The following is a 348,801-nucleotide window of genomic DNA, read 5'->3' on the forward strand; positions in this document are numbered from 1 at the left end:
TGCCTGATGACCATAGCAAGTTGGTACCACTCCTTCCCATCCCGAACAGGACAGTGAAACGACTTTGCGCCGATGATAGTGCGGGTTCCCGTGTGAAAGTAGGTCATCGTCAGGCTCTTACAGCCCAAACCGCCCTTCTGCTCCCTTGAGTAGAAGGGCGTTTTGCTTTGGATCACGCATATCCAACTGCCCCACTCGATCCTCTATCGGCCCCTCGCGGTATGCGTCCTTGCATGCACTCACTCGTGCTGCTCAGCTGCTATCCCATCACCCCGGCTCCATTCAGTGAGCCTCGCCTGAATTTGTGCACACCCTCAGAGTCCAGCAGGCGATCCATCTGCCCACCGAACCAGAGATAGTGCAAATGGGCCAAGGCTTCTCCCATGGCAAAAGTCATCTGGTGGGCGTCCAACGGGCGCTTGAACAGAATGGGGAGGATGTCAGCTGCTGACAGGGCGTCTGCAGCGCCGGCATCCATGATGTCCTTGAGGCGATCCCGGTGATGATCTTCCAGTTGCTGGATTCGTTGGTGCAACCCGTTGAAAGGTTTGCCATGCGATGGGAGCACGAGTGTGTTCGAAGGCAATTCCGTATACCTGCGCAGCGACGTCAAAAACAAGCGCAGAGAGTCCGCCTCGGGCTCCGTGGAATGCACGCTCACATTCGTTGAAATGCGCGGCAACACCATGTCACCGCTCAGCAATACGCCCAGTTCCTGACAATGCAAGGCGATGTGCTCGGGAGCATGGCCATATCCACCGACGCATTGCCACGCTCGCCCGCCGATTTCTACAGTCCCCCCATCGAGTAGCCTGCGGAATGTGGGTGGGAGCGCGGGGACCAAAGTGGGGAAGTAAGACACGCGCGCGCGGACATGCTGCAGAAATTCCTTGTCCTTCATGCCGTGGAGCGCATAGAAATCTGCATTGGCTTCACCCCCGCCGCCGTCGCGGTCGTACACAGCGATCCTCGCCACGTTGTAGTCCGTGGCACTGATCCACAGTTGAACCTGCCAGCGCTTGCAGATCCAATGCGCCAGGCCGATGTGGTCGGGGTGCATGTGCGTCACGATCACGCGCAACACGGGCAACCCGTCTAGGCCGGTGGCAAAGACCTGCTCCCACTGCGCCCGGGTGCCGGGGCTGTCGATGCAACAGTCCACCACCGTCCATCCGTCGACCAGGTTTCCATGGACGTCGCGTTGCCGGTCGCGCAGGAGCCAGAGATTGATGTGATCCAGCGCAAAGGGCAGCCCCATCCGTATCCAGCGGACGCCCGGCGCGACCTCCAGCACGCCGCCTTCGCCGGGCATCGTGTCACCCAAAGGGTAGTGGATTTGGTGTTCGAGAGGATTCATGGCAGCGATGGGATGGGTTAGCATTGACGTTAACGTAAACGTCATGCATTGATTCAGGCATTGTAGGGATTGGCGGCCAATGGGCTGTCTCCTCGGGGAAAAGCCTGAACTGCACACCACGAGCACCATGGCCAACACCTACAGCATCAGCGATCTCGCCAGAGAGTTCGACCTCACCACGCGTGCCATCCGGTTCTACGAAGACATGGGGCTGCTACAACCCGAGCGCACAGGTGCTGCGGGTCGCAACCGCGTCTACAGCGCGCGGGACCGCACACGCCTTCGGCTGACGCTGCGGGCCAAACGGCTGGGCCTGTCGCTGACGGAGGCCAAGGAGATCATCGACCTCTACGACAGCCCGCGTGACACAGGCGTGCAACTGCGCAAATTCCTCGACGTACTGGTCGTTCACCGCAAGCAGCTCGAAGAGCAGATGGCGGACCTGAAAGCCAACCTCGAAGAAGTGCAGGACCACGAGGACGATGCGCGGGCTCTGCTGCTCAAGCTCGAAAAACAAAAATGATCCATAATTGACGTTTACGTAAACGTAAATCAGGAGACCGCCCGTGCACATGAGCACTTTCGAGCCCCGCTGCGCAGAATATGCAACCCGTGTCACCGATAGCTTTGCGCGGCAGGGTGCCATGCAGACCTTGGGCGCGCGCTTGGGCCTCGTGGCTCCAGGGGCGGTGGACATCGTGCTCGACTGGGCTTGCGGGCTCACACAGCAGCACGGATTCCTGCATGCCGGCATGGTTGCCACAGCGCTGGATTCGGCCTGCGGCTATGCCGGCTTTTCGCTGATGGCGCCCGACGCAGCGGTGCTCACGATCGAATTCAAGATCAATCTGCTGGCGCCCGCCAAGGGCCAACGCTTTCGAATGGAAGGCCGAGTGATCAAGCCCGGCCGCACCATTACGGTGTGCGAGGGGCGGGCCTTCGCGATTGATGACAGCCAAGAAAAGCTGATTGCCACCATGGGCTGCACGCTGATGGCTGTATCGGGCCGCGACAACATCCAGGGCTGAAATGACACGCGTCCTGACTCCGTGCGCGCCTTGGACCTCTCTCGCTGCGCGTGCCGGCACTGAGGGTTGCCAGAGGACCCAAGCACAGCGCCGCACCCCCGGCTCGGTACCGGCTGTCCCAGGCGCCACTGAGATCGCCATACCCCCCATTGACACCAACTACTTCCTATCAGGAGACAAACCATGAGCATTCCAGCCAACCTTCCCGGCCTGAACTTCCAGTTGGGCGAGGACATCGACGCCCTGCGAGACGCCGTGCGCGACTTTGCCCAGGCGGAAATCGCCCCACGTGCCGCCGAGATCGACCGCAGCGACCAGTTCCCCATGGACCTGTGGCGCAAGATGGGTGACCTGGGCGTGCTCGGCATCACCGTGCCTGAGCAGCACGGCGGTGCCGCCATGGGCTACCTGGCGCACATGGTGGCGATGGAAGAAATCTCCCGCGCCAGCGCCTCGGTCGGGCTGTCCTACGGTGCGCACAGCAACCTGTGCGTGAACCAGATCAACCGCAACGGCAGCGACGCCCAGAAAGCCAAGTACCTGCCCAAGCTCATCAGCGGCGAACACGTGGGCGCCCTGGCCATGAGCGAGCCGGGCGCCGGCTCCGACGTCATCAGCATGAAGCTCAAGGCGGAAGACAAGGGCGGTTACTACCTGCTCAATGGCAACAAGATGTGGATCACCAATGGCCCGGACGCCGACACACTGGTGGTCTATGCCAAGACAGAACCAGAACTCGGCGCGCGCGGCGTCACCGCATTCCTGATCGAGAAGGGGATGCCGGGCTTCAGCATCGCGCAAAAGCTCGACAAGCTGGGCATGCGCGGCAGCCACACGGGTGAGCTGGTGTTCAACAATGTCGAAGTGCCAGCTGCCAACGTGCTCGGCGGCCTCAACCAGGGCGCCAAAGTCCTGATGAGCGGCCTGGACTACGAGCGAGCGGTGCTCACCGGCGGCCCGCTGGGCATCATGCAGTCCGTCATGGACAACGTGATCCCATACATTCACGACCGCAAACAGTTCGGCCAGAGCATCGGCGAGTTCCAGCTCATCCAGGGCAAGGTGGCCGACATGTACACCGTGCTGCAGGCCGGTCGCTCGTTCGCCTACACCGTGGCCAAGAACCTCGACATGCTGGGCACCGAGCACGTGCGCCAGGTGCGCAAGGACTGCGCCAGCGTCATCCTGTGGTGCGCCGAAAAAGCCACCTGGATGGCCGGCGAAGGCGTGCAGATCTACGGCGGCAACGGATATATCAACGAGTACCCCCTGGGCCGCCTGTGGCGGGATGCGAAACTCTACGAGATCGGCGCCGGCACGAGCGAGATCCGCCGCATGCTGATCGGCCGCGAACTGTTCGCCGAGACCTGCTGAGCCCGCCGCCCCAGCCGCATTGTGGCGGCACGTTGACTTCAAGGACCCCATGACCACCTCCATCGACGACCTCTTCGTACACAACCGCGCCTGGGCCGCCCAGATGGAGCGCGAGCGCCCCGGCTTCTTCACCGGCCTGCTGGCCCAGCAAAAGCCAAAGTACATGTGGGTGGGCTGCTCGGACAGCCGCGTGCCGGCCAACCAGATCACGGGTCTGGAGCCCGGTGAAGTCTTCGTGCACCGCAACGTGGCCAATGTGGTGGTGCCCACGGATCTCAACTGCCTGTCCACCATTCAGTACGCCGTCGACCAGTTGCGCATCGAGCACCTCATGGTCGTGGGCCACTATGGCTGCGGTGGCGTGTTGGCTGCACTCGAAGGTATCCGCGTCGGCCTGGCCGACAACTGGATCCGTCACGTGGCGGACGTGCGCGACCGTCACCGCGAGTTGATCGCTTCCATCGCGCCCGAGTGGCGCCACGACGTGCTGTGCGAGCTCAACGCCATCGAGCAGGTCGTCAACGTCGCGCAGACCACGGTGATGCTCGACGCCTGGGGACGCGGGCAAAAGGTCACGCTGCACGGCTGGTGCTACGGCCTCAAGGACGGCCTGATCAACAACCTGCACATGACGGTGGACAGTACCGAAGGCCTGGAGTCGCTGTACAAGGCCGCCATCGCGGGCGTTGCTGCCACGCGTCGCGAGTAGGCCTGTCTTTTCGCTGTCCCGCTCAGGCGCGCCATGTTTCCCCAGCGGCTCGATGCCCCAGAGGCCTACGGCATCGCCAAGGCGATGATGGACGGCTTCAACCGCCACTACCGGCTGTTTCGCACCGAGTCCGCACGCGCCAAGCACCGCTTCGAGACGGCCGACTGGCCAGGCCAGCAGCGGGCCCAGCGCGAGCGCATCGAGTTTTACGACCTGCGCGTGAAGGAGTGCGTGCGCCGGCTTGAAAAGGAGTTCGGCGCGGGCTCCCAGCCCATGGACGTGTGGCACCAGATCAAGCTCCACTACATCGGCCTGCTGGTCAACCACCACCAGCCCGAGCTGGCCGAGACCTTCTTCAACTCGGTCACCACCAAGATACTGCACCGCACGCACTTTCACAACGACTTCATCTTCGTGCGCCCGGCCGTCAGCACCGAGTACATAGAGAACGACGAGCCCGCGGCCTTGCCCACCTACCGCGCGTACTACCCCTCGCGCAGCAACCTGCACGGCACGCTGCAGGCCGTCATCGACAACTTCCGGCTGCAGCGCGAGTTCGAAGACCTCGCGCGCGACACCGCCCATGTGCTGGCCGCCATCGAGCCGCGCATAGCGCACATGACGCTGCGCGCCAACTTCCAGATCCAGGTGCTGGCCAGCCTGTTCTATCGCAACAAGGGCGCGTACGTGGTGGGCAAGATCATCAACGGCTTCAGCGAAGTGCCGTTCGCGCTGCCCATCCTGCACACTGAATCGGGCAAGCTCGCCATCGACGCCGCGCTGTTCGGCGAGGACGACCTGCTCGCGCTCTTCAGCTTTGCGCGGGCGTACTTCATGGTCGACATGGAGATCCCCAGCGCCTACGTGCAGTTCCTGCGCAGCCTCATGCCGCGCAAGCCCCGCGCCGAAATCTACAACGCCCTGGGACTGGCCAAGCAGGGCAAGACGCTGTTCTATCGCGACTTCCTCTCGCACCTCAAGCACTCCAGCGACAAGTTCCGCATCGCTCCGGGCATCAAGGGCATGGTGATGCTGGTTTTCGACCTGCCGAGCTTTCCCTTCGTGTTCAAGCTCATCAAGGACTACTTCCCGCACCAGAAGGAAACCACGCGCGAGCAGGTCAAGGGCAAGTACCTGCTGGTCAAGCAACACGACCGCGTGGGCCGCATGGCCGACACGCTCGAATACAGCGAGGTCGCCTTCCCGCGCGACCGCTTCGACGATGCGCTCATCGCCGAGATCGAGAAATTCGCCCCCAGCCAGCTCGAGATCAGCGACCGCGACGGCGACGGCCAGACCGAGGTCATCATCAAGCACCTGTACATCGAGCGCCGCATGGTGCCGCTCAACATCTACCTGCAGGAAGCGTTCGACGCGGGCCTGTCCGACCCGCGTGCCCATCAGCGGATGGAGCGCAGCGTGATCGAATACGGCAATGCCATCAAGGACCTGGTGGCCGCCAACATCTTCCCCGGCGACATGCTCTGGAAGAACTTTGGCGTCACCCGCAACGGCAAGGTCGTGTTCTACGACTACGACGAGATCGAATACCTCACCGACTGCCAATTCCGCCGCGTGCCCGCTGCGCGCAACGAGGAAGAGGAGATGAGCGGCGAGGTCTGGTACAGCGTCGGCCCGCGCGACGTGTTTCCGGAGACCTTCGGCCCCTTCCTGCTGGGCAACGACGCCGTGCGCGAGGTTTTCATGAAGCACCACGCGGACCTGCTCGATGCCGCGTTCTGGCAGTCGCACAAGGAGCGCATCCAGGCTGGGCACATGCTCGACGTCTTCCCCTACGACAGCGACCGGCGCTTCGTGAATGGCGCCCCGTTGCACAGCGCTTCCCGAACGCACTGACTTCACACTTTTCGTTTCTTCAAACCCACCGATACATCAACCCGGAGACCATCGCCATGACCACACCCCAGCACGACCCCATCGTCATCGTCGGCGCAGCGCGCACCCCCATGGGGTCGCTGCAGGGCGACTTTGCCAGCCTGGCAGCGCACGACCTGGGCGGCACCGCCATCAAGGCCGCGCTGGAGCGCGCCAAGGTATCGCCCGATGCCGTGGGCGAAGTGCTCTTCGGCAATTGCCTGATGGCCGGCCAGGGCCAGGCGCCCGCGCGGCAGGCTGCCTTCAAGGGCGGCCTGCCCAAGGGCGCTGGCGCAGTCACGCTGTCCAAGATGTGCGGCTCCGGCATGAAGGCCGCGATGATGGCGCACGACATGCTGCTGGCCGGCACGCACGACGTGATGGTGGCCGGCGGGATGGAGAGCATGACCAACGCCCCCTACCTGCTGCAGAAGGGCCGTGGCGGCTACCGCCTGGGCCACGACCGCATCTTCGATCACATGATGCTCGACGGTCTGGAAGATGCCTACGAGGCCGGCCGATCGATGGGAACCTTCGGTGAAGACTGCGCCGCCAAGTACCAGTTCACCCGCGAGCAGCAGGACGCCTTTGCCACCGCCAGCGTGCAGCGCGCCAAGGCCGCCACCGAGTCCGGCGCATTCGCAGCCGAGATCGTTCCTGTGACCGTCAAGACCCGTGCGGGCGAGACCGTGGTGTCGACGGACGAAGGCCCGGGCAAGGTCAAGCTTGAGAAGATCGCGACCCTCAAGCCCGCTTTCAAGAAGGACGGCACCATCACCGCCGCGTCCAGCTCCAGCATCAACGACGGCGCGGCCGCGCTGGTGATGATGCGCGAATCGACTGCGAAGAAGCTCGGCGCGCAGCCCCTGGCCCGCATCGTGAGCCACGCCACGCATGCGCAAGAGCCCGAATGGTTTGCCACCGCACCGCTGGGCGCCACGCAGAAGGCGCTGGCCAAGGCGGGCTGGCAGGTCGGCGACGTGCAGCTGTGGGAAATCAACGAGGCCTTCGCCGTGGTCCCCATGGCGCTGATGAAGGAGCTCGACCTGCCGCACGACAAGGTCAACGTCAACGGCGGCGCCTGCGCCCTGGGCCACCCCATCGGAGCGAGCGGCGCCCGCATCATGGTCACGCTGATGTATGCCCTCAAGGCACGCGGCCTCACCAAAGGCCTGGCCACGCTGTGCATCGGCGGCGGCGAGGCCACGGCCGTGGCGCTGGAACTGGTCTGATGGCAGCGTCTGCATCGCCTGAGATCGCGGCGTTCTGGAACGAGTTCACCGCAGCGCAGCACACGCTGCAGGCGCTGCCACTGCGCGACCGCGTGGAAGAGGCCAACACCATCCTCGAGCGCCACCTGGAGGGGCTGGCGCTGGAGATGTCCGGCGGCGACGACGATGCCGTGGTGGACCTCATCGCCACCGCGCACGGCAGCATCGACCGGTTCCCGCTGCTGATGCAATGGGTGGCCGCAGCGCCGCCGCTCGCACACTACCGGCTGCGGGCGTTTCGCGAGCGCACCACGCAGCCCGACTTTCCCATCGGAATGGAAGGCTTCGAGCTGGAAACCTCCGATGTGCTCGTGGCCTGCAGTCGCGACGACGGGCAAGCGGCGCTGGAGATCCGCTTCGGCCGCGAGATTCCGAGCGACTACCAGGACCACGCGCGCAACATGGCATTCATCATGCTCGACCATGTGCTGGGCGAGTACGACTTTGCGGTGAAGGTCGGTGGCGTGGACTTCGTCGACGGCTCCTACGACCCGCAGGCGCAGTGGACCCCGCTGAGCCAGCTGCCCGCGGTGTTCGACCGCTACTGGACCCACGAGCTGGGCCGTACCGGAGATTTCCCCCAAGGCGAACACGACTGGGGCGGCATGACGATCACCTTCGGTAACCGCGACCGGGACGACGACGGCGCGGGCCGAGCTGGCGGCGACCGTGACGAGAGCGACAGCGAAGGCCGAGGCTGCGGCGATACCGCCATCGTCATGGTCAACCGCAGCGCCAACCCCGTGGCGATGCGCGCAGACCTGGCCACCGCCCTGGTGCTGGACCTGGCTGTCGGCAACTCCCAAGAGCTGGCCGTCGTGCAATCACTGCAGGAGCAGGCCGCCACGCTGCTGGAGCTGCCGCAACTGGGCATCCTGGCCTACATCCTGACCCGCGCCGGGCGCCGCCAGGCCGTGTACTACGTGGGCGACGAGCAGATGGCGCGCCAGGCGCTGGCCCCGCTGCTGCTGCGCGACGAAGCCGCATCGCTGGAGTGGAGCGTGCGCTTCGAACCCACATGGTCCGGCTACTTCGAGTTCGCCATCCACCTGTAGCAGCGCCTTTGCTGCGAGTGCTCCATTTTTCATAGCTGCTCGCGCTTGATCATCAAGCGGTAGCGGCTCGAAAGGTCCTTCAAATGAAGTCCATCCTCATCATCGGCGCCTCGCGTGGCATCGGCCTGGAGCTGGTGCGCCAGTACACCGACGCCGGCCGCCGCGTGATCGCAACCGTGCGCGACGGCGCAGGGCGCGAGCGTGTGCAGGACCTGGGCGCCGATGTGCTCACCATCGACGTCGCCAACCCCGCCAGCGTGAGCGCGCTGGCCTGGCAGCTCGATGGCGAGAAGATCGACCTGGCCTGGTACGTGGCGGGAGTCATCCGCCGCCCCAATGCCACCACGCCGCCCACGCAAGAGGACTTCGACGCGGTCATGCACGCCAACGTCCTGGGCGCCATGCAGACCATCCCCCAGGTCGCGCCCCTGGTGGCCGACACGCGCGGCGTGTTCGCGTTCCTGTCGTCGTCCATGTCGCAGATCGAAGGGGTGCCCGACAGCGGATCGTGGCTGTACCGCACCAGCAAGGCTGCGCTCAACATGGCCGTGGCCGCGGCGCAGCACGACTATCCCGATGCCACCCTCATCACCATCGACCCCGGCTGGGTACAGACCGACATGGGCGGCGGCAACGCCCCGCTGACGGTGCAGGACAGCGTGCGCGGCATGCGCAACACCGTGGCAGGCCTGTGCCCGGCCGACAAGGGCCGCCTGCTGCACCACGACGGGCGCCGCGCCAGCCACTGGTAACCCCCCTACCTGCCAACCCATCCATAAACTCAAAGACCCGGAGACACCCCATGCTGTTGACCCAAGACCAGGAAATGATTCGCGACGCGGTGCGCGACTTTGCCCAGGAACAGATCTGGCCCCACGCCGCCCGCTGGGACAAGGAGCACCACTTCCCCAAGGATGTGCACCAGGGCCTGGCCGCCCTCGGCGCCTATGGCATCTGCGTGCCCGAGGAGTTCGGCGGCGCCAACCTCGACTACCTCACGCTCGCGCTGGTGCTCGAAGAGATCGCCGCCGGCGACGGCGGCACCAGCACCGCCATCAGCGTGACCAACTGCCCCGTCAACGCCATCCTCATGCGCTACGGCAACGCCCAGCAAAAGCGCGACTGGCTCACGCCGCTGGCACGCGGCGAGATGCTGGGCGCCTTCTGCCTGACCGAGCCGCATGTGGGGTCCGACGCGTCCGCACTGCGCACCACGGCGGTGAAGCAGGGCGATGAATACGTGATCAACGGCGTCAAACAGTTCATCACCAGCGGCAAGAACGGCCAGGTGGCCATCGTCATCGCCGTCACCGACAAGGGCGCGGGCAAGAAGGGCATGAGCGCCTTCCTCGTGCCCACCAGCAGCCCCGGCTATGTCGTCGCGCGGCTCGAAGACAAGCTGGGACAGCATTCCAGCGACACCGCGCAGATCAACTTCGACAACTGCCGCATCCCTGCCGAGAACCTCATCGGCGCCGAGGGCGAGGGCTACAAGATCGCCCTGGGCGCGCTCGAAGGCGGCCGCATCGGCATCGCCGCCCAAAGCGTGGGCATGGCGCGCAGCGCGTTCGACGCGGCGCTCGCGTATTCCAAAGAGCGCGAGAGCTTCGGCACCGCCATCTTCAACCACCAGGCCGTGGGCTTTCGGCTGGCCGACTGCGCCACCCAGATCGAGGCCGCCCGCCAGCTCATCTGGCACGCCGCGGCCCTGCGCGACGCCGGCAAGCCCTGCCTGAAGGAGGCCGCCATGGCCAAGCTCTTTGCCAGCGAGATGGCCGAACGCGTGTGCAGTGCCGCCATCCAGACCCTGGGCGGCTACGGCGTGGTGAACGACTTCCCGGTGGAGCGCATCTACCGCGACGTGCGGGTGTGCCAGATCTATGAAGGCACGAGCGACGTGCAGAAGATCATCATTCAGCGCGCGCTGGCATAGGCAGCCTTCGGCGGCTTCATCGCGCAGCCTTGCGCAGCTCACGCTCGAGCATGGCCAGGCGCTCGGGCTCGGCATGGTGGCGGGCCACAGGCTGCACGCCGGCAAACGCCTCCTGCGCTTGCCTGGCGTGCCCTGTCCAGGCCAGCGCCAGGGCATAGTCGCAGGTGCACACGGCCAGTGAAGGCCAGGCGCCGGGTGCCCTGCGCACCAGGCTCAGGAACTGTTCGCACGCACTGCCCAGGTGCCGCGCCGCATCACCGGCAAGCGCCGGGTCGCGCAGCGCCACCATGCCCCGCACCCAGTCGATGAAGGCCTGCCCGTGGGGCGGCAGCAGTTCGGGCTGCAGGGCATCCAGCAGCCGCGTGGCCTCTTCGGAGTGGCCGGCGCGGGCCTCGCCCAGCGCCAGGTCCATCTGCAGCGTGGGCTCGCCAGGGCGTTGCGCCAGCAGTTCGCGCAGGCGTGCGATGAACCCTGCGTGGTCGCCGGTGGCCAGGGGCAGGGTGTAGGTGCGCGCCAGGAACTCGGTGTCGTCCGCAGGCCGCAGAGGGTGGACGCGCAGCCGCAAGGTGGCCGCCTCGGCGCCGTCGGTGCGCGCTTCGAACCAGGCCACGCGCACGGCCGCGTCCCAGGCCGGCTGCACGAGAAACTTGTGCCGCTGCGCAGCGCGGGCCAATTGCTCCGCCAGCGAGCGCAGGCGCTGCTGGTCTCCCGTGGCGTGTGCATGCAGCACATCCTGGTACATGCGCTGGAACCGGTGCATGTAGGCAAACAGCGCAAAGGGCACCAGCAGCACCGCGACCAGCCCGCCCACCACCCACGGGCCCCAGTCGAGCCACACCGCCAGCGCGACCAGGGCAGCACAGGCCAGCAGCCATCCACGGTTGTTGCGCAGCAGCTGGCGCAAGGTCGTCCAGGCGCCCGGGCTCTCCAGGTTTTCGATCTGGTCGCGTGCGAGCTGGCGCAGGGCTTTCACGTCCAGCGGTCCCAGCACGTCGTCCAGCATCTCGGTCATCGCCCGCGCATGCAGGCTGGACGTGTGCAGCCGGACGTGGGTGAGGGGCGGCTGTTGCGCTGCGATCGCCTGCAAGGCTTCTTCGGCCGTGGCGGCGTGGACGAATCCTTCGGTGGGCTGCCCGCTGGCGTCCTGGGCCTGGTACAGCCAACGGGGTTTGTGGCTTGGTGGGTGTTCGTTTGGGGCTGTGTTCAACGCGCGGCTCCGTCTGCGCCGACATGGCGACTCGTGCGGGGCCTCACTGTGCAGGAATTGCGACCGCGCACCGCCGTTGTCCGGACAGCCGGACTGCCGTGCTGGATTGCCGGTGCCAGGGATCCTCTGCACGAATCATCGCGCTCGACCATGGGCTATCGCGGTTCCTGCGTTTGCAGGAATTCATTGGATTGCTATCAAAAGTGAAGCTATCGGCGCTTTCTGCTAAAGGGCTGAAGGCTGTTTTTGCCGATTTTCGCTGCGCTCCAGCCACCGTGCGAGCACCGCGTGCAGCTCTGCGGGGTTCACCGGCTTGCGCAGCACCAGGTAGCCCTCGTCCTCGGCCTCCCGCAGGGCGGGGGCCTCGAACTCGCCGCTGACCATGGCGCCACGCGCGGCGGGGTGACGTGCCAGCAGCGAGCGCAGCACGTCAAAGCCGCTATCGCCTGTGCGCAGCCGCTGGTCGCAGAAGATGGCGTCCGGCTCGAAGCCGTCGTCGAGCCAGGCATGGGCTTCGGCCGCCGTGGTCGCGTACGCAGCGGTCACGCCCCACGCATCGAGCATGGCGCGCCAGGCCTTGAGCACCTGCCGGTCGTCGTCCAGCACCAGGCAGCGGCCCTGCAGCGTGTGGACTGCGGTTGCGTCCGGATGCGCGGCAGCAGGGGTGGATGGCCCGGCCGCTGCCGCGGCAGCCTGGGCCGGCAGCCGCAGCCAGAAGCGCGAGCCCCGGCCCGTGCGCGACTGCAGGCCGTAGGTGGCGCCCATCTGCTCGGCGCAGCGGGCCACCACAGCCAGACCCAGGCCGTGGCCGGCGTCGCCCATGCGGCCCGCCTGGTCTGCCCCCCTGTCGCCCCGGTAGTAGGGGTTGAAGACCTGGTCCTGGTCCGCGGCCGCGATGCCGATGCCGGTGTCCCGCACCTCCACCAGCCAGTCGTCCCCGCGCGAACGAACGCTCACCAGGACCTTGCCTTGCGGCGTGTAGCGGATCGCGTTCTGCACCAGATTCACCAGCGCCTGGCGCAGCAGTACCGGCTCGGCCCACACGGTGGCGCCGACGCGCGGCAGCCGCAACCGCAGGGCCAGGCCGTTCATGCTGGCCTGTTCACGGAACAGGCGCACCACGTCGGCGAGCAGCGCATTCAGATCGACCGCGCCCTTCGCGCCCAGCGGCTGGCCCGACTCCAGGCGCGAGAGGTCCAGCAGCGCGTTGAACAGCTGATTCATGGCCTGCATGCTGTTGCACAGGTCGGCCAGCAAGGGCCGCAGGACCGGGTCGCTGTTGCGCAGGCCGATGGCCTCGACCATCAGCGACATGGCATGGACAGGCTGGCGCAGATCGTGGCTGGCGGTTGCAAGGAACAGGTTCTTTTCGGCCAGCGCGTCCTCGGCCAGGCGACGGGCCGCGGCCAGCGCCTGGTTGGATGCGCGGGTGCGCCTGTATTGCCGGAAACTCGCGCCGGCCGCCAGCAAGGCCAGCGCCACCGCGGCGGCCAGTCCGATCTGCTGCATGCGCCGTACGCGCAACTCGGCATCCTGGACGCGGTTCGCCTGCGCGAGCTGCTCGATCTGGCGCTGCCGCTCTGCGCTGTCGAAACGCTCCTGCAGCGCCGCCACGGCCTGGTCGCGCTCGGTGTGGAACAGGTCCTTGGCCAGCGCCTGCTGCTTGCGTGTGGTCTCGATGGCTTCCCGGTACAGGCCGGCTTGCTCGTACATGCGCGACAGCTCGCCCAGGAGCTGCTCTTGCAGCGGCTGGGAGCCTGCCCCCTGCGCGAACCGGATGCCGGCTTCCACCTCGTGCACGCCCGCTGCGACCCTGCCCTGGCCCATGAGCGCGAAGCCGAGGTTGGCCTGCGCCAGCGCGGCCCCGTTCAGCTCGTGCGCGTCGCGATAGGCGGCCAGGGCCTCGCGCATCACGGGCTCGGCCTCGGCGTAGGCCTTGCGCTGCAGCAGGACATCGCCCAGGTTGTTCAGTGCCGTGGCCCTGAGCCCGGTGAGCCCGCCCGCCCGGGCGATCTGCAGGGCCTGCCGGTACGCGGCGACGGCGGTGTCAAGGTTGCCCTGCACGTTCTCCACATTGCCACGGTGCAGGTGCAGCCAGCCCAGCGCCTGGCGGGCGTCCAGGCGCTCGGCCAGCGGCAGCGTCTCGCGGATCGTCTGCAGCGCCCGGTCAGGGTTCTTCATGTCGAAGTGCAGCAGTTCCAGGTGGGTGCGCGAGCGCAGTTCGGCGGTGGCCGCCTGGCGCGGCAGCGTGCGTGACAGCTCCAGGCTGCGCAGCACGTGGGTCATGGCCTCTTCGAACTGGCCGTTGCCGCTATGCAGCGCGCCCAGCGTCAGGTGGTAGAGCCAGCGCACCCAGAGGTCGGGGGTCTGCTCGGCAGCGGCTGCCTCGCGCGCCAGGGCGTCCAGCCCGGCGCGCGTCTTTCCTGCGACGGCCAGTTGCCGTGCCTCGAAACAGGTAGCCAGCACCTGGGCCGAAACGTCGTTCCGCGCGGCCGCCAGGTCCTTCAGCTGCGCAATGGCCTGCGCCACCACCGGAGCTTGCCCTGTCTCGAAGGCGGCGTCCGTCAGCGCCGCCAGGTAGGTACGCCGGGTATCTGCATCGGCCGCGTTGGCAAAGCGCGGCGCCGATGCCTGCAGGGCCTGCAAGGCCTCGGCGCTGTTGCGCTGCGACAGGGTCTGCAGCCGGTCGAGCTCCGCCAGGTCCGGGAGCGGGGCCTGGGCACCTGCGGGCAGGGCCACCCGCAGGCACATGGCACTGGCCAGCAGCAGGGACCGCACCCGGTGCATCAGGGCAGCTCCAGCCGCCGCCCGCGCAGCAGGGTGATGGCCTCTATCCGCGTGCGCACGCTCAGCCGCTCCAGGATGCCTGTCACATGCTCCTTGACGGTGCTCTCTGCAATGTCCAATTGCGACGCAATGCGCTTGTTGGGCAGGCCCTGCAGCACCAGCGCAAGGATCTGGCCCTGGCGCACCGACAGCCCCAGTTCGGCGGGCGTCACCGACAGTTCGCGGCTGCGCGGGGGCTCGACCCCGGGCAAGGCCGGCTCGAACCATGTCTGCCCGCCCAGCAGGGCTTCCACAGCCAGGCCGAACGTGTCAGGCGCTGACTTCTTGTGGATGAAACCCTGCGCGCCTGCCCGCCGGGCCTTGTGCATCACAGAGGGGTCATCGTCGCCGCTGATCACGGCGATGGGGGTGTCGGGGCAGTCGAGGCGCACCTGGGCGATCAGTTCCAGCGCCGCTCCCTCTGCCAGCCAGAAATCGATGAGCACGATGGCCGGCGTACCCCGCACCCCGACCCCGTTGAAAAAATCCTGCGCGCGGCCTGCCACGACCACGTCCATTTGCGGCAGGCGAGCACGCAGGAACTCGGCCATGCCGTGGGCCACCAGCGGGTGATCGTCCAGGATGAGCGCGTAGGGGGATGTCGGGGCCATGTGGTGGGCGGAGGGTGGACGGGGCTGCTGCAGCCTGCGGTTGGCAGTGGGGCAGGGCAAGTGCACCGCCAAGGCATGCCAATCGGCAAATTCTGCCAAGTGTTGGGCAGGACGGATGGCACGCAAACCCTACCAGCGTAGGGTTTCGCGGCCCATGGCGAGGTGCGCAGAATCCGCCCTTCATTCACGATCACGAGGTTTTCTTTCATGGCACGACACGCAAGCGCAGCGGGTGTTCCGCGCACCGGCCCATCCGTACGGCAAGCCTTCCGCTGGGCACCCTTGGGCCTCGCGGCCGCCTTGCTGGCGGGCTGTGGCGGCGGTGACGACGACAACAACCAGGGCACGCCCCCGCCCATTGGCGGCGCCTTCAGCATCGGCGGCACGGTGGTGGGCCTGGGCGCCGGAAAGACGCTGACGCTGCAGAACACCGGCAAGGATGACCTGACGCTGAACGCCAACGGCAGCTTCGTCTTCGTGACCCGCCTGGACAGCGGCATCGCCTATGCCGTCACGGTCAAGACCCAGCCCGCAGGGCAGCGCTGCACGGTGACCGACGGCACAGGCACGACCACGGCCAATGTCACTGGCGTGCAGGTGCGGTGCGAGAACCTGGCGGCCGCGACCTACACCGTGGGCGGGTCGGTGTCGGGCCTGGCAGGCGGCACCGTGGTGCTGCAGAACAAGGGTGGCGACGACCTGTCGGTGTCCAGCAACGGCGGCTTCACGTTCGGCACCGCGCTCTCGGGTGGGGCGGCCTACGCGGTGACTGTGCGCACCCAGCCATCCGGCCAGAGCTGCACCGTGCGCAACGGCGCGGGAAGCGTGGGTTCCGCGAACGTGGGCTCGGTGGAGGTGGCGTGCGGTACGGCGGCGGTCTTGCCCGAAGGTGACTGGAAGCAGGAGCTGTGTGTGGCCGTGCGGCCCGGCGCCTGGGGCCGCTCGCTGTGGCGCATCACGCGCCAGGGCGACAGCCGGGTGACGGCACAGACCGGCGTGGCCACCTACGGCGACGCCAGCTGCACGGGGGCGGGCACGGTGGCGGGCCCCTTGACCGACGTGGGCAACGTGGCGTTCGACCGCACCGGCAGCACGGCCGCACTGACCGCGTTCTGGGGGCTGTGGACCCAGCCTTCCGGCATGACGTCGCGCGCCGTCTGGGCGCGCAAGGGGAGCCGGCTGTGCATCTTCGGCGACCAGGTTCCCACCGCTTTCCCGACGCCTGCCAGCGTGGAGAGCTACGCCGACACCGTCATCCCCAACAGGTTCTGCTACACGCAGAACTGACGGACAGGCCAGCGGCTGCAAACCGCTGGCGAGCGGCCGCAAAAGGCCTGGAAACAGGCCTGCATGCCCGCACCAAACGACAAAGCCCCGGAGCGCCAGGCCCCGGGGCTTTTCATTGGTTCGCCCGGCATCGGACGCGCCGGTTCCGCGAGGGTCCCAGCGCGGCGCGTCAGCGCGCCAGCTCGGCGGCCGTGGCCGCGTCCAGCCGACCCGACGCGGCCAGGCCCTTGTCCTTCTGGTACGCGCGCAGCGCTGCGGTGGTCTTGCCGCCCATGGCGCCGTCGGGCAGGCCCGCGTTGTAGCCCAGTTCATTGAGACGTGCCTGAGCGTCGCGCAGCGACAGCAGCCCCGTGCCGGCACCGCTGCCGCTGGCAGACGTGCGAGGCGCGGAGGTTTGCGATGGCGGTGCCGCGCCGTCCACGCCCAGGCGGCCGCCGCCGCCCAGGCCTTGGCCCTTCACCGTCTGGGCGCGGTAGTGGCGCAGCGACTGCACCATCTGGTTGAACGCATCCATGAACGCTGCGGCAATCACCTTGCCTTCCGCCGTGTTGGAGTAGCCCCCCATGCGCGCCCCGCCCGAGCCGCCCAGCAGCTGCCCCATGGCGCCGAAGTCGGTCTTGGCAGCGCTGCCTTCCGAGGCCGCGACCTGCACGCCCGAGCGGTTGTCGATGAGGGTGAGCAATGCGCTCGCCTCCTTGGTGTTCATGCTGCCGCCAATGGCCGCGAGCAGGCTGCCCGCGCGGCCGCCGACCAGCCCGCCCAGGGATGCCGAGGCACCTCCCGCGTTGTTGTTCTGGAACACGATCTCGGGCGACAGGCCGTAGTCCGAGGCCACCATCTGCCCCTGGCCGAACTGGCTGCCCTGCCGCATTTCGCCGGACTGCATCAGCGCGCGTTCACGCGTCATTGCGTTCATGCCGGCTGCGCCGCGCTCCACCACCACGAAGCAGTTGGACTGCTGCACCAGCAGGCGCAGCAGGTTGGCCGTCGGAGGCAGGCGGTATTGCTCGCGCAGGATGGTGTACCAGCCGGCTTGCTGGTTCTCGATGAGTGAGACGGTGCCCAGCGGGCTTTCGCAACGCTCCAGCGCATCGCTCGCGCCCGTGGTGGCTGCGCCTGCTGCACTGCCCGTGGCCATCGTCTTGGCCTCGGCGTTGCCCATGCGCATGTTCGTGGTTTCGCAGCCGCTCAGCAGCAGGGCCGCGGTGGTGGCCGCAGTGGCCAGGACGCCCAGGCGCAGGGCCGGCGTGGGGCTGCGGCGAAAGCTGCGGTTCGTGGAGCGCGTGGCAACGGGCTGCACGCGGGCGGACAGGGGAGAGATCGTCATGGGCATGGCGGGCTGCGATCTGCAGCAAGGTGGAGAAAAAGAAGAGGACCGAAAGGTCTGATCTTTCGCCGTGCCCGCCAACTGCGACAACCCCACAGAGGTAGGGTTCCCGCGTGAACTATCTCCGCACAACCGCTGCGGCCAATGTCCCTCAGCCCTGCGAGTCCCGCCGCCGGAGCACCACCGTGATCTGGCCATTGGTCTCGATGGTGGCACGCTCCACCTCATGCAGGTGAAGGCAGCCACCAGCGCGCAGGGCGGCCTCCAGGTCGTCAGCGGACAGCAGTTCCTTGCGCATCAGCGCGCTGTTCACCTGGCCTTCCTGCACCAGCACCTGCGGCGTGCCGTCGATCAGGCGCTCCACCCGCTTGAAGCGGAAGGTCAGCTGCGCCAGCACGACGTGGCAGACGATGAGCGTGGTGGCTGAAATGAGCCCGCCCACGAGCGAGTTGTCGCCGGCATTCATCGAGTTCTGCACCGCATTCGAAAGAATGAGCAGCAAAATCAGGTCGAACGGTGCGAACTGGCCCGTCTGCCGCTTGCCCGTCAGGCGCAGAAAGACCAGCAGGAACACATATACGATCACCCCGCGCAGCACGAACTCCCACCACGGTACGCTGGTTGTCCACATCGCTCCACTCCTTGTTGTCCTTGCCGCCAGATCGTAAACAGGTTCTTCGGTGCGCGCGTGGGTGAAAATCGGCATCTGCGGTCAGCCGTCCGCCTCCACCCTCATCGAACACGAAAGAGCCCCACATGCTGCGTCGCCAGTTCCACCACGCCACCGCAGGCGCCCTGGGCGGGCTACTGCTGCTGGCCGCCCACCAGCGGGCGCTGGCCCTGTCGCTCTCCGACCTCACCAGCGCAGACGCCTCCGGCGGCCTCAAGGCAGCGCTCTCGCAGGGCGCGCAGGCTGCTGTGGCACTGCTGGGCCGGCCCGACGGGTTTCTGGGCAACCCGCAGGTGCGCATCGGCCTGCCGGGCTACCTGGCCGATGCTGCCAAAGTCATGAAGTCCCTGGGCCAGGGCAAGCGCATCGACGAGCTCGTCACCTCCATCAACCGCGCCGCCGAAGCCGCCGTGCCCATGGGCCAGGACCTGCTGGTCGGTGCGGTGCAAAGCATGACGGTGACCGACGCCAAGAACATCCTCACCGGCGGCAGTACCTCGGTCACGATGTTCTTTGCCGACAAGACGCGCGCCCCGCTGGGCGAGCGCTTCTTGCCCGTGGTGAACCAGGCCACCGAAAAGGTCGGCCTCACGCAGAAGTACAACGCGTTCGCGGGCAAGGCCGCAGGCTTCGGCCTGCTCAAGCCCGAAGAGGCCAACCTCGCGCAGTACGTGACCGGCAAGACGCTCGACGGCCTGTACTTCATGATCGGCGAGGAAGAGCGCCGCATACGCCAGGACCCGGCGAGCGCCGGCAGCGCCATCGCCAGGAAAGTATTCGGAGCGCTGAAATGAAGCTCTCCCCGAGCTCCCGCCAGCGCCTTGGAGACACCTGCCCATGAACCGGACCGACCCCTGCCCATGCGGTCGTATCCGGGCCACGCCCGGTAGGCCTGCCAAAGCCCCTGCCTTATCGTATGCGGACTGCTGCGGACGCTACCTCGACCACGGGGACGACGCTGCCGCACCCGATGCCGAGAGCCTCATGCGTTCGCGCTACACCGCCTTCGTCCTGGAGCGCGGCGACTATTTGCAAGCCACATGGCATGCCAGCACCCGTCCGCCGTCGCTCGAGTTCGAGCCCGGCGCCAGGTGGCTGGGCCTGGACGTGCGCAGGCACCAGGCCGGGGACGACCGGGCCGTGGTGGAGTTCGTCGCCCGCTACCGCGTGGGCGGGCGGGCAGTGCGCCTGCACGAGACCAGCCGCTTCGTGTGCGAGCAGGGCCGCTGGTATTACGTGGATGGCGACAGTGCTGGCGCCCGAGCCGCCGAGCGAGTGGTTTTGAACGAAAACAACTGATCGCGCTTGATGTGAAAGCGCCCATAGCTATGAAATTTGAAGCAATCCTGTTTGACTGCGACGGCGTGCTGGTGGACAGCGAGCCCATCACCAATGGCGTGCTGCGCGACATGCTCAACGAAGCAGGCTGGGCCATCACCCACGAAGAGTGCATGGATTACTTCATCGGCCGCACGGTGCGCAGCGCCTCTGCCCGCATCGAAGCCGAGACCGGCAAGCCTCTCACTGACGAATGGATGGCCAGCTTCTATGCGCGGCGCAACGCCGAACTGGACCACCGCCTGCTGGCCATCGAACATATCCATTCGGCCATCGAACGCGTGCACGCACACCATGGAGGACGCATCGCATGCGCCTCGGGCGCCGACCGCTTCAAGGTGGAGATGCAGCTGACCAAGGTCGGTCTCATGCGTTTTTTCAACGGCCGCGTCTTCAGTGGCCATGAAGTGCCACAAACCAAGCCGGCGCCCGATGTGTACCTGGCCGCCGCTGCCGCGCTGGAGGTGGATCCCTCACGCTGCGCCGTGGTGGAGGATTCGGCGATCGGCGTGCGGGCAGGCGTTGCCGCGGGCGCTGCAGTGTTCGGGTACGCGCCGCAGGGCGATGGCGCTGCGTTGCGAGCCGCAGGCGCCACGCAGGTGTTTCGCAGCATGGCAGAGCTTCCGGCGCTGCTGGGCTGCTGAGTTTCGCCAGCGCGGCCCAGGCCATGCCGATCTACAGCAGCAACCTTGTCCGATGGTTGTGGCGCTGCACCGTGCTGGCGGCGCTAGGTTTTCTCCTTGGCTGCTCGTCGGTGCGCCCCTGGATCAACGAGCCGCTGCCGCTCGAAGACCAGAACATCCCGGTGCGCAAGTCCGAGCGCGACCCGAGCATCCTCGTCGCCGTCACGCTCTCGGGCGGTGGCGCCCGCGCGGCAGCCTTCGGTTTTGGCGTGCTGACGGAGATGCAGCAGACACGCTTTCAATGGAACGGCAGGGACACCACCCTGCTTGATGCCACCGATGTGGTGAGCGGTGTCTCGGGCGGCAGCATCGTTGCGGCGTACTTTGCGGCGCATGGCATCGACGGCCTTGCGCGCTTCGAGCACGATTTCCTGCGCCAGAACTTCCAGAACAGCCTGATCAGCCAGGCACTGCGCCCGGGCAACCTGGTGGACCTGACCTCGCCCTGGTTGGGGCGCACGCACCTGCTCGCGCGGCGGCTTGACGAGCTGTACGGAGGGCTCACGTTCGGCGACGTGGAGCGGCGCCCGCGCCACCCGCAGCTGTTCATCACCGCCACCGACATGTCGCTGGGCACGGGGTTCGAGTTCACCTGGGAGCAGTTCGCGCTGATCTGCTCGGACCTGCGCAAGGTGCCGCTGTCGTTCGCGGTCGCGTCCTCATCGGCCGTGCCGCTGCTGCTCAGCCCCATGACGCTCAAGAACTACGCCGACCAGTGCCCCGCGCACCGCGCCCCGTCTGCCGTGGGGGCGCAGGCCGCAGCGGGTGACTACCGCGCCCGGCTGTACCGCGCGCACGAGCTGAGCTACACCGATGCGCAGCGCAAGCCCTATATCCACCTGGTGGATGGCGGCCTGGCCGACAACCTGGGCGTGCAGCGCCTGCTGGACCGGGCTCTGGCCGGTGGTGGCCTGCGCCAGACCTTCAGCGAGGTGGGCATCCCGCCCGGCACCATCCGCAAGCTGGTACTCATCACCGTGAACGCCGAGCGCGACCCCTCTGTCAACATCGACATGAGCGACCGTGTGCCCAACATGGCGCAGGTGGTGGACTCGCTGCTCTTCGGCACGGGCGCCCGTGCCACCCGCGAGACGCAGGAGTTTCTGCGCGACATCACCGGGCAGTGGCGCCAGTCGCTGGCCGAGGGCACCCAGGGCGGCAGCGATGCGTTCGCGCATGACGCCGAGATCCATGTCATCCCGGTGAACCTGCGCGACGCGCCGGACGACGTGGCGCGCCGCCGCCTGCTGCAGGTGCCCACGGCGTTTTCCATCGCGCACGAAGAGGTCACGGACCTGATCGAGGCCGGCGGCAGCGTGCTGCGGCACTCGCCGGAGTTTCGCGCGCTGGTTCAGTCGCTGCTGCGCAGCGCGCCGCCAACGTCCCCTTCGCCCCAGCCGCCCAGACTGCCCCAGTAGCGGGCGTGGAGCAGTCTGCGTGGATGCGGTGCCGCCCGCCTCACAGTGCGGGCGGACCTTGCCGGCGCTACATCAAGGCCGCGTGTCGGGCGCCGGGGTGGTGGGCACGTCCTGGTCGTCCGCCGCTTCGACCTGTGCGGCGTGAGCCCGCAGGTAGCCCGGGCGCTCCTGCAGCCGCTGCCAATAGGCCTGCGTGGCCTCGCCGAACTGCGGCGCCAGGTCCAGGTGCTCGGCCAGCAGCAGCGCATAGCCCACCGACACATCGGCCGCTGTGAAGCGGCCCGCGCACAAATAGTCCTGGCGGGCGACGGCGGCCTCCACCGCGCGCAGGCGGGCCAGAAACCAGCGGCTGTAGTCCTCCACCACCTGCGGCTGCCTGCGCTCGCCGGGCTCGAAGCGGCCATAGCGCAGCACCAGCGTCTGGGGAAAGGTGAGCGTGGCTTCGCCCAGGTGCAGCCAGTTCAGGTAGGCGCCGAAGGCCGGATCGGGCGGGCGCACCTCCAGCCCCGCATCGGGGTGGGCAGCGGCCAGGTACTGGCAGATGGCGGCCGACTCGGTCATGCGCACCTGTCGCGGCCCCTCGCCCTGCACCAGCAACGGCACGGTGCCCAGCGGGTTCTCTTCCAGAAACCAGCGAGCCTTGGCGCGCGGTGGAAACGGCATCATGTGCAGCGTGTACGGCAGGCGCAGTTCTTCGAGCATCCACAGGGGGCGAAATGACCGGGCGCTGACGCAGTGGTAGAGATGGATCATGGCGGGGCGGGCCAGCCAGGGCGGCGGACCCTCAGGCAAACAGGTGGCTGCAGTTTAGTGGCCCACTGTCGGCAGGGCTGTCGGACAGGTGCCATGCAGGGTGCAGATCACGCCGACTTGCTTTCTGGCCCAGCCGTGGTCACGCGTCACGGGACTGTCGGCGAAACTCCGCGGGCGAATGTCCCGTCCAGCCGCGGAACGCGCGGATGAAGCTCTTCTCGTTGACGAAGCCTGCCGCTTCGGCCACCTGCTTGATGGGGCGGTCGGTGCGGTGCAGCAGGTCCACGGCGCGGCTTTGGCGCACCTCGTCCTTCAGGCCCTGCAGCGTGGCGCCTTCTTCCTTGAGCTGGCGGTGCAGGGTGCGTGGCGACACGTGCAGCAGCGCGGCCAGCGACTCCGCACTGTGCTGCGCCAGCGCGGGCGTGGCGTGCCCGGCCACCGTGGCGCCCAGCAGTTGTCGCACCCGCTGCACCAGCAGGCGGTCGCGCCGGTACTGCAGCACCGTGAGCGGCAGGGCGTGCTGCAGCATCTGGCGCAGCGCCTCTTCGTCGCGCCGCAGCGGCAGGCTGAGGTAGCGCGCATCGAAACGCAGGGCCGTCTGCGCCGCGCCAAAAGCCACCGGGCCGCGGAACAGCACCGCATACGCATCGGCATGCGGCGGTGCGGCGAACGCGAAGTCGGCCGCGACCAGTGGGATGCGCGAGTCCACCAGCCAGCAGGCCAGCCCATGCGCATTGCGCAGCACCGACACCAGGCAGAACTCGCGCAGCGCCCCCAGGTCGCGCGCCTCGGTGATGCGCAGCGTGGCGGTGTCCCCCTCGGTGGTCAGGTGCAGGGCGATGTCGTCCGCCAGCAGGCCGTGGTGCCGGCACCAGCGCGCCAGCGCCACGCCCAGGTGCGGCGAGCTGATCGATGCGCGTGCCAGCATGCCGTAGCTGCCCCAGGGCAGGCGCCGGCTGAACCAGCCCAGGGCCTCGTCGTCCAGCTCCTGCATGGCGGCATCCGAGATGCGCTCCATCTGCCAGGCCGTGATGCGCGACTGGTCGTCGTCCAGCAGATGCGGCGCAATCTGTGCCTGCGCCAGGGCCCGGTCGGCGCGCAGGCCGCGCTGCTCGTAAGCCAGTACGATGGCCCGCACGAACGCGATCGGCGTGACGGCGGGTGCAGAAGCGGGCTGCAGAACCTGCCAGACCGGCTCAGGGGGCGATGCAAGGGATTTCACGCGGGCCAGTGTGCCCCAGGCGTGGCACGATTTGCAACCATTGTGGCAACCCGGGGCGGGTTGGCGCTTCTATGCTTACGCATCGCAGCCCGGTCCACGGGCGCCACCGCCTGCCGCCGCTTGTCGCCACATGGACCGCGCAGGCCCCGCAAGGAGACACAAGGATGACGAGCCCCACCACCGCTGCAGCGCCAGCGCCTCTCACCGGGAGCCACGCCCGTGGCGCCACCAGCGTCCCGCTGATCGAGCAGACCATCGGCACGTTCTTTGCCGACATGGCGGCCCGCCAGCCCGGCCGCGAGGCGCTGGTCAGCGTGCACCAGGGCCGCCGGTACACCTATGCCCAGTTGCATGCCGAGGCGCAGCGCCTGGCCAGCGCGCTGCTGGGCCAGGGCCTGGTGCCCGGCGACCGTGTGGGCATCTGGTCGCACAACAATGCCGAATGGGTGCTGATGCAACTGGCCACCGCGCAGGTCGGCCTGGTGCTGGTCAACATCAACCCGGCGTACCGCACGTCCGAGGTCGAATACGCGCTCAACAAGGTGGGCTGCCGGCTGCTGGTGAGCATGGCGCGCTTCAAGACCAGCGACTACCTGGGCATGCTGCGCGAGCTCGCGCCCGAGTGGCAGCACCAGCAGCCCGGCCAGTTGGGCGCGGTGAAGCTGCCCCACCTGAACACCGTGGTGTGGATTGACGACGGGGCGGGGCAGGGCGCCGATGAGCCCGGGCTGCTGCGGTTTTCCGACCTGCTGGCGCGCGGCCATGCGCAGGATCCGCGACTGGCGCAGATCGCGGCCACGCTCAAGGCCACAGACCCCATCAACATCCAGTTCACGAGCGGCACCACGGGCTTCCCGAAGGGTGCCACGCTCACGCACCGCAACATCCTGAACAACGGTTTCTTCATCGGCGAATGCATGAAGCTCACGCCCGAAGACCGCCTGTGCATCCCCGTGCCGCTGTACCACTGCTTTGGCATGGTGCTGGGCAACCTGGCCTGCTTCACGCACGGCGCCACCATCGTCTACCCGAGCGACGGGTTCGACCCGCTCACCGTGCTGCAGACGGTGCAGGATGAACAATGCACCGGCCTGCACGGCGTGCCGACGATGTTCATCGCCGAGCTGGACCACCCGCGGTTCGCCGAGTTCGACCTGTCCACCCTGCGCACCGGGATCATGGCCGGCTCGCCGTGCCCCACCGAAGTGATGAAGCGCGTGGTGGAGCAGATGCACCTGTCGGAGATCACCATCGCCTACGGCATGACCGAGACCAGCCCGGTCAGTTGCCAGAGCAGTACCGATACGCCTTTGCCCAAGCGCGTTTCCACCGTGGGCCAGGTGCAGCCGCACCTGGAGGTCAAGATCGTGGACCCCGACAGCGGCGCCGTGGTGCCCATTGGCCAGCGCGGCGAGTTCTGCACCCGGGGCTACTCGGTGATGCACGGCTACTGGGGCGACGACGCCAAGACCCGCGAGGCCATCGACGCCGAAGGCTGGATGCACACCGGCGACCTGGCCACCATGGACGACGAGGGCTACGTGAACATCGTCGGCCGCATCAAGGACATGGTGATCCGCGGCGGCGAGAACATCTACCCGCGCGAGATCGAGGAATTTTTGTACCGCCACCCGCAGGTGCAGGACGTGCAGGTGGTGGGCGTGCCCGATGCCAAGTACGGCGAGGAGCTGTGCGCCTGGATCATCGCCAAGCCGGGCACCAAGCCGACGGAAGACGACATCCGTGCCTTCTGCAAGGGCCAGATCGCGCACTACAAGGTGCCGCGCTACATCCGCTTCGTCACCAGCTTCCCGATGACGGTGACGGGCAAGATCCAGAAGTTCAAGATCCGCGACGAGATGAAGGACCAGCTCGGTCTGGTCGAAGCCAGGACCGCGTGAAACACCCAGGAAGCACTACAGCATGACCATTCTCGACACCCAACTCAACGCCCGCTCGGCGGACTTCCTGGCCAATGCCGCCGCCATGCGCACGCTGGTCGATGACCTGCGCGCCCAGCTCGACAAGGTGGCCCAGGGCGGCGGCGAGGCCGCCCGCGCCAAGCACACCGCGCGTGGCAAGCTGCTGCCGCGCGAGCGCGTGCAGATGCTGCTGGACCCGGGCACGCCGTTTCTTGAACTGGCCCCGCTGGCCGCGCTGAACATGTACAACAACGACGCACCCAGCGCGGGGCTTATCGCGGGCATCGGCCGCGTGAGCGGCGTGGACTGCATGATCGTGTGCAACGACGCCACGGTGAAGGGCGGCACCTACTACCCGCTCACCGTCAAGAAGCACCTGCGCGCGCAGGAAGTGGCGCAGCAGAACCACCTGCCCTGCATCTACCTTGTGGACTCCGGCGGCGCCAACCTGCCCAACCAGGACGAGGTCTTCCCCGACCGCGACCACTTCGGCCGCATCTTCTTCAACCAGGCCAACATGAGCGCCCAGGGCATCTCGCAGATCGCCGTGGTCATGGGCAGCTGCACGGCCGGCGGCGCCTATGTTCCCGCGATGAGCGACGAGTCCATCATCGTCAAGAACCAGGGCACCATCTTCCTGGGCGGCCCGCCGCTGGTCAAAGCCGCCACCGGCGAAGTGGTGAGCGCCGAAGACCTGGGCGGCGGCGACGTGCACACCCGCCTGTCGGGCGTGGCCGACCACCTGGCGCAGAACGACCTGCACGCACTGCAGCTGGCCCGCAATGCAGTGCGCAATTTGAATAAAAACAAGGCTCCAGCCCTTGCTGATCAAGCGCCGGTAGCTCCTAAATTTGGAGCGGAAGAGCTTTACGGCGTGATCCCCGTGGACACGCGCAAGCCCTTCGACGTGCGCGAGATCATCGCGCGCATCGTCGACGGGTCGGAGTTCGACGAATTCAAGGCGCGCTACGGCACGACGCTCGTCACGGGCTTCGCGCGCATCGAAGGCATGGCCGTGGGCATCATCGCCAACAACGGCATCCTGTTCAGCGAATCGGCCCTGAAAGGCGCGCACTTCATCGAGCTGTGCTGCCAGCGCAAGATCCCGCTGGTGTTCCTGCAGAACATCACCGGCTTCATGGTCGGGCGCAAGTACGAGAACGAGGGCATTGCGCGCAACGGCGCCAAGATGGTCACGGCCGTGGCCACCGCGAGTGTTCCGAAGTTCACCATCATCATCGGCGGCAGCTTTGGTGCCGGCAACTACGGCATGTGCGGCCGCGCGTACAGCCCGCGCTTTTTGTGGATGTGGCCCAACGCGCGCATCAGCGTCATGGGCGGCGAGCAGGCGGCTGGCGTGCTGGCCACCGTCAAGCGCGACGGCATCGAGGGCAAGGGCGGCCAGTGGAGCGCCGAGGAAGAAGAAGCCTTCAAGGCCCCCATCCGCCGCCAGTATGAAGACCAGGGCCACCCCTACTACGCCACCGCGCGCCTGTGGGACGACGGCGTGATCGACCCCGCCGACACGCGCCGCGTGCTGGCGCTGGGCCTGGCCGCCACGCGCAATGCGCCCATCGAGGACACGAAGTTCGGCCTGTTCCGCATGTGACCGTGCCGGGAGCCGCCATGGACGCCGTCGCCCACTTCACACAGCTTGCACGCTACAACGTGTGGGCCACGGCGCGCCTGCTCGACGCCGTGCGGGCGCTGCCTGAAGAGGTCTACCGGCACGATGCGGGCCTGTTCTTCCAAAGCATCCACGGCACGCTCAACCACCTGCTGGTGGGCGAGCACCATCTGTGGTTCGTGCGGTTTGCAGAAGGCACATCGCCCAAGGTGGCGCTGGACGCCGAGCTGGAGAGCGACCGCGCGCGGCTCGATGCCCGCTTGCGCGCGGGCGCTGCCCGCTGGGCACCGTTGATCGCCTCGTTGCCGGCAGACCGCTGGAACGGCACGCTCGACTACACCACCATGCGGGGCACGCAGTCATCGTTGCCGTTTGCCGCCACGCTGGCGCATGTGTTCAACCACGGCACGCACCACCGGGGCCAGATCACCGCCGCATTGACCGCCCTGGGCCAGCCCAGCCCCGAGCTGGACCTTGTCTACTTCCTGCAAAACCCGCCCACGCCATGAGCCAGAACCTGTCCATCACCTACATCGACGCCGTGGCGCGCATCACGCTCACGCAGCCCGAGATCCGCAACGCCTTCAGCGACGAGGTCATCGCCGAGCTGACGGCGGCCTTCACCGAAGTGGGCGCGCGCGCCGACGTGCGCGCCGTGGTGCTGGCCGCAGAGGGCCCCGCGTTCTGCGCGGGCGCCAACCTCAACTGGATGCGCCGCATGGCCGACTACACGCGCGCCGAGAACATCGCCGACGCGGGCAAGCTGGCCCAAATGCTGCGCGTGATCTACGAATGCCCGAAACCCACCATCGCCCGCGTGCAGGGCGACGTGTACGCGGGCGGCATGGGCCTGGTGGCGGCTTGCGACATGGCAGTGGCAGTGGACACGGCGGGCTTTTGCCTGAGCGAAGTGAAGCTGGGCCTCATCCCCGCCACCATCAGCCCCTACGTGATCCGCGCCATGGGTCCCCGCGCGGCGCACCGCTACTTCCTCACGGCCGAACGCTTCGGCGCGGCCGAGGCGCTGCGCATCGGCTTCGTGCACGAGGTGGTGGCTGCGGACCAGCTCGATGCCAAGGTCGATGAACTGCTCAAGGCCCTGACCAGCGCCAGCCCCAACGCCGTGCGCGCCTGCAAGAAGCTGGTGCTGGATGTGGCCGAGCGTGAGATCAACGCCGGTTTGATCGCCTCCACGGTGCAAGGCATTGCAGATATCCGCGCCAGCGACGAGGGCAAGGAAGGCGTGCAGTCCTTTCTGAACAAGCGCAAGCCTTCCTGGCTTCTGGGTTGATGGGCTGAAGGCACGCCACCATGGACCAACTTTGGCTCAACATCGTGCAGTGGCTCCACACGCTGGGGCTCCACGTGGATGGCGGCACGGCGCGCGCCGTGGGAGACGCGGCGGCCACGGCCACCGCGCGGCTCGACATGCCCAGCCTGCTGGCGCTGGCCGCTGCGCTGGGCTGGGCCAGCGGCTTTCGGCTGTATGCCGTGGTGTTCATCGTCGGTGGGATGGGTGCTCTGGGCTGGCTGGTGCTGCCCCAGGGCTTGCAGGTGCTGCAGAACCCGCTGGTACTGCTGGTGGCTGGCGGCCTGATGCTGGTCGAATTCTTCGCCGACAAGGTCCCGTGGATCGACAGCGCCTGGGATGCCGTGCACACCGTCATCCGCGTGCCCGGCGGCGCCCTGCTGGCCGCGGGCGTCTTCGGTGCCGACAACGCCACCATGGGCGTGGTGGCGGGCTTGCTGGGCGGGTCGCTGGCCGCCACGTCCATGGCCACCAAGATGACCACGCGCGCAGCGGCCAACACCTCGCCCGAGCCGTTTTCGAACTGGGGTTTGTCTTTCTTCGAAGACGGCCTGGTGGTGGTGGTGGTGTGGCTCGCAACGCAGCACCCGGTGGCCTTCGGCATCGCGCTGGTGCTGATGGTGGCCGTGTCGGTGCTGCTGCTGGTGGTGCTGTTCAAGTTTCTGCGCGCCGTGGTTCGGCGCTTGTCTTCTTTCTTTTCTGGTTCTGCCAAGGTGGCTTAAATGTTCAAAAAGATTTTGATTGCAAACCGCGGCGAGATCGCTTGCCGCGTCGCCGCCACAGCCAAGCGCCTGGGCGTGAAGACCGTCGCCGTGTATTCCGATGCCGACGCCCAGGCCAAGCATGTGGCCGTGTGCGACGAGGCAGTGCACATCGGCGGCAGCGCGCCCAAGGACAGCTACCTGCGCTGGGAGCGCATCATCGAGGCCGCCCAGGCCACGGGTGCCCAGGCCATCCACCCGGGCTACGGCTTCCTGTCGGAGAACGAAGATTTCGCCCTGGCCTGTGCGGCGGCCGGACTGGTGTTCATCGGCCCGCCCGCATCGGCCATCAAGGACATGGGCCTGAAGGCCGAGTCCAAGCAGCTCATGGAAAAGGCCGGCGTGCCGCTGGTGCCCGGCTACCACGGCAGCGACCAGGACCCGGCCCTGCTGCAGCGCGAGGCCGACCGCATCGGCTACCCCGTGCTCATCAAGGCCAGCGCGGGTGGTGGCGGCAAGGGCATGCGCGCGGTGGACAACAGCGGGGACTTCGCCGCCGCGCTTGAATCGTGCAAGCGCGAGGCCATCAACAGCTTTGGCGACGACGCGGTGCTGGTCGAAAAATACGTGCAGCGCCCGCGCCACATCGAGATCCAGGTGTTTGGCGACACGCACGGCAACTGTGTCTACCTGTTCGAGCGCGACTGCTCCGTGCAGCGCCGCCACCAGAAGGTGCTGGAAGAGGCTCCCGCTCCCGGCATGACGCCGGAACTGCGCGCGCAGATGGGCGAGGCCGCCGTGGCCGCCGCCAAGGCCGTGAACTACGTGGGCGCGGGCACGGTGGAGTTCATCGTGGAGCAGCCGGGCGGCTACGAGCGGCCCGACCAGATGAAGTTCTACTTCATGGAGATGAACACCCGCCTGCAGGTGGAGCACCCGGTGACCGAGGCCATCACCGGCCTGGACCTGGTGGAGTGGCAGCTGCGCGTGGCCTTTGGCGAGCCGCTGCCGTTGAAACAGGAAGGGCTGCGCATCACCGGCCATGCGATCGAAGCCCGCATCTGCGCCGAGAACCCCGACAACAACTTCCTGCCCGCCACGGGCGCGCTCAACGTGTATGCGCTGCCCGACTGCGTGACGTTCGAGAGGGGCGCGGTGCGCGTGGACTCCGGCGTGCGCCAGGGCGATGCGATCAGCCCGTTCTACGACTCCATGGTGGCCAAGCTCATCGTGCACGGCGACACGCGCGAGCAGGCGCTGGCGCGGCTGGACGAGGCCCTGGCGCAGACGCACATCGTGGGCCTGGCGACCAACGTGCAGTTCCTGCGCCGCGTGGCGCGCACCGGTGCGTTTGCCAGCGCAAAGCTCGACACCGCGCTGATCCCGCGCGAGCAGGCGGTGCTGTTCCACCAGGAGCCGGTGGGCCTGCCGCTGGCTGCTGCGGCCGCCGTGGCGCAGACGGTGCTGCATGAACGCGCCAGCCAAGGCGTGGACCCCTTCAGCCGCCGCGACGGCTTCCATTCGCACGCGCTCACGCGCCGCCGCTTCGAGTTTGAGTTTGGCGGCGAGCATGCCAAGGCCTGGCTCACGTATGAGCGAGGCGGCACGCTGCACCTGACGGTGGAAAGCGCGAAGGAGGGTGGCGACGCGGCTGTGTCCGGGCCACTGACCTTTGCCGCGCAGGGCGGCGCCATCGAGTTGCAGTTTGCCGGCCAGCGCACCCGTGCCTCCGTGTACGCGCAGGGCGAGGTGGACCATGTGTTCACCCCATCCGGTGCCACCCAGATCACTGCCATCGACCTGCTCGCGCATTCGGGCGAATCGGCCGCCGAGGGTGGCCGGCTCACGGCCCCCATGCCCGGCAAGGTCGTGTCGTTCGCCGTGAAGGCGGGCGATGCCGTCACCAAGGGCCAGCCGCTGGCGGTCATGGAGGCCATGAAGATGGAGCACACGATTGCTGCGCCCGCCGACGGCGTGGTGCAGGAGCTGCTGTATGCGCCCGGCGACCAGGTGACCGAGGGGGCGGAGCTGCTCAAGCTCACGCTGGCTGCCGCGGCCTGAGTCTTGGGCCTTGGGCGTGACACCCGTTGACCTCGCCGAGTGGAAACGCCGTTCACGCCGAGCTTGTCGAAGCGCCGCGCAAGGCGTCGACAAGCTCAGCCCGAACGGTTTTGAACGGGATTGAATGCTCGAATGGTTGAACGCAAGGCAACAAGACGGGACGTCGTTCCCCGCTCGCTGGAGCCCGTCCCCTGCTCGCCACAGCCCGCCTCCTGCGCGTCTGCGGCCTCTCCCCCCCGTTCGGGCTGAGCTTGTCGAAGCCAGGGCGTTTGGGGTCGGATGTGATGGCCATTCGACAAGCTCAGGGCGACGGATGGTCGGGTCGCACAGCGGGTGCGCCCTGCGTCAGGCCGTGCAGGCCCTACGTGACACCCAGCCAGCGCCAGTGCAGTTACCCTTGACCGCATGAACATCACCCTTTGCTGTACCGACACCAAGATCGAGCCCTGGCTGCAGGGGCTTGCCGCTGCCTTGCCCCATGCCCACGTCAGCGTGTGGCAGCCGGGGGCATCGCAGGCCGACTACGCCGTGGTCTGGGCCCCGCCCCAGCAGTTCCTGGACGAGCAGCCCGGCCTGCGCGCCCTGTTCAACATCGGCGCTGGGGTGGATGCCCTGCTCAAGCTGCGCATTCCCGCCGGCTGCCAGGTCGTGCGCATCGACGACGGCGGCATGGCCGTGCAGATGGCCGAATACGTGTGCCATGCGGTGGTGCGCCATTTTCGCGAGCTGGACGCTTACGAAGGCGACATGCGCGCCGGCCGCTGGGGTTTTCGCCGGCCGCGGGTACGCTCGGAGTTCCCGGTGGGCGTGATGGGCCTGGGCGTGCTGGGTGAGCGTGTGGCACGGGCGGTGGCGCATTTCGACTTTCCGGTCAACGGTTGGAGCCGCTCTCCCAAGGCGGTGGACGGCGTGCGCGGCTTCAGCGGCGCGGAGAGCTTTCACGATTTCCTGGCGGCCAGCCGCGTGCTGGTCAACCTGCTGCCGCTCACGCCCGACACGCAGGACATCATCAACCGCGACACGCTGTCGCGCCTGCAGCCCGGGGGCTATGTGGTCAACGTGGCGCGGGGTGCGCACCTGGTGGAAGAAGATCTGCTGGCCCTCATCGACAGCGGGCATATCGCTGGCGCCACGCTGGATGTGTTTCGCACCGAGCCTTTGCCAGTGGGGCATCCGTTCTGGCTCCATCCGAAGATCACTGCAACGCCCCACACCTCGGCACGCACCATGCGGGAAGAGAGCATTGCGCAGATCACGCGCAAGATGGCTGCGATGGAGCGCGGCGAGGCGGTGGCGGGCACGGTGGACCCGTCGCGCGGCTACTGAGACCGTGCGGCACCTGCACGCAGCATGTTGTATCCCTTGCCGTAGACCATGACCACTTCGTCTTCCACACCCTCTTCCCCCGTGCGCCGCTTCCTGGGGCTGCTCGGCGGCTTTCTGCTGGCAATGAGCCTGCTCACGGGCCTGGGTGCCGCCTGGATGGTGTTCGGGATGGGCGGTGGCGACATGCGCACGGCCCAGGGCCGGGTGGTGGCGCACGAGACCGCGCAGCTCAAGCGCGGCAGCGGCCAGCGCAGCGTGGTCGAGTTCACCGCGCACGACGGCCGCAGCCTCAGGGTGACGGATGCGCTGGTGCGCCAGGGGCAGGCCGCCCACGAGGTGGGCGAGTCCGTCGCCGTGCGCTACCCGGCGGCCGACCCCGCGCAGGCCGAGATCGGCAGCTCGTTCTGGATCCGCAGGGTGGTCGGCTGGGTGCTGCTGGTGTTCAGCGGCCTGTGCATGCTGGCCGGGGCGCTGCTGTGGCGCCTGAGGCCGCGCGCCGCCGCGCAGCGCTGAGATGGCATGCGCCGCAACGTCGGCGCCACGGCCTGCAATGGCACGAGCGGAGAATGGTCTGGCAGGATATGAGGTGGTGACGAACGCCTGAAGTCCGGACAATGGGAGGCGTCGTATTTCAGCCTCTGCGCACCGTTGGCTGGCCACTGCGGGCCACACACGTTGCCATCTTTTGCCCTCTCTTTTCAGGTAGCCCCACCATGAGCATTCCTTCCCGCGTCAAACTCATCGATGTCGGCCCGCGCGACGGGCTGCAGAACGAGAAATCGCCCGTGCCCGCCGAGGTCAAGATCGCGCTGGTGCACCGCCTGCAGGACGCGGGCTTGAAGGAGATCGAGGTCACGAGCTACGTGAGCCCCAAGTGGGTGCCACAGATGGCCGACAACCACGAGGTGATGCAGGGTGTGAACCGCGTGGCCGGCGTGCGCTACTCGGTGCTCACGCCCAATCTCAAGGGCTACGAAGCCGCCGTGGCGGACCGGCCCGACGAGATCGTGGTCTTCGGCTCGGCCAGCGAGGCCTTCAGCCAGAAGAACATCAACTGCTCCATCGCCGAGAGCATCGAGCGCTTCGCGCCCGTGGTCGAAGCGGCGCTCGCCGCCGGCATCGCCGTGCGTGGCGCGATGAGCTGCACCGTGGGCTGCCCGTACGAGGGCGACATCGCTCCCGAGCGCGTGGAGTATCTGGCCGGCCTGCTCCGGGGCATCGGCGTGCAGCGCGTGGACGTGGCCGACACCATCGGCGTGGGCACGCCGCGCAAGGTGCAGCGCGCGCTGGAAGCCACGCTCAAGCACTTTGGCATCGACGATGTGTCGGGGCACTTTCACGACACCTACGGCCAGGCGCTCTCCAACACGCTGGCCGCGCTGGAGCTGGGAGTGTGGAACTACCAGTCCTCGGTGGCGGGCCTGGGCGGCTGCCCGTACGCCAAAGGGGCCACCGGCAACGTGGCGACCGAGGACGTGGTCTACATGCTGCACGGCATGGGCATCGAGACGGGCATCGATCTTGATAAGCTCATCGATGCGGGGGCCTACATCAGTGGGTTCCTCAACCGTAAACCCAATTCCCGGGCGGCCAATGCGCTGCTGACCAAACGAGCTGGATAGCGCCCCCTGGCGCAGGAGATGACGACCGTGTGTGGAGCCGAACTGAAGAACCTTCCTGAGGGCGTGCAGCGTGTGGCTGCAGCCCTGCAGACCTTGAACCACCCCCACATGCCGCAGATGCTGGACGACGCCGCGCGCACCGCCCAGCAGGCGGCCGATGCACTGGGCATCCTGGTCGGGCAGGTGGCCAAGAGCATCATCTTTCGGCGCAAGAGCGACGATGTGGCCGTGCTGGTGGTCACATCCGGAGACCGGCGCGTGGACGAGAAGAAGGTCGAGGCCCATGTGGGCGGCAAGATCGGCCGGGCCGATGCCGACTTCGTGAAATCGCGCACCGGCTTTTCCATCGGCGGCGTATCGCCCGTGGCGCACGCCACGCCGCCCGTCACGCTGATCGACCAGGACCTGCTGCGCTTTGACGTGGTGTGGGCCGCGGCCGGACATCCGCACAGCGTGTTCCCGCTGCACCCGAGCGACCTGCAGCGCCTGACGGGCGCACCGGTGGTGGATGTGGTGCAGGCGCCTGTGGAGGCCAGCGCGCAGCCTGCGGTATGAATGCTATTGATTTGCTAGCTGTTCGCGCCCGCCAATTGGGCGCAGACGGCCTCTTTCATGCTGAAAACGCCGAGCCGGTGCCTTCGCCGTGCATCTCGGTGTGCCGCATGTCGAGCGATCGCAGCCACTGTCTCGGCTGCTACCGCACGCTGGACGAGATTCGCCTGTGGTCGGGCGCGGACTCCACGCTGCGGCGAGACATCTGGACCCGGTTGCTGGACCGGGCAGGCATCGACCTGGCAGCGCCGGAGACCTGACGGCAACCGCCGCGCAGCGCCAGCACCTTGCAGGAGACAACCGCCATGAAGCGCATCACCTTCTACCTCGATTTCATTTCCCCTTACGCCTGGCTCGCGTTCGAGCGCCTGCCGCAGGAGCTGGAGGGTCTCAGCTACAGCGTGGCCTACAAGCCGGTGTTGCTGGGCGCGCTGCTGCAGCAGCATGCCAACCCGGGCCCCGCAGGCATCGCGCCCAAGCGCGACTGGACCTACCGCCACGTGACCTGGCTGGGCCACGCGCAGGGCACGCCGCTGCAGATGCCGGCGCGCCATCCGTTCAACCCGCTGCCCCTGCTGCGCACGGCACTGGCGTGCAGCGACGACGGGTACATCAACCGTTTCGTGGTAGGGGCGGTGCTGCGCCATGTGTGGCAAGGAGGGCACGACGCGCTCGATGCCGCGCGCCTGGCCGAACTGGCCGCGCAGCTCGCGGACCAGCTGCGTGCCGGTGAGGATGCGGCGAGCGACGGCCCCAAGGCCCTGCTGCGCGCCAACACCGAAGCCGCGCAGTCGGCGGGCGTTTTCGGCGTGCCGGCGTTCGAGGTGGACGGCAAGCTGTTCTGGGGGCTCGACAGCCTGCCGATGCTGCGCGCGTACCTCTGTGGCGACGCATGGTTCGACGGTCCGGGCTGGGATGCCGTCAGACAGCTCCCATCGGGTTTACCCGGCAAGGCGTGAGCAATTTCCGGATGCTGAAAGGTGTGCTGCGGGTTTCACCCTAAGTTGTCAGAGAGCGGTCAGTTTGGTGAAAGCTCTTGTTGGTTTGGTGTCAGAGCAGGGTCAGTGCCGTCTCGAACAATGGGCACAGCCGCTCAAGCGCGGCCTGAAAAACCAACAGGAGACACACACCATGGCAACCGTTCATCCCGCACCGCGGCCGATGTCGCCCGAAGAGAGGAAGGTCATCTTCGCGTCGTCGCTCGGCACTGTTTTCGAGTGGTACGACTTTTACCTGTACGGCTCGCTCGCGGCCATCATCGCCAAGCAGTTCTTCAGCGGCCTGGATGCCGGCTCGGCGTTCATCTTCGCGCTGCTGGCGTTTGCCGCGGGCTTCATCGTGCGTCCCTTCGGTGCCATCTTCTTTGGCCGCCTGGGCGACATGATCGGCCGCAAGTACACCTTCCTGGTCACCATCCTGATCATGGGTCTGTCGACCTTCATCGTCGGCATCCTGCCCACGTATGCCTCCATCGGCGTGGCCGCTCCGGTCATCCTGATCGTGCTGCGCCTGCTGCAGGGCCTGGCCCTGGGCGGTGAGTACGGCGGTGCTGCGACGTATGTGGCCGAGCACGCCCCGCACGGCAAGCGTGGCGCCTACACCGCCTGGATCCAGACCACGGCCACGCTGGGCCTGTTCCTGTCGCTGATGGTGATCCTGGGTACCCGCACGGCGATGGGCGAAGAAGCCTTTGCCGATTGGGGCTGGCGCATTCCGTTCATCGTGTCGATCCTGCTCCTGGCCATCTCGGTCTGGATCCGCCTGTCGATGAACGAATCCCCCGCCTTCCAGAAGATGAAGGCAGAGGGCAAGACCTCCAAGGCCCCGCTCAAGGAGTCCTTCGGCGAGTGGAAGAATCTCAAGATCGTGATCCTGGCACTGGTGGGCCTGACAGCCGGCCAGGCCGTGGTCTGGTACTCCGGCCAGTTCTACGCGCTGTTCTTCCTGACACAGGCGCTCAAGGTGGATGGCGCGACCGCCAACATCTTCGTCGCTATCTCGCTGTTGATCGGCACGCCGTTCTTCATCGTGTTCGGCGCGCTGTCCGACAAGATCGGCCGCAAGCCCATCATCCTGGCAGGCTGCCTGCTGGCTGCGGTGACGTACTTCCCCGTGTTCGGTGCGCTGACCAAGGCGGCCAACCCCGCCCTGGCCGAAGCGCAAGCCAAGAACCAGGTGGTCGTGACGGCCAACCCCGACGAGTGCTCGTTCCAGTTCAACCCCACCGGCACCACCAAGTTCACCAGCTCGTGCGACATCGCCAAGCAGGTGCTGGCCGGCGCTTCGGTGAGCTACGAGAACGCCACGGCTGCAGCCGGAACGCCCGCAACGATCAAGATTGGCGAGACGGTCATCACGTCCTATACCAGCAAGGGCCTGCCCGCTGACGAAGCCAAGAAGAAGGACGGCGAGTTCAAGAAGGCCGTGGCCGATGCCCTGAAGGCTGCAGGCTACCCCACCAAGGCAGACCCTGCCCGCATCGACAAGGTCATGGTCGTCGTGATCCTGACCTATCTCGTGCTGCTGGTGACCATGGTGTACGGGCCTATTGCCGCCATGCTGGTGGAAATGTTCCCGACCCGCATCCGCTACACGTCCATGTCCCTGCCGTACCACATCGGCAACGGCTGGTTCGGCGGCCTGCTGCCCACCACGGCGTTCGCCATCGTGGCCCAGACCGGCAACATGTACAACGGCCTGTGGTATCCCATCATCATCGCCGGCGCGACGGTGGTGATCGGTGGCCTGTTCATCAAGGAAACCAAGGACGTGGACATCTACGCCAACGACTGACCGGCACGGATGGAAAAGATCGTCATTGATTGACGGGTGTACAGGGCCCGCCCCGCAAGGGACGGGCCCTGTGTTCCATCAAGGGGCTTGTACCTGCTGCACCAGTACAACCGACAACGCCGCGCAACAGGCTCCTTGATTGAACAAACCCATCCCCTAGGAGAAATTGATATGTGGAAGATTGCTGTTGGCTTCGTTTTGTTCGCGGCCCTGTCGATGTACGTGATCATCAAGGCGGGCGACAAGGCCGACATGGGTGGTGAAAAGCATGGCGCCGATGCCGTGCATGCGCCTGAGTCGCCAGCGAGCGCGCCAGCACCGGTGGCGGCGCCCGCCGCTTCGACCCCGGCGTCCGCTGCCAGCGCTCAGTGATGCTGGTTTGAATGGAGGCCGCGCAGGTGCCGGCCTCTATGAACCCTTAAGGCAAAAAGCCCGGTGCCTCCATGGCACCGGGCTTTTTTTTCTCTGCCGGCCTACTTGTTGCTGACTGGAACCACGGCCGAATTCGGCATGAATGAGTGGTGAGAATGGTTGAAATAAGCTGATATGCGGCGCTGCGACTGCTCCTTGAGCGCCCTCAGCGCTTGAAACGCCCGTCGCTGCCGATGATGGACAGGTCCGAGAAGTCCAGCCCGGTGTGGTCGGAGGGGCTGTAGCTCAGCTCCAGACCACCCAGGTCCCACTTCCTGATGCTTTCCAGGCCCGCGTGAAGCTTGGCGCGGTCAGGTTTGGGACCTGCGCGCTTGAGGCCTTCGATCAACACCTTCGCGCTCACGAAACCCTCGACCATGGCGGGCGTGAGGTCGCTGATGTTCTTGGCGCGGGCCAGGTCCATCGCTTCCTTGATGACCGCGTAGCTCAGGGAGCGCTCGGAGGGGAACACCTGCGTGACCACGACGCCCCGGGCCTGCTCGCCCAGCGCCTTCACGAAGCCGCCCGAGGCATTGTTGGACAGGGTGACGATCTGGCCGGTCACGCCTGCGGCGCGCAGTGCCTTGATGCCGTCAACCACCGCAGCGCCCGTGCCGATGAAGATCACTGCCTGGGGCTGCTTGCCCGCCACGCGGGGCGCGATGGCGCTGTAGTCGGGCTTGGCGCGGTCGAACTTCTCGATGAACGCGGCTTCCAGGTTGTTGGCCTTGAAGCCGATCTGCGCTCCGGCCAGGCCGTCGGCGCCGAAAGTGTCGTCCACGTGCACCACGCCGATGCGCTTGATGCCCAGCGTGTTCAGGTGCGTGATGGCTTTTTCGACTTCGCGCTGGTAGGCGGCACGCACATTGAAGACATATTTGCTGACTGGCTGGTGCAGAGCGATGGCGCCCGTGGACGGGCCCACGAGCGGCACGCCGTGTTGTTCGAGCAGCGGCACGATGCCCTGCGTGTGCGGCGTACCGCGCGTCATGAACATGCCGATCACGTTCTTCTGCTCGATCAGCGTCCTGGTGTTCTCGAGCGTGAGCTTGGGGTCGAACTTGTCGTCCAGCAGGACCAGCTCCACCTGCTGCCCACCCACGCCGCCGCGCGCGTTCACGTGGTCGATGTACAGTGCCGCGCCTTGCGTGGATTCGGCCACGGTGGCGGCGGCCGAGCCGGTCACTCCCACCGTCTGCCCGATGAGAAGCTGCGCGTGGGCCGTGTGCGCCATGCCGAACGCCAGCGCCAACAGCGCCGCGCCTTTGCCCAGGGAATCAATCACTGTCATCGTGAGCCACTTTCTGGTGAGGGGGCCGAGTTTAGGGATGGATGGTCACCGGGCATCCGTAGAAGTGCGTAGTACGGTTGCTCGCCTGCACATTGTGCGGCAGGCCTTGCGGCCTGCCTCAGCATCATCTTCTGAACTTGCCGTCGGTGCCGATGATGGACAAGTCTGCGAAGTCCAGGCCGGTGTGGTCATCCGCGCTGTAGCTCACTTCCAGCCCGCCCAGGTCCAGCTTCTTGATGCCTTCCAGGCCAGCGTGGATCTTCTCGCGCGTGGGCTTGGGGCCGGCGCGCCGCAGACCTTCCACCAGTACCTTGGCCGCCGCGAAGCCTTCCAGCATGGCGGGGCTGATGTCGCCTGCGCCCTTGGCCTTGGCCAGCTCCTGTGCCTCCTTCACCATGGGATAGGTCACGGCCCGCTCGTTGGGGTAGACCTGCGTCACGATCACGCCGCGGGCGTTGGCGCCCAGGCTCTTGATGAAGCCGCCTGATGCATTGTTGGACAGCGTCACGATCTGCGCCGCCGAGCCGGCCGCGCGGAACGCGGTGCTGGCCTCCACCACGGTCGAGCCTGAGGCGATGATCAGTACGGCTTGCGTGTCGGCCTTGGCCACCTTGGCGGCGATGGGAGTGAAGTCCGGCTTCGCGCGGTCGAACTTCTCCAGGGCCACGGGCGTGAGCTTGGCGCCCGCCAGGCCTTTTTGCGCGCCCGCGACGCCGTCGGCGCCAAAGCTGTCGTCCGCGTACACCACGCCGATGCGCGTGATCCCCATGGAGGCCAGGTGGGTCATCGCCTTTTCGGCCTCGCGCTGGTAGGTGGCGCGCACATTGAAGATGTACTTGCGCACGGGCTGGTGCAGGACCATCGCCCCGGTGGAGGGCGCCACCAGGGCCACGCCGTGCTTCTCCAGCAGCGGGATCATGGCTTCGGTGTGCGGCGTGCCCCGCGTGAGGAACAGCGCCACCACGTTCTGCTCTTCGATCAGCTTGCGTGCGTTCTCGGCGGCGATCTTGGGGTCGAACTTGTCGTCCAGCGACGTGAGCTCGATCTTCTGGCCATGCACGCCGCCCTTGGCATTGACCATGTCGATGTAGAGCTTGGCGCCGTCGGTCGTCTCCTTCACGCCTGCGGCCACCTGCCCCGAAAAACCTGCGGTCTGCCCGATCAGTATCTGCGCATGGCCGGCCGTGGCCAGGCCGAGCGCAAGGGCCGTGGCTGCCGTCCACTGAATCTGCCATTTGTTCATGCTTGTCTCCTGCTTGTGTCTTTGCGTAAAAGTCCAGTCTAAGCGCTTGTATTTGAAGCCTTCAAAGGGTTTGTTCCGAGAAAAGCACCCCCTGGTTCAAGGGGCTTTGCGCTTTGTCAAACGCTGGCGCAGCGGGTTCCGGGGGTAATCCGGGCGGCCGGGCAGGGCGGGCCCGCCGTCCCTAGAATGTTCCGCCTCACTCCAGAAAGACCGCTTTCATGACCCAGGGACTGATCCGTATCCGCGGCGCACGCCAGCACAACCTCAAGAACCTGGATCTGGACATCCGCACCGGCGAGCTCACGGTGGTCACCGGCCCGAGCGGCTCGGGCAAATCCAGCCTGGTGTTCGACACCCTGTACGCCGAGGGCCAGCGCCGCTACGTGGAGACCTTCAGCGCCTACGCGCGCCAGTTCCTCGACCGCATGGACAAGCCGGCGGTGGACAAGGTCGAGGGCGTGCCGCCCGCCATCGCCATCGACCAGACCAACCCCGTGCGCTCCAGCCGCTCCACCGTGGGCACGATGACGGAGCTCAACGACCACCTGAAGCTCTTGTTCGCGCGCGCCGGGCAGCTGTTCGACAAGGAGACCGCGCAGCCCGTGCGCCACGACTCGCCCGAGACCATCTACGCCGAGCTGCAGCGCCGCAGCGCCGAGGCCGGCGACCCGCGCGTGGTGCTGACCTTCCCGGTCGAGCTGCCGGGCGGTACGTCGCCCGAGCAGGTCGAGCAATGGCTGTCCGCCAGCGGCTTCACCAAGGTGCAGGCCGAGCGCGAAGTGGCCACGCCCACCGGCCCGCGCAAGGTGCTGGACGTGGTGGCGGACCGCTTCCGCCTGGGCAACGCCGAGAAGGCGCGGGTGGTCGAGGCCATCGAGGTCGCGCTCAAGCGCGGCACGGGCCGCCTGAACGTCTATGTGCTCCCCTCAACCCAGACCGTTCAGCCTGAGCCTGTCGAAGGCCGGGACAAGGTTTCGACAAGCGGGGCGCGAACGGAATCCGTGGAACCCGCACCCGAGCTCTGGCGCTTTTCCACCGGCCTGCACTGCCCCGACAGCGACCTGCGCTACAGCGACCCGATCCCGTCGATGTTCTCGTTCAACTCCGCCGTGGGCGCCTGCGAGAGCTGCCGGGGCTTCGGCCGCGTGATCGGCGTGGACTACGGCCTCGTCATCCCCAACGACAGGCTCACACTGCGCGCAGGGGCCATCAAGACCATCCAGACCCCTGCGTGGAAAGAGGCGCAGGACGACCTCATGCGCCATGCCGAAACCGCCGGCATCCCGCGCGACACGCCCTGGAACAAGCTCACCGACGACCAGAAGAAATGGGTCATCGGCGGCGCGCCGGGCTACAAGGACGGGCAGTGGAGCAAGCAGTGGTACGGCATCAAGCGCTTCTTCGAGTACCTGGAGAGCAAGGCCTACAAGATGCACATCCGCGTGCTGCTGTCCAAGTACCGCAGCTACACGCCGTGCCCTACTTGCGCCGGCGCGCGCCTCAAGACTGAAAGCCTGCTGTGGCGCGTGGGCAGCAAGGACGACGCGGACGCCGCAGTCGACCCGGCCCGCCGCTTCATGCCCGAGGGCGTGCAGTGGTCGCGCGCGCAGCTCGAAGCCTTGCCCGGCCTGTGCCTGCACGACCTGATGCTGCTGCCCATCGACCGGCTGCGCCGCTTCTTCGACCGCATGGAGCTGCCCGTGGGCGATGCCGCGGCCGGCGGCGACGCGCAGGCGCTGAAGCTGCTGCACGAGGAAATCACCACGCGCCTTCGCTACCTGTGCGACGTGGGCATCGGCTACCTCACGCTCGACCGCCAAAGCCGCACATTGAGCGGCGGCGAGGTGCAGCGCATCAACCTCACCACCGCGCTGGGCACCAGCCTGGTCAACACCCTCTTCGTGCTGGACGAGCCCAGCATCGGCCTGCACCCGCGCGACATGCACCGCATCACCGAGGCCATGCTGCGCCTGCGCGACGCGGGCAACACCCTGGTGGTGGTGGAGCACGACCCGGCCGTCATGCTGGCGGCCGACCGCATGATCGACATGGGCCCCGGCCCGGGCAGCCTGGGCGGGCAGATCGTGTTCGACGGCACCACCGCCGACCTGCGCCATGCCGACACGCTCACCGGCGCCTACCTGGGCGGCCGCAAGCACGTGGGCTTCGGCTTCAAGCGCATGGTGACCGAATCCACCCCGCGCCTCATTCTGGAAGGCGCGCGCGAGCACAACCTGCAGAACGTGTCGGTCGAGTTCCCGCTGCAGCGCCTGGTCACCGTGACGGGCGTGAGCGGATCGGGCAAGTCGAGCCTGATCCAGGACGTGCTGGCCCCCGCGCTGCTGCGCCACTTCGGCAAGGCCACCGACTCGCCGGGCGCGCACGACCGCATGCTGGGCGCCGACCACCTGTCGGACGTGGTGTTCGTGGACCAGTCGCCCATCGGCAAGACCGCGCGGTCCAACCCCGTGAGCTACGTGGGCGCGTGGGACAGCATCCGCGAGCTGTTCGCCGTGGCGCCGCTGTCCAAACAGCGCAGCTACACCGCCGCCAAGTTCAGCTTCAACAGCGGCGACGGGCGCTGCCCGACCTGCGGCGGATCAGGCTTCGAACATGTGGAGATGCAGTTCCTGTCGGACGTGTATCTGCGCTGTCCGGACTGCGACGGCAAGCGCTACCGCCCCGAGATCCTGGAGATCACCATCGAGCGGGGCGGTAGGACGCTGAATGTGGCCGACGTGCTGGCCCTGACCGTGGCCGAAGCCGCCGCACTGTTCGCTGCCGACCGCGACGTGATCCGTGCGCTGCAGCCCATCGTGGACGTGGGGCTCGAGTACGTGGCGCTGGGCCAGCCCGTGCCCACGCTCAGCGGCGGCGAGGCGCAGCGCCTCAAGCTCGCGGGCTTCCTGGCCGAAGCGGCACGCGTGCAAAGCAAATCGCGCCAGGCCGTGGCGCGCAAGGGCACGCTGTTCCTGTTCGACGAGCCCACCACGGGCCTGCACTTCGACGACATCGCCAAGCTCATGCGCGCGCTGCGCAAGCTCATCGACGCAGGGCATTCGCTCATCGTCATCGAGCACAACCTGGACGTGATCCGCGCGAGCGACTGGCTCATCGACCTGGGCCCCGAAGGCGGCTACGCGGGAGGCCTTGTCGTGGCCGAAGGCACGCCCGAAGACGTGCGCCAGCACGCCACATCGCACACCGGCCAGGCGCTGCGCGACTACGAGCTGGCATTGGGCACGGGCGGCCATTCGGTGCACGAGAAAGCAGCAATGCTACGGAAAAAGGAGCGTTCCGCGCAGGTTGGAGAAGCGTTGGTGGCCAAAAACGCCATTGAAATCGTCAACGCCAAGGAGCACAACCTCAAGAACCTGACCGTGGACATTCCGCGCGGCAAGTTCAACGTGGTCACCGGCGTGAGCGGCTCGGGCAAGTCCACGCTCGCGTTCGACATCCTGTTCAACGAAGGCCAGCGCCGTTACCTTGAATCGCTCAACGCCTATGCCCGCAGCATCGTGCAGCCCGCGGGCCGGCCCGAGGTGGATGCCGTGTACGGCATTCCGCCCACCGTGGCCATCGAGCAGCGCCTGTCGCGCGGCGGGCGCAAGTCCACCGTGGGCACGACCACCGAGGTGTGGCACTTCCTGCGCCTGCTGTACGTCAAGCTCGGCACCCAGCACTGCACCAAGGACGGCGCGGCCGTGCAGCCGCAGACGCCCGAGAGCATCGCGGCGCAGTTGCTCACCCAGTTCCGCGGCCAGCACATCGGGTTGCTGGCGCCGCTGGTGATGAACCGCAAGGGCGTCTACACCGAGCTGGCCGACTGGGCGCGGCCGCGCGGCTTCACCCACCTGCGGGTCGACGGCAACTTCCTGCCCACCACCAACTTCCCGCGCATCGACCGCTTCAAGGAGCACACCATCGAGCTGCCCGTGGCCAGCATCGACGTCTCGCCCGAGAACGAGGCCCTGCTGCGCGAATCGCTGGCGCAGGCGCTCACGCACGGAAAGGGCGTGGTGCATGTCCTCTCAAGCATTGCCGCGCTGGCCACTGCGATGGAAAGCGGCCAGCCCACGGCGGGCATCGGCGCGCTGCAGGTGTATTCGACCAAGCGCGCCTGCCCCGTGTGCGCCACGAGCTACGCCGAACTCGACCCGCGCCTGTTCAGCTACAACAGCAAGCACGGCTGGTGCCCCGACTGCGTGGGCACGGGCGTCAAGCTGACCCGTGAGCAGCGCAAGGTGTTCGACGACTCGGTGCAGGACGACAAGGAAAAGGGCCGTGAACAGACCTTTGCCGAACCCGAGGTCGAAGACCTGCAGGACACCGCCTGCACCACCTGCCACGGAACCCGCCTGAACGCCACGGCCCGTGCCGTGAAGTTTGCGGGCGTGGGCATCGCCGACATCGCTGCGCTGTCGGTGACGGATGTGCGCCGCTGGGTGGAGACCCTGCGTGCCGACGGCGGGATGACCGCGCGCGAAGCCGATATCGCGCGCGACCTCGTGCCCGAGATCCAGAGCCGCCTCGAATTCCTGGAAGAAGTGGGCCTGGGCTACCTCACGCTCGACCGGGGCGCGCCCACGCTCAGCGGCGGCGAGGCGCAGCGCATCCGCCTGGCGGCGCAACTGGGCAGCAACCTGCAGGGCGTGTGCTACGTGCTCGACGAGCCCACCATCGGCCTGCATGCACGTGACAACCAGATCCTGCTCAACGCCCTGCACAAGCTCGGCGACAAGGGCAACACGCTGGTGGTGGTGGAGCACGACGAAGACACCATCCGCCGTGCGGACCACATCATCGACATCGGCCCGAGCGCGGGTAAGCGCGGTGGGCGCCTGGTGGCGCAGGGCAGCGTCGCAGACATCACCAGTGCCGACGATTCGCAGACCGGCCGCTATCTGCTGCATGCCATGCGCCACCCGCTGCAGCTGCGCCGCAGCATGGTGCCGGTGGAGGCGAGCGAGGCCGATGCGGCGGCGGCCGACCCGGTGGAGGCACCCAAAGGCCGCCAGAGCGCCGCCGTCAAGAAGCGCGCGGCGCAGGCTGCATCGCTGGCTGCCGATGCTCTGGCAGATGCGAAGGAGCGCGCAGCCATCCGCTGGCTCACCGTGCACGGCGCGCAACTGCACAACCTGCAGAACGTCACCGTGACTGTGCCGCTGCACCGCCTGGTGGCCGTCACCGGCGTGAGCGGCTCGGGCAAGTCCACCCTGGCGCGCGACGTGCTGCTGGCCAACGTGCAGGCCTGGGTGCAGCAGCGCTCCACCAAGGCCGGGCGCGACGCGATGGACGCGGGCAAGGCGCCGCCCCTGGTGGGCTGCGCGGGCCTGTCGGGGTTCGAGAGCATCGACCGCGTGCTCGAAGTGGACCAGACGCCCATTGGCAAGACGCCGCGCTCCTGCCCCGCCACCTACATCGGCTTCTGGGACACCATCCGCAAGCTGTTTGCCGAAACACTGGAGGCCAAGGCGCGTGGCTATGCGGCCGGGCGCTTCAGTTTCAACACCGGCGAAGGCCGCTGCGCGAGCTGCGAAGGCGCGGGCGTGCGCACCATCGAGATGAGCTTTCTTCCCGACGTGAAGGTGCCTTGCGAAACCTGCCACGGCGCACGCTTCAACCCCGAGACGCTGGCCGTCACCTGGCGCGGCAAGAGCATCGGCGACGTCCTGCAGATGGAGGTGGACGAGGCGGTGGACTTCTTCGCGACCATGCCCAGCATCGCGCACCCGCTGCAACTCTTGAAGGACGTGGGGCTGGGCTACCTCACGCTGGGCCAGCCGTCGCCCACGCTGTCCGGCGGCGAGGCGCAGCGCATCAAGCTCGTGACCGAGCTCACCAAGGTGCGCGACGAAGTCGGCCGCCGCGGCCAGAAGGCGCCGCACACGCTGTACGTGCTGGACGAACCCACGGTGGGCCTGCACATGGCCGACGTGGACAAGCTCATCCGTGTGCTGCACCGCCTTGTCGACGGCGGCCACAGCGTGATCGTGATCGAACACGACCTCGATGTGATCGCCGAGGCCGACTGGATCATCGACCTGGGGCCGGAAGGCGGCAAGGAAGGCGGGCGCATCGTGGCCGCAGCCACACCCGAGCAGGTGGTGCAGCAGGGCACGCACACCGGGCGGGCGCTGGCGCCGGTGCTGGCGCGGTGAGGGGAGGGTGACTGGTGCGGGACGACGCCGCGGCGTACGCCGCTGTCGGCCCGCGTCCTACGTGTACCGCAGAACATGCCGCACGTGGGGTGGGAGGCGGGTTTTCTAGGATGCGTAGCAGGGGTTGGCGCTGTGGTGCGATGGCCCCGGGCAACAAAACTTCTCCAACTCCAACGGACACCCATCACCATGAAATCACTGCTCAAGACCTGCGCTGCGCTGGCAGCCACCTCTGTTTTGCTGGTCGCTTGCGGCGGCGGCAACGACGACGACCCGACGCCCAGCAACGAGCCCGGCGTGCTGACCGTGACGGGCGCTTCCGTGGACGGCCTCAACGGCGTGTATGGCAACGGTACGGTCAACCTGACCGATGTGGACAAGCGCAATCCCGTGGGTTCCGTGCCCGAGCTGTGCGCGTTCAACTTCGACGGCATCGGCAAGGTGGGCTCCTCGGCACTGGCTTTTGGTGACATCCGCTACCGCCCTGATGCGACGGGCCTGCACCAAGTCTTTCTCACCTTCGACGGCAAGGAATACGCCAGCGGCGAGCCCACCGACACGGCCGTGGTGCGTGAAAGCAACCAGATCCGTTTCACCAGCAAGGTGCTGACCGCCACCGACGGCTCCAACAACACACTGCGCGTGAGCGGTGTGATCCCCATGCGGCCCAACCGCCCCAGCGGCTGCTGATGAGCATTTGAACCCGGCCGCCGCAATGCCTTGGCGACGGGGCGCTGCGTCCGGCCACCTGGTCCCTGTGTAGCTTGTCTCCCTCGCCGGCCCCTGGCCGGATTCGGCCCCGCGGCTCTGGCTGCCAGGGCCTTTTTTGCATGGCCCGATGCCGGCCCGGCGCAGCGCAGCGTGGCGCTGCGAAAGCACGTTGGCGGCCACCCCGCATGCAGGTGGTCGGCACAATGGCGCCATGACCTTCCCACCCGCACGCCACGCCGTGGTCTGGCTGCAGCCCGAGGCGCCCCCCAAGCCTGCCGTGGGCGCGCCCTGCAACGGCTGCGGCCTGTGCTGCCTGGCCGAGCCGTGCCCGCTGGGCATGCTGGTGTCGAGGCGCCGCCGGGGCGCCTGCCGGGCACTGCGGTGGGACGATGTGCAGGCGCGTTATCTTTGCGGCATGGTGGCCGACCCGGGTGGCGTGACCGGCGTGCGCCAGGGCTGGATCACTGCACCCCTGGCCTGGCTGGCAAGCCGTTGGATCGCTGCGGGTGTGGGGTGCGATGCCGACCTGGCAGCCGCCGACACGCCGCCCCCTGGTTGAAGCCTGTGGGCAGGCCCGTCGGGCGCGTGGGCCCTGCGCTTCGTCGATTACCGCCATTTTGCTATCGAAAAGATAGCTATTTGCGCTCTTCCAGCAAGCGCCAGGCAGCGATTCTTGTCGAAATCCGGGGCGCCGCGCCCGGTGGGCAGCCGCAGGCCTGCAACGCGCGGAGCCGCCCGCCAGTTCGATGGTGGGCGTGGCCAGCGGCAGAATCTGGCGTTCTGATCACCCAGAGACCCACTATGAACAGGCTGGACGACACCGACCGCGAAATCCTCAGCATCCTGCGGGCCGACGCGCGCACGCCCGTGGCCACGCTGGCGCAAAAGCTGCGCGTCTCGCGCGGCACCGTGCAGAACCGGCTGCACAAGATGGAGGAGGGCGGCGTCATCGTGGGCTATACCGTGCGCCTGCGGCCCGATTCCGAGCCCCAGCGGATCCGAGCGTGGATGAGCATCGCTGTGGAGGGCAACGCCGCGCCCGAGGTGATCCGCGCGCTGCGTGGCGAGCCGATGGTGGGCACGCTGCACACCACCAACGGCCGCTGGGACATCGTGGCCGAAGTGCGGGCCGAGAGCCTGGAGGCGTTCGACGCTGCACTGGGCCGCATCCGCCTCACGCCGGGCATCGCGAACACCGAGACCAGCATCCTGCTGTCCACCTACAAGGCTTGATGTGGCAGGGCCGGGTGCATGGTGGCACCTGGGCGACACAGCGTAGGGGGTTTCCGCAAGACCCCGGCAGCCTCTGCTGCAGTCCAATGGCGGAGTCTTTTTTCTTGCTTTTTTCAGGAGCCCCGCCATGCAACGTCGCCAGATCATCCAATGGGGAGCCGCCAGCCTCGCCGCCCCCGCATTCATGGCGCAGGCCCAGAGTTTTCCGAACAAGCCCATCAAGCTCGTGATCGCCTTCCCTGCGGGCGGCCCCACCGACATCACGATGCGCTCGCTGGCCGACAACGCCAGCAAGATCCTGGGCCAGGCCGTCATTGTGGAGAACAAGCCCGGCGCCGGCGGCACGCTGCCCGCGCAGGCGCTGCAGGGCGCGGCGGCCGACGGCTACACCGTGGCGCAGATTCCGCTGGGCGTCTTTCGCCTGCCCTACACCACCAAGATCAACTGGGACCCGGTCAAGGACATCAGCTACGTGCTCAACGTCACCGGCTATGCGTTCGGCCTGGTGGTGCCTGCCGACTCGCCGCTCAAGACCTGGACGCACTTCGTGGCCTGGGCCAAGGCCAACCCCGGCAAGCTGAGCTACGGCTCCACCGGCACCATGACCAGCCCGCACCTGACGATGGAGCTCATCGCGCAGCAACTGGGCATCGAGCTGCTGCACGTGCCCTACAAGGGCAGCGCGGACCTGATGCAGTCCATCCTGGGAGGGCAGATCATGGCGGCTGCCGACTCCACCGGCTTTGCACCGCAGGTCGAGGCCGGCAAGCTGCGCGTGCTCAACACCTGGGGCGCCGAGCGCCTGGCCAAGTTCCCGGATGCGCCCACGCTCAAGGAGCTGGGGCTGAACCTGGTGCAGAACTCGCCGTTCGGCATCGGCGCACCCAAGGGCACGCCCGATGCGGTGGTCAAGCGCCTGCACGATGCCTTCAAGCAGGCGATGGAGCAGGACAGCTACAGGACCGCGCTGGCCCGCTACGACATGGTGCCGATGTACATGAGCACGTCGGCGTACAAGAAATTCGCGCAGGACACCTTCACGCGCGAGAAGGCGCTGGTGGAAAAACTGGGCCTGGCCAAGCCGGCGTGAAGCTCCCCCTGAGGCGCGTTGCGCCTTCCCCCGCTCTCGCTGCGCTGCGCTGGCGGGAGGGGGACGCCACCGGTGGCCTGGCGAAGCCAGTTCCACGGTGGCACTGGCTTTGGGGCGCGCCAGTTGCTACCTTTCGCTGGCAAACTCCTGTCACTCAATACCCGCCCCCACGCTATTCATCGGGACCGCGGCGGGGCCTCTGGAGTGGCGTATGGCGTTCCGTGTGATGATCCGTCCCAACATTGAACGGAACAACACCGCGAGCATTTATGGCATCCCCCTCCGACAACAGCATCAGCATGGCCCTGTTCTGCGACTTCGAAAACGTCGCTCTGGGCGTGCGCGATGCGCAGTATGAAAAGTTCGACATCAAGCCCATCCTGGAGCGCCTGCTGCTCAAGGGCTCCATCGTGGTCAAGAAGGCCTATTGCGACTGGGAGCGCTACAAGGGCTTCAAGGCCACCATGCACGAGGCGAACTTCGAGCTGATCGAAATCCCGCATGTGCGGCAGTCAGGCAAGAACTCGGCGGACATCCGCCTGGTGGTGGACGCGCTGGACCTGTGCTACACCAAGTCGCACGTGAACACCTTCGTGATCATCAGCGGCGACTCGGACTTCTCCCCGCTCGTGTCCAAGCTGCGCGAGAACAACAAGCAGGTGATCGGCGTGGGCGTGAAGCAGTCCACGTCGGACCTGCTCATCGCCAACTGCGACGAGTTCATCTTCTATGACGACCTGGTGCGCGAGAACCAGCGCGCGATGGCCCGGCGCCAGAACCCCGGCTCGGCCCCCGCGCCACGCCGCACGCCCGAGGAAGAGCGCCACCGCAAGGAAACCCAGGACGTGCGCCGCACCCAGGGCGTGGAATTGGCGGTGGAAACTTTCGAGGCGCTGACCTCCGAGCGCGGCGACAGCGGCAAGATCTGGGCGTCGGTGCTCAAGGAAGCCATCAAGCGCCGCAAGCCCGATTTCAGCGAGAGCTATTACGGCTTTCGCACCTTTGGCAACCTGCTGGAAGAAGCGCAGGCACGCGGGCTGCTGGAGTTCGGCCGCGACGAGAAGTCCGGCGCGTATGTGTTCCGCTCGCTGGGTGGCGGGGTGGGCGCAGGCAGTGCCGATCCCTCGGGCCGCGCCGATGCACCGGCCGAGCGGCAAGGGGGTGCAGCAGGTCACGTCCGCCACGATTTCCATGCCGTCGCTTCGGTGCCGGACACCTCGGCAGGCCATGGCGAAGGGGGCGGCGGCAATGGGCGCAGTGGCCGCTCGCGCGGGCGGCGGGGCGAAGGCGCTGGGCGCTCGCAAACATCGCAGCAGGCAGAGATGCGCCGTGATGGGCAGGCAGAGGGCCATGGCGACCAGCAGCCCGACATCGCCTTGGATGCTCACGATGGTCGTGGTTCGCGTGACTCCCGCAATTCACGTGAGGCTCGAGATGCTCGTGACACGCGGGACACGCGGGACACGCGGGACACGCGGGATTTGCGCAATGCGCAGGATGACGATCAGCCGGAGCGCCCGACCCGCAGCTACTTCAGTCAGCCGGCGGCCGCACCAGCGCCTGCGCCCTCTGCGGTCGACGCCCCGTCGCGTCGCGATGCCGTGTTGAATGATGAAGAGGACGAGCCCGGCGCTCCAGCTCAGCAGTGGGGTGCCAACGATGACCACCAGGCCTCAGCGCCCGCGATGGTCGAGGCACCCGATGACGCAGCCGAAGAGGCCGACGCCCCTGCACCCCGCAGCCGCCGCGCCGGATCGGCAGCGCGCAAGACCAGCGGACGCAAGGCGGCAGCGGGCGACTCTGATGCCCCGGCGGCCGCATCGCAACCCGAGCCAGCGCCCAAGCCACGAACAGCATCGGCCAAAACCAAGGCAGCTGCGGCTGCTGCAACAGCAGCAACTCCAGAGGCCGCTGCAAAGACCCCAGCACCCCGCGCCCGCAAGCCGCGCAGCACGGCCAAGACCACCAAGCCCGCTGAGTGAGCGGCGCAAGCCGCCGGCCGGGCTGAACGCCTGGCCGCACGCCCCTGACGAGCGCTGCCCACCCAGGCAGCACCAGCCCTACGCGGCGGCTGCCTGTGCGGCGGACGCGCCCGCCTCCGCAGCGAGCCGCTGGCGCACCGTGTCGTAGCGGGGCGGCACGCAGCCCACCTGCTCCACGCAATGGCTGGCACTGGCGAGCGCATGCCACAGCACGGCGTGCAGCCGCTCGGTAGCCAGCGGGGCCACCAGGCCCCCGGGGCGCTCGCACAGGGCCTCCTGCCCCCGCTCCGGCCCCGCCAGCAGCGCGGTGATGAGACCGGCCAGAAAACAATCTCCCGCCCCCACGGTGTCGGCCACGGCCAAAGGCGCGTGCTCTTGCGCATGAACGGCCTGGCCGTCGCGCTGCAGCAGCCACGCGCCGCCGGGCCCCAGCGTCAGGGCCAGCCACTGGGCGCGGGTGTGGTCCAGCAGGTGCCGGGCGCGCTGCAGTGCGGTGCCGCCCGGCACGGCCAGGGCCTCCAGGTCGTCGTCGCTCACCTTGATGAGGTGGGCGTGCTGCAGCGCGGCCATCACATTGGCGCGGTAGGCGGACACGTCGTCCACCGCCGACAGGCGCAGGTTCGCGTCGACCACCACCATGCGCCCTGCAGCACGCTGGGCTGCAAGCCAGGGCAGGTAGATCGCGGAGTCCTGCGCCACCAGCGCGAGGCAGCCGGTGGCCACCACCTGCAGGCCGGGCAGGGCGGTGCAGGCGGCGATCAGCGCGTCGGCCGTGGCCTGACGATCGGCCACGCCATCGCGATAGAAGCTGTAGCTGGCCTTGCCCTCGGCATCCAGCGCGGCCACCGCCAGCGCGCTGGGCGCGCGCACCGGGGAAGGCTCTGCCAATGCCACGCCGACGTCATGCAGGCCCTGGGCGAGCTGCCGGCCCAGCAGGTCGGCCGAGAGGGGGTTCAGGTACATCGTGCCTACGCCTTGAAGGCCCAGCGCACGGGTGAGGTTGTAGACGGCGCCGCCCGCGCAGGGCTGGAGGCGTCCGTCAGGCTCCTGGATCAGGTCGAACAGGGCTTCTCCGGCGGTGGCGACCCGCAGCGCTGGAGTCTCGTGGACGGGCTTGGAGGCCGTTGTTTCCTGGGCATCACGTGACCCCGGGGGTGGGGGAGGAGCTGCGGCGTCAGGTGCTGATCGGCTAGGGAAAACCATAACTAAATCCACTTGATTTATTAAATTGCAACGCACTATAGTTCGATCCCATCCACCCGGCAAGAGTGGTGTTCCCGAGACGCCGCACCGTGCGGTGCGCGGGTTTTCAGCCATCCATTACAAGGAGACAACCGTGATCCAACGCGCCCCTGCTTTCGTGCTGTCCGCCATTGCCTTGTCTGGCGCCCTGGCCTGTGGCCTGGCCCAGGCTGCCGAGCCTGTGATCGGCCTGATCACCAAGACCGAGACCAACCCCTTCTTCGTGAAGATGAAGGAAGGCGCCACGGCCGAAGCCAAGAAGCTCGGCGCCAAGGTGGTGTCGGCCGCAGGCAAGACCGACGGCGACAACGCCGGCCAGGTCACGGCCATGGAGAACCTGATCGCTGCGGGCGCCACCACCATCCTCATCACCCCGAGCGACGCCAAGGCCATCGTGCCGGCCATCAAGAAGGCCCAGGCCAAGGGCGTGATGGTGATCGCGCTCGACAGCCCCACTGACCCCGTGGACGCCACCGATGCGCTGTTCGCGACCGACAACTACAAGGCCGGCGAGCTGATCGGCCAGTACGCCAAGGCGGCCCTGGCCGGCAAGAAACCCGTGATCGCCATGCTGGACTTGCACCCCGGTCACCCCGTGGGTGCCCAGCGCCACAACGGCTTCCTCAAGGGCTTCGGCCTGAAGGCCAACGATGCCAAGAGCAATGAGCTGTCGCGCCCCGCCGAGGTGGTGTGCATGGCCGACAGCTTCGGCGACCGCGCCAAGGGCCAGACCGGCATGGAAAACTGCCTGCAGAAGAACCCGGACATCAACCTCGTCTACACCATCAACGAGCCCGCCGCGGCCGGTGCGTACAACGCGCTCAAGGCCGCGGGCAAGGACAAGGGCACGATCATCGTGTCGGTGGACGGCGGCTGTGCCGGCGTGGCCGACGTGGGCAAGGGCGCCATCGCCGCCACCAGCCAGCAGTACCCGCTGCGCATGGCCGCGCTGGGCGTGGCGGCTGGCGTGGAGCACGCCAAGAGCGGCAAGAAGGTCAGCGGCTATACCGACACCGGCGTGACGCTGATCGCCGCCAAGGCCGTGCCCGGCGTGGAGAGCAAGGACGTGAAGACCGGCACGGACCTGTGCTGGGGCGCGAAGTAACGCACGGTCTCCTCCATTCGACCGCCTCATTCCAACCGTTCACGCTGAGCCTGTCGAAGCGCTGCGCGAGGCGTCGACAAGCCTGGCCTGGGCTTGTCGAAGGGCTCGGCCCGAACGGTGGTTTCACGTTCAAAGACGCTGCATCGACCGCTGTCTTCTTCCTTGCAGCGTCGGACACCGGACCGTCGCGCCGACTGACTGACCTCTATCCAAGCCATGAACACCTCCGCCTCAAGACTCCCTCCGCTGGCCACGCTCGGGCCCTTCATCGCGCTGCTGCTGGCGTGCGGCTTCTTCGCGCTGCAGAGCGACCGCTTTTTGTCAGCGCAGAACTTCGCGCTCATCCTGCAGCAGGTGATGGTCGTGGGCGTGATCGCCATCGGTCAGACGCTGGTCATCCTGACCGCCGGCATCGACCTGTCGTGCGGCATGGTCATGGCGCTGGGCGGCATCGTGATGACCAAGGTGGCGTCGGACTATGGCCTGTCGGCCCCCGTGGCGATCGCCTGCGGCATGGCGGTGACCACGCTGTTCGGCATGGTCAACGGCCTCTTGGTCACCAAGGTCAAGCTGCCGCCCTTCATCGTGACGCTGGGCACGCTGAACATCGCGTTCGCAGCCACGCAGCTGTACTCGGGTGCACAGACCATCACCGACATCCCCGCCGGCATGACGGTGCTGGGCAACACCTTCCAGGTGGGCGGCACGGCCGTGGTGTGGGGCGCGCTGCTGATGCTGGCGCTGTATGTGGCGATGTGGTTCTTCCTGCGCGAAACCGCGCCCGGCCGCCACATCTACGCCGTGGGCAACAACCCCGAGGCCACGCGCCTGACCGGCATCCCGACGGACCGCGTGCTGCTCTTCGTGTACATGCTGGCCGGCGTGTTCTACGGCATCGCCGCGCTGCTGTCGGTGGCGCGCACCGGCGCGGGCGACCCCAATGCGGGGCAGACCGAGAACCTGGATGCCATCAGCGCCGTGGTGCTGGGCGGCACCAGCCTGTTCGGCGGGCGCGGGGTGATCCTGGGCACGCTGGTGGGAGCGCTCATCGTGGGCGTGTTCCGCAACGGGCTCACGCTGATGGGCGTGTCGTCCGTCTACCAGATACTGGTCACCGGCATCCTCGTGATCCTGGCAGTGGCCACCGACCAACTCTCGCGCAAAGGAGTGCGTTGATGAACACCGCCCACCCCAACGCATCCGCCCCGCTGGTGATGCAGGCCAAGGGCCTGGTCAAGCGCTACGGCCAGGTCGTGGCGCTCGATGGCGCCGACTTCGAGCTGCGCGCCGGCGAGATCATGGCCGTGATCGGCGACAACGGCGCGGGCAAATCCAGCCTGATCAAGGCATTGTCGGGTGCCACCGTGCCGGACGAGGGCACGGTGCTGCTCGACGGTGCTCCCGTGCAGTTCAAGAGCCCCATCGACGCGCGCCGCGCGGGCATCGAGACCGTCTACCAGGACCTGGCCGTGGCCCCCGCCATGACCATCGCCGAGAACCTGTTCCTGGGCCGCGAGCTGCTGCGCCCCGGCATGGCCGGCCGCGTGCTGCGCATGCTGGACAAGAAGCGCATGCTCGAAGAAAGCGTGGCGCGCATGAACGAGCTGAAGGTGGGCATCCGGTCCATGACGCAGGCGGTGGAGACGCTCTCGGGCGGCCAGCGCCAGTGCGTGGCCGTGGCGCGCGCCGCGGCCTTTGCGCGGCATGTGGTCATCATGGACGAGCCCACCGCCGCGCTGGGCGTGAAGGAGGGCAACATGGTGCTGGAGCTGATCCGCCGCGTGCGCGACAAGGGCCTGCCCGTGATCCTCATCAGCCACAACATGCCCCACGTGTTCGAGATCGCCGACCGCATCCACATCGCCCGCCTGGGCAAGCGCGCGGCAGTCGTCGACCCGAAAAAGATCAGCATGAGCGACACCGTGGCCGTGATGACCGGGGCCATGGCCGCGTCTGAACTGCCCGCCGAATGCCTTGCCTGAAACGTGCCGCTGCCTTCACCATTCATGCTCAAGAACATCGACCCTCTGCTGACCCCCGACCTGCTCAAGGTGCTGGCCGAGATGGGCCACGACGACGCCATCGTGCTGGCCGACGCCAACTTCACCGCCATGAGCCTGGGCGCAGGCAAGCCGGTGCTTCGCCTGCCTGGCATCGGCATGGCCCGCGCCATGCAGGCCGTGGCCAGCGTGCTGCCGTTGGCGCAGGATGTGCCGCACCCCGTGGCGTACATGCAGGTGGGCGGCACCGAGGCGCCGTACCGCTCGGCCGTGCAGCGCGAAACGCTGCAGGTGCTGGCATGCGAGGGTGTCGCCAGTGCGCAGGCCGAGGGCGTGGAGCGCTTCGCGTTCTATGAGCGCGCGAGGCGCGCATATGCCATCGTGGTGACGGGCGAGCCGCAGCCCTGGGGCAATTTCCTGCTGCGCAAGGGCGTCATCGGCGAAACTCTGCGGGATTGAACTGCACACCGCCATGCTGGAAACCGACGCCGCTCCATCATCTCCCGCCGACCCTGGCGAGCCCGCCCATGCAGGTGGCCCTGCGCGCCTGCGCCAGCGGGGCTCCAACCATGTGGGGCTGCGCCAGTTCAACGAGCGCGTGGTGCTGCAGGCCCTGCGCACCCACGGCAGCCTGGCCAAGGCCGAGATGGCGCGGGTCACCGGGCTCACGGCGCAGACCATCGGGCTCATCACCGCGCGGCTGGACGAAGACCAGCTGCTGCGCCGCGAGGCGCCCGTGCGCGGCCGCGTCGGGCAGCCCTCGGTGCCCATCGGCCTGAACCCCGATGGCGCCTTTGCCATCGGCATCAAGATCGGCCGGCGCAGCGCCGACTGGCTGCTGGTGGACTTCACCGGCCACGTGCGCGAGCGCGTGGTGCTGGACTATGCGTTCCCCGACATCGACGTGCTGCTGCCCGCCATCCGCCGGCACCTGAACCAGCTGCTGGACGGCCTGGGCCCGCTGCGCTCGCGCGTGGTGGGCGTGGGCGTGGCGGCACCGTTCCAGCTGGGCGGCTGGCACCGCATGCTCGGGCTGACCGAAGCGCAGTCGCAAGCGTGGAACAACATCGACCTGGGCGAGCAGGTGCAGCAGATGACCGACCTGCCGGTGAGCTTCGCCAAGGACACCTCGGCCGCCTGCGTGGCCGAGCTGCTGCAGGGCCGCGGGCACGACATCCCGAGCTTCCTGTACCTGTTCATGGACACCTTCGTGGGCGGCGGGCTGGTCATCAACTCGCACCTTCACCGCGGGCTGCATGGCAACGCGGGCGCGGTGGCCTCGCTGCCGCTGGCCCCTGCGCAACCGGGCCAGGCGCCCGCGCAGCTCATCAGCCAAGCCTCGCTGTGGGAGCTGGAGCAGCGCTTTCGTGCCCACGGGCTCGACCCGATGGCCGCCTACGACAAGCGCGTGCTGCAGGCGCCGTGGCTGTCGCACAGCCGCGCCTGGATCGACAGCGCGGCCGGTGCGCTCGCGCACTGCATCGTGTCGGCCACAGCCTTCCTGGACCTTGATGCCATGGTGATCGACGGCGCCTGCGCGCCCGAGCTGCTGCAGGCCCTGTGCGAAGGCGCACGCCGCGCGCTGGCCGACTACAACTGGGAAGGCCTGCACCAGCCGCCCCGGCTGGAGCTGGGCAGCATCGGCTCGGATGCGCGCGCGCTGGGCGGCGCCCTGCTGCCGCTGCACGCCTGTTTTGCGCCCGATCACGAGATTTTTCTGAAGGCGTGAGCTGCGGCGTTCTGCGTGATTTGCTATTGATTTAATAGCTATCGACGATTTGCCATCAAGAGCTGGGCAGTTTTTTGATCAAAATTTCCCGGCGGGGAAGGCCTTGTCAGCGCCCGTGGCGATCCCGTCCCGCCAGGACGGCGCGCGCTACCTCGGCGAACCCTGCGCCGCGCTCGCCCTCGGTCACGTAGCGCGGCAGGTGCTGCAGCTGCGGCACGAAGCGCGCAATGTTGGCCACGCCCACGCTGTGCGCGAAGTGCTCGAACATGAGCTGGTCGTTGGTGGAGTCGCCCACGTACACCCACTGGTCGACCTCGGCATCGAGGCCGCGCCCGAACAGCTCGCGCACGACCCAGCGCGCGCCTTCCAGCTTGTTGTGGGTGCCATACCAGCCGTTGATGTGGATGCTGCTCACGGTGGCGTTCATGCCGGCTGCACGCATCAGCGCCACGCATCGGTCGATGTGCTCCTGGGGCATCTGCGTGAACTCGCTGTGGTCGATGGCGATGTCGCACTCGCGGCCCGCGGAATCGGTGGCGCGTTGCGCGCCGGGCACTTCGCGCTCCACCTGGGCCAGAACCTGCTGCATGCGTGCGAAATTCGCCGCGCGGGTGGCGTCGTCCTGCTGGTAGCGTTTGGCCAGAGAGCCGTCAGGCTGCCGGATGAGCGCCACGGCACCGTTCTCCGCGACGATCGCATCGACGGGCCATGCCAGAGCGAACGGCTCGCTCCAGCCCACGGGGCGCCCGGTGATCGGGATGACGCGCAGGTCCGCGGCCCGCAGCGCGGCGAGTGCCTGCAGCGCATCGGGCGTGATTGCGCCTTCGGTCGTCAACGTGTCGTCGATGTCGGTGAAAACGCCCACCAATGGCTGGCCCGCCGCAACGGGCCAGCCGGCCAGCGGCTGCATGCGCCCGCTCACCCTGCGTTGCCCAGGCTCAAGCCCGCATGCTCGCGCAGCGGATGGAAGTGGATCTTGGGGAACCGCTCCTGTGCCAGGCGCACGTCATAGGGCGAGGTGCACAGGTACGCCAGCGTGTCCGCCGCATCGTGCGCCAGGCGCAGCGGGTAGGCATCGGTGAAGGCGCGCAGATCGGCAGCGTTGTCCGCCGTGATCCAGCGCGCGCCGGTGTACTGGCAGCCTTCCAGGCGCACGTCGGCGTCGTACTCTGCCTTCAGGCGGTGCTGCACCACTTCGAACTGCAATTGGCCCACGGCGCCCAGCAGCATGTTGCCGCCGGCGTCGGGTTTGAAGACCTGGATCGCGCCTTCCTCGCCCAGTTGGGCGAGGCCCTGCTGCAGTTGCTTGGTGCGCAGCGGGTTCTTGAGCACCACGGTCATGAACATCTCGGGCGCGAAGAACGGCAGGCCGGTGAACTGCAGGTTGGCGCCGTCGGTGATGGTGTCGCCCAGCTGCACGCCGCCATGGGTGGTGAAGCCGATGATGTCGCCCGCGTAGGCCTCTTCGACGGCTTCGCGGCGCTGGGACATGAAGGTCACCACGGAGGTGGGGCGCAGCTCCTTGGCGGTGCGCTGCACCTTGAGCTTCATGCCCGGTGTGTACTTGCCAGATGCCACGCGCACGAAGGCGATGCGGTCGCGGTGGTTGGCGTCCATGTTGGCCTGCACCTTGAAGACCACGCCGGCAAAGCCTTCGTCCTCGGGCTGGATGGTCTTGACCACGGGCTGCTTGTTCACCTGCAGCGTGCTCACGCGCGGCCCGGGGGGCGGGGCCATGTCCACCAGGGCGTCGAGCACCTCCATCACCCCGAAGTTGTTCACGCCGGAGCCGAAGAACACGGGCGTCAGCTTGCCGGCGAGGAAGGCTTCGTGGTCCCACTCGGGCGATGCGCCCGTGGCCAGCTCCATGCTTTCGAGGGCTGCGTCGAATTCGGCGCCGAAGCGCGCGCGCAGCGTGGCCTCGTCGGACAGGGGGATGGACTCGAAGTCCTGCGGCCGCCGCTCGCTGCCGGACTCGAACACCGTCATGGTCTTGGTGCGCAGGTTGATGATGCCGCCAAAGGCCTTGCCCTGGCCCACGGGCCAGGTCATGGGGCAGCAGGGCATGCCCAGCTCGCGCTCGACTTCGTCCATGATGTCCAGCGGGTCGCGCACCTCGCGGTCCATCTTGTTCACGAAGGTGATGATGGGCGTGTCGCGCTGGCGGCAGACTTCGATCAGGCGGCGCGTCTGTGCTTCCACGCCGTTGGCGGCGTCGATCACCATCAGGGCCGAGTCGACGGCGGTGAGCACGCGGTAGGTGTCTTCCGAGAAGTCCTTGTGGCCGGGCGTGTCCAGCAGGTTGATCACGTGCTCGCGGTACAGCATCTGCATGACCGAGGAGGCCACCGAGATGCCGCGCTGCTTTTCGATCTCCATCCAGTCCGACGTGGCATGGCGGCTGGCCTTGCGACCCTTCACGGCGCCCGCGATCTGGATCGCGCCCGAGAACAGCAGCAGCTTTTCGGTCAGCGTGGTCTTGCCCGCGTCAGGGTGGGAAATGATGGCAAAGGTGCGGCGGCGCCGGGTTTCGGGGGCGTAGGACACAGGGGATTCCAGAAGGGGGAGTCGAGGCACGCTGCGGCAGGGCTCTGCGGCTGGCGGCGCGGCAGGCGCATGCGCCCGAATCGCGGGATTTTACCGGTGTCCGCAGGCGGGCTTTGGGGTGCGGCGTGCCACGCCGCTCTGGCCGCCTCGCCGCCATTGCTTTTATAATCCGCCGATCCGAGGAGCGTTGCAGCGTCCCCAGCACAGGCGGGGCGTGAGGCTCGGAGTCATCCAGCAACGACGCTCAACCACTTTTCGCGTGGTGAGCCCAGGCAATCCCCGACCAGTGGTTTTTTCAAACATGCTTTGGAGCAAACCATCATGAACGCACGCGTCAACGCACCCGTCGTCAACACCGACTGCGTCATCACCGACATCACCCTGGCTCCGTGGGGCCGCAAGGAAATCGCCATTGCCGAGACCGAGATGCCCGGCCTCATGGCGATCCGCGAGGAATTCGCTGCCGCCCAGCCCCTGAAGGGCGCGCGCATCACTGGCTCGCTGCACATGACCATCCAGACGGCCGTGCTGATCGAGACGCTCAAGTCGCTGGGCGCCGATGTGCGCTGGGCGTCCTGCAATATCTTCTCCACCCAGGACCACGCCGCAGCCGCCATTGCTGCGGGCGGCACGCCGGTGTTCGCCGTCAAGGGCGAGTCGCTGGAGGAGTACTGGGACTACACCCACCGCATCTTCGACTTCGCGCCCAAGGGCACGCCGGGCGAAGGCCCCAACATGATCCTGGACGATGGCGGCGATGCCACGCTTCTGATGCACCTGGGCCAGCGCGCCGAGAAGGACGCATCGCTGGTGGCGGGCAACGGCAGCAGCGAGGAAGAGCGCATCCTGTTCGCTTCCATCCGCAAGAAGCTGTCGGAAGACGCCACCTGGTACAGCCGCAAGTCGGCCGAGATCATCGGCGTGACCGAAGAAACCACCACCGGCGTGCACCGCCTCAATGAGATGTCCGCCAAGGGCACGCTGCTGTTCCGCGCCATTAACGTCAACGACTCGGTCACCAAGTCCAAGTTCGACAATCTCTACGGCTGCCGCGAGTCGCTGGTGGACGGCATCAAGCGCGCCACCGACGTGATGATCGCCGGCAAGGTCGCCGTGGTGGCTGGCTATGGCGACGTGGGCAAGGGCTGCGCCCAGGCGCTCGCCGCCCTGCGCGCCCAGGTGTGGGTCACCGAAATCGACCCCATCAATGCACTGCAGGCCGCGATGGAAGGCTTCAAGGTCGTGACCATGGAATACGCTGCCGACAAGGCTGACATCTTCGTGACCACCACGGGCAACAAGGACGTGATCCGCCATGAGCACATGGTGGCGATGAAGAACGAAGCCATCGTCTGCAACATCGGCCACTTCGACAACGAGATCGACGTCGCATCGATCGAGAAGTACCAGTGGGAAGAAGTGAAGCCCCAGGTCGACCACGTGATCTTCCCGGACGGCAAGCGCATCACGCTGCTGGCCAAGGGCCGCCTGGTGAACCTGGGCTGCGCCACGGGGCACCCGAGCTTCGTGATGTCCAGTTCGTTCGCCAACCAGACGATCGCGCAGATCGAACTGTTCACGAAACAGGGCGACTACCAGGCCGGCAAGGTGTACGTGCTGCCCAAGATCCTGGACGAGAAGGTCGCCCGCCTGCATCTGAAGAAGGTCGGCGCGCAACTGACCGAGCTGACCGACACGCAGGCCGCGTACATCGGCGTGCAAAAGCAGGGCCCCTACAAGCCCGACACGTACCGGTATTGATGCCGGCCGCGGGGGGCTTCGGCATGTCTGTGCCTGTGCCCTTCGCTGTTGCGTGGGCTGGCGTTGTGGATCGACAGGCTTGGCCGGGGTCCGCAATGCCGGAGCCACGCCGCGCTGAACGAGTTGCTATATAAAAGGTAGCTGTCAGCGCATGCTGTACAAGCCGTACAGGCATTTTTAATCAAGAAGGACGGGCGCGATGCGCGCAGATGTGTATTTGGTGGAGCGCGGCCATGCCGCGACCCGCTCCCAGGCCCAGCGGCTCATTGCCGCGGGGGTGCAGTGGCGCCTGTCGTCCGGCATGCCCTGGCAGAAAGTGGCCAAGAACGGCGACGACATCCCGGACATCGCCCACGTCGAGCTGCTGGACGGCGCCGAGGCCAAGTACCTCTCGCGCGGCGGCCTGAAGCTGGAGGGCGCGCTCAAGGCCACGGGCCTGACGGTCGCAGGACTGCGCTGCCTGGACGTGGGCCAGAGTACCGGGGGTTTCACCGACTGCCTGCTGCAGCACGGTGCCGCTCAGGTGGTGGGTGTCGACGTGGGCCATGGCCAGTTGCACGAGCGGCTGCGCAACGACCCGCGCGTGGTGGGTGTGGAGGGGCTGAACGCCCGCTCCATGACGGCGCAATCGCTGCAGGACGCGAGCGAGGAGGCCCTCTCCGAGCACGTGGAAACCGATGTCGACGACAACGACACCCAGCCCGTGGCGCCCTATGCCTGGATGCGCAACGGCGGCCAGGTGGACGATGAATACGACGACAGCGATGACGCCCGCGAGCAGGATGTCGAGGCCTTCAAAGCCGAGCGCGCCGCCAAGGCGCGCGCGCGTGCCGAGGGCATTGTGCCGACCAAGCGCCAGCGCAGGGCAGGGCTCGAACAGGTGGACATCACGCCGGAGTTCGATGTTGTCACCGGTGACTTGTCCTTTATCTCGCTCACGCTGGTGTTGCCGGCCCTGGTGCCGCTGCTCAAGGCGAACGGCGTTTTGCTGATGCTGGTCAAGCCCCAGTTCGAGCTGCAGCCAGGCCAGGTGGGCAAGGGCGGCATCGTGCGGGATGAATCGCTGTATGCCGTGGTCGAACAACGCATCCGCGAATGCTGCGCCGGCCTGGGGCTCACCGTGAACGACTGGCTGGCCAGCCCCATAGAAGGTGGCGATGGCAACCGCGAATTTTTTGTCTCTGCGAGGAGGTCTGCTGCATGAATGCTGCCAGCACAAGGCAAGGCACCGGCTTTCCGGTGAGCTTCGAGTTCTTTCCCCCCAAGACGCCCGAGGGCGCTGACAAGCTGCGCGCCGCGCGCCAGCAGCTGTATGCGCTGCACCCGGATTTTTGCTCCGTGACCTACGGCGCTGGCGGATCGACGCAAGAGGGCACTTTCGGCACGGTGCGTGAGATCCTGGCCGAGGGTCAGGGCGCTGCATCCCACTTTTCTTGCATCGGCGCCACGCGCCAATCGGTGCGCGAAGAGCTGGGGCAGCTCAAGGCCATGGGCGTCAAGCGCCTCGTCGCGTTGCGCGGCGATCTGCCCAGCGGCTACGGCGCGGGCGGCGAGTTCCAGTACGCCAGCGACCTGGTCGCCTTCATCCGTGCCGAGACCGGGCGCGACTTCCACATCGAGGTGGCGGCCTACCCGGAGGTGCACCCCCAGGCCCGGTCGCCCGAGGCCGACCTCAAGGCGTATGCCGCCAAGGTCCAGTCAGGGGCCGACTCGGCCATCACCCAGTATTTCTATAACAGCGACGCGTACTTCCGGTTCGTGGAAGAGGCCAAGCGCCTGGGCGCGGACGTGCCGGTGGTGCCGGGCATCATGCCGATCGGCAGCTCGACGCAGCTGATGCGCTTTTCGGACGCCTGCGGCGCGGAGATCCCGCGCTGGATCCGCCTGCGCCTGCAGTCCTTCGGCGATGACACGGCGAGCATCAAGGCCTTTGGCCTGGATGTGGTGACGGATCTGTGCGACCGACTGCGCAGCGCGGGCGTGCCGGCGCTGCATTTCTACACCATGAACCAGAGCGCTGCAACGCTGGAGATCTGCCGCAGGCTGGGGATCTGACCGATGGGGGCGCCGCAGGGCATTCGACGCTGGCAGAGTTGGCTGGCGGGTGCGCGATGCGCCCGCATGGCAGGGCTGTGGACTGGCATCCTGGCCCTGTCGTTGGCCGGTGCGCATGCACGCGCGCAGGGGCTCTCGGCCGAAGCCGATGCGCTGGCGCCCCACCTGTTGAGCGTGCCGGGCGAAGCGATGCTGATCGACCCGCCGCGCAAGGCCGATGCGTTACCGGGGGGCGCAGACAGCGCCCTGCCCGAGAAGTCGATCGAGCTGTCGGCGGACGAGGTGGGCCTGGCGTCGTGGTACGGCGCCAAGTTCCACAAGCGGCGCACGGCGAGCGGGGAGCTGTTCGACATGAAGGCCCTGACCGCCGCCCACCCCACGCTGCCCTTCGGCTCGCTGGTGTGCGTGCGCAGCCAGGCCACGGGGCGGTCCGTGGTGGTTCGCATCAATGACCGGGGTCCCCACACCCGCAAGCGCGTCATCGACCTGAGCCGGGGAGCCGCCGAGGTATTGGGCATGGTGGGGCTGGGCCTCAAGCCGGTCGAATTGTTCGCGCTGGACGACGGGGAGCGTGACTGTCCGGCGCCATAGGGGGCCCATCGACAGGGCTGCACATTCCTGAGTCTGAGACGGCTGCAGCCTGGGATTTCCTGGGCTGCACTTTGCCGTGGGCCTTGCCGGCGCCACCGTGCATGCGGCGTCGCCGGGCTTGCGGAGGCGCCGCCCTTTGGGAGGGAAGGCGCCGCAGGCGGCGCCATGGACCGTTCTATCCGCCGGACTCCAGCGTGTGCGTCGCGTGCTTGTCCTGGGCCAGCAGGTCCACCATCTGGGGCAATGCCGCTTTCAAGGCCGCCTTCAAGGTGAATGGCGGGTTGATCAGGAACATGCCGCTGGCCGGAAGGCCGGGGCGCTTGGTGTCCCCGGCGGCATCGCTGGTGATCTTGCTGGACTTGACCGTGAGCGTCGCGTGCAGCCAGCTCTTGCCCGCTTTGGTGGCCATGGTCTTGAGTCGGCGGGGCAGGTCGTGCGCCTCGGGGCGCGGGATGATGGGGTACCAGACAGCGTAGGTGCCGGTGGCAAAGCGCTTGAGCGAGTCTGCGGCCATGTCGAGCACCTTGGCATAGTCGCTCTTGATTTCATAGCTGGGATCGCACAGCACCAAAGCGCGGCGGGCCGGAGGAGGCAGGAACTTCTTGATGCCCTCAAACCCGTCTTCATGCAGCACGGCCACCTGGCGGCCCGCTTCGAGCTGGGCCACGTTGCCCGCCAGCGAGCGCAGATCGGTGGGGTGCAACTCGAACAGCTTGAGCTTGTCATGGTCACGCAACAGGCGCTGCGTGATGAAAGGCGATCCCGGATAGACCCTGAGCGCATTGCCCTGGTTGAAGCCGCGGATCAGGTCCACATAGGCCTGAAGGGCGGGGGTGAGGGCGGGCGTGTCGGCCGCGAACAGGCGGATGACCCCGTCTGCTGCCTCACCGCTGGTGTTGGCGTAGTCGCCGTCCAGTCGGTACAGGCCGGCGCCGGCATGGGTGTCCAGCACGGTCAGGGCCGCGTCTTTCTCGGTAAGGTGCTGCAGGGCGGCGATGAGGACCGTGTGCTTGAGCACGTCGGCATGATTGCCTGCATGGAAGGCGTGGCGATAACTGAACATGTCCAATGGTAACGGGTGCGCGTCGGACGGGCCTGCTTTTGCACTCCGCGGGTGGAGAGTGCGACGGCGCCCCGCCCCTTTTCTGCCGGACTTCGCTGTCGCATGTGCGTTTCGGCGAGGGCTGGTGGTGCAGGCCCGCCGGGCGCGGCACAATCGGGATGTTTGCCCCGAGCGTGATGTTTTTTGCAGACAGATAGCCTTTTGTTTCTGGTACGGTAACCACATGCATCATCATCGCGCCTGCAATCGCCTTGACCCCATGGCGGTGCCGATGCAAGTACGCCTGCCCGCCACGCACCCTTTAACATGAACGCAGTTTCCAGCCCCGCTTCTGCTCCCGCCAGCGGCATCAGCCATGTGGATGCGCTGCCGCCGGGCACACGGCTGGCCGAGTTCGAGATCCTGGGGCTGCTGGGCGTGGGTGGTTTTGGCATGGTCTACAAGGCCTTCGATCACTCCCTGCACCGGTCGGTGGCCATCAAGGAGTACATGCCGTCCTCGCTGGCGGGCCGTTCCGAGGGGCAATCGCTGTGGGTGCGTTCCTCGTCCGATCAGCAGACTTTCCGCGCAGGTCTGGCATCGTTTGTCGGCGAGGCGCGGCTGCTGGCGCAGTTCGACCACCCCTCGCTGGTCAAGGTGTTCCGGTTCTGGGAGGCCAACAACACCGCCTACATGGTCATGCCGCTGTACACCGGCATGACCTTCAAGCAGGCCCGCGCCCAGATGCGCACGCCGCCGCCCGAGGTCTGGCTGCGCAAGCTGCTGTGGTCCGTGCTGGGCGCGCTGCGCGTGTTGCACGACGGCAAGACCCTGCACCGCGACATCTCGCCCGACAACATCTTCCTTCAGGACAACGGCCCGCCGGTGCTGCTGGACCTGGGCGCCGCCCGGCACGCCATCAACGATCAGGACCGCAAGCACACGGCAGTGCTCAAGGTGAACTACGCGCCGATCGAACAGTATTCCGACGGCGACGAAGAACTGCGCCAGGGGCCGTGGAGCGATCTGTATTCGCTGGCGGCGGTGGTTCACGGCTGCCTGTGCAACGACACGCCCCTGCCTGCCACGCTGCGCTCCATCCGGGACCGCATGGTGTCGTTCTCCCGCGTGGCCCGGACCGTCAAGCGGCAGTTCGGGGTGGAATATTCAGCGCCCTTCGTCGCCGCCGTCGCCAAGTCGCTGGCTCTGCGCCCGGCAGACCGGCCGCAGAGCATCGACGAATTCCTTCAAATCATGGAAATGACCGCCGCCCCCGAGGGCGTCGAGCATTTCGACTTCCGGGCAGACCTGGGCGACATCTGGGTGGAGCCGGCGGACCGGCCGGGACCCGGGCAGGTCACGCCCACCGTGGATGTGACCTCGGCGTCGCAGGTGATCGGCGAGTTGCCGGCGCCCGCGCTTGCGCAACGCGCATCGCCCGTGGGCAGCGTGCCGCCCTCCCACAGGTCGGGCGAGCCCCCCGAAATGCCCACCGCCGTCGACGATGCTGGTGGCGACACCGTGATGCTGGGCGGGCCTGACACCGTCGCGGCAGATGCGGGTGACACCGTGTTCATTGATGCAGGCGATACCGTCGCGGCCGATGATTCACGCTATGACGACCCTGATGCCTACCGCAGGGCTGCCGGCAATGGTGGCAAGAGCGCGGAAGAACACCGGGGCCGGCATGCTGACCGCGACGCCGGGGGGCGCTCATCGGCCCGGCCGGCCAAGGCCGGAGGCAAACGCGTGCCCATTGTTGCCTGGCTCGCGGTGGCGGTTTTTTCTGTCGTGGCCATTGCCGGGGGCGTGCGGTGGGCGCAAAGCGGCAAGGCGGCTCCCAAGGACGACATCATCACAGAGATGGCCGAGCCCGCCGCACCCGCCCCGGCGGCCGAGGCCGTGCTGGCCGAAGCTGCAGCCAGCACGCCCGCTTCGGACTTGGCGGCCTCTGCGGTGCAAGCCAGTGCGGCGGCTGCTTCCGCTGCCGAGTCCGCGCCCGCCGTGCCGGCTTTCGTGGCGGCATCTGCGCCGGCGCGTGCGCCCCGCACCGCCAAGCGGCCGGTTGTCGAGCCGGTCGCAACCCCCATCGTGGTGCATGAGGAGCCCGCGCCCGCACCACCTCCGGTGGTGGCCGAGCCCAAGCCTCGTCCGCCGCCGCCGAGGGTGCTGTCGCCGCAGGAAAGCTGTGCGGACGCCAACTTCCTGGCGCGGCCCATGTGCATCCACCAGGAGTGCCAGAAAGCCTCGCACGCCGCGCATCCCATCTGTGTGGAAAGCCGGCGCCGCTACGAGGCTGAAGAGCAGCGCCGCCGCCAGACTCCCAACTGACTTTGGGGTCGCGCGCCCCAGCCGGGCGCCGCAAGACCCACATTCCGAAGGGGCGGCTCTGCGCCTAAAAAAACGATTGTTGCCCCTTGGGACGGCCCGGGCCTTGCGTACTTCGGAGTCAAATTCGTATAATCGTGGGCTTCGCAGCGCTTTTGTGGTCCCGCGGCGGAGATTTCATGCCACCTAAGAGGCTTCCTTCAGAGAAGCACCGACCGTGGAAAAGGACCCGCCAAACCCTCTCCTTTCAAAGAGAAACTCATGACTACTACTTTCAGCGCAAAGCCCGCTGAGGTCGTGCACGAGTGGTTTGTGATTGACGCGACCGACAAGGTCCTCGGACGAGTAGCCAGCGAAGTTGCTCTCCGTTTGCGCGGCAAACACAAGGCCATTTACACGCCTCACGTCGATACCGGCGACTTCATCGTCGTCATCAACGCAGCCCAGCTCAAGGTCACCGGCACCAAGTCCCTGGACAAGGTGTACTACCGTCACTCGGGATATCCCGGCGGTATCACGGCCACGAACTTCCGCGACATGCAATCCAAGCACCCTGGCCGTGCACTGGAAAAGGCTGTCAAGGGCATGCTGCCCAAGGGTCCCCTTGGCTATGCAATGATCAAGAAACTCAAGGTGTATGGCGGTGCAGAGCATCCCCACACCGCCCAGCAGCCCAAGGCTCTGGAAATCTAAGGAGCCTTGAGATGATTGGTGAATGGAACAATGGCACCGGCCGTCGCAAGTCCAGCGTCGCCCGCGTGTTTCTGAAGAAGGGTTCCGGCAAGATCACTGTGAATGGCAAAGACATTCAGCAGTACTTCGGCCGCGAAACCTCCATCATGATTGCCAAGCAGCCCCTGGCACTGACCAACCATGTCGAAACTTTCGACATCCAGGTCAACGTGCACGGTGGTGGTGAATCCGGCCAAGCCGGTGCCACCCGCCACGGCATCACCCGCGCCCTGATCGACTACGACGCAGCACTCAAGCCCGCACTGAGTCAAGCCGGCTTCGTGACGCGCGATGCGCGTGAAGTCGAGCGCAAGAAGGTCGGTCTGCACTCTGCACGCCGCGCCAAGCAGTTCTCCAAGCGTTAAGCTTCGGCCCCTGCCCCGAGGCCGCACCATGCGGCCTCCAATTCTGCAAAGCGGCCTTTCGAGGCTCTTTACAGAACAGAAAACCGCCTCAGGGCGGTTTTTTCGTTTAAGGTGCGCTCTTTTTGCTGCGAACCATTCTCATGCCGCAACCTACCATCCTGCCATGCGCCTTCGCCTGCTGCGCCGTCGGCTGACCATCAGCGCCCCCCGGGTCGCCATACGCAGCGCACTCCCCTGGCCGTTTCGCTGGCTGACCCTGGCGGTGGTGCTGGGCTTTTGCGCGGCGGTGGCGGTCTGGGCATTCGAATTCGGCAAGTCCATTGCAGGCCTGGACCCTATTTCCCGTGACGAGGTGGTTCAGATGCGGGCCGAGATCGCGCGTCTGCAGGACGCTGCCCAGGAACAGCAGACGGGCGCGCACACGGCCGAGAGCCTCCTTGTGGCCGAGCGCGCCGCCAAGGAAAGCCTGATGGCCCAGGTGAAGCAATTGGAGGCGGACAACCGCACGCTGCGCGAAGACCTGGGCTTTTTTGAGAAACTGATTCCAGCCGCCAAGATCGAGGGCCTGGCCATCCGCAGCCTGCAGGCGGAAGTGTTGGGCGGCATGCAATTGCGCTGGCAGGTGCTGGTCATCCAGGCGGCGCGCAATGCGCCGGAGTTCAACGGCCGGCTCGAGCTGGTGCTCGCCGGTACGCAGGACGGCAATCCCTGGACGCAGACCCAGCCCGCCCAGGGCCAGCCCGTGCAGGTCAAGCAGTACCGGCGCATCGAAGGCGTGCTCGATCTGCCCCCCAATGCCGTGGTAAAAACCGTGACCGCGCGCGTGCTGGAAGGCAGCACAGTCCGGGCCGTGCAGGCGATGACCATCGAGTGATCGCACGGGGCGCGCAGGAATGGCGGCCCTGGGCACGGCAGTGCCGCAACCGTGCTGCGATACCTCCCAGCCAGCGCCATGCACCGCCAGGGGCTGCCGACGACGCGGCGTTCCACCTCGCTGCGTGGGTGTCCGTCCATCGGGCACCTGCGGTCCATTTTTTCGTTTGCCGCAGCCGCCTGGGCTGGCGGCGCGTCTCCCAAGGAGTCTTGCCCATGTTTTCCCGTAAGAAGCAGCCCCCCATCAAGAGCCTTGTCGCCCAGGGCACCCGGATCGAAGGCGCGGTGCATTTCGTCGAAGGCATGCGCATCGATGGGGAGGTGGTGGGTGACATCCGCGCCGCAGCCGAGCAGCCCAGCATCCTGGTGATCTCCGAAACGGCCCGGGTGGAGGGCGCCGTGCATGCCGACCACGTGATCGTCAACGGCCAGGTGATTGGCCCGGTCCACGCCGCGGAGCTGCTGGAACTCCAGCCCAAGGCGAAGATCACAGGCAACGTGCACTACAAGGCGCTGGAGATGCACCAGGGTGCGGTGATCGCGGGCCAGATGTGCCCGGTAGCCGTGCTGGTGGAGGAAAAGCCCCCACTGAAGTTAGCGTCAAACGGGCAGTGACCTGAATTCCCGAGCGGTCTGCAGTACTATTACCCGCAAAATTGAAACCGGAAGGACACCCCATGAGCGCAGTTGCCGAGAACATCCAGACCGAAATGCCCGCCCCCATCCTGTTCACGGACAGCGCGGCGGCCAAGGTGGCGGACCTGATCGCCGAAGAAGGCAACCCTGACCTGAAGCTGCGCGTTTTCGTGCAGGGTGGCGGTTGCTCCGGCTTCCAGTACGGCTTCACCTTCGACGAGATCACCAATGACGACGACACCACCATGACCAAGAATGGCGTGTCGCTGCTGATCGACGCCATGAGCTACCAGTACCTGGTGGGCGCCGAGATCGACTACAAGGAAGACCTGCAGGGCGCCCAGTTCGTGATCAAGAACCCCAACGCCACCACCACCTGCGGTTGCGGCTCGAGCTTCTCGGCCTGATGCGCACCGGGCGCTGCGACAACCGCGCCATGACGATCCAAGCCGCCTCCGGGCGGCTTTTTCGTTGGAGCGTCGTGCAGGGCGGCGGCCCCGGCCTGCCGGCGCGCCACCTGCCAACGACCTGACCTTGTGAACCCCCATGCCGCAGCCGTCCTTGATTTCGCCGCAGCCACCCGTGCCATCCCCGTCGCCGCAGTCGCTGAAGCTGCTCCTGTGGCTGGTCGCCGTCGGCTTCTTCATGCAGACGCTGGACGCCACCATCGTCAACACCGCCTTGCCCGCCATGGCGCGTAGCCTGGGCGAGAGTCCCCTGCGCATGCAGTCGGTGGTGGTGGCTTACTCGCTGGCGATGGCCATGCTGATCCCGGCGTCGGGCTGGGTGGCCGACCGCTTCGGCTCCCGCCGCGTGTACCTGGCGGCCATCGTGCTGTTCGTGCTGGGCTCGGTGTTCTGCGCGCTGGCGCAGAACCTGGGCCAGTTGGTGGCCGCGCGCGTGGTGCAGGGGCTGGGCGGGGCGCTGCTGCTGCCCGTGGGGCGGCTGGTGGTGCTGCGCACCTTCCCGCGCGAGCAGTTCCTGCAGGCGATGAGCTTCGTGGCCATCCCGGGGTTGATCGGGCCGCTCATCGGGCCCACGCTGGGCGGCTGGCTGGTGGAGGTGGCCTCGTGGCACTGGATCTTTCTCATCAACGTGCCGGTGGGCATCGTGGGCTGCCTGGCCACGCTGCGCTTCATGCCCGGCGGGCCCGTCACCTTCGTCGCGCGCTTCGACCTGGCGGGCTACCTGATGCTCGCGTTCGGCATGGTGTCGCTCTCGCTCGCGCTGGACGGCCTGGCGAGCATGGGCCTGCGCCAGGCCAGCGTGCTGGTGCTGATGATCTTCGGGCTGGCCAGCCTGGTGGCGTACTGGCTGCACGCCGCGCGCAAGCCGGACCCCTTGTTCTCGCCCAGTTTGTTCACGGTGGACACGCTGCGCATCGGCTTGCTGGGCAATCTGTTCTCGCGCCTGGGCAGCTCGTGCATGCCGTTCCTGATACCGCTGCTGCTGCAGGTGAGCATGGGCTACTCGCCCATGCAGGCCGGCATGATGATGCTGCCCGTGGCCGTGGCCGGCATGTCGATGAAGCGCTTCACCACGCCGCTGATCACGCGCTTTGGGTACCGGCGTGTGCTGGTGGCCAACACGCTGCTGGTGGGGCTGGCCATGGCCAGCTTCGGCCTGGCCAGCCCTGCGCAGCCGCTGTGGGTGCACATTGTCCAGTTGGCGGCGTTCGGAGCTGTGAACTCGCTGCAGTTCACGGCCATGAACACCGTCACGCTCAAGGACCTGGAGCACGCCATGGCCAGCAGCGGCAACAGCCTGCTGTCGATGGTGCAGATGGTCGCCATGGGCATGGGGGTGGCGTCGGCTGGCGCGGTGCTGGCGGCCTTCACCAACGTCTTTCCGGCGGGTGCCGCAGGGCAGGCGCTGGCGGCGTTCCAGGCCACCTTTGTGTGCATGGGGCTGATCACCGTGGCGTCGGCCGGCATCTTCTGGCAGCTGTCGCCGCACGACAAGGCCAGCAGCCGGGCGGCGGCGTCGGCGGACGCGGCAGAGCCGGGCTGAAACGAAAGGGCGGGGCACTGCGCCTGCAGCGGCACCCGCCGCGCAGGCCCATGGCGGGCTGCTATGCCGGGTACATGGCGCCCAGCACGCGGGGGCCCGCTGCGCCGGTCACGCTCGACAGGTTGCCCGGCTGGCCCGTGACCGCCTGGCGGGCCAGCCAGGCGAATGCGGCGGCCTCCACCTGCAGCGCAGGCAGGCCCAGCGCATCGGTGGCCACCACCTTGAGTGCGGGGCACAGTGCCTGCAAACGGGCCATGAGGTGGGCGTTGAGTGCGCCGCCGCCGCACACCGCCAGTGATTCGCTATTTTTTTGATAGCTGCTTACGCTCATCTGGCAAGCGGTAGCGGTGAATTCTGTCAATGTCGCCTGCACATCCGCAGGCCGTGCGTCCGCCCAGGCGCGCAGATGTGCCGCCAGCCAGCCGGGGTTGAACAAATCGCGCCCGGTGCTCTTGGGGGCGCTCTTGTGCAAAAACGGTTCCTGCAGCAATGACGCCAACAGGCCCGGCAGCACCTGCCCGCTGGAGGCCCACCCCCCGCCTGCGTCGTACGACTGGCCCGTGTGCTGCTGGCACCAGTGGTCCATGAGTGCGTTGCCCGGGCCGCAGTCGAAGCCGAGCACACTGCCGTCCGCACCCAGCACGCTGAGGTTGGAAATGCCGCCGATGTTGAGCACCAGCACCGTTTCATCGGGCCGACCGAACACGCCCTGGTGAAACGCCGGCACCAGCGGCGCCCCCTGGCCACCCGCCGCCACATCGCGGCTGCGAAAGTCCGCCACCACCGTAATGCCCGTGCGCTCGGCCAGCAGGGCGGGGCTGCCCAGTTGCAGCGTGTAGCCGGTGCCGTCGAATTCCTGGGGACGATGGCGCACCGTCTGCCCATGCGCGCCAATGGCGCGGATGGCGGTGGCAGGCAGCCCGCTGTGGGCCAGCAGCGTGTGCACCACCTCGGCATACGCGCGCGACAGCGCGTTGCCTGCCAGCGCGGCGCGGTGCAGCTCGTCGCTGCCAGAGGTATTGAGTGCCAGCAGTTCGGCCCGGAGCCCGGGTTCGAAGGCCATGCTGGCGTAGTGCGTGACCACCATGCGCGGCCCGGAAAAATCGGCCAGAACCCCGTCGATGCCGTCGAGCGAGGTGCCCGACATCAGGCCGATGTACAGCTCGTTGGTGGTGGTGCTCATGGGAAGGCCTGCGAACGGGCGAGGGCGTTTGCTATGGGCGCGGACCCAACCAGGGACGCCGCGGAACTGGCTTTGCCAGTCCGCTGGCGTCGTCCCCCTGGGGGGAAGGCGCCGCAGGCGACTCAGGGGGGGTCACATCACTCTGCGCTGGCCTGCTCGATCAGCGCTGCGGCATTCAGCTGAATGCGCATGTTGGACGCCAGGCGCTGGAAGGCGGGGCGCGATGCGGCAGAGATGGGCGCGGCAGCGTCGCTGGCGGCCACGATGGTCTGCGGATCCTGGTGCACGCCGTTCACACGGAACTCGAAGTGCAGGTGCGGACCGGTGGCCCAGCCCGTGGAGCCCACGGCGCCCAGGGTCTGGCCCTGTTCGACCGACTGGCCCTGGCGCACGTCGATGCGGCTCAGGTGGGCGTACACGGTGACATGCTGGTTGCGGTGCTTCACGAACACCACGTTGCCAAAACCGTTCTGCACGCCCGCGAACTCGACCACGCCGTCGCCCACGGTGCGCACGGCGGTGCCGGTGGGGGCCGCGAAGTCCGTGCCCAGGTGGGCACGCCAGGTCTTCAGGATGGGGTGCAGGCGCATCTTGAAGCCGCTGGTCACGCGCGAGAACTCGACCGGCGAGGTCAGGTAGGCGCGGCGCATGCTCTCGCCGTCCAGGGTGTAGTACGAGCCCTTGCCGGCGCCCGGCTCCTGGAACCAGATGGCCTGGTGGGTCTTGCCGGCGTTGACGAACTCCGCGCTCAGCACGCGGCCGCTGGACAGGGGCTCGCCGTCGGCCTCCAGCGTTTCATACACGACGGAGAAGCGGTCGCCCTTGCGCAGCGAGCGGCGAAAGTCGATGTTGCCCGAGAACAGCTCGGCCATCTGGACGGCCACGCCGTCGGGGATGTTGGAGGCGTCGGTGGCGGCGAACAGCGAGCTGTTGATGATGCCGCCAGCCAGTCGGCTGCTGGCCGTCATCTTGGCGGTCTCGACGCGCGAGGTGAATTTGTTGTTGCCGGTGCGCTCGACGATCAGGCGGCGGAAGTTGCCGCTGTCGTCCGGCACCCAGCGTACCGTCAGGCGGATGAGGCGGTGGTCGTCGGTGGTCTCGGCCGACACGATGCGGCCGGTGCGGCCCAGCACATTCTGTCTGACAGGTGTGTCACCGCGCATGAAGGCGGCGGCAGCCGGGTCGGCCACGCCCATGCGCTGCAGCAGGGACTCGGGGGTGTCGCTGCTGCGCACCTGCTCGGAGCGGTACAGCGAGAAGCCGGGGGCATCGAGCTCGCCCAGCACCAGGTTTTCTGCCAGAGACTCGACGGGCAGCGTCACCATGCGCACAGGCATCTCGGCCGGGTCGGGTGCGAAGGAGGCCACTGCGAATGCGCCGCCGCCGCCCGTCAGCAGGATGGCTGCGATGGCGGCGGTGATGCGCTTGGGGTGTTTCTGGATCGTGTGGGACAGCCGGTCAAGCAATGCCGTGCTGGCGGTGGTCAAGCCATGAATCAAAGGTCTATCCCCAGGGTGAACGTGGCTCCAGGAAACTCCCCCGCGGCGCGCGCTAGCGGGGCAAGGCTGGAGGCACAGGCTGTCAGGTGCAAGGTGCCGGGCGCGGGATCGGGGCGTCGGAACATGGGGCCCACTAGAATCCGCCCTTGGCAAGGTGGGCGCAAGTATAGCGGCGCACGCTGTCTAGACATCCCAAAAAACCCTTATGAATCAATCTGCTGTTACAACAAGCCCGCCTTCCGATGGTGTAAGGCAAGCCCTCGAAATCTCGCTGCGCGGCGTCGACGAATTGCTGCCACGGGACGAGTGGGCCAAAAAGCTGGCGCGCTCCGAAGCCACCGGCCAACCCCTGCGCGTGAAGCTCGGGCTGGACCCGACGGCGCCGGACATCCACATCGGCCACACCGTGGTGCTCAACAAGATGCGGCAGTTGCAAGATCTGGGCCATCAGGTGATCTTCCTGATCGGCGACTTCACCAGCCTCATCGGCGACCCTTCGGGCCGCAACAGCACCCGTCCGCCGCTCACCAAGGAGCAGATCCAGGCCAACGCCGAGACCTACTACCGCCAGGCCAGCCTGGTGCTGGACCCGGCCCGCACCGAGATCCGCTACAACAGCGAGTGGAGCGAGCCCCTGGGCGCCACCGGCATGATCCAGCTGGCCGCCAAGTACACGGTGGCGCGCATGATGGAGCGCGACGACTTCCACAAGCGCTTTTCCACCGGCCAGTCCATCTCGGTGCACGAATTCCTGTACCCGCTGATGCAGGGCTACGACTCGGTGGCCTTGAAGAGCGACCTGGAGCTGGGCGGCACCGACCAGAAGTTCAACCTGCTCATGGGCCGCCATCTGCAGCAGGAATACGGCCAGGAGCCGCAGTGTGTGCTCACCATGCCGCTGCTGGTGGGCCTGGATGGCGTGGACAAGATGTCCAAGTCCAAGAACAACTACATCGGCATCACCGAAGAGCCCAACACCATGTTCGCCAAGGTGCTGTCCATCAGCGACACCCTGATGTGGGACTGGTACACGCTGCTGTCATTTTTGTCACTCTCGCAGATCGCGGCGCTCAAGGCCGAGGTGGCGGGCGGGCGCAACCCCAAGGACGCCAAGGTGATGCTCGCCAAGGAGATCACCACGCGCTTTCACAGCGCGGCGGCGGCCGATGCGGCCGAGCAGGACTTCATCAACCGCAGCAAAGGCGGCGTGCCCGATGAGATTCCCGAGGTGAGCCTGACCGGTGCACCCCTGGGCATCGGGGCGCTGCTCAAGCAGGCCAACCTTGCGCCGTCGGGCAGCGAGGCCAGCCGCCTGATCGACGGCGGGGGTGTGCGCGTGGACGGCAGCGTGGTCAGCGACAAGGGCCTCAAGCTCGACGCCGGGACTTATGTGGTGCAGGTGGGCAAGCGCAAGTTCGCGAAGGTGACTTTGGCTTGAAACTGCCTCCAGCGCTTTCTGGATGAGTGTTGGCAGCTACAAAAATGGTAGCTAGTTTGCACCATCCAGGTCGTCATTGAGGTCCGGGTCCGGCACATCGCCAATGGCCTCGCGCGTGGCCTGGGCCTGCAATTGCAGCCACGCGCAGAACGCCTTGATCTCGGGCCGCTGGGCGCTGCGCGGGCCCACCATCAGCCAGTAGGTCAGGGGCGAGTCGATGCGGTGTCCGGGCAGTACCTCCACCAGGTCGCCCGAGGCCAGCGCATCGGCGATCAGCGGCATGCGGGCCAGCGCCAGGCCCTGGCCGGCCAGCGCGGCCTGCACGATCTGGTGCGCGTAGTTGAAGTACAGCCAGCGCTCGGGCTGCAGCTTGGCCAGGTCACGCGCATCGAACCAGCGGCGCCAGCTCAGGTATTCCAGGTAGTGCGTGCGGTGGGCGTCGCCCGCCTCGATCAGGGTGAACTGCGCCACGTCCGCCGGCGTGCGCAGGGGCTTGCCGCTTTTCAGCAGCCAGGGGCTGGCCACCACCGCCAACTGCTCGCCGAACAGGCGCGTGCCGCCCTGGGTGGCGCCGCCTGGCATGGCGTAGCGCAGCGCCAGGTCCACGTCCGAGGTGTCCAGGTCGATCTGCACGTCGCTCGCATCGATGCGGATGTCGATGCCCGGGTTGTCGCGCTGGAACTCCTCCATGCGCGGTATGAGCCACATCGATGCAAAGCTGGCCCAGGTGGTGATCGCCACGCTGCGCCGGCCGGCCGTCTGGCGCACCAGGCGCACGGCGGCGTCCAGGCGCTCCAGCGCCGGGGCCACGGCGCGCTGCAGCTGCGCGCCCGCGCTGGTCAGCTCCACGGCGCGCGTGTGGCGCAGGAACAGCGCCACACCCACTTCTTCTTCCAGTGCCTGGATCTGGCGGCTCACGGCCGACTGGGTGAGCGCCAGTTCGTCCGCCGCGGCGCGAAAGTTCAGGTGGCGTGCCACGGCCAGGAATGCGCGCCAGTGGCCGGTGGCGACGGGCCGGGTGCGCAGGACGGCGGGGGAGTATTCGGCAGAGGCCATGGCGGTTTCCCGAGGAGATCCAGATTCATGCGTCGATGGAATGAATAGCGTACCGCGTTTTCATTGGACTGTGTAGGGCGCTGGCGGCAACATTGATGCTCATCAACGCGCATTGAGCGCACCTGAAGGAGTCCGTCATGCCAGCCCGCAACGTTCTGGAATCGCAACAATCCGCCCAAGCCCCATCGGCTGGCCGACCTGCGGCCGGTTGCTGGAAACTGAACCCTGGCCGAGCCCTGTCGCTGCACCCGCGCGAGCACGGCGTGTTGGCCATCGCGCAGGGCCGCGCCTGGGTCACCCTGCGGGGCGCGTCGCTGGCCGGGCTGCCGGCGGACTTGCGCTCAGACCTGCCCTTGTGCCTGGCCGACCACGTGCTGCAGGCCGGCGAGCGCCTGGTAGTCGCGCCCGGCCAGCATGTGGTGATGGAAGCCTGGAGCCCCGCGGGCGCGCTGCCTGAAACCGTGGCCTTCGAGTGGGCGGCGCAGCCCGCTGCACCGGCACAGCGCCTGCTGCGGCCCGGTGCCGAGTGGGAATGCAGCGTCGCCTTGCCCCTGCGCGACCTGATGCAGGCCCTGGGCCAGGGCGGCCGTGCCGTGGGCCAGGCGGGCGTGCAGGTGTTGGGCGCAGGCAGCCGGCTGGCGGTCGGAATCGCGCGGTTTGCTCTCTTTCGGATAGCAGCGCCCCGTGCTCGCACCACGGCTTGAGGGCGACATGCAAGAAGAGCATCAATCCTCATATTCCTTTTCATTGGACGCTGTTGCTAGCACGGCGCACCATAGAGTCCATCAAGGGTAAACCCGGAGAAGCACCATGACCACCTCGCAGACCTTCCAGTTCGTATCCGCCGCTGCCACGGCCGCTGCCACCCACGGTGTCAGCACCTTGCTGCCAGGCAAGGCCGTCAGCCTCGCGCCCCGTGCCCCCATGGCCCTGCGCGTGGCCGAAGGCCACGCCTGGGTGACGCTCGATGCCGGCCCCTACGGCACGGGTGCCGAAGCCGGCGACGTGTTCCTGCACGCCGGCCAGACCCTCTGGGTGGCCGCCGGCCAGCATGCCGTGGTCGAGCCCGTGGGCAGCGCCCGCCTGCAGTACCGCTGGACCAGCACCCCCGTGGGCGCGGCCAGCATCGCCACCCCCTGGTGGCGCCGTGCGGCCTTCGGCAGCCCGTCCGTGGCCGTTGCGAGCGACGCCTGCTGCGCCTGAACCGGCATGCGGGCGGGCGAGCGAGAGCACCAGGCTGCCCGCGCAGTGTCCGCCCGGTTCTATAGTCTGAATAGCTTCCTGCGTTTGCCCATCAAGCGTTGGAAGCTATTTTTTTGATAGCAAAACGTTTGCTGTGCCCCCGGCTCAGTCTTGGGGTGTATCCAGCAACTGGATCAGCTGCTCCTGCAAGGTCGTCAGCAGCTCCTGAGACAGCGCCGGCTGCGCCGCCGCCGTAGCGCGGGCCAGCACCAGGCCGCCGACCATGGTGGCCAGCACCTCCATCGCCCGCGCGCGGTGCGCCGCCGATACCTGCGCTGCATCGGCACCGAAGGGCTCGGCCGGGGCGGGAGCATGGTCTGCCAACAGCTGCGTGAAGCGCTGGATGTTGCGCTCGATCCCCGATGCAAATACTTCCGACAGCTCCGGGCCCGCGCGCGCCGCGTCCACCGCCAGCGCTGCGGCCGGGCAGCCGCGGCCAGGGGCGTCGCGGTGCGCGGGCGAGAGGTAGCTCTTGATGCGGTCTGCCACCGTCGCGTTGGGCGTATGCCCATCCAGGGGGGCGATGGACCAGTCGAACGCGCGGGCGCAGGCCTCGCGCACCAGCGCGTCCTTGGACTCGAAATGCCGGTACAGCCCGCCGTGCGTCAGCCCCGCATCGCGCGTGATGTCGGCCACGCCCACGCCCGCCAGGCCGCGCTCGCGGTACAGGCGCGCGGCCGCGTCGAGGATGCCCTGGCGGTTCTCTGCCGCCTGTGCCTTGGAGACTTTCATGGAAACCTCTTAATGATTGCGGTCGTACGCATTAAGCAGTTTTGTGCTTATGATGACGGCTGCAATCATAAATCCCGGCCCGCCTTCTGGGCGCAGTTGAGCAGCGAACCGCCGCCGTGCCTGCCTTTCTGCTTTCTGTCGTCCCTGCCGCCAGACCATCCACCAGCGAGTTGTTTCCGATGCAATCCCTACCGTCCGTCTTCCTGATATCGCGTGCAGCCCCTGGTTGCGGAGGCTGCGGCTGATGCGCCGCGTCGTCATCACCGGCATGGGCCTGGTCTCGCCCCTGGGCAGCCACGTGGAGCTGGCCTGGCAGCGGCTGTTGGCCGGGCGCTCGGGCATCACGCGACTACCCGACGCGGTCTGCGACGGCGTGCCGGCCAAGGTGGCAGGGCAGGTTCTGCCGATCGCGCAAGACCCCGAGGGCGGCTGGGACGTCGACGCCGTGGTCTCGGCCAAGGACCAGCGCAAGATGGACCGCTTCATCCCCTTCGCGCTGGGCGCCGCGCAGCAGGCGCTCGCGCAGGCCGGCTGGCCGGTGGCCGGTGGTGACGAAGCCGCGCTGGCGCGCACGGCCACCGTCATCGCGTCGGGCATCGGTGGCTTCGGCGCCATCGCCGACGCGGTTCGCACCACGGAAACGCGCGGGCCGCAGCGCTTGTCGCCGTTCACCGTGCCGTCATTCCTGGTCAATCTGGCGGCAGGCCATGTGTCGATCCGCCATGGGCTCAAGGGCCCGCTGGGCGCACCCGTGACGGCCTGCGCGGCCAGCGTGCAGGCGCTGGGCGATGCGGCCCGCATGATCCGTGCGGGTGAGGCCGACATCGCCGTGTGCGGCGGCAGCGAGGCGGCCATCGACCGCGTGAGCTTGGGTGCATTCGCCGCAGCCAAGGCGTTGGCGAGCGGTTTCAACGATGCGCCGCACGAGGCCTCGCGTCCGTTCGATGCGCAGCGTGACGGCTTCGTCATGGGCGAGGGCGCCGGCATGCTGGTGGTCGAGGCGCTGGAGCACGCGTTGGCGCGTGGTGCGCAGCCGCTGGCCGAACTGGTGGGCTACGGCACGTCGGCCGATGCGTACCACATCACTTCAGGCCCTGAGGACGGCGATGGTGCGGCCCGCAGCATGGCCATGGCGCTCGCGCAGGCCGGGCTGGCCGCGGGCGAGGTGCAGTACCTCAATGCCCATGCCACTTCCACGATGGTGGGAGACCGTGGCGAGCTGGCCGCCATCCGCCGTGTGTTCGGCAGTGGCGGCTCCGTGGCCATCAGCTCCACCAAGTCCGCCACCGGGCATCTGCTGGGGGCTGCCGGCGCGGTGGCCACGGTCTTCACCGTGCTGGCGCTGCGCGACCAGGTGGTGCCCGGCACGCTGAACCTGCACACGCCCGACGAGCAGGCCGCCGGGCTGGACCTGGTGGCGCTGTCGCCACGGGCCCAGGCGATCACGCACGCCATGGTCAACGGGTTCGGGTTCGGCGGGGTGAACGCAACGCTGGTGCTGCGGCGCTGGCCGCACGGCGAAGGCTGAGCAGGGCGTTGCGAAGGGCCTGGCGCTGCAGAGCGCTCAGTACTCGAGCTCGCCGCAGACAGCCCTGAACGCCGCGATCGCGGCATCGCCGTCGAGCTGCTCCATGCGCGCCAGGGCCTCTACGTCTTCCACGGTGCTGAAGGCCAGGTCGAAGTTCTGAAACCTGCGGCCCGCCAGCGGACCATGGTGCAGCACCTCGATGTTCACATGGCGGGGGTCGTTGCGGATGCGCTCGATGAGCTTGAGCACGGCCTTCCTGGGCCCTTCGAACTGCTGGCAAAAGCGCTGGCCATCAAAGATCAGCAGGCCGGTGATGTCCATCCGCGCGTTGGCCACGCGTGCCGCTGCAGCGATCTCGGCGACGATGCCGAGCGGCTGCTCGGGCGCGATCATGCTGACGTACAGCACCTCGTACAGGGCGGGGGAAAGGTTCATATCAGCACCCCAATGTAGGCGGCGCCCTGTCCGCCGCGCAATGTCAAAAGACATACGCCGCCGCGAATGCGCCGCTCGTGCGGCATCTGCGCATCACCGCTGTGAAAACCCGTTGCATGCGGCTGTGTGCCGGGGGTGTGGCTTCTAAAATCGCGCCACCATGAGCGCCGTTCCCCCTGTCATTCCTGCGTGCCCTCCCGCCTGCCGAGATTGCGGATTGCGAAGAAGCGGAGCCTTCACTGCGGTGACGCCGCAGGCGCTGGACTTCATCGAGGACTTTCGCAGTACCACGGTCGCGGCGCAGCCCGGCGAGACGCTGGTGCACGAAGGCCAGGCCAACGTGCGGCTTTTCACGCTCTATGGGGGCTGGGCTTTTCGCTACAAGACCTTGAGCGACGGGCGCCGACAAATCCTGAACTTCCTGCTGCCCGGCGACCTCATCGGGCTGCAGCAGGAGTTCGGCGACTCCTCGGCGCACGGTGTCGAGGCCCTGACGGCCTGCTCTCTGTGCGTGTTCCAGAGCGACAGCCTGTGGGCACTGTTCCGCGAACACCCGCGCCTGGGCTACGACATGACCTGGCTGGCCGCGCACGAAGAGGGCCATGTGGACGACAGCCTGCTCACCGCCGGCCGGCGCAACGCCACCGAGCGCGTGGCCATGCTGCTGATGCACCTGTACCGGCGGCTCGACCGTATCGGCCTGGCCGAGGGTGGCAGTGTGGCCTTCCCGCTCACGCAGCAGCACATCGCCGACGCGCTGGGGCTGTCGCTGGTGCACACCAACAAGACGCTCAGGCGCCTGTCGATGCTGGGCCTGCACGAGCTCAAGGACGGGCGGCTGCGCCTGCTCAACACCCGCGCGCTGGCGCGCATCGCCGAGTACTACGACACCCCGCCGCGCCTGCTGCCGCTGCTGTAGCCTGTCGGTGGGCGCAAAAAATCGCTTCGGACACCAGCTGATGGGCGCTGATTGCTATGTTTTGCATAGCGTTCGGCGCGGAGCGCGCTGCAGCCGATAATCCCGTACCGGCTTGCGCACGCACCGTGGCGCTGCCCGCTTTCTCCCCATTGTTCATGACGCAACTCGACATTCTCATCATGGCGGCCGGCAAGGGCACGCGCATGAAAAGCCGCATTCCCAAAGTGCTACAGCGCCTGGCCGGGCGCCCGCTGCTGCACCACGTGCTGGACCAGGCCGCGCACCTGCAGGCCCGCAGCGCGGTGGTCATCACCGGCCACGGTGCTACAGATGTAGAAGCAGCCTGCGCAGGTGCAGCGAGCGGCAGCGGCAGTTTTGATCTGAAGTTTGCCCGCCAGGAGCCGCAACTGGGCACGGGCCATGCGGTGCTGCAGGCCGTGCCGCTGCTGGCCGACGACGGCGTTGCCGTGGTGCTGTCGGGCGATGTGCCGCTTACCCAGGCCGACACGCTGCGCGCGCTGGTGCAGGCCTGCACCGAAGGCGGCAATGGCCGCCTGGCACTGCTCACCGTCACGCTGCCCGACCCCACGGGCTATGGCCGCATCGTGCGCAATGCAGCGGGCGACGTGCAGGGCATCGTCGAGCACAAGGATGCCAGCGACGAGGAGCGCGCCATCACCGAGATCTACAGCGGCATCATGGCCGTGCCGACGCAGCGGCTCAAGGGCTGGCTGGCGCGGCTGACCAACGACAACGCGCAGGGCGAGTACTACCTGACCGACATCGTCGCCATGGCCGTGGCCGATGGCGTGCCCGTGGTGGCGCACCGCATAGCAGATGCGCTGCAGGTGGCTGGCGTGAACAGTCCGCTGCAACTGGCCGAGCTGGAGCGCGCGCACCAGTTGCGCGTGGCGCGCGGCCTGATGGAGCAGGGTGTGCGCCTGGCCGACCCTTCGCGCCTGGACGTGCGCGACGACGCCCGCACCGGCGTGCGCGGCGAACTGGTGTGCGGCCAGGATGTCGAGATCGACGTGAACTGCGTATTCACAGGTCGCGTGGAATTGGGCGAGGGCGTGGCCATCGGCGCGCACTGCTGCATCGCCAACGCGACCATCGCCGCAGGCGCGGTGATCCATCCCTACACCCACATCGACGGCGAGAAGGCCGGCGCCAGCGTGGGCGCGGGCGCGCTCATCGGGCCGTTTGCCCGCCTGCGTCCCGGCGCTCAGCTGGGCCGCGAAGTGCACATCGGCAACTTCGTGGAGGTGAAGAACAGTACTCTCGCCGACGGCGCCAAGGCCAACCACCTGGCGTATCTGGGCGATGCCACCGTGGGCGAGCGCGTGAACTACGGCGCCGGCAGCATCACCGCCAACTACGACGGCGCGAACAAGCACCGCACCGTGATCGAGGCCGACGTGCACGTGGGCAGCAACTGCGTGCTGGTGGCGCCCGTGACCATCGGCGCGGGCGGCACGGTGGGCGGGGGCAGCACCATCACCAAGAGCACGGCGCCCGGCGCCTTGAGCGTGGCGCGGGGCAAGCAGGTCAGCATCGCCAACTGGCAGCGGCCCAGGAAGGGAGGCACCCCCTGAGTCGCTTCGCGCCTTCCCCCTCTCCTTCGGGAGGGGGACGCACCCGGTGGCCTGGCGGAGCCAGTTCCACGGGTGCACTGGCGATGAGCGCGCCAGTGTCGACAGACGTGAGCAGGCGGGGCGCAGCTGAATGCTCTGCCGGGTTGAGTGGGGTGTGAGCCATGAGCGACGAAGAAACTCAAAAGACCGTTCAGCAATTGCGTGCCGAGCTGGCCCGCAGCCAGCAGCAAGTGGCCGACATGGCTGCCGCGCAGGAAGATTTCTTGCGCGCGGTGTCGCACGACCTGCGGGCGCCGCTGCGCCACTTCACGTCGTACGGCAAGCTGGTGCGCGAGACGCTGGGCGACCTGCCGCCCCCTGTTGCGCAGGGGGGCGAGGTGCAGGAGGTGCTGGGCTTTCTGGCCACCATGGACCAGTCGGCCCGCCGCATGGGCCTGATGATCGACGGCCTGCAGGCATTGGCGCGTGCGGGGCGTGCGCCGCTGCGGCTGCAGGCGGTGCCGCTGGCGGATGCGGTGGCCCGTGCGCGCGCCGCGCTGGCGGATGGCGAGGCGGCCAGGGCCGTGCAGTGGCACATCGCACCCGCCCTGCCCACGCTGCAGGCCGATGCCGACCTGCTGCACGAGCTGCTGGTGCAACTGCTGGGCAATGCGGTCAAGTTCACCCGCAAAGGGCCGCAGCCGCCGCACATCAGCGTGCAGGCGGCAGCAGCGGATGCGCCGGGGCAGGTGGCCTGCACCATCACCGACAACGGCGCGGGTTTCGACAGCGCGCGCGCGGGCCAGCTGTTCGGCGTGTTCCAGCGGCTGCACCGTGAAGCCGAGTTCGACGGCGTCGGCGCTGGCCTGGCGGTATGCCGAGCCATCGCGCAACGCCACGGCGGCAGCGTCAGTGCGGTGGGGGAGGTGGGCGCTGGCTGCACGGTGCGGGTGCAGTGGCCGGCAGCACCGTCCGCTGCAGTGGGTGTTGAGTGAGGTGGGCACGCTGCTGACCGCTCCAAGCCGTTCGCGTTGAGGCTGTCGAAACCTCACGCGGCGCTTTCGCGGATCAGCGGGATCGGCCGGCGTGATTTCCCATGCAGGCCCGTATCACACGGCGGGCACCAGTGCCGGCTCGGAGCAACCCGCGACGCGGTTGCGGCCCGCCTTCTTGGCGGCGTAGAGCGCGGCGTCGGCTGACTCGATCCAGGCGCGCAGGTTGCTGTGTCGGTGGTCGGCAGGGGCCACGCCGATGCTGATGGTCAGGCGCAGATGGGGCAGCTCCCGCAGCCGAACGCCTTCAGCCTGTGCGCGGATCCGCTGCGCGATCGCCAGGGCATCCTGCGCCCGCATGCCGGGCAGGATGATGGCGAACTCATCGCCTCCGTAGCGCCCCGCGCAGTCGCCCGCGCGCACGTGGCCCCGCACCACGTGGGCCAGCGCACGGATCACCTCGTCGCCCACGGCATGGCCGTGTTCGTCGTTCACTTCCTTGAAATGGTCGATGTCCATCATCAGCATGCAGGCAGGCTCGTCGGTCGTGTGGTGGCGCCGCAGCGCGGCCTCTGCCTGCTGCTGCCAGTGGCCGCGCCCGAACAGGCCGGTGAGCGCGTCGATCCGCCGCAGCTCATCCAGCATCTGGTTCTGGCGCGACACCTGGCGGATGAGCTGGTAGCTCACCACGCTGACCGACAGCGTGTGCAGGCTGATCAGCGGCAGGCAGGCGAGCATCACGGTCGTGGATGTCACGGGCGACCAGTGCCAGCCCGTCAGCGCGGCACTGATGGCCCCGGCGACCAGCATCACGGGGATGGACCGCGCCCAGAGGCCGCGGATGCCGGTGGTGATCTTGTCCACCATGGTCAGCGTGATCAGCATCACGCTGGGCAGCAGGCTGAAGTGCATCAGCGGCACAAAGGCCGCTGCTGCTGCCGAATCCACGAGCAGGTTGCGAATCTCGGTGCGGTAGGGGTCCGTGCTGCGCCGGGTCAGCAGGAAGGCCACATGGGGCCATACAAATGCAGGCAGCACCATGCCCAGCCAGGCGTAGACCGAGGCCTGGCGCTCCCACAGCACCACGCCCACCACGGCCCCACCCAAACCCATGCCCAGCAAGCGCAGCGGATAGATACGGCGGGGCATCTGGCGTTCGGGCGTCGGCATCGGTGGCGGGTGGTGCTGGCCGTCCGCACCAGGGACGGATGTGCGGGCAAGGCCGGAAGGCTGAAAGGAAAAAGGAGGGCTTCGGGACAGCTTACCGTGGGCTGGCGGGTGAGGCCAGCAGGAAATGGCAGACAGCAAGGGCGCCCGCCAGCGCCTCTGCGGCGCACAGTGCCAGGCGGTAGGGTCTTTTGCGATTTGCTATCTATTCGATAGCTTAGTGTGCTTGCTGGTCAATCGCGAGAGGCACTTTGGTGTCGAATTTTGCCCGCCTTGTGGCAAAGAATGCCTTCACATTGCGCACATTCGCATCCCCCGTGAAAAGCCTCTTCGACAGCGCGAGATACCCCGGCATGTCGCGTGTGTGCGCCACCAGCACGAAGTCCGGCCCGGGAGAGACGCGCCAGCACTGCTGCACCGCGCCGTCCGCCACGGCGCGCGCTTCGAATGCATCGAGGTGCTCGGCACCCTGGTGGTCCAGCGATACCTCCACGATGCACGAGAGGCCGTGGCCTTGGATCGCGGCCAGCCGGTCAGGCTGCAGGAGCGCCACCTGCCGCTCGATCAGCCCCGCGTCCTGCAGCCGCTTGACGCGCCGCAGGCAGGTCGGCGGCGACACATGCACCTGTTCGGCCAGCGACTGGTTGCTCTGGGCGGAGTCGGTTTGCAACAGGTTCAGCAGTTGCAAGTCCGTGAAGTCGAGGGCTAAGGATTCCATAATGATGTATTCGTTGAAATATTATTTCAACAAACTGGTTTCGTGAAATTAAAGTTCACAAACTATTAAAAATCAATCTGAAATTTCCTTTTCGGGTGCCTACCATCCGTTATCCGTTTCACACAAAGGCATCTCCATGTGCGGCATCGTCGGCGCAGTCTCCACGCGCAACATCGTTCCCATCCTCGTGCAAGGCCTTCAGCGGCTGGAATACCGCGGCTATGACTCCTGCGGCGTGGCCGTGCACGGCGCCAGCCTGGACCCGGCCCGCCACGGCACCGAGCGCGGCGGCCTGCAGCGTGCCCGGAGCACCGCCCGCGTGGCCGAACTGCTGGAACAGGTGCAGACCGACCACTTGGACGGCGCCACCGGCATCGCCCACACCCGCTGGGCCACCCACGGTGCGCCCGTCGTGCACAACGCCCACCCCCACTTCAGCCACGGCACTGGTGCTGACGCGCACACCCACAGCGCTGGCCGCGTGGCCCTGGTGCACAACGGCATCATCGAGAACCATGAAGAGCTGCGCCGCGCCCTGCAGGCGCGCGGCTACGTCTTCGCCAGCCAGACCGACACCGAAGTCATCGCCCACCTGGTCGACAGCCACTACAGCGGCGACCTGTTCGAGGCCGTGCAGGCCACCGTGGCCCAACTGCACGGCGCCTACGCCATCGCAGTCATCCACCGCGACGAGCCGCACCGCGTGGTGGGCGCACGCGCCGGCTCGCCGCTGATCCTGGGCGTGGGCTCGGGCACCGGGGGCTCGGTGGCTGGCGAGCACTTCCTCGCCAGCGACGCCATGGCCCTGGCCGGCGTCACTGACCAGATCGTGTACCTGGAAGAGGGCGACCTGGTGGACCTGCAACTGGGCCGCTACTGGATCGTGGGCAAGGACCGCACCGCGCTCACCACCGCGCAACGCCCCGTGCGCACCGTGCAGGCCCACAGCGGCGCGGCCGAGCTGGGGCCCTACCGCCACTACATGCAAAAGGAAATCTTCGAGCAGCCGCGCGCCATTGCCGACACGCTCGAAGGCGTGGAAGGCATCGTGCCCGAGCTGTTCGACGGTGCCGGCCTGCACGGAGAGCCCGGCGCCGCCGCCTGGCGCGTGTTCAAGGAAATCGACAGCGTCCTCATCCTGGCCTGCGGAACCAGCTACTACAGCGGCTGCACGGCCAAGTACTGGCTGGAAGAAATCGCCGGCATCCCCACGCAGGTGGAAGTGGCCAGCGAATACCGCTACCGCACCAGCGTGCCCAACCCGCGCACCCTGGTCGTCACCATCAGCCAGTCGGGCGAGACGGCGGACACGCTGGCCGCGCTGCGCCACGCGCAGTCGCTGGGCATGCAGCACACGCTGACCATCTGCAACGTGGCCACCAGCGCCATGGTGCGCGAATGCAAGCTGGCCTACATCACCCGCGCGGGCGTCGAGATCGGCGTGGCCAGCACCAAGGCCTTCACCACGCAACTGGCGGGCCTGTTCCTGCTGACGCTGGCGCTGGCGCAAACCAAGGGCCGTCTGAGCGAGGAGCAGGAAGCCGCCCACCTCAAGGCCATGCGCCACCTGCCCGTCGCCCTGCAGGCCGTGCTGGCACTGGAGCCACAACTCATCAGCTGGGCTGAAGACTTTGCCCGCATGGAAAACGCCCTGTTCCTGGGCCGCGGTCTGCACTACCCCATCGCTCTCGAAGGCGCATTGAAGCTCAAGGAAATCAGCTACATCCACGCCGAGGCCTACCCCGCCGGAGAGCTCAAGCACGGCCCCCTGGCGCTGGTCACCAGCGCCATGCCCGTGGTCACCGTGGCGCCCAACGACGCCTTGCTGGAAAAGCTCAAGAGCAACATGCAGGAGGTGCGGGCCCGCGCCGGTGTGCTGTACGTGCTGGCCGATGGCGACACGCGCATCGAGAGCGGCGAAGGCCTGCACGTGATCCGCATGCCCGAACACTATGGCGCCTTGAGCCCGCTGCTGCACGTGGTGCCACTGCAGCTGCTGGCCTACCACACGGCGTGCGCGCGGGGTACGGATGTCGACAAGCCACGGAATCTGGCCAAAAGCGTGACGGTGGAGTGACGATGGCGTGACGGTGGCGCGCATATTCTGGGTAATTAAAGTCGTAAACACGCAAATAAAGTCGTAAACATGCCTCCAGCATTCACGCGGGTTTGCGGGGCGGTCATTTGTAACGGTAAAGTCGTAAACTCGAAATTGACGGGTACAGGCGACCTAGAAATACAAAAAAACTTCGGCCCTGGTTGGGTTCGTTGCTATATAAAAAAGAGCGCCCAGTTTGAGCGCTCTTTTTCTTTGGTTTTTTCTAGAAGTTCTTGTGGTTCGAGTAGCCCCCAAAACGCTCCGATGACTGCAAGAGGCTGGTTGCTGACGCTCAACCGGCGGTCATTGAACGACTGCTGTGATCAAGAGCAGACGGTGAAGAGCATTCCCAGGTTCATGTCTACCTGCCAGTGCGTTGCACTTGCATCTGGATGCCATTGAAATCGCCGGCCTGAGTAGCTGCAATGGTGCTGTCTCCTCCGAAACGCTACAGGTGATAGGCGCTGAGCGAATCATGCACTTGCTGCACGATCGCTGGAATGTGCGTTCGGGATGGATCTATCCGTTGCTGTCATCTGACTTGGCCCTTCATCTGGCTCAAGTGAGCGAAGAAGAAGGCGCTGAGATCAAGCGGACTCTCGATCAATTCAAACCTAGCGCGTTTGCCCCGCTATTGAAGAAGACGCCATTCCCGGTGTTGTGTGCATTTGCTGATCAACGTGATCTGGGGCCATCACAAGTGCATCAGACATTGCTGGCTATTGCAGGGGACGGTAGTTTTCTCCAGGGCGATCGAATGGAAGCTTGGTGCATCGACCTGGCGATCTCCTGCTTGGCATTGCATGCGCAGACCTGGGCGAATCGGCCAGTGCGAAACGCGCGTCTAATCGAGTCTGAGACGATTTACCTTGCAGCGCTGGAGGCACTTCTGTTCGCCGAACTGCACGAGGATGAATTGGGCGAGCTGATTGGCCAGGTCAACGTGGTAGGTCGATTCGACTGGTCTGCAGATGTTTACGACAGCGGCGCGCACGCCCTGGCGCGCCTGCAACTGCGCGCGCCCGGCCTCCGGCAATGCCGCCCACCCGGGCTGGCGCACACAGCTCACGGGCGTACCTGGTCGGTCCCGTGGGCGACACGCTGACCTCCAAAGGCGACATCCCCGTCTCAGCACTTTCTGGACTGCCGTTCATACTGCCCAGTGCCCCCAACGGATTGCGCAACGCGCTGGACGCTGTCGCGCGCCACGACAAGCTCACCGTCACCCCGGTGATCGAAGCAGACTCCCTGCCGCTGTTCAAGTCCCTTGCCGAGCAGGAACGTTTGTATTCAGTCCTTCCTCTGCACGCGGTGTGGACCGAAATCGAAGAAGGGCGCTTGCAAGCCGCCAAGATCGCCGATCCGCGCCTGCAGCGCAGCATCACCATGGCCATGTCCAAGAGCAAAGGGCCGGCGCGAGCGGTGCAGGTCGCATCAGCGGCGATCCGTTCCATCGTGCAGGAACTCGGAGATCGAGGAATGTGGCATTCCACCGCACTGGAACTGAAGACGAACTGACACGCCAAAAATGAGGCGCAGGGCACGTGCATGTCGCCACGCGCAAGCCAGTCTTGCCAGGGAGCGTCTTGCTGCTGCAGGGCGTGCCACCTAGAGTAGTGCCGCCCACGTCGGTAGTTCTTCTTCTTCGCCATGCATGCTGTCACCCCATCGCCAGACTCCACATTCAATCCAGCCGCGCTCTCTTCCCGCCGCAGCGTCGTCGTACTTGGCGCGGGAACCATGGGCAGCGGTATCGCGGAAGTCGCTGCCACCGCGGGCCACAAGGTGGTCTTGCGTGACACCGTTGCAGATGCCGCTCAGCGCGGTCTGCAATCCATCCGCGAAAGTGTGACGCGCCGTGCCACTCGTGGCCGAATATCCAACGAGGAGGCTGCCGATATCCTGGCCCGCATTACTTTGTCGCTCGACGATTCAGAGCTGGCGCAGGCAGGGCTGCTTATCGAGGTGATCGTTGAAGACATCGCGGTGAAAGGCCGAGTTCTGCGGTCATTGGAGCAACACCTGGCACCGGATGCCATCATTGCCACCAACACGTCTTCGATCTCCGTGACTGCGCTGGGTGCCTGCCTGCAGCGCCCCGAGCGGCTGGTGGGCATGCATTTCTTCAACCCTGCCACGAGTCTGCCACTCGTCGAGGTGATCGCGGGTCGAGAGACGGATCCCGGTGTGACTGCTTGCATCACCGCCACCGCGCGCGCCTGGGGGAAGACTCCGGTTGCCTGCCAGTCGACCCCCGGGTTCGTTGTCAATCGCGTCGCACGTCCCTTCTACGGCGAAGCGTTGCGATTGTTGTCGGAGCGGGCATGCGACCCTGCAACGCTCGATGCGCTTCTTCGGGACTGCGGGGGCTTCCGCATGGGCCCGTGCGAACTGATGGATTTGATCGGCCATGATGTCAATTTCACGGTGACGCGGACCGTGTACGAAGCGTTTTTCCACGACCCTCGGTACCGCCCGTCTTTGGTGCAGAAGGACCTGGTCGACGCGGGCTGGCTGGGGCGCAAGAGTGGGCGCGGGTTCTACGACTACAGCGGCGGAGCGGCGGCGCCTAAGCCGATAGCGTTTGCATCACCAGCTGTCGTTGAAGCCCTGGAGATCACGATCTGCGGGGACCTGGGAACCGCCTCTGGTCTTCTGGATAATTTGGACGATCGGATGAACGCCGTACCCACGGCAGGCCGGGGATTCCTCCGGGTCAACGGCCATGTCCTAGCATTGACGGATGGGCGTACCGCAGCCGAATGGGCCGCTGATTTGCAGGAGCCTGTGGTGCTTTTCGACCTGGCATTGGACTTCGCCAATAGCAAGCGCATGGCGATCTCTGCGTCACCCCGGGTCTGTGACAAGCACCGCGCGGCCGCCGTCGCCTTCTTTTCGGCCGTGGGCAAGACAGTGTCCGAGCTGGCTGACACTCCTGGCCTGGCGGTCATGCGCACCGTTGCAATGCTGGTCAACGAGGCCGCCGATGCGTTGCACCAAGGCGTCGCGCAGGAGCAGGATATCGATACGGCCATGCGGCTGGGGACGAACTATCCGCTTGGCCCCCTGGAGTGGGGCCGACGCCTTGGTCTGCCGTTGGTTGCACAAGTGATTCGTCATCTGCGCATCGCTTACGGCGAGGATCGTTACCGAGCCTCCCCCTGGCTTACGCAGGCCGTTTGGGCACATGCGGGCCCCACCGCGAATGGCTGCGCAGCATGAGCGCCAATGACTGCCATGCCGTGGTTCAGCGGCGGGTACAGGGCCCCGTCGGGATCGTGACCATCCAACGTCCCGAACGGCGCAACGCCCTCAATATGACCGTTAAGCACGAGCTGGAGCAGGCTCTGCGGGCATTGGCCAATGACCCCGAGGTGGCGGCGGTCGTGCTCACCGGGGATGGCGGCTACTTCGTGGCAGGCACCGACATTGCAGAGATGTCCAGCATGCGCCCGACCGACCATGTGCGGCAGGAAACTGACCGACTGTTCCGCACCGTGCGAGAGTTGAGCAAGCCGGTGATCGCGGCTGTTGAGGGCTATGCGCTGGGCGGTGGCTGCGAGCTCGCTTTGTCCTGCGACATGGTGATCGCCGCAGAGGATGCAAAGCTGGGGCAGCCGGAAATCAAGGTCGGCATCATGCCCGGTGCCGGGGGAACGCAGCGACTCCTGCGCAGCGCCGGACGCCACAAGACGCTTTTGTGGACGCTGACCGGCAGCATGATCTCGGCGCCTGAAGCATATGCAGCCAACTTGGTCAGTGAACTTGTTCCGAGTGGACAGGCATTGGCGCGCGCTGTGGAGGTCGCCCAGTCAATTGCCCAGATGCCTCCGCTCGCGGTGCTTGCGATCCGGGAAGCCGTTCGCCTGGGTGCCGATGTACCAGAATGCCCTGTGGAGGGCTAACCCTGAAAACTTGGTCTGGGGTAGCGACTGGCCCTACCTCAATGTCGTGAACCCACCGAGCGGCGCAGATCTGATGCAGCTGTTGCGTGAATCCGTCGATGATCGCGCTGCGGTGCAGGCTATCCTGATCGACAATCCTGCCCGCCTCTATCCATCTTGTACGCTGCGTTCAATACAAGCAAGCGCGCCTGATCAATCGCGCACCGCGATTCGGCAATGCGCTCATGCCAGACGGACTGCTCCACCAATGGCTTGCCGAAGGCCGACCGCGTGCTGAGTCTGTCAATCATCATCTCCAGCGCGCGCTCTGCTGCACCGATGGATCGCATGCAATGGTGGATGCGACCCGGTCCGAGACGGCCCTGTGCGATCTCAAAGCCTCGCCCCTCTCCCAGCATGAGATTGCCGACTGGAACTCGAACATCCTCCAGCAATATCTCCATGTGTCCGTGCGGTGCACGGCTGCTGAGAACGGGCGAAACACCACGCCACGTGCTGCATAGCCGTCTGAGGCGTAAGGATTGACCAGTCCTACGCCCAGCCCCTCCATCGCCAGCGCACATACGGTGGATGAATTGGGTGTCTCTGCAACGACTTTCGGCCTGACGCTGCTGGTTTCCAGAATCTGCGCCAGCTTTCTGCGCACCGTGTCCTCCGGTGATAGCGCGATGAAGGCCTCCTCGTGAAGGTCTTCGGGCTTGGCTGCCCTGGCTGATCTGGCACTGAACGCCCAGCAGCAACGAGCGGGTTACGGTTACCTGCTGGTCACAGGGCGGGTCCAACTCGACCGCAGCGGAGTCCCCATGGTCCAACCGGGCCAGCCGTTGACCATCGACCAAACCGACAACCGCTACATCCCTGTCCCCAAGGCGGCCGGGGCGACAGCATCGTCGCCTCGTCCATCGACACGGAATGGAGTGGAGGCACGGCCCGACGCGCACGGTCTCCGCTGCGAACAGGGTTGTATTGATCGCATGCAGGCAGCGGGTATGCCAAGCGGGATGTAAGGATCCTGCGCCGTACCAATTGTCACAATTGATGTGACAATGTCGGCAGGGCACAGACCAAGCGTCGTTGACCCAATGGTGCGCACCTGCCGAGGTGCGGCGTTGCCTTCGGCATCCACCACGCGCACGGTGTGCGTGCCGTCGGCATTGCGCGCACTCAGCGCGGCCGATGGGATGGTGACAGCGCCCTTGGCCTCGGCCCGCACGATGTAGACCTGCGCCGTCATGGAGATGCGCAGCTTGCCGTCGGGGTTGGGCGCGTCGAACAGACCGTTGTAGTAGATGGCGGTGGCCGTGGCGTTGCTGCTGGCAGCGGTGCTGGAGAGCGAAGACTCCGTGGCGATGGAGTCGGGCGCGGGCTCCACCGCGCGCAGCGTGGCCTGATAGCGCTGGTCTGGCTCGCCCAGGATGGTGAAGTACACCTTTTGCCCCGGTTTGACGCGCGTCACGTCGGCCTCGGAGATCTGGGCTTTCACCGTCATGGTGTCCACCTTGGCCAGCTTGATGATGGTGGGCGCGGCCTGGTTGGCGTTCACCGTCTGCCCCTCCTGCGTGACCACGGCGACCACCTGGCCGTCGATGGGCGCGACGATGCGCGTGTAGCCCAGGTTCACCTTGGCCGTGTCGGCGGCGATGGCGGCCTGCTGCATCTGCGCCTTCAGGGCGTCGATGTCGGCCAGCGTGGTGCGGTAGGTGGCCTCGGCCGCTTCCAGGTCGGCCTGCGGACCCGCGTCGGCCGCGCGCAGCTGCTGCTGGCGCTTGTAGGCCAGCTCCACCTGCGACAGCGAGGCCTGGCGTGCACGCAGGTTGGCCTGTGCCGTGGCCAGCGCCGCCTCGGAATTGCGCACCGTGTTCTGCTGCGTCATGGAGTCGATCTCGGCCACCAACTGGCCCGCCTTCACGTTATCGCCCAGCGCGACCTTCAGCGACTTGATCTGCCCCGACACCTGTGCCCCCACACTCACCTGCTTGAAAGCCTGCAGCGTGCCGCTGGCCAGCACCGTGTCTTCCAGGTCGCCCGTGGTGGACGTCGCGGTGATGAACGTATTGGCCGCCTTGGCGGGGAAGAACTGCCACTTAACGACAGCGGCAGCTACCGCGAGCAGCGCCAGGGCAGTGATGCCGATGCGCAAGGTTTTTTTCTTGGAAAAGAAGGCCATGGTGTTGGGTGAAAAAGGGTGGGGCTTTTGGTGCGCGGACAAGGCGCAGTCAGGAACGGTCGGAAAAGCGCGGCGCGAACGAGCCGCATCGTCGTGCCGAGGGCATCACCTTGTTTTGCGCTGTCGCGCTCTGGTGTTTGCCGCTCCCGGTGCGGAATCGCCAAACGGCCTGGGCACCACAGGATCACAAAAGGGCAGGTTGCTGACCGCGCGGATGGCGCGAGACATCTGCGCCACCACCTCGGCAGTCGTGAAGGCCTGCCCATCGCGCACGGCGGCGCGGCTGATGGTTTCATCCACCGTCCGCACTGCGCCCATCACGGCTGCAGCGCACAGGCGAACTTCGAAGTCGTGGTGCGAGCGGCCGAGCCGCTCGCCGATGAGCGCGGCCATTTCCTCCTCGCCATCGTGGTACGAATGCAGCCAGACGGAGCGCAGATCGGGCTCTTCGGGCAGGGCAGCGATCAGCCGCACCACCAGCATCATGTCGGCAATCTCCTCGGGCGAATGCTTGTCCAGGGCGAACTGGTCTGCCAGATGCTGTTCGATCGAGTCGCCGCGCGGCCAGCAGCCCAGTTCGCGTGCGAAGCGCTGCCACGTCTGAGCGAACAGCGGGGCGACACAGCTCTCCTTGTTGCGGAAGTACCGCCACACGGTCCGTTCCGAAATACCGGCCGCCGCCGCGATGTCGCTGCCGCTGGTGGCACTGAACCCCCGCTCTGCGAACAAGCGGGCGGCAATGCGGGCAACTCCCAGGCGGGCGAGTTCTGTGCGATCAGGCAAGATGATTGATTGGCAGTTTACGCCATCATAATGGCATTAACTGTCATGGTCTGACCCATTGCCTGTTGCCGGACGTGGGCTTCTACATCAATGTCCATGCAATCCCTGTTTGCGCCCGGGCGGGTGTTACTTCCAGCAGTGAAGCGCGATGGTCAGAGGTTGGGGTGTCGCTGTCGGCAAATCCCGTGCTCACCGGTGGCTCCGCCTGTCACGGAGTCTCAGGTGTGGTCATTTCCCAGCCGGAAGACCGCCACTGCCTGCACCAATTCCTGCGACTGCGTGCTCAGGCTCAGGGCGGCCGCAGACATCTGCTCGACCAAGGCGGCGTTTTGCTGGGTGGCTGAGTCCATCTGCACCACCGCTTGCACGACTTGCGACACCTCGTGGTGCTGGTGCCGGCAAGCGGTGCTGATGGCGGCCACGAGTTCGGACACCTTGCGAATGGTGCCCACCGCCTCGCCCATCGTGGCTCCAGCGCTGTTGACTAGGCCCGAGCCGTGCTCGACGCGGCCCACGCTGGTATCAATGAGGTTCTTGATCTCCTTGGCGGCTTGGGCGCTGCGCTGTGCAAGGCTTCGCACCTCGCTGGCCACGACCGCGAAGCCGCGTCCCTGCTCGCCTGCACGGGCGGCTTCCACCGCCGCATTGAGCGCGAGGATGTTGGTCTGGAATGCGATCCCATCGATCACGCCGATGATCTCTGCGATCTTCCGGGAGCTGTCGTGGATGCCCTTCATGGTCTTGACGACCTCCTGCACCACCGAACCGGCGTCGTTGGCCACTGTGGCGGCAACCCCTGCGACCCTGTCGGCTTCGGCGGCATCGTCAGCGTTCTGGCGCACCGCGGTGCTCAGTTGCTCCATCGTGGCGCTGGTTTGCTGCAGGGTGCTGGCCTGGTGCTCGGTGCGGGCCGACAGGTCGTGGTTGGCATTGGCGATCTCCTGGCTGGCGGCTGCTACGCTGTCGGCGTTGTGCCGTACCTTGCGCACAGCGTCGGACAAGCGGCGCGACATCGTGGCCAGCGCGGCCATGGCGCTTTCCGAATCGCCGTTGCGCAGCCTGATCGTGCCTGCCAGATCTCCGTCGGCCACTGACTGCGCGACATGCTTGAGTGCGTGCGGATCGGCGCCAAGCTGTCGCACCACACTGCGCAGGTAGGCAGACAGCCCCAAAAGCGCCGCTGCAATGCCGGCCATCACGCCGATCACGATGTTGCGGTCCAGCGCGGCGAACGACTGGATCTCGCTGATGCGAAACGCCAGCCGCTGCCCCTGGCGGCTTTTTTCCGCAGCCAGCGGTTGCAACAGCCGATTGCGGGCAGGAATCGTCTTGTCCACCAGAAAGGCAAAGGCTTCATCCTTCTTGCCGGCCTGGATCAGTTTGACGTTCTCTTCACCCACTGTCCAGAAATCCGCCATCAGCGCAGGCAGGGGCGCGAATGCTCGGCGTCCGTCGTCGTCGATCATGTTCTTGCCCAGGTGATCCAGCCGGTCGAGCAGCAGCGTTTTCTTGGCGCCGATGTCCGCCAGCGTTTCGTCGAGTTCGGCGGGCGTTCGCGCCAGAATCGCGTGGCGCAGCTGCAGCGATGTGCGCGTGACGTTCAGTTCCAGCTCCGCGATGGTCAGAAGCTGTGGAACGTTGGTGAGATTGACGCGGTCTGACGCCTCGATCACCTTGGCCATCATGGACCAGACGATGACCGCAGCCACCCCCAGTACGCAGATGAGAGATCCGTTGATGAGCGCAAGCCTTCGTGCCAGAGACAGTTTGTTCATCGGATTTCCTGTTGTATTTGGATCTTCTGAAATACCGACCGGAACGCGCGTTGCCTCCTTTGTCTTCACCTCGAACGCGCGCTCGGGTGGCCCTCTCGGACGTACGCTGAAGGGGAATCGGCAGGTTGGTGGCGACCCTTCCCCAGCGGGCGTTCGCCGCTGAAAGCAGTGTACGAAAAGCACAAACTGCTGCAAGTGGTTTTCGCGCGGCTGGCGATGCTTGCCGTGGTCCGTCGGCGCTGTGCGTCCACCCGGCAGCTTTGGCCGTGGTGGGCTTCGCTTCTGAGCGGCGGCTATAGTTGTCTCGCCACCCCTGTCCTGGATGGTGACCATGCGCTTCAAAAGTCAACTGTTCGCACTTGTGCTATCTGTCCTGCTGCCAGCCTTTCTGGCTGCGATGCTGGCCATCGGCTATGTTTACCAGGAAGAGCAGGCGAGGCAGGAGGCCGGGCTGAAGGAGGCTGCGCGTACTTTTTCGCTCCTTGTCGACAATGAGTTGCAGGCGCGCCAGAAGATCCTGCGCACCATCGCCAATGCGCCGTCCCTGGCCAGTGGCGACCTTGCGACGTTCTACGAGTTCGCGCTGAAGAATGCCCCGACGGCGGACACAACCATCGTGCTGATCGATGCGAGCGGCCGGCAGTTGTTGAACACCCGGCTGCCGCTGGGCTCGGATCTTCCCGCCAGAAGGGCCCCGGGCATTGAAGAATTGATCCGGCGCGATGGCGGTGTGTCACCGCTGGTTTCCGACGTTTTCCTTGCACCGATCGGAAAACGCCACGACTTTGTCGTGCAGGTTCCGTTCATCGTGGGTGGGGAGATCCGGTACTTCGTCGTCATGGGCGTGAATGTGACAGCCATCCAGGCGTTGTTGTCGCAGCAGAGCCTTCCGACCAGTTGGCTGGGCGCCGTTGTTGACCGTATGGGCGTGGTGATGGCGCGCTCGCGCGACCCAGAGAAATTCGTGGGCCGTTCGTCGGACGAACGGCTTCGGAAGATGTTTTCCTCAACCCGGCACGGGGTCACACGCTCCGTCACGCTCGACGGTGTGGCGGTGAAGACTTTCTACCATCGGGTGGATTCTTCGGATTGGACCGTCGTCCTCAGTATTCCCGAAAGCGAGATTCGGCGCTCTGCCGTGCGCGGGGCGGGCATGTTTGCGATGGCTGCCATGCTCCTGCTGGTTTTCTCGCTGCTGGTGGCGCGGCGCATCGGAGCGAGCGTCATGTCGCGAATGCATCGCCTGGAGCTGGCAGCCGATGCGTTGGGGCGCGGCGAGCCGGTGAACTATCCGTCGCAAGGATTGGTGGAGGTCGACGCGGTGGGGCACCGCATCGTGGAGGCGAGCGAACGGCTGCTGTCCAACCAACACGAGCTGGAGTCGCGCGTGGCCCAGGCGGTGGCAGACACCGAGCGGGCCCAGAAGGCGCTGTTGCAGAGCCAGAAGATGGAGGCTTTGGGGCGGCTGACTGGCGGCATCGCGCACGAATTCAACAACCTGCTTCAGACATTGGCCACATCCCTGCAGCTTGCCAAGCGGTCGGGTGACATCGACCGCATCCATGCACTGCTGCAGACCTGCTCCAAGGCACTCCAGCGCGCCAGGACCTTGACGGGGCAGTTGAGCTCCTTCGGGCGCACGCAGGACGCCCGGCTTGAAACGGTGAGCCTGCACGAGCGCATCCATGAGTTTCGGCAACTCGTGGACAACGTGCTCCCCGCCAGCATCACGCTGGACATTCAGATTCCCGAGCAAGCGTGGCCGGTGACCATCGACCCTACGCAGTTCGAGCTCGCATTCCTCAACCTGGTCATCAATGCGAAGGACGCCATGCCCGCTGGCGGCAATATCCGCGTCGTGGTGACCAATGAGACGGCGGTACTTCCCGCTGCGGGAATGGATGCGGGCGACTATGTGAGAGTGAGCGTAATGGATTGCGGCGTGGGCATGAGTGCCGACGTCATGGCCAAGGCGCTCGATCCGTTCTTCACGACCAAGCGCGTGGGTGAAGGCACGGGGCTGGGCCTTCCACAGGCCTTTGGCTTTGCACGGCAGTCAGGCGGCACCTTGCTGTTGCACAGCCATGAAGGACAAGGCACCCAGGTGGACATCTATTTGCCCAAGGCCGCGCAGCCGGTGGCCCAGCCAAGCGCGGCCGCGCAAGAACCCTTCGCGGTCCCGGGCAAGTCCGGGGGGACGCTGCTGTTCGTGGAGGACGATCCGTTGGTGCGTGAAAGCGTGGCGCCGGCGCTGGAGGGTGGCGGCTTCTTCGTGATCATGGCCGAAAGTGCCGATGCGGCGCTGGCATGTCTGGAGGCCGGCACCAAGATCGACTTTGTCTTCTCCGACGTCGTGATGCCCGGCACGCTCAACGGCATCGACCTGGCCAGGGAGATTGTGGGCCGCTTTCCCAAAGTGAAGGTGGTGCTTGCCACCGGCTATTCGGAAAACCGCGTCTCCATGCCTGGCGTGCAGGTGCTGGCCAAGCCCTACAACGTGGCCGACGTGCTGCGGATGCTGCGCAGCCGATAGGTCCAAGCGCGCGCTGGTGCTGCGCGCGGCAATCTATCTGAATCTACCCAGGCGGGCGTTCCATAGGCGTCCCGTATGCGTTTTGCCCCCTGCGCTTGCTCAGTGGTGGCCGTTTCGGTTGGCAATTCCAGCAGCCCTGTGCCTAAATTCTCACGGAAGGCCCTTGCCGCTGCCGTGCGAGCGACGGGGCTGCTCCGCGCAATTCGAAACCCCCCGGCGCGAGGCATCGTGTGTGATGCCTTCGTGCCGCTATCCGGACACTCCGACATGACCAATTTTCAACTCTGCCGCTGCGCAATCCATGTGCTTGCGCTTTCTCTGTGGGCTCACGCTGCCGCGGCCCAGACCGCACCGCGCGGGGATCAGATTCCCGCAGAGTTCATGACGCCGTCGAAAAGTTGGCGCACGGGCTCGGCGGGGCTCACTGTCCACCTCGACAAATGGACGGGAAGGGCCCAGGCGCCGTCCGGTGCCGCTCAGGTGATCCACTTCGAAAAGAACGGGCCGGGCACTCTGCGCCAGGAGACGTTCCTGCAAGCCAACGCGTACGGCGTCGTGAAGTCCACACTGACCACGATCGACGCGACGGTGACGGTGGGGACCGTGACGGACGACGAGGGCGTGACAGCCAGCACGCTGACCATTCACCCCGTGCGCGGCGACTACAAGATCGTCGACAACGGTAAGCGCAGCGAAAGGCCCATTCCCCAGGACGAGCTGATGTCCAGCAAGTTCTCCGGAAAGACCTACGCCGTGCTGCGAAGGACGGACCCCGGCAGCGGGCGCGAGGTACTCATGATGATCGACCTGGGGGCCAACAAGCGCGTGGACGATACGGACACGGTGTTCACGTACAGCGTTTATGTGCCCTGACCTGTGCGCAGGCGTGCGCCCTGCCGGCGCCGTCCTTGCCTGGCGGCCGGCCTGCTTGCGCTGCACGAGTGGGGTGTGCCGCTGAACCGGCTGGCATTGTTGGGTTTGCTATCAAATAAATAGCTGATTGCGCCCGTCCAGAAAGCCGCAGAGCAATTTTGCATTGAATTTCAGAGGGTGGTGGGGACACGTGCCTTGCGTCGGGCTCTGTGTCTGCAGCTGCGCTGCGCGGAGGAGCCGCTACAGGAACTGCGCCCGTGCGCCCACCATCACCCGCCGGCCGGCCGCAGGCTCGAAGAAGCGGCCGTTGCCGTCGTTCACGACCAGCGTGCCCGCGTAGTGCCGGTTGAAGACATTGTCGAGCCGGGCCCAGAATTGCCATCGCGTGGTGCCAGGCAGCTGGTAGCCCGCGCGCAGACCCAGCACTGCAAAGCCCGGCGCCGATTCGCTGTTGGTGTCGTTCGCAAACACACGCCCGGACAGGTGCACCGCGCCGCCCACACGCCAGCGCGCGCTGGGTGCATGCTCGATGGTCCATTGCGCCATATGCCGGGCCGTGCCCGGCAAGCGGTTGCCGGCGGCCACCGCAGCACTCGCTGCACCCACATAGGCATTGCCGAATTGCGCATCCAGGTAGGTATAGGTGGCGTTGGACGACCACGCGCCCCGCGCGGCCCGCCAAGCCAGTTCCAAGCCCTGGCGGCGCACGTTGTCCACGTTCTGGAACACGGATCGGCCATTGACGGTTTCCACGGGAACGATCTCGCCGCGGCTGCGCGTGGCGAACCAGGCCACGTCGATCTGTTGTTGCTCGCCGCGCCACTTGGCGCCCACCTCCCACTGCCTGCTTCGAGAGGCGGACAGCGCGTAGTTGGGCCCCGTATTGCCCAGGCTGTAGGCCATCTCCGCGAGCGTAGGCGTCTCGAAGCCGCGTCCCATGTTGGCGTAGAGATTGACGGTGTCGGTGGCGCTCCAGACCATCCCCAGCACGGGGCTGGTGTGGCGCCAGGAGCGGGTACCGCTGTCGTCGGGGTTGGCGGGCGTGATGTGGCGGTCATCCACCTGAACGCGCACCTGGCTGGCGCGCAGTCCGGCGATGGCGCGCCAGCGGGTCGAGAGCCAGGCATCGAGCTGGCCGTACACGTCGGTGTTGGTGGCGCGGTCCTGCTCGTTGCGCCGCAGGTCACCACGCATGCCCGCGTCGTTCACGAAACCCTGGCGGTGTTCTGCCATGCGGTGTGTCTCCACACCTGCCGTCCAGGTCACGGGCAGGCCGGACCCAAGCCGCACCGAGCGTGTCCAGGCGGCGCCCATGCCACGGTAGGTGCGGTCAAGGCTCACCACGCCGCCTGCGCTGTTGGCGGCCGCGCCGCTGAAGGACAGGTACTGGGTCAGGTCGCGGACCCCGCCATAGGCGCGCAGCTGCAGGCTGTCTGACGGTGACAGCTGGTGGTCCATCACCAGGCCCAACTGGTTCTGCGACACCGACTTGCGGGTATCAAAAGCCGAGGCCACCGCAGGGGCCTGCCGAGGGTTGCCCTGCATCTGGGCGCGGGTCAGGCCCAGCGGGTCTTGCGCCAGAGGCTGCTCGTACAGGTTGAGCAGCGCGGTGATGCGCGTACGGCCATCGGGCCGGGCCACGAGCTTGCCGTTGACGTGCGTGCGCCGCGCCGCGCTGTGGTCGCGCCAGCCTTCGAGTCCGAAGTGGGATATGTCCACCAAGCCCCCCAGGCGCTGGTCGCCGAAGTCCAGCGATGCATCCACCAGCCGCTGCCCGTGGGACCCTACGGCCAAGCCTGCCTGGGCGGTGCCCGTGGTGCGGGGCTCGCGCGTGGTGACCTGCACCACGCCGCCGGCCGCGTTACCGTACAACTGGGCCAGCGGGCCGCGCAGCACGTCCACCTGCGCTGCGGAGGGCAGGTGTGCCGTGGCTGCCTGGCCTTGGCCGTCCGGCATGGTCGCGGGAATTCCGTCGACCAGGATGCGCACGCCACGGACCCCGAAAGTGGCGCGCGCGCCGAAACCCCGCACCGCGATCTGCAAGTCCTGGGCGTAGTTGCCCCGATCCTGCGTGACCACGCCGGCCTGACCGCTGAGCAACTCCGACAGGTGCACCAGCGGCGTGGGTTGCGAAAACCCGTCCACCGCCACGCTGCTGTGGCTGGCCGCGCTGTCGAAGCTGCGCTGGGCTGCTGCGCTGCCCATGACCTCCACGGTGCCCAGTGCCGGCGTTGCATCAGCGGAAGCTTGCGATGCCACGGGATCGCCAGCCGCATTGGCGGCCAGGCCGGTACCTCCGGCGAGCAGGAGGCACAGGCTGTGCCGGCAGAAAGAGGGTGTGGTCAGTGGCACTGTGAGGTCATGGCGGGAGGGACGGGCGCCCCTGGACACCCACTTATCTGAATATCGGCCGCAGGCTGCACGCGCTGGCGATTTTGCGCTGCAGCGCTCACTCGGAGCGGACCACGCGCCAGATCGTGTTACCGACATCGTCAGCCACCAGCAGCGCGCCCTTGGCGTCCAGCGCAACCCCGACGGGGCGCCCGTGGGCCTTTCCTTCCTTGCTGAGGAAGCCACCCAGAAACTGCACCGGCGGCCCCGACGGCTGTCCCCCGGCAAAAGGTACGAACACCACGTTGTAGCCCGTCAGATCCTTGCGGTTCCACGAGCCGTGCTGCCCGATGAAGGCGCCGCTGGCGTACTGCGCAGGCATGCGCGCGTCCGAGAAGGCCAGGCCCAGCGGCGCGACGTGGGCGCCCAGACCATAGTCCGGCGGCACTGCCTTGGCCACCATCTCGGGGTTGGGCGGCTTCACACGGGTGTCCACATGCTGACCCCAGTAACTCCACGGCCAGCCGTAGAAGGCACCGTCCTTCACGGAGGTGAGGTAGTCGGGCACGAGGTCGTTGCCGAGTTCGTCCCGTTCGTTGACCACAGTCCAGAGCGCCTTGCTCTGGGGTTCCCAGCCCAGGCCGTTGGGGTTGCGCAGGCCCGAGGCGAATATCCGCTTGCTGCCAGTTGAAAGATCCACCTCCCAGATGGCCGCGCGGCCTTGCTCGGCTTCCATCCCGTTGTCGCCGATGTTGCTGTTGGAGCCCACCGTCGCATACAGCTTGCTGCCGTCCCCGCTGGCGATGATGTTCTTGGTCCAGTGGTGGTTGGCGCCTGCAGGAAGGTCCGTGACCTTGATGGGGGTGGATGCGATCGAGGTCTGGCCGGTTTCATACGGCACCTTGACAATGGCGTTGGCGTTGGCGATGTACAGCTGGTCGCCCACCAGCGCCATGCCGAAGGGCGACACCAGGTCCGTCATGAATACGGCCCGGGTCTCCGCCACGCCGTCACCGTCGGCATCACGCAGCAATGTGATGCGGTTCGCGCTGGGCGTGCCTGCGCCCGCCCGCTTCATCACCATTCCCATCGCCTTGCCGCGCAGACCGTCGGCATGGACGTTCTTGGCGCCTTGCTCGGGCGCAGGCTTGTTGCTCTCGGCCACGAGCACGTCGCCATTGGGCAAGGTGTACACCCAGCGTGGATGGTCCAACCCCGCAGCGAGCGCTGTCACCTTGAAGCCCACCGGCGCCTGCGGCACGCTGCCCTGGGGCCATTGCTCGGCCGGCGCGATATTGACCGTGGGGATCAGGCCACTCCTGGCAGGCCGTGGCAATGTGGGATGGGGCCCGACGCCGGGTGGTGTGAGCTGCTGCACCCCGGCACCCGCGATGGAGCAGCCGGCGAGAAGCACCACAAGCGGCAGGGGCCACCAAGGCCGGGATGACCCCGGCTGCGAGGATGTGCGGGCAGGCTTTTGCATGGCGCAGTATCGCGATGGCTGCTGCCTGGCGCATGTAGGTGAACATCGCCAGTCTTGTCCGCTGCGCAGCCGGGCGTTCCTGGCTTGTGTCAGGGGGCTTGCTTGCTGCAAGCTGCCGACCGGGCATGGGCAAAGGAGTCCACACGTCCACGGCAGGGTGGCACGTCTGACCTGAGAGCCCGGTGGTCTCAGCCCTGCGGCTGTGCGCGGATCAGCTTCGCGAGTGCGGTGTACAGCATCTCGGGTGTGCAAGGCTTGGGCAGCACCTCAAAGCCCAGGTTCCTGATGCTGTCCAGTTGTTCCGCGTAGCCGGTCATCAGCAACAGTTGTTGCCGAGGCCAGGCCTGGCGGATGTACTGGGCCAGTCCCACGCCGTCCATGTCGCCCGGCATCACCACGTCAGACAGCACGATGTCCGGCCGCTCGCCACGCTCCAGCAGATGGCGGGCCTTGGCCGTTCGGTCCACATGCGTCACCTGACAACCCAGGGACTCAAGGATGGGTACCAGCGATGCTGCAACCTCCTCGTTGTCTTCCACCATGAGCACCGTCTTCGAGAGAGGGGCCAGGGCCGGATGGGACGCCAGGGCCTGTTCAGCCTGTGGTGCTGCGGCGGGCAGAAGCAGGCGAACACGCGTGCCCACACCGATTTCGCTGAAGATCTCCGCCCGGCCGTTCAGGCGCTGGCACATTCCGTACACCTGGCTCAGGCCCAGACCCGTGCCCTCTCCCACAGCCTTGGTGGTGAAGAAGGGCTCGAACACCTTGCTGATCAATTCTGGCGAGATGCCGGTGCCCGTATCCTGCACGTCGATCAGCACCATGCCGGGCGATGCCCCGGCGCCGACTTCCGCTGCGGACGCGTTGCGCGCGACGATGGAGAGTGAACCGCCCTTGGGCATCGCGTCCCGCGCATTGATGGCCAGGTTCAGCAGCGCAAGTTCCAGCTCCGCCAGGTCCAGGGTGACGGGCGCGGTGGCCGCATCCACCTGGACATCCAGCTGGATCTGGCTGCCCACCGCAGGGCTGACCAGGTCCTTGATGGACGGGAGTTTCTCCTGCAGTACCACGTGTTCCGCCACCAGCGGCTGGCGGCGCGAAAAAGCCAGCAACTGCCGGGTCAGGTTGGTGGCGGACTTCACCGCCCTGGCAATGGAGTCCACCTGCTTGGCCGCCACGCCCGGTGCGCTGCGCTTGATCAGGTGCAGGTTGTTGCTGATCACCATCAATGCATTGTTGAAATCGTGCGCCACCCCTCCCGTGAGCCGGCCCAGGGCTTCCAGCTTCTGGGCCTGCAGGAGGGCTTCTTCCGCGCGGTGGCGGGTTTCGATTTCCCTTTCGAGGCTCTCCATGGTCTGCAGCGCGGTTCTGGCGTTGCGCAGCGCAATCGTTGCCGTCAGAAAAAGCGCAGCCACAGGCAGCGCACCCAGGGCGAACAGCCGGCCCAGTTCGACCAGCACGTCGTTTCGCAGCGCGCGCAGGCTCATGCCCGTGCCGACGTACAGCGGGTAGTTGTTGACGCGGCGGTAGGCCAGGAAGCTGTCTTCGCCGCTGACGGACGAGACGCCCCGCAGTTGCGCAAAGTCTTCGCCCTTGCGCAGGTGCGTCAGCACCGGGCCGTCAGATGCCAGCCGGTCGGCCCCCCCGGGCAGGTGGGGCCACCGGGTGTAGATTTCTCCGCCTTCCCTGAAAAGATTGAAGGCCAGGCCTGGATCATCTGCCACCAGGTCGGCGTAGTAGCCGCTGAAGTAGGAGGTCAGCAAGGTGACATTGATGACCCCGGCAAATCGGCCTTCGTTGTCATAAAAGCCCGTGCTCAGGTTCAGCACCATTTCCTTGGACGTGCGCGTGACGAAAGGCTTGGACAGGTAAGAGCCTCTGTAACCCTGCTGGTGCACCTTGAAGTACTCGCCATCGGACAAATCCGTGACGGGGAACGGCAGCAGGCGGCTGCTCGCAACCGTCTTGCCCTGGGCATCCAGGATCAGGATCGACTGGATCTGGGGCTGGTCCACGGTCCTGGCGCGCAGTGCCTCGTGCAAGGCGGTCTCGTTGCTCCTCAGTTCGGCCGGGCTTCTGCCGCCGACCAGCACCATAACCTTGTCGTGCAAGGCTTCTGAAGCCGCGATGACCTTGGATGCGTGCTCGTGGGCCACGCGCAGCGAGCGGTTCACCCTTGCCGCAGCATCGTCCCGTGCACCCACATACCGCACAGCCCCGACCACCAGATAGATGAACAGCGGTACCGCAATGCTCAGCATCACCAGAATCCGGAGCCAGCGGACAGATTCGCCCGCCTGGCGGGGAGCATTTTTGGCAGCACCAAGGCTTTCCGGCATCTTCCGTCCTTGCAATCGCGGTTCTGTATAGAGGCTCGCCAGCGGCATCGCACGCTTGCGCGTGCTCCTGCGAGATGGACTGATTACAACCGATTCTTGCTCGAACGTGAGTTCTGGCTCTGGCCAGGACGAGCTGCCGCCGAATCCTCAGGCTTGAGCGCGGGTACCGCGTCGCTGAGTTGCCGTCCTGCAACGAAAGCCGTCCGGCGGCTGCCGCCCGTTGCCCTATGCGGCCTTCCTGCGCGGAGCAGCTTTCCCTGTGGGTGACTTTGCGGGACTGGGCTTTTTGGCCGGCGCCTTGGTTGCCGGCCCGCCCCCAGCTTTGGAGCCCTTGCGAAGACTGCGCTGGAGCAGTGCCGTGAGGTCGATCACCTCGCCGGTCTGCGGTGTCTTTTCTTCTGGCTCCAGCACCGTCTTGCCTTCGCCGGCCTTCGCCTTCTTTTCCACCAGTTTCATCACCTGCGAGCGGAATTCGTCCTTGAAATCCTCTGGGTCCCACGGGCCGGACATTTCCTCGACCAGTTGCCTGGCCATCTTGAGTTCGGTCGCGCTGACGCGGCTCTTTCCCGCCGTGGGGAGATCCAGCGAATCCACTGTCTTGACCTCGTCGCCCCATCGCAGAAGATTCAGCACCAGCGCGGGCCCTGATGGAACCAAGGCCGCCAGGTGCTGCTTGGTGGCGATCACCACCTTGGCCAGCCCGATCTTGCCGGTGGCGACGAGGGCTTCCCGCAGAAGTGCGTAGACCTTGTCGCTCTTGTTGATGGGAGCCAGGTAGTAGGGGCGCTCCAGGAAGAGGAAGGGCAGATCGTTGGCGGCGATGAACCGTTCTATCTCGATGCTCTGCGTTGTCTTGGGAAACACCGCCTCGATTTCCTCGGGACTGATGACCACATACTTGCCATCTTCGTATTCCACGCCCTTGACGATGTTGTCCTTGGCTATTTCTTTGCCGGTGCGCTTGTTGACGCGCTTGTAGCCCACCGGATCCATGGAGCGCTTGTCCAGCCAGTCGAAATCCACCCCTTGCTCGCTCGATGCAGTGTGCAGCCCGACAGGTATGTGGACCAGGCCGAAGGTGATTGCGCCCTTCCAGAGTGTGCGACTTCCAGTGGCCATGTCTTGATGCCCTCCATTGAGAATCCCATGGGCGAAGTCTGCGGCCGAGAGCACGCGCGAGGTGTAGGCCTTTGCTTATCAGATTGGTAGGCGCGGGCGTTGTACGGCCCCGCAGGCGACGTCGGACTTTCAGGTCCATCGCGCGCACACTCTCTCACGCGCGCAGGCGATAGCGGGCCAGCTCGTTGCCGACCGCAGCGTTCAGGGTTTCCAGGTCGAACGGCTTCTTCAAGACGGATTGCGCGCCGACGAGCTTTTCCACCTCGGCCATGTCGGCATAACCCGTGGCCATCAGCACGGGGATCTTTGGGTAGAGCTCTCTGGCCGCTGCGATGAACTCAGCACCGTTCATGCCGGGCATCAGGTAGTCCACCATAAGAAGGTCGGGCACGCGCCGCTGCAGTTCGCGCAGTCCGCTCTCTCCATCGCTGGCTTCACGCACGCTGTAGTTCAGGAGCCGCAACCCCTCCGTGATGCCACGCCGAACGGCGTCGTCGTCTTCCACCACCAGCACCTCGGTGCGCATGGCGGCGCCTGGGCTTGCGGTCGGATTCATGGCTGCGTGGCCTTCGCTACCAGGCGCGTGCTGCGCGTGGGCGAACTGAAGCGTCACCGTGGTGCCCTTGCCCTCGATGCTGTGGATCTCGGCGCTACCCCCCGATTGGGTGGCAAAACCGTAGACCTGGCTCAGTCCGAGACCTGTTCCTTCTCCGTCTGCCTTGGTGGTGAAGAATGGATCGAAGACCTTCGTCTGGATGGCTTCTGGAATGCCGCAGCCTGTGTCGTGCACGCTGATCTGCACCAGCTTTCTGCCATCGTGCCCGTCCAGTAGCCGGGTTCGAATGGTCAGATGTCCCCCATCAGGCATCGCGTCGCGTGAATTGACCGCCATGTTCAGGAGCGCCATCTCCAGTTGCGCTCCGTCCAGCAGGGCCCAGGCAGCCTCGGGGCTTGGGTCTACATGCACTTGTACTTTCGAGCCAACTGATACTTCGATCAGTTCCCTGAGGTTGCCGACCATCGCATTGACATCGTGCAGGCGCGGCAGCAGGCTTTGCGCCCGGGCGAATGAAAGCAGCTGGGCGGTCAGCCGGGCGCCGCGGTCCACCGAGTCCTTGGCACGCCGGGCATAGTCGGCCAACCGATTGTCCTGCGCCAATCGCATGATGAACTGCAGGTTCAGGCTGACGGCATGGAGCAGGTTGTTGAAGTCGTGGGCAATGCCACCGGTCAGCCGGCCGATCGCTTCAAGTTTCTGGCCCTGGACCACCTTGGACTGGATACGTTCCCGGTCGCTGATTTCGCGCATGAGGCGGTCGTTCGCGCCAGCGAGGTCGCTCGTGCGCTCGGCGATCCGGTTCTCAAGCTCGGCGTTCAGCCGCTCCACGGTCTGTTTAGCGTGTTCTATATCGGTGAGGTGGCGCCGGGTGGCGTATTGCCTGGCGCGTGCCCGCAAAGCCGAGCGTGCCGCGCTCACGAGTGTTTCTGGATTGACGGGCCGCTCCAGGATCACGAGGCTGCCCAATTCCTGCAGCGATGTCGCCGCGCGCAGCGACCGCCGGCTGGCCTGGCGCGTGGCCAGCACCACGAACGGAAAGTCCGACCAGGCTGGCTGGCGCACCAGGTAGTTGCGCAGCGATTCATCGAGGCCTCCTGCCAGCACCTCCTCCGTCAGGATCGCGGCGCCGGCTCCTGCCTCCAACTGCAGCAGCATGGCCGCTGCATTGCTGCATACCTTGCACTCCACATCGTGTCCCAGCAGCACGGATTCGATGACTTGCGCGTCGCGACCATGCGGCGCAAGGATCAGCACGCGGCCTTCCATGCGTCGTTCCTTCAGGACGCCTGCGCGGCGATGTCTGTATCGCCCAGCAGGGCGTGCTGACCGGAGTAGGTCACGGCTCCAGCGAGAATTCCATGGAAATCGGCCAACGGTTTGCCGATCTCGATGCCGCCGGGTCCGAGGCGGAATTCACGGATGGTGGTTTCATGTTCCAGGGTGCGGCTTTTCACCACCGAGATCGCCTTGAGCAGGTTGCCGCGGGCCTCGAAGAAGCGGTATTGAACCATGGCGTCGCTCAGGTAGCTCAGGTCGACGTCAGACCGGGTATCTCCCACAGTGCCATGCGTCGACAGAATGATCAGGGTGACAACGCCTTTCAGATTGAGGTAGGCCAGCAGTTCGTGCATCTGTAGTTGCAGGGACTGCCCGCCGGGCATCCCCTGCATGTAGGAGTTCAAGCTGTCGATGACCACCATGCTCGCCCCATCTCGCTCCACTGCATCCCGCACCGCGTGCGCAAATTGGCCGGGCGATACCTCGGCAGGGTCGAAGGATCGAATGAAGAGATGGCCAGAAGCCACGAATGGATCGATGTCCAGGCCCAATGTGCGAGACCGCTGTCGGAGGGTTCGCAGGCCTTCGTCGAAGAGGTAATAGGCTACCTTGGCGCCGCGCCGCATGGACGCGACCGCGCAGCTCGTGGCCGTCGTGGTCTTGCCGACACCTGCAGGTCCTGCAAAGAGCAGATTGCTGCCGGGCGTCAGGCCGCCGCCCAGCATCTCGTCCAGTGACGCTGTGCCGCTCGAAACAGCGGTGTTGTCGAAGAGGTTGCCATGTTCTCCGGCGGAAAGTCGCGGAAACACGGTAATTCCTCCCCGGTCGAGATCAAAATCGTGGTCGCCGCTGCGGAATCTCACGCCACGCAGCTTGACTACGCGCAGCCGCCGCTTGTCTGGGCCATAGTCGTTGGCGTTCTGGTTGAGGTGGACGACTCCGTGCGCGATGCTGTGCAATTGCTGGTCGCCTTCGCCTGCCGATTTGTCGTCCAGCATCAGCACGGTACAACCGACCTGTGCAAAGAATCGTTTGAGCGCGAGTATCTGGCGCCGGTAGCGCAATGCGCTTTGCGCCAGCAGGCGCAGTTCCGACAGGCTGTCGAACACCACACGGTGCGGTTTGAGTTCGCCTACCAACCGCATCACATCGCGCGTTGTTTCGCCCAGCTCGAACTCCGAGGGGTGCAATATGGTCTGCTCGGCCTCTTCGCTGAGACCCTCGTCGCTCACCAGGTCGTAGACCTCGATACCGTCGAGTGTCCAGCCGTGTGACTGAGCTACCTGCGCCAGTTCTTCTGAAGTCTCGGACAAGGTGACGTACAGCCCGCGTTCGCCCCGCTCACGACCCGAAAGAAGGAATTGCAGCGCGAGGGTGGTCTTGCCAGTTCCGGGGCTGCCTTCCACCAGGTATAGGTGCCGTTCGGGAAATCCACCGTTCAAGATGTTGTCCAGCCCCGCTATGCCGCTCGGAGCCACGCCTTGGGATAAGGAGGGGGTGCTAGAAATGTTTGACAAACCTCTTTCCTTTCGGCGGTGGGGTGCAACGGCCATGCGCGCGAGCCCGGGCGTTTTGATTCAGGAGCGCTCATTTCCATGCGTCCCGGTCCGATGCCCCACGGTCCGCGCACCCGTCGCAGCCGCAGATACCGCGCTCGACATGTGCCGCTGGCCGAATGCTGAAATCACTGAAATCGCTTGTGGCCACTCCATTGTTCAATCGTGGCTCAGCGTGCGAGGTCAGCGTTTGCCGCGAGACCCAGGCAGGCCAGTCCTACAGGCGGGCTCGGTTCAGCGGGGCGCGATTCCGCCTCCATGCAAGACTCCCTTCCGCTGCAATGTCTTTTTGCCGGAAACACGCGCATGGGATTGCGGGGGCGGGCGAACTCCCGCACTCTGTGCACCTGCGGGCGCTGGATTGAAGGCGGTGTTCGTTGGTGAAAGAAGGATGTCGAAATCGTCCTCTGTCAGATGCCAATGCAACGAAGGCGCTAGCCTGCGTGGGCAGCCATCGGGATCGTCCGCGCTGCTCGCACGAACTCTGGCAGGAAGGTGCGCCGCGTGCCGTTCGAGAACTCCACCGTCACGAAATGCTGATTCGCCTCGACCACCTGGCCTGCTCCATACCGCCGAGCGCGCACAGCCTGTCCGCTGGCAAAGCGGGGCGAGGGATGCGTGGCTTGTTGCGGCACTTCGATGGGCTTCTCGGGCATGGCCAGGACGGGCGCCAGATGCGCCAGCGTGGCCATGCGCGTGCAGTTGTCACAGTGGCCGCAGGCATCGAATGGTGGGTCTTCCCCCAAGGCGCGCAGCACGGCATGCCAGCGGCAGCGTCCGCCCTGAGCATAGTCAACCATGGCCTCCAGCGTCTCTCCGTCCTGCTCGCGCCGTTGGCGATAGTGCGAAAGAAGCTGGTCCAGCGATGCCTCGGTAAGGTCGTTGGGTTTACCGAATCGGCCAGTCCGGTCACGCTTCACCGCCTTGTGGCTGCGCAGCAGGCTCAGCGCCACGAGGGTCTTTGCACGCGGCCGCTCTATTGCGTCTGCGATGGCTTCAGCGGTCCAACCGCCTTCGGGCGCGGACTGTTGCAGGGTGCGGTGCACCGCCTGCAAATCCCCCAGTGTCGGATAGCGGCCGGACATGAAGAACTGTTGCAGGGACCGGTCCTGTCGCACGTAGAGCAAAGTGCATTGCGCGTCCTTGCCGTCTCGTCCGGCACGGCCCGCTTCCTGGTAATAGCTGTCCACGCTGGAGGGCATCTGGTAGTGCAGAACGAAGCGTATGTCGGGCTTGTCGATGCCCAGCCCGAACGCATTGGTGGCAACCATCACGCGCACTTGCGCGGACATGAAAGCATCCTGGGCCTGGGCGCGGCGGGCTGCTGGAAGCCGGCCATGGTAGAGCCCCACAGATTCGCCGGCTGACGCCAGCTTTGCGTGCAGTTCCTCGGCGGCTTTCACGGTCGACGCATAGACGATTCCGGTGCCTTGGCTGCCCGCGACGATCTCCAGCGCACGGGGCAGCCTGTCTGCGGTGCATGAGAGCTGCTCTACGGCGAAATGGAGATTGGGTCGGTAGGCTGCGGCCTGTACGACGTTGTCGGGCTTGATGCCGAACTGGGCCACGATCTCCTTCAGGACCGCCGGCTTGGCCGTAGCTGTCAGCGCCAGCACGGCGGGCCGGCCCAGCGCGCGCACCGCGGGAGCGATATCCAGGAAGGCCGGCCTGAAATCATGTCCCCATTGCGATATGCAGTGCGCCTCGTCCACCACCAGCAGGCTGACCGCATGGCGCGCGAGCGCAGCAGTCAGCGCGGGGTCGGTCATCTGCTCGGGCGTTGTCAGCACGATGCGTGCGCTGCCCTGGTCAATGGCTTCGCGCGCGGCCGCCAACTCTTCGGAGGGAATGGCGCTGTTGATCTGAACGGCCGCGATGCCCAGCGCCCGCAGGGCATCGCACTGGTCCTTCATCAATGCAACCAAGGGAGATACCACCACGGTGGTGCCCGGCAGCAGTACTGCCGGCAACTGGTAGCACAGCGACTTGCCTGCACCCGTGGGCATGACCGCCAGCGTATTGGCGCCCTGCAGAGCGCGCTGTACGACCTCCAGTTGCCCTGGCCGAAGGCGTCGCAGTCCGAAAACCTGCTCCAGGGCTTGTTGAATGGGGTCTGGTACCGCAGTTTTGGTGCGGCGGTGATTGTCGGGAATGCGTGAAGTCGGTTTCATGTCGGTCGTCGCGTATGGGCGCGCGAGAGATCGCGCCGTGCCCGGATCATGGGCGCCGGTGCAGGGCGCCGCTCGACAGATGGAAGCGCGCGCCCTTGTCAGACGACATGAGCTGCCCGTGCGATAGCGCCAAGCGTTCAGCGGGGTTGGACCCTCGCGATGACGAGCATCCCCGGCACCGGTCGGCCGAGCTCGTGGCGAATGTTGAGGCGCACGATCCGGCTCTCCGCAAACCCTGCGGACGAGAGGCACTCCCGCACGTAGCCTGCCTGGTGGCTATAGCGCCCTGTATCGTTGATCCTGTAGCTGCCATCGCCGTCTTTCGAGGGGTCTTGGGGCGTCCATTCCTCGAAAGAGGCGACCAGCCAGCCACCGGGTACCAGCACGCGCCGTGCATGGGCCGCGAAGCCCTCGATGCCACCGAAGTAGATCAGCGTATCTGCGGCGGCCACCATATCGAAGGATTCGGGCGCACAGGCGGTGAGATAGGCTGCGATCTCTTGGTGGTGCAGTGCATCGTAGAGCGACTTTTCGCCGGCTTTTGCAAGTGCTTTCGCCGAAAGGTCCACGCCGGTGAGGTGCCTTGCGAACGGTCGCAGTTCGATGCCGCAAAGCCCGGTACCGCAGCCGGCGTCAAGCACCTGCAGGCTGCGCGGCGCCACGCCTAGCGCACGCAACTCATGCCCGATGGCGACCGGGACGCGGTACTCCAGGTTGCCGAGCAACTTGCTCTCGAAGCCGTCGGCGAAGTCATCGAAGTACGCTTGCAGATACGCCTGCGATGCGCCCTCCGGCGATGCCCGCCCCGTGCTGGCCTGCAGCAGATGCTGCGCGATCGGATGGTCAGGCTCTTCGGCCAGCCAGGCCTCATAGACCTGTGCCGCATCGTCATGGCGGCCCAGCTTGGCGTAGGCAAGTCCCAGGACACGGCGCTCGGTATCGGCAACCGGGTGCAGCACGTACTCTGCACAGTAGCAGAGCGCCGCTGCGTGCGGGTCGCCGGCCTGGGTGAGGGCATCGCCCAGATTGCACAGAGCGTCCCGAAAGCCGGGGTCAATGTCGATGGCGTTCCGCAATGCCGCGATGGCGTCCTCCAGACAGCCCTGCCGCAGCAGCGATGCGCCCAGGTTGTTCCATGCCACAGCGTCCCGGGGCTTGATGGTTAGCGCGCTGAGGAATGCGGCAGCAGCTTCCTCATGGCGGCCCAGGGCCGACATCATGTTGCCCAGGGTGTTGTGCCATTCACTGGCGCGGGGCTCCGCCTGCAACGATGTGCGCACCAAGGCGACACCCTCGTCGTGGCGGCCGCTCTGGTGCAATGCAACGCCGAGAAAATGCGTCGCCGACGAGTGCCCGGGCGACTGCTGAAGCGTTTGGCGGTATCCCTCCTGGGCCTGGGCAAGTCGTCCGGCCAAGTGGTTTTCCAGCGCCTGCGCGAACAGCTCGTGGGGCGTGGCCTCCTGTAGTCTTTGGAGTCCCCTGTTGCTTGGCGCAAGGGCCCTTCCGAAAGCGTCATTGCCTGTGTGATCCAACTCCGCGTCCATGGTGTGTCGCGACCTCCGTGTGCCATGCGTTGCCGGCGATGGCGGACCGTTGCAGGTTCCAGGAGCCTGCCCTCGGGCGAAGGGCGCCGGCTGCAGTGGCGCCACCGTAATGGTAGGCCTCTTTCGGGGTTTTCAGGCTCCGCGCGTTCGCCTTGTCGGTCGGCATGCATGGACCGTTACACCGTGGCCTGCGGCTGTACTGTCCGGGGATGGGGTGCAAGAGAATGGGTGCCGGTCCTACAGAAATTTCAAGCCCATAAGCGACAGTCGGATGACGACGATGCAACAAGGGCGCCATGTTTGACACAGGTCGCAACTCCCCAAGTAAAACTTGCAATCGCGCAGGGATTTGGCAATATTTTGAGCAGGGACCCCGCGGGTCTCCTTCTGAGCGTACGGTCGTCATGCTGGGCAGCATCTAAATTTGGAGGATCTTTCAGTGAAGTGCCCACCCGTTCTTGAGTCAGAGGCTGCACGTCTGCAGGCGCTTTCCGACTATGGACTTCACAGTGACCGCCCTTTGCCGAGCCTTGATTCAGTCGTTCAGATTGCCGCCAAGGTGTTCGGCATGCCCGTCGCTGCCGTGAACCTGGTCGGCGACGACCATGTGTTCTTTGCCGCCAGCACTGGCTTCGAAGGTCAGCATGTGGACATGGGCCGGGACGTATCGTTCTGCGCGCACGCCATCGCCAAGAACGAGGTCCTGGTGGTACCCGATGCCAGCCGGGATGCACGGTTCCATGACAATCCGCTGGTAACCGGCATCACAGGCGTGCGGTTCTATGCGGGGGTGCCGCTGTACTCTCCGGGTGGACTGGCCCTGGGGGCGCTGTGCGTGCTAGACAGCGTCCCGCATTTTGACTTCTCCGACGATGACCGGGCGCGTCTTTCTGACCTCGCACAAATGGCCAGCGACCGGCTTGAGTTGCGGCGGCTCGAACATTCCACGGAGCGAGCTGCCCGACCCTTCGAAGAAGGGGCCCGTACCTCTCCCACCGCGGTCGTCTGGTTTGACGCGAGCCTGCGCGTGATGGCATGGAACAAGGCCGCAGCGACCATGTTCGGCCATGCCCCTGCAGCCGGCCCCGGCCGCATGGTCCTGGGCTTTTTGTCCGAGCGGCACCGCGAAGCCGTGGCGCATCTCGTCGCGCAGGCCGCATTGGCAGGCACGGCTGATGGCCTGGTGGTTCCCGAAGGGTTGCGTGGCGTGCGCAAGGATGGTTCGGAGTTCCCGCTGGGCGTGGCGCTGTTTTGCTGGATGGGTGACGGCAGGCTGACCTTCCACGCGCACCTGGAAGACCTGTCGGATCGGCATGGACAGTCCGAGGAACTGCGCCGGCTGGCGACCACCGATCTGCTTACCTCCCTTGTCAACCGCGCCACGCTGTACCGACGCATGGAAGAAGCCATGACCGATGCTGCCGGCGCGTGCCTGATGATCTTCGACATTGATGGCTTCAAGGACGTGAACGATACATTGGGGCATCCCGTGGGCGACGGCGTGTTGCGCGAAGCAGCACGCCGTCTGCGAGACGGCGTCACCGCATCTGCCACCGTCGCGCGCACGGGGGGGGATGAGTTTGCCGTGCTCATTCCGGGATGCTCGGACCATGCGGAACAGATGGCGGTTGCCAAGAGCCTAGTCTCGCGCCTTGCCGAACCCATCGACGTGGGTGGAAACGAGATCCGCATCACAATGAGCTGCGGCCTGGCCGTGGCGCCCGGCGATGCACAGGAGGCGCTGGAGCTGTTCAGCAATGCCGACCTTGCGTTGTTCAAAGCCAAGAGCTTTGGACGGGGCCACGTTTTTGCGTACGTGGCGGGCCTGCGCATGCAGGCCACTGCCCGCCGTCTCTACAGCATCGAGCTGCACCGCGCCGTCCACGAGGGGGAGTTCGTGCTTTTCTATCAACCGCAGATCAGGCTGAGCGATGGCGCGCTGCGTGGCGCGGAGGCCCTGATCCGCTGGCAGCATCCGCAGCGTGGCCTTTTGTCTCCAGCCGCTTTCCTTCCAGCGCTTGAGAACGGGCCGCTCGCATCGGTGGTGGGTTTCTGGGTGCTGGACGAAGCCTGCGCGCAGGCCGCCCGCTGGCGGCGCAACGGGGCCACCGATTTTCGTATTGGGGTGAATTTGTTCGGTGCCCAGTTCAGGGCGCACGACATGGCGGCGGAGGTTGCCGCCACCCTTCACAGGCATGGTCTGCCCCCGTATGCGCTTGAACTGGAAATCACCGAAAACATCGTGCTGGACGACGACGACCTCGTGCTCGACGTTCTGCAGAAAATCAGGAGCATGGGCGTGGGCATTGCCTTCGACGACTTCGGCACCGGATATGCATCGCTGAGCCTGCTCAAGCGATATCCCGTGAGTCGACTGAAAATCGACAGGTCCTTCGTGCAGAACATGCCCGAATCGGAGCGGGACAGCGCCGTGGTCCGCGCCATCCTGGACATGGCCCGCAGCTTCGACCTGGAGACCGTGGCAGAAGGCGTGGAAACCGCACTGCAGCGGGACTACCTGACCGACTGCGGCTGCGAAGAGGGTCAAGGCTATTTGTTCGGCCGCCCAGTGTCTGCCTATGAGTTCTCGGAGGCCTATCACCTCCATGCCGAGCGCCGGGCCGTCAGGCTTGCCTGAGGGGCGCCCTCAATACCCCGGATGCGGGAGACAGCCCGCACCGGCGGGCCGTCAATGAGACCATCCCGACGGCTGGGCCGGCTCGCGTCAGGCGGTGGCTAACTGTTCGTCCATCAGCTCCTGCTTCCTGGCTTCGGCGTCGTCGCGCATGGCCACCAGGTCGAGCTTGCGGGCCGAGCGTGCCTTGGGGAAGATCTCGTTGCGCTCTTCCTTGACGTGGTGGTCGATGTACTCGCCCAGCACCTTGACCTTGGCATTGAACTCCTCGTCGGCCGTTTCGGCGGCCTGGATCTGGGCAATCAGATCCTTGGCGGTCTGGTGCTCCACCTCGGCTTCGGCGATCAGGTCCGTTTCCTTGATCGCGCTGCGCAGCGCGGGGTAGAAAATTTCCTCTTCCACCTGGGCGTGGACGGTCAGTTCCACGCAGATCTCGCGGGCGAGATCCAGGCGCGATTGGGCGGCACCGCGGGCCTTGGATTCGCACAGCGAATCAAAATCCTTGAACATCTTCTTGACGGCCTTGTGGTCGGCATCAAGCAGGTCGCACACGTCTTTCTGGCGTTGGCTGGTAGGCATGAGAGAACTCCTGAAGGGGGGTTGATGAGGAATAGCAGAGCCCATGTTCAGGACCTGGTCGAGATGGTTTTGTAGGCGCAAGTCACGGTATCCCGTCAGATCGGCGCAGGCGCTTTTTTTCAGTGCTGCCTGCATCGGTTTCAGTTCCCGCGCTTTCTGCCGATATCACGGGGATGAAGATGGAGGAGAAAAGCCCAACATGAATGCTGTAGGTCTTACCCCAGCGGCGGTCGTTCCACCTGCATGGGGCCAAGGAGCCGCCGTGCCTGAGGTGGACGTTTTGCGGTCCGTCGCAGGCGGTGCGATCGCCACCACCAGTCAGCCCGCAGCCATCAGTGTGTACACGCCAAGTGCTACCGCAGCAGGGTATGCGGCGAGTGCGGTAAGCGGCGACCCGCGCTTTTTGCATGTCACACAGATGCCCGGAAGCCTGGAAACGGCCCAGGCCACCTACGAAGCGCTTTTGAAGGTACAGACCCGGGGTGGCCAGATGCAGGTGTGGGAGCAGGCGCCGGACAACGCGCTGGCCGAGGCCATGGGCCGCAATGCCAGCGCAACGACGCAGCAGGGCCGTATGGCAGGGCTGGGCGCGGCCCTGCTCGAACACGCGGCAGCCACCGGTGCCAGCTACCGCCAGACCATCGTGAACGTGGGCGCGGCGTATTCGCCCGACCAGATTCAGCGCAAGGCCTACGATGCATTGTGGTCCTTCAAGAGCAGGCCCAGTGCCAGTGCGGAGCTGACCATAGAGACGCAGTCGGGCGCCAAGGTGCGGCTGTCCATCACAGACCAGCGCGAGTACAGCCCCAGCGGATCGGGCATGTCGGTCGCCATCGACGTCGAAGGAGAACTGACAGCCCAGGAGCGTGACGCCCTGAGGGCACTGGCGATTGGGTTCGACAAGGCCGTGCAGGGCCTGGCGGGAGACGAACCACGGCTCGACCTGGGTGATCTGCTCCAATTCGACAGCAAGGTGCTCGCGAAAGTGGAGCTGAATTTCGAGCGTTATGGCCTCGACAGCGAGGGCCAGCGGGTTCTGCAGCTGGGGGCCAACCTGCGGCTCGATCCCAGCCGCCGCGAGGTCGACATCAAGACCCGCGACGGCGTCGTGCGGATGGGTACGGACCTTCGCCAGCCTGCGCAGTGGGGCAGCACGGCCCAGAAGGACCGTGCGGTGAGCCAATACCTGGAGCGCATCGGCCAGGCCGCGGAGCGTGGCCATGCCAACCCGGGCCTGGTGGCGATTTTCAAGTCCACCTTCTCCGCCATGCATGCGAGCTACGACCGGGAGGAAAGCGGCAGCAGCCACCTGGATGTGAGGCCTGGAGGCATCCCCGTGCGCGGCGACGCCCATGCCTTCAGCGAGGAGGACCACAGCCTGATGACGGGCCTGGCGGATTTCGACGCCAGCATCACAGCCACGGTGCGGGCCACCAACCCACGGCGCACGCAGGAACGGGACAGGTTCGAGTACGCGCTGAGCCAGGCCACGGACATCGCTGGCAGTTCCCGGGGTGGCCGCGCGGTCACGCAGACCCAGACTTCCCGGCTCTCGGCCGCCTACCACCAGTCGCTGCTGACCTCGGCCGCGCCCAAGTTCGACTTTACCTCTGCCTCGCAGAACTACTACTACAACAAGGTGGAGGACAGCAGCACGACGGAGATGCACCTGGCCTACGAAAAAGGTGAGCCGGTGCTGGCCACCCTGTCATACCAGGCATCGCAGTCGCTCCACATGACCAAGGTCGAGAACAACCAGTTGGTGGATACGCAGGAAACGCCGGGCGAGCAGTCCAGCCACAAGGATCTGCTGCCCCTGTTGAAGGCCCTTCAGCGCCAGCAGCGCGACCAGGGCGCCGAGCAGGACCGGCAGGCGACGATGGAATCCTGGCACGGCTGGGTGCTGCAGGCGCCGGTAGCCTGACAGACTACGCCAAATCACTGGCAGATAGCAGCCAAATGGCGCGCTTCGCTGCGCCCGCCCCGGCGAATCAGCCGCGGCCCACAAAGGGCATCTTGGTGGCCATGACGGTGTGGAACAGCACGTTGGCTTCCAGCGGCAGGTTGGCCATGTACAACACGGACTGGGCCACGACGTTCACGTCCATCAGGGGCTCGATGGCTATCTCGCCGTTGGCTTGCGCAACGCCCTTGGCCATGCGCGATGCCAGGTCCGTCAGGGCGTTGCCGATATCGATCTGGCCGACGGCGATGTTGAAGGGGCGGCCATCAAGCGCCGCGGTTTTTGTCAGTCCCAGGACCGCATGCTTGGTGGACGTGTAGGCCGCAGAGTTCGGCCGTGGCGTGTGGGCCGAAATCGAACCGTTGTTGATGATGCGGCCGCCTTGCGGGGACTGGTCGCGCATGGCCCCAAAGGCCTGCTGCAGGCAGTAGAACATGCCGTTCAGGTTCACATCCACCACGTCGCGCCACTGCTGTGGTGTCCAGTCGATGAAAGACCCGGGCGGGTTGCCCCGGCCTGCGTTGTTGAACAGCAGGTCCACGCGGCCGAACCGTGAAAGCGTTTGCGCGAAGAGCCGCTCGACGGCTGCGGGATCGGCGACATCGGTCGGCACGCTCAGCATTCGACCGCCCGCGCCTGACTCGTCCTGGGCTTGCACGACCACCTCGTCCAGCAGCGCGCTGCGACGCCCCGCAAGCACCACGCTGTACCCGTCCTTCGCCAGAGCCAGCGCGACGGCTTTGCCCACTCCGGAACCCGCACCGGTCACCACGGCGATTCTTTCCTGCTTCATCTTCGATGCTCCTTGCATTGATCTGGTCTGCAGCGCCTGCCGTGCGCGGGGCAGGGCGGCGATGGACCCGGCATTGTGCGTGATCGATGCATTGGCGGAGCGGCGCGCTGGACGGTATTTGTCCAGGGGCCGTTCGGCGGGTGGGCCGTCAGGTCGTCGTCTGCACGTGCAGCCGGCTGGACTTGCAGCGATGCAGGGCGTTGTAGTACTCAAGACGCCGGCCGTTGGCGCCGTACGCGATCGACTCTATGCGCAGCAGCGGCTCGGGATGTTCAAGCTGCAGCAGTCCGCAGGTCTCGACATCGGGCAGCACGGCGTCGATCCAGCGTTCTGCGCGCACCAGGCGCACGCCGTACTGGCGCCGCAGCACGTCGTAGAGCGAGCGGTCCTCAAGGCGCATGCGGTGCAGGCCGGGTGCGAGGTCGGCGGGGATCACGGTCTCCACAAGCAGGCGCAGTTCGCCATCCACGCTGCGCAGCCGCTTCAGGGCCACAACCTGGATGTCGTCGGTGAGGCCCAGGGCGCTGATCTCCTGCGGCGTGGGGTCGCGCAGCTGCTGCGACAGGATCTGGGTTCGCACCGAGCGGCCCTTGCGCTCCATCTCGTCGGAGAAGCCGAGCACGGTGGAGACGAAATCTTCGTCGCGCTCGCGCGCCGCGACAAAGGCACCACGGCCCTTGATCTTGTAGATCAGGTTGTTGCGCACCAGGTCGGCCAGCGCCTCGCGCACCACGATGCGCGAGATGCCGAACTGCTCGCCCAGTTCGGCCTCGGAGGGCAGCTTGGCGCCGATGGCCAGATCACCCTGGAGTATCTGCAGGCGCAGGGCATCGCGGAACTGCGCCCACAGGGGCGATTCGGAGTTGCGGTCGAGCAGGGGCTGGAGTTCGGTCGGTGAATTCACGTCAGGACGGGCTAAGGGCCGGATGGGTGGTCAATGATGCAGGGAAAGCCGGCGATGCATCGGAATCGGGGACTGCGGGGGCCAGGCGCACGCCATGGCGCTCGCGCAGTGCAGTGCTGCAATTGTGCAGTTCCTGCCGTTCGCGCTCTGCGTCCCAGCCGAGCGCCTGTGCGGCGATACCCGCCAATTCGGCCAGCCCCGCATCCGTGACAAGGCCGCGGATGGCCAGCAGCGTGCGGCGGATCACCAGGTCATCCAGGTGGATCACCCCGGTGTCGGTGCACAGCCAGGCTATCTCTGCTGCCGAGTAGCCAGGGGCATGCTGCAGCGGCGCGTCGTCGGTCATCTTGAAACGCCGAGCTACGTGCAGGGCCCAGGACCCGTAGCGGCGCAGCAATTCCTGGGCGCGGTCAGGCGCGAGGCCTGTGTCCCTTGCGATGCGGTCGATGAACTGCTGCGTGGCATGGGCATCGCGCGGCATGCCGGCACCGCCGCCGATCGGCAACTGCCGGGTCGAGGCCGTGCGGTCGCGTCCCAGCAGGCGCAGCACTTCGTCGCAGGCCTCTTCGGCCAGCGCGCGGAAAGTGGTCCACTTGCCCCCCACCAGGCCCACGACCGGGATATCGCGAGACGGAGATGGCGGGTCGATCACCACCGAATGGTCGCGCGAGATCTGGCCCGGCTTGTCGGCGTTCGAGCGCGCCAGCGGCCGCACGCCTACATAGGTGTAGACCACGTCCTCCCGCCCGAAGGCCAGGTTGGGAAACACCTCGCCCAGCACCTCCAGCAGGTATTCCACCTCCGCCGGCTCGGTGGCGATCTGGTCGGGGTCGTCCACAGGTATGTCGGTGGAGCCCACCAGCACCCGGTCCAGGAAGGGGTAGACGATGCACACGCGCCCGTCCAGCGCCTCGAAGTAAGCCATGCGCCCGCCTAGCGCGTCGCGCAGCAGAGGGTGGTCTAGCACCAGGTGCGAGCCCTTGGTACCCATCACACGCGGCACCGGGCCGCCCAGCAGCTCGGTGCTCCGGTCCAGCCAGGCGCCGCTGGCATTGACCACGGCATCTGCCGTCACCTGCACCACCTCGCCCGTGGCTTCGTCGCGCAGCGTGAGGGTATTGCCCGCGCAACCCGTCACGCGGCAGTGGTTGATGGCCGCGGAGCGCGGCTGGTCGCGGCAGGCGTCGCGTACCAGCTCCAGCACCAGCCATTCGGGGTGGCTGATCCACGCATCGAAGAAGGTCGCCGTCCAGCGCACGGCCGCTCGGAACAGCAAGCGGTCGGCCGGCTGCACGCGGCTGATGCGATGGTTGGGCATCACGCGCTGGCGCCGGCCCAAGAGGTCGTACAGGCGCAGCCCGGTAGCCACAGCCAGCAGGCCGCGCGTGCGCTGGGGCGGCGTGCGCCCCAGGAACTTGAGCGCACTGCTCATCACGCCACCGAAAAGGCTCGACAACGGCACCACGGTTTTGAGCGGCTGTACCAGGTGCGGCGCGTTGCGCAAAAGCAGGTTGCGCTCGCGCGTGGCTTCGGCCACCAGCGAGAAGCTGCCACTTTCCAGGTAGCGCAGGCCACCGTGGATCATGCGTGAGGGCGCGCTGCTGGCGCCGGCGCTGAAGTCGCCCTTGTCGACGATGAGGCAGTCCACGCCCTGTAGCGAGAGGTCTCGGAAAACGCCCACGCCGTTGATGCCGGCGCCCACGATCACGGTGGAAAAATGGCGGCCCGCCACGGCCGCCGGTCGCACGAAGGGCAGGCCAGGGGAGGCGCTCATGGCAAGACCTCCACGCGCTGCGTGGGCGCGGTTACTGGCTCTGGCAGCGGCGCAGGCGTGCCCCGGGATCTGCCCGCCAGATGGGCGAAGACCGGGGACATGGTGTCGATCAGCTCGTTGAACGTGGCGTTGAAATCCGCATGGGCGCTGGCCTGACGGGGATCGGGTTCGACGGTGTCGCAAGGCGCGCGCAGCGGCTCGGTATCGATATCTTGCGAGATTGCGGCGTAGATAGCGGCACCTCGCGCGCCGGTTTCGTCGTCGGCGCAGCGCTCCACCGGGTGTCCCAGCAGGCCGGCCAGCAGGCCCACCAGGCGTGTGTCGCTGGCGCCGCCCCCGAGCACGGTGGAAGTTGACACCGGCAGCCCGGCCGCCGCCAGACGTGCGATGTGGCGCGCATGCAGCGCCGCGACTGCATCCACCACCGCGCGCGCCATGTCGCCGCGCGTGTGGTGGCTTTGCAGGCCGACGAAGCCGGCTGACACGCCGGTCCCTCCGTTCACGAACGGCAGGAAGCGCAGGCCTGCGGCCCCAAAGGGCACCGACATTGCCAGGTCGACCACCGCGCGTGCATCGGGAAGGCCCAGCACCCCGGCCAGCCAGGCGATGTTGGCCATCGACGAAGGACTGTTCTCCATGTACAGCCGCCGATCGTGGGGTCCGAAGTTCACGACCGCCACGACATCAGGCCGAGGCTCCACCACCGGCCCAATGACGGCATTGACGCACCAGGTGCCCAGCACCGACACCGCTCGGCCGCGCTCTTGGGCGTGGATGGCGGTCATCGACGCCAGCAGGTCGATGGCCCCCATGGCCACCGGAATGCCTGCGGGCAGGCCATGAGCCTCGGCGGCCCGGGCTTGCAGCCTGCCGATCACCTCGCCGCTGCCCACCAGCGGTCCGAAGGCCTGGGGCGACAGCTCTGCGATGCCCGAAGCCGCGAAGGCCGTCGATGACCAATTGCCCGTGGTCACCGACAGGAGGCCCGCCGTGCTCGCATCGCTGGCGTCGGTGGCGATCTCTCCGGTGAGCAGAAAGACCACGTAGTCCTTCGCGAACATCAGACGCCGCAGGGCGCCGCTGCGCACCGCGCTGACACCCATCAACTCGGCAGCGATCACGGTGGGTTGGCCCGGCCAGGGCTGGCAGCCGACTTCGGCGCGCAACTGTGCGCCGTGGGTCCCTGTCAGGGACTCGGCCCGCGCGCTGGCGCGCTGGTCCGTCGAGGCCACGGCCCGGCCACCAGCCAACTCGCTACGGTCATCCAGTGCATAGAGCCCGGCCCCATGCCCCGTGCAGCCGATGCCACGGACATCGGCTACGCGGCTGCCAAGTTGGTGCGCCACATCGCGCAGCACGGTGGACAGGGCTGCATGGATCATGGAGGCGCCCAGCTCGCAGCCTCCGCCCGGCAGTCGGTGGTGCTGCAAGGGTATGCGCGAAAGGGCCACGGTGCGCCCACTCGCGGCCTCCAGGGCCAGTGCTTTGAGGCTGCTCGACCCGAGGTCTATGCCTATCAGTAGTTGTGTCTTCATGTCATAACAGCTTCCGCTGAACCGGCGGTCATATCCAGTAGTGTTTCCCCTAGCTATCTTGCTATTGATCTCCCGGTTTACATTCTACCTGTCATAACAACTTTGTGACGCAAAGCACCCCATCGCAGCCCTGGAGACAGCAGCACCCTGTGCAGCACCGTTCAACAAGAGGAGACAAAAAATGAGGCGTAATTTCCTGAAGTCCGCAGCCGCCGCCGGTATTGGCCTGGCCGGCACCAGCGCATTTGCACAGCAGCCTGCAGCGGCCCCCGCAGCAGCGGGCGGCCTGCGCGGCAACCCCAGCGACGTCTACGTGATGAACGTGATGGTCTCGGGCGTGGAGTACTGGTTTCCGGTCTACGAAATGATGAAACAGCTGGGCCGCACGCTGGGCGTGCGCACCCGCTACACCGGCACGCCGGAGTACGACGTCAACAAGCAACTGGCCTCGTTCGAGCAGGAGCTGGCCCGCAAGCCTGCCGGCATCCTGCTGCACCCCATGAACCCCGACCCGTTCATCGAGCCCATCAACCGTGCGGCAGCAATGGGCATCCCGGTGGTCACCTTCGCAGCAGATTCGCCCAACTCCAAGCGCACGTCCTTCATCACCTCTGACAACGAGCGCGAAGGTGCGCAGGCGGCCGATGCCATCGCCGCGTCGATGAACGGTAAAGGGGAGTTCGCCGTGTTGGAGAACCCCGGCCAGGACAACCACGACCGCCGCATCGCCGCCTTCATCAACCGCATGAAGGCCAAGCACCCCGGCATGAAGCTGGTGGGCCGTGCCGCCAGCAACCAGGACCCCAACAAGGCCTACCAGGCCGTCCAGAGTCTGGCGCAGGCCAACCCCAACCTGGGCGCGCTTTTCATGCCTGAGGCCAACTCGGCCCTGGGTGCGGCACAGGCCAAGGTGGAGACCAAGAAAAACATCAAGGTGATGTGTTGCGACGTGAACGCCAAGATCCTGGACATGATCAAGTCCGGCGACGTGTTCGGTGCCATCAACCCCAACCAGGGCATGCAGGGCTACATGGGCATGATGATGCTGTTCCTGGCCAAGAACCCCGGCCTCATCGACCCGATGAACGACGCCAAGCGCAACGGCACCAACCCCATGTCCGTGCCGTTCCTGGACAACGGCCTGGCCGTGGTCAGCAAGGCCAACGCCGACGACTTCTACTGGGACAAGTACCTCGCGCGCCGCGGCACCAAGGGCATCAGCGAGTGAGCACCACCACCATGGGCGCCCCCCTGCTCGCGCTGCGTGGCATCTGCAAGCGCTTCGGCGCTTCGCACGCGCTCTCGGGTGTGGATTTCTCAGTGCAGGCGGGCGAGATCCACGCCCTGTGCGGCGAGAACGGCGCGGGCAAGTCCACGCTGATGAACATCATCGATGGCATTCACCAGCCGGACGCGGGCGAGATAGCGCTCGACGGCCGCGTGGTCACCATTGATGGTCCGGCCCAGGCGATGCGCCTGGGCATCGGCCTGGTGCACCAGGAAATCGCCCTGTGCGCCGACGCCACCGTGGCCGAGAACATCTATATGCCCGAGATCAATGCCGGCCGGCAGGCATGGATGGACTACGCAGGTCTCAACGAGCGCGCCGCCCGGGTGCTGCAGCGCCTGGGGCAGGACATCGACCCCGCAGCCTGTGTGGGCGACCTGCCGATCTCCAGCCAACAGCTGATCGAGATCGCCAAGGCGCTCACGCTCGACTGCAAGGTGCTGATCCTCGATGAGCCCACCGCCGCGCTAACGGACAACGAGTCCGCGGCTCTCTTTCGAGTGCTGCATGACCTCAAGGACCAGGGCATAGCCATCATCTACATCAGCCACCGCATGGCAGAGATCTTTGCGCACTGCACGCGCGTGACGGTGCTGCGCGACGGGCGCAACGTGCACTCGGGTCCGCTGGCCGAACTCGATGCCGATGCGCTTGTGCGCCGCATGGTCGGGCGTGACCTGGGCAACTACTACCCGCCCAAGCAGCAGGAGGCCGATTCCAGCGGGCCGGTGCTCGAAGTCAACGGGCTGGCCGACGGCGAGCGTGTGCACGACATCTCGTTCATCGTGCAGCGTGGCGAGATTCTGGGTATCGCCGGGCTCATGGGAGCCGGGCGCAGCGAGCTGGCGCAGACCCTGTGCGGCCTGCGCCCCGCCACCGGCGGCAGCGTGTACCTCAACGGCAAGGCGCTCTCGATCCGCAAGTACAGCGATGCGCTGCGTGCAGGCATCGCCTACCTGAGCGAGGACCGCAAGGCCGCAGGCATCTACCTGGACCTGCCCATCGCGCAAAACATCGCCTCCATGGCGCTGGCGCGCGTGAGCTCGCGCTTCGGCCTGCTGCAGCGTGCCAGCGAACACCGGCTGGCGCAGGAGCTGGGAGCACGCCTGAAGCTCAAGTCCGACGGCGTACAGATCGAGGTGGCCAGCCTTTCGGGCGGCAACCAGCAGAAAGTGGCCATCGCCAAGCTGCTGGCGACCAACCCCGCAGTGCTGCTGATGGACGAGCCCACGCGCGGCGTGGACGTGGGCGCCAAGTCGGAGATCCACCACATCCTGCGCGACCTGGCCTGCCAGGGCGTGGGCGTGGTGGTGATCTCCTCGGAGCTGCCCGAGATCATCGGGTTGTGCGACAGGGCCCTCGTGATCCGCGATGGCCGCGTCGCGGGCGAGGTGCAAGGCAAAGACATGACGGAAGAGGCCCTGCTGCGGCTGGCCTCGGGACTGGAACGACAACACGAGGAAATGGCATGAATCACCCCGCACAACTGGATGCCGGCAGCGTGGCCGGCCTGCAGCCCCTGCGCGAGAAACCCCAGGGAGGGCCCGGCAAGCCGGGCGGAACCAGGCTGACCAGCATTCGCGAGATGGGCCTTCTGGTCATCATCCTGGTGCTGTGCATCGGCATGAGCTTCGCCTCGCCCTACTTCCTGACCTGGGACAACATCCGCGCCATGCTGCTCTCGTTTTCCATCGAGGGCATCGTGGTCGTGGGCATGACCATCCTGCTCATCGTGGGCGGCATCGACCTGTCGGTGGGCTCGGTGGTGTGCTTTGCGATGGTGGTCACAGGCAAGCTGTTCCTGATGGGGGTCGACCCCTGGACGGCCGGGCTCATCGCGATCGCCGCCAGCGCCCTCATCGGCGCCATGATCGGTGGCTGCGTGGTGCGCATCGGGCTGAACCACTTCATCGCCTCGCTGGCCTTCATGGTCATCGTGCGCGGCCTGTGCCTGGCCCTCACGCAGGGCACGCCCCAGTCGCTGTTCTCGCTGCCGGCCTCGTTCAAGTTCATCGGCCAGGGCACGCTGTTCGGCATTCCGGCCGTGATCCTGATCTTCCTGTTCATCGTGGTGGTCAGCGACTTCGTGCTGCGCCGCGCCAGCCTGCTGCGCCGCGTGTTCTACACCGGCAGCAACGAGAAGGCGGCGCTGTACTCGGGCATCCGCGTGGGCCACGTGAAGTTCTGGGTCACGGTGCTGTGCGCGGCCTCGGCCGGGCTGGCCGGCGTGATCTACACCGCGCGCTTCGGCGCGGCCACGCCCACCTTCGGCGTGGGGATGGAGCTCAACGTGATCGCCGCGGCCGTGATCGGCGGCGCAAGCCTCAAGGGCGGCTCGGGCACGGTGCTCGGCGCCGTGCTGGGCCTGGCCTTGCTCTCGGTGGTGACCAGCTCGCTGATCCTGCTGGACGTCTCGCCCTACTGGCAGGACGTGATCAAGGGCCTGATCCTGCTGGCCGCCGTGACCATCGACCACCTCATGAACACCCGAAAGACCAAGCGATGAATGCCGTGATGATGAACCCCGCCATGAAGACCACCACCCTGGGGCCGTCGGGCATCCAGTGCTCGGCCATTGGCCTGGGCACCTGGGCCATGGGCGGCTGGATGTGGGGCGGGCAGGACAGCGCTGCCGCCACCGAAGCCATCCACGCCTCGCTCGACGCAGGGGTGACGCTGATCGACACCGCGCCGGCCTATGGCCTGGGGGCCTCCGAGCAGTTGGTCGGCGCCGCCCTCAAGGGCCGCCGCCACGAGGCGGTGATCGCCACCAAGTGCGGCCTGGTGTGGCACACGCAAAAGGGCACGCACTTCTTCGACGAAGACGGCCACCCGGTGTACCGCCACCTGGGCCGCGAATCGATCTTTCACGAAGCAGAGGAAAGCCTCAAGCGTCTGCAGACCGACTACATAGACCTCTACATCACCCACTGGCAGGACAGCACCACGCCGGTCGAGGAGACCATGGACGCCCTGCTCACGCTCAAGAAGCAGGGCAAGATCCGCGCCATCGGCGTGAGCAACGTGGATGCGCCGACCCTGGCCGAGTACCTGCGCCACGGCCCCGTGGATGCCGCGCAGGAGCGCTACAGCCTGATCGACCGCGAGATCGAGCAGACCCTGCTGCCGCTGTGCGGCCGCAACAACGTCGCCATCCTGGGCTATTCCTCGCTGGCGCTGGGCCTGCTGGCCGGCCCCATCGACCCGGCGCGCCAGTTCACGGGCGACGACCAGCGTGCCAGCAATCCGCGCTTCAGCGCGGCCAACCGCACCCGGCTCAAGGCCTTCTTCAACGAGCTCGAGCCCCTGCGCCGGCAGTTCGGCTGCTCGTTTGGCCAGTTGATGATTGCCTGGACGCTGGCCAGCGGCAGCGTTTCGGTGGCGCTGTGCGGTGCGCGCACGCGGGCCCAGGCCACCGAGAACGCGACCGCCGGTGCACTGGAACTGCCCGAGGAGGCCGTGCAGCGCATCGACGACGCCGCAAGCGCCCACCTGAAGGCCCTGGCCTGACCCATATCTACCCCTTCTCAACCCAAGGATTTCTTCGTATGTCGAAAGACAAGACCGCACGCCTGAACCGCTTGCTCACCAACGGCCGCTGCCTAGACATCGCGCTCGACCACGGCGTGTGCAACGAGCCCAGCTTTCTGAACGGCCTGGAAGACATGCCCCAGGTGATGGACAAGCTCGTGGCCGCCGCACCCGATGCCATCCAGCTCAACTACGGCCAGGCCGACCTGCTGCAGGACCGCCCGGGCCGCAACAAGCCGGCACTGGTGATTCGCATCGACATGGGCAACCCCTACAACGCCACCGCCCACCGCGTGATGTGGGCCGTATTGCAGAACGAGCACGATCCGGTGCTGCCGGCCGTGCAGCGCGATGCGGCCTGCGTGGTGGTCAATCTGTTCATGCTGCCCAATGAACCCGACCTGTTCCGCCAGTGCGTGCAGAACATCGCGCGCGTGCGCGCCGACTGCGACCGCTACGGCATGCCGCTGATGATCGAGCCACTGGTGATGCGCCCGCACAGCGACCAGGGCGGCTACATGGTCGATGGCGATGCCGAGAAGATCGTCACCCTGGTGCGCCTGGCGCGCGAGATGGGTGCCGACATCGTCAAGGCCGACCCCACCACCGACCCCGCCGCATTCCACCGCGTGGTGCAGGCCGCGCGCTGCCCGGTGCTGGTGCGCGGCGGCGGCCGCGAAGACCTGCAGCAGGTGTTCGCGCGCTCGCGCGTGCTGCTCGACCAGGGCGCCGTGGGCATGGTCTACGGGCGCAACGTCTACCAGCATGCCAAGCCATCGGCGGTGGTCGATGCGCTGATGGCGATGATCCACCGAGGCGTGAGCGCCGCAGCCGCCTGGGACATCTACCAGACGGGCAGCGCGTAAAGCGGCCCCGCCCAGCGACGGATCTTCCCGATCCTGATGCCGGCGGTTTTGACGATCTGGCCATAGTGCACGAACCCAGCATTCACCTGACGCTGGAATAGTTGCTGCGCGCAGCCGATGGCCTCTATGCCCTGCACTGCGAGGCAAGATCGAGCCAAGGTCGGCCGTGCAATGGAAAAACCGCCCGAGGCCTGGGCCTGGGGCGGCTTTGTCAGGGCTGTCCCTGCGGGCTTACTTGGCGGCCTTGCGCTTGGCGGCCTTGGGGTCGACGGCGGCCTTGAATTTGGCGCCAGCGACGAACTTGGGCACTGTGGAGGCCGGGATCTTCAGGGCTGCGCCGGTGGAAGGATTCTTGCCAGTGCGGGCTGCACGCTTGGCCGACTTGAAGGTGCCAAAGCCCACCAACTGGACGGTGTCGCCCTTCTTGACGGCGGTTTGTACGGTCTCGATCAGCGTCTCGAGCACGGCGTTGGCCGCGGCCTTGGACAGATCATTCTTGGAAGCCAGGATTTCAACGAGTTCTGCGCGGTTCATGGATGCTTTCACACAAAGGATTGATGGGTGCGCTATTTATAGCGCAAGCGCGGCGTGCCAGGCGCACTTGCCAGGCACATGAGCAAGGTTGGCGACGCTGGCTGCCAATTTTTTCACAGGGCCTGCGGTGGCACGGCATCAAGGGGCGTCAGCGGGCAACGGCGAGCGAATGTCGGACAGAAACTGCCGCGCGCGCGGGTGCTGCGGACTGTCGAAGAACGCCTGGGGGCTGGCGCGCTCCAGCACGCGCCCCGCGTCCATGAACCAGATGCGGTCGGCCACCTCGCGCGCAAAGCCCATCTCGTGCGTGACGCACACCATGGTCATGCCGTCGCGCGCCAGGTCGCGCATCACCGAAAGCACCTCGCCCACCATCTCGGGGTCGAGCGCGCTCGTGGGCTCGTCGAACAGCATGATGCGGGGCTCCATGGTGAGCGCGCGGGCAATGGCCACGCGCTGCTGCTGGCCGCCCGACAGCTCGGCGGCATGGGCGCCGGCCTTGTGCGCCAGGCCCACGCGGTCCAACAGGGCCAGCGCGCGCTGGCGGGCCTGGTCCGGCGACACCCTGCGAAGATGGACCGGCGCCAGCGTGCAGTTGTCCAGCGCCGTCAGGTGCGGAAACAGGTTGAACTGCTGGAAGACGAAGCCGATGCCTGCGCGCAGGACGTTCAGGTTCAGCTTCGGTGCGTGGATATCCTGCCCGTAGACCGTGATGCGGCCTTTGTCGATGGGCTCCAGCCGGTTGATGGTGCGGATCAGCGTGGACTTGCCCGAGCCCGACGGCCCGCACACGACCACGACCTCGCCGGCGGCGACGGTCTCGGTGATGTCTGCAAGCGCGTGGTAGTCGCCGTACCACTTGTTGACGTTGTCGAAGGTGATCATGGTACGGCCCCCGCAGCGGGGGCGTGGAGAGGCATCTGGCGCGCAGGGCGCCGTGCAAGGCGATGCTCCAGCCAGACCGCGAAGCGCGTCAGGCCGAAACACAGCACGAAATACGTGAACCCCAGCACCAGGTAGACCTGCGTGGGCAGTGTGAACACGAGCGTGTTGATCTGCGTGGCGATGAAAGACACCTCGGCCAGGCCGATGATGTAGCCCAGCGACGTGGCCTTGATGGTGGAGACGAACTGGTTGACCAGCGACGGCAGCATGTTGCGCAGTGCCTGTGGCAGCACCACCAGGCGCATGGACGCCAGGTACGGCAGGCCCAGCGAGCGCGCGCATTCCATCTGCCCCCGGGGCAGGCCGCGGATACCGGCGCGCACGATCTCTGCCAGGTAGGCAGCGTCGAACACCACCAGCGCGATCAGCATGGTGGTGAACTGGCCGGTCTTGTGCCCGGTGATGCTGGGCAGGAAGAAGTAGGCCCAGAAGATCACCATCAACAGCGGCGTGCCGCGCACCACGAACACCAGCGCACTCACGGGCCAGCGCAGCCAGGCCCAGGGGCTGACCCGGGCCAGGCCGAGCAGCAGCCCCGCAGGGATGGCCAGCAGCAGGGCGGACGACGCCAGGAGCAGCGTCAGCGCCAGGCCGCCCAGCGGCCCATTGGGATACTGGCCGATGAGGAAAAAGAGCCAGTAGGCATCGAGCATCTCGAGAAAACTCATGGTGGCGTGCCTCCTGTCATGCCGAGCGTGGCGGGTACCGGTGCTGGTACCAGGCCGCCAGGGCGGTGATGGCCAGCGAGATGCCGAGGTAGCTGACCGTGGCGAAGGTGAACGCCTCGAAGCTCTTGAAGGTCGCGCTCTCGACCTTGGCGGCCTGGTACATGAGCTCGGCCGTGCCGATCACGGTGGCGATGCTGGTGTCCTTCCACAGGTTGAGGGTTTGCGACACCAGCGGCGGCACGCTGGTGCGCACGGCCTGCGGCAGCACCACGAGCCGCATGGCGGGCACGAACCCCAGGCCCAGGGCACGTGCGGCTTCCAGCTGCACCGTGGGCACGGACCGGATGCCGCTGCGGATGTCCTCGGCCATGAAGGCCCCGGCATACAGGCTGAGCGACACCACGGCCGCGACGGCCTCGATGTTGTGCTGGTAGAGCCATTCCCTGGCCGACTCCGGAAGGAGTTCGGGCGCACCGAAGTACCAGAACAGCATGTGCGCGAGCAGCGGGATGTTGCGCTGCGACTCCACGAACAGGAAGCCGGTCCAGCGCAAGGGTGCCAGCGGCGCAAGGCGCAGCACGGCCACCAGCAGGCCCAGCAGCAACGCCAGTGGCAGCGTGACGGCCAACAGAGTCAGCGACAGGCGCAGGCCTGCCCAGAGCATGGCGTGGTAGGGGCCTGCCAGCAGCAGCGAAAAATCGAAAGTGGGCATACGGGAAAGAAGCGGCGGCCTGCCTCTTGGAACCGAGGCAGGCCGTCTTCGGGGGCTTCAGCAACCGGTGCTCCGGGAACCGCTGTCAGAGATCAGTGACCGGAGCGAGGCGTTCAGCCGTCCACCTTGTCCGATTCAAAGCGGAACGTGCGCTTGGCGAACTTGAGCTTGCTCTGGGCGCCCCACCACTTTTCGTACAGCTTCTCGGCGTCTCCCGAGGCTTCGAGGCCGCGCAGCGTGTCGTCGATGGCCTTCTTCAGCGCGGTTTCACCCTTGCGGATGCCCAGGGCCAGCGGCTCGACGTTCAGGTTCTGAGGGAGGATCAGGTAGTCGCCACCCTTGGCGCCCAGCTTGGCCACGTCGTTGTACAGCGACGACTCGTCGTTGACGTAGGCAATGCCCTTGCCCTGCTGCAGCGCCTGGAAAGCCTGCTGCGTGTTCTCGAAGGTCACGACCTCGGCGGTCGGCACGGCGCGCAGCAGGTTGGGCTCCTGCGTGCCGCCCTTCACAGTCAACACCTTCTTGCCGGCCAGATCGGACACGTTCTGGATGCCGCTGCTCTTCTTGACCAGCACCTTGGAGCCGGTGACGAAATGGGTCAGGCCGAAGTCGATCTGCGCCTCGCGCTCCTTGTTGTGCGTGAGGGATGCGGCCAGCACGTCCACGTGGCCCTGCTGCAGCTCGGGGATGCGCGCGGCCACGGCCAGTTGCTTGAACACGGGCTTGACGCCCAGCTTCTTGGCCACGGCGGTGGCGATGTCGATCTCGTAGCCGATGAAGCCGCGGCTCTTGGGGTCGACGAAGCTGTTGGGTTCGTCGGTGCCCAGCACGCCGAAGACGATCTCACCCTTTTTCTTGATGTCGTCCAGCTGGTCGGCCTTGGCGGTAATGCCCACGAGCGCCAGCGCGGTGGCCGCAATGAGGCCGGTGAGGGATGAAAATTTCAGTCGCATGGTGATGAATGAAGGATGTCTGGTGGATGGGGCGCTGGCCTGGTCAGGTTCCCTTGCATGCAGGCAAGCCGCAAAGCCAGCGAGAGCCGCGACGATAGGCGCGCGCCCCCACCCGACCAACGAAGGAAAGCGCATATCCAAATCAGTTCATTGAGCGGCATGAAGCGGTGCGGCTGCGATACCTTGTGAGCGTGTGCGCGGCTTGCCCGGCGGCGCACCCACGGCGCCGCGATTCCTTCGGATGTTTATTTCATAAACAAGCAACAAATCATTCGTTCCATGTAGAACGAAGCATCCCTACAGTCGGCAGCTCCCATGCACCCGCCCTGCGCCCCGAGCGCGAGAGCCTGAATGACTGCCACTTCCATCCTTTCCGCTGCACCTGTCCAGAACTTCGAGATAAGGCCATTCGATGCGCCCGTGGGCGCTGAAGTCGTGGGCCTGGACATCTCGCAGCCCCTCAGCGACAGCGAGTTCGCGCGCATCCACCAGGCGCACCTGGACCACCACGTGCTGGTGTTCCGCGACCAGCAGGTGTCGCCTGCAGCCCATGTGGATTTCAGCCGACGTTTCGGCCCGCTAGAGATCCACGTGCTGCACCAGTTCCAGTTGAAGGGGCACCCTGAGATTCTCATCGTCTCCAACATCAAGGACAACGGCGAGCCCATCGGCTTGGGGGATGCCGGTGTGTACTGGCACTCCGACATCTCCTACAAGCCGCATCCCAGCCTGGGGTCCTTGCTGCACGCGCAGGAGCTGCCCAGCGAGGGCGGCGACACGCTGTTCGCCGACCAGCACCTGGCCTGGGAGGCGCTCAGCCCGGCGTTGCAGCAGCGCATCCTGCCGCTCAAGGCCGAGCACAGCTACCTCGCCAAGTACGAGGAACTGCGCGCCAAGAACCCCTGGCGTCCCAAGCTGTCGCAGGCGCAGATCGACCAGGTGTCGCCCGCTGTGCAGCCCGTGGTACGCACGCACCCGGAGACTGGCCGCAAGGCGCTGTTCGTGAGCGAGCACTTCACCACGCGCATCGTTGGGCTGCCTCAGGCAGAGAGCGATGCTCTGTTGGCCGAGCTGTTCGCGCACAGCGTCAAGCCCGAGTTCATCTACCGCCACCAATGGCAGCCGCACGACCTCGTCTTCTGGGACAACCGCTCGCTGATGCACCTGGCCGCCGGCACACCCGACCACCTGCGCCGCAAGCTCTATCGCACCACGATCCAGGGCGACGCGCCGTATTGACCACCATCCTCCACAAAGAAACACAGAGCCATGAACAACTTCACGCGCAAAGCCGCCGCACTCGTCACCGGCCTGGGCCTTGCCTTCGGCACCCTCAGCGCCCACGCGGAAGGGCAGATCCGCATTGCCCAGCAGTTCGGCATCGTCTACCTGCTGCTCAATGTGGCGCAAGAGCAAAAGCTGATCGAAAAGCACGCCAAGGCCGCCGGTGTGGATGCCAAGGTGGAATGGGTGCAGCTCTCGGGCGGCTCCGCCGTCAACGACGCGCTGCTGTCGGGCAACATCGAGATCGCTGGCGCCGGCGTGGGGCCACTGCTCACCATCTGGGACCGCACCAAGGGCCGGCAGGACGTGAAGGGTGTGGCGTCGCTGGGCAACTTTCCTTACTACCTGGTCACCAACAACCCGAACGTGAAGACGATTGCGGACTTCACCGACAAGGACCGCATTGCGCTGCCGGCCGTGGGCGTGTCGGTGCAGTCGCGCGTGCTGCAGCTGGCATCGGCCAAGCTCTGGGGCGACAAGGAATTCAACAAGCTCGACAAGATCAGCGTGGCGGTGCCGCACCCCGACGCAGCCGCCGCCATCATCAAGGGCGGCACCGAGATCACGGCGCACTTCGGCAACCCGCCGTTCCAGGAGCAGGAGCTGGCGGGCAACCCGCAGGCGCGCATCGTGCTCAAGTCCTATGACGTGCTGGGTGGCCCGTCGTCGGCCACCGTGCTGTACGCCACCGACAAGTTCCGCACCGAGAACCCCAAGACCTACAAGGCCTTCATCGACGCGCTGAACGAGGCCTCGCAGTTCGTCACCGCCAACCCCGAGAAGGCGGCGGACATCTACCTCAAGGTGAGCAACGCCAAGACCGACCGCGACCTGCTGCTCAAAATCATCAAGAACCCCGAAGTCCAGTTCAAGATCACGCCGCAGAACACCTACGCGCTTGCCGAGTTCATGCACCGCGTTGGCGCCATCAAGAACAAGCCTGCCTCTGCCAAGGACTATTTCTTTGCGGACGCCCACAACGCGGCGGGGAACTGACCATGCCCGTGCTGGCGCCTGACCTCGCGTTGCGGCAGGGCTTCCTGTCCGAAGCTGCCGTGGATGCTCCGCACGCCGCGCCGGCGCCTGCCGCCGCAGCACAGGCGGCGCCTGGCGCGCTGCTGCAGGTCGATGGCGTCAGCCTGGAATACCGCACCACCGAACGCGTGGTGCGCGCCACGCACCAGGTCAGCTTCGCTGTGCACGCGGCTGACCGCTTCGTGCTGCTGGGCCCCTCGGGCTGCGGCAAGTCCACGCTGCTCAAGGCGGTAGGAGGCTTCATGGCGCCCATCGAGGGAGAGATCCGGTTGGGTGGGCAGCGGGTGACCGCGCCCGGGCCCGACCGCATCGTGGTGTTCCAGGAGTTCGACCAGTTGCCGCCCTGGAAGACCGTGAAGCAGAACGTAATGTTCCCGCTGCTCGCATCGCGCACGGTGGGCAAGAAAGAAGCCGCCGAGCGGGCCCTGCACTACCTGGCCAAGGTGGGGCTTGATAAGTTTGCCGATGTGCACCCGCACCAGCTGTCGGGCGGCATGAAGCAGCGCGTGGCCATTGCCCGGGCGCTGGCGATGCAGCCCCGCATCTTGCTGATGGACGAGCCCTTCGCCGCGCTGGATGCGCTCACGCGCCGCAAGATGCAGGAAGAGCTGCTCGCGCTGTGGGACGAGGTGCGTTTCACGCTGCTGTTCGTCACGCACTCCATCGAAGAGGCGTTGGTGGTCGGCAACCGCATCGCGCTGCTGTCGCCGCACCCCGGCCGCATGCGCGCCGAGATCAACAGCCACGACTTTCACCTGGGGAGCCTGGGCGGTGCCGATTTTCAAGCCACGGCGCAGCGCATTCACCACCTGCTGTTCGAAGAAGAAACAACCCAAGAAGGGCACGCGCAGCCATGAGCCCAGTTTTGCACCCGCCCGTGCGGCCTGAATACGAGCGCACCCTTAAGCCGTTTCGTGACGTGCCGGTGGAGCGCGCGCTCCCCTTGTCAGACCGCATCTGGGGCCAGGAGTGGCTGCGCAAGGCGGTGATCCTGGCGGTGCTCGCCGCCGTGTGGGAGGTGGCAGCGCGCTGGCAAAACAACGACCTGCTGCTGCCCACGTTCAGCGCCACGATGAAGGCGCTGGCCGAAGGCCTTTTGAGCGGGGAGCTGATCGAGAAAGTGCGCCTGTCGCTGGTCGTGCTGGTACAGGGCTATGTGGCGGGGGTGGTGCTGGCCTTTGCGCTGACCACGCTGGCAGTGTCCACCCGGCTGGGCCGCGACCTGCTGAGCACGCTCACGTCCATGTTCAACCCGTTGCCCGCCATTGCGCTGCTGCCGCTGGCGCTGCTGTGGTTCGGCCTGGGGCGCGGCAGCCTGGTGTTTGTGTTGATCCATTCGGTGCTGTGGCCGCTGGCGCTCAATACCTACGCGGGCTTTCAGGGTGTGCCCGAGACCCTGCGCATGGCGGGCCGCAACTACGGGCTGCGGGGCATTCCGTATGTGCTGCAGATTCTCATACCCGCCGCGCTGCCGGCCATCCTGTCGGGCCTGAAGATCGGCTGGGCCTTTGCCTGGCGCACGCTGATCGCGGCCGAGCTGGTGTTCGGCGCATCGTCGGGCAAGGGGGGGCTGGGTTGGTACATCTTCCAGAACCGCAACGAGCTCTACACCGACCGCGTGTTCGCGGGGCTCGTCATGGTGGTGCTCATCGGGCTGCTGGTGGAGAGCCTGGGCTTTGCCACGCTGGAGCGGCTGACCGTGCGCAAGTGGGGGCAGCAGCGCTGAGCACGCCTGCAGCGCAATCTGTGCCTCCGGTGGGGCGTGCGTCCCCTTCATCCATTCTCGACAGGCGCAATGCCTTCTTCCATGCCAACACCTTCTCCCACCATGCACCTGGGCGCCTTCTTCTTTGGCGTGGGCCACCACCTGGCCGCCTGGCGCCACCCGGACGTGAACCCCGGCGCGTCCAGCTCCATCGCGCAACTGCGTGAATGGGCGCAGATTGCCGAAGCTGCCAAGTTCGACGCCATCTTCTTTGCCGACAACGTGGGCCTGCCCGGCCCGCCCGATGCGGTGGTGGCCAAGAACGCGCTGTGGTACCCGATGGAGCCGCTGCTGGCCCTGTCGGCGCTGTCGCAGGCCACGGAGCGCATCGGCCTGGTCGCCACCGTGTCCACCACTTACCTGCCGCCCTACCACCTGGCGCGCAAGTACGCCACGCTCGACCAGATCAGCGGCGGGCGCGCGGGCTGGAACCTGGTCACCTCGGGCAGCGACTTCGAGGCGCGCAGCTTTGGCCTCGACAAGCAGCTGGACCATGCGCACCGGTACGCCCGTGCGCACGAGTACGTGCAGATCGTCAAAGGCCTGTGGGACACCTGGGAGGACGATGCCTTCATCCACGACAAGGCGGCCAACCGGTTCTTCGACCCCGAGCGCCTGCACCGCGTGGCGTTCGACGGCGAGCACTTCAAGGTGCATGGCGGCCTGCAGACGCCCCGCTCGCCGCAGGGCTACCCGGTGCTGGTGCAGGCCGGCTCGTCCAGCGACGGGCAGGACCTGGCTGCGTCCGCCGCCGAGGTGGTCTTTACCGCGCAGCAGACGCCCGAGGCTGCGCGCGCGTTCTACCAGTCGCTCAAGGGCCGTCTGCCAGCGCATGGCCGCAGCCCGGACCAGCTCAAGATCCTGCCCGGCATCTCGCCCTTCGTGGGGCGCACGCAGCAGGAGGCCCAGGACAAGTTCGACCAGCTGCAGGGCCTGATCGACCCGGTGCTGGGCGTGGGGCTGCTCTCCACCTTCCTGGGCAACGCAGACCTGTCCGCCTATCCGGTCGACGGCCCGTTTCCGCAAGACCTGCCGGTCACCCAGGGCTGGCAGAGCCGCCAAGAACTGTTCGCCCAGATGGCGCGCGACGAGGGGCTGAGCATTCGCCAGCTGTACGAAAAAGTAGCGGGCGCACGGGGTCACTGGACGCTGGTAGGAACACCCGAGACCATCGCCGACCAACTGGAACACTGGTTCATCACCGGCGCGGCCGACGGCTTCAACGTGCTGGCGCCCACGCTGCCGCATGGCCTCAAGGATTTTGCCGAGCTGGTGGTGCCCGTGCTGCAGCGGCGCGGCTTGTTCCGCAAGGACTATGCGGGCACGACCTTGCGCGAGCACCTGGGCCTGGCGCGGCCCGCGCACCCGGTGCGGCGGGGCACGGCATGAGTTCTCCCGGCCAAGATATTCCCCACTATGACGCCATCGTGGTGGGTCTGGGGGCGGTGGGCTCCGCCACGCTGTACCAGCTGGCGCGGCGCGGGGCGCGCGTGCTGGGCGTGGACCAGTTCGCTCCCCCGCACAGCCTGGGCTCGTCGCACGGGCAGACCCGCATCACCCGGCTGGCCGTGGGCGAGGGCGAGCAGTACGTTCCCCTGGTGCGGCGCTCGCACGAGATCTGGGCGGAGCTGGAGGCCGCCACCGGCCAATCCATCTACACCCGCACCCATGGCCTGGTGCTGGGCCCGCGCGACGGCGCGGCCCCCCGCGCGGGCAAGCCCGATGATTTCGTGCGCCAGACCATCGAGATTGCACAGCGCCACGGCATTGCGCACGATGTGCTGGACACGGCCGACTTGCGGCGCCGCTACCCGCAGTTCAAGCTGCGCGGCGACGAGTTCGCTTACTGGGAGCGCGATGCAGGCTTCGTCCGCCCCGAGGTGGCCATCGGCGCGCAGTTGCAGGTGGCGCAGGCGCACGGCGCCGAGGTGCACACCCACGAGACGGTGCTGTCCCTGGAGCCGCAGGGCGATGCAACGGTGGCCACCACCACGCGCGGCACCTACCGCGCGGACCAGGTGGTGCTGGCCGCGGGCGCATGGCTGCCGCAGCTGGTGCAGGCGGGCGGGGCGCTGCACAGCGCGCCGCTGGCCGGGCAGTTGGGCGTGTACCGCCAGGCGATGTTCTGGTTCGACGTCGGTGCCGATACCGATGCGTTCTCGCCCGCGCGGTTTCCGGTGTTCATCTGGGCGCTGGGGGATGAGGAAGGCCATGCGTTCTACGGCTTTCCGGCCGTGGGGCCCGGTGCCCCCGCTTTGAAGATCGCCACCGCCCAGTACCAGACCACCACCACGCCCCAGGCGGTGGACCGCACAGTCGCCCCTGGCGAGGTAGAGGAGATGCTGCGGCGCTACGTTCAGCCGCGGCTCCATGCGCCCGAGGCGAGGTTCTCGCAGGCCCATGCGTGCCTCTACACCGTCTCCCCCGACCACGGCTTCGTGATCGACCGCCTGCCGGGCTGGGCGGGGGTGCATGTGGCGTCGCCGTGCTCAGGGCACGGCTTCAAGCATTCGGCCGCCATTGGCGAGGTGCTGGCGCTGCGGGTGCTGGGGCTGCCGGAATGGGCGGACCTGTCGACCTTGTCGGCAGGGCGGTTTGCGCCGGCAGGCGCCTGAGCGTTACGCACACAGCGCGGCACGCTGCCGAGGACGATGGTTGCCTGCGGATCGCCTAAGGATGTTTAGGTAATTTTGAACGGAGTTTTTATTCGTTTGTGATCGATGGCTGGGCCCGTAGATTCGATGGCTATCACCACCGAATTCATTGCCAGGAGCCATTTCATGACCTACGAAACCGCAGACGCCGTGCTGCCCGCCGCCCTGGAGCAGGCGCGCCAGGCGTCGGTGGACCAAGGACTCTCTTACGCCGGCGGCGTGAAGCCCCCGGCCGCCTGGGACCTGGTGCGCGAAGGCCAGGCCCTGCTGGTCGACGTGCGCTCCGCCGAAGAGCGCAAGTTCGTCGGCCACGTGCCCGGCAGCCTGCACGTGGCGTGGGCCACGGGCACGGCGCTCACCCGCAACCCCCGCTTCGCGCGGGAGCTGGAGGCCAAGCTCGCCAAGGACGGCGGCAAGGACGCCGTGGTGCTGCTGCTGTGCCGCAGCGGCAAGCGCTCGGTGCTCGCGGCCGAGGCGGCAGCGGCCGTCGGCTTCCGCCATGTGTTCAATGTGCTCGAAGGCTTCGAGGGCGAGATCGACGAGCGCCAGCAGCGCGGCGGCAGCGATGGCTGGCGCTTTCACGGCCTGCCCTGGGTGCAGGACTGAGACGCGCAGCGCACAAGGCACCCATGGCAAATTTCCACATCGAGCAGATCGCCGCTTCGCTGAGCGAGGTGCGCCGCGAATGGCGCGAGGCGCAAAAGAGATCGCAGGAGCCGGGGGGCCGCGAGTTCCCCTCGCGCGACGCGCTGGCCCAGGTGGTCGAGCAGCTCAAGGGCGCGCTCTTTCCTATGCGCCTGGGGCCCTACGACCTGCGCCAGGAGAGCGAAGACTTCTACGTGGCGCACACGCTCGACACCGCGCTGCACACGCTGTTCGCGCAGATCAGCCTGGAGCTGACGTACAGCGCCCGCCACGAAGAGCGCGACGCCGACGGTGTGCAGGACCAGGCCCAGCAGGTGGCGCAGGCGTTTGCACAGTCGCTGCCGCAGATCCGGCGGCTGCTCGACAGCGACGTGCTGGCCGCCTACCAGGGCGACCCCGCCGCGCGCAGCGTGGACGAGGTGCTGCTGTGCTATCCCGGCGTGCTGGCCATGATCCACCACCGCCTGGCCCACTGCCTGTACCGGCTGGGCCTGCCGCTGCTCGCGCGCATCGTGTCCGAGCTGGCGCACAGCCAGACCGGCATCGACATCCACCCCGGCGCGCAGATCGGCGCTGGCTTCTTCATCGACCACGGCACGGGTGTCGTCATCGGCGAGACCGCCGTCATCGGCCAGCGCGTGCGCCTGTACCAGGCGGTCACGCTGGGCGCCAAGCGCTTTCCCACCGACGCGCATGGCGTGCTGCAAAAAGGCCTGCCGCGCCACCCGGTGGTCGAGGACGACGTCGTCATCTATGCGGGCGCCACCATCCTCGGGCGCGTCACGCTGGGCAAGGGCGCGGTCATCGGCGGCAATGTCTGGCTCACACACGACGTGGCGCCCGGCGGCAACGTGACGCAGGCCAGCACCCAGGAGTCGGGCCGCGCCCCCCGGCCTGCGCCCGCCGCCGAGGCACTGCCATGACCACGACGCTCATTAAGGGATTCGGCATTGCGGTACGCCAGTCGCGCGAGGCCCAGGGCTGGTCGCAGGAGCGCTTGGCAGAGCACTCGGACCTGAACCGTTCCTACGTCGGCGAGGTCGAGCGCGGCCGCGTGATCGCGTCCCTGGTCACTGTCGAGAAGCTTGCGGTGGCCTTGGGCGTGACGCCTTCCACGCTGGTCACGCGCGGTGAAGTGGTGCACACCGCCAACCTAGTGCGCGGCCTTCAGTTGGCGGCTATAGCCTGTTGAAACCCCGCGGCAGAGCTTTGACACTCGGTGCCGACGTTCATCCCTTCCTTTCAGTCTTTAACCACACGGAGTTCTCTACATGTCGGCAACAGTGGGCGGTACCACCGCACTCGGCGATCACGCAGCAAGGCAACTTGCCAACGCAACCAAAACCGTTCCCCAGCTGGAGACCATCAGCCCGCGCTGGCTGACCCACCTGCTGCAGTGGGTGCCGGTGGAAGCGGGCATCTACCGCCTCAACAAGGTCAAGAACCCCGAGGCGATCAAGGTCGCATGCACCGCCAAGGAGTCCGAGAACCAACTGCCGCGCACCTTCGTGGACTACGAAGAAAACCCGCGCGAGTACTTCCTCAACGCCGTGAGCACCGTGCTCGACGTGCACACCCGCGTGTCGGACCTGTACAGCAGCCCGCACGACCAGATCAAGGAGCAATTGCGCCTCACGATCGAGACGATCAAGGAAAATCAGGAAAGCGAACTCATCAACAACCCCGACTACGGCCTGCTGGCCCAGGTGACGGAAGAGCAGCGCATCTTCCCGCTCACCGGCGCCCCCACGCCCGACGACCTGGACGAGCTGCTGACCAAGGTCTGGAAGGAGCCCGCGTTCTTCCTGGCCCACCCGCTGGCCATTGCGGCGTTTGGCCGCGAAGCGACGCGCCGCGGCACGCCACCACCCACCGTGAGCCTGTTCGGCTCGCAGTTCATCACCTGGCGCGGCATCCCGCTGATCCCGTCCGACAAGGTGCCCGTGGCCGACGGCAAGAGCAAGATCCTGCTGCTGCGCGTGGGCGACAAGCGCCAGGGCGTGGTCGGCCTGTTCCAGCCCGGCCTGCCGGGCGAGCAAGGCCCGGGCCTGTCGGTGCGCTTCATGGGCATCAACAACCATGCCATCGCGTCCTACCTGATCTCGCTGTACTGCTCGCTGGCCGTGCTGACCACCGACGCACTGGCGGTGCTCGATGACGTCGAGATCAACAAGTACCACGACTACCCCGATACCTACAAGTAATCCGCGGTGAGCAATCTTCCATCCACGCCGCAAGGCGCAATCCCCCACGCGCTGGAGGCGCCGATCAGCCCGGCGCTGCTGGCGCAGATGGCCACGGCGCTCTTCTCGGCCCGGCCGGGCGATGCACCGGCTGTGCCCGCCGGCCCCGCCGCCGCGCTGCCGTCCACACCACCGGGCACCGCACCCGGGTTTGCGCAGGCGCTGTCGCCCGTGCCGGCCGGCGTCCAGGCACCCGTCAACATCGCGCCGCCGGGCTCGCCGCTGGTCAGCCCCGCGGGGTTCGGCCCCAGCGTGCCGGGCACGCCGATTCCGCCCGGCGTCTTTCCGGGCAGCAACATCGTCCCGGCATCGCCCACGCCCCTGGCGTCGCTCGCGCACCGTGCCCCGGCCCTGCTGCCGCACGCCACGGCGGGCAACGGCCTGCCGGACTCGGTGGTCAGCGCACTGCCCGCGTACGAGCCGCGCCTGGGCGGGGCCGTGCTGGGCGTGCCCGAGGCCTCGGGTGCCAATGCTGCTTCGGTGGCGCGCCACGCTCCGGCAGGCGGCGCTGCAGAGCCCGCATCGCCGTTCTACTTCCTCGCAGACCGCCATGGGCAGCCTTCGCCCGGTGGGCACCCGGCACCGTCCACCGGTGCGCCGGCTGGCGTGCAGACCGGCGTACCTTATGGTGCCTCTCCCAACGCACTGGGCGACACCCGCATCAGCGACGAGCTGGCCCGCCAGCCCTTCGCGTCGCTGCAGGGGGTGGACCTGCGCAGCGCGTCGTCCGCATCGCCCGGCGCGCTGGGCCAGTCCCGTGCGGGTGCTGCGCCCGCGCAGTTCTACTTCACCGATGCCGTGGTGCTGCCCAGCGGCTACGTGACCCCGGCCAAGCCCGCGCCCCACGCCACCGTGCCGCTCGCAGGGCAGGGCCACCACCCGCCGTTCGACGTGCATGCCATCCGCCGCGACTTCCCGGTGCTGGCTGAGCGCGTGAACGGGCGGCAGCTGGTGTGGTTCGACAACGCGGCCACCACGCACAAGCCCCGGGCGGTGATCGACCGCATCAGCTACTTCTACGAGCACGAGAACTCCAACATCCACCGCGCCGCGCACGAGCTGGCGGCGCGGGCCACCGATGCGTACGAAGGCGCACGCCAGCGCGTGAAGACCTTCATCAACGCGCCGGATGTGAACGAGGTGATCTTCGTGCGCGGCACCACCGAGGCGATCAACCTCGTGGCCAAGAGCTGGGGCGCGCAGCATGTGGGCGAGGGCGACGAAATCATCGTCAGCAACCTGGAGCACCACGCCAACATCGTGCCCTGGCAGCAACTGGCGGCCGCCAAGGGCGCGAAGCTGCGGGTGATTCCGGTGGACGACTCGGGCCAGGTGCTGCTGGATGAATACCAAAAGCTCTTGAATGACCGCACCAAGATCGTCGCGGTCACTCAGGTATCCAACGCGCTGGGCACCGTGGTTCCGGTCAAGGAGATCGTGGCGCTGGCGCACCGCGCGGGGGCCAAGGCCCTGGTCGATGGCGCGCAGTCGGTCTCGCACATGCGGGTGGACGTGCAGGACCTCGATGCCGACTTCTTCGTCTTCTCAGGCCACAAGGTGTTCGGGCCCACGGGCATCGGCGTGGTCTGGGGCAAGCGCTCGGTGCTGGAAGACATGCCCCCGTGGCAGGGCGGCGGCAACATGATCGCCGACGTGACCTTCGAGAAGACGGTGTTTCAGCCCATCCCGAACAAGTTCGAGGCCGGCACCGGCAACATCGCCGACGCGGTGGGCCTGGGCGCTGCCATCGACTATTTGAACCGTGTGGGCATCGAGAACATCGCGCGCTACGAGCATGAACTGCTGGTGTACGGCATGCAGCAGCTCGCCACCATTCGCGGCGTGCGGCTCATCGGCACGGCGGCGGACAAGGCCAGCGTGATGTCCTTCGTGCTGGCGGACTACTCCACCGAAGAGGTCGGCAAGGCCTTGAACGAAGAGGGCATCGCGGTGCGCACCGGCCACCACTGCGCGCAGCCCATCCTGCGCCGCTTCGGTGTGGAGACCACGGTGCGGCCGTCGCTGGCGTTCTACAACACCTTCGACGAGATCGACCGCCTCACGGCGGTGGTCCGCCGGCTGGCCGCGCAGCGGATCTGAGGCGACATCAGCCATGCAGAGCGGGCGCGTCCGCCGATGGTGGGCGCGCCCGCAGTCGTTGCGCGATGTGCTCGGGCCGGCAGGCGATGTTGCCTGGCGAGCACCGCGCAAGCCGGCCCAGGGGACTTTCACCTGTCCTGCAGGGTCATGGCGCACGCTGCCTTGATCAAGCGGTCCCGGGGATTTTCGGCCATTCCCGCAAAGGCCAGATCGCGCCCGTCGCGCTCCACGTACTCGTGCATCCGCATTTGGCCACGCCACAGGGGCTTGTCGAACAGTGTGACCGAGCGGTGCCATGCCGTCATCTGCGTGCAGTCGAACATGGCCGTGGAGTAATACGACTGAAAGGGCAGGCCGTCGAAAGCGTTGCGGGCTTTGGCACGGTTGACCCGCAGCTTGACCAGGCGCATGGATTCAAACGCCACCGCGCTCGCAGCATCGACCTCAACGGTGTCTGCCAACGCGTTGCCCGGATCGCCGACCACGGTGAGCCAAGTGGGAGCTTGTGCCGCGGCAGTCGCCACGGCGAAGACTAGCGCAGCGGCGAGCACAACGTTTTTCATGGGCAGCAGCTTATTGGCAAAACGCTATTCAAGCACCAAACGGCCGCTCCGTGCAGCTTTCTCAGAATACGCCCATCTCAAGCCCTGCCGCCAGGGCCCGGCCCATCGCGGCGCAGCGCTCCAGATCGTCCGGGCCGATCTGCTTGGGGGCGAGGATGGCCTCTGGCGCCTGTGCGTGGGTGCGGACGATCAGCGGCTCTGCCACGGCCCTCAGGCGCCAGCCGGTGGCAATGCGCTCGATCTGCCGCACGGCGTTGCTGCCGTCGCTGCCCGCGCAGACCAGGCAGGCATAGGCGCGGCCATTGAGATGGTCGAGCGCTGCATAGTAAGTGCGGTCAAAGAAGTCTTTGAGCTGCCCGCTCATGGCGGCCAGGTTCTCTGGCGTTGCGAAGATGAAGCCGTCGGCTGCCAGCACGTCGGCGGGCCCGGCTGCGCTGGCGTGCACCAGGTGCACCTGTACGCCCGGCTCCTGCGACGCGCCTTCGCAGGCGGCCTGCGCCATCTGAAGCGTGCCGCCCGTCATGGAGTGGTAGACGATCAGCAGCGTCTTGGTGGTTTGCATGCAGCGAGCATAGCGCTGGCGCCTGCGCTGCACTATGCCCGGCTCACGGCAGGTGCCAGCGGACATCCCGCGCTGCTTGGCAAGCGCTGTTTGCCTACATCCGCTCGGGGCGTCACTTCAGACAATGGATGTCACAAGGAGGCACTCATGCACAACGGACCCTGCGAAGAGAATGTGTTCGGCGCAGCTGACGGCAGCTCGTACTCGGCGGTGCTCGCCCATGCCGGCGACGGCCGCGTCAGCATCCAGAGCCTGCTCATCGATGGCCACAACGTTCCGGTGCGCCAAGCCACCTTCGGATCGCGGGAACAGGCGGTGGCCGCCGTCGAGGACTATGCGCGAGGCGACCGCAAACCTTGAGGGGCGCGCCGAGTCCGTCCAATAGCGCGCCATACCCGAGCGGAGCGGGTTGCATCAGGCACCATCGCCCGCGTTGCCCGTGATGGGCAGTACCGTGCCGGTGATGTAGCTCGAGCACGAGGGCGCCGCGAGGAACACATAAGCCGGTGATATCTCTTCCGGCTGCGCCGGCCGGCCCAGGTGCGTATTGGCACCGAATCTCGCGATGTCGCCGGCGCTCTTGTCTGCGGGATTCAGGGGCGTCCATACGGGGCCGGGGGCTACCGCGTTGACGCGGATGCCCTTGTCGGCCAGGTTGTGCGCCAACGCCTTGGTGAAGGCATGGATCGCACCCTTGGTCGCTGAGTAATCCAGCAGTTCCTTGCTGCCTCGCAGACCGGTGACCGAGCCGGTGTTGATGATCGCGTCGCCGCGCTGCAGGTGCGGCAGTGCCGCCTTAGCCATGTGGAAATAGCCGTAGATGTTGGTGCGGAAAGTCTCGTCAAAGCGCTCTTCGGTCAGATCTTCCAGCGATGCCGCATGCTCCTGAAAGGCTGCGTTGTTGACCAACACGTTGAGCTTGCCGAACGCATCGACCACCTGTGCCACCGCCTGCTGGCAATAGCCCGCATCCCGAACGTCTCCCGGCAGCAGGATGCAGCGCCCGCCTTCGGCTTCGACCAGCTCGCGCGTGTGTTCGGCGTCCTCGTGCTCCGACAAATAGGCGATGGCTACATTGGCACCCTCCCGCGCAAACAGCACCGCCACGGCGCGGCCGATGCCCGAATCGCCCCCTGTGATGAGGGTGGAAAACCCCTGGAGCTTGCCGCTGCCCGCATAGTGCGGCGCTTCGAAGCGGGGCTGCAACTGCATCTGCGCTTCGAAGCCGGGCTTGGCGAGGTGCTGCCGCGGCAGTGGCGGCGCGGGCTCTGCGCGGCCCGGCCCTGGGGCGGCTTTCTTCTTGGCAGGTGGGGAGGATGTGGCGGCCTGGCTGCCGCTTGGGGCCGTCTTGCGATCCTTGGCATCCTGCTCTGCCTGGATCTTCTGCTGCTTGCGGGTGGTGGCTGCTGCTGCGCTGGCGGTTGCCGGGGTGGCGGTTCGGGCACGGTTCCTGGCTTGGCTGGCGCCAGTCCTGGATGGAAGTCGGGAAGGTGCTGCAGCCGCCTTCGTCGCCGCCGGCGTGGCCGGGGTGGATGACGCGGGCGCGGTGGCGGCAGGGGCTTTGGAGGCGCGTCGAGTGCTCATGGGTGAATCGAATCCGTGGTTGGAGTGCGTATGGACGTGCGCCTGTGGTGCGTGCGTATCAGCCCAGCGGCTTCCACACCGGTGGCTCGGGGTCTGGAAAGCGCAGCGGGACCGAGCGGGGGCGGGCCATGGCCTCCCACTGGCGCATGCGCTTGCGGGCGCGGGGCTTGGTCTGGTCGGTGCCGGTGCGGTGGGTCTTCGACATGGCGATCTCCTTGGAGGGTGATGCCTTCCATTACTCCACCGCCGGCTGCTGGCCCGTGTCAGACAGCGTCTGCTTTGCGCATCGGCGCCGCGTGGTGGCACGGTGCTTTCAGCGGGGCGCGGCCTTGTCGCGTGCTGCGGCGCGCTCCTTGGCGTCGCCGAGCATTTCCTTCATCCAATTCACCAGCATGCCGGTGTAGGCCTCGCTCCATTCGGGCTTGGCCAGCGCGTGGTCGGCACCGGCAATCACCCGGTAGGTCATGGAGCGTGTGCGCAGGAATGCGGCCCGGTAGTTCTCCAGCACCGGGTGGGGCACGATGTGGTCCATCTCGGACTCGACCAACAGCACATCGCCCTCGAACACCGCACCGGCTGCCAGCGCGCGGTTGGCGTCGGTGGGCAGCTTCATGGCGCGGTAGCGTGCCAGTTCCTGGCGGTCCAGGTGCTGCTTGGGGACCAGCCAGTCCTCATCCTTGTAGAGGGCGGGCGCGCGCAGCGCCATCCAGCGCACCGGCCGCAGCGCGCTGAGCACGGCGGCCAGGTAGCCGCCGTAGCTGCTGCCCACCACGGCCACAGACTGGCTGTCCACGGCCGGATGCCCTGTGAGCAGGTCGTACGCGGCCAGCATGTCGTTGAGGTTGTCTTCCCGCGTCACGGTCTCGCGGTGCGCCTTGTCGCGGGCATGGCCGCGCAGGTCGATGGTGAGGCAGATGCAGCCCAGCGCCGCAATGGTGTGGGCGCGCGACAGGTACTGCTCCTGGCTGCCGTCCCAGCCGTGCACCAGCAACACGCCGGGCACCACGGTGTCCGGCGCCACCAGCGTGCCGGCGATGGTGCGGTCGCCCGAAGGGATCTGAATGTCTCTATGCCGTGTCGCCATCGGGTTGCACCTTGGTGTACTTGGTCAGCGGCCCGACCTCGGGGTCTTCGCCCTGGAAGTAGACGATGGCGGATGCGGGCGGTGGTTCCAGAGGGCCGAACTCTTCGATGCAGCTGGCCCGCACCGTGTGCAGGCCGGGGTCGGCATGGAAGGCCTCCAGCGCGGCGATCTCCGCCCCGGTGGCGCCGCCGATGCGCCAGGACTGCTCCAGCACGCCCGAGCTCCATTCGCCGCCGGCATGGATGCCCTGCGCCACGTCGTAGTTGACGCGCGAGGCATAGAAGCCCGGAAAGCACTGCCGCACCGAGGCGTCGTAGAGCAGCGCCTGGTCCACTGCCTTGCGCACCGGGCCGGGGGGCAGCGTGGCCAGCAGGGCATGAAAGTCGCCGCGCACCACGGTCAGGTCCGACCCGCCGTACGCCACGGCGCCGCGGTTGTCGCGTGTCAGGCGCTGGCGGCCGTGGTACGAGGCCAGGATGCCCGCCACGCGCACCTGGCCGACACTCAGCGTGTCCACGTTCGAGAGGTTGTGCTCCAGCACCACGCCATGCTCGGAAAAGGCGTTGTCGCTCAGCGCCGCCAGGCTCATGGTCAGTTCGCCGATGGCATGCACCACCGACTGCCCGCGCCCGCCGGTCTCCGCCACGGGCTTGATGCGCACGGGCCCCAGGGCCAGCAGCCGTTCGCCGGCCTCGGCCGCGTCGTGGCGCGTGAAAGCGGTGTAACCCGCCAGCACGGCCTTCTCGACCGCTTCGGGCAGAACATGGCTCCAGCCCGGGGGCGCGGCGGCACCGGGCGCGATCAAGGGGTGGGTGATGGCCTTGGTCGCCACGAAGGCGTGGGGCACCACACCACCGAACAGATCGTCTTCGCCGCGCAGGTGCAGGCTCAGGGCGGCGGCCTCCACCAGGGTTTCGCTCGGCACCAGGTAGGTGCGCTGGGTCCACAGCGATGGGGGGAGTTCGTGGCTGAACGCACAGCCCTTCAGGTGGGCCACGCGGCGTGCGATATGTTCACGGGTCTGGCGCTCGTGTTCGCTGGCATGGCCCCGCAGTCCCAGCGTGAACGGCATGACGACTTCTTCATGCTGCACCGCCGTGTGCTGCAGCGCAGAGCGCAGGGGGCCGCCAGGGGCGGTCGTGTCGGTCATGCAAGGTCCTTTCCTTTCGGAGGGCCGGCCAGCGGGCCGACGGCGCCAGTACCAAAGCACAGGCGTTCTGAAAGCATCGTATTTTTGGACCACTCCGTCCGGTGTAGGACGGATAAGCAAGCGCGGGACAGCGGCGCCACCCCGATGCAAGCCGTGCAACACGCCGGTCGCTGATGCACGCAGGGCTCTCAACCCGGGCCTGCAGCGTGCTTTGCCGCCCCAGGATGTCAATTGCTATTAAATGTATAGCTAAAAACTGACGCCCATAAAGAGGTAGGGGCAATTTTAATGCCCCACCCCTCAGTAGGTCTCCAGGTGCAGACGTCCTTCGCGCTTGAGCGCCGCGCCCACCTGGCCCCAGTCCAGCCCGCTGGCGGTGGCGATGTCGCGCAGGGCCATCACCACACCTTCTTCCATGCTCTTGAGGCCGCACACATAGAAGTGGCTGCTGCCATCGCGCAGCAGCGCGGCCAGGTCGGCAGCGCGATCGCGCATCAGGTCCTGCACATAGCGCCGGGGTTGCCCTGCGGTGCGCGAGAACGCGAGGTTGATGTCGATGAAATCCTTGGGCAGGCTTTGCAGTGGGCCGAAGTAGGGCAGCTCCTGCTGGGTGCGCGCCCCGAAGAACAGCAGCAGCTTGCCGCCCTCGAACTTGCCGCTGCTGCGCAGCCGGCGGCGCCATTCGGTCATCGCCCGCATCGGTGCGCTGCCGGTGCCGGTGCAGATCATCACGATGTGCGAGCGCGGGTGGTTGGGCATCAGGAACGAGCTGCCGAAAGGCCCCACCACCTGCACCTTGTCGCCCACCTGCAAGTCGCACACGTAGTTGGAGGCCACGCCGCGCACGGGGTGGCCGTCGTGGTCCGTGGTCACGCGCTTGACCGTGAGCGCCAGGTTGTTGTAGCCGGGACGCTCGCCGTTGCGCGGGCTGGCAATCGAGTACTGGCGCGCGTGGTGCGCCTTGCCCAGCGCGTCGGTGCCCGGCGGGATGATGCCGATGGACTGCCCCTCCAGCACGGGGAACGGCATGCTGCCGAAGTCGAGCACCACGTGGTGCGTCTCGCTCTCGAAACCCGCTTCGGTGCAGTTGAAGTTGCCCACGACTGTCGCGGTGGTGGGGCTTCGGGGCGGGAACAGGTTGGTGTAGGGGTGCGCGGCCGACCAGGGCGGCACAGTGGCGCCGTACTGGGCGGACTGAAACGGCTGTGCCCCGGGCTCTGCCGCGGCGGCGAGCGGCGCAGCCTGCAGCCCGGTGGCCTGTGCCGCCGCGGCCGGTGCGCCCTCGGCCGCCAGCTCCTCGGGCGACAGTTCTGCGGGCAGTTCTTCCCACGTCAGCTGTTCCTCGATGCTGTAGGCGCGCGCCAGCGGCATGGTGCGCCAGTTGTCGATGGAGCCCGTGGGGCAGGGCGAGATGCAGGCCATGCAGCCGTTGCACACATCGGCCCGCACGACGTAGTTGTTGTCGTCGTGCGTGATGGCGCCCACCGGGCAGGTGGCCTCGCAGGTGTTGCAGCGGATGCAGATCTCGGGGTCGATCAGGTGCTGCTTCAGCATGCCGTTGTCGATCAGCGTGGTGGTATCCATATTTTTCTTCCAGCGAAGCCGCAGAATTCTTGGGCGATGCCTTGGATTGCGCGCGGCCCCGGGCCAGTGCCACCGCGAAACCGGCTCCGCCGGGCCGCCGGTGGCGTCCCCCTCGGGGGGGAAGCCGCGCAGCGGCTCAGGGGGGCTCAATTAAAGCGGACGTATTCGAAATCGACCGGCTGGCGGTTGATGCCCATCACCGGTGGCGCGATCCAGCCCGCGAACTTGCCGGGCTCCACCACCCGGCCCATCAGCGACGCGACGAACGCAAAGTCCTCGGGCGTGGGCAGCCATTCGGCCTTGCGGGCCGCCCATTCCACGTCGTTCACCACGCGGCCGTCGGGTGACATCTTGATGCCGGCAAGGGCGCCGATCTGGCGGTTGAAGGCCTTGTGTGGCACCGACAGGCGGGTGGGGATGCCGGCTTTTTCCAGCACCTTGTTCCAGCGGCCCACGCCGGCCATCGAGTCCTTGATGAAGTCGTCGCGCAGCACCTCGTTCAGGGCGTTGAGCATGGGCACGTCCTTTTCCAGCAACTGGCCGTCCTTGACCTCCAGCACCTTGTAGGTCTGGCCCTTGAGGATGTGGTCGTCACCTCTCTTGCCTTCCTCGTAGCGGCCCTTGAGGCCCGAGCTGTAGAAGATGGCCGCGTTGCTCGACTGGTCGGCGCCAAACAGGTCGATGGTCACGCTGTAGTGGAAGTTCAGGTAGCGCTGCACCGTGCCCAGGTCGATGGCGCCGGCGGCGCGCACCTTGGCCGGGTCGTCGGTTTTCAGCTCGTTCATCACCTGCGCGGTGCGCGCCAGAACGCGGGAGACGCCGGACTCGCCCACGAACATGTGGTGGGCTTCCTCGGTCAGCATGAACTTGGTGGTGCGGGCCAGCGGGTCGAACGCGCTTTCGGCCAGGGCCGAGAGCTGGAACTTGCCGTCACGGTCGGTGAAGTAGGTGAACATGAAGAACGCCAGCCAGTCGGGCGTTTTTTCATTGAAGGCGCCCAGGATGCGCGGGTTGTCCTGGTCGCCCGAGGTGCGTTGCAGCAGCGCCTCGGCCTCCTCGCGGCCGTCGCGGCCGAAGTGCTTGTGCAGCAGGTAGACCATGGCCCACAGGTGGCGGCCTTCTTCCACATTGATCTGGAACAGGTTGCGCAGGTCGTACATGCTGGGCGCGGTGAGGCCCAGGTGGCGCTGCTGCTCCACCGACGCGGGCTCGGTGTCGCCCTGCGTCACGATGATGCGGCGCAGGTTGGCGCGGTGCTCGCCGGGCACGTCCTGCCAGGCCTTCTCGCCCTTGTGGTCGCCGAAGTGGATCTCACGGTTGGCGTCACCCGGGTTCAGGAAGATGCCCCAGCGGTAGTCGCGCATCTTCACGTGGCCGAACTGTGCCCAGCCCTGCGGGTCCACGCTCACGGCGGTGCGCAGGTAGACCTCGTGGTCGGTCGATCCCTCGGGGCCCACATCGTCCCACCAGTTGATGAAGTTGGGCTGCCAGCCTTCGAGCGCGCGCTGCAGCGTGCGGTCTTCGCCGAGGTTGACGTTGTTGGGGATCTTCTCGCTGTAGTTGATCGTGCTCATGGCCAGTCCTTCAAGTGGAGGTTCATATCCGTTCGGCCTGAGCTTGTCGAAGGCTTGCGAAGGGCTTCGACAAGCTCAGCCTGAACGGGTGGGGAGGTCAATCGGTTGGGTGGGGGTAGGGTCAGACGCGGTTCAGGTCAAAGCCGGCTTTTTCTCCGGTGCCGTAGACCTTGAGCGCACCCTTGTCGCCCACGGCATTCGGGCGGTTGAAGATCCAGTTCTGCCAGGCAGTCAGGCGGCCGAAGATGCGCGTGTTCATGTTCTCCTTGCTGGCAAAGCGCAGGTTGGCCTCCAGCCCGGTGAGCGAGTCGGGCGACATGGCGGCGCGCTCTTCGATGGCGATGCGGATTTCGTCGTCCCAGTCGATGTCGTCCGGGGCGGCCGTCACCAGGCCCAGGGCCAGCGCGGCGTCCGCATCCAGCGGCGTGCCGGCCGCAGCGCGCGCGGCTTCCAGCGGGGCGGCTTCTTCGTAGAAGCGGCGCTGCAGGCGGCTTTGGTCGTTCACCATCGGCAGCAGTCCGAAGTTGAACTCGTTGAGCGTGAGCCTGGGTGCGCGCTCGGCGTCGTCGGGCAGGGCCAGCATGTAGGTGCGGTCGGCGGCCAGCGCCAGTTCGGCCAGCGATCCGGCAAACGCCGAGCCCGACTCCACCAGCGCGAACAGGCTGCGCGACGATACGTCCAGCCGTGCGAACGTGCGGCGCAGTGCGCCGATGGTCTCGCGCACCAGCCAGTGGTCCTGGTGGGTGATCAGCGTGGCGTCGCTCGCCAGGACGGCCTGGGCGTCGCCCTCGGTCTTGAGCAGCCAGGTGCCGATGTCGAGTTCGTTGGTGCGCAGGTTCAGGATGGCGTCGTCCAGCTGGCGCGCCAGCGCCAGCGGCCACCAGGCGGCGCCCGCGGCCTCGATGCCGGCGATGTCCGTGGGTTGCGCGCCGGTGGGCGCCTTCAGCGTGAGCGTGGCCGTGCGGCGGGTGCGGTCGATGTCGACGCTGACATGGGCGTAGCGCAGGCTGTCGGCGCTTTCTTCGCGCTCCACGCGGGTCAGGGCTACGCCGTTTGCGTTGGCTGGGCGGTGGCTGCCTTGGGCCAGGCGCGCCGCCGCGTCATCGACGGCGGCCGCGAACTGCGCCGGCTTGGCGATGCGGTCCACCAGGCGCCAGTCCACCGCGCGCTGGCCGCGCACGCCTTCCACGCTGGTGCAGAAGATGTCGGCCAGGTCGTGGCGCACGTGGCGCTTGTCGGTCACGCGGGTCAGGCCGCCCGTGCCGGGCAGCACGCCCAGGAGCGGTACTTCAGGCAACGACACGGCCGACGAGCGGTCGTCCACCAGCACGATTTCGTCGCAGGCCAGGGCCAGCTCGTAGCCGCCGCCCGCGCAGGCGCCGTTCACGGCGGCGACGAACTTCAGGCCCGAGTGCTTGGACGAGTCCTCGATGCCGTTGCGCGTCTCGTTGGTGAACTTGCAGAAGTTCACCTTCCAGGCGTGGCTTGAGACACCCAGCATGAAGATGTTGGCGCCCGAGCAGAAGATGCGGTCCTTGGCGCTGGTGACGATGACGGTGCGCACCTGCGGGTGCTCGAAGCGCACGCGGTTGAGCGCGTCGTGCAGCTCGATGTCCACGCCCAGGTCGTAACTGTTGAGCTTGAGCTTGTAGCCGGGGCGGATGCCGCCGTCTTCGGCGATGTCGAGCGACAGGCGGGCGACCGCGCCATCCACCACCAGCTTCCAGTGGCGGTACTGCGTGGGGTCCGTGCGGTAGTCAACGCGGGTGGGTGCGGTGGTCTGGGCGGTCATGGGGGGAGTCTCCGTCGAAAACTGCTAACAGGAATAATAATGCATAAATCCAGCAATCGATGTGCATCATGATGCATGTTTGCGGGCGAGTCAATGCATGTTTCTGCTGATCGCCAATTTTTCTGCGCGATGGGGCCGGGCGGGCGGCGGTCAGGTGGTCGGTAGCGCGTGTGGTGCGTTCGGGAGGCCGGGCGGGGAGGCCGGGCTTTCAGTCGGGCCGGTTGGCCATCAGCCTGCGCACGCCCGTGCGCAGCTGCCGCAGGCTTTCTTCCAGGTTCTGCCCGGAGGTATCTATGGTCAGGTCCGCCTTGGAATAGAAGGCTGCCCGGCCTTCCAGGATGCGGCGCAGGTCGTCCATGGCCTCCTTGCTGGCGGCCATGGGTCGCATGTCGCCCTGGGCCAGCACGCGGCCCATGTGCTCTTCGGGCGCGGCGCGCAGCCAGACGGTGGTGCAGTGGGCCAGCAGTTCGTTGAAGGTCGCGGGGTCCGAGACGATGCCGCCGGGCGTGGCGATCACCACCTCGCTGTGGATCTGCACGATCTCTTCGAGGGCGCGGCGTTCGTAGCGGCGGTACGCCGTGGTGCCGTACAGGTCGTGGATCTCGCGCACGCTGCAGCCCGCCAGGGTCTCGATCTCGCGGCTCAGCTCGATGAACGGCACGTCCAGGTCACGCGCCAGCAGGGGCCCCAGGGTGGACTTGCCCGCACCGCGCAGCCCCACCAGCGCGATGCGCCGGTGGCGCGCCGTGTCGCTGGCGCCGCTGTTCAGCATCTCGTGCAGCGCCAGCCGCGCACGGCGCAGCTCGGGCTCGCTGCGGTGCTCCAGCAGCTCGCGGATCAGCAGCCATTCGGGTGATCGGGTGGTGAAGTCGCCCACCAGCTCGGCCAGCGAGCAGTGCAGCGCGCCGGCCACCTGCTGGAGCACCAGGATGGATGCATTGCCGGTGCCGTACTCCAGGTTGGCCAGGTGCCTCTCCGACACATCCGCCGCCACTGCCACCGCCTTGCGCGTGAGCCCGCGCTGAGCCCGCAGGTTGCGCACCCGCTCGCCCAATGCGGCCAGCAGGGGGTTGCGGGCTTCCTCGGCGGGCCCTGGCGCGCCCTCGCCCATGGAGGGGGGCAGGGTGGCTGTGTCTTCTTGTTCGTTCATGTCCATCCTCAATTCACATCCGGCTGCGGCGCGGCAGTTGGTGGAAGCAGCTCTTATGCACTATAGTGCTTGACACTGCGCAAAGCATTAACTATCGTTTGGTTGCAAGCAAGATACTGCACATTGTGGAATCCCACAAGAACATACATCAAGCGGTGTGCACGCCGTCCCATTGTCCCAGCCACCCACGAGGCGCCATGTCCGATAAAGCAGCATTCCATGAAGCCCTGGCAGACCTGACCGGGCAGATCGCGGGCCGAAGTCTGGACTGCGACCTGCAAACCTGGCTCAACCAGACGCACGGTCCCGACAGCGACGCCTACCGGCAGCTCAAGGCGGGTTGCCTGGCGGGCGTGGCGCAGGGCTGGCTCTGCGAGCGCGAGGGCGGCGGCATCCGCTACGGCCGTGTCTTCAAGGCAGACGACGCGCTGCACCGCTTCTCGGTGGATGTGGTGGACATGCAGGACATTGCTGGCCCGCACCACACCCATCCGCTCGGAGAGATCGACCTGATCATTCCGCTGGAGGGAGACGCCACTTTCGACGGCCATCCGGCCGGCTGGTGCGTATACCCGCCGGGCAGCGCCCACCGCCCCACAGTGGCCCAGGGCCGCTCGCTGGTGCTCTACCTGCTGCCCGAGGGGCAGATTCAGTTCACGCGCTGACGGCATAGCCGGCCGCATCTTCCCCATCCGCTGCATCGCTGGCGCCAAAGCCAGCACAGCCGAGCACCGAACAAGAAAGACCCACATGACCGAACTGCTCCCCAACTACGCTGCCGGACGCTGGCAAACAGGCCACGGCACGGGCGCCGTGCTCAAGGACCCGGTGCTGGGCCAAGACCTGGTGCGCGTGGACTCCACGGGGCTCGATGTGCCCGAGGCCTTCCGGTTCGCCCGTGAGCAGGGCGGGGCCGCGCTGCGTGCGTTGACCTACCGCGAGCGTGCGGGCCTGCTCAGTGGGGTGGTCAAGGTGCTCCAGGCCCATCGCGACAGCTACTACGAAATCGCCACGGCCAACTCCGGCACGGTGAAGAACGACTCCGCCGTGGACATCGACGGCGGCATCTTCACGCTGGGCCAGTACGCCAAGTGGGGCGATGCGCTGGGCGATGTGCGTGCGCTGCGCGATGGCGATGCCGCCCGGCTCGGCAAGGAGCCGGTGTTCCTGTCGCAGCATCTGCAGGTGCCCACGCACGGCGTGGCGCTGTTCATCAATGCCTTCAACTTCCCGGGCTGGGGGCTATGGGAGAAGGCAGCGCCTGCGCTGCTCTCCGGCGTTCCGGTGATCGTCAAGCCCGCCACGTCCACCGCCTGGCTCACGCAGCGCATGGTGCGCGACGTGGTCGAGGCCGGCGTGCTGCCGGCGGGCGCGCTGTCGGTCATCGCAGGCAGCTCGGCCGGGCTCATGGACCAGCTCGGGCCGTTCGACGTGGTCTCGTTCACCGGCTCGGCGGACACGGCGGGCATCATCCGCGCCCACGCTGCGGTGGCGCAGCGATCGGCGCGCGCCAACATCGAGGCCGACAGCCTCAACAGCGCCCTGCTGCTGCCCGATGCGGCGCCCGGCAGCGACGCCTTCAACCTGCTGGTGCGCGAGGTGGTGCGCGAGATGACGGTCAAGTCCGGCCAGAAATGCACGGCCATCCGCCGCATCCTGGTGCCGCAGGACGTGTATGGCGCGGCGGCCGAGGCCATTGGCGCCAAGCTGGCCGGCGTGACCGTGGGCAACCCGCGCAACGATGGTGTGCGCATGGGCTCGCTCGTGAGCACCGCCCAACTGCACGCCGTGCGCGAAGGGCTCGCGCAGCTGTCTGCCCACGTCGACATCCTGCACGACGGCCGGCAGGTGCCGCTGGTGGACGCAGACCCTGCGGTGGCCGCGTGCATCGGCCCGGTACTGCTGGGTGCGCGCGATGCCGATGCGGCATCGGTGGTGCACGACGTCGAGGTGTTCGGCCCCGTGGCCACGCTGGTGCCTTACCGCGATATGGGCCATGCCCTGGCGCTCGCACAGCGCGGCCAGGGTTCGCTGGTGACATCGCTCTACGGCGCCGATGAGGCCGCGCTGGGGCATGCCGCCGTGCACCTCGCAGCCAGCCATGGCCGCGTGCACGTGGTGACGCCAGACGTCGCCCAGGCCCACACCGGCCACGGCAACGTGATGCCCATGTCGCTGCACGGCGGCCCGGGGCGCGCGGGTGGCGGCGCGGAGCTGGGGGGGCTGCGGGCGCTGGACTTCTACCACCAGCGCAGCGCCGTGCAGGCCAGCCCCGGTGTGCTGGCCGCGCTCGGCCTCTGACCGCCCAGGCACCGGACAAAGGCAGCCGCCAGAACGCATCACAAGAAAAACGCCAGCAAACCACGGAGACATTGCCATGACCACCCTGCCAGAGCGTTTCAACTTTGCACAGCACCTGTTCGACCTGAACCGCGACCACGCACAGCGCACGGCATACATCGACGACCGTGGCACGCTGAGCTACGGCGCCCTGCAGGATCGCGCACGCCGACTGGCCGGTGCGCTCCAGGCCGCCGGCGTGCGGCGCGAAGAGCGCGTGTTGCTGCTGATGCACGACACCAGCGATTGGCCGGTGTGCTTTCTGGGTTGCCTGTACGCAGGTGTGGTACCCGTGGCGGTGAACACCCTGCTCACGGCAGACGACTACGCCTACATGCTGCGCCACAGCCGCGCGCAGACCGCGCTGGTGTCAGGCGCCTTGCTCCCCATCCTGCAAGACGCCATGGCCCGGGGTGCTCACGAGGTGGCCACCCTGCTGGTCTCGCAGCCTGCACAAGCGCTGGAGAGCGGGGCGTCGGATCTGGACGAGGCGATAGCCAGCGCGCAACCCCTGGCGGCGCCGGCAGCCACCGGCCCCGACGACCCAGGCTTCTGGCTGTACTCCTCGGGCTCCACCGGCAAGCCCAAGGGCACGGTGCACACCCATGGCAACCTGTGGTGGACCGCCGAGCTGTACGGCAAGCCCGTGCTGGGCCTGACATGCGACGATGTGTGCTTCTCGGCAGCCAAGCTCTACTTCGCCTACGGGCTGGGCAATGCGCTCACGTTTCCGCTGTCGGTGGGCGCCACGGTGGTGCTGATGGCCGAGCGGCCCACGCCCGATGCCACCTTCAAACGCTGGGTGGAACACCAGCCCACCGTGTTCTTCGGTGCTCCCACCGGCTTTGCCGGCATGCTCGCATCCCCCCGCCTGCCGGGGCGCTCGCAGGTGGCGCTGCGCATGTGCTCGTCCGCTGGCGAGGCACTGCCCGCCGAGATCGCGCAGCGCTTCAAGACGCACTTCGGCTGCGACATCATCGACGGCATCGGCTCCACCGAGATGCTGCACATCTTCCTGTCCAACCGGCCCGGCGACATCCGCTACGGCAGCACCGGCAAGCCCGTGCCAGGCTACGACATCGAGCTGCGCGGCGAAGACGGGCGCGCCGTGGCGGATGGCGAAGTTGGCGACCTGTACATCCGCGGCCCCAGCGCCGCCCTCATGTACTGGAACAACCGCGAGAAGACACGCGACACCTTCCAGGGCGGCTGGACCAAGAGCGGCGACAAGTATGTGCGCGACGCCGAGGGCTACTACACCTATGCCGGGCGCAGCGATGACATGCTCAAGGTCAGTGGCATCTACGTCTCGCCTTTCGAGGTCGAGGCCACGCTGATGCAGCATGCTGCCGTGCTGGAGGCCGCCGTCATCGGCACGCAGGACGGCGAGGGCCTGACCAAGACCAAGGCCTTCGTCGTGCTCAAGGACGGCCAGGCCGCCACGGAAGATGAACTCAAGGTCTTCGTCAAGGACCGCCTTGCGCCCTACAAGTACCCCCGCTTCATCGAGTTCGTGCCCGAGCTGCCCAAGACGGCCACCGGCAAGATCCAGCGCTTCCGTCTGCGCGAGAAGGAGGCGCTTGCATGAGCCCCGCCTTCTCCGGCAACGGGTTCGCCAGCATCGAATGGCGAGGGCGCGGGTTACAGGTCGAATACCAGTGGATACAGCCCGAGCGCGCCGACGCTCCGCTGCTGGTCTTCCTGCACGAAGGGCTGGGTTCGGTGGCGATGTGGAAGGATTTCCCTGGGCGGCTGTGCGCATCGGGCGGCTTTCGGGGCCTGGTGTTCTCGCGACCCGGCTACGGCCGCTCCACCCCCCGTGCCCCGGATGAGTGGTGGGGCGTGGACTTCATGCACCGGCAGGCGCAGGAGGTGTTGCCCGCGCTGCTGCAGGCACTGGGCGTGAGCGAAGCGCCCTGGCTGTTCGGCCACAGCGATGGAGCGTCCATCGCGCTGCTGTACGCCGCCAGCTTCCCGGCGCGCGTGAGCGGCCTGGTGCTGCTCGCGCCGCACATCTTCGTCGAGGACGTGACCATCGCGAACATCGAGCTGGCGCGCACCGCCTACGAGACCACCGACCTTGCGCACAAGCTGGGCCGCTACCACGACGACCCCGACTCCGCCTTCTGGGGCTGGAACCGCATCTGGCTGGATCCAGCCTTTCGCGCCTGGAACATCGCGGCTGACCTTGCCCACGTGCGCGCTCCCGTGCTGGCGGTCCAGGGGCTGGACGATGAGTACGGCACGCTGGCGCAGATTCGCGGCATTGCCGAGCGCGTGCCCGCCACCCGCCTGGTGGAGCTTGCGTCGTGCGCGCACTCCCCGCACCGTGACAGGCCGGGCGATGTGATCGCCGAGACCGTGGCGTTCATCAAGACCGCACGCAGCAGCCAACCCTGAACCGCCGGCACACACGCTTCGCCCGCTGATGACTCTTCGCCGCTAGTCGACCCGCCGACGCAGGCTCTCCAGGTCCACCACCGTGATGCCTCCGTATTCGATCTGAAGCATGCCGTCGGCCTTCAGGCGTTTCAAGGCCGCGTTGCAGCGCTGGCGCGACACGCCCGACAGGTTGGCAATCTCTTCCTGCGACACCTGCAGGTGCGGGTCGCTGCCGGGGTGAAGGAAGGGGTGGAACAAGCCCACCAGCGCCCGGGCCACCTGCGTGTCGGTGTCCTGCAGGTGGTGGGCCGTGAAATTGCCCAGGAACCAGTGCATGCGCTCGTTGATCTGGCGCAGCAGGAAGTGGTCGAAGCTGCGCTGCGTGGCGTGCAGCCATTCGAACGTGTGCACCGGCAGCAGTGTCACGCGGCTCGGACGCAGCGCAATGATGTCTGCCGTTCGCGCGGCGCCGCGCAGCAGTGTGCCCTCGCCAAACCAACTGCCTGCCGACAGCCCGCCCAGCGTCACGGAGCGGCCGTTGTCGGACGTCACCGTCCACTTGAGCAGCCCTTCGATCGCGCCGTACCAGTGCAGCGGCACATCGCCGCGCCGGCACAGCGCGCTGCCCTGGGGCACCTCGACTTCGCGCAGTTCATCGAGCACGCGTTGCTGGGCCGGGGCGTCCAGCACCGGAAACCAGGCCGAGTCGTTCAGCAGTTCGGCGGCCGTGGGCGCAGCTTTTTTGACCAGCATCGTGAAGCGTTCTCCAGCGGGCAGGGCCGCACGGTTCCTCGTATACCCTGAGTCCAAATGTCATCGCAATGACTGAGTATGCAAGCGCCCAAAAAAATAATGCGTGCATTACCATTTTCCCTCAGTCGATGCCATGAGCCAGCGCAAAGTCATCGTGACCATCGCCCCCACGGGCGGCATGGCGCGCAAGTCGCAGAACCCGCACCTGCCCACCCAGCCCGCCGAGATCGCCGATGACGTGCAGCGCTGCTGGAACGCCGGTGCCAGCGTGGTGGCCATCCATGCACGCAGGCCCGATGACGGCGCCACCTGCAACGCAGACATCTACCGCGACATCAACACCCGCATCCGCGCCAAGGGCTGCGACATCGTCATCAACAACTCCACGGGCGGGGGCGTGCATGGCGACATGGTCAAGCCGCTCCCCGGCAACCGCTGGGAGATCGCCTGGGAAGAACGCATCAAGGGCATGGACGCGGGCGCCGAGATGTGCACCCTGGACGCCACCACGCTCAACCTGAGCTTCGACGGCCGTGAGATCCTGATGGACACCCCCTTGAGCCGTGGCCGCGAGCTGGCCGCCGGCATGAAGGCGCGCGGCATCAAGCCCGAGTGGGAGGTCTTCAGCCCCACCCACATCCTGCAGGACACAACCACGCTCATCGAAGAAGGCCACGACGACGGCCCGCACTTCATCAACCTGGTGATGAACGTGCACCGCGCCTTCCAGAATGCCATGCCGTACTCGCCGCGCCACCTGCAGATGATGGTGGACACGCTGCCCAAAAACAGCCTGTTCTGCGTGAGCGGCATCGGACCCTCGCAGCTCGAAGCCAACGTGGCGGCCCTGCTGCTGGGCGGCCATGCGCGCGTGGGGCTGGAAGACAACCTCTACTACCGCCACGGCGAGCTGGCCACCAACGTGCAGCTCACCGAGCGCATCGTGCGCGTGATCCGCGAGCTGGGCATGGAGCCCGCCACGCCCGCTGAGGCTCGCGCACTGATGGGCCTGCCGCGCGCAGGTGGCCCTCGACCTGAATTCGCACCGCACTGATCCCCTTCACCCGTTCAGCCACCGCTGTTCATCCCACCAGAAAGAAAGAGGAGACAAGAAATGATGATGCCGACACGCCGCCAGTTCATGCACCACATGGGCGCAGCCACGGCGCTCGGGGCCCTCGCGCCCTGGAGCGCCCTGGCGCAGACGATCGAGCAGGTGAAGATTTTCTACGGCTTTCCGGCCGGCAGCGCGGGCGACAGCGTCGCGCGGCGCGTGGGCGAGAAGCTGGCGGGCTCTGCGTACACCCGCAACAGCGCGGTGGTGGAGAACAAGCCCGGCGCCGGCGGCCGTATTGCGCTGGAGTCGCTCAAGGGCGCACCGGTGGACGGCAGCGTGCTCACGCTCTCGCCGTTCTCGTGCACGTCGATCTACCCGCACATCTACAGCAAGCTCAGCTACGACCCGGTGAAGGACTTCGTGCCCGTGTCCATCGGCGCGGTCATGCACCATGGCCTGGCCGTGGGCCCCCTGGTGCCGGCCTCGGTCAAGACCGTGAAGGACTACCTGGCGTGGGCCAAGGCCAACCCGGGCCAGGCCAACTACGGTTCGCCCGCCGCAGGCTCCACGCCGCACTTCATCGGCGCGCTGCTGGGGCTGAACAACGGTGTCGACCTCAAGCACGTGCCATACCGCGGCTCCATCCCCGGTGTGACGGATGTGGTGGGCGGACAGATCGCGTCCATGGTCACTCCGAGCGGCGACTTCATCCCCAACCACAAGGCCGGCAAGCTGCGGCTGATCGCCACGTCCGGCCAGGCGCGATCGCCGTTCTCGCCGGAAGTGGCGACCTTTGCCGAACAGGGCTTCCCCGAGCTCACGACCGAGGAGTGGTTCGGCTTCTATGCCCCGGCCCGCACGCCGGCCAGCGTGGTGGCCGCCGCCAATGCGGCCATCAACCACGCTATCAAGGAGAAGGCCGTGATCGACAGCCTGGCCGTCGTGGGCCTGATCGCCAAGGGGTCGACCCAGGCCGAGATGGCAGCGTCGCAGCAGGCGGAGTTCGAGCGCTGGGGGCCGCTGGTCAAGAAGATCGGGTTCACGGCAGAGTCTTGAACAGGCCTTGAATCTCCCCTGAGCCGCTGCGCAACAACGACAAGGAAAATCTTCGATGGATTCGACAGTGAAGCGCGTGGCCGTGGTGGCCACCGGTGTCATCGGCGCCAGCTGGGCGGCTTACTTTCTGGCGCAGGGCCTGGACGTGGACGCCACCGACCCAGCGGACGGCGCCGAGCAGAGGCTGCGCGAAGCGGTGGCCCGCCACTGGCCTGCACTGGAGCAACAAGGGCTGGCACACGGCGCCAGCATGGCCCGGCTGCGGTTTCACGCGCGGCTGGAAGATGCGGTGGCGCAAGCGGACTTCGTGCAGGAGAACGGGCCGGAGCGCGAGGATTTCAAGGCCGACCTGCTGCGCCGCATCGACGCCGCTGCGCCAGCGCACGCCATCGTGGCGTCCAGCTCGTCGGGCCTGTCGGTATCGGCCATGCAGGTGCAATGCGCCCGGCCGGAACGCATCGTGCTGGGGCACCCGTTCAACCCGCCGCACATGATTCCGCTGGTCGAAGTGGGCGGGGGCCAGAAGACGTCACCCGAGTCCATCGCCGCCGCAATGGCCTTCTACACCGCCATCGGCAAGCGCCCCATCCATGTGCGCCGCGAGATCCTGGGCCACATCGCCAACCGCCTGCAGGCCGCACTGTGGCGCGAGGCGTTCCACCTGGTGAACGAGGGCGTGGCCAGCGTGGCCGACATCGACACCGCCATCGCCCAGGGCCCCGGCCTGCGCTGGGCGCTGATGGGGCCTTTCATGAACCTGCACCTGTCCGGCGGCGACGGTGGCATGGCCCATCTGCTGGCCCACCTGGGCGGCCCCATCGAAGGCTGGTGGGACGACCTGGGCGCGCCGCGCATGACGCCCGAGTTGCAGCGCCGCGTGGTCGAGGGCGTGGACCAGGCGCTCGGCGGGCGCACCCAGGCAGAGCTGGCGCAGGCGCGCGACGCCCTGCTCATCGGCCTGCTGCGCGCCAAGAGCGCATCCCCCGGGCTGGACACGCCGACCTGATGCGCCTGGCGCTCCCACCACCTGCCTCACCCAGACACCGCCAGAGAGACACAACGCCATGCACCCCGGATTCCTTGACGACGACACCCAGATCGCGCTCGCATTGACCACCCAGACCCGTGCGGACGACGGCTCGATCACGCTGCAGTCCCCCGTGCCGCTGGGCGCCTATGCGCGCTGCATCGGCGAGTGGCTGGAGCACTGGGCGCGCGAGACGCCCGATGCACTGGCCCTGGCCGAGCGCGATGACAAGGGCGAGCACTGGCGCCGCCTGAATTACGGCGAGTTGCGCCGTGCCGTGGGCGCGGTGGCGCAGTCGCTGCTCGACCTGAAGCTGCCCGCCGACCGTCCCGTAGCGATCCTGTCGGACAACGCGGTGGACCACGCGGTGCTCATGCTCGCGGCCATGCATGTGGGCCTGGCCTCGTGCTCGCTGTCCAGCGCCTACGCGCGCTCCAAGGACCCTGCGCGGCTGCACGGCATGCTCGCGGCGCTCGGGCCGTCGCTGGTCTACGCGGCCGATGCCCGGGTGTACGCACCAGCCCTCGCGGGGTATGCATCGGATGCGCTGCAGGTGTTCAGCCGCCATGCCGACGAGGTGCCCGGCGCTCTGCCCTTCGCGCAGTTGCTGCAGGGGCTGGAGACAACTGCCGTGCGCCAGGCGTTCGACGCCATCGCGCCGGACGACCATGCCAAATACTTGCTGACATCTGGCTCCACTGGCCGGCCCAAGGTGGTCATCAACACCCACCGCATGCTCTGCGCCAACCAGCAGATGATGGCCCAGACATGGCCCTTTCTGACCCGCGAAAAACCGGTACTGGTGGACTGGCTGCCCTGGAGCCACACCTTCGGCGGCAACCACAACCTGAACATGGTGCTGTGCCACGGTGGCACGCTCTACATCGACGAAGGGCGGCCCGTGCCCGGCCTCATCGACAAGACGGTGCGCAACCTGCGCGACGTGAAGCCCACCATGCTGTTCAACGTGCCGCGTGGCTTCGACATGCTGCTGCCCTTCCTCGAAGCGGACGAAGAGCTGGCCGCCGAGGTCCTGTCGCGCATGCGGCTTGCCTTCTATGCGGCGGCGGCCCTCGCGCCGTCCACCTGGCAGCGGCTCGAAGCGCTGGCCCTGCGCGTGCGGCCCGCGCAGCCGCTGTGGCTGACCACGTCCTGGGGCTCCACCGAGACCTCGCCCGCCGTCACCAGCGCGCACTGGCGGCTGGACAAGGCCGGCTGCATCGGCGCGCCGCTGCCCGGGCTCACGCTCAAGCTCGTACCCAATGGCAGCAAGCTCGAGATGCGGGTCAAGGGCGTGTCGGTCTTTCCGGGCTACCGCAACGCGCCGGCGGAGACGGCGGCCGCGTTCGACAGCGAGGGCTTCTACCGGATCGGCGACGCCGGCTACCTGGTGGACCCCGAGCGGCCCGAGCGTGGCGTGGTCTTCAACGGGCGCGTGGCCGAAGACTTCAAGCTCTCCAGCGGCAGCTGGGTGTCGGTGGGCACGCTGAGGGTGGAGCTGGTCTCGCAACTGGCGCCCCTGGTGCAGGACATCGTGCTCACTGGCCACAACCACGACGAAGTGGGCATGCTGGTGTTTCCGTCGGCGGCCGGCGCGGCCGACCCCGCGAAGCTCGCTGCCGCCCTGCAGGGCGTGATGCGGGCCCGGCGCAACGCCGGTGCGGGCTCTTCGCAGTGCCCCACGCGCGCGCTGGTGCTGGCGCAGCCGCCCGATGCGGACAGCGGCGAGATCACCGACAAGGGCTACATCAACCAGGGCGCGGTGCTGGCGCGGCGGGCGGCCGATGTGGCGCGACTGCAGGCCAGCCCGGCGGCAGAAGAGGTCATCACCGCGTAAGGATCTTTACAAACCGGGCAGGGCCCGGATCCTTACAATATGAGAATCATTCTTATCAGCCACGGGCCTGCCAGCGCAGCGCCCTCAGCCGTTCCGGTCCCGAACCCGCCGCGTTCGGGTCGCCCTATGACAGGCTGCGTGCCCCGTGGTTGCCCACTATTACCAAGAACTGCTGAACTACTTTGCCCGCATGGTGCGCAGCCGCGACACGGCGGCAGACCTGGTGCACGAGGCCTACGCGCGCGTGCTGGCGCTGCAGCGCAGCGGCGAGGCCATCACGCAGCCGCGCGCGCTGCTGTACCGTACAGCGCGCAACCTGCTCATTGACCAGCACCGCCGCCATGTGGCGCGGGGAACGCTGCACGCCGATGCCGACGACAGCCTGCCCGACGTTGCTGAATTGCCCGCACCCGCAGGGTGCGAGCCCGAGGCCGCCTTCACCTCCGCGCAAGGCGTGGCCTCGATGATCGCCACGATCGAATCGCTGCCGCTGCGTTGCCGCGAGGCGTTCATCCTGCACAAGTTCGATGGGCTCTCGCAGGCCGAGGTGGCCGCGCAGATGGGCATCTCGCGCAAGATGGTGGAGCAGCACATCCATCGCGCCCTGGTGGCCTGCCGCGCGTGCCGTGCCGACTTGCGGGGGGAGGATCAGCCATGAACGCGCAGAGCCACGAACTGTCGGTCATGGAAGCGGGCGACCGCATCGACCGCGAGGCGCTGGAGTGGCTCGTGCGGACCCAGGGCTCACCGGATGCCGCCACGCTGCGGCAGCTGCGCGCATGGTGCGATGCCGACCCCCGGCATGCGGCGGCACTGGTGCGCTGGCAGCAGGAGTGGAGTGCGCTGGATGCATTGCCCGCTGCAGCCCTCCGGCAACTGCGCGCTGGCCTGGCCAAGGACCAAGCCAGCGCTGAACCACGGGCCCGGCCACGTGGCCTGGGCTGGGGGAGGGGCGCCGCCACGCTGGCGTCGGTCTGCCTGGTGGCCGCAGCCGGTGGACTGGGCTACCGCCATTGGCAGCAGCAGCCCGTGTATGAGCAGGCGCTGGCCACCGGGCTGGGCCAGCAGTCCGAAGTGCAGCTGCCCGACGGCAGCACCTTGCGCCTGGACACGAACACCCGGCTTGATGTGACCTTCCGTCGCCAACGCCGCGAAGTGGTGCTGCCCGAAGGCCAGGCCGTGTTCCGCGTGCAGGGCGATGCGGCACGGCCCTTCGACGTGCTGGCCGGGCCGATGCGCATCACGGTGGTGGGCACCCGGTTTTCCGTGCGCTACACACCCGGCGTGCCGGGCGATGCAGGCGTGCGCGTGGCGGTCGAGGAAGGCCGTGTGCGTGTGGCCCGCGCGGGCGATGACGGGCCGGACGTGATCGAACTCACCGCCGGCCAGCAGGTCGTCAGCGACGCCGCCGGCCGCCTGGGCCCGGTGGCCGCCGTGCCCAACGCGGGCATCGCGCCCTGGCGCGATGGGCGCGTGAGCTTCGACGACACACCCCTGTCGCAGGCGCTGGCCGAATTTGCCCGGTACGGATCCACGCAGCTGGTGGTGCGCGACACCGGTGTAGCGGCCCTGCGCCTGACCGGCACATTCGACCCCCGGCGGCTCGACAACTTCACGCGGTCCCTGCCCAGCGTGCTGCCCGTGCAGCTGCGCGAGCGTGGCGCGGTCACGGAGATCGTGGCCGCTCCCCACCCCCCCGCCCATCCCCAATAGCGCCAACGGCAAGCCGCTGCTGGCGGGCGTGCACGCCCGCCGGGCCCTTGCTTGTCCTGACGCAGGGCACGGCATCTTATTTTCAAAAATTTTTGCTGGGCGACCTAGGGGGATGGTGTTTGGCTGCGTCTACATGAGAAGGCGTCTTATTCAATATTCATTCCAACATCCGTTTCCAGGGAGATCCCTCACATGCCTTGCACCCGATTCCGGCCCGCCCCGTTGGCCTTGGCCGCCGCACTCAGCCTGGCCGCCATGGGCGCCAGCGCCCAGGTGGCGCCTGCCCCCGGGCAACCCGCCGTGGCGCTCAGCATTGCAGCGCAGCCGCTGGCCCAGGCGCTCAACGACCTGGCGCGCCAGTCACGCATGGAGCTCATGGTGCAGCCCGCGCTGGTGGCCGGGCGCTCGGCCCAGGCCGTGAACGGATCGCTCACCGTGCGCGAGGCGCTGGACCGGCTGCTCGCGGGCTCGGGCCTGGTGGGTGTGATCGAAGGCACCAGCATCGTGGTGCGCAGGCCGCCTGCGGCGGCTTCATCGGGTGCTGCGGGTGCTGCAGGCGAGACCAGCCTGGCCGAGGTGAAGGTGCAGGCCCAGGCCGAGCCCAGCGCGCTCACCGAGCACAGCGGCTCCTACACCACGCGCCAGGCGGGCACGTCCACGCCGCTGGGTCTGTCCCTGCGCGAGACGCCCCAGTCGGTCAGCGTCATCACGCGCCAGCGCATGGAAGACCAGGGCCTGACGCAGCTGTCCGACGTGGTCGCGCAGACACCCGGGCTGGTCTTCAGCCAGAGCGGCAACCAGGGCTCGGACACCTCACCCATCTACTCGCGCGGCTTCTCTGTCAATACCTACATGATCGACGGCGTCCGCCAGACGGACTCCAACTATTCGAGCATCTTCCAGACCAACGACATGGCGATGTTCGACCGCGTGGAAGTGGTGCGCGGCGCCTCCGGCCTCATGAACGGCATCGGCACGCCGGGCGCTGCGATCAACATGATCCGCAAGCGGCCCACCGCCGACTTCCAGGCCTCGGTGCGGGCCGAGGCGGGCTCGTGGAACCATGTGCGGACCGAGGCCGACATCGCCGGGCCCATCAACGCGTCCGGCAGCGTGCGGGGCCGCCTGGTGGCCGCCGCGCAGGACAACGACTCCTACATCGACCGCCTCAAGGAGCGCAAGAAGCTGCTCTACGGTGCGGTCGAGGCCGACCTCACGGCGCAGACGCAGCTGTTCGCCGGCGCGTCGGTGCAGCACCACGACGCCACGGGCCACGCGCGCGGCGGCCTGCCGGCCTACTACTCCGACGGCACGCGCACGCAGTGGAGCCGCTCGGCTTCGGCCGCACCGCCCTGGGCGTATTCCAAGCGCCACTACACCTCGGTGTTCGCGGCGCTGGAGCACCGCTTCAGCGACGACTGGAAGGTCAGGGCCACGGCCACCCGCACCAACAATTTCTACGACGAGCTGATCGGCTACGCCAGCGGCGGCGCGCCGGTGCGCGCGACGGGTGCGGGTGTCACGCTGTGGGCGGGCCGCTGGAGCGCCACGCCCCGCCAGGACAGCCTGGACGTCCAGACCACGGGCCGCTTCGACCTGCTGGGGCGCAAGCACGACCTGGCCTTCGGTGCGCAGATGTCGCGCACCAGCTACGACGCGCCGTCGTACACCAACTGGACGCACGCGGGCTGGAGCAGTGCCATCGGCAACATCTTCACCTGGGACGGCACCTCGCCCGCCGCGCCGCCCAACCCCAGCATCGGCCGCAACACCTCGGACGAACGCCTGAACAGCGCCTACGCCACCGTGCGCTTCAAGCCCACGGACGCGCTGGCCGTGCTGGCCGGCGCGCGCGTGGTGGACTGGAGCCGCGCGCAGACCAGCACCCGCTTTTCCACCGGCGCGACCACCGCCAACAACCGCTACGAAAGCGGCGAGGTGACCCCGTACCTGGGCCTGGTCTACGACATCGACCGCAACTGGTCGGCCTACACCAGCTATACGACCATCTTCACGCCGCAGAGCCTGCGCCTGGCCAACGGCGACTACATGGACCCGCAGACGGGCGACAGCTTCGAGCTGGGCGTGAAGGGCGCGTTCCTGAACGACCGCCTCAACGTCTCGGGCGCCATCTACAAGGCGCGGCAGGACAACCTGGGCGTGGCCATTCCCAACGTGTTCGCCCCGGACGGCAGCCAGGCCTACGAGGCCGTCTCGGGCACCAGCACGCGCGGCTTCGAGGTCGAGGCCACGGGCGAGGTGCGCCCGGGCTGGCAGGTCGCGGCGGGCTTCTCGCGCAACCTCACACAGGACCGCCTGCGCACACGCCTGCTCACCGACGTGCCGCAGAACACGGCCAAGCTGTTCACCAGCTACCGCATTGCGGGCATCGGCAAAGGCCTGACCGTGGGGGGCGGCCTGCGCTGGCAGAACCAGATCTACCGCGACAACCAGGGCGCCGCGCGCGTGCGGTTCACGCAGCCCGCGTATGCGGTGGTCGACCTCATGGTGCGCTACGCCATCACCGACACGGTGGCCGTCACGGCCAACCTGCGCAACGCCCTCGACAAGGTGTACTACACCTCGGTCGGCAACTCGTACTACGGTGCGCCGCGCAGCCTGCAGGTGGCGCTGGACGTGCGGTTCTGATGCACCCCCTGAGTCGCTTTACGCCGTACCCCTGGAAGGGGGCCGCTCCCAGCGCGGCGGGGCGGCCCTTGCGCGGGAGCCCTGGCCTGTGTTGCGCCAGTTTTACCGGCAGGGAGTGATGCATGCCATCGCATCTCTGCAACCGGAGTGATCTGCCATGAAAGAAGGCTTTCGCCAGTGCATGGCCTGGCTGCACACCTGGGTCGGGCTGGTGGTGGGCTGGGTGCTGTTCTTCGTGTTCGTGACGGGCACGGCCGGCTACTTCGCGCACGAGATCGACCGGTGGATGCGCCCCGAGCTGCCCTTGGCCACCGCTGCCGCGGCGGTGGAACCGCACCGGGCGGTCGCGCTGGCGCAGGCCTACCTGCAGGCCAACGCGCCGCCACAGTCGCAGGACTGGTCGGTGCAGCTGCCCGGCCAGCGCGGCAGCAGCGCACTGAGCGTGAGCTGGCGCGAGCCGCCCGCAGACGGCAAGCCCGGCGCGCGCGGCCGCTTCGTGCGCCGAACGCTCGACCCGGACACGGGCCAGGCAGCCGCCGAGCCCGTGGTGCGCAAGACCGGCGGCGGCCACCTGCTGTACCGCATGCACTACATGCTGCACTACGTGCCGTATGACGTGGCGATCCGCCTGGTGGGCGTGTGCACCATGCTGATGCTCATGGCCGTGGTGACCGGGGTCATCACCCACAAGAAGATCTTCGTGGACTTCTTCACCTTCCGGCCGGGCAAGGGGCAGCGCTCGTGGCTGGACGCGCACAACATCATCAGCGTGACGGCGCTGCCGTTCTTTCTGATGATCACCTACAGCGGGCTGGTGTTCTTCCTGTTCCAGTACATGCCGGCGGGCCTGGCGGCCAGCCACTATGCGGGCAATGCGCAGGTGTTCTACGACGACCTGCTGCAGCGACCGGCCGCTGTGGATGCCACTGTTTCCGCGCAGCCGCTCACCGCTATGGCGCCGCTGGTGGCCCAGGCCGAGACGCAGTGGGGCGTGGGCCAGGTGGCGCGCGTGGCCGTGCAGCAGCCCGGGCGCGCCGATGCCGATGTGCAACTGGTGCGCGTGGCGGGCGGGCAGATTGCCGGCAGCGACCGGCTGCGCTTTCAGGCCCGCACGGGTGAGCCACTGCCGCCTAGGGCCGACGAAGGCGCGGCCCGCGAGACGCAGGACGTCCTGCTGGCCTTGCACGAAGGCCGCTTTGCAGGGCCCGTGCTGCGCTGGCTGTACTTTGCGAGCGGCCTCTTGGGCTGCGCGATGATCGCCACCGGCCTCGTGCTCTGGACCGCGAAGCGCCGCACCCAACAGGACAAGCGGGCAAAGGCAGGCCACAAGCCCGAGTTCGGCTTTCGGCTGGTGGAGTGCCTGAACATCGGCACCGTGGCCGGCCTGCCCGTGGCCGTGGCCGCGTACTTCTGGGCCAACCGCCTGATCCCGGCGGACTTCGCCACCCGCCGCGAGTGGGAGGCGCACGTGCTCTTCATCACCTGGGGCGTGCTGCTGCTGTACCCGGCCTTGCGCACGCCGCTGCGCGCGTGGCTCGAATCGCTGTGGCTGGCCGCCGCCGCCTTCGCGCTGCTGCCCCTGATCAATGCGCTGACCACCGACCGCCACCTGGGCGTCACTCTGCCTGCGGGCGACTGGGTGCTCGCCGGGTTCGACCTCACCATGCTGGCGCTGGGCGCGTGCCTTGCGGTCGCTGCACGCCGCGTGCATCGCCGGCAGCGCGCTGCGGCGGAGCCCGCGCGCGCCCGTGGGGCCGTGGTCGCCGGTGCCGCCCTCTAGCGTGCCGCAGTGCTTCTTCCCCGATTTCTCTTTCTTCCTTTTCTTCTTCTCGATTTTCAAAGGAGTCTCCATGTTCAAGAAAACCCTGCTCGCCGTCGCCCTGTCCGGCATCGCCCTGTCTGCCGCTGCCCACCAGCTGTGGCTGGAGCGTGATGCCACCGGCCCGGTGCGTGTGTACGTGGGCGATGCCGACAGCGAGCACGACAAGGGCGCCGAAGTGGCCAAGCTGGCCGCCACCACCCAGGTCTTCACCACCGACCGCCAGCAGACGGCCAAGCTCACCGCCAAGGAGGAATTCCTGGAGGCCGACGTGGCCGCTGCCGGCGACGTGCGCCTGTCCAACGACCAGGTCTGGAAGCCCTGGAAGGCCAAGGACGGCAGTTTCCAGGCCGCCGTGTTCAACGCGCGCGCCGGCCGCAGCGAGACGCAGGCCGTGCTCGACTACGAGCTGGTGCCCGTCACGGCGGGTGGCAACACCTTCACGCTGGTGTTCAAGGGCCAGCCCGTGGCGAACAAGACCGTCACGGTGATCACGCCCGACAAGTGGACCAAGGGCTTCAAGACCGATGCGGCCGGCCGCGTCGACGTGCCGGTGAACGGCAAGGGCCGCTATGTGCTCGTCAGCACCCACGAGGCACCCGCCGTGGGCGATGTGGTCATTGCCGGTCAGAAGGTGGGCAAGCTGGGCTACACCACCACGCTGACCTTCGTCGCGCAGTAAGCCGCCATGGCCACTGCACACGCAGGCTCTGCCGCGCGCTACCGCTGCATGGTGGCCAGCCGCGCCCTGGCGGCGGCCCTGGGCGGCTATGCGCTGGCGTCGCTGTTCACCGCGGTGCTGGCCGTGGGGCTGCCCCGCGCGTTGGACACCAGCCGCGCCAGCGCGCTGCTCACGGCCACCCTGCTCAGCTTTGCGGTGTATGCGGCGGCGGTGATCTGGGCCTTCAGCGCGCGCAGCGCACTGCGCGCCTGGATGGGCCTGGCCGTGCCGTCGGCCGTGCTGGCCGCTGCGCTCTGGGCGCTGAAGGTGGGCGCATGACGGCGGCGATCTGGGCGGCACCGCTGGCCGCGCTCACGCTGTCGTTCAGCGGCATGGCGGGCCTGGCGCTGGCCATGGACCGCCACCACGAACAGGTCACCGGCCGCAGCGAGGTGCCGCGCACGCGGCGCCGGGTGCTGCGCTGGGCGGGCAGCCTGCTGCTGGCGCTGTCCCTGGCCGCCTGCATCGGGGCCTGGGGCGCCACCGTGGGGCTGACCGCCTGGTGCGGCCTGCTCACGGCGGGCGGCCTGCTGGTGGGTGTGCTGCTGACCTACGCGCCGCACCTGGCGGTGCGGGTGTCGGCGGCCACGGTGCTGGTGGCGGGCGTGTGCCTTGTGGGGTCCGCTGCCGGGCTGTAGGCACCAGCGGCGCCGCTTTGGGGGGCGTTGGCAAAAGTCCCGAACAGCGTGCGCTTTTTTCCGTCTCGTTGGTCATAGGCAGTAGGTGCAGTGCGCGGCCCTGCAGCCTGCGCCGTTGGCGGCCTGCGTTTTTTTCATCTTCGTTTTTCGACCCAGCCATGTCTTCACTCTTTGCCTCACCTTCCGCCGCCGGTGCCATCCTTGCGCTGGCCGCCTGCGCCTGGGCGGGCCACGCCCATGCCGACTACGTGTGGCTGCAGCGCGACGGGGCCCAGGCCCGCGCCTACGCCGGCGAGCTGCCCCGCCGCAGCGCGGCGCTGCCGCCCCTCCAGGCCCCACGCGCCTACCTGGCCGACGGCAAGGACCTGCCCGTGGCGCCGCAGGCCGGCCACATCGACATCACCGCACCGGGCGGGGACGATCTGCGCCTGAGCACCTTGCACGTCACCGGCCACGGCGCGGTCACCTACTACCAGGCCCGCGCCGGCCGCAGCGAGACCCGCGCCACCAACGACCTGGAGCTGGTGCCCACCACGCCCGGCGGCAACACCTTCAAGCTGGTGTGGAAGGGGCAGACCGTGGCAGCGTCGCAGGTGAACGTGGACACCAGCGCCGGCTGGCGCCGCACGCTGGCCCCGGCGGCCGATGGCACGGTGCAGCTGGAGACGCCGTTCCCCGGCCTCTACGTGCTGGAGGTGAGCGCCAAGGTCAACGGCTCCGTCACCGTGGACGGCAAGAAATACGACGACGTGCGCCACACCGCCACGCTCAGCTTCGAGGTGCCCCGCTGATGGCCCCGACCCCACCCAATACACGCACCGCACGCACAACCCTGAGCGTGGGCGCCCTGGTGGTGCTGGCGGGTGCCATCGCCGCCGGCGCCTGGTGGTGGACGCGGCAGCCCGCCATGGTCTACGACACCGTGCCCGTGGCGCGCGGCGACATCGAGGCCACGGTCAGCGCCATCGGCACGCTGCAGCCGCGCCGCTATGTGGACGTGGGCGCGCAGGTGTCGGGGCAGATAACGCGCCTGCACGTGCAGCCCGGCACCGAGGTCAAGAAGGGCCAGCTGCTGGTCGAGATAGACCCCAGCGTGCAGCAGGCCACCGTGGACGGCGCGCGCGCCGCACTCGCCGGCCTGCGGGCGCAGCTGGCCGAGCAGCAGGCCCAGCACCGCCTGGCCCAGCAGCAGCAGGCCCGCCAGCAGCAGATGGAGCGCGAAGGCGCCACGCGCCTCGAAGATTTGCAGACGGCCGAGGCCGCGCTGGCATCGGCGGCGGCGCGCATCGACCACCTCAAGGCGCAGATCGACCAGACCCAGGCGAGCCTGAAGGCCGATGAGGCGCGCCTGGGTTACACCCGCATCTACGCGCCCATGGCCGGCACCGTGGTGGCGCTGGAAGCGCGCGAGGGCCAGACCCTGAACGCCACCTACCAGACGCCCAACATCCTGCGCGTGGCCGACCTGTCGACCATGACGGTGTGGACCGAAGTCTCCGAGGCTGACATCCGCCGCGTGCGGGCCGACCTGCCGGTGTACTTCACCACGCTGGGCGGCCAGGCCGACGCCGCCGCGCGCCGCTGGCGCAGCACCGTGCGCCAGGTGCTGCCCGCGCCGCCCACGCCCGAGGCCAAGGCCGCGGGCGGCGCCAACGCACAGGCCGCCGCGAGCAAGGCCGTGTCGTACACCGTGCTGTTCGATGTGGACAACGCCGACGGCGAGCTGATGCCGCAGATGACCGCGCAGACCAGCTTCGTCACCGCGCAGGCGCAGGGCGTGATCGCCGTGCCGCTGTCGGCCCTGGCAATCCCTGCCAGCCCGGCCGGCGCCAAGGCGGCGGGTGGCAAGGCAGCTGATGCGGAGGGTGACGGTGACAGCGCTGGTGCCGGCGCTGGCGCGAAGGCCGCAGCAGCCACCCACAGCGCCCGCGTGCTGCGCGCCGATGGCGTGGTGGAGCAGCGCGCCGTCGTCGTGGCGGTGAAAAGCCGCCACCTGGCCGAGGTGCGCTCGGGCCTGCAGGAGGGCGAGCAGCTGGTGACCGGCGAGCGCCCTGCGCGCAGCGGACCGCAAAGGTTCAAGCTGTGACCGCAGGCACCGGCACCCAACACGACACCCTGCACGGCGTCTTGCAGGACGCCCCTGGTGTGCCGCTGATCGAGCTGCGCGGCGTGCGCCGCCGCTACGGCGGTGGCGAGCAGCCCGAGGTGGAGGTGCTGCGTGGCATCTCGCTGTCGATCCACGCGGGCGAGTTCGTCGCCATCGTGGGCGCGTCGGGCTCGGGCAAGTCCACGCTCATGAACCTGCTCGGCTGCCTGGACAAGCCCAGCAGCGGCAGCTACCGCTTCCAGGGCGAAGACGTGGCGGGCTTCGACGCCGACCAGCTGGCGTGGCTGCGGCGCGAGGCCTTCGGCTTCGTCTTTCAGGGCTACCACCTGATCCGCGCCGAGTCGGCGTGCGAGAACGTCGAGGTGCCCGCCATCTATGCCGGCACCCCGCGCGAGGAGCGCACCCGCCGCGCAGCCGCACTGCTGTCGCGCCTGGGCCTGGCCGACAAGCTGCACCACCGGCCCACGCAGCTGTCGGGCGGGCAGCAGCAGCGCGTGTCCATTGCCCGGGCGCTGATGAACGGCGGCCGCATCATCCTGGCCGACGAGCCCACCGGCGCGCTGGACACCCACAGCGGCGCCGAGGTGATGGCGCTGCTGCACGAGCTGGCCGACGCGGGCCACACCATCGTGCTCATCACCCACGACCGCGAAGTGGCCGCCCAGGCGCGCCGCGTGATCGAGATCCGCGACGGCGAGATCGTGGCGGACAGCGGTGCGGCCGTGGCAGGCACGTTGGAAGAAAAAAATGCCTCTACCGCTCAACCAGCAAGCGCAAGCAGCTATAAAAATAGTAGCAAAAATTCCGGACGCGCCTTCTGGGCCGAGTTGGCCGAGGCCGCCCGCTCGGCCTGGCGCGGCATGCGCATCAACCGCGCACGCACCGGGCTCACGCTGCTGGGCATCGTGATCGGCGTGGCGTCGGTCATCGTGATGATGGGGGTGGGCGAGGGCGCCAAGCAGCGCGTGGTGGAGCAGATGGGCTCCATGGGCACCACCATCATGTACCTGGGCGCCAGCCACCCGCGCGAGGGCGGGCCGCAGGGCGAGATCACCGCAGAGGACCTGGAGGCCATCGCCCGCCTGCCCGAGATCGGCCACGTGATGCCCGTCATCGGCGACCCCATCCCCGTGCGCCATGGCAACGTCGAGCGGCAGATCTACGTGTTCGCCGCCAGCGAGGACATGCCCCGCGTGCACCACTGGAAGGTGGCCCAGGGCCGCTACTACATCGCCGCCGAAGACCGCGACCTGGCGCCGCTGGTGGTGCTGGGGCACAAGGCCAGCGCGCAGTTCTTTCCGGACCATCCGAACCCGTTGGGCCGCCACCTGCTGATCGGCAACGCGCCGTTCGAGGTGATCGGCGTGATGGCCGAGCGTGGCGCCGACTCGGGCGCGCAGAACTACGACGACATGGTGTTCATTCCGTACCAGTCGGGCCGCGCCCGCGTGTACCGCGTGCAGACCCAGCCCGACTACACCGTGGTCGCTGCCGCGTCGGTGGAGCAGGTGCAGGCGGCCGAGAAGGCCATGCACGCCTTGCTGCTGTCGCGCCACGGGCGCGAGGACTTTCGCATCGGCAACGCGGCGGCCAAGCTGCAGGCCGAGGCGCAGACGCGCAACGCCATGACCATGATGCTGGGCCTGATCGCGGCCGTGTCGCTGGTGGTGGGCGGCATCGGCGTGATGAACGTGATGCTGATGACGGTGCGCGAGCGCACGCGCGAGATCGGCATCCGCATGGCCACCGGCGCGCGGCAGGGCGACATCCTGCGCCAGTTCCTCACCGAGGCCGTGCTCGTCACGCTGGTGGGCGGCGCGGCGGGCCTGGCCATCGGCCTGGCCGTAGGCGCGGTGCTCATCGTGTCGGGCGTGCCCGTGATCTTCTCGCTCACCGCCATGGGCGGTGCCTTTGCCTGCGCCGTGGCCACGGGCCTGGTGTTCGGCTACATGCCCGCCCGCCGCGCCGCCGGGCTCGACCCCGTGGTGGCCCTGGCCTCTGAATGATTGTGATGGTTGGTATGCGCACTTGTATTGCCTCTGTGTCCTGTCTTGCCGCTGGTGTGCTGCTTCTCAGTGGCTGCGCCGCGGTGCAGCCGCTGCCTGAAGATGCCGTTGCCGCACCCGCCTTGCCCGTGCACTGGACCAGCCCGGTGCCGCCCGCTCAGGGGGTGGCGACGGATGTCTCTGCGCTCGGCGTCGCAGAGCTCGACGCGCTCATCCGCGCCGCCCACGCGCAGAGCCCGGACCTCGCCGCCGCCATCGCGCGGGTGCAGCAGGCCGATGCCGTGGCGCGGGCCGCCGGCGCCAGCCTGCTGCCCGCCGTGACCGGCACGCTCGACGCCCGCCGCCAGGCCCGTGCCGGCGGGCAGGCCGAGGTGGCCGGCAACCAGATCGGCGCCGCACTCGTCGCCAGCTACGAGCTCGATGCCTGGGGCCGCCTGGGTGCCGAGCGCGCCAGTGCCCAGGCCCTGCGCACGGCCAGCGTGCACGACCGCGGCGCGGTGCAGATCACGCTGACGGCGGCGGTGGCGCAGGCATGGCTGCAACTGGTGGGCGGGCGCGAGCGCCTGGAGATTGCCGAACTGAACCTGCACAGCGCCGAGCGCGTGCTGGCCGTGGTCGAGTCGCGCGCGCGCGCCGGGGCCGCCACGCAGCTCGAGCTGGCGCAGCAGCGCGGCCTGGTGGCCACGCAGCGGCAGGTGCTGGAGGCACGGCGCCAGCAGGTGTCGGGCGCGCACACGGCGCTGGCCGCGCTGCTGGGCCAGGCGCCGTGGCCGGTGGTGCAGGCCAGCACGCTGCCCGCCACGCAGGCGCTGGCGCCCGCTGCCGGATCGCCCGCCGACCTGCTGGTGCGGCGGCCTGACATTGCGCGGGCCGAGGCGCGGCTTCAGGCCGCCCACGCCGACGTGGCCGCAGCCCGCGCGGCGCTGCTGCCGCGCATCAGCCTGAGCGCCAGCCTGGGCACCGGGGGCAGCAACCTGCCCCGCGTGTTCGACAACCCGCTCTACAGCCTGGCCGCCGCGTTGGCGGCACCCATCTTCAACGGCGGGCGCCTGGCCGCCGACCGCGATGCGGCCCAGGCGCGGCAGGCCGAACTGCTGGCGCAGTACCGCGCCAGCATCGTGGAGGCCGTGAGCGATGTGGAACAAGCCCTGCAGGCGGTGGCGAGCACGCAGGCCCAGCGCACCGCGCAGGCGCAGGTGGTGCAGCAGGCGCAGCGGGCGGCCATGCTGGCGCAGTCGCGCTACCGCGCCGGGGCCGAGACGCTGCTCACGTTGCTGGATGCACAGCGCACCCTGTATGCCGCGCAGGACATGGCGGCCCAGCTGCACCAGGCCGAGTGGCAGGCGCAGGTGGCTCTGTACCGCGCACTGGGCGGTGGCTGGCAGCCCGATGTTGACGCTGTCGCGCACCGCGTGGCCGCCATGGCCACCGTGGTGCAGCCATGAGGGCAGCCACCGACGAGCCGGTGACCATGCTGCAGCGCTTGCGCACTGCGGGCCTGCGCCCCACCACGGCGCGCATCGGCGTGCTGCAGGTGATCCACTCCGCGGGCAGCGCGGGCATCGGTGCGGACGAGGCGTTTCACCAGATGCTGCTGCGCGGTACGCACGTGAGCACCAGCACGGTGTACCGCATCATCCATGAGCTGCAGACCCTGGGCGTGCTGCTGCACGACCGCAGCGACCGGCGCCACACCGTGTACCGCCTGCGGCCCCATGCGCCGCCGCCGTCGGCCGACGTGCGCATGGCCTGCCGCCGGTGCGAGCGCTCAGCCACGCTGCCCGGCGCACAGCTGCGCAACGAGCTGGAGCTGCGCGCCGCCGAGGTGGGCCTGCGGCCGCTGGTGGCGGGCCTGGTGCTGCAGGTGGACTGCCTGGGCTGCGACGGCGCCACGGGGCACTGCCAGCCCAACTAAAACCCAAGGCCCGCACAAAGAAAAAGGACCAGACGCCCGGAGGCATCTGGTCCTTGTCGCTGGATAGCGCGGGCTGATTTATCAGGCCGTTGCGTCCTTGAGCTTCTTCAGCGCGCGGGTCTTGATCTTGACCGATGCGGGCTTGGCGGGGAACCAGCGCTCTTCACCGGTGAAGGGGTCCTTGCCAAAGCGCTTTTTTTTGGCAGCGACTTGCTGCAGGCCGATCTTCAGCACGCCAGGCAGCGTGAATTCGCCGGAACCCTTCTTGTGCACCGAGCCCAGGATGGCGGCTTCGAGTGCTGCCAGCACGGCCTTGGTGGCCTTGGGTTCCACGCCCGATTGCTCGGCCAGGTGGGCGACGAGCGTGGTCTTGTTGAACGCTGCCTTGATGGGCTTGAGCGCTGCCGGCACGGCGGCGGCCTTGGCGGCAGGAGCTTTCTTGGCAGGCGCGGCCTTGGTTGCAGGAGCTGCTGCCTTCTTCGCGGGAGCCGCCTTCTTGGCTGCAGGAGCGGCGGCCTTCACGGCCTTCTTTGCTGGAGCAGCGGTGGTTTTTTTCGCAGTTGCCATGATGATTTTGTTGTTTCAGAGTTTTGAGAATCCCCGGCAAATTTGCAGGGGACGCGCGATTTTAGGTGCGGAAGAGTCGCACGCCAGCATATGGAAGACCCGCAGAGGTTTGAGGATTCTTGCAACTGCGTCCGCGCAGCGCCTCGCAAAGGCGTTTGCGGCGCTCGTGGTGTCAGGCCTTCGCGGGCTGCGCGCTCTTTACAATGGGGTCCAACCGTGGGCCGGGAAATGGACGGCCTCGCGGCAATGAACCTTCAGACCCAATGCCTTACAGCGCGGCTGCCGTGGTGGGCAGTGCGTGCATCAATCCATGCAACTGAGCCGATTGCTTCAACTGCTTGGAGCGCTCATCCTGGTGGCCGCCGTGCTGCTGGTGGGGCGCGTGGCAACGACCGAATGGCAGTCTGTGCGCAAGGCGTCGCGCAGCCTGCTCGCGCTCGAAGAATTCAGGCTGGGGTTGCTGGCGGTGGAGATGCTTTCGCGCGAGCGCGGGCCGACCAATGCGGCGCTGGGCGACGTGCACCCCGCGTCGCCGCAGCGTCAGCAGGCCCTGCGCGAAGCCCGCGAGCGCACGGACCAGGCACTGGCCCGGCTGCAGCAGTCCCTGGCGCACGCGCCCTATGCCCGCGATACGGCCGCCTCGGAGCAGCGGGCCGTGCTGGCGCTGTCGAGGGCGCGCGCCTCGGTGGACCAAGCGCTTGCCTTGCCCCGGGAGCGGCGCACGCACGCGATGATCCATCAGGCCGTGTACGGCATGGTCGCCGTGGTGCCCTTGCTGGCCCCGCTCTCCAATGCATCCGCCCGCGCTTCGCTGAGCGCCTACCCCGCCTTGGGCGAGGAGGTGCACGGCGCGAGCCTGGCGACCGACCTGCGCGACCAGGCCGGACTGCTGGGCTCGCATTTCACGGCGGCCATCGTGACCGGCCGGCGCTTTTCGGTACAGGAGCGCCGCTCCATCGACGAGACACGCGGCGGCATCGAGCAGTTGCGCGCCCTCCTGGAATTGCGCCTGCAGTTGCCGCAGGCTTCCATCACGGTCGTGGAGGCCTGGGACAGGGTCACGATGCGGTACTTCGGCGCGGCCTACGCCCTGGCCGAGGACGTGATGCTGCGCGGCGAGCGCGACGGCCGCTACGAGCTCAAGGCAGCGCAGTTCGCGGCGCAGTACGTGCCGGACATGGAATCGTTTGTGCAACTGCGCGACGTGTTGCTCGCGCAGGCGCGCAGCAAGGCGTCCGCAGAGCACGCGCGAGCTGCGCGGGTGCTGGCGTGGGTTCTGTCGGGCGCTGCCATGCTGCTGCTGGTTCTGGGTGCCGCGCTGTTGATGATCCAGCGCCGCGTGCTGCAGCCGCTGGTCAAGACCACCCGCGCCCTGCGGGCCCTCGCCCGCGACGACCTGAGTGCCAGGCTGCCCATACCGCTGGCCGAGGACGAAATGGCGGAGGTCATCGGAGCCGTGCGTTCGCTGCAGGTCCAGACACAGCAGCGCCAGGACCTTGAGCGCGAGCGGGACCAGCTCATCGAGCAGCTGCGCCTGCAGTCCGCGACCGACTTCCTCACGGGCCTGCCCAACCGACGGGCCTTCCTCGCCGCAGCGCAGGGCATGCTCGCGAGCGCGTCGCGCCACGGCCACGCGGTGGCGGTGGTGATGATGGACATCGACCACTTCAAGCAGCTCAACGATGGCCGGGGCCATGCGGCCGGCGACACGGCCCTGTGCACGGTGGCCGATGTTGTGCGTGCGACGCTGCGCGAGGGGGACCTGGCGGCCCGCATGGGTGGCGAGGAGTTCGTGGTGCTGCTGGCCTACTGCGACACCCGCCAGGGCCTGCGCTTTGCCGAGCGGCTGCGCGCGGCGATCGCCGCTACTGCCATCGCGCTGCCGGGCGGCCCGGTGCAGGTCACCGCCAGCCTGGGCGTAGCCGATTCCGTGTCGGTGGGGCTGGACCTGGATGCGCTTCTGTCGGCCGCCGATGCGGCGATGTACGCGGCCAAGCAGGCAGGGCGCGATGGCGTGGCGGCGGCTGGCGGGCCAGTCAATCCATGAAGAGCGGCCGAGCCATCGGAGTGGCCGGCTATCGCTGAAGCCGCGCGTCCTGCGTGTGGTGCCGCTCGCGCCACAGGTGATAGCGTGACCGCTGCAGCGCCAGCAGCTCCACCAGCCCCCAGGCAATCGCGCAGCCCAGCGTGCCGCACAGAACCGCCAGGCGATAGGCCTCAGTCTTGCGAAGGGAGCGGGGCGTCGTCATGGAACCATCCGTCCGTGCGTGGCAGGTCAAAGCGCACCCAGCCTTGATCGAAGAGCTCATCCAGCAGCCGCTGCAGTCCGAGAATTTTCCAGAGCATGGTGTACCTCCACCCTTTGACTGCGGCCACGTTAGCCCGCCAATGTGACGGTTTGGCGTCATCGGGATGAATAGCAACAGCCGCCTGCGTAGGGCTATCGCGGGGCCGGGGCCCCGCTTAAGCTCGCCGGCTGGTGCGCGCCCCACGGGCCGCCATTCACCGGGAAAACATGCTGTCCGAGCTGCTGGCACTGGAAAAGATCATCGAGCTGGGCGCCCCGCACCTGGACGTACGGGTGGTGCGTCAGGTGCAGGTGCCTTCGGGGCCCAGCCTTCCCATCTACGCCATCGGCATCGGCAACGACGCGCCCGAAGTGCCGGCCGTGGGCTTCTTCGGCGGCGTACATGGCCTGGAGCGCATCGGCACCGAAGTGGTGATGGCCTACCTGCAAAGCGTGGTGATGCGGCTGCGCTGGGACGCCACGCTGCACCGGCAGCTGGAGCAGGTGCGGCTGGTGTTCATGCCCATCGTCAACCCGGGCGGCATGTGGGCATCGACCCGGGCGAACCCGCGTGGTGTGGACCTGATGCGCAACGCTCCTGTGGAGGCGATGGACCGCGTGCCCTTCGGCGTGGGCGGGCAGCGCATCAGCGCGGGCCTGCCCTGGTACCGGGGCCGCGCCGGCGAGCCCATGGAAGAGGAAAGCCAGGCGCTGTGCGAGGTGGCCGAGACCGAGCTGCTGCCGCGCAGCTTCAGCATGGCACTGGACTGCCATTCGGGTTTCGGCGTGCAGGACCGGCTGTGGTTTCCGTTCGCCCACACGCGCAAGCCCATCCCGCACCTGGCCGAGCTGCATGCGCTGCAGGAGATATTCCTGCAGGCACACAGCCACCACCCGTACGTGATCGAGCCGCAGAGCGCGCAGTACCTGACGCACGGCGACCTGTGGGACCACCTGTACCTGCAGGCCTGCCGCAACGTGCCCACGCACACCTTCTTGCCACTGACGCTGGAGATGGGCTCGTGGCTGTGGATCAAGAAAAACCCGCGCCAGCTGTTTTCGCGCTGGGGCATCTTCAACCCGCTCATCGACCACCGCCAGCAGCGCGTGTTGCGGCGCCACATGTTGCTGCTGGACTTCCTGGCGCGCGCGGCGTGCAGCCATGCGCGCTGGGCGCCCGCGCCGCAGCAGCGGGCGCAGCGGCGGGCGGATGCGCTGGCGATGTGGTACTGAGCGATGGCCTGCGCCCAAGGTGCTTTTGAAAGGAACGGATGCCAGGCTGGATCTTCCTGCGCGGGCTGACGCGCGAATCGGCGCACTGGGGCGGCTTTGTGGCCGACTTCGAGCGTGCGCTGCCGGGGCACGCAGTGACGGCGCTGGATCTGCCGGGCAACGGGCGGCTGCACGCGTTGCAGTCGCCTGCCACTGTGGCGGGCATGGTGGCCGCGTGCCGGGGCGAGCTGGCGCGCCGGGGCGTGGCGCCGCCGTATTACCTGCTGGCCATGTCGCTCGGCGCCATGGTCGCTACCGAATGGGCTCGTGTGGCGCCGCACGAGGTGCGCGGCTGCGTGCTCATCAACACCAGCTTCAAGCCGTTCAGCCCGTTCTACCGGCGGCTGCGGCCGCGCAGCTACGCCGCGCTGCTGGGCCTGGTGCTGCGGCCGGCAGCGGCCGAACAGGTGGAGCGCACCGTGCTGCGGCTGACCAGCAACCGGCCTGCCGAGCATGGCGCTGTGATCGGCGAATGGGTGCGTGTGCGGCTGGCGCGGCCCGTGTCGGCACCGAACGCGCTGCGCCAGTTGGCCGCAGCGGCCCGCTACCGTGCGCCGCGCACGGCACCCGCTTCAGCGCGCGTGCTGCTGCTGGGCAGTGAGCAGGATGGGCTGGTGCATGGCGGGTGCTCGGTGGCCATTGCCAACGCCTGGCAAGTGCCGCTGCGGCTGCACCCCGAGGCCGGCCACGACCTGCCGCTGGACGACGGGACGTGGGTGGTGGAGCAGGTGAGACAGTGGATGGCCGGCGTGGGTTGAACCGCATAAAGCCGGGCCATGCGCGACGGGCTCAGGGGGTGAGGGCCGCCAGCCCGCCCTGGGCCACCAGTTCCTGGTACCACTGGGCATAGCCCGCGCTGCTGGGGTGCAGACCGTCGGCTGCGTTCAGCTCCTGGCTGCGGGTGACGAAGGGGTCTTCATCGCGCGGGCGCAGCAGGCTCACATAGCGCACCTGGCTGGCCGTTGCCACGTCCTGCACCATGGCGTGCAGGCGCTTGGAGCGGGCAGACATGGCCCACGACAGCGGCGGTGCAAAGAAGGGCGCGTGGCCTACGTTGCCGCAGGGCATCAGCACCACGGCGCGGCCTTTCTCGCGCGCCAGCGCCACGGTCTGCTCCAGGTGGGCGCGCAACGCCTTCTGGGTGGTGAGGCGGATCACATCGTTGCCGCCAGCCAGCACCAGCACCATGTCATACCCGGCCTCCGCACCCTTCAGTTGCTGCGCCACGTCGCCGAATTTCGCGCCGTTGGCGGCCAGGTTGTCGATGCGCCACTGGGGGTGGTCCTTGCCGATCAGCCCCGCCAGGCTTTCGGCAGGGCTGCTGGCGCCCGTGCCCATGGCCGTGCTATCGCCCACCACCAGCAGGCGCTTGGTGGGCTGGTCGGGTTGGGCGGTGTAGGGCTGCGCCTGTTTGGCCAGATCCAGGGAGGTCGACAAGCGCCAGGGCGCACAGGCCGACACCAACAGGGCGCCGCCCAGTGCGGCGGTCATCACCAGGGCCAGACGGCGGTGGCGCGAGCGGCTGGGGCGCCGCAGTGGTGGAAGGTGTGGCATGGCGGTTTGCGAAAGAAGCGGATCAAGCCTGCAGGCTATCGTCACCGCGCCGTGCCCGCAGTCGGCAGCGCTCCGTGGCCTGCGTAGGACAGGGCACCTGCAACGCTTGTAGCGCACCCGGTCGCCGCACTGGCGACCTCACTGGCCACTGTGTTGCCCTGTCCTGCCTACTGCTTGAACACCACGGCCTCCAGGTCCATCGCGCGGATGGACTCTGCAGCAGCGGCTGCCTGTGCGCGGCTGTCGTAGGGGCCCACGCGCACCCGGATGCGGCGGCCCTTGGAGTTGTTGAGCTCCTGCCGGAAGGCCGGCAGCCCTTCGTTGAGCAGCCGGGCCTGGGCCTTGCGCGCATTGGCTTCGTCGGCGAACAGGCCCACGTTGATGTAGTAGCCCGCCGCGCTGCCCACCGTGGCCAGGGGAGCGCTGGCGGGCGCGGAGGCGGCCGAGGCTGCAGCGGTGGCAGCAGCAGGCGCCTTTGTGTTGCCGGACGCCGGCGCGGTGCGGGCTGCGCGTTCGGGTGCGGCAGCCGGCTTGCTGGCAGCCCTGGGCTCCGCCTTGCTGGCAGTCCTGCTGTCGGCCTTGCTGGCCGTCTTGGACTCGGCCTTGCTGGCCGGTGCTGCGGGCTTCGATGCGGAAGGCTCGGGCCTGGCAGCGGGTGCAGCGGGTGTGCCCTCGGCCTTCTCGCCCTTGCCTGGCTTTGTGGCGGCGGCCTTGTCGCTGGCGGGCTTTTCTGCCGCGGGAACAGCCTTGGCGGCGGAAGCTGCGGAAGGGCTGGCTTGTTGCAGGGTTGTGGCGGGAGGTGCTGCGGCTGGAGCAGGAGTGGGCGCTGCCACTGCGGATGGGCGTTCAGGGGCAGTGGAAGGCGCGCTGGCTTGCGGGGTTGGCGCAGATGCGGGTGCTGCTTCAGGTGGCGCAGACGCAGCCTGTGCAAGTCCCGAAGCTGCAGCAGAGGCCGCAGCCGCCGCCGACGCCTGCGCAACGGTGACGGCAGGTGTCATGGATGTGTCGGCGCTGGACTGGAAACCCGTGCTCGGCAGCGACAGGTAGGCCGCCACCGCGACGAGGGCGAGTGCGACGTTGGCCCCCACCACCGCCTGCAGCCGCTTGCGGCTGCTGGCCCGCTGCTCCAGCAGCGCACACGCCTCGGGCACCGTGCGCGACGCAGCCAGCGCACGCGAGATGCGCCGGCGGATGTCCGCATGCAGGATGGCATTGCCGTACAAGCCCGGCACCGCGAAGGCCAGCATGGCAAACGCCGCCAGCACGCCCAGCTCCACGCCCTGTGGCCAGTTCAGGAACTGGCGGCCCAGGGCGAACACCAGCAGCGCCAGGCCCTCGGCCACGGCCACATAGGCCAGCGCGCCGCTCCACACCTGGCGGAACACCATCCAGTTGAGCGTGGCCAGGCTGGCGGCCCAGTTCCAGCTGGTGGTGGTGCGCCCGGTGGTGTCGAAGCGGGCGAAGACGGGCAGGTAGTAGTCGGTGTTCACCGGCCCCAGCGCCACGCGGTACAGCGCCGTCATGGCGTTGTCGGACGGGGAGTCCAGCGACATGGCGGGGATGAGGGAGTCTGCAGGGTCCGAAGTGGCGCGCATGCCTGATTCTGTCATGCACCGAAGCGCGTGCGGCCGCTGTTGCGGCCACGCAGCGCTGGCGCGGCGTGCACCCGGCCGGCGGGTGCGCATGCCGCACCGGGCCTGTGCAGGTTGCGGGGCTGCAGGCTTGAAGAGAAATTGGCCACTAGCGCATATCGGGTAAGCGCTGAATGCTATTGAAAAAGGAGCAATCGGACGGGCAATCGGTCGTCAGCCGCCCCGCACCATCGCCATGATCTTGCCCGCGTCCAGCGTGGCGGCCTTCTGCTGGATCTGCGGCAGGTACTGCGACTGCATCTGCTTGGCCGGGCCCAGCAGGTTCTGAAAGCTGTCGCGCAGCATGGCCGTGCTCATCACCCGGCCGCCCGCGTAGTAGCGCTTGGCCACCTGGCCGAGCGCATAGGTGGTGGCAAACGAGAACGCCACGCCCGTGGCCGCACTGCCCACCCCGCCCAGCATGCCACCCAGGCTGCGTCCCGCCACCTTGCCCAGCAGGCCGCCCACCAGCTTGCGGCCGAACTGCTCCAGGTACTGCGACGTCATGCCCACCCCGGCCGCGGCAATGAACTCCTTGATGTGGCCCTGGTCCAGCTCCACGCCGTGCGCCTTGCCGATGCCGTAGACCATCTTCACCTGCATGGGGATGATGGCCATGGAGGCCCACGACTGCGGCAGCAGCTCCAGCGCGCCGTTGAGCATCGCGTAGTTCAGGATGGACTTGTCCAGCTCTGCATCGCCTGCCGACGCGGGTAGCGAGGGTGCGTCGGACCTGGCCGGCAGCGTGGTTTGCGAGGCCTGCGATGCCGCCGCATAGGCCGCAGCCCCCGCGCCCGCTGCCACCGTGGCGGCACCCGCCACGCCCCATGGCACGGCCGAAGGAGGGGCTTTTTCAGCCACGTCCACCAGCGCACCGGCCTGGTGCTCGAAAGCCTCGGTCTGCTGGGCGCCCAGCTGCAAGGCGGATTTCAGCGTGGCGAGAAACTGCGCCTCGGCAGGGCTTTGGCGCCCATCCACATCGCACACGCACACCGCCATCTCGTAGGCCAGCTGGCGGTGGCCGGGGTCGGTCAGCGCGGCGGCGGCGGCCTGCACCGTGGTGCGCTTGAGCAGCACGTCCTGGTAGATGCGCGGCAGATCGGCCATGCCGCCGTCGCCCGCGAGCGACTGCGCAATGCGGCGGATCTCCTCGCGCTCGGAGTCGTCCTTGGTGCCGTCCGCAAACGCGGCCAGCAAGGCGATGGTGAGAATGGATTTTTGCTGTTCTGGAGTCATGCGGTGCGGGCCTGCAAGGCCGTGAAATGAAGGGGCTGTCACGCTGCCCCAGCCCAAAGGGGCTACGGGCGGCGTGCGGAGTCAGGTGCAGTCTAGGGCGCGCGCTTTCAACGCCACGGCTTGTGGGGAATTGCAGGCATCTGGTAACCAGGTGCATCGGGGCACGGGCTGCCAGCCCTGCGCTCCCCACTCGGGTTTCCCCTTGCGTAGTTGATCGGCTGTGCGCCCGGACCCGGCTTGCGTACAGTGGCTGTCTCAATGCAAGGAGGCAAGGCATGCGGCAAGCGGCGACGACCAGCAGGGCAAGCAATACCAGCGTTACGGGCAGTACGGGCAGTAAGGGCAGCACCAGCAGGGCAGGCACCACCACGCCCAGCGCGCGGGGCGCCACCCGATGAACATCGCCCACCTGCTGCGCCGCAGCGCGCAACTGCACGCCCACCAGCCCGCCGTGCTGCAGGGCGACCGTGTGCTCTTCGACTACCAAACGCTGGGTGCCCGCACCGCCGCGCTGGCCGCCAGCCTGCGCACACGCTACGGCGTGTTGCCCGGCGACCGCGTGGCCATCTACGCCGCCAATGCGCCAGAGTACCTGGAGGCGCTGCACGCCATCGTGTGGGCCGGCGCCGTGCACGTGCCCGTCAACTACAAGCTGCACGCCAAAGAGCTGGCTTACGTGCTGGCCGACTCCGGCGCACGCGTGGTGCTGGTGTCCGAGGCCCTGCACCCCGCCGCGCGTGATGCGGGCGCCGACCCCGCAGCCACCCTGGTGCTGGGCTCTGCCGACTACCAGCATGCCGTGCAGCAGCACGGTGCGCCGATGCCCGTGCACGACCGTGCCCCGGACGACATCGCATCGCTGTTCTACACATCGGGCACCACCGGCCGGCCCAAGGGCGTGATGCAGACGCACCGCAACCTGCTGGCCATGACGGCCTGCTACTTCACCGACGTGGACGACGTGCTGCCCGGCGACGCCATGGTCTACGCCGCGCCCATGTCGCACGGCGCGGGCTTGTACAACTACGCCCAGGTGCTGCGCGGCGGGCGGCACGTGGTGCCCATGTCCGGAGGCTTCGACCCTGCCGAGCTGGTGCAGCTGGCCGCCACAGTGGGCCAGCTCACCCTGTTTGCCGCGCCCACCATGGTGCACCGCCTGGTGGACCATGTGCGCGCCACGGGCGCCGACGTGCAGGGATTCAAGACGATTGTCTACGGCGGCGGCCCCATGTATGCGGACGACCTGCGCACCGCCATGGCCGTCATGGGCAAGGATCGCTTCGTGCAGATCTACGGCCAGGGCGAAAGCCCCATGACCATCACCGCGCTGTCACGCGCGCACCTGGCCGACACCACCCACCCCCGCTGGCCTGAGCGCATGGCCTCGGTCGGCGTGGCGCAGTCGCTGGTGGAAGTGCGCGTGGTCGACGCGCAGGGCCAGCCCATGCCCACCGGCGACACCGGCGAGGTGCTGGTGCGCGGCGACACCGTCATGCCCGGCTACTGGAACAACCCCGATGCGACGGCCCGCACGCTGCAGCGCGGCTGGCTGCACACCGGCGATGTGGGTGTGCTGGATGCCGATGGCTTCCTGACCTTGAAGGACCGGTCGAAGGACGTGATCATCTCCGGCGGCAGCAACATCTACCCGCGCGAGGTGGAAGAGGTTTTGCTGCTGCACCCCCAGGTCCGCGAGGTGGCCGTGGTGGGGCAGCGCGATGCGGAGTGGGGCGAGGTGGTGGTCGCTTACCTGGTAGCGGGCGAGGGCGGGCCGGTGGGGGACGCGGTGCTGGACGCGCTGTGCGGGGAGCACATCGCGCGGTTCAAGCGGCCGAAGGTGTATCGGTGGGTGGAGGGGTTGCCGAAGAATAGTTATGGCAAGGTGTTGAAGACGGAACTGCGTGGGTAGACGCGTTGCATGGGGTGGCAATGAAGCACCGGTTCATCGCTGCTCCTCATGCGCCTACTCAGCCACACATGCGCCACTTGTGAGCGGGTTCCGTTGCGGTCCTACAAGCGGTGGCCTTCGGTGTCCCTAAAGTTGCGGGCTTCGTGTGTCCGAATCGAGCGGCAACAGCTCATCGGCACAACCCTCCAATTCACTTCGTTTTATCTCCCCGACCATGATGCAGATCGTCTCCGATGCAGCGCAACCCGGCCTCATCATCGTGAACCTGGACGCGCAAGGCCACGACCTCTCCGTCCGCCTGGACCGCGCCATGCTGGAGCACACGCTGGGCGTGCACGGCGCTTTTGCATCCCTCGCCCAGGCTGTGGGCCGCAACATCGAACGCATCCAGGACGCCGCATTGCGCAAGTACCAGCAGACCCGCCAGCGGTGTGTGATTTTGTCGAAGGCTGAGTTGATGCGGGTTGCGGTGTGATGGCTGGGCCCGTGTTGGATCAGCGGGCGTTCTGAACGTGTGGTCGTGGTCTTTACTCGCGTTATGAACTACCGGTATAGGCTGACAGTGGCCGTTCTGATTTGCGTCGGGAATGTCAGTTTTCGCTGTAACGCGACATTGACAGACAAGCACCGAGTTCGCCGCATCAGGCCCTTAGCATCAGACGCACATTATCGAATTGCTCGTCCACAAATACATCCATCCAGATCTGTTCCGGGGTCGGTGTTGACAGCGCGATACCGAAAGACTCTCGCGATTGTGCGACGGTAACCGCTGCAAAGCGGTCAACCGCCTCACCGCCAGCCACACGAACCCACTCAGTAAACCCCCTCCCTCCACGGTTATCCGGCCCCGCCTACCATCCCGTCCTTCTTCCCTTCCCAAAGCCCTCCCATGCCCACCCCCACCACCCTCAAAATCGATTTCGTCTCCGACGTCTCCTGCCCCTGGTGCATCATCGGCCTGCAGTCGCTGGAGCAGGCGGCGGACCGCCTCAAGGACCAGGTGGCGCTGGACCTGCACTTTCAGCCGTTCGAGCTGAACCCGCAGATGGGCCCGGAGGGGCAGGACATTGGCGAGCACCTGCAAGAAAAGTACGGCGCGACGCCCGCGCAGAGCCAGAAGAACCGCGAGGCCATCGCGGCGCGCGGGGCTGAGTTGGGTTTCACTTTCAGCATGGACAAGCGCAGCCGCATCTACAACACCTTCGATGCGCACCGGTTGCTGCACTGGGCTGAAGAGCAGGGCGTGCAGCCAGCGCTCAAGAAGGCGCTGTTCAAGGCCTACTTCACCGATGGGCAGGACCCGAGCAGCCATGAGGTGCTGGTGCGGGTGGCGGGCGAGGTGGGGCTGGATGCGGCCGAGGCGCGTGCGCTGCTGGCGTCGGACCGCTTCACAAACGAGGTGCGTGAACGGGAGCAGTTCTACCTGCAGCACGGCATTCATTCGGTGCCGGCGATCATCGTGAACGAGCGGCACCTGATCCAGGGTGGGCAGCCGGTGGAGGTGTTCGAGCAGGCGCTGCGGCAGATTGCGGCGCAGCAGGTGTGAGGCTGTGATTTGCTATTGAATGTATAGCTGCTGGCGCTTGCTGGATAAGCGGTAAGGGCTGAATTACATAAAAACAAAGGGGCCCTGGGGCCCCTTTGTCGTTGTGGTGTGCTTGTCTTGCTGTGCGTTGGGTGCTTTGCGTGCTGTGCGCTCTCGGGCTGGGTCCGTTGACATGGCGTGAACGGGGTTGGGCGGCGTGCTGTGTGGCGCTTCGACAGGCTCAGCGTGAACGGATTGGGGTGGGGTGGGTGCCAGGGGCAGGGCGGGATGCTTACCCTGGCTGACAGTGACGCGGCTGCAGCCACTGCCCCAGCCGCAGTTGCAGTTGCAGTCGCAGCCGCAACCGCAGTTGCAACCGCAGTTGCAACCGCAGTTGCAGCCACGGGGGCATCACTTGCGCAGCGGGATGGCCGTGGCGCGGTCCACGGGCACGGCGGTCACGCTGTTCTGCGGGGAGCCGTCCACCAGTTTTTCAGAGTACGTCAGGTACACCAGCGTGTTGCGCGAGGCGTCCACCATGCGCACGATGCGCAGGCGCTTGAACAGGATGGACATGCGTTCGCTGAAGACTTCTTCCTGCTTCTTCAGGGGCTCTGGGAAGCTGATGGGCCCGACCTGGCGGCAGGCGATGGAGGCCTCGGCGCGGTCTTCGGCCAGGCCCAGGGTGCCCTTGATGCCGCCGGTGCGGGCGCGCGAGACGTAGCAGGTCACGCCCTGCACGGCGGGGTCGTCGTACGCTTCCACGATGATGTCGTGGTCGCGGCCCAGCCACTGGAAGGCGGTGTCCACGGTGCCGATCTTTTCGCCGGACGCGGCGTGCGCCGGTGCGGCCATGCCCATGCACAGGGCCGAGGCTGCGAGCGCGGCGAAAGCGGCAGCGGCCCGGGTCTTGATCGTCTGTGTGGTCGCGATCGTCATCGTTGGCTGCGCCTTCTTCATTGTCGTCATCATCGTCACGCAGCCGCTCCGGGCGTGGGAGCTTCGGAGCAGCGCTGGGCCAGGTGGGCCAGGGCTTCTTCGACCTGGTCCACCAGCACCAGGCACAGGTCGCCGGGCTGCAGGCGTTCCAGGGCTGCGTCGATGGCGATGAATTCGCCGCGGATTTCTTCGACGTGTTGGGTGCGCGGTGCGCCGGCCAGGCCTTCGCGCAGCAGGTTCATCACTTCGCCGTCGGCGCGGCCGCGCTGGGCGGCGTCCTGGTACAGGATGACGTCGTCGAAAGCGGCGCCCAGGATGACGGTCTGCTCGCGGATGTCTTCGTCGCGGCGGTCACCGGCGCCGCTGATGACCACGCTGCGGCGCTTGGCGGGCAGGGCGTCCACGGCCTGCACCAGGGCGCGCATGGCGTCGGGGTTGTGGCCGTAGTCGGCGATCACGGTGGCGCCGCGGTAGTCCATGATGTTGAAGCGGCCCGGTGCGTTGTCGCTGTCGTTCACAAAGCCCGACAGGCCGCGGCGTATGGTCTGCCAGGGCATGCCCACGCCCCAGGCGGCGGCGACGGACGCCATGACGTTCTCGACCTGGAAGCCGATCTTGCCGTTGCGGGTGATGGGCACGTCGCGCAGGTGGATGGTCTCGCGCCACGAGCCTTCGGATGCGACGATGGAGTCGCCGTCCACGTACACGGTGCGGTGGCCCTGCGCGCGGTGCGTGGCCATCACGGGGTGGTGCCGGTCGGCGGCAAAGAAGATGATCTTGCCAGGGCATGACGGTGCCATGGCGGCCACGATGGGGTCGGCGGCGTTGAGCACGCCGTAGCCGTTGGGGGCCACGTTCTGCACGATCACGCGCTTCAGGACCGCCAGGTCTTCCACCGTGGTGATGTAGTTCAGCCCCAGGTGGTCGCCCGCGCCGATGTTGGTGACCACGGCCACCTGGCAGCGGTCGAAGCCCAGGCCTTCGCGCAGGATGCCGCCGCGCGCGGTCTCGAACACGGCGGCGTCCACCTCGGGGTGCAGCAGCACGTTGCGGGCGCTCTTGGGGCCGCTGCAGTCACCGCTGTCGATCTGGCGGCCGTTCACGTACACGCCGTCGGTGTTGGTCATGCCCACGCGCAGGCCTTGCGCGGTGAACAGGTGGGCGATGAGGCGCGCAGTGGTGGTCTTGCCGTTGGTCCCGGTGACAGCCACGGTGGGGATGCGGCCGTCGTCGCCATGCGCGTACAGCTTGTCCACCATGGCCTGGCCCACGTTGCGGGGCTTGCCGTAGCTGGGTGCCAGGTGCATGCGCAGGCCGGGGGCGGCGTTCACTTCGACAAAGCCGCCGCCTTGCTCTTCGAGCGGGCGCAGGACGGTCTCGGCCACCATGTCCACGCCGCAGATGTGCAGGCCCACCATCTGGGCAGCTGCGATCGCGCGGGCTGCGACGTCGGGGTGCACGTCGTCGGTCACATCGGTGGCGGTGCCGCCTGTGGACAGGTTGGCGTTGTTGCGCAGGATGACGCGCTGGCCTTTTTCAGGCACGGAGTCGGGCGTCAGGCCCTGTAGCGTGAGGCGGGCGACGGCGATGTCATCCAGGCGGATCTTGGTGAGCGATGTGGCGTGGCCTTCGCCACGGCGCGGGTCCTGGTTGACGATGTCCACCAGCTCGCGCACGGTGCGCTGGCCGTCGCCCAGCACCTGGGGCGGCTCGCGGCGCGCGGCGGCGACGAGCTGGTCGCCCACGACCAGCAGGCGGAAGTCGTGGCCGGGCAGGAAGCGCTCGACCATCACGGTGCCGTATTCGGCAGCAGTGCGGAAGGCTTCCTCGAGCTGGGCGCGGTCGGTGATGTTGACGGTGACGCCCTTGCCCTGGTTGCCGTCCTGCGGCTTGACCACGACGGGCAGGCCAACCTTGAGCGCGACTTCCCAGGCTTCATCAAGCGTATCGACGGGCTTGCCCAGTGGCACGGGCACGCCGGCGGCGTGCAGCAGGCGCTTGGTCAGGTCCTTGTCCTGGCCGATGGATTCGGCCACGGCGCTGGTGGAATCGACCTCGGCGGCCTGGATGCGGCGCTGCTTGGAACCCCAGCCGAACTGCACCAGGCTGCCGCGTGTGAGGCGGCGGTACGGAATGTTGCGCGCCACGGCGGCGGCCACGATGGAGCCGGTGCTGGGGCCCAGGCGCTCGTCTTCGTCCAGCTCGCGCAATTCGTTGATCACGGCGTCTGCATCAAAGCTGCCAGTGCCTTGCGCGGCATTGATGAGTTGCTCTGCGTATTCAAATGCCTTGCGTCCCACGGCTTCTTCGCTGTATTCCACAACCACCTGGTAGACGCCCGCGTCGGTGGTGGCGGTGGTGCGCGCAAAGGTGACGGGGCAGCCGGCCTGCGCCTGCAGCGCCAGGGCAGCGGTCTGCAGCACGTGAGCCAGCGAGATGTCGGGGCCGCCGCTTTCCGGGTGCAGTGCGCCGATGCCCGGGAACAGTGCCCGCAGGCGGGTTTCGAACCCGGCCATCTGGCTGACGGCACGTTCGGCTTCAGGGCAGGTCACGATGGCCTCGATGGCCATGTGGCGGCTCCAGAGATTGGGGCCGCGCAGGGCCCGTGTGCGGGATACATCCATGGGGAGTCTCTTTCTCAATATCCGTCGGGACCACAGTCCGACTTCACTACATCTGTCAGGTTGCTCAGCGTCAATTTCACACAGTACGTGGTGACGCCAGCGGCACATGAAACTGGCGCGACCAAGGCGAGTGCCCCCGCGCAAGGGCCGCCCCGCCGCGCTGGGGGCGTTCCCCTCCCGTATTGCGAAGCAATACGAGAGAGGGGGAAGGCGCGAAGCGACTCAGGGGGTGCCATTTCAGGTGGGCAGGCCAAGGGGTGCCGGCAGGTCAGGCTCGAAGGTCTTGATGCCCGCGCCGATCAGGTCGGGTGCGATGTCCAGTGCCCAGGCGGCGCCCACGGCAGCCAGCAGGGCGTCGGTGTCGGGCACCACGGCGTTGCGGCCGAAGGTCAGGTCCGCCAGCGAGCCCAGCACGTGTTCGGCACTGCCGGTGGCCAGCACCACGCGGCCGTTCTTGACGATGACGGCGCGGCCGTTGTCGGTGGCGCGGTGTTCGACGATGACGGGCAGGGTCGGGTCCTGCGCGTACAGCACGACCGAGCCGTCCGACAGGGGCGCCAGGTCGGCCACCTGCTCGATGGCGGCGTTCAATACCGCGGCGCCTTCGGACAGCACCACGTCCACCTGGGTGCGCATCACCTTGGTCATCTGGTCCTGCTCGTGCACGTCGAATTCGGCCAGCGTTTCCACGCCGTCCATGTCGGTCACCACGCCCACCTGGCAGCGGTCGTAGGCCAGGCCGTCGCGCAGGATGGTGCGGGCGTCGCTTTCGATCACGGCGGCCTGCACGGTCTGGTTCATCAGCAGGCGGTGAGCGGCCTCCCAGTGAGCGCAGTCGGTGGTTTCCACGCAGCGGCGGTCCAGAAACAGGCCTTCGCGGCAAGCCAGGCCGGTGTGGTGGCCGCCCAGGTGCAGCAGCCACGCCACCAGGCGCGCAATGATCGATGTGCTGCGCGTTCCGGCCACGCCCACCACGGGGATGCGGCCCACCTGGCCGGATTCGTCGTCGGACGGGAACAGATGTTCCGCGATGGCCTGGCCCACGGGGCGGGGCGCGCCCACTGCGGGCTTGAGGTGCATCAGCAGGCCCGGGCCGGCGTTGACTTCGACGATGGCGCCGCCCTGCGTGTGCAGGGGCTTGGAGATATCGAGCGCCACCATGTCGATGCCGGCGATATCGAGGCCCACGACCTTGGCGGCAAGCTGCGCGATGTAGGCGACTTCGGGGTGCACGTCGTCGGTGCAGTCCACGGCCACGTTACCGTTGCGCTGCACCACGATCACGCGGCCGGCGGCGGGCACGGAGTCGGCGCCCAGGTCCTGGCGCTTGAGCTCGAGCTGCACCTTGGTGTCGGTGGCCAGGTCGATGATCTCGAGCGGGTACTCTTCTTCGTAGCCACGGCGCGGGTCGGAGTTGAGCTGGCTGTCGATCAGCTCCTTGACGGTGTTGTGCCCGTTGCCGGTGATGCTGACCACCTCGCCGCGCGCGGCGGCCACGACCTTGCCGCCCACCACCAGCAGACGGTGTTCGTCGCCGGGGATGAAGCTCTCGACCATCACGTCGCTGCCTTCGGGGTAGGCCACGTGGTAGGCCGCCTCGATGTCTTCCTTCTTGCGCAGGTCGAGCGTGACGCCACGGCCGTGGTTACCGTCGGAGGGCTTGACCACCACGGGCAGGCCGATGTCCTGCGCGGCTTCCCAGGCTTCTTCGGGGCTGTTGACGACCTGGCCATCCGGAATGGGCACGCCGCAGGACTTGAGCAGGGTTTTGGTCAGGTCCTTGTCGCTGGCGATGCCTTCGGCGATGGCGCTGGTGAATTCGGTCTCGGCCGTCCAGATGCGGCGCTGGCTGGCGCCATAGCCCAGTTGCACCAGGTTGCCGTCGTTCAGGCGGATGTGCGGGATGCCGCGGTCGGTGGCGGCGGTGACGATGCAGGCGGTGCTGGGGCCGAGGTACTGGTCATCGACCTCGGTGCGCACGCGGGCCACGGCGGCTTTCACGTCGAAGGGCTCGTCGTTGATGGCGGCCATGATGAGCGCGTGGCCCTGGGCCAGCGCCACGCGCGCCACGCTTTCGTCTCGGGCCCGGAACACCATGCGGTACACGCCCCGCTGGCTGGTGCTGCGCGTCTGGCCGAAGCCGGTGGGCATGCCCGCCAGGTTCAGCAGCTCGATCACGATGTGCTCCAGCACGTGCCCGCACCAGGTGCCTTCTTCCAGGCGCTGCAGGAATCCGCCGCGCTCGCCCACGCCGCAATGGTGCTCGATCAGGGCGGGCAGCCAGGCGGTGAGGCGGTTGTTGAAGCCGGGAATGGTGTTGGAGGGGAAGTCCTCCAGTTCGCCCAGGTCCAGCCAGACTTCCAGGACCGGCCGGTAGGTCCAGATGTTGGGTCCGCGCAGGTAGTTGATGCGCAGCAGTTGGATGTCGTTGAGTTTCGCCATGGATTGCAGCGGTGTGTTTGCGGCCTTGGAGAGGCTTCTGAGGACAAAGAGGACGGGATGGACGGAGATTGTGCGTCAGCCGCGCACTGGCTGGCAGTGTCAGCCAAATGATCGCTGCAGACGTTACATGAGGATGCCGCCGCCCCTCGAATCACACCTCCGAAGAGGTTCCGAGATGCAGTATCGGCGAGAATTCGCGCTTTCGCGAGACCGGTGGCGGCATGCTGCCGGGGGCGGGGATACCAACCAAAAATGCAACATCACCATTCTGTGGACGCTTCGGGTGTCTTTTCCAGCCCTGTCGGGGCTGATCTGCGGGCCATGCTCTCTGAGAGAGAGAACGTGCTGGCGGCGTTACAGGTTGACCTGAGCGCGGATCTGCGGTTTGCCGCCGGCTGGGTGGTGGTGACGTCCGAGCGCCTGCTGGCCTGCGATCCCGGCACGGCCTCCTGGCGCGACTGGCCCCTGGGCAACGGTCTTTCCCTGCGTTTGCAGGACCACGGTGGCGTCGGCTCGCTGGAACTGCACGGCCCCAGCGAGCGCCTGGCTCTGTGGCGCTTCACGCTGGCGCACCATGCCCAGGTGCTGCGCCTGGTGCAGCGCTTCGAGCAGCAAATCGCCCGGGGCGATGTGGGCGGGCCGGACGAGGCGGATGAGCCTCTGTGCCCCACCTGCCACACGCCGCTGCCGCCGGACACCGAGGAATGCCCCGCCTGCGCGCGGGCCCAGCCGCCGCAGACCTCCACCTGGGTGCTGCTGCGCCTGTGGCGGTTCGCGCGGCCGTACCGCAAGCACCTGGCCGCCGGTTTCGGGCTGACGCTGGCGTCCACCGCCGCGACGCTGGTGCCGCCGTACTTGACCATCCCGCTGATGGACGACATCCTGATCCCGTTCCAGAACGGCAAGCAGATCGATCCGGGCCTGGTGCTTCTGTACCTGAGCGGCCTGCTGGCGTCGGCCCTGGCGGCCTGGGGATTGAGCTGGGCGCGTACCTACATACTGGCGCTGGTGTCCGAGCGCATCGGCGCCGACCTGCGCACCACCACGTACGAACACCTGCTGCGCCTGTCGCTCGACTACTTCGGCGGCAAGCGCACGGGCGACCTGATGGCGCGCATCGGCTCGGAGACGGATCGCATCAACGTCTTCCTGTCGCTGCACGCGCTTGACTTCGTGACCGACGTGCTCATGATCATGATGACCGCGGCCATCCTGTTTTCCATCAACCCGTGGCTGGCCCTGGTCACGCTGGTGCCGCTGCCCTTCATCGGCTGGATGATCCACACCGTGCGCGACCGCCTGCGCACCGGCTTTGAAAAAATCGACCGCGTGTGGTCCGAGGTGACCAACGTGCTGGCCGACACCATTCCCGGCATCCGCGTGGTCAAGGCCTTCGCCCAGGAAAAGCGCGAGGCCCAGCGCTTTCGCGATGCCAACCAGCACAACCTGGAAGTCAACGACAAGCTCAACAAGACCTGGAGCCTGTTCACGCCCACGGTGTCGCTGCTGACGGAAATCGGGCTGCTGGTGGTGTGGGCCTTCGGCATCTGGCTCGTCTCGCGCAGCCAGATCACGGTGGGGGTGCTGACCGCCTTCATAGCCTACATCGGGCGCTTCTACAGCCGGCTGGACTCCATGAGCCGCATTGTCTCGGTCACGCAAAAGGCCGCCGCCGGCGCCAAGCGCATCTTCGACATCCTGGATCACGTGAGCAATGTGCCCGACCCCGTCCAGCCCGTGAAGGTGGACCGGGTCGAGGGCGCCATCGCCATGCGCAACGTGGGCTTTCGCTACGGCAGCCGCTCGGTGATCAAGGGGCTGGACCTGGACATCCGCCCCGGCGAGATGATCGGGCTGGTGGGCCACAGCGGTTCGGGCAAGAGCACGCTGGTCAACCTGATCAGCCGGTTCTACGACGTGAGCGAGGGCTCGATCCAGGTGGACGGCGTTGATGTGCGCCGCTTCGCCGTGGCCGACTACCGCCGCCACATCGGCCTGGTGCTGCAGGAGCCGTTCCTGTTCTTCGGCACCATTGCCGAAAACATCGCGTATGGCAAGCCCGACGCCTCGCGCGATGAGATCATCGCCGCCGCCCGCGCCGCGCACGCGCACGAGTTCATCCTGCGCCTGCCGCACGGCTACGACTCGCTGGTGGGCGAGCGCGGCCAGGGCCTGTCGGGCGGCGAGCGCCAGCGCATCAGCATCGCCCGCGCGCTCCTGATCGACCCGCGCATTCTGATCCTGGACGAGGCCACCTCGGCCGTGGACACCGAGACCGAGAAGGAAATCCAGAAGGCCCTGGACAACCTGGTGCAGGGCCGCACGACCATCGCCATTGCCCACCGCCTGTCCACGCTGCGCAAGGCCGATCGCCTGGTGGTGATGGACCGCGGCGAGGTGGTGGAGGTGGGGCCGCACGACGAACTGATGGACAAGCAGGGCGCCTACTGGCGTCTGTACGAAGCCCAGGCGCGCCGCGCCGAAGAGGACGCGCAGGCCGCTGGCGTGGTCATTGTCGACAGCAGCCTGCTGCACCCGGCCCACCCGGCCGGCAACTCCTGAACCGCCGGACCCTGCGATGAACGACGCTTTTTCCTCTTCCAACGCCTCGCTGCCCCAGGTGCCCTCCGCAGGCCTCACGGGCTTTCGGCTCACGCGCAACGCCCACGGCCGGCTGTCGCTGACCTTGGCCGACGGCTCGGTGCACGATAGCGTCACGCCCGTGCGGGCGTTCCCGATCGCCGCACCGGGCGAGGGGCTGTCCCTGGTCGGCTCCGATGGGCATGAGCTGCTGTGGGTGGATCGGCTGACCCAGCTGGACGCTGATGCGCTTCGCCTCATCGAAGAAGAACTGCAGGCGCGGGAGTTTGTGCCTACTATCGAAAAGATCGTTGCGGTATCGAGCTTCTCGACCCCTAGTACCTGGGAAGTACTGACCGATCGCGGTGCAGCCAAACTGGTGCTCAAGGCCGAGGAGGACATCCGCCGCCTCGGCGGGCGCACCCGGCTGCTGATCGCGACGGGCGATGGCCTGCAGTTCCGCGTGCCGGACACCACGGCGCTGGACAAGCATTCGCGCAAGTTGCTCGAGCGGTTCCTCTGAAACGGGGCCGCGCTCGCGGTCCTTTTGGCAAGTGGCTGGCATGCAGAGATCGCTGCTGCAGGCATGGGCCAGTCGCAGGTGGCGCGATGCATCAATTCGGGCGTTCGACAGGCTGACCACGCGCACACCTCACGGTGCGCGGCCGCTTCTCGCGCCCGGCCGGCACCTGTTCGCCAGGCGTTTTGTCGGGCTGCGGCTCTGATTTCGTTTTTTTCTGCCAACAGACGCTTCAAACATCCGAGGCGTCGCCTCGCTTTCCCCGGTTTCAATCGCCCCGTTGGCGGCACCTATGTCTGCTGAAGGATGTCTTAAGGCCCGTGGATGGCTCCAAACATGCCTCCATACCTAGGGAAAACCCTGTTTTTTGTTCAATCGGTGAAAAAGACCTAAATTTCCCTTTCTTTTTGCCGTAATGAAGTACGAAGAGGCCGAAAGACCCTCTGTACTTTTTAACAACTACCGGGCCCATGCCATGCAAATGCCACCTGTCGATCGATCGCCGAGTTGGCGTCCTCAGGGCGCTGATTTGTATTCCACTGGCGCTTCGGGCGCCCCTCCTGTGCGTCCCATCAACGCCGCCAACCCCGTCGAATCCATGGATCGGCTGGGCGAAGGCGCGATCGTGCGCGAGCCGGACAAGCCGTCCAACCCCGATACCGCCAACCGCGACTGGACCGAGGTCAAGAAGAAGGACACCGTCGAGGAGCCGCCCGAACCCCCGAAGGAGCCCATCTACAAGCAACTTCTGGAGCTCATACAGTCCATGTGGCGTGCCAGCGGCAGCGCGGTGGAGGTGGCGCAGGACATCAACAAGATGACCCTGCAGGAGCGCATGGCGCAGCAGGTCAAGAACGAACCGCTGATCTACTCGGACCCCAAGGTCAAGCGCACGGGTGGTTTGTAGGCCCGGTCAGGTTGCCCATCGAAGAACAGCGCAGTGCGGCGACGCACTGCGCTTTTTTCTTTGGGTTTCGGGTTGCGGGTTCTCTGGATTTGGAGTGGGCCGCCGGGCGCGGCTGCGCGCAGGGCCCTGCGCTGGGGGCTGGCGAAATGTCTCTCGCCTCGGTCATTTGCTATTGAAAATGTAGCTGCCAACGCTGGCTGAATGGACGGTTGGGTGGATTTTTATTCAAAATCTCGAGCCTGCACCAGCGCTGGCCTCGCCACGGGCAGCAGGCACTTGCAGGCGCTGGCGGGCGATCACTGCGGGGCCGAAGACGCCGGCGCTGAGGGCGCTGGCTCCGCAGGTGTTGCAGGCTGCGCGGCCGCAGCCTGCTCCGCCTTCTTGCGGTCACGCTCTGCGCGGTACTTGGCGGCGAAGGCGCGGACTTCGGCGTACGAGGCAAAGCCGTCGTGGTCCGTGTCAGCATCGTCGAAAGCAGCGGCCAGGCGCGGAAACAGCTTGACCTCCGAGCGGCTGAGCTTGCCGTCGCCGTTGAAGTCGAGCATCTTGAATTCGCGGATCGCCTTGACTTCGCCCTTGGACAGGCCGGGCTGGGACTCATCGGGTACGGCAAAGGGGTTGGCGGCCGGTGCCGGCGCCTTGGCGGGGGCGGGTTGCTGCGCGAATGCGTTACCGCACAGGGCCGCTGCAACAACTGCAGCCGACGCGAGGGACTCCAGCGTGGGTCGTGAAATTCTGGTGGGCAATGCGTGCTCCTTCGGCGCTTGGCCGCGATGTCATGGTGGCACAGTTGGGCCCGCACCCAAGGTTTGCAACCGGGCTTTGCAGCCTTTCACCCAGCGTTGCACGGCTTTGCAGAACTTTGCCGGGCCGCATCGCGCGCCAGGCGCAGTGGTGAGTGCGCAGGGCGGTTCCGTATCAACGTTCGGCCGCCTTCGGTGGGTTGGAGATGCCGCTGTTCACATGCCCGGCCGGTACATGGCGGGCGGCTGAGGCCACGTGGCTGCGCTGGTCGTCGAAGAAGAAGTCCGGTTCGAACTCTCGCAGGAATGGGCCTTTTTCCAACCCGCCCAGGAACATCGCCTCGTCCACTGTGATACCCCAGTCGAGCAGCGTGCGCACAGCGCGCTCGTGCGCGGGTGCGCTGCGCGCGGTGACCAGCGCGGTCCTGATGCGCATGGTCTTGGAGGCATCGGCCTGCTGCTGCAATTGGTGCAGGGCTGCTAGCAGCGGCTTGAATGGGCCGCCGGCCAGCGGCTGAGCGGCCTTGGTGACCTCGTTGGCCTGGAAGGCGGGCAGGCCGGCCTCCTGGTAGATGCGCTCGGCTTCGTCGGAGAACAGCACGGCGTCGCCGTCGAAGGCGATGCGCACCTCGTGGGGGTAGCGGTCGCCGGCCGGGGTGGAGTCGGTCATCACCCGCGCGGCCGGAAAGCCGATGCTCAGTGCCTGCTGCACGTCTTCTTCATTGGCCGACAGGAACAGGTGCGATCCCAGGGGCCGCAGGTAGGCAAATGGATTGCGCCCCCGCGTGAACACCCCGCGCTCGATGCGCATGCCCGCCGCCTGGGCCGACGCGAACACGCGCATGCCGCTGGCTGGGTCGTTGCGCGAGAGCATGACCACCTCCACACGCTGCACGTCGGCCGTGTTGAAGGCCAGCAGCTTGCGCACCAGCGGAAACGCAATGCCGGGCCGCGCCGGCTGGCGCACCAATTCGAGCTGGCGGCGCATGTAGGCCGCCTCGTCGCCGGACTCGAACAGGCGGTTTTCTTCCTCCAGGTCGAACAGCGCCCGCGAGGAGATCGCCACGACCAGCTTGTCGTCCAGTGTCACGGCCATGACGGGCACTCCATCTTGGTGATCGTCATCGCCGTGGCTTCCAGCGTAACCGTGAAAACGGCGCTGCCAGGCCACCGGGCCTGTTCCCGTCCCGAAGGCAGGTGGGAGGCCGCGCAGCGGCTCAAGGGGGGCTTGCTCATTTCACGAACTGGTTGAGCTGAATGATCGGCAGCAGCACGGCCAGCACGATCATCATCACGATCAGGCCCATGCCCACGATGAGCAGCGGCTCCAGGATGGTGGCCAGAGCCATGGCGCGGCGCTGTACCTCGGTGGAGAGCTGGCGCGCAGCGCGCTGCAGCATCACCGGCAATTGGCCTGTCTGCTCGCCCAGCCGCGCGAACATCGACAGCAGTCCCGGAAAGCGCTTTTTCTGCGCCAGGGCCGAGGCCAGCGGCGCACCTTCGCGCACCAGCACCAGCGCATCGAGCGCATCCGCGCGCAGCGCGCGGTTGCTCAGCGTCTCGGCGGCGGCCTGCAGGGCCTTGAGGATGGGCACCCCAGCGCCCGAGAGCATGGCCAGCGTGCCGGCAAACCGCGCCGCGTTGTAGCCACGCGCGAGCTTGCCCACCAGGGGCAGGTTCAGCCAGGCTGCATCGAACCTCTCGCGCACCGAGCCGATGGACAGCGCCCAGCGCGCCACGCCGCCCAGCACCACGGCTGCGAGCAGCAGGGCCCAGCCATAGTTGCGCACGAAGCCGCTGATGCCCAGCATGGCCACGGTCAGGAAGGGCAGCGCGCGCTTGGTCCCCGCGAACACGCTGGCCACCTGCGGCACCACGTAGCCCACGAGGAACAGCACGATCACGATGGCCACGATGGTCACGATGGCCGGGTAAAGCGCCGCGCCCACGAGCTTGGCCTTGAGCGCCTGTCGCTCTTCGAGATCGTCGGCCAGACGCTCCAGGACCAGGCCCAGGTTGCCGCTGTGTTCGCCGGCGCCGATCACCGCGCAATAGATGTCGGAGAACTCGCGCCGGTGCTGCGACAGGGCCCGCGCAAAGGTGGCGCCTGCGTTGACTTCGGCCCGCAGTGCCGCGACCAGATGGCGCTGGCGTTCGTCCTCTGCCTCTTCGGACAGCGCCGTGAGCGCGCGCTCCAGCGGCAGGCCTGAAGACACCAGCCCGGCCAGCTGGCGCGTCCAGATCGCCAGCGCCGTGGCGCCGAACACGGGCCGAGTGAAGAGGCGCTGGCCCAGGCCCGGCGCGCTGCCGGCGGTGGACTGGCCCGTCTGCACCATTTCCACCACCAGGGGCACCAGCGCCTGGGCCCTGAGCAGGCCGCGCGCGGCCTTGGCGGTGTCGGCCTCCATGAGGCCCTTGCGGGTCTGGCCCTGGGCGTCCAGGGCTTCAAAGGAAAAAGCGGGCATGCGGGCGTAGGCGTGAAAAGCGGTCGGTGTGCCGGTGGCCCAGGGTGGGGCCGTCACCGGCAGTGCATTCGGTAGCCTGGGATGGTAGCCGCTACGTGGGGCGATTCATCCGCATCGCGTGTTGTCGCCCCCCGCCGGGGCCTGTTTCAGTGCGCGGCGGCAGGGCTGGTGAGCGCCGCATGGGCCTGCGCGGCGATCTCCAGCGAGCGCAGCCGCAGCGCAGGGTCGTACACGTCGCTCACCAGCATGAACTCGTCGGCCTGCGTGGCCTCGGCCAGCTGCGCCAGGCCGGCGCGCACGGTATCGGGCCCGCCGATGACGGCCGCTGCCAGGAAGTCGCCGATCGCCGCACGCTCCTGCGGCTGCAGGCGGGCGGCAAAGTTCTCGACGGGCGGCAGCAGGCGCCGCCGGTCGCCCGTCAGGATGCCCAGGACGCGCTGGTAGGTGCTGCTGGCCAGGTATTCGGCCTCCTCGTCCGTGGGGGCGGCGATCAGTGGCACGCCGATGGCCACGTGGGGCTTGGGCCATGCATCAGACGGCCGGTACAGGTTGCGGTACAGGTCGATGGCCTGGTGCAGCAGGCGAGGCGCGAAGTGCGAGGCAAAGGCGTAGGGCAGGCCGCGCTCGGCCGCGAGTTGGGCCGAGAACAGGCTGGAGCCCAACAGCCAGATGGGTACGTTCGTGCCCGCACCGGGCATGGCGATCAGGCGCTGGCCGGGCACCTCGGGGGCCAGCAGGCGCTGCAGCTCGGCGACATCCTGAGGGAAGTCGTCCGCCGTCTCCACGCGGCTGCGGCGCAACGCGCGCATGGTGGCGGGGTCGGTGCCCGGTGCGCGGCCCAGGCCCAGGTCGATGCGGCCGGGGTACAGCTCGGCCAGGGTGCCGAAGGCCTCGGCCACCACAAGGGGCGCGTGGTTGGGCAGCATGACGCCGCCCGAACCCACGCGGATGCGCGAAGTGCCGCCTGCGATGTGGCCCACCAGCACGGCGGTGGCCGAGCTGGCGATGCCCGCCATGTTGTGGTGCTCGGCCAGCCAGTAGCGGGCAAAACCCAGCTTCTCGGCATGTTGTGCGGTGCGCAGGGCGATCTGCAGGGCATCGGCCACCGTGCCGCCTTCGCGGACGGCAACCAGATCGAGCATGGACAGGGCAGAGCGGTGGGCAGTGGAAGTCATGCGTGCATTGTCTTGCGCGCAAGGCATTCGTGTCGCGGGGTGCCCCAGAGCCGGCTGCGCCAGAAGGGTTGCATCCGGCACAACATACTCGCCGGTAATTTTTTGGTAGCCAAAAATGCTGCGCCCCCACAAAATGTTTCAAGGCATTACTGGCGGGTCATTTCCGGCTCCGCGCAAGGCCGCTACCGGGACCAAGCATGGGTTTTTTCAGCCGTCTGTTCAAGATCAGGGAGCAAGACCCCGCCAGCCCCGACACCACCTGGGCCATGGAGGACAACGGCAGCGAACTGGTGCTGGACGCAGAGTACGCCTCGATGCTGATGACCGAGATAGACATCGATGCCGCCATTGCCAGCCACGAGCGGTGGCGCCTGCAGCTGCAGGACATGGTCAACCGCCGATCCGAGGAGGTCATGCGCCCCGAACGCATCTGCCAGGACGACCGCTGCGACCTGGGCCGCTGGCTCTACGGCACGGGCAAGGTGCGCCTGGGCCACTACCCTGCGTTTGCCATGCTGGTGGCGCGGCACAAGTACTTTCACCAGCAGGCCGCCGACGTGGTGACGCTATTCCAGGCGGGCGAGCAGCAAAAGGCCGTGCAGTTGCTCAACAGCAGCTGCCGCCACGCGTCGAACCAGGTGCTGCTGCTGCTCAAGGAACTCAAGCGCGGACTGGGTCGGTGAGCGCGATGGTGGCGCGGCCTCGGTAACAGGGCGTACATTCAGCACGAAGGCCGTGCAGGCGCAGGACGCGGGCCGGCGTCGGGGCGTCGGGCTTACCCTTTGCTCATCATTCGATAGCGTTCAGCGTTCATCCAGCATGGCTGTGCGCAGTGTTTTGCTGCGCGGCAAGGCATTTGCTGGCCGCGCCTGGGGCGGGACTCTCACGCGGCACCCGCACCTATCGCCGGGCCGCAGGGCTATACACCTCTTACATCTGCAGACATCGAACGGCGCAACATTTTGCGTTTTGATGGCTATTCTTCGCCGCGCATCGAAAGGCTCTTCACAGCGGCCCGTGCGATGCAGCAACGCAATAACAATCAACCGCAACGATGAGAGAGGGATTCGCATGGACCGCCGTCAACTGTTGACGCTCGCCACCTTGGCGTCTGGCGTGAGCGCCGTGTCGCCCGTATGGGCGCAGTTCGATCTGGGCAAGATGCTCGATGCCGGCAAGGACCTGACCAAGTCCGAAAGCCTGACCGATGCCGAAGTCAGCAGCTACTTCGACCAGATGGCTCAGGAGAGCGACCGCCAGAACAAGATCGCCCCCGCAGGCAACCCGTACGCCTCGCGCCTGAACAAGCTGACCTCAGGCCTGGGCACATACGACGGCCTGAAGATGAACTTCAAGGTGTACCTGACGCCGGAGATCAACGCGTTCGCCATGGCCAACGGCACCATCCGCGTGTATTCGGGCCTGATGGACAAGTTCACCGACGACGAAGTGCGCTACGTCATCGGCCACGAGATCGGCCACGTCAAGCACGGCCACAGCAAGGCCCGCATCCAGGCCGCCCTGCGCACCAGCGCGCTGCGCAACGCGGTGTCGGCCAGCAACAGCCGCGCTGGCGCGCTTGCCAGTTCGCAGCTGGGTGACCTGTTCGAAAAAGTGGTGCGTGCGCAGCACTCGCAAAGCAACGAGCGTGAGGCAGACGACTACGCGATGGGCTTCATGAAAGCCAAGCGCTACCAGCCTGCGGCCTGTGTCTCCGCGCTGGAGAAGCTGGCGGCCATGTCCGGCGGCGACTCGACCAGTTTCCTGTCCACACACCCGTCTCCCAAGGAGCGGGCAGACCGCATGAAGACGCAGCTGGCCTGAGCTGGTGCAATTGATGGGCGGCACGCCCTAATAGCTGCGCCCACCCTTGTACATCGCGTGCTGGCGCCGGTTCAGCGTGGCCGCTTCGCCCAGCCGGCCCATGGCTGTTCCGGCATGGGCATGGGTGATGGCCAGGCCCAGGCCGTCGGCCGCATCGGTGCCCGGCAGGCCGGGCAGCTGCAGCAGGCGGCGCACCATCTCCTGTACCTGGCTCTTGGCCGCCCGGCCGTGGCCCACCACGGCTTTCTTCATCTGCAGCGCGGTGTACTCGGCCACCGGCAGGTTGCTGGCCACCAGCGCCGTGATGCACGCGCCCCGCGCCTGGCCCAGCAGCAGCGTGGACTGCGGGTTGACGTTGACGAACACGATTTCGACCGAGGCCACGTCGGGCTCGTAGCGGGCCGCTACCTCGGTGATGCCGTCGAACAGGATCTTCAAACGGCCGGGAAGGTCACCCAGCGCCAGCGTGGTGGTGCGGATGGTGCCGCTGGCCACGTAGCTGAGCTGGTGGCCGTCCATGTCCACCACGCCGAAGCCGGTGGTCTGAAGGCCGGGGTCGATGCCTAGGATTCGCATTGCTATATTTTTGGTAGCTAACGGCGCTTTCCCATCAATCGGTAGGCGCCGTTTTTCTTATAGGCCGAAGTACCAGCGCACCGAATGGAAGAACACGGGCGCTGCAAAGCACAGTGCGTCCACGCGGTCGAGCAACCCGCCCGCGCCGGTAACGGACATGCCCTGCATGCCCCAGCTCGTGATGCCGCGGTCACGCTTCAAGGCCTTCATCACGAGGTGGCCCAGGCTGCCCGCCACGCAGGCCAGCAGCGCCATGCCCAGCGCCTGGCCGGGCTTGAAGGGCGTGATGAAGGTGAGCAGCCCACCCATGAGTCCGCCCACACCCACACCTGCGAGCCAGCTGACCCACTGAAAGCTTTGGCTCACCTGTGGCGCCACGGGCTTGTGCGGGAAGCGCCGGCCCAGCAGGTGCTGCACGACCATGCAGGTCTGCACCACGAAGACCAGGAAGAACACCAGGAACGCGCCCTTGTCGCGGTAGCCCGGAAAGTCCAGCAGCAGCAGCGCGGGCACATGGCTCATGCCATACACGCAGACCATGATGCCCCATTGCAGCTTGGCGTTGCGCTCCAGAAAGCGCTGTGGGTCGTTGGCGAGAGCGCTCACCACCGGGATGGCCAGGAACACGTAGACCGGTATGAACACCGTGAACAGGTCGAAGTGCTTGCTGCCCACGATCCAGAACTGCAGCGGCAGCACCACGAAGAACGCGAGCACCAGGCTGCGGTGGTCGCCGCGGCGCGTGGGCGAGAGCGTGATGAACTCGCGCAGCGCAAAGAACGCCACGATGGCAAACAGCACCGTGGCGACGGTCTCGCCCAGCACCCAGCCCACCCAGAACACGGTGGCCATCATCCAGGAGGTCTTGAGCAGGCCCCAGAAACGCTTGGCCTCCAGCGTCCGGGCTTCCGATGCCGGGTCGTCGCTCGCGTGCTCGCGCAGGTTGCGCACGAAGGCCCACACGGTGACGGTGGACAGGATGCCGAACACGACCAGGAACAGCGCCCCGATCTGCTGGGTGGCGGTGAGGTTGCGCAGGAAGTCGTTCATGGTTTAAGGCTCAGACGTCCCGCAGGGCGATCACGGCGCGGCGCGCACGGTCGAGGAAGGGCCGGCGCTCTTCACCCGCTTGAAGGGCGATGGGCTCGCCGAATGTTACCGAGCACAGGATGGGTACGGGCACTACCTCGCCCTTGGGCATCACGCGCTGCACGTTGTTGATCCAGGCAGGCACCAGCACGACCTGCGGGAACATCTGGGCCAGCTTGAACAGCCCCGACTTGAACGGCTGCGGCTCGTCGCCATGGCCGCGCGTGCCTTCGGGAAAGATCACGATGGAGTCGCCGCTCTCCAGCGCGCGCACCAGGGGCGCCAGCGGGTCCGACTCAGGCAGGGCCGCTCGCCGCTCTTGGGGCGTGGGTGCGCGCGGCGGGGCTTCGGGTGACGGGTCGGGGCCTCCTGCCATGGCGGTGTCGGCCTCGGCCGAGGCGCTGGCCATGGCACCGATCACCCCCACGGGGTCGTTCGCCACCGGGGCGGGCGGTCGGGCAGGTGTGGCCTGGCGGTCCACGTACACGGCGTTGAACACCGCCGTGGTGATCCACTGCCGAAACGGCGTCTTGGTCCAGTAGTCCTTGGCCGCGATGGGCCGCGTGATGCTGCGCAGCTCCTCAGGCAGCGCGGCCCAGATCAGCACCATGTCGGCGTGGCTCTGGTGGTTGGCGAAATAGATGCGCTGCTCGGCCTTGGGCGGGCAACCGTACCAGCGGGCCTGGGAGCCGGTGAGGAACCGCACGATTCCCAGCAGGAGGAGACTCATCAACTTGGCAAGCATGGCGCGGATGATACGTGGCGCATGCCGGCCCGCCTGCCGGTATCTCGGCGGCGTCCGCAGTCACCCGGGGCCGCCGGTGGTGTGCGTTGACGTGCCCCGACGGCGCCCCACGTGCGCTGCCTTCGCTGGCAGGCTCAGAGCGCGTCGATCCTGATCAGGTCCTGGTTCACGGGGCCCCGGGGTGGCGCGATGCAGACATCGGGGTGTTGACTGATGTTGTGCAGGAGGCGCGGGTTCAGAGGTTCGGTATAGAACACCGCTTTCACGCAGGCGAGCTCGTCGGGCCGGGTCACGGTTTCCAGCATGCGGGCCATGTGGTTCCTCATGGCGTCCTCGGCGTGGTGGTGCGCCGGTTCGCCCGATCCATCCATGCGAAACACCACCAGGTTGATCCTGAACCGGTGCCCATCGATTTCCCGGGACTGCAGGCTGCCCACCCAGCATCCGTCGATCCGGTGGTTGCCGATGACCGCATCGCGAAACAGGCCGCGCGCGGCGGCGGGGAGCGGCTCCAGGGGCTCGTTGGCAAACCGGCTCCACAGGTCTTCGTCGATGAAGGCGTCGGTCCAGCGCGTCGCGGCGTCCAGCATTCTGATCGACCGTTCGATGTCCCGCGCGCAGTCGCGGCCCAGGTGGTGCTCGGAGATCCGTTGCAGCGCCGGCACCGCCATCTTCTTGTTCAGCCGCACGGCCGCCTGCAGATAGGCGATGCCGTCCTCATGCTCAGCGTCGAGCAGGGCGCGGCCCAGCTCGTAGTTCAGGTACGCGTCGCCAGGATGCTCTGCCACCAGGGCGCGCAGTGCATCCAGTGCCTCTGCGGATGTGGACAGCGATGCCGTCGCCACGGCCTGCAATGCCAGGTCGGCCGGGTTCGTGCCGGCTTGCGCCTGCAGCCAGCGCAAACGGTAGTGAGCAAAGCACCACCCGTGCTGGTGCTTGTAGATCCATGCCGCCTGGTGCGCATGCAAGCGCGCCGGCCAATCGTCAGGAAAGGCCTCGGCCCCCGCGCAGGCGCCATACCACTGAGGGGGCTTGATCGCTACGCCAAGCTGGCTTGCGCGCTGCTGCAGGAGGGGGTGTGTGTCGTAAAGGCTTGCCGGGCGCGCGGCCGCCACTGCCAGCATGGGGGTGAAGGACTGCGCCGCGTGGAGCTGTACCTTGCGGTGCACGGTCTCGAGAATGTCGCCGGGCGGGGTGTCGGACTCGAGCTTCCATTGCACCCAGTCCTGCTGCATCGCATGCTGCTCGATGTGCTGCTGCAGTTCGATCTTGACCAGCGCGTCGATCAGGCTGTCAGCCAAGCCCGCACGTTGGGCGCATTCGTCGGCTTCGTATTCGCACTGGTGTGACCAAGCAGAAGACTGGCGCAGGAAGTACGGGATGAACCAGCGGGCCACCAGCTTTTGCAGCGACTGTATGGCCCCGTCCTCGTCGGACCGGCGTGCCAGCAGAAAGATGCCCCACTTGTAGCGGACCCGGTAGATCCACTGGCCTGCCCGGTTGTGCTGCCGCGAGAAGTGCCCCAGTTCATGCGCCACGATGGCTTTGACTTCATTGCTGGAGAGGCACTGCAGCAGCGGCAGCCCGATGCTGAGCGTCCTTTGTGCGCCCAGTCCCATGAATCCGGTGGAGACATGGGCCGAGGCATTGAGCTCATCGGTCAGCACGATGCGGTGAATCCTTGTGCCCCCCACGGCCGCCGACAGCGCGTGGACCCACTGATGCAGCACGCTTTCCGGCGCCACCTCGATCGCGTCCCGGTCATCGACGGGGTCTGGCTGGATCGCCCACACCACCACCAGAAACAGCGTGGCGCCGATCAGCAGCGAAGTGCTTGGAGCGTAAAAGATGGAGCAGAGCAAGGTCAGCGCCACTGCGGGAACGAGTGCGAGGATGTAGTAAATGGCCTCTACAAAAAAGCACAAAACGATCAGTTTTAATTTCTGGAAAGTCGAAAATTGCATGGCATTTTTTGCGGTGTTGCCGATTGGAATGCCAGATGCTCCGCATGTACAGACTGCCCCGCGCGATGGGGGTGAATTGCAACACTTGCCACGGCCGCAAGGTTCGCGCATCTGCGCTGGCTGCGCATTCCGGTGACGATGGGGAGCCAGTCAGTCAGTCAGCCAGCCAGCACCATGAACACCGGCAGCAGGTATCCTGAGTCACCGGCCGGCGATCGCAGTGATCTCGGTTTTGCACGGCTGGCGGGCTTGGCTGCCGGGGATCAATTGTTGAAGTGGAAATTCATGAGAGCGCTCGTGCCCCTGTTCTTCGCGTTGGCATCCGTCTCCGCAGCAGCCGAAGTGTCGCGCCCAATGCTGGAGATCAAGACACGCTGCCTCGCGAACAGCACTGCAATCGAACTGCATTTCGAAATTCGCAATCTCGGTGATCGGACTGTGTGGATCTACCAGGACACCGAGCCATGGTCTCCCGCTTTTATAAGCAATAGATTTTCAGCCCAGGCGGGAGAAGAGGCTCCACAGGCGCTTCTCGGGCCATTGGCGTTCGGGCACTCCGTCGAGTCGGTGAAGGTGCTCTCAGGTGGGGCCGCGAAAGGGGTCGTTCAACTGCACCATGTGTTCCCCGAAATATTGCGTACTGCTGTCACCCAGCCGGTCCGGCTGTCTTGGCGATGGCAAGGACTTGCAAGTTTCTCGGAACGGTTCGAGGAGTTTTCGCCCACTGCGTTTTTTGAAGGAAGCATGACCATTCGTGCAGGGGGCTGCGATGAATTCGCAAACGCGGCAGCTGAGCTGGGGCCTGTTCACACTATTTTTTGCCAGTGCGAAGGCCGTCCCAGTCGCGCCAATCCAGGCGCGTGACGACGACAAGGCCGGGGCCTTGGTCAGGAACGCAGCGACGAGTGGCGTGGCTGTGGCGGCCTTCTCTTCGGGTTGCGATTCAAAAGGGCCATCCGCGGCGTTGCCAAACCTCACTGGGGCTGTACCTCAGCTTCGTTTGGCGCCTCGCGCTTTTTCCATCGCAACGCATCCGGCAAAAATAGTGTGAACAGACCCTAGGTCGAACGCAATGGCATCAACACGCTCTGGAGAGCCTTTCTGAATCTTGGGTCCATCACGGCCCCCACGTTGTAGCGGGACCATGGCGAGGCCGCAGAGGCGTCGACGCTGAAAATCGTGCCCGGCGCCAGTCGGACGTTGTGTGGCAGCAGGGCGTCTGCCAGAGTCATTGAATCATTCACCCCCGGCATGGACACCCACAGGTAGAGGGACTGGGCGTTCTTCGCGAAGATGTTCGCGCCGACGGATTCGAAAAGTGCTCGCGCGCCTTCCGTGGCTTCGCCCAGCCGACTGCGCAAGCGGGTCAGGTGTCTCTGGTAGTGGCCTTCGCTCAACATCACATCCACTGTTCTTTCGCAAAGCTCCGAACTGCTGACGTGGATGAGCGCTTTCAGGTCCGCAAGATCACTGGCCAGATCTGCGCCGCAGGCAATGAACCCCACGCGCAGCGCGGCCGAGAACGACTTGGAGAAGCTGCCGATGTAGATCGTGCGCTCAAGCTGGTCCAGAGAAGCCAGGCGCGGCGACGAGGTCGGTTTGAAGTCCGCAAGCGGATCGTTCTCCACGATCAGCAGGTCATACTTGTGTGCCAGTTGCAGCACGCGAAAGGCCTTTGCTGCGGACAGGTCCGAGCCTGTCGGGTTGTGTGCGAGCGACTGCGTGAAGAAGAGTCTGGGCCGCTGGGTGATCAGCAACTGCTCCAGAGCTTCCAGGTCGGGACCATCGTGCAGGCGCGGTACGCCCAGCACCTCGGCGCTGGCCATCTTCAATTTGCCGAACAAAGGGTAGTAGCCCGGGTCGTCCACCAGGACCTTGCCACCGGGTGGCACGAAATAGCGAATGACGATGTCCATGGCCTCGTTGGCACCGTGCGTCAAGACAATCTGCCGAGGTTCGGCGCCGATCCCGAAATCCGCGACTTTGCGCACCAGATGCTCTCGCAGGGGCGTGTACCCGAAGCGGCTGCCGTAGCGAAAGAGGGAGCCCAGTCCTGTGCGTACGACTTTCTGGTGGTACTTGTCCAGCCTCACATCCGAAAGCCATTCGACCGGTGGAAAGCCATCGGCGATCGCCAAGGCGCCAGGCTCGGTCTTGAGCTGCTCACGCATCAGCCAAACGATGTCTCTGGCTCGTCCCAGGCTGCCCGCCTCGTCGTCCGCCGCCTTGGACGCGGGCTTGTCGACCACGAAGTACCCGGCACCTCGACGAGGTTCGATCAGCCCGCGCGAGACGAGCAGTTCGAAAGCCGTGACCACGGTGTTCTTGGCGTATTTGTGGAGTTCGGCCATCTCGCGCAGCGACGGCAGTTTGTCGCCGACCTTGTAGGCGCCGTCGCGTATCTGCCTTTCGATGGCATCTGCGACCGAGACCGGCAATGTGGCGGGTCGGGAGCGACGTGTCCGGGAGCTTCCTTCTGCTGTCATCTTTCACCTATTGCACATCGCTGTGCCCTTGCTGGACAAGAAACTGTTTGCCCAAACTGTACCTTTCTTGATTGGTACGGTGATCTTAAAGTTTACCCATACCGTATCCACTACCAAGCAGTCATTCAATGGTCGACTCACGACTTCCAAATTTTCGTTCTCTCACCCCGTCACAGCGCCTGGAGCATGTTGCGCGCGTTGCCGACCTGTCCGAGGAAGAGAGGGCTCTCATCAGCGGGCCCGGTGCGCTCACCGTGGAGCGCGCCAACGGCATGGTGGAGAACGTCCTCGGAACGTTCGAGCTTCCATTCGGTATCGGCGGCAACTTCCAGGTGAACGGCCGCGATGTCCTGGTGCCGATGGTGGTTGAAGAGCCCTCGGTGGTGGCTGCCGCGTCGTTCATGGCCAAGCTGGCTCGCGATTGCGGCGGCTTCGAAACCTCCAGCACGGGGCCGCTGATGCGTGCCCAGGTGCAGGTCATCGGAATCACTGACCCCTATGGCGCGCGCCTGGCGCTCCTGAAGCACCGCGACGAGATCCTGGCGGTCGCCAACAGCCGCGACAAGGTTCTCATCGGCCTGGGCGGCGGCTGCCGTGACATCGAGGTCCACGTGTTTCCCGACACGGCACGCGGTCCGATGGTCGTCATGCACCTCATCGTTGATGTGCGCGACGCGATGGGTGCCAATACCGTCAACACCATGGCCGAGTCGGTTTCGCCCCTGGTGGAGAAGCTCACAGGCGGCACCGTGCGGCTGCGTATCCTGTCCAACCTCGCCGACCTGCGTCTGTCGCGTGCCCGCGTGCGGCTCACGCCCGAAACGCTCACAACCAAGGAGCGCAGCGGCGAAGAGATCATCGAAGGCGTGCTGGATGCCTACACCTTCGCGGCCATCGATCCGTACCGTGCGGCGACGCACAACAAGGGCATCATGAACGGCATCGACCCCGTCATCGTTGCCACCGGCAACGACTGGCGAGCGGTCGAGGCTGGCGCCCATGCCTATGCCAGCCGAAACGGCCGCTACACCTCACTGACGACCTGGGAAAAAGACACCCAGGGCGCGCTGGTCGGCACCATCGAAATGCCCATGCCTGTGGGCCTGGTGGGGGGCGCGACCAAGACACATCCGCTGGCCCGCCTGTCCCTGAAGATCATGGGCGTCAAGTCGGCGCAGGAGCTGGGTGAGGTGGCCGTCGCCGTGGGTCTTGCACAGAACCTCGGGGCGCTGCGTGCCCTGGCCACCGAAGGCATACAGCGCGGCCACATGGCACTGCACGCCCGCAACATCGCCCTGGTCGCTGGAGCCACGGGCGACGAGGTGGATGCCATCGCCCAACGGATGGCTGCCGAGCACGACGTGCGCACCGACCGAGCGCTCGCCTTGCTCGAAGAGCTGCGCCGCAAGTAAGACATCCAGCGTTGCCGACAGGTTGGCTGGGTCAGCCAAGCTGAAAGCCCGTCAGACCGTTCCCTGATAACTTGGAGACAATCACAATGAAACAACCCCAGCTCAAGCGCCGCACCGTGCTCGGCTCCCTCGGCGCCACGATGTTGTCAACGGTGGCGTTACCTGCGTTCGCCCAGAGCGCCGCGTTCCCCAACCGCCCTGTCAAGATCATCGTCCCCTGGGCAGCAGGCGGCGGTGGCGACGTGATCGTGCGCCTCATGGGCACGAGCCTTCAGAAGCGGCTCGGCCAGGCCATCGTGGTGGACAACCGCCCCGGTGCCGTCGGCACGATCGGCAGCGTCGCGGCGGCGCGCAGTCCGGCGGACGGTTACACGCTCGTCTACGGCGGCATGGAGTCGCACACCATTGCGCCCCATGCAATGAAGAAGTCGCCTTACGATCCGAAGAAGGAATTCGTCGCTATCGCTCCCCTGGGATTCTTCCCGGCAGCGCTGGTTGTGAGTGCATCCCACCCCGCCAGGAATCTGAACCAGTTCCTGCAGATGGCCAAGGATGCAAAGAACCCGATGAGCTTTGGCTCATGGAGCACTGCCACGTCCGGACACCTGATGATGGAGGCGCTCAAGGTCGCAAAGAACGTCGATCTCCTGCATGTGCCTTATAACGGCACCGCGCCCCTGCTGAATGCCCAGTTGTCTCAACAGGTGGACTGTTCCATCAACGTCCTGTCGACCGTTGAACCCCACATCCGCAGCGGCAATCTGCGTTTGCTGGCCGTCTCAATGCCCCAGCGCCTGCCGGAGTTCCCGGACGTCCCGACCTTGAAGGAAATCGGTCTCAATGTCGAACGGGGACCCTGGGTGGGAATTTTCGGGCCCGCCGGAATGCCGGAAGACGTCATTGCACGCGTGCATGAAGCTGTCGACGCCACCCTCAAGGAGCCTGCCATCGTCGAGCAGACCAAGAAGATGTTCTTCGTCGTCGAACACATGGAGCAGCGTGCGTACCAGAACTTCTATTTCAGCGAGATCGATCGCTGGGGCCAGTACGTCAAGACCGCCAAGGTTGCGATCGAGTGATTGCATCGGCGTTGCGTGAAACCACAGGCCCGCAGCCCCGCAGACCAGTGCCGCTGGCGCCTCTGCGGGGCAGCGGGATAGCCGACCGGTGCGAGGAGCGGAGCTCCAGGCCGGTTGCAGCCCGTTGTAGATCAAGCCACTTCAGCACCAGCAAACCCCATGAGCGAGCACGTCAAGATTGTTGAGGTCGGTCCGCGCGATGGTCTGCAGAACGAGAAGCAGCCTGTCAGCGTGGACACCAGGGTCGGGCTGATCGAGCGGCTGGTTGGCGCAGGCGTCAGGCACATCGAGGCCGCGTCTTTCGTGTCGCCGAAATGGGTGCGCCAGATGGCTGGCAGCGCAGAAGTCATGCGACGCGTGCCGCGCATGGCGAATGTCCACTACAGCGCGCTCACGCCCAATATCCAGGGGCTGGAGGCTGCCATGGCAGCGGGCTGCGAAGAAATCGCGGTCTTTGGTGCCGCCTCGGAAACGTTTTCGCAGCGAAACATCAATTGCTCCATACGCGAGAGCCTGGAGCGCTTTCGCGCTGTCATGAACGTCGCGCTCCAGAACAAGCTGCGGGTGCGCGGCTATGTTTCTTGTGTCCTGGGGTGTCCCTATGAGGGGGACATCGAGCCCGGGAAAGTTTCGGAAGTAGCGCTCATCTTGCGGGAGATGGGCTGCCACGAGATCTCACTGGGAGACACCATCGGCCGTGGCAATCCTGACTCCACACGGCGCATGCTCGAGGCCTGCATCCGTGTGATTCCTGCACCGCAGTTGGCCGGCCATTTCCACGATACCTACGGCATGGCCATCGCCAACATCGTTGCGTCCCTGGAGCTGGATCTCCGTACCTTCGACAGTTCCGTTTCGGGGCTGGGCGGCTGCCCTTATGCTGCCGGCGCTTCCGGCAACGTCGCGACGGAGGACGTGGTGCACCTTCTGCACGGGCTGGGATACGCGACCGGCATCGACCTGCACAAGCTCATCCGGGCGGGGTCGTACATCGGTTCTGCACTGGGGCGGGCGACCTCTTCGCGCGCAGCACTGGCCGTCTACGGCGACTGTTCAACCACATCGGCTGCCTGATCTGGCGAGGGTGAAGGTGCACCAGACGCCAATGCGCGTCGCAAACTTTTCGCACGGGCACTGACGCCGCTTTTTTACAGACGGCAATCCGGCTTTCGAGGCTGGCCGCCGAGGGGTGGAACCAGGCCTGCGTGTTTACCCCCATCGATGCTGAAAACGCATTCCTAAGTGATTGCTGCACAACGCCTTTCCTTGGCATCAGCATGCCGTTGAATATTCGCCAATAGCCTCTGGAGCTGGGGATTTCTAGACTGACAGTGGCTCGGAATTCCGCCGAGCCGCAACCAGCAGCAATGCGGCTGCCAATCGTCAGGAGACAACCCAATGAGTGCAAATCAAGCCGCCGGTACGGCGTTGGAGGAGTCGGTCTATCGCAAGGTGGTATGGCGGCTCATACCGTTCCTTTTTCTTTGCTATGTCGTCGCGTACCTGGATCGGGTCAATGTAGGCTTTGCGAAGTTGCAGATGCTGAACGACCTGAAGTTCAGTGAAACGGTCTATGGCATCGGTGCCGGAATCTTTTTCATCGGGTACTTCCTTTTTGAAGTGCCCAGCAACATCATCCTTCACAAGACCGGGGCCCGGGTGTGGATCGCCCGGATCATGATCTCGTGGGGCATCATCTCCGCCGCGATGATGTATGGGAGCTCTCCAGCAAGCTTCTACGTTCTGCGCTTTCTCTTGGGGATTGCCGAAGCGGGCTTCTTCCCAGGAATCATCCTTTATCTGACGTACTGGTTTCCTGCGGCGCGCAGAGCGCGCGTTGTGGCGCTGTTCATGACGGCCATCGCGCTCTCCGGGGTCATTGGCGGCCCGTTGTCGGGCTGGATCATGACGTCGTTTGCCGGCGTCCAGGGCCTGGCTGGCTGGCAGTGGATGTTCGTCCTCGAAGGGATCCCTTCCGTGATCGTCGGCTTCATCGTGCTGGGCTATCTCGACGACTCCGTCAAGGGCGCCAAGTGGCTCAGTGAGCCAGAAAAGCAGAACATCATCAACAACATCGCGCGTGAGGAGCGGTTCAAGAGCGACCACGGTGTTGGCGGCGCGTTCCGCAACCCGCAGGTCTGGCTGATGGCGGGCATCTACTTCTGCTTCATCATGGGGCTGTACGGCGTGAGTTTCTGGTTGCCGCAGTTGATCAAGAGCGCTGGGGTCAAGGATGTGCTGGATGTCGGCATGTTGACCGCCATTCCGTACGGGCTTGCTGCGTTGGCCATGGTGCTGGCCAGTCGCAGCTCCGACAGGACGGGTGAGCGCCGGTGGCATACCGTCGTGGCTGCTTGCGCGGGCGCTGCGGGCTTGGCGCTGAGTGCGCTGTTCGGCAACGATGTGACGCTGTCCATGGTGGCCTTGAGCTTGGCAACGATGGGCATTCTGTCCACCCTTCCGTTGTTCTGGACTTTGCCGACTGCCGTTCTGGGCGGCACTGCAGCCGCTGCCGGCATAGCGCTGGTCAACAGCGTCGGCAACCTGGCCGGCTTTGTGAGCCCCTTCATGGTCGGCGCCATCAAGGATGTGACCGGAAGTGCGCAAGCCGGGCTTTTCGTATTGGCCTGCAGTCTCATGATGGGCGCTCTGCTGACCCTCGCCGCGACCCGCAGGCGTGGCACGGCCAGCGAGCCGCCCCGCGTGCCGGCTCGCGCATGAGGACGCACATGACGGCGAGCGTCCATCCACTGCCCACCCTGGGTTTGGCTGCCCCCGTGTCGGATTCATCGCTTGAGTTGACTCTTGCCCACGTCCACGGGCCGTCGAAGCTGGATGTGGAGCCACAGTCCGACCGAGAACTGCTGGTGAAGATGTTCGACGAAGCGTTGAAGGCCGTGGACCCGAAGACAGTGGTTTCGCGTTACCTGCCGCAGCCCGGTCATCGCGGCCGGACCATCGTCATCGGTGCAGGTAAAGCAGCCGCTCGGATGGCAGCGGCCGTGGAAGAGGCTTGGTCCGGGCCGTTGGAGGGCATCGTGGTGACCCGCTACGGCCATGGTGAAAGGACCCGCCACGTGCGCGTCATCGAGGCAGGTCATCCCGCCCCGGATGCGGCCGGCCGAGACGCGGCGAGGCAGATTCTGGCGCTTGCGCAGAGCGCTACAGCGGATGACCTCGTCATCTGCCTGATGAGCGGCGGCGGCTCAGCGCTGCTATCGCTGCCGGCGGACGGCATTGCTCCGGAAGAAAAGGCCGGGATCGCCAAGGCCCTGCTGCAGAGCGGCGCGCCGATCAGCGAGATCAACTGTGTGCGCACCCACCTCTCCGCGATCAAGGGTGGGCAGCTGGGCGTCGCCTGCGGCGAGGCCAGGGTCGTCACCTTGATCATTTCGGACGTGCCGGGTGATGACCCGGCGCTGGTGGCCTCCGGCCCGACCGTGCCATGCACCAGCACTGCACTGGAGGCGCTGGACATCCTGAGGCGGCGCAACATCTGGGCGCCTTTTGAAGTGATGGACCGGCTGCGTGGCATGGCGCTGCAACCCCGGAAAGAACTGGGGCCTCGGCAGGTGCAAGTCATCGCGACGGCGCAAACTGCGTTGGCGGCCGCGGGACAGTATGCGCGGTCTCAGGGGCTCAATGTGCTCATGCTGGGCGGCAGCCTGGAGGGCGAGTCCCGGGATGTGGCTGCGGTGCACGCGGGTATCGCAGCGCAGATCGCGACGCATGGAGAACCCACCCCCGCGCCCTGCGTCATCCTTTCCGGTGGAGAAACCACGGTGACTGTCCGGGGCGGCGGCAGGGGCGGGCGCAATGCCGAGTTTCTATTGGCTCTGGCCCTGGCGGCTGACGGGCTGCCCTTGAGTGCGCTGGCGTGCGATACCGATGGGATCGACGGTGTGGAAGCAAACGCTGGTGCTTTCATCGACGCCCACACCCTTGCCCGTGCCAGGGGCGTTCGGCTCGATGCGCAGAACCATTTGTTCTCCAACGATGCCTACACATTCTTCGAGCGTCTCGGCGACCTCGTGGTCACGGGACCTACACGCACCAATGTCAACGACTTCCGCGCAGTGCTGGTGAGGTAGCCACGCAGCATCGTCAAACCAAGTTCGTTGCCACGCTCGGGCCGGGCCGCGCTCGAGGCAGGCCGCTGCGCAATGCCTGCAGTGCTCTTGCCAAGGGAAAGTCGCTGTGGCAGCCGGCCCGCCTTTCAGTACATTGGGTGCCATCAACTTCCTGCACATCCTCCCTCCGGCTTTGGCGGACCCGAAGTCCGAGGCTGGCTCGCCACCATGGAACTCCATCAGCTCAGGGCTTTCGCTGCGGTAGCCAGGACGGGCCACCTTGCGCGAGCGAGTGACGACCTGCACTTGACGCAGTCAGCGGTATCCAAGCAGCTCAAGGCGCTGGAGGAAGAGCTGGGCACCTTGTTGTTCGAACGGGGCCCGGCCGGGATGGCCCTCACCTGCGCTGGCCGCCAGTTGTTGCCACTCGCCCAACATGCACTCGACTCGGTGCAGCAGCTTGCGAGTGCCGCTTCATCGCTTCGAGGAGTGGTGGCGGGCCCACTCAGGCTTGGAACCATCATCGACCCCGAGTCCTTGAAGCTGGGCCCCATGTTGGCATCGCTTCTCAATTTCTACCCGCATGTCGATGTGTCTTTGAACCACGGCATCTCGGGAACCGTTCTGGAGAGGTTGCGCGCCGGCCTGATGCGCGAGCGGTTGGCAAGCCAGGTCATTGCGCAAGGGGCCGCCGCTGTGTGGCGTGGTGCGAGGGTGCCGTGCCCGTTGTCGCTGCTTTGGCGCAGGTCGAGGGCTGACTCTGCCGTCCTTCGGGCTCTCGCAGCATCCGTTCAGCGGGTCTGGCAGATCGATGCGGATGGTGCCGAGGCCGTCTCGGTCACGAAGAACAACCCTGCCGGCGACCGGCTGACGTAAGCCGGGAGACGGCGCCAGGCTTCATGGCAGCTCGGCGCTGCCCATCCGCGCCATGATGGTGCGCGTGCGGCCTGCCAGGTAGGCCGATCCCGGCGCTTTCTCGAACCGCTTGGGCGCGGGCAGCATCACGGCCAGGCGTGCGGCTTCGCCCGCGCCGAGCTTGCTGGCGCTCTTGCGAAAGTAGTGCTGGGCTGCGGCTTCGGCGCCGAACACGCCTTCGCCCCACTCCACGCTGTTGAGATAGATCTCGAGGATGCGTTGCTTGGAGAGCAACTGCTCCAGCAGCAGCGTGAGCACGAACTCCTGGCCTTTGCGCAGCAGGGTGCGCTCGCCCGACAGCAGCAGGTTCTTGGCCAGTTGCTGCGTGATGGTGGAGCCACCGCGGATCCTGGGCGCACGCTGCGGGCGGTCGGGGGCGCGGGCCTGGGCCTTGCTGGCCTGGGCTTCGGCTTTCGCGTTGCGCTCCCACGCTTTCTCGATGGCGTTCCAGTCCACGCCATCATGGCTGACGAAGCCATCGTCCTCCGAGGCGATCACGGCGCGCTTGAGGCTGTCGGAAATACTGGCGTACGGCACCCACTGCTGGCGCCAGCGGACATGTCCTGTGGCGGACAGCTGGCTCCATGCTTCGGAGCGCTGGAAGCTCGTGGATTCCGGGTCGATCATGGCCATGGCCGCAATGCGGGCCACGAAGAACAGCTGCAGCGCCACGAAGGCGAGCACCACCAGTCCCAGCCAGCGCAGCACGGCTTTCATTGGAGCGTTTTTCTCGGTGTCGGGTGTTGTGGATGCATGGGCCTGCCTTTGCACAACCGTTCGGGCTGAGCTTGTCGAAGCCTCGCGCGGCGCTTCGACAAGCTCAACGTGAACGGTTCAAGGGCGTGCATGCGGACGGTGGCTCAGGTGGCCTGCTGCATCTCGCTCAGAACCTGCGCCGACGGCGGGCGCACGCCGCGCCACAGCAGGAAGGCCTCCGCCGCCTGCTCCACCAGCATGCCCAGTCCGTCACGCGGCACCGCGCCGTGCTGGCGGGCCCAGTCGAGGAACCCCTGCGCGGCAGGGCCGTACATCATGTCGTAGGCCAGGCTGCGGGGGCGCAGCACATGGGGCGCCACGGGCACGCCCGCACCGGCCAGGCTGGTGGCCGTGGCATTGATGATCACATCGAAATCGGCCTCTACCGCTTGCGGGGTAAGCGCGAGAAGCTCTGATTTTTGTAGCGCCGCCAAGGCGCTGTGGGTGTGCACCAGCGCCTGGGCTTTCTCCAGGGTGCGGTTGGCCACGGTGATGTGCCGCGCGCCCGCCAGCAGCAGCGGGCCCAGCACACCTGCCGCGGCCCCCCCCGCGCCCACCAGCAGCACATCGCGCCCCGCCAGCGAGACGCCGGCGTTGCGCGTGATGTCGGCCACCAGGCCCAGGCCATCGGTGTTGTCCGCGTAGATGCTGCCGTCCGGGCGGAAGGTGAGGGTGTTGGCCGCTGCGGCCAACTGCACACGTTCGCTGCATTCGGTGGCCAGGCCCGGCGCGTCGATCTTGAACGGCACCGTGACGTTGCAGCCGCGCCCGCCCTGGGCGGCGAACTCGCGCACGCCCTGGGCAAAACCGTCCATGGGCACCAGGCGGCGCTCGTAGGTGAGCGATTCGCCCGTCAGCTCGGCAAAGCGGGCGTGGATGGCGGGCGAGCGGCTGTGCGCTACGGGGTTGCCCATCACGCAGTACAGGTCGGCAGAGGAGGTCATGTGGTTAATTGCTGCGTGCAACGCTGGAAGGGGGCTGAACCGGGGCCGCCGTGGAACGGGCTTTGCCCGGCCACTGGCGGCGCCCCCCGGGGAAGCCGCCGCAGGCGACTCAGGGGGGCTACCTCACACTCGTTTCCAGGGTCTGGTCCCGGGTGAACTTGAACCGCGCCACCATGGCGATCTGGTCGGCTTTCTTGCGCATGTCGGCGCCGAAGGTGCCGAACGGCCCGGCGGCGCGGGCGATGGCCTCGGCACGGCGGTCCAGGGTCGAATTGCCCGAGCTTTGCACGACCTCGGTGTCCAGCACCCGGCCATCGTGGTTGACAGTGACGATCATGGTCAGCTCCCCATACAGCTTCTTGCCGCCCTGCTCGGGGAAGTTCTCGGTGCCCTTGTCCTCCACCTTGCGGCGCAGGGCGTCGTAGTAGACGGCGTAGGCCTCTTCGCGCGTGGCGGGGCTGATGTAGCGCTTCTTGGGGCGCGAATTTTCTTCGTTGATGCGCTTTTCGATCTCGGCCAGGAGCTTGACGAGCTGGCGGCGCTTTTCCTGCTCGGCCGCCTGCTCGGCGCTCTGGCTCGCCTTGCGCGGGTCGGGCTCGGGCAGGGTGGCCAGCTGCTTGCGCAGCTGGGCGAGCAGTTGGGCCTGCTGCTCCTGCATCGCGTCCATCTTGCGCTGGGCTTCCTCGAAGTCGTCGCCGATGGCGGTGAGGGCCGAGTAGGGCAGGGGGCTGGTGGCGCGCCCTTTTTCTGCGTCACCGCCGCCCGCCAGGTTGGCCTGGGCAATCGCCTGGGCCTTGTCGGGGCGCTCGTTGGACTTGGCGTTGACCAGGATGACTTCGAGCGGCGTGTCCTGGAACACGCGGTTGAAGCCCTCGGGGTCGATGAAGCGCACGGAGATCAGCGCGGCGTGCACGGCGATGGAGACGCCCAGCGCCAGCTGCAGCGTGCTGAAGGTGCGAAGGAAGGCGGGGAGTTTCATCGCCGGTGATTATCAAGGTGCAGCGGCTGCCGCAGCGGCTTCGGCGGGGGCCTCGTTAACGTCCACTGCAATCGCAATCGGCCCGGCCACGGCGTCGTCGTCTTCCTCGGCGTCTTCCACCGGGCCGTCGTCGCTGCTGTCTGCCGGGTCGTCCAGGCGTTCGATCACGGTGCCGTGGATGTCGAGGGTGATCTCGTCCACCTCGCCCAGCTTGACCTTCAGGCGTGCGCCGCGCGGCAGGTTCTGCGCGCCCAGCACGGGGAAGACCAGCGGAATGTCGTCCGCACGCACCAAAAAGCTGCCGCCCGGGCCTTCCTTGAAGACGGTGGCGTTCAGCTCGGTGATGCCGTTCTGCTCCACGTACTTGAGCGTCCAGAAGCGCTCCATACCGGCCTGGTAGCCGTTGTAGGCGCCGTAGGCGGCATCAAAGCTGCTGATGATGGAGAACAGGTCGGCGTCCTTGGGCTTGAACGGCGCGGCCAGTGCTGCGGTCTTGCCGTGGCGGGCGCAGGCAATGATCTGCCACTGGTTGACCAGGTCGGTGTAGCGGCGCAGGGGCGAGGTAGCCCACGAGTAGGCCTTGACGCCGATGCCCGCATGCGGCAGCGCCTTGGTGCCCATGCGCACCTTCACGCCCGGCGCCATGCTGGCCTGGCTGCGGTAGATGCCGGGCACGCCCAGCTCGGCCATCCAGCTGCCCCAGGTGCTGTTGGCCACGATCATGGCCTCGGCCACGATCAGATCGAGCGGCGATCCGCGCTGGCGCACGCTGATCTGCACCTGCTCATTGCCGGTGGGCTCGGCGCCGTCATTGCCGACGAGGCGGAAGTTGTAGTCCGGCCGGTTGAAGTTCTCGGGCTTGCCGCGCACGACTTCGCGGCGGGCCTTGAGGTCCTTGGCCAGGCGGTGCAAAAATGATAGCTGGGGGCGCAGGTCAGACAAGCGCTGCGGGTCGTTTTGATGCTGAAAAGAAGGGTTGGCCAGCCATTCTTCGGTCACCACGGCATCGAGCTGGTCATGGCGCAGGTTGGCAACCACGTGCACGCGTTCGAGCCTGGTCTCGGAGCCCTTGAATTCCAGCGTGGCTTCGTCGATGGTCACGTACAGCGACACGGCCGGGTTGGCGCGGCCTTCGTCCAGCGTATAGGTCTGCACCACGTCGTCGGGCAGCATGGTGATCTTGTAGCCCGGCATGTACACGGTGGACAGGCGGGCGCGGCCCAACTGGTCGATGGCGCTGCCCGGCTGGATGGCCAGGCCGGGCGCGGCGATGTGGATGCCCAGCACCACGGTGCCGGTGCCCAGGCCCTGTACCGACAGCGCGTCGTCGATTTCAGTGGTCTGCGAGTCGTCGATGGAGTACGCCTGCGCGGTGGACAGCGGCAGCTCATCGGCAATGACGGGCGCCGTGACGGCCGGAAAGCCCGTGCCCTTGGGGAAGTTCTCGAACAGGAAGCGTTTCCAGTGGAACTGGTAGGCCGAGTCGATGGCGCCGGCCTTTTGCAAAAGGTCGAGCGGCGCGGTGTGCGTGGCGCGGCTGGCATCGACCACGGCCTTGTACTCGGGCGCGTTCTTGTCGGGCTTGAACAATATCTTGTAGAGCTGGTCGCGGATGGGCTGCGGGCATTCGCCCCGGCCCAGTTGCGCGGCCCACTCGTCGATCTGCGCAAGGATGGCCTTTTTCTTCTCGATGGCGGCCAGCGCCTGTTGCAGGATCTCGGCCGATGCCTTCTTGAAACGGCCCTTGCCCGCGCGGCGGAAGTAGTGCGGTGCGTCGTACAGGCGAAACAGCGCGCCGGCCTGCTGGACCATGGTGGCGTTGTCGGAAAAATAATCGCGCGCCAGATCAGCAAAGCCGAATTCGTCTTCGGGAGCGAACTCCCACGCCAGATCCAGCTCGATGGTCTCGGCCACGGCCTGGGCCTGGGCGATCAGTTCGGCCGGGGCCGGTTTTTCGAACTTCAGGAGGATGTTGGCGGCCTTGACCTTGACCCGCTTGCCGGAATCGAGCTCCACCTGGGCCGAGGTATCGGCTTCCGACAGGATACGGCCGGCCATGAATTTGCCGGCTTCTTCAAACAGTGCATGCATGGCAGGGATTGTCCCATGGGTGGCGGTGGGGTCCGGTGGGGGGCTGACCAGTCCGGGCGTGGACGCGGCCCCGCGGTTCGCTGCGCCTATGATCCGCGTGACGCCCCGCCGGTCTTTCCCTTCATTCCCTAGCCGCCCTTTCCTGCCGAGATGCCTTTTTCCGTCGCGCCGTTGTCGTTTGTCCTGGCGGTAGCGCTGCCGTTTCTGTTTTCCTTCACAGACTCTCCCACAGGCAACTTCTGGCCGATGCTGGTGTCCTGGGTGTGCGGGGCCGGTTTGCTGCTGATGGCCGCCTTGCGGGGCGCGCGCCCCCGGGGGCTGGAGCCCGCCGGCCGCCTGGCGTGGGGCCAGCTCCTGGCGCTGGGGCTGGCGGTGGCAGCGACGGCGGGCAGTTTCATCGGGCTGGTCCAGTACCTGGCCGGCGACGTGGGCCTGGCGCCCTGGATCCATGCCTCGACCATCGGGCAGGCGGTGGGCAACCTGCGGCAGCGCAATCAGCAGGCCTCGCTGTTGAGCCTCGGGCTGTGGGCGCTGCTGTGGTGGACGCAGCATGCGCAGCGGTGGCGCTGGGCGCCGGGCACCATGCTGGGCGCCGCACCGCGCTGGAGCCTGCCCGAGGGCATGGCCAGCGTGCTCACGGTGGCTGCGATCGCCTGGATGTCACTGGCGCAGGCCGCGACGGCGTCACGCACCGGCGCCGTGCAGTGGCTGCTGGTCGTGGGGCTGGTGGTGTGCTGGCGGCGCACGGGGGCGGGCGCTGCGCTGCGGCTGGCTTTGGCGGCGCTGGCGCTTTACGTCGTCGCGGCCTGGGCGCTTCCAGAGCTGCTGTGGCAGCTGCAGGGTGCGCGCGCGGAGGTGCTGTCCCAGCGCTTTGCGGGCGATTCGCACTCCTGCACCAGCCGCCGGGTGCTGTGGTCGAACATGCTCACCCTCATCGCGCAGAAGCCCTGGCTGGGCTGGGGCTGGGGTGAGCTGGACTATGCCCACTACATCACCCTGTTCCCCGGCGAGCGCTTTTGTGTGCTGCTGGACAACGCGCACAACCTGCCGCTGCACCTGGCGGTCGAGCTGGGGCTGCCTGCGGCGGCGGCACTGTGCGCTGGCGTGCTGGCCTGGGTGGTGGCCAGCCGGCCCTGGCGGGAGGTGGACCCGGCGCGCCAGCTCGCGTGGGGCGTGCTGGCCATCATCGGGCTGCACAGCATGCTGGAGTACCCGCTGTGGTACGGCCCTTTCCAGATCGTGACCCTGGCTGCCCTGGCGTTGCTGCTGTGGCCCCGGCGCCGGGTGCTGTCGGCGCGCGGCATGGCGGCGGCGGGGGCCTGCACGGCCTTGCTCTGGGCGCTGTGCGGCTATGCCGCGTGGGACTACCGCCGTGTGAGCCAGCTGTACAAGCCCTATGCCGAGCGGGCTGCGGCCTACCGCGATGACACGCAGGCCAAGGTGGGCGGCTCCGTGCTGTTTGCAAACCAGGTCGATTTTGCGCGCCTGACCACCATGGCGCCCACCCGGGACAATGCGGCCCGGATGAATGCGCTGGCCCTGGAGATGCTTCACTACTCCCCCGAACCGAGGGTTGTCGAGGCGCTGATCGAGAGCGCAGTGATGCTGGGCGAGGACGATGAGGCGGCGTTCCACATGAAGCGCTACCGCCTGGCCTACCCCCGCGAATACGAACGGTTCATGGGCCGGCGCAGCGCGCAGGCCTCGGAGCCGGGCTGACGGGCTGGCCGGCTGCCCACAGGGGCGCTGTCTGGCGGCCCCGCCGGTTCCTTCGCCGCTCAGGCCAGGGCAAGGAACTCCACCACGGCGGGCAGGTATTCCTCGAAATTCACGAGCGCATGCTCTCCGCCCTCCTGCAGCAGCACGCGGGCATGGGGGTAGCGCGCCACCATTTCACGCCAGTCCAGCACCTCGTCGCCCTTGGCGATGATGGCCAGCTCACGGCTGGCCGGGGGCTGGCTGCTGGTATCCAGCGCCCGCAGTTCGTCGATGTACTCGGGCCGGAAGTAAAACCGCTCCGCCGGGTCGTGCCATGCGGTCTGCTCGCCGATGTAGCGCGCCAGGTCGCGGGCCGGATGGGCAGCGGGGTTGAGCATCACGCTCGGGCAGCGCTTGTGGTGGGCCACCCAGCTGGCGTAGAAGCCGCCGAGCGATGAGCCGACCACGCCCATCGCCGCGCCGGGCCACTGGGCGATGCCTTGGGCCACCAGCTCCATCGCCTCCCGGGGCGAAGGCGGGAGCTGAGGGCACCAGAAGGTGACGTCCGGATGGCGCTGCGCCACGTGCGCGGCCATCTGCCGGGCCTTGGCGGACTGGGGCGACGAGCGAAAACCGTGCAGGTACAGAAGGTGGGTGACGGGCTGTGTGGTGGTCATGGCGGGGGAAAACGACAGGGCAGGGGAATCACTGCTGCGATGGCGGATGGGCAGGCATAAGATTCGTGCCATGGGCGCCGCGTCCAAGGGCCCGGATTGATCCCCACCATGACCGATTTTGCCCCGCTTTCCACCGGCAGACGCTGGGCCCTGGGATCCAACAACGACAAGCAGCCAGCGTCCGTGGGCCGCTTCGAGCTCAAGAAGATGCTCGGCCGTGGCGCCCAGGCGACCGTCTGGCTGGCGCTGGACCCGCGCCTGCAGCGCGAAGTGGCCGTCAAGCTCATGCGCCCCGTGCAGGAGCAGGACCCGTCCGTGCTGGAGCAATGGCTGCGCGAGGCGCGGCATGTGGGGCGCCTGGCGCACCCCTTCATCGTGCCGGTGTTCGAGGCGGACGTGCAGGGGCGCCAGCCTTTCATCGTGTTCGAATACGTACCGGGCAGGACCCTGGCCGAGCACATTGCCCAGCAGGGCCGATGCACGCCGCACGATGCGGTGGCGCTCATGGTGGACGTGCTCGACGGCCTGCAGGCCGCGCACCAGGCCGGCATCGTGCACCGGGACCTCAAGCCCTCCAACATCATGGTCGACACCCAGCGCCATGCGCGGGTGATGGACTTCGGGATGGCGGCGCCCGTGCAGGCCGAGCCCGATGCGCAACTGGCCAGCGGAACGCCTGCCTACCTGGCGCCCGAGGCCGCGGCGGGCGCCGCGCCATCGCCCGCGATGGACGTGTATTCCGCGGCGCTGGTGCTGGTGGAGATGCTCACGGGCCAGCCGCTGATCCACCAGAAGGACACCTGGCAGGCCCTCTACCGTATCGCCAACGAAACCCTGCAACTGCCGCGGGACCTGGGCCCCGGTGTGGACGACGGCCTGCGCGCCATCCTGCAGCGCGCCATGGCGCGCGATCCCGGCGAGCGCTACGGCTCGGCCGCGGATTTCAGGGATGCGCTGCGCGCCTGGGCGGCGCCGGCCAGCGCGTCCAGCGCGGCGAGCAACGCCACGCTCGACTTCTTGCTGCGGCGCATGCGCCACAAGAGCGACTTCCCGGCGCTGTCCGATTCGGTGGCCCGCATCCAGCGCGTGGCAAATTCCGAGGACGACAGCATCAGCGACCTCACGCACGAGATACTGAAGGACGTGGCGCTGACCAACAAGCTGCTGCGCCTGGTCAACAGCGTGCATTACGCGCACGCCGGCCGCGGCACCATCAGCACCGTGTCGCGGGCGGTGAGCCTGGTGGGCTTCAATGCGGTGCGCAACATGGCGCTCAGTCTGGTGCTGCTGGACCACATGCAGGACAAGGCCCATGCCAGCCAGATGCGCGAAGAGTTCCTGCGCGCGATGATGGCCGGCTCAGTCGCTGCCGAACTGTGCGAGCCCGGCCAGGCGGCCGAAGAGGCCTTCATCGGCGCGATGTTCCAGAACCTGGGTCGCATGCTGTGCGAGTTCTACTTTCCGGAAGAGGCGCGGCAGATACGCGGCCTGGTCGCCGCCGGCCGCCTGGAGGGTGGCGAGGAGTCGGCTGCGCTGCAGGTGCTGGGCCTGGGCTTCGAAGACCTGGGCGTGGGCGTGGCCCGCGTCTGGGCGCTGCCCGACAGCCTGCAGCGCTGCATGCGCAAGCCGCTCGGCTCGCCCATGCAGCGCGCGCCCGAGCAGGGCGTGGAGCGGCTGCGCTGGGTGGCCATGGCGGCCAACGAGGTCGCGACCACGCTGCTGCTGAGCGAGCCAGCCCAGGCGGAAGCTCGCCTGGCCCAGGTCGGCACGCGCTATTCGCGCACCCTGGCTCTGTCGGCGCAGGAGATTGCCGATGGCACGGTGCGCGCGCGCCACAAGCTGGTGGCCTTGGCCGAGGCGCTGGACCTGCGCGTGGACCCTGGCGCGCCGGCCGCGCGGCTGCTCAAGCTGCCGCTGGTGGCCGACGCCGCATCAGTGCAGGACGACGGCTTGACGCCGCACGAGCTGCGGGAAAGCGAAACCCAGCCTCTGCCCGCGCTGCTGGAGTCGCAGGCCAGCAGCGCGGTGTCCGTCACGCAGATCAATGAGCTGCTGGCTGCTGGTATTCAGGACATCACCAATGCCATGGTGGACAGCTTCGAGCTCAACGACGTGTTGCGCATGATCCTGGAGACCATGTTCCGGGCGCTGGGGTTTCGCCGCATGGTGTTTTGCCTGCGCGAGGCGCGCACCGATATGCTCACCGGCCGCTTCGGGCTGGGCGAGGGCAGCGAGGCTGCGGTGCGCGCCCTCAAAGTCCCTCTCAAGGCGCCGGGCGACCTGTTCGCGGCCGTGTGCCTGCGGGGCGCCGACACCCTCATCAACGACGCCACCGAGCCGCGCATGCAGGCCCGGCTGCCGGCGTGGTACCGCAGCGGGCTGGACGCCCCCTCGTTCCTGCTGCTGCCCCTGCAGATCAAGGGCCAGACCTTTGCGCTCATCTATGCCGACCAGTCCACGCCCGGGGGGATCGTGGTGGACGACAAGGCCCTGGGCCTGCTGCGCACCCTGCGCAACCAGGCCGTGATGGCCTTTCGGCAGGCGGGTTGAGGCGCCGGGAACCGGTGACAGGCTTTGGAGGCCCCGATAATCGGGGCATGGCTGCCGTTTTCGACAAACCCACGCTCGCCCAGCGTTTCATGCCCCTGTTCCGCGGGTTCGACCTGCCCTTGCTGCTGGTCGTGATGCTGCTGGCCGGCGCCGGCCTGGTGGCGATGTATTCCTCGGGCTTCGACCACGGCACGCGTTTCATCGACCATGGCCGCAACATGCTGATCGCCGGTGCCATCCTGTTCATGGTGGCCCAGGTGCCGCCCCAGAAGATCATGGCCTTTGCCGTGCCGCTGTATGCGGCCGGCGTGGCGCTGCTGGTGGCAGTGGCGCTTTTCGGCATCACCAAGAAGGGCGCACAGCGGTGGGTGAACGTGGGCATCGTCATCCAGCCGAGCGAAATCCTCAAGATCGCCATGCCGCTCATGCTGGCGTGGTGGTTCCAGAAGCGCGAGGGCACGCTGCGCCCGCTCGACTTTGCGGCAGCGGGGCTGCTACTGGTCATTCCGGTGGGGCTCATCATGAAGCAGCCCGACCTGGGCACGTCGCTGCTGGTGCTGGCGGCCGGGCTGTCGGTGATCTTCTTCGCCGGGCTGTCCTGGAAGCTGGTGCTGCCGCCGGTGCTCATCGCCGGGGTGGGCATCTTCACGCTGGTGATGCTGGGCGACCAGCTGTGTGCCGACGGCGTGCGCTGGGTGGTGCTGCACGACTACCAGCAGCAGCGCGTGTGCACGCTGCTGGACCCCACGCGCGACCCGCTGGGCAAGGGTTTTCACATCATCCAGGGCATGATCGCCATCGGCTCGGGCGGGGTCTGGGGCAAGGGCTTCATGGCCGGCACGCAGACGCACCTGGAGTTCATCCCCGAGCGCACCACTGACTTCATCTTCGCCGCGTTTTCCGAGGAATTCGGCCTGGCGGGCAACCTGTTCCTGAATGTGTGCTTCCTGCTGCTGGTCTGGCGCGGCCTGGCCATCGCCGTGGGCGCCACCAGCCTGTTCGGGCGCCTGATGGCGGGCGCGGTCTCGATGATCTTCTTCACCTATGCGTTCGTGAACATGGGCATGGTCAGCGGCATCCTGCCTGTGGTGGGCGTGCCGCTGCCGTTCATCAGCTACGGCGGCACCGCCATGGTGACCCTGGGGATGGCCCTGGGCATCCTGATGTCGGTCGCGCGCGCCCAGCGCCAGGACCCGAAGGACGCGCGGCCCGCGCTGCTGGGGGCCTCCGCGTAGATCCTGTTCAAATCCTTTCGGAGCCGCAACAGCGGCCGCAGGCCGGGCAACATAAGGACTGACCCACCATGAAGCGTTTGCACCCTGTTTCCTTGCAGATGGCAACCTGGGCCCTCGTGCTCTCGGCGGGCGCGCTGGCGTCGTGCGGTGGAGGGGGCGGGGGCAGCAGCGACGCCGGCGCAGGCAACAACCCCGGCGGCGCGCAGCTGCCCGCGCGCGAGGCGCTCATCGCCCGCGCCCGGGCGCTGGAACTCAACACACCCTATGTGCCTCCCCCGGGCGATGTGCTGGAGCACCATACCGCCGGCTACGCCAAGACCATGTGCTCGGCGGTGTTCATCACCGGGCTGGACCCGGACGTGGCGGCCGAGAGCGTGGGGTACTTCACGGGCCCCTACGAGCAGCGCAAGCGCGTGGGCAAGCCGGTGGTGGACCGCGAGCGCAAGGAAGTGCGCATCACCATCCCCGGCGGGCCGACGGTGGTGGCGCGCCATCATGCGTCGCAAGGCTGCGTGGCGTTGCCGCCGGGGCGTGATGGCGTGTTCTTCACCCCTGCCGCCGTGCGCAGCAACCTGCCCGACGCGGCCACCCAGCCCTGGCCCATGGGCGACGTGCTGCCCGGCGGGTTGCCATCCGGCTACGACACCGGCCGGGCCGCGCAGGCGGTGGATGCCGCGTTTTTGGTGCCCGACGCCTACACGACGGCCTTTGTGGTCACCTACAAGGGCCGCATCATCGGTGAACGCTACATGCCCGGCATCACGCGTACCACCCCGCTCGAATCGTGGTCCATGGGCAAAAGCGTGGTGGCCACGCTCATGGGCGTGCTGATGCAGCAGGGCGAGTACAAGCTTGACCAGCCCGCCCCCATCCCCGAGTGGCAGACCGCGGGCGACCCGCGCCAGCAGATCCGCATCGCCGACATCCTGCACATGTCCAGCGGGCTGCGCATCAAGGCGCCGGACGACCCTGACTTCGACCCTGCCGGCACCTACCCGGATCACACCTATCTCTATACCGGCCGCGTCAACTCGTTCAACTACGCGGCCACCCGGCCGCAGCAGTGGCCACCCGGCGCGGTGGGCCGCTACCGCAACACCGAGCCCGTGCTGGCGAGCTACCTGGTGCGCCTGGCCGTGGAAAAGCGCGGGGAGGACTATTTCTCGTTTCCGCAGCGCAGCCTGTTCGACAAGATCGGCGTCCGCTCCATGGTGATGGAGACCGACCCCTACGGCAACTTTCTCACCCAAGGCTATGAGTTCATGGCCGCGCGCGACTGGGCGCGCCTGGCAAACCTGTACCTGCAGGACGGCGTCTGGAACGGCGAGCGCATCCTGCCCGCGGGCTTCGTCAATTTCGTGAGCACCGTGGCTCCCGCCTGGGCTGCTGACAAGCGCCCCATCTATGGCGGCTTCTTCTGGATCAACGGCACGGGGACCTTCCCGGCCCTGCCCACCTCGGCGTACTACATGCTTGGCGCGGGCGGGCAGTTCGTGATCATCGTGCCCTCGCACGACCTGGTCGTGGTGCGGATGGGCTTCGACAAGGGCTCGCCCCTGGCGGGCGTCGGACTGCAGCGCGCACTGGCGCTGCTGATGGAGGGGCTGCCGCGCACGCGGTAGGACCGGTGCCAATCAGGCGGGCCCGCACCGGGGCCGCCGCGCGTACATCCCGATCCGAACTGGGGTCTCTGCCCCGGCGTTGCATGTGCCGCGGCAAGCGGGTACAACCCGGCTGGCGGTTCCCGCATTCCTTGGCCTGTGCACACGGAGGACATCCCCCATGGCGGCGAAGTTCGAGCTGAAGAAGTCGAAGAACGACAAGTTTGTGTTCAACCTGCTGGCCACCAACGGCCAGGTCATCCTGACCAGCGAACTGTACGAATCCCGTGCCAGTGCGCTCAGCGGTATCGAGTCCGTCCGCAAGCATGCGCCGCAGGGCGGCCGGTTCGGCCGGCTGAGCGCCAAGGACGGTTCGCCCTATTTCACCCTCAAGGCCGGCAACGGCCAGGTCATCGGCCAAAGCCAGATGTACACGGGGGCCAAGGCGCGGGATGCGGGCATCGAGTCGGTGCAGGCCCATGCGCCTGGGGCGGGCGTGGACGATCAGACCGCTGCCTGACACGGATTTGCAGGCGGCCCTGCCTCACCCGCGCAGGGGCATCTGCGGCGGCCGTCCGGCGGGACAGGGCGGCGCGCCTAAAATGCCGCGATGACTCTCCGCACTTCCACTGCCGCCCCCCAGCGCGCGGCGACCAGCCAGCGCATCGATGTTGCCCGCGAACTGCTGCTGACTCCCTTCGGCCTCGACGAGAGCCATCTGGCCCGGGCCCTGGCCGAGATCCGCGCCCACCAGGTGGACGACGCGGACCTGTACTTCCAGTACACGCGCAGTGAAGGCTGGAGCCTGGAGGAAGGCATCGTCAAGACCGGTTCGTTCAGCATCGACCAGGGCGTGGGCGTGCGGGCGGTCAGCGGGGAGAAGACCGCTTTTGCGTACTCGGACGACATCTCCGAGGCTTCCCTGCTGGATGCCGCACGCACTGTGCGATCAATTTCGGCTGCATCGCGCTCTGGCAGGGCGCGAGTAGCTCCTAAAAAGGTAGCGGCGGGCCGCAGCCTCTACCCTGGCGTGGACCCCATCGCATCGCTGGACAGCACGGCCAAGGTGGCCCTGCTGGAGCGGCTGGAGCAGCGCGCCCGTGCCAAGGACCCGCGCGTGTCCCAGGTCATGGCGGGCCTGGCCAGCGAGTACGACGTGGTGCTGGTGGCCCGAGCCGACGGCACCCTGGCGGCCGATGTGCGTCCGCTGGTGCGGCTGTCGGTGACGGTGATCGCCGAGCAGAACGGCCGGCGCGAGGTGGGCTCGGCCGGCGGTGGCGGGCGTTTTGGCCTGGCGTACTTCGACGACGCGCAGATGAACCAGTACGTTGATGAAGCCGTCAACGCGGCGCTGGTGAATCTCGAATCCCGCCCCGCACCGGCTGGCGAGATGACCGTGGTGCTCGGCCCTGGCTGGCCCGGCATCCTGCTGCACGAAGCCATCGGCCACGGGCTGGAAGGCGACTTCAACCGCAAGGGCTCGAGCGCATTCAGCGGCCGCGTGGGCCAGCGGGTGGCGGCCAAGGGCGTGACCGTGCTGGACGACGGCACCATCGCCGACCGCCGTGGCTCGCTGAACGTGGACGATGAAGGCAATGCCAGCCAGCGCAACGTGCTGATCGAAGACGGCATCCTCAAGGGCTACATCCAGGACTCGCTCAACGCCCGCCTGATGGGCGTGGCGCCCACCGGCAACGGCCGCCGAGAGAGCTATGCGCACATCCCCATGCCGCGCATGACCAACACCTACATGCTCGGTGGCGACAAGGACCCGCAGGAGATCGTGGCCAGCATCAAGAAAGGGCTGTACGCCACCAATTTCGGCGGCGGCCAGGTGGATATCACCTCGGGCAAGTTCGTGTTCTCGGCCAGCGAAGCCTACTGGGTCGAGAACGGCAAGATCCTGTATCCCGTGAAGGGCGCCACCATCATCGGCAGCGGCCCGGAGTCGCTCAAGAAGGTCACCATGATCGGCAACGACATGCGCCTCGATAGCGGTGTAGGCACCTGCGGCAAGGAAGGCCAGAGCGTTCCGGTGGGCGTGGGCCAGCCCACGCTGCGCCTGGAAGGCCTGACGGTGGGCGGTACGGCCTGAGGCCGTTTCCAGCCACGCAGCGCACACGACAGCATGCAGTTCACGCGGCTACTTTCCGGGTCCGGGTGGGGTCCCGCCGCGCTGTGCGCGCTGGGCTGGACCTTGAGCGGGTCGGTCCTGGCCTCCCAGTGCCTGGTGCGGGAAACAAGTCCCACCGCGCCCGTGCGCCAACTTTTTGTGGTGGCAGGGCAGTCCAATGCCGCGGGCCTGGCGTCTGTGAAGGACGTCGTCGGCGGGCCGGAGGACTATGCGCGGCAGGACACGGTCTTTCCGAATGTGAAGATCTATGGGATCTATGGTGCACCCCTGGGTGTGGCGGGTAGAGACGACGGGCGGCTTTCGCGGGGATTGCCGTGGAGCCGCTTCGCATCCTGGCAGACGGCGCAGCCTGGTTTCGGTTTCAAGAACGTGAAGCCATATGCCAGCGAATTTCCCCCTGGCGTGACGGCGAAGGAAGTTTTTGGCCCGGAATTATATTTGGCGAGATACTTGAATGATGTACCGCCTCATGACTCCTATATTGTCAAGCTGGCCGTGGCGAATACATCGCTGAGTTCCCTGGGTGCCCTGGATAATTGGGCCCCAGGTGGACGATTGAATAACGAGCTTCTGAAAATGATCGCTGATGCCTATAATTCCCAGAGGTGGAAGGTCAGGCTGCAGGTTGCCGGTATTTTCTGGATGCAGGGGGAAACGGATGCGCTCAATGAAGCATCGGCTCTTCAATATAAAAAGAATCTGAGCGGATTCATAAAAAGATTCCGGCAATCGCTCGTCCGCATGAAGTGCGCCAGCGATGTCGAAGTTCCCGTGGTGGTAGGGCGGATCCAGGACAATCCGACATGGGTGCACAGGAGTCATGTGCGTCTGGCACAGGCTCAGGTGGCCCACGAGCTGCCGCGAGTCAGCCTTGTCGATACGGATGATTTTTCCGCTCACCTTGTGGTAGGGGGCGTCCATTTCAATGAGATTGCACAGGCGCGGCTTGGAGAGAGAGCTTTTGGGGCTTTCTTCGCGGGCGCTGGCCATGCAAGAAAAGAGTGACCCTCTGTCGGGTTGTGCTTCCCGGGTTGCGAGCGCTTCGGCGCTCTTTTTGAGTTTCGCTTGTAGAACGTGTGGTTGATCCTCTATGAATATATTGGGAATTTCTTCGTATTATCACGACAGTGCAGCAGCCATCCTGCGCTCGGGTCGGATAGTCGCCGCTGCACAGGAAGAGCGATTCACCAGAAAAAAGCACGATGCACGGTTTCCGGAGAATGCGGTCAGATATTGCCTTCAGGAGGCCAATGTTCGGGTGAGTGACCTGGATTCCATCGTTTTCTACGATAAGCCGATTCTGAAATTCGAGCGGCTTCTCGATACCTACCTGAGCTATGCGCCGAGCGGTTTCCGCTCCTTCGTCGCGGCAGTCCCCGTGTGGCTGAAAGAGAAGCTTTATCTCAAGCGGACCCTCAAGCACGAGCTTGCTGCCCTGCTGGCGTGCAAGGAGTCGGAACTGCCGCCCATCCTGTTCGCGGAGCACCATGAATCCCATGCTGCGTCTGCGTTCTACCCGAGCCCCTTCGACAAGGCGGCCGTCTTGTGCCTGGACGGCGTCGGCGAATGGGCCACCACCTCGGCCTGGCTGGGGGACGGGGCAGATCTCAAGCCCCTGTGGCAGATTGAGTTTCCGCATTCCCTGGGATTGCTCTATTCGGCATTCACTTATTACCTGGGCTTCAAGGTCAACTCTGGTGAATACAAGCTCATGGGGCTGGCGCCTTATGGCAAGCCCATTTACACGCAGCTGATCTGGGATCACTTGATCGACATGAAGCCGGACGGGTCTTTCCGGTTGAACCTCGATTATTTTGATTACTGCACCGGCCTTCGGATGACGAACCAGAAGTTCGCGGACCTGTTTGGTGCACCGCCTAGGGATTCCGATGCCACCCCGACGCAGCGAGACATGGACCTGGCGGCATCCATTCAGGCGGTGACGGAAGAGGTGGTGATCAAGCTGGCCCGCCAACTGCAGAGCGAGACGGGCGCGGACTACCTGTGCATGGCGGGCGGTGTGGCACTCAACTGCGTGGCCAACGGCCGATTGTTGAGGGAAGGCATCTTCAAGGACATATGGATCCAGCCGGCGGCCGGGGATGCGGGGGGGGCGCTGGGCGCAGCCTACGCTTCCTATCACACGTACCGCGGGCAGCCCCGCGTTCAGGGCGAGGCAGGCAGAGACCAGATGCAGGGCTCGCTGCTCGGCCCGCAGTATCCGCAGGCCGCCGTCACCCAGGCGTTGAGCGAGCTGGGTGCGAGCTACACCGTCCTGGACGACGAGAGCCTGTACAGCACGGTCGCTGGATTGCTGGCGAGCGAAAATGTGGTGGGCTGGTTCCAGAACCGGATGGAATTTGGCCCGCGTGCTCTGGGCGCCCGCTCGATCATTGCGGACCCCCGTTCGAGCGCAATGCAGTCCCAGTTGAACCTGAAGATCAAGTTCCGGGAGTCCTTCCGTCCCTTCGCCCCTGCCGTCAAGGAAGAGGCGGTGGAGAAATACTTCCATCTTGATCGCCCGAGCCCCTACATGCTGCTGGTGGCGCAAGTGCACGACAGCATTCAGCTCCATCCAGACCAGTCGCTGGAGGGCCTGGCGCAGCTGCACCAGGTGCGCTCCAGCATCCCGGCCGTGACCCACGTGGACTATTCTGCGCGGGTGCAGACCGTGAACCCCGAGAGCAACCCGCAGTTCTACAAGCTGCTGACGGCGTTTGAGGCGCAGACAGGTTGCCCGGTTCTGGTGAATACGTCCTTCAACGTGCGTGGCGAGCCCATCGTGTGTACGCCAGAGGATGCGTATCGCTGCTTCATGGGAACGGACATGGACTATCTCGTGGTGGGAAATGTCCTGCTGGCCAAGGAAGATCAGACGAATGCCAAGGTCGAGTTCCGCAAGGGCGCCCTGGCACTGGATTGAAACCTCATGAGCAAGAAAACTGAAAATCTCCCGGTGGTGAGCGATACCGAACTGCGCAAGTTCGGCTACGTGATGGCGGGCTTCTTTGCCCTGTTCTTCGGCGTGCTGCTGCCGTGGTGGTGGTCCATGAAGTGGGCCTACTGGCCCTGGGTGGTTGCTGCCGTGTTCCTGGCCGTTGCTCTGGCTGCGCCCGGGCTGCTGCACTGGCCGTACAGGTTCTGGATGCGCCTGGGCAGGGTGCTGGAGTGGGTCAACACAAGATTGGTGCTGGGTGTCGTGTTTGTCCTGGTCTTTGCTCCGCTTGGGTGGGTGCTGCGGTTGCTGGGCAAGGACACCCTGCAAAAGAAGTGGGACAGTCGTTTGACGACATACCGAGTCAACAAGGTGCCTAGGAAGGCCGATCACATGGAGCGTCAATTCTGATGTTGGAATTACTGAAAGAACTCGTCCTGTTCTTCAAGGAACACAAGCGGTATTCGCTGATCCCCGTGCTGGCGGTATTGCTGCTGCTGGGCGCCCTCATTGTTTTCGGACACGGATCGGTGTTGGCACCCTTCATCTACACGCTGTTCTGATCCATGAAGAAACTCTTGTACCTCCTGCTGCCGACACTGGCACTTTGCATGCTGGTCGGGCTGGGATATGGGGTCGGGGTCTACACGGTCGCGGGACGGTTCGAGAAGACAATCCACTGGGTCGAGCAGGGGGAGACCCTGGCGGGCGTGCTGGCGATCACGCCGCTCAACGATGAGCAGCGAAACGGCATCAAGAATGCCTACAGCAACCCGGACATCGACGCTCGCAATATCAGCTGGTCGGTCCCCAATCAGCCGACCCCCTTTGTGGGCACCGCCCCGGCTCCGGGGCAGCACCACAATGCGCATATCAATGCATGGCAGATGCGCAACAGTGAAGAGGTCCAGGTCCCCAAGCCTGCGGGCGTCTATCGGATTTTCCTTACCGGGGGGTCCACGGCCTTTGGGTCTGGAGCGCCCAGCCAGGACAAGACGATCGGCAGCCTGCTCAATGGCCTGCTCGCGGACAGGCTGTCGCAAAAGACGGGGCGGCGCTATGAGGTCTTCACCTTCGCCAACCCGTCCTGGGCGTCGACGCAGGAGCGCATTGCCATTGAGAACTACCTGTCGGAGCTCCAGCCCGATCTGGTCGTTTCTCTGTCTGGCAACAACGACGTCTTCTGGGGTGACGCGGGCCGCAATGTGCTGTGGTTTGCCGCAGGGGCGGACGAGTACTTCCAGACGCTGGTCAATACGGGCCTGAAAACAGCGGGCAGAAAAGAGTTGTCTGCGCTCCCGCAGGCTCGGCCGACATCGCAGCCCGTGGCTGCTGAGCTGGTGTCCTATCGGCTGGAAAAGAATGCACGCCTGAGCGCGCAGGCGTTGGAGCATGTGAATGCTGACTGGATCTTCTTCCTGCAGCCCACGTTGTCCGTGACGCGCAAAGCGCTGAGCTCTCGCGAGCAGGCTTTTGTTCCGGCATCGAAGAACTATTTCGTGCAGTGTTATGCACTGATGTCGTCCAGTTTGGCCGGGCTGCGCCAGAGCAATTTCAGGTTTGTCGACTTGTCGAAGATTTTTGACAGCTACCAGGCAACCGATGAAGTATTTCTCGACCAGTTTCATTTCGGTGACAAGGGCAATGCCGTCATTGCCGACGCAATGTTCTCCGCCATAGCCCATCATCTGACGGGGCAGTCCGCCGTTTCCAAACCATGACGCAATGCGGCCAAGCCTGAAGGTTTGGCCGCGCAACCGCGCCCGAGTTGTTGCTTTGCCGTCGCACCGTGTGCCCATGCAGGGTGCGACGGTCGTTTCCTCTGGCGGGGAGCGCAAAATACCCGCATGCCCGCCACGATTCCGAGCCAGCAGTTGACACTCCAGTCGTTTGGAGACATCAGCCGCTTTCTGCGCGAGGGCGTCGCCGATGAAGAGTCCCGTCAGCTGCGGGATAGCCTGAGCGCGCTTTCCAGCCAGATCGACGAGGCCGTGCGCACCCGGCGCACCAGTACCGACACGGCCACCATCATGCAGCGGGTGGCTAGCCTGTCTCAGTGCGCTCGCGAGCACCAGCTGTTCCTCACCGGCCTGGGCTCGGCATGGCATGCGCTGTACGAGTTCGGTGCGTATCAGCGCGCGCTGCGCGAACTGCGCAACGCCATTGCCCACTGGCAGCAGATGCTGGAGCGCCGCAGCGCCAAGGAGAGTGCGGGGTTTGATCAGTTCGAGCTGCTGGCCTGGCGCACGCTGGGAGAGGCCTTGCTGCTCATCGACATGTACGAACACCACAGCGATCCGCCCAGCGACCTTTCTGACGTCGGGGGGCGGTCCAAGTTGTCCGCTCTGCAGCGCGTTCGCAACTGGTTTGGGCGGTTGCGGCGCTGAAGGGAGTTGCTGTGCCGTGCACTGTTGCTCAGTCGCAACGCACTGGGCTTGCTGCACTGCGGCACTCCTGTGCTACATTGCTTTCCATGCAAGTTCGCAGCGCGTTTTATTTTTGGTTTTTTATCTCGGTCCCCGGCGGATGAGAGGAAAACGCGCAAGCAGACACAACCTCCCCATACCAACCGCCGACGCTGCAAAGCCCGGCGGTTTTTGTTTTTTCAGCCTCCGCTTTTCATCTCCGTTCCTTTCTTCATCCAACCAACGACTCCACGAGGAAGCAGCACCATGACGGTCTCCCACACCCCCACCAGCGATGCCTGGTACCGCAGCGTCGAGAAAACCAGCCAGACCGACGACGAACGTATCAAGGACATCACCGTGTTGCCTCCTCCCGAACACCTGATCCGCTTCTTCCCCATCAGCGGCACGCCGGTGGAGTCGCTGATCACCCAGACCCGCCAGAACATCCACAACATCATGGCCGGCGACGACGACCGCTTGCTGGTCATCATCGGTCCCTGCTCCATTCACGACCCGGCTGCAGCCCTCGAATATGCCCGCCGCCTGAAGGTGGCCCGCGAGCAATACAAGGACACGCTGGAGATCGTGATGCGCGTGTACTTCGAAAAACCCCGCACCACGGTCGGCTGGAAGGGTCTGATCAACGACCCCTACCTGGACGAGACCTATCGCATCGACGAAGGCCTGCGCATCGCGCGCCAGCTGCTGATCGACATCAACCGCCTGGGCATGCCTGCGGGCAGCGAGTTCCTGGACGTGATCTCGCCCCAGTACATCGGAGATTTGATTTCCTGGGGCGCCATCGGCGCGCGCACCACCGAAAGCCAGGTGCACCGCGAACTGGCCTCGGGCCTGTCTGCCCCCATCGGCTTCAAGAACGGCACGGACGGCAACATCCGCATCGCCACCGACGCCATCCAGTCCGCCAGCCGCGGCCACCATTTCCTGTCGGTGCACAAGAACGGCCAGGTCGCCATCGTCAACACCAATGGCAACAAGGACTGCCACGTGATCCTGCGCGGCGGCAAGGCGCCCAACTACGACGCCGAGAGCGTGGCCGCCGCCTGCAAGGACCTGGAAGCCGCCAAGCTGCCCGCCACGCTGATGGTGGACTGCAGCCATGCCAACAGCAGCAAGCAGCACCAAAAGCAGATGGACGTGGCGCGCGACGTGGCCGGCCAGATTGCTGGGGGCTCGCGCAGCGTCTTCGGCCTGATGATCGAGAGCCACCTCACCGCGGGCGCCCAGAAGTTCACGCCAGGCAAGGACGACGCCTCCGCGCTGACCTACGGGCTGAGCATCACCGACGCCTGCCTGGGCTGGGACGATTCGCTGCAGTCGCTGGCAGAGCTGTCCGAGGCTGTGAAGGCACGTCGCGCGCGCTGATGAACGCCGCAGGGTCGCGCCGCGCTGGCGTGGCCCTAAACTGATACCGTGGTGCCGATACCTGGCACGCGCTGCCACCAACCCCGGTTATCAGAACAGAAGAAAGGCAATCCAACATGCACAGCGAAGTCTCCGTCCGCCTGGCCGCAAGCCAGGAATTCCGGTTCGATCTGAAAGACGCCGAGCCCATGGGCCACGAGGCCGGCCGGCGTTGGCTGGATGAACAGTTCACCGCGCTGGACTGCGAACCCCTGCGCGCCAGCGGCAAGGTGCTGCTGGCCGACAAGGTGTTGACCGTGGCGCGTGCCGCGGGCGAAAGGCTGCTCGCCGACCCCGCCTGGCTGAAGGACTTTGCCCGCGCATCCACGGCCGCGCTGGCCAAGCCGGTGGTGCGGGTGGATGTGCCTGCGATGGCCGTCACGTTCTGATCACCTTCTCGGGACGGCGCGCCGAGGGGGTGGCTGCGTCGCTCCCTTCAAGTTGCGGATGCGGTAGAAATTGCTCCTAAGGCTTGTCAAATAAGCGCCTGCAGCTATTTATCTTGTAGCGCTTGCAGCAACTTGGCGTGGACGCCCCCGAACCCGCCGTTGCTCATGCACACGATGTGATCGCCTGGCAGGGCGGACTGGGCGACCAGCGTCACCAGCGTATCGATATCTGCGGCCGTCTGGGCGCGCCGCCCGGGGCCCACGCCCAGCGGTGCCAGGGCTTGCGCGGCGTCCCAGTCCAGGCCTGCGGTGTGGCAGAACGCCAGATCGGCGGGCTCCAGGGACCAGGGCAGTTGCGCCTTCATGGCACCCAGCTTCATGGTGTTGCTGCGGGGCTCGAACACGGCCAGTATCCGGGTGGGCTGGCCACCACCGCTCTTGCCGTCGTTTGCCGCATCGATGCTGCGGCGCAGGCCGTCCAGCGTGGTGCGGATGGCCGTCGGGTGGTGGGCGAAGTCGTCATATACGGCGACGCCACCCACTGTGCCGCGCAGCTCCATGCGGCGCTTGACGTTCTGGAACGACCCCAGCGCGAGGGCGGCCTGCTTCGGGGGGACGCCCACATGGTGCGCCGCGGCGATGGCTGCCAGCGCGTTGAGCTGGTTGTGCACGCCCGTCAGGCCCCATTCGACGCGGGCGGTTCTCTGGCCCCGGTGCAGCACGTCGAAGGCGTGCGGCGGGCCGTCGGCCGAAAAGTCGCCCACGGCGTCGCCGAAACTGCTCACCTCACTCCAGCAGCCCATGTGCAGCACCCGGGCCAGGCTTTCCTCCAGTCCGTTGACCACCACGCGGCCCGATGGCGGCACGGTGCGCACCAAGTGGTGGAACTGCCGCTCGATGGCTGCCAGGTCATCGAAGATGTCCGCGTGGTCGAACTCCAGGTTGTTCAGTACGGCGGTGCGGGGGCGGTAGTGCACGAACTTGCTGCGTTTGTCGAAGAAGGCCGTGTCGTATTCATCGGCTTCGATGACGAAAAGAGGGCGGGCTGCGGGTTGCTTGGCGGCGAACTGGCCCAGGCGGGCCGACAGGCCGAAGTTCAGCGGCACGCCGCCAATCAGGAACCCGGGCTGCTGGCCTGCGCTCTCCAGGATCCACGCGAGCATCGACGTGGTGGTGGTCTTGCCGTGCGTGCCCGCCACGGCCAGCACATGGCGGCCCTGCAGCACATGCTCGGCCAGCCACTGCGGACCGCTGGTGTAGGGCAGGCCGGCCTCCAGAATGGCTTCCATGAGCGGGAACTTGGGAGACCCATCGGGCAACCGGGCACGGCTGACCACATTGCCCACCACGAACATGTCGGGCTTGAGGGCCACCTGATCTGCGCCGAAGCCCTCGATCAGGTCGATGCCCAGGGCCCGGAGCTGGTCGCTCATCGGCGGGTACACGCCCGCATCGCAGCCGGTGACTTTGTGCCCCGCCTCGCGCGCCAGCGCCGCCAGGCCGCCCATGAACGTGCCGCAGATGCCCAGTATGTGTATATGCATGGGCGCAGATTCTAAGAGCCAGCCCACGGGCGGCCGGGCGCCGTGGCCCAGAGCCCGCTGCGGTGCCGCAAGGCGCTCGCACAAAGGGCGCGGCCTGCAAGGTATGAGGGGGGTGCGGCGGGCTCTGAAGCCCATCAATGCTGCGTGGACAGCTACTAAAAATGTAGCAATTGTGCCAGCGGTACTGACGATCCCATCGGATCCAAGGGTCAACCCCTATCCACCGTGGCGGTTGGCGCCACAATGCGAAGGTGTCTTTCTGCCGCCCTGACTGCCATGCACACACCTTTGAGCGAAGAGATCGCCCACACCACGGCCCGCCTGGTAGTGGAAGAGGGCCTGGAATGGGGGCCGGCCAAGCGCCGCGCGCTGCGCCAGATGGGCCTGCCTGCCCGCACGCCGCTGCCCGACAACGACCAGGTCGAGGCGGCGGTGCGCGAATACATCGACATCTTCTGCGCCGACACCCAGCCCCGCGAATTGCGGGCCCTGCGGCAACTGGCGCTGGTTTGGATGGAACGCATGGCCGCTTTCCGGCCGCATCTTGCCGGCGCAGTGTGGCATGGCACCGCCACACGCCTGTCGGATATTTATCTTCAATTGTTTTGCGATGACTCGAAATCTGCGGAAATAGCGCTCATCGACCACCATGTGGACTACGAACCGCGTACCGTGACGGGTTTCCACGGCGAGTCCGTGGAGGCCCTGAGCCTGGGCAGCAAGTCGCCGGAACTCAATGAAATGATCGGCGTGCACTTGATGATTTACGACCTGGACGACCTGCGGGGTGCCTTGCGGCCCGACGCGAAAGGCCGTGTGCCGCGTGGCGACATCACGGCCGTGCGGCGCCTTCTGCAGGAAAATGCTGCCCCATGAATGCTCCTGTACCTTCCGAGTCCACCCTGGCGGCAGAGTCTGCGCCGTTCCCATCGTCGGGGCGTCGGCGTCTGCTGTATGCAGGAGTGGCGGGCGCTGCGGCACTGGGTGGTGCCGGGCTCGCATGGTGGAAGTTCCAGCCGCATGCCATCGAGAGCGGCGCGGAGCAGGCCTTGTGGGCGCTGGATTTCGAGCGGCCCGAGGGCGGGACGGTGGCGCTCAAGGAGATGGCCGGCAAGCCGTTGCTCCTGAACTTCTGGGCCACGTGGTGTGCGCCCTGCGTCGAAGAGCTTCCCATGCTCAACGCGTTCTTCCGCGAACAGGCCGCCAATGGCTGGCAAGTGCTGGGTTTGGCGATCGATCAGCCCTCGGCGGTGCGCAAGTTCCTGGCACGCATTCCGCTGGAGTTTCCCGTGGGACTGGCTGGAATGGGGGGGACTGAACTGGGCCGTTCGCTTGGCAACCTCACCGGTGGCCTGCCTTTTACCGTCGTGCTGGGTGGCAATGGCCGGGTGCTGCACCGTAAAATGGGGCAGGTGACGCCGCAGGATCTGCAACTCTGGGCTTCTTTGCGATGACTTCCAGGCGGTCCAAATCCGCCTTCCTGGATGCCGAAAGGTGCGGGGACGTGCGAATTGTCAGCGGAAGTTCATGAAAAATAAGTGTGGAAGACGGTGATAGGGTGAAATTGGAGTAAATTCGCGCCCTATTCAGTTTTATAGCCGTTGGAGCTTCCATGGATCTGCGAAAACTCAAAACCCTCATCGATCTCGTGTCCGAGTCGAATGTGTCCGAACTCGAAATCACCGAGGCCGAGGGCAAAGTCCGCATCGTCAAGAGCGGTGGCGCGGTCGTCCAGCAATACGTGCCCGCGCCGGTGCAGGCCTCCGCACCCGCTGCTGCGCCCGCAGCCGCACCCGTGGCCGAACTGCCCGCGCCTGCTGCTGCGGCGCCCACGGGCCACATCGTCAAATCCCCGATGGTGGGCACGTTCTACCGCTCGTCCAGCCCTGGTGCCAAGGCATTTGTCGAAGTCGGCAGCCAGGTGAAGGAAGGCGAGACCATCTGCATCATCGAAGCCATGAAGATCCTGAACGAGATCGAAGCGGACAAGTCCGGTACGGTCACGCGCATCATGGGAGAGAACGGCCAGGCTGTGGAATACGGACAGCCGCTGTTCGTCATCGAATAAGGCGCTCATGTTCAAGAAAATCCTGGTCGCAAACCGAGGGGAGATTGCCCTCCGTATCCAGCGCGCCTGCAGTGAACTTGGAATCAAGGCGGTGATGGTCTACTCCGAGGCCGACCGCGAAGCCAAGTACGTCAAGCTGGCCGAAGAAGCGGTGTGCATCGGCCCTGCGCCCTCGCCGCTGTCCTACCTCAACATGCCGGCCATCATTTCGGCGGCCGAAGTCACCGATGCCGAGGCCATTCACCCTGGCTACGGCTTCCTGTCCGAGAACGCCGATTTCGCCGAGCGCGTAGAAAAGAGCGGCTTCCAGTTCATCGGCCCGACGCCCGACAACATTCGCACGATGGGCGACAAGGTCTCGGCCAAGCAGGCCATGATCCGCGCCGGCGTGCCCTGCGTGCCAGGGTCCGAGGGCGAGCTGCCCGATGACCCGGTGCAGATCCGCCGCATTGCCAAGGCCGTGGGCTACCCCGTGATCATCAAGGCCGCCGGCGGCGGTGGTGGCCGCGGCATGCGCGTGGTGCACACCGAAGCGGCTCTGGTCAATGCCGTGCAGATGACCAAGGCCGAGGCGGGTGCGGCTTTCGGCAATCCTGCGGTGTACATGGAGAAGTTCCTCCAGAACCCCCGCCACATCGAGATCCAGGTCCTGGCCGACAAGCACCGCAACGCGGTGTACCTGGGCGAGCGCGACTGCTCCATGCAGCGCCGCCACCAGAAGGTGATCGAAGAGGCGCCGGCCCCCGGCATCCCGCGCAAGTTGATCGAGAAGATCGGCGAGCGCTGCGTCGCTGCCTGCAAGAAGATCGGCTACCGCGGTGCGGGTACCTTCGAGTTCCTGTACGAGAACGGCGAGTTCTACTTCATCGAGATGAATACCCGCGTGCAGGTGGAGCACCCCGTGACCGAATGGATCACGGGTGTGGACATCGTGAAGACGCAGATCATGGTGGCGGCCGGCGAGAAGCTGCCGTTCACCCAGCGCCAGATCGAGATCCGCGGCCATGCCATCGAGTGCCGGGTGAACGCGGAAGACCCGTACAAGTTCATCCCGTCGCCGGGGCGCATCACCACATGGCATCCGCCGGGTGGCCCGGGCGTGCGCGTGGACTCGCACGCGTACACCAACTACTTCGTGCCGCCCAACTACGACTCGATGATCGGCAAGATCATCGTGCACGGCGATACGCGCGAGCAGGCCCTGGCCCGCATGCGCACGGCTCTGTCAGAGACCGTCATCGAGGGCATCAACACCAATGTGCCGCTGCACCGCGAACTGATGGTGGATGCGAAGTTCATGGCTGGCGGCACCAACATCCACTACCTCGAAGAGTGGTTGTCCCAGCACAAGCGATAGGTTTTCGGTGCCAGCGCGGCCCACTGGGCCGTGCGCTTGTTTCCATCCACATGCTGGCCTCTGGCAACGGGGGCCGGCATTTCATTTTTTCTGAGAGTCACCCATGTTCGAGCTCAGCCTGATGTGCCCGGAAGACAGTATCGAAGCGGTCAGTGACGCGCTGGATGCACTGGATGCCCTGTCGGTGTCCGTCGAGGATGCCGATGCGCAGACCGATGCCGAGCAGGCGCTGTTCGGCGAGCCCGGCATGCCGCCGCCCAAGGATGGGTGGCAGCGTAGCCGTGTGGTGGCACTGTTCCCCACAGAAGCTGCCGCTCACGAGGCGCGCGACCTGCTGGCCGTGCAGGACTTCTTTGAAGGCTGCCAGGTGCTGGGTGTGGCGCGGGTCGAGGAGCAGGACTGGGTGCGCCTCACGCAGTCGCAGTTCGCGCCCGTGGACATCACGCCGGATTTCTGGATCGTGCCCACTTGGCACGAGCTGCCTCGCCAGGCCACGCGCAGCATCCGCCTGGACCCGGGCCTGGCGTTCGGCACCGGCACGCACCCCACCACGCGCATGTGCCTGCGCTGGATCGCGCGCCATGGCGCCACCGATGCAGCAGTGCAGGGTAATCCGCTCGGGCGTGTGCTGGACTACGGCTGCGGCTCGGGCATTCTGGCCATCGGCGCCGCCAAGTTCGGCGCCGCCGAGATCGACGCGGTGGACATCGACCCGGCGGCCGTGGAGTCCACGTCCCAGAACGCCACCGCCAACGAGGTCGTGCTGCGCGCGGGACTGCCGGACAAGGCGCAGGGGCAGTACCAGACGGTGCTGGCCAACATCCTGGCCACCCCGCTGCGCGTGCTGGCGCCGCTGCTGTGCGGGCATGTGGCCGAAGGTGGGCATCTGGTGCTGGCCGGTATCCTGGAGCGGCAGCGTGATGAACTCAAGGAGGCCTATGCCCCCTGGGTTCAGCTGGAAGTCGCGGATACGGAAGACGGCTGGATCCTGATGACGGCCCGGCGCTGAGCCCGCAGCGCCTTTCCCCGCATCGGGAAAGAAGCACCGGCCCCTACAATCATCCGCAGATGAGCCAGATCACCCGTTGCCCGTCCTGTGCCACCTCCTTCAAGGTGGTCGCGGATCAATTGCGCATCTCCGAAGGATGGGTGCGCTGCGGTCAATGCAAGGAAGTCTTTGACGCGGCGGCCCATCTGCTGCCGGCGCCCCCGCCACCGTTGCTGCCGGATGTCTCCTTGACGGACGTGCGTCCGCCCATGGCGCCGGTGGTGCGCAAATCCGACGCAGGGCGGGCGTGGGGGACGAGGGCTGCGGCCGTGTCGTCGCAATCGCCAGTGCCAGTGCCATTCGCGCCAGTCGCTGACCCTGCACCTGTGCCTGCCGCACCCGTCTATGCGGCCGCGGAGTTTTCGCTGTTCGAATCTGCGCCGCCGGTGGTGGCCGCAGATACCGCGCCGCAAGCTGAACCGCTCTCCGTGCCCGTCCACATTCCCGAATCGGTGCCAGGGCACGAATCGGTGCTCGCCGTTCCCGACCCTACCGTGCCGGCGTTTCTGGCGGCGGCTCGTGGTGCCGACGCGCGCAATGCGGTGGACCTGCGCCTTGAGCCTCTTACCCCGTTCGCCTGGCGCGCGCGCGAGAAGGCGCCAGATCGGCAGCAGCCCGCACCGCCTGCAGATGTTGGTGCAACAGGCCTGTCAGGCATGCCGATGTCCGCATCGCCAGAGGGCTTCGTGCAGTCCCAGGGCGCGGATGTGGGGTCTTTGCCGCCGGCCTGGGCAGACCCGAAAGTTGCCATCCCCCGATCACCTGGCACTGCCCCAGCCGCTGCAGCGCCCGCCGCGCAAGCGGCATCAGCCTCCATGCCTTTGTCCGTGCCTGCAGGCTACGAGTTGCCATTCGCGGATTTGCGCGACGATGGCGAACTGTTGGAGATGCCCTCGTTTGAAGAGACGGCACCGGCGGACTTGACACCGATGGGCTACCCGGCCCTCGAACTGCCCATCAGGCCGGGTTCTGCACCCCCGGTGGCTGCCGCTGCGCCTGAAGTTGAATCCGGCCGGAGTCCGGGCCCAGACCTCGGTGCATCGAAGCGCGCGCCCGCTCCATCCGCGAAGGAGCCTGTGGCGGAAGGATCCGGTCTGCCGGCGGTGGATTTCGTGCAGGAGCCGCGGGAGAGCGCGCAGACCCCAGCACCGGCCCCAGCGCTCTCTCTGGTGGACGATACGTCCCCTGCTGCGGTGCTCCAGCCCAGGACGCGCAAGGTAGCGCGGGATGAGCCGGTGGATGACGAGGACGAAGACCCCCAGGCTGAGACGGAGGTGGGTTTCGTCGTTGCCGCGCGCAGAAAGGCTTTCTGGCGCAGACCCGCGGTGCGTGGTGTCCTGGTGCTGGTGTTGCTGATTTCGACAGCGGCATTGGTCCTTCAGGTGGCCGTCCAGGAGCGAGACCGCATCGTGGCGATGGATGCGCGTGCGCGCCCCTGGCTGATGAAGCTGTGCGCTCCTTTGGGGTGCGATATTGCTCCGCAGCGCCAGATCGCCGACATGGTCATCGACAGTTCGTCCTTCAACAAGGCGCGGGGCGACAGCTACCAGCTCACCATGGGCGTGAAGAGCAAGGCGAGCATTGTGCTGGCGATGCCGGCCGTGGAACTCACCCTGACCGATGCGCAGGACCAGCCTATCCTGCGGCGTGTACTCCTGCCCGCCGACATGGGGGCGCCTTCCGAATTGCCGGCCCGCGGCGAGTGGTCTACGTCGGTGTCGGTGGTCGTGACCACTGGGGGAGCGCGTGTGGCTGGATACCGGCTGCTCGCGTTCTATCCCTGAGCCGGATACTTTTCTCTTTGTTCAACCTTCATCACCGATATGGCTGCCCTTATTTGCGGTTCCCTGGCGTTCGACACCATCATGACCTTCGAGGGGCGGTTTGCCGAGCAGATCCTGCCCGACCAGCTGCACATCTTGAACGTGTCCTTCCTGGTCCCGTCGCTGCGCCGGGACTTCGGCGGTTGCGCGGGCAACATCGCCTACAGCCTCAAGCTGCTCGGGGGCGAGCCCGTGCCCATGGCCATGCTGGGCACTGATGGCGGCGAGTATCTGCAGCGCCTGCAATCGCTGGGCATCAGCCAGCGCCATGTGGGCCAGGTCCAGGACGCCTACACGGCGCAAGCCATGATCATGACCGACCACGACAACAACCAGATCACCGCGTTCCACCCCGGCGCGATGATGCAGGCGCACGCCAACCGCATCGAGCCTGATGCGCACGTGAAGCTTGGCATCATCTCGCCCGACGGGCGCGATGCGATGCTGCAACATGCGCAGCAGTTCGTGGCGGCAGGGATTCCCTTCGTGTTCGATCCGGGTCAGGGTCTGCCCATGTTCAATGGCGAAGAACTCATGAGGTTTGTCGAGCAGGCGACCTGGGTGACGGTGAATGACTATGAAGGCAAGATGCTGTGCGACCGCACGGGCATGAGCCTGCAGGAGCTCTCCTGCAAGGTTCAGGGACTGGTGGTGACGCTGGGCGCCCAAGGGTGCGATGTGTGGGTGGAGGGGGTGAAGACCCACGTGCCCGCTGTGGTTCCGACGCAGGTGGTTGATCCTACCGGCTGCGGTGATGCATGGCGCGGCGCGCTGCTGTTCGGGCTGGAAAAAGGCTGGACACTGGTGCGCTGCGCCGAGCTCGGCAACAGGGTGGGCGCGCTCAAGATCGCGCAGCGAGGCCCGCAGAACTACACGCTCGATTTCGCGCCGCAGTGATGGCCGGATAGCCCCTCGCCCCGACAGGCCAGGTCGTGCGCCGGATCTGGCGTCGCGCCCCTTGGGGTGGCGCGGTGCGTGCAGGGCACGAGCTCATTCTCAGGCATAAAAAAACCCGGTGCACAGGCACCGGGTCGATGGCGTCATACGCCAATATCAGGGCTTGTTGCCTGTAGGGAATGGCCAGGCTGCCTGAGGGTTCAGCGTGGTCTGTGCAGCGGGAGCTGCGGCGGCAGGGGCAGGGGCCTTGGGGGCCTTCTTGGCGGGCGAAGCCTTCTTCGCAGCAGGGGCTGCCTTCTTGGCTGCGGGAGCAGCCTTCTTTGCCGCGACGGCCTTCTTGGCGGGTGCTGCCTTCTTGGCGGGCGTGGCCTTCTTCGCTGCTACAGCCTTCTTGGCGGGAGCGGCTTTCTTTGCCGGTGCTGCCTTCTTGGCGGGCGCGGCCTTCTTCGCTGCTACAGCCTTCTTGGCGGGAGCGGCTTTCTTTGCCGGTGCTGCCTTCTTGGCGGGCGCGGCCTTCTTCGCTGCTACGGCCTTCTTGGCGGGAGCGGCTTTCTTTGCCGGTGCTGCCTTCTTGGCGGGCGCGGCCTTCTTCGCTGCTACAGCCTTCTTGGCGGGAGCGGCCTTCTTTGCCGGTGCTGCCTTCTTGGCGGGCGCAGCCTTCTTGGCCGGTGCTGCCTTCTTCGCTGCTACTGCCTTCTTGGCAGGAGCGGCCTTCTTCGCGGGAGCTGCCTTCTTTGCAGCGGTCTTTTTCGCAGTTGCCATCATGTTCTCCTTGGGTCAATTTGCAAAGAGCACTTCCTGTCTTCTGTGGGCAGGAAGCGATCCATGGGGATGGAGGCTGTCTCCATCCCCATGAACACGGGAACGCTCCACACGGCAGTGCTCTGCGGCGCTGTCTATGGGGTGCGTGGTGTAGATATCCATGGTGGTGCAATGCAAAGAAAGCGCTAGTCCCAGGACAGCGCACCACCAGACTGGTATTCAATAACCCGGGTCTCGAAGAAGTTGCGTTCCTTCTTGAGGTCGATCATCTCGCTCATCCAGGGGAACGGGTTCTCCTCGTTGGGGAACAGCGTTTCCAGCCCGATCTGCGTGGCGCGGCGGTTGGCGATGTAGCGCAGGTAGCCCTTGAACATCGATGCGTTCATGCCCAGCACGCCACGAGGCATGGTGTCTTCGGCGTAGCGGTATTCCAGCTCTACGGCCTTCATGAACAGCGCGTTGATCTCGGCCTTGAACTCGGCGGTCCACAGATGGGGGTTCTCGAGCTTGAGCTGGTTGATCAGGTCGATGCCGAAGTTGCAGTGCATCGACTCGTCGCGCAGGATGTACTGGTACTGCTCTGCAGCACCGGTCATCTTGTTCTGGCGGCCCAGCGCCAGGATCTGCGTGAAGCCGACGTAGAAGAACAGGCCTTCCATCAGGCAGGCGAACACGATCAGGGACTTGAGCAGCGTCTGGTCGGTCTCGAATGTGCCGGTGTGGAAGTTGGGGTCCATGATCGCCTCGATGAAGGGGATCAGGAACTCGTCCTTGTCGCGGATGGAGGGCACTTCCAGGTAGGCGCTGAAGATCTCGCCTTCATCCAGGCCGAGCGACTCCACGATGTACTGGTAGGCGTGCGTGTGGATCGCTTCCTCGAAGGCCTGACGCAGCAGGAACTGGCGGCATTCGGGCGCGGTGATGTGGCGGTACGTGCCCAGCACGATGTTGTTGGCGGCCAGCGAGTCGGCGGTCACGAAGAAGCCGAGGTTGCGCTTGATGATGCGGCGCTCGTCATCCGTCAGGCCGTTGGGGTCCTTCCACAACGCGATGTCCCGCGTCATGTTCACTTCTTGCGGCATCCAGTGGTTGGCGCAGGTGGCAAGGTACTTTTCCCATGCCCACTTGTACTTGAACGGCACCAGCTGGTTGACGTCGGTCTGTCCGTTGATGATGCGCTTGTCGGCAGCGTTCACGCGGCGGTGTGTGGGGGCAGCAGGCGCAGCGGCTGGCGTTGCCTGCGGTGCAACCGATGCCGTCATCGATGCGTGCACGGCCTGCAGGGAGGGCGTCTGGAAAGACAGGGGCGGCTGTTCCACCGAGTGGCTCTTGTTCAGTCCACCGTCCAGTTGGTTTTGCGATGAGGGCTTGACTTCTTCGTCCCAGGACAACATAGATTTTCCAGTGTTCGGATTATGAAAGCAGTGCTGCGAAAAGAAAAGCACTGAAGCGTTGCGCAGCAACGATTTGTTGCTTCACAGCACATGCGCAACGCCTCGGATGTGTGCGAGGCGTTGCGCGCGAAGTCCTTATTGGCAGGCTTCGCAGCCTGGGTCGTCGATGGCGCAGAACTTCACGTCCGTGGCGGGCACGGATGCGGACTGTGCAGCAGCAGCTGCAGCCGCTGCATCGAGCGCGCTGGGCTTGGCCTGTGCAGGTGCCGAAGCCCCCGGTGCGCCGCCTTCATTGCCGGAGGATACGGCGTTGAGCTGGCGCGTGTTCACCGTGCTCATCTCGACGTGCGTGGCGCTTTGCGTGCGCAGGTAGTACGTGGTCTTGAGGCCGCGGATCCACGCGAGCTTGTAGGTGTCATCCAGCTTCTTGCCCGATGCACCGGCCATGTAGATGTTCAGGCTTTGCGCCTGGTCGATCCACTTCTGGCGGCGCGATGCGGCTTCCACCAGCCACTGCGGCTCGACCTCGAAGGCCGTGGAGTACAGCGCCTTGATGTCGGCCGGCACACGGTCGATGGGGTGCAGCGAGCCCTTGAAGTGCTTGAGGTCCATGATCATCACGTCGTCCCACAGGCCCAGGCGCTTGAGGTCGCGCACCAGGCCGCCGTTGATGACGGTGAACTCACCCGACAGGTTGGACTTCACGGACAGGTTGCCGAACGAGGGCTCGATCGATGCGTCCACGCCGATGATGTTGGAGATGGTGGCGGTGGGGGCAATGGCCACGCAGTTGGAATTGCGCATGCCGTCCTGAGCGATCTTCTTGCGCAGGGCATCCCAGTCCAGTGTGGAGGAGCGGTCCACTTCCACATAGCCGCCGCGTGCCTGCGAAAGCATGTCCAGCGTATCGAAAGGCAGGATGCCGCGGTCCCACAGGGAGCCCTTGTAGCTCGAATACTGGCCGCGCTCGCGGGCCAGCTCGGTGGAAGCCCAGTATGCGTAGTAGCAGATGGCTTCCATCGACTTGTCGGCGAACTCCACCGCTGCCTGGGAGGCATAGGGGATGCGCAACTCGTACAGGCTGTCCTGGAAGGCCATCAGGCCCAGGCCCACGGGGCGGTGGCGCAGGTTGGAATCGCGGGCCTTGTTGACGGCGTAGTAGTTGATGTCGATCACGTTGTCCAGCATGCGCATGGCCACCGTGATGGTCTTCTTGAGCTTGTCGTGGTCGATCTGACCGTTCTTCAGATGCTGCAGCAGATTGACGGAACCCAGGTTGCACACGGCCGTTTCGGTGTCGCTGGTGTTCAGCGTGATCTCGGTGCACAGGTTGGACGAGTGCACCACGCCTGCGTGCTGTTGGGGCGAGCGCACGTTGCAGGCGTCCTTGAAGGTGATCCAGGGATGTCCGGTCTCGAACAGCATGGTCAGCATCTTGCGCCACATGTCGGTGGCCTGCACCGTCTTGGCGGGCTTGATTTCGCCGCGAGCAGCCTTCTCTTCGTAGGCCACGTACGCTTTCTCGAAGTCAGCGCCGAACAGGTCGTGCAGATCAGGCACGTTGGAGGGCGAGAACAGCGTCCAGGTGCCCTTTTCCATCACGCGGCGCATGAAGAGGTCGGGGATCCAGTTGGCCGTATTCATGTCGTGCGTGCGGCGGCGGTCATCACCGGTGTTCTTGCGCAGCTCCAGAAACTCTTCGATGTCCAGGTGCCAGGTTTCCAGGTAGGTGCAGACGGCGCCTTTGCGCTTGCCACCTTGGTTCACGGCCACGGCGGTGTCGTTGACCACCTTGAGGAAGGGCACCACGCCCTGCGATTCTCCGTTCGTGCCCTTGATGTGCGAGCCCAGCGCACGCACGCGGGTCCAGTCGTTGCCCAGGCCGCCGGCAAACTTGGACAGCAGGGCGTTTTCCTTGATGGATTCGTAGATGCCATCCAGGTCGTCGGGCACTGTGGTCAGGTAGCAACTGGAGAGTTGCGAGCGCAGCGTGCCGCTGTTGAACAGCGTGGGCGTGCTCGACATGAAGTCAAAGGACGAAAGCACTTCATAGAACTCGATGGCGCGGGCCTCACGGTCCTTTTCGTTCAGCGCCAGGCCCATGGCCACGCGCATGAAGAACGCCTGGGGCAGTTCGATGCGGGTTTTCTTGACGTGCAGGAAGTAGCGGTCGTACAAGGTCTGCAGGCCGAGGTAATCAAACTTCAGGTCGCGCTCTGCCTTGAGCGCACCGCCCAGGCGCTGCAGGTTGTACTGCAGCAGGCGCTCGTCCAGCAGCTCGTTGTCCACGCCCTTCTGGATGAACTGGGGGAAGTAGTCGAGGTATGCCCGGCCCATGTCGGCCTGGGCTACTTCCTTGCCCAGCACTTCGCGCACGATGGTGTGGAGCAAGAGGCGCGCGGTGGCGTAGGTGTAGTCGGGGTCCTTCTCGATCAGCGTGCGGGCCGCCAGGATGGACGCCTTGTAGACCTCGTCCATGGGAACGCCGTCGTACAGATTGCGCATGGTTTCGGACACGATGGGCTCGGCCTTGACGTCTGCACCCAGGTTCACGCAGGCGGATTCGATCAATGCCTGCAGCCGCCCCAGGTCCAGCGCAACACGCGCGTCGCCATCGATCACGTGCAGCAGCGGTGCGGCTGGAGCGGCGGCCTGCTGTTCTGTATGGCGAGCACGTTCCTGCGTGCGGCGCTCGCGGTACAGCACGTAGGCGCGGGCGATTTCGTGGTACTCGCCGCGCATCAGGCCCAGCTCCACCTGGTCCTGCACATCCTCGATGTGAAAGGTGCCACCTGCGGGGCGTGACCGCACCAGCGCACGCACCACGTTCTGCGTCAGTGTGTCGACAACTTCGCGTACGCTGGCAGAAGCTGCGCCCTGGGTGCCGTGGACCGCAAGAAACGCCTTCATCATCGCCACCGCGATCTTCTGGGGCTCGAAAGGCACCACGGCGCCGTTGCGGCGGATGATCTGGTAGTGCGGGAGCGAGTGGGGGGCACCAGCCGGCGCGGCCTGGGAAGCGAGAGCATCCGATGTGGCGGCGTGGGTGGGGGAAGGCGTGTTCAAAGCAGCTTGCATGGGTGTCCTCTTCTTTGGGCTGTCTGGGGTGTGATGCTCGGCTGGGAATGCAGCCGGGCCGGGAGATCGGTGTGCCGGACTTTGGAGTGGGCACACTATATATGGTGTATCTCGTGCATTCAAGACACTACCGGTAGTGTATCGCGGTAAAAATGCCCCGAGGCCCACGCGGCTTGTGCTAGGCGCGTGAAGCGGAGCACTGGCACCACCGCGCAATCCATTGAAACGCGGGGATATGGGGCAGGCAACCCGCATGTCGACACGCGTTGCGCGGGATTTCGCCCCCGAGACCGCATGGTTCCTTGCGGCCGCCAAGCACTGCAACAATGTGCAAACGCACAAAGAAAAATCCTGGATGTGGCGCTGGGGCCGCAGCGATCAGCGTGGCGGCGGGTGGCCGGCGAGGGTGGCGACAGGAAAGCGGCGCAACGGCCAACGGAGCGCATCATGAAGAAGGCGCCAGTCGAACCCTGGCCCGGGATCCTGCTTGCGACCCGGGGCAATGTGCTCGTGGCCGGCGATGTACTCGATGGCGTAGCGCTTTTCGATGTCCAGACACAGCCGGGCAAGTGTCTGGTACTGCGGGGCTTCGAACTCTCGGCCCTCCAGACCTTCGAGTTCGATGCCGATGGAGTCGTCGTTGCACTGGTTGCGGCCTCGGTACGACGACTGCCCCGCATGCCAGGCGCGCTGGTCGCAACTCACGAATTGCCAGAGCATGCCGGTGCGCTCGATGAAGAAATGCGACGACACGGCCAGGCCGCGGATGCTCTGGAAGTACGGATGAGCGTCCCAGTCGAGCGTGTTGGTGAATAGTTGCTGCACGTGGCCCGTCCCGTATTCGCCCGGTGGCAAACTGATGGAGTGCACTACGATCAGGTCGATGGCCGAAGACGGCAGTGCGGGCCGATCACCGTAGTTCGGGGACACCAGCCGCTGCGCGGCGCGGTGCCAGCCGCCATCCCATGGCAAGGCCGTATCCCGCGCGGCGTCAGGCGATCTCGTCATTCGCATCCTGGTCGTTGGGCACGGCAATGTTCAGGCGGGCGATGCGGTAGCGGATCTGGCGCAGGCTGATCCCCAGGCGTGCCGCCGTGGCCGTGCGATTGAATCCAGCCTCTCTCAGAGCGCGGATGAGGATGTCGCGCTCTTGCTGGTCCAGCCAGGCCTGCAGGTCGCTGGGCAGCGGCACGGAACTGCCGGGGCTGGGGCTGGCCTCAGCGGCTGCGTCCGTCAAAGAACTGGCCGGCGCGCTGGTTGCCGGCGCCGTTGCGAGCGTTTCGGCGCGCGAGCTTGCGGAGTCCGGCGGCAGCACGGGCGCGTCCACCTGCAAGTCCTCACCGTCGCTGAGCGCGACGGCGCGGTGCAGCAGGTTTTCCAGTTCGCGGACGTTGCCGGTCAGCGGGTGCGCCGCGATGGACGTCAACGCCTGCTCGGTCAGCCGGGGCACTGCGATGCCTGACTCCTGGGCGATGCGGGAGAGCAGCGCGGCGCACAGTGCGGGCAGGTCTTCGCGCCGCTCGCGCAGCGGTGGGATCACGATCTCGATCACGTTGAGACGGTAGTACAGATCCTGCCGGAATCGGCCCGACTGCACATCGGCGGCCAGGTCACGGTGTGTGGCGCTGACGATGCGCACGTCCACGGTTTCTTCCTGCGTCGAGCCCAGCGGCCGCACGCTGCGTTCCTGGATGGCTCGCAGCAGCTTGGACTGCATGGCCAGCGGAAGGTCCCCGATCTCGTCAAGGAACAGTGTGCCGCCCCGCGCGGCCTGGAAGTAGCCGTCACGGTCCTGCGATGCGCCGGTGTAGGAGCCCTTGCGCGCGCCGAAGAACTCGGCCTCCAGAAGGTTCTCGGGAATGGCGCCGCAATTGACGGCCACCAGAGGCCCGTCGGCGCGTTGGCTGCTTGCATGCAGTGCCTGTGCGACCAGTTCCTTGCCGGTGCCTGATTCGCCGTGGATCAGCACGGGTGCCATGCCGCGGGCCACCTTGGCTACCCGCTGCTTGACGTTGCGGATCGCGGCGGACTCGCCCACCATGCGCTCCAGCGCCGGTGTCGACCCCGACGATTCGCCTGCGGCCGCCATGGCGGTCCTGCCCTGGTTGCGCGCTGCGCGGGGCGCGGGTACGCCACCCGTGCCCTGAATGGCGGAGGCCACCACCGAGCGGAACTGTTTGAGATCCACCGGTTTGGTGAGGTAGTCGAAAGCCCCGGAGCGCAGCGCTTCGACCGCGTTCTCGGCGGAGCCATAGGCCGTCATCACTACGCAGCGCTCCTTGCGCTGCTGCTCACGCAGGTCCTGCAGCAGTTCCATGCCGAAGCCGTCAGGCAGCCGCATGTCGGTGATTACCGCATCGAAACGGTGGGCCTTGAGTTGCTCGCGCGCTTCCTGCACGCTCGAGGCTGTTTCCACGCGATAGCCTTCGCGCAGCAGCGTAAGCTCGTACAGGACGCGCAGGTCGGGTTCGTCGTCTACGACGAGGATGGAAGCGGGGGTGGCGTTCATGGGAGTGGAGGTCAGACCACGATGGTGTCGAACAGCGTGGCGGATTCCGCCGGACGGGTGGTGCGGCGAAAGCCGACGGTGAAGGCATTGCCCCCGGATTCACCCCGTGATGTCGCCCGTGACAGCCGCTGGTAGCTGATGGAGGCGCCATGGCGCTGGCACAGTTCGCGGCAAATATAGAGGCCCAGGCCGCTGGAGCGGCTTTCGGACGAGAAGAAGGGTTCGAACAGATGGCGCTCCACGGACTTGTCCATGGGAGCACCGTCGCTCCACACCTGCAGGCTGATCTGGCCTGAAGGCTGCGACCGTGTGCTGACCAGCAGCGAGTCCGGCTCCTGGCCCATGTAGCGCAGGGCGTTGTCCAAAAGATTCACGAGTACGCGCCGCAGGTGCTCGGGATCGAACTCCACCTGGACCGCCTTGGCATCGAGCGTCACCTTCGCCCTGCGCTTGGCTGGATCCTGGGCCTGCCAGTCGTTCCATATCTGCGCCACGGTGTCGTCCAGAGGCACGGTGGAGGCCGGGGCGTGGCTGATCTGGTGCTGCACGCGGGCGATGTCCAGTACCTCTTCTGCAATCCTGGCCAGGCGGTCGGCGTTCTGCTGCACCATGTGCGCCAGGCGCTTGTGGGCGGGATCGTGCAGGTCTTCCTCCAGCAAGGCATTGGCTTGCACGATAGCGGCCAGCGGATTGCGTATCTCGTGCGCAACGGCCGCCGACATGCGACCCATCGCCGCCAGTTTTTCGGTACGCAGGCGAGCCTCCATTTCGCGCAGATCGTGCAGGAACATCACGCACAGCCGCTCGGTGTGCGTTTGCTCCGATGCCTCCCTCGTGGATGTGAGCCAGGTGCGAACATGCAGACCCGTGGGGCTTTGCCCCGGGTGCAGCAGGTCGACATCGGCCGTCAGCGAGTGCTCCTGCCTGAAGGTACGGCGCGCCAGAACCACCAGGGGATTCCAGGCGGCCTCGGCGGTCAGCACGAACGGCAGTTCTGGCAGGCCCCGCCCGCCCAGCAATTGCAGTCCTGCGGGGTTTGCGATGCGCACAGTATCGCTGTGGTCCACGACCAGCACACCATCGGTCAGATTCTGTATCACGAGCGCGCTGACCTGGGTCTGCACCCGGGCAGCGACCTGGCTTTGGTGGGCTACTTCCTGTTCGCGCGCCAGACGCGTGGCCAGTTGGTGAACCAGAAAGCTGACGATGAAGTAGCCAGTGCACGTCAGCGCGCTTTGCAGGTATCGTGATGCATCGTCGCCCATGGCGCGCGACCCCATCCACCATGCCCACACCAGCAGCAGCAGCGTAGCTGCTGCGGTGGTTCCCAATGCCAGCGTCAAAGTGCCCAGCACAGCCGCCATCAGGATGGGCAGGCCGAACAAGGGGGTGAAATTCATGATGCCGGAGTGCAGCAACTGAAGGAGGGCGATGGCCAGCAGGTCGACGCCGAGGGAAGGCAGCCAATGGGGCCCTGCGCGTGGCGATGGAGGGGCATCTCCTGCCAGTACCCGCAGCAAGGCGGTGGCAATGAGGTAAACCACGCAAACTCCCAGCACCGCCGGTTCCAATGCCTGGTTGACGATCTGCCCCACGCCCTGCAACAGCAGCAGAGACAGCGCCACCACGACGCGTGCGGTGAGGAAACCACGCCACAGGCGCACGAACGGCGCATCCACGGCGGGTGAGAAGATCCCGGCGGCTGGAACTCGCATGTCTCAGGCCGGTCCCAGGTGCCGATGCTCCGGGCAACAGTAGGCATGGTTGCCCAGCATCAGCGCTTCTGCCTGCGGAATGTGCACGCCGCAGTGCGCGCAGGCCAGTATGTCCTGCGGTCCACCCGGCGGTGGCGCTGGCCGGCGTGCCTGCACTTCAGTGTCCTTCTCGCGGCGGCTGCGCCAGATGCCGATGGCCACGACCAGTACGATCAGCAGAACGAGGTACTTCATGCGCTGCGCCCCAACACCACTTCCATCACGAAGCGTGAGCCCACATAGGCCAGCAGCAGCAGCGTCGAACCCGCGTAGAGTACGCGCACGGCATTGCGGCCACGCCAGCCAAAGCGCGCGCGGCCGATCAGCAACGCTGCAAACGTGAGCCACGAGAGCATGGAAAAAACGGCCTTGTGGTCCCAGCGCCAAGCGCGACCGTAGAGCGTTTCACCAAACAGCCAGCCGGCCAGCAGCGTGGCTGTCAGCAGGATGAAGCCCGCTGTCACGAAGCGGAAGGTCAGGCGTTCCAGCGTCAGCAACGGGATACCGCTGTGCGGGTCTTCAGCCTGACGGATATGCCGCTCGGCGCGGGTCATGAGCCAGGCATGTACCACGGCGGCACCGAAGAGGCCGTAGCAGGCGATGCCCAACGCCAGATGCAGAGGCAGCCACGCGGAGGCCGTGACGTGCAGGGGCTGGCCAGGGAACACCAGCGCCAGCACGACCGCCACGGCGCCCAGGGCGGCCAGCACCCAGCGCGACTGCATCTGGGGAAAGAGCTGCCGCTCGACCGCATACACGGTGAGTACCAGCCAAGCCGTCATCGACAGCGCAGGCGCGAAGCCGAATCGGGGCGCATCGCCCCACAGGCCCCAGACCAGCACGGCACCGTGCAGCACCCAGGCCACCAGCAGCGCGTTGCGGGCCGCCGTGGTGCCCAGCCGCCTGGCGGCAACTGCGGGTACGCCATATGCCACCGCGGCGGCCAGGGCCAGCAGCCAGCTGAGGGGGGAGCTACTCGCTAAAATCATGGATCGCAGTTTAGCCTTTTGCCCCCACCGCCCCTACCTTGGCGGGCCTGCCTGCCACAACCGTGGTGTTGATAGCGCGCAGGCAACACCGGAACATTGCCCATGGCCTCCGCACTTACCGACAAACTTTCGCGCCTCGTCAAGGAGATGCGTGGCCAGGCTCGCATCACCGAAGCCAACGTGCAGGACATGCTGCGCGAGGTGCGCATGGCCCTGCTGGAGGCCGATGTGGCCTTGCCGGTGGTGCGGGACTTCATCGCTCGGGTCAAGGAAAAGGCGCTGGGGCAGGAGGTGCTGGGTTCGCTCAAGCCCGGCCAGACGCTGGTCTCCATCGTCAACCGCGAGTTGGCCGCCACGATGGGCGAGGGCATCTCCGACATCAATCTGGCTGCCCAGCCCCCTGCCATCATCCTGATGGCGGGCCTGCAGGGTGCCGGCAAGACCACGACCACCGCCAAGCTGGCCAAGCACCTGATCGAAAAGCGCAAGAAGAAGGTCCTGACCGTTTCGGGCGACGTGTACCGCCCGGCGGCCATCGAGCAGCTCAAGACGGTGACGAAGCAGGCAGGCGCCGAGTGGTTCCCCAGCACGCCGGACCAGAAGCCCCTGGAAATCGCACGCGCAGCGCTCGACTACGCCAAGAAGCATTACTTTGACGTGCTGCTCGTCGATACGGCCGGCCGCCTGGCCATCGATGAGGCCTTGATGAAGGAAATCAAGGACCTGCACGGCGCCCTCAATCCTGTCGAGACGCTCTTCGTCGTCGATGCCATGCAGGGCCAGGATGCCATCAACACCGCCAAGGCCTTCAAGGAGGCTCTCCCCCTGACCGGTATCGTGCTGACCAAGCTGGACGGCGATTCGCGCGGCGGTGCGGCGCTGTCGGTGCGGCAGGTCACGGGAGCACCCATCAAGTTCGCGGGCGTTTCGGAAAAGATCGACGGCCTGGAGGTCTTCGACGCCGAGCGCCATGCGGGCCGCATCCTGGGCATGGGTGACATCGTGGCACTGGTCGAGCAGGTCACGGCCGGCGTGGACATGGAGGCCGCCCAGAAGCTGGCTGCCAAGGTCAAGAGCGGCGACGGATTCGATCTCAATGACTTTTTGTCGCAGATTCAGCAGATGAAGCAGATGGGCGGCCTGTCCAGCCTGATGGACAAGCTCCCCTCGCAGCTCACGGCCAAGGCCGGCGCAGTGGACATGGACAAAGCCGAAAAAGACATCAAGCGCAAGGAAGGCATCATCCAGAGCATGACGCCGCTGGAGCGCCGCAAGCCCGATCTCATCAAGGCCACCCGCAAGAAGCGCATCGCTGCTGGCGCAGGCGTGCATGTGCAGGAGGTCAATCGCCTGCTCAAGGAGTTCGAGCAGATGCAGGGCATGATGAAGAAGATGAAGGGCGGTGGCCTCATGAAGATGATGAAGCGCATGGGGGGCATGAAGGGTCTGGGCGGCGGCGGCATGCCCAAGATGCCGTTCTGAGCGCTTTCCAAAAGTTCACCGCTCCACCCCCGCGTGCTCACGGCCGCGGGCTGTGACCATCAGCCCAGCCGCTGCCACTCAGGGCGCCGCGAGCCAGTACTTCAGCGGGCGTCCGGCCCAGGCCTTGGCCTCATCCCCCACAAACATCTGCGGCTTCGAGGCCGGCAGCTTGCGCCGCTTCTCCTGGGCGGTGATGGACCTCCGGGCCTCTGCCATCCAGTCCTCCACCGCAAGGCTTCCAGCGCCAGCCTGGCCGAAAAGCGCCTCGGCGAACGGCGTGTGCTGCCCGTCGTACTGGCACTTGAACGAAGTGAGGCGCACGTCGGTCGCCGTCATCACGACGCGTTGGGGCGCCTTCAGGGACTCGACGAATGCGCCGCTGTAGCAGGCGGACAGCACCACCATCGTGGGTACCTTGATCAGTGGGGCGAGCGCATCGCTGAGCATCCGCGGCGTAATGGGCTGCAGGTTCTTGCCTGCGGCGCTGATGTTGAGAAGCCCCGGGTTCGCATGGGTGGAAATGAACAGCAGCACGCGATCGCGCGGCTTGGCCACCTCGGCTGTCTTGGCCATCACCAGTGCAAAGTTCTCGGCAGTTGCCTGGGGCCATTCGGTGCTCTCGTTGCGCGCCGGGTTGGCCAGCTTGAGCATCAGTGCGTTGGGGTCGATCCGGCTGACCAGCTTCTCTGCCAGCAGGACATCGTTGCGAAAGGCCTTGGACTGCGAGTGCATTGCAAAGCCGGCAAAGATGATGCGGCCTGGCGGCTCGGCAGGTGGCGCGGGTTCAGGCGCAGCCTGGACCAAGGGCGCCGGGGTGCTCACTGCCTTGGGAGGCGGTGCCACGCAGCCTACAGCGGTGAGGGCAAGCACCAGTGCGCAGCCATGGAAGAAGCGCCGCGCAAAGGCACTGGTGTTGAATGATGACGGAGGCATGGTTCGACAAAAAAGCAGCTCGCGGGTGAATGGGCACCGCCTGGCGGAGCTCGTGCACAGGCGTTTTCGAAGCGTGCCTATCCTAAGTGAATGCCTGCCCTTTCCTGGTGACCCGCAGCTTCTCCCGGTTTCAGCAGACGAAAAAAGCCGGTGCGAGCACCGGCCTTGTGTTTGTGGGCACTTGCCACAGGCAGATCAGGCCGCCCGCAAGGCAGGCTTTGCCAGCCTGCTGGCGTGCAGCCAGGCTCGCCGCAGTACAGGCGGGGACCACGACTCCTCCGGGATCAGCAGCAGCCGCTGCGCACGCATCGCCTTGCCCAACGCGATCTGGCTGGTCACCACAGCCAAAGGAATCGCCAGGGCCAGAGGTAGGCCGACCGGCATGAGCCACAGCAGGGCACTGCTGTCGATCACCGCCACGCCCAGGGCGAGCAGTCCGATCACGGCGCTCATCGGGGCCAACTGGCGCATGGCATGGCGCCATGGCACGGCGTGGGCTTCACGTGGGGGCGACTTCCATTCCAGCTTCAGACCGGTCAGCGCGATCAGAACGAACAGCGAATGCGCGAGCATGCGGATGGGCGCCTGCAGGATGGCCAGCACGCTTTCCAGCACTGCGCTCTTGAGCAGGCTGAAAGCACCACCGTATTGCTGCTGCTCGCGGCGCATGAACACCGCCGCCAGGCCCAAAATGCGCGGCAGGAACAGCAGGCACAGTGTCCAGGCCCACAGGGCGAGCAACTCGGCAGGCAGGATATGCCAGTCGGCCACCAGTTTGGCGCCCGAGAGCCACAGCGCCGTGCCCAGCGTCAGGAAGGCAAGCCACAGCGGTGCCGACAGGTAGGCCATGGCGCCCGTCACGAACATCGAGCGGTGCACCGGGTGGATGCCGGGCTCGGCCATCAGGCGGGCGTTCTGCAGGTTGCCCTGGCACCAGCGGCGGTCGCGCTGCAACTCGGCCAGGAGGTCTGGCGGCTGCTGCTCGTAGCTGCCGATCAGGTCGGCCACCAGCCACACGTGGTAGCCCGCGCGGCGCATGAGTGCGGCTTCGACGAAGTCGTGCGACATGATGCCCCCGGAGAGGCCGCCCGTGCCCTTGATGGGGGCCAGCGCGCAGTGTTCCATGAAGGGCGCCACACGGATGATGGCGTTGTGGCCCCAGTAATGGGACTCGCCCAGTTGCCAGTACTGCATGCCCAGCGTGAACAGGCGGCCGGTGACGCGCGAGGCGAATTGCTGCGCGCGGGCGTGCAGCGTGACATGGCCGATGGCTTGCGTGGCGGTCTGGATGATGCCGGCGGTGGGGTTGGCTTCCATGAGCTTGGCCATGGAGACGATGCAGTCGCCGCTCATCACGCTGTCGGCATCGAGCACCACCATGTATCGGTAGTCCTTGCCCCAGCGGCGGCAAAAGTCGGCCACGTTGCCGGCCTTGCGGTGGGTGCGGCGGGTGCGCAGGCGGTAGTAGACCTGTACCTGGGGCTGTTGGCTGTGCTGCGCCAGGGCACTGCGCAGCTCTTCCCAGGCTGCGCGCTCGGCGATCGCAATCTCGGGGTCGTAGCTGTCGGACAGCACGAACACGTCAAAGGTGGCGCCATGGCCCGTAGCGGCGACGGATTCACAGGTGGCCCGCAGGCCTGCGAACACGGTGGCCACGTCTTCGTTGCAGATCGGCATGATGATCGCGGTGCGTGCGTCCGGCGCCAGATGGTGCTCGGTGACGCTGCGTACCGACAGTGCGTGCTTGTCGCCGCGCACCATCACCCAAAAGCCCATCAGACCGGTCAGAAAACCAGTCACCACCCAGGCCGACAGCAGCGCGAACAGCGCGATCTGGCCGTAGCCGAGCCACGGGTTGTCATAGTCAGGTTGTACGCCTGCAAACAGCAGGCTGGCCAAGGCTGTCGCCAGGAGCGTGAGCACCATGAAGGTCCAGCGGCGGCACTGTGCCGCGCCTTGCCAGGCCTGCGCAGGTTCGTTCTGCGACGGAGCGGTGACGTCGTTGCCGCGGCCTGTCAGGCGCAGCAGCACGGCGGTGCTCAGGCTGTTCCAGAAACCGCGCCAAGGCACGGGCGTCATCGACCCGCGGTTCAGCGGCGGCGCCGTGACGGCATTCGGGTGGCGCTCTTCGCGCAGCACGCTGCGCTGGCTGGGTACAGCGCGCAGATAGGGCACGCGCTGTCCCTTGGGCGCGGCGGATGCCGTGCGGGCAGGGGAGCGATGGGGCGCCTCGGGGCTTACTCGGGAAGAATGATGTGCGTCCATGTTTCACTCAAAGCGTTGTTGTCGTGTTGAAGAAAAGCGCGCAGCTCGATCGGGCGATCGGCTTTCAGGCGCTGTACGCGAACGGTCATCCGCCACTGGTCGTTGGCGGGGTTGCGGTAGACGATGTTTTCCAGGACCTTGCCGTTGGCATCGGTGCTCACCACGGCCTTGACGGCGGCGTCGGCGGGAAGGGACTTCAGGGCCGGGCCGTCGAAGTCGACAACGAACTGGGCTTGCTGGCGCAGGGCGGCCGCGGTCTCCTTGGTGTAGCCCATGCCCCGGCGCGATTGCGTCACCCATCCTCCCGGGGGGCGCTGCTGGTCGTCGCCCTGCCAGCTCAGTTCGTAGGCAAATTCGAGAGGTTGACCCGGGGCGGGCATCTGGGCAGGCACCCAGTACGCGACGATGTTGTCGTGCGTCTCATCGGGTGTGTTCAACTGCACCAGTTCCACGCGACCGGGACCCCAGTCGTTCAGGGGGCGGACCCACGCGCTGGGGCGGCGCTCGTAGCGGGCTTCCACGTCCTCGTAGCTGGCCCACTGACGGTCCCGCTGCATCAGGCCAAAACCCTTGGGGTTCTTGGTGGCGAACGAGGTGACAAGCGTCTGTTTAGGGTTCTGCAGCGGGCGCCAAAGCCACTCGCCTTCGCCGGTGGCGATCATCAGGCCGTCCGAGTCATGCACCTCGGGGCGGAAGTCTTCCTTGCGCGGCTGGTTCTCGCCGAAGAAGAACATGCTGGTCAGCGGGGCCACCCCCAGCGTGCCGATGGGCTTGGCCGCACCGGGCCGCACGAAGATGCGGCTGCGCACCGTGGTGGTGGTCTGCGCGCCGGGCTGGATGTCGAAACGGTAGGCGCCAGTGGCGCGTGGCGAGTCCAGCAGGGCGTACACGGTGACCTGCGTGGACAGTGGGTCGGGCCGCACCAGCCAGAACTCGGTGAAGCGCGGGAACTCCTCACTCTGGCCCGGCGCGGCACCGACGGTGTCGATGGCCAGGCCCCGAGCCGATAAACCGTACTGCTGGCCCTTGCCCAGCGCGCGGAAGTAGCTGGCGCCCTGGAAGACCACCAGCTCGTCCTTGTAGGCGCTGGAATTCAGGTGGTTGTGCACCCGAAAGCCTGCAAAGCCCAGGTCGCCCCAAGCCTCTGGCTTGACCTGGTTCTTGCCGTAGTCGAAATCGGCCCGGCTGTAGCTGATGTGGCGCGGGCCCTGCGGCGTGACCTCGTTGATCAGCACCGGCTCTTTCTGGTAAAGGCCCAGATGAAAGAACATGGCCTCAAACGGCAGTTTCTCGGCGCGCCACAGGGCGCGGTCCGGGCGCCAGCGGATGTCGCGCACCTGGTCGTAATTGAGCTTCGCCAGGTCGGCTGGCAACTTGTCGCCAGCAGCGCGATAGGGCTTCTCGGCCCGTTCGCGCGCCAGCTGTGTCACGCTTTCGAAGTCGAAGCCCTGTGCCTGGGCCTTGGCGGCTCCCAGGGCCAGTACCAGCAGACCCATGGTCCATCCGGTACGCCGGAGCAGCGGCAAAGAGTGGGAAAAAACAGCTTGCATGCAGCAACTAGGGCAAACCCTGTGCCAGCTTTGAAAAACTGTTCTATATCAATGGCTTAGGCGATTGTTTGCGTGTAAGCGTTTGTGCGCGGCGCCAAAAGGCATGCAAAAGCCCCGTTTTTGTCGCTGCATGGCGACGGGGGCGATGATGTGCGCAAGGAAACCTTTGAAAATCAATGACTTAGTCGTGTCGCTCTTCGGCGACATCGTCGCCACCAGCTGTGTCGCTCTTGAAATTGCCGGCGGTGAGGGCGTGCTTTTGCAGCAGACGGTAGAACTCCGTGCGGTTGCGCTGTGCCAGGCGCGCGGCATCCGCCACGTTGCCATCGGTCATCTTGAGCAGGCCCACCAGGTACTCGCGCTCGAAGCGCTGGCGCGCTTCCGCGAAGCTCAGCACCTGGGCGGAAGGGATGCGCAGCGCGCGCTGCACCAGCGTGAGCGGCACGAGCGGGGTGGTGGACAAGGCGCACACCTGCTCCACCACGTTGAACAGCTGGCGCACATTGCCGGGCCAGGCCGCCGTGGTCAATGCCTTGAGCGCCTCGGGGGCGAACCCCGATAGACGCTTGTCGTACTTGCGCGCGAGCCGGTCCAGGAAGTGGTTGGCCAGCAGGGCAATGTCCTCGCGGCGCTCGGCCAGTGTGGGCAGCACGAGCGTCACCACGTTCAGGCGGTAGTACAGGTCTTCACGGAACTGGGCGGTGGCCATGGCCGCTTCCAGGTCGCGGTGGGTGGCCGAAATGATGCGCACATCGATGGGCGTGGACTGGCTCGAGCCCACGGGCCGCACGGCCCTTTCCTGCAGCACGCGCAACAGCTTGACCTGCAGGGCCGGCGGCATGTCGCCGATCTCGTCGAGCAGCAGCGTCCCGCCCTCGGCGGCCTGGAAGAGCCCTTTATGGTTGCTGGTGGCGTCCGTGAAGGCGCCCTTGACGTGGCCGAACAGTTCGGATTCGAGCAGTGCCTCGGGGATGGCGCCGCAGTTCACCGCGACGAAAGGCTTGGCTGCGCGCGGGCTGGCACGGTGGATGGCCTGCGCCAGGAGTTCCTTGCCCGCGCCGCTGTCGCCCAGCAGCATGACGCTGGCATCCGATTGCGCCACCATGTACGCCTCTGCCAGCAGGTCAGTCATGCGGTTGGATCGGCTCACGATCTCGGCGCGCCATGCTTCATTGGCATGGGCCTGGGTGATGGCAGGCGCGCTCAGCGCCAGGGCCTGCCCGATCTTCTCGAGCAGATCCTTGCCATCGTAGGGCTTGGTGAGGTAGGTGAACACCCCCCGCGAGGTGGCTTCCACCGCGTCCGGAATGGTGCCGTGCGCGGTCAGCAGGATCACGGGCAGCGAAGGGTGCCTGGCGCGCACTTCGTCGAACAAAGCCAGCCCGTCGCGCCCGGGCAACCGCACATCGCTGAGCACCAGTTGGGGTCGTGCCACGTCCAGCTGTGCCAGCGCGGCCTCTGCGGAGCCCACCGCGATCACTTCATACCCAGCGGCGTTCAGGCGCAGCGACAGCAGCCTGAGCATGTCGGCATCGTCGTCCACGACAAGGATGCGGGCAGAGGCCCCGGTGCGGGGAGCGGGAGGAGGAGCTGCTGCCATGGTGTTCGTGGAATCAGGGTGCGGAACGTTGCGGACTGCTGGCGGGAGCGGAAGCTGGCGCGGCAGGCACGGGGGGGCGCGTGGTCAGGCTGCGCTCGATAGCACGCACGGCCTCCAGCCGTTCGTTGAGCTGCTCGTTGCGGCGCTGCGCATCACGCAGCTGCTGTGCTTGCCTCTCAAGCTGGTCTTCCAGGCGGCGCTGCTGCAGCAGCCGTGCTTCGAGCAGCCGCGCCAGCGGGTGCAGAGCCTGCGCTGCAGCGGCCTGGTTTCCCAGCACCCGCTGCACCAGGCCCAGCGCGCGCGCCGTGTCCACTGGCTGTCGGGTTTGTGCCAGTGCCATTGCCAGCAGCAAGGAGTTCTCTGTGGCTGCGTCCTCGGCCTCGTTCAGGCGCGCGATTTCCTTGGCCAGCTCCGCAGGCGCCATGCGCAGCGTGAGGTCGGTTTGCGCCAGCACCTGCTGCAGCGTACCGGAAGTGGGCACTGGTTCCAGTTCTGCAGGGAGCGCGGCTTCCGGTTTCTCAGGGGCTGGGGCAGCCTTGACGATGATCGGGGCGGGTGCAGAGGGGGGCTGCACTTGCTGCGCGACCGTGGCACCGCAGCCGACCAGCAGCCAGGACGCCGCCAGCGGAAGAAGGGCTGTCGCCGCGCACGGTCGCGTGCGCCTGCCGGAATTGGCAAGGTCGAGGTCACTAGGCTGCATGCGGAAGTTCAATGCGAAAGAATGATTGGGCGCCCTCGTCCACCAGGCGCACAGTGCCACCGTGGGCTGCAATGTATTCCTGGACTATGGACAGGCCGATGCCAGTGCCGCGCACGGCATCCTCCGGCTGGCGGAGGCCACGGTAGAAGGGCTCGAAAACGTGGTCGCGGTCTGCCGGTGCAACACCTGGCCCCTGGTCGATCACGTCGACCCGTGCCGTGCCTGCATGGCGCGACAACAGAATGCGCAGAGTGCCGCCCTTGGGTGAGAAGCGAATGGCATTGGACAGCAGGTTGCTCACCGCCGATGCGATCTTGTCGGCGTCGATGGGTAGCGACACCGGAGCGCCTTCCACAGATACCTTCAGGCCCCGAGCCTGCCACTGGAGCCGCTGTGCTTCGGCCTGGGCCTCCAGCAGCGCCAGCAGATCGGTGTCCCGCCGGTTCAGTTGCCGGGCTTCGAAAGCCGCGGCGTTGAAGCGCAGCAGGGCCTCGATCTCGCCTTGCAGCACCAGCGTATTGTGGTGCAGGATCTGCGCGACCTCGCGCTGCCCGCCATTGAGCTCGCCGGTGACCCCGTCCTGCAAGAGCGCGACGCCTTCACGCAACGCGGCCAATGGGGTCTTGAGCTCGTGCGAGACATGGCGCAAGAACCGCGCCTTGTCGGCATCCAGCTCCACCAGCCGCAGTCGCAGCCATTCCAACCGCTGGCCCACGCGGCGCACGTCGTCCGGGCCGGAGATCACCACGGGTTCATCCAACTGGTTCTCGCCCAGCAAACGGATGGCGCCTTCCAGGCGCTTGAACGGGCGGGCCAGCCAGATGCCCAGGGCAAGGGCCAGCACCAGTGCCAGCACGATGACGCCGACCACTTGGTGGGTCACATTGCGGCGGCTGGCTTCCACGCGGTCCTGCAGCGCGCGGTTGCGCTCGGCGTTGAGGTCTTGTATCGACTGTGCGATGTTCAGATTCAGTGTCTCGATGGCCACGAACTCGTCAGCCACCAGGCGTTCATTGTCCAGCGCGCGCTCGGGCTGGGCATTGAGCAATTCCTTCACGGCATCGAGGTGCTTGCGCCATTCGATAGCCTGCTCTTCGGGCAGCCCGTCCTTGTGCAGCTGGTCCAGGATGGCAGATGCCTCGAGCGACATTTCATCGAAGCTGCGCCGCAGTGGCGCATCACGCAGCACCAGAGACTGCCGGGCCGCGCGCTCCAGCGCCTGGCTGCGCTGGTTCAGCGCCTGCGCGGCGGTACCCATGGCGGTGGCATGGGTGGTTCCGTGCCTGCTTTGCACCATAAGCTGTTCCAGCGTGTGCAGGGCCCGCAGCGAGCTCACGCCCAGCAGTCCGGCGATGAGCAGGAACGCCAGCAGCAGCAGCTGCTGAAACGAGAACCCGCTGAGCGGCCCTCCGGCCCGGTGGGCGCCAGTGCCGGACGGACCGCTAGTGGCTGGCATCGTGATGTGGCTACCCCTGGCCTCAGACGAGCGCGGCCTCGGCCACGTGGGTGACGACTTCGCCGCGCAGGGTGTAGGCCTTGGCTTCGGTGATGGTCACATCCACCATCTGTCCGACCAGGCGTGGCTGGCCCACGAAGTTGACCACCCGGTTGCACTCGGTGCGGCCCATGAGTTCGGTGGCATCGCGCTTGGAGGCGCCTTCCACGAGTATGCGCTGCACCGTGCCCACACGGCTTTCGCTGATGGACTTGATGTTGGCGTTGATCACGCCCTGCAGGTGCTGAAGCCGGCGCAGCTTCACGTCGTGCGGCGTGTCGTCGTGCAGGCCGGCCGCAGGCGTGCCGGGGCGGGGGCTGAAGATGAAGCTGAAGCTGTTGTCGAAGTGGATGTCGTCGATCAGCTTCATCATCTTGTGGAAGTCGTCCTCGGTCTCGCCGGGGAAGCCGACGATGAAGTCGCTGCTCATCGCCAGATCGGGGCGGATGGCGCGCAGCTTGCGTACCGTGCTCTTGTATTCCATGGCGGTGTAGCCGCGCTTCATGGCCATCAGGATGCGGTCGCTGCCATGCTGCACAGGCAGATGCAGGTGGCTGGCCAGCTTGGGGATGCGGGCGTAGGCGTCGATCAGGCGGGGCGTGAACTCGTTGGGGTGGCTCGTCGTGTAACGGATGCGCTCGATGCCCGGGATATCGGCCACGTATTCCAGCAGCAGCGCGAAGTCGGCGATCTCGCTGGTGCCCCCCATCTTGCCCAGGTAGGCGTTCACGTTCTGGCCCAGCAGCGTGATCTCTCTCACGCCCTGGTCGGCCAGGCCGGCGACTTCCACCAGCACATCGTCGAACGGGCGGCTGACCTCTTCACCGCGCGTGTAGGGCACCACGCAATAGCTGCAGTACTTGCTGCAGCCTTCCATGATGGAGACAAACGCGCTGGCACCCTCTACGCGGGCCGGGGGCAGGTGGTCGAATTTCTCGATCTCGGGGAAGCTGATGTCCACCTGCGGGCGATCCAGCCGCTCGCGCTGGCTGAGCAACTCGGGCAGGCGGTGCAGGGTCTGGGGGCCGAACACCACGTCCACATAGGGCGCGCGCTTGATGATCTCGGCGCCTTCCTGGCTGGCCACGCAGCCACCCACCCCGATCTTTACCCCGCGCGCCTTCAGGTGCTTGATGCGGCCCAGGTCGCTGAATACCTTCTCCTGCGCCTTCTCGCGCACCGAGCAGGTGTTGAACAGGATGAGGTCGGCTTCGTCCACGTTCTGCGTGGGTTCATAGCCCTGGGCGGCATGGAGTACGTCGGCCATCTTGTCCGAGTCGTACTCGTTCATCTGGCAGCCGAAGGTTTTGATGAAGACTTTTTTGGCCATGGCAATCAATCTCTGGTCCGAACCGGGATGCGGCGGCGTGCGTGGAGCGGCCGCAGAGGTCGGGCGGTGGGCGCCCTGCAGGGGCAGGTGTTCCGCGCCGGGGTTACTTCTTAGCCGGGTCTGAATCGGTGCGGAAGTTGAACTGGACCGTGTCCGAGCCCTGGCGTGGCTGGGCGGCCTCGCCTTCGGTCAGTATCCAGGCGGACAGCAGCATGCCTGTACTGCTTTCGATCAGGTAGTTGACCTTGAAGCTCTGGCCTTGTACTGCGTGCGGCATGACGAGCGTGTTCTGGGGGCTGAACAGGCGCATGCCGGGCGCCATGCGGATGGTTCTTCCGTTGAGAACGGCATCGGACGCGCCCTGGATGGTCAGGTTGCCGCGCAGGGACGCATCGGGGAACGTGCGCACAACGCCCATGCCTGGCTGTACCTGGGCATGAGCCGGCACGCTCATGCCGGCAAGCGAGAGCAGCCCGACCAGGGCCGCCGCAGCCACCGCGCGTGGAGCCTTCAGGGATCGGGCGCTGTCCGTACGGGAGGTGGGCAATGGCAATTCGGGAGTGCAGCGGTTCATGGTGTGTATCCAGAGGCTGGTAAACAGGGGGGGAAAGACCGATTTTAAAGGCCAGTGCCTCGCAAACCATGGTGGAGCAGCGCCCACCGCCACGGTGGGTGCTCCGCAGATACAAAAAAAGCCCGCAATCACTGGCGCGTTGCGGGCTTTCGAGGCAGGTCTGCCGAATCTGGTGGTCGTAGGTGGACTTGAACCACCGACATCAGCATTATGAATGCTGCGCTCTAACCAACTGAGCTATACGACCGCAAGACCAAGATTATAGAACAAAATTTATTGGTGTGTGAAGTTGGCCGCGCGCTTGTTCATGAACGCGTCCATGCCTTCCTTCTGGTCCTGGGTGGCGAACAGCGCGTGGAACAGGCGGCGCTCGAACATCACGCCGTCCGACAGGCTGCCTTCGAACGCCCGGTTCACCGATTCCTTGCCGGCCATGACGGCGATCTGCGAAAAGCCGGCAATGATGATGGCCGCGCCCAGCGCTTCGTCCATGAGCTTGTCGTAGGGCACCACGCGGCTCACCAGGCCCGCGCGCTCGGCTTCGGCGGCGTCCATCATGCGGCCGGTGAGGGCCATGTCCATGGCTTTGGACTTGCCCACCGCGCGCGGCAGGCGCTGCGTGCCTCCTGCGCCAGGGATGACACCGAGCTTGATCTCGGGCTGGCCGAACCGGGCGTTGTCGGCGGCGATGATGAAGTCGCACATCATCGCCAGCTCGCATCCGCCACCCAGCGCAAAGCCGCTCACCGCAGCGATCACGGGCTTGCGGATGGAGCGGATGGCTTCCCAGTTGCGGGTGATGTAGTCGCCCTTGTAGGTGTCCGCAAAGCTGTACTTGGCCATGGCGCCGATGTCGGCACCGGCAGCAAATGCCTTTTCACTGCCGGTGACGATGATGGAGCCGATCGCCTCGTTGGCATCGAACTCCTTCAGGGCCGCGCCGAGTTCGTTCATGAGTTGGTCGTTCAGTGCATTGAGCTGCTTGGGGCGGTTGAGCGTGATCACGCCCACCTTGTCCGCTTCGACGCGAACCTCGATGGTTTCGTAGGCCATGGAATCTCCTATCTCCTGGTTTATGGGTATGGGTGCAATAAGGCGCCAACGAATATACCCAAGCAAGCCCGCGCTGCGGCGTGGTAGGTAAAAGACCGTACCGCTGCCGTACCGTTGTCCTGCTACAGCCGGGGCGTCAACCCAGCCAGCGGCCCAGCGCCGCCGCGTCCGTGGCCGAGAGGCTCACGGTGTCCGGCGCTGCAGTGACGCGGGCGGACCTGCGGTGGCCGGCAGCCTGGCTGCGCGGCGGCAGCTCGAGAGCCAGGCGCAGCAGCCGGCCGTCACGCGCGACCACGGCCGTGATGGAGGTGTCCCCGCCTGCGTAGAACGCCACATCGTCGAGCTTGCTGATGCGCCAGCCCTGGCCTTGCACTTCCACTCCGAGCCATTCGTCGCCCGCGCACATGCCGGCGTGCTCTGCGGGGCCAGCCCGCATCACGGTCTTGATCTGCACGCTGTGGTTCTCGGCCACGCGCAGGCCGAGCCGTTGCGCCAGCTGCGGCGTTTCGGCCTGCAGGTGGACACCGTGGGCGGCCAGCAGTTCGGCCAGGGGAAGCTCCACCGTGCTGTGCACCCATTGCGCTATGTCCGCGTCGAAGGAGCGCTTGCCCAGCTCTCGCAGCACGGTGCGCAGGTCGTCCTCGGTCATGGGGCCACCCTGGCAGCGCTTCCACAGGGCGCGCATCACCTCGTCCAAACTGCTTTTGCCATCGCGGCGCAGCGCAAGGTCCAGGCACAGCGCCACCAGCGAGCCCTTGGTGTAGTAGCTCACGGTGGCGTTGGGTGTGTTCTCGTCCTGGCGGTAGTATTTGACCCAGGCGTCGAAGCTGGCCTGGGCCACGGTCTGCACCATGCGCCCTGGGGTCTGGTGCACCTGGTTGATGGTCTTGGTGATGAGCTTGAGGTAGGTGGCGTCGTCGATCAAGCCCGCACGGCGCAGCAGCAGGTCGTCGTAGTAGCTGGTGAAGCCTTCGAAGAACCACAGCAGGTCGGTGTAGTTCTCCCGTGCATAGTCGTGCTGCGCGAACTCGGCGGGGCGCAGGCGCTTGACGTTCCAGGTGTGGAAGTACTCATGGCTGATCAGCCCGAGCAGCGTGGTGTAGCCGTCGCTCGCGCGGTTCTCGCCCACGCGGGGCAGGTCGCGGCGGCCGCAGATGAGGGCGGTGGAGTTGCGGTGCTCCAGGCCGCCGTAGCCATCGCCCACCGCGTTGAGCATGAAGAGGTAGCTCTTGAACGGAGCGGGTTCGTCTCCGTGCCAGAAGCGAATGGCGGTTTCGCAAATCTTCTGCGTGTCTGCCAACAGGCGCTTGTCGTCGAAAGACGGCGCGGCGCCGGCCACCACGAATCGGTGGGGAATACCTCCGGCAGTGAAGCGGCCCACCCAGAAGCTGCCCAGCTCGAAAGGGCTGTCCACCAACTCATCGTAGTCCTCGGCCAGGTACAGGCCGAAGCCCTTCTTGTCGACCTTGAGCGACGTAAGACCGGTGGCGACCGACCATTCGGCCGTGTCCGCTGTGCGTGCGATCTCCAGCGTGTGGCGCTGCTTGTCTTGGCCGCGCACCTGCAGGCACAGGCTGGTGCCGTTGAAGAAGCCCCGCGAGGCATCCAGCCAGGCCGTGCGAACGGAGGTGTCATAGGCGCAGACGGCGTAGGTCAGCACCAGGGGCTTGTCGGCGCTGCAGTCGGCACGCCAGCGGTGCTTGTCCAACTGCGTGAGCGGCACGTCGTGCTTGCCCTGGCGCGCCTTGAGTTCCTGCAGATTCTTGGCAAACTCACGCACCAGGTAGCTTCCCGGGATCCACACAGGCAGGGCCAGTTCCTGCAGTGCCTGGGGATGGGCCACCGTCAGCGTGACCTGAAAGAGATGGGCATGCAGGTCGGCAGGCTCCACGCGGTAGTGGATGTCTGCGGGTTCGGGGTGGCGCGAAGAGGGCATAGGCGTTGGCGGGGTTCTGGCGTGATGCCCAGCAGTGCCGGGCCCTGCTGGCAGGCTTCTCTAGAACGTGTCGGCAGGCGATTTGCTGCGGCGGCTCTCAGTTGCCGCCGGTGCTTGTTTCGCTGCCGGCCTCGGCCAGGCGCTTTTCCACTTCCTGCGCGCCGATGGCGCCGGGTACGCGCGTGCCATTGGCGAAGATCAGCGTGGGCGTGCCGGTGATCTTGTGCTTGCGGCCAAAAGCCAGGTTGCGCTGCAGTGCGCTGGTGTCGCAACTGGCGGCGGGTGCGGGCTTGTCACGCACCATCTGGTCCTGCCAGGCGGTTACCTTGTCCTTGGCGCACCAGATGTTGCGCGATTTTTCTGCCGAGTCGGGGCTCAGGATGGGGTACAGGAACAGGTACACCGTCACGTTGTCCACGTTCTGCAGATCGCGCTCGAAGCGCTTGCAGTAGCCGCAGTTGGGGTCCTCGAACACCGCCACCTTGCGCTTGCCGTCTCCGCGCACGATGGTGAAGGCATCCTTGAGCGGGAGGGCTGAGAAATCGACGGCGGTGAGCTTGGCGATGCGGTCTTCCGTGAGGTTGCGGCGGGCCTTGGTATCGATCAGCTCGCCCTGGATCACGTAGCCACCCTTGGCATCGGTGTAGAACAGGTCGGTGCCGATGCGCACTTCATACAGCCCCTTCATGGGCGTGGGGCGCACTTCGTCGATCTTGTCCATCTGCGGGATGCGCTCGGCCAGCGCCTTGCGGATGTCGGCTTCCTGAGCGGAGGCGGCGGCATTGGCGAAAAGGCCGACGGCCGCGATCAGGATGGGAATCAGTTTCATGGTGTTCTCGTGTTCAATGGTGTGCGCTTGCCCGCAAGGCGATAGCCGTGGTCGTCGTCAATCAAATTCCCATGGCCTGGCGGGCCACAAAATCCTTCAGAGGGCCGCTTCTCTCGAAGCCCTTCATGCCCCAGTTGCGCAGCGCCTGCACCGGGCCGTCCTGCCGCGCAAACAGCTGCTGCAGCCCGTCCGTCGCAAGGCCCATGGGGAGCAGGGCCGCCTTGCGCTCGCGCTCGTAGCGCCGCAGCAGCCGCAAGTCGGCCACGCTGCGCCAGTAGTCGCGCCCATGCAGGACACCAGCCAGCGCCTGGGCATCCGCCAGGCCAAGGTTCAGCCCCTGGCCTGCAAGTGGGTGGACATTGTGGGCCGCATCGCCGGCCAGCACCCAGCTGCGGGCTGGCCGACCTGCGGCGGCAGGCATGGGCCCGCACCAGCGGTCTGCCCTGGCCAGCTGCAACGGCCAGGCAGAACGCTCGGCGGCCAGCTCCAGCTTTCCCAGGGCCTCCTGGCTCGCAGCCTGCAGCCTTTGGGCGAACTCGCCGGGCGGCAGTGCCATCAGCGGCGCAACCTGATCCTGAAGGACGGACCACACAACGGCCACGGAGTTCCCGTCAGGGCCCTCCAGCGGCAAAAAAGCCAGGATGCCGTCGGGCAGAAACCACTGGCGCGCCACCTGGCCGTGCGGGCGTTCACAGCGCAGGCGGGTAGCGATGGCATGCTGGGCATAGGGTGTCACCTGGAAGTTCACACCGAACTCCTGCCGGGTGCTGCTCGCGCGGCCTTCGCACACCACCGTGAGCGCGGCGGCGACCGGGGCGTCCACCACTTCCACATGCGGCTGGTAGCGCACGGCCTCGGCCAGGCGCGATTGCAGCGCGGGGACATCGACGATCCATGCCAGGGCGTCCACGCCCTGCGCGGCGGCGTCGAACCGCACCGTGCCGTCCAGGTCCCCTTGCACCTGCATCTGGCGCACGGCCGTGGCGTGTTCTGCGTCCGGCCAACTGCGCAGGGATTCCAGCAACTGGCGGGAGGCGAGGTTCAGTGCATAGGCCCGCACATCGGTCGCGGCGGGGTTCCTGGGGCCGGGGGCCGGCAGCAGGGCCACTTTCAGCCGGTCCCGCGCCAGCAGCAACGCCAGCGTGGTGCCCACCACGCCGGTGCCGCGAATACAAATATCAAAGGTTTGGGCCATGAAGGCATTGTAGGAGCCGGCCCGCGCTCCTGGGCGCAGTGCAAAATTGCGGGCGGAGAGTTGCTCTCCGTATCGATGGCCCATTTTTGAGGAGCGCACAGGCGTGAGTTTCAACCCCGATTCCGATCTGTCCGGCACCATTGCCCGCCTGTTTGTCTACCCCGTCAAGTCGTGCGCGGGCATCGCGGTGCAGGAGGCGCTGCTCACGGAGACGGGCCTGGACCTCGACCGCGCCTGGATGGTGGTGGATGCGCAGGGCATGTTCCTCTCACAACGGGCACTCCCGCGCATGGCCCTCATCCAGCCGCAGCTCAAGACCGAGGAAATGGTGCTGCGTGCGCCCGGCATGCTGGCCCTGCACGTGGCCATCGACGCGGTGGAGGCTCCGGCAACGGTGACGGTCTGGCGCGACACGGTGCCCGCCTGGGACATGGGCGCGGTGGCTGCCCAGTGGTTCACCGATTTCCTGGGCCAGCCGTGCCGCCTGGTGCGCTTCGACCCCGAGCACCGGCGCCTGTCCAGCATGGACTGGACCGGCGGGGTGGAGGCGCCCAACCAGTTCTCCGACGGTTTTCCGGTGCTGGTGGTGAGCGAAGCCTCCCTGCAGGAATTGAACGAGCGCCTGGCCGCTGCCGGCCACGGCGCCGTCGGCATCGAGCGGTTTCGGCCCAATGTGGTGCTGGGCGGCGTGGATTCGCACGACGAGGACCGGGTGGACCTGGTGCGCGTGGACGGCGGTGCCGAGGGCGAGATCCACCTGCAGGCCGTCAAGCCTTGCGCGCGCTGTCCCATCCCTGATATCGACCCGGCCACGGCGCAAAGCAGCCCGGAGGTGGGCGACACGCTGCGTTCCTACCGCCAGGACAGGCGCCTGGACGGAGCCATCACCTTCGGCATGAACGCCATCGTGCGCCAGGGCGCGGGCCAGGTGTTGCGCGTGGGGCAGCGGGTGGCGGCCGATTTGCGCTTCGAGTGAGACCTTGGTAGGGGCGTATCCGCCTCCGGGCGGCGGCCTTCGCGGCGGGCCGTAAAATCGGCGGTTTGTCTCCGAATTCCAGAAAGCCCTGCCATGAGCCTCCAATGCGGCATCGTGGGCCTGCCCAACGTCGGCAAGTCCACCCTCTTCAACGCGCTGACCAAGGCTGGCATCGCCGCCGAGAACTACCCGTTTTGCACGATCGAGCCCAACACCGGCGTCGTGGAAGTGCCCGATCCGCGCCTGCAAAAGCTCGCTGAGGTCGTCTCGCCCGAGCGCGTGGTCCCCGCCATCGTCGAGTTCGTGGACATTGCCGGCCTGGTGGCCGGTGCCTCCAAGGGCGAAGGCCTGGGCAACCAGTTCCTGGCCCATATCCGCGAAACCGACGCCATCGTGAACGTGGTGCGCTGCTTTGAAGACCCGAACGTGATCCACGTGGCCGGCCGCGTGGACCCGATCGCCGACATCGAGGTCATCCAGACCGAACTGTGCCTGGCAGACCTCGCCACCGTCGAGAAGGCCCTGAATCGCTACAGCAAGGCTGCCAAGTCGGGCAACGACAAGGAAGCTGCCAAGATTGTCTCGCTGCTCACGCCCATCCAGGCTGCGCTCGACCAGGGCAAGCCCGCCCGCAGCATCGCGGTCAGCAAGGAAGATGCGCCACTGCTCAAGCAGTTCTGCCTGATCACCGCCAAGCCCGCGATGTTCGTGGGCAACGTGAGCGAAGACGGGTTCGAGAACAACCCGCTGCTTGACCGCCTCAAGGAATACGCTGCCGCCCAGGGTGCGCCGGTGGTGGCGATCTGCGCCAAGATCGAAGCCGAGATGGCCGAGATGAGCGACGAGGACCGCGACATGTTCCTGCAGGAGATGGGTCTCGAAGAACCCGGCCTGAACCGCCTGATCCGCGCAGGCTTCAGCCTGCTGGGCCTGCAGACGTATTTCACGGCGGGCGTGAAGGAAGTGCGCGCCTGGACCATCCACGTCGGTGACACCGCGCCCCAGGCGGCGGGCGTGATCCACGGCGACTTCGAGCGCGGCTTCATCCGTGCGCAGACCATCGCTTTCGACGACTACATCCACTACAAGGGTGAGCAGGGCGCGAAGGACGCCGGCAAGATGCGCGCGGAAGGCAAGGAGTACGTGGTCAAGGACGGCGACGTGCTCAACTTCCTGTTCAATGTGTGACACCCCCCTGAGCCGCTGCGCGGCTCGGTGCTGGCCGCCAGAGGCGGCAGCTCTTCAGGCCGTCCAAGCCTGCACAGGCAGGCTTGGAGCCGCGGCCCTCAGCCCCCGCTCTCGCATTGCTGCGCAATGCGGGCAGGGGGACGACGCCGGTGGCCTGGCGGAGCCAGTTCCACGGCGTCCGCTGAGGTTGGCGCGCGCCAGTTTTGTGCGCAGCGCCATGGGTCAATGATTTCAATAAAAAATGCCGCTAATGCAGGCAGGTGAAGCGGCAATAGCTATGTTTCTGATAGCTAAGCCGGGTTTGTTGCCATGAACCCCGGAATCCTCTACGCCGCGCTGGCCTATGTCGCCTGGGGCCTGTTCCCGCTGTACTTCAAGCAGGTGGCCGATGTGCCCTCGCTGGAGGTCGTGATGCACCGCACCCTGTGGTCGCTGGTGTTCGTGCTGGTGGTGCTGCTGGTGCGCCGCCAATGGGTCTGGATGGGCACCGTGCTGCACCAGCCGCGCGTGCTGGCGGCATTTGCGCTGTCAGCAGTGCTGCTCTCGGGCAACTGGCTCACCTATGTGTGGGCGGTGCAAAACCAGCACGTGGTGGATGCCAGCCTGGGCTACTTCATTCTGCCGTTGGTGAATGTGGCGCTGGGTTTCGTCTTTCTGCACGAGCGGCCCCGCGCCGGGCAGTGGTTGGCGGTGGCAGTGGCTGCAGCGGGCGTGCTCTGGCTCACCGTGCAGGCCGGACGGCTGCCCTGGATCGCGCTGGTGCTTGCATCGAGCTTTGGTTTCTACGGACTGCTGCGCAAGGTGGCTTCGCTGGGCGCCTTGGAGGGGTTGGCGCTGGAGACGATGATGCTCGCCCCCCTCGCCGCCGTCGTGCTGGGCTGGTGGGCCTGGCAGGGCCAGGGGGCGATGGTGCAGGGAGACGGCGCCACGTTGGGCTGGCTTCTGGTGGCAGGGCCCCTCACTGCCGTGCCGCTGCTGCTCTTCGCGGCCGGCGCGCGGCTGATTCCCATGTCCACCTTGGGCATCTTGCAGTACATATCGCCCAGCCTGCAGTTCGCGCTGGGCGTGTGGGTGTTTCACGAAGTCTTCGACCCGGCACGTCTGGTGGGTTTTGTGCTGATCTGGGCGGCGCTTTGCGTCTATTCTGCTGAAGGTTGGTGGTCAGCGCACAGGGCGGAAGCTGCAAGCCTATGATTCCGCGAGATGCAGCGTACGGCTGCATCCTCTGTTTTCTCACTGTGCAAGCCTGGTGCGCTACTGGAAAACACGGGTTGGCGCACTGTCAGTTCTGCGTAAGATGCGCGGGGCCCGCCACATGCGGTCCAACTGAAGGCCCGCGCATTCCGCATCTCCCATTGGATTCCGCCCACCGAACAAACCGAGGCCCAACGCCCGCCCCCGCATGTTTTTTGGACGCAAGAATCCGTTCTCTCCCACGGATGCCTTTCCACTGTCCGACGCCGTCATGGAGTTTCATGATTCGTCTTCGGCGGCGGTGCGTCCGGGACGGCGTGCCATGGATGGCCTGGGTCCGCAGGGCGGGCGCGGTGCCAGCGCCGCCCAGCAGTGGCTGCAAGTGCTGGGGTTGATCGGTGCATACGCTTTGGCATTGGGGGGCTTCTACGCGCTGGGCGCGGTGGATGCCCAGGTGCTCGCCGTGCTGGCAGGGCTCGCCGGGCTGAGCTGCCTGGCCTTTTGGGGAGTTTTTGCCATCGGTTGGCATCAGAAGCTGCGCCACAGGCACCTGAAACTGGCCATCGTGGCCACTGGCCTGGGCTGCATGCTCGTGCTGTTCTATCTGGCACCCGTCACGCAGATCCTGTTGGCCCCGTTTGCCTTCGTCGCGGTGGCCTATGGCACCTTCACCATTCCCCGCCGCACGCTGCTGGGCCTGGCCGCCTGCCTGCTGGCACTGTATGCCGGGGTCGTCGCGCTGCACTACATGCAGCAGCGCAATGCAGCGCTGCTGCGGCTGGAGGCGCTGCACGGGCTGGCCTTGCTGGTGGCGCTGCCGGCCTTCATCCTTCTGATGGGCAGGGTACAGCGCCTGTACCGCAGCCTCTACCATGCCGGCCGGAAAATCAAGAACATCCAGGAGGACGCGCAGCGCGACCCACTGGTCGGCTGCTTCAACCGGCGCTACGTGCTGGCCGCGCTCGAGGAGCAAAAGCAGCTCGCCGACGAAAGCGGCATCCCGCTGTGCCTGGCGGTGCTGGACATCGACCACTTCAAACGCATCAACGATGAGCTGGGCCACCTGGGTGGCGATGAGGTGCTGCGCACGTTCGCGCGCATCGCGCAGCAGGGCGTGCGCGGCGGCGATGTGTTCGGGCGCTATGGCGGCGAGGAGTTCTTGCTGATCTTCCCCGCGACCTCGCTGCTGCCGGCGCTCAACACCTGCGAGCGCATCCGCGCGCAGGTCGAGTCGCACGCCTGGAGCGGCCTGCTCAAGGGTCGGGTGACGGTGTCGATCGGCGTCACCCGGTATGTACTGGGCGAGTCGGTGCTCGAATTCTTCTCGCGCGCCGACACCGCCATGTACATGGCCAAGGAGGGGGGGCGCAACCAGGTGGTGGTGGAGGAGCCCGTTGCCAAGGGTGACTCCCTCCTGCCGGAGTCCAGCGCCCATTCGTCCCTGTAGCGTGCCGGTCAGTGGCCGAGCTGGCCCGGCATGAAGTGCAGCAGCACGCTGGTCATGACCAGGTAGCGCATGAATTTTCCAATGGCCATGTAGGCCAGGCAGGGCCAGAACGGCAGCTTGAGCCATCCCGCCACCGCGCACAGCGGGTCGCCAACGACCGGCAGCCAGCTCATCAAGCAGGCACGGGCGCCAAAACGTTCCAGCCACGCCAGTGCACGCACGTTGGTCGTGCTGCCGCGCGCCTTGTCCACGGCCTTGTGGGCGCCCAGGCCCATCCACCAGCTCACGCCGCCGCCCAAGGTGTTGCCGGCCGTGGCAACGAGGATCGCCGGCCAGAACAGCTCGGGGTTGAGCTTGATCAGGCCGAACACCGCGGGTTCCGAGCCCAACGGGAGCAGGGTGGCCGATATGAGCGAGACGATGAACACGGTGCTCAGGCCGAACTGCGGCAGCGCAAGCCATTCGAGCAACTGTTGCATCCATATTTCCATAGCGCCGAAGTGTAGGGTGGCAAAACGGGCTTTCGCGCTCGTGGGGGCGCTGTCCTACGCAGGGCTGCGGCATCCTCGCATGCCGGGCAAGGGGTGCGATTTGTATCGTGAAGCAACACGGTGCCCTCAAACCTCCCTGTTTGAACCTGCTTGACCTCGTTCATGAGGGCACCGACGTCAGGAGACCTGCCATGCCCCAAACCCCCCTGTCTTTCTTCCGATCGCCCGTAGTCTGCGGCGGAGGCCGCTGTGCGACGGTGATGGCGGGCACGCGCTGGTCATCGGTGGCCACTGCGGTGCTTCTGGCGGCGTGTGTCCACAGCCCGCAGGCGGCGGTGCAGACCACTGCGGAGCCATTGGTCTCCAAGACGGCAGCCGCTGAAGCACCCGCCCGGGGGTGCGCGGAGACGCCGGCCTCGCGCAGCGCGCTGCAGGGTATTGCGCAGGAGCTCAAGGCCCAGGGGCTTGCGTTTCGTGCGTCCTGCCAGGTGGTCCAGAGCCGCAGCGGGTGGGTTGTGCAGGTCCGGGTGGTGGACGGCATGAAGGCAAGCCAGGTGGTGCGCGGGCCGTTGGCCGACGGCCACGATGTGGACATGGGCACGCCGCCCGGCGTGGAGCTGGCGGGCGCGCAGTTGGGCGCCCAGGGGTTTTCACCCGACGTGCAGCACAACCGCGACTGGCTGCGCGGCCTGATGGCCCGCCACCAATTCGACAACCTGCCCACCGCATGGTGGCATTTCGCGCAGCGCGGGGCATCGCCTGCGTCCGCATCCGACACCGATCTCGCGGCGCGGTGAGCGCTGGGCGCCGGGGCGGGTAGCGTGGCGGCAGCTTGGCCGCCGGCGGTTCCGTTGTCACGGGGCGGAACATTTCATTTGCTGAAATTTTGAGCAGGTACAATCCCGCCTCCTTTTTCAGCATTCGCTGTCGCCCTCCCGCACCCCTCCCATGCACATCGGCCACATTCCTTTGGCGAACCGGTTGTTCGTCGCCCCGATGGCGGGCGTCACGGACCGGCCGTTCCGCCAGTTGTGCAAGGCGCTGGGCGCGGGTTATGCGGTCAGCGAGATGGTGACCTCGCGCAAGGACCTGTGGAACAGCCTCAAGACCTCGCGCCGGGCCAACCATGAGGGGGAGCCCGGGCCGATTGCCGTGCAGATCGCCGGCACCGAGGCGCAGATGATGGCCGAGGCCGCGGTCTACAACGTGGAGCGTGGCGCGCAGATCATCGACATCAACATGGGCTGCCCCGCGAAAAAGGTCTGCAACAAATGGGCGGGCTCCGCCCTGATGCAGAACGAGGCCCTGGCGGTGGAGATCGCTGAAGCGGTGGTGCAGGCCTGCGCGCCCTTCAACGTGCCCGTCACGCTGAAGATGCGCACCGGCTGGTGCCAGGAGCACAAGAACGCGGTGCAGCTCGCCCGCGCTTTCGAGGGCGTGGGCATCCAGATGCTGACCGTGCACGGCCGCACGCGCGAGCAGGGCTACAAGGGCCATGCGGAGTACGACACCATCGCGGCGGTGAAGGCCGCCGTGAAGGTGCCCGTGGTGGCCAACGGCGACATCACCTCGCCCGAAAAGGCGCGCGACGTGCTGGCCGCCACCGGGGCCGACGCGATCATGATCGGCCGCGCCGCCCAGGGCCGGCCATGGATCTTCCGCGAGATCGGCCACTTCCTGGCCACGGGCGAGCACCTGGCGCCACCGCTGGTGGCGGAGGTGCGGCGCCTGCTGCTGGACCACCTGCACGACCACTACAGCCTGTACGGCGAACTGACCGGGGTGCGCAGTGCGCGCAAGCACATTGCCTGGTACCTGCGCGCGCTGCCGGGCGGCGAGGCCTTCAGGCAACACATCAATACGATCGAAGACAGCGCCACGCAGTGGCAGGCCGTGGCCGACCACCTGGATGCCCTGGGGCAGCAGATGGACCGGCTGCCCGCCGCCACCGGCGTGAACGCCGACACAGAAGAACAAGAGGGAATGGCTGCATGAGCAAGAAACACATAGAAGAATGCGTGCGCGAAAGCCTGCAAGGCTACTTTCGCGACCTGGGCGGCGAGACGCCCGACGGCATGTACGACATGCTGGTGCGCGTGGTCGAGAAGCCGCTGCTGGAGGTGGTGATGACGCATGCCGACAACAACCAGTCCCGTGCCGCCGAATGGCTGGGGCTGAACCGCAACACCCTGCGCAAGAAGCTGGCCCTGCACAAGCTGCTGTAGAGCACCGTGCACGCTGCTGCTATTAAATATGTAGCTGCTGGCGCTTGACCATCAAGTGCCAGACGCTGTTTTTATTCAAACCCTGCCCTCCACCACTGCCATGAACGCACTCATCTCCGTCTCCGACAAGACCGGCATCGTCGAATTCGCCCAGGCCCTGCACGCGCTGGGCATCAAGCTCTTGTCCACCGGCGGCACCGCCAAGCTGCTGGCCGACCAGGGCCTGCCCGTGACCGAGGTGGCCGAGGTCACCCGGTTCCCCGAGATGCTGGACGGCCGCGTGAAGACGCTGCACCCCAAGGTACACGGCGGCCTGCTGGCCCGCCGTGATGTCCCACAGCACATGGCTGCCTTGAAGGAACACGGCATCGACACCATCGACCTGCTGGTGGTCAACCTGTACCCGTTCGAGTCCACCGTGGCCAAGGCCGGCTGCACGCTGGCCGACGCCATCGAGAACATCGACATCGGCGGCCCCGCCATGGTCCGCAGCGCGGCCAAGAACTGGAAGGACGTGGGCGTGCTGACCGACGCTTCGCAGTACCCCGCCGTGCTGGCCGAGCTCAAGGAAAAGGGCAAGCTCTCCGACAAGCTGCGCTTTTCCCTGTCGGTGGCAGCCTTCAACCGCATCGCCCAGTACGACGGCGCCATCAGCGACTACCTCTCGTCCGTCACGTTCGAGGAAGAAAAGCTGTCTGAAACCTACGTGCCCGCGCGCGCCCAGTTCGCCGGCCAGAGCAACGGCATCTTCACCAAGGTTCAGGATCTGCGCTACGGAGAAAACTCGCACCAGCAGGCCGCGCTGTACCGCGACCTGTACCCCGCCCCCGGCTCGCTGGTGACGGCCGAGCAGGTGCAGGGCAAGGAGCTGTCGTACAACAACATCGCCGACGCTGACGCGGCGTGGGAATGCGTCAAGAGCTTCGAGGCGCCCGCCTGCGTGATCGTCAAGCACGCCAACCCCTGCGGCGTGGCCGTGGGGCTGGACGCGCTCGATGCGTACAGCAAGGCGTTCCAGACCGACCCCACCAGCGCGTTTGGCGGCATCATCGCCCTGAACCGCACGCTCGACGGCACGGCCGCCGCGCAGATCAGCAAGCAGTTCGTCGAAGTGCTGATGGCCCCGGACTTCACCGCCGAGGCGCTGGAAGTCTTCAAGGCCAAGGCCAACGTGCGCCTGCTCAAGATCGCGTTGCCACCGCACGCCAGCAAGACCGACAAGCTCACGGACTGGCAGCGCGGCCGCAACGCCATGGACGCCAAGCGCATCGGCTCGGGCCTGCTGCTGCAGACCGCCGACAACCATGAGCTGTCGCTGATCGACCTGAAGGTCGTGACCCAGAAGCAGCCCACGCTGGAGCAGCTGGAAGACCTGCTGTTCGCCTGGAAGGTGGCCAAGTACGTCAAGAGCAACGCCATCGTCTTCTGCAAGGGCGGCATGACCATGGGCGTGGGCGCCGGCCAGATGAGCCGCCTGGACTCCGCCCGCATCGCCAGCATCAAGGCCGGCCACGCCAACCTGAGCCTGCAGGGCACGGTGGTGGCCAGCGACGCGTTCTTCCCCTTCCGCGACGGCCTGGATGTGGTGGTGGATGCCGGCGCGACCTGCATCATCCAGCCCGGCGGCTCGATGCGCGACAACGAGGTCATCGACGCTGCGAACGAGCGCGGCGTGGCGATGGTGTTCAGCGGCGTGCGGCACTTCCGCCATTGATGCGGCTGGCATTGTGCAAGTGAGTGAGGTGCCGGGCTGTCGGGCGCCGATGCCTGGCGCCGCAGCGGTGAGCGCACGTGATGGCCTTACCTCCTACTGACGACGAAGAGCAGGACACTCCACGTCCGCGCTGGGTGGCGTGGGCGATTGGCCTGCTGGCCGCGGCCATTGCGCTGGGCATGGCGAATCTGGCGTGGATGATGCTCACGGGCCGCCTCGGGCCCACGGCTTAGACCGACCGGATCAGTGTCTACGGCCTGAATCCCATCGGCAGTGCTCATTGCGCAAAATCCAGCGGCAACCCCACATAGTTTTCCGCCAGCGACATGGACGCGGCGCGCGAATTCACCAGGTAATCGAGCTCTGCTTCCTGCATCTTCTGGCCGAACTCGCCCGTGTCCGGAAAGCGGTGCATCAGCGAAGTGAACCACCACGAGAAGCGCTCGGCGCGCCAGACGCGGCGCAGGCAGCGGTCCGAGTAGGTGTCGATGCCGGCGCTGGACTTGTCGCGGTAGTAGTCCGCGAAGGCATTCCACAGGTAGCCCACGTCGCTGGCAGCCAGGTTCAGGCCCTTGGCGCCCGTGGGCGGCACGATGTGCGCGGCGTCGCCCGCCAGGAACAGGCGGCCAAAGCGCATGGGCTCGGCCACGAAGCTGCGCAACGGGGCGATGCTCATCTCCAGCGCAGGGCCGGTGACCAGGTTCTCGCGCGCCTCGGGGTCCAGGCGGTTGCCGAGTTCGGCCCAGAACTGCTCGATGCTCCACTGCTCCACCTTGTCGGACGAGGGCACCTGCAGGTAGTAGCGGCTGCGCGTGTTGCTGCGCATGCTGCACAGCGCAAAACCGCGCTCCGTGTTGGCATAGATCAGTTCGTGCGACACGGGCTTCACGTCGGCCAGCACGCCCAGCCAGCCAAAGGGGTAGACGCGTTCGTAGGTCTTGAGGGCGTCGGCCGGGACGCTGGCGCGGCACACGCCGTGGTAGCCGTCGCAGCCTGCGATGAAGTCGCAGAGCACCTCGTGCGTCCGGCCGTCCTTCTCATACGTCACGCGCGGCTGCTGTCCGTCGAAGTCGTGCACGCTCACGTTCTGGGCGTCGTACACCGTGGTCAGGCCCTCGGCGGAGCGGGCGTCCATCAGGTCGCGGGTCACTTCGGTCTGGCCGTACACGGTGACGCGGCTGCCGCCGCTCAGGGCGTGCAAATCGATGCGGTGGCGCGCACCCTTGAACAACAGCTCGATGCCGTCGTGCGGCAGGCCTTCGGCATGCGCGCGGGCGCCAACGCCCGCTTGGTCGAGCAGGTCCATGCTCACCTGCTCCAGCACGCCGGCGCGGATGCGGCCCAGCACGTAGTCGGGGCTGCGCTGCTCGATGATGACGGCGTCGATGCCGGATTGGTAGAGCAACTGGCCGAGCAGCAAGCCGGCAGGGCCTGCGCCGATGATGGCAACCTGGGTACGCATGGTGGGGCAACCTCGTGACAAAAGATGCAGCCAAGCGTAGGTTGATCTGCGTCAATCGCACAGCGCGTCGTGCCGGTTGCGTGCGATTGGTGGCCGCCTTGTGCGATCATCGCGCAATGACCATCGTCCAGGCCTCACCCCCCATTGCCAAGGCAGACTTCATCGAAGGCATGGCCAAGGGCATGGCCGTGCTGGAGACCTTCGACACCGAGCGCCAGCGGCTGAACGCCACGCTGGCCGCGCAGCGCACCGGCCTCACCCGCGCAGCCGCCCGACGGCATCTGTTGACCCTGGCGCACCTGGGCTATCTGGAGACGGACGGCAGCTACTTCTGGCTGTCGCCCAAGGTGCTGCGCTTTTCGGGCAGCTACCTCGCGTCGGCCCGGCTGCCGCGCGTGCTGCAGCCCACGCTCAACCGGCTGGCGGCACAGACGCAGCAATCGTTCTCGGCCGTGGTGCTGGATGGCAACGAAGTCGTGATCGTGGCGCGCAGCGGCGTGTATGGCGCGCCGTCGCGTGTCCTGGCCTACGGCCTGCACCTGGGCGCGCGGCTGCCGGCGCACCCCACGTCGACCGGGCGGGTGCTGCTGGCGGCGCTGCCTGCGGCGGAGCTGACGGCCTGGCTCAAGGGCTGCACCCTGCAGCGCCTCACGCCATACACCATCACGCAGGTCCGGCCGCTGCGGCAGGTGATTGCCAGGGCGCGGCGGGACGACTGCTGCTTGGCAGTGGAGGAGCATGAACTGGGCGTGCACGCGCTGGCCGTGCCGCTGCGCAACCTGCAGGGCCGCACGTTGGCGGCACTGAACGTGGTGGCATCACCCAAGCAGGTGGACGAGGGCAGCCTGCAGCGCGACATGCTGCCCCTGCTGCAGGAAGCCGCGCGCGAGTTGCGCGGGCTGCTGTGACGGCCCTGCAGCCAGGATTTGGATCAAAAAATGCCGCTGACGCGCTATGGATAAGCGCCAATAGCTATGATTTTTATAGTGCCTTGAACACTTCGCGCGCGGCGGCCACGGTGGCGTCGATGTCGTCGGCCGTGTGGGCCGAGCTCACGAAGCCTGCCTCGTACAGCGCCGGTGCGATGTAGACGCCGCGGTCCAGCAGGCCGTGGAACAGCGTATTGAAGCGCGCGTTGTCGGTCTTGAGCACCTGGGCGTAGTTCTGCGGCAGCTCGGGCAGCAGGAAGAAGCCGAACATGCCGCCTTCGCAGTCCGCGCTGAAGGGCACGCCCTCTGCGGCGGCGGCGGCAGACAACCCATCGACCAGCGAGCGGGTGCGGGCCGAGAGCGCATCGAAGAAGCCGGGCTTCTTGATCTCGCGCAGCGTGGCCAGCCCGCAGGCGGTGGCCACCGGGTTGCCCGACAGCGTGCCCGCCTGGTACACGGCACCCAGCGGGGCCAGGTGCTCCATGATGGCGCGCGGCCCGCCGAAGGCCGCCAGCGGCATGCCGCCGCCGATCACCTTGCCCAGCACCGTGATGTCGGGCTTGAAGCCGGGGATGGCTTTTGCGTACACGCTCTGCGCACTGCCCAGCGCCACTCGAAAGCCCGTCATCACCTCGTCGAGCACCAGCAGCGCGCCGTACTCGGCGCACAGCTCGCGGCAGCGCTTCATGAACGGGACGCTCGCGCGCACCAGGTTCATGTTGCCCGCGATGGGCTCGATCATCACGCAGGCCAGTTCCTTGCCGTGCAGGGCAAAGGCTTCTTCGAGCTGGGCGACGTTGTTGTACTCAAGCACGATGGTGTGCTGCACCACTTCGGGCGGCACGCCGGCGCTGGTGGCGTTGCCGAAGGTGGCCAGGCCCGAACCGGCCTTGACCAGCAGCGAGTCTGCATGGCCGTGGTAGCAGCCCTCGAACTTGATGAACTTGCTGCGCCCTGTGGCGCCGCGCGCCAGGCGGATGGCGCTCATGCCCGCTTCGGTGCCCGAGCTGACCAGGCGGATCATCTCCATGGAGGGCACAAGGCCCAGGATTTCCTCCGCCAGCTCGACCTCGCGCTCGGTGGGAGCCCCGAAGCTGAAGCCTTCGAGTGCCGCCTTCTGCACCGCTTCGAGCACTGCCGGGTGGCCGTGGCCCAGGATCATCGGGCCCCAGGAGCCGATGTAGTCGATGAAGCGCTGGTCGTTGGCGTCCCAGAAGTACGCTCCCTGAGCGCGTTTGATGAAACGCGGCGTGCCGCCCACGGCCTTGAAGGCCCGCACGGGTGAGTTCACACCGCCGGGGATGAGCGCCTTGGCGCGTTCGAAAAGGGGAATGTTCAGATCAGTGCTTGGTGTCATGGGGGGGCATCACAAAGCCTTCGATGGCCTGTGTTTCGTCGATCGGGGTGTCGTCATCCGCAGCGTCCTCGTCGTCGGGCTGGGCCCAGAACATGCGGTCGGGCACGATGTGGCCCATGCCGGGGCGAAAGCCGGCATCCAGGCAGCGGTCCAGGTAGCTCAGCGCCTCGCTGGTCGCCTCGCCCAGGTCGTTGCCGGCGCCGACCAGCGCGGTGAGCGCGGCCGAGAGCGTGTCGCCCGCGCCGGCGAAGGTGGCGTCGAACAGCTCGAACTTGCCGCTGCCCAGAATGGTCTGGGGGGATGCCAGAACGTTCTCGACAAACTGCTCCGGCAGCGGAATGCCGGTGACCAGGGTGTAGGGCACGCCCATCTCGGATGCGGCGCGGGCGATATCGCGGGCGGTGGGGTTGCGCTCGCCGCTCCAGTCCGGCAGCAGCCAGCGCCACAGTGTGCTGTGGTTTCCTACCAACACTGAGGTCTGCGGTAACAATAATTCCCGGAAGGCGTCCAGGTACTCGTCGATCTGCTCATCCGTCCACCAGGACAGGTTGGGCATGTAGGCAATGACGGGCACTTCGTCGTAGTCGGTGGTGATCTCGGCGATGGTGCTGATGTTCTCGGGGTTGCCCACGAACCCGACCTTGATGGCCTGCACCGGCATGTCTTCCAGCACCGTGCGGGCCTGCTCGGCCACGGCCTCGTCATCGAAGCTGAAATGATCGAAGATCTGCGCCGTGTCCCGGGCATACGCCCCGCACACCACCGCGATAGGGTGCCCGCCGACGGACGCAATGGTGGTGATGTCGGCCGTCAGGCCTCCGGAGCCGCTGGGGTCGCTGGCATTGAAGACCAGGATGCAGGCAGGGCTTGCATCTTCGGAGCCGTCATCTTCGGTATCTACGATTTCCGGGGATGGTTGGGATGCTTTATGGTTCATGGACCAGATCCTGCTGGAGGGGTGGCACAGAAGCTGCAGCCCGCTGAGATGACTAGATACAATCGTTGCATTCTATGTGAAGGCCCTTTAAGCTGTGACCGACTCTAAAACCTGGATGTGCTTGATTTGCGGCTGGATATATGACGAGGCAGAGGGTTCTCCCGAGCACGGCATTGCACCCAATACTCCATGGGATCAGGTCCCCATGAACTGGACTTGCCCCGAGTGTGGCGCCCGCAAGGAAGATTTCGAGATGGTTCAGATTTGAGACGCTCTAGATCATGGACTACAGCGTTGTTTATTTTTCCATCGGGAGCAGTAACAATTGACTACAACAGGCGCATCTTTCAAAGTGCTCGTGGTGGATGACAGCAACACCATCCGTCGAAGCGCCGAGATTTTTCTCAAGCAGGGGGGGCACGAAGTCTTGTTGGCAGACGACGGCTTTGATGCTTTGGCGAAGGTCAACGATTACCAGCCGCAGCTGATTTTCTGCGACATTCTCATGCCCAAGCTCGACGGGTACCAGACCTGCGCGATCATCAAGCGCAATGCCCGATTTGCAGATACTCCGGTGGTGATGCTGTCCTCCAAGGACGGTGTGTTCGACAAGGCGCGTGGGCGCATGGTCGGCTGCCAGGAATATCTCACCAAACCGTTTACCAAAGACCAGTTGCTGCAAGCCGTGCAGCAATTTGGCAATGCCCAACAAGGAGCGATGTAATGCCCATCCAGAAAGTACTGGTCGTCGACGACTCGAAGACCGAGTTGATGTTTTTGACGGACCTGCTTCAGAAAAAAGGCATGCAGGTGCGTACCGCAGAAAATGCCGATGAAGCCTTCCGCCGTCTGGCTGAAGAAAAGCCCGATCTCATCCTGATGGACGTGGTCATGCCGGGCCAAAATGGCTTTCAGCTCACGCGTGCCATTACGCGCGATCCGCTGTACGCCGACGTGCCGATCATCATGTGCACCAGCAAGAACCAGGAAACCGACCGCGTCTGGGGGATGCGCCAGGGTGCGCGTGGCTACATCACCAAGCCAGTGGATCCCGCCGAACTGCAGGCCAAAATCGACGCTCTCAACTAAGGCAGCGGCGCGCTCATGGCCAACCGCGAAGCCCTGCGAGAGCTCCAGACCCGTCTTGCCAGCCGATTGCAGGCGGCACGGGTCGAGGGAACCTCAGTATCGTCCTGGCTGGCTGTAGAGTCCGCCGGGAGTTTTTATTTGCTGCCGCTCGGGCAATCGGGAGAAATCTTCTCCTGGGTCTCCGTGCAGGCCGTGCCCTACACCCAGAGCTGGTTCCTCGGGGTTGCCAACTTGCGTGGCGGCCTTGTGGGCGTCGTGGATCTGGCAGGTTTGCTCGGCAATGCAGCGCCGCGCACCGAGCAGGCGCTGTCGGAGTCCAGCCTGCTGGCGTTCAATGCCGCGCTCGACGTGAATGCGGCCTTGCTGGTGGACCGGCTTGCCGGGTTGCGCGGCACCGATGCATTCGTGTCCTCCGAGCCTCCGCCTGTGGATGCGCCCGCATTCTTCGGCACCACCTATATCGATTCCAGCGGCACGCGCTGGCAGGAGCTGAACCTGCAGCTCCTGTCCCAACATCCCGCTTTCCTGAGCATCAGTGCTTGAGTTTTTCTGTAAGGCTGCACCATGTCCGTCGTCAATCAATTTGGAAAAATGTTCAACCGGAAACCTGCCACGCCGGACCAGGGCGCGTCTGCCGGTGTGGCCGATGACGGGCAGGACCTGCTGGCCACGGGCTCGCTGGACGGCGCGCAGCTGCGCGACGGCTACCAGGGCGAAGCCTTGAACAGCGTCCAGGGAGACCCTGACGGCTACACGCCCGAACTCACCGCTGCGGACGTCGAGGAAGACCTGATCTCGCTGCCTGTCCTCGGACGCTCGACAGCTGCTGCGCACCAGCGCCGTCTGCTGGCGCTGCTGGGTGTCGGCGTGCTGGTGCTGGGCGCCATCGCGTTCTGGGTGCTGCAGCAAGCCGACCGCTCCGCGCAGCAACTGGCCGCTACCGGCCAGTCTCTGATGCAGTCGCAGCGTCTGGCCAAATCGGTGTCGCAGGCGCTGGTGGGCAGCCCGCAGGCCTTCCCCGACGTGGTCGAAAGCTCGGGCGTGCTGGCGCGCAATGTGCGCGGCCTGAGCGCCGGCGACACAGAACTGGGTGTGGAATCGCTGGGCGAGCCCTACAAGCCTGACCTGGATGCCGTGAACCCCCTGATGGAGCGCGCCGAGCGCAACGCCAGCGTGGTGATGGGCCAGCAAAAGATCCTGACCCAGGTGGGCGACGCTCTGCGCACCATCAATCGCCAATCGTCCGACCTGCTGGAAATCGCCGAGACTGTGTCCTCGCTGAAACTGCAGCAGAACGCGCCCGCCGCAGAAATCTCGGCCGCCGGCCAGCTGGTGATGTTGACCCAGCGTATCGGCAAGTCCGCCAATGAATTCCAGACCATGGAAGGCGTGAGCCCCGAGGCTGTGTTCCTGCTGGGCAAGGACTTGAACTCGTTCAAGGAAATCGCCCAGGGCCTGCTGGATGGCAGCCCCGAACTGCGCCTGGCTGCCACGAAGGACGCTCAGACCCGCGAGCAGCTCGAATCGCTGATCAAGCTGTACGAACAAACCCGCACACAAGCCAGCGCCATCCTGGGCAACCTGCAAGGCCTGGTGTCCGCTCGTGAAGCACAGTCCGCGATCATTGCCGACAGCGAACCGCTGCGCCGCCAGCTGGAAGGCTTGCAGACCAAGCTGTCCGCCCAGACCGGTGTGGGTGGTGGCCAACTGGCAGCGCTGGCACTGGCCGGCCTGTTCGTGATTCTTTGCGGTGTGGGCATCTCGCGCGTGCAACTGCTGGACAGCCGTGGCCGCCAGGCTGCTGCCGAATCGCAGCAAAAGGACGCCAAGCGCCAGGAACAGGAAGCCAAGCGCGTCAACGACGCCAACCAGGCTGCCATTTTGCGTTTGATGAACGAACTGCAGTCGGTCGCTGAAGGTGACCTGACCCAGGAAGCCACCGTGACCGAAGACATCACCGGCGCTATCGCCGACTCGGTGAACTACACGGTGGAAGAACTGCGCCAACTGGTGGGCAGCGTGCAGAACACGGCGACCCGCGTGGCGCAAACGACCGCCCAGGTGGACAGCACCTCCACCGAACTGCTCGCAGCCTCGACTGAGCAACTGCGCGAAATTCGTGAAACCGGCCGCTCCGTTCTGGACATGGCGACCCGAATCAACGAAGTGTCCACACAGGCGCAAGAGTCCGCCACGGTGGCCCGGCAATCGCTGCAAGCGGCAGACTCCGGTCTGCAGGCCGTGCAGAACGCCATCGGCGGTATGAACTCCATCCGCGACCAGATCCAGGACACCTCCAAGCGGATCAAGCGCCTGGGCGAATCGTCTCAGGAGATCGGCGAAATCACCGAACTGATTTCCGACATTACCGAGCAGACGAACGTTCTGGCCCTGAACGCTGCCATCCAGGCAGCGTCCGCTGGTGAAGCCGGTCGCGGCTTCTCGGTGGTGGCAGAAGAAGTGCAGCGACTGGCTGAACGTTCCGCAGACGCCACGCGCCAGATCTCGGCGCTGGTGAAGGCCATTCAGACCGATACGCAGGATGCCGTGGCCGCTATGGAGCGCTCCACGCAGGGTGTGGTGGAAGGGGCCCGACTGTCCGACAGCGCCGGTACCGCACTGACCGAGATTGACCGCGTGTCGCGCCGCCTTGCCGACCTGATTGAGCAGATCTCGTCTTCCACGTCCCGGGAAGCCGTGCTTGCCAACGAAGTGGCCGACAACATCCAGCACATTTTTGCGGTGACCGAGCAGACCGGTGAAGGTACGCGTACCACTGCACAGCAGGTCCGCGAACTCTCGCACATGGCAGAAGAACTGCGTCAATCCGTGGCGCGTTTCAAGATCGCCTGACGCCACAGCAGCTAGTCATCAATCAGCTGGCTCATTGCAGCCGGGGACGAATACATGTCATCTATGGATGTCAACAATGCACCGGCCGCAGACTGGAACCAGGGAGATCAAGACCTGGGGCCGCTGGCCTGGGTGCTGGATGAACTGCGCAAATCGCTGGACGGTGCGGTCAAGGCCATGCGTCGCTTCGTGCGCGACGCCGAAGTGGCCCGGGAGTCGGATCTTGCTGCGCTGGATGCAGGGTCTCTGCGCATAGCGCGCCAGCAGTTGCACCAGGCGTGCGGAGCCTTGGAGATGGTGGGCATGGGCCCGCCAGCGCTGGTGCTGCGCTCGATGGAGTCCGCCGTCCAGAAGTTCGTGCAGCGTCCCGAAACCTGCAGTGACGAGGCCGCGGCAGTGATCGAGCGAGCCAGCTTCGCGCTGATCGAATACCTGGAGACCGTGCTGGCCGGCAAGGCTGCCTCGCCCGTGGCGCTGTTCCCACAGTACCGCGATGCACAGGCCTTGGCAGGTGCCGACCGGGTGCACCCTGCGGACCTCTGGCCTGTCGAGCGCCGCTTTCGCGAGCCCGAAGGGACCGTGTCCGTGCCCCCGCTGCCTTATGGGCCGGAGGCACGTGCGCGCCTGGATTCCGCCGTGCTGCGCATCGTCAAGTCCGGCGACCTCAAGGCGGCCATCAGCCTGCGCGATACCTGCCTGGGCTTCGTGGCGGCACAGCCCGACCGACAGTCCCGCGCCTTCTGGAAGATCTGCGCCGGGTTCTTCGAAGCCTTCGGCATGGGCCTGCTGCCACCCGACGTGTATGTAAAGCGTGTGGCGTCCCGCGTGCTGATGCAGTACGCCACGCTGGCCAAGGGCGACACCACCATCGCCGACCGTCTTGTGCAGGACCTGCTGTTCTTCTGCTCGCAGGCCAAGCCCGCGGAAGATGCTGCGGATGAGGTGCAGTCTCTGCGGGCCGTGCGCCAAGCATTCTCGCTCGACCGCTTCAAGCCCGTGGACTACGAGACGGCCCGTTTCGGCCGGTTTGATCCTGCCGTGCTGGCGCAGGCGCGCAAGCGCATTGCCTCGGCCACCGAGACCTGGTCGGGTCTGGCCGGCGGTGACCGCAACAAGCTCAAGCCTGCTGCAGACCAGTTCAGCCTGGTCTGCGACTCATTGCGCAAGCTGCACCCCGGCAGCGAAAACCTGGCACTGGCACTAACGCGGGTCGTGGAGTCGACCACCCGCTCGGGTGAACCGCCTTCGGCTGCATTGGCCATGGAAGTGGCCACAGCCGTTCTGTACCTGCAAGCGGCCTTCGAAGAACTGGACGCTGGCGACGAGCAAATGGAAGTGCGCGCCACCCGGTTGGCGCAGCGTCTGGATGCCGTTGGCGGCGGCGCAGAGCCCGAGCCGCTCGAACAATGGATGGAGGAGCTGTACCGCAGGGTCAGCGACAACCAGACCATGGGCAGCGTCGTGGATGAACTGCGCTCCACGTTGGGTGAAGCCGAAAAGGCGCTGGACCAGTTCTTCCGCAATCCGCAAGACACGGCGGTTCTGGCCACGGTGCCTGGCCACCTGGCGCAAATGCGCGGCGTGCTGTCGGTGCTGGGCCTGGACCAGGCCTCTCTGGCCGTGGTGCGCATGCGCGACATGGTCGAGCGGCTCTTGATCAATGAAGTGCCCGAGACCGAGCGCCAGGGCGTTTTCGAGAAGCTGGGCAACAGCCTGGGCGCACTCGGTTTCCTGATCGACATGCTCAGCTACCAGCGCACGATGGCGCGCAAGCTGTTCGTGTACGACGAAGACCTCGGCGAGTTGCGCATTCTCATGGGCAAGACCCGCCCCCGCGCGTCGGACGCCGTGGACGAGGCACCCGCCAAGCTGGAAGAGCGTTCTGCCATCCCCGTGCCGGACGTGCTGCCGCGCTTCCCCGTGCAGGAGCCCCTCAGTGCCCCCACAGACTTCGGCTCGCTGCCGGAGCTGCCGGAGTTTCCCGCCGCACCGGCTGCTGCGGCCACACCCGCGCTGGCCCCTGAAATCTCGTTTGACGTGCCGAGCGTCGGCACTCCCGAGGCGGTCCCCGCAGCGCCTGCAGTAGCCACTGCGGCGGCTGCGCCAACGCCCGCTCCGGCCATCGAGGACGAACTCCTTGACGTGTTCCTGGAGGAGGCGCGCGAAGTGGTGGTCACCGGCTTGGCTGCCATCGGGGTGCTCAAGGATGAGCCCGGCAATCTGAGCGAGCAGACCACGCTGCGGCGTGCGTTCCACACCCTCAAGGGCAGCTCGCGCATGGTGGGACTCAACGATTTCGGCGAAGCCGCCTGGTCGATGGAGCAATTGCTCAACGCCTGGCTGGCCGAGCAAAAGCCGATGCAGCCAGAGCTGCTCCAGTTGTCGTCGGACTCCCTGCAGGCGTTCAGCCGCTGGGCGGACGACATTGCAGCGGGGCGGCATGACGGCTGGCAACCGGAGGTCTTCCGCAAGTCTGCCGATGCGATGCGGCTGGACGGCACCTTCCTGCCCCTGGCGACTGCATCTGCCGATGGTGCTGCTGCTGTGGCCGCTGAGCCCGAGCTGGCCGAACAGGCCGAGCACCCGGTTGCCGCGGCCGTGCCGGATTTCTCCCCCGAGACAACCCAGACCCTCTCGGTCGAGCCGCCTGTGGATGTGCCACAGCCGGTGTTGGATGTCGCGCCGCTCCAGCCCATCGAAGAAGAGCTTGCCATCCCCGACTTCGAAGCGACCGAGATCTCGGAGCACGCCATCGAAGAGGCTGCAACTGCTCCGGAGGTGGCCGAGGACATCGACTTCTCGGTCTTCAGCGCTGCGCTGAACGAGTCTCAAACAGCCGGGCAACCCGCCGCACCCGGTGCCACCAGCGTCGATTTCGAACTCGACCTGGAGCTGCCGGACCTCGAACTGCCCGACGCCCAGCCGGCGGCGGAAGCACCCGAGCCCGTGCTCGCCGAATCCCTGTCGTTCGATGTGCCGTCCGTTGCCGATGCTGTACCGTCCGAGGTGCCGGAAGCGGACGCTGCACCGGCCCTGCCGCCGACCGAGGCGGTCGAGTCGGTCGAGTCGGTCGAAGCTGCCGAATTCCTTGAAGCACAGGAGTTCGCGGAGCTGGAGAAACTGCTGGATTCGGGCGAGCTTGAGCCGGCGGCGTCCGTAGAGGCCACACTGCCGGATGGTGTCGACATCGCCGACCTGCCGGGCCTGGACGCCGAGCCTGCCGCTGCCGTGCCCGTGGCTGCGGATCTGGCCGAACCGCTGCCGCTGGACGATGCCGGAAACGACGACGCCGTCAAGGTCATCGACACGCTGCGCATTCCGATCCCGCTGTACAACGTCTACCTGAACGAAGCCGACGAATGGTCGCGCCGCCTCGTGACCAGCCTGCAGGAGTGGGCTCTGGAGTTGCACGAGCCGCTGCCCGACAACGCCGTGGCGCTGTCGCACTCGCTCGCCGGCAGTTCCGCCACCGTGGGTTTCACCGGCCTGTCCGAAATGGCCCGCACCCTGGAACATGCGCTGCAGCATGTGCAGTTCCAGTCGGGCGGCACCCAGGAACAGGCCCAGGCCTTCATGGCTGCGGCGGAAGACATCCGTCGGCTGCTGCACCAATTCGCTGCGGGTTTCCTCAAGGAGCCCAGCCAGGAAGTGCTGGAGCAGTTGCGCCAGATCCTCGAGACGGAGGTGGAGAACACCCTCACGCCTCCCGAAGAAGAGCTGGTAGACACCTTTGCCGACGAGCCTGCGCCGGCAGCGCCCGTGACTGCGCAGGCGTCACCGCAGCCTGAGCCGCTGGACGAGCCGGAAGCGTTTGCCGAAGCCACGCTCGACCCCGCGCCGCTCATCATCCCCCAGGGGCACGTGGCACCCGCGCTGTCGGTCGTGGCCCACGACCAGGACCAGCTGGTCGACGATGCGATCGCGCACGCCGTGGCCCTGTCGTCCGATGTGGATGACGATATCGATGCCATCGACGTCATCGATCCCGACCTGTTCCCGATCTTCGAGGAAGAGGCGGCCGAACTGCTGCCACAGCTCGGTGGTGCGCTGCGCCAGTGGGCTTCGCGCCCCGACAATCTGGGTGCGCGCAGCGAAGTGCTGCGTGCGCTGCACACGCTGAAGGGCAGCTCCCGTCTGGCGGGAGCGATGCGTCTGGGCGAAATGGCGCACCGGCTGGAGTCGGCCATTGAGCACTTGGATGCCGAGACGGTCACCGCCGACCAGATCGAGCCGCTGCAAGGCAGCTTCGATGGTCTGCAGGCCAACTTCGAAGCGCTGCGCGCAATTGGCCAGAGTCCTGCGGACACCGTCGTGTCGTTGCCTGTCGAGCCTGCGCGCGGCGTGGCGGCTGCACAGGCACCCGTTGCGTCCGCTCCTGCTGCACAAGCTTCTGCCGCTGCGCCTGCGGCGGCCCGGCTGCCGGGCCCATCCCAACTGGCCCCCCTGCGTGTGGCGGCGAATCAGTCGGTGCGCGTGCGCGCCCAATTGCTGGACCGCCTGGTCAACCAGGCTGGCGAGGTGATGATCAGCCGTTCGCGCCTGGATGTGCGTTTGGGCCAGTTCCGCAGCTCGCTCAGCGACCTGTCGGGCAACCTGGACAGGCTGCGCCAGCAACTGCGCGACATCGAAGTGCAGGCCGAATCGCAGATGCAGTCGCGCCTGGCACTGTCCAAGGACTCTGCCGCAGGTTTCGATCCGCTCGAGTTCGACCGCTTCACCCGCGTGCAGGAACTCACGCGCATGATGGCCGAGTCGGTGAACGACGTGGCCACCGTGCAGCGCAATCTGCAGCGTGCCATGGAAGGTGCCGAAGACGACCTGATCGCTCAGGGCCGTCAGGCCCGTGAACTGCAGCGCGACCTGTTGCGCACCCGCATGGTGGAGTTCGAAGGCATCGCCGAGCGTCTGTACGCCGTGGTGCGCCAGGCCTCGAAGGAGACCGGCAAGCAGATCAAGCTGGACATCACCGGTGGTTCGATCGAAATGGACCGCGGGGTGCTGGACCGCATGACGCCAGCGTTCGAGCATTTGCTGCGCAATTGCGTTGCCCACGGTATCGAAGACCCCGAGGTGCGCACTGCGGCTGGCAAGCCCGCGTCGGGCACCATCACGGTGGATCTGCACCATGAAGGCAACGACGTGTCGGTCGAATTCCGTGACGACGGCGCAGGCCTCAATCTGCCCCGCATCCGCGAGAAGGCGTTGGCACAGGGCATCGTGGAGCCCGGTGCGGAGCTCAGCGATGCCGATGCCGCCAATCTGATCTTCATGCCAGGGTTCTCCACTGCCACCGAAGTCACAGGCCTGTCGGGCCGCGGCATCGGCATGGACGTGGTGCGCGCCGAAATCAACGCGCTGGGTGGCCGCATCGAGACCTCCACCGAAACCGGCAAGGGCGCTGCGTTCCGCATGGTGCTGCCCCTGACCACGGCGGTGACGCAGGTGGTGATGTTGCGTGCGGGCGATCTGGCCATCGGCGTGCCGGCCAGCGTGGTCGAGATCGTGCGGCGCACGTCGTCGCACGACCTGGAAGAGGCCTACCGCACGGGCACCTTCGACGACGGTACCGAACAGCTGCCGTTCTTCTGGTCCGGCGCGTTGCTGCAGGCCTCGGCCCGCAGCCATGAGCCGGCAGGCAAGACCCGCCCGGTCGTGATCTTCCGAAGTGCTGCGCAGCGCATTGCCATGCACGTGGATGAAGTGTTGGGCAACCAGGAAGTCGTGGTGAAGAACCTGGGGCCGCAGCTGTCCCGTCTGCCTGGTCTGGCCGGCATGTCGGTGCTGGCTTCGGGAGCCGTGGTGCTGATCTACAACCCGGTGGCGCTGTCCACCGTGTACGGTGACCAGGTGCGTGCCGCAAGTGTCGGCCTGCCGCCGGTTCAAGAATCCGGCAGCGCTGCCGGTGCCGGCAAGGCGGTGGTATCCCCCCAACTGGCTGGACCGAGCCAGGTGCCGCTGGTGCTGGTGGTGGACGACTCGATCACGGTGCGCCGCGTCACGCAGCGCCTGCTGCAGCGCGAAGGCTACCGTGTGTCCCTCGCGGCCGATGGCCTGCAGGCCCTGGAGCGACTGCAGGAAGAGCGTCCAACCGTGGTGCTGTCCGACATCGAAATGCCGCGCATGGATGGTTTCGACCTGGCGCGCAACATCCGTGCCGACGGTGCCCTGCGCGACCTGCCGATCATCATGATCACCTCCCGGATCGCCGAAAAGCACCGCGAGCATGCAATGGAGCTGGGTGTGAACCACTACCTGGGCAAACCGTACTCCGATGAGGAACTGCTCAGCCTGGTGCAGCACTATGCGCGCCTGGAGGCAGCGGCCGCCGAGGCATGAGCATCGCCTGACCGATGAGCGTGTTCTGCCACACGCAGCGCCCCCGTGGCGCTGCGTGCAGAATCACCAGGTGAGTGCAACGGGCGCCCTTCCAGGCGCCTTTTTTATGCCAGGTTCTTTCTTCAGGCAACCTTCACGACGGCATACCGCGCCAGCGTCTGCTGCCGGGCAGTGTCGTGGTCCACGATGGGCAGGGGGTAGTTGACCCCCAGTTGCACGCCGGCGGCCTGAAGCTCCAGCGGCTTGGCCTTCCAGGGCGCGTGCAGCGCAGCATTCGACAGGCCGGACAATTGCGGCAGGTAGCGGCGGATGAACTTGCCATCCGCATCGAACTTCTCGCTCTGGCTTACCGGGTTGAAGATGCGGAAGTAGGGCTGTGCGTCGCAGCCGCTCGAACTGGCCCACTGCCAGCCGCCGTTGTTGGCCGACAGGTCGAAGTCGTTGAGCTGCTGAGCGAAATACGCTTCGCCGCGCCGCCAGTCGATGCCCAGGTCCTTCACGAGGAAGCTGGCCACCACCATGCGCAGCCGGTTGTGCATGTAGCCCGTCTGGTTGATCTGCGCCATGGCCGCGTCCACCAGCGGGTAGCCGGTGCGTCCCTCGCACCAGGCTGTGAACAGGGCATCGGCCTCGGGCCCGGTCTCCCACGCGATGGCGTCGTAGGCGGGCTTGAAGCTATCGGTCACCACGTGGGGGTGGTGGTACAGGATCTGAAAGTAGAAGTCGCGCCAGATCAGCTCGCTCAGCCAGGTGGCCGCGCCGGGGCTGCCTTGGCTGGCGCGCTCGTGGGCGGTGCGGGCCAGCAGGCGGGGCGATATGGTGCCAAAGCGCAGGTGCACGCTCAGGTAGCTGGGGCCCTTGATGGCAGGGAAGTTGCGCGTGTCCTCATACTTGTCGATGCGCTCCACAAAGTCAGCCAGCAACTGGTGTGCGCCCTGGCTGCCGGTGGGTATCCTGAGCTGCGCCAGGCCGGCGGGCGCAAAGCCCAGTGCGGCCAGCGTGGGCACGGGCTTGCACAGTCCGGCGGGCCGGGGCGCCAATTGTGCCGCGTGCCGCTCCACCGGGTAGCTGCTCAGGTAGAACGCGTCCACCTTCTTGAGCCAGGCGTTCTTGTACGGCGTGAACACGCTGTACGGGTGGCCCGCCTGGGTCATCACCTCGTTGCGCTCGAAGACCGTGTGGTCCTTGAAGGTGTGCAGCGCACGGCCCTGTGCCGCCAGCCGGGTGCGCACGGTGCTGTCCCGTGCGATGGCCTGCGGCTCGTCGTCGTGGTTGGTGAACACGGCCTGCACGTCCAGTGTGGCCGCCAAATCCTGGATCGCGTCCGCGGCGGCTGCATGGAGCACGATGAGCCCGCCGTGTTCGTGGCCCGACAGGGTGCGCAGGGCAGCATCGAGCTCCACCAGCGACTCGCGGATGAACTCCACGCGCCGGTCCGCCCGGGGAAGCGGCGCCAGGATGTCGGTGTCGAAGACAAAGGCGCAGTAAACCTGCTGGCACTGCGTGAGGGCGTGGTACAGGGCGGCCTGGTCCTCAATGCGCAGGTCGCGCCGGAACCAGACCAGCCCGCTCGAATAGGAGGGCACCGAAGGGGGCTGCATGTTCACCGTTAAAATTGCGGGATGTCTTCCGATTCTGCGCCCATCAACCTGACGCATCACTTCCTGATCGCGATGCCCGGCCTGGAAGATGAGTCTTTCGCGCGCAGTGTGGTCTACCTGTGCGAGCACAGTGAGCGCGGCGCGCTCGGGCTCATCATCAACAAGCCTTCCGACATCACCCTGAAGGGGCTGTTCGACAAGGTCGACCTGTCCTTGCGCCGCGAAGACCTCACCGCAGAGCCCGTGTTCCAGGGCGGCCCGGTGCAGACCGAGCGCGGCTTCGTGCTGCACGAGCCCATGCTGGCCGACAAGGCCGAGGCCGATGAATCCGTCTACGCCTCCACCATGACCATCCCTGGCGGCCTGGAGATGACCACGTCCAAGGACGTGCTCGAAGCGCTGTCCACCGGCGCCGGCCCCCGTCGCGTGCTGATCACGCTGGGCTATTCGTCCTGGGGCGAGGGCCAACTGGAAACCGAGCTGGCCGAGAATGCCTGGCTCACCGTGGCGGCCGACCTGTCGGTGATCTTCGATACCCCCGTGCCAGAGCGCTATGACCGTGCCCTCGCACTGCTGGGCCTCAAGGCCTGGATGCTGTCGCCCGAGGCGGGGCACGCATGAGCCGCAAGAACGCTCCGCAGGCGCATCGCACTGCAGCGTGCAGCGCGGAGGCCTGCCAGTGATGGGCGCGCCCCTTCATCACCAGTTCCCCGCCGAGCAGCCTGCCGTTCCCGCGCATTTCCAGACCTTTCTTGCTTTTGACTTCGGTCAAAAGCGCACGGGCGTGGCCAGCGGCAACCGCATGCTTCGAAGTGCCACGCCCCAGCGCACCATCCAGGCCGAGGGCGACGCCCGCTTTGCCCAGGTGGCCGAGCGCATCAAGGAATGGCAGCCCGACGCCCTGGTGATCGGCGTGCCCTACCACCCCGACGGCGCCAGCCACGAGAACACCGCGCGCGCGCTCAAGTTCGGCCGCCAGCTGCGCGGGCGCTTTGGCCTTTCGGTGTTCGAGGTGGACGAACGCTACAGCACCACCGAAGCCATTGCCGGTGGCGCCAAGGACGCCGATGCCGCCTCGGCCTGCATCATCCTGGAACAGTTTTTGAGGACCCTCCCATGACCACCCCGACCCCCTCCATCGCGGGGAGCCTCGTGCTCGACGCCGAGGCCCTGTACCGCGAACTCCTGCGCGGTGTGCGCAGCATGCACAGCGGCACCACGCGCCTGGTGGGCATTGCCTCGGGCGGTGCCTGGCTGGCCGAACGCCTGCAAAAGGACCTGGGTCTGGAAGGCCCCGCCGGCGTACTGTCGTCGGCCATGCACCGTGACGATTTTGCCCAGCGCGGCCTGGCCGCCAGCGCGCAGACCGCGTTGCCTTTCGACGTGAACGGCGCCGACGTGCTGGTGCTCGACGATGTGCTCTACACCGGCCGCACCATCCGGGCCGTGCTGAACGAACTGTTCGACTACGGCCGCCCCGCCAGCGTTCGCCTGGCCGTGCTGGTGGATCGGGGCGGGCGCGAGCTGCCGGTGCAGGCAGACTTTGCCGCAGCCCGCGTGGCGCTGCCCGCATCGCAGTCCCTGGCCCTGGCGCGTGACGACAGCGGCACTTTCCATTTCCAAGTCAAAGAGGCCTGACCGTGCTGAAGAAGCGCAACCCCCAACTCAACGGCAACGGCGAGCTCATCCACCTGCTGTCCATCGAAGGGCTGCCACGCGACATCGTCACGCACATCCTCGACACGGCCGCCAACTTCGTCAGCGTCAACGACCGCGAGGTCAAGAAGGTGCCGCTCCTGCGTGGCAAGAGCGTGTTCAACCTGTTCTTCGAGAACAGCACGCGCACGCGCACCACCTTCGAGATCGCGGCCAAGCGCCTGTCGGCCGACGTGATCAACCTGGACATTGCGCGCAGCTCGGCCAGCAAGGGCGAGTCGCTGCTGGACACCATCGCCAACCTCTCGGCCATGGCGGCCGACCTGTTCGTGGTGCGGCACAGCGAATCGGGCGCTCCGTACCTCATCGCCCAGCACGTGGCACCGCATGTGCACGTGATCAATGCAGGCGACGGCCGGCATGCCCACCCCACGCAGGGGCTGCTGGACATGTACACCATCCGGCACTACAAAAAAGATTTCAGCAACCTCACCGTGGCCATCGTGGGCGACGTGCTGCACTCGCGCGTGGCGCGCTCGGACATCCACGGCCTGACCACGCTGGGATGCCCCGAGGTTCGCGTGGTGGGCCCGCGTACGCTGGTGCCGTCCGACATGGCGCAGATGGGCGTGCGCGTGTGCCACACGCTCGAAGAAGGCATCAAGGACGCCGACGTCGTCATCACGCTGCGCCTGCAGAACGAGCGCATGAGCGGCGCGCTGCTGCCTTCCAGCCAGGAGTACTTCAAGAGCTTCGGCCTCACGCAGGAGCGCCTGCAGCTGGCCAAGCCCGATGCCATCGTGATGCACCCGGGCCCCATCAACCGCGGCGTGGAGATCGACTCCGCCGTGGTGGACGGCCCGCAGAGCGTGATCCTGCCACAGGTGACGTTCGGGATCGCCGTGCGCATGGCCGTCATGTCGATCGTCGCCGGAAATGAGGCGTGACCCCCCTGAGTCGCTTCGCGCCTTCCCCCCAAGGGGGGACGCACCCGGTGGCCCGGCGAAGCCGGTTCCACGGGAGCACTGGCCTGGGCGCCGCTGTGGTGCAGTCTCTGGTGGGCGAAGATACATCCGAGGTGAGTGCTATGTTTTTCGTAGCTGCTGGCGCTGACATATCAAGCGCTAGTGGCCAATTTGGCTTGAAATCATGAAAATCCTGATCCAGAACGGCCGTGTGATCGACCCTGCCTCGGGGTTCGATCAGATCTGTGACATTGCGCTGGCGGCGGGGCGTATCGTGGGGGTGAACCGCGTGCCGCCCGAGTTCGCGCCCAACCGCGTGGTCGATGCGGCGGGCTGCATCGTGCTGCCGGGGCTGGTGGACCTGGCGGCGCGGCTGCGCGAGCCCGGGCATGAGCACGAGGGCATGCTCGAATCCGAGATGGCCGCGGCGGTGGCCGGTGGCGTGACCAGCCTGGTGTGCCCGCCCGACACCGACCCGGTGCTCGACGAGCCGGGGCTGGTGGAGATGCTCAAGTTCCGCGCCGAGAAGCTGCACCAGTCGCGTCTGTTTCCGTTGGGCGCGCTCACCCGCAATCTGGCAGGCGAAGTGCTGACCGAGATGGCCGAGCTGACCGAGTCGGGCTGCGTGGGCTTTGGCCAGGCCGAGGTGCCGCTGGCCAGCACGCAGGTGCTGCAGCGCGCGCTGCAGTACGCGGCCACCTACGGCTACACCGTGTGGCTGCGCCCGCAGGAGATGCACCTGGGCAAGGGCGTGGCCGCCAGCGGCCCGCTGGCCACGCGCCTGGGCCTCTCGGGCGTGCCCGTGGCGGCCGAAACCATTGCGCTGCACACCATCTTCGAGCTGCTCAAGACCACCGGCGCGCATGTGCACCTGTGCCGCATCAGCAGCGCGGCCGGTGTGGAGCTGCTGCGCCGCGCCAAGGCCGACGGCCTGAAGGTCACGGCTGACGTCAGCATCAACTCGCTGCACCTCACGGACGCGGACATCGGCTTCTTCGACAGCCGTGCGCGCCTCTCGCCGCCGCTGCGCCAGCAGCGCGACCGCGATGCGCTGAACGCCGCGCTGCTCGATGGCACCATCGACGCGCTGGTGTCCGACCACACCCCGGTCGATGAGGACGCCAAGACCCTGCCGTTTGCCGAAGCCGAGCCCGGCGCCACCGGCCTGGAGCTGTTGCTGTCGCTGGCGCTCAAGTGGTCGCAGGACGGCGGCGTGCCGCTCGCGCGCGCGCTGGCCGTGGTCACGTCCGAGCCGGCCCGTGTGCTGGGCTCTGCCCTGGGCACGCTGCAGGCCAGCGTGGGCCAGATCGTGGAGGGCGGCGTGGGCGACCTGTGCCTCCTGGACCCCGGCGCCGCCTGGGTCGTGCAGGGCAACGCCCTGCGCAGCCAGGGCAAGCACACGCCGTTCTCCGGGTACGAACTGCCTGGGCGCGTGCGCATGACGCTCGTCGGCGGACAAGTGGCATTTGACCGGTAGCCCCCGTGCCGCTTCGCGCCAACCCCCCAAGGGGACGCCACCCCTGGTCCGGCAAAGCCGGTCCCACGGTGGCACGGGTGTGGGGCGCGCCAGTGCCGTCGGACCTGGTGACTGTGCGAACCCTGTGTGTCTGGTCCGCAGCGATTGAGCGCGCAGGGGCATTGGCATGAGGCATCTGCGCGCGTGCTGGCGCTTGCTGCGGTTGCTGGGCCACATCGCCAAGGGCTTGTGGATCGTGGCGCTGCGCTTTCCGGCACTGTCGGAAGACCGCCAGCATGCGCATGTGCAGGTGTGGTCGGTGCAATTGCTGGCCCACGCCGGCATCACGCTGCGCATCGTGGGGCAGCCAGCGGTGGCGGGGCCGGTGATGCTGGTGGCCAACCATCTTTCGTGGCTCGATATTCCGGTGATGCACGCGGGGCGGCACTGCCGCTTCGTGTCCAAGTCCGACGTGCAGGGCTGGCCGCTGATAGGCACGCTGGCCACGGCGGCCGGCACCCTCTACATCGAGCGCACCTCGCGCCGCGACGCGCTGCGCATGGTCAAAACGATGCAGGAGTCGCTCGCGCGCGGTGAAGTGCTGGCGGTGTTCCCCGAAGGCACCACCGGCGATGGCCGCGACATGCTGCCCTTTCACGCCAACCTCATCCAGGCCACCGTCGCCGCGCAGGCGCCGGTGCAGCCCGTGGGCCTGCGTTTCGCCGACAAGGCCACGGGCGCCACGAGCTTTGCGCCCAGCTACATCGGCGACGAAACGCTGGTGGGCTCCATCTGGCGCACGCTGAGCGCGCCGCCGATCGAAGCCGTGGTGCACTACGGCGAGATCCAGCAGCCCGAGGGGCGCGACCGCCGCGTGTGGACGCAGCACCTGCACGACACCGTGGACACGCTGCGCCGCACCGGCTAGGCCAGCGTTGCGCCTTGCCGCGCGGGCCCGGCGGCAGGCACCACCGGCACCGCGCGGGGGTGGCTTTGGCCCCTGAAACCGTGCATATTCCACAGTTGCGGCCGCGGGGGCCGCCGCGCACCGGTTCCATCGACACCGTTTCCCCGTATCGTCCGCATCTTTCGTTGGCCTGCAGCCTTTCATGTGCGCGGGCCTTTCACTGCCGGGAGGGCACCATGAATCTGATCGAACGCGCCAAGAGCATTCTTTTGCAACCCAAGGAGACCTGGGTCGCCATCGACGCGGAATCCACCGACGTCGCCACCCTGTTCACCCGCTACGCCATGATCCTGGCCGCCATTCCGGCAGTCTGCGGGTTCATCGGCATGTCGCTGATCGGCTTCGGCGGATTCGGCGTCACCATCCGCGTGCCCTTCGTCTCCGGGCTGGTGAACATGGTGGTGTCCTACGTGCTCAGCCTCGTGGGCATCTTCGTGCTGGGGCTGATCATCGATGCGCTGGCACCCACCTTCGGCGGCCAGAAAAACCAGATCCAGGCGCTCAAGGTGGCCGTGTACGCGAGTACCGCCGCGCTGCTGGGCGGCATCTTCAGCCTGTTGCCATCGCTGGCCATGCTGGGCCTGCTGGCCGCGCTGTACTCCATCTACCTGCTCTACACCGGCCTGCCGGTGCTCATGAAGAACCGGCCCGAGAAATCGGTGGTCTACACCGTGGTGGTCATCGTGGCGGCCATCGTCGTGGGTGTGATCATCGGCGCCGTCAGCTCCATCTTCATTCCCCGCGGTGGCTCGTTGATGGGTGGCGCGGCAGGCCCGGCCGTCACCATGAACACGCCGGGCGGCACGGTGTCCATCGACACGGCCGGCCTGGAGGCCGCAGGCAAGAAGATGGAAGAAGCCGCGCGCAAGATGGAAGAAGCGCAGAAGAGCCAGGACCCCGCTGCCATCGCCGCAGCCAGCGGCCAGGCCGCAGCGGCGGCCGCCGCCGCACTGGGTGGCGGGCAGGCCATTGCCGCGCAGTCGCTCAAGGCGGCGCTGCCCGAGAAACTTGCCGGCCTGCCCCGCACGGGATTCGACGTGCAGGATGGTGCGGCCCTGGGCCTGCCCACCAGCCAGGCCAGCGCGCAGTACGGCAGCGACGACAAGCAGTTGCGCCTGGAGATCGTGGACATTGGCGGCCTGGGGCAGATGGCCGCGATGGCCATGAGCATGTCCATCGGCGAGAAGGAAGACCCCACCAGCGCCGAGAAGACCTGGAAGGAAGGCGGCCGCACGCTGCACACCCGCTACGAGAAGGATGGAAGCCACGCCGAGTTCAAGGCCATCCTCAAGAACGGTCTGGTGGTCAGCCTGGAGGGTGACAAGGTCGGCGTGAAGGACCTGCAGGGCTTCATGTCGCAAGTGGACCTGGGTGCGCTGGAAGGACTGCAGCGCAAGGGCAAGTCCTGATGCGCAGGCGGCCTCGGGCCGCAGCGTCGGCATGCCACAGGCCATGCCACGACAAGCCGGCGCCTGCCGGCTTTTTCTTGACGTGAGGCGCCGGCTGCGCGGGTAGACTGGCCGGGCTGCACCGCCTGGTTGGACGCGCGGCGACTGCCCATTTGTCGTCGCGGGATTCCTCACCCACGCAGCCCCATTGCCTGCCCATGCTCGACAAGTCTGCACCTTCCCACGCTTTGCCTTTGTACCAGCGCACCATGGGCACTGCCTTTGAACGGCTGGCGCCGGCACTGTCGCGCTTTCACAGCCTGTCGGGCCCGCACCGGCTGCAGGGGCTCGTGGAGGTGGAGGCACCCGCGAACGCTGTGGGCCGCATGCTGGCCTGGGCGCTGGGCGCGCCGCAGTCATCGGTGCGCGGCAGCATCGTCTTCGAGCTTCAGGCCACGCCGCTGGCCGAGGTGTGGACCCGCCACTTTCCTGCGCGCACCATGCGCTCGACACTGCGCGCATCGGGCGGCCAGGTGGTCGAGCGCCTGGGGGCGGCCCGTCTGGGCTTCACTCTGGACGAGGAGCAGGGTCGGCTGATCATGCGCCTGGAAAGCCTGCATTTCCTGGGCATTCCGTGCCCTGCATGGCTGCGCCCGCGCATTGTGGCCGAGGAAACGGGGCTGGGCGACACGCTGCACTTTCATGTGCAGGCGGTCGTTCCCTGGGTGGGGCAGGTGGTGCACTACCAGGGCCATCTGGTCGTGCCCCCGGCGCAGGAGGTGTCCGCATGATCGTGGTGTTCGACGCGCAGTGCCTGCTGTGCAACGGCTGGGTGCAATTCATCCTGCGGCATGACCGGGCTGGCCGCATCCGTTTTGCGTCCATGCAGGGCGCTGCCGGCCGGCAACTGCTGGCCGACGCCGGCCTGCGGGTGGATACGCTGCAGACCCTGCTGGTCATCGATGGCGCCCGCAGCTGGCAGCACACCGCCGCTATCCTGCGCGTGCTGCACCAGCTGGGCTGGCCTTGGCGGCTGGCGTGGGTGGGCTGGCTGGTGCCGGCGCCGCTGCGCGATGCGCTGTACCGCTGGGTGGCACGCAACCGCTACCGGATCTGGGGACGGTCCGAGGCCTGCATGGTGCCGGCACCCGGAACCAGGGCGCGTTTCCTGGACTGACGCGCTGCATTCAAATACTATTAAAGTTATAGCATTTGGCGTAGCGGCGGTGAGCGCTGTGGCCGTCCAGGCCTGTGGATGGTGGCTATTCCCGGGGGAATGTCACCACGTGGTCCACCTGCGCACGGATGCCGATCCACTCGCCCAGTGCATGGTTGTGGTGGCTGGGTACATGGGCCAGCACGGTATGACCGCTGGCCAGGCGCAGCGTGTACAGGAACTCCGAGCCGCGGAAGGACTTGCGCAGGATCTGCGCTTGCACGGGCGCCGCGTCGTCATGCACCACGTCGTCGGCGCGCAGCAACACGTCGCATTCGCCACCTGCGTAGCTGCCGGGCAGCGGGCATTCTTCCAGGTCGGACAGCTCGCCCAGCGGCGTCTGCGCGATCACGTTGTCGCCACGCTGAACCAGCGTGGCGGGCGCGAACACGCCGTGCCCGATGAAGTCGGCCACAAAGCGCGTGGCGGGGCGGTGGTAGAGGGTGTATGCATCGTCCCACTGGTGCAGCCGGCCTTCGTGCATCACGCCGATCACATCGCCGATGGCAAAGGCTTCGAGCTGGTCGTGCGTCACGAACAAGGCCGTGGCGCCCGCGGCCTTCAGGATGCCGCGCACCTCGTGCGCGAGCCTCTCGCGCAGGTCCACATCGAGGTTGGAGAAGGGCTCGTCCAGCAGCATGAGCTGGGGGCGTGGCGCCAGCGCGCGTGCCAGCGCCACGCGCTGCTGCTGGCCGCCCGAGAGCTCGTGCGCAAAGCGGTGTTCGCTGCCCGCCAGGCCCACCAGTTCGAGCACCTCGGCCACGCGCGCGGCCTGCTCGACCTTGGGCAGCTGGTGGATTCCGAAGGCCACGTTGCGCCCGACGCTCAGGTGCGGGAAGAGCGCGTAGTCCTGGAAGACCATGCCGATGCGCCGTGCCTCGGGCGGCACGCTCACCGTGGCGCTGCTGACCACCTGCTGGGTCAGGCGGATCTGTCCGCCAGAGACGGGCTCCAGCCCCGCCACCGCACGCAGCAGCGTGGTCTTGCCACACCCGGATGGACCAATCAGGACACCGATATCGCCTGCATTGAGGCTGAGCGTGACGCCCTGCACGGCGGCCTGTGCGCGGCCGGCGTAGCGCACTTCGAGTTGGGAGACCTCAAGAAACATGTCGGCATTCTAGGCTGCGTCATGAATGCTTAAAATTCGCATTTGCATTCCCGAGCGGCCGCGCCGTTCCACAGGACCGGGTGTGCGTCTCGTCACCGTCCTGTACCACCGCCGAGCCCTTCGCCTTGCGCCGCACATCTCTTGCCCTTCGTTCCATCCCCCTGATCCTGTTCGCGGGTTTCCTGTCGCTTCCGGTGCTGGCGGTGCTCGCATCGTGGCTGCCGGTCGGGCAGGGCGACGCGCAAGCGGGCAGCATCCTGCGCGAGATGGCGTCCACCGTGCTGCCCGGCTATGTGTGGACCACGCTGTGGCTCAGCCTGCTGGTCGCGGTGGGAGCTGCCATCGTGGGCACGGGCACGGCGGCGATGGTGACGCTGTTCGACTTCCCGGGCCGTCGCACATTCGAATGGCTGCTGCTGCTGCCACTGGCCATGCCGGCGTACGTCACCGCGTATGCGTACACCGACTTCTTGCAGTTCAGCGGGCCGCTGCAGGTGGGGCTGCGCAACACCTTCGGCCTGGAGGGCCGCCTGCTGCCCGAGGTGCGCAGCCTGGGTGGTGCCGTGTGGGTGTTCATCTTCTCGCTGTACCCGTATGTGTACCTGCTGGCCCGCACCGCGTTGGGCGAGCGTGCGGCCCACCTCATGGAGGCGGCGCGGCTGCTGGGCGCGCCGCTGTCGCGCCGCATCCGCACCGTGGCCCTGCCGCTGGCGCGCCCCGCGGTGGCGGCTGGCGTGGCGCTGGTGCTCATGGAGACGCTGGCCGACTTCGGTGTCACCAGCTATTTCGGCATCCAGACCTTCACCACCGGCATCTACAAGGCCTGGCTGTCCATGGACAACCGGCTCGCGGCAGCGCAGCTGGCCACCATCCTTCTCGTGCTGGTGCTGTTGCTGCTGCACCTGGAGCACCGTGCGCAAAAGCGCATGCGCTTTGCGGCCAGCGGCGGACGCGCGGGCTCGGCCGAGGCGCAGCCCGTGCGGTTGCGCGGTGCGCGCTGCGCAGCCGCATGGGCCATCTGCGTGCTGCCCGTCGTCATGGGGTTCGTGGCGCCGGTGTTCTTCATGCTGCGCCCGCTGGCGGCCGACTGGTCGGTGCTGCCCTGGGAGCGTTTTGTGGACTGGGCCTGGAACAGCGTGCGCCTGGGCGGCATCACCGCCGGCCTGGCTGTGGCGGTGGCACTGGCGCTGGCTTTTGCCGTGCGCCGCCAGCCCGACCGCATAACGCGCGGCGTGGTGCAGCTGGCCAGCGTGGGCTACGCCGTGCCCGGCGCGGTGATCGTGGTGGGCCTTTTGCTGCCCGTGGGCTGGCTGCAGGCCACCGTGCCCCAGTGGGGTGTGGGAGCGCTGGTCACGGCCACTGCGTTCGGCATCGTGTGGGCGTACCTGGTGCGCTTTTGCGCGGTGGCGCTGCAGTCCCTGCAAAGCGGGTATGCGCGCATTCCGCCCAGCCTGGACGCCTCTGCCCGCATGCTGGGCGCGGGCAGCGCTCGGCTGCTGGCGCGCGTGCACTGGCCGCTGCTCAAGCGTTCCACCGCCGCGGCGGCGCTGCTGGTGTTCGTGGATGTGATGAAGGAGCTGCCCGCCACCATGGTGCTGCGCCCCTTCAACAGCGACACCCTGGCCGTCGTGGCCTACCAGCTGGCGCGCGATGAACGCCTGGGCGAGGCGGCCCTGCCGTCGCTGGCGCTGGTGGCAGTGGGGCTGGTGCCGGTGATCCTGCTGAGCCGCACGCTGCGCAGCCGGGCCTGAGGCGGGCCGTCCCGGGCCGCCGCAGGCCTGCTGCCGTGGCCTGGTTTGCGGTGCTGCGGGCCAGAAGGGCCACAAGCGCGTGGAGCCCGCATTCTCAGGTTCTCATGCCTTGGACCGCAGCTTGATGCCCAACCTCCGCCATCCGATCACCACCCCCGTCGCGCTCATCAGCACTCCGCCCAAGCTCAGCACGATCAGCACCCCATCCCACAGCGGCCTGCGTTGAAGGAGGGGCAGCCAGTCCCAGCTGTGCAGCATGCCGAAGAGCCAGCGGCTCGCGCGGCGGTGGCTGTCGGTGCGGCCGAGCACCGAGCCTGTGTGGGGGTCGATATGCACCCAGGTGGCGTGCGGGTCGCCGAACATCACCCGCAGCACGGGCAGCGGCTTGTCGGTGCCGCCGGTCATGGTGTGGGCGGCACGGTCGTAGTAGTGCAGGTCGTAGGCCTGCAGTGTGTCGGTGCGTACCACGGGGTAGGGAAGCAGCCGGGCCGCAGCCTGGGCCACCTCGTCGCCGGGCCAGTCGTGGGGCAGGGCCGTCACGGCATCGAGCATCGCCGGGGCAGCTGCCGGGCCTTGTGCCTGTACCAGCGTGTGGCCTGCTGCACGCACCCAGCGCAGCTCGCGGGTGTCGGGCGAAGCCGCCGCGAGCAGGGCATGCACCGGGGCGGGCTGGCCCGGCAGGACCAGCGGGCCGCCGTGCATGTCCTGGGTGCGCAATGCGGGTGCCGCGCTGTCGAAGATCCTCCAGGGGTTCATCGACATCAGCCCGCTGAAGATCCAGGTGAAGGTGGTGAGCGCGAACACCAGGCCGAACACATGGTGCCAGCGCATCATGAACCCCCGGTACGGCGTGCGCGAGCCGTTCTTGTAGCGCCCAGCGAAGCGCCAGCGCATCACGCCCACCGCAGTGCCCGTGAGCGTCATCGCGATCCCGGCGATCGACAGCCAGTTCACGATGTCGGCCCAGTAGACGTCCAGCACGCCGCCGCGCAATGGGTACAGCCAGTGGATCCATGCGCCCGCGTAGTTCCAAAGCCGTTCGGTGCGGGTGGCATCGCGCACCACCTCGCCGGTGGTGCCCGACACGTACACCATGGTGCCTTCGCTGTCGCCCAGGTACAGGCGGTGCAGCGGGCGGTGCGCGTCCAGGGCGCGCGAGTGCGTGAAGGCGTCTTCCGCCACCTCGCCCAGGTGCTGGATGTCCCGGGCGGGCCCGGGTGCAAACGCCTGCGCGGAGGCCATGGCGTGGCCCTTGTCGATCCCTGCCAGCACCTCGCCCGTCGCCGCGTCGATGACGGTGGCTGCGGGTGCCTTGCGCGGACTGGCCGCTCCGTCCTGCGGGACGGGCACGGCCAGGTAGACGGCGCGTCCCGCGCTGGCCACGGCCAGGCGCAGGTCCCGCAGCGGGCCGGTGATGCCGGCTTGCCGCAGGGCCTCGGCGGGCTCCAGCGCCACGGTGGCAGCGCGCAGCGGGGGCAGGTGTGCCAGCCGTTCGGCCTGCGTGAGTTTGGGGTAGCCCACGTACATCATCACCACGCCCGAGACGAACCACATGGCGAAGAAGGCGCACAGCAGCACCCCCAGCCAGCGGTGGACGAGGTACAGCCAGCGTTTGGCGTGTGGCATCTGCGGTGCTCCGCCTGCGTCAGAACGCGGTGTGCAGCGTCACGTCCAGCGTGCGCGGTGCGCCCAGGTAGACCTGATCGCGCGTCTCGGCCGCGTAGATGCGGTCGGTGGCGTTGCGCACGCGGGTGGTGAGCGTGGTGGTCTTGTTGACCTTCCATGCCAGGCCCAGGTCCAGCAGCGTGTATGACGGCCAGAACTTGGTATTGGCCGCATTGCCATACACCTTGCCCACATGGCGTACGCCCGCGCTGGCCGTGATGGTGGGTGTGATCGCGTACGAGGCCCACAGGTTGGCCACCTGCTGCGGCACCAGCTGGGGCACATTGCCCGCGCGCGAAACGCCGCCCTGCACAAAGTTCTCGTACCGTGCGCGGATCAGCGACAGGTTGCCCTGCAGCTGCCACTGCGGCGTGGGGCGGATGCCTGCCGACAGCTCGATGCCCTTGGACGACTGCTCGCCCACCAGCACCGTGAGGTTGGGGTTGGACGGGTCTTGCGATGCGATGTTCTTGCGGCGGATTTCAAAGGCCGCCACCGTGGCGCTGCCTTTGCCGTCCCAGAAGTCGAACTTGCTGCCCACCTCGACCTGGCGGCCCGTGGTCAGCTCGCTGTTGTTGCGCACATCGGCAAACGAGGCCGAGGCCAGCGAGCCCGATGGTGGGTCTGCCGCGTTGGAGGCCTGCGCGTAGAGGTTGGCGCCGGGAGCAATGTCCCACACCACACCCAGGCGGCCGGTGGTGGGGCTGTAGCTGCGGCTGAAGGTGGCGGGCGACGTGGCCGTCACCGCACGGCGGTTCACCAGGTCGAGGTCGATGCGCTCGTGGCGCAGGGCGGTGATGAGGTTCACGCCGGATGCCACCAGGGTGCGGTTTTCAAGGTACAGCGCCGTGTTGGTGATCTTGTTGTCCTTGTCGGGGTTCAGGGCGGGCGACATGCCGGGAATGTCGAAGAAATTCTCGGTGGAAAAGTGGTAGGGATTGACCGTGCTCACGGTGACCGAGGGGCCCAACGGGAAGCGCGTCTGCTTGTTCACGCTCACATCGAGGCCAAAGGCCCAGTCGCTCTTGCGGCCTGCGAGCTGGCCTTGGTAGGTGCCCTCCAGCCGGTCGCCCACCAGCGTCTGGTCATGGCGCTGCAGATAGGGCGCCGTGCGGGTGACGGCGGTGTTGCTAGCGTTGAAGGTGTAGATCTCGACATTGCGGTAGTCGCGCAGGGCGTCGTACACGTAGAACGTGTTCTTGAACTGCAACGCATCCGACGCGCGCCACTGCGCTACCGAGCGCAGCCACTGCACGCGGTGCTCGTACATGCCGTCGGCGCTGTTGTAGTTCTTGAAGCGCGTGGCAGGGTCGATGGTCAGCGCGCCCACGGCGGGGTTCAGCACCGGCGTGCCCCAGTAAGGGCGGTCCACATGGTCCTTCTGGTATTCGTAGGCCAGCGTGTGGCTGAAGCCGCCGCCCAGGTCCGACAGCAGAGAGGTCGCGAGTTGGGTGGACTGGGTTTGGGTGCCTTCTGTCCAGCTGCCAGCGTTGCGGTGGTTCAGGTCGATGCGCGCGTAGTGGGCCGGGCCTGCGCCGCCATCGCCGCCCGCGATGCGGCGGTTCAGGCCGACGGACACTTCCTTCATGTCGTAGGAGCCCAGACGCAGTTGGCCCTCGGCGAAGTTGCTGCGCTCGGCCGTCTTGGTGATGTAGTTGATGGAGCCGCCCACGCCGCCCGAGCCGTACAGAAAACTCGACGCTCCGCCGATGGCTTCGACGCGGTCGTAGATCCAGCTATCGACCGCGCGCGTGGCACTGCCGTACTGCGGGTTGATGCCGTTGTAGAGCTGCGCCACCGAGTTGGACGTGAACCCCCGGTAGTGCGCGGACATGGAGCCCGGCGCGTTGTGCGCCACCACGCCCGGCACCGCGCGCAGGATTTCCTGCGTGTCCTGCGCGCCGCGTGCGTCGATGGTGGCGCGGTCTACCACGGTGACGGAGGCGGGGTTCTCGCGCACCGTCAGGCCCAGGCGGCTGCCGGTGTCCACGGGGGTGTCCAGGCTGAGCTTGCCATTGGGGGATGCAGCGGAGTCCACCACATCCACGGCCTGCAGCGTGGGTGCGGTGGTGGTTTGTGCGTGGGCTGCAACCGAGGCCAGCGCGCAGGTGGCAAGTACGCCCAGGCACAAAGGGGAAAGGGGCAGGCGCGGGAAAGCCGCAGCGCTGCGCGAAGCAGAGGAGATACGGGACATGAAAACGCTCTTGTCTTGAAGCGACAGTGCCGCTGCCCCGCGCGTCAACACATCACACATCGCGCAAGGCAGCACTGTCTGGAAACCAACGGAACACGAAAGCGCAGCACCCGCCCACCAGGTCCGGGCGCTGCGAGGGGTTTCAGTTCAGGAGCGTGTTGGTGGCCCGCGCGCCGGCAGTGGCGCTGCGGTGGCGGCCGCGATGCGGGCAGCCTCGACGGGCTGAAGCGCATGGGCCAAGGGATGGGAGGGGATTGTTGCCGCCACTGGTGTGGGTGGCGGGGCGCTTGCGGTGGAGCACAAGGGGCAGTCCATGCCCATCGCGCCCATTTCGACGGTGCCGTCGTCTGTCTGCACCAGCAGCTTGATGGTGCCCGCGCCCGAGCAGATCACCTCAAAGGCCTGGGGGTGCACCAGCGGCGATGCAATCGCCACCCCCATCGACGCCACGAACCATGCGAGCACCCACAGGCGCATCGCAGCAAAGGTTCGTCGGGGGGCGGTCATGGGGCGGGATGATAGCGGAGGAGATCCAGTCCCACGCTGAGGCGGGCATGAGGGAGGGGGCGAGCCTTCCATCAGGAGATAGGCCCTGTGCGCCCCATTTGCTATTAAATAGATAGCTTGCAGCGCAACGTGGTAGGGCGGTAGGGCCTATTTTTCCTCATATTTTCAGCAACCCGCTGCGCCGCCTGTCCAGTGGGTTGCGGGCTGGCCGCTTCAAGCCTGCGTGTACGCCGTCTTCACCGTGGTGTAGAACTCGGCGGCGTAGCGCCCCTGCTCGCGCGGGCCATAGCTGCTGCTCTTGCGGCCGCCGAACGGCACGTGGTAGTCCACGCCCGCCGTGGGCAGGTTCACCATCACCATGCCGGCTTGCGCGTGGCGCTTGAAGTGCGTCGCGTGCTTGAGACTGGTGGTGGCGATGCCGCTGGCCAGGCCGAAGGGGGTGTCGTTGGCCAGGGCCAGCGCTTCGTCGTAGTTCTTCACGCGCTGCACGCTCACCACGGGGCCGAAGATCTCTTCGCGGTTGATGCGCATGCCGGGCGTGGTCTCGGTGAACAGGGCCGGGCGCAGGTAGAAGCCGGGTGCGCCGTCGGCGTTCTTCTCCAGGGCCTCGCCGCCGAAGGCGAGCTTGGCGCCTTCCTGCTGGCCGATGCCGATGTATTCCAGATCTTGGGCGAGCTGGCGGTCGTCCACCACGGGGCCGATGTCGGTGCCAGCCTTGCGGGCATCGTCCACCTTCAGTGTCTTCATTTTCTCGACCATGGCGGCCACGAAGCGGTCGTGGATGCCTTCCGTCACGATCACGCGGCTGCTGGCGGTGCAGCGCTGGCCGGTGGAGAAGAAGCCGCTGTTGATGGCCGCGCCCACGGCCACGTTCAGGTCGGCATCGTCCAGCACAACGAACGGGTTCTTGCCGCCCATCTCCAGCTGCACCTTGGCGCCGCGCGGCACGCAGGCGGCGGCCACGCGCTGGCCCGTGCCCACCGACCCGGTGAAGCTCACGCCGGCAATGCGCTCGTCTTCGAGCAGTACGGCGCCCACGTCCGAACCCCGGCCCATCACCAGGTTGAACACACCGGCGGGCAGGCCTGCGCGGTGCAGGATGTCGGCCAGTGCCCAGGCGGAGCCGGGCACCACTTCGGCGGGCTTGAACACCACGCAGTTGCCGTAGGCCAGGGCCGGGGCGATCTTCCAGGCCGGGATGGCGATGGGGAAGTTCCACGGGGTGATGATGCCGATGGTGCCCAGCGGCTCGCGCGTGATCTCGATGCCGACGCCGGGGCGCACAGACGGGATCATCTCGCCGCCGGGGCGCAGCGCCTCGCCGGCGAAGAACTTGAAGATGGCGGCCGCGCGGCCCACCTCGCCGATCGCCTCGGGCAGCGTCTTGCCTTCTTCGCGGGCCAGCAGGTCGCCCAGCTCGGCCTTGCGCGCGATGATCTCGTTGCCCACCGCGTCCAGGATGTCAAAGCGTTGCTGAGGCGTGGACACGCTCCATGCGGGGAAGGCCGCGTGGGCTGCCGACACGGCCTCCAGCGCCTGTTCGCGGCTGGCCACGGCGTAGTCGCCGATCACGTCGCGCGTGTCCGAGGGGTTGGTGTTGCGGTAGTTGCGGGCGCCTTCGGTCCAGGTGCCGCCAATCAGGTTTGCATGCATGGCTGTGGTGGGAGTCAGTGAGGTGAATGGATGGATGTAAGCGGCAAGTCTCAAGCCCTGCGGGCCGTGGACGTTGTGGCGCTTTGACCCGGCGCCGTGCCGCAAGCGCCGCCGTGATGCGGCTGCCCAGGGACGGCGCTCCGATGGCAAGGATTATGTTGTATGTCATCGTACAACAATGTGCACATACTGTTGCCAGGGTAACTACTTAGGCGCCGGGTACGGGCTGCCGTGGCGGGGGCGCTCAGCTGGCCTCTGCCTGCGCGCGACGGCGGCGCTCACGGCTGTTGGCCAGGTGGGTGCGCATGGCGGCGCGGGCCGCGTCCGGGTCCTGCGCCACGATGGCGTCGTAGATGCTTTCGTGCTCGCCGTTGACGCGCCGCAGGTACTGGCTGCGCTCGTTGCTCACGCCGTCCACCGAGTCCATGCGCGAGTCCAGGCGTGCCCGTGGAATGATCATGCTGCCCAGCGTGCCCATGAGTTCCGCGAAATGGCTGTTGTGCGTGGCGCGCGCGATCTCCAGGTGGAACTGGAAGTCCGACGCCACCGCATCGCGCCCTGCCTCCACGGCGGCGGCTACTGCGTCGAGCGCTTCGCGCATGGCCTTGAGGTTGGTGTCGGTGCGGCGCTGGGCGGCCAGGGCGGCGGCTTCGGTCTCCACGCCGATGCGCAGCTCCAGCACGGCGATCACGTCGCGCAGGGTGCTGAACTGGTCGGGTGTGATCTTGAAGCCGGGTGCCTGGCCCAGGCCCAGCACGAAGGTGCCGATGCCGTGCCGCGTCTCCACCAGGCCCGAGGCCTGCAGCTTGGAAATCGCCTCGCGCACCACGGTGCGGCTCACGCTGAACTCCGCCATGATGGCCGCTTCCGTGGGCAGCTTGGCGCCCAGCGCCAGGCGGCCGTCGCGGATGCGGTCGCCCAGGGATTCGACCAGTTCCAGGGCCAGGGTGCGGGGCTTGCGACGAAGCTCGGTATCGGTGTTCATTTCTTGGTGTTATCCCTATGTGGCCTCGTGGGGCAGAAGCAGTACATTGCACTTTCTTTGTTGTACGACAACTGATGACGTGCGACAAGAGTGTTGTCACTGTACCAAGAACCTCTGCCTTTGTAACCGCCATGCCTTGCCATCCGACGCCCATCCGTTTCCAACGCCTGCTATTGACCGGCGCCGCAGGAGGGCTGGGGAAAGAGCTGCGTTCGCGGCTCAAGGCCTACTGCACCACGCTGCGTCTGTCGGACATCGCCGACCTGGGCACCGAGGCCGACGGTGAGGAGCTGCGGCCGGCACGCCTGGAAGATGCCGCTGCGGTGCACAGCCTGCTCGAAGGAGTGGATGCCGTGATCCACCTGGGCGGCGTGTCCACCGAGCAGCCCTGGGACCTGATCCTGCAGGCCAACATCGTCGGCGCATACAACCTGTACGAAGCTGCGCGCAAGCAGGGCGTCAAGCGCGTGGTGTTCGCAAGCTCCAACCACGTGACCGGCTTCTACCGCCAGGACGAAGTCGTGGGCCTGGCCGACCCCGCCCGCCCCGACGGCCTGTACGGCCTGTCCAAGGCTTTCGGCGAAGATCTCTCGCGTTTTTACTTCGACCGCTACGGCATCGAGACGGTATGCCTGCGAATCGGCTCGTCCTTCCCTGAGCCGCGCAACCGCCGCATGCTCGCCACCTGGATGAGCTATGACGACCTGGAGCGCCTGGTGGTCGCCAGCCTGACCGCGCCCGTGGTGGGCCACAGCCTGATCTATGGCATGGGCGACAACACCACCACCTGGTGGGACAACACGCTGGCGCGCCACATCGGCTATCGCCCGCAGGACAGCTCCGAGCCCTTCCGCGCCAAGGTGGAAGCTGCCGACCCCCACCCCGATCTTTCGGACCCCGCCGTGATCTACCAGGGCGGTCCGTTCGTGCGCACCGGCCCTTTCGAATGAGCACGCGGATGGAATCCCGCATGGACCTGCTGCTGCCCGATCACCGCGACCAGGTGGGCGAAAGCCCCGTGTGGAGCCCTGCCGAGCAGGCGCTCTGGTGGGTGGACATTGAAGGCCGCAAGCTGCACCGCTGGACCTATGCGGACCAGCGTGTGCAGAGCTGGGACACCGCCGAACGCCCCGCGTGCGTCGCATTGCATGCGGCTGGCGGCCTGATCGCGGGCATGGACACGGGCGTGTTCCACCTGCTCCCCCAGGCCGATGGCACGCTCGCAGCCACGCTGCTGGCCGGCGTGGACCACCCTGAGCCCGGCATGCGCTTCAACGACGGCCGCTCTGACCGCCAGGGCCGCTTCTGGGCCGGCACCATGGTGCGCGACATGTCGCTCGCCCGGCCTGCGGGCAGCCTCTACCGCATGGATGCGCAGCGCGGCCTTTCGGCACCGCAGGTGCAGGGTCTGGTCACGCAGAACGGCCTGGGCTTCAGCCCCGACGGCAAGACCATGTACCTGAGCGACAGCCACCCGAGCGTGCAGCAGATCTGGCAACTGCCGCTGCACGACGACGGCTCGCTGGGCGAGCGCTCGCTGTTTGTGGACATGCGCCCGCTGCCCGGCCGGCCCGACGGCGGTGCGGTGGATGCCGACGGCTGCTACTGGATCTGCGGCAATGACGCCGGCGTGGTGCACCGCTTCACGCCCGACGGCCGCCTGGACCGGTCCATCGCCGTGCCCACCAGCAAGCCTTCGATGTGCAGCTTCGGCGGCCCGGGGATGGACGTGCTGTTCATCACCTCCATCCGCCCGGGGCAGCCCCAGGGCGACGACGTGGCGCTGGGCGGCGCGATCTTCGCCACCCGGCCCGGCGTGGCGGGACTGCCGGAAACACCCTGCCGGAGCGCCTGACAGACAACAGGCCCTTCGGAACTCTCCCTCATTCACAACACTTTCAACCCAGGAGACAACCATGAAGATCCCCCACTTGTTCGGCCGCGTCGCTCTCGCTGCCAGCATGCTGCTCGGCAGCGTGGCCGCGCAGGCCACGGAGTTCCGATCCTCCGACATTCACCCCGAGGACTACCCCACCGTGCTGGCCGTGCGCCACATGGGCGAGACGCTGTCCAAGGCCACCGGCGGCAAGCACAGCATCAAGGTGTACGCCAAGGGCTCGCTCGGCATCGAGAAGGACACCATCGAGCAGACCAAGCTGGGCGCGATCGCCATGACGCGCGTGAATGTGGCTCCGATGAACAACATCTGCCCCGCGACCATGGTGCCCACCATGCCCTTCCTGTTCCGCGACAAGGAGCACATGCGCAAGGTGCTCGACGGCGCCATCGGCGACGAGATCCTGAAGGACTGCGAATCGCAAGGCTTCATCGGCCTGGCTTTCTATGACAGCGGCGCACGTTCCATCTACACCGTCAAGAAGCCCATCAAGACCCTGGCCGACGTCAAGGGCCTGAAGGTGCGCGTGCAGCAGAGCGACCTGTGGGTCTCGCTGCTCGAAGCCATGGGCGCCAACGCCACCCCCATGCCCTTCGGCGAGGTCTACACCGCGCTCAAGACCGGCCTGGTGGACGCCGCCGAGAACAACTACCCCAGCTACGAAAGCTCGCGCCACTTCGAAGTGGCCAAGTACTTCAACAAGACCGAGCACTCCATGGCGCCCGAGATCCTGTTGTTCAGCAAGCGCGTGTGGGACACCCTGAGCGCCGATGAGCAGAAGGCCATCCGCGCCGCCGCCAAGGAATCCGTGGGCTTCATGCGCAAGATCTGGGACGAGCGTGAAGAGAAATCCCTGGCCACCGTGAAGGCCGGCGGCGCGCAGATCGTGGAGATCGACAAGGTCGCGTTCAAGACCGCCATGAAGCCGGTGTACGACAAGTTCCTGAAGGACCCCAAGCTGCAGGACATGGTCAAGCGCATCGACGCCGTGAAATAAGAAAAGAAGCCTCCCGGGCTGCAGTCCGCCGTGCGCGGCTGCGGCCCATTCCTTCCCTGTTGTCTTGCGAATGTCTCTTATGTACACGCGTCTTTGCGCTTTCATCGCGCGCACCTGCCTGCAGCTCGGGGTCGGAGGGCTGGTGCTGCTGGTCTGCGCCGTGCTCTACCAGGTCATCGGCCGCTACATCTTCAACGACACGCCCACCTGGGCCGAAAGCGGCGCGGTGTTGCTGGTGCTGTACGTCACCATGCTGGGCATGGCAGTGGGCGTGCGTGACGCGGGCCACATCGGCCTCGAATCCTTCCTGGTGCTCGCGCCCGACTGGCTGCGTCACAAGCTGGAAATCGTGATCCACGTGCTGGTGCTGATCTTCGGCGTGGTCATGGCCTGGAACTGCGGCGTGCTGGCCGAGTCCGTGGCGCCCTACAAGATTCCCACGCTCGGCATCTCCGAAGCGTTCAAGTACGTTCCCCCCGCGCTCGCCGGCGTGCTGGTGGCGATGTTCTCGCTCGAGCACATCATTGCCCTGGTCCGCGGCACAGAGGTCGAGCCCGCCTGGCACTAGGCCCCTGCACTTAACGTCCTTACAAAGATTTCCATCATGGCGTTGACCATTCTGTGCGTGACCTTCACGCTCCTGCTGCTGCTGGGCGTGCCCGTGGCCTTTTCCATCGGCCTGTCGTCGCTGGCCACCATCCTGTACGAAGGCCTGCCCCTGGCCGTGGGCTTCCAGCAGATGATTTCGGGCATGAACCCGTTCTCGTTCCTGGCGATCCCGTTCTTCATCTTCGCGGGCGAGATCATGATGTACGGCGGCATCGCCGACCGCATCGTCAACTTCGCCAAGAGCGTGGCGGGCCATGTGCGCGGCGGTCTGGGCATGAGCAACGTGCTGGCCTGCACGCTGTTCGGCGGTGTCTCGGGATCGCCCGTGGCCGACGTGTCCGCCATGGGTGCAGTGCTCATCCCGCAGATGAAGAAAGAGGGCTATCACGCCGACTACGCGGTGAACGTGACCACGCACGCCTCGCTGGTGGGCGCGCTCATGCCCACGTCGCACAACCTCATCATCTTCACGCTGGCGGCGGGGGGCAAGGTGAGCATTGCCGCGCTGATCCTCGCGGGCATCGTGCCGGCGCTGCTGCTGACCATCTGCAACCTGGCCGCCGCCTACCTCGTGGCGGTCAAGCGCGGCTACCCTGCCGGCACGTTCCCCGGCTGGGAGATCGTGTGGATCTCGTTCCGCGCTTCCGTCCCCGGCCTGGCCGTGGTGGTGATCATCATCGCGGGCATTCTGTCGGGCGCCTTCACGGCGACCGAGTCGGCGTCGGTGGCGGTGCTCTGGGCGCTGGTGTTGTCTGTCTTCGTCTACAAGAAGCTCACGCGCGAGCAGTTTCTCAAGGCTGCATCCAAGGCCGTCAAGACCACGGGCACGGTGCTGCTGCTCATCGGCATCTCGTCGATGTTCGGCTACCTCATCGGCCTGTACGGCGTGGCGGAACTCACGGGCGATGCGCTCAAGTCCATGACCTCTTCGCCGTGGGTGATCTTCCTGTGCGTGAACATCATCCTGTTCGTGCTGGGCACCTTCCTCGACATGGCGGCGACCATCCTGATCTGCACTCCGATCTTCCTGCCCATCTGCCAGCAGTTCGGCATGAGCACCGAGCAGTTCGGCATCGTGATGCTGATCAACTGCGCCCTGGGCCTGAACACGCCGCCCGTGGGCACCACGCAGTTCATCGGGTGCACCATCGGCGGGGTGTCGGTGGGCGAGGTGATGAAGACCATCTGGCCGTTCTATGGCGCGCTCATCGTGGCGTTGATGCTGGTCACCTACGTGCCGCAGTTCTCCATGTGGCTGCCGGACCTGGTCTTGAAGGGCGGTGGGTGAAGCAGGCCAGGGGCTGGCCACCGGCCCGCCACCTGGCAGCTTGTCCACCGGGTGTGACGATGAGTGAAGCGACGACATGCGCGAGGCGCCCGCGATGACCCCGGCGGCGGCATGGCGCGATTTTTTGTGCAAGCTGCGCAGCGCCAGCAAGAAGTGAAAGAAGTGACAGACCCGATGCGAGAAGCCCTCACCATCCGCATGCATGCGGACGACAACGTCGCCATCGTCGCCAACGACGGTGGCCTGCCTGCCGGCACCGTGCTGCCGCAGGGCGTGCCCGGCGCCGGTATCGTGCTGCGCGACAAGGTGCCCCAGGGCCACAAGGTGGCGCTGGCGGACATCCCCGAGGGCGCCGTGGTGCGCCGCTACAACGTGCCCATCGGCTACGCGCTCAAGGACATCGCCGCCGGCAGCTGGGTGCACGAGCGTCTGCTGCAGATGCCCTCTGCGCGCGCGCTGGAGGGCTTGCCCATGGCCACGGTCACGCCCCCCGTGCTGGAGCCGTTGACGGGATACACCTTCGAGGGCTACCGCAACGCCGACGGCTCCGTGGGCACGCGCAACATCCTGGCGATCACCACCACGGTGCAGTGCGTGGCCGGCGTGGTCGCGCAGGCCGTGCAGCGCATCAAGGCCGAACTGCTGCCGCACTACCCGCACGTCGACGACGTGATCGGCCTGGAACACACCTACGGCTGCGGCGTGGCCATCGATGCGCCCGACGCGGTCATCCCCATCCGCACGCTCAAGCACATCAGCCTGAACCCCAACTTCGGCGGCGAGGTCATGGTGGTGAGCCTGGGCTGCGAGAAGCTGCAGCCCGACCGCCTGCTGCCCCCGGGCAGCTTCCCCATCACCGACGAGCGCGATGCCGCGCTGGGCCCCGAGACCGTGTGCCTGCAGGCCGACCACCACGTGGGCTTCATGTCGATGCTGGACGACATATTGCAAAGCGCCAGGCCCCACCTGGAACGCCTGAATGCCCGCCGCCGCGAGACCATCCCGGCCAGCGAGCTGGTGCTGGGCGTGCAGTGCGGCGGCAGCGATGCGTTCTCGGGCGTCACCGCCAACCCGGCCGTGGGCTTTTGCGCCGACCTGCTGGTGCGCGCCGGCGCCACCGTGATGTTCAGCGAGAACACCGAGGTGCGCGATGCGGTGGAGCAGCTCACCAGCCGCGCGGCCACGCCCGAGGTGGCCGAAGCCATCGTGCGCGAACTGGGCTGGTACGACCGCTATCTGGACCGCGGCCGCGTGGACCGCGCCGCCAATACCACGCCGGGCAACAAGGCCGGCGGGCTGTCGAACATTGCCGAAAAGGCCATGGGCTCCATCATCAAGAGCGGCACTGCGCCCATCTCCCATGTGCTGGCCCCCGGCGAGAAGCTGCGCCGCGACCAGCGCGGCCTGGTGTATGCCGCCACGCCCGCCAGCGACTTCATCTGCGGCACGCTGCAGCTGGCCGCCGGCATGAACCTGCACGTGTTCACCACCGGCCGGGGCACGCCCTACGGCCTGGCCGAATGCCCCGTGGTCAAGGTGGCCACGCGCAGCGACCTGGCGCGCCGCTGGCACGACCTGATGGACATCAACGCCGGCAAGATCGCCGACGGCGAGGCCACCATTGAGGACCTGGGCTGGGAGATGTTCCGCCTGCTGCTGGACGTGGCCAGCGGCCGCAAGAAGACCTGGGCGGAGCAGTGGAAGCTGCACAACGCCTTGGTGCTGTTCAATCCGGCACCGGTGACTTGAAGCGGCACCCCCTGAGTCGCTTCGCGCCTTCCCCCTCCCTCTACGCGCTGCGCGCTAGGGGAGGGGGACGCAGCCAGCGCGGCGGGGCGGCCCTTGCGCGGCTGCCCCCGCCTGGACTGCGCCCTTCGGATGCGACGGGGATGGTGCATAGCGCGGGGGATGCCGACCCGGTGGGCCTGTGGCCTGAAGCGGCAAGTCACTCACACAGCCAGTCCTCGCACGGGCTGTTTCACTGAAAAGAAGAGTTCACATGGGTCATACCCGATTTTCCGACCGCAAGGTCGTGGTGGCGCTGGCGCTGCTGTGCTGCCTGCTCTGGGGCAGCTCCTACCCCGCCATCAAGACCGGCTATGCCTGGTTCGGCATTGCCCGCACCGACATCCCTTCGCAGCTGGTGTTCGCGGGCTGGCGCTTCCTGGGGGCGGGGTTCATCCTGCTGGCCTGGGCGCTGAGCCAGCGCAAGGCCATCGTGAACCTGGGGGCGGGCAGCGCGCGCCAGCTGGTGGTGCTGGGCCTGTCGCAGACCACACTGCAGTATGTGTTCTTCTACGTGGGGCTGGCCTACACCACGGGGGTCAAGGGCTCCATCATGAACGCCACCGGCACCTTCTTCAGCGTGCTGCTGGCCCACTGGGTCTACCACAACGACCGGCTGAGCCATGCCAAGCTGTGGGGCTGTGTGGTGGGCTTCGTGGGGGTCATGGTGGTCAACCTGGGGCGCGGCTCGCTGGACCTGGACTTCACGCTGCTGGGCGAAGGCTTCGTCGTGATCGCCGCGTTCGTGCTGGCCGCTGCCAGCATCTACGGCAAGCAGGTGTCGCAGCGCATGGATTCGGTGGTGATGACTGGCTGGCAGCTGGGCATCGGTGGCGCGGCGCTGCTGGCCATCGGCTGGGCGCTGGGCGGCTCGCTCACGGGCTTCACCTGGCGCTCGGCCCTGCTGCTGGTGTACCTGGCGCTGCTGTCGTCGGCCGCCTTCTCTCTGTGGAGCATCTTGCTCAAGCACAACCGGGTGAGCCAGGTCACGGTGTTCAACTTCACGGTGCCGATCTTCGGCGCGGCGCTGTCGGCGCTGTTCCTGGGCGAGGCGCTGCTGGAGTGGAAGAACCTGCTGGCGCTGGTGCTGGTGTGCGCGGGCATCTGGCTGGTCACGCGCGATGCGCCTGCGGCCGCGCCAGCCACGCCCGCTGCCAAGCCCTAGACTTGCAGCCCATGGCCCACACCCTTGATCGTGATGCCTTTCGGCACACCCTGAACGACCAGACCACCGACCTGTACACCCTGCGCGGCGCGGGCGGGCTGCAGGTGGCGGTCAGCAACTACGGAGCCCGCCTGGTGCAGGTGGCGGTGCCGGACGGGCAGGGCGGCCTGGCCGATGTGGCACTGGGCTACGACAGCCTGCAGGGCTACCTGGACGGGCAGCTCTCCATGGGCGCGATCATCGGACGCTGGGCCGGGCGGCTGCGCCACGGACAGCTGAAGTTGCCCGATGGCGCCACCCTGCAACTGCCCACCAACAGCGGCCCGCACCACCACCACGGGGGCCCGCTGGGCAGCCGGTTCCAGGTGTTCACGGTGACCCAGGTGCAGCCCGATGCGCTGCGCCTGCAGCACGTGTTTCGCACGCAGGACGACGGCGTGCCCGGCACCGTGCGGCTGACGCTGGACCTGGCCGTGGCGCCCGACAACGCACTGCACATGGCCTGGACGGCCGAGGTGGCCGACGCACCCAGCGTGGTCAACATCACCGGCCATGCGTTCTTCAACCTGGCCGGTGCCGGAAGCACGCACGGCCACCTGCTGCAGGTGCCGGCCAGCCACTATGTGCCGCTGGCGGCGGATGTGTGCCCCGTCGGCACCGTGGAGCCGGTGCAGGGCACGCCGTTCGACTTTCGTGCGCCCCGCCGTGTGGGCGATGCCGTGGCGCAATCGCACGAGCAACTGGTGCGCGCAGGCGGGCTGGACCACTACCTGGCCTGGGGCGACGCTCCCGGCGCCGCGCTGCCCGCCTGGGCACAGCAGGCACCCGCGCCGGTCTCACCCATCACGCCAGGGGGGCTGCGCCCCGCGGCCCTGCTCAGCGACCCGGGCAGCGGCCGCGCGATGCAGGTGTGGACCACCGCGCCGGGCGTGCAGGTGTATGCGGGCCACGGCCTGAAAGCCGACCCGATGCGTGACAGCGGGCGCAGCGCCATCGGCGCGCCCGGCACGCCCTGGCTGTGGCAGCCCGGCGACGGCATTTGCCTGGAGCCCATGGAGTACCCCGACGCGCCCAACCACCCAGGCTTCCATGCACGCTGGTGGCAGCCGGGCGAGGTGGTGCGCGGGGCCATCGTCTACCGGTTCACAGGCTGATGCGTCCGCCTGCCTTCATGGGTTTTCAAGCTTTTCAGGCCTCTACCGCTTGTCTGGCAAGCGCTGTCAGCTATTGAATTGATAGCGATGCCTGCTGGGCTGCTGCGGCCGCCTCGCGCTGCAGGTGCTCCTGCACCACCGCCGCCAGCCAGTCCATCACCACCCGCACGCGCTGGGGCAGGTGGCGCCGGTGGGCATACAGCAGCGTCACGGGCATGGGCGGGGCAGGGTGGTCCTGCAGCACTTCCACCAGCAGCCCCTTGTCGATCAGCTCGCGCACGCCCAGCAGCGGCGCCTGGATCAGTCCCAGCCCGGCGGCGCAGGCGCCCAGGTAGGCTTCGGCGCTGTTCACGGTGACGCGCCCTTCCATGGGGTGGAACTGCGGGCTGTCGCCGTCCTGCACCTCGAAGCCCGCCGAGCGCGTGCCCAGCGTGCTCACGTAGTGCACCAGGTCGTGCTGTGCCAGGTCGGCCAGCGTGCGGGGCGTGCCCTTCCTGGCCAGGTAGCCGGGGCTGGCGCAGGTGGCCACGCGCACCACGCCCAGCGGGCGCGCCACCAGGCCGGGCTCTGCCACCGGGCCCACCCGGATCACGCAGTCAAAACCCTCGCGCACCAGGTCCACGCGCCGGTCGGTGCTGCTCAGCTCCACCTGTAGCAGGGCGTGGCGCTGCAGCAGTTCGGGCAGGCGCGGCAGCACCAGCTGGCGTGCGATGCCGGTGGACATGTCGATGCGCACCCGCCCCCGCAGGTCGGCGCCCTCGGGGTGCGTGAAAAGCGTTTGCAGCTCTTCCACGTCGGCCAGCAGGTCCTTGCAGCGCTCGTAGTAGACCTGCCCGTCCTGCGTCATCTGCACGCGGCGCGTCGTGCGGTGCAGCAGGCGCGTGCCCAGCTGCGCCTCCAGTTGCTGCACCGCCAGCGAGGCATTGGCCTTGGGGATGCCCAGCACCTGCGCGGCCTGCGTGAAGCTGGCCAGCTCGGCCACGCGGGCAAATATCTGCATGCGGTCCAGCGGGTTCATTCGTTCAATTGGTTGTTTGATTTGGACAATAAATTCAATTTTGCCTGGTTTATGTGTTCATGGGAATTCAATAAAGTTCTCTCCATGCCTGCCGCACCCCCGTGACAGGCGCCCAACCTGTCCGAGGAGCTTTCCATGACCACACCTGAACATACCGCTTCTTCATCCACCTCCATCGTTCTCGTCACCGGCGGCAGCCGGGGCCTGGGCCGCAGTGCGGCGCTGGCGGCTGCCAAGAGCGGCATCGACGTGGTGCTGACCTACCGCCAGCAGGCCGACGAAGCCCAGGCCGTGGTGGCAGAGATCGAGGCCCTGGGACGCCGCGCCGTGGCGCTGCCGCTGGACGTGGGCGACGTCGGCAGTTTCGAGGCCTTTGCAGGCCAGCTGTTGCAGGCCCTGCAGTCCGGCTGGCAGCGCGAGCGTTTCGACTTTCTGGTCAACAACGCCGGCATGGGCGTGCACGCACCGTTTGCCGAGACCACCGAGGCGCAGTTCGACGCACTGGTCCACGTGCACCTGAAGGGCGTTTTCTTCCTCACGCAGCGCCTGCTGCCCCTGATGAACGACGGCGGCCGCATCCTGAACCTGTCGTCGGGCCTGGCCCGCTTCGCCCTGCCCGGCTATGCGGCGTATGCGGCAATGAAGGGTGCCATCGAGGTGCTCAGCCGCTACCTCGCCAAGGAGCTGGGCCCGCGCGGCATCGCCGTGAACGTGGTGGCGCCCGGTGCCATCGAGACGGATTTCGGCGGCGGCGCCGTGCGCGACAACGCGCAGCTCAATGCCTTTGTTGCCAGCCAGACCGCGCTGGGCCGCGTGGGCGTGACAGAAGACATCGGTCCACTGGTCGCAGCGCTGCTGCAGCCCGCCACGCGCTGGGTGAACGCCCAGCGCATTGAGGCCTCGGGCGGCATGTTTTTGTAGAGAGCACCCCCTGAGGCGCTACGCGCCTTCCCCCTCTCTCTACGCGCTTCGCGCTAGGGAGGGGGACGCCACCGGTGCACGCAAGCGCAGCGCCGCATACGCAGCATGGCGGCCCTTGCACGGTGGCACTGGCCTGGGGTCGCGCCAGTATCGAAGGCCCTTGGGCGGGAAAAGAATGGTCCAAATGCACCCACATGCACATCCCGCAGCCTAAGTTTCGTCTAAGTGTTGCTGCCCACACTGCCTTCCATCGCAACCCTGACTGGAAAGGCAGAACACCATGAGCAACACGCTTGCATCCACTCCCCGCCGCCTGATCCTGGCCCTGGTTGCCGCGGGCGCTCTGGGCGCCACCGGCGCCGGGCTGATCAGCGGCCACCAGGCCCGCGCGCTCACGCCGGCCACCCCCATCGTGGCGCAGACCCCTGCGGCACCCTCGGGCGGCGCGCTGCCCAGCTTTGCGCAGATCACCGCGCAAAACGGCGCGGCCGTGGTCAACATCAGCGTGACCGGCAGCACCAAGGCCGCCATGGCCAACGACGATGATGACGACGACGACGAAAGCCAGCCCACCGCCCGCCCGGGCCGGGGCCCGCAGATCGACCCGAACGATCCGTTCTACGAATTCTTCCGCCAGTTCGGCCTGCCCGGCGCGGGCGCGCAGGGCCGTCCCAACGTGCCCACCCACGGCCTGGGCTCGGGCTTCATCGTCAGCCCCGACGGGCTGGTGCTGACCAACGCCCACGTGGTCAAGGGCGCGAGCGATGTCACAGTCAAGCTCACCGATCGGCGCGAGTTCCGCGCCAAGGTGCTGGGCTCGGATCCCAAGACCGACGTGGCCGTCCTCAAGATCGAGGCCAAGGACCTGCCCACCGTGCGCCTGGGCAGCACGCGCGACCTGCAGGTGGGCGAATGGGTGCTGGCCATCGGCTCGCCCTTCGGCTTTGAAAACAGCGTGACCGCAGGCGTCGTCAGCGCCAAGGGCCGCTCGCTGCCGGACGACAGCCTGGTGCCCTTCATCCAGACCGACGTGGCGGTGAACCCCGGCAACTCGGGCGGGCCGCTGTTCAATGCGCGCGGCGAGGTCGTGGGCATCAACTCGCAGATCTACAGCCGCTCGGGCGGCTACCAGGGCGTGTCGTTCGCGATTCCCATCGAGCTGGCCGCCAAGATCAAGGACCAGATCGTCGCCACCGGCAAGGTGCGCCATGCGCAGCTGGGCGTGGCGGTGCAGGAGGTGAACCAGGCGTTTGCCGAATCCTTCCAGCTCGACAAGCCCGAAGGCGCACTGGTGGCCAGCGTGGCCAAGGGCAGCCCGGCCGAGAAGGCCGGCCTGCAGCCCGGCGACGTGATCCGCCGGGTGGACGGCCAGGCCATCGTCGCCTCCGGCGACCTGCCCGCCTGGGTGGGCCAGGCCCAGCCCGGCCAGCAGGCCAAGCTGTCGGTGTGGCGCAAAGGCCAGCCCGTGGAGCTGACCGCCACATTGGGCGACGCCAGCGACAAGGCCGGCAAGCAGGCGCGCGCCGAAGAAGCCGTGGGCAAGGCGCAACTGGGCCTGTCGCTGCGCCCGCTCGATGCGGACGAGCGCCGTGAGGTGGGCGTGAGCGAAGGCCTGGTGATCGAGCAGGCTCGGGGCCCAGCCGCGGCGGCCGGCGTGCAACCCGGCGACGTGCTGCTGGCCATCAACGGCGCACCCGCCAGGAACATCGACCAGGTGCGCACGGCGATGGCCAAGGCCGGCAAGTCGGTGGCGCTGCTGATCGAGCGCGACGGCAACAAGATCTTTGTGCCGGTGCGGCTGGGGTGATGTGGAGATGAGGTGGCGGGGCGCAGCGGGGCTGAGTGCCCCAATCTCCACCGCCCACCCCAACCCGACCGTCCCGTTCGGGCTGAGCCTGTCGAAGCCAGGGCATCGACCGTGGCGGCACTTCGACAAGCTCAGTGTGAACGGTTTGGGGGTTAGCTGCCCGGCTGCACCCCAGGCTCCTCGGCACCATCTCCCAGCGCCCCAACCCCCTGGCGTCCCCACCCGTTCGGGCTGAGCTTGTCGCCTGAGCAAACCACTCCCGCAATCCCCGCCATTCGCTATGCTCGCCCCACCATGCGACTGCTCCTCGTAGAAGACGACACCATGATCGGCGAGGCCGTGCAGGACCTGCTGCGTGCCGAGCACTACGCGGTGGACTGGGCCCGCGATGGCGACGCGGCCGACACGGCGCTGCGCACGCAGGCCTACGACCTGGTGCTGCTCGACCTGGGCCTGCCCAAGCGCGACGGCCTCTCGGTGTTGCGCGACCTGCGCACGCGCAAGGACCGCACGCCGGTGGTGGTGGCCACCGCGCGCGACGCTGTCACGCAGCGCATCGAGGGGCTCGATGCCGGCGCCGACGACTACGTGCTCAAGCCCTATGACCTGGACGAACTGCTCGCCCGCATCCGCGCCCTGCTGCGCCGGGCCGCGGGCCGGGCCGAGCCGGTGTACGAGCACAAGGGCGTGTGCATCAACCCCGCAACGCGCGAGGCCACGGTGCAGGGTGTGCCGGTCGTGCTGTCGGCCCGCGAATGGGCCGTGCTCGAGCCGCTGATCGCGCGCCCGGGCATGGTGCTGTCGCGCCAGCAGCTCGAAGACAAGCTCTACGGCTGGGGCGACGAAGTCAGCAGCAACGCGGTCGAGGTGTACATCCACGGGCTGCGCAAGAAGCTGGGCGCAGAGGTGCTGCTGAACGTGCGCGGCGTGGGCTATCTCGTTCCCAAGGCATGATGGACAAGATCACCTCAGCCCTGCAATCCGTCCGCGCACTGCTGCCACGCTCGCTGCGCACGCGGCTGTTGATATTCATCCTGGCCGCCATCGTGCTGGCTGGCGCCGTGCAGGGCGCGCTGGCCTACCGGGGCGCGCTGGCCGAGGCCGACACACTGTTCGACTACCACATGCAGCAGACCGCGCTGGCGCTGCGCTCGGGCCTGCCGGTGGACGCGCAGGGCCTGGGCCCGGGGCTGGACCCGGAGGACGAGAACCACGAATTCATCGTGCAGGTGTGGACTAACGAAGGTCTGCGCATTTTTGAATCCGCCGTGGGCGCGGCGCTGCCGCAGATCGCGGTGCTGGGCTTCACCGACGTGCAGGCGCGGGGCGGCACCTACCGGGTGTTTTCGATGCAGACACGCTCGCAGGTCATCCAGGTGGCGCAGAACATGGCGGCCCGCCGGGGCATGGCCCGCGCCCTGGCGTTGCGCACGCTGGCGCCGCTGGCCTTCATGGCGCCGCTGCTGGTGCTGGCCGTGTGGTGGGGCGTGAGCCGGTCGCTCGCGCCGGTGGAGCGTGTGCGCCGCCAGCTGGCCCAGCGCCAGGCCGACGACCTCTCGCCCGTCAGCGACGCGCAATTGCCCGACGAGGTGCAGCCCCTGGTGAGCGAGCTCAATCTGCTGTTCGAGCGCGTGCAGCGCGCGTTCGACGCGCAGCAGCACTTCGTGGCCGACGCCGCGCACGAGCTGCGCTCGCCCCTGGCCGCGCTGCGCCTGCAACTGCAGGGCCTGCAGCGCGCCGGCGACGACGCCGCGCGGGCCGCCGCCGTCGAGCGCCTGTCTTCGGGCATCGACCGCGCCACGCGGCTGGTGGAGCAGCTGTTGACCCTGGCCCGCCAGGAGGCCGGCGCAGCCGCCCCCGGCGCCCACGCCGAGCCGGTGGACCTGCAGGCGGTGGCGCAGCTGGCGCTGGCCGACGTGGCCCCTGCCGCGCAGGCGCGGTCCATCGACCTGGGCCTGCTCGACTCCGACGCGGCCGCCGTGCCCGGCAACGCCGAGGCGCTGCGCATGCTGGTGAGGAACCTGCTCGACAACGCCGTCAAGTACACACCCGCCAGCGGCCGGGTGGACCTGCAGATCCGGCGCGTGGCTGGCGGCCCGGCGGTGGAGATCACCGTGGAAGACAGTGGCCCCGGCATTGCCGAGGAACACCGCGCCCGCGTGATGCAGCGCTTCGTGCGCGAGACCAGCGACGGCGCTCCGGGCAGCGGCCTGGGCCTGGCCATCGTGCAGGCCATCGCACAGGCCCACGGCGCGGCGGTGGTGCTGGACGCATCGCCCCGGCTGGGCGGGCTGCGGGCCACCGTGCGGTGGCCGGGAGCGGTGTAGGCCGTCCGCACGCACGCCCTGGCGGGCCCTGGTCAGCATTTTCTGCGGATGCTATAGTTTTGGTAGCTGTTAGCGCCCGTCCATCGAGCGTCAGGTGCCCACAGCGCTTGCATGGGGCCGTGCCCATCCTGCATTGCTCCACATCCCTTCAACAGGATCGTCATCACATGAATTTCATCGTTCTGGGCGCGGGTGCCATTGGTTGCTATGTGGGTGGGCGGCTGGCTGCGCACGGCCACCCCGTGTGCCTGGTGGGCCGCCCCCACGCGCTGGAACCCATCGCCCTGCAGGGCCTGCGGGTGACGGACCTGGACGGACTGGACCAGCAGGTGCCGCCCACCGCGCTGCGCATGGCCACCACCCTGGCCGACGCCGCGCCCCGCGCGCAGAGCGTGGTGCTGCTGTGCGTCAAGAGCGGCGCCACCGAATCCGCCGCGCGCGAGCTGGCCGCTGCCTGCGCGCCCGGCACTGCCGTCATCTCGCTGCAGAACGGCGTGGACAACGTGGCCCAGCTGGCGGCGCTGGCCCCCGGCCTGTGCGTGCTGGCCGGCATGGTGCCGTACAACGTGGTGCTGCGTGGCGCCCACGTGCACCGTGCCACGGCGGGCCACCTGCAACTGCAGCGCCACGAAGTCACCGAAGGTCTGGCGCCCGTGTTCAATGCCGCAGGGCTGGCCACCGTGCTGCCGCACGATATCCGCTCGGTACAGTGGGGGAAGCTGCTGCTCAACCTCAACAACCCGGTGAATGCGCTGTCCAACCTGCCGCTGCGCGAAGAACTGCTCGACCGCGACTGCCGCTGCGTGTTCGCCGCGCTCCAGTCCGAGGCGCTGGCGGTGATGGCGGGCGCGGGCATCACCCCCGCCAAGGTCGCCGCCGTGTCGCCGCGCCTGCTGCCCCTGGTGATGCGCCTGCCCAACTGGCTGTTCACGCGGCTGGCCAGGCGCATGCTGCAGATCGACGCGAAGGCGCGTTCGTCCATGTGGGACGACCTGGAGGCAGGTCGCGTGACCGAGATCGACGCGCTCAGCGGCGCCGTGGTGCGGCTGGCCGCCGCGCAAGGCAGGGCCGCGCCGCTCAACGCGAAGATGTGCGAGCTGCTCGGCGGCCCGCGGCAGCGCCTGACGGGCGCGCAGATGCGCGCGGTGCTCGGGGTCTGAGGCCCGGCCCGGCTCAGCCTGCCGTGTCTTGTGCGCCCTGCAGCGGCACCCGCAGCCCCGCCTTCAGGCACCCCAGCGACACCGACGTGCGAAAGCGCCGCACGTTGTCATCGCCTTCGAACAGCCGCCGCGTCAGCGCCTCGTAGTCGGCCATGGATGCCACGTTCACCACGAGCAGGTAGTCCGCCTCGCCCGTCACGCTGTAGCACTGCTGCACGGCGTCCTCCGCCGCGATGCGAGCGCGCAGCGGGGCGGTGCGGTCTGGGCGCTCGTTCTCCAGGTGGACCTCCAGCACGATGGTCAACGGCATGCCCACCTTCACCGGGTCGAGCACCGCCACGTTGGCACGGATCACGCCGCTGTCCTGCAGCCGCTTGATGCGCCGCTGCACCGCCGGGGCCGACAGGTTCACGGCCTTGGCAATCAGGCGCTGCGGCGTGGTGTTGTCGTGTTGGAGGATGTCCAGGATGGCCAGGTCGAAGCGGTCCAGCCCCTGGCGCTGCGGCCCTGTGGCGACGGCAGCGGCGGGCGTGGGGTGCGCCGGGACGGGTGGCGCCTTGGCGGCGCGGCGGGGCTGGGCGGGCATGCTGGCGACCTTTGCGTGCAGGAGTGGGTGAGTGAAAGTTGCGCGGAGTGCTCGCAATCAGAGCCAAAAACACGCGCCAGTCGAACTATATTTTTACCCATGACCGCGTCTCCTTTTCAACGATTCATCCCCTTCCTGGCCGTGCTGGGTTCCGTCACCGCCCTGGGGTTCGGCACATCCTGGGCCAAGCAGGTCCTGTTTCCGGCCGTGGGTGCGCAAGGCACCACGGCCGTGCGCGTGGGCCTGTCGGCCGTGCTCATGCTGCTGCTGTGGCGCCCGTGGCGCTGGCGCCTGTCGCGCACCGATGCCAAGGCGATTGCCTGTTACGGCGTGGCGCTGGGCGCCATGAACCTGATGTTCTACATGTCGCTGCGCACGCTGCCGTTCGGCCTGGCGGTGGCCATCGAGTTTTCGGGGCCGCTGGCGGTCGCCATCTGGTCGTCGCGCCGCGCGGTGGACTTCGTCTGGGTGGCCCTTGCGATGGCCGGCCTGGGCATGCTGCTGCCGTTGGGCCTGAACGGCAGTGCGCTGGACCCGATGGGCGTGTTCTATGCGCTGGCCGCTGCCGTGTTCTGGGCGCTGTACATCGTGTTCGGCAAGCGCGCCGGTCACCTGCATGCGGGGCACACGGTGTCGCTGGGCTTGATGGTGGCAGCGATGGTGGTCGTGCCCGTGGGCGTGGTGCATGCCGGCGCCGCGCTGTTCACGCCCACCGTGCTGCTGGTGGGCCTGGCGGTTGCGGCCATCTCCAGCGCCATTCCCATCTCGCTGGAGATGATGGCCCTGAAGCGCCTGCCCAAGGAGGCCTTCGGCATCATGATCAGCATGGAGCCCGCCGTGGCCGCCGTGCTGGCCATGGGCCTGCTGGGCGAGCACCTGAGCTTCAACCAGTGGCTCGCCATCGGCCTCATCGTGTCCGCATCGATGGGCACGGCCGTGACGGCGGGCAGCAGCAAGCCCGTGGCGCGTGAGCCGGCGGCGGCGTAGTTGGTGAGTGAGTTGCGTGGCACGCGGAGGGCAACGGGGCCGCCGCGTCAGCGCTTGTGCGGTGCCGGGTGGTAGTGCAGGTGCTGCACACGCCAGCCTTCACCGGCGGTGTGCACCCACAGTTCGGTGAACAGCACGGCGGGCTGGTCGCCCTGCGGGGTGTGGATGCGGCTCACGCCGTGGGCCAGGACGACATCGTCGCGCACAGAGCGCAGCACCAGCCGCTCATCCTGCGCGCGGCTGCCGGCCGCAAGCCATTGGCCTGACCGCGCGGCATCGGCGATGCCCTGCAGCTGCATGGCGCGGGTCTGCACCCCTGTGGCGGCAACCACAATAAAGTCCGGACCTTGCAGGCGCTGCAGCGCCTGCGTGTCGCCGGCCACGAAGGCCTCATGCCATTGCGCGCGCACGGCCCGCAGGTTCGCGTGATCCACTGGTAAACACTCCCTTTTCTTGCCATCCCTGTCCCGCCGGACACCGGTACGGGCTCTGTGCTGCGATGGTAGGCGAGAAGCTCAGGGGGTCTCTATGCAGGCGGCGTGCCCCGCCAAGCCGCCTCGATGGCGGCCACGTCGATCTTGCGCATGGTCATCATCGCCTCGAAGGCCCGCTTGGCTGCTGCACGGTCGGGGTCCACCATCGCACGGGTCAGCACGCGCGGCGTGATCTGCCACGAGATGCCCCAGCGGTCCTTGCACCAGCCGCACTCGCTCTCCTGGCCGCCGTTGCCCACCACGGCGTTCCACAGCCGGTCCGTCTCGGCCTGATCGTCTGTCGCGATCTGGAACGAGAACGCTTCGTTGTGCTTGAAAGTGGGCCCGCCGTTCAGGCCCACGCAGGGAATGCCCGCCACGGTGAAATCCACCGTCAGCACATCGCCTTCGCGGCCATCGGGGTAGTCGCCGGGCGCCCGCATCACGGCACCGACGGAACTGTCGGGAAACGTCTCGGCATAAAAGCGTGCGGCACCGAGCGCGTCGCCGTCGTACCACAGGCAGATCGTGTTTTTGCTGGTCATTGGGGTCTCCTTGAAAGCTTGGGGAAAGCAGGGCACCGTGCACCTGCGACGTGGGGCCATGGCGCCCACGCAGTCTGACCCATCGCATGCACGCCACGCAACGCTTATCGCTGGAATGTCCCCATCTGCATTGCAGCGGGAGCACTGCATCGGCGTAGGGAATGGCCTACCAAACGGAGGTACGGACACCCAGGAAAGGAGGAGGCCACGACATCACTGTGTCGAGGCCCATTTTTATTGTTGCCGCGCACGCCGTTGTGGGCCCGCCTCCTACGCTGCGCGCCCCTGGGGTGCTGCCCAATGCCATCTTTGCCCCAGCGCACAAGGAGCTTGCCATGGCCACCGACCCCGCAGAACACCCCATCCACAAAGTCCCCGACAAATTCCCGCTACCACCCGGCGATTTGCCGCCCAGCACCGAAAAGCCCACGCTCCCGCCGCAGCCGCAATTGCCCCAGTCGTCGGGCTCGCACCCTTACGAGGGAGAGCCGGAGGATGAAAGCGGGGACCCGGTGGGCAAGCCGCCGAGGATGTGATCAGGGTGGTGCCAGGGCAATGCCGCTGCCGACTTGCCCGGCACCGGCCAGAAGGTGACGTTGGCGTCAGAACGAATAACGCTCGGTAGTCCAGCTCTTCTTGCTGTTCTTGTAGGCGCTGAACAGGAACAGCGCTGCGATTAAGCCGCCCACCACGAGCGTGCCCTTGGGGCCCAATGTGCTGCCGATGGAGTACAGCAGCTTTTCCTTGCCTGCATGTCTGCCCGTGGCCTGGGCGGACGCATTGCCGATCGATGACACGATGGAGTACACCAGTCCGGTGAGCACCAGGGTGACGACGGCGAAGAAAAGGGATTTGCCCGAACGTTGCAGCAGGCCTGGCTGGACCTTGTCCACCTTGCCGGCTTTGCCCACCAGCGCCTGCACGTTGCCGACGATGCGCATTTGGGCCGCCTCCGACATGGCGTGGACGCCGATGTCATCGCCCAAACCCTTCGCAGTGATCACGGTGGTGAAGCGCGCGTCCTTGGCAGCCTGCACCGAGGCCACCTTGTCTTTTTCGATGAGCCTGCCGTGCTCGCCCAGCAGCGCTTTCTCTTTCTTGCCAAGGGTTGCAACCGCCTGCGGAGCCAGGTTTTTCTGCGTGCTGAAATACACAGCGCGGTCGGACACGCCCACGATGCCGCCGTTCACTTCGATCATCTTTTTTTCCCTCTGCCTGTAATTGTTTAGGTCTGAACGTTTATAGCATGGGGTACAGAGGGATTGAGTCACTCAAATGGCCTGTGATCCGGCGGTGTCGCGGGGCTGCCGTTGCTTGCGGGCTTTCAGCGTCGCCTGCTCGGAATTTCGGCGACAGCGTGCAGCGTGAAAGCCCCCAGATGTGACGGAAGCGGTCAAAGCGGTGGTAGCGCGTGGCGCCAGCGACCAGTCCGGCCGCATGCAGCAGCGAGTGAAAGCCATCTATCGCTGGGCCGTCACACACCAACGCATCGACACCAACCCCATGCTCGATCTGGTGCCCTCGGAAATCCTCAACCCCGCACCGTCCAACACCGTGCCGCATTGGCAGAGAAAGAGCGGCCCGAGTTCATGCGCAAGCTGGCAGCCTATGACGGGTCTCCCAGCATCGTGCTGGGCCTGCGCATGCTCATGGTGACTGCTTGCAGGCCGGGGGAGGTGTGCGGCGCGCGTTGGGTGGAGTTCGACCGCAAGGCGGCCCTGTGGACCATCCCCGCAGAGCGCATGAAGATGCGCGAGGAACACCGGGTGCCCCTGTCCAAACAGGCCCTTGAAGTGCTGGACAAGATCGAAGCCATCAGCGGCGGCCGTGAGCTGGTGTTCCCAAGCCCGTACTACCCCAGCAAGCCACTGAGCGAGAACACCTTCAACTCAGCGCTCGCGCGCATGGGCTACAAGACCATTGCCACCGCCCACGGATTCCGAGCCTTGTTCTCGACCGTGGCCAACGAACACGGGTGGAACCCCGATGTGATCGAGAGGCAACTTGCGCACCGAGAGCAGAACGAGATCAGGGCCGCGTATCACCGCACCACATACATGGCGGACCGCATCAAGCTGATGCAGTGGTGGGCCGACTATCTGGGTGGCAATGTGGGGCCGGTAGTCCGCACGTAGACGCAAAGGCAGGCCGCCACAGGCCTCCAGCTCAAAACATGCCAGCGCGCAGTCGAGACCCCGCCGCGCCTGCCGGCTTGATAGACCGCTTTTGCTGACCCTGCCGAACCTTGGTAGAGCAAGGCCCGGTGCGGCCTCACGAGCAGGTCACCAAGGACAGTTGATGACGGGAATCGACGGCATTTGCTGGCCCGAAGGCTCGCCGCATGTGCACTGTTGTGACGTAACGACGGCTGACAGCGTGGCCATGCCTTGTTAGTTCCAAAGTAGTGCCTTTGGTAACAATTTTCCTGCATTGGGCGTATGCGCTTTTTGGTATTACGCCTTGTAGACTGAATTGATAGAGTGGATCGGGACAGGTCGTGTTCGGGGACCGTGCTGATCGCAAAATTATTCTGTCTGGAGGGAGTGTTTGTGACTGCTGGTATTTTGAAATATCCGAAAGCCGTTTTCTTATTTTACAAGAATGCGGCTTTTTTGATGGCGCTGGCTTTGCTTTTATGTATTGCGATTAATCCGGCGCATGCGGGGATGCGGCCAGCAAATGAATTTCAGGTGCCGAATAGCCATGCCTCGGAGAATCCGGCTTTGGATAAATGGTTTCCAAGCAAGGATGCTGCATGCCGAGACCATTATAGGCTATGGTTTATATATAATGGATATTATTCTTGGATGGGTTATCGCTATGTTGGGCCCGTTGATACCCCGCGGCCTTGGTATGGAAACTACGCTGGTGATTGCGTCCACTTCGCGATTAATCCCTGGAGTGGAGAGCATAGGCATAATAGTTCTCTGACCGTAAGGCTTGTGCCGTACTGTCCCGCAAATAGCACTGCGATCAACGGCACGTGCGAGTGCAATCCTGGATATCAGGAGGATTCCGCAGCTGGCATGTGTCGAACGGCCGGAAGTCCACCTCCAGATAATCCGCCGTCAGATGGGCCTCCTCAATATTGTCCTAACCTGGGTGGTGGTGGATCCGGTGGCAATTTCCATAAAGAAGGCAACCCCATATTGCCCGCCTCTGGCGAAAAATTCCGTTCAGAAACCGATTGGTCAGGTGACGGTGTGGGCGCTCTCTATCTGAGCCGCACCTATCACAGCTCTTGGGCCACAGACACTAGCCGCGCAACAGACAACCTGGGCTTGGTCTGGGACCACAACCATCGCGTGGTCCTCACGGTTGAACCGTATAGCTTCCCCAATACCGCTCCCGCCACAGTGTCAGTAACCTTCGGCGGTGAATCTCTCAAAGCCTTCGCCAGGAACACCACCACAGGCGCCTGGACCGCCACCAACAACGCGGACACCCTGCTGTCGGACACCACCGGCTGGACGTTGCAAACCACCAGCGACGGCAGCACGCTGCGCTTCTCCCTGGAAGGCAAGCTCCTCACTAAAACCGCCCGCAACGGCTGGGTCACCACCTACACCTACAACAACTCCGGCCGCCTGGCCACCGTCACCAACGCCTTCGGCCGCAGCCTCACGTTCGCCTATGGCACGCAGGGCGACAAGCTCATCTCCGTGACCGCCTCGGACGGCAGCGTCATCGGCTACGCCTACGACAGTGCAGGGCGCCTGGCCACGGTCACCTACCCAGGCAACACCACCCGCCAGTTCCTCTACGAGAATACCGCCTTCCCCCAC

298 protein-coding genes, 1 tRNA gene, 1 rRNA gene, 5 pseudogenes and 1 riboswitch are annotated in these 348,801 nt (G+C 66.7%); of the genes and pseudogenes, 189 read left to right on the plus strand and 116 right to left on the minus strand.

Features of this window, described 5'->3' with window-relative positions:
• The first annotated feature begins 2 nt into the window (after positions 1 to 2).
• Positions 3 to 115, plus strand: a 5S ribosomal RNA gene (rrf, locus tag KW835_RS08205).
• Between the two features lie 144 nt (positions 116 to 259).
• On the opposite strand, the gene KW835_RS08210 is transcribed toward rrf, so the two are convergent.
• Positions 260 to 1,357 (minus strand): MBL fold metallo-hydrolase, encoded by a 1,098-nt coding sequence (locus KW835_RS08210; protein WP_218381878.1) that lies wholly within the window; start codon positions 1,355 to 1,357, stop codon positions 260 to 262.
• Positions 1,358 to 1,484: 127 nt separating this feature from the next.
• Between KW835_RS08210 and KW835_RS08215 the strand changes: the two genes are divergently transcribed.
• From KW835_RS08215 to KW835_RS08255, 9 genes are all read left to right on the plus strand, one after another.
• Positions 1,485 to 1,880, plus strand: a complete 396-nt coding sequence (locus tag KW835_RS08215) for a MerR family DNA-binding transcriptional regulator (RefSeq protein ID WP_218381879.1) — start codon at positions 1,485 to 1,487, stop codon at positions 1,878 to 1,880.
• Between the two features lie 49 nt (positions 1,881 to 1,929).
• Complete coding sequence (locus KW835_RS08220; protein ID WP_218382141.1) at positions 1,930 to 2,385, plus strand: PaaI family thioesterase; 456 nt, start codon at positions 1,930 to 1,932, stop codon at positions 2,383 to 2,385.
• Positions 2,386 to 2,568: 183 nt separating this feature from the next.
• Positions 2,569 to 3,759: an isovaleryl-CoA dehydrogenase gene (locus KW835_RS08225; protein WP_218381880.1), complete on the plus strand. Its 1,191-nt coding sequence runs from the start codon at positions 2,569 to 2,571 to the stop codon at positions 3,757 to 3,759.
• Between the two features lie 49 nt (positions 3,760 to 3,808).
• A complete protein-coding gene (gene can / locus KW835_RS08230; RefSeq protein ID WP_218381881.1) occupies positions 3,809 to 4,468 on the plus strand; it encodes a carbonate dehydratase in 660 nt (219 codons plus the stop codon).
• A gap of 33 nt (positions 4,469 to 4,501) precedes the next feature.
• Positions 4,502 to 6,325, plus strand: a complete 1,824-nt coding sequence (gene aceK, locus KW835_RS08235) for a bifunctional isocitrate dehydrogenase kinase/phosphatase (protein WP_218381882.1) — start codon at positions 4,502 to 4,504, stop codon at positions 6,323 to 6,325.
• Positions 6,326 to 6,381: 56 nt separating this feature from the next.
• Positions 6,382 to 7,575, plus strand: coding sequence for an acetyl-CoA C-acyltransferase (locus KW835_RS08240; protein ID WP_218381883.1), 1,194 nt, complete (start codon positions 6,382 to 6,384; stop codon positions 7,573 to 7,575).
• Positions 7,575 to 8,669, plus strand: a complete 1,095-nt coding sequence (locus tag KW835_RS08245; protein WP_218381884.1) for a DUF695 domain-containing protein — start codon at positions 7,575 to 7,577, stop codon at positions 8,667 to 8,669. Before KW835_RS08240 ends, KW835_RS08245 begins: the two co-directional genes overlap by 1 nt.
• A gap of 83 nt (positions 8,670 to 8,752) precedes the next feature.
• The gene (locus KW835_RS08250; protein WP_218381885.1) at positions 8,753 to 9,421 is read left to right on the plus strand and encodes an SDR family oxidoreductase; all 669 of its coding nucleotides are present in this window, start codon (positions 8,753 to 8,755) and stop codon (positions 9,419 to 9,421) included.
• A 50-nt stretch (positions 9,422 to 9,471) separates the two neighbouring features.
• Positions 9,472 to 10,602: an acyl-CoA dehydrogenase family protein gene (locus KW835_RS08255; RefSeq protein ID WP_218381886.1), complete on the plus strand. Its 1,131-nt coding sequence runs from the start codon at positions 9,472 to 9,474 to the stop codon at positions 10,600 to 10,602.
• 16 nt (positions 10,603 to 10,618) lie between these two features.
• On the opposite strand, the gene KW835_RS08260 is transcribed toward KW835_RS08255, so the two are convergent.
• The 3 genes from KW835_RS08260 to KW835_RS08270 all read right to left on the minus strand — a co-directional run bounded on the left by KW835_RS08260 (position 10,619) and on the right by KW835_RS08270 (position 15,246).
• A complete protein-coding gene (locus tag KW835_RS08260) occupies positions 10,619 to 11,809 on the minus strand; it encodes a hypothetical protein (RefSeq protein ID WP_218381887.1) in 1,191 nt (396 codons plus the stop codon).
• A gap of 225 nt (positions 11,810 to 12,034) precedes the next feature.
• The gene (locus tag KW835_RS08265; RefSeq protein WP_218381888.1) at positions 12,035 to 14,596 is read right to left on the minus strand and encodes an ATP-binding protein; all 2,562 of its coding nucleotides are present in this window, start codon (positions 14,594 to 14,596) and stop codon (positions 12,035 to 12,037) included.
• Positions 14,596 to 15,246 (minus strand): response regulator transcription factor, encoded by a 651-nt coding sequence (locus tag KW835_RS08270; protein ID WP_218381889.1) that lies wholly within the window; start codon positions 15,244 to 15,246, stop codon positions 14,596 to 14,598. The genes KW835_RS08265 and KW835_RS08270 overlap by 1 nt, the downstream gene beginning before the upstream one ends.
• Before the next feature lie 207 nt (positions 15,247 to 15,453).
• Between KW835_RS08270 and KW835_RS08275 the strand changes: the two genes are divergently transcribed.
• The gene (locus KW835_RS08275; RefSeq protein ID WP_218381890.1) at positions 15,454 to 16,533 is read left to right on the plus strand and encodes a hypothetical protein; all 1,080 of its coding nucleotides are present in this window, start codon (positions 15,454 to 15,456) and stop codon (positions 16,531 to 16,533) included.
• A 169-nt stretch (positions 16,534 to 16,702) separates the two neighbouring features.
• Here the strand turns inward: KW835_RS08275 and KW835_RS08280 are convergent, their stop codons facing one another.
• Both KW835_RS08280 and KW835_RS08285 read right to left on the minus strand, forming a co-directional pair.
• Positions 16,703 to 17,860 carry a peptidoglycan-binding domain-containing protein gene (locus KW835_RS08280; RefSeq protein ID WP_218381891.1) on the minus strand — a complete coding sequence of 386 codons (1,158 nt, stop codon included), beginning with the start codon at positions 17,858 to 17,860 and terminating at the stop codon, positions 16,703 to 16,705.
• Positions 17,861 to 18,011: 151 nt separating this feature from the next.
• Positions 18,012 to 18,491: a DUF421 domain-containing protein gene (locus KW835_RS08285; protein WP_218381892.1), complete on the minus strand. Its 480-nt coding sequence runs from the start codon at positions 18,489 to 18,491 to the stop codon at positions 18,012 to 18,014.
• A 125-nt stretch (positions 18,492 to 18,616) separates the two neighbouring features.
• Here KW835_RS08285 and KW835_RS08290 point away from each other — a divergent pair, with 125 nt between their 5' ends.
• From KW835_RS08290 to KW835_RS08305, 4 genes are read left to right on the plus strand one after another with little or no spacing between them, the layout of a single operon-like run.
• Positions 18,617 to 19,324: a DUF4197 domain-containing protein gene (locus KW835_RS08290; protein ID WP_218381893.1), complete on the plus strand. Its 708-nt coding sequence runs from the start codon at positions 18,617 to 18,619 to the stop codon at positions 19,322 to 19,324.
• Between the two features lie 43 nt (positions 19,325 to 19,367).
• Complete coding sequence (locus tag KW835_RS08295) at positions 19,368 to 19,829, plus strand: YchJ family protein (RefSeq protein WP_218381894.1); 462 nt, start codon at positions 19,368 to 19,370, stop codon at positions 19,827 to 19,829.
• Between the two features lie 29 nt (positions 19,830 to 19,858).
• Positions 19,859 to 20,512 carry an HAD family phosphatase gene (locus KW835_RS08300; protein ID WP_218381895.1) on the plus strand — a complete coding sequence of 218 codons (654 nt, stop codon included), beginning with the start codon at positions 19,859 to 19,861 and terminating at the stop codon, positions 20,510 to 20,512.
• A gap of 23 nt (positions 20,513 to 20,535) precedes the next feature.
• Positions 20,536 to 21,969 (plus strand): patatin-like phospholipase family protein, encoded by a 1,434-nt coding sequence (locus tag KW835_RS08305; protein ID WP_218381896.1) that lies wholly within the window; start codon positions 20,536 to 20,538, stop codon positions 21,967 to 21,969.
• 72 nt (positions 21,970 to 22,041) lie between these two features.
• Here the strand turns inward: KW835_RS08305 and KW835_RS08310 are convergent, their stop codons facing one another.
• Together KW835_RS08310 and KW835_RS08315 are read right to left on the minus strand one after the other, a co-directional pair.
• Complete coding sequence (locus tag KW835_RS08310) at positions 22,042 to 22,722, minus strand: glutathione S-transferase family protein (RefSeq protein ID WP_218381897.1); 681 nt, start codon at positions 22,720 to 22,722, stop codon at positions 22,042 to 22,044.
• Between the two features lie 139 nt (positions 22,723 to 22,861).
• The gene (locus tag KW835_RS08315) at positions 22,862 to 23,944 is read right to left on the minus strand and encodes an AraC family transcriptional regulator (protein ID WP_339385522.1); all 1,083 of its coding nucleotides are present in this window, start codon (positions 23,942 to 23,944) and stop codon (positions 22,862 to 22,864) included.
• 164 nt (positions 23,945 to 24,108) lie between these two features.
• Here KW835_RS08315 and KW835_RS08320 point away from each other — a divergent pair, with 164 nt between their 5' ends.
• The 14 genes from KW835_RS08320 to KW835_RS08385 all read left to right on the plus strand — a co-directional run bounded on the left by KW835_RS08320 (position 24,109) and on the right by KW835_RS08385 (position 38,229).
• Entirely contained in the window at positions 24,109 to 25,845 is a 1,737-nt protein-coding gene (locus KW835_RS08320; protein ID WP_218381898.1) for an AMP-binding protein, read from the plus strand.
• A 22-nt stretch (positions 25,846 to 25,867) separates the two neighbouring features.
• Complete coding sequence (locus tag KW835_RS08325; RefSeq protein ID WP_218381899.1) at positions 25,868 to 27,475, plus strand: carboxyl transferase domain-containing protein; 1,608 nt, start codon at positions 25,868 to 25,870, stop codon at positions 27,473 to 27,475.
• Positions 27,476 to 27,492: 17 nt separating this feature from the next.
• Entirely contained in the window at positions 27,493 to 28,002 is a 510-nt protein-coding gene (locus tag KW835_RS08330; protein WP_218381900.1) for a DinB family protein, read from the plus strand.
• Positions 27,999 to 28,784: an enoyl-CoA hydratase/isomerase family protein gene (locus KW835_RS08335; RefSeq protein WP_218381901.1), complete on the plus strand. Its 786-nt coding sequence runs from the start codon at positions 27,999 to 28,001 to the stop codon at positions 28,782 to 28,784. Before KW835_RS08330 ends, KW835_RS08335 begins: the two co-directional genes overlap by 4 nt.
• A 20-nt stretch (positions 28,785 to 28,804) precedes the next feature.
• Positions 28,805 to 29,524 carry a DUF4126 domain-containing protein gene (locus KW835_RS08340; protein ID WP_218381902.1) on the plus strand — a complete coding sequence of 240 codons (720 nt, stop codon included), beginning with the start codon at positions 28,805 to 28,807 and terminating at the stop codon, positions 29,522 to 29,524.
• Positions 29,525 to 31,564: an acetyl/propionyl/methylcrotonyl-CoA carboxylase subunit alpha gene (locus KW835_RS08345; protein WP_218381903.1), complete on the plus strand. Its 2,040-nt coding sequence runs from the start codon at positions 29,525 to 29,527 to the stop codon at positions 31,562 to 31,564. It abuts the gene before it with no gap.
• A gap of 405 nt (positions 31,565 to 31,969) precedes the next feature.
• A complete protein-coding gene (locus tag KW835_RS08350; protein ID WP_218381904.1) occupies positions 31,970 to 32,890 on the plus strand; it encodes a glyoxylate/hydroxypyruvate reductase A in 921 nt (306 codons plus the stop codon).
• Between the two features lie 48 nt (positions 32,891 to 32,938).
• Positions 32,939 to 33,403 carry a DUF3592 domain-containing protein gene (locus KW835_RS08355; protein WP_218381905.1) on the plus strand — a complete coding sequence of 155 codons (465 nt, stop codon included), beginning with the start codon at positions 32,939 to 32,941 and terminating at the stop codon, positions 33,401 to 33,403.
• A 200-nt stretch (positions 33,404 to 33,603) separates the two neighbouring features.
• Positions 33,604 to 34,512: a hydroxymethylglutaryl-CoA lyase gene (locus KW835_RS08360; protein WP_218381906.1), complete on the plus strand. Its 909-nt coding sequence runs from the start codon at positions 33,604 to 33,606 to the stop codon at positions 34,510 to 34,512.
• Between the two features lie 27 nt (positions 34,513 to 34,539).
• Complete coding sequence (locus tag KW835_RS08365; protein WP_218382143.1) at positions 34,540 to 35,067, plus strand: YbaK/EbsC family protein; 528 nt, start codon at positions 34,540 to 34,542, stop codon at positions 35,065 to 35,067.
• A complete protein-coding gene (locus KW835_RS08370; protein ID WP_218381907.1) occupies positions 35,064 to 35,324 on the plus strand; it encodes a DUF1289 domain-containing protein in 261 nt (86 codons plus the stop codon). The genes KW835_RS08365 and KW835_RS08370 overlap by 4 nt, the downstream gene beginning before the upstream one ends.
• A gap of 45 nt (positions 35,325 to 35,369) precedes the next feature.
• Positions 35,370 to 36,023, plus strand: coding sequence for a 2-hydroxychromene-2-carboxylate isomerase (locus KW835_RS08375; protein WP_218381908.1), 654 nt, complete (start codon positions 35,370 to 35,372; stop codon positions 36,021 to 36,023).
• A 172-nt stretch (positions 36,024 to 36,195) separates the two neighbouring features.
• Positions 36,196 to 37,857, plus strand: a complete 1,662-nt coding sequence (locus tag KW835_RS08380; RefSeq protein WP_218381909.1) for an MFS transporter — start codon at positions 36,196 to 36,198, stop codon at positions 37,855 to 37,857.
• 171 nt (positions 37,858 to 38,028) lie between these two features.
• Complete coding sequence (locus KW835_RS08385; RefSeq protein ID WP_218381910.1) at positions 38,029 to 38,229, plus strand: hypothetical protein; 201 nt, start codon at positions 38,029 to 38,031, stop codon at positions 38,227 to 38,229.
• A gap of 205 nt (positions 38,230 to 38,434) precedes the next feature.
• Here the strand turns inward: KW835_RS08385 and KW835_RS08390 are convergent, their stop codons facing one another.
• Positions 38,435 to 39,502 (minus strand): ABC transporter substrate-binding protein, encoded by a 1,068-nt coding sequence (locus tag KW835_RS08390; protein ID WP_255593423.1) that lies wholly within the window; start codon positions 39,500 to 39,502, stop codon positions 38,435 to 38,437.
• Between the two features lie 181 nt (positions 39,503 to 39,683).
• Positions 39,684 to 40,802: an ABC transporter substrate-binding protein gene (locus tag KW835_RS08395; protein WP_218381912.1), complete on the minus strand. Its 1,119-nt coding sequence runs from the start codon at positions 40,800 to 40,802 to the stop codon at positions 39,684 to 39,686.
• Between the two features lie 218 nt (positions 40,803 to 41,020).
• Between KW835_RS08395 and uvrA the strand changes: the two genes are divergently transcribed.
• The 6 genes from uvrA (at position 41,021) to KW835_RS08425 (ending at position 51,979) form a co-directional block, all read left to right on the plus strand.
• Positions 41,021 to 46,963 carry an excinuclease ABC subunit UvrA gene (gene uvrA, locus KW835_RS08400; protein WP_218381913.1) on the plus strand — a complete coding sequence of 1,981 codons (5,943 nt, stop codon included), beginning with the start codon at positions 41,021 to 41,023 and terminating at the stop codon, positions 46,961 to 46,963.
• 189 nt (positions 46,964 to 47,152) lie between these two features.
• Positions 47,153 to 47,653 carry a hypothetical protein gene (locus tag KW835_RS08405; RefSeq protein WP_218381914.1) on the plus strand — a complete coding sequence of 167 codons (501 nt, stop codon included), beginning with the start codon at positions 47,153 to 47,155 and terminating at the stop codon, positions 47,651 to 47,653.
• Positions 47,654 to 47,885: 232 nt separating this feature from the next.
• Positions 47,886 to 48,233: a hypothetical protein gene (locus KW835_RS08410; RefSeq protein ID WP_218381915.1), complete on the plus strand. Its 348-nt coding sequence runs from the start codon at positions 47,886 to 47,888 to the stop codon at positions 48,231 to 48,233.
• A gap of 242 nt (positions 48,234 to 48,475) precedes the next feature.
• A complete protein-coding gene (locus tag KW835_RS08415) occupies positions 48,476 to 48,907 on the plus strand; it encodes an Lrp/AsnC family transcriptional regulator (protein ID WP_218296254.1) in 432 nt (143 codons plus the stop codon).
• Between the two features lie 127 nt (positions 48,908 to 49,034).
• Positions 49,035 to 49,997, plus strand: coding sequence for a tripartite tricarboxylate transporter substrate binding protein (locus tag KW835_RS08420; protein WP_218381916.1), 963 nt, complete (start codon positions 49,035 to 49,037; stop codon positions 49,995 to 49,997).
• A gap of 269 nt (positions 49,998 to 50,266) precedes the next feature.
• Entirely contained in the window at positions 50,267 to 51,979 is a 1,713-nt protein-coding gene (locus KW835_RS08425; protein WP_218381917.1) for an NYN domain-containing protein, read from the plus strand.
• 78 nt (positions 51,980 to 52,057) lie between these two features.
• Here the strand turns inward: KW835_RS08425 and KW835_RS08430 are convergent, their stop codons facing one another.
• Positions 52,058 to 53,182: a PfkB family carbohydrate kinase gene (locus KW835_RS08430; protein ID WP_218381918.1), complete on the minus strand. Its 1,125-nt coding sequence runs from the start codon at positions 53,180 to 53,182 to the stop codon at positions 52,058 to 52,060.
• Between the two features lie 136 nt (positions 53,183 to 53,318).
• Here KW835_RS08430 and KW835_RS08435 point away from each other — a divergent pair, with 136 nt between their 5' ends.
• The 5 genes from KW835_RS08435 to KW835_RS08455 all read left to right on the plus strand — a co-directional run bounded on the left by KW835_RS08435 (position 53,319) and on the right by KW835_RS08455 (position 58,055).
• Entirely contained in the window at positions 53,319 to 54,326 is a 1,008-nt protein-coding gene (locus KW835_RS08435; protein ID WP_218382144.1) for a sugar ABC transporter substrate-binding protein, read from the plus strand.
• Positions 54,327 to 54,542: 216 nt separating this feature from the next.
• On the plus strand, positions 54,543 to 55,502 hold the full coding sequence (locus KW835_RS08440; protein WP_218381919.1) for an ABC transporter permease: 960 nt from the start codon (positions 54,543 to 54,545) through the stop codon (positions 55,500 to 55,502).
• Positions 55,502 to 56,308, plus strand: coding sequence for an ATP-binding cassette domain-containing protein (locus tag KW835_RS08445; RefSeq protein ID WP_218381920.1), 807 nt, complete (start codon positions 55,502 to 55,504; stop codon positions 56,306 to 56,308). Before KW835_RS08440 ends, KW835_RS08445 begins: the two co-directional genes overlap by 1 nt.
• A 24-nt stretch (positions 56,309 to 56,332) precedes the next feature.
• On the plus strand, positions 56,333 to 56,785 hold the full coding sequence (locus tag KW835_RS08450; RefSeq protein WP_218381921.1) for an RbsD/FucU family protein: 453 nt from the start codon (positions 56,333 to 56,335) through the stop codon (positions 56,783 to 56,785).
• A gap of 13 nt (positions 56,786 to 56,798) precedes the next feature.
• Positions 56,799 to 58,055, plus strand: coding sequence for an ROK family transcriptional regulator (locus KW835_RS08455; RefSeq protein WP_218381922.1), 1,257 nt, complete (start codon positions 56,799 to 56,801; stop codon positions 58,053 to 58,055).
• Between the two features lie 106 nt (positions 58,056 to 58,161).
• On the opposite strand, the gene KW835_RS08460 is transcribed toward KW835_RS08455, so the two are convergent.
• Together KW835_RS08460 and KW835_RS08465 are read right to left on the minus strand one after the other, a co-directional pair.
• Positions 58,162 to 58,965: an HAD-IIB family hydrolase gene (locus KW835_RS08460; protein ID WP_218381923.1), complete on the minus strand. Its 804-nt coding sequence runs from the start codon at positions 58,963 to 58,965 to the stop codon at positions 58,162 to 58,164.
• Positions 58,966 to 58,973: 8 nt separating this feature from the next.
• Entirely contained in the window at positions 58,974 to 60,602 is a 1,629-nt protein-coding gene (locus KW835_RS08465; RefSeq protein WP_218381924.1) for a peptide chain release factor 3, read from the minus strand.
• 173 nt (positions 60,603 to 60,775) lie between these two features.
• Positions 60,776 to 60,855: riboswitch (S-adenosyl-L-homocysteine riboswitch) on the plus strand.
• Positions 60,856 to 60,923: 68 nt separating this feature from the next.
• Here KW835_RS08465 and ahcY point away from each other — a divergent pair.
• From ahcY to KW835_RS08485, 4 genes are all read left to right on the plus strand, one after another.
• The gene (gene ahcY / locus KW835_RS08470) at positions 60,924 to 62,363 is read left to right on the plus strand and encodes an adenosylhomocysteinase (RefSeq protein ID WP_218381925.1); all 1,440 of its coding nucleotides are present in this window, start codon (positions 60,924 to 60,926) and stop codon (positions 62,361 to 62,363) included.
• A 199-nt stretch (positions 62,364 to 62,562) separates the two neighbouring features.
• A complete protein-coding gene (locus tag KW835_RS08475; RefSeq protein WP_218381926.1) occupies positions 62,563 to 63,567 on the plus strand; it encodes a TlyA family RNA methyltransferase in 1,005 nt (334 codons plus the stop codon).
• Positions 63,564 to 64,418 carry a methylenetetrahydrofolate reductase [NAD(P)H] gene (metF, locus tag KW835_RS08480; protein WP_218381927.1) on the plus strand — a complete coding sequence of 285 codons (855 nt, stop codon included), beginning with the start codon at positions 63,564 to 63,566 and terminating at the stop codon, positions 64,416 to 64,418. The genes KW835_RS08475 and metF overlap by 4 nt, the downstream gene beginning before the upstream one ends.
• A 66-nt stretch (positions 64,419 to 64,484) precedes the next feature.
• Positions 64,485 to 65,009: a septal ring lytic transglycosylase RlpA family protein gene (locus KW835_RS08485; RefSeq protein ID WP_255593401.1), complete on the plus strand. Its 525-nt coding sequence runs from the start codon at positions 64,485 to 64,487 to the stop codon at positions 65,007 to 65,009.
• Positions 65,010 to 65,184: 175 nt separating this feature from the next.
• On the opposite strand, the gene KW835_RS08490 is transcribed toward KW835_RS08485, so the two are convergent.
• Positions 65,185 to 66,072, minus strand: a complete 888-nt coding sequence (locus tag KW835_RS08490) for a 23S rRNA (adenine(2030)-N(6))-methyltransferase RlmJ (protein WP_218381929.1) — start codon at positions 66,070 to 66,072, stop codon at positions 65,185 to 65,187.
• A gap of 306 nt (positions 66,073 to 66,378) precedes the next feature.
• Between KW835_RS08490 and KW835_RS08495 the strand changes: the two genes are divergently transcribed.
• The 7 genes from KW835_RS08495 (at position 66,379) to mdtD (ending at position 72,995) form a co-directional block, all read left to right on the plus strand.
• The gene (locus tag KW835_RS08495; protein WP_218381930.1) at positions 66,379 to 68,382 is read left to right on the plus strand and encodes a serine/threonine-protein kinase; all 2,004 of its coding nucleotides are present in this window, start codon (positions 66,379 to 66,381) and stop codon (positions 68,380 to 68,382) included.
• Positions 68,383 to 68,640: 258 nt separating this feature from the next.
• Positions 68,641 to 69,072 (plus strand): 50S ribosomal protein L13, encoded by a 432-nt coding sequence (gene rplM / locus KW835_RS08500; RefSeq protein WP_218381931.1) that lies wholly within the window; start codon positions 68,641 to 68,643, stop codon positions 69,070 to 69,072.
• A gap of 11 nt (positions 69,073 to 69,083) precedes the next feature.
• The gene (rpsI, locus tag KW835_RS08505) at positions 69,084 to 69,476 is read left to right on the plus strand and encodes a 30S ribosomal protein S9 (RefSeq protein ID WP_218381932.1); all 393 of its coding nucleotides are present in this window, start codon (positions 69,084 to 69,086) and stop codon (positions 69,474 to 69,476) included.
• A 163-nt stretch (positions 69,477 to 69,639) separates the two neighbouring features.
• The gene (locus tag KW835_RS08510; RefSeq protein WP_218381933.1) at positions 69,640 to 70,350 is read left to right on the plus strand and encodes a DUF6776 family protein; all 711 of its coding nucleotides are present in this window, start codon (positions 69,640 to 69,642) and stop codon (positions 70,348 to 70,350) included.
• Positions 70,351 to 70,565: 215 nt separating this feature from the next.
• Complete coding sequence (locus KW835_RS08515; RefSeq protein WP_218381934.1) at positions 70,566 to 70,964, plus strand: polymer-forming cytoskeletal protein; 399 nt, start codon at positions 70,566 to 70,568, stop codon at positions 70,962 to 70,964.
• Positions 70,965 to 71,026: 62 nt separating this feature from the next.
• Entirely contained in the window at positions 71,027 to 71,392 is a 366-nt protein-coding gene (gene erpA, locus KW835_RS08520; protein ID WP_007856958.1) for an iron-sulfur cluster insertion protein ErpA, read from the plus strand.
• Between the two features lie 139 nt (positions 71,393 to 71,531).
• Positions 71,532 to 72,995 (plus strand): multidrug transporter subunit MdtD, encoded by a 1,464-nt coding sequence (gene mdtD / locus KW835_RS08525; protein WP_218381935.1) that lies wholly within the window; start codon positions 71,532 to 71,534, stop codon positions 72,993 to 72,995.
• 61 nt (positions 72,996 to 73,056) lie between these two features.
• Here mdtD and KW835_RS08530 read toward each other — a convergent pair whose 3' ends face one another.
• Both KW835_RS08530 and KW835_RS08535 read right to left on the minus strand, forming a co-directional pair.
• Complete coding sequence (locus KW835_RS08530; RefSeq protein WP_218381936.1) at positions 73,057 to 74,178, minus strand: anhydro-N-acetylmuramic acid kinase; 1,122 nt, start codon at positions 74,176 to 74,178, stop codon at positions 73,057 to 73,059.
• Between the two features lie 137 nt (positions 74,179 to 74,315).
• A complete protein-coding gene (locus tag KW835_RS08535; protein ID WP_218381937.1) occupies positions 74,316 to 75,677 on the minus strand; it encodes a M23 family metallopeptidase in 1,362 nt (453 codons plus the stop codon).
• 205 nt (positions 75,678 to 75,882) lie between these two features.
• On the opposite strand from KW835_RS08535, the gene tyrS reads away from it, so the two are divergent.
• On the plus strand, positions 75,883 to 77,115 hold the full coding sequence (gene tyrS / locus KW835_RS08540; protein ID WP_218381938.1) for a tyrosine--tRNA ligase: 1,233 nt from the start codon (positions 75,883 to 75,885) through the stop codon (positions 77,113 to 77,115).
• 51 nt (positions 77,116 to 77,166) lie between these two features.
• Here the strand turns inward: tyrS and KW835_RS08545 are convergent, their stop codons facing one another.
• Positions 77,167 to 78,171: a LysR substrate-binding domain-containing protein gene (locus tag KW835_RS08545; protein WP_218381939.1), complete on the minus strand. Its 1,005-nt coding sequence runs from the start codon at positions 78,169 to 78,171 to the stop codon at positions 77,167 to 77,169.
• Between the two features lie 137 nt (positions 78,172 to 78,308).
• Here KW835_RS08545 and KW835_RS08550 point away from each other — a divergent pair, with 137 nt between their 5' ends.
• Positions 78,309 to 78,875, plus strand: a complete 567-nt coding sequence (locus KW835_RS08550) for a DUF2917 domain-containing protein (protein WP_056414274.1) — start codon at positions 78,309 to 78,311, stop codon at positions 78,873 to 78,875.
• A gap of 106 nt (positions 78,876 to 78,981) precedes the next feature.
• The gene (locus tag KW835_RS08555; RefSeq protein WP_218381940.1) at positions 78,982 to 79,374 is read left to right on the plus strand and encodes a DUF2917 domain-containing protein; all 393 of its coding nucleotides are present in this window, start codon (positions 78,982 to 78,984) and stop codon (positions 79,372 to 79,374) included.
• 144 nt (positions 79,375 to 79,518) lie between these two features.
• Here KW835_RS08555 and KW835_RS08560 read toward each other — a convergent pair whose 3' ends face one another.
• The gene (locus KW835_RS08560; RefSeq protein ID WP_218381941.1) at positions 79,519 to 80,145 is read right to left on the minus strand and encodes a TetR/AcrR family transcriptional regulator; all 627 of its coding nucleotides are present in this window, start codon (positions 80,143 to 80,145) and stop codon (positions 79,519 to 79,521) included.
• A 244-nt stretch (positions 80,146 to 80,389) separates the two neighbouring features.
• Between KW835_RS08560 and fabF the strand changes: the two genes are divergently transcribed.
• The gene (gene fabF, locus KW835_RS08565; protein ID WP_218381942.1) at positions 80,390 to 81,673 is read left to right on the plus strand and encodes a beta-ketoacyl-ACP synthase II; all 1,284 of its coding nucleotides are present in this window, start codon (positions 80,390 to 80,392) and stop codon (positions 81,671 to 81,673) included.
• 36 nt (positions 81,674 to 81,709) lie between these two features.
• Here the strand turns inward: fabF and KW835_RS08570 are convergent, their stop codons facing one another.
• Positions 81,710 to 82,108 (minus strand): BLUF domain-containing protein, encoded by a 399-nt coding sequence (locus KW835_RS08570; RefSeq protein WP_218381943.1) that lies wholly within the window; start codon positions 82,106 to 82,108, stop codon positions 81,710 to 81,712.
• A 160-nt stretch (positions 82,109 to 82,268) separates the two neighbouring features.
• On the opposite strand from KW835_RS08570, the gene KW835_RS08575 reads away from it, so the two are divergent.
• From KW835_RS08575 to KW835_RS08585, 3 genes are all read left to right on the plus strand, one after another.
• Complete coding sequence (locus KW835_RS08575) at positions 82,269 to 83,027, plus strand: Crp/Fnr family transcriptional regulator (RefSeq protein ID WP_218381944.1); 759 nt, start codon at positions 82,269 to 82,271, stop codon at positions 83,025 to 83,027.
• A gap of 155 nt (positions 83,028 to 83,182) precedes the next feature.
• Positions 83,183 to 84,622, plus strand: coding sequence for a bifunctional UDP-N-acetylglucosamine diphosphorylase/glucosamine-1-phosphate N-acetyltransferase GlmU (gene glmU, locus KW835_RS08580; protein ID WP_218381945.1), 1,440 nt, complete (start codon positions 83,183 to 83,185; stop codon positions 84,620 to 84,622).
• 161 nt (positions 84,623 to 84,783) lie between these two features.
• Complete coding sequence (locus KW835_RS08585) at positions 84,784 to 85,596, plus strand: ATP-binding protein (protein WP_218381946.1); 813 nt, start codon at positions 84,784 to 84,786, stop codon at positions 85,594 to 85,596.
• A 114-nt stretch (positions 85,597 to 85,710) separates the two neighbouring features.
• On the opposite strand, the gene KW835_RS08590 is transcribed toward KW835_RS08585, so the two are convergent.
• Together KW835_RS08590 and KW835_RS08595 are read right to left on the minus strand one after the other, a co-directional pair.
• Positions 85,711 to 86,763 carry a diguanylate cyclase gene (locus tag KW835_RS08590; protein ID WP_218381947.1) on the minus strand — a complete coding sequence of 351 codons (1,053 nt, stop codon included), beginning with the start codon at positions 86,761 to 86,763 and terminating at the stop codon, positions 85,711 to 85,713.
• 214 nt (positions 86,764 to 86,977) lie between these two features.
• Positions 86,978 to 87,478: an Lrp/AsnC family transcriptional regulator gene (locus KW835_RS08595; protein ID WP_218381948.1), complete on the minus strand. Its 501-nt coding sequence runs from the start codon at positions 87,476 to 87,478 to the stop codon at positions 86,978 to 86,980.
• 136 nt (positions 87,479 to 87,614) lie between these two features.
• Here KW835_RS08595 and glmS point away from each other — a divergent pair, with 136 nt between their 5' ends.
• The 6 genes and pseudogenes from glmS to KW835_RS26815 all read left to right on the plus strand — a co-directional run.
• Positions 87,615 to 89,555 carry a glutamine--fructose-6-phosphate transaminase (isomerizing) gene (gene glmS / locus KW835_RS08600; RefSeq protein WP_218381949.1) on the plus strand — a complete coding sequence of 647 codons (1,941 nt, stop codon included), beginning with the start codon at positions 87,615 to 87,617 and terminating at the stop codon, positions 89,553 to 89,555.
• A 403-nt stretch (positions 89,556 to 89,958) separates the two neighbouring features.
• Entirely contained in the window at positions 89,959 to 90,681 is a 723-nt protein-coding gene (locus KW835_RS08605; protein ID WP_218381950.1) for a hypothetical protein, read from the plus strand.
• Positions 90,666 to 91,094 carry a LysR substrate-binding domain-containing protein gene (locus tag KW835_RS08610; RefSeq protein WP_339385524.1) on the plus strand — a complete coding sequence of 143 codons (429 nt, stop codon included), beginning with the start codon at positions 90,666 to 90,668 and terminating at the stop codon, positions 91,092 to 91,094. Before KW835_RS08605 ends, KW835_RS08610 begins: the two co-directional genes overlap by 16 nt.
• Before the next feature lie 132 nt (positions 91,095 to 91,226).
• Positions 91,227 to 92,798, plus strand: coding sequence for a 3-hydroxyacyl-CoA dehydrogenase (locus KW835_RS08615; RefSeq protein ID WP_218381951.1), 1,572 nt, complete (start codon positions 91,227 to 91,229; stop codon positions 92,796 to 92,798).
• Positions 92,795 to 93,481: an enoyl-CoA hydratase-related protein gene (locus tag KW835_RS08620; protein WP_218381952.1), complete on the plus strand. Its 687-nt coding sequence runs from the start codon at positions 92,795 to 92,797 to the stop codon at positions 93,479 to 93,481. Before KW835_RS08615 ends, KW835_RS08620 begins: the two co-directional genes overlap by 4 nt.
• A pseudogene (locus KW835_RS26815) lies at positions 93,420 to 93,575 on the plus strand (2-pyrone-4,6-dicarboxylate hydrolase); the annotation flags it as partial. The gene KW835_RS08620 and the pseudogene KW835_RS26815, both read left to right, overlap by 62 nt.
• Before the next feature lie 46 nt (positions 93,576 to 93,621).
• On the opposite strand, the pseudogene KW835_RS08630 reads toward KW835_RS26815, so the two are convergent.
• From KW835_RS08630 to KW835_RS08650, 5 genes and pseudogenes are all read right to left on the minus strand, one after another.
• Positions 93,622 to 93,939, minus strand: a pseudogene (locus KW835_RS08630) (acyl-CoA dehydrogenase family protein); the annotation flags it as partial.
• 26 nt (positions 93,940 to 93,965) lie between these two features.
• Positions 93,966 to 94,151, minus strand: a pseudogene (locus KW835_RS27120) (LysR substrate-binding domain-containing protein); the annotation flags it as partial.
• A gap of 180 nt (positions 94,152 to 94,331) precedes the next feature.
• Entirely contained in the window at positions 94,332 to 95,648 is a 1,317-nt protein-coding gene (locus tag KW835_RS08640; RefSeq protein ID WP_218381953.1) for an efflux RND transporter periplasmic adaptor subunit, read from the minus strand.
• Positions 95,649 to 95,753: 105 nt separating this feature from the next.
• Positions 95,754 to 96,431: a TetR family transcriptional regulator gene (locus tag KW835_RS08645; RefSeq protein WP_218381954.1), complete on the minus strand. Its 678-nt coding sequence runs from the start codon at positions 96,429 to 96,431 to the stop codon at positions 95,754 to 95,756.
• A 218-nt stretch (positions 96,432 to 96,649) separates the two neighbouring features.
• Complete coding sequence (locus KW835_RS08650; RefSeq protein ID WP_218381955.1) at positions 96,650 to 98,206, minus strand: methyl-accepting chemotaxis protein; 1,557 nt, start codon at positions 98,204 to 98,206, stop codon at positions 96,650 to 96,652.
• A 331-nt stretch (positions 98,207 to 98,537) separates the two neighbouring features.
• On the opposite strand from KW835_RS08650, the gene KW835_RS08655 reads away from it, so the two are divergent.
• A complete protein-coding gene (locus KW835_RS08655; RefSeq protein WP_218381956.1) occupies positions 98,538 to 100,739 on the plus strand; it encodes an ATP-binding protein in 2,202 nt (733 codons plus the stop codon).
• Between the two features lie 381 nt (positions 100,740 to 101,120).
• Positions 101,121 to 101,612: a hypothetical protein gene (locus tag KW835_RS08660; protein WP_218381957.1), complete on the plus strand. Its 492-nt coding sequence runs from the start codon at positions 101,121 to 101,123 to the stop codon at positions 101,610 to 101,612.
• A 240-nt stretch (positions 101,613 to 101,852) separates the two neighbouring features.
• Here the strand turns inward: KW835_RS08660 and KW835_RS08665 are convergent, their stop codons facing one another.
• From KW835_RS08665 to KW835_RS08700, 8 genes are all read right to left on the minus strand, one after another.
• Positions 101,853 to 103,958 carry a TonB-dependent receptor gene (locus tag KW835_RS08665; protein ID WP_255593425.1) on the minus strand — a complete coding sequence of 702 codons (2,106 nt, stop codon included), beginning with the start codon at positions 103,956 to 103,958 and terminating at the stop codon, positions 101,853 to 101,855.
• A 103-nt stretch (positions 103,959 to 104,061) separates the two neighbouring features.
• Positions 104,062 to 105,426, minus strand: a complete 1,365-nt coding sequence (locus KW835_RS08670; RefSeq protein ID WP_218381959.1) for a sorbosone dehydrogenase family protein — start codon at positions 105,424 to 105,426, stop codon at positions 104,062 to 104,064.
• A gap of 188 nt (positions 105,427 to 105,614) precedes the next feature.
• Complete coding sequence (locus KW835_RS08675) at positions 105,615 to 107,687, minus strand: hybrid sensor histidine kinase/response regulator (protein WP_255593403.1); 2,073 nt, start codon at positions 107,685 to 107,687, stop codon at positions 105,615 to 105,617.
• 303 nt (positions 107,688 to 107,990) lie between these two features.
• The gene (locus KW835_RS08680) at positions 107,991 to 108,884 is read right to left on the minus strand and encodes a Ku protein (RefSeq protein ID WP_218382145.1); all 894 of its coding nucleotides are present in this window, start codon (positions 108,882 to 108,884) and stop codon (positions 107,991 to 107,993) included.
• Positions 108,885 to 109,038: 154 nt separating this feature from the next.
• Positions 109,039 to 110,709, minus strand: coding sequence for a response regulator (locus tag KW835_RS08685; RefSeq protein WP_218381961.1), 1,671 nt, complete (start codon positions 110,707 to 110,709; stop codon positions 109,039 to 109,041).
• Between the two features lie 11 nt (positions 110,710 to 110,720).
• A complete protein-coding gene (locus KW835_RS08690) occupies positions 110,721 to 112,274 on the minus strand; it encodes an ATPase domain-containing protein (RefSeq protein WP_218381962.1) in 1,554 nt (517 codons plus the stop codon).
• A gap of 437 nt (positions 112,275 to 112,711) precedes the next feature.
• Complete coding sequence (locus tag KW835_RS08695; protein ID WP_218381963.1) at positions 112,712 to 114,448, minus strand: ATP-dependent DNA helicase RecQ; 1,737 nt, start codon at positions 114,446 to 114,448, stop codon at positions 112,712 to 112,714.
• Positions 114,449 to 114,585: 137 nt separating this feature from the next.
• The gene (locus KW835_RS08700) at positions 114,586 to 115,992 is read right to left on the minus strand and encodes a tetratricopeptide repeat protein (RefSeq protein WP_218381964.1); all 1,407 of its coding nucleotides are present in this window, start codon (positions 115,990 to 115,992) and stop codon (positions 114,586 to 114,588) included.
• Between the two features lie 439 nt (positions 115,993 to 116,431).
• On the opposite strand from KW835_RS08700, the gene KW835_RS08705 reads away from it, so the two are divergent.
• Positions 116,432 to 118,630, plus strand: a complete 2,199-nt coding sequence (locus KW835_RS08705; RefSeq protein ID WP_218381965.1) for an EAL domain-containing protein — start codon at positions 116,432 to 116,434, stop codon at positions 118,628 to 118,630.
• Positions 118,631 to 118,717: 87 nt separating this feature from the next.
• Here KW835_RS08705 and KW835_RS08710 read toward each other — a convergent pair whose 3' ends face one another.
• Complete coding sequence (locus KW835_RS08710) at positions 118,718 to 119,206, minus strand: hemerythrin domain-containing protein (protein WP_218381966.1); 489 nt, start codon at positions 119,204 to 119,206, stop codon at positions 118,718 to 118,720.
• 418 nt (positions 119,207 to 119,624) lie between these two features.
• On the opposite strand from KW835_RS08710, the gene KW835_RS08715 reads away from it, so the two are divergent.
• The gene (locus KW835_RS08715) at positions 119,625 to 121,130 is read left to right on the plus strand and encodes a hypothetical protein (RefSeq protein ID WP_218381967.1); all 1,506 of its coding nucleotides are present in this window, start codon (positions 119,625 to 119,627) and stop codon (positions 121,128 to 121,130) included.
• A 67-nt stretch (positions 121,131 to 121,197) separates the two neighbouring features.
• On the opposite strand, the gene KW835_RS08720 is transcribed toward KW835_RS08715, so the two are convergent.
• The 4 genes from KW835_RS08720 to KW835_RS08735 all read right to left on the minus strand — a co-directional run bounded on the left by KW835_RS08720 (position 121,198) and on the right by KW835_RS08735 (position 126,175).
• Complete coding sequence (locus tag KW835_RS08720) at positions 121,198 to 121,962, minus strand: SDR family oxidoreductase (RefSeq protein ID WP_370633600.1); 765 nt, start codon at positions 121,960 to 121,962, stop codon at positions 121,198 to 121,200.
• A gap of 148 nt (positions 121,963 to 122,110) precedes the next feature.
• Entirely contained in the window at positions 122,111 to 122,866 is a 756-nt protein-coding gene (locus tag KW835_RS08725) for a GntR family transcriptional regulator (protein ID WP_218381969.1), read from the minus strand.
• A gap of 1 nt (position 122,867) precedes the next feature.
• Positions 122,868 to 124,640 (minus strand): glycerol-3-phosphate dehydrogenase/oxidase, encoded by a 1,773-nt coding sequence (locus tag KW835_RS08730; RefSeq protein WP_218381970.1) that lies wholly within the window; start codon positions 124,638 to 124,640, stop codon positions 122,868 to 122,870.
• Entirely contained in the window at positions 124,637 to 126,175 is a 1,539-nt protein-coding gene (locus KW835_RS08735; RefSeq protein ID WP_218381971.1) for an FGGY family carbohydrate kinase, read from the minus strand. The genes KW835_RS08730 and KW835_RS08735 overlap by 4 nt, the downstream gene beginning before the upstream one ends.
• Positions 126,176 to 126,356: 181 nt before the next feature.
• Between KW835_RS08735 and KW835_RS08740 the strand changes: the two genes are divergently transcribed.
• From KW835_RS08740 to KW835_RS08760, 5 genes are read left to right on the plus strand one after another with little or no spacing between them, the layout of a single operon-like run.
• On the plus strand, positions 126,357 to 127,403 hold the full coding sequence (locus KW835_RS08740; protein ID WP_218381972.1) for a substrate-binding domain-containing protein: 1,047 nt from the start codon (positions 126,357 to 126,359) through the stop codon (positions 127,401 to 127,403).
• Positions 127,404 to 127,414: 11 nt separating this feature from the next.
• Positions 127,415 to 128,935 (plus strand): sugar ABC transporter ATP-binding protein, encoded by a 1,521-nt coding sequence (locus KW835_RS08745; protein ID WP_218382146.1) that lies wholly within the window; start codon positions 127,415 to 127,417, stop codon positions 128,933 to 128,935.
• Complete coding sequence (locus tag KW835_RS08750) at positions 128,932 to 129,969, plus strand: ABC transporter permease (RefSeq protein ID WP_218381973.1); 1,038 nt, start codon at positions 128,932 to 128,934, stop codon at positions 129,967 to 129,969. The genes KW835_RS08745 and KW835_RS08750 overlap by 4 nt, the downstream gene beginning before the upstream one ends.
• Positions 129,966 to 130,973, plus strand: a complete 1,008-nt coding sequence (locus tag KW835_RS08755) for an aldo/keto reductase (RefSeq protein ID WP_218381974.1) — start codon at positions 129,966 to 129,968, stop codon at positions 130,971 to 130,973. Before KW835_RS08750 ends, KW835_RS08755 begins: the two co-directional genes overlap by 4 nt.
• A gap of 38 nt (positions 130,974 to 131,011) precedes the next feature.
• Entirely contained in the window at positions 131,012 to 131,860 is an 849-nt protein-coding gene (locus KW835_RS08760) for a class I fructose-bisphosphate aldolase (RefSeq protein ID WP_218381975.1), read from the plus strand.
• A 231-nt stretch (positions 131,861 to 132,091) separates the two neighbouring features.
• Here the strand turns inward: KW835_RS08760 and KW835_RS08765 are convergent, their stop codons facing one another.
• The 5 genes from KW835_RS08765 to KW835_RS08785 all read right to left on the minus strand — a co-directional run bounded on the left by KW835_RS08765 (position 132,092) and on the right by KW835_RS08785 (position 135,672).
• Positions 132,092 to 132,406: an HU family DNA-binding protein gene (locus KW835_RS08765; protein WP_370633601.1), complete on the minus strand. Its 315-nt coding sequence runs from the start codon at positions 132,404 to 132,406 to the stop codon at positions 132,092 to 132,094.
• A 126-nt stretch (positions 132,407 to 132,532) separates the two neighbouring features.
• A complete protein-coding gene (locus KW835_RS08770; protein ID WP_218381977.1) occupies positions 132,533 to 133,279 on the minus strand; it encodes an amino acid ABC transporter ATP-binding protein in 747 nt (248 codons plus the stop codon).
• Positions 133,276 to 134,007, minus strand: a complete 732-nt coding sequence (locus tag KW835_RS08775) for an amino acid ABC transporter permease (RefSeq protein WP_218381978.1) — start codon at positions 134,005 to 134,007, stop codon at positions 133,276 to 133,278. Before KW835_RS08775 ends, KW835_RS08770 begins: the two co-directional genes overlap by 4 nt.
• Before the next feature lie 16 nt (positions 134,008 to 134,023).
• On the minus strand, positions 134,024 to 134,719 hold the full coding sequence (locus KW835_RS08780) for an amino acid ABC transporter permease (RefSeq protein ID WP_218381979.1): 696 nt from the start codon (positions 134,717 to 134,719) through the stop codon (positions 134,024 to 134,026).
• Between the two features lie 113 nt (positions 134,720 to 134,832).
• A complete protein-coding gene (locus KW835_RS08785; protein WP_218381980.1) occupies positions 134,833 to 135,672 on the minus strand; it encodes an ABC transporter substrate-binding protein in 840 nt (279 codons plus the stop codon).
• 351 nt (positions 135,673 to 136,023) lie between these two features.
• Here KW835_RS08785 and KW835_RS08790 point away from each other — a divergent pair, with 351 nt between their 5' ends.
• The 11 genes from KW835_RS08790 (at position 136,024) to KW835_RS08840 (ending at position 147,398) form a co-directional block, all read left to right on the plus strand.
• A complete protein-coding gene (locus KW835_RS08790; protein ID WP_218381981.1) occupies positions 136,024 to 136,911 on the plus strand; it encodes a TauD/TfdA family dioxygenase in 888 nt (295 codons plus the stop codon).
• A gap of 30 nt (positions 136,912 to 136,941) precedes the next feature.
• Positions 136,942 to 137,952 carry an ABC transporter substrate-binding protein gene (locus KW835_RS08795; RefSeq protein WP_218381982.1) on the plus strand — a complete coding sequence of 337 codons (1,011 nt, stop codon included), beginning with the start codon at positions 136,942 to 136,944 and terminating at the stop codon, positions 137,950 to 137,952.
• Positions 137,953 to 137,954: 2 nt separating this feature from the next.
• Positions 137,955 to 138,848, plus strand: coding sequence for an ABC transporter ATP-binding protein (locus KW835_RS08800; RefSeq protein WP_255593406.1), 894 nt, complete (start codon positions 137,955 to 137,957; stop codon positions 138,846 to 138,848).
• A complete protein-coding gene (locus KW835_RS08805; protein ID WP_218381983.1) occupies positions 138,845 to 139,717 on the plus strand; it encodes an ABC transporter permease in 873 nt (290 codons plus the stop codon). The genes KW835_RS08800 and KW835_RS08805 overlap by 4 nt, the downstream gene beginning before the upstream one ends.
• An 81-nt stretch (positions 139,718 to 139,798) precedes the next feature.
• Positions 139,799 to 141,145: an LLM class flavin-dependent oxidoreductase gene (locus tag KW835_RS08810; protein WP_218381984.1), complete on the plus strand. Its 1,347-nt coding sequence runs from the start codon at positions 139,799 to 139,801 to the stop codon at positions 141,143 to 141,145.
• Positions 141,142 to 142,371: an N-methyl-L-tryptophan oxidase gene (solA, locus tag KW835_RS08815; protein ID WP_255593407.1), complete on the plus strand. Its 1,230-nt coding sequence runs from the start codon at positions 141,142 to 141,144 to the stop codon at positions 142,369 to 142,371. The genes KW835_RS08810 and solA overlap by 4 nt, the downstream gene beginning before the upstream one ends.
• 165 nt (positions 142,372 to 142,536) lie before the next feature.
• A complete protein-coding gene (locus KW835_RS08820; RefSeq protein ID WP_218381985.1) occupies positions 142,537 to 143,016 on the plus strand; it encodes a rhodanese-like domain-containing protein in 480 nt (159 codons plus the stop codon).
• Between the two features lie 23 nt (positions 143,017 to 143,039).
• Positions 143,040 to 143,978, plus strand: coding sequence for a serine O-acetyltransferase EpsC (gene epsC, locus KW835_RS08825; RefSeq protein WP_218381986.1), 939 nt, complete (start codon positions 143,040 to 143,042; stop codon positions 143,976 to 143,978).
• On the plus strand, positions 143,975 to 144,247 hold the full coding sequence (locus tag KW835_RS08830) for a helix-turn-helix domain-containing protein (RefSeq protein WP_056167206.1): 273 nt from the start codon (positions 143,975 to 143,977) through the stop codon (positions 144,245 to 144,247). Before epsC ends, KW835_RS08830 begins: the two co-directional genes overlap by 4 nt.
• Positions 144,248 to 144,326: 79 nt before the next feature.
• Positions 144,327 to 145,259 carry a family 2A encapsulin nanocompartment shell protein gene (locus tag KW835_RS08835; RefSeq protein WP_056167209.1) on the plus strand — a complete coding sequence of 311 codons (933 nt, stop codon included), beginning with the start codon at positions 144,327 to 144,329 and terminating at the stop codon, positions 145,257 to 145,259.
• Between the two features lie 6 nt (positions 145,260 to 145,265).
• On the plus strand, positions 145,266 to 147,398 hold the full coding sequence (locus KW835_RS08840) for a family 2A encapsulin nanocompartment cargo protein cysteine desulfurase (RefSeq protein ID WP_339385526.1): 2,133 nt from the start codon (positions 145,266 to 145,268) through the stop codon (positions 147,396 to 147,398).
• A 128-nt stretch (positions 147,399 to 147,526) separates the two neighbouring features.
• Here KW835_RS08840 and KW835_RS08845 read toward each other — a convergent pair whose 3' ends face one another.
• Both KW835_RS08845 and KW835_RS08850 read right to left on the minus strand, forming a co-directional pair.
• Positions 147,527 to 147,961 carry a surface-adhesin E family protein gene (locus KW835_RS08845; RefSeq protein WP_218381987.1) on the minus strand — a complete coding sequence of 145 codons (435 nt, stop codon included), beginning with the start codon at positions 147,959 to 147,961 and terminating at the stop codon, positions 147,527 to 147,529.
• 61 nt (positions 147,962 to 148,022) lie between these two features.
• The gene (locus KW835_RS08850; protein WP_218381988.1) at positions 148,023 to 148,523 is read right to left on the minus strand and encodes a flavodoxin family protein; all 501 of its coding nucleotides are present in this window, start codon (positions 148,521 to 148,523) and stop codon (positions 148,023 to 148,025) included.
• A 147-nt stretch (positions 148,524 to 148,670) separates the two neighbouring features.
• Here KW835_RS08850 and KW835_RS08855 point away from each other — a divergent pair, with 147 nt between their 5' ends.
• Positions 148,671 to 148,883 carry a hypothetical protein gene (locus KW835_RS08855; RefSeq protein WP_218381989.1) on the plus strand — a complete coding sequence of 71 codons (213 nt, stop codon included), beginning with the start codon at positions 148,671 to 148,673 and terminating at the stop codon, positions 148,881 to 148,883.
• Positions 148,884 to 148,937: 54 nt separating this feature from the next.
• Here KW835_RS08855 and KW835_RS08860 read toward each other — a convergent pair whose 3' ends face one another.
• From KW835_RS08860 to KW835_RS08895, 8 genes are all read right to left on the minus strand, one after another.
• Positions 148,938 to 150,107 (minus strand): SDR family oxidoreductase, encoded by a 1,170-nt coding sequence (locus KW835_RS08860; protein WP_218381990.1) that lies wholly within the window; start codon positions 150,105 to 150,107, stop codon positions 148,938 to 148,940.
• 58 nt (positions 150,108 to 150,165) lie between these two features.
• Positions 150,166 to 150,312 (minus strand): hypothetical protein, encoded by a 147-nt coding sequence (locus KW835_RS08865; protein WP_218381991.1) that lies wholly within the window; start codon positions 150,310 to 150,312, stop codon positions 150,166 to 150,168.
• A 108-nt stretch (positions 150,313 to 150,420) separates the two neighbouring features.
• On the minus strand, positions 150,421 to 151,191 hold the full coding sequence (locus tag KW835_RS08870) for a S9 family peptidase (protein WP_218381992.1): 771 nt from the start codon (positions 151,189 to 151,191) through the stop codon (positions 150,421 to 150,423).
• Positions 151,175 to 152,341 carry a DUF3182 family protein gene (locus tag KW835_RS08875; protein WP_218381993.1) on the minus strand — a complete coding sequence of 389 codons (1,167 nt, stop codon included), beginning with the start codon at positions 152,339 to 152,341 and terminating at the stop codon, positions 151,175 to 151,177. Before KW835_RS08875 ends, KW835_RS08870 begins: the two co-directional genes overlap by 17 nt.
• A 300-nt stretch (positions 152,342 to 152,641) precedes the next feature.
• Positions 152,642 to 153,925, minus strand: a complete 1,284-nt coding sequence (gene boxA, locus KW835_RS08880; protein ID WP_218381994.1) for a benzoyl-CoA 2,3-epoxidase subunit BoxA — start codon at positions 153,923 to 153,925, stop codon at positions 152,642 to 152,644.
• A gap of 146 nt (positions 153,926 to 154,071) precedes the next feature.
• Entirely contained in the window at positions 154,072 to 155,499 is a 1,428-nt protein-coding gene (gene boxB / locus KW835_RS08885; RefSeq protein ID WP_056417424.1) for a benzoyl-CoA 2,3-epoxidase subunit BoxB, read from the minus strand.
• 121 nt (positions 155,500 to 155,620) lie between these two features.
• The gene (gene boxC / locus KW835_RS08890; protein WP_218381995.1) at positions 155,621 to 157,291 is read right to left on the minus strand and encodes a 2,3-epoxybenzoyl-CoA dihydrolase; all 1,671 of its coding nucleotides are present in this window, start codon (positions 157,289 to 157,291) and stop codon (positions 155,621 to 155,623) included.
• 208 nt (positions 157,292 to 157,499) lie between these two features.
• Complete coding sequence (locus tag KW835_RS08895; RefSeq protein WP_218381996.1) at positions 157,500 to 158,441, minus strand: helix-turn-helix transcriptional regulator; 942 nt, start codon at positions 158,439 to 158,441, stop codon at positions 157,500 to 157,502.
• Between the two features lie 197 nt (positions 158,442 to 158,638).
• Here KW835_RS08895 and KW835_RS08900 point away from each other — a divergent pair, with 197 nt between their 5' ends.
• The 4 genes from KW835_RS08900 (at position 158,639) to KW835_RS08915 (ending at position 163,181) form a co-directional block, all read left to right on the plus strand.
• A complete protein-coding gene (locus KW835_RS08900) occupies positions 158,639 to 159,106 on the plus strand; it encodes a DUF4863 family protein (protein WP_218381997.1) in 468 nt (155 codons plus the stop codon).
• An 85-nt stretch (positions 159,107 to 159,191) separates the two neighbouring features.
• Positions 159,192 to 160,742, plus strand: coding sequence for a 3,4-dehydroadipyl-CoA semialdehyde dehydrogenase (locus tag KW835_RS08905; RefSeq protein WP_218381998.1), 1,551 nt, complete (start codon positions 159,192 to 159,194; stop codon positions 160,740 to 160,742).
• Between the two features lie 76 nt (positions 160,743 to 160,818).
• Positions 160,819 to 162,369, plus strand: a complete 1,551-nt coding sequence (locus tag KW835_RS08910; RefSeq protein ID WP_218381999.1) for a benzoate-CoA ligase family protein — start codon at positions 160,819 to 160,821, stop codon at positions 162,367 to 162,369.
• The gene (locus KW835_RS08915; RefSeq protein ID WP_218382000.1) at positions 162,366 to 163,181 is read left to right on the plus strand and encodes an alpha/beta fold hydrolase; all 816 of its coding nucleotides are present in this window, start codon (positions 162,366 to 162,368) and stop codon (positions 163,179 to 163,181) included. The genes KW835_RS08910 and KW835_RS08915 overlap by 4 nt, the downstream gene beginning before the upstream one ends.
• A gap of 42 nt (positions 163,182 to 163,223) precedes the next feature.
• On the opposite strand, the gene KW835_RS08920 is transcribed toward KW835_RS08915, so the two are convergent.
• A complete protein-coding gene (locus KW835_RS08920) occupies positions 163,224 to 163,916 on the minus strand; it encodes a Crp/Fnr family transcriptional regulator (RefSeq protein WP_218382001.1) in 693 nt (230 codons plus the stop codon).
• A gap of 133 nt (positions 163,917 to 164,049) precedes the next feature.
• On the opposite strand from KW835_RS08920, the gene KW835_RS08925 reads away from it, so the two are divergent.
• From KW835_RS08925 to KW835_RS09000, 16 genes are all read left to right on the plus strand, one after another.
• Positions 164,050 to 164,970, plus strand: coding sequence for a 3-keto-5-aminohexanoate cleavage protein (locus KW835_RS08925; protein WP_218382002.1), 921 nt, complete (start codon positions 164,050 to 164,052; stop codon positions 164,968 to 164,970).
• Positions 164,971 to 165,036: 66 nt separating this feature from the next.
• Positions 165,037 to 166,029, plus strand: coding sequence for a Bug family tripartite tricarboxylate transporter substrate binding protein (locus KW835_RS08930; protein WP_218382150.1), 993 nt, complete (start codon positions 165,037 to 165,039; stop codon positions 166,027 to 166,029).
• Positions 166,030 to 166,084: 55 nt separating this feature from the next.
• Complete coding sequence (locus KW835_RS08935) at positions 166,085 to 167,035, plus strand: 3-hydroxyacyl-CoA dehydrogenase NAD-binding domain-containing protein (protein WP_218382003.1); 951 nt, start codon at positions 166,085 to 166,087, stop codon at positions 167,033 to 167,035.
• A gap of 58 nt (positions 167,036 to 167,093) precedes the next feature.
• On the plus strand, positions 167,094 to 168,893 hold the full coding sequence (locus tag KW835_RS08940; protein ID WP_218382004.1) for a feruloyl-CoA synthase: 1,800 nt from the start codon (positions 167,094 to 167,096) through the stop codon (positions 168,891 to 168,893).
• A 145-nt stretch (positions 168,894 to 169,038) separates the two neighbouring features.
• Positions 169,039 to 169,551, plus strand: a complete 513-nt coding sequence (locus KW835_RS08945; RefSeq protein ID WP_218382005.1) for a sigma-70 family RNA polymerase sigma factor — start codon at positions 169,039 to 169,041, stop codon at positions 169,549 to 169,551.
• The gene (locus KW835_RS08950) at positions 169,548 to 170,606 is read left to right on the plus strand and encodes a FecR domain-containing protein (RefSeq protein WP_255593408.1); all 1,059 of its coding nucleotides are present in this window, start codon (positions 169,548 to 169,550) and stop codon (positions 170,604 to 170,606) included. Before KW835_RS08945 ends, KW835_RS08950 begins: the two co-directional genes overlap by 4 nt.
• Positions 170,607 to 170,798: 192 nt before the next feature.
• A complete protein-coding gene (locus KW835_RS08955) occupies positions 170,799 to 173,255 on the plus strand; it encodes a TonB-dependent receptor (RefSeq protein ID WP_218382006.1) in 2,457 nt (818 codons plus the stop codon).
• 157 nt (positions 173,256 to 173,412) lie between these two features.
• The gene (locus tag KW835_RS08960) at positions 173,413 to 175,035 is read left to right on the plus strand and encodes a PepSY domain-containing protein (protein WP_218382007.1); all 1,623 of its coding nucleotides are present in this window, start codon (positions 173,413 to 173,415) and stop codon (positions 175,033 to 175,035) included.
• Between the two features lie 70 nt (positions 175,036 to 175,105).
• Entirely contained in the window at positions 175,106 to 175,756 is a 651-nt protein-coding gene (locus tag KW835_RS08965; protein WP_218382008.1) for a DUF4198 domain-containing protein, read from the plus strand.
• A gap of 6 nt (positions 175,757 to 175,762) precedes the next feature.
• Positions 175,763 to 176,074 (plus strand): DUF3649 domain-containing protein, encoded by a 312-nt coding sequence (locus tag KW835_RS08970; RefSeq protein ID WP_218382009.1) that lies wholly within the window; start codon positions 175,763 to 175,765, stop codon positions 176,072 to 176,074.
• Positions 176,071 to 176,433, plus strand: coding sequence for a DUF3325 domain-containing protein (locus KW835_RS08975; protein ID WP_218382010.1), 363 nt, complete (start codon positions 176,071 to 176,073; stop codon positions 176,431 to 176,433). The genes KW835_RS08970 and KW835_RS08975 overlap by 4 nt, the downstream gene beginning before the upstream one ends.
• Positions 176,434 to 176,591: 158 nt before the next feature.
• Positions 176,592 to 177,224: a hypothetical protein gene (locus KW835_RS08980; RefSeq protein WP_255593409.1), complete on the plus strand. Its 633-nt coding sequence runs from the start codon at positions 176,592 to 176,594 to the stop codon at positions 177,222 to 177,224.
• Positions 177,224 to 178,519 (plus strand): efflux RND transporter periplasmic adaptor subunit, encoded by a 1,296-nt coding sequence (locus KW835_RS08985; protein WP_218382011.1) that lies wholly within the window; start codon positions 177,224 to 177,226, stop codon positions 178,517 to 178,519. The genes KW835_RS08980 and KW835_RS08985 overlap by 1 nt, the downstream gene beginning before the upstream one ends.
• 59 nt (positions 178,520 to 178,578) lie before the next feature.
• Complete coding sequence (locus tag KW835_RS08990; RefSeq protein ID WP_339385528.1) at positions 178,579 to 180,546, plus strand: MacB family efflux pump subunit; 1,968 nt, start codon at positions 178,579 to 178,581, stop codon at positions 180,544 to 180,546.
• A 56-nt stretch (positions 180,547 to 180,602) separates the two neighbouring features.
• Positions 180,603 to 181,991, plus strand: a complete 1,389-nt coding sequence (locus tag KW835_RS08995; protein ID WP_339385527.1) for an efflux transporter outer membrane subunit — start codon at positions 180,603 to 180,605, stop codon at positions 181,989 to 181,991.
• On the plus strand, positions 181,988 to 182,461 hold the full coding sequence (locus KW835_RS09000) for a transcriptional repressor (protein WP_218382013.1): 474 nt from the start codon (positions 181,988 to 181,990) through the stop codon (positions 182,459 to 182,461). Before KW835_RS08995 ends, KW835_RS09000 begins: the two co-directional genes overlap by 4 nt.
• An 81-nt stretch (positions 182,462 to 182,542) precedes the next feature.
• Here KW835_RS09000 and KW835_RS09005 read toward each other — a convergent pair whose 3' ends face one another.
• Complete coding sequence (locus tag KW835_RS09005; protein ID WP_218382014.1) at positions 182,543 to 183,028, minus strand: HU family DNA-binding protein; 486 nt, start codon at positions 183,026 to 183,028, stop codon at positions 182,543 to 182,545.
• 310 nt (positions 183,029 to 183,338) lie between these two features.
• Between KW835_RS09005 and KW835_RS09010 the strand changes: the two genes are divergently transcribed.
• Positions 183,339 to 185,075, plus strand: coding sequence for a GGDEF domain-containing protein (locus KW835_RS09010; RefSeq protein WP_218382015.1), 1,737 nt, complete (start codon positions 183,339 to 183,341; stop codon positions 185,073 to 185,075).
• Between the two features lie 28 nt (positions 185,076 to 185,103).
• Here KW835_RS09010 and KW835_RS09015 read toward each other — a convergent pair whose 3' ends face one another.
• Together KW835_RS09015 and KW835_RS26820 are read right to left on the minus strand one after the other, a co-directional pair.
• Positions 185,104 to 185,277, minus strand: a complete 174-nt coding sequence (locus KW835_RS09015; RefSeq protein WP_218382016.1) for a hypothetical protein — start codon at positions 185,275 to 185,277, stop codon at positions 185,104 to 185,106.
• A complete protein-coding gene (locus tag KW835_RS26820) occupies positions 185,246 to 185,374 on the minus strand; it encodes a hypothetical protein (protein ID WP_255593410.1) in 129 nt (42 codons plus the stop codon). Before KW835_RS26820 ends, KW835_RS09015 begins: the two co-directional genes overlap by 32 nt.
• Positions 185,375 to 185,543: 169 nt before the next feature.
• On the opposite strand from KW835_RS26820, the gene KW835_RS09020 reads away from it, so the two are divergent.
• Together KW835_RS09020 and KW835_RS09025 are read left to right on the plus strand one after the other, a co-directional pair.
• Complete coding sequence (locus KW835_RS09020; protein WP_218382017.1) at positions 185,544 to 186,548, plus strand: M14 family zinc carboxypeptidase; 1,005 nt, start codon at positions 185,544 to 185,546, stop codon at positions 186,546 to 186,548.
• 38 nt (positions 186,549 to 186,586) lie between these two features.
• Positions 186,587 to 187,345, plus strand: a complete 759-nt coding sequence (locus KW835_RS09025) for an alpha/beta fold hydrolase (RefSeq protein WP_218382018.1) — start codon at positions 186,587 to 186,589, stop codon at positions 187,343 to 187,345.
• A gap of 31 nt (positions 187,346 to 187,376) precedes the next feature.
• On the opposite strand, the gene KW835_RS09030 is transcribed toward KW835_RS09025, so the two are convergent.
• From KW835_RS09030 to KW835_RS09040, 3 genes are all read right to left on the minus strand, one after another.
• Positions 187,377 to 188,141 (minus strand): SGNH/GDSL hydrolase family protein, encoded by a 765-nt coding sequence (locus tag KW835_RS09030; protein ID WP_218382019.1) that lies wholly within the window; start codon positions 188,139 to 188,141, stop codon positions 187,377 to 187,379.
• Positions 188,142 to 188,308: 167 nt separating this feature from the next.
• Complete coding sequence (locus tag KW835_RS09035; RefSeq protein ID WP_218382020.1) at positions 188,309 to 189,736, minus strand: SPOR domain-containing protein; 1,428 nt, start codon at positions 189,734 to 189,736, stop codon at positions 188,309 to 188,311.
• Positions 189,737 to 189,946: 210 nt separating this feature from the next.
• The gene (locus KW835_RS09040) at positions 189,947 to 191,008 is read right to left on the minus strand and encodes a YcjF family protein (RefSeq protein ID WP_218382021.1); all 1,062 of its coding nucleotides are present in this window, start codon (positions 191,006 to 191,008) and stop codon (positions 189,947 to 189,949) included.
• A 394-nt stretch (positions 191,009 to 191,402) separates the two neighbouring features.
• Here KW835_RS09040 and KW835_RS09045 point away from each other — a divergent pair, with 394 nt between their 5' ends.
• The 3 genes from KW835_RS09045 to KW835_RS09055 all read left to right on the plus strand — a co-directional run bounded on the left by KW835_RS09045 (position 191,403) and on the right by KW835_RS09055 (position 194,463).
• Entirely contained in the window at positions 191,403 to 192,917 is a 1,515-nt protein-coding gene (locus KW835_RS09045) for an AMP-binding protein (protein WP_218382022.1), read from the plus strand.
• 214 nt (positions 192,918 to 193,131) lie between these two features.
• Positions 193,132 to 193,392 carry a hypothetical protein gene (locus KW835_RS09050; RefSeq protein WP_218382023.1) on the plus strand — a complete coding sequence of 87 codons (261 nt, stop codon included), beginning with the start codon at positions 193,132 to 193,134 and terminating at the stop codon, positions 193,390 to 193,392.
• A gap of 414 nt (positions 193,393 to 193,806) precedes the next feature.
• Positions 193,807 to 194,463 (plus strand): DsbA family oxidoreductase, encoded by a 657-nt coding sequence (locus KW835_RS09055; protein ID WP_218382024.1) that lies wholly within the window; start codon positions 193,807 to 193,809, stop codon positions 194,461 to 194,463.
• A 390-nt stretch (positions 194,464 to 194,853) separates the two neighbouring features.
• Here KW835_RS09055 and KW835_RS09060 read toward each other — a convergent pair whose 3' ends face one another.
• The 3 genes from KW835_RS09060 to cphA (KW835_RS09070) form a co-directional block, all read right to left on the minus strand.
• The gene (locus KW835_RS09060) at positions 194,854 to 195,381 is read right to left on the minus strand and encodes a CreA family protein (protein WP_370633603.1); all 528 of its coding nucleotides are present in this window, start codon (positions 195,379 to 195,381) and stop codon (positions 194,854 to 194,856) included.
• Between the two features lie 35 nt (positions 195,382 to 195,416).
• Complete coding sequence (gene cphA / locus KW835_RS09065; protein WP_218382025.1) at positions 195,417 to 198,005, minus strand: cyanophycin synthetase; 2,589 nt, start codon at positions 198,003 to 198,005, stop codon at positions 195,417 to 195,419.
• A gap of 237 nt (positions 198,006 to 198,242) precedes the next feature.
• Complete coding sequence (cphA, locus tag KW835_RS09070; protein ID WP_218382026.1) at positions 198,243 to 200,447, minus strand: cyanophycin synthetase; 2,205 nt, start codon at positions 200,445 to 200,447, stop codon at positions 198,243 to 198,245.
• A 252-nt stretch (positions 200,448 to 200,699) separates the two neighbouring features.
• On the opposite strand from cphA (KW835_RS09070), the gene KW835_RS09075 reads away from it, so the two are divergent.
• The 3 genes from KW835_RS09075 to KW835_RS09085 all read left to right on the plus strand — a co-directional run bounded on the left by KW835_RS09075 (position 200,700) and on the right by KW835_RS09085 (position 204,454).
• Positions 200,700 to 203,009, plus strand: coding sequence for an ABC transporter ATP-binding protein (locus KW835_RS09075; RefSeq protein WP_218382027.1), 2,310 nt, complete (start codon positions 200,700 to 200,702; stop codon positions 203,007 to 203,009).
• 16 nt (positions 203,010 to 203,025) lie between these two features.
• Positions 203,026 to 203,550 carry a DUF1854 domain-containing protein gene (locus KW835_RS09080; RefSeq protein ID WP_218382028.1) on the plus strand — a complete coding sequence of 175 codons (525 nt, stop codon included), beginning with the start codon at positions 203,026 to 203,028 and terminating at the stop codon, positions 203,548 to 203,550.
• Positions 203,551 to 204,022: 472 nt separating this feature from the next.
• Complete coding sequence (locus tag KW835_RS09085) at positions 204,023 to 204,454, plus strand: hypothetical protein (RefSeq protein ID WP_218382029.1); 432 nt, start codon at positions 204,023 to 204,025, stop codon at positions 204,452 to 204,454.
• Between the two features lie 296 nt (positions 204,455 to 204,750).
• Here KW835_RS09085 and KW835_RS09090 read toward each other — a convergent pair whose 3' ends face one another.
• The 4 genes from KW835_RS09090 to KW835_RS09105 form a co-directional block, all read right to left on the minus strand.
• Positions 204,751 to 205,200 (minus strand): EF-hand domain-containing protein, encoded by a 450-nt coding sequence (locus KW835_RS09090; RefSeq protein ID WP_255593412.1) that lies wholly within the window; start codon positions 205,198 to 205,200, stop codon positions 204,751 to 204,753.
• Positions 205,201 to 205,372: 172 nt separating this feature from the next.
• Complete coding sequence (locus KW835_RS09095) at positions 205,373 to 206,293, minus strand: 5'-nucleotidase (protein ID WP_218382030.1); 921 nt, start codon at positions 206,291 to 206,293, stop codon at positions 205,373 to 205,375.
• Between the two features lie 136 nt (positions 206,294 to 206,429).
• On the minus strand, positions 206,430 to 207,662 hold the full coding sequence (gspF, locus tag KW835_RS09100; RefSeq protein WP_218382031.1) for a type II secretion system inner membrane protein GspF: 1,233 nt from the start codon (positions 207,660 to 207,662) through the stop codon (positions 206,430 to 206,432).
• Between the two features lie 146 nt (positions 207,663 to 207,808).
• Complete coding sequence (locus KW835_RS09105) at positions 207,809 to 208,837, minus strand: LLM class flavin-dependent oxidoreductase (protein ID WP_218382032.1); 1,029 nt, start codon at positions 208,835 to 208,837, stop codon at positions 207,809 to 207,811.
• Between the two features lie 197 nt (positions 208,838 to 209,034).
• Here KW835_RS09105 and KW835_RS09110 point away from each other — a divergent pair, with 197 nt between their 5' ends.
• Both KW835_RS09110 and KW835_RS09115 read left to right on the plus strand, forming a co-directional pair.
• A complete protein-coding gene (locus tag KW835_RS09110; protein ID WP_218382033.1) occupies positions 209,035 to 209,520 on the plus strand; it encodes a CZB domain-containing protein in 486 nt (161 codons plus the stop codon).
• Between the two features lie 388 nt (positions 209,521 to 209,908).
• Complete coding sequence (locus tag KW835_RS09115; RefSeq protein WP_218382034.1) at positions 209,909 to 210,661, plus strand: M48 family metallopeptidase; 753 nt, start codon at positions 209,909 to 209,911, stop codon at positions 210,659 to 210,661.
• Positions 210,662 to 210,688: 27 nt separating this feature from the next.
• Here KW835_RS09115 and ruvC read toward each other — a convergent pair whose 3' ends face one another.
• From ruvC to KW835_RS09135, 4 genes are all read right to left on the minus strand, one after another.
• Positions 210,689 to 211,237, minus strand: a complete 549-nt coding sequence (gene ruvC / locus KW835_RS09120; protein ID WP_218382035.1) for a crossover junction endodeoxyribonuclease RuvC — start codon at positions 211,235 to 211,237, stop codon at positions 210,689 to 210,691.
• A 57-nt stretch (positions 211,238 to 211,294) separates the two neighbouring features.
• Positions 211,295 to 212,287: a phosphatidate cytidylyltransferase gene (locus KW835_RS09125; protein ID WP_218382036.1), complete on the minus strand. Its 993-nt coding sequence runs from the start codon at positions 212,285 to 212,287 to the stop codon at positions 211,295 to 211,297.
• Positions 212,288 to 212,297: 10 nt separating this feature from the next.
• Positions 212,298 to 213,071, minus strand: coding sequence for a lysophospholipid acyltransferase family protein (locus KW835_RS09130; RefSeq protein ID WP_218382037.1), 774 nt, complete (start codon positions 213,069 to 213,071; stop codon positions 212,298 to 212,300).
• 134 nt (positions 213,072 to 213,205) lie between these two features.
• Positions 213,206 to 215,035: a M48 family metallopeptidase gene (locus KW835_RS09135; protein ID WP_218382038.1), complete on the minus strand. Its 1,830-nt coding sequence runs from the start codon at positions 215,033 to 215,035 to the stop codon at positions 213,206 to 213,208.
• 174 nt (positions 215,036 to 215,209) lie between these two features.
• Here KW835_RS09135 and KW835_RS09140 point away from each other — a divergent pair, with 174 nt between their 5' ends.
• The gene (locus KW835_RS09140) at positions 215,210 to 215,899 is read left to right on the plus strand and encodes a hypothetical protein (protein ID WP_218382039.1); all 690 of its coding nucleotides are present in this window, start codon (positions 215,210 to 215,212) and stop codon (positions 215,897 to 215,899) included.
• A 194-nt stretch (positions 215,900 to 216,093) separates the two neighbouring features.
• On the opposite strand, the gene KW835_RS09145 is transcribed toward KW835_RS09140, so the two are convergent.
• Entirely contained in the window at positions 216,094 to 217,521 is a 1,428-nt protein-coding gene (locus KW835_RS09145; RefSeq protein ID WP_218382040.1) for a PLP-dependent aminotransferase family protein, read from the minus strand.
• 128 nt (positions 217,522 to 217,649) lie between these two features.
• Between KW835_RS09145 and KW835_RS09150 the strand changes: the two genes are divergently transcribed.
• The 6 genes from KW835_RS09150 to KW835_RS09175 all read left to right on the plus strand — a co-directional run bounded on the left by KW835_RS09150 (position 217,650) and on the right by KW835_RS09175 (position 224,958).
• A complete protein-coding gene (locus KW835_RS09150; protein ID WP_218382041.1) occupies positions 217,650 to 218,933 on the plus strand; it encodes a hydroxymethylglutaryl-CoA reductase, degradative in 1,284 nt (427 codons plus the stop codon).
• Positions 218,934 to 219,019: 86 nt separating this feature from the next.
• On the plus strand, positions 219,020 to 220,012 hold the full coding sequence (locus tag KW835_RS09155) for a tripartite tricarboxylate transporter substrate binding protein (RefSeq protein ID WP_218382042.1): 993 nt from the start codon (positions 219,020 to 219,022) through the stop codon (positions 220,010 to 220,012).
• A 159-nt stretch (positions 220,013 to 220,171) separates the two neighbouring features.
• Positions 220,172 to 221,086 carry a hydroxymethylglutaryl-CoA lyase gene (locus KW835_RS09160; RefSeq protein WP_218382043.1) on the plus strand — a complete coding sequence of 305 codons (915 nt, stop codon included), beginning with the start codon at positions 220,172 to 220,174 and terminating at the stop codon, positions 221,084 to 221,086.
• Positions 221,087 to 221,410: 324 nt separating this feature from the next.
• Complete coding sequence (locus KW835_RS09165) at positions 221,411 to 222,733, plus strand: MFS transporter (protein WP_218382044.1); 1,323 nt, start codon at positions 221,411 to 221,413, stop codon at positions 222,731 to 222,733.
• Positions 222,734 to 222,885: 152 nt separating this feature from the next.
• A complete protein-coding gene (locus KW835_RS09170) occupies positions 222,886 to 224,103 on the plus strand; it encodes a glycerate kinase (RefSeq protein WP_255593427.1) in 1,218 nt (405 codons plus the stop codon).
• A gap of 207 nt (positions 224,104 to 224,310) precedes the next feature.
• Positions 224,311 to 224,958 carry a LysR family transcriptional regulator gene (locus KW835_RS09175; RefSeq protein ID WP_218382046.1) on the plus strand — a complete coding sequence of 216 codons (648 nt, stop codon included), beginning with the start codon at positions 224,311 to 224,313 and terminating at the stop codon, positions 224,956 to 224,958.
• A gap of 21 nt (positions 224,959 to 224,979) precedes the next feature.
• Here KW835_RS09175 and mtgA read toward each other — a convergent pair whose 3' ends face one another.
• The 4 genes from mtgA to KW835_RS09195 all read right to left on the minus strand — a co-directional run bounded on the left by mtgA (position 224,980) and on the right by KW835_RS09195 (position 229,767).
• Positions 224,980 to 225,714 (minus strand): monofunctional biosynthetic peptidoglycan transglycosylase, encoded by a 735-nt coding sequence (mtgA, locus tag KW835_RS09180; RefSeq protein ID WP_218382047.1) that lies wholly within the window; start codon positions 225,712 to 225,714, stop codon positions 224,980 to 224,982.
• A 143-nt stretch (positions 225,715 to 225,857) separates the two neighbouring features.
• Positions 225,858 to 226,697, minus strand: coding sequence for a shikimate dehydrogenase (gene aroE / locus KW835_RS09185; protein WP_218382048.1), 840 nt, complete (start codon positions 226,695 to 226,697; stop codon positions 225,858 to 225,860).
• A gap of 118 nt (positions 226,698 to 226,815) precedes the next feature.
• The gene (locus KW835_RS09190; RefSeq protein WP_218382049.1) at positions 226,816 to 227,676 is read right to left on the minus strand and encodes an energy transducer TonB; all 861 of its coding nucleotides are present in this window, start codon (positions 227,674 to 227,676) and stop codon (positions 226,816 to 226,818) included.
• A 12-nt stretch (positions 227,677 to 227,688) separates the two neighbouring features.
• On the minus strand, positions 227,689 to 229,767 hold the full coding sequence (locus KW835_RS09195; protein WP_218382050.1) for a ribonuclease catalytic domain-containing protein: 2,079 nt from the start codon (positions 229,765 to 229,767) through the stop codon (positions 227,689 to 227,691).
• 150 nt (positions 229,768 to 229,917) lie between these two features.
• Here KW835_RS09195 and KW835_RS09200 point away from each other — a divergent pair, with 150 nt between their 5' ends.
• On the plus strand, positions 229,918 to 231,486 hold the full coding sequence (locus KW835_RS09200; RefSeq protein WP_218382051.1) for a PglL family O-oligosaccharyltransferase: 1,569 nt from the start codon (positions 229,918 to 229,920) through the stop codon (positions 231,484 to 231,486).
• A 59-nt stretch (positions 231,487 to 231,545) separates the two neighbouring features.
• Here KW835_RS09200 and KW835_RS09205 read toward each other — a convergent pair whose 3' ends face one another.
• Positions 231,546 to 232,142, minus strand: coding sequence for a YqiA/YcfP family alpha/beta fold hydrolase (locus KW835_RS09205; RefSeq protein WP_218382052.1), 597 nt, complete (start codon positions 232,140 to 232,142; stop codon positions 231,546 to 231,548).
• A 108-nt stretch (positions 232,143 to 232,250) separates the two neighbouring features.
• Here KW835_RS09205 and KW835_RS09210 point away from each other — a divergent pair, with 108 nt between their 5' ends.
• The 13 genes from KW835_RS09210 to KW835_RS09270 all read left to right on the plus strand — a co-directional run bounded on the left by KW835_RS09210 (position 232,251) and on the right by KW835_RS09270 (position 246,819).
• On the plus strand, positions 232,251 to 234,692 hold the full coding sequence (locus tag KW835_RS09210) for a serine/threonine protein kinase (RefSeq protein ID WP_218382053.1): 2,442 nt from the start codon (positions 232,251 to 232,253) through the stop codon (positions 234,690 to 234,692).
• A gap of 47 nt (positions 234,693 to 234,739) precedes the next feature.
• Positions 234,740 to 235,927 (plus strand): rod shape-determining protein RodA, encoded by a 1,188-nt coding sequence (gene rodA / locus KW835_RS09215; protein ID WP_218382054.1) that lies wholly within the window; start codon positions 234,740 to 234,742, stop codon positions 235,925 to 235,927.
• A gap of 68 nt (positions 235,928 to 235,995) precedes the next feature.
• A complete protein-coding gene (locus tag KW835_RS09220; RefSeq protein WP_218382055.1) occupies positions 235,996 to 237,549 on the plus strand; it encodes a serine hydrolase in 1,554 nt (517 codons plus the stop codon).
• A gap of 160 nt (positions 237,550 to 237,709) precedes the next feature.
• Positions 237,710 to 238,048, plus strand: coding sequence for a YegP family protein (locus tag KW835_RS09225; RefSeq protein WP_218382056.1), 339 nt, complete (start codon positions 237,710 to 237,712; stop codon positions 238,046 to 238,048).
• A gap of 90 nt (positions 238,049 to 238,138) precedes the next feature.
• Positions 238,139 to 239,623 carry a metalloprotease TldD gene (gene tldD, locus KW835_RS09230; protein ID WP_218382057.1) on the plus strand — a complete coding sequence of 495 codons (1,485 nt, stop codon included), beginning with the start codon at positions 238,139 to 238,141 and terminating at the stop codon, positions 239,621 to 239,623.
• 162 nt (positions 239,624 to 239,785) lie between these two features.
• On the plus strand, positions 239,786 to 240,667 hold the full coding sequence (locus KW835_RS09235) for a sialate O-acetylesterase (RefSeq protein WP_218382058.1): 882 nt from the start codon (positions 239,786 to 239,788) through the stop codon (positions 240,665 to 240,667).
• An 85-nt stretch (positions 240,668 to 240,752) separates the two neighbouring features.
• Positions 240,753 to 242,585 carry a carbamoyltransferase gene (locus KW835_RS09240; protein WP_218382059.1) on the plus strand — a complete coding sequence of 611 codons (1,833 nt, stop codon included), beginning with the start codon at positions 240,753 to 240,755 and terminating at the stop codon, positions 242,583 to 242,585.
• Between the two features lie 6 nt (positions 242,586 to 242,591).
• On the plus strand, positions 242,592 to 243,008 hold the full coding sequence (locus tag KW835_RS09245; RefSeq protein WP_218382060.1) for an SxtJ family membrane protein: 417 nt from the start codon (positions 242,592 to 242,594) through the stop codon (positions 243,006 to 243,008).
• Positions 243,008 to 243,160, plus strand: coding sequence for a DUF5989 family protein (locus KW835_RS09250; protein WP_218382061.1), 153 nt, complete (start codon positions 243,008 to 243,010; stop codon positions 243,158 to 243,160). Before KW835_RS09245 ends, KW835_RS09250 begins: the two co-directional genes overlap by 1 nt.
• Before the next feature lie 3 nt (positions 243,161 to 243,163).
• Positions 243,164 to 244,318 (plus strand): hypothetical protein, encoded by a 1,155-nt coding sequence (locus KW835_RS09255; protein WP_218382062.1) that lies wholly within the window; start codon positions 243,164 to 243,166, stop codon positions 244,316 to 244,318.
• 126 nt (positions 244,319 to 244,444) lie between these two features.
• Entirely contained in the window at positions 244,445 to 244,984 is a 540-nt protein-coding gene (locus KW835_RS09260; RefSeq protein WP_218382063.1) for a hypothetical protein, read from the plus strand.
• A 285-nt stretch (positions 244,985 to 245,269) separates the two neighbouring features.
• On the plus strand, positions 245,270 to 246,391 hold the full coding sequence (locus tag KW835_RS09265) for a 3-deoxy-7-phosphoheptulonate synthase (RefSeq protein ID WP_218382064.1): 1,122 nt from the start codon (positions 245,270 to 245,272) through the stop codon (positions 246,389 to 246,391).
• A 116-nt stretch (positions 246,392 to 246,507) separates the two neighbouring features.
• Positions 246,508 to 246,819, plus strand: a complete 312-nt coding sequence (locus tag KW835_RS09270; RefSeq protein ID WP_218382065.1) for a hypothetical protein — start codon at positions 246,508 to 246,510, stop codon at positions 246,817 to 246,819.
• Positions 246,820 to 246,923: 104 nt separating this feature from the next.
• On the opposite strand, the gene mpl is transcribed toward KW835_RS09270, so the two are convergent.
• The gene (gene mpl / locus KW835_RS09275) at positions 246,924 to 248,363 is read right to left on the minus strand and encodes a UDP-N-acetylmuramate:L-alanyl-gamma-D-glutamyl-meso-diaminopimelate ligase (protein ID WP_218382066.1); all 1,440 of its coding nucleotides are present in this window, start codon (positions 248,361 to 248,363) and stop codon (positions 246,924 to 246,926) included.
• 276 nt (positions 248,364 to 248,639) lie between these two features.
• On the opposite strand from mpl, the gene KW835_RS09280 reads away from it, so the two are divergent.
• From KW835_RS09280 to KW835_RS09310, 7 genes are all read left to right on the plus strand, one after another.
• Positions 248,640 to 249,239: a hypothetical protein gene (locus KW835_RS09280; protein ID WP_218382067.1), complete on the plus strand. Its 600-nt coding sequence runs from the start codon at positions 248,640 to 248,642 to the stop codon at positions 249,237 to 249,239.
• Positions 249,236 to 249,817 (plus strand): TlpA disulfide reductase family protein, encoded by a 582-nt coding sequence (locus KW835_RS09285; protein WP_218382068.1) that lies wholly within the window; start codon positions 249,236 to 249,238, stop codon positions 249,815 to 249,817. Before KW835_RS09280 ends, KW835_RS09285 begins: the two co-directional genes overlap by 4 nt.
• A gap of 158 nt (positions 249,818 to 249,975) precedes the next feature.
• The gene (gene accB / locus KW835_RS09290; protein ID WP_218382069.1) at positions 249,976 to 250,431 is read left to right on the plus strand and encodes an acetyl-CoA carboxylase biotin carboxyl carrier protein; all 456 of its coding nucleotides are present in this window, start codon (positions 249,976 to 249,978) and stop codon (positions 250,429 to 250,431) included.
• Between the two features lie 7 nt (positions 250,432 to 250,438).
• Positions 250,439 to 251,788, plus strand: a complete 1,350-nt coding sequence (accC, locus tag KW835_RS09295; protein ID WP_218382070.1) for an acetyl-CoA carboxylase biotin carboxylase subunit — start codon at positions 250,439 to 250,441, stop codon at positions 251,786 to 251,788.
• A 103-nt stretch (positions 251,789 to 251,891) separates the two neighbouring features.
• Positions 251,892 to 252,797 (plus strand): 50S ribosomal protein L11 methyltransferase, encoded by a 906-nt coding sequence (gene prmA / locus KW835_RS09300; RefSeq protein ID WP_218382071.1) that lies wholly within the window; start codon positions 251,892 to 251,894, stop codon positions 252,795 to 252,797.
• Positions 252,798 to 252,856: 59 nt separating this feature from the next.
• Complete coding sequence (locus KW835_RS09305) at positions 252,857 to 254,620, plus strand: zinc-ribbon and DUF3426 domain-containing protein (protein ID WP_218382072.1); 1,764 nt, start codon at positions 252,857 to 252,859, stop codon at positions 254,618 to 254,620.
• A 39-nt stretch (positions 254,621 to 254,659) separates the two neighbouring features.
• Positions 254,660 to 255,556 (plus strand): carbohydrate kinase family protein, encoded by an 897-nt coding sequence (locus KW835_RS09310; RefSeq protein WP_218382073.1) that lies wholly within the window; start codon positions 254,660 to 254,662, stop codon positions 255,554 to 255,556.
• A gap of 156 nt (positions 255,557 to 255,712) precedes the next feature.
• On the opposite strand, the gene KW835_RS09315 is transcribed toward KW835_RS09310, so the two are convergent.
• From KW835_RS09315 to KW835_RS09350, 8 genes are all read right to left on the minus strand, one after another.
• A complete protein-coding gene (locus KW835_RS09315) occupies positions 255,713 to 256,318 on the minus strand; it encodes a histone (protein ID WP_218382074.1) in 606 nt (201 codons plus the stop codon).
• A gap of 185 nt (positions 256,319 to 256,503) precedes the next feature.
• Positions 256,504 to 257,712: a ribonucleotide-diphosphate reductase subunit beta gene (locus KW835_RS09320; protein WP_218382075.1), complete on the minus strand. Its 1,209-nt coding sequence runs from the start codon at positions 257,710 to 257,712 to the stop codon at positions 256,504 to 256,506.
• A 135-nt stretch (positions 257,713 to 257,847) separates the two neighbouring features.
• A complete protein-coding gene (locus KW835_RS09325) occupies positions 257,848 to 260,790 on the minus strand; it encodes a ribonucleoside-diphosphate reductase subunit alpha (RefSeq protein ID WP_218382076.1) in 2,943 nt (980 codons plus the stop codon).
• Positions 260,791 to 261,168: 378 nt separating this feature from the next.
• Positions 261,169 to 261,798, minus strand: a complete 630-nt coding sequence (gene ampD / locus KW835_RS09330) for a 1,6-anhydro-N-acetylmuramyl-L-alanine amidase AmpD (RefSeq protein ID WP_370633604.1) — start codon at positions 261,796 to 261,798, stop codon at positions 261,169 to 261,171.
• Complete coding sequence (locus KW835_RS09335; protein ID WP_218382078.1) at positions 261,782 to 263,299, minus strand: sigma-54 dependent transcriptional regulator; 1,518 nt, start codon at positions 263,297 to 263,299, stop codon at positions 261,782 to 261,784. Before KW835_RS09335 ends, ampD begins: the two co-directional genes overlap by 17 nt.
• 11 nt (positions 263,300 to 263,310) lie before the next feature.
• Positions 263,311 to 265,014: a sensor histidine kinase KdpD gene (locus tag KW835_RS09340; protein ID WP_218382079.1), complete on the minus strand. Its 1,704-nt coding sequence runs from the start codon at positions 265,012 to 265,014 to the stop codon at positions 263,311 to 263,313.
• Between the two features lie 3 nt (positions 265,015 to 265,017).
• Positions 265,018 to 265,248 carry a PP0621 family protein gene (locus tag KW835_RS09345; RefSeq protein WP_218382080.1) on the minus strand — a complete coding sequence of 77 codons (231 nt, stop codon included), beginning with the start codon at positions 265,246 to 265,248 and terminating at the stop codon, positions 265,018 to 265,020.
• Positions 265,245 to 266,042: an inner membrane protein YpjD gene (locus KW835_RS09350; protein ID WP_218382081.1), complete on the minus strand. Its 798-nt coding sequence runs from the start codon at positions 266,040 to 266,042 to the stop codon at positions 265,245 to 265,247. The genes KW835_RS09345 and KW835_RS09350 overlap by 4 nt, the downstream gene beginning before the upstream one ends.
• A 102-nt stretch (positions 266,043 to 266,144) precedes the next feature.
• On the opposite strand from KW835_RS09350, the gene ffh reads away from it, so the two are divergent.
• A complete protein-coding gene (ffh, locus tag KW835_RS09355) occupies positions 266,145 to 267,524 on the plus strand; it encodes a signal recognition particle protein (RefSeq protein WP_218382082.1) in 1,380 nt (459 codons plus the stop codon).
• 78 nt (positions 267,525 to 267,602) lie between these two features.
• On the opposite strand, the gene KW835_RS09360 is transcribed toward ffh, so the two are convergent.
• The 13 genes from KW835_RS09360 to KW835_RS09420 all read right to left on the minus strand — a co-directional run bounded on the left by KW835_RS09360 (position 267,603) and on the right by KW835_RS09420 (position 282,984).
• Positions 267,603 to 268,457 (minus strand): C13 family peptidase, encoded by an 855-nt coding sequence (locus KW835_RS09360; RefSeq protein ID WP_218382083.1) that lies wholly within the window; start codon positions 268,455 to 268,457, stop codon positions 267,603 to 267,605.
• Between the two features lie 195 nt (positions 268,458 to 268,652).
• Complete coding sequence (gene mdoH, locus KW835_RS09365) at positions 268,653 to 270,722, minus strand: glucans biosynthesis glucosyltransferase MdoH (RefSeq protein ID WP_255593414.1); 2,070 nt, start codon at positions 270,720 to 270,722, stop codon at positions 268,653 to 268,655.
• Positions 270,695 to 272,218, minus strand: a complete 1,524-nt coding sequence (locus KW835_RS09370) for a glucan biosynthesis protein G (protein WP_218382084.1) — start codon at positions 272,216 to 272,218, stop codon at positions 270,695 to 270,697. The genes mdoH and KW835_RS09370 overlap by 28 nt, the downstream gene beginning before the upstream one ends.
• A gap of 235 nt (positions 272,219 to 272,453) precedes the next feature.
• A complete protein-coding gene (locus KW835_RS09375) occupies positions 272,454 to 273,872 on the minus strand; it encodes a sigma 54-interacting transcriptional regulator (RefSeq protein WP_218382085.1) in 1,419 nt (472 codons plus the stop codon).
• Positions 273,873 to 273,885: 13 nt separating this feature from the next.
• Positions 273,886 to 274,353 (minus strand): hypothetical protein, encoded by a 468-nt coding sequence (locus KW835_RS09380; RefSeq protein ID WP_370633605.1) that lies wholly within the window; start codon positions 274,351 to 274,353, stop codon positions 273,886 to 273,888.
• 208 nt (positions 274,354 to 274,561) lie between these two features.
• Positions 274,562 to 276,028, minus strand: coding sequence for a sensor histidine kinase KdpD (locus KW835_RS09385; RefSeq protein WP_218382086.1), 1,467 nt, complete (start codon positions 276,026 to 276,028; stop codon positions 274,562 to 274,564).
• Between the two features lie 22 nt (positions 276,029 to 276,050).
• Positions 276,051 to 277,397: a tRNA (N6-isopentenyl adenosine(37)-C2)-methylthiotransferase MiaB gene (gene miaB / locus KW835_RS09390; RefSeq protein ID WP_218382087.1), complete on the minus strand. Its 1,347-nt coding sequence runs from the start codon at positions 277,395 to 277,397 to the stop codon at positions 276,051 to 276,053.
• Positions 277,398 to 277,500: 103 nt separating this feature from the next.
• A complete protein-coding gene (locus tag KW835_RS09395; protein WP_218382088.1) occupies positions 277,501 to 277,971 on the minus strand; it encodes a hypothetical protein in 471 nt (156 codons plus the stop codon).
• A 170-nt stretch (positions 277,972 to 278,141) separates the two neighbouring features.
• A tRNA-Met gene (locus tag KW835_RS09400) sits at positions 278,142 to 278,218 on the minus strand.
• Between the two features lie 26 nt (positions 278,219 to 278,244).
• Complete coding sequence (locus KW835_RS09405; protein ID WP_218382089.1) at positions 278,245 to 279,024, minus strand: enoyl-CoA hydratase; 780 nt, start codon at positions 279,022 to 279,024, stop codon at positions 278,245 to 278,247.
• 136 nt (positions 279,025 to 279,160) lie between these two features.
• Entirely contained in the window at positions 279,161 to 280,960 is a 1,800-nt protein-coding gene (locus tag KW835_RS09410) for a M61 family metallopeptidase (RefSeq protein WP_218382090.1), read from the minus strand.
• 97 nt (positions 280,961 to 281,057) lie between these two features.
• Complete coding sequence (locus KW835_RS09415; protein WP_218382091.1) at positions 281,058 to 281,789, minus strand: DsbC family protein; 732 nt, start codon at positions 281,787 to 281,789, stop codon at positions 281,058 to 281,060.
• A gap of 61 nt (positions 281,790 to 281,850) precedes the next feature.
• Positions 281,851 to 282,984, minus strand: coding sequence for an FAD-dependent monooxygenase (locus tag KW835_RS09420; protein ID WP_218382092.1), 1,134 nt, complete (start codon positions 282,982 to 282,984; stop codon positions 281,851 to 281,853).
• Between the two features lie 103 nt (positions 282,985 to 283,087).
• Between KW835_RS09420 and KW835_RS09425 the strand changes: the two genes are divergently transcribed.
• The 4 genes from KW835_RS09425 to KW835_RS09440 all read left to right on the plus strand — a co-directional run bounded on the left by KW835_RS09425 (position 283,088) and on the right by KW835_RS09440 (position 287,789).
• The gene (locus KW835_RS09425) at positions 283,088 to 283,960 is read left to right on the plus strand and encodes an MOSC N-terminal beta barrel domain-containing protein (RefSeq protein ID WP_218382093.1); all 873 of its coding nucleotides are present in this window, start codon (positions 283,088 to 283,090) and stop codon (positions 283,958 to 283,960) included.
• A 93-nt stretch (positions 283,961 to 284,053) separates the two neighbouring features.
• The gene (gene ychF / locus KW835_RS09430) at positions 284,054 to 285,148 is read left to right on the plus strand and encodes a redox-regulated ATPase YchF (protein ID WP_218382094.1); all 1,095 of its coding nucleotides are present in this window, start codon (positions 284,054 to 284,056) and stop codon (positions 285,146 to 285,148) included.
• Between the two features lie 309 nt (positions 285,149 to 285,457).
• The gene (gene rarD / locus KW835_RS09435) at positions 285,458 to 286,342 is read left to right on the plus strand and encodes an EamA family transporter RarD (RefSeq protein ID WP_218382095.1); all 885 of its coding nucleotides are present in this window, start codon (positions 285,458 to 285,460) and stop codon (positions 286,340 to 286,342) included.
• 208 nt (positions 286,343 to 286,550) lie between these two features.
• Positions 286,551 to 287,789 carry a diguanylate cyclase gene (locus KW835_RS09440; RefSeq protein WP_218382096.1) on the plus strand — a complete coding sequence of 413 codons (1,239 nt, stop codon included), beginning with the start codon at positions 286,551 to 286,553 and terminating at the stop codon, positions 287,787 to 287,789.
• Positions 287,790 to 287,797: 8 nt separating this feature from the next.
• On the opposite strand, the gene KW835_RS09445 is transcribed toward KW835_RS09440, so the two are convergent.
• Positions 287,798 to 288,268 (minus strand): YqaA family protein, encoded by a 471-nt coding sequence (locus KW835_RS09445; RefSeq protein WP_218382097.1) that lies wholly within the window; start codon positions 288,266 to 288,268, stop codon positions 287,798 to 287,800.
• 203 nt (positions 288,269 to 288,471) lie between these two features.
• Here KW835_RS09445 and KW835_RS09450 point away from each other — a divergent pair, with 203 nt between their 5' ends.
• The 5 genes from KW835_RS09450 to KW835_RS09470 all read left to right on the plus strand — a co-directional run bounded on the left by KW835_RS09450 (position 288,472) and on the right by KW835_RS09470 (position 292,452).
• On the plus strand, positions 288,472 to 289,077 hold the full coding sequence (locus KW835_RS09450) for a M15 family metallopeptidase (RefSeq protein WP_255593417.1): 606 nt from the start codon (positions 288,472 to 288,474) through the stop codon (positions 289,075 to 289,077).
• A gap of 151 nt (positions 289,078 to 289,228) precedes the next feature.
• Complete coding sequence (gene dusB, locus KW835_RS09455) at positions 289,229 to 290,275, plus strand: tRNA dihydrouridine synthase DusB (RefSeq protein WP_218382098.1); 1,047 nt, start codon at positions 289,229 to 289,231, stop codon at positions 290,273 to 290,275.
• A complete protein-coding gene (locus KW835_RS09460) occupies positions 290,272 to 290,505 on the plus strand; it encodes a Fis family transcriptional regulator (protein ID WP_218296033.1) in 234 nt (77 codons plus the stop codon). The genes dusB and KW835_RS09460 overlap by 4 nt, the downstream gene beginning before the upstream one ends.
• Before the next feature lie 100 nt (positions 290,506 to 290,605).
• Entirely contained in the window at positions 290,606 to 292,219 is a 1,614-nt protein-coding gene (purH, locus tag KW835_RS09465) for a bifunctional phosphoribosylaminoimidazolecarboxamide formyltransferase/IMP cyclohydrolase (protein ID WP_218382099.1), read from the plus strand.
• A gap of 80 nt (positions 292,220 to 292,299) precedes the next feature.
• On the plus strand, positions 292,300 to 292,452 hold the full coding sequence (locus tag KW835_RS09470; RefSeq protein WP_218382100.1) for a hypothetical protein: 153 nt from the start codon (positions 292,300 to 292,302) through the stop codon (positions 292,450 to 292,452).
• Between the two features lie 44 nt (positions 292,453 to 292,496).
• Here the strand turns inward: KW835_RS09470 and pobA are convergent, their stop codons facing one another.
• Entirely contained in the window at positions 292,497 to 293,681 is a 1,185-nt protein-coding gene (gene pobA / locus KW835_RS09475; protein ID WP_218382101.1) for a 4-hydroxybenzoate 3-monooxygenase, read from the minus strand.
• Positions 293,682 to 293,797: 116 nt separating this feature from the next.
• On the opposite strand from pobA, the gene KW835_RS09480 reads away from it, so the two are divergent.
• On the plus strand, positions 293,798 to 294,589 hold the full coding sequence (locus KW835_RS09480; protein WP_218382102.1) for an IclR family transcriptional regulator C-terminal domain-containing protein: 792 nt from the start codon (positions 293,798 to 293,800) through the stop codon (positions 294,587 to 294,589).
• 73 nt (positions 294,590 to 294,662) lie between these two features.
• Here the strand turns inward: KW835_RS09480 and hemL are convergent, their stop codons facing one another.
• Both hemL and KW835_RS09490 read right to left on the minus strand, forming a co-directional pair.
• A complete protein-coding gene (hemL, locus tag KW835_RS09485; RefSeq protein ID WP_218382103.1) occupies positions 294,663 to 295,967 on the minus strand; it encodes a glutamate-1-semialdehyde 2,1-aminomutase in 1,305 nt (434 codons plus the stop codon).
• Positions 295,951 to 296,904 carry a bifunctional hydroxymethylpyrimidine kinase/phosphomethylpyrimidine kinase gene (locus KW835_RS09490; RefSeq protein WP_218382104.1) on the minus strand — a complete coding sequence of 318 codons (954 nt, stop codon included), beginning with the start codon at positions 296,902 to 296,904 and terminating at the stop codon, positions 295,951 to 295,953. The genes hemL and KW835_RS09490 overlap by 17 nt, the downstream gene beginning before the upstream one ends.
• Before the next feature lie 94 nt (positions 296,905 to 296,998).
• On the opposite strand from KW835_RS09490, the gene KW835_RS09495 reads away from it, so the two are divergent.
• The 6 genes from KW835_RS09495 to KW835_RS09520 are packed head-to-tail and all read left to right on the plus strand — an operon-like array spanning position 296,999 to position 307,182.
• Positions 296,999 to 297,172 carry a rubredoxin gene (locus tag KW835_RS09495; RefSeq protein WP_082836248.1) on the plus strand — a complete coding sequence of 58 codons (174 nt, stop codon included), beginning with the start codon at positions 296,999 to 297,001 and terminating at the stop codon, positions 297,170 to 297,172.
• A 57-nt stretch (positions 297,173 to 297,229) separates the two neighbouring features.
• A complete protein-coding gene (locus tag KW835_RS09500) occupies positions 297,230 to 297,628 on the plus strand; it encodes a PleD family two-component system response regulator (protein WP_034692846.1) in 399 nt (132 codons plus the stop codon).
• Positions 297,628 to 297,993, plus strand: coding sequence for a PleD family two-component system response regulator (locus KW835_RS09505; RefSeq protein ID WP_010459520.1), 366 nt, complete (start codon positions 297,628 to 297,630; stop codon positions 297,991 to 297,993). The genes KW835_RS09500 and KW835_RS09505 overlap by 1 nt, the downstream gene beginning before the upstream one ends.
• A gap of 15 nt (positions 297,994 to 298,008) precedes the next feature.
• Positions 298,009 to 298,536: a chemotaxis protein CheW gene (locus KW835_RS09510; protein ID WP_218382105.1), complete on the plus strand. Its 528-nt coding sequence runs from the start codon at positions 298,009 to 298,011 to the stop codon at positions 298,534 to 298,536.
• Between the two features lie 21 nt (positions 298,537 to 298,557).
• Positions 298,558 to 300,846, plus strand: coding sequence for a methyl-accepting chemotaxis protein (locus KW835_RS09515; protein WP_218382106.1), 2,289 nt, complete (start codon positions 298,558 to 298,560; stop codon positions 300,844 to 300,846).
• A 54-nt stretch (positions 300,847 to 300,900) separates the two neighbouring features.
• Positions 300,901 to 307,182, plus strand: coding sequence for an Hpt domain-containing protein (locus tag KW835_RS09520; protein WP_218382107.1), 6,282 nt, complete (start codon positions 300,901 to 300,903; stop codon positions 307,180 to 307,182).
• A gap of 122 nt (positions 307,183 to 307,304) precedes the next feature.
• On the opposite strand, the gene KW835_RS09525 is transcribed toward KW835_RS09520, so the two are convergent.
• On the minus strand, positions 307,305 to 308,783 hold the full coding sequence (locus KW835_RS09525) for a deoxyribodipyrimidine photo-lyase (protein WP_218382161.1): 1,479 nt from the start codon (positions 308,781 to 308,783) through the stop codon (positions 307,305 to 307,307).
• 21 nt (positions 308,784 to 308,804) lie between these two features.
• Between KW835_RS09525 and KW835_RS09530 the strand changes: the two genes are divergently transcribed.
• The 9 genes from KW835_RS09530 to KW835_RS09570 all read left to right on the plus strand — a co-directional run bounded on the left by KW835_RS09530 (position 308,805) and on the right by KW835_RS09570 (position 316,392).
• Positions 308,805 to 309,404 carry a YqgE/AlgH family protein gene (locus KW835_RS09530; RefSeq protein WP_218382108.1) on the plus strand — a complete coding sequence of 200 codons (600 nt, stop codon included), beginning with the start codon at positions 308,805 to 308,807 and terminating at the stop codon, positions 309,402 to 309,404.
• A gap of 61 nt (positions 309,405 to 309,465) precedes the next feature.
• Complete coding sequence (ruvX, locus tag KW835_RS09535) at positions 309,466 to 309,903, plus strand: Holliday junction resolvase RuvX (protein ID WP_218382109.1); 438 nt, start codon at positions 309,466 to 309,468, stop codon at positions 309,901 to 309,903.
• Positions 309,900 to 310,421, plus strand: coding sequence for a bifunctional pyr operon transcriptional regulator/uracil phosphoribosyltransferase PyrR (gene pyrR / locus KW835_RS09540; RefSeq protein WP_218382110.1), 522 nt, complete (start codon positions 309,900 to 309,902; stop codon positions 310,419 to 310,421). Before ruvX ends, pyrR begins: the two co-directional genes overlap by 4 nt.
• Positions 310,422 to 310,423: 2 nt before the next feature.
• Entirely contained in the window at positions 310,424 to 311,386 is a 963-nt protein-coding gene (locus tag KW835_RS09545) for an aspartate carbamoyltransferase catalytic subunit (protein WP_218382111.1), read from the plus strand.
• 202 nt (positions 311,387 to 311,588) lie between these two features.
• Positions 311,589 to 312,881, plus strand: a complete 1,293-nt coding sequence (locus KW835_RS09550) for a dihydroorotase (RefSeq protein ID WP_218382112.1) — start codon at positions 311,589 to 311,591, stop codon at positions 312,879 to 312,881.
• A gap of 166 nt (positions 312,882 to 313,047) precedes the next feature.
• On the plus strand, positions 313,048 to 313,788 hold the full coding sequence (locus KW835_RS09555; protein ID WP_218382113.1) for a 1-acyl-sn-glycerol-3-phosphate acyltransferase: 741 nt from the start codon (positions 313,048 to 313,050) through the stop codon (positions 313,786 to 313,788).
• 215 nt (positions 313,789 to 314,003) lie between these two features.
• A complete protein-coding gene (locus KW835_RS09560) occupies positions 314,004 to 315,236 on the plus strand; it encodes a Yip1 family protein (RefSeq protein WP_218382114.1) in 1,233 nt (410 codons plus the stop codon).
• Between the two features lie 248 nt (positions 315,237 to 315,484).
• A complete protein-coding gene (locus tag KW835_RS09565) occupies positions 315,485 to 316,006 on the plus strand; it encodes a DUF4166 domain-containing protein (protein ID WP_255593418.1) in 522 nt (173 codons plus the stop codon).
• A complete protein-coding gene (locus tag KW835_RS09570; protein ID WP_218382116.1) occupies positions 316,003 to 316,392 on the plus strand; it encodes a thiol-disulfide oxidoreductase DCC family protein in 390 nt (129 codons plus the stop codon). Before KW835_RS09565 ends, KW835_RS09570 begins: the two co-directional genes overlap by 4 nt.
• Positions 316,393 to 316,477: 85 nt before the next feature.
• Here the strand turns inward: KW835_RS09570 and KW835_RS09575 are convergent, their stop codons facing one another.
• Positions 316,478 to 317,542: an ABC transporter ATP-binding protein gene (locus tag KW835_RS09575; protein ID WP_218382117.1), complete on the minus strand. Its 1,065-nt coding sequence runs from the start codon at positions 317,540 to 317,542 to the stop codon at positions 316,478 to 316,480.
• Positions 317,543 to 317,667: 125 nt separating this feature from the next.
• Here KW835_RS09575 and KW835_RS09580 point away from each other — a divergent pair, with 125 nt between their 5' ends.
• Positions 317,668 to 319,293 (plus strand): iron ABC transporter permease, encoded by a 1,626-nt coding sequence (locus tag KW835_RS09580; RefSeq protein WP_218382118.1) that lies wholly within the window; start codon positions 317,668 to 317,670, stop codon positions 319,291 to 319,293.
• Between the two features lie 102 nt (positions 319,294 to 319,395).
• Here KW835_RS09580 and KW835_RS09585 read toward each other — a convergent pair whose 3' ends face one another.
• The 5 genes from KW835_RS09585 to KW835_RS09605 all read right to left on the minus strand — a co-directional run bounded on the left by KW835_RS09585 (position 319,396) and on the right by KW835_RS09605 (position 326,297).
• The gene (locus KW835_RS09585; protein WP_218382119.1) at positions 319,396 to 320,919 is read right to left on the minus strand and encodes a PepSY-associated TM helix domain-containing protein; all 1,524 of its coding nucleotides are present in this window, start codon (positions 320,917 to 320,919) and stop codon (positions 319,396 to 319,398) included.
• Positions 320,920 to 320,938: 19 nt separating this feature from the next.
• On the minus strand, positions 320,939 to 323,152 hold the full coding sequence (locus KW835_RS09590) for a TonB-dependent siderophore receptor (RefSeq protein ID WP_218382120.1): 2,214 nt from the start codon (positions 323,150 to 323,152) through the stop codon (positions 320,939 to 320,941).
• Between the two features lie 147 nt (positions 323,153 to 323,299).
• A complete protein-coding gene (locus tag KW835_RS09595; RefSeq protein ID WP_218382121.1) occupies positions 323,300 to 323,659 on the minus strand; it encodes a DUF2946 family protein in 360 nt (119 codons plus the stop codon).
• A gap of 213 nt (positions 323,660 to 323,872) precedes the next feature.
• On the minus strand, positions 323,873 to 325,312 hold the full coding sequence (locus KW835_RS09600; protein WP_218382122.1) for an aldehyde dehydrogenase family protein: 1,440 nt from the start codon (positions 325,310 to 325,312) through the stop codon (positions 323,873 to 323,875).
• Positions 325,313 to 325,556: 244 nt separating this feature from the next.
• Positions 325,557 to 326,297 (minus strand): FadR/GntR family transcriptional regulator, encoded by a 741-nt coding sequence (locus tag KW835_RS09605; protein ID WP_218382123.1) that lies wholly within the window; start codon positions 326,295 to 326,297, stop codon positions 325,557 to 325,559.
• 131 nt (positions 326,298 to 326,428) lie between these two features.
• On the opposite strand from KW835_RS09605, the gene KW835_RS09610 reads away from it, so the two are divergent.
• From KW835_RS09610 to KW835_RS09645, 8 genes are all read left to right on the plus strand, one after another.
• Entirely contained in the window at positions 326,429 to 327,247 is an 819-nt protein-coding gene (locus tag KW835_RS09610; RefSeq protein ID WP_218382124.1) for an NAD(P)-dependent oxidoreductase, read from the plus strand.
• 8 nt (positions 327,248 to 327,255) lie between these two features.
• Entirely contained in the window at positions 327,256 to 328,152 is an 897-nt protein-coding gene (locus tag KW835_RS09615; protein ID WP_255593419.1) for an SMP-30/gluconolactonase/LRE family protein, read from the plus strand.
• 61 nt (positions 328,153 to 328,213) lie between these two features.
• Entirely contained in the window at positions 328,214 to 329,191 is a 978-nt protein-coding gene (locus KW835_RS09620; RefSeq protein ID WP_218382125.1) for a TRAP transporter substrate-binding protein, read from the plus strand.
• Positions 329,192 to 329,270: 79 nt separating this feature from the next.
• Positions 329,271 to 329,759: a TRAP transporter small permease gene (locus KW835_RS09625; protein ID WP_218382163.1), complete on the plus strand. Its 489-nt coding sequence runs from the start codon at positions 329,271 to 329,273 to the stop codon at positions 329,757 to 329,759.
• A gap of 36 nt (positions 329,760 to 329,795) precedes the next feature.
• Positions 329,796 to 331,088 (plus strand): TRAP transporter large permease, encoded by a 1,293-nt coding sequence (locus KW835_RS09630; protein WP_218382126.1) that lies wholly within the window; start codon positions 329,796 to 329,798, stop codon positions 331,086 to 331,088.
• Between the two features lie 174 nt (positions 331,089 to 331,262).
• On the plus strand, positions 331,263 to 332,837 hold the full coding sequence (gene garD / locus KW835_RS09635; RefSeq protein ID WP_255593420.1) for a galactarate dehydratase: 1,575 nt from the start codon (positions 331,263 to 331,265) through the stop codon (positions 332,835 to 332,837).
• A 250-nt stretch (positions 332,838 to 333,087) separates the two neighbouring features.
• Complete coding sequence (locus tag KW835_RS09640; protein WP_218382127.1) at positions 333,088 to 334,038, plus strand: DMT family transporter; 951 nt, start codon at positions 333,088 to 333,090, stop codon at positions 334,036 to 334,038.
• 11 nt (positions 334,039 to 334,049) lie between these two features.
• A complete protein-coding gene (locus KW835_RS09645; RefSeq protein ID WP_218382128.1) occupies positions 334,050 to 335,192 on the plus strand; it encodes an aldose epimerase family protein in 1,143 nt (380 codons plus the stop codon).
• Positions 335,193 to 335,262: 70 nt separating this feature from the next.
• On the opposite strand, the gene KW835_RS09650 is transcribed toward KW835_RS09645, so the two are convergent.
• Entirely contained in the window at positions 335,263 to 336,210 is a 948-nt protein-coding gene (locus KW835_RS09650; RefSeq protein WP_218382129.1) for a LysR family transcriptional regulator, read from the minus strand.
• 135 nt (positions 336,211 to 336,345) lie between these two features.
• Between KW835_RS09650 and KW835_RS09655 the strand changes: the two genes are divergently transcribed.
• The 5 genes from KW835_RS09655 to KW835_RS09675 all read left to right on the plus strand — a co-directional run bounded on the left by KW835_RS09655 (position 336,346) and on the right by KW835_RS09675 (position 342,425).
• Positions 336,346 to 337,131 carry an SDR family NAD(P)-dependent oxidoreductase gene (locus KW835_RS09655; RefSeq protein WP_218382130.1) on the plus strand — a complete coding sequence of 262 codons (786 nt, stop codon included), beginning with the start codon at positions 336,346 to 336,348 and terminating at the stop codon, positions 337,129 to 337,131.
• A gap of 280 nt (positions 337,132 to 337,411) precedes the next feature.
• The gene (locus tag KW835_RS09660; RefSeq protein WP_218382131.1) at positions 337,412 to 338,938 is read left to right on the plus strand and encodes a DegQ family serine endoprotease; all 1,527 of its coding nucleotides are present in this window, start codon (positions 337,412 to 337,414) and stop codon (positions 338,936 to 338,938) included.
• Between the two features lie 294 nt (positions 338,939 to 339,232).
• Positions 339,233 to 339,892 (plus strand): response regulator transcription factor, encoded by a 660-nt coding sequence (locus KW835_RS09665; protein WP_218382132.1) that lies wholly within the window; start codon positions 339,233 to 339,235, stop codon positions 339,890 to 339,892.
• On the plus strand, positions 339,889 to 341,265 hold the full coding sequence (locus tag KW835_RS09670; protein ID WP_370633606.1) for an ATP-binding protein: 1,377 nt from the start codon (positions 339,889 to 339,891) through the stop codon (positions 341,263 to 341,265). The genes KW835_RS09665 and KW835_RS09670 overlap by 4 nt, the downstream gene beginning before the upstream one ends.
• A 167-nt stretch (positions 341,266 to 341,432) precedes the next feature.
• Positions 341,433 to 342,425, plus strand: a complete 993-nt coding sequence (locus KW835_RS09675; RefSeq protein WP_218382134.1) for a 2-dehydropantoate 2-reductase — start codon at positions 341,433 to 341,435, stop codon at positions 342,423 to 342,425.
• A 13-nt stretch (positions 342,426 to 342,438) separates the two neighbouring features.
• Here KW835_RS09675 and KW835_RS09680 read toward each other — a convergent pair whose 3' ends face one another.
• Positions 342,439 to 343,011, minus strand: coding sequence for an Lrp/AsnC family transcriptional regulator (locus tag KW835_RS09680; RefSeq protein WP_255593421.1), 573 nt, complete (start codon positions 343,009 to 343,011; stop codon positions 342,439 to 342,441).
• Between the two features lie 99 nt (positions 343,012 to 343,110).
• Between KW835_RS09680 and KW835_RS09685 the strand changes: the two genes are divergently transcribed.
• On the plus strand, positions 343,111 to 343,998 hold the full coding sequence (locus tag KW835_RS09685) for an EamA family transporter (protein ID WP_218382135.1): 888 nt from the start codon (positions 343,111 to 343,113) through the stop codon (positions 343,996 to 343,998).
• Between the two features lie 47 nt (positions 343,999 to 344,045).
• Here KW835_RS09685 and KW835_RS09690 read toward each other — a convergent pair whose 3' ends face one another.
• Positions 344,046 to 344,432 carry a nuclear transport factor 2 family protein gene (locus KW835_RS09690; protein WP_218382136.1) on the minus strand — a complete coding sequence of 129 codons (387 nt, stop codon included), beginning with the start codon at positions 344,430 to 344,432 and terminating at the stop codon, positions 344,046 to 344,048.
• 92 nt (positions 344,433 to 344,524) lie between these two features.
• Positions 344,525 to 345,016, minus strand: a complete 492-nt coding sequence (locus tag KW835_RS09695) for a VOC family protein (RefSeq protein ID WP_218382137.1) — start codon at positions 345,014 to 345,016, stop codon at positions 344,525 to 344,527.
• A gap of 335 nt (positions 345,017 to 345,351) precedes the next feature.
• Here KW835_RS09695 and KW835_RS09700 point away from each other — a divergent pair, with 335 nt between their 5' ends.
• On the plus strand, positions 345,352 to 345,552 hold the full coding sequence (locus tag KW835_RS09700; protein ID WP_218382138.1) for a hypothetical protein: 201 nt from the start codon (positions 345,352 to 345,354) through the stop codon (positions 345,550 to 345,552).
• 66 nt (positions 345,553 to 345,618) lie between these two features.
• Here the strand turns inward: KW835_RS09700 and KW835_RS09705 are convergent, their stop codons facing one another.
• Positions 345,619 to 346,215, minus strand: coding sequence for a hypothetical protein (locus KW835_RS09705; RefSeq protein WP_218382139.1), 597 nt, complete (start codon positions 346,213 to 346,215; stop codon positions 345,619 to 345,621).
• Between the two features lie 390 nt (positions 346,216 to 346,605).
• Here KW835_RS09705 and KW835_RS09710 point away from each other — a divergent pair, with 390 nt between their 5' ends.
• The 3 genes and pseudogenes from KW835_RS09710 to KW835_RS27130 all read left to right on the plus strand — a co-directional run.
• Positions 346,606 to 347,151 (plus strand): site-specific integrase, encoded by a 546-nt coding sequence (locus tag KW835_RS09710; RefSeq protein WP_218382140.1) that lies wholly within the window; start codon positions 346,606 to 346,608, stop codon positions 347,149 to 347,151.
• An 891-nt stretch (positions 347,152 to 348,042) separates the two neighbouring features.
• Positions 348,043 to 348,327, plus strand: a pseudogene (locus tag KW835_RS27125) (DUF6531 domain-containing protein); the annotation flags it as partial.
• Positions 348,328 to 348,372: 45 nt separating this feature from the next.
• Positions 348,373 to 348,801: pseudogene (locus KW835_RS27130) on the plus strand (RHS repeat protein); the annotation flags it as partial.

This window comes from Acidovorax sp. sic0104, assembly GCF_019219095.1.
GTDB lineage: Bacteria > Pseudomonadota > Gammaproteobacteria > Burkholderiales > Burkholderiaceae_C > Acidovorax.

Coding starts and splice junctions, on each gene's coding strand:
- KW835_RS08210 (WP_218381878.1), bottom strand. CDS start 1,357: ATGAATCCTCTCGAACACCAAATCCACTACCCTTTGGGTGACACGATG.
- KW835_RS08215 (WP_218381879.1), top strand. CDS start 1,485: ATGGCCAACACCTACAGCATCAGCGATCTCGCCAGAGAGTTCGACCTC.
- KW835_RS08220 (WP_218382141.1), top strand. CDS start 1,930: ATGAGCACTTTCGAGCCCCGCTGCGCAGAATATGCAACCCGTGTCACC.
- KW835_RS08225 (WP_218381880.1), top strand. CDS start 2,569: ATGAGCATTCCAGCCAACCTTCCCGGCCTGAACTTCCAGTTGGGCGAG.
- can (WP_218381881.1), top strand. CDS start 3,809: ATGACCACCTCCATCGACGACCTCTTCGTACACAACCGCGCCTGGGCC.
- aceK (WP_218381882.1), top strand. CDS start 4,502: ATGTTTCCCCAGCGGCTCGATGCCCCAGAGGCCTACGGCATCGCCAAG.
- KW835_RS08240 (WP_218381883.1), top strand. CDS start 6,382: ATGACCACACCCCAGCACGACCCCATCGTCATCGTCGGCGCAGCGCGC.
- KW835_RS08245 (WP_218381884.1), top strand. CDS start 7,575: ATGGCAGCGTCTGCATCGCCTGAGATCGCGGCGTTCTGGAACGAGTTC.
- KW835_RS08250 (WP_218381885.1), top strand. CDS start 8,753: ATGAAGTCCATCCTCATCATCGGCGCCTCGCGTGGCATCGGCCTGGAG.
- KW835_RS08255 (WP_218381886.1), top strand. CDS start 9,472: ATGCTGTTGACCCAAGACCAGGAAATGATTCGCGACGCGGTGCGCGAC.
- KW835_RS08265 (WP_218381888.1), bottom strand. CDS start 14,596: ATGCACCGGGTGCGGTCCCTGCTGCTGGCCAGTGCCATGTGCCTGCGG.
- KW835_RS08270 (WP_218381889.1), bottom strand. CDS start 15,246: ATGGCCCCGACATCCCCCTACGCGCTCATCCTGGACGATCACCCGCTG.
- KW835_RS08275 (WP_218381890.1), top strand. CDS start 15,454: ATGGCACGACACGCAAGCGCAGCGGGTGTTCCGCGCACCGGCCCATCC.
- KW835_RS08280 (WP_218381891.1), bottom strand. CDS start 17,860: ATGACGATCTCTCCCCTGTCCGCCCGCGTGCAGCCCGTTGCCACGCGC.
- KW835_RS08285 (WP_218381892.1), bottom strand. CDS start 18,491: ATGTGGACAACCAGCGTACCGTGGTGGGAGTTCGTGCTGCGCGGGGTG.
- KW835_RS08290 (WP_218381893.1), top strand. CDS start 18,617: ATGCTGCGTCGCCAGTTCCACCACGCCACCGCAGGCGCCCTGGGCGGG.
- KW835_RS08295 (WP_218381894.1), top strand. CDS start 19,368: ATGAACCGGACCGACCCCTGCCCATGCGGTCGTATCCGGGCCACGCCC.
- KW835_RS08300 (WP_218381895.1), top strand. CDS start 19,859: ATGAAATTTGAAGCAATCCTGTTTGACTGCGACGGCGTGCTGGTGGAC.
- KW835_RS08305 (WP_218381896.1), top strand. CDS start 20,536: ATGCCGATCTACAGCAGCAACCTTGTCCGATGGTTGTGGCGCTGCACC.
- KW835_RS08310 (WP_218381897.1), bottom strand. CDS start 22,722: ATGATCCATCTCTACCACTGCGTCAGCGCCCGGTCATTTCGCCCCCTG.
- KW835_RS08320 (WP_218381898.1), top strand. CDS start 24,109: ATGACGAGCCCCACCACCGCTGCAGCGCCAGCGCCTCTCACCGGGAGC.
- KW835_RS08325 (WP_218381899.1), top strand. CDS start 25,868: ATGACCATTCTCGACACCCAACTCAACGCCCGCTCGGCGGACTTCCTG.
- KW835_RS08330 (WP_218381900.1), top strand. CDS start 27,493: ATGGACGCCGTCGCCCACTTCACACAGCTTGCACGCTACAACGTGTGG.
- KW835_RS08335 (WP_218381901.1), top strand. CDS start 27,999: ATGAGCCAGAACCTGTCCATCACCTACATCGACGCCGTGGCGCGCATC.
- KW835_RS08340 (WP_218381902.1), top strand. CDS start 28,805: ATGGACCAACTTTGGCTCAACATCGTGCAGTGGCTCCACACGCTGGGG.
- KW835_RS08345 (WP_218381903.1), top strand. CDS start 29,525: ATGTTCAAAAAGATTTTGATTGCAAACCGCGGCGAGATCGCTTGCCGC.
- KW835_RS08350 (WP_218381904.1), top strand. CDS start 31,970: ATGAACATCACCCTTTGCTGTACCGACACCAAGATCGAGCCCTGGCTG.
- KW835_RS08355 (WP_218381905.1), top strand. CDS start 32,939: ATGACCACTTCGTCTTCCACACCCTCTTCCCCCGTGCGCCGCTTCCTG.
- KW835_RS08360 (WP_218381906.1), top strand. CDS start 33,604: ATGAGCATTCCTTCCCGCGTCAAACTCATCGATGTCGGCCCGCGCGAC.
- KW835_RS08370 (WP_218381907.1), top strand. CDS start 35,064: ATGAATGCTATTGATTTGCTAGCTGTTCGCGCCCGCCAATTGGGCGCA.
- KW835_RS08375 (WP_218381908.1), top strand. CDS start 35,370: ATGAAGCGCATCACCTTCTACCTCGATTTCATTTCCCCTTACGCCTGG.
- KW835_RS08380 (WP_218381909.1), top strand. CDS start 36,196: ATGGCAACCGTTCATCCCGCACCGCGGCCGATGTCGCCCGAAGAGAGG.
- KW835_RS08385 (WP_218381910.1), top strand. CDS start 38,029: ATGTGGAAGATTGCTGTTGGCTTCGTTTTGTTCGCGGCCCTGTCGATG.
- KW835_RS08390 (WP_255593423.1), bottom strand. CDS start 39,502: ATGGCGCACACGGCCCACGCGCAGCTTCTCATCGGGCAGACGGTGGGA.
- KW835_RS08395 (WP_218381912.1), bottom strand. CDS start 40,802: ATGAACAAATGGCAGATTCAGTGGACGGCAGCCACGGCCCTTGCGCTC.
- uvrA (WP_218381913.1), top strand. CDS start 41,021: ATGACCCAGGGACTGATCCGTATCCGCGGCGCACGCCAGCACAACCTC.
- KW835_RS08405 (WP_218381914.1), top strand. CDS start 47,153: ATGAAATCACTGCTCAAGACCTGCGCTGCGCTGGCAGCCACCTCTGTT.
- KW835_RS08410 (WP_218381915.1), top strand. CDS start 47,886: ATGACCTTCCCACCCGCACGCCACGCCGTGGTCTGGCTGCAGCCCGAG.
- KW835_RS08415 (WP_218296254.1), top strand. CDS start 48,476: ATGAACAGGCTGGACGACACCGACCGCGAAATCCTCAGCATCCTGCGG.
- KW835_RS08420 (WP_218381916.1), top strand. CDS start 49,035: ATGCAACGTCGCCAGATCATCCAATGGGGAGCCGCCAGCCTCGCCGCC.
- KW835_RS08425 (WP_218381917.1), top strand. CDS start 50,267: ATGGCATCCCCCTCCGACAACAGCATCAGCATGGCCCTGTTCTGCGAC.
- KW835_RS08430 (WP_218381918.1), bottom strand. CDS start 53,182: ATGGTTTTCCCTAGCCGATCAGCACCTGACGCCGCAGCTCCTCCCCCA.
- KW835_RS08440 (WP_218381919.1), top strand. CDS start 54,543: ATGAACACCTCCGCCTCAAGACTCCCTCCGCTGGCCACGCTCGGGCCC.
- KW835_RS08445 (WP_218381920.1), top strand. CDS start 55,502: ATGAACACCGCCCACCCCAACGCATCCGCCCCGCTGGTGATGCAGGCC.
- KW835_RS08450 (WP_218381921.1), top strand. CDS start 56,333: ATGCTCAAGAACATCGACCCTCTGCTGACCCCCGACCTGCTCAAGGTG.
- KW835_RS08455 (WP_218381922.1), top strand. CDS start 56,799: ATGCTGGAAACCGACGCCGCTCCATCATCTCCCGCCGACCCTGGCGAG.
- KW835_RS08460 (WP_218381923.1), bottom strand. CDS start 58,965: ATGCAGCCGCTGGCCGGCTGGCCCGTTGCGGCGGGCCAGCCATTGGTG.
- ahcY (WP_218381925.1), top strand. CDS start 60,924: ATGAACGCACGCGTCAACGCACCCGTCGTCAACACCGACTGCGTCATC.
- KW835_RS08475 (WP_218381926.1), top strand. CDS start 62,563: ATGCGCGCAGATGTGTATTTGGTGGAGCGCGGCCATGCCGCGACCCGC.
- metF (WP_218381927.1), top strand. CDS start 63,564: ATGAATGCTGCCAGCACAAGGCAAGGCACCGGCTTTCCGGTGAGCTTC.
- KW835_RS08485 (WP_255593401.1), top strand. CDS start 64,485: ATGGCAGGGCTGTGGACTGGCATCCTGGCCCTGTCGTTGGCCGGTGCG.
- KW835_RS08490 (WP_218381929.1), bottom strand. CDS start 66,072: ATGTTCAGTTATCGCCACGCCTTCCATGCAGGCAATCATGCCGACGTG.
- KW835_RS08495 (WP_218381930.1), top strand. CDS start 66,379: ATGAACGCAGTTTCCAGCCCCGCTTCTGCTCCCGCCAGCGGCATCAGC.
- rplM (WP_218381931.1), top strand. CDS start 68,641: ATGACTACTACTTTCAGCGCAAAGCCCGCTGAGGTCGTGCACGAGTGG.
- rpsI (WP_218381932.1), top strand. CDS start 69,084: ATGATTGGTGAATGGAACAATGGCACCGGCCGTCGCAAGTCCAGCGTC.
- KW835_RS08510 (WP_218381933.1), top strand. CDS start 69,640: ATGCGCCTTCGCCTGCTGCGCCGTCGGCTGACCATCAGCGCCCCCCGG.
- KW835_RS08515 (WP_218381934.1), top strand. CDS start 70,566: ATGTTTTCCCGTAAGAAGCAGCCCCCCATCAAGAGCCTTGTCGCCCAG.
- erpA (WP_007856958.1), top strand. CDS start 71,027: ATGAGCGCAGTTGCCGAGAACATCCAGACCGAAATGCCCGCCCCCATC.
- mdtD (WP_218381935.1), top strand. CDS start 71,532: ATGCCGCAGCCGTCCTTGATTTCGCCGCAGCCACCCGTGCCATCCCCG.
- KW835_RS08530 (WP_218381936.1), bottom strand. CDS start 74,178: ATGAGCACCACCACCAACGAGCTGTACATCGGCCTGATGTCGGGCACC.
- tyrS (WP_218381938.1), top strand. CDS start 75,883: ATGAATCAATCTGCTGTTACAACAAGCCCGCCTTCCGATGGTGTAAGG.
- KW835_RS08545 (WP_218381939.1), bottom strand. CDS start 78,171: ATGGCCTCTGCCGAATACTCCCCCGCCGTCCTGCGCACCCGGCCCGTC.
- KW835_RS08550 (WP_056414274.1), top strand. CDS start 78,309: ATGCCAGCCCGCAACGTTCTGGAATCGCAACAATCCGCCCAAGCCCCA.
- KW835_RS08555 (WP_218381940.1), top strand. CDS start 78,982: ATGACCACCTCGCAGACCTTCCAGTTCGTATCCGCCGCTGCCACGGCC.
- KW835_RS08560 (WP_218381941.1), bottom strand. CDS start 80,145: ATGAAAGTCTCCAAGGCACAGGCGGCAGAGAACCGCCAGGGCATCCTC.
- fabF (WP_218381942.1), top strand. CDS start 80,390: ATGCGCCGCGTCGTCATCACCGGCATGGGCCTGGTCTCGCCCCTGGGC.
- KW835_RS08570 (WP_218381943.1), bottom strand. CDS start 82,108: ATGAACCTTTCCCCCGCCCTGTACGAGGTGCTGTACGTCAGCATGATC.
- KW835_RS08575 (WP_218381944.1), top strand. CDS start 82,269: ATGAGCGCCGTTCCCCCTGTCATTCCTGCGTGCCCTCCCGCCTGCCGA.
- glmU (WP_218381945.1), top strand. CDS start 83,183: ATGACGCAACTCGACATTCTCATCATGGCGGCCGGCAAGGGCACGCGC.
- KW835_RS08585 (WP_218381946.1), top strand. CDS start 84,784: ATGAGCGACGAAGAAACTCAAAAGACCGTTCAGCAATTGCGTGCCGAG.
- KW835_RS08590 (WP_218381947.1), bottom strand. CDS start 86,763: ATGCCGACGCCCGAACGCCAGATGCCCCGCCGTATCTATCCGCTGCGC.
- KW835_RS08595 (WP_218381948.1), bottom strand. CDS start 87,478: ATGGAATCCTTAGCCCTCGACTTCACGGACTTGCAACTGCTGAACCTG.
- glmS (WP_218381949.1), top strand. CDS start 87,615: ATGTGCGGCATCGTCGGCGCAGTCTCCACGCGCAACATCGTTCCCATC.
- KW835_RS08615 (WP_218381951.1), top strand. CDS start 91,227: ATGCATGCTGTCACCCCATCGCCAGACTCCACATTCAATCCAGCCGCG.
- KW835_RS08620 (WP_218381952.1), top strand. CDS start 92,795: ATGAGCGCCAATGACTGCCATGCCGTGGTTCAGCGGCGGGTACAGGGC.
- KW835_RS08640 (WP_218381953.1), bottom strand. CDS start 95,648: ATGGCCTTCTTTTCCAAGAAAAAAACCTTGCGCATCGGCATCACTGCC.
- KW835_RS08650 (WP_218381955.1), bottom strand. CDS start 98,206: ATGAACAAACTGTCTCTGGCACGAAGGCTTGCGCTCATCAACGGATCT.
- KW835_RS08655 (WP_218381956.1), top strand. CDS start 98,538: ATGCGCTTCAAAAGTCAACTGTTCGCACTTGTGCTATCTGTCCTGCTG.
- KW835_RS08660 (WP_218381957.1), top strand. CDS start 101,121: ATGACGCCGTCGAAAAGTTGGCGCACGGGCTCGGCGGGGCTCACTGTC.
- KW835_RS08670 (WP_218381959.1), bottom strand. CDS start 105,426: ATGCAAAAGCCTGCCCGCACATCCTCGCAGCCGGGGTCATCCCGGCCT.
- KW835_RS08675 (WP_255593403.1), bottom strand. CDS start 107,687: ATGCTGAGCATTGCGGTACCGCTGTTCATCTATCTGGTGGTCGGGGCT.
- KW835_RS08680 (WP_218382145.1), bottom strand. CDS start 108,884: ATGGCCACTGGAAGTCGCACACTCTGGAAGGGCGCAATCACCTTCGGC.
- KW835_RS08685 (WP_218381961.1), bottom strand. CDS start 110,709: ATGGAAGGCCGCGTGCTGATCCTTGCGCCGCATGGTCGCGACGCGCAA.
- KW835_RS08690 (WP_218381962.1), bottom strand. CDS start 112,274: ATGGCCGTTGCACCCCACCGCCGAAAGGAAAGAGGTTTGTCAAACATT.
- KW835_RS08695 (WP_218381963.1), bottom strand. CDS start 114,448: ATGAAACCGACTTCACGCATTCCCGACAATCACCGCCGCACCAAAACT.
- KW835_RS08700 (WP_218381964.1), bottom strand. CDS start 115,992: ATGGACGCGGAGTTGGATCACACAGGCAATGACGCTTTCGGAAGGGCC.
- KW835_RS08710 (WP_218381966.1), bottom strand. CDS start 119,206: ATGCCTACCAGCCAACGCCAGAAAGACGTGTGCGACCTGCTTGATGCC.
- KW835_RS08715 (WP_218381967.1), top strand. CDS start 119,625: ATGCCCGGAAGCCTGGAAACGGCCCAGGCCACCTACGAAGCGCTTTTG.
- KW835_RS08720 (WP_370633600.1), bottom strand. CDS start 121,962: ATGAAGCAGGAAAGAATCGCCGTGGTGACCGGTGCGGGTTCCGGAGTG.
- KW835_RS08730 (WP_218381970.1), bottom strand. CDS start 124,640: ATGAGCGCCTCCCCTGGCCTGCCCTTCGTGCGACCGGCGGCCGTGGCG.
- KW835_RS08735 (WP_218381971.1), bottom strand. CDS start 126,175: ATGAAGACACAACTACTGATAGGCATAGACCTCGGGTCGAGCAGCCTC.
- KW835_RS08740 (WP_218381972.1), top strand. CDS start 126,357: ATGAGGCGTAATTTCCTGAAGTCCGCAGCCGCCGCCGGTATTGGCCTG.
- KW835_RS08745 (WP_218382146.1), top strand. CDS start 127,415: ATGGGCGCCCCCCTGCTCGCGCTGCGTGGCATCTGCAAGCGCTTCGGC.
- KW835_RS08750 (WP_218381973.1), top strand. CDS start 128,932: ATGAATCACCCCGCACAACTGGATGCCGGCAGCGTGGCCGGCCTGCAG.
- KW835_RS08755 (WP_218381974.1), top strand. CDS start 129,966: ATGAATGCCGTGATGATGAACCCCGCCATGAAGACCACCACCCTGGGG.
- KW835_RS08760 (WP_218381975.1), top strand. CDS start 131,012: ATGTCGAAAGACAAGACCGCACGCCTGAACCGCTTGCTCACCAACGGC.
- KW835_RS08770 (WP_218381977.1), bottom strand. CDS start 133,279: ATGATCACCTTCGACAACGTCAACAAGTGGTACGGCGACTACCACGCG.
- KW835_RS08775 (WP_218381978.1), bottom strand. CDS start 134,007: ATGAGTTTTCTCGAGATGCTCGATGCCTACTGGCTCTTTTTCCTCATC.
- KW835_RS08780 (WP_218381979.1), bottom strand. CDS start 134,719: ATGCCCACTTTCGATTTTTCGCTGCTGCTGGCAGGCCCCTACCACGCC.
- KW835_RS08785 (WP_218381980.1), bottom strand. CDS start 135,672: ATGCGACTGAAATTTTCATCCCTCACCGGCCTCATTGCGGCCACCGCG.
- KW835_RS08790 (WP_218381981.1), top strand. CDS start 136,024: ATGACTGCCACTTCCATCCTTTCCGCTGCACCTGTCCAGAACTTCGAG.
- KW835_RS08795 (WP_218381982.1), top strand. CDS start 136,942: ATGAACAACTTCACGCGCAAAGCCGCCGCACTCGTCACCGGCCTGGGC.
- KW835_RS08800 (WP_255593406.1), top strand. CDS start 137,955: ATGCCCGTGCTGGCGCCTGACCTCGCGTTGCGGCAGGGCTTCCTGTCC.
- KW835_RS08805 (WP_218381983.1), top strand. CDS start 138,845: ATGAGCCCAGTTTTGCACCCGCCCGTGCGGCCTGAATACGAGCGCACC.
- KW835_RS08810 (WP_218381984.1), top strand. CDS start 139,799: ATGCCAACACCTTCTCCCACCATGCACCTGGGCGCCTTCTTCTTTGGC.
- solA (WP_255593407.1), top strand. CDS start 141,142: ATGAGTTCTCCCGGCCAAGATATTCCCCACTATGACGCCATCGTGGTG.
- KW835_RS08820 (WP_218381985.1), top strand. CDS start 142,537: ATGACCTACGAAACCGCAGACGCCGTGCTGCCCGCCGCCCTGGAGCAG.
- epsC (WP_218381986.1), top strand. CDS start 143,040: ATGGCAAATTTCCACATCGAGCAGATCGCCGCTTCGCTGAGCGAGGTG.
- KW835_RS08830 (WP_056167206.1), top strand. CDS start 143,975: ATGACCACGACGCTCATTAAGGGATTCGGCATTGCGGTACGCCAGTCG.
- KW835_RS08835 (WP_056167209.1), top strand. CDS start 144,327: ATGTCGGCAACAGTGGGCGGTACCACCGCACTCGGCGATCACGCAGCA.
- KW835_RS08845 (WP_218381987.1), bottom strand. CDS start 147,961: ATGAAAAACGTTGTGCTCGCCGCTGCGCTAGTCTTCGCCGTGGCGACT.
- KW835_RS08850 (WP_218381988.1), bottom strand. CDS start 148,523: ATGCAAACCACCAAGACGCTGCTGATCGTCTACCACTCCATGACGGGC.
- KW835_RS08855 (WP_218381989.1), top strand. CDS start 148,671: ATGCACAACGGACCCTGCGAAGAGAATGTGTTCGGCGCAGCTGACGGC.
- KW835_RS08860 (WP_218381990.1), bottom strand. CDS start 150,107: ATGAGCACTCGACGCGCCTCCAAAGCCCCTGCCGCCACCGCGCCCGCG.
- KW835_RS08865 (WP_218381991.1), bottom strand. CDS start 150,312: ATGTCGAAGACCCACCGCACCGGCACCGACCAGACCAAGCCCCGCGCC.
- KW835_RS08870 (WP_218381992.1), bottom strand. CDS start 151,191: ATGGCGACACGGCATAGAGACATTCAGATCCCTTCGGGCGACCGCACC.
- KW835_RS08875 (WP_218381993.1), bottom strand. CDS start 152,341: ATGACCGACACGACCGCCCCTGGCGGCCCCCTGCGCTCTGCGCTGCAG.
- boxA (WP_218381994.1), bottom strand. CDS start 153,925: ATGGATACCACCACGCTGATCGACAACGGCATGCTGAAGCAGCACCTG.
- boxB (WP_056417424.1), bottom strand. CDS start 155,499: ATGAGCACGATCAACTACAGCGAGAAGATCCCCAACAACGTCAACCTC.
- boxC (WP_218381995.1), bottom strand. CDS start 157,291: ATGACCGCCCAGACCACCGCACCCACCCGCGTTGACTACCGCACGGAC.
- KW835_RS08895 (WP_218381996.1), bottom strand. CDS start 158,441: ATGAACGAACAAGAAGACACAGCCACCCTGCCCCCCTCCATGGGCGAG.
- KW835_RS08900 (WP_218381997.1), top strand. CDS start 158,639: ATGTCCGATAAAGCAGCATTCCATGAAGCCCTGGCAGACCTGACCGGG.
- KW835_RS08905 (WP_218381998.1), top strand. CDS start 159,192: ATGACCGAACTGCTCCCCAACTACGCTGCCGGACGCTGGCAAACAGGC.
- KW835_RS08910 (WP_218381999.1), top strand. CDS start 160,819: ATGACCACCCTGCCAGAGCGTTTCAACTTTGCACAGCACCTGTTCGAC.
- KW835_RS08915 (WP_218382000.1), top strand. CDS start 162,366: ATGAGCCCCGCCTTCTCCGGCAACGGGTTCGCCAGCATCGAATGGCGA.
- KW835_RS08920 (WP_218382001.1), bottom strand. CDS start 163,916: ATGCTGGTCAAAAAAGCTGCGCCCACGGCCGCCGAACTGCTGAACGAC.
- KW835_RS08925 (WP_218382002.1), top strand. CDS start 164,050: ATGAGCCAGCGCAAAGTCATCGTGACCATCGCCCCCACGGGCGGCATG.
- KW835_RS08930 (WP_218382150.1), top strand. CDS start 165,037: ATGCCGACACGCCGCCAGTTCATGCACCACATGGGCGCAGCCACGGCG.
- KW835_RS08935 (WP_218382003.1), top strand. CDS start 166,085: ATGGATTCGACAGTGAAGCGCGTGGCCGTGGTGGCCACCGGTGTCATC.
- KW835_RS08940 (WP_218382004.1), top strand. CDS start 167,094: ATGCACCCCGGATTCCTTGACGACGACACCCAGATCGCGCTCGCATTG.
- KW835_RS08950 (WP_255593408.1), top strand. CDS start 169,548: ATGAACGCGCAGAGCCACGAACTGTCGGTCATGGAAGCGGGCGACCGC.
- KW835_RS08955 (WP_218382006.1), top strand. CDS start 170,799: ATGCCTTGCACCCGATTCCGGCCCGCCCCGTTGGCCTTGGCCGCCGCA.
- KW835_RS08960 (WP_218382007.1), top strand. CDS start 173,413: ATGAAAGAAGGCTTTCGCCAGTGCATGGCCTGGCTGCACACCTGGGTC.
- KW835_RS08965 (WP_218382008.1), top strand. CDS start 175,106: ATGTTCAAGAAAACCCTGCTCGCCGTCGCCCTGTCCGGCATCGCCCTG.
- KW835_RS08970 (WP_218382009.1), top strand. CDS start 175,763: ATGGCCACTGCACACGCAGGCTCTGCCGCGCGCTACCGCTGCATGGTG.
- KW835_RS08975 (WP_218382010.1), top strand. CDS start 176,071: ATGACGGCGGCGATCTGGGCGGCACCGCTGGCCGCGCTCACGCTGTCG.
- KW835_RS08980 (WP_255593409.1), top strand. CDS start 176,592: ATGTCTTCACTCTTTGCCTCACCTTCCGCCGCCGGTGCCATCCTTGCG.
- KW835_RS08985 (WP_218382011.1), top strand. CDS start 177,224: ATGGCCCCGACCCCACCCAATACACGCACCGCACGCACAACCCTGAGC.
- KW835_RS09000 (WP_218382013.1), top strand. CDS start 181,988: ATGAGGGCAGCCACCGACGAGCCGGTGACCATGCTGCAGCGCTTGCGC.
- KW835_RS09005 (WP_218382014.1), bottom strand. CDS start 183,028: ATGGCAACTGCGAAAAAAACCACCGCTGCTCCAGCAAAGAAGGCCGTG.
- KW835_RS09010 (WP_218382015.1), top strand. CDS start 183,339: ATGCAACTGAGCCGATTGCTTCAACTGCTTGGAGCGCTCATCCTGGTG.
- KW835_RS09015 (WP_218382016.1), bottom strand. CDS start 185,277: ATGACGACGCCCCGCTCCCTTCGCAAGACTGAGGCCTATCGCCTGGCG.
- KW835_RS26820 (WP_255593410.1), bottom strand. CDS start 185,374: ATGCTCTGGAAAATTCTCGGACTGCAGCGGCTGCTGGATGAGCTCTTC.
- KW835_RS09020 (WP_218382017.1), top strand. CDS start 185,544: ATGCTGTCCGAGCTGCTGGCACTGGAAAAGATCATCGAGCTGGGCGCC.
- KW835_RS09025 (WP_218382018.1), top strand. CDS start 186,587: ATGCCAGGCTGGATCTTCCTGCGCGGGCTGACGCGCGAATCGGCGCAC.
- KW835_RS09030 (WP_218382019.1), bottom strand. CDS start 188,141: ATGCCACACCTTCCACCACTGCGGCGCCCCAGCCGCTCGCGCCACCGC.
- KW835_RS09035 (WP_218382020.1), bottom strand. CDS start 189,736: ATGCGCGCCACTTCGGACCCTGCAGACTCCCTCATCCCCGCCATGTCG.
- KW835_RS09040 (WP_218382021.1), bottom strand. CDS start 191,008: ATGACTCCAGAACAGCAAAAATCCATTCTCACCATCGCCTTGCTGGCC.
- KW835_RS09045 (WP_218382022.1), top strand. CDS start 191,403: ATGAACATCGCCCACCTGCTGCGCCGCAGCGCGCAACTGCACGCCCAC.
- KW835_RS09050 (WP_218382023.1), top strand. CDS start 193,132: ATGATGCAGATCGTCTCCGATGCAGCGCAACCCGGCCTCATCATCGTG.
- KW835_RS09055 (WP_218382024.1), top strand. CDS start 193,807: ATGCCCACCCCCACCACCCTCAAAATCGATTTCGTCTCCGACGTCTCC.
- KW835_RS09060 (WP_370633603.1), bottom strand. CDS start 195,381: ATGACGATCGCGACCACACAGACGATCAAGACCCGGGCCGCTGCCGCT.
- cphA (WP_218382025.1), bottom strand. CDS start 198,005: ATGGATGTATCCCGCACACGGGCCCTGCGCGGCCCCAATCTCTGGAGC.
- cphA (WP_218382026.1), bottom strand. CDS start 200,447: ATGGCGAAACTCAACGACATCCAACTGCTGCGCATCAACTACCTGCGC.
- KW835_RS09075 (WP_218382027.1), top strand. CDS start 200,700: ATGCAACATCACCATTCTGTGGACGCTTCGGGTGTCTTTTCCAGCCCT.
- KW835_RS09080 (WP_218382028.1), top strand. CDS start 203,026: ATGAACGACGCTTTTTCCTCTTCCAACGCCTCGCTGCCCCAGGTGCCC.
- KW835_RS09085 (WP_218382029.1), top strand. CDS start 204,023: ATGCAAATGCCACCTGTCGATCGATCGCCGAGTTGGCGTCCTCAGGGC.
- KW835_RS09095 (WP_218382030.1), bottom strand. CDS start 206,293: ATGGCCGTGACACTGGACGACAAGCTGGTCGTGGCGATCTCCTCGCGG.
- gspF (WP_218382031.1), bottom strand. CDS start 207,662: ATGCCCGCTTTTTCCTTTGAAGCCCTGGACGCCCAGGGCCAGACCCGC.
- KW835_RS09105 (WP_218382032.1), bottom strand. CDS start 208,837: ATGACTTCCACTGCCCACCGCTCTGCCCTGTCCATGCTCGATCTGGTT.
- KW835_RS09110 (WP_218382033.1), top strand. CDS start 209,035: ATGGGTTTTTTCAGCCGTCTGTTCAAGATCAGGGAGCAAGACCCCGCC.
- KW835_RS09115 (WP_218382034.1), top strand. CDS start 209,909: ATGGACCGCCGTCAACTGTTGACGCTCGCCACCTTGGCGTCTGGCGTG.
- ruvC (WP_218382035.1), bottom strand. CDS start 211,237: ATGCGAATCCTAGGCATCGACCCCGGCCTTCAGACCACCGGCTTCGGC.
- KW835_RS09125 (WP_218382036.1), bottom strand. CDS start 212,287: ATGAACGACTTCCTGCGCAACCTCACCGCCACCCAGCAGATCGGGGCG.
- KW835_RS09130 (WP_218382037.1), bottom strand. CDS start 213,071: ATGCTTGCCAAGTTGATGAGTCTCCTCCTGCTGGGAATCGTGCGGTTC.
- KW835_RS09135 (WP_218382038.1), bottom strand. CDS start 215,035: ATGCAATTTTCGACTTTCCAGAAATTAAAACTGATCGTTTTGTGCTTT.
- KW835_RS09140 (WP_218382039.1), top strand. CDS start 215,210: ATGAACACCGGCAGCAGGTATCCTGAGTCACCGGCCGGCGATCGCAGT.
- KW835_RS09145 (WP_218382040.1), bottom strand. CDS start 217,521: ATGACAGCAGAAGGAAGCTCCCGGACACGTCGCTCCCGACCCGCCACA.
- KW835_RS09150 (WP_218382041.1), top strand. CDS start 217,650: ATGGTCGACTCACGACTTCCAAATTTTCGTTCTCTCACCCCGTCACAG.
- KW835_RS09155 (WP_218382042.1), top strand. CDS start 219,020: ATGAAACAACCCCAGCTCAAGCGCCGCACCGTGCTCGGCTCCCTCGGC.
- KW835_RS09160 (WP_218382043.1), top strand. CDS start 220,172: ATGAGCGAGCACGTCAAGATTGTTGAGGTCGGTCCGCGCGATGGTCTG.
- KW835_RS09165 (WP_218382044.1), top strand. CDS start 221,411: ATGAGTGCAAATCAAGCCGCCGGTACGGCGTTGGAGGAGTCGGTCTAT.
- KW835_RS09170 (WP_255593427.1), top strand. CDS start 222,886: ATGTTCGACGAAGCGTTGAAGGCCGTGGACCCGAAGACAGTGGTTTCG.
- KW835_RS09175 (WP_218382046.1), top strand. CDS start 224,311: ATGGAACTCCATCAGCTCAGGGCTTTCGCTGCGGTAGCCAGGACGGGC.
- mtgA (WP_218382047.1), bottom strand. CDS start 225,714: ATGAAAGCCGTGCTGCGCTGGCTGGGACTGGTGGTGCTCGCCTTCGTG.
- aroE (WP_218382048.1), bottom strand. CDS start 226,697: ATGACCTCCTCTGCCGACCTGTACTGCGTGATGGGCAACCCCGTAGCG.
- KW835_RS09190 (WP_218382049.1), bottom strand. CDS start 227,676: ATGAAACTCCCCGCCTTCCTTCGCACCTTCAGCACGCTGCAGCTGGCG.
- KW835_RS09195 (WP_218382050.1), bottom strand. CDS start 229,767: ATGCATGCACTGTTTGAAGAAGCCGGCAAATTCATGGCCGGCCGTATC.
- KW835_RS09200 (WP_218382051.1), top strand. CDS start 229,918: ATGCCTTTTTCCGTCGCGCCGTTGTCGTTTGTCCTGGCGGTAGCGCTG.
- KW835_RS09205 (WP_218382052.1), bottom strand. CDS start 232,142: ATGACCACCACACAGCCCGTCACCCACCTTCTGTACCTGCACGGTTTT.
- KW835_RS09210 (WP_218382053.1), top strand. CDS start 232,251: ATGACCGATTTTGCCCCGCTTTCCACCGGCAGACGCTGGGCCCTGGGA.
- rodA (WP_218382054.1), top strand. CDS start 234,740: ATGGCTGCCGTTTTCGACAAACCCACGCTCGCCCAGCGTTTCATGCCC.
- KW835_RS09220 (WP_218382055.1), top strand. CDS start 235,996: ATGAAGCGTTTGCACCCTGTTTCCTTGCAGATGGCAACCTGGGCCCTC.
- KW835_RS09225 (WP_218382056.1), top strand. CDS start 237,710: ATGGCGGCGAAGTTCGAGCTGAAGAAGTCGAAGAACGACAAGTTTGTG.
- tldD (WP_218382057.1), top strand. CDS start 238,139: ATGACTCTCCGCACTTCCACTGCCGCCCCCCAGCGCGCGGCGACCAGC.
- KW835_RS09240 (WP_218382059.1), top strand. CDS start 240,753: ATGAATATATTGGGAATTTCTTCGTATTATCACGACAGTGCAGCAGCC.
- KW835_RS09245 (WP_218382060.1), top strand. CDS start 242,592: ATGAGCAAGAAAACTGAAAATCTCCCGGTGGTGAGCGATACCGAACTG.
- KW835_RS09250 (WP_218382061.1), top strand. CDS start 243,008: ATGTTGGAATTACTGAAAGAACTCGTCCTGTTCTTCAAGGAACACAAG.
- KW835_RS09255 (WP_218382062.1), top strand. CDS start 243,164: ATGAAGAAACTCTTGTACCTCCTGCTGCCGACACTGGCACTTTGCATG.
- KW835_RS09260 (WP_218382063.1), top strand. CDS start 244,445: ATGCCCGCCACGATTCCGAGCCAGCAGTTGACACTCCAGTCGTTTGGA.
- KW835_RS09265 (WP_218382064.1), top strand. CDS start 245,270: ATGACGGTCTCCCACACCCCCACCAGCGATGCCTGGTACCGCAGCGTC.
- KW835_RS09270 (WP_218382065.1), top strand. CDS start 246,508: ATGCACAGCGAAGTCTCCGTCCGCCTGGCCGCAAGCCAGGAATTCCGG.
- mpl (WP_218382066.1), bottom strand. CDS start 248,363: ATGCATATACACATACTGGGCATCTGCGGCACGTTCATGGGCGGCCTG.
- KW835_RS09280 (WP_218382067.1), top strand. CDS start 248,640: ATGCACACACCTTTGAGCGAAGAGATCGCCCACACCACGGCCCGCCTG.
- KW835_RS09285 (WP_218382068.1), top strand. CDS start 249,236: ATGAATGCTCCTGTACCTTCCGAGTCCACCCTGGCGGCAGAGTCTGCG.
- accB (WP_218382069.1), top strand. CDS start 249,976: ATGGATCTGCGAAAACTCAAAACCCTCATCGATCTCGTGTCCGAGTCG.
- accC (WP_218382070.1), top strand. CDS start 250,439: ATGTTCAAGAAAATCCTGGTCGCAAACCGAGGGGAGATTGCCCTCCGT.
- prmA (WP_218382071.1), top strand. CDS start 251,892: ATGTTCGAGCTCAGCCTGATGTGCCCGGAAGACAGTATCGAAGCGGTC.
- KW835_RS09305 (WP_218382072.1), top strand. CDS start 252,857: ATGAGCCAGATCACCCGTTGCCCGTCCTGTGCCACCTCCTTCAAGGTG.
- KW835_RS09310 (WP_218382073.1), top strand. CDS start 254,660: ATGGCTGCCCTTATTTGCGGTTCCCTGGCGTTCGACACCATCATGACC.
- KW835_RS09315 (WP_218382074.1), bottom strand. CDS start 256,318: ATGGCAACTGCGAAAAAGACCGCTGCAAAGAAGGCAGCTCCCGCGAAG.
- KW835_RS09320 (WP_218382075.1), bottom strand. CDS start 257,712: ATGTTGTCCTGGGACGAAGAAGTCAAGCCCTCATCGCAAAACCAACTG.
- KW835_RS09325 (WP_218382076.1), bottom strand. CDS start 260,790: ATGCAAGCTGCTTTGAACACGCCTTCCCCCACCCACGCCGCCACATCG.
- ampD (WP_370633604.1), bottom strand. CDS start 261,798: ATGACGAGATCGCCTGACGCCGCGCGGGATACGGCCTTGCCATGGGAT.
- KW835_RS09335 (WP_218382078.1), bottom strand. CDS start 263,299: ATGAACGCCACCCCCGCTTCCATCCTCGTCGTAGACGACGAACCCGAC.
- KW835_RS09340 (WP_218382079.1), bottom strand. CDS start 265,014: ATGCGAGTTCCAGCCGCCGGGATCTTCTCACCCGCCGTGGATGCGCCG.
- KW835_RS09345 (WP_218382080.1), bottom strand. CDS start 265,248: ATGAAGTACCTCGTTCTGCTGATCGTACTGGTCGTGGCCATCGGCATC.
- KW835_RS09350 (WP_218382081.1), bottom strand. CDS start 266,042: ATGATTTTAGCGAGTAGCTCCCCCCTCAGCTGGCTGCTGGCCCTGGCC.
- ffh (WP_218382082.1), top strand. CDS start 266,145: ATGGCCTCCGCACTTACCGACAAACTTTCGCGCCTCGTCAAGGAGATG.
- KW835_RS09360 (WP_218382083.1), bottom strand. CDS start 268,457: ATGCCTCCGTCATCATTCAACACCAGTGCCTTTGCGCGGCGCTTCTTC.
- mdoH (WP_255593414.1), bottom strand. CDS start 270,722: ATGGACGCACATCATTCTTCCCGAGTAAGCCCCGAGGCGCCCCATCGC.
- KW835_RS09370 (WP_218382084.1), bottom strand. CDS start 272,218: ATGGGTCTGCTGGTACTGGCCCTGGGAGCCGCCAAGGCCCAGGCACAG.
- KW835_RS09375 (WP_218382085.1), bottom strand. CDS start 273,872: ATGGCAGCAGCTCCTCCTCCCGCTCCCCGCACCGGGGCCTCTGCCCGC.
- KW835_RS09385 (WP_218382086.1), bottom strand. CDS start 276,028: ATGCCAGCCACTAGCGGTCCGTCCGGCACTGGCGCCCACCGGGCCGGA.
- miaB (WP_218382087.1), bottom strand. CDS start 277,397: ATGGCCAAAAAAGTCTTCATCAAAACCTTCGGCTGCCAGATGAACGAG.
- KW835_RS09395 (WP_218382088.1), bottom strand. CDS start 277,971: ATGAACCGCTGCACTCCCGAATTGCCATTGCCCACCTCCCGTACGGAC.
- KW835_RS09405 (WP_218382089.1), bottom strand. CDS start 279,024: ATGGCCTACGAAACCATCGAGGTTCGCGTCGAAGCGGACAAGGTGGGC.
- KW835_RS09410 (WP_218382090.1), bottom strand. CDS start 280,960: ATGCCCTCTTCGCGCCACCCCGAACCCGCAGACATCCACTACCGCGTG.
- KW835_RS09415 (WP_218382091.1), bottom strand. CDS start 281,789: ATGAAACTGATTCCCATCCTGATCGCGGCCGTCGGCCTTTTCGCCAAT.
- KW835_RS09420 (WP_218382092.1), bottom strand. CDS start 282,984: ATGGCCCAAACCTTTGATATTTGTATTCGCGGCACCGGCGTGGTGGGC.
- ychF (WP_218382094.1), top strand. CDS start 284,054: ATGAGCCTCCAATGCGGCATCGTGGGCCTGCCCAACGTCGGCAAGTCC.
- rarD (WP_218382095.1), top strand. CDS start 285,458: ATGAACCCCGGAATCCTCTACGCCGCGCTGGCCTATGTCGCCTGGGGC.
- KW835_RS09440 (WP_218382096.1), top strand. CDS start 286,551: ATGTTTTTTGGACGCAAGAATCCGTTCTCTCCCACGGATGCCTTTCCA.
- KW835_RS09445 (WP_218382097.1), bottom strand. CDS start 288,268: ATGCAACAGTTGCTCGAATGGCTTGCGCTGCCGCAGTTCGGCCTGAGC.
- KW835_RS09450 (WP_255593417.1), top strand. CDS start 288,472: ATGCCCCAAACCCCCCTGTCTTTCTTCCGATCGCCCGTAGTCTGCGGC.
- dusB (WP_218382098.1), top strand. CDS start 289,229: ATGCACATCGGCCACATTCCTTTGGCGAACCGGTTGTTCGTCGCCCCG.
- KW835_RS09460 (WP_218296033.1), top strand. CDS start 290,272: ATGAGCAAGAAACACATAGAAGAATGCGTGCGCGAAAGCCTGCAAGGC.
- purH (WP_218382099.1), top strand. CDS start 290,606: ATGAACGCACTCATCTCCGTCTCCGACAAGACCGGCATCGTCGAATTC.
- KW835_RS09470 (WP_218382100.1), top strand. CDS start 292,300: ATGGCCTTACCTCCTACTGACGACGAAGAGCAGGACACTCCACGTCCG.
- pobA (WP_218382101.1), bottom strand. CDS start 293,681: ATGCGTACCCAGGTTGCCATCATCGGCGCAGGCCCTGCCGGCTTGCTG.
- KW835_RS09480 (WP_218382102.1), top strand. CDS start 293,798: ATGACCATCGTCCAGGCCTCACCCCCCATTGCCAAGGCAGACTTCATC.
- hemL (WP_218382103.1), bottom strand. CDS start 295,967: ATGACACCAAGCACTGATCTGAACATTCCCCTTTTCGAACGCGCCAAG.
- KW835_RS09490 (WP_218382104.1), bottom strand. CDS start 296,904: ATGAACCATAAAGCATCCCAACCATCCCCGGAAATCGTAGATACCGAA.
- KW835_RS09505 (WP_010459520.1), top strand. CDS start 297,628: ATGCCCATCCAGAAAGTACTGGTCGTCGACGACTCGAAGACCGAGTTG.
- KW835_RS09510 (WP_218382105.1), top strand. CDS start 298,009: ATGGCCAACCGCGAAGCCCTGCGAGAGCTCCAGACCCGTCTTGCCAGC.
- KW835_RS09515 (WP_218382106.1), top strand. CDS start 298,558: ATGTCCGTCGTCAATCAATTTGGAAAAATGTTCAACCGGAAACCTGCC.
- KW835_RS09520 (WP_218382107.1), top strand. CDS start 300,901: ATGTCATCTATGGATGTCAACAATGCACCGGCCGCAGACTGGAACCAG.
- KW835_RS09525 (WP_218382161.1), bottom strand. CDS start 308,783: ATGCAGCCCCCTTCGGTGCCCTCCTATTCGAGCGGGCTGGTCTGGTTC.
- KW835_RS09530 (WP_218382108.1), top strand. CDS start 308,805: ATGTCTTCCGATTCTGCGCCCATCAACCTGACGCATCACTTCCTGATC.
- ruvX (WP_218382109.1), top strand. CDS start 309,466: ATGGGCGCGCCCCTTCATCACCAGTTCCCCGCCGAGCAGCCTGCCGTT.
- pyrR (WP_218382110.1), top strand. CDS start 309,900: ATGACCACCCCGACCCCCTCCATCGCGGGGAGCCTCGTGCTCGACGCC.
- KW835_RS09550 (WP_218382112.1), top strand. CDS start 311,589: ATGAAAATCCTGATCCAGAACGGCCGTGTGATCGACCCTGCCTCGGGG.
- KW835_RS09555 (WP_218382113.1), top strand. CDS start 313,048: ATGAGGCATCTGCGCGCGTGCTGGCGCTTGCTGCGGTTGCTGGGCCAC.
- KW835_RS09560 (WP_218382114.1), top strand. CDS start 314,004: ATGAATCTGATCGAACGCGCCAAGAGCATTCTTTTGCAACCCAAGGAG.
- KW835_RS09565 (WP_255593418.1), top strand. CDS start 315,485: ATGGGCACTGCCTTTGAACGGCTGGCGCCGGCACTGTCGCGCTTTCAC.
- KW835_RS09570 (WP_218382116.1), top strand. CDS start 316,003: ATGATCGTGGTGTTCGACGCGCAGTGCCTGCTGTGCAACGGCTGGGTG.
- KW835_RS09575 (WP_218382117.1), bottom strand. CDS start 317,542: ATGTTTCTTGAGGTCTCCCAACTCGAAGTGCGCTACGCCGGCCGCGCA.
- KW835_RS09585 (WP_218382119.1), bottom strand. CDS start 320,919: ATGCCACACGCCAAACGCTGGCTGTACCTCGTCCACCGCTGGCTGGGG.
- KW835_RS09590 (WP_218382120.1), bottom strand. CDS start 323,152: ATGTCCCGTATCTCCTCTGCTTCGCGCAGCGCTGCGGCTTTCCCGCGC.
- KW835_RS09595 (WP_218382121.1), bottom strand. CDS start 323,659: ATGACCGCCCCCCGACGAACCTTTGCTGCGATGCGCCTGTGGGTGCTC.
- KW835_RS09600 (WP_218382122.1), bottom strand. CDS start 325,312: ATGCATGCAAACCTGATTGGCGGCACCTGGACCGAAGGCGCCCGCAAC.
- KW835_RS09605 (WP_218382123.1), bottom strand. CDS start 326,297: ATGAACACCGATACCGAGCTTCGTCGCAAGCCCCGCACCCTGGCCCTG.
- KW835_RS09610 (WP_218382124.1), top strand. CDS start 326,429: ATGCCTTGCCATCCGACGCCCATCCGTTTCCAACGCCTGCTATTGACC.
- KW835_RS09615 (WP_255593419.1), top strand. CDS start 327,256: ATGGAATCCCGCATGGACCTGCTGCTGCCCGATCACCGCGACCAGGTG.
- KW835_RS09620 (WP_218382125.1), top strand. CDS start 328,214: ATGAAGATCCCCCACTTGTTCGGCCGCGTCGCTCTCGCTGCCAGCATG.
- KW835_RS09625 (WP_218382163.1), top strand. CDS start 329,271: ATGTACACGCGTCTTTGCGCTTTCATCGCGCGCACCTGCCTGCAGCTC.
- KW835_RS09630 (WP_218382126.1), top strand. CDS start 329,796: ATGGCGTTGACCATTCTGTGCGTGACCTTCACGCTCCTGCTGCTGCTG.
- garD (WP_255593420.1), top strand. CDS start 331,263: ATGCGAGAAGCCCTCACCATCCGCATGCATGCGGACGACAACGTCGCC.
- KW835_RS09640 (WP_218382127.1), top strand. CDS start 333,088: ATGGGTCATACCCGATTTTCCGACCGCAAGGTCGTGGTGGCGCTGGCG.
- KW835_RS09645 (WP_218382128.1), top strand. CDS start 334,050: ATGGCCCACACCCTTGATCGTGATGCCTTTCGGCACACCCTGAACGAC.
- KW835_RS09650 (WP_218382129.1), bottom strand. CDS start 336,210: ATGAACCCGCTGGACCGCATGCAGATATTTGCCCGCGTGGCCGAGCTG.
- KW835_RS09655 (WP_218382130.1), top strand. CDS start 336,346: ATGACCACACCTGAACATACCGCTTCTTCATCCACCTCCATCGTTCTC.
- KW835_RS09660 (WP_218382131.1), top strand. CDS start 337,412: ATGAGCAACACGCTTGCATCCACTCCCCGCCGCCTGATCCTGGCCCTG.
- KW835_RS09665 (WP_218382132.1), top strand. CDS start 339,233: ATGCGACTGCTCCTCGTAGAAGACGACACCATGATCGGCGAGGCCGTG.
- KW835_RS09670 (WP_370633606.1), top strand. CDS start 339,889: ATGATGGACAAGATCACCTCAGCCCTGCAATCCGTCCGCGCACTGCTG.
- KW835_RS09675 (WP_218382134.1), top strand. CDS start 341,433: ATGAATTTCATCGTTCTGGGCGCGGGTGCCATTGGTTGCTATGTGGGT.
- KW835_RS09680 (WP_255593421.1), bottom strand. CDS start 343,011: ATGCCCGCCCAGCCCCGCCGCGCCGCCAAGGCGCCACCCGTCCCGGCG.
- KW835_RS09685 (WP_218382135.1), top strand. CDS start 343,111: ATGACCGCGTCTCCTTTTCAACGATTCATCCCCTTCCTGGCCGTGCTG.
- KW835_RS09695 (WP_218382137.1), bottom strand. CDS start 345,016: ATGACCAGCAAAAACACGATCTGCCTGTGGTACGACGGCGACGCGCTC.
- KW835_RS09700 (WP_218382138.1), top strand. CDS start 345,352: ATGGCCACCGACCCCGCAGAACACCCCATCCACAAAGTCCCCGACAAA.
- KW835_RS09705 (WP_218382139.1), bottom strand. CDS start 346,215: ATGATCGAAGTGAACGGCGGCATCGTGGGCGTGTCCGACCGCGCTGTG.
- KW835_RS09710 (WP_218382140.1), top strand. CDS start 346,606: ATGCGCAAGCTGGCAGCCTATGACGGGTCTCCCAGCATCGTGCTGGGC.